Origin of the sequence: Streptomyces lucensis JCM 4490, assembly GCF_014650035.1 — a bacterium.
GTDB lineage: Bacteria > Actinomycetota > Actinomycetes > Streptomycetales > Streptomycetaceae > Streptomyces > Streptomyces lucensis.
This window is the reverse complement of the sequence record NZ_BMUE01000001.1, coordinates 398292-855688: the sequence shown is the minus strand read 5'-3', so window position 1 is coordinate 855688 and position 457397 is coordinate 398292. Positions and strand designations below refer to the sequence as shown.

General features: G+C 71.3%; 412 protein-coding genes, 3 tRNA genes, 5 pseudogenes and 1 riboswitch (2 of these 421 cut by a window edge). Of the genes and pseudogenes, 170 read left to right on the top strand and 250 right to left on the bottom strand.

Annotated elements, in window-relative coordinates:
• From IE177_RS03880 to IE177_RS03780, 21 genes and pseudogenes are all read right to left on the bottom strand, one after another.
• Positions 1–89, bottom strand: partial view of a F0F1 ATP synthase subunit delta gene (locus IE177_RS03880; RefSeq protein WP_190013256.1) — the 5' end (the start) only. Its footprint begins 727 nt before the window's first position; 89 of the gene's 816 nt are visible here — the first part of the coding sequence; it begins with the start codon at positions 87–89; its stop codon lies off the left edge, out of view.
• Positions 86–631, bottom strand: a complete 546-nt coding sequence (locus IE177_RS03875; protein WP_190013255.1) for a F0F1 ATP synthase subunit B — start codon at positions 629–631, stop codon at positions 86–88. The genes IE177_RS03880 and IE177_RS03875 overlap by 4 nt, the downstream gene beginning before the upstream one ends.
• Before the next feature lie 34 nt (positions 632–665).
• Positions 666–914 carry an ATP synthase subunit C-like protein gene (locus tag IE177_RS03870; RefSeq protein WP_030610088.1) on the bottom strand — a complete coding sequence of 83 codons (249 nt, stop codon included), beginning with the start codon at positions 912–914 and terminating at the stop codon, positions 666–668.
• A 72-nt stretch (positions 915–986) separates the two neighbouring features.
• Positions 987–1823 carry a F0F1 ATP synthase subunit A gene (atpB, locus tag IE177_RS03865; protein WP_190013254.1) on the bottom strand — a complete coding sequence of 279 codons (837 nt, stop codon included), beginning with the start codon at positions 1821–1823 and terminating at the stop codon, positions 987–989.
• A gap of 210 nt (positions 1824–2033) precedes the next feature.
• A complete protein-coding gene (locus IE177_RS03860) occupies positions 2034–2471 on the bottom strand; it encodes a Cg1360 family ATP-synthase-associated protein (RefSeq protein ID WP_190013366.1) in 438 nt (145 codons plus the stop codon).
• Positions 2472–2771: 300 nt separating this feature from the next.
• On the bottom strand, positions 2772–4088 hold the full coding sequence (locus IE177_RS03855) for an MraY family glycosyltransferase (protein ID WP_190013253.1): 1317 nt from the start codon (positions 4086–4088) through the stop codon (positions 2772–2774).
• A 161-nt stretch (positions 4089–4249) separates the two neighbouring features.
• Positions 4250–5488: a serine hydroxymethyltransferase gene (gene glyA, locus IE177_RS03850; RefSeq protein WP_190013252.1), complete on the bottom strand. Its 1239-nt coding sequence runs from the start codon at positions 5486–5488 to the stop codon at positions 4250–4252.
• Positions 5489–5641: 153 nt separating this feature from the next.
• Positions 5642–6322 carry an arsenate reductase/protein-tyrosine-phosphatase family protein gene (locus tag IE177_RS03845; protein WP_190013251.1) on the bottom strand — a complete coding sequence of 227 codons (681 nt, stop codon included), beginning with the start codon at positions 6320–6322 and terminating at the stop codon, positions 5642–5644.
• The gene (locus IE177_RS03840; protein WP_190013250.1) at positions 6319–6966 is read right to left on the bottom strand and encodes an L-threonylcarbamoyladenylate synthase; all 648 of its coding nucleotides are present in this window, start codon (positions 6964–6966) and stop codon (positions 6319–6321) included. Before IE177_RS03840 ends, IE177_RS03845 begins: the two co-directional genes overlap by 4 nt.
• 47 nt (positions 6967–7013) lie before the next feature.
• On the bottom strand, positions 7014–7859 hold the full coding sequence (gene prmC / locus IE177_RS03835; protein ID WP_190013249.1) for a peptide chain release factor N(5)-glutamine methyltransferase: 846 nt from the start codon (positions 7857–7859) through the stop codon (positions 7014–7016).
• 51 nt (positions 7860–7910) lie between these two features.
• Positions 7911–8978: a peptide chain release factor 1 gene (gene prfA / locus IE177_RS03830; RefSeq protein ID WP_190013248.1), complete on the bottom strand. Its 1068-nt coding sequence runs from the start codon at positions 8976–8978 to the stop codon at positions 7911–7913.
• Between the two features lie 107 nt (positions 8979–9085).
• Positions 9086–9307 carry a 50S ribosomal protein L31 gene (gene rpmE, locus IE177_RS03825; protein WP_190013247.1) on the bottom strand — a complete coding sequence of 74 codons (222 nt, stop codon included), beginning with the start codon at positions 9305–9307 and terminating at the stop codon, positions 9086–9088.
• A gap of 146 nt (positions 9308–9453) precedes the next feature.
• A complete protein-coding gene (locus tag IE177_RS03820; protein WP_190013246.1) occupies positions 9454–10581 on the bottom strand; it encodes an LCP family protein in 1128 nt (375 codons plus the stop codon).
• A gap of 196 nt (positions 10582–10777) precedes the next feature.
• On the bottom strand, positions 10778–12496 hold the full coding sequence (locus IE177_RS03815) for a trypsin-like serine protease (RefSeq protein WP_190013365.1): 1719 nt from the start codon (positions 12494–12496) through the stop codon (positions 10778–10780).
• A gap of 225 nt (positions 12497–12721) precedes the next feature.
• Positions 12722–14719 carry a transcription termination factor Rho gene (gene rho / locus IE177_RS03810; RefSeq protein WP_190013245.1) on the bottom strand — a complete coding sequence of 666 codons (1998 nt, stop codon included), beginning with the start codon at positions 14717–14719 and terminating at the stop codon, positions 12722–12724.
• 403 nt (positions 14720–15122) lie between these two features.
• Positions 15123–16040, bottom strand: coding sequence for a homoserine kinase (gene thrB / locus IE177_RS03805; RefSeq protein WP_190013364.1), 918 nt, complete (start codon positions 16038–16040; stop codon positions 15123–15125).
• A gap of 680 nt (positions 16041–16720) precedes the next feature.
• The gene (gene thrC / locus IE177_RS03800) at positions 16721–17779 is read right to left on the bottom strand and encodes a threonine synthase (protein WP_190013244.1); all 1059 of its coding nucleotides are present in this window, start codon (positions 17777–17779) and stop codon (positions 16721–16723) included.
• 6 nt (positions 17780–17785) lie between these two features.
• Positions 17786–19078, bottom strand: coding sequence for a homoserine dehydrogenase (locus tag IE177_RS03795; RefSeq protein ID WP_190013243.1), 1293 nt, complete (start codon positions 19076–19078; stop codon positions 17786–17788).
• 155 nt (positions 19079–19233) lie between these two features.
• Positions 19234–20625 (bottom strand): diaminopimelate decarboxylase, encoded by a 1392-nt coding sequence (gene lysA, locus IE177_RS03790; protein ID WP_190013242.1) that lies wholly within the window; start codon positions 20623–20625, stop codon positions 19234–19236.
• Positions 20626–20677: 52 nt separating this feature from the next.
• Positions 20678–21892 carry an ArgS-related anticodon-binding protein NrtL gene (gene nrtL / locus IE177_RS03785; protein WP_190013241.1) on the bottom strand — a complete coding sequence of 405 codons (1215 nt, stop codon included), beginning with the start codon at positions 21890–21892 and terminating at the stop codon, positions 20678–20680.
• Positions 21893–22436: 544 nt separating this feature from the next.
• Positions 22437–22898, bottom strand: a pseudogene (locus IE177_RS03780) (response regulator); the annotation flags it as partial.
• A 144-nt stretch (positions 22899–23042) separates the two neighbouring features.
• Between IE177_RS03780 and IE177_RS03775 the strand changes: the two are divergent.
• Positions 23043–23114 (top strand) — tRNA-Arg (locus IE177_RS03775).
• Between the two features lie 278 nt (positions 23115–23392).
• On the opposite strand, the gene IE177_RS03770 is transcribed toward IE177_RS03775, so the two are convergent.
• The 4 genes from IE177_RS03770 to IE177_RS03755 all read right to left on the bottom strand — a co-directional run bounded on the left by IE177_RS03770 (position 23393) and on the right by IE177_RS03755 (position 27419).
• Positions 23393–24493, bottom strand: a complete 1101-nt coding sequence (locus IE177_RS03770) for a hypothetical protein (protein WP_190013240.1) — start codon at positions 24491–24493, stop codon at positions 23393–23395.
• Positions 24494–25084: 591 nt separating this feature from the next.
• Positions 25085–26542 (bottom strand): tyrosine-type recombinase/integrase, encoded by a 1458-nt coding sequence (locus tag IE177_RS03765; protein ID WP_190013239.1) that lies wholly within the window; start codon positions 26540–26542, stop codon positions 25085–25087.
• A complete protein-coding gene (locus IE177_RS03760) occupies positions 26539–26730 on the bottom strand; it encodes a helix-turn-helix transcriptional regulator (RefSeq protein WP_100109146.1) in 192 nt (63 codons plus the stop codon). Before IE177_RS03760 ends, IE177_RS03765 begins: the two co-directional genes overlap by 4 nt.
• Before the next feature lie 182 nt (positions 26731–26912).
• On the bottom strand, positions 26913–27419 hold the full coding sequence (locus IE177_RS03755) for an AAA family ATPase (RefSeq protein WP_229815879.1): 507 nt from the start codon (positions 27417–27419) through the stop codon (positions 26913–26915).
• A 673-nt stretch (positions 27420–28092) separates the two neighbouring features.
• On the opposite strand from IE177_RS03755, the pseudogene IE177_RS35685 reads away from it, so the two are divergent.
• Positions 28093–28257, top strand: a pseudogene (locus tag IE177_RS35685) (IS5/IS1182 family transposase); the annotation flags it as partial.
• Between the two features lie 103 nt (positions 28258–28360).
• Here IE177_RS35685 and dpdD read toward each other — a convergent pair.
• The 12 genes from dpdD to IE177_RS03695 all read right to left on the bottom strand — a co-directional run bounded on the left by dpdD (position 28361) and on the right by IE177_RS03695 (position 51039).
• Entirely contained in the window at positions 28361–30448 is a 2088-nt protein-coding gene (gene dpdD / locus IE177_RS03750) for a protein DpdD (protein WP_229815878.1), read from the bottom strand.
• Entirely contained in the window at positions 30445–30957 is a 513-nt protein-coding gene (gene dpdK, locus IE177_RS03745; protein WP_229815891.1) for a phospholipase D-like domain-containing protein DpdK, read from the bottom strand. The genes dpdD and dpdK overlap by 4 nt, the downstream gene beginning before the upstream one ends.
• A gap of 5 nt (positions 30958–30962) precedes the next feature.
• Positions 30963–35483, bottom strand: coding sequence for a protein DpdJ (gene dpdJ, locus IE177_RS03740; RefSeq protein WP_190013237.1), 4521 nt, complete (start codon positions 35481–35483; stop codon positions 30963–30965).
• The gene (locus IE177_RS03735; protein ID WP_190013236.1) at positions 35480–36169 is read right to left on the bottom strand and encodes a hypothetical protein; all 690 of its coding nucleotides are present in this window, start codon (positions 36167–36169) and stop codon (positions 35480–35482) included. The genes dpdJ and IE177_RS03735 overlap by 4 nt, the downstream gene beginning before the upstream one ends.
• Complete coding sequence (gene dpdH, locus IE177_RS03730) at positions 36166–39201, bottom strand: protein DpdH (protein ID WP_190013235.1); 3036 nt, start codon at positions 39199–39201, stop codon at positions 36166–36168. Before dpdH ends, IE177_RS03735 begins: the two co-directional genes overlap by 4 nt.
• On the bottom strand, positions 39194–40084 hold the full coding sequence (gene dpdG, locus IE177_RS03725) for a protein DpdG (protein ID WP_190013234.1): 891 nt from the start codon (positions 40082–40084) through the stop codon (positions 39194–39196). The genes dpdH and dpdG overlap by 8 nt, the downstream gene beginning before the upstream one ends.
• Positions 40084–42678, bottom strand: a complete 2595-nt coding sequence (gene dpdF, locus IE177_RS03720) for a protein DpdF (RefSeq protein ID WP_190013233.1) — start codon at positions 42676–42678, stop codon at positions 40084–40086. Before dpdF ends, dpdG begins: the two co-directional genes overlap by 1 nt.
• Positions 42671–45982, bottom strand: a complete 3312-nt coding sequence (gene dpdE / locus IE177_RS03715) for a protein DpdE (RefSeq protein WP_190013232.1) — start codon at positions 45980–45982, stop codon at positions 42671–42673. The genes dpdF and dpdE overlap by 8 nt, the downstream gene beginning before the upstream one ends.
• Positions 45983–46708: 726 nt before the next feature.
• The gene (gene dbpB, locus IE177_RS03710; protein ID WP_190013231.1) at positions 46709–47812 is read right to left on the bottom strand and encodes a DGQHR domain-containing protein DpdB; all 1104 of its coding nucleotides are present in this window, start codon (positions 47810–47812) and stop codon (positions 46709–46711) included.
• Positions 47813–47849: 37 nt separating this feature from the next.
• Positions 47850–49070, bottom strand: coding sequence for a tRNA-guanine transglycosylase DpdA (dpdA, locus tag IE177_RS03705; RefSeq protein ID WP_190013230.1), 1221 nt, complete (start codon positions 49068–49070; stop codon positions 47850–47852).
• Entirely contained in the window at positions 49067–50200 is a 1134-nt protein-coding gene (gene dbpB / locus IE177_RS03700) for a DGQHR domain-containing protein DpdB (protein ID WP_190013229.1), read from the bottom strand. The genes dpdA and dbpB (IE177_RS03700) overlap by 4 nt, the downstream gene beginning before the upstream one ends.
• Positions 50197–51039 carry a hypothetical protein gene (locus IE177_RS03695; RefSeq protein WP_229815877.1) on the bottom strand — a complete coding sequence of 281 codons (843 nt, stop codon included), beginning with the start codon at positions 51037–51039 and terminating at the stop codon, positions 50197–50199. Before IE177_RS03695 ends, dbpB (IE177_RS03700) begins: the two co-directional genes overlap by 4 nt.
• Positions 51040–51216: 177 nt before the next feature.
• On the opposite strand from IE177_RS03695, the gene queC reads away from it, so the two are divergent.
• The 6 genes from queC (at position 51217) to IE177_RS03665 (ending at position 55626) form a co-directional block, all read left to right on the top strand.
• Positions 51217–51912, top strand: a complete 696-nt coding sequence (gene queC / locus IE177_RS03690) for a 7-cyano-7-deazaguanine synthase QueC (RefSeq protein ID WP_190013227.1) — start codon at positions 51217–51219, stop codon at positions 51910–51912.
• Entirely contained in the window at positions 51912–52547 is a 636-nt protein-coding gene (queE, locus tag IE177_RS03685) for a 7-carboxy-7-deazaguanine synthase (protein ID WP_190013226.1), read from the top strand. The genes queC and queE overlap by 1 nt, the downstream gene beginning before the upstream one ends.
• On the top strand, positions 52547–52903 hold the full coding sequence (gene queD, locus IE177_RS03680; RefSeq protein WP_190013225.1) for a 6-carboxytetrahydropterin synthase QueD: 357 nt from the start codon (positions 52547–52549) through the stop codon (positions 52901–52903). The genes queE and queD overlap by 1 nt, the downstream gene beginning before the upstream one ends.
• A 4-nt stretch (positions 52904–52907) precedes the next feature.
• Positions 52908–53681: a GTP cyclohydrolase I FolE2 gene (locus tag IE177_RS03675; RefSeq protein WP_190013224.1), complete on the top strand. Its 774-nt coding sequence runs from the start codon at positions 52908–52910 to the stop codon at positions 53679–53681.
• A 400-nt stretch (positions 53682–54081) separates the two neighbouring features.
• Positions 54082–54597, top strand: coding sequence for a VUT family protein (locus IE177_RS03670; RefSeq protein ID WP_190013223.1), 516 nt, complete (start codon positions 54082–54084; stop codon positions 54595–54597).
• 837 nt (positions 54598–55434) lie between these two features.
• Positions 55435–55626: a hypothetical protein gene (locus IE177_RS03665; protein WP_190013222.1), complete on the top strand. Its 192-nt coding sequence runs from the start codon at positions 55435–55437 to the stop codon at positions 55624–55626.
• A 501-nt stretch (positions 55627–56127) separates the two neighbouring features.
• Here the strand turns inward: IE177_RS03665 and IE177_RS03660 are convergent.
• The 3 genes from IE177_RS03660 to IE177_RS03650 form a co-directional block, all read right to left on the bottom strand.
• Positions 56128–58026: a serine/threonine-protein kinase gene (locus IE177_RS03660; RefSeq protein ID WP_373305018.1), complete on the bottom strand. Its 1899-nt coding sequence runs from the start codon at positions 58024–58026 to the stop codon at positions 56128–56130.
• Positions 58027–58289: 263 nt separating this feature from the next.
• Positions 58290–59705 carry an FG-GAP and VCBS repeat-containing protein gene (locus IE177_RS03655; protein ID WP_190013220.1) on the bottom strand — a complete coding sequence of 472 codons (1416 nt, stop codon included), beginning with the start codon at positions 59703–59705 and terminating at the stop codon, positions 58290–58292.
• A gap of 57 nt (positions 59706–59762) precedes the next feature.
• Entirely contained in the window at positions 59763–61190 is a 1428-nt protein-coding gene (locus tag IE177_RS03650; protein WP_229815876.1) for an FG-GAP-like repeat-containing protein, read from the bottom strand.
• A gap of 202 nt (positions 61191–61392) precedes the next feature.
• On the opposite strand from IE177_RS03650, the gene IE177_RS03645 reads away from it, so the two are divergent.
• Complete coding sequence (locus tag IE177_RS03645) at positions 61393–61599, top strand: hypothetical protein (RefSeq protein ID WP_190013218.1); 207 nt, start codon at positions 61393–61395, stop codon at positions 61597–61599.
• Positions 61600–61881: 282 nt separating this feature from the next.
• Positions 61882–62124 (top strand): hypothetical protein, encoded by a 243-nt coding sequence (locus IE177_RS03640; protein WP_190013217.1) that lies wholly within the window; start codon positions 61882–61884, stop codon positions 62122–62124.
• Positions 62125–62577: 453 nt separating this feature from the next.
• On the opposite strand, the gene IE177_RS34705 is transcribed toward IE177_RS03640, so the two are convergent.
• Entirely contained in the window at positions 62578–62796 is a 219-nt protein-coding gene (locus IE177_RS34705; RefSeq protein WP_229815889.1) for a DUF3761 domain-containing protein, read from the bottom strand.
• Between IE177_RS34705 and IE177_RS34700 the strand changes: the two genes are divergently transcribed.
• Positions 62786–63091 carry a hypothetical protein gene (locus tag IE177_RS34700; protein ID WP_229815893.1) on the top strand — a complete coding sequence of 102 codons (306 nt, stop codon included), beginning with the start codon at positions 62786–62788 and terminating at the stop codon, positions 63089–63091. The genes IE177_RS34705 and IE177_RS34700 overlap by 11 nt on opposite strands.
• A gap of 424 nt (positions 63092–63515) precedes the next feature.
• On the opposite strand, the gene IE177_RS03630 is transcribed toward IE177_RS34700, so the two are convergent.
• The 4 genes from IE177_RS03630 to IE177_RS03615 all read right to left on the bottom strand — a co-directional run bounded on the left by IE177_RS03630 (position 63516) and on the right by IE177_RS03615 (position 66411).
• Positions 63516–64016, bottom strand: coding sequence for a nucleoside deaminase (locus IE177_RS03630; RefSeq protein ID WP_190013215.1), 501 nt, complete (start codon positions 64014–64016; stop codon positions 63516–63518).
• Positions 64017–64028: 12 nt separating this feature from the next.
• Positions 64029–64808 carry a radical SAM protein gene (locus IE177_RS03625; RefSeq protein ID WP_229815875.1) on the bottom strand — a complete coding sequence of 260 codons (780 nt, stop codon included), beginning with the start codon at positions 64806–64808 and terminating at the stop codon, positions 64029–64031.
• Positions 64783–65502 (bottom strand): hypothetical protein, encoded by a 720-nt coding sequence (locus tag IE177_RS03620; RefSeq protein WP_190013213.1) that lies wholly within the window; start codon positions 65500–65502, stop codon positions 64783–64785. The genes IE177_RS03625 and IE177_RS03620 overlap by 26 nt, the downstream gene beginning before the upstream one ends.
• A gap of 384 nt (positions 65503–65886) precedes the next feature.
• A complete protein-coding gene (locus tag IE177_RS03615; protein ID WP_229815874.1) occupies positions 65887–66411 on the bottom strand; it encodes a lamin tail domain-containing protein in 525 nt (174 codons plus the stop codon).
• 417 nt (positions 66412–66828) lie between these two features.
• Between IE177_RS03615 and IE177_RS03610 the strand changes: the two genes are divergently transcribed.
• Complete coding sequence (locus IE177_RS03610) at positions 66829–67809, top strand: alpha/beta fold hydrolase (RefSeq protein ID WP_190013212.1); 981 nt, start codon at positions 66829–66831, stop codon at positions 67807–67809.
• Positions 67810–67869: 60 nt separating this feature from the next.
• Here IE177_RS03610 and fxsT read toward each other — a convergent pair whose 3' ends face one another.
• On the bottom strand, positions 67870–70518 hold the full coding sequence (gene fxsT, locus IE177_RS03605) for an FxSxx-COOH system tetratricopeptide repeat protein (protein ID WP_229815873.1): 2649 nt from the start codon (positions 70516–70518) through the stop codon (positions 67870–67872).
• 349 nt (positions 70519–70867) lie between these two features.
• Positions 70868–71902, bottom strand: coding sequence for a non-homologous end joining protein Ku (ku, locus tag IE177_RS03600; RefSeq protein WP_229815872.1), 1035 nt, complete (start codon positions 71900–71902; stop codon positions 70868–70870).
• A gap of 54 nt (positions 71903–71956) precedes the next feature.
• Between ku and ligD the strand changes: the two genes are divergently transcribed.
• On the top strand, positions 71957–72844 hold the full coding sequence (gene ligD, locus IE177_RS03595) for a non-homologous end-joining DNA ligase (protein ID WP_190013209.1): 888 nt from the start codon (positions 71957–71959) through the stop codon (positions 72842–72844).
• Positions 72845–73047: 203 nt separating this feature from the next.
• Here ligD and IE177_RS03590 read toward each other — a convergent pair whose 3' ends face one another.
• The gene (locus tag IE177_RS03590) at positions 73048–73851 is read right to left on the bottom strand and encodes a nuclease-related domain-containing protein (RefSeq protein WP_190013208.1); all 804 of its coding nucleotides are present in this window, start codon (positions 73849–73851) and stop codon (positions 73048–73050) included.
• Positions 73852–73951: 100 nt separating this feature from the next.
• Here IE177_RS03590 and IE177_RS03585 point away from each other — a divergent pair, with 100 nt between their 5' ends.
• The 6 genes from IE177_RS03585 (at position 73952) to IE177_RS03560 (ending at position 80979) form a co-directional block, all read left to right on the top strand.
• Complete coding sequence (locus IE177_RS03585) at positions 73952–74458, top strand: protein-tyrosine phosphatase family protein (RefSeq protein WP_190013207.1); 507 nt, start codon at positions 73952–73954, stop codon at positions 74456–74458.
• Positions 74459–74604: 146 nt separating this feature from the next.
• On the top strand, positions 74605–75402 hold the full coding sequence (locus IE177_RS03580; RefSeq protein ID WP_190013206.1) for a hypothetical protein: 798 nt from the start codon (positions 74605–74607) through the stop codon (positions 75400–75402).
• Positions 75399–76643 (top strand): ATP-binding protein, encoded by a 1245-nt coding sequence (locus IE177_RS03575; protein ID WP_190013205.1) that lies wholly within the window; start codon positions 75399–75401, stop codon positions 76641–76643. The genes IE177_RS03580 and IE177_RS03575 overlap by 4 nt, the downstream gene beginning before the upstream one ends.
• 735 nt (positions 76644–77378) lie before the next feature.
• Entirely contained in the window at positions 77379–78740 is a 1362-nt protein-coding gene (locus IE177_RS03570) for an FtsW/RodA/SpoVE family cell cycle protein (RefSeq protein ID WP_190013204.1), read from the top strand.
• 223 nt (positions 78741–78963) lie between these two features.
• Positions 78964–80421: a penicillin-binding transpeptidase domain-containing protein gene (locus tag IE177_RS03565; RefSeq protein WP_190013361.1), complete on the top strand. Its 1458-nt coding sequence runs from the start codon at positions 78964–78966 to the stop codon at positions 80419–80421.
• A 45-nt stretch (positions 80422–80466) separates the two neighbouring features.
• Positions 80467–80979: a DUF3291 domain-containing protein gene (locus tag IE177_RS03560; RefSeq protein WP_190013203.1), complete on the top strand. Its 513-nt coding sequence runs from the start codon at positions 80467–80469 to the stop codon at positions 80977–80979.
• Here IE177_RS03560 and IE177_RS03555 read toward each other — a convergent pair.
• Complete coding sequence (locus IE177_RS03555; RefSeq protein WP_373305017.1) at positions 80963–81775, bottom strand: hypothetical protein; 813 nt, start codon at positions 81773–81775, stop codon at positions 80963–80965. The genes IE177_RS03560 and IE177_RS03555 overlap by 17 nt on opposite strands.
• A gap of 217 nt (positions 81776–81992) precedes the next feature.
• Positions 81993–83105 carry a ferritin-like domain-containing protein gene (locus IE177_RS03550; protein ID WP_190013201.1) on the bottom strand — a complete coding sequence of 371 codons (1113 nt, stop codon included), beginning with the start codon at positions 83103–83105 and terminating at the stop codon, positions 81993–81995.
• A 122-nt stretch (positions 83106–83227) separates the two neighbouring features.
• On the opposite strand from IE177_RS03550, the gene IE177_RS03545 reads away from it, so the two are divergent.
• The 4 genes from IE177_RS03545 (at position 83228) to IE177_RS03530 (ending at position 86434) form a co-directional block, all read left to right on the top strand.
• Positions 83228–84166, top strand: a complete 939-nt coding sequence (locus IE177_RS03545; RefSeq protein WP_190013200.1) for an AurF N-oxygenase family protein — start codon at positions 83228–83230, stop codon at positions 84164–84166.
• A 76-nt stretch (positions 84167–84242) separates the two neighbouring features.
• Positions 84243–84896, top strand: a complete 654-nt coding sequence (locus tag IE177_RS03540; RefSeq protein WP_190013199.1) for a TetR/AcrR family transcriptional regulator — start codon at positions 84243–84245, stop codon at positions 84894–84896.
• Between the two features lie 10 nt (positions 84897–84906).
• Positions 84907–85209 (top strand): DUF8847 domain-containing protein, encoded by a 303-nt coding sequence (locus IE177_RS03535; RefSeq protein ID WP_190013198.1) that lies wholly within the window; start codon positions 84907–84909, stop codon positions 85207–85209.
• A 124-nt stretch (positions 85210–85333) separates the two neighbouring features.
• Positions 85334–86434 (top strand): C40 family peptidase, encoded by a 1101-nt coding sequence (locus IE177_RS03530; protein WP_190013197.1) that lies wholly within the window; start codon positions 85334–85336, stop codon positions 86432–86434.
• 17 nt (positions 86435–86451) lie between these two features.
• Here IE177_RS03530 and IE177_RS03525 read toward each other — a convergent pair whose 3' ends face one another.
• The 6 genes from IE177_RS03525 to IE177_RS03500 form a co-directional block, all read right to left on the bottom strand.
• Positions 86452–86841 carry a hypothetical protein gene (locus IE177_RS03525; RefSeq protein WP_190013196.1) on the bottom strand — a complete coding sequence of 130 codons (390 nt, stop codon included), beginning with the start codon at positions 86839–86841 and terminating at the stop codon, positions 86452–86454.
• A 233-nt stretch (positions 86842–87074) separates the two neighbouring features.
• The gene (locus tag IE177_RS03520) at positions 87075–88328 is read right to left on the bottom strand and encodes a styrene monooxygenase/indole monooxygenase family protein (RefSeq protein WP_190013195.1); all 1254 of its coding nucleotides are present in this window, start codon (positions 88326–88328) and stop codon (positions 87075–87077) included.
• 27 nt (positions 88329–88355) lie between these two features.
• Complete coding sequence (locus tag IE177_RS03515; RefSeq protein ID WP_190013194.1) at positions 88356–88994, bottom strand: GTP-binding protein; 639 nt, start codon at positions 88992–88994, stop codon at positions 88356–88358.
• Complete coding sequence (locus IE177_RS03510; RefSeq protein WP_190013193.1) at positions 88975–89382, bottom strand: DUF742 domain-containing protein; 408 nt, start codon at positions 89380–89382, stop codon at positions 88975–88977. The genes IE177_RS03515 and IE177_RS03510 overlap by 20 nt, the downstream gene beginning before the upstream one ends.
• Positions 89379–89894, bottom strand: coding sequence for a roadblock/LC7 domain-containing protein (locus IE177_RS03505; RefSeq protein ID WP_190013192.1), 516 nt, complete (start codon positions 89892–89894; stop codon positions 89379–89381). Before IE177_RS03505 ends, IE177_RS03510 begins: the two co-directional genes overlap by 4 nt.
• The gene (locus IE177_RS03500; RefSeq protein ID WP_190013191.1) at positions 89891–92911 is read right to left on the bottom strand and encodes a sensor histidine kinase; all 3021 of its coding nucleotides are present in this window, start codon (positions 92909–92911) and stop codon (positions 89891–89893) included. The genes IE177_RS03505 and IE177_RS03500 overlap by 4 nt, the downstream gene beginning before the upstream one ends.
• 444 nt (positions 92912–93355) lie before the next feature.
• On the opposite strand from IE177_RS03500, the gene IE177_RS03495 reads away from it, so the two are divergent.
• On the top strand, positions 93356–94144 hold the full coding sequence (locus tag IE177_RS03495) for a protein phosphatase 2C domain-containing protein (protein ID WP_190013190.1): 789 nt from the start codon (positions 93356–93358) through the stop codon (positions 94142–94144).
• 28 nt (positions 94145–94172) lie between these two features.
• Here the strand turns inward: IE177_RS03495 and IE177_RS03490 are convergent, their stop codons facing one another.
• Positions 94173–94664, bottom strand: a complete 492-nt coding sequence (locus IE177_RS03490; RefSeq protein ID WP_190013189.1) for a MarR family winged helix-turn-helix transcriptional regulator — start codon at positions 94662–94664, stop codon at positions 94173–94175.
• Positions 94665–94917: 253 nt separating this feature from the next.
• Here IE177_RS03490 and IE177_RS03485 point away from each other — a divergent pair, with 253 nt between their 5' ends.
• Positions 94918–95742 (top strand): lysozyme, encoded by an 825-nt coding sequence (locus IE177_RS03485; protein WP_190013188.1) that lies wholly within the window; start codon positions 94918–94920, stop codon positions 95740–95742.
• Positions 95743–96118: 376 nt separating this feature from the next.
• Positions 96119–98503: an ATP-binding SpoIIE family protein phosphatase gene (locus IE177_RS03480; RefSeq protein WP_190013187.1), complete on the top strand. Its 2385-nt coding sequence runs from the start codon at positions 96119–96121 to the stop codon at positions 98501–98503.
• Between the two features lie 64 nt (positions 98504–98567).
• Here IE177_RS03480 and IE177_RS03475 read toward each other — a convergent pair whose 3' ends face one another.
• The 4 genes from IE177_RS03475 to lon all read right to left on the bottom strand — a co-directional run bounded on the left by IE177_RS03475 (position 98568) and on the right by lon (position 103888).
• Positions 98568–99125, bottom strand: a complete 558-nt coding sequence (locus IE177_RS03475; protein ID WP_190013186.1) for a hypothetical protein — start codon at positions 99123–99125, stop codon at positions 98568–98570.
• Between the two features lie 245 nt (positions 99126–99370).
• Entirely contained in the window at positions 99371–100030 is a 660-nt protein-coding gene (locus tag IE177_RS03470; RefSeq protein ID WP_190013185.1) for a hypothetical protein, read from the bottom strand.
• 280 nt (positions 100031–100310) lie between these two features.
• Complete coding sequence (locus IE177_RS03465) at positions 100311–101360, bottom strand: serine/threonine-protein kinase (RefSeq protein ID WP_229815871.1); 1050 nt, start codon at positions 101358–101360, stop codon at positions 100311–100313.
• A 107-nt stretch (positions 101361–101467) separates the two neighbouring features.
• Positions 101468–103888: an endopeptidase La gene (lon, locus tag IE177_RS03460; protein WP_190013184.1), complete on the bottom strand. Its 2421-nt coding sequence runs from the start codon at positions 103886–103888 to the stop codon at positions 101468–101470.
• A gap of 180 nt (positions 103889–104068) precedes the next feature.
• On the opposite strand from lon, the gene IE177_RS03455 reads away from it, so the two are divergent.
• On the top strand, positions 104069–104875 hold the full coding sequence (locus tag IE177_RS03455; protein ID WP_190013183.1) for a GNAT family N-acetyltransferase: 807 nt from the start codon (positions 104069–104071) through the stop codon (positions 104873–104875).
• A 276-nt stretch (positions 104876–105151) separates the two neighbouring features.
• Here IE177_RS03455 and IE177_RS03450 read toward each other — a convergent pair whose 3' ends face one another.
• Positions 105152–106018 carry a rhomboid-like protein gene (locus tag IE177_RS03450; protein WP_229815870.1) on the bottom strand — a complete coding sequence of 289 codons (867 nt, stop codon included), beginning with the start codon at positions 106016–106018 and terminating at the stop codon, positions 105152–105154.
• Positions 106019–106280: 262 nt separating this feature from the next.
• Between IE177_RS03450 and IE177_RS03445 the strand changes: the two genes are divergently transcribed.
• The 4 genes from IE177_RS03445 (at position 106281) to IE177_RS03430 (ending at position 113050) form a co-directional block, all read left to right on the top strand.
• On the top strand, positions 106281–106958 hold the full coding sequence (locus tag IE177_RS03445) for a spermine/spermidine synthase domain-containing protein (protein WP_190013182.1): 678 nt from the start codon (positions 106281–106283) through the stop codon (positions 106956–106958).
• A gap of 125 nt (positions 106959–107083) precedes the next feature.
• Positions 107084–107824 carry a response regulator transcription factor gene (locus IE177_RS03440; RefSeq protein ID WP_190013181.1) on the top strand — a complete coding sequence of 247 codons (741 nt, stop codon included), beginning with the start codon at positions 107084–107086 and terminating at the stop codon, positions 107822–107824.
• Positions 107821–108936 (top strand): HAMP domain-containing sensor histidine kinase, encoded by a 1116-nt coding sequence (locus IE177_RS03435; RefSeq protein WP_190013180.1) that lies wholly within the window; start codon positions 107821–107823, stop codon positions 108934–108936. Before IE177_RS03440 ends, IE177_RS03435 begins: the two co-directional genes overlap by 4 nt.
• A 301-nt stretch (positions 108937–109237) precedes the next feature.
• On the top strand, positions 109238–113050 hold the full coding sequence (locus IE177_RS03430) for a multifunctional oxoglutarate decarboxylase/oxoglutarate dehydrogenase thiamine pyrophosphate-binding subunit/dihydrolipoyllysine-residue succinyltransferase subunit (RefSeq protein WP_190013179.1): 3813 nt from the start codon (positions 109238–109240) through the stop codon (positions 113048–113050).
• A 128-nt stretch (positions 113051–113178) separates the two neighbouring features.
• On the opposite strand, the gene IE177_RS03425 is transcribed toward IE177_RS03430, so the two are convergent.
• Positions 113179–113361, bottom strand: coding sequence for a DUF6104 family protein (locus tag IE177_RS03425; RefSeq protein ID WP_019075209.1), 183 nt, complete (start codon positions 113359–113361; stop codon positions 113179–113181).
• 310 nt (positions 113362–113671) lie between these two features.
• Between IE177_RS03425 and IE177_RS03420 the strand changes: the two genes are divergently transcribed.
• Both IE177_RS03420 and IE177_RS03415 read left to right on the top strand, forming a co-directional pair.
• The gene (locus IE177_RS03420; RefSeq protein WP_190013178.1) at positions 113672–114658 is read left to right on the top strand and encodes a DUF4097 family beta strand repeat-containing protein; all 987 of its coding nucleotides are present in this window, start codon (positions 113672–113674) and stop codon (positions 114656–114658) included.
• A gap of 1 nt (position 114659) precedes the next feature.
• Positions 114660–115685, top strand: a complete 1026-nt coding sequence (locus IE177_RS03415) for a PadR family transcriptional regulator (protein WP_190013177.1) — start codon at positions 114660–114662, stop codon at positions 115683–115685.
• A gap of 203 nt (positions 115686–115888) precedes the next feature.
• On the opposite strand, the gene IE177_RS03410 is transcribed toward IE177_RS03415, so the two are convergent.
• The 4 genes from IE177_RS03410 to IE177_RS03395 all read right to left on the bottom strand — a co-directional run bounded on the left by IE177_RS03410 (position 115889) and on the right by IE177_RS03395 (position 119150).
• A complete protein-coding gene (locus IE177_RS03410; RefSeq protein ID WP_190013176.1) occupies positions 115889–116446 on the bottom strand; it encodes a Clp protease N-terminal domain-containing protein in 558 nt (185 codons plus the stop codon).
• Complete coding sequence (locus IE177_RS03405) at positions 116446–116655, bottom strand: helix-turn-helix domain-containing protein (protein ID WP_003997975.1); 210 nt, start codon at positions 116653–116655, stop codon at positions 116446–116448. The genes IE177_RS03410 and IE177_RS03405 overlap by 1 nt, the downstream gene beginning before the upstream one ends.
• Before the next feature lie 112 nt (positions 116656–116767).
• Entirely contained in the window at positions 116768–117733 is a 966-nt protein-coding gene (locus tag IE177_RS03400; RefSeq protein ID WP_190013175.1) for a zinc-binding dehydrogenase, read from the bottom strand.
• A 196-nt stretch (positions 117734–117929) separates the two neighbouring features.
• Entirely contained in the window at positions 117930–119150 is a 1221-nt protein-coding gene (locus IE177_RS03395) for an NAD(P)-dependent malic enzyme (RefSeq protein WP_190013174.1), read from the bottom strand.
• A 643-nt stretch (positions 119151–119793) separates the two neighbouring features.
• Between IE177_RS03395 and IE177_RS03390 the strand changes: the two genes are divergently transcribed.
• Genes IE177_RS03390 through IE177_RS03380 form a run of 3 tightly spaced genes read left to right on the top strand, consistent with a single transcriptional unit; the run spans position 119794 to position 122528 of the window.
• Entirely contained in the window at positions 119794–120753 is a 960-nt protein-coding gene (locus IE177_RS03390; RefSeq protein ID WP_190013173.1) for an ABC transporter substrate-binding protein, read from the top strand.
• A 36-nt stretch (positions 120754–120789) separates the two neighbouring features.
• Complete coding sequence (locus IE177_RS03385) at positions 120790–121725, top strand: amino acid ABC transporter permease (protein WP_190013172.1); 936 nt, start codon at positions 120790–120792, stop codon at positions 121723–121725.
• Between the two features lie 50 nt (positions 121726–121775).
• The gene (locus IE177_RS03380) at positions 121776–122528 is read left to right on the top strand and encodes an amino acid ABC transporter ATP-binding protein (protein ID WP_190013358.1); all 753 of its coding nucleotides are present in this window, start codon (positions 121776–121778) and stop codon (positions 122526–122528) included.
• 95 nt (positions 122529–122623) lie between these two features.
• Here the strand turns inward: IE177_RS03380 and IE177_RS03375 are convergent, their stop codons facing one another.
• The gene (locus IE177_RS03375; RefSeq protein WP_190013171.1) at positions 122624–123382 is read right to left on the bottom strand and encodes a class I SAM-dependent methyltransferase; all 759 of its coding nucleotides are present in this window, start codon (positions 123380–123382) and stop codon (positions 122624–122626) included.
• 98 nt (positions 123383–123480) lie between these two features.
• On the opposite strand from IE177_RS03375, the gene IE177_RS03370 reads away from it, so the two are divergent.
• Positions 123481–124110 (top strand): CGNR zinc finger domain-containing protein, encoded by a 630-nt coding sequence (locus IE177_RS03370; RefSeq protein ID WP_190013170.1) that lies wholly within the window; start codon positions 123481–123483, stop codon positions 124108–124110.
• On the opposite strand, the gene sodX is transcribed toward IE177_RS03370, so the two are convergent.
• Positions 124014–124448, bottom strand: a complete 435-nt coding sequence (gene sodX, locus IE177_RS03365) for a nickel-type superoxide dismutase maturation protease (RefSeq protein WP_190013357.1) — start codon at positions 124446–124448, stop codon at positions 124014–124016. The genes IE177_RS03370 and sodX overlap by 97 nt on opposite strands.
• 145 nt (positions 124449–124593) lie before the next feature.
• Here sodX and sodN point away from each other — a divergent pair, with 145 nt between their 5' ends.
• Positions 124594–124989 (top strand): superoxide dismutase, Ni, encoded by a 396-nt coding sequence (gene sodN, locus IE177_RS03360; RefSeq protein ID WP_014674929.1) that lies wholly within the window; start codon positions 124594–124596, stop codon positions 124987–124989.
• 7 nt (positions 124990–124996) lie between these two features.
• On the opposite strand, the gene IE177_RS03355 is transcribed toward sodN, so the two are convergent.
• The gene (locus IE177_RS03355) at positions 124997–126151 is read right to left on the bottom strand and encodes a tyrosine-type recombinase/integrase (protein WP_190013169.1); all 1155 of its coding nucleotides are present in this window, start codon (positions 126149–126151) and stop codon (positions 124997–124999) included.
• Positions 126152–126172: 21 nt separating this feature from the next.
• Positions 126173–126676: a helix-turn-helix transcriptional regulator gene (locus tag IE177_RS03350; RefSeq protein ID WP_190013168.1), complete on the bottom strand. Its 504-nt coding sequence runs from the start codon at positions 126674–126676 to the stop codon at positions 126173–126175.
• A gap of 120 nt (positions 126677–126796) precedes the next feature.
• Here IE177_RS03350 and IE177_RS03345 point away from each other — a divergent pair, with 120 nt between their 5' ends.
• From IE177_RS03345 to IE177_RS03330, 4 genes are all read left to right on the top strand, one after another.
• Complete coding sequence (locus IE177_RS03345; RefSeq protein WP_190013167.1) at positions 126797–126991, top strand: helix-turn-helix transcriptional regulator; 195 nt, start codon at positions 126797–126799, stop codon at positions 126989–126991.
• A gap of 539 nt (positions 126992–127530) precedes the next feature.
• Positions 127531–128844 carry a DUF3631 domain-containing protein gene (locus tag IE177_RS03340; RefSeq protein ID WP_190013166.1) on the top strand — a complete coding sequence of 438 codons (1314 nt, stop codon included), beginning with the start codon at positions 127531–127533 and terminating at the stop codon, positions 128842–128844.
• Positions 128845–129167: 323 nt separating this feature from the next.
• The gene (gene mobC, locus IE177_RS34695) at positions 129168–129776 is read left to right on the top strand and encodes a plasmid mobilization relaxosome protein MobC (RefSeq protein WP_373305016.1); all 609 of its coding nucleotides are present in this window, start codon (positions 129168–129170) and stop codon (positions 129774–129776) included.
• A complete protein-coding gene (locus IE177_RS03330; RefSeq protein WP_190013164.1) occupies positions 129766–131442 on the top strand; it encodes a relaxase/mobilization nuclease domain-containing protein in 1677 nt (558 codons plus the stop codon). The genes mobC and IE177_RS03330 overlap by 11 nt, the downstream gene beginning before the upstream one ends.
• Here the strand turns inward: IE177_RS03330 and IE177_RS03325 are convergent.
• Positions 131439–132257: a class I SAM-dependent methyltransferase gene (locus tag IE177_RS03325; protein ID WP_190013163.1), complete on the bottom strand. Its 819-nt coding sequence runs from the start codon at positions 132255–132257 to the stop codon at positions 131439–131441. The two genes, IE177_RS03330 and IE177_RS03325, sit on opposite strands and share 4 nt — an antisense overlap.
• The gene (locus tag IE177_RS03320) at positions 132254–133591 is read right to left on the bottom strand and encodes a helix-turn-helix domain-containing protein (protein WP_190013162.1); all 1338 of its coding nucleotides are present in this window, start codon (positions 133589–133591) and stop codon (positions 132254–132256) included. The genes IE177_RS03325 and IE177_RS03320 overlap by 4 nt, the downstream gene beginning before the upstream one ends.
• 104 nt (positions 133592–133695) lie before the next feature.
• Between IE177_RS03320 and IE177_RS03315 the strand changes: the two genes are divergently transcribed.
• The 5 genes from IE177_RS03315 (at position 133696) to IE177_RS03295 (ending at position 137697) form a co-directional block, all read left to right on the top strand.
• A complete protein-coding gene (locus IE177_RS03315; protein WP_190013161.1) occupies positions 133696–134163 on the top strand; it encodes an ATP-binding protein in 468 nt (155 codons plus the stop codon).
• On the top strand, positions 134157–134633 hold the full coding sequence (locus IE177_RS03310; protein WP_190013160.1) for a hypothetical protein: 477 nt from the start codon (positions 134157–134159) through the stop codon (positions 134631–134633). The genes IE177_RS03315 and IE177_RS03310 overlap by 7 nt, the downstream gene beginning before the upstream one ends.
• 28 nt (positions 134634–134661) lie before the next feature.
• On the top strand, positions 134662–135783 hold the full coding sequence (locus IE177_RS03305; protein WP_190013159.1) for a hypothetical protein: 1122 nt from the start codon (positions 134662–134664) through the stop codon (positions 135781–135783).
• Positions 135780–136130, top strand: a complete 351-nt coding sequence (locus tag IE177_RS03300) for an ASCH domain-containing protein (protein ID WP_190013158.1) — start codon at positions 135780–135782, stop codon at positions 136128–136130. The genes IE177_RS03305 and IE177_RS03300 overlap by 4 nt, the downstream gene beginning before the upstream one ends.
• Before the next feature lie 325 nt (positions 136131–136455).
• The gene (locus IE177_RS03295) at positions 136456–137697 is read left to right on the top strand and encodes a PP2C family protein-serine/threonine phosphatase (RefSeq protein WP_190013157.1); all 1242 of its coding nucleotides are present in this window, start codon (positions 136456–136458) and stop codon (positions 137695–137697) included.
• A gap of 275 nt (positions 137698–137972) precedes the next feature.
• On the opposite strand, the gene IE177_RS03290 is transcribed toward IE177_RS03295, so the two are convergent.
• The gene (locus IE177_RS03290; protein WP_190013156.1) at positions 137973–138563 is read right to left on the bottom strand and encodes a DUF5994 family protein; all 591 of its coding nucleotides are present in this window, start codon (positions 138561–138563) and stop codon (positions 137973–137975) included.
• A gap of 464 nt (positions 138564–139027) precedes the next feature.
• Between IE177_RS03290 and IE177_RS03285 the strand changes: the two genes are divergently transcribed.
• The 4 genes from IE177_RS03285 (at position 139028) to IE177_RS03270 (ending at position 142344) form a co-directional block, all read left to right on the top strand.
• Positions 139028–139615: a DUF5994 family protein gene (locus IE177_RS03285; protein WP_229815868.1), complete on the top strand. Its 588-nt coding sequence runs from the start codon at positions 139028–139030 to the stop codon at positions 139613–139615.
• A 10-nt stretch (positions 139616–139625) separates the two neighbouring features.
• A complete protein-coding gene (locus IE177_RS03280; protein WP_190013155.1) occupies positions 139626–139907 on the top strand; it encodes a hypothetical protein in 282 nt (93 codons plus the stop codon).
• 157 nt (positions 139908–140064) lie between these two features.
• Positions 140065–140928, top strand: coding sequence for a slipin family protein (locus IE177_RS03275; RefSeq protein WP_190013154.1), 864 nt, complete (start codon positions 140065–140067; stop codon positions 140926–140928).
• Positions 140929–141075: 147 nt separating this feature from the next.
• Positions 141076–142344 (top strand): ATP-binding protein, encoded by a 1269-nt coding sequence (locus IE177_RS03270; protein ID WP_190013153.1) that lies wholly within the window; start codon positions 141076–141078, stop codon positions 142342–142344.
• A gap of 38 nt (positions 142345–142382) precedes the next feature.
• Here the strand turns inward: IE177_RS03270 and IE177_RS03265 are convergent, their stop codons facing one another.
• The 4 genes from IE177_RS03265 to IE177_RS03250 all read right to left on the bottom strand — a co-directional run bounded on the left by IE177_RS03265 (position 142383) and on the right by IE177_RS03250 (position 145319).
• Positions 142383–142868 (bottom strand): DUF5994 family protein, encoded by a 486-nt coding sequence (locus IE177_RS03265; RefSeq protein ID WP_190013152.1) that lies wholly within the window; start codon positions 142866–142868, stop codon positions 142383–142385.
• 212 nt (positions 142869–143080) lie between these two features.
• Positions 143081–143353: a hypothetical protein gene (locus tag IE177_RS03260; protein ID WP_067135309.1), complete on the bottom strand. Its 273-nt coding sequence runs from the start codon at positions 143351–143353 to the stop codon at positions 143081–143083.
• 262 nt (positions 143354–143615) lie between these two features.
• Positions 143616–144152, bottom strand: coding sequence for a DUF5994 family protein (locus IE177_RS03255; protein WP_190013151.1), 537 nt, complete (start codon positions 144150–144152; stop codon positions 143616–143618).
• Positions 144153–144341: 189 nt separating this feature from the next.
• Positions 144342–145319 (bottom strand): magnesium transporter CorA family protein, encoded by a 978-nt coding sequence (locus IE177_RS03250; protein ID WP_190013150.1) that lies wholly within the window; start codon positions 145317–145319, stop codon positions 144342–144344.
• A 438-nt stretch (positions 145320–145757) separates the two neighbouring features.
• Between IE177_RS03250 and IE177_RS03245 the strand changes: the two genes are divergently transcribed.
• The 4 genes and pseudogenes from IE177_RS03245 to IE177_RS03230 all read left to right on the top strand — a co-directional run bounded on the left by IE177_RS03245 (position 145758) and on the right by IE177_RS03230 (position 148000).
• Complete coding sequence (locus IE177_RS03245; RefSeq protein ID WP_190013149.1) at positions 145758–146159, top strand: helix-turn-helix transcriptional regulator; 402 nt, start codon at positions 145758–145760, stop codon at positions 146157–146159.
• A gap of 41 nt (positions 146160–146200) precedes the next feature.
• Complete coding sequence (locus IE177_RS03240; protein WP_190013148.1) at positions 146201–146617, top strand: VOC family protein; 417 nt, start codon at positions 146201–146203, stop codon at positions 146615–146617.
• Between the two features lie 43 nt (positions 146618–146660).
• Positions 146661–147426: pseudogene (locus IE177_RS03235) on the top strand (VOC family protein).
• Positions 147427–147622: 196 nt separating this feature from the next.
• A complete protein-coding gene (locus IE177_RS03230; protein WP_229815867.1) occupies positions 147623–148000 on the top strand; it encodes a peptidoglycan-binding domain-containing protein in 378 nt (125 codons plus the stop codon).
• Positions 148001–148019: 19 nt separating this feature from the next.
• Here the strand turns inward: IE177_RS03230 and IE177_RS03225 are convergent, their stop codons facing one another.
• The 5 genes and pseudogenes from IE177_RS03225 to IE177_RS03205 all read right to left on the bottom strand — a co-directional run bounded on the left by IE177_RS03225 (position 148020) and on the right by IE177_RS03205 (position 152167).
• Positions 148020–148352 carry a DUF952 domain-containing protein gene (locus IE177_RS03225; RefSeq protein WP_190013147.1) on the bottom strand — a complete coding sequence of 111 codons (333 nt, stop codon included), beginning with the start codon at positions 148350–148352 and terminating at the stop codon, positions 148020–148022.
• Between the two features lie 63 nt (positions 148353–148415).
• A complete protein-coding gene (locus IE177_RS03220; RefSeq protein WP_190013146.1) occupies positions 148416–148616 on the bottom strand; it encodes a hypothetical protein in 201 nt (66 codons plus the stop codon).
• 55 nt (positions 148617–148671) lie between these two features.
• A pseudogene (locus IE177_RS03215) lies at positions 148672–149252 on the bottom strand (dihydrofolate reductase family protein).
• Positions 149253–149496: 244 nt separating this feature from the next.
• Positions 149497–150648 (bottom strand): family 2 encapsulin nanocompartment cargo protein polyprenyl transferase, encoded by a 1152-nt coding sequence (locus IE177_RS03210; protein ID WP_190013145.1) that lies wholly within the window; start codon positions 150646–150648, stop codon positions 149497–149499.
• 112 nt (positions 150649–150760) lie between these two features.
• On the bottom strand, positions 150761–152167 hold the full coding sequence (locus IE177_RS03205) for a family 2B encapsulin nanocompartment shell protein (protein ID WP_190013144.1): 1407 nt from the start codon (positions 152165–152167) through the stop codon (positions 150761–150763).
• Positions 152168–152462: 295 nt separating this feature from the next.
• On the opposite strand from IE177_RS03205, the gene IE177_RS03200 reads away from it, so the two are divergent.
• Both IE177_RS03200 and IE177_RS03195 read left to right on the top strand, forming a co-directional pair.
• Positions 152463–153068: an N-acetylmuramoyl-L-alanine amidase gene (locus tag IE177_RS03200; RefSeq protein ID WP_190013143.1), complete on the top strand. Its 606-nt coding sequence runs from the start codon at positions 152463–152465 to the stop codon at positions 153066–153068.
• Between the two features lie 93 nt (positions 153069–153161).
• Positions 153162–154043 carry a 1-aminocyclopropane-1-carboxylate deaminase/D-cysteine desulfhydrase gene (locus IE177_RS03195; RefSeq protein ID WP_190013142.1) on the top strand — a complete coding sequence of 294 codons (882 nt, stop codon included), beginning with the start codon at positions 153162–153164 and terminating at the stop codon, positions 154041–154043.
• 20 nt (positions 154044–154063) lie between these two features.
• Here the strand turns inward: IE177_RS03195 and IE177_RS03190 are convergent, their stop codons facing one another.
• Positions 154064–155659 (bottom strand): Na+/H+ antiporter, encoded by a 1596-nt coding sequence (locus IE177_RS03190; protein ID WP_190013141.1) that lies wholly within the window; start codon positions 155657–155659, stop codon positions 154064–154066.
• Between the two features lie 58 nt (positions 155660–155717).
• On the opposite strand from IE177_RS03190, the gene IE177_RS03185 reads away from it, so the two are divergent.
• The 3 genes from IE177_RS03185 (at position 155718) to IE177_RS03175 (ending at position 157834) form a co-directional block, all read left to right on the top strand.
• Positions 155718–155978 (top strand): UBP-type zinc finger domain-containing protein, encoded by a 261-nt coding sequence (locus IE177_RS03185; RefSeq protein ID WP_190013140.1) that lies wholly within the window; start codon positions 155718–155720, stop codon positions 155976–155978.
• Positions 155979–156287: 309 nt separating this feature from the next.
• On the top strand, positions 156288–156704 hold the full coding sequence (locus IE177_RS03180; RefSeq protein ID WP_009190566.1) for an ATP-binding protein: 417 nt from the start codon (positions 156288–156290) through the stop codon (positions 156702–156704).
• Positions 156701–157834, top strand: coding sequence for an RNA polymerase sigma factor SigF (locus tag IE177_RS03175; RefSeq protein WP_373305001.1), 1134 nt, complete (start codon positions 156701–156703; stop codon positions 157832–157834). The genes IE177_RS03180 and IE177_RS03175 overlap by 4 nt, the downstream gene beginning before the upstream one ends.
• Before the next feature lie 9 nt (positions 157835–157843).
• Here the strand turns inward: IE177_RS03175 and IE177_RS03170 are convergent, their stop codons facing one another.
• On the bottom strand, positions 157844–158302 hold the full coding sequence (locus tag IE177_RS03170) for a hypothetical protein (protein WP_190013138.1): 459 nt from the start codon (positions 158300–158302) through the stop codon (positions 157844–157846).
• 163 nt (positions 158303–158465) lie between these two features.
• On the opposite strand from IE177_RS03170, the gene IE177_RS03165 reads away from it, so the two are divergent.
• Positions 158466–159434, top strand: a complete 969-nt coding sequence (locus IE177_RS03165) for a diacylglycerol/lipid kinase family protein (protein WP_190013137.1) — start codon at positions 158466–158468, stop codon at positions 159432–159434.
• A 320-nt stretch (positions 159435–159754) separates the two neighbouring features.
• Positions 159755–160012 (top strand): WhiB family transcriptional regulator, encoded by a 258-nt coding sequence (locus tag IE177_RS03160; protein ID WP_003992873.1) that lies wholly within the window; start codon positions 159755–159757, stop codon positions 160010–160012.
• Between the two features lie 213 nt (positions 160013–160225).
• On the opposite strand, the gene IE177_RS03155 is transcribed toward IE177_RS03160, so the two are convergent.
• The gene (locus tag IE177_RS03155; RefSeq protein WP_190013136.1) at positions 160226–161701 is read right to left on the bottom strand and encodes a sensor histidine kinase; all 1476 of its coding nucleotides are present in this window, start codon (positions 161699–161701) and stop codon (positions 160226–160228) included.
• Positions 161702–162167: 466 nt separating this feature from the next.
• Here IE177_RS03155 and nagB point away from each other — a divergent pair, with 466 nt between their 5' ends.
• From nagB to IE177_RS03125, 6 genes are all read left to right on the top strand, one after another.
• Positions 162168–162953 (top strand): glucosamine-6-phosphate deaminase, encoded by a 786-nt coding sequence (gene nagB, locus IE177_RS03150; protein WP_190013135.1) that lies wholly within the window; start codon positions 162168–162170, stop codon positions 162951–162953.
• 190 nt (positions 162954–163143) lie between these two features.
• The gene (locus IE177_RS03145; protein WP_190013134.1) at positions 163144–163908 is read left to right on the top strand and encodes a GntR family transcriptional regulator; all 765 of its coding nucleotides are present in this window, start codon (positions 163144–163146) and stop codon (positions 163906–163908) included.
• Positions 163909–164064: 156 nt separating this feature from the next.
• A complete protein-coding gene (locus IE177_RS03140; RefSeq protein WP_190013133.1) occupies positions 164065–164328 on the top strand; it encodes a DUF3311 domain-containing protein in 264 nt (87 codons plus the stop codon).
• Positions 164325–165935, top strand: coding sequence for a monocarboxylate uptake permease MctP (mctP, locus tag IE177_RS03135; RefSeq protein ID WP_190013132.1), 1611 nt, complete (start codon positions 164325–164327; stop codon positions 165933–165935). Before IE177_RS03140 ends, mctP begins: the two co-directional genes overlap by 4 nt.
• A gap of 144 nt (positions 165936–166079) precedes the next feature.
• Positions 166080–166203, top strand: a riboswitch (cobalamin riboswitch).
• Between the two features lie 123 nt (positions 166204–166326).
• On the top strand, positions 166327–168711 hold the full coding sequence (locus IE177_RS03130; RefSeq protein WP_190013131.1) for a ribonucleoside-diphosphate reductase subunit alpha: 2385 nt from the start codon (positions 166327–166329) through the stop codon (positions 168709–168711).
• The gene (locus tag IE177_RS03125; RefSeq protein ID WP_190013130.1) at positions 168708–169721 is read left to right on the top strand and encodes a ribonucleotide-diphosphate reductase subunit beta; all 1014 of its coding nucleotides are present in this window, start codon (positions 168708–168710) and stop codon (positions 169719–169721) included. Before IE177_RS03130 ends, IE177_RS03125 begins: the two co-directional genes overlap by 4 nt.
• Here IE177_RS03125 and IE177_RS03120 read toward each other — a convergent pair.
• On the bottom strand, positions 169634–169876 hold the full coding sequence (locus IE177_RS03120; protein WP_190013129.1) for a hypothetical protein: 243 nt from the start codon (positions 169874–169876) through the stop codon (positions 169634–169636). The genes IE177_RS03125 and IE177_RS03120 overlap by 88 nt on opposite strands.
• A 93-nt stretch (positions 169877–169969) precedes the next feature.
• On the opposite strand from IE177_RS03120, the gene IE177_RS03115 reads away from it, so the two are divergent.
• Complete coding sequence (locus IE177_RS03115) at positions 169970–170932, top strand: GlxA family transcriptional regulator (protein WP_190013128.1); 963 nt, start codon at positions 169970–169972, stop codon at positions 170930–170932.
• 89 nt (positions 170933–171021) lie between these two features.
• Here the strand turns inward: IE177_RS03115 and IE177_RS03110 are convergent, their stop codons facing one another.
• From IE177_RS03110 to IE177_RS03065, 10 genes are all read right to left on the bottom strand, one after another.
• Positions 171022–172392 carry a bifunctional albaflavenone monooxygenase/terpene synthase gene (locus IE177_RS03110; protein WP_190013127.1) on the bottom strand — a complete coding sequence of 457 codons (1371 nt, stop codon included), beginning with the start codon at positions 172390–172392 and terminating at the stop codon, positions 171022–171024.
• A complete protein-coding gene (gene cyc1, locus IE177_RS03105) occupies positions 172389–173474 on the bottom strand; it encodes an epi-isozizaene synthase (RefSeq protein ID WP_373305000.1) in 1086 nt (361 codons plus the stop codon). The genes IE177_RS03110 and cyc1 overlap by 4 nt, the downstream gene beginning before the upstream one ends.
• Before the next feature lie 289 nt (positions 173475–173763).
• Entirely contained in the window at positions 173764–174414 is a 651-nt protein-coding gene (def, locus tag IE177_RS03100) for a peptide deformylase (RefSeq protein ID WP_190013125.1), read from the bottom strand.
• 69 nt (positions 174415–174483) lie between these two features.
• Positions 174484–175488, bottom strand: coding sequence for a hypothetical protein (locus IE177_RS03095; protein WP_190013124.1), 1005 nt, complete (start codon positions 175486–175488; stop codon positions 174484–174486).
• A 100-nt stretch (positions 175489–175588) separates the two neighbouring features.
• Positions 175589–176881, bottom strand: a complete 1293-nt coding sequence (locus IE177_RS03090) for an HD-GYP domain-containing protein (RefSeq protein ID WP_190013123.1) — start codon at positions 176879–176881, stop codon at positions 175589–175591.
• Positions 176878–178218 (bottom strand): HD-GYP domain-containing protein, encoded by a 1341-nt coding sequence (locus tag IE177_RS03085; protein ID WP_190013122.1) that lies wholly within the window; start codon positions 178216–178218, stop codon positions 176878–176880. Before IE177_RS03085 ends, IE177_RS03090 begins: the two co-directional genes overlap by 4 nt.
• Before the next feature lie 106 nt (positions 178219–178324).
• A complete protein-coding gene (gene rsrA, locus IE177_RS03080; protein WP_190013121.1) occupies positions 178325–178627 on the bottom strand; it encodes a mycothiol system anti-sigma-R factor in 303 nt (100 codons plus the stop codon).
• A complete protein-coding gene (locus tag IE177_RS03075; RefSeq protein ID WP_190013120.1) occupies positions 178624–179319 on the bottom strand; it encodes a sigma-70 family RNA polymerase sigma factor in 696 nt (231 codons plus the stop codon). Before IE177_RS03075 ends, rsrA begins: the two co-directional genes overlap by 4 nt.
• A gap of 254 nt (positions 179320–179573) precedes the next feature.
• A complete protein-coding gene (locus IE177_RS03070) occupies positions 179574–180203 on the bottom strand; it encodes an alpha/beta hydrolase family protein (RefSeq protein ID WP_190013119.1) in 630 nt (209 codons plus the stop codon).
• Position 180204: 1 nt separating this feature from the next.
• Complete coding sequence (locus tag IE177_RS03065; RefSeq protein ID WP_190013118.1) at positions 180205–181020, bottom strand: SOS response-associated peptidase; 816 nt, start codon at positions 181018–181020, stop codon at positions 180205–180207.
• Positions 181021–181070: 50 nt separating this feature from the next.
• Here IE177_RS03065 and IE177_RS03060 point away from each other — a divergent pair, with 50 nt between their 5' ends.
• The 4 genes from IE177_RS03060 (at position 181071) to IE177_RS03045 (ending at position 184658) form a co-directional block, all read left to right on the top strand.
• The gene (locus IE177_RS03060) at positions 181071–181796 is read left to right on the top strand and encodes a M50 family metallopeptidase (RefSeq protein WP_190013117.1); all 726 of its coding nucleotides are present in this window, start codon (positions 181071–181073) and stop codon (positions 181794–181796) included.
• 112 nt (positions 181797–181908) lie between these two features.
• The gene (aroA, locus tag IE177_RS03055) at positions 181909–183225 is read left to right on the top strand and encodes a 3-phosphoshikimate 1-carboxyvinyltransferase (RefSeq protein ID WP_190013116.1); all 1317 of its coding nucleotides are present in this window, start codon (positions 181909–181911) and stop codon (positions 183223–183225) included.
• A gap of 11 nt (positions 183226–183236) precedes the next feature.
• Positions 183237–184247: a ribosome small subunit-dependent GTPase A gene (gene rsgA / locus IE177_RS03050; protein WP_190013115.1), complete on the top strand. Its 1011-nt coding sequence runs from the start codon at positions 183237–183239 to the stop codon at positions 184245–184247.
• 87 nt (positions 184248–184334) lie between these two features.
• Positions 184335–184658, top strand: coding sequence for a DMT family transporter (locus IE177_RS03045; protein WP_030657145.1), 324 nt, complete (start codon positions 184335–184337; stop codon positions 184656–184658).
• Here the strand turns inward: IE177_RS03045 and IE177_RS03040 are convergent.
• The gene (locus IE177_RS03040; protein ID WP_190013114.1) at positions 184615–185292 is read right to left on the bottom strand and encodes a TetR/AcrR family transcriptional regulator; all 678 of its coding nucleotides are present in this window, start codon (positions 185290–185292) and stop codon (positions 184615–184617) included. The genes IE177_RS03045 and IE177_RS03040 overlap by 44 nt on opposite strands.
• Positions 185293–185484: 192 nt before the next feature.
• On the opposite strand from IE177_RS03040, the gene hisN reads away from it, so the two are divergent.
• Entirely contained in the window at positions 185485–186285 is an 801-nt protein-coding gene (hisN, locus tag IE177_RS03035) for a histidinol-phosphatase (RefSeq protein WP_190013113.1), read from the top strand.
• 146 nt (positions 186286–186431) lie between these two features.
• Positions 186432–186827, top strand: coding sequence for a CBS domain-containing protein (locus tag IE177_RS03030; protein WP_190013112.1), 396 nt, complete (start codon positions 186432–186434; stop codon positions 186825–186827).
• 70 nt (positions 186828–186897) lie between these two features.
• Here the strand turns inward: IE177_RS03030 and IE177_RS03025 are convergent, their stop codons facing one another.
• Positions 186898–188352, bottom strand: a complete 1455-nt coding sequence (locus IE177_RS03025) for a catalase (protein ID WP_190013111.1) — start codon at positions 188350–188352, stop codon at positions 186898–186900.
• A gap of 139 nt (positions 188353–188491) precedes the next feature.
• On the opposite strand from IE177_RS03025, the gene IE177_RS03020 reads away from it, so the two are divergent.
• A complete protein-coding gene (locus tag IE177_RS03020; protein WP_190013110.1) occupies positions 188492–188908 on the top strand; it encodes a Fur family transcriptional regulator in 417 nt (138 codons plus the stop codon).
• Positions 188909–189032: 124 nt separating this feature from the next.
• Here the strand turns inward: IE177_RS03020 and IE177_RS03015 are convergent.
• The 4 genes from IE177_RS03015 to IE177_RS03000 all read right to left on the bottom strand — a co-directional run bounded on the left by IE177_RS03015 (position 189033) and on the right by IE177_RS03000 (position 194233).
• Positions 189033–189106, bottom strand: a tRNA-Met gene (locus IE177_RS03015).
• An 81-nt stretch (positions 189107–189187) separates the two neighbouring features.
• Positions 189188–190999: a tetratricopeptide repeat protein gene (locus IE177_RS03010; protein ID WP_190013109.1), complete on the bottom strand. Its 1812-nt coding sequence runs from the start codon at positions 190997–190999 to the stop codon at positions 189188–189190.
• Between the two features lie 206 nt (positions 191000–191205).
• Positions 191206–191279: transfer RNA gene (locus tag IE177_RS03005), tRNA-Met, on the bottom strand.
• Between the two features lie 41 nt (positions 191280–191320).
• Complete coding sequence (locus IE177_RS03000) at positions 191321–194233, bottom strand: UPF0182 family membrane protein (protein WP_190013355.1); 2913 nt, start codon at positions 194231–194233, stop codon at positions 191321–191323.
• A 163-nt stretch (positions 194234–194396) separates the two neighbouring features.
• On the opposite strand from IE177_RS03000, the gene IE177_RS02995 reads away from it, so the two are divergent.
• A complete protein-coding gene (locus tag IE177_RS02995) occupies positions 194397–194939 on the top strand; it encodes a PPA1309 family protein (protein ID WP_229815865.1) in 543 nt (180 codons plus the stop codon).
• A 65-nt stretch (positions 194940–195004) separates the two neighbouring features.
• Here IE177_RS02995 and IE177_RS02990 read toward each other — a convergent pair whose 3' ends face one another.
• The 4 genes from IE177_RS02990 to IE177_RS02975 all read right to left on the bottom strand — a co-directional run bounded on the left by IE177_RS02990 (position 195005) and on the right by IE177_RS02975 (position 198196).
• On the bottom strand, positions 195005–196102 hold the full coding sequence (locus tag IE177_RS02990; protein WP_190013108.1) for a YlbL family protein: 1098 nt from the start codon (positions 196100–196102) through the stop codon (positions 195005–195007).
• Between the two features lie 50 nt (positions 196103–196152).
• Positions 196153–196326: a hypothetical protein gene (locus IE177_RS02985; protein WP_190013107.1), complete on the bottom strand. Its 174-nt coding sequence runs from the start codon at positions 196324–196326 to the stop codon at positions 196153–196155.
• 199 nt (positions 196327–196525) lie between these two features.
• Positions 196526–196984, bottom strand: coding sequence for a molybdenum cofactor biosynthesis protein MoaE (locus tag IE177_RS02980; protein ID WP_190013106.1), 459 nt, complete (start codon positions 196982–196984; stop codon positions 196526–196528).
• A 99-nt stretch (positions 196985–197083) separates the two neighbouring features.
• Positions 197084–198196: an SDR family oxidoreductase gene (locus IE177_RS02975; protein ID WP_190013105.1), complete on the bottom strand. Its 1113-nt coding sequence runs from the start codon at positions 198194–198196 to the stop codon at positions 197084–197086.
• 189 nt (positions 198197–198385) lie between these two features.
• On the opposite strand from IE177_RS02975, the gene IE177_RS02970 reads away from it, so the two are divergent.
• Together IE177_RS02970 and IE177_RS02965 are read left to right on the top strand one after the other, a co-directional pair.
• Positions 198386–199825 (top strand): zinc-dependent metalloprotease, encoded by a 1440-nt coding sequence (locus tag IE177_RS02970; protein ID WP_190013104.1) that lies wholly within the window; start codon positions 198386–198388, stop codon positions 199823–199825.
• Entirely contained in the window at positions 199822–200343 is a 522-nt protein-coding gene (locus IE177_RS02965) for an NUDIX hydrolase (RefSeq protein WP_190013103.1), read from the top strand. The genes IE177_RS02970 and IE177_RS02965 overlap by 4 nt, the downstream gene beginning before the upstream one ends.
• 45 nt (positions 200344–200388) lie before the next feature.
• Here the strand turns inward: IE177_RS02965 and IE177_RS02960 are convergent, their stop codons facing one another.
• The 4 genes from IE177_RS02960 to IE177_RS02945 all read right to left on the bottom strand — a co-directional run bounded on the left by IE177_RS02960 (position 200389) and on the right by IE177_RS02945 (position 204259).
• The gene (locus tag IE177_RS02960; protein WP_190013102.1) at positions 200389–201144 is read right to left on the bottom strand and encodes an AIM24 family protein; all 756 of its coding nucleotides are present in this window, start codon (positions 201142–201144) and stop codon (positions 200389–200391) included.
• Positions 201145–201161: 17 nt separating this feature from the next.
• Positions 201162–201842: an AIM24 family protein gene (locus IE177_RS02955; RefSeq protein WP_190013101.1), complete on the bottom strand. Its 681-nt coding sequence runs from the start codon at positions 201840–201842 to the stop codon at positions 201162–201164.
• Positions 201843–201853: 11 nt separating this feature from the next.
• Complete coding sequence (locus tag IE177_RS02950) at positions 201854–203515, bottom strand: TerD family protein (protein ID WP_190013100.1); 1662 nt, start codon at positions 203513–203515, stop codon at positions 201854–201856.
• Between the two features lie 147 nt (positions 203516–203662).
• Positions 203663–204259 carry a M48 metallopeptidase family protein gene (locus tag IE177_RS02945; RefSeq protein WP_190013099.1) on the bottom strand — a complete coding sequence of 199 codons (597 nt, stop codon included), beginning with the start codon at positions 204257–204259 and terminating at the stop codon, positions 203663–203665.
• A gap of 274 nt (positions 204260–204533) precedes the next feature.
• Here IE177_RS02945 and IE177_RS02940 point away from each other — a divergent pair, with 274 nt between their 5' ends.
• Together IE177_RS02940 and IE177_RS02935 are read left to right on the top strand one after the other, a co-directional pair.
• Positions 204534–205748 (top strand): TOMM precursor leader peptide-binding protein, encoded by a 1215-nt coding sequence (locus IE177_RS02940; RefSeq protein WP_190013098.1) that lies wholly within the window; start codon positions 204534–204536, stop codon positions 205746–205748.
• A complete protein-coding gene (locus IE177_RS02935) occupies positions 205741–207111 on the top strand; it encodes an ABC1 kinase family protein (protein ID WP_190013097.1) in 1371 nt (456 codons plus the stop codon). Before IE177_RS02940 ends, IE177_RS02935 begins: the two co-directional genes overlap by 8 nt.
• A gap of 124 nt (positions 207112–207235) precedes the next feature.
• On the opposite strand, the gene IE177_RS02930 is transcribed toward IE177_RS02935, so the two are convergent.
• The 4 genes from IE177_RS02930 to IE177_RS02915 form a co-directional block, all read right to left on the bottom strand.
• Entirely contained in the window at positions 207236–207559 is a 324-nt protein-coding gene (locus IE177_RS02930; RefSeq protein ID WP_190013096.1) for a putative WhiB-interacting protein, read from the bottom strand.
• Positions 207556–207924: a WhiB family transcriptional regulator gene (locus IE177_RS02925; protein WP_103817702.1), complete on the bottom strand. Its 369-nt coding sequence runs from the start codon at positions 207922–207924 to the stop codon at positions 207556–207558. The genes IE177_RS02930 and IE177_RS02925 overlap by 4 nt, the downstream gene beginning before the upstream one ends.
• Positions 207925–208097: 173 nt before the next feature.
• A complete protein-coding gene (locus tag IE177_RS02920) occupies positions 208098–208418 on the bottom strand; it encodes a hypothetical protein (RefSeq protein WP_190013095.1) in 321 nt (106 codons plus the stop codon).
• 164 nt (positions 208419–208582) lie between these two features.
• Positions 208583–210778 carry an ATP-dependent DNA helicase UvrD2 gene (locus IE177_RS02915; protein WP_190013094.1) on the bottom strand — a complete coding sequence of 732 codons (2196 nt, stop codon included), beginning with the start codon at positions 210776–210778 and terminating at the stop codon, positions 208583–208585.
• Positions 210779–210962: 184 nt separating this feature from the next.
• Between IE177_RS02915 and IE177_RS02910 the strand changes: the two genes are divergently transcribed.
• Positions 210963–211220: a mycoredoxin gene (locus IE177_RS02910; RefSeq protein WP_190013093.1), complete on the top strand. Its 258-nt coding sequence runs from the start codon at positions 210963–210965 to the stop codon at positions 211218–211220.
• A gap of 257 nt (positions 211221–211477) precedes the next feature.
• Positions 211478–211672 carry a hypothetical protein gene (locus IE177_RS02905; protein WP_190013092.1) on the top strand — a complete coding sequence of 65 codons (195 nt, stop codon included), beginning with the start codon at positions 211478–211480 and terminating at the stop codon, positions 211670–211672.
• Between the two features lie 69 nt (positions 211673–211741).
• Here the strand turns inward: IE177_RS02905 and nudC are convergent, their stop codons facing one another.
• The 5 genes from nudC to IE177_RS02880 all read right to left on the bottom strand — a co-directional run bounded on the left by nudC (position 211742) and on the right by IE177_RS02880 (position 222429).
• Positions 211742–212686: an NAD(+) diphosphatase gene (nudC, locus tag IE177_RS02900; protein ID WP_190013091.1), complete on the bottom strand. Its 945-nt coding sequence runs from the start codon at positions 212684–212686 to the stop codon at positions 211742–211744.
• A gap of 156 nt (positions 212687–212842) precedes the next feature.
• Positions 212843–214246 (bottom strand): dipeptidase, encoded by a 1404-nt coding sequence (locus IE177_RS02895; RefSeq protein WP_190013090.1) that lies wholly within the window; start codon positions 214244–214246, stop codon positions 212843–212845.
• Positions 214247–214363: 117 nt separating this feature from the next.
• Entirely contained in the window at positions 214364–217996 is a 3633-nt protein-coding gene (locus IE177_RS02890) for an ATP-dependent helicase (RefSeq protein WP_190013089.1), read from the bottom strand.
• Between the two features lie 135 nt (positions 217997–218131).
• Positions 218132–221788 carry a UvrD-helicase domain-containing protein gene (locus tag IE177_RS02885; protein ID WP_190013088.1) on the bottom strand — a complete coding sequence of 1219 codons (3657 nt, stop codon included), beginning with the start codon at positions 221786–221788 and terminating at the stop codon, positions 218132–218134.
• A gap of 254 nt (positions 221789–222042) precedes the next feature.
• On the bottom strand, positions 222043–222429 hold the full coding sequence (locus tag IE177_RS02880; protein ID WP_229815864.1) for an MGMT family protein: 387 nt from the start codon (positions 222427–222429) through the stop codon (positions 222043–222045).
• A 186-nt stretch (positions 222430–222615) separates the two neighbouring features.
• On the opposite strand from IE177_RS02880, the gene IE177_RS02875 reads away from it, so the two are divergent.
• From IE177_RS02875 to IE177_RS02865, 3 genes are all read left to right on the top strand, one after another.
• Positions 222616–225444, top strand: coding sequence for a lysylphosphatidylglycerol synthase domain-containing protein (locus IE177_RS02875; protein ID WP_190013086.1), 2829 nt, complete (start codon positions 222616–222618; stop codon positions 225442–225444).
• Between the two features lie 85 nt (positions 225445–225529).
• A complete protein-coding gene (locus IE177_RS02870; protein ID WP_190013085.1) occupies positions 225530–227074 on the top strand; it encodes an alpha/beta hydrolase in 1545 nt (514 codons plus the stop codon).
• A gap of 151 nt (positions 227075–227225) precedes the next feature.
• Positions 227226–228785: an alpha/beta hydrolase gene (locus tag IE177_RS02865; protein WP_190013084.1), complete on the top strand. Its 1560-nt coding sequence runs from the start codon at positions 227226–227228 to the stop codon at positions 228783–228785.
• Positions 228786–228858: 73 nt separating this feature from the next.
• Here IE177_RS02865 and IE177_RS02860 read toward each other — a convergent pair whose 3' ends face one another.
• The 14 genes from IE177_RS02860 to IE177_RS02800 form a co-directional block, all read right to left on the bottom strand.
• Positions 228859–229296 (bottom strand): RICIN domain-containing protein, encoded by a 438-nt coding sequence (locus IE177_RS02860; RefSeq protein WP_190013083.1) that lies wholly within the window; start codon positions 229294–229296, stop codon positions 228859–228861.
• A 249-nt stretch (positions 229297–229545) separates the two neighbouring features.
• Positions 229546–229833, bottom strand: coding sequence for a hypothetical protein (locus IE177_RS02855; RefSeq protein ID WP_190013082.1), 288 nt, complete (start codon positions 229831–229833; stop codon positions 229546–229548).
• Positions 229834–230036: 203 nt separating this feature from the next.
• Positions 230037–231215: an adenylyltransferase/sulfurtransferase MoeZ gene (moeZ, locus tag IE177_RS02850; protein ID WP_190013081.1), complete on the bottom strand. Its 1179-nt coding sequence runs from the start codon at positions 231213–231215 to the stop codon at positions 230037–230039.
• Positions 231216–231278: 63 nt separating this feature from the next.
• Entirely contained in the window at positions 231279–232028 is a 750-nt protein-coding gene (locus IE177_RS02845; protein ID WP_190013080.1) for a spherulation-specific family 4 protein, read from the bottom strand.
• Positions 232016–232975: an NAD-dependent epimerase/dehydratase family protein gene (locus IE177_RS02840; protein WP_190013079.1), complete on the bottom strand. Its 960-nt coding sequence runs from the start codon at positions 232973–232975 to the stop codon at positions 232016–232018. The genes IE177_RS02845 and IE177_RS02840 overlap by 13 nt, the downstream gene beginning before the upstream one ends.
• A 202-nt stretch (positions 232976–233177) precedes the next feature.
• Positions 233178–234563, bottom strand: a complete 1386-nt coding sequence (locus IE177_RS02835; protein ID WP_229815863.1) for a hypothetical protein — start codon at positions 234561–234563, stop codon at positions 233178–233180.
• Complete coding sequence (locus IE177_RS02830; RefSeq protein ID WP_190013078.1) at positions 234560–236287, bottom strand: DUF3492 domain-containing protein; 1728 nt, start codon at positions 236285–236287, stop codon at positions 234560–234562. Before IE177_RS02830 ends, IE177_RS02835 begins: the two co-directional genes overlap by 4 nt.
• A 201-nt stretch (positions 236288–236488) precedes the next feature.
• The gene (locus IE177_RS02825) at positions 236489–238084 is read right to left on the bottom strand and encodes a dipeptide ABC transporter ATP-binding protein (RefSeq protein ID WP_190013077.1); all 1596 of its coding nucleotides are present in this window, start codon (positions 238082–238084) and stop codon (positions 236489–236491) included.
• The gene (locus IE177_RS02820) at positions 238081–239079 is read right to left on the bottom strand and encodes an ABC transporter permease (RefSeq protein WP_190013076.1); all 999 of its coding nucleotides are present in this window, start codon (positions 239077–239079) and stop codon (positions 238081–238083) included. Before IE177_RS02820 ends, IE177_RS02825 begins: the two co-directional genes overlap by 4 nt.
• A complete protein-coding gene (locus IE177_RS02815; protein WP_190013075.1) occupies positions 239076–240077 on the bottom strand; it encodes an ABC transporter permease in 1002 nt (333 codons plus the stop codon). Before IE177_RS02815 ends, IE177_RS02820 begins: the two co-directional genes overlap by 4 nt.
• A gap of 4 nt (positions 240078–240081) precedes the next feature.
• Positions 240082–241800, bottom strand: a complete 1719-nt coding sequence (locus IE177_RS02810) for an ABC transporter substrate-binding protein (RefSeq protein WP_190013074.1) — start codon at positions 241798–241800, stop codon at positions 240082–240084.
• 177 nt (positions 241801–241977) lie between these two features.
• A complete protein-coding gene (locus IE177_RS35680; RefSeq protein WP_373304997.1) occupies positions 241978–242073 on the bottom strand; it encodes an Ms4533A family Cys-rich leader peptide in 96 nt (31 codons plus the stop codon).
• Positions 242074–242129: 56 nt separating this feature from the next.
• A complete protein-coding gene (locus IE177_RS02805) occupies positions 242130–243383 on the bottom strand; it encodes a DUF3152 domain-containing protein (protein ID WP_373304996.1) in 1254 nt (417 codons plus the stop codon).
• Between the two features lie 194 nt (positions 243384–243577).
• Entirely contained in the window at positions 243578–244675 is a 1098-nt protein-coding gene (locus IE177_RS02800) for an alpha/beta fold hydrolase (RefSeq protein ID WP_190013072.1), read from the bottom strand.
• 225 nt (positions 244676–244900) lie between these two features.
• Between IE177_RS02800 and IE177_RS02795 the strand changes: the two genes are divergently transcribed.
• The 4 genes from IE177_RS02795 (at position 244901) to IE177_RS02780 (ending at position 246741) form a co-directional block, all read left to right on the top strand.
• The gene (locus tag IE177_RS02795; protein WP_190013071.1) at positions 244901–245137 is read left to right on the top strand and encodes an Rv3202a family protein; all 237 of its coding nucleotides are present in this window, start codon (positions 244901–244903) and stop codon (positions 245135–245137) included.
• A gap of 166 nt (positions 245138–245303) precedes the next feature.
• Complete coding sequence (locus tag IE177_RS02790; protein WP_190013070.1) at positions 245304–245945, top strand: TetR/AcrR family transcriptional regulator; 642 nt, start codon at positions 245304–245306, stop codon at positions 245943–245945.
• Between the two features lie 134 nt (positions 245946–246079).
• Positions 246080–246307, top strand: coding sequence for a DUF3107 domain-containing protein (locus tag IE177_RS02785; RefSeq protein ID WP_190013069.1), 228 nt, complete (start codon positions 246080–246082; stop codon positions 246305–246307).
• 167 nt (positions 246308–246474) lie between these two features.
• The gene (locus IE177_RS02780; RefSeq protein ID WP_190013068.1) at positions 246475–246741 is read left to right on the top strand and encodes a hypothetical protein; all 267 of its coding nucleotides are present in this window, start codon (positions 246475–246477) and stop codon (positions 246739–246741) included.
• 136 nt (positions 246742–246877) lie between these two features.
• Here IE177_RS02780 and IE177_RS02775 read toward each other — a convergent pair whose 3' ends face one another.
• Entirely contained in the window at positions 246878–247624 is a 747-nt protein-coding gene (locus IE177_RS02775; RefSeq protein ID WP_190013067.1) for a ferritin-like fold-containing protein, read from the bottom strand.
• Between the two features lie 505 nt (positions 247625–248129).
• Between IE177_RS02775 and IE177_RS02770 the strand changes: the two genes are divergently transcribed.
• Positions 248130–250667 carry a DEAD/DEAH box helicase gene (locus IE177_RS02770; RefSeq protein WP_190013066.1) on the top strand — a complete coding sequence of 846 codons (2538 nt, stop codon included), beginning with the start codon at positions 248130–248132 and terminating at the stop codon, positions 250665–250667.
• Between the two features lie 159 nt (positions 250668–250826).
• Positions 250827–251699, top strand: coding sequence for an alpha/beta fold hydrolase (locus tag IE177_RS02765; RefSeq protein WP_190013065.1), 873 nt, complete (start codon positions 250827–250829; stop codon positions 251697–251699).
• Positions 251700–251704: 5 nt separating this feature from the next.
• Here IE177_RS02765 and IE177_RS02760 read toward each other — a convergent pair whose 3' ends face one another.
• The gene (locus tag IE177_RS02760) at positions 251705–252601 is read right to left on the bottom strand and encodes an NYN domain-containing protein (protein ID WP_190013064.1); all 897 of its coding nucleotides are present in this window, start codon (positions 252599–252601) and stop codon (positions 251705–251707) included.
• 216 nt (positions 252602–252817) lie between these two features.
• Between IE177_RS02760 and IE177_RS02755 the strand changes: the two genes are divergently transcribed.
• Positions 252818–252970, top strand: a complete 153-nt coding sequence (locus IE177_RS02755) for a DUF8834 family protein (protein WP_190013063.1) — start codon at positions 252818–252820, stop codon at positions 252968–252970.
• 48 nt (positions 252971–253018) lie between these two features.
• Here IE177_RS02755 and IE177_RS02750 read toward each other — a convergent pair whose 3' ends face one another.
• From IE177_RS02750 to IE177_RS02740, 3 genes are all read right to left on the bottom strand, one after another.
• Entirely contained in the window at positions 253019–253624 is a 606-nt protein-coding gene (locus tag IE177_RS02750; RefSeq protein ID WP_190013062.1) for a MarC family protein, read from the bottom strand.
• Positions 253625–253753: 129 nt separating this feature from the next.
• Positions 253754–254611, bottom strand: coding sequence for a PHP domain-containing protein (locus IE177_RS02745; RefSeq protein ID WP_190013061.1), 858 nt, complete (start codon positions 254609–254611; stop codon positions 253754–253756).
• A 185-nt stretch (positions 254612–254796) separates the two neighbouring features.
• Positions 254797–255438 carry a DUF6758 family protein gene (locus IE177_RS02740; RefSeq protein WP_190013060.1) on the bottom strand — a complete coding sequence of 214 codons (642 nt, stop codon included), beginning with the start codon at positions 255436–255438 and terminating at the stop codon, positions 254797–254799.
• A 161-nt stretch (positions 255439–255599) separates the two neighbouring features.
• Here IE177_RS02740 and IE177_RS02735 point away from each other — a divergent pair, with 161 nt between their 5' ends.
• The gene (locus IE177_RS02735) at positions 255600–256823 is read left to right on the top strand and encodes an MFS transporter (protein ID WP_190013059.1); all 1224 of its coding nucleotides are present in this window, start codon (positions 255600–255602) and stop codon (positions 256821–256823) included.
• Between the two features lie 41 nt (positions 256824–256864).
• Here IE177_RS02735 and IE177_RS02730 read toward each other — a convergent pair whose 3' ends face one another.
• On the bottom strand, positions 256865–257449 hold the full coding sequence (locus IE177_RS02730) for a suppressor of fused domain protein (RefSeq protein ID WP_190013058.1): 585 nt from the start codon (positions 257447–257449) through the stop codon (positions 256865–256867).
• Between the two features lie 479 nt (positions 257450–257928).
• Between IE177_RS02730 and IE177_RS02725 the strand changes: the two genes are divergently transcribed.
• Positions 257929–259053, top strand: coding sequence for a magnesium and cobalt transport protein CorA (locus tag IE177_RS02725; protein WP_190013057.1), 1125 nt, complete (start codon positions 257929–257931; stop codon positions 259051–259053).
• A gap of 23 nt (positions 259054–259076) precedes the next feature.
• On the top strand, positions 259077–259592 hold the full coding sequence (locus IE177_RS02720; protein ID WP_190013056.1) for a hypothetical protein: 516 nt from the start codon (positions 259077–259079) through the stop codon (positions 259590–259592).
• Positions 259593–259667: 75 nt separating this feature from the next.
• Here IE177_RS02720 and IE177_RS02715 read toward each other — a convergent pair whose 3' ends face one another.
• Positions 259668–260408 (bottom strand): hypothetical protein, encoded by a 741-nt coding sequence (locus tag IE177_RS02715; RefSeq protein WP_190013055.1) that lies wholly within the window; start codon positions 260406–260408, stop codon positions 259668–259670.
• A gap of 249 nt (positions 260409–260657) precedes the next feature.
• On the opposite strand from IE177_RS02715, the gene IE177_RS02710 reads away from it, so the two are divergent.
• The 3 genes from IE177_RS02710 to IE177_RS02700 are packed head-to-tail and all read left to right on the top strand — an operon-like array spanning position 260658 to position 263716.
• Positions 260658–261947: a magnesium transporter MgtE N-terminal domain-containing protein gene (locus tag IE177_RS02710; RefSeq protein ID WP_190013054.1), complete on the top strand. Its 1290-nt coding sequence runs from the start codon at positions 260658–260660 to the stop codon at positions 261945–261947.
• Positions 261937–262539, top strand: coding sequence for a DUF1003 domain-containing protein (locus IE177_RS02705; protein WP_190013053.1), 603 nt, complete (start codon positions 261937–261939; stop codon positions 262537–262539). Before IE177_RS02710 ends, IE177_RS02705 begins: the two co-directional genes overlap by 11 nt.
• A 43-nt stretch (positions 262540–262582) precedes the next feature.
• Positions 262583–263716, top strand: coding sequence for an Mrp/NBP35 family ATP-binding protein (locus IE177_RS02700; protein WP_190013052.1), 1134 nt, complete (start codon positions 262583–262585; stop codon positions 263714–263716).
• A 109-nt stretch (positions 263717–263825) separates the two neighbouring features.
• On the opposite strand, the gene IE177_RS02695 is transcribed toward IE177_RS02700, so the two are convergent.
• From IE177_RS02695 to sigE, 5 genes are all read right to left on the bottom strand, one after another.
• Positions 263826–264494 carry a hypothetical protein gene (locus IE177_RS02695; protein WP_190013051.1) on the bottom strand — a complete coding sequence of 223 codons (669 nt, stop codon included), beginning with the start codon at positions 264492–264494 and terminating at the stop codon, positions 263826–263828.
• Between the two features lie 260 nt (positions 264495–264754).
• Positions 264755–265186 carry a sec-independent translocase gene (locus tag IE177_RS02690; protein ID WP_190013050.1) on the bottom strand — a complete coding sequence of 144 codons (432 nt, stop codon included), beginning with the start codon at positions 265184–265186 and terminating at the stop codon, positions 264755–264757.
• 83 nt (positions 265187–265269) lie between these two features.
• The gene (locus IE177_RS02685) at positions 265270–267183 is read right to left on the bottom strand and encodes a S1C family serine protease (protein WP_444545615.1); all 1914 of its coding nucleotides are present in this window, start codon (positions 267181–267183) and stop codon (positions 265270–265272) included.
• A gap of 407 nt (positions 267184–267590) precedes the next feature.
• Positions 267591–268646, bottom strand: a complete 1056-nt coding sequence (locus IE177_RS02680; protein ID WP_190013048.1) for a zf-HC2 domain-containing protein — start codon at positions 268644–268646, stop codon at positions 267591–267593.
• Positions 268643–269356 carry an RNA polymerase sigma factor SigE gene (sigE, locus tag IE177_RS02675; protein ID WP_190013047.1) on the bottom strand — a complete coding sequence of 238 codons (714 nt, stop codon included), beginning with the start codon at positions 269354–269356 and terminating at the stop codon, positions 268643–268645. Before sigE ends, IE177_RS02680 begins: the two co-directional genes overlap by 4 nt.
• 234 nt (positions 269357–269590) lie before the next feature.
• On the opposite strand from sigE, the gene IE177_RS02670 reads away from it, so the two are divergent.
• On the top strand, positions 269591–270289 hold the full coding sequence (locus IE177_RS02670; protein ID WP_308431535.1) for an O-methyltransferase: 699 nt from the start codon (positions 269591–269593) through the stop codon (positions 270287–270289).
• Positions 270290–270380: 91 nt separating this feature from the next.
• Here the strand turns inward: IE177_RS02670 and IE177_RS02665 are convergent, their stop codons facing one another.
• Positions 270381–270548 carry a DUF3117 domain-containing protein gene (locus IE177_RS02665; protein ID WP_018544333.1) on the bottom strand — a complete coding sequence of 56 codons (168 nt, stop codon included), beginning with the start codon at positions 270546–270548 and terminating at the stop codon, positions 270381–270383.
• Between the two features lie 369 nt (positions 270549–270917).
• On the opposite strand from IE177_RS02665, the gene chcB reads away from it, so the two are divergent.
• Positions 270918–271721 carry a 2-cyclohexenylcarbonyl CoA isomerase gene (gene chcB / locus IE177_RS02660; RefSeq protein ID WP_190013046.1) on the top strand — a complete coding sequence of 268 codons (804 nt, stop codon included), beginning with the start codon at positions 270918–270920 and terminating at the stop codon, positions 271719–271721.
• Positions 271722–271788: 67 nt separating this feature from the next.
• Here chcB and IE177_RS02655 read toward each other — a convergent pair whose 3' ends face one another.
• Together IE177_RS02655 and IE177_RS02650 are read right to left on the bottom strand one after the other, a co-directional pair.
• Positions 271789–272376 (bottom strand): DNA-3-methyladenine glycosylase I, encoded by a 588-nt coding sequence (locus IE177_RS02655; protein ID WP_190013045.1) that lies wholly within the window; start codon positions 272374–272376, stop codon positions 271789–271791.
• The gene (locus IE177_RS02650; RefSeq protein ID WP_190013044.1) at positions 272373–272726 is read right to left on the bottom strand and encodes a DivIVA domain-containing protein; all 354 of its coding nucleotides are present in this window, start codon (positions 272724–272726) and stop codon (positions 272373–272375) included. The genes IE177_RS02655 and IE177_RS02650 overlap by 4 nt, the downstream gene beginning before the upstream one ends.
• Before the next feature lie 137 nt (positions 272727–272863).
• Between IE177_RS02650 and folP the strand changes: the two genes are divergently transcribed.
• The gene (gene folP / locus IE177_RS02645) at positions 272864–273724 is read left to right on the top strand and encodes a dihydropteroate synthase (protein WP_190013043.1); all 861 of its coding nucleotides are present in this window, start codon (positions 272864–272866) and stop codon (positions 273722–273724) included.
• Between the two features lie 52 nt (positions 273725–273776).
• On the opposite strand, the gene IE177_RS02640 is transcribed toward folP, so the two are convergent.
• Positions 273777–274535, bottom strand: coding sequence for an LOG family protein (locus tag IE177_RS02640; protein WP_190013042.1), 759 nt, complete (start codon positions 274533–274535; stop codon positions 273777–273779).
• A 106-nt stretch (positions 274536–274641) separates the two neighbouring features.
• Positions 274642–275721 (bottom strand): succinyl-diaminopimelate desuccinylase, encoded by a 1080-nt coding sequence (gene dapE / locus IE177_RS02635; protein WP_190013041.1) that lies wholly within the window; start codon positions 275719–275721, stop codon positions 274642–274644.
• A gap of 147 nt (positions 275722–275868) precedes the next feature.
• Here dapE and IE177_RS02630 point away from each other — a divergent pair, with 147 nt between their 5' ends.
• Both IE177_RS02630 and IE177_RS02625 read left to right on the top strand, forming a co-directional pair.
• A complete protein-coding gene (locus IE177_RS02630) occupies positions 275869–276864 on the top strand; it encodes a VldE C-terminal domain-containing protein (protein WP_190013040.1) in 996 nt (331 codons plus the stop codon).
• Between the two features lie 323 nt (positions 276865–277187).
• Positions 277188–277691 carry an ATP-binding protein gene (locus IE177_RS02625; protein WP_190013039.1) on the top strand — a complete coding sequence of 168 codons (504 nt, stop codon included), beginning with the start codon at positions 277188–277190 and terminating at the stop codon, positions 277689–277691.
• Positions 277692–277808: 117 nt separating this feature from the next.
• Here IE177_RS02625 and IE177_RS02620 read toward each other — a convergent pair whose 3' ends face one another.
• Both IE177_RS02620 and fdxA read right to left on the bottom strand, forming a co-directional pair.
• A complete protein-coding gene (locus tag IE177_RS02620) occupies positions 277809–278927 on the bottom strand; it encodes a bifunctional succinyldiaminopimelate transaminase/glutamate-prephenate aminotransferase (RefSeq protein WP_190013038.1) in 1119 nt (372 codons plus the stop codon).
• Between the two features lie 121 nt (positions 278928–279048).
• Entirely contained in the window at positions 279049–279369 is a 321-nt protein-coding gene (gene fdxA, locus IE177_RS02615; protein WP_014674796.1) for a ferredoxin, read from the bottom strand.
• Between the two features lie 140 nt (positions 279370–279509).
• Here fdxA and IE177_RS02610 point away from each other — a divergent pair, with 140 nt between their 5' ends.
• Positions 279510–280544, top strand: coding sequence for a GNAT family N-acetyltransferase (locus tag IE177_RS02610; protein ID WP_190013351.1), 1035 nt, complete (start codon positions 279510–279512; stop codon positions 280542–280544).
• A 27-nt stretch (positions 280545–280571) separates the two neighbouring features.
• Positions 280572–281438, top strand: coding sequence for a transglutaminase family protein (locus IE177_RS02605; protein ID WP_190013037.1), 867 nt, complete (start codon positions 280572–280574; stop codon positions 281436–281438).
• Positions 281439–281442: 4 nt separating this feature from the next.
• Here IE177_RS02605 and IE177_RS02600 read toward each other — a convergent pair whose 3' ends face one another.
• The 10 genes from IE177_RS02600 to IE177_RS02555 form a co-directional block, all read right to left on the bottom strand.
• Entirely contained in the window at positions 281443–282057 is a 615-nt protein-coding gene (locus IE177_RS02600) for a response regulator transcription factor (RefSeq protein ID WP_190013036.1), read from the bottom strand.
• A 10-nt stretch (positions 282058–282067) separates the two neighbouring features.
• Complete coding sequence (locus IE177_RS02595; RefSeq protein WP_190013350.1) at positions 282068–283237, bottom strand: sensor histidine kinase; 1170 nt, start codon at positions 283235–283237, stop codon at positions 282068–282070.
• 5 nt (positions 283238–283242) lie between these two features.
• On the bottom strand, positions 283243–283983 hold the full coding sequence (locus IE177_RS02590; RefSeq protein ID WP_190013035.1) for an ABC transporter permease: 741 nt from the start codon (positions 283981–283983) through the stop codon (positions 283243–283245).
• Complete coding sequence (locus IE177_RS02585) at positions 283980–284909, bottom strand: ABC transporter ATP-binding protein (RefSeq protein WP_190013034.1); 930 nt, start codon at positions 284907–284909, stop codon at positions 283980–283982. Before IE177_RS02585 ends, IE177_RS02590 begins: the two co-directional genes overlap by 4 nt.
• A gap of 164 nt (positions 284910–285073) precedes the next feature.
• Complete coding sequence (locus tag IE177_RS02580; protein WP_190013033.1) at positions 285074–287443, bottom strand: hypothetical protein; 2370 nt, start codon at positions 287441–287443, stop codon at positions 285074–285076.
• 159 nt (positions 287444–287602) lie between these two features.
• Complete coding sequence (locus tag IE177_RS02575; RefSeq protein ID WP_190013032.1) at positions 287603–288019, bottom strand: DUF6113 family protein; 417 nt, start codon at positions 288017–288019, stop codon at positions 287603–287605.
• On the bottom strand, positions 288016–288876 hold the full coding sequence (gene mshB / locus IE177_RS02570; RefSeq protein WP_190013031.1) for an N-acetyl-1-D-myo-inositol-2-amino-2-deoxy-alpha-D-glucopyranoside deacetylase: 861 nt from the start codon (positions 288874–288876) through the stop codon (positions 288016–288018). The genes IE177_RS02575 and mshB overlap by 4 nt, the downstream gene beginning before the upstream one ends.
• Positions 288877–288917: 41 nt before the next feature.
• On the bottom strand, positions 288918–289535 hold the full coding sequence (locus tag IE177_RS02565; RefSeq protein ID WP_190013030.1) for a Uma2 family endonuclease: 618 nt from the start codon (positions 289533–289535) through the stop codon (positions 288918–288920).
• Positions 289536–289587: 52 nt separating this feature from the next.
• A complete protein-coding gene (locus IE177_RS02560) occupies positions 289588–290514 on the bottom strand; it encodes a helix-turn-helix domain-containing protein (RefSeq protein WP_190013349.1) in 927 nt (308 codons plus the stop codon).
• Positions 290515–290746: 232 nt separating this feature from the next.
• The gene (locus IE177_RS02555; protein WP_373304994.1) at positions 290747–291226 is read right to left on the bottom strand and encodes an ATP-binding protein; all 480 of its coding nucleotides are present in this window, start codon (positions 291224–291226) and stop codon (positions 290747–290749) included.
• A 155-nt stretch (positions 291227–291381) separates the two neighbouring features.
• Here IE177_RS02555 and IE177_RS02550 point away from each other — a divergent pair, with 155 nt between their 5' ends.
• Positions 291382–292257, top strand: coding sequence for a helix-turn-helix domain-containing protein (locus tag IE177_RS02550; protein ID WP_190013029.1), 876 nt, complete (start codon positions 291382–291384; stop codon positions 292255–292257).
• A complete protein-coding gene (locus IE177_RS02545) occupies positions 292254–292463 on the top strand; it encodes a DUF397 domain-containing protein (RefSeq protein ID WP_190013028.1) in 210 nt (69 codons plus the stop codon). Before IE177_RS02550 ends, IE177_RS02545 begins: the two co-directional genes overlap by 4 nt.
• Before the next feature lie 75 nt (positions 292464–292538).
• On the opposite strand, the gene IE177_RS02540 is transcribed toward IE177_RS02545, so the two are convergent.
• Positions 292539–292733 carry a hypothetical protein gene (locus IE177_RS02540; RefSeq protein WP_190013027.1) on the bottom strand — a complete coding sequence of 65 codons (195 nt, stop codon included), beginning with the start codon at positions 292731–292733 and terminating at the stop codon, positions 292539–292541.
• A 164-nt stretch (positions 292734–292897) separates the two neighbouring features.
• Here IE177_RS02540 and IE177_RS02535 point away from each other — a divergent pair, with 164 nt between their 5' ends.
• Positions 292898–295048: a S9 family peptidase gene (locus IE177_RS02535; RefSeq protein WP_190013026.1), complete on the top strand. Its 2151-nt coding sequence runs from the start codon at positions 292898–292900 to the stop codon at positions 295046–295048.
• 100 nt (positions 295049–295148) lie between these two features.
• Here the strand turns inward: IE177_RS02535 and IE177_RS02530 are convergent, their stop codons facing one another.
• Genes IE177_RS02530 through IE177_RS02510 form a run of 5 tightly spaced genes read right to left on the bottom strand, consistent with a single transcriptional unit; the run spans position 295149 to position 300740 of the window.
• Positions 295149–296228: an ABC transporter ATP-binding protein gene (locus IE177_RS02530; protein WP_229815860.1), complete on the bottom strand. Its 1080-nt coding sequence runs from the start codon at positions 296226–296228 to the stop codon at positions 295149–295151.
• The gene (locus tag IE177_RS02525) at positions 296218–297195 is read right to left on the bottom strand and encodes an ABC transporter ATP-binding protein (RefSeq protein WP_190013025.1); all 978 of its coding nucleotides are present in this window, start codon (positions 297193–297195) and stop codon (positions 296218–296220) included. Before IE177_RS02525 ends, IE177_RS02530 begins: the two co-directional genes overlap by 11 nt.
• 7 nt (positions 297196–297202) lie before the next feature.
• Positions 297203–298183, bottom strand: a complete 981-nt coding sequence (locus IE177_RS02520; protein WP_190013024.1) for an ABC transporter permease — start codon at positions 298181–298183, stop codon at positions 297203–297205.
• Positions 298176–299099 carry an ABC transporter permease gene (locus IE177_RS02515; RefSeq protein WP_190013023.1) on the bottom strand — a complete coding sequence of 308 codons (924 nt, stop codon included), beginning with the start codon at positions 299097–299099 and terminating at the stop codon, positions 298176–298178. Before IE177_RS02515 ends, IE177_RS02520 begins: the two co-directional genes overlap by 8 nt.
• A gap of 6 nt (positions 299100–299105) precedes the next feature.
• The gene (locus IE177_RS02510; protein ID WP_190013022.1) at positions 299106–300740 is read right to left on the bottom strand and encodes a peptide ABC transporter substrate-binding protein; all 1635 of its coding nucleotides are present in this window, start codon (positions 300738–300740) and stop codon (positions 299106–299108) included.
• A 469-nt stretch (positions 300741–301209) separates the two neighbouring features.
• Here IE177_RS02510 and IE177_RS02505 point away from each other — a divergent pair, with 469 nt between their 5' ends.
• The 6 genes from IE177_RS02505 (at position 301210) to IE177_RS02480 (ending at position 308048) form a co-directional block, all read left to right on the top strand.
• Positions 301210–302238 (top strand): ABC transporter permease, encoded by a 1029-nt coding sequence (locus IE177_RS02505; RefSeq protein ID WP_190013021.1) that lies wholly within the window; start codon positions 301210–301212, stop codon positions 302236–302238.
• Between the two features lie 80 nt (positions 302239–302318).
• A complete protein-coding gene (locus IE177_RS02500; RefSeq protein WP_190013020.1) occupies positions 302319–304076 on the top strand; it encodes an ABC transporter substrate-binding protein in 1758 nt (585 codons plus the stop codon).
• 97 nt (positions 304077–304173) lie between these two features.
• On the top strand, positions 304174–305154 hold the full coding sequence (locus IE177_RS02495; protein WP_190013019.1) for an ABC transporter permease: 981 nt from the start codon (positions 304174–304176) through the stop codon (positions 305152–305154).
• 48 nt (positions 305155–305202) lie between these two features.
• On the top strand, positions 305203–306240 hold the full coding sequence (locus IE177_RS02490; protein WP_190013018.1) for an ABC transporter ATP-binding protein: 1038 nt from the start codon (positions 305203–305205) through the stop codon (positions 306238–306240).
• Between the two features lie 25 nt (positions 306241–306265).
• A complete protein-coding gene (locus IE177_RS02485; protein WP_190013017.1) occupies positions 306266–307306 on the top strand; it encodes an ABC transporter ATP-binding protein in 1041 nt (346 codons plus the stop codon).
• A gap of 262 nt (positions 307307–307568) precedes the next feature.
• Positions 307569–308048 (top strand): hypothetical protein, encoded by a 480-nt coding sequence (locus IE177_RS02480; protein ID WP_190013016.1) that lies wholly within the window; start codon positions 307569–307571, stop codon positions 308046–308048.
• A gap of 41 nt (positions 308049–308089) precedes the next feature.
• Here IE177_RS02480 and IE177_RS02475 read toward each other — a convergent pair whose 3' ends face one another.
• The 4 genes from IE177_RS02475 to IE177_RS02460 all read right to left on the bottom strand — a co-directional run bounded on the left by IE177_RS02475 (position 308090) and on the right by IE177_RS02460 (position 312259).
• Entirely contained in the window at positions 308090–308665 is a 576-nt protein-coding gene (locus IE177_RS02475; RefSeq protein ID WP_229815859.1) for a flavin reductase family protein, read from the bottom strand.
• Positions 308662–310794, bottom strand: a complete 2133-nt coding sequence (locus tag IE177_RS02470; protein WP_190013015.1) for a tetratricopeptide repeat protein — start codon at positions 310792–310794, stop codon at positions 308662–308664. The genes IE177_RS02475 and IE177_RS02470 overlap by 4 nt, the downstream gene beginning before the upstream one ends.
• Positions 310781–312022 carry a hypothetical protein gene (locus IE177_RS02465; protein ID WP_190013014.1) on the bottom strand — a complete coding sequence of 414 codons (1242 nt, stop codon included), beginning with the start codon at positions 312020–312022 and terminating at the stop codon, positions 310781–310783. The genes IE177_RS02470 and IE177_RS02465 overlap by 14 nt, the downstream gene beginning before the upstream one ends.
• A 75-nt stretch (positions 312023–312097) precedes the next feature.
• A complete protein-coding gene (locus tag IE177_RS02460; protein ID WP_190013013.1) occupies positions 312098–312259 on the bottom strand; it encodes a hypothetical protein in 162 nt (53 codons plus the stop codon).
• Between the two features lie 455 nt (positions 312260–312714).
• Between IE177_RS02460 and IE177_RS02455 the strand changes: the two genes are divergently transcribed.
• From IE177_RS02455 to IE177_RS02445, 3 genes are all read left to right on the top strand, one after another.
• Positions 312715–313074, top strand: coding sequence for a transposase (locus IE177_RS02455; protein WP_190013012.1), 360 nt, complete (start codon positions 312715–312717; stop codon positions 313072–313074).
• Positions 313075–313363: 289 nt separating this feature from the next.
• Entirely contained in the window at positions 313364–314107 is a 744-nt protein-coding gene (locus IE177_RS02450; RefSeq protein ID WP_190013011.1) for a class I SAM-dependent methyltransferase, read from the top strand.
• 99 nt (positions 314108–314206) lie between these two features.
• Positions 314207–315007 (top strand): AfsR/SARP family transcriptional regulator, encoded by an 801-nt coding sequence (locus tag IE177_RS02445; protein WP_190013010.1) that lies wholly within the window; start codon positions 314207–314209, stop codon positions 315005–315007.
• Position 315008: 1 nt separating this feature from the next.
• On the opposite strand, the gene IE177_RS02440 is transcribed toward IE177_RS02445, so the two are convergent.
• The 11 genes from IE177_RS02440 to IE177_RS02390 all read right to left on the bottom strand — a co-directional run bounded on the left by IE177_RS02440 (position 315009) and on the right by IE177_RS02390 (position 332314).
• A complete protein-coding gene (locus IE177_RS02440; RefSeq protein WP_190013009.1) occupies positions 315009–318515 on the bottom strand; it encodes an AfsR/SARP family transcriptional regulator in 3507 nt (1168 codons plus the stop codon).
• 85 nt (positions 318516–318600) lie between these two features.
• On the bottom strand, positions 318601–319824 hold the full coding sequence (locus IE177_RS02435; protein WP_190013008.1) for a hypothetical protein: 1224 nt from the start codon (positions 319822–319824) through the stop codon (positions 318601–318603).
• Positions 319812–320885: a HesA/MoeB/ThiF family protein gene (locus tag IE177_RS02430; RefSeq protein ID WP_190013007.1), complete on the bottom strand. Its 1074-nt coding sequence runs from the start codon at positions 320883–320885 to the stop codon at positions 319812–319814. The genes IE177_RS02435 and IE177_RS02430 overlap by 13 nt, the downstream gene beginning before the upstream one ends.
• A gap of 65 nt (positions 320886–320950) precedes the next feature.
• A complete protein-coding gene (locus IE177_RS02425) occupies positions 320951–321091 on the bottom strand; it encodes a hypothetical protein (protein ID WP_190013006.1) in 141 nt (46 codons plus the stop codon).
• 104 nt (positions 321092–321195) lie between these two features.
• Positions 321196–322359 carry an ABC transporter ATP-binding protein gene (locus IE177_RS02420; protein WP_190013005.1) on the bottom strand — a complete coding sequence of 388 codons (1164 nt, stop codon included), beginning with the start codon at positions 322357–322359 and terminating at the stop codon, positions 321196–321198.
• A gap of 22 nt (positions 322360–322381) precedes the next feature.
• Entirely contained in the window at positions 322382–323446 is a 1065-nt protein-coding gene (locus IE177_RS02415; protein WP_190013004.1) for an ABC transporter ATP-binding protein, read from the bottom strand.
• Positions 323447–323456: 10 nt separating this feature from the next.
• Positions 323457–324437, bottom strand: coding sequence for an ABC transporter permease (locus tag IE177_RS02410; RefSeq protein WP_190013003.1), 981 nt, complete (start codon positions 324435–324437; stop codon positions 323457–323459).
• Between the two features lie 87 nt (positions 324438–324524).
• The gene (locus IE177_RS02405) at positions 324525–326333 is read right to left on the bottom strand and encodes an ABC transporter substrate-binding protein (protein WP_190013002.1); all 1809 of its coding nucleotides are present in this window, start codon (positions 326331–326333) and stop codon (positions 324525–324527) included.
• 126 nt (positions 326334–326459) lie between these two features.
• A complete protein-coding gene (locus IE177_RS02400) occupies positions 326460–327494 on the bottom strand; it encodes an ABC transporter permease (RefSeq protein WP_190013001.1) in 1035 nt (344 codons plus the stop codon).
• Positions 327495–328060: 566 nt separating this feature from the next.
• Positions 328061–329968 (bottom strand): translational GTPase TypA, encoded by a 1908-nt coding sequence (typA, locus tag IE177_RS02395; protein ID WP_190013000.1) that lies wholly within the window; start codon positions 329966–329968, stop codon positions 328061–328063.
• A gap of 147 nt (positions 329969–330115) precedes the next feature.
• Positions 330116–332314 carry an ABC transporter family substrate-binding protein gene (locus tag IE177_RS02390; RefSeq protein ID WP_190012999.1) on the bottom strand — a complete coding sequence of 733 codons (2199 nt, stop codon included), beginning with the start codon at positions 332312–332314 and terminating at the stop codon, positions 330116–330118.
• Between the two features lie 315 nt (positions 332315–332629).
• On the opposite strand from IE177_RS02390, the gene IE177_RS02385 reads away from it, so the two are divergent.
• From IE177_RS02385 to IE177_RS02370, 4 genes are read left to right on the top strand one after another with little or no spacing between them, the layout of a single operon-like run.
• Complete coding sequence (locus tag IE177_RS02385) at positions 332630–332920, top strand: Rv0250c family protein (RefSeq protein ID WP_190012998.1); 291 nt, start codon at positions 332630–332632, stop codon at positions 332918–332920.
• 27 nt (positions 332921–332947) lie between these two features.
• Entirely contained in the window at positions 332948–333769 is an 822-nt protein-coding gene (sdhC, locus tag IE177_RS02380; protein ID WP_190012997.1) for a succinate dehydrogenase subunit SdhC, read from the top strand.
• Positions 333770–333792: 23 nt separating this feature from the next.
• Positions 333793–335748, top strand: a complete 1956-nt coding sequence (locus tag IE177_RS02375) for a fumarate reductase/succinate dehydrogenase flavoprotein subunit (RefSeq protein WP_190012996.1) — start codon at positions 333793–333795, stop codon at positions 335746–335748.
• Positions 335745–336515, top strand: coding sequence for a succinate dehydrogenase/fumarate reductase iron-sulfur subunit (locus tag IE177_RS02370; protein WP_190012995.1), 771 nt, complete (start codon positions 335745–335747; stop codon positions 336513–336515). Before IE177_RS02375 ends, IE177_RS02370 begins: the two co-directional genes overlap by 4 nt.
• Here IE177_RS02370 and IE177_RS02365 read toward each other — a convergent pair.
• Positions 336496–336816: a hypothetical protein gene (locus IE177_RS02365; RefSeq protein ID WP_190012994.1), complete on the bottom strand. Its 321-nt coding sequence runs from the start codon at positions 336814–336816 to the stop codon at positions 336496–336498. The genes IE177_RS02370 and IE177_RS02365 overlap by 20 nt on opposite strands.
• Positions 336817–336850: 34 nt before the next feature.
• A complete protein-coding gene (locus tag IE177_RS02360) occupies positions 336851–338281 on the bottom strand; it encodes a glycoside hydrolase family 18 protein (RefSeq protein WP_229815858.1) in 1431 nt (476 codons plus the stop codon).
• 80 nt (positions 338282–338361) lie between these two features.
• On the opposite strand from IE177_RS02360, the gene IE177_RS02355 reads away from it, so the two are divergent.
• Positions 338362–339966, top strand: a complete 1605-nt coding sequence (locus tag IE177_RS02355) for a hypothetical protein (RefSeq protein ID WP_190012993.1) — start codon at positions 338362–338364, stop codon at positions 339964–339966.
• Between the two features lie 31 nt (positions 339967–339997).
• Here the strand turns inward: IE177_RS02355 and IE177_RS02350 are convergent, their stop codons facing one another.
• The 6 genes from IE177_RS02350 to IE177_RS02325 form a co-directional block, all read right to left on the bottom strand.
• Complete coding sequence (locus IE177_RS02350) at positions 339998–342586, bottom strand: SpoIIE family protein phosphatase (RefSeq protein ID WP_190012992.1); 2589 nt, start codon at positions 342584–342586, stop codon at positions 339998–340000.
• Positions 342587–342859: 273 nt separating this feature from the next.
• Positions 342860–343288: an ATP-binding protein gene (locus IE177_RS02345; RefSeq protein WP_190012991.1), complete on the bottom strand. Its 429-nt coding sequence runs from the start codon at positions 343286–343288 to the stop codon at positions 342860–342862.
• Between the two features lie 149 nt (positions 343289–343437).
• Positions 343438–343848 carry a (deoxy)nucleoside triphosphate pyrophosphohydrolase gene (locus tag IE177_RS02340; RefSeq protein ID WP_190012990.1) on the bottom strand — a complete coding sequence of 137 codons (411 nt, stop codon included), beginning with the start codon at positions 343846–343848 and terminating at the stop codon, positions 343438–343440.
• Between the two features lie 30 nt (positions 343849–343878).
• Positions 343879–344070 carry an SPOR domain-containing protein gene (locus IE177_RS02335; RefSeq protein WP_190012989.1) on the bottom strand — a complete coding sequence of 64 codons (192 nt, stop codon included), beginning with the start codon at positions 344068–344070 and terminating at the stop codon, positions 343879–343881.
• Positions 344071–344480: 410 nt separating this feature from the next.
• Positions 344481–345233: a GntR family transcriptional regulator gene (locus tag IE177_RS02330; RefSeq protein WP_190012988.1), complete on the bottom strand. Its 753-nt coding sequence runs from the start codon at positions 345231–345233 to the stop codon at positions 344481–344483.
• A gap of 318 nt (positions 345234–345551) precedes the next feature.
• Positions 345552–345995, bottom strand: a complete 444-nt coding sequence (locus tag IE177_RS02325) for a MarR family winged helix-turn-helix transcriptional regulator (protein ID WP_229815857.1) — start codon at positions 345993–345995, stop codon at positions 345552–345554.
• A gap of 139 nt (positions 345996–346134) precedes the next feature.
• Here IE177_RS02325 and IE177_RS02320 point away from each other — a divergent pair, with 139 nt between their 5' ends.
• On the top strand, positions 346135–347133 hold the full coding sequence (locus tag IE177_RS02320; RefSeq protein ID WP_229815856.1) for an SMP-30/gluconolactonase/LRE family protein: 999 nt from the start codon (positions 346135–346137) through the stop codon (positions 347131–347133).
• 62 nt (positions 347134–347195) lie between these two features.
• Here the strand turns inward: IE177_RS02320 and IE177_RS02315 are convergent, their stop codons facing one another.
• Both IE177_RS02315 and IE177_RS02310 read right to left on the bottom strand, forming a co-directional pair.
• Positions 347196–348137 carry an MBL fold metallo-hydrolase gene (locus tag IE177_RS02315; RefSeq protein WP_190012986.1) on the bottom strand — a complete coding sequence of 314 codons (942 nt, stop codon included), beginning with the start codon at positions 348135–348137 and terminating at the stop codon, positions 347196–347198.
• 50 nt (positions 348138–348187) lie between these two features.
• A complete protein-coding gene (locus IE177_RS02310; protein WP_229815855.1) occupies positions 348188–348718 on the bottom strand; it encodes a hypothetical protein in 531 nt (176 codons plus the stop codon).
• A 258-nt stretch (positions 348719–348976) separates the two neighbouring features.
• Here IE177_RS02310 and IE177_RS02305 point away from each other — a divergent pair, with 258 nt between their 5' ends.
• Positions 348977–349558 carry a Uma2 family endonuclease gene (locus tag IE177_RS02305; RefSeq protein WP_190012985.1) on the top strand — a complete coding sequence of 194 codons (582 nt, stop codon included), beginning with the start codon at positions 348977–348979 and terminating at the stop codon, positions 349556–349558.
• Between the two features lie 83 nt (positions 349559–349641).
• Here the strand turns inward: IE177_RS02305 and IE177_RS02300 are convergent, their stop codons facing one another.
• Positions 349642–350145, bottom strand: a complete 504-nt coding sequence (locus tag IE177_RS02300; RefSeq protein WP_229815854.1) for a hypothetical protein — start codon at positions 350143–350145, stop codon at positions 349642–349644.
• Positions 350146–350235: 90 nt separating this feature from the next.
• Here IE177_RS02300 and IE177_RS02295 point away from each other — a divergent pair, with 90 nt between their 5' ends.
• The 3 genes from IE177_RS02295 to IE177_RS02285 all read left to right on the top strand — a co-directional run bounded on the left by IE177_RS02295 (position 350236) and on the right by IE177_RS02285 (position 351568).
• Positions 350236–350769, top strand: a complete 534-nt coding sequence (locus IE177_RS02295) for an SMI1/KNR4 family protein (protein ID WP_190012984.1) — start codon at positions 350236–350238, stop codon at positions 350767–350769.
• A gap of 119 nt (positions 350770–350888) precedes the next feature.
• On the top strand, positions 350889–351164 hold the full coding sequence (locus IE177_RS02290) for a hypothetical protein (protein ID WP_190012983.1): 276 nt from the start codon (positions 350889–350891) through the stop codon (positions 351162–351164).
• Complete coding sequence (locus IE177_RS02285) at positions 351161–351568, top strand: type II toxin-antitoxin system VapC family toxin (protein ID WP_190012982.1); 408 nt, start codon at positions 351161–351163, stop codon at positions 351566–351568. The genes IE177_RS02290 and IE177_RS02285 overlap by 4 nt, the downstream gene beginning before the upstream one ends.
• 142 nt (positions 351569–351710) lie before the next feature.
• On the opposite strand, the gene ychF is transcribed toward IE177_RS02285, so the two are convergent.
• The gene (gene ychF / locus IE177_RS02280) at positions 351711–352799 is read right to left on the bottom strand and encodes a redox-regulated ATPase YchF (RefSeq protein ID WP_190012981.1); all 1089 of its coding nucleotides are present in this window, start codon (positions 352797–352799) and stop codon (positions 351711–351713) included.
• 180 nt (positions 352800–352979) lie between these two features.
• On the opposite strand from ychF, the gene IE177_RS02275 reads away from it, so the two are divergent.
• Positions 352980–353561, top strand: a complete 582-nt coding sequence (locus IE177_RS02275; protein ID WP_190012980.1) for a DUF6542 domain-containing protein — start codon at positions 352980–352982, stop codon at positions 353559–353561.
• A gap of 22 nt (positions 353562–353583) precedes the next feature.
• Here the strand turns inward: IE177_RS02275 and ppgK are convergent, their stop codons facing one another.
• Both ppgK and IE177_RS02265 read right to left on the bottom strand, forming a co-directional pair.
• On the bottom strand, positions 353584–354342 hold the full coding sequence (gene ppgK, locus IE177_RS02270; protein WP_190012979.1) for a polyphosphate--glucose phosphotransferase: 759 nt from the start codon (positions 354340–354342) through the stop codon (positions 353584–353586).
• A 29-nt stretch (positions 354343–354371) separates the two neighbouring features.
• Positions 354372–355388 (bottom strand): 4-hydroxy-3-methylbut-2-enyl diphosphate reductase, encoded by a 1017-nt coding sequence (locus IE177_RS02265; protein WP_190012978.1) that lies wholly within the window; start codon positions 355386–355388, stop codon positions 354372–354374.
• 100 nt (positions 355389–355488) lie between these two features.
• Between IE177_RS02265 and xseA the strand changes: the two genes are divergently transcribed.
• The 3 genes from xseA to IE177_RS02250 all read left to right on the top strand — a co-directional run bounded on the left by xseA (position 355489) and on the right by IE177_RS02250 (position 357673).
• Positions 355489–356697 (top strand): exodeoxyribonuclease VII large subunit, encoded by a 1209-nt coding sequence (gene xseA / locus IE177_RS02260; protein ID WP_190012977.1) that lies wholly within the window; start codon positions 355489–355491, stop codon positions 356695–356697.
• Complete coding sequence (locus IE177_RS02255; RefSeq protein WP_190012976.1) at positions 356694–356918, top strand: exodeoxyribonuclease VII small subunit; 225 nt, start codon at positions 356694–356696, stop codon at positions 356916–356918. The genes xseA and IE177_RS02255 overlap by 4 nt, the downstream gene beginning before the upstream one ends.
• A 164-nt stretch (positions 356919–357082) precedes the next feature.
• Positions 357083–357673, top strand: coding sequence for a malonic semialdehyde reductase (locus IE177_RS02250; protein WP_190012975.1), 591 nt, complete (start codon positions 357083–357085; stop codon positions 357671–357673).
• 71 nt (positions 357674–357744) lie between these two features.
• On the opposite strand, the gene IE177_RS02245 is transcribed toward IE177_RS02250, so the two are convergent.
• A complete protein-coding gene (locus IE177_RS02245; protein ID WP_190012974.1) occupies positions 357745–358272 on the bottom strand; it encodes a DUF4245 domain-containing protein in 528 nt (175 codons plus the stop codon).
• A 128-nt stretch (positions 358273–358400) separates the two neighbouring features.
• On the opposite strand from IE177_RS02245, the gene glpX reads away from it, so the two are divergent.
• Positions 358401–359435: a class II fructose-bisphosphatase gene (gene glpX, locus IE177_RS02240; protein WP_190012973.1), complete on the top strand. Its 1035-nt coding sequence runs from the start codon at positions 358401–358403 to the stop codon at positions 359433–359435.
• A 97-nt stretch (positions 359436–359532) separates the two neighbouring features.
• On the opposite strand, the gene IE177_RS02235 is transcribed toward glpX, so the two are convergent.
• Together IE177_RS02235 and IE177_RS02230 are read right to left on the bottom strand one after the other, a co-directional pair.
• Positions 359533–359907, bottom strand: a complete 375-nt coding sequence (locus IE177_RS02235; protein ID WP_190012972.1) for a WhiB family transcriptional regulator — start codon at positions 359905–359907, stop codon at positions 359533–359535.
• A 166-nt stretch (positions 359908–360073) separates the two neighbouring features.
• Entirely contained in the window at positions 360074–360775 is a 702-nt protein-coding gene (locus IE177_RS02230; protein ID WP_190012971.1) for a DUF1707 SHOCT-like domain-containing protein, read from the bottom strand.
• A gap of 200 nt (positions 360776–360975) precedes the next feature.
• On the opposite strand from IE177_RS02230, the gene IE177_RS02225 reads away from it, so the two are divergent.
• Positions 360976–362646, top strand: coding sequence for a fumarate hydratase (locus IE177_RS02225; protein WP_190012970.1), 1671 nt, complete (start codon positions 360976–360978; stop codon positions 362644–362646).
• Between the two features lie 99 nt (positions 362647–362745).
• On the opposite strand, the gene IE177_RS02220 is transcribed toward IE177_RS02225, so the two are convergent.
• On the bottom strand, positions 362746–363453 hold the full coding sequence (locus tag IE177_RS02220) for a carbon-nitrogen hydrolase family protein (RefSeq protein WP_190012969.1): 708 nt from the start codon (positions 363451–363453) through the stop codon (positions 362746–362748).
• Between the two features lie 90 nt (positions 363454–363543).
• On the opposite strand from IE177_RS02220, the gene IE177_RS02215 reads away from it, so the two are divergent.
• The 3 genes from IE177_RS02215 to IE177_RS02205 all read left to right on the top strand — a co-directional run bounded on the left by IE177_RS02215 (position 363544) and on the right by IE177_RS02205 (position 368096).
• The gene (locus IE177_RS02215; protein WP_190012968.1) at positions 363544–364932 is read left to right on the top strand and encodes a class II fumarate hydratase; all 1389 of its coding nucleotides are present in this window, start codon (positions 363544–363546) and stop codon (positions 364930–364932) included.
• Between the two features lie 84 nt (positions 364933–365016).
• On the top strand, positions 365017–365706 hold the full coding sequence (gene fomD / locus IE177_RS02210) for a cytidylyl-2-hydroxypropylphosphonate hydrolase (protein ID WP_190012967.1): 690 nt from the start codon (positions 365017–365019) through the stop codon (positions 365704–365706).
• A 296-nt stretch (positions 365707–366002) separates the two neighbouring features.
• The gene (locus IE177_RS02205) at positions 366003–368096 is read left to right on the top strand and encodes a SpoIIE family protein phosphatase (RefSeq protein ID WP_190012966.1); all 2094 of its coding nucleotides are present in this window, start codon (positions 366003–366005) and stop codon (positions 368094–368096) included.
• 61 nt (positions 368097–368157) lie between these two features.
• Here IE177_RS02205 and IE177_RS02200 read toward each other — a convergent pair whose 3' ends face one another.
• Positions 368158–370581 (bottom strand): transglycosylase domain-containing protein, encoded by a 2424-nt coding sequence (locus IE177_RS02200; RefSeq protein ID WP_190012965.1) that lies wholly within the window; start codon positions 370579–370581, stop codon positions 368158–368160.
• 228 nt (positions 370582–370809) lie between these two features.
• Here IE177_RS02200 and IE177_RS02195 point away from each other — a divergent pair, with 228 nt between their 5' ends.
• The 5 genes from IE177_RS02195 to IE177_RS02175 all read left to right on the top strand — a co-directional run bounded on the left by IE177_RS02195 (position 370810) and on the right by IE177_RS02175 (position 375619).
• Complete coding sequence (locus IE177_RS02195) at positions 370810–371757, top strand: SPFH domain-containing protein (protein ID WP_190012964.1); 948 nt, start codon at positions 370810–370812, stop codon at positions 371755–371757.
• Complete coding sequence (locus IE177_RS02190; protein ID WP_190012963.1) at positions 371754–371987, top strand: type II toxin-antitoxin system antitoxin; 234 nt, start codon at positions 371754–371756, stop codon at positions 371985–371987. Before IE177_RS02195 ends, IE177_RS02190 begins: the two co-directional genes overlap by 4 nt.
• A 94-nt stretch (positions 371988–372081) precedes the next feature.
• A complete protein-coding gene (locus IE177_RS02185) occupies positions 372082–372606 on the top strand; it encodes a PadR family transcriptional regulator (RefSeq protein WP_190012962.1) in 525 nt (174 codons plus the stop codon).
• The gene (locus IE177_RS02180; protein ID WP_190012961.1) at positions 372603–373292 is read left to right on the top strand and encodes an ABC transporter ATP-binding protein; all 690 of its coding nucleotides are present in this window, start codon (positions 372603–372605) and stop codon (positions 373290–373292) included. The genes IE177_RS02185 and IE177_RS02180 overlap by 4 nt, the downstream gene beginning before the upstream one ends.
• The gene (locus IE177_RS02175) at positions 373289–375619 is read left to right on the top strand and encodes an ABC transporter permease (RefSeq protein WP_190012960.1); all 2331 of its coding nucleotides are present in this window, start codon (positions 373289–373291) and stop codon (positions 375617–375619) included. Before IE177_RS02180 ends, IE177_RS02175 begins: the two co-directional genes overlap by 4 nt.
• A gap of 374 nt (positions 375620–375993) precedes the next feature.
• Here the strand turns inward: IE177_RS02175 and IE177_RS02170 are convergent, their stop codons facing one another.
• Positions 375994–376938 carry a LysR substrate-binding domain-containing protein gene (locus IE177_RS02170; RefSeq protein WP_229815888.1) on the bottom strand — a complete coding sequence of 315 codons (945 nt, stop codon included), beginning with the start codon at positions 376936–376938 and terminating at the stop codon, positions 375994–375996.
• 139 nt (positions 376939–377077) lie between these two features.
• On the opposite strand from IE177_RS02170, the gene IE177_RS02165 reads away from it, so the two are divergent.
• Both IE177_RS02165 and IE177_RS02160 read left to right on the top strand, forming a co-directional pair.
• Positions 377078–377632: a peroxiredoxin gene (locus IE177_RS02165; protein ID WP_190012958.1), complete on the top strand. Its 555-nt coding sequence runs from the start codon at positions 377078–377080 to the stop codon at positions 377630–377632.
• A 3-nt stretch (positions 377633–377635) separates the two neighbouring features.
• On the top strand, positions 377636–378169 hold the full coding sequence (locus tag IE177_RS02160; RefSeq protein WP_190012957.1) for an alkyl hydroperoxide reductase: 534 nt from the start codon (positions 377636–377638) through the stop codon (positions 378167–378169).
• 25 nt (positions 378170–378194) lie between these two features.
• Here IE177_RS02160 and IE177_RS02155 read toward each other — a convergent pair whose 3' ends face one another.
• From IE177_RS02155 to IE177_RS02135, 5 genes are all read right to left on the bottom strand, one after another.
• Entirely contained in the window at positions 378195–379559 is a 1365-nt protein-coding gene (locus tag IE177_RS02155; protein WP_229815853.1) for an AI-2E family transporter, read from the bottom strand.
• A 163-nt stretch (positions 379560–379722) separates the two neighbouring features.
• Positions 379723–380439, bottom strand: a complete 717-nt coding sequence (locus IE177_RS02150) for an aggregation-promoting factor C-terminal-like domain-containing protein (RefSeq protein WP_506005050.1) — start codon at positions 380437–380439, stop codon at positions 379723–379725.
• A 382-nt stretch (positions 380440–380821) separates the two neighbouring features.
• Positions 380822–382147 (bottom strand): RNA 5'-3' helicase PhoH2, encoded by a 1326-nt coding sequence (phoH2, locus tag IE177_RS02145; RefSeq protein WP_190012954.1) that lies wholly within the window; start codon positions 382145–382147, stop codon positions 380822–380824.
• 374 nt (positions 382148–382521) lie between these two features.
• Positions 382522–383295: an isoprenyl transferase gene (locus IE177_RS02140; RefSeq protein ID WP_190012953.1), complete on the bottom strand. Its 774-nt coding sequence runs from the start codon at positions 383293–383295 to the stop codon at positions 382522–382524.
• 791 nt (positions 383296–384086) lie between these two features.
• On the bottom strand, positions 384087–384872 hold the full coding sequence (locus tag IE177_RS02135; protein WP_229815852.1) for a class I SAM-dependent methyltransferase: 786 nt from the start codon (positions 384870–384872) through the stop codon (positions 384087–384089).
• Between the two features lie 52 nt (positions 384873–384924).
• Between IE177_RS02135 and IE177_RS02130 the strand changes: the two genes are divergently transcribed.
• A complete protein-coding gene (locus IE177_RS02130; protein ID WP_190012951.1) occupies positions 384925–385434 on the top strand; it encodes a DinB family protein in 510 nt (169 codons plus the stop codon).
• Here IE177_RS02130 and IE177_RS02125 read toward each other — a convergent pair whose 3' ends face one another.
• Positions 385435–386337: an LLM class flavin-dependent oxidoreductase gene (locus tag IE177_RS02125; RefSeq protein WP_190012950.1), complete on the bottom strand. Its 903-nt coding sequence runs from the start codon at positions 386335–386337 to the stop codon at positions 385435–385437.
• 101 nt (positions 386338–386438) lie between these two features.
• Between IE177_RS02125 and IE177_RS02120 the strand changes: the two genes are divergently transcribed.
• Entirely contained in the window at positions 386439–386810 is a 372-nt protein-coding gene (locus IE177_RS02120) for a DUF192 domain-containing protein (protein ID WP_190012949.1), read from the top strand.
• On the opposite strand, the gene IE177_RS02115 is transcribed toward IE177_RS02120, so the two are convergent.
• The 14 genes from IE177_RS02115 to IE177_RS02050 all read right to left on the bottom strand — a co-directional run bounded on the left by IE177_RS02115 (position 386811) and on the right by IE177_RS02050 (position 398066).
• On the bottom strand, positions 386811–387443 hold the full coding sequence (locus IE177_RS02115; RefSeq protein ID WP_190012948.1) for an OmpA family protein: 633 nt from the start codon (positions 387441–387443) through the stop codon (positions 386811–386813). It abuts the gene before it with no gap.
• Between the two features lie 7 nt (positions 387444–387450).
• Complete coding sequence (locus tag IE177_RS02110; protein ID WP_190012947.1) at positions 387451–388029, bottom strand: hypothetical protein; 579 nt, start codon at positions 388027–388029, stop codon at positions 387451–387453.
• Between the two features lie 34 nt (positions 388030–388063).
• Complete coding sequence (locus IE177_RS02105) at positions 388064–388654, bottom strand: pilus assembly protein TadG-related protein (RefSeq protein WP_190013342.1); 591 nt, start codon at positions 388652–388654, stop codon at positions 388064–388066.
• Entirely contained in the window at positions 388651–388848 is a 198-nt protein-coding gene (locus IE177_RS02100) for a Flp family type IVb pilin (protein WP_190012946.1), read from the bottom strand. Before IE177_RS02100 ends, IE177_RS02105 begins: the two co-directional genes overlap by 4 nt.
• Positions 388849–388973: 125 nt before the next feature.
• Positions 388974–389732, bottom strand: a complete 759-nt coding sequence (locus tag IE177_RS02095; protein WP_190012945.1) for a response regulator — start codon at positions 389730–389732, stop codon at positions 388974–388976.
• A 12-nt stretch (positions 389733–389744) separates the two neighbouring features.
• Complete coding sequence (locus IE177_RS02090) at positions 389745–391232, bottom strand: sensor histidine kinase (RefSeq protein ID WP_308431531.1); 1488 nt, start codon at positions 391230–391232, stop codon at positions 389745–389747.
• Positions 391233–391239: 7 nt separating this feature from the next.
• Positions 391240–392127: a DUF5936 domain-containing protein gene (locus IE177_RS02085; RefSeq protein WP_190012944.1), complete on the bottom strand. Its 888-nt coding sequence runs from the start codon at positions 392125–392127 to the stop codon at positions 391240–391242.
• 17 nt (positions 392128–392144) lie between these two features.
• Positions 392145–393089 carry a type II secretion system F family protein gene (locus tag IE177_RS02080; protein WP_190012943.1) on the bottom strand — a complete coding sequence of 315 codons (945 nt, stop codon included), beginning with the start codon at positions 393087–393089 and terminating at the stop codon, positions 392145–392147.
• A gap of 12 nt (positions 393090–393101) precedes the next feature.
• Complete coding sequence (locus IE177_RS02075; protein ID WP_190012942.1) at positions 393102–394439, bottom strand: TadA family conjugal transfer-associated ATPase; 1338 nt, start codon at positions 394437–394439, stop codon at positions 393102–393104.
• A gap of 23 nt (positions 394440–394462) precedes the next feature.
• Positions 394463–394807: a TadE/TadG family type IV pilus assembly protein gene (locus tag IE177_RS02070; protein ID WP_190012941.1), complete on the bottom strand. Its 345-nt coding sequence runs from the start codon at positions 394805–394807 to the stop codon at positions 394463–394465.
• Position 394808: 1 nt separating this feature from the next.
• Complete coding sequence (locus tag IE177_RS02065; protein WP_190012940.1) at positions 394809–395189, bottom strand: pilus assembly protein; 381 nt, start codon at positions 395187–395189, stop codon at positions 394809–394811.
• 6 nt (positions 395190–395195) lie between these two features.
• A complete protein-coding gene (locus IE177_RS02060) occupies positions 395196–396446 on the bottom strand; it encodes a CpaE/TadZ family protein (protein WP_190012939.1) in 1251 nt (416 codons plus the stop codon).
• Positions 396447–396455: 9 nt separating this feature from the next.
• On the bottom strand, positions 396456–397163 hold the full coding sequence (gene cpaB, locus IE177_RS02055) for a Flp pilus assembly protein CpaB (RefSeq protein WP_190012938.1): 708 nt from the start codon (positions 397161–397163) through the stop codon (positions 396456–396458).
• A gap of 60 nt (positions 397164–397223) precedes the next feature.
• Complete coding sequence (locus tag IE177_RS02050) at positions 397224–398066, bottom strand: hypothetical protein (RefSeq protein ID WP_190013340.1); 843 nt, start codon at positions 398064–398066, stop codon at positions 397224–397226.
• Between the two features lie 345 nt (positions 398067–398411).
• Between IE177_RS02050 and IE177_RS02045 the strand changes: the two genes are divergently transcribed.
• From IE177_RS02045 to IE177_RS02035, 3 genes are all read left to right on the top strand, one after another.
• Positions 398412–400121: a chitinase gene (locus IE177_RS02045; protein ID WP_190012937.1), complete on the top strand. Its 1710-nt coding sequence runs from the start codon at positions 398412–398414 to the stop codon at positions 400119–400121.
• Positions 400122–400260: 139 nt separating this feature from the next.
• Complete coding sequence (locus IE177_RS02040) at positions 400261–400878, top strand: TOPRIM nucleotidyl transferase/hydrolase domain-containing protein (protein ID WP_190012936.1); 618 nt, start codon at positions 400261–400263, stop codon at positions 400876–400878.
• Positions 400879–401204: 326 nt separating this feature from the next.
• Positions 401205–402548 (top strand): M14 family metallopeptidase, encoded by a 1344-nt coding sequence (locus tag IE177_RS02035; RefSeq protein WP_190012935.1) that lies wholly within the window; start codon positions 401205–401207, stop codon positions 402546–402548.
• 3 nt (positions 402549–402551) lie between these two features.
• On the opposite strand, the gene IE177_RS02030 is transcribed toward IE177_RS02035, so the two are convergent.
• From IE177_RS02030 to IE177_RS02015, 4 genes are read right to left on the bottom strand one after another with little or no spacing between them, the layout of a single operon-like run.
• Positions 402552–403169: a hypothetical protein gene (locus IE177_RS02030; protein WP_373304990.1), complete on the bottom strand. Its 618-nt coding sequence runs from the start codon at positions 403167–403169 to the stop codon at positions 402552–402554.
• 44 nt (positions 403170–403213) lie between these two features.
• A complete protein-coding gene (locus IE177_RS02025) occupies positions 403214–403624 on the bottom strand; it encodes a RidA family protein (protein WP_190012934.1) in 411 nt (136 codons plus the stop codon).
• 10 nt (positions 403625–403634) lie between these two features.
• Positions 403635–404390, bottom strand: coding sequence for an IclR family transcriptional regulator (locus IE177_RS02020; protein ID WP_190012933.1), 756 nt, complete (start codon positions 404388–404390; stop codon positions 403635–403637).
• Positions 404387–405430 carry a sugar kinase gene (locus tag IE177_RS02015; RefSeq protein ID WP_373304989.1) on the bottom strand — a complete coding sequence of 348 codons (1044 nt, stop codon included), beginning with the start codon at positions 405428–405430 and terminating at the stop codon, positions 404387–404389. Before IE177_RS02015 ends, IE177_RS02020 begins: the two co-directional genes overlap by 4 nt.
• Before the next feature lie 162 nt (positions 405431–405592).
• Here IE177_RS02015 and IE177_RS02010 point away from each other — a divergent pair, with 162 nt between their 5' ends.
• Positions 405593–406864, top strand: a complete 1272-nt coding sequence (locus IE177_RS02010) for an alanine racemase (protein ID WP_190012931.1) — start codon at positions 405593–405595, stop codon at positions 406862–406864.
• A 9-nt stretch (positions 406865–406873) separates the two neighbouring features.
• Entirely contained in the window at positions 406874–408499 is a 1626-nt protein-coding gene (locus IE177_RS02005; protein WP_190012930.1) for an N-acyl-D-amino-acid deacylase family protein, read from the top strand.
• 44 nt (positions 408500–408543) lie between these two features.
• Here IE177_RS02005 and IE177_RS02000 read toward each other — a convergent pair whose 3' ends face one another.
• Both IE177_RS02000 and IE177_RS01995 read right to left on the bottom strand, forming a co-directional pair.
• Positions 408544–409404 (bottom strand): trypsin-like serine peptidase, encoded by an 861-nt coding sequence (locus IE177_RS02000; protein ID WP_190012929.1) that lies wholly within the window; start codon positions 409402–409404, stop codon positions 408544–408546.
• Positions 409405–409595: 191 nt separating this feature from the next.
• A complete protein-coding gene (locus tag IE177_RS01995; protein WP_190012928.1) occupies positions 409596–410312 on the bottom strand; it encodes a hypothetical protein in 717 nt (238 codons plus the stop codon).
• A gap of 125 nt (positions 410313–410437) precedes the next feature.
• On the opposite strand from IE177_RS01995, the gene IE177_RS01990 reads away from it, so the two are divergent.
• Complete coding sequence (locus tag IE177_RS01990; protein ID WP_190012927.1) at positions 410438–411649, top strand: pyridoxal phosphate-dependent aminotransferase; 1212 nt, start codon at positions 410438–410440, stop codon at positions 411647–411649.
• A gap of 88 nt (positions 411650–411737) precedes the next feature.
• Positions 411738–412157, top strand: coding sequence for an SCO4983 family protein (locus IE177_RS01985; protein ID WP_190012926.1), 420 nt, complete (start codon positions 411738–411740; stop codon positions 412155–412157).
• 270 nt (positions 412158–412427) lie between these two features.
• Here the strand turns inward: IE177_RS01985 and IE177_RS01980 are convergent, their stop codons facing one another.
• A complete protein-coding gene (locus IE177_RS01980) occupies positions 412428–414248 on the bottom strand; it encodes a phosphoenolpyruvate carboxykinase (GTP) (protein WP_190012925.1) in 1821 nt (606 codons plus the stop codon).
• A gap of 279 nt (positions 414249–414527) precedes the next feature.
• Between IE177_RS01980 and trhA the strand changes: the two genes are divergently transcribed.
• From trhA to IE177_RS01960, 4 genes are all read left to right on the top strand, one after another.
• The gene (trhA, locus tag IE177_RS01975; RefSeq protein WP_190012924.1) at positions 414528–415241 is read left to right on the top strand and encodes a PAQR family membrane homeostasis protein TrhA; all 714 of its coding nucleotides are present in this window, start codon (positions 414528–414530) and stop codon (positions 415239–415241) included.
• A 111-nt stretch (positions 415242–415352) separates the two neighbouring features.
• Positions 415353–416912: a DHA2 family efflux MFS transporter permease subunit gene (locus IE177_RS01970; RefSeq protein WP_190012923.1), complete on the top strand. Its 1560-nt coding sequence runs from the start codon at positions 415353–415355 to the stop codon at positions 416910–416912.
• An 11-nt stretch (positions 416913–416923) separates the two neighbouring features.
• The gene (locus tag IE177_RS01965) at positions 416924–417553 is read left to right on the top strand and encodes a TetR/AcrR family transcriptional regulator (protein ID WP_444545614.1); all 630 of its coding nucleotides are present in this window, start codon (positions 416924–416926) and stop codon (positions 417551–417553) included.
• Between the two features lie 35 nt (positions 417554–417588).
• Positions 417589–418332 (top strand): Mut7-C RNAse domain-containing protein, encoded by a 744-nt coding sequence (locus IE177_RS01960; RefSeq protein ID WP_190012921.1) that lies wholly within the window; start codon positions 417589–417591, stop codon positions 418330–418332.
• 76 nt (positions 418333–418408) lie between these two features.
• Here IE177_RS01960 and IE177_RS01955 read toward each other — a convergent pair whose 3' ends face one another.
• From IE177_RS01955 to IE177_RS01930, 6 genes are all read right to left on the bottom strand, one after another.
• Complete coding sequence (locus tag IE177_RS01955; RefSeq protein ID WP_190012920.1) at positions 418409–420805, bottom strand: galactose oxidase early set domain-containing protein; 2397 nt, start codon at positions 420803–420805, stop codon at positions 418409–418411.
• A gap of 31 nt (positions 420806–420836) precedes the next feature.
• The gene (locus IE177_RS01950) at positions 420837–422012 is read right to left on the bottom strand and encodes a glycosyltransferase (RefSeq protein WP_190012919.1); all 1176 of its coding nucleotides are present in this window, start codon (positions 422010–422012) and stop codon (positions 420837–420839) included.
• On the bottom strand, positions 422009–423661 hold the full coding sequence (locus IE177_RS01945) for an ArnT family glycosyltransferase (RefSeq protein WP_190012918.1): 1653 nt from the start codon (positions 423659–423661) through the stop codon (positions 422009–422011). The genes IE177_RS01950 and IE177_RS01945 overlap by 4 nt, the downstream gene beginning before the upstream one ends.
• Complete coding sequence (locus tag IE177_RS01940) at positions 423658–424926, bottom strand: glycosyltransferase (RefSeq protein ID WP_190012917.1); 1269 nt, start codon at positions 424924–424926, stop codon at positions 423658–423660. The genes IE177_RS01945 and IE177_RS01940 overlap by 4 nt, the downstream gene beginning before the upstream one ends.
• A gap of 208 nt (positions 424927–425134) precedes the next feature.
• Positions 425135–427165 (bottom strand): thioredoxin domain-containing protein, encoded by a 2031-nt coding sequence (locus tag IE177_RS01935; protein WP_190012916.1) that lies wholly within the window; start codon positions 427163–427165, stop codon positions 425135–425137.
• Entirely contained in the window at positions 427146–427736 is a 591-nt protein-coding gene (locus IE177_RS01930; protein WP_190012915.1) for a winged helix-turn-helix domain-containing protein, read from the bottom strand. Before IE177_RS01930 ends, IE177_RS01935 begins: the two co-directional genes overlap by 20 nt.
• 163 nt (positions 427737–427899) lie before the next feature.
• Here IE177_RS01930 and IE177_RS01925 point away from each other — a divergent pair, with 163 nt between their 5' ends.
• Positions 427900–428271, top strand: coding sequence for a hypothetical protein (locus IE177_RS01925; protein WP_190012914.1), 372 nt, complete (start codon positions 427900–427902; stop codon positions 428269–428271).
• A 165-nt stretch (positions 428272–428436) separates the two neighbouring features.
• A complete protein-coding gene (locus IE177_RS01920) occupies positions 428437–431640 on the top strand; it encodes a tetratricopeptide repeat protein (protein ID WP_190012913.1) in 3204 nt (1067 codons plus the stop codon).
• 68 nt (positions 431641–431708) lie between these two features.
• Here the strand turns inward: IE177_RS01920 and IE177_RS01915 are convergent, their stop codons facing one another.
• Both IE177_RS01915 and mca read right to left on the bottom strand, forming a co-directional pair.
• Positions 431709–431960, bottom strand: a complete 252-nt coding sequence (locus tag IE177_RS01915) for a hypothetical protein (protein ID WP_190012912.1) — start codon at positions 431958–431960, stop codon at positions 431709–431711.
• Positions 431953–432834 (bottom strand): mycothiol conjugate amidase Mca, encoded by an 882-nt coding sequence (gene mca / locus IE177_RS01910; protein ID WP_190012911.1) that lies wholly within the window; start codon positions 432832–432834, stop codon positions 431953–431955. Before mca ends, IE177_RS01915 begins: the two co-directional genes overlap by 8 nt.
• 149 nt (positions 432835–432983) lie before the next feature.
• Between mca and IE177_RS01905 the strand changes: the two genes are divergently transcribed.
• Positions 432984–433382 carry a DUF4307 domain-containing protein gene (locus IE177_RS01905; RefSeq protein WP_190012910.1) on the top strand — a complete coding sequence of 133 codons (399 nt, stop codon included), beginning with the start codon at positions 432984–432986 and terminating at the stop codon, positions 433380–433382.
• 223 nt (positions 433383–433605) lie between these two features.
• Positions 433606–434106, top strand: a complete 501-nt coding sequence (gene greA, locus IE177_RS01900; protein ID WP_190012909.1) for a transcription elongation factor GreA — start codon at positions 433606–433608, stop codon at positions 434104–434106.
• A 109-nt stretch (positions 434107–434215) separates the two neighbouring features.
• Here greA and IE177_RS01895 read toward each other — a convergent pair whose 3' ends face one another.
• From IE177_RS01895 to ilvA, 3 genes are all read right to left on the bottom strand, one after another.
• Complete coding sequence (locus IE177_RS01895; RefSeq protein ID WP_190012908.1) at positions 434216–435070, bottom strand: ABC transporter permease; 855 nt, start codon at positions 435068–435070, stop codon at positions 434216–434218.
• Positions 435067–436047 (bottom strand): ATP-binding cassette domain-containing protein, encoded by a 981-nt coding sequence (locus IE177_RS01890; protein WP_190012907.1) that lies wholly within the window; start codon positions 436045–436047, stop codon positions 435067–435069. The genes IE177_RS01895 and IE177_RS01890 overlap by 4 nt, the downstream gene beginning before the upstream one ends.
• A gap of 264 nt (positions 436048–436311) precedes the next feature.
• Positions 436312–437541: a threonine ammonia-lyase gene (ilvA, locus tag IE177_RS01885; RefSeq protein ID WP_190012906.1), complete on the bottom strand. Its 1230-nt coding sequence runs from the start codon at positions 437539–437541 to the stop codon at positions 436312–436314.
• A 161-nt stretch (positions 437542–437702) separates the two neighbouring features.
• Here ilvA and IE177_RS01880 point away from each other — a divergent pair, with 161 nt between their 5' ends.
• The 3 genes from IE177_RS01880 (at position 437703) to IE177_RS01870 (ending at position 439131) form a co-directional block, all read left to right on the top strand.
• Positions 437703–438209: a MarR family winged helix-turn-helix transcriptional regulator gene (locus IE177_RS01880; protein ID WP_190012905.1), complete on the top strand. Its 507-nt coding sequence runs from the start codon at positions 437703–437705 to the stop codon at positions 438207–438209.
• A gap of 138 nt (positions 438210–438347) precedes the next feature.
• Positions 438348–438854 carry a sigma factor-like helix-turn-helix DNA-binding protein gene (locus tag IE177_RS01875; RefSeq protein ID WP_190012904.1) on the top strand — a complete coding sequence of 169 codons (507 nt, stop codon included), beginning with the start codon at positions 438348–438350 and terminating at the stop codon, positions 438852–438854.
• A gap of 28 nt (positions 438855–438882) precedes the next feature.
• Positions 438883–439131, top strand: a complete 249-nt coding sequence (locus tag IE177_RS01870; RefSeq protein WP_190012903.1) for a hypothetical protein — start codon at positions 438883–438885, stop codon at positions 439129–439131.
• A 10-nt stretch (positions 439132–439141) separates the two neighbouring features.
• Here the strand turns inward: IE177_RS01870 and IE177_RS01865 are convergent, their stop codons facing one another.
• Positions 439142–440296: a cystathionine gamma-synthase gene (locus IE177_RS01865; protein WP_190012902.1), complete on the bottom strand. Its 1155-nt coding sequence runs from the start codon at positions 440294–440296 to the stop codon at positions 439142–439144.
• A gap of 282 nt (positions 440297–440578) precedes the next feature.
• Here IE177_RS01865 and IE177_RS01860 point away from each other — a divergent pair, with 282 nt between their 5' ends.
• Positions 440579–441697: a hypothetical protein gene (locus IE177_RS01860; RefSeq protein WP_190012901.1), complete on the top strand. Its 1119-nt coding sequence runs from the start codon at positions 440579–440581 to the stop codon at positions 441695–441697.
• A gap of 261 nt (positions 441698–441958) precedes the next feature.
• On the opposite strand, the gene IE177_RS01855 is transcribed toward IE177_RS01860, so the two are convergent.
• Together IE177_RS01855 and msrA are read right to left on the bottom strand one after the other, a co-directional pair.
• The gene (locus IE177_RS01855) at positions 441959–442528 is read right to left on the bottom strand and encodes a DUF4232 domain-containing protein (protein ID WP_190012900.1); all 570 of its coding nucleotides are present in this window, start codon (positions 442526–442528) and stop codon (positions 441959–441961) included.
• 359 nt (positions 442529–442887) lie between these two features.
• Complete coding sequence (gene msrA / locus IE177_RS01850) at positions 442888–443400, bottom strand: peptide-methionine (S)-S-oxide reductase MsrA (protein ID WP_190012899.1); 513 nt, start codon at positions 443398–443400, stop codon at positions 442888–442890.
• Between the two features lie 206 nt (positions 443401–443606).
• On the opposite strand from msrA, the gene IE177_RS01845 reads away from it, so the two are divergent.
• Both IE177_RS01845 and IE177_RS01840 read left to right on the top strand, forming a co-directional pair.
• Positions 443607–444200 carry a DUF4291 domain-containing protein gene (locus IE177_RS01845; protein ID WP_190012898.1) on the top strand — a complete coding sequence of 198 codons (594 nt, stop codon included), beginning with the start codon at positions 443607–443609 and terminating at the stop codon, positions 444198–444200.
• 162 nt (positions 444201–444362) lie between these two features.
• Positions 444363–446801, top strand: a complete 2439-nt coding sequence (locus tag IE177_RS01840; RefSeq protein ID WP_190012897.1) for a SpoIIE family protein phosphatase — start codon at positions 444363–444365, stop codon at positions 446799–446801.
• A gap of 142 nt (positions 446802–446943) precedes the next feature.
• Here IE177_RS01840 and IE177_RS01835 read toward each other — a convergent pair whose 3' ends face one another.
• Positions 446944–448449 (bottom strand): DUF1254 domain-containing protein, encoded by a 1506-nt coding sequence (locus IE177_RS01835; protein WP_190012896.1) that lies wholly within the window; start codon positions 448447–448449, stop codon positions 446944–446946.
• Between the two features lie 313 nt (positions 448450–448762).
• Here IE177_RS01835 and IE177_RS01830 point away from each other — a divergent pair, with 313 nt between their 5' ends.
• Positions 448763–450040, top strand: coding sequence for an ATP-binding protein (locus IE177_RS01830; protein ID WP_190012895.1), 1278 nt, complete (start codon positions 448763–448765; stop codon positions 450038–450040).
• A gap of 105 nt (positions 450041–450145) precedes the next feature.
• Positions 450146–450877 carry a type 1 glutamine amidotransferase family protein gene (locus IE177_RS01825; protein WP_190012894.1) on the top strand — a complete coding sequence of 244 codons (732 nt, stop codon included), beginning with the start codon at positions 450146–450148 and terminating at the stop codon, positions 450875–450877.
• Between the two features lie 67 nt (positions 450878–450944).
• On the opposite strand, the gene IE177_RS01820 is transcribed toward IE177_RS01825, so the two are convergent.
• Positions 450945–451988: an NAD(P)-dependent alcohol dehydrogenase gene (locus tag IE177_RS01820; RefSeq protein ID WP_190012893.1), complete on the bottom strand. Its 1044-nt coding sequence runs from the start codon at positions 451986–451988 to the stop codon at positions 450945–450947.
• A 172-nt stretch (positions 451989–452160) separates the two neighbouring features.
• Between IE177_RS01820 and IE177_RS01815 the strand changes: the two genes are divergently transcribed.
• Positions 452161–453063, top strand: coding sequence for a helix-turn-helix domain-containing protein (locus tag IE177_RS01815; protein ID WP_190012892.1), 903 nt, complete (start codon positions 452161–452163; stop codon positions 453061–453063).
• 87 nt (positions 453064–453150) lie between these two features.
• Here the strand turns inward: IE177_RS01815 and IE177_RS01810 are convergent, their stop codons facing one another.
• The 3 genes and pseudogenes from IE177_RS01810 to IE177_RS01800 form a co-directional block, all read right to left on the bottom strand.
• Entirely contained in the window at positions 453151–456456 is a 3306-nt protein-coding gene (locus IE177_RS01810; protein WP_190013338.1) for a S8 family peptidase, read from the bottom strand.
• Positions 456457–456700: 244 nt separating this feature from the next.
• Positions 456701–456820 (bottom strand): annotated as a pseudogene (locus IE177_RS01805) (ABC transporter ATP-binding protein); the annotation flags it as partial.
• A gap of 46 nt (positions 456821–456866) precedes the next feature.
• Positions 456867–457397, bottom strand: partial view of a L,D-transpeptidase gene (locus IE177_RS01800; protein ID WP_190012891.1) — the 3' portion only. 732 nt of this gene lie beyond the right edge of the window; 531 of the gene's 1263 nt are visible here — the last part of the coding sequence; its start codon lies beyond the right edge, outside the window; it ends in the stop codon at positions 456867–456869.

Below are 457397 nucleotides of genomic sequence, written 5' to 3'. Positions count from 1 at the left end.
AGCTGCGCGGCGTCCACGGACGTGGAGTCCGTCAGCGCGTCGAGACGCTCGAGTGCGGCTGCCAGGGCCTCGCGGCTCGCTCCGTTCATCGCGTGGCCTCGGCCTTCTCCTCGAGCTCGTCGAGGAAGCGGTCGATGACACGGCTCTGGCGGGCGTGGTCCTCGAGGGACTCGCCGACGAGCTTGCCGGCCAGGTCGGTGGCGAGCTTGCCGACGTCCTGGCGGAGCGCGCCCGCGGCGGCCTTGCGGTCGGCCTCGATCTGGGCGTGACCGGCGGCGACGATCTCCTCGCGCTGCCGCTGGCCCTCGGCCCGCATCTCGGCGATGAGCGCGGCGCCCTGCTCCTGCGCCTCCTGGCGCAGACGCGCGGCCTCGTGCCGGGCCTCGGCGAGCTGGGCCTTGTACTGCTCAAGGACGCTCTGGGCCTCGGTCTGTGCGGCCTCGGCCTTTTCGATACCGCCCTCGATGGCTTCGCGGCGCTCTTCCAGAACCTTGTTGATGTTCGGGAGGAGCTTCTTAGCGAGGAAGCCGAAGACGATGACGAAGGCGATGAGGCCGATGACGAGCTCTGGGATCGGCGGGATGAGGGGGTTTTCGGCCTCCTCAGCCGCGAGCTGAACCAGGGGGCTCATATCAGTGCCTTTCGTCTAAAGGGCGACGGTCGGGTCAGGAGCTCGGGTAAACGAACGGCATGACCAGACCGATCAGGGCGAGCGCCTCACAGAAGGCGAAGCCGAGGATCTGGTTGGCGCGGATGAGGCCGGCCGCCTCGGGCTGGCGGGCGAGAGCCTGCGTGCCGTTACCGAAGATGATGCCGACGCCGACGCCCGGGCCGATGGCGGCGAGGCCGTAACCGATGGAGCCGAGGTTGCCCTTGATCTCGACGCCGGCGGCAAGGGTCTGGAGAGCGGACATGCCGGTTCTTCCTTCTCTTTCAAGGACCGGTGGGGGTTGGCCACCGGATGTCTGGATGGGTGTTCGGGGTGCTCAGTGGTGCTCGGCGAGCGCGCCCTGGATGTAGCTGCAGGTCAGTAGCACGAAGACGTACGCCTGGACAGCCTGGATGAAGAGCTCGAAGGCGGTCATCACGATGACCATCACGAACGAGACACCGGAGTAGGCGATACCGATACCGTTCAGCATGTACCAGCTGGCGATCGTGAAGAGCAGGAGCAGCGTGTGACCGGCGAACATGTTCGCGAAGAGTCGCACGGCGTGGGTGAAGGGCCGCACCAGGAGGTTCGAGAAGAACTCGATCGTCATCGACAGCGGCAGCACCGGGCCGAGCGTCTTGTCGTAGCCGGTGAAGTTCTTGAAGGCGCCGACGAAGCCGTGCTTCTTGAACGTCAGCGAGACCCAGAGGACGTAGACGATACCGGCCAGGACGGCGGGGTACGAGATGATCGCCGTGACGGGGAAGGCGGCGACCGGGATGATCGACCAGAGGTTCATCATCCAGACGAAGAAGAAGAGCGAGACGACCAGCGGGACGTACTTCTCGCCTTCCTTCTTGCCGATGGTCTCGTAGACGACACCGCGGCGCACGAAGTCGTAACCGGCTTCGGCCACCAGCTGGAGCTTGCCCGGGACGACCTTCGGCTTGGCGAAGGCGGCCCAGAAGAAGCCCACGATGATGATGGACCCGAGAAGCGCCAGCAGCATCGTCTTGTTGAAGTACAAGTTGCTGTCCGCGTCGCCCCAGAGCGGCTGGAACAGGAACGAGTGCAGGCCCGGAGCCGGGAAGCCGCACCCGTCGAACAGGTGGCAGCTCGTGTCGAAAGCGAGCGTCTGCGTCGGATCAGCACTCACCGCGGGCTCCTTCATCGTGGCGCATAGATACGGCAACCTCGTTGTGTCGGCGCGGCACACGGCCGCGGATCGGCACCGGACTGGTGTTACGGATGTGGGGGCGGCTAGGGGGCATTGAGCCTCGCGATTGAGCAGGCGTCAGCTCTGTTGCCCGCGCCCGCGATGCCGCAGTTGGCACCGGACGATAGCAGGAGATCTCACAGGCCTTTATCCCGCCCCTACCCCTCACGACTTCGGCCCTGACTTCTCGGGCTTCTCACTCTTCGCGGAGTCGGGGTCGACATAGAAGATCTTGGCCTTCATGTACGCCCGGGCCTGCGCGGCCATCCACGCGACCGTCGTGACGACGAGCGACACGGCGAACGCCTTCGCGTTGAAGAGAGAAGTGCCCTTGAAGACGGCGAGGAAGATCAGGAGGAGCAGCAGCTGAGCCATGTAGAGCATCAGCCCCATGGCCTGGAACAGCTGCGGGAGCGTTTTTGCCGTCCACTGCAGCACGAAGAGGCCGATTCCCATGAACAGGATGGCCAGCACCGTGCCGACGGCCGCACCGAGCGCACCCTTGCCCCCCGCGACAGCAGCGCTCACGGCGACTGCGATCGCGCCCGCAGCCGCTGCGGGCACAGCGATCTGCAGAAGGTTCCGGGCGTCTTTGGACGGCATGGCGGCAACTCCGCTTTCACAGGGGGCAGGTGTCGTCATGGACGAGCGTAGTCCCGGGCCGAGTGATCGATACCTCACGCCGGCGGACCGTCGCATCACGGTCCTCGACTCCATCCCGGGTTCTCGTGAACGGTATCACAAACTATTTGATGAGGTCTTTACCTGCTGGGTGTGCTGGCTGTCACACATGAGAGTGAGGGCGCGCGTCTGTGCAGAAACCGCACCCCTTTGTCTGGTATTAGGGGGCATTGCTCCCCCACGAGTTGGCAATGCTCTAGTCAGATTCTTACCTTGGCCGTCTCAGCGGCGGTCAGGGAAACGCGAACGGGGGCCGACCGCGGTCGCCCCGTTGACGCCGGACACACCGGCCGTGACGGGGGCGCGCTCCTCGGTCTCCACGGCCTCCTCCACCTCGGCCTCCGCCGTCGCCGCCGGCTCGGCGGTGCCGCGGCGCCTGCGGTACCGCGGGGGCACGAAACGCTGCGCCCACACCGGGACGCGCGGGGTGAAGCGCGGGAGCAGCAGCAGGACCAGGCCGACCGCGCTGAGGAACACCACGCCCAGCACGATCCACATCGACGCCGAGTTCACCGAGTAGGCGAGCGCCCCGAAGCCGATCAGCGCCGACCAGAAGTACATGATCAGCACGGCCCGGCTGTGCGAGTGGCCGATCTCCAGCAGGCGGTGGTGCAGGTGGCCGCGGTCCGCGGCGAACGGGGACTGGCCGCGCCAGGTGCGCCGGACGATCGCGAGCACCAGGTCGGCGGCCGGTACGGCGATGATCGTGAGCGGCATCAGCAGCGGGATGTAGACCGGAACCATCTGGTGCACCGAGCTCCGCTCGGAACCGGTGAACAGGTTCATCAGGTCCGGGTCCACCTGGCCCGTCACCGAGATCGCGCCGGCGGCGAGCACGAGGCCGATCAGCATCGAGCCGGAGTCGCCCATGAAGATGCGCGCCGGGTGCATGTTGTGCGGCAGGAAGCCCAGGCACATGCCCATCAGGACGGCGGCGAACAGCGTGGCCGGGGCGGCGGCCTCGATGCCGTACGAGTACCAGACCCGGTAGGCGTACATGAAGAACGCGGCGGCGGCGATGCACACCATGCCGGCGGCCAGGCCGTCGAGGCCGTCGACGAAGTTGACCGCATTGATCGTGATGACGACCAGGGCCACCGTCAGCAGGGTGCCCTGCCACTGGGTCAGGGCCACCGTGCCGACGCCGGGCACCGGCAGCCACAGGATGGTCAGACCCTGCATCACCATCACGCCCGCGGCGATCATCTGACCGCCCAGCTTGATCAGGGCGTCGATCTCGAACTTGTCGTCCAGGACGCCGATCAGCCAGATCAGCGCCGCGCCGGAGAGCAGCGCCCGCGGCTCGTTGGACTTGTCGAAGACCCAGTTGAGGTTGGGCAGGTGGTCCGCGACCAGCAGGCCCGCGCACAGTCCGAAGAACATCGCGATACCGCCGAGGCGCGGAGTGGGTTCCCGGTGCACGTCACGTGCCCGGATCTCCGGCATCGCCCCCGCCACGATCGCGAACTTGCGTACCGGCCCTGTCAGCAGATACGTCACCGCGGCCGTGATGCAGAGCGTCAGCAGGTATTCACGCACGGGCTTCCCCACAGGTCTCGCTGGCCATCACAGCCCCACACCCTAGCGACGGACGCTTACCGATGAGGACTTCCGGGTAGCGACGATGGTTGCACGAGTGGCTGTGGGCCACGCGGCGCAACAGGACACACCGGGACGTACGGAAGTCCGCCTACCCTTTCTCAGCCGGGATACGGCGGGAATCCGGCGGTCAGGTCGCGCACCTCCTCCCGCGCCCCGGCGGGGTCCCGCTCGCCGCGCAGGACGGCGGCGAGCAGCGCGGCGATGCGCACCATCTCCGCCTCTCCCATGCCCTGGGTGGTCACCGCGGCCGTGCCCAGGCGCAGTCCGCGGCCGTCGCCGTGCGGCAGCGCGCAGCAGTCCAGCACCAGTCCGGCCGCGAGGAGCCGGCCGCGCGCGGTGCGGCCCTCCACGCCGAGCGGGGCGGGGTCGGCGGTGATCAGGTGGGTGTCGGTGCCGCCGGTGGTGACGGCGAGCCCCTCGGCGGCGAGGTGGCCGGCGAGCACCCGGGCGTTGGCGACCACCTGGTGGGCGTACGCGGCGAACGCCGGTGTGGCGGCCTCGCCGAACGCGACGGCCTTGGCGGCGATGGTGTGCATCTGCGCGCCGCCCTGGGTGAACGGGAACACGGCCCGGTCGACGCGTTCGGCCAGTTCGTCGCCGCACAGGATCATGCCGCCGCGCGGGCCGCGCAGCACCTTGTGCGTGGTGGCGCACACGATGTCCGCGTACGGGACCGGGCTGGGCGCCGCTCCCCCGGCGACCAGTCCGATGGGGTGCGCCGCGTCCGCGATCAGATACGCCCCCACCTCGTCGGCGACCTCGCGGAAGAAGGCGTAGTCGATGTGGCGGGGGTAGGCGATGGAACCGCACACGATGGCCTTGGGCCGGTGGTTGCGGGCCAGGTGGCGCACCTGGTCGTGGTCGACGAGACCGGTCTCGGCGTCGACACCGTAGCCGACGAAGTCGAACCAGCGGCCGGAGAAGTTGGCGGGCGACCCGTGGGTGAGGTGACCGCCGTAGGGGAGCCCGAGGGCGAGGACCGTGTCGCCGGGGCGCAGCAGGGCCGCGTAGGCGGCCAGGACGGCCGAGGAACCCGAGTGGGACTGCACGTTGGCGTGTGCGGCGCCGAACAGCGCCCCGGCCCGCTCGACGGCCAGCCGTTCGGCCATGTCGACGAGCTCGCAGCCGCCGTGGTGCCGGGCGCCGGGGTAGCCCTCGGCGTACTTGTTGGCCAGCGGCGAGCCGAGCGCGGCGAGGACCGCGGGCGAGCAGAAGTTCTCGGCGGCGATCAGCTGGAGCGTCGTCGACTGCCGCGTGAGCTCTCCGAGCAGGATGTCGGCGAGCGCGGGGTCCTGCTGCCGCAGGACGTCGGTCTCGAGGGCAGGCGTGACCGCCATGATGGGCTCCCGGGCGTCTACGGGGACTGGGGCCCGCGAACCCGGCGGGATGCGGGAGCGGGGCCCTGCGTCCCAATGTAGGCCGGGCGGGTGCGCGGCGCCCGGTGGTGGGGCCGCACGGGTTCCAGGGCCCTGGGTGCGCGCCTTCCAGTTCTAGGCGCGCGCCGGCACGCCCGTGAGAGCCGTGACCACCGGGTCCAGTGCCTGGTGTATCTCGTCGCCGATCGACCGGAAGAACGTCAGGGGCGCCCCGTACGGGTCGTAGACCTCGTCGGCCTCGGCGGTCGGGGCCAGCAGCCACCCGCGTAGAGCGGCCGCCGCGCGCACCAGGGCACGGGCTCGGGTGACCACGCCGTCCTCCAGGGGCGGCAGCGTCGCCGGGTCTATCGCGCGGACCAGGCGGGTGAACTCCTTCAGGGTGAAGGTGCGCAGGCCCGCCGAGTGGCCCATGGAGATCACCTGGGCGCGGTGGTCACGGGTGGCGGTCAGGACCAGGTCGGCCATGATCACGTGCTCGTCGAGCAGCTCGCGCCCGGTGAAACCGGAGGCGTCCGCGCCGAACTCGGCCAGCACGGTCTCCGCGTTGGCCTCCATGGGCGCGCCCTCGTGACCCCAGGTGCCCGCGCTCTCCACGATCAGCCCGCCGCCGAGGACGCCGAGCCGCTCCGCGACGAAGTGGCGGGTCAGCCGCTCGGTGATGGGCGAGCGGCACACGTTGCCGGTGCTGACGTGGAGGATGCGGAAGGCGTCGCGCGGCAGCCCGACGAACGTCGTCGTGATCTCCGCGGCGCTCTCCCCGACGCCTATGCCACGCCCCGCTTCGGGGGCCGTCAATTGGCCACCTCGAGGTCGGGTACGACCTTGCGCAGTTCGTCGGGCGAGATGGCGCCCTCGCGCAGCAGCAGCGGCACCTCGCGGGAGACGTCCACGATGGACGACGGCACGTTGCCCGGGGTGGGGCCGCCGTCGAGGTAGACGGAGACGGAGTCGCCGAGCATCCGCTGGGCGGCGTCACAGTCCTCCGGCGCCGGGTGGCCGGTGAGGTTGGCCGAGGAGACGGCCATGGGGCCGAACTCGGTGAGCAGCTCGATGGCGACCGGGTGCAGTGGCATGCGCACGGCAACCGTGCCCCGGGTGTCGCCGAGGTCCCACTGCAGCGACGGCTGGTGCCTGGCGACCAGCGTCAGGGCGCCCGGCCAGAAGGCGTCGACCAGCTCCCAGGCCTGCTCGGAGAAGTCCGTGACGAGACCGTGCAGCGTGTTCGGGGAGCCGATGAGGACGGGCGTGGGCATGTTGCGGCCCCGGCCCTTGGCGGCGAGCAGGTCGGCGACCGCCTCCGAGGAGAACGCGTCGGCGCCGATGCCGTACACCGTGTCGGTCGGCAGTACCACCAGCTCGCCCCGGCGGACGGCGGACGCGGCCTCGCGCAGACCCGTCTGGCGGTCGGTCGCGTCGTTGGTGTCGTATCGCCGTGCCATCTAACGGGCCTCCTCGTACACGTACTGCGGGAAATGAGTCTGCGGGCTCACGGCAGCGCCTTGCGCGCGGTCGCGAAACGTGGCCGCTTGTTGAGGTCCGGGTGGTCGGCCGCGTCGGCCCAGCCCCGCTCCTCGGTGAAGATCCACGGCACCTGGCCGCCCTGGGTGTCGGCGTGCTCGATGACGACGACCCCGCCGGGGCGCAGCAGCCGGTGCGCGGTGCGCTCCAGGCCGCGGATCAGGTCGAGGCCGTCCTCGCCGGAGAAGAGCGCCAGCTCCGGGTCGTAGTCGCGGGCCTCGGGGGCGACGTACTCCCACTCGGTGAGCGGGATGTACGGCGGGTTGGAGACGACCAGGTCGACCTGGCCGTCCAGGTCGGGGAAGGCGGTCAGCGCGTCACCCTGGCGCAGGTCCACCCTGGAGCCCGCCATGTTCTTGCGCGTCCACACCAGGGCTTCCTCGGACAGCTCCACTGCGTGCACCCGGGAGCGCGGGACCTCCTGGGCGAGGGCGAGCGCGATGGCTCCGGTGCCGGTGCACAGGTCGACGATGCACGGCTCGACCACGTCCATGGCGCGTACGGCGTCTATGGCCCAGCCGACCACGGACTCGGTCTCCGGCCGGGGCACGAAGACGCCCGGCCCGACCTGCAGCTCCAGGTAGCGGAAGTAGGCCCGCCCGGTGATGTGCTGCAGCGGCTCGCGCTGCTCGCGCCGGGCGATGACCTCCCAGTACCGGGCGTCGAAGTCCGAGTCCTTCACGGAGTGCAGGGCGCCGCGCTTCACGCCGTGCACGAACGCGGCGAGCTCCTCGGCGTCGTTGCGCGGCGAGGGCACGCCGGCGGCGGCCAGCCGCTGGGTGGCCTGGGCCACCTCCGCGAGCAGCAGGTTCACGCGAGTCCTCCGTGTCGTACTCGTACTCGTGCGCGTACGTGCGTACGTGTCTTACGCGGCCGCCAGCTTCGCCGCCGAGTCGGCGTCGACGCAGGCCTGGATCACCGCGGCGAGGTCGCCGTCCAGGACCTGGTCCAGGTTGTACGCCTTGAAGCCGACGCGGTGGTCGGAGATGCGGTTCTCCGGGAAGTTGTAGGTGCGGATCTTCTCGGAGCGGTCCACGGTGCGGACCTGGCTGCGACGGGCGTCGGCGGCCTCCCGCTCCGCCTCCTCCTGCGCCATGGCGAGCAGCCTGGAGCGCAGGATACGCAGCGCCTGCTCCTTGTTCTGCAGCTGGCTCTTCTCGTTCTGGCAGGAGGCGACGACACCGGTCGGCAGGTGCGTGATGCGCACCGCGGAGTCGGTGGTGTTGACGGACTGCCCGCCCGGGCCGGAGGACCGGTAGACGTCGATGCGCAGGTCGTTCGGGTTGATCTCGACGTCGACCTCCTCGGCCTCGGGCGTCACGAGGACACCGGCGGCGGAGGTGTGGATGCGGCCCTGGGACTCGGTGGCCGGCACGCGCTGCACGCGGTGCACGCCGCCCTCGTACTTCAGCCGGGCCCACACGCCCTGACCGGGCTCGATCTGGCCGCGGGCCTTCACCGCGACCTGGACGTCCTTGTAGCCGCCCAGCTCGGACTCGGTGGCGTCGATGATCTCGGTCTTCCAGCCGATCCGCTCCGCGTAGCGCAGGTACATGCGCAGCAGGTCGCCGGCGAAGAGCGCGGACTCGTCGCCGCCGGCGCCCGCCTTGATCTCCAGGATGACGTCCTTGTCGTCGCTCGGGTCACGCGGGACCAGCAGCAGGCGCAGCCTCTCGGTCAGCTCCTCGCGCTGCTTCTCCAGCTCCTTGACCTCGGCGGCGAAGTCGGGGTCGTCGGCGGCCAGTTCGCGCGCGGTGTCGACGTCGTCGCCCGCCTGCTTCCAGGAGCGGTACGTGGCGACGATCGGCGTCAGCTCGGCGTAGCGCTTGTTCAGCCTGCGCGCGTTTGCCTGATCGGCGTGGACCGACGGATCGGCGAGCTTCTTCTCCAGGTCGGCGTGCTCGGCGACGAGTTCCTCGACGGCCTCGAACATCTTTCGGCTCCTGTACTGCGAACGAATGGAAGGGCGGGCGACCAAAAACGCCGGTCCCGGGCACACCCCGGCGAGGGCGTGACCGTGGACCGGCGAATGGGGGCTCGCTACTTCTTGGAGCCGGCGGCCTTGCCGAAGCGGGCCTCGAAGCGGGCCACACGGCCACCGGTGTCGAGGATCTTCTGCTTACCCGTGTAGAACGGGTGGCACTCGGAGCAGACCTCGGCCCGGATGGTGCCGGAGTCGATGGTGCTGCGGGTGGTGAACGACGCGCCGCAGGTGCAGCTGACCTGCGTCTCGACGTACGCGGGGTGGATGTCGCGCTTCAAGGTGTCTCCTAGATTTCGGGAGGGCGCCGGGTCGCCACCGCGGGATACGGGGGCGTGAACCGGAGCCGACGTACCAGTCTGCCAGGACTGGTGCCATCCACCCAAACCGGGGGGTGCCGCTTTCTATTCCGGCGCCGGCGCGGGCCTCAGCTCAGCACGCCCCTGGCCTCGCCGGTGGCCGTGTCCTTCGTGGCCGACGCCGGGATCGGGCGGTCGTTCCTGAGGGCGTCCCAGACCAGGTGGGCCTTGTTCTTCTCCAGCAGGACCCGGTTGGGGTTCGCCGGGTCGTAGCGGACCGGCATCGTCACCATCTTCAGATGGGACGAGCCGATGCCCTGCAGACCCTTGGCGAAGCCGTACAGGTCGCTGACCGAGCCGAGGTCGGAGTCGGTGGTGACGGCCTTGGTGGCGGTGTCGGCGAGGTCGTACAGCTTCTTCGGGCTCGAGAACACGCCGACGTGCTTGACCTGGTCGATCAGTGCCTTGATGAACGCCTGCTGGAGCTGGATGCGGCCCAGGTCGGAGCCGTCGCCCACGCCGTGCCGGGTGCGGACGAGGCCGAGGGCCTGCTCGCCGCCGAGGGTGTGGGGGCCGGCCTTGAGCTTCAGGTGGCTCTGCGGGTCGTCGATGTCCTTCGTCGTGGTGACCCGCACGCCGCCGAGGTCGTCGATGAGCTGCTGGAAGCCCGAGAAGTCGACCTCCAGGTAGTGGTCCATGCGGATGCCGGTGAGCGATTCGACGGTCTTCACCGCGCAGGCCGCGCCGCCGGTGGAGTAGGCCGAGTTGAACATCACGCCGGAGGCCGCCGCGTGGGCCGTGCCCTCGGTGTCGGTGCACGCGGGGCGGTCGATCAGGGTGTCCCGCGGCACGGAGACGACACTGGCCTTCCTGTGGCCCTGGTAGACGTGGACGATCATCGCCGTGTCGGAGCGGGCACTGCCGTCGTCGGTGCCGCCGCCGAGCTTCTTGTTCTTGCCGGAGCGGGTGTCCGAGCCGAGGACCAGGATGTTCTCCGAGCCGTTGTCGATCTTCGTGGGCCGGTCGTCGCCGAGCGCCTGGTTGATGTCGACGCTGCGGAGGTTGCCGTTCATCTTGAAGTACACGAAGCCGGCGCCGGCACCGCCCAGCACGACGACTCCGGCGGCCGTCCAGGCCGTGATGCGCAGGGCCTTGCCGCTCCTGGGGCTCTTGCGGCGGCGCCCCTTGCCGCGGCGGCGGGGGGCCGTCTCGGCCGGCTCGGGTATGCCGGGCCCTGGCGTGCTCTCGGCGGACACATCGCTCCTAGGTCTCGTCGGTCGGTTACCCCCTGTTGTCAGGGTCAGGCGCGGTCGTCACCGCTCCATCGTCGCTCCACCCGGTCAGACGGGGAAACCCGGGAAAGGGTTGCACGACGCACCGTGCCCACCGCGTGCGGCGGTGGGCACGGTGCGTGACGGTGTCACCGCGGGTGAGCCGTGCTCACCTGCGCTTTCAGCCCCAGATGTCGTACGCCCGGAATCCGGTGCCCACCGAGATCCTTGTGGCGAAGATCTCGCTCGTGGCCTTTCCGGTGCCCTTGTACAGGTACAGCGTGCCGCCGGGGGTGCGGGCCAGGAAGTCGGCCCTGCCGTCACCGCTCACGTCACCGACCGCGTCGAAGGCGTTGTATCCGGTCCAGGCGCTGCGCACCTTGATCCGGGCGGAGAAGGCGCCGCTGCCGGAGGTGCCGGTGCCCTTGTACAGGTACAGGTCGTCGCTGCTGGACTTGCGGGCCAGCAGGTCGGCCTTGCCGTCGCCGGTGAAGTCGCCGTGGCCGCGCACCGAGTTGTACTGGTTCCAGCCGGTGCCGACCGAAACGCGGGAGGAGAAGGTGCCGTTGCCCTTGCCCGGGTAGATCCACAGCGTGCCGCCGGAGTCGACGGAGAGGAGGTCGGGCAGGTAGTCGCCGGTGACGTCGCCCGGGACGATGATCCGGGTGCGGGTCTTCCAGCCGGAGAAGAGCTTGGTGGTGCTCCAGGTGCCCTCGGTGCGCGCGCTGTTGAGCACGACGTGCTCCCAGTACACGTCGCCGGTGGAGCTGACCCGGTAGACCAGGTCCTGGTAGCCGTCCCGGTTCAGGTCGGTCTGCAGGACCAGGTTGGTGCCGCCCCAGTCGCCCCAGGAGATCCGGGAGCCGAACGAACTGCCCTTGGAGTCCTTCTCGTAGCCGGTCTTCGTGGACGAGGCCCGCACGAAGAGGTCGGCCCTGCCGTCGGTGTAGCTCAGGTTGCCGTCGTCGGTCTGCGGGTAGACCGCGCCGACGTACGTGGAGACCTTGCTGAAGACGCTGTAGGCGCCCTTCGCCACGCAGTTCTCGACGCCCCAGGAGACCACTCCGGCGATCCGGCCGCCGACGACGAGCGGGCCGCCGGAGTCGCCGTTGCAGGCGGAGGTCGTGCCGCTGTCGCTGCCGCTGGCCGGGTCGCCCGCGCACACCATGTGGCCCTTGACGAAGGCGCCGCCGTAGGCGCCGGAGCAGGTGGTGTCCGACTGGACGGGCAGCGTGGCCGTCTTCAGCGTCTGCGAGATGTCGCTGCTGGTGGAGCTGGTGCGGCCCCAGCCGTAGACCTTGGCGCTGGTGCCGGCGGCGTAGGCGGAGGTGGTGCCGGAGGTGACCATGCGGATCGGCGTGGCCTTGACCGGGACGGCCAGGGTGAGCACGGCGATGTCGTCGTCGATGGCGTCCGGGTCGTAGGACGGGTGGTTCCACTGGCGCAGCACACCGGTGGCCTGACCGCCGTGCAGGTCGGTGGTGCCCGTGCTGTCGGTGGTGGGCAGCTGGTCGGTGCCGGTGATGACCGCGCCGTAGGCCTTCCAGTCGTAGGCCTTGCCGTTCTCGTCCCGCAGGCAGTGCGCGGCGGTGAGGATCTTCGTCGGCGCGACGACCGAGCCTCCGCAGAAGAAGCCGACGTCGTCGCCGGTGGCGGTGGTGCCCTTGTCGTCGAAGTACCAGAGCTGGGCCATCCAGGGCGCCGAGGAGATGGTGGTCTCCTTGCCGCCGATGATCTTCGATGAGACGGCGCCGCCGGTTTTCGGGGCTTGCTGCGCGGGGGCGTCCGTGTCCGAGGCGCCGGCGATGCGCTTCACCAGGGTGGCCTGGGAGGGCTGGGCGACGACGGGGGTGACGCCGGGCTTCGGCAGCGCGGTGGCGGCACCGGCGGAGGAGGTCATCAGCGCGGCCGTCACGGCGGCGGCGACACCGGCGGCGGCCAGGGGCAGGGCAAGACGGACGCGCCGTCTGTGCCGCCCGTGCAGGGGCGTGGGCAAGGGAGTTCTCCCCGGGGAAAGTGAGGTGGGAGGGACGCGTGATGCGGTCCCGTACCTCACAGCGCCAAAAGGCCGCCTCCCGTCACTGCGGTGACGGGAGGCGGCCTCGGCGCCCTGGGGAGCGGGGTGTCAGTCCCCGTTGCCCGGCGTCGGCGTCGTCTTCTGGATCTGCATCAGGAACTCGACGTTCGACTTGGTCTGCTTCATCTTGTCGAGGAGCAGCTCGATCGCCTGCTGCTGGTCCAGCGCGTGCAGGACGCGACGGAGCTTCCAGACGACGGCCAGCTCCTCGTTGCCGAGCAGGATCTCTTCCTTGCGGGTACCGGACGCGTCGACGTCCACCGCCGGGAAGATGCGCTTGTCGGCGAGCTTGCGGTCGAGCTTGAGCTCCATGTTGCCCGTGCCCTTGAACTCCTCGAAGATCACCTCGTCCATGCGGGACCCGGTGTCCACGAGAGCCGTGGCCAGGATGGTCAGCGAACCGCCGTCCTCGATGTTGCGCGCCGCACCGAAGAACCGCTTCGGCGGGTACAGCGCGGTCGAGTCGACACCACCGGACAGGATGCGGCCGGAGGCGGGCGCGGCCAGGTTGTAGGCACGGCCCAGACGGGTGATCGAGTCGAGCAGCACGACCACGTCGTGGCCCAGCTCCACCAGGCGCTTGGCGCGCTCGATGGCCAGCTCGGCGACCGTGGTGTGGTCCTCGGCCGGGCGGTCGAAGGTCGAGGAGATGACCTCGCCCTTGACCGACCGCTGCATGTCGGTGACCTCTTCCGGACGCTCGTCGACCAGGACGACCATCAGGTGGCACTCGGGGTTGTTGTGCGTGATCGCGTTGGCGATCGCCTGCATGATCATGGTCTTGCCGGTCTTCGGCGGGGCCACGATCAGACCGCGCTGGCCCTTACCGATCGGCGACACGAGGTCGATGATGCGGGTGGTGAGCACGCCCGGGTCCGTCTCCAGGCGGAGGCGGTCCTGCGGGTAGAGCGGGGTCAGCTTGTTGAACTCCGGTCGGCCGCGGCCGTGTTCGGGCGCCATGCCGTTGACGGAGTCGAGGCGGACCAGCGCGTTGAACTTCTCGCGGCGCTCGCCCTCCTTCGGCTGGCGGACCGCACCGGTGACGTGGTCGCCCTTGCGCAGGCCGTTCTTGCGGACCTGGGCGAGCGAGACGTACACGTCGTTCGGGCCGGGCAGGTAGCCGGAGGTCCGGATGAAGGCGTAGTTGTCGAGGATGTCGAGGATGCCCGCGACGGGGATCAGGACGTCGTCCTCGGCGACCTGCGGCTCGGCGATGTCGTCGCGGCCACGGCGGCCACGGCGGTCGCGGTAGCGGCCGCGACGGCCCCGGCGTCCGCCCTCGAAGTCGTCGTCGTCCTGCTGACGGTCCTGCCGGCCGCCGCCCTGCTGCTGGCCCTGCTGCCGCTGGCCGCCCTGGCCCTGCTGGTCGTCGCCCTTGCCGCGGCGGTCACGGTCGCGGTCGCGGCCGCGCTCACGGCGGTCGCGGCGGCCGCGGCCCTCGCCGTCACCGGCGTCGCCCTTGGCGTCACCCTGCTGCTGCGCGGGCGCCTCGGCCTTGGCCTCGCCCTTCGCCTCGGCGGCGACGGTCTCGGAGCTGTTCGCGGCCGGGCTGCCCGCCTCGGCGGTGGCACGACGGCGACGGCGCTCGGCCGGGGCGTCGGCTCCCCCGCGCTCGGCTTCGCGGGCGGTGCCCCCGTCCGGCTGGCCGGGGATCTCGATCTGCTGCTGGGCCACTGCCTTCTCGGCGGGGGCCTCGGCCTTGGCCTTCTTCTCCGCCTCCTCACCCGTGCGGGCCTTGGAGGTGGCCCGGCGCTTGGGCTTGGTCTCAGCGGCCTCGGCGGGGGCGGAAGCGGCCTTGGGGGCGGCACCCCCGGCGGCCTGCGCCTCCTTGATGACCTCGATCAGCTGGCTCTTGCGCATCCGCGCGGTGCCCCTGATGCCGAGGCCCGAGGCGACCTGCTGCAGCTCGGCCAGCACCATGCCCTCGAGGCCGGTACCACGGCGCCGCCGGGAGCCGGCACCGGTGGCAGGCGCGGAGGCGTCCGTGGCGGGCGCGGCAGCGGTCTCCTCGACACGTGCGCCCATCAGATCGGTGGTGTCGCTCACGAAGGGTCCTTCCCTGGAGCGGACGTCGGCCTGTCTGGCTCGGCGACCGGTTGTGCTGTCCGGCTACGGTCCTGTCTTCGGTGAACCGTGCCGGGGCGGTGGTCCGCCAACGGCGGAGAGAGATTTGCTGGTGATGGCGCTTCCGCGAGCCGTGACACCCGGTGTCACGTGGCGTGGCAGCACCGATTCCGGAGCGTGCCCGGCGGTCCGCTCAGTGCCCGCATACGACGTACTGCCCAGGTACGGCGCAAGGAACACGGAACGGTGCGGGAGACTCCCGGAAGAATGTCTGTCCCGGACGGGGACACGAGGCACCTCGCCATGGTGGGGTCGGGTGCAGACTTGAGATTAACACTACCGGATCCAACAAACATTCCCCCTCTCCAAATCCGGCAACCGTGTGTCAGGGCGCAAGCGGCAGCACGCTCGCTCCCTGCGCGTCGAGGTCCAGCCGGTTGGCGGCCCAGCCCTCACCCGCGAGGTGCGACACCTTGTCCGCGGTGCCGGGGTCGGCGAGGGCCATGACGGTGGGTCCGGCGCCCGAGATCACGGCCGGGACGCCGTCGGCGCGCAGCCGCTCGACCAGCGCGGCGCTCTCGGGCATGGCCGGGGCGCGGTACTCCTGGTGGAGCCGGTCCTCGGTGGCGGGCAGCAGCAGCTCGGGGCGCCTGGTCAGAGCCTCGACGAGCAGGGCGGCGCGGCCCGCGTTGACGGCGGCGTCGACGTGCGGCACGTTGCGCGGGAGCAGGCCGCGGGCGGTCTCGGTGAGGACCGGCTTCCCGGGCACGAAAACCACCGGAACGATGGAACTGTTCGGCTCCATCCTGATCGCCCGGGCGGCGCCGGACTCCATCCAGGACAGGGTGAATCCGCCGAGCAGACAGGCGGCCACGTTGTCCGGGTGGCCCTCGATCTCGGTGGCCAGCTCCAGCAGCGCGGTGTCGTCCAGGCGGGCCTCGCCGCCTATGGTCACCGCGCGGGCGGCGACGATGCCGGCACAGATGGCGGCGGAGGAGGAGCCCAGGCCCCGGCCGTGCGGAATGCGGTTCGCGCAGACGATCTCCAGGCCGCGGGGCTGCCCGCCCAGCAGGTCGAAGGCGGTGCGCAGGGAGCGGACGAGGAGGTGACTCTCGTCACGCGGGAGGGTCTCACTGCCCTCGCCCGCGATGTCGATGTGCAGCCCGGAGTCGGCCACCCGGACGACCACGTCGTCGTAGAGCCCCAGCGCGAGGCCCAGGGCGTCGAAACCCGGGCCCAGATTGGCGCTGGTGGCGGGAACGCGCACCCGGACGGCGGCGGCGCGGAACGCTGGACCGGCCATCGCTCGTTGACTCTCCTTGAGCTGCGTGACGGTCGAATGGCGCTCGATGAACTCGATGGACATTCGACCGAAGTTCGGTGGACATCCGATGACGTACGAAGACCCGTCGGTCCGCGGAGACGGCACGGTGCCGTGCCACACGCGGGGGGCATATGCGGTGGGCGGGTTGAGTACAGCCTATCGAAGGAAGGTTCTGTGGCGACATAGGGCGCACAGGAGGCGCACGATGCGTGTCGCAGACCTCTTGTGCACCCCTGTCAGGGGAAACCCGGGCTGGGCCCGGATTGTCCGGGGCCCGGCCCGGAAGCCGCACGGCTGCCCGGGGCTCGGACCGGACGGTCGCACGGCCGCCAGGGCTCGGACCGGGGCGGCCGCACGACGGCCCGGGCTAGGACCGGACAGCCGCACGGCCCGGAACCCGGACCGCACTGCCGCACGACGACCCGGAACCCGAACCGGACAGCCGCACGGCCCGGAACCCGAACCGGAGGGCCGCACGACCCGGAACCCGAACCGGACAGCCGCACGACCCGGAACCCGGACCGGACAGCCGCACGGCCCGGAACCCGAACTACCCGGGAACCCGGGGCTCGGGCCGGCGAACCGGGGCCCGGGTCGGAGGAACCGGGGACCCGGGTCACCAGGGCCGGCCGCGCTCGGTCGAACGCGCGACGCGACGCTCAGGCGAGGCCGAGGCGCTCGGCCGCGGTGGCCGCGTCGACCGGGACGGTGACCGGCTGCGGAGCGCCGGCGACGGCCCAGTCGGGGTCCTTCAGGCCGTTGCCGGTGACCGTGCACACGATGCGCTGCCCCGGGTCGACCTTGCCCTGCTCGGCGGCCTTGAGCAGACCGGCCACGGAGGCGGCGGAGGCGGGCTCCACGAAGACGCCCTCCTGTGCGGCCAACAGCCGGTAGGCGCGCAGGATCTCACGGTCCGTCACCTCGTCGATGGCGCCGCCCGACTCGTCGCGTGCGGCCAGCGCGTAGTTCCACGAGGCGGGGTTGCCGATGCGGATCGCGGTGGCGATGGTCGACGGGTCCTTGACGACCTCGCCGCGCACGATCGGGGCACTGCCGGAGGCCTGGAAGCCCCACATGCGAGGGGTCCTGGAGGAGATGCCGTCGGCGGCGTACTCCTTGTAACCCTTCCAGTAGGCGGTGATGTTGCCCGCGTTGCCGACGGGCAGGACGTGGATGTCGGGGGCGTCGCCGAGCATGTCCACGATCTCGAAGGCGGCCGTCTTCTGGCCCTCGATGCGTACCGGGTTGACCGAATTCACCAGCGCCACGGGGTAGTTCTCGCTCAGGGAGCGCGCGAGGGTGAGGCAGTCGTCGAAATTGCCGTCGACCTGGAGGATCTTGGCGCCGTGGACGAGGGCCTGGCCCATCTTGCCGAGGGCGATCTTGCCCTGCGGCACGAGCACGGCGGAGACCATGCCGGCGCGCACGGCGTAGGCGGCCGCGCTGGCGGAGGTGTTGCCGGTGGAGGCGCAGATGACGGCCTTCGCCCCCTCCTCCTTGGCCTTGCTGATGGCCATGGTCATGCCGCGGTCCTTGAAGGACCCGGTCGGGTTGGCGCCCTCCACCTTCAGGTGGACCTCGCAGCCCGTGCGCTCGGAGAGCACCTGCGCGGGTACGAGAGGCGTGCCGCCCTCGCGGAGCGTCACGACCGGCGTCGTGTCGGACACCGGCAGCCTGTCCCGGTACTCCTCGATGATTCCGCGCCACTGGTGGGTCATTGCTGGTTACTCTCCTTCAACCCGCATGATGCTGGCGACACCCCGCACGGTGTCGAGGTTGCGCAGTGCCTCGACGGTCCCGGACAGGGACGCGTCGGAGGCCCGGTGGGTGACGACGACGAGGGAGGCCTCGCCGTCCTTGCCCTGCTGCCGAACGGTGTCGATCGACACGCCGTGTTCGGCGAAGACGGTGGCGACCTGGGCGAGCACACCCGGTTTGTCGGCCACGTCGAGGCTGATGTGGTACCGGGTGACGACCTCGCCCATCGGGGAGACGGTCAGGTCGGCGTACGCCGACTCGCCGGGCCCGGTGGCGCCGTTGAGCCGGTTGCGGCAGACGGCGACGAGGTCGCCGAGGACGGCGGAGGCGGTCGGGGAACCGCCGGCGCCGGGGCCGTAGAACATCAGCTGCCCGGCCGCGTCGGACTCGACGAAGACGGCGTTGTACGCGCCGCGCACGGAGGCGAGCGGGTGGCTGAGCGGAATCATCGCGGGGTGCACGCGCGCGGTGACGGACGCGCCGTCCTTGGACCGCTCGCAGATGGCGAGCAGCTTGATGGTGCAGCCCATCTCCTTGGCGGAGCGGAAGTCGGCGGCGGTGACCTCGGTCATGCCCTCGCGGTAGACGTCGTCGAGGCGCACGCGCGTGTGGAAGGCGATGCCGGCGAGGATGGCGGCCTTGGCGGCGGCGTCGAAGCCCTCGACGTCCGCGGTCGGGTCGGCCTCCGCGTACCCCAGGGCGGTGGCCTCGTCGAGCGCCTCCTGGTAGCCCGCTCCCGTGGAGTCCATCTTGTCGAGGATGAAGTTGGTGGTGCCGTTGACGATGCCGAGCACCCGGTTGACCTTGTCGCCGGCGAGGGACTCGCGTAGCGGCCGGATCAGCGGGATGGCGCCGGCGACGGCCGCCTCGTAGTACAGGTCCCGGCCGTGCTCCACGGCGGCGGCGTGCAGGGCGGCCCCGTCCTGGGCGAGCAGGGCCTTGTTGGCGGAGACGACCGAGGCGCCGTGCTCGAAGGCGGTGGTGATGAGGGACCGGGCGGGCTCGATGCCCCCGATGACCTCCACCACGACGTCGATGTCCCCGCGTTTGACGAGCGCGGTGGCGTCGGTGGTGACGAGGCCCGGGTCGATGCCCTCGCGCACCCTGGACGGGCGCCGCACGGCGACCCCGGCCAGCTCGACCGGAGCCCCGATCCTGGCGGCGAGGTCGTCGGCGTGCGTCGTCATGATGCGCGCCACCTCTGAGCCGACCACTCCACAGCCCAGCAGCGCCACCTTCAGCGGACGCGTACGCATCATCCGACCTCGTTTCCTCATACCGTCTACGGTTCGACCAGTCTCACTCACCGGACGGGAGTTTCTACCCTTCGTCCGGATCGTGAGACATCTATTTCATTTGTACGGGGGTGGGGGACCGCAGATCTTCCACCCCCGGTTTCCGGTGCCCGGCTTGTTCAGCCGACGTCGAGACGCAGGAGGTCCTCCTCCGTCTCACGCCGGACGACGGCCCGGGCCTCGCCGTCGCGCACGGCGACGACGGGCGGCCGGAGCACGTGGTTGTAGTTGCTGGCCATGGACCGGCAGTAGGCGCCGGTGGCCGGCACGGCGAGCAGGTCGCCCGGCGCCAGGTCGGCGGGCAGGAACGCGTCCCGGACCACGATGTCGCCGCTCTCGCAGTGCTTGCCGACGACCCGGGCGAGCATGGGCTCGGCGTCGGAGGTGCGGGAGACCAGGGCGACGCTGTACTCGGCGTCGTACAGCGCGGTGCGGATGTTGTCCGACATGCCGCCGTCGACGGAGACGTAGGTGCGCAGCCCCTCGAGGGGCTTGACCGTGCCGACCTCGTACAGGGTGAAGGCGGTCGGCCCGACGATGGCGCGCCCGGGCTCGACGGAGATCCGGGGCGTCCGCAGCCGGGCGGCCTCGCACTCACGGCCGACGATCTCGGTGAGCGCCTTGGCGATCTCGTGCGGCTCGCGGGGATCGTCGTCGCCGGTGTAGGCGATGCCGAGCCCGCCGCCCAGGTCGATCTCCGGCAGTTCCACCCCGTGCTCGTCGCGGATCTCCTTGAGCAGCCCGACGACCCGGTGGGCGGCGACCTCGAAGCCGGACATGTCGAAGATCTGCGACCCGATGTGCGAGTGGATCCCGATCAGCTCCAGCCCGTCGAGCTGCAGCGCCCGCCATACGGCCTCGGCGGCCTGCCCGCCGGCCAGCGGAATGCCGAACTTCTGGTCCTCGTGGGCGGTGGCGATGAACTCGTGCGTGTGCGCCTCGACGCCGACGGTGATCCGGATCTGCACCTTCTGCCGGGTGCCGAGCGACTGCGCGATGTGCGCGACCCGCGCGATCTCCTGGAAGGAGTCGAGCACGATCCGTCCCACCCCGGCCTCGATGGCCCTGGTGATCTCGGCGACGGACTTGTTGTTGCCGTGGAAGGCGATGCGCTCGGCGGGCATCCCGGCGGAGAGGGCGGTGGTCAGCTCGCCACCGGAGCACACGTCGAGGTTCAGCCCCTCCTCGTTCAGCCACCGCACGACGGCGCGCGAGAGGAAGGCCTTGCCGGCGTAGAAGACGTCGGCGTCGGTGCCGAAGGCGGTGCGCCAGGCACGGGCGCGGGCCCGGAAGTCGGCCTCGTCGAGGACGTAGGCGGGCGTGCCGAACTCCTCGGCGAGACGATTGACGTCGATCCCGCCGACGGTGACGACACCGTCGGCGTCGCGCGTGACGGTCTGGGCCCACACCTTCCGGTCGAGCGCGTTGAGGTCGGCGGGCGGCGCGGTGTAGTGCCCCTCGGGCAGGACGTCGGCGTAGCGGGGCCCGGCGGGGTGGGCGGAACGGCTCATGACGTGACTCTCAGACTCTCTGTCTCTCTCCGGGGACGTCCCATGGGTGCCCTCAGAGGTGTTCGGGTGCGTCGATGCCGAGCAGGGACAGGCCGCCGGCCAGCACCACCCCGGCGGCTTCGGCAAGCGCCAGCCGGGCACGGTGGGCGGCCGAGGGTTTCTCCTCGCCCAGGGGCAGGACGGCAGGCAGAAAGGGCAGCACGGCATCGGCGACGGTGACGAGATGCCGGGCGAGCCGATCCGGGGCACGGTGGGTGGCGGCCGCGGCGAGGATGCGGGGGTGGTCGGTGAGGGGGGTCAGGAGGGTGCGGGGGGCGGGGAGCGCGGGAATCGGGCCGGGGGCACCGGTGCGGGCGAAGGCGACGTCGGGGGCGCCGGTGCGGGCGAGGGGGCCGTCGGGAGCGCCGGTGCGGGCGAGGGCCACGTCGGGAGCGGACGACTCGGCGGTGACGACGAGGGGCGCGGGGGATCCGGCGCGAACGAGGTCGCCCTGATCATGGCCCTGATCGTGGCCTTGGTCCTTGACCTGGCCCTGACCGTGCCCGTGACCTTGGAGACCGATCGGTCCCGGCTCGGCGGTGAACCCGAGGCGGGCGGCGTTGCGGCTGAGGGAGCGGACGCGGGCGTGGGCGTACCGGACGCGGAAGAGGGGGTTGCCCTCCCGCTGGACCAGGTGATCGGCGGTGATCCGGGGCCGGTCGTGCGGGGCCGGGTGGAGCAGGGCCCACTGGGCGGCGTCGGGGCCGAGCGGGGCGGGGTCCTCGGGCGCGGGCACGGGCCGCAGATTGACGGGCTCGCCGTGCTCGACGGTGGCCCGCCCGCCCTGGGTGGCGACGATCCGCACGACCGCGTCGGCGACGACCTCTGCCCGGACCTCGTAGGGCACCCGAAGGGCGACGACCTGCCCCGCGAGAGCCTCACCATGCCCGTAGCCGGCGCCGCGGGCGAGGACCTCCCTGACCAGACCGGTGACCAGGTCGTCCTGCGCGTCGAGGCTGATGTTGAGGAACCCGGGCCCGGTGACGACGACGTCGCGGATGCCGTCGGCGCCGACGAGACGGGGGCGCAGCACCTCGGCCACCCGCAGGGGCGGCTGCCCGGCCGGCCGGGCGAGCTGAAGGGCGATGTTGGTGGCGAAATCCCCGCACCCCCCGGGCCCCGGCTCGGTCACCACGACCCGCTCGGGCACGGTCACATTCAGCTCCCCGTCATCGACAGCACAGCGCACGGCGTGCAGCACGGTGCGGGAGAGCTCGACGGGGGTCACGGGACAAGCGTAGGGGAGGAGGGGGGTGGGTACGCGAGGCGGTTTCAGTCTGCGGACGGGGGGCGGGGCCGGGGGGACCTGGGTCGGGGGCGGGCAGCGGGGCCGGGGCACTGGGCGTGGGTCGCAACGGGACTGGGCGGGGCCGACGCGGCGCAGGTTGTGACCGGTGGGCCACCGGTCACAAACGCCGACGAGCGGCGCTGTCTGCTGGGGGCAGCGCCGCTGGATACGCCAATGAAGGCAGGTCGCAGCACCGCGGCGACCGCCACTCGCACTGCCGGCACTGCAACCGCGCGGCCAGCGGGGCTTGTGCGGCCCCTGCGCCCCAGGAGAGCCCATGCGACCGTCAGGCTGTCGATGCCCCTGCTACGCCGTCGACAGCACCTGTCAGATCATCGAGGCCGCCCGGCAGGCCATCGGTGATACCGCGACCGCGACCGCCGCTGCCCTCTCCCCCGTCAACAGGCGAACCTTCCCGGTCCGACTCAGGGCCACCACTCCGCCCCCCACCCGGATCGCCGCCCCCGCCCCGATGCGGATCGCTGCCCCCGCCTCCGCCGCCTCCGCGCCCCTCTCCTCCCCCGCCACGCCCGATGCCGCCGTCCCCGGTCCGGTGCTCGATCAAGTGCTTGACGAGTCGCACGAGTTCGTCGGGTTCGAAGGGCTTGGCGAGAAAGGCGTCCACGCCGACATCGAGTCCGGTCTCGACCTCATGCTGCGTGCACGCGCTGATGATGGCGAGAGGGAGATGGTGCGTGCGGGGATCGGCACGGAGCCGGGCGGCGGTCCGCAAACCGTCCAGCCGAGGCATGACGACATCGAGTGTCACGACATCGGGCCGCACCTGGTGAACGACGTCCAGACACTCGGCACCATCGGCCGCGGTCACGACCTCGAGCCCTTCCAGCTCAAGGTTGACCCTGATCAGCTGCCGGATGACCTTGTTGTCGTCCACAACAAGCACCCGGCCGGAGGCGCCTGGCACAACTCGAGAGTAGGTCCGCACCGGTCACCGCGTCCGGGTTTTCCCCACTTCCACCCCGTACAGGGGACCCACCACCGCCCACCAGGGAAACGGGTTCCTGATCACCCCGTGAGACCTGATAGTGTTCTACCCGTCGCCGCGAGCGAGCAGCTCAGCAGCCGACACGCCCCCGTAGCTCAGGGGATAGAGCAACGGCCTCCGGAGCCGTGTGCGCAGGTTCGAATCCTGCCGGGGGCACTCGCCGGTCAGAGACCCAAAACCACGTTCTGACCAGGGCGGATGCCGACAGCAAAGGGCGGGAGTCAGTCTCACTGACTCCCGCCCTTTCTCGCTGTCTCTCACGGTTCGCGTGTGAGGGGCGTGTGAGCCACGCGCGAACGGTAGGCCCACGACGTCGCGCACCCAGGGAGAGGCAGCCACCCGTATTCGGAGGCGTCCGCGGCCCTGGGGTTGCCAGAATGGCCGCCATGGCACGACGGCGAGCCCCTGCATACGCCTGGCCCGGTCACCTAACCTTAGACGGGCCGCTCTCGGTATATAGCTCCGGTATCGTGCATCTGGTACAGGTGACCACCAGATGTCTCAACTTTCGCGGTTTTATTGTTATCGTCGCGCAGGAGCCACGTCGACCCGGTGTATCCGAAGATAAGCCCGTTGAAGTGCCGCTTGTAGAGCAGCCCGTCGCCAGTAGCGATCTCGACCACGGCACGGTTGTTGTCCAGGTTCCGCCACCCCGACCCCGTGTATTCATAGATTGCACCGTTGTGGTGTCGCTGGTACAGACGGCCGGCGTCAGCGACGATGTCGGCCGTCTCCGGCCTGTTGTCCAGAGGCCGCCACGTATGCGGCGTGGACCTTACCAATTCATAGATGGCACCGGTGCTGTGCCGCTGGTACAGACGGTCGCCGTCGGCGACGATATCGACCGTCTTCGGGAAGTTGTCCAGGTTCTCCCAGGGACCAATTTCGTCTCCTGTGTATTGGTAGATCGCGCCGCTGTCGTGCCGCTGGTACAGACGGCCATCGGATGTCGCGATCTGCTTGGTGCCCGGGAAGTTACCCCCAGGCAGAGGCCGCCAGTCATCACCGCCTATGTATTGGTAGATCGCGCCGCTCTTGTGCCGCTGGAAGAGGCGGCCGGCGTCAGCGACGATGTCGGCCGTCTCCCGCCTATTGTCCCGGTTCTCCCACGAGGACCCTACGCGCTGGTAGATCGCGCCGCTCTTGTGCCGCTGGTAGAGACGGTCGCCGTCGGCGACGATGTCGGCCGTCTCCGGCCTGTTGTCCAGGTTCTCCCAATCAGGGACAACTTGGAACTCCAGAACGTAGTCCGCCTCGTCGGCGGTGAACCGGGCGCGCTGCGTCCCCAAGCCAACCAGACTGGGACGGATCGTTTCGCCGCCTAGGTTGTCGTCCTGATCAATGGTGTCGTAGTCCCAGAGTTCGACACGAGCATCCCGTGAAATGCTCTTCTCCCAGCCGACGTCTCTGTCCCATCCTTCCTCCATCCGCATGCGCCATATCTCTATGCCGTCCCACGTCAGGTACGCCGTGTCATAGTCCGAGTCCTCCGTCACGCTGCAGTGCAGATTCCCAAGTTTGACCTTGACTGGCATGACTCCTCCTTGACGCAGCTCCCCCTAATACCATGCAACCACTACCGAGTTGTTTCTGAAACTCGAGACTGGAATCCAGCTCTTGATGGTCACGGATCATCGCCGGTCTCACACGGATAGAGAAAGGTGACTTTTGTTGAAGCGACGAAAATTCCCAATTCAAGCGAACGCGCCCCTATCCCGGAGTGGCGTACAGAGCCAGACCGTACCCGTCTCGACATGGACGCGGACCACGTCGGCGGGCGGGCGGACTTCTTGCCCCAAGGCAACAGCAGCTCCAACACCGCGCGCTGCGCGTCCGTCAGATCTCCAGGCGCCGCGCACCAAAATCAGCTCATGCTCAAGATCCCCTTTCGCAACCGCCCTAGGCCCGGACTTCGCAGGTCACCCGGTCGTGAAGGTCACCCAATCGTGGCTGATCACTTGCCGGTCAGAACCGTAGCGGTGACAGCGGACCCGACCCGGCTCGATCGAGATCGGACGCAGGAAGGCCGCTGCGGCGAACCTTTTCGGTGACCCGGGAAGTCCGGGTCTAGATGCATCGCCAGTGAGTGTGCGGCCGCCCGACCGCACACTCACACGCAGAGCTCCCTACCCCCAGCCCATGGCCTGTTCGATCTTCTTGTTGTTTTCCTCCTCGCTGTCGTCGATGACGCCCGCGTAGCGGCGGTGGATGACCTCTGGCGAGTTGCCGGCGCGCCGGGCCGCCTCGGCTACCGGGAGGCCTGCGCGGAGCCAGTTCGTGATGCAGGTGGCCCGCAGGTGGTATGGCTTCCGAGCCAAGGGCGAGGCCACCTTGTCTGGCGGGAGGGCGAGTGGCCTGGCTTCCTGCCACACACGCCAGTAGCTGGACGTGCCGAGCAGGTCCCCCCGCTCGTTGGGAAAGAGTCGCCCGTCCTTGGCGGTGCCGAACTCCTTAAGGTGCGCGCGGAGCATCGCCACCAGAACGGGCGGAATAGGCACCGGCCGGTCCGAGCCCGGCTGCCGTGACTTCAGCCCCCGTTTGTCGTGCCGCTCACCCGAATCAGTCCACTTCTTACCCGAGATGGGACGCGTCTCCCAGAGAGTGAGCGTCCCCCACCCCTTGTCAGGGAGATGGCAGTCAGACAGTCGGAGTCCGACCACTTCGGCCGGACGCATCGCCGCGTACAGGATGCAGCCGAAGAAGGCGACCAGGCGTCGCCCCCGATTGCGGTGCACCGAGCCGACATAGGAGACAGCCGTGAGAAGCTGCCTTCCCTGCACCTCGTTGACCAGGACTCGCGGGTCCACTGCATCCCTCCCGCTGGAAGTGGGTCGCTTGACTCCCGCCAGCGGATTCCCTTGTAGGTATCCCTCCTGAACCGCGTAGTCCATGGCCGTGTTGAATCCGCGGCGGCGCCGCTTGTAGGTATCCGCAGCCGCCGGCTTACCGTCCAGCTTGAACGACAGCCGATAGTGGACGTCCCGCACGACCTTTGAGTCCCTGAGAGCGGACAGAGGAAGAGAATGGGTCGCCAGCCACACACAGACCTTCTCCAGGTCCGGCGGGGGTTCTTCGTCCTTGTGTGCCGGTACGACGGCCCACCGCACGGCACGCCGTACGTCCTCCACGTCCGGCGCCCCTGGGCTCTCCCTCATCATGCCGAGAGCTGCGGTAGCGAGGCTGTCCGCCAGCCCCTCACGCGTCTTCGCCGCGGCAGTGCGCCAACGCATTGCCATGTACTCGCGGGAGAAGTCCCACCATGACGGGTCCGGCTTGGTGCTCGCCTTCTCTGCCGCTGCCCGAAGCTCCGACTCTGGCAGTCCGGTTTCCACGTCGAAGGCTTCGCCTTTGCGCATGGCTCGCCAGAGTTCCGAGCGGCGGCTCTCTGCGAGCGCCGACGTCGTGAAGGTCGCGTGGCGGACCTTTCCAGCGACCACCCAGCGAAGTTGGTAAGGCGCCGTCTTGCTGGAGATCTTGCTGACTTTCCAGACACGGACGTCGGTGGAGAGATTGGGCTCTTCAGGCCCGGCCGGGCGCTCGTCTTCACGAGCGCCCGGAGTCGCGCCAGTCTTGCGATTGGTCACGCGGCTTCCTCCAGAGCTGCAATCCACCGCTCCAGTTCCGAACGGCGGATTCGTACGGCGCCGTTCGGGAGCTTGATTGCTTTCGGCCCTTTCCTCTGCTGTCGCCAGCGGTAGAAGGTCGACAGCGGTACGCCGATTTCCTCAATCACCTGAGGGATCGTGAGCATCTCGTCACGCGCCACGGTCAGTTCCCTCCGAGTTCTCGCCAGTGGGACGGGAGTCGGACAGCTGGGACAGTCCCGATTCCGCCTGTCCCACCTGTTCGTGCAGGTCAGAAGGGGGTTGGGACAGTCGGACAGCTGAGACACCTCAGGCGTGCCCTGTGTCCGACTCTCGGTGTCCGGGTAGTACCGGCCCCCGGCGTCCTTGCTCAGTTGCCCATCCGCAGCCATGCGCGAGCAGGTACGACGGACGTTCTCGGCATCGAGCTGCGGCAGCGCGGCCACGATGTCCTGGGGCGGGCGCCGGGGTGGGCACGGACGTGCCGAAGGATGACCGCGCGGGTGTCGCCGATGGTGTGGTCGGTGACCGGGCCATCGAGCATCTGCCAGGCGCCGGAGGCGGCTTGGAATTGGAGCGCGTACTCGGCTTCGTCGACGTCGCGTCCGGTGACGTGCAGGATGCCGTCCGCCTGCCCGCGGGCCCGCTTGAGCACGAGAGTTGCGTCTGCGGCTCCGGCGATGCCGTTGGTGCCGGAGACCTCGGTCAGGAAGTCGTCGGAGCCTGCCTTGCGGACGTGGTGGACGAGCACCACGGCGATGCCGTAGTGGTCGGCGATCCGCTTGGCGTAACCGACGGCCACGTAATCCGCGTCGTACGCAGACACGCCCTGCGGGGCGGGGCCGCGCATCTTGGCGAACACGTCGATGACGACCATGCGGGCGGCCGAGTTGCGGCTTAAGGGTCCGGTACTCGCTCGCCTCCCGAGGGCATCGTCCACCGACAGCGACACAACGGACCCGCTCCCTGGGTGTGGGCGGTTGAAGTTCTCCACTCTCTCGCGCCTTCCGCCACCTAATCACCGTTGAGGCATAGAGGCTGTACTGCTTCAGTACGGCCTTCTTCGTACCGGGCGGAGCAGCATCGTAGGCGTCGAGGACTTCGATCTTGAACTCGTAAGGATGGTCTCGATACGGCACGACCTCAGACTCTCATCCGCGACTGACACGCAGTCCACTGCACGCTCGGCCGGCACGGGCAGCGGACCAGTGAGGGGCTCGGAGTGCCAGCCACCTGAGAGCCGATCCGGAGGGCCGATGCTTCGTCCGGTGTTGGTGTGCGGGCGCATACCGTTTCCCGGACGGATGCCAGCGACGAGCCCAGAATGGCGAGTCGTAGCGTGGTCTCCTGCCAGGAGGGTTCGTCGTCCAGCGCCGCGGCCGGGACCAGGGCGCGCGGAATGTAGATGCAGGCCAGTCCGCGCGGTGACTCCTCCTCGTGGCTGACTGGAAGAACAAGGCCTCCGGAGGAACCACCATCGCCGGCGGCTACCGGGGCACCGTCTTGATCATCCTGAACCGGTGCCCCTCCAGCGGCAACCTCTGCGACTGGAGGAAGGCGCAGCCACACACAAGCAGGTCCGTGCTCGCGTCGAGCACTTCCTCACACGCATGAAGACATGGAAACTCCTTCGCGATTGCCGCCTGAACGGCGACGGCGCCCACACGACGGTGATCCGCATCGCCCGCGTGCACAGCCCACACCAGGCCGCGTAGCACACCCACGCGGACAAACCGCAGACGCGTCAAAACTCCATTGCGGGACACCTTCACGTAGTCCTCATGAACGGCACGACAGTTGGCCTCGACTGGACGACTGTCAGTCTCCGTCCACTGTGCGCAGCAAACCATGTACCGCGGCGCGCATGAGAGAGGCTGAGCCACTCCCGTCCGCGTAGTCGATGACGCTTGCTTTCGCGTGCTGGGTAATGAAGCCCGTTGCGGCATGTTTGGCGCAGCGGGTGGCCAACACAACCACATCGGCCTGCCGGGCCTTTTGACGTAGTGCCGGGCTGCCGACGCTGTCATGCGCACAGGCGACTTTGACCCCAGGCGCAAGTTGCTGCAGGCCTTCGCTGACGCGGTCCAGCACTCGCTGGTCAAGGGAGTAGAGCAGAACGTTGCGACCAGCGGCCTTCTGCAGGCTGGCCTCGGTATCCTGCGCTAGGTCCTCGTCAGGCTGCTCGTGCCAGTCGAGTTCGATGCCGAGTTCCAAGGACAGGCGCCGGGCCATGGCGATGTCTGCGACGTCCAGACGTCCCTGGTGCACACTGAGCGGCAGGAGCAGTGCCAACGCGAGGGAGTCGCGGGCGTCCCGGTCGGGACATGCCTCCAGGATCAGCCGGTCTACGAAGTCCAGTGCAATAGCCGCCCGTTCAGGAGCGACCCAGCGCTCGCACGTATCGGCGAGTTCTCCCAATAGTTGCCCGTATACAACGGCGGAAGGGCTCGAACGCAGCACGATCTCGGTCAGTGCCTGCACAGCCAGCAGGTCACCGGGCCCTAGCCAGTCGTAGGCCAGCGCACACGTGATGAGAGCGCGCGCGCTGAGCGGTGCTGGCTGGTCGTATCCAACGCTTTCGATGAAGGCCCCAACACAGCGCCAGACCTTCCTTTGGCCCTCGTCGTGCAGTTCTTCCAGCAGGGCAGCGACTGCCCGGTCGTCAGAGGCGGGTGAGGGCCACGCGGTCCAGACCTCATCCTCCAGGACGGCGTTCAGGCCGGTGTATCCGTCGGCGATCGCGTTGAACAAAGCCGCCCACGAAGCGGGTATTGGTTCGACCGCGGCCGGTTCAGTGTCCTGCAGCAAGGACGGCGGGGTTGACGGCTTCGGCGAATCAACTGGGGTACCTGCCGCCTCATGGGCGGGCTTGTTCTGGGGAGCGTTCTGCGGCCTGAGAAGAGTCGTTGCGGCTTCCCTGAGGACAGGCGGCAGAACGTCGCGCGACCCAGTGTGCTCGATGGTGGCGAGTATGCGCTGGCTGCTGTGAAGGGCGCCACGCGTCACCGCTGCCAGGAGCAGGACGACCAGTGCGTCGGCGGAGTAGGACTCCATGTCGTTCTCGAAGGGAGCCAGCGCAAGGAAGCCCCTATCGCGGAGAGCCTGTTGGGCGCCGGGCAGATCGTCGCGGCTCAGGGGCTCCTGCACGTCGCAGGAAAAGACGGCATCCAGCACCGCTGCTTTCACTGGGGCGGGCGGGTCTTGCCGCAGCACGTCGCCTAGGCCGGGGTAGTCGAGCAGTTCTCGGTCGAGTCCGAGCCGGGTGAGTCGCTTGATGTGCAGGTGGGCGAGGTTGGCGGCGGTGATGCCTCCTTGGCCGACCAGTTGATCGAGTACCGCTTGGGAGGCGGCTTGACCGCCAGCCGCCAGGGCGGCGTCGAATTCGGCCAGCAGCCGTCCTGTCGGCTTCACTGCCCGCCACAGTCGCGGTGGACGATGAGCCAACGTGTGCTGCATGAGCAGGGCCACGTCTGTCAGCCTCTGGCGGAAGCGGCGGTTGGGGTGGGTCTCGAGCCGGAAGGTGGTCGTCGCCGTTCCGGCGAACTCCTGCACCGCTGCTTCGATTGGATCGTTGGAGTCCAGGGCGCAGGGGTGCACGCCGGCGCCGCTGAGGTAGGTGGCGCCGGCGAAGGCAGTGATGATGTTGCCGACGAGAGTCGCGTGCGCATCATCGCGGGCGATGACATAGATCGCGAAGAGGTCCTGGGCCTGCTGGTAGCGCGGCAGCACGATCGGGATGTCGCTGCCGCTGCGCAGCAGATCCACGAAAGGTCGAGCTCGATCGCCCTTGCCCGGGTCGGGATCCATGTTCGGCCAGGCGTCGTTTCCCCGGCCGAAGAAGCGCTGCAGGAACGCTTCCAGGTCTTGGGTGCTTGGGGCGGGGGCAGCCGGGCCCTGGGCGGTCACTGGTGTTCCTTCCATCGCTGGGCGAGTTCGAGGCGTGCCTGGCCCGCGTCACTGCCTCCCACCTTGTAGCTCACCGCCTCGTCGTTCTCCAGCAGGCCCCGCACCGTGAAGTTCATGGACCCGGTGAGCATCCAGTCCCGGCCGCAGATGGTCTTCTCGTGCACGGCGGGGCTCTGGACGACGCGCACGGTGTGACGAGGGGCCAGGCGATGTAGTCGTCCGAGGAATTGGACGTTGTGCGTATCGGGACGCGTGACCACGGTCAGGGAGGTACCGGCCACCGTGATCCGTGCCAGTAGGTCGGCCAACGAGCAACTGCTGGGAGGGTTGTCGTCGAACAGGTCGTCGTATGTTCCCTGGCTGTTGTCGAGGATCTTCACATCGCTGATCCATGGTGAGACCAGCCACATCACCGGTCCGGGAGACATGAGTTCTCCGACGAGGGCCATGGCCAAGATGGCGTCGGCGCGCACGCCGGTATGCCCGCCGGTGCGTACGGGGCGCTCCATGCCGCTCACTGCGTGGCCTCCCGGATGTCCACTCGGACTCGCCACTGCTGACCGTCGCGTCGCATTCCTTGCATCTCTCCGTACAGGCGTAGCACGTCCCAGTCCACGGTCAGTACGGGCACACGGACGATGGCGTCGGACAGGGCCGTTGCGGCGTTCGTGTCGGCGGTCAATTCCACGGCGGCATGCTGGGATATGGCGGCCTGATAGCGCTGTTCCCAGCCGTCTTCGGTGACGTCGATGCAGGGCAGTTGCTCGTCGTGTGCTGCGGCAGCAAGGAGACGGTCCAGCACGGGTGGCCGATCGAGGTAGGGCTGGTAGTGCTGAAGATGGTGGGTTCGGGCGTCCCGTCCCCGCGGCCAGAGCAGGCTGAATGCCTGGTCGGCCGACAGGCCTGGGCCTGGGCCGGTGGGCAGGCGCCCGGAGCCGACGGCGTAGGCGATGACCCGGGCGTCGACTTCCACGCCCAGCCGGTGCTCGAGGGCCTGCCATGCGTCGATCAGGGCCAGTGCGCTGGCATCGGTGGTGGGGCTGCTGCCCGGCCGGAGCAGTCGGGTGGACAGGGCTGCCACGGCGCTGTGGCGTGGCGGTCCGTCGAGTGTGCTCCACGCCTTGCGAAGGTCGGTGAGTGCTTGGCGGGAGTCGGCTGCGGAGGTGCGGGCCCGCAGAACTGCCATGGCTTGTGCTGCTGGGCCGGTCGGTGCTGTGGTCACGTGGCGCAGGAGTCGGGTGACGGTGGTGTCGACGTATTCGTAGTCGTTGGGGGTCAGGGCTGTCTCGACCAGGCGCCAGAATCGCCGTGGGTCCTCGGCGTAGTAGCGGGAGAGTTGTTCGATCACTCCCAGGCCGCCGATGGAGGTCTCGCTGAGCCATACGGTGGCCGGATGTCCGTCCTGGGGGGCAGGGGCTACGTCGACGATCAGATCGCCGTCCTGTGCGTCCGGGCAGGCACGCAGTGCTGCAGCGAGGACGGCAGCGGCCACGGTGTCGGTATAGGCCCGCCGTGCCAGGTCGGTGGTGCGGACGGCGATGTCGGGTGTCACCAGGAGGTGTCCGGCCCGGTCCAGGGCGTCCATGACGGCGGGGACGTCGCTCAGCTCGGTGAGTGTGGCGATGAGCCGTTCGTTGGTGTGGGCGGGCTGGCCGGTGGGCTCGTCGCGGTAGAGCACAGTGAGGATTTCGGCCAGGTCCTCCCGCCAAATGCCGTCCGCCAGGGCGGCACGGATCGATGACGGATCGGGGCTGTCGTCGCTCATGCCTCGTAGGGAGAACGCCGTCAGGTAGACAAGGGCGAGCCAACCGCGCTGGAACTGGTTGGTCACCTCTGCCAGTGCCCGATCGTCGTTCACCGCCTGGAAGAAGGCCAGGGTCCGCCATTGGGGAGAGGCAAGGTAGCGGGAGATCTCGGGGCGGGTGGTGTCCAGCGGGGCGAGGGTGAACGACGCGGCGTCCACGCTGAGCCGGAATCCGAGGGCTGCAGGTTCCCCGTTGCAGGTGTAGTGCACGGTTCGGGCATCTGTCGTGCCCGAGTCGTAACTCACCTCGAAGCGGGCTCCGGCAGTCATCCGGCGCACTTCGACGGGGTTGCCTGCTGCGTGCAGGGAGAAGCCGACGGCAGCGATGCGGTCCTGCCACGAGGACGGGCGTGGAACGTCCCCGGGCAGGGGCGAGGTGTTGGTGTCGACGACGATCTGCGAGGCCCACAACGGAAAGCCTTGTGACCGGTCGGCGACCGGTCTGGGCGGCTGGCTCAGGTGCAGGCGATGGGGGCGTAGTACGACCAGACCCGTCTGGTCATATCCCGGAGGGAACCATCGGCCTTCGGGTGTGGGGTCCGGGACGAGGCTTTCGTCGAGTTCCAGGGTGTCCTGGCCAAGTGGGGGGACGGCCAGCCAGGTGCGGTGGTCGTTTCGCTGGTAGCCGTAACGGCGGCTGACGCGGCCGGGTACGGCTTCTCTGAGAGCCCTGGCGATCGGCAGCAGTTCGTCGGTGTTGTCCTGCACGGCGTCGCCGGCGGCCTGGCGCGCAGCGAAGGGCAGGGTCAGCGCGACCTCGGGCACGTTGAGCGGGTCGAACAGGGCGCGGGTCACGAACTCCGGCAACATGGTTCCGGGTTCGGCGCCGGGGTCCTTGTCCTGGAGGGTCTGCCAGTTGCTCTTCAGGCGGCGGGTCGCGGTGGGTACCACGCTGAGCAGCAGTGATCGCGGCTCCTCCCACAACAGGGCCTGCACCTCGTCGGCGCTCAACTGGAGTGCCGTTTTGAGGTGCCGTGCCAGATCGTCCTGGAGGGTGGCATTGGTCAGGAGACTCTCCAGCAGATGCGCGAACTGCTGGCGGGCGCCGTCGTCCTGAGTTTTGATGCCGTTTCGTGGCGCAGTCAGCAGTTGCCTGGGGTCGTTCCAGATTTGGCGGGAGCGCAGTTTCCGCCCGGCCCAGTCCAGCAGCGACTGCGCTCCCTGGATCTTGATTACAAAACGGTTGTTGACCGGGAGGTGGCGCGCGGCCACCTCCGGCTGGAACAGCGTCTCGTATGCCTGATAGGCGAGCCGGTCCCGGCCGTAGTCGGAGAGGGTGATGACCGTGATGGGGCGCATGGCGCGCTGACGGCCAGCGCGGCCGCGTCGCTGGATGAAGGCCGCTGCGTCGTGGGGTGCCTTGTGCTGGAGGACCAGTCCGACGCGCGGGTCGTTGAAACCGACTTCGAGGGAGGCGGTCGCCACCGTCAGGTCGGCGTGCAGATCGACTCCGACGTCCTGCGACGACGTGCGAGCCACGCGCAGGGCATGGCTGCCCGCACCGGGGGCGAGTACATGGCCGATCTTCTCCATGAGGTCCCATGACTGGCCGTCGCGGTAACGGGCGCGGTGCTGGGGGCTGGCCGGAGCGCGGAGGGCGGCGAGGGCGGGATGGCGGCCGCTAGGCCGGCCGTAGCGGTCTTGCCTTCCCTCGGCGTCGCGCAGGTCGTCGTAGAAGCGGTTGGTGACGTCCAGGTCGTCGGTGAAGAGGAATCCGGTGGACCCGTACAGGGCGGCGTCTTCCTCGGGGTCGAGCATGCGCCCAAAGAGCATGGCCGTTTGGATGGAGGTGGACAGCAAACTGCTGCCGGCGATCGGATCGCCGCGCAGTGCGAGGGCGTATTCGCGGCCTTCCTCGTCCATGCTGTCGTCGAGAGGCTGGATGTACTCGACGTCGTTGTCGCGCAGACCCACCAGGCGGCCGAAGAACGCGTTGGCGTCGCGCAGCGTGGCGCTCAGTCCGACGAAAGTGACCGGTTTACGGACTGCCTGCTGCCATCGGCGCAGCAGGAGGGCCGTCTGTGCTCCGTGAAGCCCAGCGTAGGTGTGCACCTCGTCGAGCAGGACCAGCGAGGGGACCGCGCCTGCCTGCCAGCCCAGCAGTCGGCCGATGCCTCCTGCGGCGCTGTAGAGGTTGAGCATCTCGGTGGTGGTGAACAGCAGGTCCGGTGGCTGCTCGCGCTGGCTTTGGCGGGTGAGAGCCAGGCGCCCCTCCTGGATCACGCTTTGGCAGGTGGGGTTTAGGCATGTCAGTCGTTCTTTGTTGTTGCGGCGGTCGGTGTCGTGCCACAGGAGTTCACCGCGCTCGCATTGCGGGCACGTCAGGTAGGGGCAAATGGCGCCTTGCTGGGTCCGCTTCCAGGCTGTGCGGCCGTTGGCGCCGGCTTCAAGGCGTTTGTCCTGGGGGTCGTAGGGCGTGTCTCCGTAGAGAGCTCCCAGGCGAAGCGGTCGGCGCTCGCAGCTTTGTAGGGTGGGTTCCAGTGCGTGGGCGGTACTCAGTGCCTCCCGCAGTTGGTCACGCAGCAGTTCCTTGCGTGGATACAGCGCCAGGGTATGCAGTCGGAAACTGTTCGGGCGGGCGCGTTCGGCCATGGCCGCGAAGGCGGGCAGGTAGAAGGACAGTGTTTTGCCGCTGCCGGTGCCGGCGCCCACGATCACACCGCTGGAGTGCGGGCGCTTGAGGGCATTAGTCACCGCTGCGGCGGCATCGATCTGGAACCGTGCGAGGTCGCGGGAACCGATCTGCGCCTGGGCTACGCACTGCTGGAGGTGACTCCACCCCGGCAGGTTGGCGAGTTCCTTCAGTGCGGTCGCCGCGGGGATGTTGCGCTGAGGGTAGCGGCGCGGCGCAATGTGCAGGCGGTAGTCGGCGACGAGTCGTTTGCCGCTCTGCCACCACGGCGTGGCCTCGTCGCGGACCTGCCAGGGGAAGAGTTGCCGCAGTTGGGCTGCCAGGCGGACGGTCTCGGCCAGTCGCGTGCGATATTGCGGGGGCGAGGTGTCCGGCACCTTGAACAGCCAGGCGCGGTCGCGGAATTCGTACAGCAGGTCTTCGCTCGATATGCCTGCCGCCTCCTGCGGGGTGTCGCGCAGGCAGAGATCGATGGCCTCGAGGACTTCACTCTCGGTCAGCGCGCCGTCGGTGATGCCCCAGGACACGAGGGGCAACTCGCGGTCCTCGAGGGTGTTGAGGACGTGGTTGTAGAAACGAGCGCGGGACGGTGTGATCACGTGCGCCTCCTGCGGACTTCCAGGTCAGCGTCGAGATCGACGCGACGCAGCAGCGCGATCTCCTCGTCCGTGATGTCGCTGAGCAGCAGGGCGGTGCCGGAGGCCAGGCGATCCAGGAGCGTCTGCAGTCCTTCCGGCGGCGGTGGCGCGGTCTCGAGCAGTTCAGCCAGTTCGGCGTGGGCGTTGGCGAACAGAGTGATCACAGCTGCGTCGACGTCGGCGCGAGCAGTCTTGATGAGGTCCTGGTGCAGTGCCTTGGCCCGTGCCTGGTCCTGCAACGAGAGCATGGCTTGCCGCGCCATCTGCAAGGCCTCCAGTTGGGCTTGTGTCCACTGCCGCCATGCTTCCTGACTGTCCTGTGCTATGCGGTCGGCGACCTTTTGTACGGCTGTCGAAGCCCTGGTGAAGGCGGGGTTGGGAGGCAGTCCGCCGCCTTCGCAGTGGCGAGTGAACGCTGCCAGGCCCGTGTCGAGCCCGGAGAGGTCGATGTCGCCCGCCGCTGGCTGGGCCATCAAGGAGCGGGCGATACGCAGGCGGCGCTGCAAGGACATCAACTGGTTATGCAGGACGCTGATGCGTTCGCTGATGCGCCTCGCTTCCTCCTCTCCCTTCTCTCCCTCGTTGAGCCGGCGTGCCTCCGCCTGCAGGCGCTCAGCCTTTTGCAACACGGACAGGGGCGCGCTCATCGATCCTCCTCCGGGGCGCTCAGCGACCGCCACTCGGTCAAAAGTTCCTGGACACCCCTGGCCGCCTCATCGCCATGGGTGTTGGTGCGGGATGCAGCGTGCTCCAAAGCGGTGGTCAGCCATGCATCGCTGGCCTGCAGGAGGCCGCTGATCACCTGGATGGTGACCCCTCGGTCACGCACGGCCGCCGTGATGCGCGCCGCCTCGGGAGCCTCGGGCTCTTCCGCCCGCAGGAGATCGTCCTCGAGTTGGTTCAGGATCTTCCAGTCGGCATCTTGCGCCCGCGCCAGACGTTCGGTGATTTCCGCCCTGATGGCCAGCGGAACCGGGATGCTGGCATCCACGGCCGCAAGGAGCGCATCGCGCACGGCGGCCAGCACCTGCGCCCCGGTCGTACCCCGCGGATGGTGCCGACGTATGCCGTCCAACTTCCGGCGCAACGACGCATTCTGCGCCTCTACCATGTCCGTCCAGTCGGCGAAGTTCCTGACGGCCTTCTTCACCCACTCCGGTATGTCCGATCCCGTCACCTGCCAGTCCCACTGTGCTACGGCTCGGCGCAGCAACGGGAGCGCCCTCGCCGCGTCGATCATCCGTGCCTTCCCTTCGCCCTGGGCCACGCCCAAGGCGTCGCGCAGCCGCTCGACGAGGGGGGTCCGGTACTGGAGGTGGCCCTCCAGGGCCCGACTCCATGCGCTTTCGCGGTCCGCGGCGTCCTGGCGCGCCCAGGAGCGTCCGTCGGCGAATGCGATCGCCAGCAGTTCGGCCTCGTCCATGCCGGGCCACGCCAGCCCGGCCAGAGCGGCCCCGATCAGGGCTGCCCGCAATCCGAGGACCAAGTCGTCATCGGTGATCTGCAGGTTCTTCTGCAGGGCGGTGGTCAGCGACGCGGTGTAGCGGTCGGCGTCTGTGCTCAGCCGGCGCACGTGTTCGGCACGCTGGGCGGGCTGGCCGTTCTTGAGCAACAGCACGCTGCGCAGGTAACGGCTGTTTCGTGCCGTCCGCTTGAACTTGATCGGGGCTGTGTCCGCGCCCTGGATGTTCTCCGTTGCGCCTTCGATCGAGACCACACGGGCATTGAGAGGCCAGGCTGAGCGGATCGTCGCCTGTGTCTGTTCCCGCATCAGCGGATTGACCCAGCGGTAGCGCTGCGCAACGGCGGTCGCGATGACGGTGCGCAAGTCGCTGGCCACAGCCTGCGGCAGTACTTGTTCGCGGGTAAGCCAGTCCTCCACGGCACTGACCTTGGCCTGGAGAGAGCGAGGCAGCTTTTCAGTGGTGGTTTCCGTCTCGGCCTGCTGCTTTTCCCGCTCCTCCGGTTGGACTCTGACCGGCTGCCGAGGAGTGGCGCTAGTCCCCGAGAAGGTGCGGGCTTCAAGAGCAAAGGCTTCTATGACCGCGGACGGCAGGGCACCAGCGTGGTCGGGGGCCCCGCCCCAGAACTCTAGGACAATCTTCCGGCGGTCGGCGTCGAGATGGTCCTCTGCCTCGACGACTTCCTGTACGTCGGTGGACAGCGGCTCGTCGATGTCCGCGGTGGGGAACTGGGTACGGAAACGAGTGTCCGGGAAGGTGCCTTCCTTGAGTGCGCCGGCGTGGTCGACCAGGACGGGGCGAATCACGCTGCCGAGCACGGTGCGCGGGACGAAGGCGTAGGGGTCGTTGCGCGGAGCCGTCGCGTGGATGGTGCGGACCAGGGCGGAGGAGTTGAACGGATACAGGCCATAGCCCTCGGAGGTCACTCCGAACTGCTCATGGCATCGGGAGACCAGGTCGCAGGTCTCACAGGGATTGCGCACCTGCTGCCCGCCCTCGTTCTCCAGGGCGTCCCGCCCGACCCGGGCGGCGTTGAGATACCGTCCGACGAACGAGGTGATCTCGGATTCACCGCGGTCGTCCCTGGTGAAGGGGACGTTGAGGTTGTAGACGTAGCCAGCGGTGGCCCGGACACGGGTGAGTGCGGTCTCCGGGAGGTCGCTGAAGTAGCCCGTGGTGACCGCCATGAGGGTGCGGATCGGGGCCAGGGTGGTGCTGCCGTAGCGGTTGGCGGCCTCGATGACCGCATCGAGGAGGTCTTTCTGCACGCCTTGGATCAGCGCGAAGTCCTCGATGAGCAGGATGATCTCTTTGCCCTTGCGGGCGTACTCCCGCCGCACCTGCAGCATGGCGTCCTGCAGGCGGCCCGCTCCCAGGCTCGCCACCCGTTTGACGGCCGCTTCCAGATGCTGGTTCAGCAGGTCGACGGCGGCCTGCTGCAGCTGCGTGTTGCCCGAGATCACATTGATCAGCTTGATCGTGACCTGGGCGGCACGGTGGAGGTCCAGCAGGTCGGTGGGGAGATCATCCATGGTGAACGCCATCGGGCGGTCCGGCTCGCCGTCCATGCGGTCCTGCAGCAGTTGTTCCGCCAGCCTGGGAATGAACTTGCCCTGTCCGAGCATGAAGGCGCTCACGTGGGGGTCCTGCAGGACGACCGTGAGACCGCGCGGACCGGCGAGCGGACGGGCGTGCTGAGGTACGTCCCGGGCCGTCGTAGCGGCCAGGGACTCGCTGAGGGCGTTCACCAGACGCCTGCTCAACGTGGCCGAGTCCACGCCGTCGGTGAACCGGTGGATGTCAGCGCGCAACTGAGCCAGCGCGCCGCTGTCCGCGTCGGCCAGCAGGGCGTCGATCACAGCGCGGAGGCTGGTCTTGGCCTTTTCCAGATAGATGACCTTGTATTTGTCCGAGGGGGGCAGGTTCTCGCGCACCCAGCGCACCAGGTGCGACTTTCCGGTCCCGGAGTCACCGACGATCGGCAACAGGAGCGCGCCGGTGTCGGACTGCAGCGACAGGAAGTCCTTCAGGACGGTGTTCTCGTCGATGAGCGGGCCGTCGGAGACGATGGCACGTCCGTCCAGGCCAGCCCGGCGGATGCGCAGCGGCGCATGCGTGGCCAGGAAGACCGCACGAGAGGGGCTGACCGCCTCGGTGTTGATCGTCGCGGCCGCAGTTTCGGGCGTCCAGCACAGGAAGCCGCGGAAGTCAGCCATGCTGGTCCTCCGAGATGACGATGTCGGACACGTAGTGCGACGGACGGTCGGGGTCATGAAGGGTCAAGACGCGCTGGGCGTCGGCGTCCTGCTGCAGGACGAGCCAACCCTCGTCTTCGCCGCGCAGCAGGGCGTAGGACAAGGCGGCCCCTGCTGACTGGGCGCCCGGATCGGAAATACCCATGGCATTGGCGTAATCCCCGCCCGGCAGGACCGGCAGGGCGGTGCGCAGGGCTCGGGCAGCGTCGACGGCGTTGACGCGTTCCCCGACAGGCCACAGCCTTTGCACCGTCTGCTTGACGGCCTCTGTGCAGTCCGGCAGCAGCGGGCCCACGCCGCTGGTGGGCAACAAGGGGGCTGCGGCCAGGCCCAACGCCGGCACCCAGTGCACGAAACGGTTCCAGCGCGTGTCGTTTCGCGACGCAGTGCCCGCGTCGGGATTGAGGTCGATGGACTGCTCGCGTTGGACGATGGCCCAGGTGGCCGGTCCGTCGAGCGGATCGCACGAGAGGAACCACACGAGGATGCGGGTGAGGTCGCGCGAACCGGTCTGTCCTGCGTCGTCAGCCAGTCCGACATTGAGCTCACCGGCCAGGACAGCCTGGCGCAGGGCGCTGCTGAAGGACGGGAAGTCCGTGCCGTCGAGGTCGCCGGCGTGTCCGGCGAGCGAGAGGGGGTCTTTCTCTTCGGCGATCAACTTCAACTCGCGCAGAGTACGCAGGGCTTGGTCGAAGGCCTTGTTCTCCTTGCCCTCGGTCAGGGAGGGGGGAGTTAGAAGAGCCCGCGCACGATCGGTCGCCAGCGGCTTTCCCTCTGCGGCAAGAAGGCGAACGACGGCCCACATAAAGGGTGGTATCGAGGACTCGGCGAGAAGCAGGGCCACTAGAACGACTCCAAGGCAGTACGCACCCACAAATGGGCGCGGTGGATTGCAACAAGTGGGGCGTCGGGACGATCCGGGTGCGCCAAAGACCGTGGATGCAGCAGGTAGGTTACATCCTGGGAATCGAAGCGCATCGCCAGATCGTCTCCCATGTGGGAGGCGGAAGAGTCGAGCAGCCAGACCATCGGGTTGGTATAGCGGCCCAGGAGGTCCTCATCCCTGTCAACGATGAGGGGGTGCGGGCGCACATCGCGTTGCAGCCGTCGGGTGGCCAAGCGGGCAAGCCCCGGACCGCCGAGCACCGACATCCCCCGCACGGCCAGGTGCTCGAGCAGTTCGGGCATCAGGTCGATGAATTCCTGCTCGGTCTCCCAGTAGATGGAAAGGCACGGCAGGTCACCGCGGAACCGCTTCAGGGGGTCCTCGCGTCGGTTCGGCCACGACGGCACGGCGGGCCAGGGCTCGACCGCGAGTCGGTAGTAGCCCTCCGGGGCGGTGCGCGGCGGACCCTGCTTCCGGCAGGGCGGGCATCCGCGGCAGGTGACTCCGGTGGTCAGGACGCCTTGGCGGTACGGCACGCGGTAGTGGTCGGCGAGCGCCTCGCCCCAGCAGCGGTCGCCGCGCAGAATCTTTCGCAGCCGGCCGGCGGCATCACGTTGGTCGTTGATGATCAGCCGACGGACGTCGTTGAATCGCTGCAGGAAGTAGGTGCGGTCGTTGGTCTGCCCGTCCACGAGGAAGACGTCGAACTGCTTGCCCAAGGACGTATAGAACGCGTCGAGGCGTCCTTGCCAAGTCGTGTCGGTTTCCCTCTCGCCGCGCTGCGGGGGTTCGGGGATGGTCACCTTGATGAGACCAGCTCTGACCATGAAGTTGAGTATGCGTTCGTTCCAACTGCGGTGCCGACCAAAGCCTTCGGGCATGTCGGCAGGCAGGGCTTCGAGGCTGAGCCGGTGAGCGCCGTTGTCCGTGGCGGTGCGCCCCACCCACATGGCACGCCACCGGGCCCAGGCCCGTTCGGCGGTCAATTGCGGGCTGCGATTGATGCTTTCGGCCAGCGCCTCGTCACCGGGGGCGGTGGCCATGTAGGCAATGCAGGGGTTCCCGTCCCGCCCGGCGCGGCCGACCTCCTGGTAGTAGCGGTCCGTCGTTTCCGGGAGGCAGGCGTGGACCACGGTGCGCACGTCGGGGAGGTCGACTCCCAGGCCGAAGGCCGAGGTGCCCACGACCACGTCGAAGCGTGTGCGCTCGGCTCCGACTGGAGTCGATCCCGCCCAGCCCTCGAGAGACTGCCGCCGCTGGTCGTCGGTGGACTTTCCGGTGACCTCAGTCACGCGGTGAAAGCCGGCCTGGCGAAGCCGTTCAGCCCAGTCGACGGCGTCCTTGACCCGGGTGGTGTAGAGCGCCAGAGGCCGAGGCAGCATGGCAACTGCGTCGATGACGGCTTGGTCCCGGCTCTCGTCGTCGGGACAGGTGTCGACGTAGTAGCTGGGCTCGTGGCGGAGTTGAGACGCCCATACCACCTGGGCCTGCCCCTCCTCGGCGAACAACTGCTCCAGAAGGCTGACCTGCTGGTGGGTGAGAGTGGCGCTCATCGCCACGGTCACCGGCGCCTGGTCCTGGGGCGCCTTGCGCAGCCAGGTACGCCGGTGGCTGGCCATGGTCTGGAACTCGGGCCGAAAACCGGTGCCCCACTGTTCGACCAGGTGCGCCTCGTCGATGACGAAGTACTGCAGCAGTCCGGCTTCGGCGGCGTCCTCAAGCGGCTTCTTCAGCGCCGTCACCACCGCTTCGGGGGAGGTGAACAGCACGCGCTGTCGGCCGGTTCGGACGTCGTCGCAGATCTGTCGCTTGGTCTCCTGCGGCATGCCGCCGGTGTAGGCGTAGTGGCCGGTCGGACTCTGCCTGCCCTGGCGTGCGAGGGCTGCTTGTGTTCTGGCCTCCATGTCCAGGGCGAGAATGACGGTAGGGACGACTACGACGGACACTCCCCCGCGGGCGCCTGCCAGCAGGGCGGCGGCTTGGGCCACTGCGGTCTTGCCGTGGCCGGTGGGCAGACACACGATCGTGGTGCTGCCCGCGGGAGCTAGCGCGACGGCCCGTGCGGCCTGCTGCTGTCCGACGGAGACGTACTCCTGGTAGCCGAGCGCCTCTGCCCAATAGGGGTCGGCCGACTGGGATTCGAGGTGCCGTCGGTGCGGTGAGTCCTCCCCCAGGTGGATCTGCTTCAGATCTTCCCGTGCGCTCTGCTGTGCTTGAGGGGTAAGGGCTCGTGGGTGCCACTCCAGGGCAAAGACGCGCAGTCCGCCTCCGGTGGGCAGCGTCCTGCACGCCATCTGCTCCCACTGCTCTCGGCTGGGCAGGGCCGCGTCCAACGGCACCTTGAGGCCAGCATGGTTGCCCCTGACCGCGGCCTCCAGCAGGACTTGGCGCGTCAGGGCGGCGATGTCGCGCCAGCCGACCGCGTCCGTGCGGTGGGCCGCTCGGTCGGCCAGGGCGTCCCTCAGCCGCCGCAGCGTCCCCGTCGCAGTCGTCGCGGGAACCGCAGGCCAGGCCGAAAACAACTCCTGTGCATGGGCCCACAGATCACCCATGGTGGTTCACCGTCCGGTATCCACCGCGCACGATGCAGGTGGCGGCCACCACGCGCACCGACGGGCGGCTCAGTCCCTCTGTCAGATCCCGGGCCACGGCGACGTCCAGCAGGTAGCTTTCCGTGTCGCCCAGCAGGTGGCCAGCCGCACCTCGCGCCTGCGCCTGCGCGCTCATCACGGCAAGTTGCTGTTGTGCCTGTTCCTGGGCCTGGGCGCACTTGCTGACCAGATCGGTTGCCTGGACGAGGTGGGCGCGGGCCACGTCCTGGGCTGCTTCAGCCGCCCGGCGGTACTCCTGCCCGCCTCCGAACAAGGCAAGCAGCTGCTGATGGTTGGTGAAGTTGTAGTTCTGATCGCCCTGTTTGCCGTACGGCTTGTCCAGCCACTCGCACGCCTTGGGGTTGGTGAGAGCCTCTCGGTGACCGGCCGGCACCCAGACCTTGCGGGTGAACGGTGCGAGCAGGCGGTCGGCCTGGCGCCGCAGTGCACGACCGGCTTCCGGTACGTCGTCGACGTGCTGCAGGGCAGAGCCAATGTCGGCCTCCACGAGGTACTCGAACCCGAAGTACGCCTCGTCGGCGCCCCGGCAGGCCGGGTCGAAGCGCCGGAAGGCCGTGGCCTGCCCGCGTTCGTCGGCGAAGACGATACCGCCGAGCATGTCGACGAAGGGGTTGCCCGAGCGGAAGAGCCGGGTCCCCGGTGCGCGCAGGGCGGTGGAGCGGTTGAACACGCCCTGGGACATGTGGGGGTGGATGCTTTCGGTGGCCGCCTTGTGGCGTCGGGGATCGATCAGGGGACGCGAGGAGACGACATCGAAGCAGTCACGCTGGTGACCGGCGACGGTACGCAGGTCATGCCGGAAGCGCAGGCCGCCGCTGCTGTCGTCGGCGTAGTGCACCAGGCTCTTCCGCAGCGTGCGCCAGTCCTGTTCCAGGCGGTCGAGCGCGCCCGTGGTCTGACGTGCCTGTTCCGACGTCTCGTGGATGGAGTCCAGCATGTCCATGGTGTCGATGTCCCGTTTGGCCTGGCGGAGGTCCTCACGCAGGGCAGGTGCCAGCGCCGTGAGTCCTGCGGGGCCGTCGGTCAGCGCCTGCCGCCACACCCGGGCCAGCCCTTCGGCAATGATGTCCTGCAGAGTCGAGACCGACGCCGTGAACAGGTCATATCCCTCATGGAGGAGGGTGGCCCAGGCGCCGCAGAACATCTCGTTTCCTTCGCGGTCGCCGATGCGGAACTGCTGCGCCGGCCGATTCTGCCGCAGCGATTCCACCCCCCGGTAGCGGTCCACCCGTCCGATCCGCTGCTCCAGGCGGTTGGGGGACCACGGCAGTCGCATGTGCACCACCGTGTCGGCGACCTGCAGGTTCAGCCCGTCCTCGGCCGAGGTGTCGGCGACGAGGACCTGGCACAGTCCCGCGTCCTGCGGTGCACGCCATGCCTGCACCGCACGTTCGCAGGCGTCCGCGCCGGCTTCCGCCGTGTGCAGGCCCACAACCGCAGTTGCCGCGTGAGCGGCGATGAGGGCGGTCGCCAAGTGCGCGGCCAGGGAACCCGGACCGCAGAAGATCACCACCTTGGTCCCGGGACGCATCACCGCTGCCAGTACCTGGGCAAGCAAGGCGTAGGCGGTGGCTTCGGAGGAGTCGGCGCACTGGTTGCTGTAGGTCTCCACCAGGCTGTCTTCGGCCGGCAGGGCGCCTGGCGCCGCGAGCAAGTGCCGTTCCTGTTCGGTAAGTCCGGCACTGTCAGCGGCGTGCTCGTCGCGGTGGGTGCGCCAGCGCAGTGCGCACAGCAAGTCCAGGGCCGGGCCTCCAGCCCGGGAGGCCAGCACCGCCAGTGCCATGGCGAAAGCCGCGTACTGGTCGTCGTCTGCTTCCGTGTCCATCAGGTGGTCGGCGGCCAGCGTGCGCCACGCGAGCAACATCTCCTGGCCCAGGTGGTGTCCTTCCAGATCCACCGCGAGCAATCGCGGGCGGGTCCGCCCCCTGACCTCATAGGGCACCAGGTCCGTCTCCTCGTCCTCCGTTAGTACGGAGGCACGACGATGGCGGATGACCCTGCGGTGCAGACGGTAGGTCTCGCTGAGGTGAGCTCTGAGGCTCTCCACGCGCAGGCCTAGTTCAGGTTCTTGGTCCTCGTCCGCCAGATCAGCGTTCTCGGTGAGCAGATCCAGCACTCCGGCAGCCAGGTCTTCGAAGTGTGCATCGGGCGGCAGGAGGTCTCGCAGTCTTTCGATGGTCATCGGCAGCAGTGCGGGGAAGTAGGCGTCCAGTTGGAACACGCCGTCGGCCAGGTCCTTGCGCCGCCGGTAGCGTTCCTCGAACGCGGCACGGTCGTCCCACCTGTACAGGTCCTTGTCCAGCAGATGCAGCAGGCCGAGGTGGGTGACGTAGTGAGAGGTCAACGGTGTGGCCGACAGCAACAGCAGTCGGGCAGCCGAGTGGGCGATGCCGCACAGTTCCCGGTATGGCGATTGCGCCGAGTCGGTGATGCCGTGGACGAGGAGGTGTGCCTCGTCCACGATGAGCAGGTCAGCGCCTCGGTAGGTCTCCCACTTGCGGGGGGTCTCGTGGGCGGTGAAGGTGATGCGTGCATCGGGGAAGTCGTCGATGAAGAACTTCTCCAGCATCTCACTGCGCCACTGCCTCACCAGGGGTTGGGGCGCGACGACGACGATCCTGGCGCGGGGGTTGTCGATGAGGGTCTGCCGCATGACGTAGCCGGCCTGGACCGTCTTCCCGAGCCCCACCTCATCGGCCAGCAAGTAGCGCTGAACCGGGTCGGAGAGGACCGTCAAAGCGGCCTGCACCTGGTGGGGGTAGATCTCCACGGCGGCGGAGAGCAGAGCGGGGATGCTGCCGCTGGCACTGCGCTGGGCGATGAGGCTGTGCAGCATCGGCAGGCGGGCGTCGTGGAAGTAGCCGGACTCGTTTCCGCCGGCCCCGAGTGTGGCCACCGGATTGCGCACCGGTTCATCCCAGCGCACATGCAACTCCGCCACCTTGACAGGCAGGTGCACGTCCGGATGGTTGGGGAACTGTACGTAGTACACGCCCGGGTCGCTGCCGCGCACCCGTCCCACGATCCACACGCCCGTGCTGGGATCGCGCCGGTAGACCCGGGTCTCCTCTGACAGGGTCACCGGCGTGCACAACCGTGCAGCGATGCGCTGCTGTAGCGCAACAGGTTCTGCTATCGACTCGAAGAAGTCGACCTGGACGCTGTCTTCTTCGAGCGCCCCTACCCGCCCCACCCCCGGCGAACCGGCGAACCGGACAAAATCCCCCACCCTCAGCCCCGACATCGCACTTCCTTCACAAGATGCACACATCCAGCCGGTTGAAGCGTAAACCGTGTCACCGAGAATGCCCTCGCGGGTGGGCGATCTTGGGCGATCACGATTCAATGACGCTAGGTCACCGCGCCGAAGTCGTAACTCGGGCCACTTCACCGCCGCCTCGTCCAGCGCCGCCCTGCAGCCGCCCCACCATCCTTTCGCGCCACCCCGCAGAGACATCGGGGATGAGATCACGATAAGGATGATCACCTAGTTTCATAACCCATGCAGTCGGTCCGGTCAATACTGAGCGCAAGCGGTCAGTACCTGACGCTGCAGGAACATAGCGGTGCCCGCGGCTTCGGGACGCTGCAGACCTCCAGGCCGAAGAGGAGATCCAAGCTGCCCCGCCTGACGGGACCGGAAGGAGAAGGTGCGGCGCAAAAGTTGCCGCACGGACGGATGCAAGTGCGGCGGACGAGACGTCAACCGGTCGGCGGCTACGTTGGAGTGAGCCCGCTGCTCATCATCGTGTTGACGACTGCGACGGGGTACTGCTGCAGGTCTATCAACACCAGCGACCAGGGCCTCGGTCCCGCCAGCGGCCCGGGCCGACACGCGCTGGCAGCAGCACCGCGCAAGCGGCCGGCTACTGCGGCCCCGAAAACGGATTCGCCCGCCACCGGATGCCGGCGGCGGGCGAATTGTTGCCATTTGCGGTGCCCCGGAGGCAGGGCCCGAGGAACGGTCAGGTCAGCTGTGTACGGCGCGGACTAGCAGGTCGGTCAGGAGGCGGACGTCGTTGGGGGTGTTCTGCAGACCGTTCCAGCGGCGCTGCTCGCCGTCGGCGAAACGCCACATGCCGGAGGTCCAGGCAGTGATCGGCATCAGGCCCAGGACGGCGTTGCGCACCGCGTCGCAGTCGACGTCTTCGGCAGGCATGCCATCGGTGAGGCTGTCCATGACGAAGCCCATGGCTTGGATGCCGGCGCCGTGGGTGAGGCGGGACTGGCGGGGCGGGAGTTTCCAGGCGTCGCTGAAGGTGTCCTTGACGATGGTCCAAAAAGACCGTAGATGCAGCAGCATGCGGTCGACGTCGCCGGAGCCGTCTTCGGGGTTGCGGTACTGGTAGAGAGCGCCCTCGAAGAGGCTGTGCTCCAGCATGCGGAGAACGGCCGTGTCTTTGATGTTGCCGTCGGGCGAGGTGGGGCTGGCGATACGGCCGTAGAAGGGGCCCTGGCCGTCGGTGTTGAGGCGGGTCATCAACTGGGCGGGCAAACGCTTGCGGGCGTAGGTGGGCGGGAGGTGGCCACTGGTCTCGGGCAGCAGCTCGTGGATGAGGCCCTTGGGGAGCGGCTTGGTGGAGTTGACCAGGATGAACTGGGAGCGCTGATCGTCGTGGTTGTCGGCGATGAACCCGACGGCAGCGACAGGGAATTCGACCAGGTCGGCGTCGCGGATGGCGGCGCTGCGCTGCTGACCGTCGACGATCAGGGCGGGCTTGTCCTCGTCGGAAAGGGACTCATCGACAGGGATCACCAACTCGCCGGGGACGGAGTAGTCGACGCCGGCCACCCGCCGCGCCCCGCTCTCGAACCTGACGCTCTCGTCGAAGGCCAGGACCAGAGCGTTGGGGAGCATGGCGTTGTCGGACTCGAGGTAGCGGCGGATGCCGCGAATGTGGCTAAGGACCTCGGGGCGCTGGTAGCCCTGGAGGTTGCTGTCGTCGTCGCGGCGTACGCGGGAGACCGCGGCGAAGCTGTGAACCTTCTTGCCGTCGACGGCGAAGCAGTAGATCTTTCTACCGCCCTGGCGAATCTCGAGCGCCGGGAGCCTGAGTTCGTATCGGTCGGCCATTGCATCTCCAGACATGTCAAAAGAAGAAAAGTGGGGTTCACCCGAAGGTGAGGGAGCGCATCTTGGCCTCGAGCACGGTCAGATTGTGGAACCCTCGGCGCTTGTTCCGCTCGGTTCCCCGGAATATTGCGATCTCGATGCCATGTTTCTTGCACAGGGCGCAGGGGCAGGCGCGCCAGGGAGCGTCGCTGAGGATGCGCTCGTAGTATGCGAGGTAGCTCTTCTTCTTCGGGCCGAGGACGAGCGACTCGTAGGCAGCGAGGGCGTCGAGTACTTCTTCGAGCGAGTTCTCTCCGCTGTCGAATTCCCGCAGTGCGCGCAGGCAGGCACGTTCGGCGGTGATGGCCTGTGCCTGGGAGACGCTTCCGGACAGGATGAGGCGTTTGAGTGCGGGGTTGCCGTCGACTTGGGGGACTCTGATGGCGGTATAGGCACCGGTAGCGGTGTGGTAGTTGTTGCGGTCGTCCATGAAGGCCTGGCGGAAGGCGGAGGTGCTGTCGAAGCTTGTCACGCCGTGGCGGGCGAACTGCTCCATGCTGTCGACGCGATTGATGCCGAGCAGGTGTAGTTCGGTGTCGTGGTTGCGTACTTCGTCGATGGCTCGCAGGCAGGCCAGGATCTCGTGGGACTTGAGGGGGACCATGCCGCCGAGGGCGATACGCCGGTATCCCATTTTCTGCAGTTGTGCGACGGAGTGGGCGTAGCTCTCAGGTCCCCACCCCTGGGCGGCGCCGACGGGTTCGAAGCGGGTACCAGACCTTTTTGCCGCGGCGAGAAAGTTTTCGGCGAGTTCCAGGGAGATCTGCTGGCGTTCCACCCACGCCGCTTCTGGTTCCGTGTCGGATTCTTGAGGGATGTAGCCGAAGATGATGTGGTCGATGCTGATGCCGGCGTCGAATCCGCATCGGCCGTAGAAGTCAAGGACTTCGTCGACTTCGTAGGGTGGGCGCTCTTCATCGATGTAGTTGAAGGCGCCACAGTCTCCGATGGTGGAACATTCGTCGGGGAGACGGAAGAAGTTCCTCACGCCCAGGCGGTAAAGGCGCTCGCGCTGGGGGGCAGAGTATTTACCTGCACCCTTCATGGATCCGTCGACAACCGCCTTGCTGACAAGGATCCCGTCGTAGGGGATCGGTGTCACGGCCTGGTGGGCGTAGACGTCATCACGCTGACGGACTCGGTAGGGCGAGTACTCGTCGTTGATGAAGTCGTATGTGGGGCTCACCAGGTCCTGACTGTCAGGGAAATAGAATTTCACGCGGCCTTTGCCTTTTCCTGCACATAGATACGGAGGAGGTAGTTCGACAGGGTGCTGATGTGGCGGGGGTTGTTCTGGAGTTCGTTCCAGGGGGTGTTCAGGTCGGGCCAGCGTCCCTGGGTCCAGCGGCAGTGCGGCGCGATCAAGGCAAGTTCGTCCCGCGCCAACTCCACGGCATGGGGTGAGGCGGGGTCGATGGCCATCATGACGCGATCCATCAAGCGTCCCATGGAGCGGATGCCGACGCCGTGCATCAGCCGACTCTTGGTCGCCGGCAGTCCCCACGCGTCGGGGAAGGTGTCGCGCACCGCGGTCCAGTAGACGACGAGGATCTGACGGATGGTGGCCGTGTCGACCGTGCCATTGGACAGATTTTTGTAGGGAAAGAAGGCGCCCGACGGGGAGTTGAGGGATTCCTGGATGGCCGTGGTGAGGCTGTTGTCCGTGACGACGGCGTCCGTCTTCTGCTCGGCCGTGGTAGACGGGCGGCGCACCAGGCCTCGAAAGGGTGAGTCCTTGTCGTGGTTGAGGGCCTCGACCAGCACGGCGGGGAGTTTGCGGGCGGAGAGCTTGGTCGGCAGCAGGGTGCCGACTTCCGGGAGGAGTTCGGTGACGAGATTGGTGGGCAGCGGGGACACCGTGTTCACGCGCAAGAACTGGTCGCGCTGGGTTTCCAGGTCTTCGGCAACGAAGCCGGCGATGGTCACAGCCAGGCGGGTGTTGCGGGTGCGAGCCAGGGCGAGACTGCGCTGCTGACCGTCGACGATCCAGGCGGGCCGGGGGGCGTCGGGGGCATCGGGTAGCGTGATCTCCAGCGTGCCCGAGGTGCACAGCCCGTCGCTGCTGCCCGGGCCCGGGCTGGACTTGAACCGCACGCTGGAGGGCAGCGCCATGATCAGCCCGTTGGGAAACAGGACCTCCTCGCCGTCGAGGTACTCGAGAATCTGCTTCACGTGCTGCTTCTTCTCGGGGCGTTGGTAGCCGATCAGTTTGCCCGCTTCGTCTCGGGAGATTCGGGCAACGTCGGCGACCTGGTGGACCTCTTCCGCCGCCAAGGTGAACACATACAGCGGGATCGTGGGGTGCTGATCGATCCGCAGCGCCCGGCGCTTAAGCACAGTGGAGGTCATCGTTGGCCAATCGTTGACGAGTACAGGCCTGCGAAGCGCTTCTGTTCGCAGGCCATCCCCTTGTCTCTCAGTAGGCGTAGTAGGCGCGTGCGGGACGAGTCTGGGTAGCGGCTTTTCATGTCTTTGATGAAGTCGATCACTGCAGCGTCCGACATCGGGGTGCGGGCGTAACGTTCTGGGCGGGCCGCCTGGCCGACCCAGGCCGTCCAACGCTCTTTAGCGGCAGGGGTGATGAGGCGGCCGGGTGTGCAGTGCTGCAGCCAGGCTGCCGCCATGCGGACGTTGAGGCTGGTAAGGGTGCCGCCCAGGGCGTTACGCAGGGCGGCGTTGGCTGGGATGCGCAGCACGCCGTCCAGGTCGCAGGCGCCTCCGATGAGCACCGTGTCGGCTCCGCTGGCCGCCAGGGCGAGCAGCTCGCGGTGCATGGCTTGGGCGTACGTCTCGGACAGCACCACCAGGATTCGTCCGACAGAAGCCGCAATCTCGGACAAGTTGCGACTTTCGTCCATGCGTTGCAGATGATCCCACCAGTCGGCCGCCTGAGAGGTGGAGGAAGCCACGGAATCTGCGTGTCGGGTCATGAAAGTGGCCGCATAGGAGGGGGCGAGACTGGAGACTGATCGCAGACCCAGTCCGGCCGAGGCCACATACAGGCGGGGCGCGAACCCGGCATGGGTAGCAACGGCAGCCAGGGCTTGAGCACGCCGCCACTGGTCCCCTTGGTAGAGATGCGCCAACTCCACCCGCGCCTCGGAGGCGGTTCGAAGGCGGCGTTCCCATTCCGCGGCCCTCTCGGGCAGATCCGCGGCGGACAGATCGCGGGCCCGCAGGGCGGTCACGGGTGGTGAAGCCTTCCGGTCCGTGCACGTGACCACGATGGGCAACTCGTTCACTGCGGATCGACCTCTGGCTTCTCTAACTCGTCTGTTGTCGTGATTACTGTAGCCGGTAGTTACCGGGGTAGGCTTCGCCTGCCTCAACTGAGGCAACTGGACATCAGACAAGGGAGTGACAGCATGGATCGTCCCGCGATCGTGTTGCTGAGCGGCGGCCTGGACTCGACCACGGTGCTGGCCATCGCCAAGGACCAGGGATTCACTCCCTACGCGCTCAGCTTCCGCTACGGTCAGCGCCACTCCATCGAACTGGAGGCAGCCCAGCGAGTCGCCCAGGCCCAGGGGGTGGCCCGGCACGTCATCGCCGACATCGATCTGCGGGTCTTCGGCGGCTCTGCCCTGACCGCCGACATTGAGGTGCCCAAGCACGAGTCGCTCCAGGACACGCCCCAGTCCGGGGTACCGATCACGTATGTGCCGGCCCGCAACACAATCTTCCTGTCGTTCGCGCTGGCCTTCGCCGAGACCGTCGGCGCCAGCGACATCTTCACCGGGGTCACGGCCGTGGACTACAGCGGCTACCCCGACTGCCGCCCCGAGTACATGGAGGCCTTTGCCACGATGGCGAACCTGGCCACCCGAGCCGGCGTCGAAGGCACCTCCAAGATCACACTGCACTCCCCCCTGATGACACTGTCCAAGGCCGACATCGTCCGCGAGGGCCTGCGTCTGGGCGTGGACTACTCCCTGACCTCCTCCTGCTATGACCCCGACGAGCAGGGACATGCCTGCGGCAAGTGCGAGACGTGCCTGCTGCGCCTGAAAGGCTTCGCCGAGGCTGGCGTGAAGGACCCGGTCCAGTACCAGAGCGCCTGATGACCTACCTGATCAAGGAAATCTTCTACACCCTCCAAGGGGAAGGCAGTCACGCAGGACGCCCTGCCGTCTTCTGCCGCTTCTCGCGCTGCAACCTGTGGACCGGCCGGGAGCGCGATCGCGCCCGCGCCATCTGCCAGTTCTGCGACACCGACTTTGTCGGCACCGATGGCGAAGGAGGCGGCCGCTTCACCACCGCCGACGACCTGGCCGCCGCCGTGGAAGCTGCCTGGCCCACTGCCGATCGCGCACACCGGTTCGTGGTGTGTACCGGAGGAGAACCCCTGCTGCAGTTGGACGAGGACGCCGTCAACGCCCTCCACGACCGCGGCTTCGAAGTCGCAGTGGAAACCAACGGCACCCGTCCGGCGCCCCAGGGTATCGACTGGCTGTGCGTGAGTCCCAAGATCGGCTCCACATTGGTCCTCACTCACGGCGACGAACTCAAGCTGGTCTATCCCCAGGTCGGCGGTGACCCCGCCCAGTTCGAAGACCTCAACTTCCGCCACTTCAGACTGCAACCGCTGGATGACGCTCATCGCGAGGCCCACACTCGCGCCGCCGTCGAGTACTGCATGAAGAACCCGCGCTGGACACTTTCCCTCCAGACGCACAAGTATCTGGGAATTCAGTAATGGAAATCTTTCGCGAGTTCACCTTCGAAGCAGCCCACCGCCTGCCACGTGTCCCCGAAGGACACAAGTGCGCCCGCCTCCATGGCCACTCCTACAAGATCACCGTGCACGTCGAAGCGCCGGTGGATGCAGAAGCCGGCTGGGTAATGGACTTCGGCGACGTCAAGCGCGCATTCCAGCCCATCGACGCACAACTAGACCATTACTACCTGAACGACATCGAAGGATTGGAAAACCCCACCAGCGAGAACCTGGCCCGCTGGATCTGGGACCGGATGATCGCCGAACTCCCCGCCCTGTCAGCGATCACCGTGCGCGAGACCTGCACCTCCGGTTGCACCTACCGAGGCGAGTAGCGGCATGCACGACATCCAAAACGAGGCCGACCCCCGCGGCATCGCCATCGACGAAGTAGGGATCAGCGGCCTGCGCTACCCCGTCACGTTCGATGACGGCCACACGCGCCAGAACGGCATCGCCGACATCAGCGTCACCGTCGGCCTTCAGGCCGACCGGCGCGGCACCCACATGAGCCGCATGATCGCCCTGGTACACGAGGAAGCAGCCACCCTCGCCCCCCAGGAGTTGCCCATCACCCTCAAACGAGGGCTGGAGCTGCTCGAAGCCCCCACCCTGACACTGACGCTGTCCCTGCCCATCGCCACGACCGTGACCGCACCCGCCAGTAAGCGACAGTCGTGGCAAACCCACGACGTCACCATTACCGGCCGCATCACCGCCGACACCTGCACCGTCGCCACCACGGTGACCACCGACGTCACCAGCCTGTGCCCGTGCTCCAAGGCCATCTCCGACTACGGTGCCCACAACCAGCGCAGCGAGATCACCCTCACGGTCACCGGGACCACCGATGCGCCCTACCCCCTGGCGATCCACGAAATCGTCGACCTGCTGCGCAACGTCGGCTCCGCCCCTGTCTTCCCCCTCATCAAGCGGCCCGACGAACGCGTCGTCACCATGCAGGCCTACGACCATCCCGTCTTCGTAGAAGACATCATTCGCGACATAAGCCTCCAATGCCGCGAAAAGGGTCTTAACCATGCGATCCGGGCGAAGAATCTGGAAAGCATTCACAGCCACGACGCCATCGCCAGCCTGACCCACACCGACTGAACCCACGTCCTCGCCCGCGCCCCAGGCCGGAACGGGGGTTACCATCCCTTCCCCACGCCGTACCTGCCGCGGCGAGGCGCGTGGTTCCGCCCGAGCCCGCGGAAGGCGTCCACTGGCGGCTATGCACGCGCCCGGCGCCGCGTAAAGCGAGCCAGCACCCGCGACGCTGTCCGGCGCACCCGCCGTCGAGAGACCCACCCGAGTCCCTCAGCGCGACATCGCCGTCTGATCACGCGTTCCTTGCACACCCCGGAACCAGGCACTTGCCCCAGCACTGCAGCACGGACCTACGCCTTAAGGATGTCAGTGCCGTGCGCTGTACTGTCTGCACGTTCGCCCCACCGCCCGTCCGCCGCTGGAGCCGAGCGCAGCACCCCACCACCGAGACAGAAAGTAGATCGTGAAAGCCCCCGCTCCTGCCGGCATCGCCACACTCATCGCCTACATCGCCACCATCCCGGCCGCCAACATGGCCGTCACCCACTTCGGCGCAGTACCCGTCGGCCTCGGCTACGTCGCACCTGCCGGCGTCTACCTCGTCGGCCTGGCGCTTGTCCTGCGCGACTTGGCACGCGAGGCGACCGGCCGTGGCGCCATCCTCGCCGCCATAGCCATCGGCACCGTTCTCTCCTATCTCCTCGCCGATCCCAGCCTCGCCACTGCCTCAGCGGTCGCCTTCGCCGTCGCTGAAACCATGGACTTCGTCGTCTACGAACCCCTGCGCAAGCGAGGACTACTCGTCGCCATACTCGCCTCGAACACCGTCGGACTTCTCGCCGACAGTCTCCTGTTCCTCCACCTTGCCTTCGGCTCCCTCAGTTACCTGCCTGGACAGATCCTCGGCAAAACGTGGATGACCCTCGCGGCCGTCATAGTCCTGGCTCTACTGCGCCGCCGTGACCGCGTTATCGCCTGAAGGTCACAGCCTGCCATCCACGCATGGCAGGAAACCTCACCGCAATCGCCTTCGCTCAGGTCTCCACAGGACAGGCCCTGTCGCTCAAGCGGCCGCCCGCAGGCGTACGCCTCAGGGCCCCTGATCGGGGGCGAGCTACCGCACCCTGGCCATCCGCGAACTCCTCGCGCTGCTGGACCCCAGTCTGCTGGCCTCGCAAGCGTGCCTTCTGGCGTCTGCTTGCCCTGGGGTGACACAGACTCTGCTCTCGGCCTCCATCCAGGCACACTAGGTGGAAGGTAGGCGAGGCGGCCTTCGAAGCCGCGCCGTAATCCTTGGCCGCCGACCACGCCCGGTAGACGACAGCCTGGCTGCGAGAGGCTTTGGACGGTGTCCAGTTACGATCACCCCTCGCGCCACGCGGGTCTGGGACGTGCGCCAACTGCGTGACTACGCCGACGAACAACCGCGGACGTCTGCGGACCATCAGTTCAGGTGAAGAACACGTCGCCCCTAGGCACCTCTCCCACCCAAGTTGCTTCGGGACGAAGATGTCGTCATGCGGCTCTCACGGGGAAGGGACCTCCGCGCGTGTGCCGTCGTCGCAGAGACGCGAAGCCGCAGACAAGGGGCTGCAACTTGGCTGCGAGTAGGGGGAGTTGACCTACTTCTCGGTAACTCGCTACCGTCTCAGTAGCATTGAGGGGCCCCACTCTGGCTTACCAGGGTGGGGCCCCTTTTTGTCCTCTTCTGCACAAGCTGGAGAGGGGCGGGGGCGTCGCCGTCATCAGGTTCCTAGGCCGCGAGAGCGGCGACGCCCCACCACGAAGGGGGTTACCTATCAACTACCAGCATGACATGTCTGTCAACGCGAGCCAGGACGGCCAGGCCGGTGTCCAGGGACGCCCGGCTTCCACCCCCAGGCACATTCGCGTGTCCGTCGGCAAGCACTTCGACCTGTCCGTGTCTCTGTCGGTGTCGCCGGCCTTCCTCACGCTGCTGGCTGCGGCTGCGGGGGTCGCGGGCGGAAACTACTGGTTCCTGCTGTGAGACTGAACTGTGTTTGAGCGCATGGCCTGGCGCAGGTATCGGCGCCAGGCCATGGACCATTCGTGGACGACGTGAGCCCGGCAGTGTGATTTTGGCTCTGTGACCAGCAGGTCTTCTGCTAGCCGAAGCGCCCTCCGGAGCCGTGTGCGCAGGTTCGAATCCTGCCGGGGGCACTCGCCCAGGATCAGCAGAGATCAAGCGCTGACCAGGGCGGATGCCGACCGGAAAGAGCGGGAGACAGTCTCACTGTCTCCCGCTCTTTCTCGTTGTTGCGCACCGATCACCTGTGAGGAGCGTGTGGGCCACACACGCCGGCCACCACCCTTCCTCGTGACCCCCCGCTAGATCTGGCACAGGTGTGACATGAAGACTTCTGATCCGTTTTGACACACCGGTAACGACGGCCCTGAGCAGACCTTGACGGCGGAACCCTGCCGGTCAGGGCATCGAGGCTACTCGGCTACGCTCCCGCGCCGCACGGATGGATCTGGTTCTCTGCGACTACAGCGAAGCGGGAGTTAGCCTGGAAGTCAGTTTTTTATTGTCGGATCGGTAAACATCGCAGATCACGTAGTGGAACCCGTGTTTCCAGGTTTCTTCGTCAGGCAAAATGGTTCCAATTGTGTACCTACTGGAGTCGTAAGCGGATCCATACTTTTTAGCACAATCATCGCTTTGTGTGGATTGCTCTGTCGAGTAGCTTCTGCCGTCAGGCGCCTTCCAGAAACCCGCCACTTGCACATCGTGCGAGGTATTGCACCTTGCTAGGTATAGGTACTCCCAACTTTTGTCTTCCGTGACCTTGTAACAGTCGCCTATTTCTGCGTTCTGCGGCGAGATCTGGTCGTCGACCTTCCGGAAAGTTCCTACCGATCCCCAAATATTTGCCGCCTTGTTGAAGATAAGGCATGCGGTGCTGTGTACGCCACTCCTCCACCCTTGTTCCGTTGGCGGCAATGAGTAGTATTCGGCGTCGGCCATCGCATTGACTGTACTCATCGACTCCGACTCGCAGCGATAGTATCCATTTGCTTGCGCATCCGAGAGCGAGCTTGCCGCGTTGGATGCGAGTACCTGACCATCTGGGGTACCGTTCGCGCAGTCTGCGAAGGTCAACCGTGGTGGCTTAGTTTCAAATCTAATTCCTGTCCACTGGGCCTTGACGCAGTCGCCGGGGCGAAGTCCTCGGGTCAGCCCAACAGCGTCACCGTATGGTTTAATAGGGCCAGTTGCGGAGTGACTTTCGGCAGGACTAGCATTCGGCCTCCTTGTTGAAGGGCTGGAGTTCGCTATTACAAGCCACGAAACAAGGCCAAGGACGAGTACTGTGGCGACGATGATGCAGCGAGTCCTGCGCCCCTTCGCCCGATTAGATCTGGGCTCAGTACAATTGCGGTGCCGTCGCGACCAAACCGCTCTTGAGCGTGGTTTCCCTGGAGGCGCTTCGGGCTCGTACTGGGGTTCGAGGGGAGAGCGCTTCGCAGACGGATGACTTACCTGTGTGACGGTTGCTTGCTGCGTTTGGGGGCCTTCCGTCGTAAGTTGGGTGAGCAGCTGTGCTGCTGTGTCGGGGCGGAGTCTCTGGTGCGGGTCTTTAGCTAGTAGGTCGAGAAGGATGGGTGCTAGATTGCCCGCCCGGCGCAGTGGTGTGGGCTCTTCGGTGAGAAGCGCCGTAAGCGTGCCTACGGGGGAGCCACGATCAAAGGGGCCATGGCCTTCGACTGCAAAGTAGAGAGTCGCTCCAAGTGAGAACAGGTCCGATGCGGGCGTCGGTTCCTCACCGCGGGCACGCTCCGGAGCGAGGTAGCTGGGGGTTCCGATGATTCCCGAGACGGTGGTCAAGCGAGGCTCGCCAGCGTCTTCCCGAAGCGAAATGCCATAGTCGGTCAACAGCACCCGTCCGTACCCCTGACTGCTGAGTTCGTAGGGATCGGTACTTGTGACCAGGACGTTGGAGGGCTTGACATCCCGGTGCAGAATTCGCAATCGGTGGCCCGCGGCCAAAGCATCAAGCAGCGCCAAGCCAATGCGGGCCGTAGCAGTCCGAGGCACCGGACCATCATCGCGGACCACTGCCTCAAGGTCTCGGGCCCCCGGCACGTACTCCATGACGATCCACGGCAAGCCATCGTCGACGACGCAGTCATACACGGTCACCACGTGTGGATTGCCGCGGAGCCGGGCGGAGTGTCGTGCCTCGCTGCGGGCTCTGGCGATGCGTGCGTTCAGCTCATTTTCGGGGAGATCGGGTGGTACGGCTAGTTCCTTGAGCACGACGTCGCAGTCGAGTTCTTGGTCGTTGGCGAGCCAGACGCGGCCCATGCCACCGGCACCTAGGCTGCCTAGCAGTCGGTAGCGCCCGGCGACCACGCGGCCTGCGCCGTCACCTGTCTTCGCCATACCAGCTTCCGCCTGGTCGAACATGAACGGCTCTACAACAATCTTCTCTCTGCCTCCAGCCAAGTGCATATTGAGGCGCATTGCCCCACCGATGCGCCTCACGACGGAACCGCGGTTTGGCACGCGTCCGACTTCCTGCGTCTGCCGACGCAGCCGCCCTGCGCACGGTCACCTGTGCGCCGAGTAGCAAGCAGGGCGGTGGCGCGTGGGTCTCGTGCCCTGCGACTCGCCACCGCCGCCCGGGGCTGTCCCGAAGGGACGGGTCAGCGTGCCAGCCACGTGCCGAACATGACGCCCTTCTCCGGTGCGCCGAGTGCCTTGGGGCCGAACGACGTGATGCCGGTGACCGTCAGGCCGCCGGCCGCGCCCCGCAGGTGCCAGGCGGCGCCGGAGTCGGCGTAGGTGTTGTCCTCCAGAGGCGCGGTGGCCGTCAGGTCGGCCTTGCCGTCCTTGTTGGTGTCCGACAGCAGGACCTGGCTGCCGAACTTGTCCTCCTTCTCGGAGACGCCGGGCACGCCGGTCGTGGACTGCTGGAAGGCCTGCGCGCCAGTGCCGGTCAGGCCGGTGCGGGAGCCCTTGAGCAGCACCGTGCTCCCCGCGTCCGCGACCGACCCGATGTCCTCGCCGGGGATGCCGACCGCGACGTCCGCGTAGCCGTCGCCGTTCACGTCGCCCGCGCTGATCGAGGAGCCGAACTCGTCGCCCTTCTCGCCGACGCCGGGCACGCCCGCCGTGTCCTGCGTGATCTTCGCGGTGCGGGTCGTCGAAGGCCCGTTCGCGGTGCCGTACTTGATGAGGATCGTGCCCTTCTGGTACGGCATGTCCTCGAAGTTGTTGCCGATGTCGCGGACGATCAGGTCGCCGTAGCCGTCCTTGTCGACGTCCGCGATCGCCCCGCCGACGGAGGCCGCGAGCGGCTTCGGGGTGGTGCTCACGCCGTCCTTGCCGCCGGCCCAGAACTTGCTGCCGTACGCCATCTCCTCGAAGCCGTGGTTGGAGACGATGTCGTCGGCGCCGTCGCCCGTGATGTCGCCCGTGACGAAGCCGCCGGGGCCGAAGGTCCGGCTGGTGGTGATCGCCTGGGTGCTCGCGGCCTTGCCCTCGCGCGTGAAGGGGCCGTAGGAGATGAGCATGCCCTGGTCGTCGTTGTCGGGGTCGTCGCTGCGCGGGAAGTCCACCGTGACCAGGTCGCGCTTGCCGTCGCCGTTGAAGTCGCCGGCGGTGACGTGCCCGCCGTTCCAGAGCAGCTCGGTGCTGCCCTGGCCGGACAGGCCTGTGGCGGAGCCCCACAGGACCACGGCCTTGCCGTCGTAGCCGTTGACGACGAGGTCGGTGTACCGGTCGCCGTCGAGGTCGGCGGCGGCCGTCTCCTGACCGAAGCGTCCGCCGTTCCGCGGGTCGCCGGGCACGCCAGGGGTGGCGCGGCTGAAGGTCTTGGCGTGCGCGGTGTCGGGGCCCGACGCGGAGCCGTAGACGACCGTCACCCGGCCGGGCGTCGTCTCCTCGTAGCCGCCGACCGCGGAGAACACGAGGTCGGCGTACCCGTCGTGGTTGAAGTCGACGAGCGGCGTGCGCGCCGCCGCCGCCGGCGCGGCCGAGGCCGAGCCGGTGGCGGCGACGAGCACGAGGGGCGTGACGAGCGTGGTGACCGCGAGAGCGGCCGCGAGAGAGCCTCGCACTGATCCTCCAGAAGAGAGAAAGGCAGGGAAAAGGGAAAGTGAGGGAAGGGGAGGGGGTCAGCCGCCGAGCGTGTGGCCGAACTTGGCGTCCTTCTCGGGGGCGCCGAGCTTGGCGGGGCTGAGCGTGCCGGCGCCCGTCGTGGTCAGGCCGCTCGCGGAGCCGTAGAGGTTCCACAGGGCCCCCGAGTCGGCGAAGGCACCGTCCTCGCCGGGGGCCGTCGCGGTCAGGTCCGCCTTGCCGTCCTTGTTCAGGTCGGAGAGGCTCACCTGGCGGCCGAAGTCGTCGCCCGACTCGGAGACGCCGGGCACGCCCGCGGTGGACTGGCTGTAGGCGATCGCGCCCTTGCCGGTCATGCCGCCGGCGGCCTTGGACGCGCCCTTGAGCAGGATCACCGCGCCGGTACCGGTGGCGGCGCCGAGGCTTTCGCCGGGAACGCCGACCGCGACCTCCGCCCTGCCGTCGCCGTTCACGTCACCGGCGCTGAGGGACGCGCCGAAGGCGTCGTTCGCCTCGCTCGCCCCGGGAACCCCCGCGGTGGCCTGGGTGATGACCTTCTTGCGCGTGTTGCCCGGCCCGGTGGAGCTGCCGTACTGGATGGTGATGCTGCCCGGGGCGGAGTCGATGACCTCGGTGACGGAGCCGATGTCGCGGGTGATCAGGTCGCCGTAGCCGTCGCCGTCGACATCGCCGACGGTGCCGCTGTACGCCGTGCCGAGGGTCTTGGAGGTGTGGCCGACGCCGGTCCTCGACCCCTTCCAGAAGCGGGCCTCGTGCTGCATCTCCTCGAAGCCGTGCGTGGTGACGATGTCGTCGACACCGTCACCCGTGAGGTCACCGGTGATGAAGGAGCGCAGACCCGAGGGGCCGTCGCCCGTGGTGATGCTGTCCTGGGTGCGCGTCTTGCCGTCGCGGGTGAACGGACCGTACTGGATCGTCATCCCGGAGACGTCCGGGTCGTCGCTCGGGTCGGAGTTCACGACGAGGTCGCGCTTGCCGTCGCCGTTGAAGTCACCGAGGGCGAACTCGGAGTACCGGTAGGGCAGAACGGTGTTCTGGCCGGTAAGGCCGTCCTTGGAGCCCCAGAGCACGGTCGGCTCGCCTTCGTCGCCGCCGCTCGTCACGAGCAGGTCGGTGTACGAGTCGCCGTCGAGGTCACCGGGGAGCGTCTGGACGCCGAAGGCGAAGGTGCCCTGGAGGTCGCCGGGGACGCCGGGCGTGGCCCGGCTGATCATCTGGTGGCGAGCCGTTCCGGGTCCGGAGGCGGTGCCGTACACGACCGAGATGTAACCGGCCTTCTCCACACCGCCGACGGTGCCGAAGGGCGCCGCGACCGCGAGGTCGGCGTGTCCGTCGTGGTTGAAGTCGGTCATCGGCGTACGGGGCGGCACGGGCGCGGCCGACGCCGTGCCGGAGGCGGCGAAGAGCGCGAGGGGGGTCGCGAGCACGGTGACGGCGATCGCGGCGGTGAGAGTGCGGCGGGGCACTGTGCCTCCTGTGCGGAACGTGTGTGACGTAACGGGAGACGGACCACTTCGACTGAAGGTTGTACGTCGCAGTAACTCCGTTGCGAGATGCGGACGTTCCATCGAGTACGGCGGCCGTTCACCTCGCGACCGCCCAGGCGCGCGACACCGGCCCGCGGGGCGAGGCCAGGGAAGGGGCGGGGTGGCGCGGGCGAGGATGTCGATGCAGGAGTCGCTCCGGCGCGGGCGGCGGGCGGGCTTCGTGGGTGGACGCGAGGAACTGGGGGCGTTCCGGGAGAACTTCGACCTGCCGGTGGACGACGACCGCCCCCGGTTCCTGTTCCACGTGCACGGCCCGGCGGGCGTCGGCAAGGTCCAGGTCTTGGATGATCTTCAGCCCTCGCCGATCAGGACCTCGACCAACTCCTGATTGCAGCGCTGCCGCGGCACTTCGGTTCTACGTAACCGGTCAAGGCGGCTCTCTCCTGTCCCCGCCACGCTCCAGCGCGGCCAGCGGCCGTGCCGAGCGAGCACTGCAGCCGCTCACAGGTTGGAGCGGTGGCCTCCAGAGGGGCCTTCCAACTTCCTTAGGGGTCATCATGACCCGTCCGGCCGAAGTTCCTTCTCGCCCGGGTGCGTGCCCGCCCCATTCCCTGCACGCTGAGTACGCGTCACCCCTTCCGTCTCCCAGAAAGGTAGATCGACTATGGCTGTGGATACGCAGGAGCAGTCGCTGCTCCAGGTCCTGGACGAAATCTGCACGCCGGATTACTTCGGTCGCACCGTACTCTCTTCGGTTCTCCGGAATGCCGCCGGCAAGATCCGCGGAAACGGTGGTCACGTCGAGTTGTCGGCCAAGATCTTTGTGTCCTTCTCGGAGCCGGAGGCCCGCTCCGCCGGCACTATCTGTTTCCACACTGATGGCGTCTGGATCTGCATTACCCCAGACCAGTGATCCGCCCGGCCCGTGTGGCTGTGAGATCTGGCTGCGATGCTTCGTCGCAGGCAGTCCAGCTACTGAACAGGCTCTGGTCGGCACCCCGAAAGCGTGGCTGAGGCCGGTACCGATGCAACGGGGCACGCGTGTGGTCAGTCGGCGCCCTGTGCCGCTTGCAACGAGCGCATGTGGCGGTCTGTGGAACGGGAACTTGAGAGTTCCCTCCAGTGACACCCCGAGTGCGAGGACCTTGAAGCTCGGTCCTTCGCGGGCCAAGCCCGTTCACCATAGTCGCGCCAGTCGCGTCGCCTTCCATCCCGCCTCACGCTCCTGTCCGGACGGGACGACCAGGCGTCCTGACATGCCGCGCGGGCCCAGAGGCCCCGGCGGGGCGGGGCCTGCCTCCCCTCTGCGGCGAGGCAGGCGGTCCCGTACTCACACCCCGGCTGGGGCAACGAGCTGAGACGCCGGCTACCGGTAGAAGACAGCCACGCCGCCGTGGTGCGAGCAGGCGCCCTGATGGTGAGCGGCGTACGAGTACGTACCGTCATTGCACAGAGCCGTCGCACCTCCGCCCGCAGAGCCGGAGCCGCCCGACGAGCTGGACCCGCCGCTGGACGACGAACCGCCGGACGTCGAACCGCCGGACGTTCCCGACCCCGCTGCAGCGGCGTGCGCGGTGACGGTCACCTTCACCTTGACCTTGACCGTCTTCGTCACTGTCGGCGCGGGCTTCGGCTTCGCGGTCTTCGTCGCCGTGGCTGTCGCGGTGGCTGTCGCGGTGACCGTCGCCGTGGCCGTCGGCCGCGTCTTGTCGTTGGCCACCGTCTTCGTCGCGTTCCGGTTCTGGCCGTCGGCGCCGGCACTGCCCAGCCCGATGATGAACGCAAGACCCAGGGCGGGAAGTACGAAGCGCTTACGGGCCCACTTGGGAGCGGGACGGACGGCCGGTGGTCCAGGCGGAGGCTGGAACGGCGGCGGTTGAGGCTGGTAGTGACTCACAGGACCCCCCCTGCTTAAGCGCGTGAGGGGTGAAACTACCTATGCCGGTCCGTCAGATGTGAGAGAGTGGTGAAGAAAGTGATCCAGTTGTGACGTTGCGACTCTCGTCCGTCCCCGCAGGCCGCCATCCCCCGTGCGCCCGAGCCGTCGCCCCGCCGCTCAGTCCCCTCCGGTTTGATGACAACCGGAGAAGTGGCCCAAGAGGGGCGGCTCTTACAGACGAGCGCCCCGTCCACCGCGGGGCCGGCCGATGGGCGGGCTCTGGCGTCCTACACGGCGCATGAGCTGCCTCGTCAGCCGGGTTGAGGCTCCTGGACAGGACGTCAGGGGCCTCGGGTGCGGGCACGCTGTCCGCGTCCCTGCGTCGTACACGGCGATCCTGGTTCATCTCATCGCGCCGGCCGTTGTCAGCGCGAGAGGGAGAACAGCTCCAGGCATTCCTCCCTGCGGACCTCTTCGTGCAGCTCGAGGAAGGGGAGTCCGGCTTGGACGACGTCTCTCGCCGGCATGCGGATCTGGCGCCACGTGTACTTCTCGTCAGGGTGTTCGCGCGACCAGTTGATGGCGTCCGTCTGCGTCGCCCCGTAGGCGATGCCGCGCATCTTCGCCCAGATCGCCGCGGAGGTGCACATGGGGCACGGCTCCAGCGTGGTCACCAAGTAGGCGTCTGGTAAGTACCTGGAGCCGAGCCGTTCGGCGGCTTGCCTGATCGCGGTGATCTCGGGGTGGCCGGTGGGATCGTGCCCCTGAATCAGCGCACTGCCCGACTTTCCGATGATCTCCCCTTCCCTGATCACCACGGCCCCGAGGGCATAGTTTCCGGACGCCGCCGCCTGCCGGGCCAGACGGAGACATTCGTCCATCCCTTCAAGGACTTCGATGTCGATTGTGCCGGCATTCACCTTCATCACAGACCCCGCTCAGACGTTGGGCAACAAGTGCTCTCTGTCGCAGATCTTCAGGTCCTCACCCTCCGTGGCGCGTTCGATCCAGAGAGAGCCATCGTTCTCCACTACCCAGTAGTCGCGGTTCCGGATGTCGATGCAGTGCACTTTTATGATTCCCGCAAAAAGCTCGGACAGTTCCGCCACACCCTTGTATACCGCCTCCAGCTCGTCAGGCAGGAAATTGAAGGCGCCACTGCGCCTTGCTCGGCCGCGACTGACCACCGGGATGAAGCTTATCTTCGCGGCTCCGACCTCGCACGCAAAATCGACCATCTCCCTCATGCCGTCCGCATTACTGGGGGTGACGACCGTATTTATGGACATCCCTACCTTTCTTTTTATCACTTTGTCGATATTTGCCATGATCTGAGTAAACGATGTGCGATGCAGTATCTGATCGTTCTCGGCGGACGGCCGGTGGATGCTGAATTTGAACTCGCCGCCGCATAATTGCGCGGCAGTCACGGCTTCGTCCGGTACGTCGAAGCCGTTGGTGATCACTACTGGTTTGAGGCCGGCTTGGCCGATCGCGTCAATGATCTCCGCGAGATCACTCCGCACGGTCGGCTCTCCCCCTGACAACTTGAGCGACCGCACTCCTCGCGCCGCGAAGAACCGCGACAATGCGATGATGTCCGGCAGTGAGAGTTCAGTGCGGCCGGGTGGCGGAGCCTGGCAGAATGAGCACGCGACATTGCAACGGCGCGTGACACGCAAGCAGACCGAGCTAGGAAGTGCCCGAAGTATTTCCATGGCTGCTGCTCTCCAGTTCTGTAGAGAGTTCGAGCATGTTGAATACATGGGACATCTGTTCGGCGAACTGCTCGGCGTACCCGAGGCAGACCTGGACCGCGTCGGCCGAAGCGGCCTCGTCCGGGAGCTGGGTGCCGTAGAAGACGATCACGCCACGCGGTGCGTGACTCATCTCGTGGCTGTTCGTCAGTGAATCCAACCGGAGGACCGGGCATGCGAGCACCCACCGCTGCTGGGGCTCGATCATTCTTCCCACGTCCGGCTCGTACCAGTTCGAGTGGTCGTCAGGCAGCTCTTCGTAGAGCGGTACCCGGTCTCGGAACGCCTTCCCGCTCACGATATGAGGGGTGTCTACGTAGATGCGAGTGAAACCGAACTCGCGCGGCATCCGGATGTTCAGAACAGCAAGGTCGCGGTCCTGCCTGATGTAGTAGCGCCCCTCCTGATCCTTTTCCGCGACGAAGTAGCGCGCATTGCATGGGATATTGAGGGTCTTGGCCACCAGTTTGCAGACGATCGTCAGCATTCCCTCGAGAATGCGCCGCTGCCGTTGCTGGAGCGTCGCGTAAAGTCGCCTGAACTCGTCTTCCTGCAAAGTACGCCACCTCCATGCAGCGGTTTCCCCGGCTATCAGCGAAGCGATACCCAGACCCAGGAGCAGGTTACTCCACCGTAATGAGGTGAGCGAGGTCATGTAGCCGTTATGAGCCAACTGATCGGTGTAGACGTTGATCCAAAGACCCACGAGTGTCGCAGAGGACACGGATGCACACAAGCGCACTGCTGCCATTTTGGGTAACATCACGGAGATCTTTCTCTGGCCTTACGTCAGTCCAACATGTGATCCGCCTTTCATGGAGGGCGCACAGGGGGCGTGCGGTCACATGTGAGAGCACTCGCACGTGGTCGATCTCGTCCGCCTGACGCTGCCGTCACTTCCGCAGCTGGGGCAACGCCTGAATCCGGGATTCCGGAGCAACGGGCACGGTCGCGTGAAAGCGGGCCACCCCGCACAAGGGGTGGCCCGCCCATCAGCTCGTACTCCCTCACCGACCGGCGTCAGCCGCCGGTCCGGGGGTCAGTGGCGGTGTCCGCCGCGGTGGTCGCCGTCGTGGTGGCGGTTGTCGCCGTCGCGGCGGTGGTCGCGTCCCCAGGAGACGGCGTCGACGAGGCGGCCGCGGTCGTTGCGCAGGATGGCGGTGTCGCGGTTGTTGTCCCACACCTCGTGGCGCCTGGCCTGGAACAGGTCGGTCCGGGTGTCCCGGCCGTAGCCGGTGTGGACGCGGACCGTGGCCCGGCCCGCCAGCCATACGTGGCGGAAGGTGTAGGTGCGGCCGTCGGCGTCGGAGAGCGTCCAGCCGCTCAGGTTCACTGCCCTGCGCGTCGAGTTGGTGACGTCCACCCACTCCCTGTTCAGGGAGCGGCTGGAGCGGTCGTCCATGCCCGGGGCGTCGGCCTGCACGTGGCTGATGTAGACCGCCGTATGACGCTGGTGGCCCCAGTGCTGGTCGGCCGCCCCGGCCGGCAGGGCCACGGCGCCCACGGCGGCGGCCGCGATCGCGGTGGTGGCGGTCAGGCGACGGACGGAAGAAGCAACGGACACTTCGGTCCCCCTTCGAGGGTGCCCACACCAGCCGGCCAGCCGTGAAACGGCAGGTCAGGCGGGTGCGTGGTGCTGGTGTGTGGCCGGCTGGCCGCACACCCACACCCTGCACCCCTCACCCCCACACTGTGAGGTAAATGCGAAGGGTATTACTGATCCGACAGATTTCTGTAACTGTCGCCTGCAATGTCCATCTATGTTCTGAATGCGCGGCGTTGACGGGAGCGGAGTGAGCCGCGCCCGGAATTGAGGGTTCCAGGCAACCACCCGCCAGCATCCGCCACCCCACCAGCGGGAACGCGTTCACCCGAAAGTGAGTAACAACGGACGCCCTTAGGCAGGATCGGTGTCGAGGCTGCGGAGCGGCGGGCCGTGGGCGTTCGCCGGGCGGCTGACCAACAGTCATGGGAGAGACGTATGCCGGAGCACGTCGCGCAGGTCACGCACCGGGTGGTCCCCTCGCCGGGCGGCCGGATCCATCTCGTGGAGCAGGGGGCCGGGCCGTTGGTGCTGCTCCTTCACGGCTTTCCGGAGTCCTGGTACTCCTGGCGCAGGCAACTGCCGGCGCTCGCGGCCGCGGGGTATCGCGCGGCCGCCATCGACGTCCGCGGTTACGGTCGTTCCTCCAAGCCCGCCGCTGCGGACGCGTACCGGATGCTCGACCTGGTGGAGGACAACGTCGCCGTGGTGCGCGCCCTGGGTGGGGAGCCGGCGGTGGTCGTCGGCCACGACTGGGGCTCGGTCGTCGCCGCGAACTCCGCTCTGCTGCGGCCGGAGGTCTTCCGTGCGGTGGGCTTACTGAGCGTTCCCTACGTCCCGCGTGGCGGGCCCCGGCCCAGTGATGTCTTCGCTCGGATGGGCGGGGACGAGGAGTTCTACATCTCGTACTTCCAGGAGCCGGGCCGCGCCGAGGCCGAGATCGAACCCGATGTGCGCGGTTGGCTCGCGGGGTTCTACGCGGCTCTCTCGGCCGACACCATGCCCGCGCCCGGCGCTCCCGTTCCGTACCTCGTCAGCCGGGGCGGCCTGCTGCGGGACCGGTTCCCCGTGGGTCGGCTGCCGGCCTGGCTCAGCGAGCGGGACCTGGACTTCTACGCCGCGGAGTTCGAACGCACCGGTCTGACCGGGGCTCTCGACCGCTACCGGAACATGGACCGGGACTGGGAGGACCTCGCGGCCTTCGACGGTGCTTCCATCGCGCAGCCGGCCATCTACATCGGCGGCGGCCTGGACGCCTCCACGGCGTGGCTGGCCGACGCCGTCGCGGCGTTCCCGGTCACGCTGCCGGGCCTCGTCTCCTCCCACCTCCTCACCGGTTGCGGCCACTGGGTCCAGCAGGAGCGACCCGCCGAGGTGAACCGGCTGCTCGTCGACTGGCTCGCCGCGCTGCCCTCCTGACGGCTGCGTGCACCGTCCGGTGGCGGACGTTGTGTTCGGCGGCCGAGTACCGCCCGTCCTTCAGCGCCGCTTGGAGGCCTTGCGGCCCTTCGCGGGCTTGCGGCCGCGTTGGAGCTTGTGAGCCTCGCGCAGCTTGCCCCTGGCAATCAGTACCGTGGCGAGGTTCTCCGTCAGTCCCTTGGACAGAGGATGATCAGCTCCAAGAGTTCGGCAGCTCCGCGTGCGCGCGTCCCTGAGCAGTTGTTCGGCCTCCGGGTACCTCCGCGAGCTCGCCAGGCTGACGCCCAGGGACTGCGCCGAGAGCAGGGTGTCCGGGTGATCCACGCCGAGGACGCGGCGGCGCCGTTCGAGATTGTCCTCGGCGATCCGGTGGTCCTCCGCGAGTTCACCGAGACTGTGCAGGGCGTTGCTCAGGTAATGCGCCGAATCCAGAGTGTCGGGGTGATCCGCGCCGAGGAGGCGGCGACGCTGCTCGAAGATCTCCTCGGCGATGCGCTTGGCCTCGTCGTACTCACCGAGACTGTGCAGAGTGACACCGAGGGACTGCGCTGAGTTCAGCGTGTCGGGGTGGTCCGCGCCCAGGACGCGGCGACGGCGTTCGAGAGTGTCCTCGGTGATGCGGCGGTCCTCCGCGTATTCCTCCAAGTGGAACAGGGCGCTGCCCAGAGCGTGTGCCGAGGCCAGGGTGTTTGGATGATCCGGTCCGAGGATGAGGCGACGCCGCGCGAGGATGTCCTCGACCATGCCCCTGGCCTTCTCGTATTCACCGAGGTAGAACAGAGCGCTCGCCAGGGACTGAGCCGAGTGCAGGGTGTCGGGGTGGTCGGCGCCGAGGGTACGGCCGCGGCGTTCGAGGATGTCCTCGGTGATGCGTCTGGCCTCGGCGTAGTCACCGAGGTTGCCCACGGCGAAGCTGAAGAGCTGGGCGCAGGTGAGGACGTCCGGGTGGTCCGGGCCGTGGACGGTGGACCAGGTGGTGTGCAGGCTGCCGGCCAAGTCGTGGGCCGCGCGCGACTGACCGCTCTCGATCAGGTAGTCGAGTGCCTGGAGTATGGTGCGGCGCAGCTCCGGGTGCTCGGTGGCGGTGTCCTGGAGTGCGACGAGGTGGGCGGTGAGAGCGGCCCACTTGGGCCAGGACGCCGGCGTGCCGGGGTCTCCGGGGTCGACCGTGGCGAGGATCGTGCTGACGTCGGCGTTGATCCGGGCTCTGTCGGCGGTGGGGGTGTGGTCGCGCAGGATGGCCTGGGTGAGCCGGTGCACCTGGAAGGTTCCGTAGCCGAGGCGGGCGAGGCCGAAGCGGGCCAGGGCCTGGAGGTCCTGCTGGGGCCACAGGATGTCGTCGGGGTCGACAGTGACCGTGGCGAGGTGCGGGCCGGCGTTCTCCAGCCAGTCGGTGGGGATGGGATCGGGGCCGAGGAACGCACCGATACGGAGGAGGGCGGCCGCGGCGGGGCAGTCGTCGGCCAGGCGTGTGGCGGCGATGGTGACGGTCGCGGCGAGGGGTGAGGAGTACTCGGCCGGCGCGCCGTGGGCCAGCAGTTCCCTGGCCTTGCCCGCGAGCAGCTGGCGGTACCTGTCCAGGCTCACGCCGGTGGTGAGGGTGCCGGCTGCCTGAGCGAGGGCGAGGGGGAGGTCGCCGAGGTCGGAGGCGAGCGCGTCCGCCTGGTCGGGGGTGATGTCGGGCAGGCGGGTGGTGAGGTAGGCGGTGGATTCGTCGCGGGTGAAGACGTCCAGGTTGTGATCGGCGGCGCTGCCCTTCCAGCCCGCACTGCGTGAGGTGATCAGGACGTGGCCGGGCCCCGTGGGGAGCAGGTCGCTGAAGTGGTCCGGGTTCTGCGCGTTGTCGAGGATGATCAGCCAGCGGTCGTGGGTGCGCAGGTGGTCCATCAGGGCGCGCGTGTTGTGTTCGGCGCCGGCGTCGGGTTTGGCGATGCCGAGGCGCGTGGCCAGTTCGGTGTAGTGGACGGGGAGCTGGTCCGCCTGTTCGGCGTCGATCCACCACACGATGTCGTACTGGCCGGCGAAGCGGTGGGCGTACTCCAGGGCGATCTGCGTCTTGCCGATGCCGCCCAGTCCGCGCAGGATGAACCGGCCGCCGCGCAGGCCTTCGCGCACCTGCGAGATGACCTCCTCCCGGCCCGTGAAGTAGGGGGTGCGCCCGACCGAGACCTCCCACACCTCGGGGCGGTCCGGGGCGGCGGAGGGGCCTGGGCCGTCGGGGGTACGCGCCCCCGGGAACGCCGGGGTGCCCGCGGGATTGGGGGCGTCCGGGGCGTTGGGCGGGAAGGCGGGTGTGTCGATGTCCGCGGTGGGACCGTTCACCGCTCCCAGCAGCGCCTTGGCGGCGGCGCTTTCGCCGAGGCCGTACAGGTCCGTCCAGAGCAGGGGCGCGAAGTGGGCGGGTACGTCCACCGTGAGGGGTGCCAGGACGAGGGGGACCATGCGGCCGCGCCGCGCTGCCACCGCGTTGCGCTCCTCACGCGTCCAGCGGTCCGGGCCGAAGTAGTCGTCGGAGTAGAGGGCGACCACCACCGTCGCGCGTGCCACGGCGTCGCTCATGCGCTGGATGAAGTCGTCGCCGGTGCTCCAGTTCCACACGTCCAGCTCGACGCGGTGGCCGGCCTCGCGCAGGTGCCAGGCCACCCACTTCGCCCAGGCCCGGTCGGGCTTGGCGTAGCTGATGAAGACGGACTCCGCTTCCTCGGTCACCAGTTGCCCCCCTGCCTGTCTGCGACCGCGCATGCGTCCCGCGCACTCACGACGCTGCGGATGGTTCCCTGTATACCGTGGACACGGCCCGCGGATCACGCGGATCACGGCAATCCCGGCTTCGGGTAACGGTGTTGTGGTCGGGGGCGGGCGGCGTCGGGGGCGGATGAGGGCGCGGTCGGGGCGGGCACGGGCACGGGCAGGAGCCGGCGCGGTCAGGAGCCGGTGCGGTCAGGAGCCGGTGCGGTCAGGGGCCGGCTCGGGCAGAGGCGTGCGCGGGCACGGTCAGGGGCGGACGGAGTGGTGACCGGGTGTCTGTGCCGCGCCCTTCGATGCCGTCGGCGACGCCTCACGCCGAGCGTTTGCGCGACACCGTCTTCTTCGCCGCCGTCTTCTTCGTGGTCGCCGCGCTCTTCGCCGTCGACTTGGACGTGCTCTTCGCGCTCGCGGTCTTCTTCGTGCCCGCCGTCGCCTTGGACGTCGACTTCCGAGCCGGGGCCGTCTTCTTGGCGGCCGCCTTCGTCGACTTCTTGCCTCCGGTCTCCTTGGGCGCGGACCGGCCTTGCGGGAGGGATCTGACCTCGGCCTCTGCGGCTGGCGTGTCCACCCCGCGCGACTCGCGGGCCGCCCGCACGCTGTTCTCCAGGGCCGCCATCAGGTCCAGCACCTTGCCGCCGGTGGCCGGGGCCGGCGCCTCCGGGGGCGCCTCGCCGGAGGTCTTCGCCGCGATGACCTCCTCCAGTGCCTCCCGGTACTCGTCGTGCAGGTCCTCCAGGTCGACCTCGCCGAGGGTGTCCATGAGGGCGTCCGCGAGGTCGAGCTCCTTGTCGCGGATGGTGACGTCGGTGTCGGGGGCCACGCCCTCGGGGGCGCGTACCTCGTCCGGCCAGAGCAGGCCGTGCATGGCGATGGCCTCGCCGACCACGCGCAGCATGCCCAGGCGCTCCCGGCCGCGCAGCGCGTACTTGGCGATGGCGACCTTGTTGCTGCGTTTGAGGGCCTCGCGCAGGAGGGTGTACGGCTTCGCGGCGGGCGCGCCTCCGGCCGCGAGGTAGTAGGCCGCGCCCATCTGGAGCGGGTCGATGCGGTCGGCCGGCACGAAGGCGACGATCTCGATCGTGCGAGCGGTGGGGATGGGCAGGTGGGAGAGGTCGTCGTCGCTGATCGGAATGATCGATCCGTCGGCGTCCTCGTAGCCCTTGCCGATCTCGGCCTGGCTGACCTCGCGGTCCTCCAGTTCGCACACCTTGCGGTAGCGGATGCGGCCGTTGTCCTCGGTATGGATCTGGCGGAAGGCGATGGAGTGGCTCTCCGTCGCGTTCACCAGCTTGATCGGGATGCTGACGAGGCCGAACGAGATGGCGCCGTTCCAGATCGATCGCACGTGCCGCACCCTCTCTTTCCCGGTTTGCTCCAGTTCATATGGAATTGTCATCCTATGACGCCTATCACGGAGGTGGAGGGGCGGCGGGTCGCGCTCAGCAATCTGCAGAAGGTGCTCTATCCGGAGACCGGCTTCACCAAGGGGGAGCTGCTGCACTACTACGCGACCACCGCCGGCGCCCTGCTGCCGCATCTGCGCGATCGCGCGGTGTCCTTCCTGCGCTACCCGGACGGCCCGGAAGGGCAGCTGTTCTTCGCCAAGAACGTGCCGCCCGGTACGCCCGAGTGGGTCACGACCGCCGAGGTCGTGCGGTCGTCCTCCGAGGGGCCGGCCCGGATGGTGGTGGTGCAGGACCTGCCGAGTCTGGTCTGGGCGGCGAACCTGGTCACGGAGTTCCACACGCACCAGTGGCTGGTGCGGAACCCGGACGAGGCCGATCGGCTGATCTTCGACCTCGACCCGGGCGCGCCCGCCACCGTCGTCGACTGCTGCGAGGTCGCCCTGTGGCTGCGGGAGCGCCTGGCGGCCGACGGGATCGAGGCGTATCCGAAGACGGCCGGGTCTAAGGGGCTGCATCTGCTGGCGGCGGTGCGCGGGAGTTCGTCGGAGCGGACCTCCGAGTACGCGAAGGCGCTGGCGGTGGAGGCGGAGCGGGCGATGCCCCGGCTGGTGGTGCACCGGATGACGAAGAGTCTCAGGCCGGGGAAGGTGTTCGTGGACTGGAGCCAGAATGCTGCGCGCAAGACGACGGCCACCCCTTACACGCTGCGCGCCCGTGCGCTGCCGATGGTGTCCGCGCCGGTGACCTGGGGGGAGGTGGAGGAGTGCCGGGCGCCCGGCCAGCTGGAGTTTCTGGCGGACGATGTCGCGCCGCGGCTGCAGGATCACGGGGATCTGCTGGCGCCGTTGCTGGATCCGGGGCGGGCGGGTGAGTTGCCCTAGGGGTGCGTGGGTTCCCCAAGCTTTTCGGTTCCATGGGAGCTCTGGGAGTTACGGGGGTTTCCGCGGATCTTCTCGCCCCCGCCGCCCCTGCCCGTCCCGACCAGGGGACTGCCGTCCCCTGTGACCCCCCTGCTGGGGCTACCGGCCAGGGCCGCGTCACCCTGAACGGGGGGTGTCCTCGAACGCCGGACGGGCTGATCCCTTCACAGCCTGCCCCACGTGTTCCGGTCCCGGGCGATCGCGTGGAGTGCCTCCACGTCCGCCGGTTTCAGTACGCCGCCGAGGCGGCCCAGGGCGTCGAGTTCGGGGTCCTGGAGGATGCGCACCCCGCGCGGCTCGGTGGTCAGCGTCAGTGTGGCCGGGCCCGCCAGGGCCAGGAGGGGGCGGACCTCGGCGGTCAGGGCGTGGGAGGCGCGGTCGGCGACCGCACGCAGGCGGCGCAGCAGCGGTTCGGCCTCGCGGCGGCCCACCGTGACCATCGGGTCGGCGACCAGGACCCTGGCCTTTCGGGCGTACAGGGCGTGGACGGCGTAGAGGCCGCCGGGGCCGATCAGCAGGTGGTGGATGCGGGTGCCGCCGGGGAGCTGGACGGAGTGCAGGGTGCGCCAGCCGGCGCCGTCCAGGCGGTCCAGGGTCTCGCCGACGGTCTGCTCGGCGGTGAGGGCGTGGCGGCGCGGGTCGGGGCGCAGCCGGCGGACGGGGCCCGGGTCGCGGTCGAGGGCGACGAGGAGCGCCTCGCCGGGGCGGTTGGGCGCCAGGTCGTCGTCCGGGTGCAGGGTCAGCCGGGCGAGTTCGGCCGGGGTCGGGACCGGAGGTGGGCCCACGGTCACCGGGCCGGTCACGAACGGTCGGAGGACGGCGAGCACGGCGTCCCTGCTGTCCTCGCCGAGCAGGTTGATCCGGCCCGCCTCACGGTCGTACCAGGCGACGTTGCTGCCGTCGGGGCGGCAGACGTACAGCCGTTCCCGTCCGTGCCGGAAGGCCGGCACCACGCGCAGTCCGCTCATGCGCCATCACCCCTCGACCATGGGAACAGGCGGGGTGCTCCCGGGGCAAGAGCGGTTACCTTGGATGACGGCCCTGCGTGGGGGAGTTGGGGAGGCGCCCGTGCGGACCCGCGGAAAGCAGCCCGACGTGCCGGTTCCGGAGCGCCCGTGGAACGAGATCGTGCCCGGCCTGTGGATGGGCGGGCACGAGTTCCGGGGCCGTTCCGGGCGGCTGGAGCTCGCCGTCGTGCGTGACGAGTTCGATCTGGTGCAGTCGCTGCTGCGGTTGCCGGGGTACGGGCCCGATCCGGGTGTGGAGCACCATGTGTGGCCGATTCCGGACGGTCCGCTGGACGGGACGCAGCTCGCCGGGGTGATGCGGCTGGCCCGCGCGGTGAACGAGGCGCTGGACTCCGGCCGGCGGGTGCTGGTGCGCTGCTATCACGGGTACAACCGTTCGGGGCTGGTCGTAGCGCACGCCCTGGTGCAGCTCGGGCGCTCGCCCGACGAGGCGATCCAGCTGATCCGCGCCCGGCGCTCGGCGTGGGCCCTGCACAACGAGCTGTTCGTGGACTACCTGCGGGCGGGCCTGCACACCGTGCGGCTGCTGGAGGAACTGGCCGAGTAGCCTCTGTCCAGGCACCACACCGGGTGCGCGGAAGAAACTTCTCCTGGAATCTGGGAAACCTCTCGCCGGAACGCCTTTCGCCGCCACGCCACCCTTCCGTACCTAACCCCGCCGTCACACCCCGCCCCCACGTTCCCAGGAGCACCGTGCCAGCCCGTCCCCCGCGTACCGCCCTCGCCGTGGCCGCCGTCGCCCTGCTGGCGGCGTCGGCGACGGCGTGCGGGGACACGGGCGGGCTGCGAGGCGCCGGCACGACCCCGACCGCCGTCAGCCCGGCCAGGCTCTGGCCGGACCTGCGGCCGGCGTCCAGCCCGGCCTACCCGTACGACGTGGCGACCCGGGCGACCGTCAAGGGGGTCGCCGTCCCCGGTGACGACATCCGCGGGGTCGACCCGGTGGACGTCGTCGAGGCGGAGATCGCGGCGCATCCCGGCGACTACGGCTCGAAGGGCGCGTTCCACGGGACCGTGGACCGGATGAGGGACTGCCGTCCGGGCGGGAACCGGGACCGCTGTCCGCTGCTGAAGCCGTACTACCGGGACCTTACGGGAGACGGGCGGGCCGATCTGACGCTGGGCTTCCGGCTGTACCCGACCAACCAGACGGCGGTGCGGGTCTACACCGTAGAGGGCCACAGACTCGTGCAGGTGCTGGCGGACAACGACGCGATCATCGGGGTGGAGCTGGCCGGGCGGGCGCTGATCGAGCGCTCACCGGCCGACATCTCCGGGTACGAGTACCGCACCACCTGGGTGTGGGATCCGGGGCAGCGGGCGATGGCGTTCTCCCGCGACGAGTACCTGCACACGGGCGGCGGGCGGCACAGCAGGAAGCCGTCCCCGGCGCCGTCGCCGTCCGTCGCTCCTTCCGCGTCTCCGTCACCCTCCCTGTCGTCGCCCCCGGCCCCTTCCCTGTCGCCGAGTTCCTCCGCGAGCCCGCGATGAGGCTCGCGCTGCCCCGGTGGGCCGGGACGCTCGCCGTGAAGGCGGCCGCGTTCATCACGGTGATGTGCTGTGCGCTGGCCGCGCTGCTCGGTGTGCTCGTCCATGTCTCGGTGACGAACCAGACCGTCGGCCAGGCCCGCGGCCTCGCGCTGTCCCGGCTGACCGACGCCACCCGGGCGTACGAGGCGGGCGACAGGCTGCTGCCGGGCGCCGGGGTGAACCCCGAGGGGCTGCCGGCGGCGCTGCGGACTCTGGCGGTGTCCGGTGAGCGCGGCACCATGGTCTCGACGCACCGGGGGCGTCCGACCATGTGGGCGGCGGGTCCGGCGGCCGGGCGCCGGGCCCTCGCCGTGGAGGTGGACTACTCGCAGCAGTCCCGCACCATCGCCGGGCTCGACCAGTCGATCCTGTGGTCCTCGGGCCTCGCGATCGGCGCGACGGTACTGGTGGGCGCGTTCGCCGTGACCCGGGTGACCCGGCGGCTGCACGGCACCGCGCGCGTGGCCCGGCGGATCACCGCCGGGGACCTGGACGCCCGGGTGAACGATCCCCGCACGAAGGACCCGACCCGTCCGCAGGACGAGGTGGCGGCGGTGGCGGCGGCCCTGGACTCCATGGCGTCGAGCCTGCAGGGCAAGCTGCTGAGCGAGCAGCGGTTCACGGCGGACGTGGCGCACGAGCTGCGCACGCCGCTGACGGGACTGCACGCGGCGGCGGAGCTGCTGCCGCCGGGCCGGCCTACGGAGCTGGTCCGGGACCGGGTGGCGGCGCTGCGGACGCTCACCGAGGACCTGCTGGAGATCTCGCGGCTGGACGCCGGCCGCGAGCGGCTGGAGGTCGACACCGAGGAGCTGGGGGCGCTGGCCGGGCGGGTGGTCCGGGCCTCGGGCACGGACACCGAGGTGCGGATCGTGCGGGACGCCCTCGTGGAGACCGACCGGCGGCGCCTGGAACGGGTGCTGGGCAACCTGGTCGCCAACGGGCACAAGCACGGTGGGGCCCCGGTGGTGCTGACGGTGGACGGGCCCGTGGTGACGGTGCGGGACCACGGGGGTGGATATCCGGAGTACCTGGTGGCGCACGGGCCGCAGCGGTTCCGCACGGAGGGCGGGGCCAAGGGGCACGGACTCGGGCTGACCATCGCGCTGGGGCAGGCGGAGGTGCTGGGGGCGCGGCTGACCTTCGCGAACGCGGCGGACGGGGGCGCGGTCGCCACGCTGACGCTGCCCGCTGCGGGGTAGGCCCGGGGTCCGGTCACCCGGCTGACGCCGCCCGCGGCCGGGTAGGCCCGGGGTCTGGTCACCCCGCTGGCCCTGCCCGCGGCCGGGTAGGTCCGGGGTCTGGTCACCCGCTGACGCCGCCCGCGGCCGGGTAGGCCCCGGGCCTGGTCACCCCGCTGCGACCCCCGCGGCCGGGTAGCCCGGTGCACGGTCGCCGGGCTGGGCCGGCCGGGGTCGGGGTGGTCGCTCACGCGCGTGCGGTGCCGCCGCGCCCACCCGTGCCGCCCCAGCGGCACGGGTGCCCGCGGCTACGGCGGTGTGGCGCCTGCCGCCCCGAGCCCGGTTGTGGACGGTCCACGACGGGGCGCGGCGCAGTGGCCGCCCCACCACCGGACGGGACCGGTGCCGCGGTCACCCCTCGCACCGCGTCCCCGGGGTGGGCGAAGCCCCGCATGCCCCGCGTGCACCGCCTGCACCGCGTGCACCGCCCCGGCCACCGCATGCCCCACGAGCACCGCGTGCACCGCCTCGGCCACCGCCTGCCCCGCGTGCCCCGCATGCCCCGCGTGCCCCCGCAACGCTCCTCAGCCCCGCCAGCCCCGCCAGCCCCGCCAGCCCACAACCTCGTAAGCCCCGCACTCCGTAAGCCCGCGCTCCGCAAGCTCCGCGCGCCGCATGCCGCGCGCGCCCCGACCGCAGACCCCCGCGGCGCGAGTCGTTTCCGACGCGGACGCGGCGTTTGGGTAGGTTCCGGGCATGACGAAGGCCGGAACCACCGTGGCGGCCGCCCGGGATCACGCACGCGCCGTACGCCTCCCCCGGCGCCGGGGCGTCGAGCTCGCCCTGATCGTGCTGGCCGTCCTGCTGTCCGTGTACGGCTACTGCGCGGTGGGGCTGGCGAGGACGGGTACCGTGCCGCCGGGTGCCGTCGGCTACGGCGCCGGGCTCGGCGTGCTCGCCCTGTTCGCGCACGTCGCGGTCCGTATCCGGGCGCCGCACGCCGATCCGCTGCCGCTGCCGATCGGCGTGCTGCTCAACGGTCTCGGTCTGGTGCTGATCTACCGGCTGGACCTGGAGACGCCGGACGACCGGGCGGCCCCGGCCCAGCTGGTGTGGTCCACGCTCGGGGTGGGGCTGTTCATCGCCGTCGTCCTGGTCCTGCGCGACCACCGCGCGCTCCAGCGGTACTCGTACGTCTGTGTGGTCGCCGCCCTGGTGCTCCTGCTGCTGCCGATCCTGTTCCCCGCGGTCAACGGCGCCCGCATCTGGATCCGGGTCGCGGGGTTCTCCATCCAGCCGGGCGAGTTCGCGAAGGTGCTGCTCGCGGTGTTCTACGCCGCGTACCTGGCCGCCAACCGCAACGCGCTCGCGTACACCGGCCGCCGGGTGTGGCGGATGCAGTTCCCGACCGGCCGGGTGCTCGGTCCCATCGTGACGATCTGGCTGCTGAGCGTCGGCGTGCTGGTCCTGGAGCGCGACCTCGGCACCTCGCTGCTGTTCTTCGGCCTGTTCGTGGTGCTGCTGTACGTCGCCACCGGCCGCACCGGCTGGATCGCGGTGGGGCTGCTGCTGGCCGTGCTCGGCGCGTTCGCCGTGGGCCGGCTGGAGCCGCACGTGGGGGGCAGGATCGAGGACTGGCTGCACCCGTTCGCCACCATCGAGGCTGGTCGGGGCCCCAACCAGCTCTCCCAGTCGCTGTTCGCCTTCGCCGCCGGAGGGGTCCTCGGCACCGGTCTGGGACTGGGTCACTCGACCCTCATCGGCTTCGCCACCAAGTCGGACTTCATCCTGGCCACGGCGGGCGAGGAACTGGGGCTGGCGGGGCTGGCCGCGATCTTCCTGCTGTACGCCCTGCTGGTGGAGCGCGGATACCGGTCGGGTCTCGCCCTGCGGGAGCCCTTCGGCCGGCTGCTCGCCGTCGGACTCGCCTCGCTCGTCGCGCTGCAGGTGTTCGTGATCGCGGGCGGGGTGACCGGGCTGATCCCGCTGACCGGCATGGCGATGCCGTTCCTCGCCCAGGGCGGCTCCTCGGTGGTCACCAACTGGGCGATCGTGGCGCTGCTGATCCGGGTGAGCGACTCGGCAAGACGGCAGTACGACGGGCGGGACGCACCGTGACCGACCACGACCGACCGGAGGCGCCGTGACCCACCACGCGACCGACCGGGGGCACCGTGACCGACCACGACCGACCGGACGACCGACCGGAGGCGCCGTGACCGACCACGACCGACCGGACGACCGGCGGGAGGCGCCGTGACCGACCACGACCGACCGGAGGCACCGTGACCGACCACGACCGACCGGAGGCACCGTGACCGAGTACGGCGGCGGACGGCCGATGGCCCGCTACATCCGGCACGCCTGCGCGTTCTGCGTCCTGCTGCTGGCGGCGCTGCTGGTCAACGCGGCCCGGGTGCAGGTGGTGCAGGCCCGCGTCTACACCGACAACCCGGCCAACCGCCGTGCCACGATCGCCCGTTACCAGCAGCCGCGCGGCGACATCCTGGTCGGCGGTGCGCCCGTCACCGGTTCCCTGGACACCGGCGAGCAGCTACGCTACGAACGCACCTACCGCGACGGCCCGTTGTACGCACCGGTCACCGGCTTCGCGTCGCAGACGTACGGCACCACCTTCCTGGAGCACTCCGAGGACGGGGTGCTCGCGGGCACCGACGCGATGCTGTCACCGTTGCCGCTGTGGCACGACGTGACGCGGGGGCGCAGCCGCGGCGGGGACGTCGTCACGACCCTCGACCGCCGGGCGCAGCAGGCGGCCTATCGGGGGCTGGCCGGGCGCAAGGGCGCGGTGGCCGCGATCGAGCCGGCCACGGGCCGCGTCCTCGCGCTCGTGACGAGTCCGTCGTACGACCCGTCGTCGCTGTCGGGCAACGGTGAGGCGGTGGCCTCGGCCTGGTCCCGGCTCATCCACGATCCGGAGAAGCCGATGCTCAACCGGGCGGTGCGGCAGACGTATCCGCCGGGGTCGACGTTCAAGGTGGTCACCGCGGCGGCCGCGCTGGACGCGGGCGTGGTCACGGACCTGGACGAGCCGACCCGCTCCCCCGACCCGTACCGGCTGCCCGGCACCAGAACCCGGCTGACCAACGAGGCCGACGGCTGTCGCGACGCCTCGCTGCGGGCGGCCTTCGAGTGGTCCTGCAACACGGTCTTCGCCAAACTGGGCGTGGACGTCGGCGTGTCCGCGATGGCGGGCACGGCGGAGGCCTTCGGGTTCAACGACAGCGGCCTGCGCATTCCCTTCTCCGTCTCGCCCAGCACCTTCGACCGGCACGTGGACAGGGCGCAGTTGGCGTTGTCCTCGATCGGGCAGTACAACACGCGGGCCACGCCGTTGCAGATGGCGATGGTGGCGGCGGCCGTCGCGGGCGGGGGCCAGTTGCGGACGCCGTACCTGGTGGAGCGGACGACCCGGCACGGCGGCGAGACGGTCGAGGGGGCCGGGGCGCATCCCGCGAGGCAGGTGATGAAGCCGTCCACGGCCGCGCGGCTGCGGGAGCTGATGACCGACGTGGTCGAGGAGGGCACCGGTACCCAGGCCGCCATCCCCGGCGCGACCGTCGGCGGCAAGACGGGCACCGCCCAGCACGGGGTCGGCAACTCCGGTGTTCCGTACGCCTGGTTCGTGTCGTGGGCGCAGGCGGAGAACGCCATGGAGCCGGGGGTGGCGGTCGCCGTGGTGGTGGAGGACGCCTCGGCGAACCGGGGCGAGATCAGCGGCGGCGGTGACGCGGCGCCGATCGCGAAGGAGGTGATGCGGGCGGTTCTCGGCCTGTGAGACGGGGGGTACCGCACGTCTCGGGGGCCGACCTACGGTGCGGGCATGACGGATACCGCAGCCGCGTACGAACTCGCCCAGGTCAACATCGCCCGCCTCAGATTCCCGCTGGACTCACCGCAGTTGAAGGACTTCGTCGACGCACTCGACTCCGTGAACGCCACGGCGGACGGCTCGGCCGGGTTCGTGTGGCGGCTGCAGAGCGATTCCGGCAACGCGACCGACATCCCCGTCCTCGGTGACGAGTGGCTGATCGTCAACATGTCGGTGTGGCGGGACACCGACGCGCTGACGGCGTTCATGTACCAAGGCCGGCACCGGGAGTTGCTCGGCCGGCGGAGGGAATGGTTCGAGCGGCTGGAGGAGGCGGTGACCGCCCTGTGGTGGGTGCCGGCCGGCCACCGCCCGGCGGTCGCCGAGGCGGAGGACCGGCTGCTGCACCTGAGGGCGCACGGCCCGACGCCGTACGCCTTCACGCTGCGGACGTCGTTCCCTCCGGGGGAGGCCGTGAGGTCCGGGGACCCCGGAGAGACGGTGGCCGTCAGCCGATCGGCTTGACCGCCTCGTCGCGGATCTTGAGGGTCTGCTGCGCCAGCGCCTCCAGGTCCACCTCCGACGGGTCCTGCGACACGCCCTCCGTGGTCACCTCGGCCACGGTGGCGCCGGTGTTGCCGTCGGCCCAGGCGCACATCGGCAGGGTGACCTTGGAGCCGAACTGCTCCTGGGACAGCACCTCGCAGGTGATGGTGACGTCCAGGTCGAAGTCCTTCGCGGGGACGGCGACCTTCGCGCTCGCGCCCTGGGCGGCGCCCTTCATCATGTTGCGGCGGGCCGCGTCGCCGTTCTTGAACCGGCCGTACATCCCGGACACCACCAGGGTGCCCTTGTTCTGGTCGCCGCCGAGCGCGTAGCTGCCGACGACGCCGTGCATGTCCTTGGCGTCCCAGGCGCCGTCGGCCTCGTCCTCGATCTTCTTGCCCTCGGTGGCCGAGAGGTCCTTGTTGAGCTCGTACTTGCCGTCGAGCAGCGTCTGGGGCAGCGTGAGCTTGTTCTCCGCCTCGGGGAAGCCGCTCTCGGCCACCACCCCGAGCAGGATGAGCACCGCGACACCGGCCGCGATCACACCGCCGACTATGCCGAGCACCAGGCCGACGCGGCGCTTCCTGGGCGGCGGCACCATGGGCGGCGTACCCCACCCGGGGTACGGCTGCTGGGGGTAGGGACCCTGCTGCGGAGGGTACGGCTGCTGCTGCGGGTACGGGGAGCCGTACGGGCCGGGGGCGGCCGGGGGCTGCTGGCCGTACGGGGGCTGCGGCTGGTTCGGATACTGCGGCTGCTGCGGCGGCGGAGGCATGGACACGCCCGCACGCTACTGCACGCGGGTGAACGGAGCGGCACCGCACCCCGTGCGGAGCCTCGACACGCCGCCGGCCAGGCCTCCGCCCGCGCCGTCAGCCGCCTCCTCCGCCTGCCCCGTCCGCCTCTTCCTCTCCCTGCCCGTCAGCCTCCTACTCCCCTGCCCGTCAGGCCCCCTCCGCCTGCCCCATCGGCCTCTTCCGCCCCCTGCCCCGTCAGGCCTCCTCCTCCGTCGCGGAATCGATCGCCTGCCGCACCTCGGCCACGCGCTCACGCTCCTCCGCCGCGAACCGCTCGGCGTCCAGCCGCTCGGCCAGTTCCTCGTCCTGGGCCATCAGCAGGTCCAGGCTGGAGTCGCCCAGCTCGAAGACGCCCATGTCGACGTACGCCTGCTGCAGCCGCTTGCCCCACAGGCCGATGTCCTTCACGCAGGGCACGATGCGGCTGAACAGCAGTCTGCGGAAGAGCTGGAGGAACTCGGAGCGCTCGCTCAGCGCCTCGGCCTCGGCCTTCGGGATGCCGAAGTTCTCCAGCACCTCCACGCCGCGCAGCCGGTCGCGCATCAGGTAGCAGCCCTCGATGACGAAGTCCTCGCGTTCGCGCAGTTCGGCGTCGGTGAGCTGCTTGTAGTAGTCGCGCAGCGCCATCCGGCCGAAGGCCACGTGCCGGGCCTCGTCCTGCATGACGTACGTGAGGATCTGCTTGGGCAGCGGCTTGTCGGTGGTGTCGCGGATCATGCCGAAGGCGGCCAGCGCGAGGCCCTCGATCAGCACCTGCATGCCCAGGTAGGGCATGTCCCAGCGGCTGTCGCGCAGGGTGTCGCCGAGCAGGGACTGGAGGTTGTCGTTGATCGGGTAGAGCAGCCCGATCTTCTCGTGCAGGAAGCGGCCGTAGATCTCGGCGTGCCGGGCCTCGTCCATCGTCTGCGTCGCGGAGTAGAACTTGGCGTCCAGGTCGGGCACCGACTCCACGATCCGTGCCGCGCAGATCATCGCGCCCTGCTCGCCGTGCAGGAACTGGCTGAACTGCCAGGAGGCGTAGTGCCGGCGCAGCTCCCCCTTGTCCTTGGCGGTGAGCTTGTCCCAGTGCTTCGTGCCGTACAGGGACATCGCCTCGTCGGGCGTGCCGAGCGCGTCGCAGGGGTCGACCTCCAGGTCCCAGTCGATGCGCTTCTGGCCGTCCCACTGCTTGTCCTTGCCCTTCTGGTACAGGGCGAGCAGTCGGTCGCGGCCGTCGTCGTACTCCCAGCTGAAACGGGCGGCGCCGCTCGAGGGAACCTGCCAGGAGGGGTCTCGGGGGGCGTTGGCGTAGAGGTCGTGCGTCGGCATACCTCGCAGGCTCACACGTAGACGCGCGGTCAACAAGTCATGCGCGGGGGATTGACGGTCTTGCTGACAGGCAGTCTCATAAGAGGCGGAAGACTACCCCCGGGTAACGAGGTGAGGGAGCCATGACGACCCTGACGGAAGCGGACGCGCTGGACGGCCTGCGCGACGCGCTCGGCCTGCTCAAGGACCGGGAGCAGGTGGCCGAACGGCTGCTGGTCTCCTCCGCCAAGCACTCCTTCGACCCGGACAAGGAGCTCGACTGGGACGCGCCCTTCGAGGAGGGCAAGTGGTTCTGGCCGCCGGAGCTGGTGTCCCTGTACGACACCCCGCTGTGGAAGCGGATGAGCGAGGAGCAGCGGATCCTGCTCTCCCAGCACGAGGCGGCGGCGCTCGCCTCGCTCGGCATCTGGTTCGAACTGATCCTGATGCAGCTGCTCGTCCGGCACGTCTACGACAAGGCGGCGACGAGCGCGCACGTGCGGTACGCGCTGACCGAGATCGAGGACGAGTGCCGGCACTCGAAGATGTTCGCCCGGCTGATCTCGCAGGGGGGCACGCCCTGGTACCCGGTGAGCCGCGCCCACCAGAACCTGGGCCGCCTGTTCAAGACCATCTCGACGACCCCCGGCTCCTTCACGGCGACGCTGCTCGGCGAGGAGGTCCTGGACTGGATGCAGCGGCTGACGTTCCCGGACGAGCGCGTCCAGACGCTGATCCGGGGCGTCACGCGCATCCACGTGGTCGAGGAGGCACGCCACGTGCGGTACGCCCGGGAGGAGCTGCGGCGCCAGATGCTGACGGCGCCGAAGTGGTCGCAGGAGTTCACCCGGGTCACGTCGGGCGAGTTCGCCCGGGTGTTCTCGGTGGCGTTCGTCAACCCCGAGGTCTACACGAACGTGGGCCTGGACAAGCGGGAGGCGATGGCGCAGGTGAAGGCGAGCGGCCACCGCCGGGAGGTCATGCAGACAGGCGCGAAGCGCCTGACGGACTTCCTCGACGACATCGGGGTGCTGCGGGGCGTGGGCCGGCGGCTGTGGAGGTCGTCGGGGCTGCTCGCCTGAGACGGACGGCGGGTCCGTCCCCCCGTGCGGGCGGAGGGACGGCGGACGGGGGCGTGCGGCGATTAGGCTGCCGTTCATGACCCCGTCCGCCGCCACCCCGGCCTACCGTCGCCTGAGCGTCGAGGAGCGACGGAGTCAGCTCCTCGACGCCGCACTGTCCCTCTTCGCGCACCGCGCCCCGGAGGACGTGTCCCTGGACGACGTGGCGGAGGCGGCCGGGGTGTCCCGCCCGCTGGTGTACCGGTACTTCCCCGGCGGCAAGCAGCAGCTGTACGAGGCCGCGCTCCGCTCCGCCGCCGAGGAGCTCCAGCACTGCTTCGACGAGCCCCGCGAGGGTCCGCTGCTGCCCCGGCTGGCCCGGGCCCTCGACCGCTACCTGGCCTTCGTGGACGAGCATGACACCGGCTTCAGCGCCCTGCTGCAGGGCGGGAGCGTGGTGGAGACGTCCCGGACCACGGCGATCGTGGACGGGGTGCGCCGGGCCGCCGCCGAGCACATCTTCCGTCATCTCGGCGTCTCGGCCGCCGAGCCGCGGCTGCGCATGACGGTGCGGATGTGGATCACGTCCGTGGAGGCGGCCTCGCTGATGTGGCTGGACGAGGACAAGCAGCCCCCCGTCCAGGAGCTGCGCGACTGGCTGGTGGAGCAGTTCGTGGCCGCGCTCACGGTCACCGCCGGCCGCGACCCGCAGACGGCCGCCGTCGTCGGCGGGCTCGCCGGGGAAGGCTGAGACTGGAGCCGTGAGAAGCCAGAACACCCCCTTCGAGGGCGGCCCGATGGACGGGCGCGTGCTGCCCGTCCTGCTCGGCCCGACCGGACACCCGCCGAAGACGTACCGCATCCCCCTGCCGGACCCGGACGGCGGCCCGCCCACGGTGCTCGTCTACCACCGCGTGCCACGGGGCCACAGCAGGAGGCTGGGACTGGTCCAGGGCTGGAAGTACCGGTACGACCCGGACGACACGTCCGGCGGGCGGCTGCGGTGGCCCTGGTCGAAGCCACGTGCCGCGCCGTCCGGCAAGCCGGGTGACGCGAACGGGTGAAAGCGCTGCGCCGAACCGCGCGTGCTTCGTGCACAGCCGCCATCTGCACGTCTGATTATCACCTTGTCGACGTCGACGTCGACGGGAAGCGGAGCGCCCGCTTCCCCGCTCCGGAGGTGATGACGTGGCAGGAAGGTTTCCCCGCCTGGCCTGTACGGCCGCGGTGGCGGCCCAGGCCGTCCTCGCGCCCGTGCCCGCGGCGGCCGCACCGGAACCGCAGCGGTCCGTCGCCCAGTTGCTGACGGACCTTCAGCGGCTGTACCGGCAGACCGAGCAGGCCAGCGAGTCCTACAACGCCACCGCGGAGAAGCTGGAGCGGCAGCGCGCCGAGGTGACCCGCCTCGACGGCGAGCTGGTCCGCGCCCGCCTCGACCTGCGCGGCAGCCGGACGGACGCCGGGCGCCTGGCACGCCAGCAGTACCAGAGCAGTTCCGGCCTCGGCCCCTACGTCCGGCTGCTCCTCGCCCACGATCCGCAGCACGCACTGGACGAGGGCCATGTCATCGGCGAGCTCGCGCGCGAGCGCACCCGGACCGTGGCCCGGCTGACCACGGCCGAGAAACGCAAGGACGCCGTGGCGCGCGCGGCCCGCAAGGCCCTCGACACCCAGCTGAGCCTCGCCGGCAGACAGCGGAAGCAGCGCGACGAGGTGCGGACCAGGCTGGCCGGCGTGGAGCGCCTGCTGGCCGCGCTCACGCCCGGACAGCTCGCCGCGATCGCCCGCCTGGAGCAGCAGGGCGCCACCGAGGCCCAGCAGAAGCTCGTCACGGCGGGCGCCCTTCCCGACGACCGGCCGCCCTCGGTCGAGGGCGGCCGCGCCGTCGACTACGCCATGGACCAGCTCGGCAAGCCCTACCAGTGGGGTGCGCAGGGTCCTTCGTCGTACGACTGCTCGGGTCTGACGGCCGTGGCCTGGTCGCACGCGGGCACCCCGATCCCCCGCACCAGCCAGGAGCAGTGGCGACGGCTGAGGAGGGTGCCGCTCAGGGAGCTGCGGCCCGGGGACCTGGTGATCTACTTCCCCGAGGCCACCCACGTGGCGATGTACGTGGGCGGCGGCAAGGTCGTACAGGCCCCGAGGCCGGGCGAGAGGGTCAAGGTGTCGCTGCTGGCGTCCGCTCCGGTGCTCGGCGCCGTCCGCCCGGACGGCGACCCACGGGAGCGGGGCGCCGTTCGCCCGGTCGCGGCGCAGCGGGAGGCATCGTCGCCGCGGCCCGGCGGCTGAGCGGACGGGGCACGGGGTCAGGCCTTCCCGTGCGGCAGCCGCCGGCCCGTCGTCCCGTCGGTCACGGTCCTCGATCCGAGCGCCTCGCGCAGGGTCACGCGGGCCGGCCCGGACCGGGCGTCGGCCGGGCAGACGACGCCGCGGCCGGTACGCGTGGTGACCCGCACCGTCAGCGAGACGGTGGTGGAGGTCTCGGACGCACGGAGCCGGGGCGCCTCGTCGCACCCGCCCCAGTCGGCGGTGACCGTCAGGACGCTGCCGTCACGGCTCACGGTGACCGGTCCGGTGACCGGATCCGTCCTCGTCTCCGTCTTCCCGGATCCTCCGGATCCCGAGCAGCCGGTGAGGGCGAACAGGGTGGCCATGGCCAGTGGCACGGCGCGGTGGGTGAACTTCTGCCTCTTCATGTGACGTCGACGCCGTAAGGGGCGTTCGGGTTCGGTCTTCCCGGCACTAAACCGCGCGCTTCACTCCTTCTTGCCGACGGGGCTTCCGGCTTCCGCGGGCGGGCGGCCCCGCTGCGTAGGCGGCCCGGGCGCCGTGGGTGTGCGGACCGTGGACGGCCCCGGTGCGAGCGTGGCCGTCCGACGGCGGCCGGCGTCGGTAGGCGACGACGGCCGGAACCGGGGTCAGCGGCCCCTCATGCGCCGGCGACCGAGGCCAGGTAGGCGGACGTCTTCTCCGGGTCGTAGAAGAAGTTCTCGAAGTCCGCGGGGTCGTCGAAGGCGTTGGCGAAACGATCAGCCACCGGCTGCAGCTGGCCGGCCGCGCCGATGAGGTTCAGGATGTGCTCCGGCGGGGGCGCCAGCATCGCGTTCGTCCACTTGGTGACGTGCTGGGCGGTGGCCCAGTACCGGTCGAAGGTGGCGCGCATCCACTCCTCGTCGAACGGCTTGTCCTCCCGTTCGAGGATGGACGCGAGGTACGCCGCCGCGCACTTCGAGGCGGAGTTGGAGCCCTGTCCGGTGATCGGGTCGTTGGCGACGACCACGTCGGCCACGCCGAGGACCAGGCCGCCCGAGGGCAGCCGGCCGATCGGGTTGCGCACGGTCGGGGCGTAGCGGCCGGCCAGCGTGCCGCCGGCGTCGGTCAGTTCGACCTTGGTCGCCCGGGCGTACTCCCAGGGCGTGAACCGCTCCATGAGTTCCAGGGTCAGGGACAGGTGCTCGGCCGGGTCCTTGACGCCGTTGAAGACGTCGAGGGGGCCGCCGGGTATGCCCTCCCAGAACAGGATGTCGGCGCGGCCCGAGGTGGTGAGCGTCGGCATGACGAACAGCTCGCCGACCCCGGGGACGAGGTTGCAGCGGACCGCGTCGAACTCCGGGTGCTCCGGGCGCGGGCCGAGGCCGTGCACGTACGCCACCGCGAGGGCGCGCTGCGGCTCGCTGTACGGGGAGCGCTCCGGGTCGCGGCCGAACATCGACACCAGTTCGCCCTTGCCGGCGGCCACGAGGACGAGGTCGTAGGTGCGGGAGAAGTAGTCGAGGTCACCGACCGCCGCGCCGTGGATGACCAGCTGGCCGCCGCGCTGGGCGAAGGTCTCCATCCAGCCGGCCATCTTCACCCGCTGGTCGACCGACTGCGCGTACCCGTCGAGCTTGCCCACCCAGTCGATCGCGCGCTGGGAGGGGCCCGGGTCGAAGGAGCCGGGGGCCGCGACCGAGACGCCGAGCCCCTCGATCCTCGGGGCCTGGGACTCCCAGAAGTTCAGCTGGAGATCGCGCTCGTGCCCCAGTGCCGTGTCGAACATGCACTGCGTCGACATGACCCGGCCGGCGCGGATCTCGTCCGCGGTCCGGTTCGACATCAGCGTGACCTCGTAGCCGTGCGACTGCAGGCCGAGGGCGAGCTGGAGCCCGGACTGGCCGGCTCCGACGACGAGTATCTTCCGCATGCGGGTGGTGCCTCCTACGGGTGAGGACTACTCGGGGGTTTCGTCCAGCGCGTGGGCCACCAGGGCCAGGAGGGTCTCGATGGCCGAGATCCGCCGTCGCGCGTCCATGATCATGACAGGGATGCGCGCCGGTATGGTCAGCGCCTCCCGTACGTCCTCGGCCTCGAACCGCTCGCTGCCGTCGAAGTGGTTGACGGCGACCACGTACGGCAGCCCGCAGCTCTCGAAGTAGTCCAGCGCGGGGAAACAGTCCTTGAGCCGGCGCGTGTCGGCCATCACGACGGCGCCTATCGCGCCGCGCACCAGGTCGTCCCACATGAACCAGAACCGCTGCTGGCCCGGCGTGCCGAACAGGTAGAGGACCAGGTCGTCGTCGAGCGTGATGCGGCCGAAGTCCATGGCCACGGTGGTGGTGAGCTTGCCCGGGGTCGCGGACAGGTCGTCGGTGGCCTCGCTGGCCTCGGTCATCAGCGCCTCGGTCTGCAGCGGCGTGATCTCCGAGACGGAGGTGACCAGCGTGGTCTTGCCGACGCCGAATCCCCCGGCGACCACTATCTTCGTGGCGATGGGGGCCCGGGTGCGGTCCGTCTGCCAGGATCTGACGTCCTCGTCGGGCTCGGTGACGAGGGGGGCGACGCCGGTGGCGTCAGAGACGGCGGAGTCCACTCAGCACCCTTTCCAGCAGAGCGCGGTCCGGGCGGCCGGTGCCGTGACCGGTTCCGGTGCCGTACACACGGATCTTTCCCTGGTCCGCGAGGTCGCTCAGGAGGACGCGGACCACACCGAGCGGCATCCTCAGCAGCGCGGCGATCTCGGCCACCGTGCGCATACGGCGGCACAGTTCGACGATGGCCCGCATCTCCGGCATGACCCGGGTGGCGGTCGAACCGCTCGTCAGTTCCCTGCGCTCCTCCGGGGCCTCCAGCGCCGCCACGAACGTCTCCACGAGGAGGACGTGGCCGAAGCGGGTACGGCCGCCGGTGAGCGAGTAGGGGCGGACGCGGGCGGGCTTGCGGTCGCCGCCGCGCACGGGGAGTTTCGCCGTACCGCTCATCGGGCGCTCCCGGCCGGCCGGGCCTCGAGCGACTGCCGCAGCTCCGAGCGGAGTTCGGGGGTGAGGACGTGACCGGCGCGGCCCACGAACAGGGCCATGTGGTACGCCACCACGCTCATGTCGCACTCGGCGGAACCGTGCACGCCGAGCAGCGAGCCGTCGCTGATCGACATCACGAACAGGCTGCCCTCCTCCATCGCCACCATCGTGTGCTTGACCCCGCCGAAGTCCATCAGCTTCGCGGCGCCGACGGTGAGGCTGCCGATGCCGGAGACGATGGTGGCGAGGTCGGCCGAGGAGCCGCGGGGGCCCTTCACCGGGTTCGCCCGGCGGGACTGCTCCGTGTGGCCGGGGTCCGACGACAGGAGCAGCAGTCCGTCCGAGGAGACCACGGCGACGGACTGGATGCCGGGTACCTCCTCGACCAGGTTGGTCAGCAGCCAGTGCAGGTTGCGGGCCTCACTGCTCGGTCCGTGGGCACTGGCGGTACTGGAGGTACTGGGCGCGGTCAACTGCTTGCCTCCTCGGTTGTTCCCCCGGTTGCTTCTGTGGTGTGTGCGGTGATCTCCGCCTCCACGTCGCGGTAGCCGGCCTCGGCTCCGCGGCGGAAGCCGCCGAGTCTGCGGCGCAGGGCTTCGGCGTCGACGGTGGTGTTGCGCTGGCGGGGCGGTGCGGCGGGCGCGGTGATCTTGGGGGTGCGCTTGGGCAGGCCCTTGCTGGTGACCGCCTCGTCTTCGGCTTCGGCGGTTCCGTTCCCATCCGCACCGTCCGCGCGGCTTTCGTCGCCCGCACCGCCCGTGCGGCTTTCGTCGTCGGGTGCGGGTGGCCCCAGTGGGGCGTCCCCGCCGCCGGCGACCGCGGCTCGGCGCGGCGGCGGGCCGTCCGGCCGTTCGACCGGACCCGTCGGTGCTGCCGGCTCCGCCGGACCGGTCGGCTCGGTCTGGGCGGTGTCCTCCGGCGACAGGTCAGGGAGGAGGAGCTCCATCGTCGTCTCGGCGAGGGTCTCCACCGGCTGCTTCGGACGCGCCGGGGACTCCTCGGCCCGCTGGTGCTCCGTGGGCTCCGCGCGGGTGTGGGTTCCGGTCTCCTCGGGTTCCGGGGCCGACTCCGCGCGGGTGTGGGTCTCCGGGGCCTCGGGTTCCGGGGCCGACGCCGCTCGCGTGGGGGTCCCGGTGTCCTCGGGTTCCGGGGCCGACGCCGCCCGCGTGGGGGTCCCCGCGTCCTCGTCCCCCGGGGCCGGCTCGTCGGCGTCCTCGGGTTCCGGGCCGGTGTTCCGCGCGGGGTCGCCGGAGGCCTGGGCCGCCTTCTCCGCGAGCGCCACCAGCGGGTCGGCGTCCGTGCCGCGGCCGTGCAGGACGTTGGAGTTGGCCTCGGCGTCGGCGCCGGGGAGGGAGAACGTGCCGGTGCTGCTCATGGCGGCGGACCGGGGCGGCAGCGCGGCCGCGGACGCCTCGACGAACAGCGTGGCCGGCAGGACCACGACCGCCGCGATGCCGCCCTGTTTCTGCTCGCGCAGCTGGACGCGGACGCCGTGGCGGTGGGCGAGTCGGGCGACGACGTAGAGACCGAGCCCCAGGCCGTCGTCGCCTTCCTGGTCGTAGGGGGACTCGGGGTCGAAGTCGGTGAGGCGGGCGTTGAGGCGGTCGAGGCGGTCGCCCGCCATGCCGATGCCCTCGTCCTGGACCGACAGCATGACCTCGCCGGATTCCAGGAGCCAGCCGGAGACCTCGACGGGCAGGTCCGGCGGGGAGAACGAGGTGGCGTTCTCCATGAGTTCGGCCAGCAGGTGGGAGAGGTCGTCGGCGGCGAAGCCCGCCACGTGGGCGTGCGGGGGCAGGGCGGCGATGCGGACGCGCTCGTAGCGCTCGATCTCGCTGACCGCCGCGCGCACCACGTCGACCAGCGGCACCGGACCGTGGTGCTGCTGTACGTGCTCGGTGCCGGCGAGGACCAGGAGGTTCTCGCTGTGGCGGCGCATGACCGTGGCGAAGTGGTCGAGCTTGAAGAGCGTGGCGAGGCGCTCGGGGTCCTGCTCCCGGTCCTCCAGGCCCTCGATGACCGCCAGTTGCCGCTCCACCAGGCCCAGCGTGCGCAGCGCGAGGTTGACGAAGGTGCCGCCGATGCTGGTGCGCAGGCGGCCCAGCTGGGTCGCGGACTCGGCGAGTTCGGCACGCAGCGCCTCGCGGGCGTCGGCCATCTGCTGCCGCTGGCCGACCAGGTGCTTGCGGTCGGTCTCCAGGGTGGCCACGCGCTCGTGCAGGGCCGCCGCGTGTGCGTGCAGGGCGTTGACCGAGCGGACCACCTGGGCGAACTCGTCGTTGCGGCCGGTGAAGGCGATCGGTTCCTGGGCCGCCGGGTCCTCGGCCTCCGCCAGGCGGGCCGAGCCGCGGCGCAGCACCGACAGCGGGCGGGTGAGGGTGCGGGCCATGGCGGTCGCGATGCCGATGGCCGCCAGGATGAGCGCGCCGAGGACGGCGATGCGGATCTCCAGGGCGGTGACGTCGTCGTCCCGGAGCTTCGCGAGGTCCTTGGTGCGGTGGTCGTAGAGCGCGGACTCGGCGCCGCGCATGAGGTCGACACGGGCGGACAGGGCCGCGTCGAGCTTCTTGGCGCTGGTGGTCAGCTCGCTGCCGGTCAGCGTCGGCTGGTCGGTGAGCGTGGCGAGGTACTTGTCGGCCGAGTTGACCTCGGCGCCGGTGACCGTGGAGTCGTAGGAGCCCACGGCCGCCTCGGGGGCGGTCGCGCGGAAGTCGGCGAGGGACGCGTCGGCACGCAGCCGGGCCTGCTGGGCGGCGACCGTGAGGGCGTCGCGCTGCTTCCTGTCGGCGTCGGTGGTGGTGGACGTCGTGGTGGGCAGGCCGGTGGTCGGGCTGATCACCGTCTGGGTCTTCGACGGGACGTTCAGCGCGGCCAGCAGCAGGCCGCGGGCGGCGGCGGACTGCTGGACGGCGGAGTCCAGTTCGGCGAGGGCGTAGGCGCCGGAGCCCGCGCCGGGGGGCGTCTGCTCGGCCAGGCGCTCGGCGAGCCGGTGCAGCTCGGTGATCGTGGCCGAGTAGGCCTGGTGGGCCTGGAGGGCGGTGCTCTTGCCGGTGAGGGCGGCCCGCCGGACGGCCGCTATGGCGTCGAGGTCGGTGCGCAGGCTCGCCGGGGTGCCGTCGTCGGCGCGCAGGTCCTCGACCTGCCGGTCCACCCGGGCGCTGCGGTCCTCGGAGGGCGCCTTCGACTTGGGGCGGCCGGCCGCGATGTAGGAGGTGACGTCGTCGCGCTCGTCGGCCAGGGAATGGGCGAGAGTGAGCGCGTCCTGCGTGCGGGCGGCCAGCGACACCAGGTCCTGGGAGTCGCTCACGTCCTGGGAGGCGGTCAGCAGCGCGGGCGCGCCGGCCCCGGCGACGGCTGCCGCCACCACTGCGACGGCGATGATGAGCCGGGTGCGCACATGGGTGGGGCGGCCGGTGCCCACGGGGGTCTGCTGGGCGGTCCCCGCGGGGGCCGTCTGCCTGCCTGTGCGCCGAGGCCACTTCTTTCGCACCGGTGCTCGCAATCCTGAACTCGTCTACCCAAGGGCCCGGGTGGCGCCCCGTTCGGGTCCTGTCGTCCAACTCCCGTCGTCCGCCCGGGAGGTGGGCGGAAGTACGGCGACAGGCCCAGGTGCCAAGTGGTGCGTACACCCGGTTCGTACGGTTCCCGACCCTCCCAGCGCCGGTGGGCAGTGGTCGCACATCACCTGACCCGCCACCCGAAGGAGTGAACATCGGAGGGGAGTTGGCGGGCAAGTTCCCGTGGCGCGTGCCGCGCCCTTGTGCGGCGGGCCGGTTGGACGCGCGCGGCAGGCTTTGGCAGGATTCGCCACCACGCCTTGCCGGAGTGCCTCATTCTCCCTCAAATCAGGCGCTTGACCTGCGAGGTCGTGTTCCCGCGGCGACGCATGCCAGCCTTTGGCGTGGCCTGTGAAGGCCTGGTGCAGACTGGCCGGATGCGAACCGAACTCGTCTCGGAACCAGGCGACGCCGCCCGCCCCAACGAGGACTTCGCCGGTGTCGGACTACCCGCCTCCGGACAGGGAGGTTGCGTGATCACGCTGGACGGCGTGACTCCGCCCAGCGGTGGCACCGGCTGCCTGCATTCCGTCCCCTGGTTCACCGCGCGGCTCGGCGGCGCACTGACCGAACTGACCCTTTCGGACCGAGATCTGACGCTCCCGGAGATTCTCGCGCGGGCGATCGGGCGCACCGCCGAGGCCCATGCGGACACCTGTGACCTTTCTCACCCGCGCACGCCTCAGGCAACCGTCGTCCTGGCCCGCTGGTCCGCGGACGTGGTCGAGTACCTGGTGCTGTCCGACTCCGCGCTGCTGCTCCAGGGCGCGGACGGCGAGGTGACCCCGGTGCTGGACGACCGGCTCGGCCGGCTCCCCGCGTCCGCGCTCGCCACCGACGCCCTGGTGGACGCCACCCTGCGCAACAGGGAGGGCGGCTTCTTCACCGCCGCCGCGGACCCCGCGGTGGCCGCCCGCGCGGTCACCGGCTCGCGACCGCGGCGCGAGGTGCGCGCGCTGGCGGCGCTGACGGACGGCGCGGCCCGCTGGACGGAGAAGTTCCACGAGGGCGACTGGGCCGACCTGTTCGGGCTGGTCGCGAAGGAGGGCGCGCGGGCGCTGGTCGACCGGGTACGGGAGTTGGAGACGGCGGACTACGAGGCGCGGGCGCTCCTGGGGCGGAGCAAGACGCACGACGACGCGACGGTGGTGTACGTGGAGCTGTGAACGTTCGCGCCCGCGGCCCGCTCGCGTCCTACTTCTCCATGACGCCGTTCAGCCGGTGCAGCAGCCGGGCCAGTTCCGCCACCTCATGGCGGTCCCAGTGGGCGAGCTGGCTGACGTAGCGGGCGCGGCGGGCCTCGCGGACCTTGCCGACCCGGCCGCGGCCCTCGTCGGTGAGGGTGACGAGCCAGGCGCGGCCGTCGGCGGGGTCGGGCTGGCGGGTGATCAGGCCCAGCTCCTCCAGGGCCCGCAGCTGGCGGGACATGGTGGCCTTGCCGACGCCGATGTAGGCGGCGAGTTCCGTGGCCCGCTGGCCGCCCTGTTCGTCCAGCCGGATGAGCAGGCCGTAGGCGGAGGACTCCAGGTCGGGGTGGACCTCACGGGCCATCTCGCCCTGGTTGGCCCGGGCGCGCCGGAGCAGTACGGTCAGCTCGCGTTCCAGGGACAGGAATTCCTGGTCTGCACCACTGGGTGTCACCTGCCCGGCGACGCGCTGTGCGCCGCCGTTTCCGTCCTCGTGCACGTCAGCACCCCTGATCGGTTTCGCGGTTCTGAAAGTTTCTGCCAAAGGCCACCGTTGCCGCAGCTCCGCCAGTATTTCGCAGGCTTAGACCAACGGCGGAGTCCGGACCCCCTTCCCAGGCCGTCATCTACGTGCGTAGCTTCTTTACGAGGCAACCAATGGCATGCCCACGCCAGCGTCGTGCTGCCCCACCCCCACCCCCCACCCCCACCACCGTCACTGCCACGGTCCCCCCACTCCCCGGAGGCACGCCATGTCCGTGCTCAGACCCGGCCCCATCCGCCCGCGCCCCTTCGCCGTCCTGCTCACGGCCCTGCTCGCGGCACTCTCCCTCACCCTGCCCCTCACCTCCGCCCACGCCGTGACGACACCCAGCCGCGGCTCCGCCTACATGGGCATGGGCGTCCCCACGCACGACGGCACGCACGGCACGCCCAGCACGGGTGACGCCACCCAGACCGAGGGTGTGGACGTCGCCGGCTACCAGGGCAACGTCGCCTGGTCGACCCTGTGGGGCAGCGGGGTGCGCTGGGCGTACACGAAGGCCACGGAAGGCACGTACTACACCAACCCGTACTTCGCCCAGCAGTACAACGGCTCCTACAACGTCGGCATGATCCGCGGCGCGTACCACTTCGCGACCCCGGACACCACCAGCGGCGCCACCCAGGCCAACTACTTCGTCGACCACGGCGGCGGCTGGTCCCGCGACGGCAAGACCCTGCCCGGCGCCCTCGACATCGAGTGGAACCCCTACGGCGCCGCCTGCTACGGAAAGACCACGAGCCAGATGGTCAGCTGGATCGCCGACTTCATCAACACCTACAAGTCGCGCACCAGCCGGTACCCGGTGATCTACACCGCCACCAGCTGGTGGACCCAGTGCACCGGCAACTACGCCGGGTTCGCCGCCAACAACCCGCTGTGGATCGCCCGCTACGACACCACCCCGGGGACGCTGCCGGCCGGCTGGTCGTTCTACACGATGTGGCAGTACACCTCCTCGGGCCCGACGGTCGGCGACCACGACAAGTTCAACGGGGCCCTGGACCGGGTGCAGGCGCTGGCCCTCGGCTAGGTCGTGGCCGCTGAGCCGCAGGTGAGACTCAGCGGCCACGGCTCGCGCGGCATTTCCCCGCGCACCCGGCGAGACCACGGTCCGTGCCGGGCCGGCCGCTCCGGAGCGGTCCGTGCCGGCGCGGACCGCCGGCTCGCACGGACACCTCCCGGGCGCGGACCGACCGGCTCGCGCCCCCACCTCCCGACCCGGATCCGCCGACTCGCGCCCCCACCTCCCGACCCGGATCCGCCGACTCGCGCCCCCACCTCCCGACCCGGATCCGCCGACTCGTACGACCGTGCTCCGCCCGTCCCGGTCCTGCGTTGGTGCTCCGCGCCGGCCGGGATCATGCTGGTCAGGGAGAGCCTGCCGAGCAAGGGCGAGATGAGCGGCGATGGAGCGACAGTCGACGTACACGGCCACGGCCACCATCGATGAGCACGGCATCCTCACGGGCTGGAGCGAGGGCGCCCAGCGGTTGCTCGGCTACGACTCCGCGGCGGTCGTCGGCCGGCCCGCCACCGCCCTGCTCGCCGCCACCGGCTCGGCGGCCCGCCGCGCCCTCGCCGGACGTGAACGGTGGAACGGCACCGTCCCACTCAGGCACAGGGACGGCCGGTCCGTGGAACTGGGCGTACTCGCGCACCGGCGGACCTCCGACGCCGGGGTCACCGACTGGCTGGTGGTGAGCGCCGTGACGGCCCGGCCGCAGCCGCCCCGGGGCGAGCCGCTGGAGGAGTGGACGTTCCTGCAGTCGCCCTTCCCGCTGGCCATCTTCGACCCCGGCCTGCGGCTGGTGCGCGCCAACCGCCGCATGGAGCACGCCCTCGCCCTCCCCGAGGCGGCGATGCGCGGGCTGCGTCTGGTGCACATCGTGCCCGGGGCCGCGAGCGAGGAGACCGACCGGTCGATGCGGCTGGCGCTGGAGTCGGGACGGCCGCAGGAGGTGCGGGCCCGCCTCGGCCCGGCGCTCGGCCGCGGCAGCGTCCTGACCCCCCTGAAGGACGCCGGCGGCCGGGTACGGGCCGTCTGCCTGTCCACCCAGCACCCCGCCCAGGACTCCGCCGTCCGGCAGCGCCCGCCGGACGAGGCCGGCGCGCGCGGCGGCACGGCGGCCGAGCAGGCCCGCGCCGCGCAGGAACTCGGCGAGGTCACGGTTCCCCGGCTGGCCGACGTCATGGCGGTCGACCTGCTCGACATGCCCCGGTCCGACGTCACCGGGGAGCCCCGGTCCGGTGCCGCGGAGCCCGCTTCGCAGCCCGGACCGGTCGTCCTGCGCCGCGCCGCCCTGCGCGCGGTACCGGACGACGGCGGCTCCGCCCACGGCACCACCGTGGGCGAGGCGATCGTCTGCCCGGCGGACTCCCCTCCGGCGCACTGCATGGCGGCGGCCCGTCCGCTCTTGTACGACACCGCGGACCCGGCCGTCGCCGCCTGGGCCGCACTGGACCCGGGCACCGCGTGGCTGCGCGCGTCCGGGGCACGCTCGCTGCTCGCCGTGCCGCTGCTCGCACAGGGCAGCACCCTCGGGGTGGCCCTCTTCGGACGCCTCCGCGACCGGGAGCCGTTCGGGCCGGAGGATCTGCGCCTCGCCGAGGAGTTCGCGGCCAAGGCGGCCGTCGGGATCCAGCAGGCGCGCGCCTACTCGCGGGCCCGTACCACCACCATGGCCCTGCAGCACAGCCTGCTGCCGCACACCCTGCCCGCGCAGGGCGCCCTGGACATCGCCACCCGCTACCTGCCCGCCGCGACCCGGGCCGGCGTCGGCGGCGACTGGTTCGACGTGATCCCGCTGTCCGGCGCGCGGGTGGCACTCGTCGTCGGCGATGTGGTGGGCCACGGCATCCGCGCCTCCGCCACCATGGGACGGCTGCGCACGGCCGTGCGCACCCTGGCCGACGTCGACCTGCCGGCCGACGAGCTCCTCACCCACCTCGACGACCTGGTCCTGCGGCTCGCCGCCGACGAGGGCAGCGCCGACCCGGCCGCCGAGACCGCCGGCGGCATCGGCACCACCTGCCTGTACGCCGTCTACGACCCTGTCTCGCGCAGCTGCACCCTGGCCCGGGCGGGCCATCCGCCGCCCGCCGTGGTCACCCCGGACGGCACGGTCCGCTTCCTCGACGTGCCCGCCGGGCCGCCGCTCGGCCTGGGCGGGCTGCCCTTCGAGGCCTTCGAGACGGAGCTGCCCGAGGGCAGTCTGCTCGCGCTCTACACCGACGGGCTGTTCGAGGCCCGCGACCACGACATCGACGAGGCGCTGGACAAGATGTTCGCCGCGCTCGGCCGCCCGGCGACATCGCTGGACTCCGTCTGCGACCGGGTGCTCACCGAACTGCTGACCCACCGCCCCGACGACGACATCGCCCTCCTGGTGGCCCGTACCCGGGCGCTGCACGAGGACCGGGTCGCCCGCTGGGAACTGGACGACGATCCCACCGTGGTCTCGGTCGCCCGCCACCTTGCCGGCGACCAGCTGTCCGCGTGGGGCCTGCACGACGCGGTCTTCACCACGGAGCTGATGGTCAGCGAGCTGGTCACCAACGCCATCCGCTACGGCCGCCCGCCCATCCAGCTCCGCCTGATCCACCAGGGCGGCACGCTGATCTGCGAGGTGTACGACTCCAGCGGCACCACCCCGCACATGCGGCGGGCCCGCATCTTCGACGAGGGCGGCCGGGGCCTGCTGCTGGTCGCCCAGCTGGCCGAGCGCTGGGGCACACGGCACGACCGGGTCGGCAAGACGGTGTGGGCGGAACAGACGGTCGCCCGGATCTGAGAACGCGCCCCGCACGGAATGGCGCCCCGCCGCGGGAAGCGGCGGGGCGGGGCGGGCGGTGCGGTCACTTGACGATCGGACCGGGGTCGGAAGGGGGCTCAGGGTTCGCCGGCGGCTCCGGGCCGGAGGGCGGCTCCGGGTTCGCCGGGGGCTGCGGGCCGGAGGGCGGCTCGGGGGCCGGCGTGGAGGAGCCGCCGGGCGTACCCGGGTGGTGCGGCGGGGGCCCCTCGGGGCACTGCGGCCCGTTCTTGCCGTTGGTGCCCTTGCCGTTCTGGCTGCGGCCCCCGCAGCTGCCCCGGCCGGTACCCCCCGTGCCGGTGCCGCCAGGGGCTTGGCAGATCGGGGCGTCGCCGCCGGTCCCGTCGCCGCCGGTGGCGTTGCCGGCGCGGCAGTACTTGTCGTCGCCGTGGCCGTGACCACCACGACTGCCGTGACCACCGGGACCGCCACGGTCCTTGCCGCCGTGCCGTGAGTGGTCGTCGTGGTGTGCGTGGTCGCCCCTCGCGATCGTTCCCAGGGCGGGGGCGGCGAAGGCGGTTCCCGCCGTCACCATGACACCGCCGCTCAGGAGGGCGGACGCGGTTACCACGACCAGCCGGCGGGTCCAGGTGTTTTCCTTCATGGTGGTCAGGCCTTTCTTCTCGGGTGCCGGACACACATCGAAATGACTCGGACGGCGTGGCGGCGGATCGGACGGCGCGGTGATTCGACGGCGAATTCGGATGACGATGTGGACGGTGACGCGATGGGAATGACGCGGATGCGGTGGCCGGTCCGCCGGGGCCCGTGCCGGCCGGCTGGGCGTTGTCGACCTTGCGTGGTCCGCCCGGCCGGCCGGCACTTCACCCGTTGCCCCGGCCGCTCGGATCAGTCGGCCACGGCGTCACCTCCGTGGGCGTCACCCCCGTTCTCGCTCGTCGCGCCCCCGCCCTGGGCGTTGCCGCCGTTCTGGGTTTCGGCATTACCGCCCCGGGCGTTGCCGCCGTTCTTGGTCGTCGCCGCACCGCCGGTGGCGTCGCCGCCGCTCTTGGTCGTCGCCGAACCGCCGGTGGCGTCACCGCCGTTGTCCGTCTGGGCGCTGCCGCCAGTGGCGTCACCCCCCTTGTCGGTCTGGGCGCCACCACCAGTGGCGGCACCACCGTTCTTGGTCTCGGCGCCACCGCCCTTGGCGTTGCCGCCGTTCTCCGTCTCGGCGCTGCCGCCCTTGGCGTTGCCGCCGTTCTCGGTCGTCGCGCTGCCGCCGGTGGCGTCGCCGCCGCTCTTGGTCTTCGCCGAACCGCCGGTGGCATCACCGCCGTTCTTGGTCGTCGCCGAACCGCCGGTGGCGTTCCCCGGCTTGTGCGGAGTGCCGCCGTGGTGGTTGCCGTGGTGGTGGTGGGCCTGGACGTTGGCCGGCATCGCCGGGGCCGCCATCGCGGAGGCCGCCGGAACGAGCACCCCTCCGGCGATCGCGGCGGAGGCGACAATCGTCGCGATGGAGAAGCGACGCTTGCGACCGGACTCTGCGTTCTTGAAGTTACGGTTCATGATTCTGCTCCTGTTTCCTGAATGGGAATGTGACTGACATGCTCCGAATATTCGGGGCACCGAGCGGCGGAATTCCTTTCCGCCTTACCCTGCGGTTCCCTTTTCCTTTCGGTGGGGGCCGCACAACCAGTAGGCATGATCGACACGATGCGGAGCACGTTCCGAGGATTCGGGGCTTGACGGAACCGTCGGCAGTATCTATAAACGCCCGCCCGGCGCGGGGTGACGGACGGGCGTATCCGCGGCGGAGGAAACGCGGGAGTCGCCGCAGCGGCCCGGATCAGTTCCGCTGCCCGGTCACCGGCCCGCGGAGGACGGGGCCGGCCCAGGAGGGCGGAGCGGGCAGGGGGCGCGCGTCCGGGCGGGCCGGCGGTCCGGATTCCGCGCGGCTGTCCGTGCGGGGAGCGGCGGCATCGGCCGCGACCCGGGCGTCCACCAGCGTCGGCGTACGCCCGCGCGGGCCGACCTCGCCGGTGACGGCGCGCAGAGCCGCCACGAACTCCAGGCAGGAGCCGTACCGGTCGTCCGGAATCTTCGCCAGCGCCCGTCCAAGGACGTCGTCCGCGGCCCGCGGGACGTCCGGCCGCCGCTCGCTCAGCGCGGGCGGCGGGTCGTACTGGTGGGCCCAGAGCAGTTCGAGGTGGTCCTCCCGCTCGAAGGGCGGGGCGCCGGTGAGGGTCTCGTGCACCACGCAGGCGAGGCTGTACAGGTCGGCCCTGCCGTCGACCGGGCGACCGGCGATCCGCTCGGGCGCCACGTAGTCCAGGGTGCCGACGAACTCGCCGGCGGTGGTGAACCCCGTGAGCGACAGGGACTTCTTGGCCAGCCCGAAGTCGGTGAGGTAGACGTGCTCGGGGTGGTCGCTGTCGATGCCCTCGGCCACCAGCACGTTGCCGGGCTTGACGTCCCGGTGCACCAGGTCACGCGCGTGGGCCGCGTCGAGCGCGGACGCCAGCTGGGCCGCGATGCGCAGCGCGGCGGGCACCGGCAGCGGGCCCTCCCGGTCGATCAGGGCACGCAGATCGCAGCCGCAGACGAAGCACATGGCGATGTAGAGGATGCCGTCGGTCTCGCCGGCCTCGAAGACGGGGACGATGTTGGGGTGGTCGATGGCGGCGGCGACCCGCGACTCCTGGGCGAACCGGCGGCGGAAGGCGTCGTTGCGCGTGAACTCGGGGGCCAGCAGCTTGAGGGCGACCGTCCGGCCCAGGCGCAGGTCCTTGGCGCGGTAGACGACGGCCATGCCACCGCGCCCGAGTTCGCGCTCGACCCGGTAGCCCGCGATCTCCGTCCCGATCAGACCGGAGGGCCTGCCGTCCTGCCCGCTCACGTCCGAATTCTACCGAGTCACCCCCTGCGCCCGCCCGGTCACGGCGCCACGGCGAAGGCCCGGGCCTCCCTCACGGGACCCGGGCCTCGCCCTTCCGGCCGCGTCCGTCACGCCGCGACCGGAACCTCCGGCGTCGCGCCGTTCGCGGCGGGCGCGAGCGCCAGCTCCAGGACCTGGCGTACGTCGGTCACGGCGTGGACGTCCAGCTTGTCCAGCACCTCGGCCGGGACGTCGTCCAGGTCGGGTTCGTTGCGCTTGGGGATGATCACCGTGGTCACCCCGGCGCGGTGCGCGGCGAGCAGCTTCTGCTTCACGCCGCCGATGGGCAGCACCCGGCCGGTCAGCGAGACCTCGCCGGTCATGGCGACGTCCGTGCGCACCAGACGGCCGGACAGGAGCGAGGCGAGGGCCGTCGTCATCGTGATGCCGGCGCTCGGACCGTCCTTCGGGACGGCGCCCGCCGGGAAGTGGATGTGCACGCCCCGGTCCTTCAGGTCGCCCACGGGCAGCTCCAGTTCGGCGCCGTGGCTGCGCAGGAAGCTCAGCGCGATCTGCGCCGACTCCTTCATCACGTCGCCCAGCTGACCCGTGAGGGTCAGGCCGGCCGCGCCGGTCTCCGGGTCGGCGAGGGAGGCCTCGACGAAGAGCACGTCGCCGCCGGCGCCGGTGACCGCGAGGCCGGTCGCCACACCGGGGACGGCCGTACGCCGCTCGGCCGGGTCCTGGGCGGACTCGGGCACGTGGTGCGGGCGTCCGATCAGGCCGCGCAGGTCCTCGGCCCGGACGGTGAACGGCAGTTCGCGCCGGCCGAGTTCGTGCTGCGCGGCGATCTTGCGCAGCAGCCTTGCCACGGACCGCTCCAGGGTGCGCACGCCCGCCTCGCGCGTGTACTCGCCGGCGAGCCTGCGCAGCGCGCCCTCGTCGATGGTGACCTCGTCCTCCGCCAGGCCGGCCCGCTCCAGCTGGCGCGGAAGCAGGTGGTCCCGGGCGATGACGATCTTCTCGTCCTCGGTGTAGCCGTCCAGGCGGACGATCTCCATACGGTCGGCCAGCGCCTCCGGGATGGCCTCCAGGACGTTGGCCGTGGCGAGGAACACCACGTCCGACAGGTCGAGTTCGACCTCCAGGTAGTGGTCCCGGAAAGTGTGGTTCTGCGCGGGGTCCAGGACCTCCAGCAGGGCGGCGGCCGGGTCCCCGCGGAAGTCGGAGCCGACCTTGTCGATCTCGTCGAGGAGGACGACGGGGTTCATCGACCCGGCCTCCTTGACGGCCCGCACGATCCGGCCGGGGAGCGCGCCGACGTAGGTGCGCCGGTGGCCGCGGATCTCGGCCTCGTCCCGGACGCCGCCGAGGGCGACCCGGACGAACTTGCGGCCCATGGCGTGCGCGACGCTCTCGCCCAGGCTGGTCTTGCCCACGCCCGGGGGACCGACCAGAGCGAGCACGGCACCGCCGCGCCGCCCGCCGATGACGCCGAGGCCCCGGTCACCGCGCCGCTTGCGCACCGCCAGGTACTCGGTGATCCGCTCCTTGACGTCCTCCAGGCCCGCGTGCTCGGCGTCGAGCACCGCCTTGGCGCCCTGGATGTCGTACGCGTCCTCGGTCCGCTCGTTCCACGGCATCTCCAGGACGGTGTCCAGCCAGGTGCGGATCCACGACCCCTCGGGCGACTGGTCGGAGGACCGCTCCAGCTTGTCGACCTCCTTCAGGGCGGCCTCGCGCACCTTCCCGGGCAGGTCGGCGGCCTCCACGCGGGCGCGGTAGTCGTCGGACTCCTCGCCCTCCTGCTCGCCGTTCAGCTCGCGCAGCTCCTTGCGGACGGCTTCGAGCTGACGGCGCAGCAGGAACTCCCGCTGCTGCTTGTCGACGCCCTCCTGGACGTCCTTGGCGATGGTCTCGGCCACGTCCTGCTCGGCGAGGTGCTCGCGCAGCTGCTGCGTGGCGAGCCTGAGCCGGGCCACCGGGTCGGTGGTCTCCAGCAGTGCCACCTTCTGCTCGGTGGTGAGGAAGGGCGAGTAACCGGAGTTGTCGGCGAGCGCGGAGACGTCGTCGATGGCCTGGACGCGGTCCACGACCTGCCAGGCGCCGCGCTTCTTCAGCCAGGCGGTGGCGAGCGCCTTGTACTCCTTGACGAGTTCGGCGGCCTGGCCCGGCAGCGGGTCCGGGACGTTCCCGTCGACGCGGGCACCCTCGACCCAGAGCGCCGCGCCGGGACCGGTGGTGCCGGCGCCGATGCGCACCCGGCTCCGGCCGCGGATCAGAGCCCCGGGGTCGCCGTCGGCCAGCCGGCCGACCTGCTCGACCGTCCCGAGCACACCCGTCTTCGCGTACGTGCCGTCGATGCGCGGCACCAGCAGCACCCTGGGCTTCCCGGGCTCCGACCGGGCGGCGGCCTGCGCGGCCTCCACCGCGGCCCGCACCTCGGCGTCGCTCAGGTCCAGCGGCACCACCATCCCGGGCAGCACGACCTCGTCGTCGAGCGGCAGCACGGGCAGGACGAGCGTGAACGCCGTGGACTCAGCAGCCATGATCTCCCCTTCGGCAGTCAACTTGAGCTATGCCGACTCAATGTCCGTGAGTCCTTGATTGTTCCCCAAGGGGTGTTCGCTGTCAGCGATCACCGGCTCCGGCGCCGGGCGCCTCCGTCACCAGGGCCCACTGGAAAAGCAGTTGCCGCCCGCCCGGTCATTCCTCGTAGCGTGCCCGTGATGACGACCGACACCGCGGCGCTGCTAGCCGCCTACGACGCCCAGATACGCGCCACTCCGCCCGCCCCGCCGCCGGGGGTCACCCACGAGTACGACGGGAGGCTGCTGCGGATCGTCGGAGAGTTCCGCGGCTTTCTCGGCACGCCGCCCGACCTGGGCCTGCGCGGGCGGGACCTGGACGAGCTGATCGCCAGGCAGCGGGACTTCTTCGCGGCACGCGGGGAGGCGGTGGAGTGGAAGCTGCGCGGCCACGACGTCCCGGCCGACCTACCCGACCGGCTGAGCGCGGCGGGGTTCGTACCCGAGGAGGAGGAGACGGTACTGATCGCCCCCGTGGCCGAACTCGCCGCCGGGGAGCCCGCACCGCCCGACGGAGTCACGCTGCGCCGGGTCACCTCCGCCGCGGACGTCCACCGGATCGCCGCCCTGCAGACGGCCGTCTGGGACCAGGACATGAGCTGGCTCGCCGAACACCTCCTCGGGCGGCTCGCCACCGAGCCGGACGACCTGTCCGTGCACGTCGCCGAGGCCGACGGCGAGATCGTCAGCGCGGCCTGGCTGTCCTTCCGCCCCGGCACCGAGTTCGCCGGCCTGCTGGGCGGCTCCACTCTCGCCGAGTGGCGCGGCAAGGGCATCTACCGCGCCCTGGTCGCCGCCCGCGCCGGCCTCGCCGCCGCCCGCGGTGTCAGGTACCTCCACGTCGACGCCTCCGCCGACAGCGCCCCGATCCTGCGCCGCCTGGGCTTCCGGGCGGTGACGACGACCACGCCGTACGTGTGGTCACCGTATGCCGAAGCGACGGGCTGAGCGGGGGCGGCACCCGAGGAGGCCGATGCGCACAGGCCGATCCGGGGCCGATGCGCGCAGGCCGGTCCCGGGGCCGATGCGCGCAGGCCGGTCCCGGGGCCGATGCGCGGGGCCGATGCGAGGACGCCGGCTCCCGGCAAGCCGATGTCGCATCGGGCGCTGTGCCACGCGGGCGCGACGCGGTCGACATCGCGACGCGGTCGACATCGTGAGCCGGAGTGCGCGCCGGTTCGGCGGGGCCGTCGGCCGTGTGCGCCGGTACTCGGCACCGCCGAATCAGGCGGTACGGCACCGTTGCCGGCGCCTGACCAGAGGCCAGGTGCCGACTCCTATGGCCAGGGATATCAGGTGGCCCCAGTCGGTCACCGGGTCGGTGAAGGCGATCAGGTTCCGGACCAGGACCCCGCCGAACAGGACGAGCAGCGGACGGCGCAGCCAGGGTCCGAGCAGGCCGGCCAGGGCGCCGATGCTCGCGGCGACGCCGAAGCTGACGCCGTAGTCCAGGCGGTGCAGCGAGGTCTGCGGAAGGTGGCCGGACAGGACCGCCAGACCGACGGGCACCTCGGTGGCGAGCGTGGCCAGGACGTGCCCGGCGAGGAACACACAGGCCGTGCCGGTGCCGCCTATCCGCCGCTCCAGCGCGGTGAGCACCAGCACGAGGGCCAGCGCGTACGGCGAGACGACGCCGCCCGCGATCCACAGCGCGCTCGCCAGCAGCACCGGCGCAGGGGCGTGCAACAGGTGGGCGACGTCCGTGCTGGAGCCCTGGTGGAGGGTGTGGACGATGTGCGGGTCGGCCAGGGAGGCGACCGTCGAGGTGACGGCCAGGACGGCCACGTAGGCGAAGGTGAACGGGGTGCCGGCCGGCGTGGGCAGCAGGCGCCACCACCGCGCGGCCCGAGCGGCCGGACGCGCTTCGGCCGGCACCGAAGCCTGAGTCGGAGGTGGAGTCGGCGTCGGCGTCGGCGTCGGCGTCGGCATCGGAGCCGTGACACCGCGCTGGCGCGGCAGGCCGCCCAGCAGGCCCGCGACCGTGCCGGCCGGGACGGCGACCGTGCGGGCCGGGACGGCGGCGGTGTCGCCGGGAAGGGGCGCAGGCGGCGGGGACGCGGCCTCCGCAGCGCCCGTAACGGTCCGTTCCACGAGGGCTCCTTCCGTCGCGTCCCACCTTTGGCCGTCACCCGGGCCGCTGTCCATGAGCGGCGTCACGCGCGGGCGCGATTCACGTCAACCTCTCACGCCCCGCGCGCGTCCGCGCCGGGACGCCAGGCGGGTACGACGTCCCACGAACGGGTGTACCGCGCCCGCCCCGCGCCCCGGCGCGCAGCGGGCGGCCCGCGGGACGCATCGTCCCGTCATCCGTAATTCCGGTGAAGGCCAGGCCCCGTTCGAGCAGGATGGGCGCATGACTGCCGTGTACGACTCCCCCGTGGTCCTGGACCGGCGCGACGGCCCGTACGGCGAGGTGGTGCTGCGCAGGCACGGTCCGCTGCTCCAGATCATCGCCAACGGCTGCTTCCTGATGGACACCTCCGACGGCCGCTCGGAGCGGCTGCTGGTCGACGCCGCGTACGGCGCACTGGACGGGCGCCCGGGGCCGCACGTGCTGATCGGCGGACTGGGCGTGGGATTCTCGCTCGCGCACGCGGCGGCCGACGCACGCTGGGGGCGGATCACCGTCGTGGAGCGTGAGCCGGCCGTCGTCGACTGGCACCGCGAGGGGCCGCTGGCCGAGCTGTCCGCCGACGCGCTCGCCGACCCCCGGACCGAGATCGTGGAAGCGGATCTCGTGACGTACGTCAATGAGACATCGGACACGTTCGACGCACTGTGTCTCGACATCGACAACGGACCGGGCTGGACCGTGACCGAGGACAACGGCGGTCTGTACTCGGCGGCAGGACTCGCCGCCTGCGCACGGGCGTTGAGACCCGGCGGAGTGCTGGCGGTGTGGTCCGCGCAGCCCTCTCCGGAATTTGAAGGAACCTTGCGGAATGTCGGGTTCCGGCAGGTGCGTACGGAAGAGGTGCCCGTTGCCCGGGGCGTTCCGGACGCCGTGCACCTCGGCATCCGCCCTGGATAGCGACAGCGCGGTGAGTCCCCGTAATGTGCTGCCCTGACGCGGATCACCGAACGATCATCACAGCGTCGATCGCAGACATGGGATCACCCCACGGATTCCCGGAAAGCAACAAGCAGGGGCGGGCGATGGAGCAGACACACACCTCCCAGAGCGGCGCGGCGACGACCACCCCGGGCGCGCAGCGCCGGGTGCTGGTCGTCGAGGACGATCCCACGATCGTCGACGCCATCGCGGCCCGGCTCCGCGCCGAGGGATTCCTCGTGCAGACGGCGGCCGACGGTCCGGCCGCCGTCGACACGGCCGAGGCCTGGCAGCCCGATCTGCTGATCCTCGACATCATGCTGCCCGGCTTCGACGGACTGGAGGTCTGCCGTCGTGTGCAGGCCCAGCGTCCGGTGCCGGTGCTGATGCTCACCGCGCGCGACGACGAGACCGACATGCTGGTCGGGCTCGGGGTCGGCGCCGACGACTACATGACCAAGCCCTTCTCGATGCGGGAGCTGGCCGCGCGGGTGCACGTCCTGCTGCGGCGGGTGGAGCGGGCGGCCGTCGCCGCGTCCACGCCCCGCTCCGGGATCCTGCGCCTCGGCGAGCTGGAGATCGACCACGCCCAGCGCCGGGTGCGGGTCAAGTCCGAGGACGTCCACCTCACGCCCACCGAGTTCGACCTGCTCGTCTGCCTGGCGAACACCCCGCGCGCGGTGCTCTCCCGGGAGCAGCTGCTGGCCGAGGTGTGGGACTGGGCGGACGCCTCCGGCACCCGCACGGTCGACAGTCACATCAAGGCGCTGCGGCGGAAGATCGGCGCCGAACGCATCCGCACGGTGCACGGCGTCGGGTACGCCCTGGAGACGCCGACGCCATGAGCGCTGACGGGCGGGAGGCCGCACGGAGGAGCCCCGGGGAGGAACCCTGGGGCGGCGTACGCCCGTTCTCGATCAAGACCAAGCTGGGCACGCTCGTCGTCGTCTCGGTCCTGATCACTACCGGACTGTCGATGATCGCGGTGCACACCAAGACGGAGCTGCGCTTCATCACGGTCTTCTCGATGATCGCCACCCTGCTGATCACGCAGTTCGTGGCGCACTCCCTCACCATGCCGCTGGACGAGATGAACACGGTCGCCCGCTCGATCTCGCAGGGCGACTACACGCGCCGGGTGAAGGAGAACCGCCGGGACGAACTCGGCGACCTGGCCGAGACGATCAACGTCATGGCCGACGAGCTGGAGGCCCAGGACCAGCAGCGCAAAGAGCTGGTGGCGAACGTCTCGCACGAGCTGCGCACCCCCATCGCCGGGCTGCGCGCGGTGCTGGAGAACATCGTGGACGGGGTCACGGAGGCCGATCCCGAGACCATGCGCACGGCCCTGAAGCAGACCGAGCGGCTCGGCCGGCTGGTGGAGACCCTGCTGGACCTCTCCCGCCTGGACAACGGCGTCGTACCGCTGAAGATGCGGCGGTTCGAGGTGTGGCCGTACCTGTCGGGCGTGCTGAAGGAGGCCAACATGGTCGCCTCGGCTCGCGCGGGCATGGCCTCCGGCTCGGGCAGCCACACGCGTACGGACGTCCATCTGCACCTCGACGTCTCACCGCCGGAGCTGACCGCACACGCGGACCCCGAGCGCATCCACCAGGTCGTCGCGAACCTGATCGACAACGCGGTCAAGCACAGCCCGCCGCACGGCCGGGTGACCGTCAGGGCGCGGCGCGGGCCGCAGCCGGAGTCGCTGGAGCTGGAGGTCCTGGACGAGGGTCCCGGGATTCCCAGGTCGGAGTGGCGCCGGGTGTTCGAGCGGTTCAACCGCGGGGCGGTGCGCCGGCCGCACGGACCGGGCAGCGACGGCGGCACCGGGCTCGGGCTCGCGATCGCCCGGTGGGCGGTGGATCTGCACGGCGGCCGGATCGGGGTGGCCGAATCCGAGCGGGGCTGCCGGATCATCGTCACTCTTCCGGGACTGGCTTCCGTCTCAAGTTGACGTAAAGTTCGAGCGGAAGCACAAGATCCACGTCGGTCGCCGCGGTTCCCGCGCGGCGGGACTCGTGTGATCGGGGCAGGCCCGCGCCACCCGTCGAACGAAGGCGCGCAGGGCCCGGTCCGGTGCACCCTCCCACCTGCCGAACCACGCTTGTTTCCCGCCATTTCAAGCCCTGAAACAAGATTTTCGGTGTGACTTACGCGACGATGAACGGGCCCGACCTGACCTTCGCGGTCTTGGAGGCGTAGCCTTTATTCCCGCTGTCCATCACCTTGTGAAGCGGAAGAGGGCGGTTGCCGCCGTGTCGCCACAGTCCCCCAGTAACTCGAGCATCTCGACCGACGACCAAGCCGGGAAGAACCCCGCTGCCGCGTTCGGTCCGAACGAGTGGCTCGTCGACGAGATCTATCAGCAGTACCTCCAGGACCCGAATTCGGTAGACCGAGCCTGGTGGGACTTCTTCGCCGACTACAAGCCGGGTGCTCCTGCCACCCCGGCTCCGGCGGGTACTGCGGCCGCGGGGGCCGCAGGGACCACCACCACGGCTCCCCAGCCCGCGGCCCCGGCTCAGCCGGCGGCTCCGGCCCAGGCCGCTCCCGCGCCCGCGGCCGCCCCCAAGCCCGCCGCGGCCCCGGCCGCCGCGCCCGCGGCGAAGGCCCCGGCCCCCGCCCCGGCCAAGCCGGCGACGCCCGCACAGGCGCCGGCCCAGCCGAAGGCCAAGGCCGCGCCGGCCACCGAGGCCCCCGGCGGTCCGGAGTACGTGACGCTGCGCGGTCCGTCCGCGGCCGTCGCGAAGAACATGAACGCCTCGCTGGAGCTGCCGACGGCCACCTCGGTCCGCGCGGTCCCGGTGAAGCTGCTGTTCGACAACCGGATCGTCATCAACAACCACCTCAAGCGCGCCCGGGGCGGGAAGATCTCCTTCACGCACCTCATCGGGTACGCGATGGTGCAGGCCATCAAGGCCATGCCGTCGATGAACCACGCCTTCGGCGAGAAGGACGGCAAGCCGACCCTGATCAAGCCGGCCCACGTCAACCTCGGCCTGGCCATCGACCTGGTCAAGCCCAACGGTGACCGCCAGCTCGTCGTGGCCGCCATCAAGAAGGCCGAGACGCTGAACTTCTTCGAGTTCTGGCAGGCCTACGAGGACATCGTCCGCCGCGCCCGCGACGGCAAGCTGACGATGGACGACTTCACCGGCGTCACGGTCTCCCTGACCAACCCCGGCGGTCTCGGCACCGTCCACTCCGTGCCGCGTCTGATGCCCGGCCAGTCCGTGATCATGGGCGTCGGCTCCATGGACTACCCGGCCGAGTTCCAGGGCACCAGCCAGGACACGCTGAACAAGCTCGGCATCTCGAAGGTCATGACGCTCACGTCGACCTACGACCACCGGGTGATCCAGGGCGCCGCCTCCGGCGAGTTCCTGCGCCAGGTCGCGAACCTGCTGCTCGGCGAGAACGGCTTCTACGACGACATCTTCGAGGCGCTGCGCATCCCCTACGAGCCGGTCCGCTGGCTCAAGGACATCGACGCCAGCCACGACGACGACGTCACCAAGGCCGCCCGCGTCTTCGAGCTGATCCACTCCTACCGGGTCCGCGGCCACGTCATGGCCGACACCGACCCGCTGGAGTACCGCCAGCGCAAGCACCCCGACCTGGACATCGTCGAGCACGGCCTCACCCTGTGGGACCTGGAGCGCGAGTTCGCCGTCGGCGGCTTCGCCGGCAAGTCGATGATGAAGCTGCGCGACATCCTCGGCGTGCTGCGCGACTCGTACTGCCGCACCACCGGCATCGAGTTCATGCACATCCAGGACCCCAAGCAGCGCAAGTGGATCCAGGACCGCGTGGAGCGCGGCCACTCCAAGCCGGAGCGCGAGGAGCAGCTGCGCATCCTGCGCCGGCTGAACGCGGCGGAGGCCTTCGAGACCTTCCTGCAGACCAAGTACGTCGGCCAGAAGCGCTTCTCGCTGGAGGGCGGCGAGTCCGTCATCCCGCTGCTGGACGCGGTGATCGACTCCGCGGCCGAGTCCCGCCTGGACGAGGTCGTCATCGGCATGGCCCACCGCGGCCGCCTGAACGTGCTCGCCAACATCGTCGGCAAGTCGTACGCGCAGATCTTCCGCGAGTTCGAGGGCAACCTCGACCCGAAGTCGATGCACGGCTCCGGCGACGTGAAGTACCACCTGGGCGCCGAGGGCACCTTCACCGGCCTGGACGGCGAGCAGATCAAGGTCTCGCTGGTGGCCAACCCCTCGCACCTGGAGGCGGTGGACCCGGTCCTGGAGGGCGTCTCCCGCGCCAAGCAGGACATCATCAACAAGGGCGGCACGGACTTCACGGTCCTGCCGGTGGCGATCCACGGCGACGCGGCCTTCGCGGGCCAGGGCGTGGTGGCCGAGACCCTGAACATGTCGCAGCTGCGGGGCTACCGCACCGGTGGCACGGTCCACGTCGTCATCAACAACCAGGTCGGCTTCACCGCGGCCCCCGAGTCCTCGCGTTCCTCCATGTACGCGACGGACGTGGCCCGCATGATCGAGGCCCCGATCTTCCACGTGAACGGCGACGACCCGGAGGCCGTCGTGCGCGTCGCGCGGCTCGCCTTCGAGTTCCGCCAGGCGTTCAACAAGGACGTGGTGATCGACCTCATCTGCTACCGCCGCCGCGGTCACAACGAGTCGGACAACCCGGCCTTCACCCAGCCGCTGATGTACGACCTGATCGACAAGAAGCGCTCGGTGCGCAAGCTCTACACCGAGTCCCTGATCGGTCGCGGCGACATCACCCTGGAAGAGGCCGAGCAGGCGCTGCAGGACTACCAGGGCCAGCTGGAGAAGGTCTTCACCGAGGTCCGCGAGGCCACCTCGCAGCCGGCCGCCGGTGACGCCCGCGCGCCGCAGGACGGCTTCCCGGTCGCGGTCCCGACCGCGATCTCCTCGGAGGTCGTCAAGCGGATCGCCGAGTCCCAGGTCAACGTCCCCGACCACATCACCGTCCACCCGCGCCTGCAGCCGCAGCTGCAGCGCCGGGCGTCGATGGTCGAGGACGGGACGATCGACTGGGGCATGGGCGAGACCCTCGCCATCGGCTCCCTGCTGCTGGAGGGCACCCCGGTCCGCCTCGCGGGCCAGGACTCCCAGCGCGGCACCTTCGGCCAGCGCCACGCGGTGCTGATCGACCGGGAGACCGGCGAGGAGTACACGCCGCTGCAGTACCTCTCCGAGGACCAGGCGCGCCTGAACGTCTACAACTCCCTGCTCTCCGAGTACGCGGCGATGGGCTTCGAGTACGGCTACTCGCTGGCCCGCCCCGACGCGCTGGTGATGTGGGAGGCCCAGTTCGGCGACTTCGTCAACGGCGCCCAGACGGTCGTGGACGAGTTCATCTCCTCGGCCGAGCAGAAGTGGAACCAGACGTCCGGCGTCACCCTCCTGCTCCCGCACGGCTACGAGGGCCAGGGCCCGGACCACTCGTCCGCGCGTCCCGAGCGGTTCCTCCAGCTCTGCGCGCAGAACAACATGACGGTGGCCATGCCCACGCTCCCGTCGAACTACTTCCACCTCCTGCGGTGGCAGGTGCACAACCCGCACCACAAGCCGCTGGTCGTCTTCACCCCGAAGTCGATGCTGCGCCTGAAGGCGGCGGCCTCGAAGGCGGAGGAGTTCACGACGGGCGAGTTCCGCCCGGTCATCGGCGACAGCACGGTCGACCCGGCCGCGGTCCGCAAGGTCGTCTTCTGCGCCGGCAAGGTCTACTACGACCTGGAGGCCGAGCGGCAGAAGCGCGGCGTCACGGACACGGCGATCATCCGCATCGAGCGCCTGTACCCGCTGCCGGGTGCCGAGCTGCAGGCGGAGGTCAACAAGTACCCGAACGCCGAGAAGTACCTGTGGGCGCAGGAGGAGCCGGCGAACCAGGGTGCCTGGCCGTTCATCGCGCTCAACCTGATCGACCACCTGGACCTGGCGGTCGGCGCCGACATCCCGGCCGGCGAGCGGCTGCGGCGCATCTCGCGCCCGCACGGCTCGTCCCCGGCGGTGGGCTCCGCCAAGCGCCACCAGGCCGAGCAGGAGCAGCTGGTGCGTGAGGTGTTCGAGGCGTAGCGCCTCCGGCGGTCCGCCTCGCACGGCGCGAAGGGCCCGGTCCGAGTCTTCCGACTCGGACCGGGCCCTTCGCCTTGATCGCGCCTTGATCGTGCCTTGATCGCGCCTTGATCCTGCCCTGATCGCGCCTACTCGTCGTCGTCTTCGTCGTCCAGGCGGGCGAGCCAGGTGGCCAGCCGCTCCACGGGCACCTCGAAGTCGGGGTTGAGATCAACGAACGTGCGCAACTGCTCGGCGAGCCACTCGAAGGTGACCTCCTCCTCGCCGCGCCGCTTCTCCAGCTCCTCGATACCGCGGTCGGTGAAGTACATGGGGTGCGTCTCTCCTGCGTGAACATCCAGGCCGATGGTGCCTTCCCCAACAGCCTAAGCGCACCGCGCCACCCAGCCGCGCCGTAGCCGCGGGCAGTCGTGCCGCGCTGGGGCGGCACGGGTGGGCGCTGGTGCCACCCCCTCTGGGGGGAGGCACTCCGCAAGCGCGGACCAGCGCGGGCAAGCACCGGCACCGGAACCGGCGCACACGAAAGAGTGTCTTGACTTCCCAAGGCCGCGATATATCGTGTTTATCAAGCGGACGCGATATGGCGCGTCGCAGCCGACGCCCGGCCCCCGAGGAGGCCCCATGTCCGAGTACTCCGTCGCAGAGCCCCGGAAGCTGACCTTCGACACCCCGGTCACCGACCTGCAGGTCCGCATCGTCAACGGAACGGTCAACGTGGTCGGCACCGACGAAGGTTCCGCCCGTCTGGAGATCTCGGAGATCGAGGGCCCGCCCCTGAAGGTGACACACAAGCGCGGCACCCTCACCGTGGCCTACGACGACCTGCCCTGGAAGGGTTTCCTGAAGTGGCTCGACCGCAAGGGCTGGCGCCGCAGTGCCGTCGTCTCCCTGGCGATCCCCACCGGCACACGCGTGGAGGTGGGCGTGGTCGGCGCCGCCGCGGTCGTGTCCGGCGTCCACGGCCCCGCGGTGATCAAGGGAGTGACCGGCGACACGACGCTGGTCGGCGTCTCGGGCCCGGTCCGCGCGGACACCGTCTCGGGGAACCTGGAGGCACAGGCCGTCACCGGTGACCTGCGGTTCAACTCGGTCTCGGGAGACCTGACCGTGGTCGAGGGCTCCGGCCGCTCCGTGCGCGCCGACTCCGTCAGCGGCTCCATGATCGTGGACCTGGATCCGGAAGGCCCCACGGAGGTCAGCCTCACGAGCGTCTCCGGCGAGATCGCCATCCGCCTGCCGCACCCGGGGGACGCCGAGGTGGAGGCCAACACGGCGAGCGGCACGATCTCCAACGCCTTCGACGGACTGCGGGTGCACGGCCAGTGGGGCGCCCACAAGATCACTGGCCGGCTGGGCGCGGGCACCGGCAGACTGCGGGCCACGACGGTCTCCGGTTCGATCGCCCTGCTGCGCCGCCCGCACGGGGAGGACGAGGACAGAACAGGCACGGACTGGGAGACCGACCCCTCACGAAGCCACGGAGCCACCTCCGCGCATGACCCGGCCGACGAGACACCGTCCTCCCCGGGGGACAATGCCGTCTCCGGCCAGGGCACCGACGCCTCCGATGCCCCGGCCGACGGCACGACCGACAAGAAGGTGCTCTGACATGCCCCCCGTCTTCGCCCACGGCCGCCTGCGCCTGTACCTGCTCAAGCTGCTCGACGAGGCCCCGCGCCACGGATACGAGGTGATCAGGCTCCTGGAGGAACGCTTCCAGGGGCTGTACGCGCCGTCGGCGGGCACGGTCTACCCCAGGCTCGCCAAACTGGAGGCCGAGGGCCTGGTCCGGCACACCACCGAGGGCGGACGCAAGGTGTACTCCATCACCGACGCGGGCCGGGCCGAACTCGCCGACAGACGAGGCGAGCTGGCCGATCTGGAGCTGGAGATCCGCGAGTCGGTCGCGGAACTGGCCGCCGAGATAAGGGCGGACGTGCGCGGAGCGGCCGGCGACCTGCGGCGCGAGATGCGTGCGGCGGCTTCCGAGGCCCGCCGGGGCACCAAGGCGGCAGGCGGCGGGCCGAGCCCCTTCGGGGAGTACGGCGACGCCGGGGAGGCCGGCGACAAGGAGTCCTGGCGCGCGGCCAAGGAGGAGATGCGCCGGGCCAGGCAGGAGTGGAAGGAGCAGGCCCGCCGCGCCAAGGACGAGAGCCGCCGGGCCCGGGAGGAGGCCCAGCAGGCCCGCCGCCAGGCACAGGAGGCACAGGCGCGGGCCCGGGCGCAGGCGCAGGAAGAGGTGCAGCGCATCGCCCGGCGCGTCCAGGACCGCGTCCAGGACCACTTCTCGCGCGGCGACTGGCCGACCGGCGTCCGCGAGGGCCTGACGGAACTCGCGAAGGAGTTCGGCGAGTTCGGCAAGGACTACGGCAAGGCCCGAACCGCCACGTCCGAACCGCACTACACGTCGTCCCCGGAGGACTTCCCCGCCGGGTACGAACCCTCCTGGGCCCACGAGGACTCCACCGGCGACCCGGCCCGCGACCTGGACCGCCTGCTGGACCGCTTCCGCGACGACATCCGCGATATGGCCCGCGACCACGGCGTCACTCCCGACCAACTCCGCGACACCCGCCACCACCTGTCGACAGCGGCAGCCCACATCACAGCCCTGCTCCGCCACCCGACCCCCTGAGCACCACCGACCGACAGCAACGGTCAGGAGGGCTCACCGGGGTCCGGGGGAGAGCCCCGCGTCACCCGCCTTCCAGCCGACAGCAACGGGCGGGCGGGCAGACCGGGGTCCGGGGGCGGAGCCCGGGGTGGTCCACCTTCCAACCGACCGAGTCGGTCGGGCGGGTGGGCAGACCCAGGGCCCGGCCCGAGGGGACGGACCCCTCACCCCACTCCCACCCCGTACAACACCCGCGTCACCGACGCATACGTCACCCCCACGTCGGCCAGCACCTCGCCCGACACCCCCGGCAGAGCCGTCAACGCCAGCAACAGGTGCTCGTCACCGATGTGCCGGTCACCACGAGCGAGAGCGACCCGCAGGGACCGCTCCAGCACATCCTTCGCCCCGCGGCCGAAGCCCGGCCGGCGCCCCGGCCGCCGGCCCCAGCCCCTCCGCTCGCCGGACATCGCCCCGACGCCGTGCGCTTCCTCCACTCGGGCCACGATCTCCGACACGTCGATCCCCAGCCCCGCCAGCGCATCCGCGTCCGCCCGGGTGAGCCCGGCATGCCGTTGCGCCTGCGCCAGGGCCCGTCGCACACCCTCCCGGCGTTCCGCGAGCCCGAGGGCGGACAGCGCGAAGGAAGCGCGGCTGCCCTCCCGGTCGAGGAGGGCGAGCAGCAGGTGCTCGGCGTCCACCACCCGCGCCCCGCCGGCTTCCGCATGCTCGAACGCCCCCTTGACCACGGCCCGGGCGTCCTTCGTGAACCGCTCGAACATCAACGCCTCCCGTACTTCTTGTGCACGGCCTGCCTGCTGACACCGAGCTCCGCGGCGATCTCCTGCCACGACCAGCCCTGATTGCGCGCGCTGCGCACCTGCACCGCCTCCAACTGCTCCAGCAGCCTGCGCAGTGCGGCCACGGCCCGCAGGCCGACCCGCGGATCGCGGTCGCCGGCACGCTCGGCGAGATCGGTTGCCTCTGTCATGACGTCAACCTATGTTGACGATCTCTGCATGTCAACCACAGTTGACGAACGCGGCGCGGAAAAGGCGGGTCCGGTACCCCGGACCCGCCTCACAAGCCCTGCTCCGGCGGCGTCAGCCGTTCGTCAGCACGATCTTCCCGAACTGCTCCCCGGCGGCGAGCCGCTCGAAGCCCTCACGGGCCCGGTCCAGCGGCAGCTCCTCGTCGATGACGGGCCGTACCCCGGTAGCCGCGCAGAAGGAGAGCAGGTCCTCCAGTTCGTCCTTCGTGCCCATGGTGGAGCCGACGACCTTCAGCTCCAGGAAGAAGATGCGGGTCAGCTCGGCGTGCGAGGGCCGGTCGCCGCTGGTGGCGCCGGAGATGACGAGCGTGCCGCCGGGCCGCAGGGACTTCACCGAGTGGGACCAGGTCGCGGCGCCCACGGTCTCGATCACGGCGTCCACCCGCTGCGGCAGCCGCGCACCCGGCTCGACCGCCTCCACGGCCCCGAGCTCCAGGGCGCGCTTGCGCTTCGCCTCGTCCCGGCTGGTGGCGAAGACCCTGAGTCCCGCCGCCTTGCCGAGCACGATCGCGGCCGTGGCGACACCGCCGCCCGCGCCCTGCACCAGCACCGAGTCACCGGGCCGTACCCCGGCGTTGGTGAACAGCATCCGGTACGCCGTCAGCCATGCGGTGGGCAGACAGGCGGCCTCGGCGAAGGACAGCTCCTTCGGCTTGGGCAGGACGTTCCAGGTCGGCACGGCGACCTGCTCGGCGAAGGTGCCCTGGTAGCGCTCGGTGAGAATGGAGCGCGGCTCGTCCGGGCCGACGCCGTGGCCCGTCTGGCCGATGACGGAGTGCAGGACGACCTCGTTGCCGTCCTCGTCGACGCCGGCGGCGTCACAGCCGAGGATCATCGGCAGCCGGCCCTCCGGGAGGCCGACGCCCCGCAGGGACCAGAGGTCGTGGTGGTTGAGGGAAGCGGCCCGCACGGTGACGGTGCTCCAGCCGGGACGGGCCTCGGGAGCCGGGCGCTCCCCCAACTCGAGGCCGGTGAGCGGCTGGTCGCGGTCGATTCGGGCGGCGTAGACAGCGAACATGGGCTCGACGATAGGTGCGCCGCGCAGCGGACGGAACCAGGAACCCCTGTGACACATGCCCTCTTGCGCACCGGCACCCGTACAGCGCAGTCCGGTCCCCGCCGGCCGAGGAGAACGTGCCGTCAGCGCCCGCAAGGCGGGGCGCGGGCAAAGAGAATGGCCCCGTCCGGCACGGACGGGGCCATCGAGCGCCGGGTCAGCGCCGGGCGACTCCTTCGGCACGGGCGGCCGCGGCCACCGCCGCGGTGACCGCCGGAGCGACCCGCTCGTCGAACGGCGACGGAATCACGTAGTCGGCGGCAAGGTCGTCACCGACCACCGCCGCCAGCGCCTCCGCCGCGGCGATCTTCATTCCCTCGGTGATCCGCGTGGCCCGCACCTGCAGGGCACCCGCGAAGATGCCGGGGAAGGCCAGCACGTTGTTGATCTGGTTCGGGAAGTCCGAGCGGCCGGTCGCGACGACCGCCGCGTACTTGTGCGCCACCTCCGGGTGCACCTCGGGGTTCGGGTTGGCCATCGCGAAGACGAAGGCACCCTCGGCCATGGAGGCGACGGCCGCCTCCGCGACCGTACCGCCGGAGACGCCGATGAAGACGTCCGCGCCCGCGAGCGCGTCCTCCAGCGAGCCGGTGACGCCGGCCTTGTTGGTGAAACCGGCCAGCTCACGCTTGACCGGCGTCAGGTCCTCCCGGTCGGCCGACACGACGCCCTTGCGGTCCGCGACGGCCACATCGCCGATGCCGGCCTCGACCAGCATCCTGGCGATGGCGACACCGGCCGCGCCGGCACCCGAGATGACGGCCCGCAGCTGCCCGATCTCACGCCCGCTCAGACGCGCCGCGTTGCGCAGCGCCGCGAGCGTCACGACGGCCGTGCCGTGCTGGTCGTCGTGGAAGACCGGGATGTCCAGCCGCTCCTGCAGCCGGCGCTCGATCTCGAAGCACCGGGGCGCCGAGATGTCCTCCAGGTTCACTCCGCCGAAGGACGGGGCGAGCCGGACGACGGTCTCGACGATGTCGTCCACGTCCGTGCAGTCGAGCGCGATGGGCACCGCGTCGACGCCGCCGAACTGCTTGAAGAGGATGGCCTTGCCCTCCATCACGGGGAGGGAGGCCTGGGGACCGATGTCCCCCAGTCCGAGCACGGCGGTGCCGTCGGTGACGACGGCGACGACCGAGGACTTCCATGTGTAGTCGTTGACCAGTTCCGGCTGCTCCGCGATCGCGGTGCACACGCGCGCGACTCCGGGCGTGTACGCGAGGGAAAGGTCGTCCTTGTCGCGGACCGGCACGGTGGCCTGCACGGCCATCTTGCCGCCACGGTGCAGCGCGAACGCCGGATCGAAGGAATCGAGGGGCTCGGCCCCGCCGTCCTGGTCCGTACTGTCGCTGCGAGGATTGACGATCTCCGCTGCCACTTTGTCTTACCCCTTAGGTATGCATGGTTGAGGGTCGACCACTCCTGGTGAGGGGTGGGCGGGCACCGCGCACGGCTCGATTGCGGATACGGGCGAGCACATACGCGACGGGCGCGCCGCACACGCGCCCTGAGCCCCGGATGAGGGGTGTAAAGAACCTTCTTACCGGACGGACGGCACCCACGACGAGTCCATTAGGTGCAAGGTCACATCGAGGAACCGCAAAGCCACCGGCAGGTGACGCCTGGCCGACGGGCCGGCCACGCCTTCGCGCGGGGCGCGCCGAGGGCGTCACGGCCTGCCACGGAGGGCGTCGAGGCGCGCCGGAGAGGCCGTCACGGCATGCCGGAGAGGGCCCGAACAGCACGAAACCGGCAGAAAGTCGACGACCACATCGTGAGATGCGCCGAAGATTTTCCGGCTGGATGGCTGGATTCCCGCAGAAGGTCCGGTAGTGGTAGACCGAAGATGTACCGACCTGATGGGGTTCGAGCGTCGCCCGTTATCCGATTTTGACATAGTGACGCCCCTGAATGGCGTAGTCCGAATGGCAAGATGCCGTAAACCCACGAGGTCGCGACACCCGAAGGTGTGTGTTTCCGTCGACCCATCGCACCTCTTCCCTTCCGCCGGAGGAACCACGATGACCGCAAGCTCCACCCGTCGTACGACCGCCGCGCACTCCCGCCTGGCCGCGGTCGGTGCGATCGCGGTCGCAGGGGCGCTGCTGCTCACCGGCTGCGGTGACCAGACCAAGGACAAGAACAACGACTCCGGCAGCGCGTCGACGACCAGCGCACCGCTGGCCGACAAGCTCCCCTCGGACATCCGCAGCGCGGGTGTCATCAAGGTCGGTTCCGACATCGCGTACGCCCCGGTCGAGTACAAGGACGACTCCGGCAAGGTCGTCGGCCTGGACCCCGACCTGGCGGCAGCCCTGGGCAAGCAGCTCGGCGTGAAGTTCGACTTCCAGAACGGCACCTTCGACACCCTGCTCACCGGTCTGCGGTCGGACCGCTACGACATGGCGATGTCGGCGATGACGGACAACAAGAACCGTCAGGAGGGCGTGGACCCGGACACCGGCAAGAAGGTCGGTGAGGGTGTCGACTTCGTCGACTACCTGACCGCCGGCGTCTCGATCTACACCCGCAAGGGAGACACCCAGGGGATCGCGACCTGGGAGGACCTGTGCGGCAAGAAGCTCGCCGTCCAGCGCGGCACCACCTCGGAGGACCTGGCCAAGCAGCAGGCCAAGAAGTGCCCGGGCGGCAAGAAGCTGGCCATCGAGGCCTTCGACGACAACCAGCAGGCCCAGACCCGGCTGCGTTCGGGCGGCGCGGACGCCGTGTCCGCCGACTTCCCGGTCGCCGCGTACGCGGTGAAGACCTCCGGCGGCGGCAAGGACTTCGAGATCGTCGGCGACCAGGTCGAGGCGGCCCCCTACGGCATCGCGGTGGCCAAGAAGGACACCCAGCTGCGGGACGCCCTCAAGGCCGCGATGGACGCGATCATCGCCAACGGCGAGTACAAGACCATCCTCGAGAAGTGGGGCGCCCAGGACGGCGCCGTCAAGGAGTCCGTGATCAACGGCGGCAAGTGACCGCGTAGTTCCAGCGGCCACTGAGAGGCAACACCTGTGACAGACATCAAGAAGACGGCCGGGGAGCCGGGCACTCCCCCGGCCGGTCCGGAGGCCGTCAAGGCCATCCCGGTCCGGCACTACGGACGATACGTCTCCGCCGTCATCGCCATCGCGATCCTCGTCGCGATCATCTACGCGTTCGCGCAGGGTCAGATCAACTGGGGCGCCGTCCCGGACTACTTCTTCGACGACCGGATCCTGACCGGCGTCGGCAAGACCCTCCTGCTGACGGTCGCCTCGATGGCGATCGGCATCTTCGGCGGCATCGTCCTCGCGGTGATGCGGCTGTCGAAGAACCCCGTGACCTCGTCGATCGCCTGGTTCTACATCTGGTTCTTCCGCGGTACCCCGGTCCTGGTGCAGCTCGTCGTCTGGTTCAACCTGGGCCTGGTCTTCCAGTACATCAACCTCGGTCCGCTGTACAAGGACGAGTGGTCGGACTTCATGACCCCTCTCCTGACCGCGCTGCTGGGCCTCGGCCTGAACGAGGCCGCGTACATGGCGGAGATCTGCCGTGCCGGCCTGCTCGCCGTCGACGAGGGCCAGACCGAGGCCGCCCACGCGCTCGGCATGAGCCACAGCCGGACCCTGCGCCGGATCATCATCCCGCAGGCCATGCGGGTGATCGTGCCGCCGACCGGCAACGAGGTCATCAACATGCTGAAGACGACCTCGCTGGTGTCGGTGGTGCAGTATCCCGAACTGTTCCGCTTCGCCCAGGACATCGGCCAGAACTCCGGCGCCCCGGTCGAGATGTACTTCCTCGCCGCGGCCTGGTACCTGATCATGACCTCGATCCTGAGCGTGGGCCAGTACTACGTCGAGCGGTACTACGCCCGCGGTTCCAGCCGCAGCCTTCCGCCGACCCCGTGGCAGAAGGTCAAGGCGCACCTGACGACCTTCTCTAGCAGGAAGGTCACGGCAGCATGACCGAGAAGCTGAGCAAGAAGCAGGACTCCCCGTCGCAGGGCACCGTCCCGATGGTCAAGGCGGAGGGCGTCCACAAGTCCTTCGGCCACGTCGAGGTGCTCAAGGGCATCGACCTGGAGGTGAAGCCGGGCGAGGTGTTCTGCCTCATCGGCCCCTCCGGCTCCGGCAAATCGACCTTCCTGCGGTGCATCAACCACCTGGAGAAGATCAACGCCGGGCGCCTGTACGTCGACGGCGAGCTGGTCGGCTACCGCCAGCAGGGCGAGAAGCTCTACGAGCTGCGCGACCGCGAGGTCTCCATGAAGCGCCGGGACATCGGCATGGTCTTCCAGCGCTTCAACCTGTTCCCGCACATGACGGCGCTCGAGAACGTCATCGAGGCGCCGGTGCAGGTGCGGGGCGTCTCCAGGACGCAGGCCCGGGAGCGGGCCATGCAGCTGCTGGACCGCGTGGGCCTGGCCGACCGGGCGGGGCACTACCCCTCGCAGCTCTCCGGCGGCCAGCAGCAGCGGGTGGCGATCGCCCGGGCCCTCGCCATGGACCCGAAGCTGATGCTGTTCGACGAGCCGACCTCGGCCCTGGACCCGGAGCTGGTGGGTGACGTCCTGGACGTCATGCGCGACCTCGCCGAGTCCGGCATGACCATGGTCGTCGTCACCCATGAGATGGGCTTCGCCCGCGAGGTGGGCGACAGCCTCGTGTTCATGGACAACGGCGTGGTGGTCGAATCCGGTCATCCGCGGGACGTGCTGACCAACCCGCAGCACGAGCGGACGCAGTCGTTCCTGTCGAAGGTCCTCTGAGCCTCACCGGTAGCGCACGCAGGGCGGTACGGAGACACTCCGTACCGCCCTTCGCCGTCGGCGGCGCCGAACCGCCCGGGGGCGGCGCCCCCGCGTCACTTCAGTGCGAGCAGCAGCGTGTCCGACGGCGAGCACCACACCGGCCGGGCTTCACCGAAGCCGCGCGCCCGCAGTGTGCGCGCGTGCCAGGCCGCGGAGGGCATGTCGCCGTCGGCGTGGGCGCCGTAGATCTCGAAGCGGCGGGCGGTGGGCGCCGCGAGGACGGGGTCCTCGGCCGCCAGCGCCCACCACTCCGCCCAGTCGAGGGCGCCGTCGCGCATGGCCTGATCCATGCGGGTGCGCCGCAGGGTGCTCTCGGCCGCGTTGATCCGGGGCGTGGTGTCGTCGATCATGTGGTCGGCGTTCAGGAAGACGCCGCCGTAGCGAACGAGATCGGCGACCCGGCCGTAGAGAGCATCGAGGGCGTCCGTGCGCAGCCAGTGGAGAGCCGTGGCGGTGAGGACCGCGTCGTACGTGTCGTGCGGCAGCCGCGCCGGCCAGCCGGGGTCCGTGAGGTCGGCCTCGACGAGGGTGACGCGGTCGTCCCCGGCGAACGTGCCCCGGGCGATGGTGAGCAGCGCGGGGTCGAGGTCGACGCCGGTGCTGACGGCGCCCGGGAAGCGGGCGAGCAGCCGGGCGGTGATGCTGCCGGTGCCGCAGGCCAGGTCGAGGACGCGCGGTTCGGGCCCGGCGAAGGCCTCGACCATGTCGAGCATGATCCGGAACCGTTCCTCGCGGTCCGGCATGTACCACTCCTGCTGCCGGTCCCAGCTCTCCTGCCAGGCCTGCCAGTCGGTGTCCGCCGTGGCGGTCATGCAGCCCCCCTCCTCAACCGCGCGTAATACCCTGTAAGCGCAGGCATCTGTTACGTCTCCGCTCTCACGAAGATAGAACGCCTCCGTAAGGACTACAAGTGGAACTGGCCTATTACTCGGATTACGCCGTGCGTCTCGTGAACAGTGAGGAGCCGGTCCGGGGCAAGGACACCCTCACCTCGGTCGAGGCCGTCCGCGACCTCTTCGGCGTCAACGCCTCGGCCGCCCGCCGCGCCACCGACGCCGACGTCACACGCTTCCGCTCGGTCCGGGCCCGGCTGCGCGCGGTCTTCGAGGCGGCCGACAAGGGCGACGAGACCCTCGCGGTGGACCTGCTGAACTCGCTGCTGCTGGAGTTCCCGGTGAGCCCGCAGATCTCCGGTCACGACTTCCGCGACGACGACGGCCGTCCGCTGTGGCACATGCACCTGGCCGACCATCCGTCCAACGCCACCGCGGGCTACGCGGCGATCGCGGCGATGGGCCTGGCCTTCCACCTGACCGAGTACGGCGTCGACCGCCTCGGCCTGTGCCAGGCGCCGCCGTGCCGCAACGCCTACCTCGACACCTCGACCAACCGTTCCCGGCGCTACTGCTCCGACCGCTGCGCCACCCGTGCCAACGTGGCCGCCTACCGGGCCCGCAAGCGCCTGGAGGCCGACCGGTCGGGCAGCAGCGGCCTCGCGGCCGAGACCGCCCAGCGCGCCAGCGCCAGCGGCGAGCGCTGACCGGGCCGCAGCGGCCGGTACCTGAACCGGGCCGTGCCGAGGACCAGCTCGTCCGGCACGACCCCGTAGTCGGTGCTGTCCCCGCCGGCGTACGGATTGTCGCCGAGCACCCACCAGCCGCCCTCGCGCCGCTCCACGGCCCGCTTGACGACCAGCAGGTCCTGCTGGAAGGGATGCCGCAGGACCACGATGTCACCGTGCCGGACCGCGGCGCCGTAACGGACCAGCAGCCGGTCACCGTGCTGGAGGGTGGGCACCATGGACGGGCCGGTCACCTCGGCCAGCCCCCAGGGCGCCACGGCCCTGCCCCGCTCGCCCTCCTGCGACAGCTCCGGCATCTCCGGCACCTCCCCGGTCCGTTCCTCCACCAGTCTCAGTCTCACCCTGGACTTTTGCCCTAAGCCCCAGGGGGCACCCGAGAAATCGCCTTCCGCAGGGAGTAATGTCGCACCTGAGAAGACGATCACGAGGAAGGAATGCTCCATGCTTTCCCGCCTGTTTGCCCCCAAGGTCAAGGTCAGCGCCCACTGCGACCTGCCCTGCGGCGTGTACGACCCGGCCCAGGCCCGCATCGAGGCGGAGTCGGTGAAGGCCGTCCAGGAAAAGATGGCCGGCAACGACGACCCGCACTTCCAGGCGCGGGCCACCGTCATCAAGGAGCAGCGCGCGGAGCTCGCGAAGCACCACGTCTCCGTGCTGTGGAGCGACTACTTCAAGGCCCCGCACTTCGAGAAGTACCCGGAGCTGCACCAGCTGGTCAACGACACCCTGAAGGCCCTCTCGGCCGCCAAGGCGTCCACCGACCCGGCGACGGGCCAGAAGGCGCTGGACTACATCGCCCAGATCGACAAGATCTTCTGGGAGACCAAGAAGGCTTGATCTCCGATCATGCCGTTTGACCTGCGATTTCCTTGATCGTCTGGTCTTCCGGTCCGCACCCGGTCCGCAGGCCGCCGAGCACGGCGTCCATGACGGACCGGGTGCGGTCTTCTTCACCCGGCCACAGATGGGCGTAGATCCGCAGCGTGATGACGGCGGACGCGTGGCCGAGGACCAGCTGGACCTGCTTGACGCTCGCCCCGCCGGCGATGTTGGCGGAGGCGAAGAAGTGGCGCAGGTCGTGGGTCACCATGTGCGGCAGTTCGACGGGCTTGCGGCCCTCGCGCTGGGCCGCCTCGTTCTCCGTCGCTTGGAGCGTCCTGCGGGCGCCGTTCCACTCCGTCTTCCAGCGGCGGTAGTTCAGGGGCTCGCCCTCCTCCATCGTGAACAGCCACTCCTTGGAGGGGCGTGCCGCGAGGTGCGTGAGAAGGGCGTCCGTGACAACCTCCCCGACGGGGACCGTGCGCCGGGACTTGGCGGTCTTCGGCGGGCCGATCTTCCCGGACTGGAGGCGCTGCCGCTCGACACGGACGGTGCCGGCCTTGAAGTCGACGTCGGACACCTTGAGGCCGAGCAGCTCGCCTATTCGCAAGCCTGAGCCGGCGAGCGTGACGATGGCCGCGCGGAGGTACGGCGGCATCACCCGAGCCATGGCCTCCACCTGCGCGACCGTGGGCGGGCTGACCTCCTCGTCCGGCATGGGCGGAAGGGTGATCCGACGGCATGGGCTGGACGCGATGACCTTGTCCTCGACGGCCGCGGTCATGACCCGCACGAGGACGTCGTAGACGTTGCGCACGCTGCCGGGGCCGAGCAGTTCGGACAGGCTCTTGAACAGCACCTGTATGTCGTTGCGGCGTATCGCCGCCATGGCGCGGGAGCCGAGCGCCGGGACGAGGTGCAACCGTAGCGCGTTGTCGGTGATGCGCTCGGCCGCCTCACCGGCGATGAGCGACTCCGCCCACTTCGTCGCGTACTTCTCGAACGAGATCCGTCCGGCGCGCGGGTCGACGTACTGCCCGGTGACGATGCTGGCCGTGACCTCGTCGAGCCAGCGCTGGGCGTCGAGCTTGCGCTCGAAGTGGCGGGCGTGCTCCTTGCCGTCAAGGTCGCGGTAGCGGGCCCGCCATTTGCCGTTGGGGCGCTTCTGGATGTTGGCCAAGTTGCTCCTCCTTCGAGTTTGTTATCGGTAGTAACCGCCGCCCTCGATGTAGTCGGTGAGGGTGCGGGCGTCGCGCTCTTCGCCCATGAGGCGAAGGCACTGCTCGTGGATGGCCCGTGAGCTGTCGGGGTGGGCCTGGATGTGCTCGGCGATGCCGACGACGGCGTGATGCAGGCGGTCTTCGGCATCGCGGGTCTCGTAGTACGCCTCGACGGCTTCCTGGACGAGCCGTCTGCTGTTGAGGTCCAGCCCCTCCAGGGGCGGGGACATCAGCTCTTCGAGGGGCAGCTCGAAGACGCGGGCGAAAGCGAGCGCCTCGTCGACGTTGATGCGGCGGCGCGGGGTGCCGTTCTCGATGCGCCAGACGGCGGTCTGGTTCATCTTGACGCCGGCTTTGGAAACCCGGTCCGCCAACTCCGTCGTGCTCCAACCTCTGACCTCGCGCTCCAGCGCCACCCGTGCCGCGATGTTGCCTTCGCTGTAGAGCAGCGGCACGTCGCCGCCGTCGCGCTTGTCGCCTGCCATCACACCTCCACCACGATCGTCGCTATCCATATTGAAACACACGCTCTCCTATTTGGTTAACCGGCGATCGTCGGGTACAACCTATGCAGATCGAATCGCAACCTAGTCGATTGGGAATCCATGCGATACCTGACCACCGCCGAGGTCGCCGAGCGCTACCGCACGGCCGAGAGCACCGTCCGCTACTGGCGCCAGATCGGGAAGGGTCCGCGGGGCATCAAGATCGGCAAGCGGGTGCTGTATCCCGAAGCCGAACTGCTGCGATACGAGCAGGCGCTGGCCGAAGGCCGAGACGAGTGGGGCCTGGCCTCCTGAGACATCGGACGCCCCGACACGGCTCCGGCCTTCGGCGCGCCAACGCCGAAGGCCGGGGAGTCCCTCGCACATCGCCCATCCCTGAAAGAACAAGCCGGTGAGGGGCGGGACCTTGCCCGTCCTGCCCCCACCTGAGAGGAACGTCTATGGAGGACTCTACGTCCCCCACCACTCCCAACACGGTCCCCAAACCCAAGTGGCCCGATGTCGCGGTCCCCGGCCAGGGCGCCGCCCTGCGCCGCGCGGACCAGGCAGACGCAGCTTCTGCTGCGTTGGGGACCGTCGGCCAACCACGTGATGCGGCCGGTCCGAAGGAAGCCTGGGACCGCTCCCCTGTTGAGTCGCGAACCGATATTCCGGTCACTGACCGGATAGCCACCGGTATAGAACATGTGCAGGTCGGCGGCCTGCGGACGGAGCCAACGGGCGTGCACCAGGCTGGTCCTGGCGGACCGACCGCCGCTCTGAGCATGAGCCAGGCCGCGCATAACGGTCGGTCGGTCCCTGGGACCGGTCCCCGAATCCCGGTCGTACCGAGCATGCATGGGGACCGCGATGGGGATCACGGCCCCCACGACACTTCAGGGACAGGGGCCCGGCTCCCCGACGGCGGGTCGGGGACCGGGGACCGTGCCGGCGTCGGCGGTGAGCTGGCCGACGAAGGCGCCGTGCTGCTAGACGAGGTCCGGGCGGCGATCGGTCGGTACGTGGTGCTGCCGAGCGAGGAGGCACTGACCGCGGTCACTTTGTGGGTGGCGGCTACCCACATCCAACCCGCCCTGCAGCACGCCCCCCGGCTGGCGGTGGTCGGGCCGACCAAGGGATGCGGCAAGTCTCGAGTCCTGGACGTGCTCCACGAGACCGTCCACAAACCGATGATGACGGTGAACACTTCCCCAGCGGTGGTCTTCCGCGTCATCGGCAAGAATCCGCCGACGCTGCTGGTGGACGAGGCCGACACCATCTTCGGCCCGAAGGCGGGCGAGAAGGAGGACCTGCGCGGTCTGCTGAACGCCGGGCACCAGCGCAACCGGCCCGCCTGGCGGATCTCCGGACCGGAGCAGAAGCCGACGGCGTTCCCCACCTTCGCCATGGCCGCGCTGGCGGGGATCGGCGATCTACCAGACACGATCATGGACCGGGCGGTCGTCCTCCGCATGCAGAAGCGCAAGCCGGGTGAGCGGATCACCCCGTTCCGCTCGCGTCACTCGGTGCCCGAACTGAACGCGCTGCGCGACCGGCTGGCGGCCTGGCTGACCCCTCTGCGCCGAGCGGCTGCGGGCTTGGTACCGAAGATGCCGGTCGAGGACCGCGCAGCGGACACCTGGGAGCCGCTGGTCATCATCGCCGACCTGGCCGGCGGGCACTGGCCCGCGCAGGCCCGTGCCGCCTGCCTGGCGATGACGCGCAACGAGGTGGTCCAGGATGAGCAGACGACCCTGAAGACGCGGCTGCTGCGTGACATCCGCCGCATTTTCGAGCGGGAGGACAACAGGGAGGCCCTGCGCAGCCAGGACCTGCTTGCCGCCCTCATCCAGGACGCTGAAGCGCCGTGGGCCGAGTACGGCCCCAAGGGCATGAACGCCTACCACCTGGCCAACCTGCTACGGGACTTCGGTATCAGCCCGGCCAACCACCGCTTCGAGAACGGCAGGCAGGCCAAGGCATACGCCCGCAACCAGTTCCTCGACGCCTGGGCCCGCTATTGCCCCGACCCTGCCCAAATGGCCCCCGCGCCATGGCAGGAGTCCGCACCCGCACGCCCGACCGAGGGCAAGCCCCCCGCCACTCCGTCCGGCACGCGGCCCGTCGGTCCGCCCGGCAGCGCCACCGGCCCCAAGCGCACTCGCTGACCATCCTCCCTGGGTCCGTAGCACTCCGTCGCATCCGTCCCCGCGCAGGTCAGCGCGGGGACGGATCTCCTCTCCAAATACGGATCACTCCGTACCTGCGGCCGTGTCCGTACCAGCTCTGACCAGCAGAGCGACGGATGCAACGGACGTGACGAAGCCCCAGCCCAGACCGCTACCGGAGCACCACCATGCCCGACACGAACACCGACAGCACCCTCACCCGCCGCCGCAGGGGACTGTTCAGCCTGACCCACCGAACAGCAGCAAGCTGGAGCGTTCGAGCCCCTAACGGGGCTTCGTCCGCGCTTGCCCCCGCCCCTGGAGTGGCGGAGGAGGAGGCCGGGCGCCAGCGGGCGCCCGAGCCGGGGGAGGCGACGACCGAGCCCAACGCCGCGTCCGTCGCCGATGCCCCCGCCACACACGACAAGCTGCCCGCTGATACCACCGCTCCGCAGCCCGAGTCGTCTGCCCGCCCCCCGTTGCCCGTTGAGCAGCCCTCTTGGCGTGAGCCCGACGCCCCCACGCTGCCCGCGCGGATGAACCGCAAGCGAACCACCGAGAACCGCGACCAGGAGAAGAAGATCCGCTTCACCCCGACCGCCGTCCGGATCATCGACGAGGCGGCCGAGCGGCGCCGTCTGACGTTCGCCGGGTTCGTCGGCGACGCCGCCCTGGCGGTCGCGCTCGGCAAGGCGAACATGGCGGGCAGTCCGGAGGACGATCCGATCCGCCCGCTGGTGGAAGCCGTCGAGGCCCACACCAAGGCGCTGAACCGCGTCGGCAACAACCTCAACCAGATCACCATGGCCATCAACAGCGGCGCTGTCCCCGACCGGGCCGAGGCCGTACTCGACCACCTCGACCAAGCCGTCCAGCGCAGTTACCAGTTGCTGGACGACCTCGTGGCGGCAGGCGGCAGCCATGGTGCCTGACGTCTCCACCGGCTCCGACACCCTCGGTCTGATCAACTACCTCTTCGGCAAGGGCCGTCGGGACGAGCACACCGACCCGCACATCGTGGCCGCCTGGGACATGGCCGGCGCCCCCGACCCCGGCCGCGACCCCGACGCCACCTACACCCAGCTCGCCAAGCGCCTCGACCACCATGTCGACCTGCGTACCCGTGAGCTGGGCGGGAAGAAGCCGCCGAAGCACGTGTGGCACTGCCCGGTGCGGACCGCGCCAGGTGACCGCTACCTGACCGACGCCGAGTGGGCCGAGGTCGGTCGCCGCGTCGTTGCCGCCACCGGCATCGCGCCCGAGGGCGATGACCAGGCATGCCGGTGGATCGCGGTGCGGCACGCGAACGACCACATCCACATACTGGCTACCACCGTGCGCGCCGACGGGCGCCGCCCGCGCACGAACCGCGACGGCTGGCGGGCGCAGAAGGAATGCCGCAAGATCGAGGCCGAGTATGGGCTGCGCCAGCTCAAGTCCGGTGACCTGACCGCACCCAAGACACCCACCGGGGCAGAGCGGGCCAAGGCCGAGCGCCTGGGCCAGGAGGTGACCGCGCGGCGGTGGCTGCGGGAGCGCGCGTACGCGGTCGCCGCTGCCGTGCGCAACATCGACGATTACTTCACCGTGCTGCAATCGCTCGGTATCCAGGTCAAGCCGCGCCTCAGCGCCAAGACCGGCGAGGTGGACGGCTACAGCCTGGCCGCCCCTGGCGACGCCATCTTCTTCGGTGGCTCCAAGCTCGCCCCCGACCTGTCCTACAGCCGCCTGCTCGAACGCCTCACCACTCAGGACGTGGCCGACCGCCCACAACCGGTGGCCGACCCGGCCGAGCCGTGGCGTCGGACGGAATCCGCAGTGCGTACAGCTCTCACCGCGCTCGATTCGGGCGATGATCCCGTGGCCCAGGGCCACCTGGACGCCTTCGCCGACACTCTGCACAACCTGGCTCGCTCCACCTCCGGCCCGCACCAGGCCGAACTGCGAGCGGCAGCCATGGCTTTCAACCGGTCTCGCCGCTCGGCGATCCGGGCCGACCACCAAGCCACCACAGAACTACGCCAAGCCGCCAAGGAACTCGCCTACGCCCCCACCATTCCCGGCGGCCTCGCCATCGCGCTCATCTTCACCGCCCTGCACCTTGCCCGCGCCGCCGCCAAGTGGCACGAGCAGCGCGGTCACGCGCAGCAGGCGGCAGCGGCCGAGGAATCCTTCCGCAACCTCCAGGAGAGCTACCGCCACGTCGCCGAGCCCGTCCTGGCAGACCTCGCCCAGCGCGCACCCCGCTCCCAGACCATCCATCGGTTCGAGGCCGACGTGCGCCAGGCCGTACCCGACCACGCCGACCGCATCCTGGCCGACGCCGCCTGGCCAGCCTTGGCCACTACTCTCGCCCGCGCGAAATCCGCCGGCCGCAACCCCCGACGCCTCCTCGCCGAGGTGGCTGCCAGCCGAGAGCTGGGCACAGCCGAGCGCCCCGCCGAGGTCCTGATCTGGCGCATCACTGCCCAGCCGAACCGGCGTGCACAAGCGGCCCGCGCGCAAAGCGCCCGCCGCACCACGACGGTTACGTCGGCACCGCAGCCCGTCTCCACCCCGACGCGCGGGCACCAAACGGAACGTGCCCGCCGCCGTTAACGGCGGCAGACGAGGATGCCTCCCCGGCAGTGGATCTCGAACGCCCCATGCCGGGCGATGTGTTCGTCCAGGATGGTGCGGGCCCGCTCGATCGTGGCCTCGAAGGGCACATCGTGCTGATCCGCCCATGCCTGGTACGAGGCCATGTGCGCAACCACGGGTTCGGCGTCGCCGACGGTGATGGTGCCGGGCAGTTCAATCGTCTCGACGCGGCCGAACTCCTCCCCCAGGAAGGCCGGGGCCTTCTCCAGGGAGAAGCGGGCGCTGAGCGAGATGCGGGCCGGGCCGCGTCCGGTGCCGAGCACGTCGCCGGCGGCCCGCTGCCACAGGTCGTCGAGTTCAGCTTTGTCCCGATCGCTGTTGGTGGAGGCGATCACCAGCCCGTCACGGGCGACCACGCGAGACAGCTCCCTGACCGCCTGAGGGATGTCCGGGACGTGGTAGAGCATGTGCAACGCCAAGGCAGCATCGGCGCTCTGCGTGGCCAGCGGCAAGCGGGTGGCGTCCGCAACGGCGACCAAGCCGTGGACACCGGCGAGGATGCCAGGAGCGATGTCCAGGCCCAGCAGAGTAAGGTCGGGCCGGTCCCGGCGGAGACGCTGGATGAACTTGCCGTTGCCGCAGCCGACATCGACCACGCACCCGTTCACGCCCCTCAGCTGCTCGGCGACGATGCCAGGCAGGTCGTAGCGGGGCGTCTGCCACTGATAGAGCGACTGGCGGGCGGCCAGATCCCGGTCACTGCTGTAGGCACTTCCGGCGAGACGGCCCCGGTCGGTGACAGCGGCGTCGTGTGCGGCGGACAGTTCGGTCACGTCGGCAACTCCGGAGGGTGGGCGGCAGGTGCGGCCGCGAGGACGGCCGTGTGCTGGAGTCGTTCGCGCAGGTGTACGGCCTGCGCGGCTCCACCGTACTGCGGCTCGCTCAGCTCATGGCCCAGAGCAGTGAGCCGGCGCACGATGCTGGCCGACATGCGCTCCGGCGGGGAGCCGAGGACGAAACCGAGCATCGCCTCGGTACCGTCCAGGTCGCCGAGGAGCATGTGGCCGCGGGCGAGATCAACATGGGCGGCGAACAGGTCACCGACCGACTGGTCGTCGTCTTCGGCGCTGCGGTAGAGCCGGATAGCGGTGTCCGCGCTGGCGATGGCCTGCTGGACGTGCTCCCGCCCACCCACGGCCAGATGGCTCGTCCCCGCGTACGCGAACTGCTTGGCGGCCGGGAAGGCGAAGATGCCCGGCACTTCGTCGTGGCCACGCATCGCCTCGCGGGCGCACTCGGCGCCAGCAAGCGCTGCTACGGCACCCGCCCGGTCTCCGACTATGGCCAGCGCCCGCGCCTCCAGGCTCGCCAACCGAGCCCCGATACTCCCGCCCGCCCGGTGCTGGCGACCGGCCTGCGCCAGCCGAGCCGCCCGCTCGTAGTGCCCGGTCCAGTAGGCGATCAGGGACTCCACAGCGCGTACCCAGGCCAGCATCCCCTCGTGGCCGACCGCTTCGGCACACGCCCTGGCGGTACGGCTGTGCGTGGCGGCAGAATCATAGTCGCCCAGGTCCAAGCAGACGTGCGCTGACAGCCCGCACAACCGAGAGGCCGTGACGTACAGGTCGGTGGTCTGCCGGGGATGCTGCCGCCCGCGCAGCAACTCGAACACCCCGTTCCGAAGCCGCTTGATCTCGACGTACACCTCCAGCAGCGGATGGCTGACGTAAGCACGGGCGAGCCGAGCGACATCGGCCTCCAACTGCTCTACGACGAACTCGTCGGCGTTGCGCTGCGCGATGAACCGGGCGAACTCCGCCGAGGCCACCGCATCCGCCGACACAGCTCCGGCGACGGTGCGTGGACGCGCCGTGGGCCACGCGAGCGGTGCCTGTCCCACCTCATCCGCGCCCTCCCCACTCCGTCGGCTCTTGCTGACAGCGACCGCCTGGTCGAGCACGGCGGCATCGACACCGAAGACCTGCGCCAGGTACTTCCGCGTGTACGGCACCGGGATGCGCACCTCGCGCTCGTAGCGCCCGATCTCCTTGCCCGTCTTGGTGGCCCGCCCCTCCAGGGTGTTGCACTCGTCGGCCACCCGCTGCTGGGACCACCCACGCTCTGTGCGCAGCCGGACGAGCAGAGCACCGATCCCTGTGTCGCCCATCCCCTCACCCCGCAGCACGCGAACTCTGGCCCCCATAGTGGCCCCCGGCATGGCCCCCATGCCGGCTCCCGACCCAAACGAGCTACAGCGGTTGGCTGTTGACCATGCCCAGCACACCGCCCGGCAAGCCGGACACTCTCACCCTGGCCCCGGCACCTGCCCCCAACGCCGACGTCGAGCGCCGCAGGAAGCTCTTCGACCGACGCCGGACCACACCCGGCGCCGCCCGGAGGTTCGTCGCCGAGACCCTTACCCAATGGGGCCGGACCGAACGCCTCGACGACGTCCAGCTGTGCGTCTCCGAACTCGCCACCAACGCCATCCTGCACGGAGCCCCCTCAGGTGGACTGGTGCTGGTGCGCATCACCCTCGCCGACACCCAACTCCGCATCGAGGTACACGACAGCGGCGACGCCCCACCCCACAGACGACACGTACCAGGCACCGCCGAGACCGGCCGCGGCCTACTGCTCGTCGCCGCCCTCGCCGACGACTGGGGCGTGGAGGAACGCCAGGGCCCCGGCAAATGCGTGTGGGCCGCCTTCCAGCACAGCACGGTGCCGGCATGCTGACTCCCGCCAGCACCAGATCCCTCACGATCTCCGCCGGGCTGATCACTTCCCTGGCCACCGTCACGTGGCTGGACACCGCCCCGACCGGCGCCACTCTCTGCTGCCTCCTGCTGGTGCCCCAGCCACCCCGCAGCCGCTACGAGACGCAGATGGTAGTCGAACAACGCATGCGGACGATCGCCGAAGCCCTCCACCTCGGCCCGGCCACCGCGCCCCCGCCAGACATCGGGTCACGCCTGCGCCCGATCACACCCACCGAGGTCGCCCTGCGCTTCGACAGCACCCCCTACCGCAAGCGCATCCCGGCAGGCCCTTCCTGGACGCTCCTGCTCGGCCGACGAACCCCGGTGGCCCTGATCCTCGGCCTTGACCCGCTCGCCCGCAGCGCCACTCCGGCCGAGATCGAGAGCTACCTCGACCTCGGCGCCCTCCACCAACGTCTCCTCTTCGGCCACACCCGAACCGAATGAACCCCAACCCACTCCAGGGGGACTTCCCGTGACGACTCACCCGGTTTCACCGAACACCGTCCTCGCCAACGCCCTCCACCGGGCCGAGGACGTCCTGACCCCGCGCATCCTGGCCGCCCCGCCGGAACGGATCGTGCTGGTCGTCGGCACCCAGATCAACGGCGCCCCGCACATCGGCACCTCCCTCGTCCAGTCGCTGGCCTTTGCCATGGCCGCCCGCCTGCGTGACCGCTTCGGCTTACCTACCGAGGTCCTCTTCAGCGCCCTCGACAACGCCCCATACGAGCTGGCTACCGACCCAGTGACCGGCCACCGTTACCAGCGTGCCTACGCCCAGGTCCTCGGGGAACAGGCTCTTGGCGATCTCGTCTCAGCCCTCTACCAGCCCCTGTTCACCGCGCTGTCGCGGCGCCTGGGCATCCCCTTCCGGGTCGAGACCTACACCCAGCAGCAGGCCGGCGAGCACTTCCGCCGCACCTGGCTGCGTCTCCTGCCCCGCCTCGACGCAGCCCGCTGGTGGCTCGCACCGTCCACCGGCACCCCGCACCTCCGCATCCCTTGCCCGCACCCCGGCTGCGGCTGGGCCGAGAAACACGCCGAACGCACCCGCGTCCACCTCACCGACCACGAGGCGGCGCAAGTGGCCGCCGTCTGCCTCCACCACGGTCCCTACCGGGCCGCCATCACACCCGACCCGACCGGGGGCTCCTACCTGGACCTGGCCACCCTGTACCGCAACTTGGTCAAGGAACTCGCCCTGTCCAGCCCCCAAGGCACCCTGCACGTCATGGTCAAGGGCGGCGACTGGGTCTTCGGCTCTCACCTGGTCGACGAGGCCCTCCAGGCCGTCGGCCTCACCCACGGACAGCTCCCGGCCCGCCTGTTCTGCCCCCAGGTCGTCACCCACACCGGCGCCAAACTGTCCAAGTCACTGATCCGCGAAAGCCGCGCTCCGTTGCCCGCCGGCACCGCCAACTGGATGCTCGACACCCAGGACTGGCCCGGCACCATCGCGGAGTACACCGAGCGACTGCTGGCCATGACCGATACCTTGCTGTCCGACCCCCGCCACTTCTTCCGCTCGTACTCGGCCGCCGAGATCGGCCGCATGATGACCGCACCAGCCACCAGGAGCATCCCCGTCCCATGAGCGACACCACCGCCCGCGTCCGCGAGCTCAACCTCTACCGCCATTACTTCGACCTCGTCGCCGCGGGTACCAAGACCATCGAGGTGCGGGTGAAATACCCGCACCTCGCCGACCTCGCCGCTGGTGACACCATCCGCTTCCGCGTCAAGGGCACTGATGAGACCTGCGAAGTGAAGGTCAAGCGGGTCACCGAGTACCCCGACTTCGAGACACTGCTGGACGGCGAAGGCCCGGCCAACGTCAACCCCACCGCGACCCGCGAACAGCAACTGGCCAACATCCGCGCCATCTACCCGCCCGAGAAGGAAGCCCTGGGCGCCCTCGCCATCGAGATCACTCACGTCTGATCGCCACAGCTCTGGCGGGTCTTCCGACAGGAAGAACACGGTCTACAACACTTGCAGCACGGGGTGAAAGCCACCTGTCCTGATCACATGTGACATGCCACGTCTGGCGTAATGGGCGCTTTGGGTCGGTCGGCCGCGTCACTCTGGAAGGGTCGATCACGGTCGTGTCAGGAGCCCTGTGTACGGATCGCGTAAGCGTTTGAGCGGATCGGCCACGACCGCCGGACGGCCCCGAGCGTTTCGGGGCGGGCGCCGCATCCGCGGCACGAGGTGAGCAGGGACACGGTGACCGGGACTTTGAGGACACCGGTGCAAGGGCGCGGCGATGACACAGGGTGAGCGGCGGCCGGACAACGGCATGATGGACCGCTCGGAAGGGTTCGGTGAGCGGCTGCTGGGGGTGCTGCTGGACCGAGCCCACGAGATGCCGCCGCAGCTGATCGCACCGCTGATCGCGGAAGAGGTGGCCAGGGTCGGTGGCCGCGACGTCTCGATCCTGCTGCAGGACTATGCCCAGTTGGTGCTGGTGCCGCTGCCGGGTCGGCGGCTGGTGGTCGGCGAGCCTGAGCCGATTGATGGTTCTCCCGCCGGCACGGCCTTCCTGCAGGCGACCACTGTCGAGGTGCCGCAGTCCGACGGTGTACGGATGTACCTGCCGTTGCTGGACGGCAGCGACCAGGTGGGAGTACTCGCCCTCACTCTGGACGCCGTCGATGACAACGACCGGCGGCTACTGCGCAGGCTGGCCGGCCTTGTCGCCGACATGCTGGTCACCAAGCACCACTACACAGACCAGTTCTTCCTGGCCCGGCGCCGCGAACCGATGAGCGTGGCCGCGGAGATCCAGTGGTCCCTGCTGCCGCCGCTGGCGATGTCCGTCCCCCAGGCAGAGGTGGCCGGCATCCTGGAGCCCGCCTACAGCGTCGCAGGCGACAGCTTCGACTACGCCCTGAACGAGGACATCCTGCACCTGGCCATGGTCGATGCGATGGGCCACGGCCTGGACGCCGCCACGATGGCGACCGTCGCCGTCGGGGCCTACCGGCACGCCCGACGTGCCGACATCGGCCTGTCCGAGATCTACGCGTTCATGGACCGGGCCATCGCGGATCAGTTCGGGCTCGACCACTTCGTCACCGCGCAGATGATGCGTCTGAATATCGCAACGGGCCACCTGCAGTGGGTCAACGCGGGCCATCCCGCACCGCTGCTGATCCGCAATCACCAGGTCGTCCGGCAACTGACAGGCCCGACCACCCTGCCGGTCGGTTTCGGCGGTGAAGAGCCCCGGATCAGCGAGCAGACGCTCCAACGCGGCGACCGGGTGCTGTGCTTCACCGACGGCCTGATCGAGGAACACGAAGCCGGTGAAGAGCAGTTCGGCGAGGAGCAGCTCATCCACTGGGTCAACCGCATCGAACACACAGAGAAGGGAGTACGCGCGGTGGTGCGCGCACTCTCCCACGCTCTGATGCGGCAACGGGGCGGCCGCACCAGCGACGACGCGACACTCTTCCTGATCGAATGGCGCGGTGGCGCCGCCGACCACCTCACCCTCCTGGAGTGAGCCGACAGCCGCACCACCAGGGCCACGGCCGACGGCACGCACACCGGGCCCCCTTGCCCGCGAACGCCCTACCGGCAGAGCCGACTCCGCGATCCTCCTTGGGCGGGTTCACTTCTCTGCGCGGTGCCACGTCCATGGCCGCCGCTGCCGGGGGCGGCCGAAGGGCGAAGTCGCCATGCGATCACCGTGGCTCGCAGTGAACAGCTGAATCACGATCGCACCCAAGGCGGTCCTGACGAGGAGCACGCTCACCGTCGCGACGGTGTCCATGCCTCTCACGTGCCTTCTGCCGAGGTCGGCACGTGGCCGATGACCGCTCCGGTAGGGGTACGTGCGTCGTGTCCGCCTTCGGAGTCCCAGACCGCCTCCCGGAGCGAGTCCCAGGCGGCCGCTGCCTCTGCCGCGGTGCGGAAGCGTTCGGCCTCAAGGATCAGGCCGGTCGCCGTGAGGCTCCGCGACGGGTCGGTGGCCGTGGCCATCATCCGGGCCGCGGTGGCCGGCTCCGTCTCCGGTGGGATCACCAGCAGGTCCCAGCGGCCGACGGTGTAGGAGAGCAGCAGCAGCTTGTGCGGGTCTTGCTCGGCCTCGAACCAGCCGACGTGTACCACGTGCCCGTGAACGGGCACCTTTCGCGGGATGACCGGCCAGAACGTGGGGTTCACCGTTACCCGGGTGATCCGCCCCCACAGCGGGTCGAGGACCTCGATGAGCGCCGGAAGCTCCGCGTTCAGGTCGCGGGAGCGGGGCCACCAGGCACCGTCGATCAGGGCCGGAGCGGTGTCGGCGGGTGCCAGTACGAGTCGGGTGGGCAACGAAGAAGGGGTCCGCTCCTCGACCGCGGGCGTCAACAGAATGGTCGCGGTCATGATGCGGACCCAACCCCGGGCCGGTCACGGCCGGCCCGGTTGTCATGAATCGCCGAGAACGACCCCGGCGTGGAACCGGTGTACGAGATGCTCTCGGTAATCACCAGGATACTCCTCGCCCACGCCCGGCGGACCGATGGGGAGCGACGGGCTGAACGAAACACGAGGGACACCTCCCACGCAACACAGCCAAGGAGTGCTGGACCAGGGCATGCGTGCGGTCGGGCGTGAGACCGGTCTGGCAACCGGCATACGACACACCCCTGGCGCCTTCAGCCGGCCCCACCGGTATCGACAGCCGCTTCGCAGCATGCGGCGTCGTCTCCACAGCCGCCCCGGCCTGTGCGGAGTACCGTGGACAACACCGAGGGCATTTCGCACACCGGCTTCCACGTCGGGGTCGTTCTCGGCGAGAGATGAATCCCGGGGTCGCCGCGAAGGCGGCCCGGAGACGGGTCCGCATCATGTCGGCGACCTTGCACCAACCCCTGCCACAGCACGAGCCCGTCGCAGCCCCGGCCGCGCGTCTCGCGCTGAAGAGCGACGGGCCGTCCCGCGGCCTCCTGGACGGTGCCTGGTGGCCCCGCTCCCGGGACCTGCTGAGCGAGCTGCCCGCACTGACCGATGTGCTGGACCCCCTGTGGGGCCGCATCACCCGCATCGCCGTCAACCCGAAGTACTGGCCGGTCATCCCGCACGACATTCCCGTGGACGGTCATGTCGTCAAGGCCGGCTGGTTCACCCCGGAGATCGACCCGCACAAGCTGCTGCTGCTCTCCTATGGCACCGGCCGCTGGGATCTGCTGGTCATCCCACCCGAGACCGGGGCGGAGTCGGCGGCCCGCCTGATGGCGGCCGCGTCCGACTACGACGGTCCGCCGCTGACCGCGAGCGCGCTCATCACCGCGGACGAGGCCCGGCACGCCGTTTCCGCGGCCGACCGGCCACTCGATCGGGACGAGGCATGGGAGTACGAGGGCGGCGCCTCCTCGACCTCCGCGGCCGTTCCCGCACAGGCCGGTGGCGTCAGCCGCCTGATCATCGGCATGTGAGACGGCCGTCATGAACACCTTCCTGACGACCGCCGCCTTCCTGGTCCTCATCGCAGCCGCGGCATTCGTGATCCACCGGCTCAACATCGAGCACGCGGAGAGAATCGCCGTGCACCGGTACAGTCGCGCCCTGCCCGGCGGCCCGCGCCGCGGAACCGACGCGGCACAACCTCCTGCGGGACCGGCACTGTCCAAGTCGCCGACCGCCGGCGAACGACGTGACCACCGCGACGGGGGCCGCGGCCGCTTCCCAGCGCGCCGCCGCCGCAACCGCACCACTCACCACACATGACGAGGCGACGTTCCCGGCCTCCGCGCACCGACTGCCGGCGCGGGCCCGTATCGACGGGCTTCGGCCCCGCCTCACAAACGACGCAGCCATGTGCGGGGATCTCGACCGGCGGGTCCCCGCACCACGTGGCCATGGGCCTCGTGCCGAGGAGCAGCACATGCAAGTCCCGATCGTTCTCATCGTCGTGATCGGCCTCTTGGCCGTCCTGGCCCTCGCCCTGTCCGTGAAGGTCGTCAAGCAGTACGAGAAGGGAGTGCTGCTCCGCTTCGGCCGACTGGTCGGAACACGCTCCCCGGGGCTGCGGTTCATCATCCCGTTCGCCGACGTCCTGCACCGGGTGTCGCTGCGGGTCGTCACCATGCCGATCCAGTCCCAGGGCATCATCACCCGCGACAACGTGAGCGTCGACGTGTCGGCCGTCGCCTACTTCCGGGTCGTCGACGCCGTGAAGTCGGTCGTCGCCGTCGAGAACGTCAACACGGCGATCAACCAGATCGCCCAGACCACCCTGCGGAAGGTCGTCGGCCGGCACACGCTCGACGAGACGCTGTCGGAGACGGACCGTATCAACCTGGACATCCGCCAGATCCTCGACGTCACCACCGTCGACTGGGGTGTGCAGGTCACGCTGGTCGAGCTCAAGGACATCCAGCTGCCCGACACCATGAAGCGCGCCATGGCCCGCCAGGCCGAGGCGGAGCGGGAGAAGCGAGCGAAGATCATCAACGCGGAGGGCGAGTCCCTGGCCGCGGCCGCGCTCGGTGACGCCTCGGACACCATGATGGCCCACCCCCTGGCGCTTCAACTGCGCAATCTCCAGAGCCTGGTGGAGATCGGTGTCGACCAGAACACCACCGTAGTCTTCCCCGCCCCCCTCATGAGCACGATCGGCGAGCTCGGCTCCTTCCTCGCCCGGGAAACCGCGGCCGCCGCACCTACCGCGTCTACGCCACTGGCCGGCGCCGGCCGCACCGCCAAGTCCGTCAGCCCGGCCGACGACGCTCCCGACACCGCAGCGTGACCCGACTGCCACCATCACTGCATCCCGCGGTGATGGCGCGGCCGAGCGGTCCGTGCCACCGGGACGGACTCGTGGCCGACGCCTGTCGTGCGCACCCTTCGGACATCGGCTGATGATGGAAGTACGGCCGAACACGCGGAGCTGATCATGACGGGCTGGCGGGTCAGGGACTACACCCAGGACGATCTCGAAGCGGTGATCCGAGTCGACATGGAGAGCGGCACGACCGAGGAGCCGCCGCTCTTCCCGCTCTCGGACGCCGTGACGGCTCTCCAGGCCCGCCACCCGGCTGTGGTGGCCACGGCCGACGACGTGCTGATCGGCGCCGCGGTGAGCAGGGTGGAGGGCGAACGGGCATGGATCCTGCGCATCTGCATGGCGCCCGCCTGGCGGCAGCGCGGGCTGGGCAGTGCCCTGGTCACCGCCCTTGAGCAACGGCTCTTCGCCGCCGGCGTCCGAGCGGTGCACGCCGTCCTGCCCGAGGGCGAGACCGGTGCCACCGCCCTTCGCAACTGCGACTTCGGCGCCCGCCCTGGGCTGGTCTTCTTCGAAAAGCGCGGGCCGGTGACCCCGCAGTCGGCCGGCACGCTGTCCTCGCTCGGAGCGGAGCTGCCGCCAGGGGGACTGTGGCAGAAAGTCGCGGGCATGCAACGGGAGAAGCAGCTCATCGAGCGGCGCCTGGTCCTGCCGCTGGCCCATCCCGAACTGGCCGCCCAGCACGGAGTGGAACTGCCACGGGCGGTGATGCTGTTCGGCCCGCCCGGGACCGGCAAGAGCACCTTCGCGCACGCGATCGCCAGCCGCCTGGTATGGCCCTTCCTCGAACTGTTCCCCGCCCGTCTTGCCGCCGAGTACGGCCTGGCGACCGGGCTGAACCGACGTTTCGAGGAGATCGCCCGGCTCGACCACGTCCTCGTCTTCATCGACGAGGTCGAGGAGATCGCCGGCGAACGCGGCGGCGCGGACGCGACCGCTGTCGGCGTCGTCAACGAACTGCTCAAGGCGATCGTCCGGTTCCGAAGCCAGGACGGACGGCTGCTCGTCTGCGCCACGAACAACGTGACCACGCTCGACTCCGCGTTCCTGCGGCACGGCCGCTTCGACTACGTGCTGCCGATCGGCCCTCCCGACCACACCGCCAGGACCGCACTGTGGGAGAGCTACCTGGCCCGAGCGGGCGCGCGGGCCGACAGCGCGGCACTCGCGTCCGCCAGCGAGGGGTTCACCCCCGCCGACATCGCCCACGCGGCGCGCACCGTCTCCCAGGCCCAGTTCGAGCGCACCTTCGACACCGGAACCCGGACCACCCCCACCACCGACGACTACCTGGACACCATCCGCGACACCAAGCCCACGGTCAGCGCCGCCATGGCCCAGGAATTCGCCCAGCAGACGGAGAAGTTCGCCCGCATCTAGCATCCAGGCCGGCGGGGAGCCGATCTGCGACGGACGTGTCAGGCCGGCGTAGACGGCGTGTCGCCGCCCGTGTCGATGAGGATCTGCCTGGCCTCGGTGACGTTGTCCGCCCGGACGGCCCGGGCCATCGCGGCGCGTGCCGCGTCGGGCGACGCGTCCGGAGGGACCAGCAACAGAGAGAAAAGGTCCCCTTCGCCTCGGGTGATGAGGACGGTGTCGTCACCGACCGGGAAGGAATCGATGCGCACGACTCGGCCGTCGACCATCACCCGGGTCGGCAGTCCGTCCCATGCACTGTCGTCCAGACCGACACGGGTGACAGGCCCGAGATGCTCGGTCAACGCGGAGATCAGCGAGGGGAGCTCGGCACCGATGTCCCGGGACCGCGGCCACCAGGCACCGTCCAGGATTCCCTCGCGTGCGTGTGTCGTCTCCAGCCTCAGCAGGGCCGTCCCCGGTCTCACCGACCGGTGAACGGCGTCCGGCAGGAGCCTGGGGAGGCCGGGGGTGTCTGAGTCGGCCATGATGTCCGCCCATCCGCAGAGAGCAGTGCGACCGCAGAGCGTGCGACCGCGATACAGCCCTGCTACCTCACGGTACTCCGCACGACGCTCGCGCGAGCGCCTCGCCGCACGGCGCGGTTACGGAAACAGGCAACGGCTCCGGCGTATACCCGCCGGAGCCGCCCTTCCGGGTCATTGCACGTGAGCGTGCGCCGACCCGCTTTCGCGGCGGCTCAGCCACGCCCTTCCTCTTCCGTCTCCATCTGCCGGATCCCCTGGTGCGTCAGCGTGATCATCGCGGGCGTGTTGCCCCTCCCCCAGTCCACGACGACCCAGCCTTCGCCCGCCAGGTACATACAGGCAGCGGCCATGTCCTGCTCAGGGATACCGAGGTCGTTGCGGAGCTTCGCCCCATCGACGCCCAGGAGGCGATTGCCCTCGGCGGCTTGGTACAGAGCCTGCATGATCCTCTCGCGGTACGTCTTCCGGTCTCGCAATATCGCCATGACGCGCCTTCCTCTACTGCCCTCGGTCGGGCCGAAGTCGATGTCATCCGCGGTCGCCGTCGCGGTGGGTCGCGGCGGAGCGCCCGCGTCCACCGCCGACCGACGGTGCCTCCGGGGCCGACGCCCGATCCCCGGCAGAACATCGCTGTAGTGGAAGGCAGCGATCCGTTCGTCGTGCTGACCATTGAGCTGGTGGATCAGAACGACTCCGACGGTGATCAGAAGGAGCAGTACGGCCACGGCGATGACAGTCATGGTTCTCTCACCTCCGCCGACCGCCGGGCGAAGGCCCTGTCGAGCCGATGGGCCGGGGCAGGGACGACGGCCGACCCGCTCCGCCGTCGGTCTCCCACGCTTCTTCCCTGATCCGGGCGTCGATCCTGTCTGCTGCTTCCTCGCGGGCCGGGGCATCGATGCCGCCGCCCGCCATCAGCTGCGCGGCGGCATCCGCACCGGTCTCCGGCGGAATCACCAGCACGTCCCGGCGGCCATCGGCGGAGAAGAAGGTCAGTCTGTGCGGATCCTGCTCCTCGGTGGACCAGCCCACGTGCACCGTGCGCCCGGCCACGGACACCCGACACGGGATGACGGGCCAGTGGGCAGGGTTCACCGCGATACCTGTGATGCGGCCCCAGAGATCACCCAGGGCGGCTGTCAAGGGTGGCAGCTCACGGGTGAGGGCACGGGAGCGAGGCCACCACGTGCCGTCCAGCCCGCCCGGCGCGGGCGTCAGGGACAGCCGAGCCGGCTGCGGCGGCGCGCGCCAGCTCGATGTCGTACGGTCAATGGTCACGGCCATGGCGCGGACCTGTCCCCGGGCTCGTGGGTGCGGCCCGGCATTGTCGATCACCGGAAACGGCACCCGCAGCGGAGCCGGTGCGCGAAGGCCTCCCGGTGCCTTCACACTACTCCGCTCACCGGCTCGAAAAGCCCGGGATGACCAGGTAGTTTCCTGCCTTCGGGGCCTGGTCGCCGGTGCCGATGCCGGTCAGAGCCAGTCCTTGCGCTTGAACGTCAGATACAGCAATGCGGACAGGAGCACGATGACGGCGGCGGAGGTGATGAATCCCGACTCGCGGCCGAAACCGGGATAGGGGAGATTCTGGCCGTAGTAGCCGGTGATCGCGGTGGGAACGGCGATGATCGCGGCCCAGCTCGTCACCTTCTTCATGATCAGGTTCATGCTGTTGGCCTGGACCGAGAGGTTCGTCTCCATGACCGAGGCCACCAGGTCCCGCAGTGATTCCGTCCACTCGGTCGCACGCAGCACGTGGTCGTAGACGTCCTGGTAGTACGGGACGAGAGGGTCGGTGATCAGATGCAGGCCGGGGCGCATGAGCCCGTTGACCACCTCGCGCATCGGAAGCACGACGCGGCGCAGCTGGACGAGCGACTTACGCAGTGCGAAGACCCGGCGCTGCACGGCTTCGATCTCGCGGCGCCCGGCCGCGAAGAGCAGGCCCTCCAGCTCCTCGATGCTGTCGTCCAGTTGCTGGACCGCGGCGAAGTGTCCGTCCACGAGATGGTCGAGCAGACCGTGCAGCAGGAATCCGACGCCGTGGCCGGCCAGGTCCGGGCTCTCGTCCCAGCGGGCGACGACGTCCTCGATGTCGAGGCCGTCGTCCTTGCGGACGGTGATCATGGCCTGACTGGTGAGGAATACGGCGATCTCGCTGTACGTCAGCTGCGCACCGTCCGGGCTGATGGTCACGGCATAGGCGCTGAGGAACTCGTGGGTGCGATAGCGGTCGAGTTTCGGCCGCTGCCCACGCTGCGCGGCATCCTCCAAAGCCAGTTCGTGGATGCCGAACTCCTGACCGAGCATGGTGAACTCGGCGTTCCCGGGCCGGTACAGGTCCAGCCACAGGACCGACGCCGGATCAGCGAGATGCGCAGAGACGTCACTGGCGGGAAAGTCCTCCAGGACGAGAGTGCCGTCGTGATACAGCCGGGTGCGCGTCACCATGGCCCGAGGCTAGTCTCTTGCGCCTCGACCATCCCGTTTCGTCCCGATTGCCAGCGCGGCAGGCTCTGGAGATCACCGGCGGTCGGCACAATCCGTGACACGTCGGCTCCGGCCCGCCAAGGGTACGGCGTCAGCCGCCTATACCCCCGGGCCGGGACAGCAGTCCGCGCACAGTCCGCAGGACACCCGCTCAAGACCGTCGCGCCCCATCGCCACCAATCACCAAAAGGCCAGGTCAGCGCCCCACAGGAATGATCTCCGCAGGTCACCGACCTGGCCCGCTACTAGGAGACCAAGAAGGCCTGATCCCCGATCACGCCACGGACCCGGGATCCCCCGGATCCTCCGGTCCCCCGGCCCGCACCCGGCCCGCGGCCCCGCCGAACACGGCGTGGTCCCGGCGGTCCGGGTGCGGGCTTCTTCTGCGAAGCTGGGGGCATGACCGCCCTGGAGGACCTCAGACGGCTGCGGCGGGTGCGCGACCGGATGGACCGTGAGTACGCCGAGCCGCTGGAGATGGCCGTGCTGGCCCGCGACGCCCTGATGTCGCCGGGTCACTTCCAGCGCAGTTTCCGCAAGGCCTTCGGGGAGACCCCCTACAGCTATCTCATGACCCGCCGGATCGAGCGGGCCAAGGCGCTGCTGCGCCGGGGCGACCTGAGCGTGACCGAGGTGTGCCTCGCCGTCGGCTGCACCTCGCTCGGCTCCTTCAGCTCCCGCTTCACCGAACTGGTCGGCGAGACGCCGAGCGCCTACCGGGCCCGGTCCCACGAGGCGAGCGCGGTGATCCCGTCCTGCGTCGCCCGGACCTTCACCCGCCCTCGCCGCCGGCCCTGGTGAGGCCCCGCGCGTCAGGACGCGAAGGAGCCTAGCGTGACCCCATGGACGTGAAACTCAAGCAGTGCTTCATCGCGGTGGACGACCACGACAAGGCCCTCGCCTTCTACCGCGACGTGCTCGGCCTGGAGGTCCGCAACGACGTGGCCTTCGAGAACATGCGCTGGGTGACCCTGGGCTCGCCGCTCCAGCCGGACGTGGAGATCGTGCTGGAGCCGCCCGGCGCGAACCCGGACGCCTCCCCCGCCGACCGGCAGGCGATGGCCGAACTGCTCGCCAAGGGCATGCTGCGCGGCGTCATCTTCACCACCGAGGACTGCGACGCGCTGTTCGAGCGGGTGCGGGAGTCCGGCGCGGATGTGCTGCAGGAGCCGACGGACCAGCCGTACGGCGTGCGCGACTGCGCCTTCCGGGATCCGGCGGGGAACCAGCTGCGCTTCCTCCAGCGGCCCGCGGGATGATCTCCCCTGCGGCGGGCCGGGGTTCACGCCTACACTTCCGGCCGTGACCATCCGCTGGACCTACGCCTTCGCCGACCGGCCCGCCGCCCGCCTGACGGGGGCGCGCGCCTTCTGGACGGCCGTCACCGGCACCCGTCTGTCCGAAACCCCGGGGCGAGCACGGCGAGTTCGTGACGCTGCTGCCCGGCGAGGGCCAGGGGGCGGATGCGTGCGTGAAGCTCCAGGGCGTGGGCGAGGGTGACGGCGGGGCCCATGTGGACCTGTGCGCCGAGGACGTGCGGGAGCTGGCCGGGCTCGCCCGGACCCTTGGCGCGGAGCCGGTGGCGGACCACGGGGACTGGGCCGTGCTGCGGTCGCCCGGGGGGCACTTGTTCTGCGTCGTGCCCTGGCTGGGCGAGTCGGTGCGGCCGCCGGTGGTGGCGGGCAGCCGCCTGGACCAGGTGTGCCTCGACATCCCGCCGTCCGCGTACGGCACCGAGACCGAGTTCTGGGCCCGGCTCACCGGCTGGCGGCAACGGGCGGGGTCCCGGCCGGAGTTCACGGTGCTGGAGCCGCCGCCGGGCCTCCCGGTCCGGCTCCTGCTCCAGCGGCTGGACGACGAGCGCCCCGCCTCCGCCCATCTCGACCTCGCCTGCGCGGACATCGCCGCGGTCCGCGCGCGGCACGAGGAGCTGGGGGCCGTCTTCGTACGCCAGGGCGCCCACTGGGCGGTGCTGCGCGATCCGGCCGGCGGCACGTACTGCCTGACCGGCCGGGACCCGGTGACGGGCGGTCTGCCGGAGGGCGGCCGGCGGTCCACCGTCGCGTAGCCCCGGGAGGACCCGTGCGCCGCCGGTGTGCGGTCGCGCGTCGTTGACCGTACGTTGGCCGGTTGTTGGCAGCGCCACCGAGACTCTTCCCTGTCCGACCGCGGGGCCACGAGGCCCCGTCTTCCGCCCGGGAACGGCCACCATGTGCCGTCCGGGCTCCGGCTGACAGTCGGGTCACGAGAAAACAGAGGGTCCCTTGAGCAACATCTCCATGCGTCGGCGCGGTGCGTTCCTGTCCGCGGCCGCCGCGCTCGTCACCGTCGGCGTCCTGAGCGGCACGGCGCAGGCCGTGCCGAACTCCGGTTCCCTCTATGTCGGTTACGGCAGGAGCAACGCGTACGCCAGCGTCAAGTGCGTCCAGCAGATCTCCAACTCCCTGCACTACCAGACCGGCTACCACACGGTCGCCGTGGACGGCTCGTTCGGCCGCGACACCTACGGGGCGATCCTGGCCGTCCAGAAGTGGGCGGGACTGCAGCAGGACGGCGTCGTCGGTCCGCAGACCGGCAACGTCATGATCGAGGCCACCAAGGACGAGTACGGCTGCTACCCGTACCTGCCCACCCTCAGGTGACGTCCGGCACCCGGCCCGGTCACGCCCACGGCTCCACGTCGACCACGGCGTCGACCGGCACCGGGCCGTACACGTGCGGGAACTCCTCCCCGCCCGGCTGCACGGCCTCGTACTTCACCGGCACGCCGACCCTGGCCGGGTCGACGACGAGGACGACCAGTTCGTCCGGGCCGTCGTAGTCGCCGTAGAGGAAGGCGGCGACGCGCGGAAGCTGCTCACGTGTGGAGAAGTGGATGAAGCCCTCCTCCGCCAGGGTGCGGCCGCGTGTCGACGTCTCGAAGGCGCCGCGCTCGCGCGCCGCCTCCCACACGGAGCGTTCGGTGACGTGGAAGATGCGGGGCAGTTTCGGCATGCGCCCACGCTACGACGGCGCCGGCACGCGGCGCGCGGGCGCGTTTCCGGACCGGGCCGGGGGTCACTTGCCCGCGGGCTCCCCGGGGTGCTGCCGGGCGGTCGGGCCGGCCTGCGGGGCGGGGGCGGCGTTGGACGCGCAGTCCGGGCTGCGGCACGGGCCCGGGCTCCACACCGGCACCCAGGCGCCCAGCGTCTTGTGCCGCCGGACGACGGTCGCGACCGGCTGTCCGCAGACGGGACAGACGGCTTCCTCCCTGTCCATGCCCCCAGGGTAGGACGGCCGCGCGGCCGGCGCTTCCCGGCGCACGTCCGCGCGCTCAGCGCTTCCTGGTGTACGTCCGTACGACCACGCCGTTGGCGAAGGTGCGCACCCCGTCGAGGGTGAACTCCTTGATGTCGAGGCCGGTGGTGAACATCGGCATGCCCATGCCGTAGACGATCGGGTAGGACTTGATGACGAGTTCGTCGATCTCGTCGAACAGTTCCCCGGCGATGCGCGAGCCGCCGCACAGGTAGATGTCCAGTCCGCCTTCCTCGGCCTTGAGCGCGCGGACCCGTTCCACCAGGCCGTCGGCGATGATCTCGACGTGCGGGTCGGGTGAGGCGCCCAGGGTCCGGGAGGCGACGTACTCGCGCAGGTGGCCGTAGGGGCTGGTGATGCCCGCCCTGAGCCCCTCGTCGTAGCTGGCCCGGCCCTGGACGACGGTGTCGAACCGCTTGTTCGGGAGGTGGTCGGCACCGAGGTGGACGCGACCCTGGGTGGATATGGTCTCGGGGAACTCCGCCTTGAGGAACGCGAGGTACTCCTCGTCCAGGAAGCGGAGCATCTCCGAGGCGTCGCCGTGCTCGTCCCCGATGAAGCCGTCGAGCAGGCGATGAAGTACGAGAGCTTGCGCAAGCTGATCTCTTTCGGTGGAGATTCGGCGCGATCGGTTGACCACTCCGGTTGCAGTGCTTCAGTTGTAGTACCGCGATGGGGGTCAGCGCAAGGCTTTTCCGAACACACGGCGACGGGCCCCGCACACCGTGGGGATGTGCGGGGCCCGCCCGACCGGAGTGTCCGGGTGTCCGTGCGGGGTCAGGAACCGCACGGACCCGGTGACTCCGGGGTCCTGCCGGGCTGCCGGGTGGCCCGGCGGCGTTCAACTGCTGCGCCGGGTCACGAACTCGGCGAGTGCCAGCAGACCGCCCGCCGACTCCGGGTCAGCGACCGCGCGGGCGAGTTCCTGCATGGCGCGGGCCATGCGGTCGGCCGCCTCCGCCTGCGCCCAGTCCCGGCCACCGGCCCGCTCGACGGCCTGCGTCGCACGTGTGATCTCCTCGGCCGCGTCCGCCGCCTCCTTCACGTGGGGCTTCCCGTACAGCGAGGCGAGTTCGGCCGCCGCCGGGGTACCGGCGGCGAGCGCCGCCACCACGGGCAGGGACTTCTTGCGGGCCACGAGGTCCGCTCCGGCCGGCTTGCCGGTGCGGCGCGGGTCGCCCCATATGCCGATGACGTCGTCGATCAGCTGGAAGGCGAGCCCGGCCTGGCGGCCGAAGCCGTCCAGCGCGGCCACGTCCTCCTCCCCGGCGCCCGCGTACAGCGCGCCGATGGCGCAGGCGCAGCCCAGCAACGCGCCGGTCTTCGCCTCGGCCATGACGAGCACCTCGTCGAGGGTGACCTCGTCCGGGGCCCGCCGCTCCAGATCGGTGTCGGTGTGCTGGCCGGCGCACAGCTCCACCACACAGGCCGTGAGCCGGGCGGCGGCCGGTACGGCGGCGGGGTGCGGGTCCTCGGCGAGCAGCCGGAGGGCCAGTGCCTGCAGGGCGTCCCCGGCGAGGATCGCACCGGTGTCGCCGAACACCGTCCAGGCCGTCGGCCGGTGCCGTCTGGTGGTGTCCCGGTCCATCACGTCGTCGTGCAGCAACGTGAAGTTGTGAACCAGTTCGACCGCCGCTGCCGCCCGGACGGCCGCCGCCCCGGCCGCCGGGCCGCCGAGCGCGGCGGCGGCGGCCAGGACGAGCGCGGGCCGTACGGCCTTGCCGGCGCTGCCCGCCGCCGGGGTGCCGTCGGCCTGCCGCCAGCCGAAGTGGTAGAGCGCGATGCTGCGCATGGCGCCGGGCAGCGACTCGACGGCCGCGCGCAGCTCGGGGTCGACCAGGGCTCGCGTGCGCTCCAGCAGCGCCGCGGCCTCCTCCTGCCCGTCGAGCGGACCGGTGGCGTTCTCCCCCGTCCCGCCCCGGCGGCCCTCCGCCGTCCCGGCACGCGGCACGGCGGGCGCGCGGTGTTCCGTCTCCGTCATGAACCTGGCCATGCCTCCCCCTCGTCACGTCCGCCGGCACCGGCGCCGCCGGCCCGGGCGGACGCGTACCCCCGGGGTCTACCCGCCCCGGAAGGCCGGGACACGGCCACGGCGTGCGGGGACGTCACCGCCATCGGCCGATCTCGACGTTCTCCAGCACACCGAGCGCGTCGGGCACCAGGACGGCGGCCGAGTAGTAGGCCGTCACGAGGTACTTGATGATGGCCTGTTCGTTGATGCCCATGAACCGGACGGACAGGCTCGGCTCGATCTCGTCCGGGACGCCGGACTGCCTGAGGCCGATCACGCCCTGCTCGGCCTCGCCGGTACGCATGGCGATGACGGAGGTCGTGCGGGCCTCGCTGATCGGGATCTTGTTGCACGGGTAGATCGGCACGCCGCGCCAGGTGGGGATGCGGTGGCCGGCGATGTCGATCGTCTCCGGGACCAGTCCCCGCTTGTTCAGCTCACGTCCGATCGCGGAGATCGCGCGCGGGTGGGCCAGGAGCAGCTTGGTGCCCCGGCGGCGGCTGAGCAGCTCGTCCAGGTCGTCCGGGCTCGGCACGCCGTCGTGCGGCTGGATCCGCTGGTCGTACTCGCAGTTGTGGAGGAGGCCGAACTCCCGGTTGTTGACCAGTTCGTGCTCCTGACGCTCCTTGAGCGCCTCGACCGTGAGCCGCAACTGCTGCTCGGTCTGGTTCATCGGCTGGTTGTACAGGTCGGCCACGCGCGTGTGGATGCGCAGCACGGTCTGGGCGATGCTCAGTTCGTACTCGCGGGGCCGGGCCTCGTAGTCCACGAAGGTGTGCGGGATGTCCGCCTCCCCGGAGTGGCCGGCCGCCAGCTCGACCTCCTTCTCGCCGTACTTGTTGGTGCGTTGCCGGGGGATCGCGCGCAGCCCTTCCAGGTGCTCGCGGAGGGTGGCGGAGCGCTCCGCCACCTGCTCGAAGTCCTGGCGGCCGAGGATGAGCACCGTGGTCGCGGTGTCCGCGCGGAGGGTGTACTCCCAGATGGCGTCCGAGTCCAGCAGCGCCTGGTCGCCGAAGTAGGCGCCGTCGGCGAGGACCCCGAGGACGGCGTCGTCGCCGTACGGGCCGGTGCCGACCTTCTCCACCCTGCCGTGGGCCAGCAGGTACACGCCGCTCGTCTGGTTGCCGAAGTCGGCGATCACCTCGCCGGGCGCGAAGTCGCGCTGCCGGCAGCGCCGGGCCAGCTCCGTCAGCACCTCGTGGTCCTCGTACGACCGCAGGGCCGGCAGCTCGCCGAGTTCGGCCGGGATGACCTCCACCTGGTCCCCGGTCTTGACGAAGGTGATGCGGCCGTCACCGACCGCGTAGGTCAGGCGCCTGTTCACCCGGTACGTGCCGCCCTGGACGTCCACCCAGGGGAGCGTGCGCAGCAGCCAGCGGGAGCTGATCTCCTGCATCTGCGGCGCGGACTTGGTGGTGGTGGCCAGGTTCCGCGCTGCCGCCGTCCCGAGGGACTGCTGCGGCCTGCCGTCATCCGTGCGGACCTCTTCGCCTACCGACATAAGGAAACGCCCTCTCATGTATGCCCGGCGCCGACTCGCACACCGGTCTCACACACCAGCGTTCCATCACGCAACGTGCCCGCACCATTACCCGAAAGAGCGGGAATGGATCATCGCACTACTGGGCAGAAAGAGGGATCTTGTCCATGACCGGCCCGGATGCCCGTCATGTCCGGATCGGCTCGCACGCCGTCCGAACGATGTGTCCGCGACGTCCGGTTTCGGTAGAAGCCCGCGGTACGGGGTGGCCGCCGCCGGCGGTCACCGGGCACGGCACGGCACGAAGGAGTCGGTCATGGCCCCACCCATGTCCGCCGGCGAGTTCCTGGACGCCCTCGGGGCGGAGGGCCTCACGGTCGTCGAGGTCGGCGACTGGCGGCACCACAACCGCAACCACAAGGGCCCCTGGGGTCCCGTCCACGGCGTGATGATCCACCACACGGTGACCCGGGGCAGCGCGCGCACGGTGGAGATCTGCCGCGACGGCGACCCGGCGCTGCCGGGCCCGCTGTGCCACGGCGTGATCACCAAGGACGGCATGGTCCACCTCGTCGGCTACGGCCGCACCAACCACGCCGGGCTCGGTGACGACGACGTCCTGAGGGCCGTCATCGCCGAGAAGGGCCTGCCGCCGGACACCGAGGCGAACACCGACGGCAACCGGCACTTCTACGGCTTCGAGTGCGAGAACCTGGGCGACGGCGAGGACCCGTGGCCCGAGGCCCAGCTTGAGGCGATCGTGCGGGCGGCGGCCGCGGTGTGCCGGCGGCACGACTGGACGCAGCGGTCGGTGATCGGCCACCGGGAGTGGCAGCCGGGCAAGGTGGACCCGCGCGGGTTCTCGATGGCATGGCTGCGCAGGCGGATCGAGAAGCGGCTGCGGGAGGCGGGCGGGGAGTAGGGCGTGCCCGCCACGGGCCGCCCGTCCCCGCTGGCCGGTCAGGCGGTTCCCGGTGCCCCTTCAGGGCGACGATCCCGCGGGTGACAATGAACCGTGACCAGCACCGCCCCGCTCGCTCCCCGCCTCCCCTCCCCGCTCCAGGAGGTGCGCGACGACCGTTTCGACCGCCACGGCGTCCGTCTCCTCCTCAAGCGCGACGACCTGATCCATCCGGAGCTGATCGGCAACAAGTGGCGCAAGCTGGTGCCGAACATCGAGGCGGCGGGCGGACGGCCGCTGGTCACCTTCGGCGGCGCCTACTCCAACCACCTGCGGGCCACCGCCGCCGCGGGCCGCCTCCTCGGCTTCCCCACGGTCGGCGTGGTCCGCGGGCAGGAGCTGGCGGACCGCCCGCTCAACCCGTCCCTGGCCCGGTGCGCGGCCGACGGCATGCGCCTGCACTTCGTGGACCGGGCGGCGTACCGGCGCAAGACCGAGCCGCGGACGCTGGCCGGCATGCTCCGGGCGGCCGGTGCGCGGGACGCGTACGTGGTGCCGGAGGGCGGCAGCAACGCGGCGGCGGTACGGGGCTGCGGGGCCCTGGGCGAGGAGCTGCGGGGGCGGGCCGGCGTGGTGGCGATCGCCTGCGGCACGGGCGGCACGCTGGCCGGTCTGGCGGCCGGGCTGGGCGCGGGGCAGCGGGTGATGGGGGTGCCGGTGCTCAGGGGCGGGTTCCTGGAGGGTGACATACGCCGCCTGCAGGAGGAGGCCTTCGGCGGCCGGCGGGGTCACTGGTCGCTCGACGAGCGGTTCCATTTCGGCGGGTACGCGCGCGTGCCCGCCGAACTGGAAGCGTTCGCCCAGGATTTCGAACAGCGGCACGGGGTGCCGGTGGAGCGGCTGTATGTCGCCAAACTGCTCTACGCGCTCGCCGCGCTCGCCGGGGAAGGGGCGTTCCCGCGCGGTACGGCCGTGGCGGCCGTGCTGACCGCCTGATCACGGCCGGCGCGCCCGCCTCACGCCTCCTCCCGGAAGGCGGCGGCCTCCTCCAGGTCGAGCCGGCGCAACAGGGTGCGGAGCATCTCGTCGTCGATGTAGCGGTGGTCGCGGAGCTTGACGAACACCTCGCGTTCGGCACCGATCATCTCGCGGGACAGCCGGCGGTAGGTGTCGTCCACGGACTCGCCGGTGACCGGGTTGGTCTGGCCGAGGCGCTCCCAGACGGCGTTGCGGCGGCGTTCCAGGACCTGGCGCAGCCGCTCCGCGAGCGGTGGGGGCAGGGTGTTGCGCTCGTCGGTGAGGAGTTCGTCGAGGCGGGTCTCGGCGGCCCGGGAGGCCTGCGCCTGGGCGTTGGCCTCGGCGAGCGTCTCGGCCTGCCGGTCGCGGCCCGGGAAACGGAGCAGGCGGATCAGCGGGGCGAGGGTCAGGCCCTGGACGACCAGTGTGCCGATGACGGTGGCGAAGGTCAGGAAGAGGATCAGGTTCCGCTGCGGGAAGGGGCTGCCGTCGTCCACCGTCAGCGGGATCGAGAAGGCGATGGCCAGCGAGACCACTCCCCGCATCGCGGCCCAGGAGGTCACGATCGGCGCCCGCCAGGTCGGGTTCTCCTCCCGCTCCCGGACCCGTCGGGACAGCAGGCGCGGCAGGAACGCGGCCGGGTACACCCACACGAACCGGGCCACGACCACCACGGCGAAGACCGCGACCGCGTACCAGAGCGCGTCGATGCCCTGGTACTGCCGGATGCCGCGGATCACCACCGGCAGCTGGAGGCCGATCAGCGCGAAGACCGCCGACTCCAGCAGGAAGGCCACCATGCGCCACACCGCCTCCTCCTGGAGCCGGGTGGCGAAGTCGACCTCCCACGCGTGGTGCCCGAGATAGACCGCGACCACGACGACCGCGAGGACGCCGGAGCCGTGGAACTGCTCGGCCACGCCGTAGGCGACGAAGGGGATCAGCAGGGAGAGGGTGTTCTGCAGCAGCGCCTCGGTCAGATGCGTGCGCAGCCAGTGGATCGGCATCATCAGCACGAGACCGACGACGACCCCGCCGACCGCGGCCCGCAGGAACTCACCGATCCCGCCGGCCCAGGTGGCGCCCGCCCCGACGGCGGCGGCGAGGGCCACCTTGTAGGCGGTGATCGCGGTGGCGTCGTTGAGCAGCGACTCGCCCTGCAGGATGGTGGTGATCCTGGACGGCAGACCCACCCGGCGGGCGATCGCGGCGGCCGCGACCGCGTCCGTCGGCGCCACCACCGCGCCCAGCACCAGGGCCGCGGGCAGCGGCAGCCCGGGGACGACGAGGTAGGCGACCCAGCCGACGGCGAGGGTCGCGAACAGCACGTACCCGATCGACAGCAGTCCCACGGGCCGCTTCTGCGCGCGCAGGTCGAGGTACGAGCTCTCGGTGCCCTCCTTGTACAGGAGCGGAGGCAGCACCAGGGGCAGCACGACCTCGGGGTCCAGCGCGTAGTGGGGGACCCCGGGGAGATAGGAGACCGCCAGGCCGGCGGCGACCAGCAGCAGGGGCGCGGGCACCGGCGTGCGCCGCGCGGCCCCCGCCACCGCCGCGCTCCCCGCCACCAGCAACAGCAGCGGCATCACGTCCATGTCGTCCCCGCCTCTTTTTCCGCGCGGTCACCCGCACACCCGTCGTAATCTGGCAATCATGAAACAGTGCACGCACGCCGACGCGCTGCCGCACCCGGAACCGGAGGCGCTGAACCAGACCTGCCCGGAGTGCCTGCGGGACGGCACGCACCCGGTGCAGCTGCGGCTCTGCCTGACCTGTGGTCACGTCGGCTGCTGCGACTCCTCCCCGGGACGGCACGCGACGGAGCATCATGAGAAGTCAGGGCATCCGGTGATGCGGACCTTCGAACCGGGCGAGGACTGGCGGTGGTGTTTCGTGGACCACGTACTGGTCTGAGCGCGCCGCCGTCCACCGCGTTCCCCCTCGGCCGCCATTTCGTGTGACACTGCATTGCGGCCGCGGCCGCACGACGGTTCGAGCGCCTGACGCCTGGGTACGTCAATCCGGCGCGCGCTCTTCCCATTTGGTCACGCGAACCCTCTAGACACGGAGCGTATCCACAGCTTTACTGTGAGTGACGCCAGGGGGTTGGGGTCCCGGGACAGGAACGTTCGGAGCGCGATAGCGTCACCGCGGAACCACGTACGCGTTACCCCGGGGGGCGACCCTCGGCCCCGTAGAGCTTGTACCACCATGGAGGTGAGGGTGTCCCAGATCGCAGGCGAGCCCGCGGCGAACCAGGACTTCGTGGAAGTCCGGCTTCCGGCTGCGGGTGCCTACCTGTCGGTGCTGCGGACGGCCACGGCCGGTCTGGCGGCCCGCTTGGACTTCACCCTGGACGAGATCGAGGACCTGCGCATCGCCGTGGACGAGGCCTGCGCGATCCTGCTCCAGCAGGCCGTCCCCGGCTCCGTGCTCAGCTGCGTCTTCCGGCTGGTCGACGACTCGCTGGAGGTCACGGTGTCGGCGCCGACCACGGACGGGCACGCCCCCTCGCGGGACACCTTCGCCTGGACCGTGCTGTCGGCCCTCGCCGGCAAGGTCTCGTCCGCCGTCGACGAGGACAAGACCGTGTCGATCAGCCTCTACAAACAGCGCGGCGCGGGTCCCGGGCCGGCGTGAGGAACGGGGACGGTCCGGTGCGGGACGAAGAGCGCGGCACACGCGAGCTGCCGGCCGGGGACGGGGGTGCCCCCTGGCCGACCGCGGCCGAGACGTCCGGGGAGACTCCCCGGGACGGTTCCCGGCGCACGGCGGAGGGCATCGACGGCATCCCCGAGCAGGCCAGGCCGCACCCGGAGGACGACTCCGCGCGCAGCGACGCCGACACGGCCGCGCCGGGCGTGCCGCCGACGGGGGCTGGCGGTGCCTCCCCCGCCGGCCGCTCGGGGGCGAGGGCTCGGGGAAGGGCTACGGGCGGGACCATGAGCGAGCACGAGCGGTACGCCGGGGACGACGCGGTGCGCGCGGAGGCCGTGCAGGCCCCGCACCACGACCCCCAGGACCGCAGCGGGGCGCGGGCCAAGTTCGTCGAGCTGCGCGGACTGAGGGAGGGCAGCCCCGAGTACGCGGAGCTGCGCAACCAGCTGGTCCGTATGCACCTGCCGCTCGTGGAGCACCTGGCGCGCCGGTTCCGCAACCGTGGCGAGCCGCTGGACGACCTCACCCAGGTCGCCACGATCGGCCTGATCAAGTCCGTCGACCGGTTCGACCCGGAGCGCGGGGTGGAGTTCTCCACGTACGCCACCCCGACCGTCGTCGGCGAGATCAAGCGGCACTTCCGCGACAAGGGCTGGGCGGTCCGTGTGCCGCGCCGGCTGCAGGAGCTGCGGCTCGCGCTGACCACGGCCACGGCGGAGCTGTCCCAGCTGCACGGCCGCTCCCCCACGGTCCACGAGCTGGCCGAGAAGCTCGCCATCTCCGAGGAGGAGGTCCTGGAGGGCCTGGAGTCCGCGAACGCGTACTCCACGCTGTCCCTGGACGTTCCCGACACCGACGACGAGTCCCCGGCGGTCGCCGACACCCTCGGCGCCGAGGACGAGGCGCTGGAGGGCGTGGAGTACCGCGAGTCCCTCAAACCGCTGCTGGAGGACCTGCCGCCGCGGGAGAAGCGCATCCTGCTGCTGCGCTTCTTCGGGAACATGACCCAGTCGCAGATCGCGCAGGAGGTCGGCATCTCGCAGATGCACGTCTCCCGGCTGCTGGCCCGCACACTGGCCCAGCTGCGGGAGAAGCTGCTGGTGGAGGAGTAGGACGCCCCCCTACTCGGTCCGGCCCGGTCCCTTGATGCCGAGGGCCCGGGTCGTCTCGCCGTTGACGAGGAGCACCAGCGCCGTCAGCGCGGCCGCCGCCAGGGCGATACCGACCGGGATGGCCATGCTGTCGGCCTGGAGCAGGCTGTAGGCCACCGGGAGGGCTATCACCTGCGTGATCACCGCGGGACCACGGCTCCAGCCACGGCGCAGCAGCAGCCCGCGTGCGGCGAGCAGCGGCAGCAGCGCCAGCACGGCGAGGGTGATCCCGAGGGTGACGGCCTGCTGCCGGCCGTCCGGTTCGCCGGTGAGACCGAGGACGAGCACCCACAGGCCGCCGGCCAGCAGGCCGGCCCCCTCGACGGCGGCCAGCGCGGCCGCGTACGTCAGCCGGCGCGGGCGCGGCCCGGCGGCGACGGGTTCGGGGGTGTCCGTGGTGTCCTGGACGGCTTTCCGCTCACTGCTCACCCCAGCAGGGTAGCCCTCGTGCTCCGGGGTGCCCTCCCGCACCCGTGTCCCCGGCGCCCGCCGACCCCGGCACACACCGAGTGTCCAGGCTCACGCCCTCTCCTCTTACCCGATCCCTACCTCGGTATGGGCCGGGTACCACCCAGTAGGTACGCTGCCATGCATGCGTGCACTTCTCGTGGTCAATCCGGCGGCAACCACCACAAGCGCACGCAGGCGTGACGTTCTGATCCACGCGCTGGCCAGCGAGATGAAGCTGGAGGTCGTCACCACCGAGTACCGGGGTCACGCGCGCGACCTCGGCCGGCAGGCGGCGGAGACCGACGACATCGACATGGTGGTGGCCCTCGGCGGCGACGGCACGGTCAACGAGGTCGTCAACGGCCTCCTGCACGCGGGCCCCGCCCCCGAGCGGCTGCCCGGTCTCGCCGTCGTCCCCGGCGGTTCCACGAACGTCTTCGCCCGCGCCCTGGGTCTGCCCAACGACCCCGTCGAGGCCACCGGCGCCCTGCTGGACGCCCTGCGCGAGGGCCGGGAGCGGATCGTCGGCCTCGGGCTGACCTCCGGCACGCCCGGCACCGAGGACGAGGCCGTGCCGGACCGCTGGTTCACCTTCAACGCCGGGCTAGGGTTCGACGCGGGCGTCGTCGGCCGGGTCGAGCAGCAGCGGGAGCGGGGCAAGAAGTCGACGCACGCGTTGTACGTGCGTCAGGTGATACGTCAGTTCCTCGGCGAGCCGAACCGCCGGCACGGAAAGATCACGCTCGAACGGCCGGGTGCCGATCCGGTCGAGGACCTCGTGGTCGCCATAGTCTCGAACACGTCGCCCTGGACGTATCTCGGCAATCGCCCCATGTACACGTCACCCAGGGCCTCGTTCGACACCGGCATCGACGTACTCGGTCTCAGCCGCCTGTCGACGGCCGCGGTTGCCCGGTATGGCACCCAGTTGCTCACTTCGTCCCCCGAGCGGGGACCCCATGGCAAGCACGCCCTCTCCCTGCACGATCTGGACCGTTTCACCTTGCATTCGAAGGCTCCGCTGCCCCTCCAGATGGACGGTGACCACCTGGGGCTGCGAACCAGCGTGACGTTCACAGGCGTACGCCGTGCACTGCGTGTGATTGTGTGAGCGGAAGGGGCGAAAGTCCTTTCACTCGAACGTTTAGGCCAGGATCCACCCCATGGAAGTACGGCTGTGACCTAGTCGACACCGAGGAATCCAAAAAAACTTTCCGGAAGGGGTTGTATCCGCCGCTGAGGTTTGCGAGTCTCTACGTGGCGATCAGGACGGCCCGCAGGACCGGCCTCCAGTGATCACCGGAACCCCTCTTCAAACCAAGGACCACGCCGGGGAAGACTCGGCGGTCGGCCCTTCACTTGTTGAGGGATTCGTGAAAGCGTTCACATTCACAAGCAATCCGCACGTAATACCAAGGAGAGGTAGCAGCCATGGACTGGCGTCACAACGCCGTTTGCCGCGAGGAAGACCCCGAGCTCTTCTTCCCCATCGGCAACACCGGTCCTGCGCTGCTGCAGATCGAGGAAGCCAAGGCCGTCTGCCGTCGCTGCCCGGTTATCGAGCAGTGTCTGCAGTGGGCGCTCGAGTCCGGTCAGGACTCCGGCGTCTGGGGTGGTCTCAGCGAGGACGAGCGCCGCGCGATGAAGCGCCGCGCCGCCCGCAACCGGGCCCGTCAGGCCTCCGCCTGACAAACCCACCCCTGCTGACAGCCTGAGCTTGGCGGCGCGTACAGCACGTACGCATCTCCCGCCCCCGAGCCGCAGCGCGCAGTATCCCCCGATGCGCTTAGCGACATAGCGGAGCAGCAACGAGCATCAGCCTCGGACCGAATACGGTCCGGGGCTTTTTGCTGTGCCGGCCAATGCCACCTCCCAATTCGGGGACGGCACGGCCGACTTGGCCTACTTCTGCGCCCGCACCGGAATGTCCAGGATGACTCGCGTGCCTCGTTCCGGGGCCGGCACCATGTCGAAGGTTCCGCCCATTTCGCCTTCCACCAGGGTCCGTACGATCTGCAGACCGAGGTTGCCCGAGCGGTGCGGATCGAAGCCCTCGGGCAGGCCGACGCCGTCGTCCTGGACGGTGACCAGGAGACGGGCCTCCTTCGTGGTGCCGCCGCGGACGGCGGACACCTCGACCGTGCCGGTGTCCCCCTGGCGGAACCCGTGCTCCAGCGCGTTCTGCAGCACCTCGGTGAGGACCATCGACAGCGGGGTGGCGACCTCGGCGTCGAGTATGCCGAACCGGCCGCTGCGCCGGCCCGTCACCTTGCCCGGGGAGATCTCGGCGACCATCGCGAGCACCCGGTCGGCGATGTCGTCGAACTCCACGCGCTCATCCAGGTTCTGAGAAAGCGTCTCATGGACGATGGCGATCGAACCGACCCTCCGTACGGCTTCCTCCAGCGCCTCCCGGCCCCGCTCGGAGTCGATGCGCCGGGCCTGCAGACGCAGCAGGGCGGCGACCGTCTGGAGGTTGTTCTTCACCCGGTGGTGGATCTCCCGGATGGTGGCGTCCTTGGTGATCAACTCGCGTTCGCGGCGGCGCAGTTCCGTGACGTCGCGGCACAGCACCAGCGACCCGATGCGGGTGCCCTTGGGCTTGAGCGGAATGGCCCGGAACTGGATCGCCCCGTCGTTGCCCTCGATCTCGAACTCGCGCGGCGCCCAGCCGCTGGCCACCTTGGCGAGCGCCTCGTCCACCGGGCCGCGGGTCGGGGCGAGTTCGGCCGTGGTCCGCCCGAGGTGGTGTCCGACCAGGTCGGCGGCGAGACCGAGGCGGTGGTAGGCGGAGAGGGCGTTCGGGGAGGCGTACTGGACGATGCCGTCCGCGTCCAGCCTGATCAGCCCGTCGCCGACGCGGGGCGAGGCGTCCATGTCGACCTGCTGGCCGGGGAAGGGGAAGGAACCGGCCGCGATCATCTGCGCGAGGTCCGAGGCGCTCTGGAGATACGTCAGCTCCAGGCGGCTCGGGGTGCGGACGGTGAGCAGGTTGGTGTTGCGGGCGATCACACCGAGGACGCGGCCCTCGCGCCGCACGGGGATGGACTCGACCCGTACCGGGACCTCCTCGCGCCACTCCGGGTCGCCCTCGCGCACGATCCGGCCCTCGTCCAGCGCCGCGTCCAGCATGGGCCGGCGTCCGCGGGGGACCAGGTGGCCGACCATGTCGTCCTGGTAGGAGGTCGGGCCGGTGTTGGGGCGCATCTGGGCGACCGAGACGTACCGGGTGCCGTCCCGGGTGGGGACCCACAGGACGAGGTCGGCGAAGGACAGGTCGGAGAGCAGCTGCCACTCCGACACCAGCAGGTGGAGCCACTCGAGGTCGGAGTCGTCGAGGGCTGTGTGCTGGCGTACGAGTTCGTTCATGGAGGGCACGCTGCGAGCGTACCCGGGGCTTCGCGGTGGCCGGAAAACACCCGCGGGCCGCGGCGCCTGGAAGGGACCCTCAACCCTGCCGGCACCGCAGCCCGGAGCATCATCGGCCGCGGGGTGTGCGGTCCCGGCCGGCCGAAGGTCGAGGATCCGGGGCAGTCAGGGCAGAGAGCTCCGGTTCCTCGGTCCGCCTTCCTGTGCGGGGAGGGCGGAGGCTTGTTCACTTGAGATTGTGGACTAGACCATGAAGGCGTGTCCATGGTGCTGCGGGCTTCTCCGAAGACGCCCGCGCCGCATGGCACGCGATGCCACGCAGCCTAGCCCGCCCGGGTCGGTCGTGGGGCCAGATGTCCATGGCAATTTTCGCGAGCGCCCCCATTTCTTCCAGGCCCGGCGAACGCCGCTTCTGTTAGATTGGTCTAAACCACATGGAGAAGCACAGAGTCCTCTTCAGAACGGCAGGCCCAGCGTGGAAGTTGTCATCGTTCCGGACGCCGCGGCGGGTGGCGAGCTGATCGCCGAGGCCATGGCGCAACTGCTGCGACGCAAGCCCGACGCCCTGCTCGGCGTGGCCACCGGCTCCACCCCGCTGCCCGTCTACCAGGCGCTGACCGCGAAGGTGCGCTCCGGCGCCGTGGACGCCTCACGGGCGCGGATCGCACAGCTCGACGAGTACGTCGGACTGCCCGCCGACCATCCCGAGTCCTACCGCTCGGTGCTGCGCCGGGAGGTGCTGGAGCCGCTGGGGACGGACCTGGAGGCGTTCCTCGGCCCGGACGGCACGGCACAGGACGTGCAGGCGGCCTGCGAGGCGTACGACCGGGCGCTCGCCGCAGCCGGCGGGGTCGACCTGCAGCTGCTCGGCATCGGGACCGACGGGCACATAGGGTTCAACGAGCCGTGCTCCTCGCTCGCCTCGCGCACCCGGATCAAGACCCTGACCGAGCAGACCCGGGTCGACAACGCCCGCTTCTTCGGCGGCGACATCACGCAGGTCCCGCACCACGTCATCACCCAGGGCATCGGCACGATCCTGGAGGCCCGGCACCTGGTGCTGCTCGCGACCGGCGAGGGCAAGGCGGACGCGGTCGCCGCCACGGTCGAGGGCCCGGTCGCGGCCGTCTGCCCGGCCTCCGCGCTCCAGCTCCACCCGCACGCGACGGTGGTCGTCGACGAGGCGGCGGCGTCCAAGCTGAAGCTCGCCCACTACTTCCGGCACACCTACGCGCACAAGCCCGACTGGCAGGGCATCTAGCGGACCGGACCAGAAGCGGGCCGGCGGACCCCGCCGCCGGCCGATGGACTAGACCAACCCCGGGTGCGACGGTATACAGGAGATCACGGAGCGTGCGGGGGGATTCCTGGGACACGAAGCCGTGCCACGATGTGAGCCGTGGCCGATGCCAGGTCGGTCGCTTCGGCATCCGGAGCCGGGAAGGCAGAGCATGAGCACCGACGTCAGCAGTGCGGAGAACGAGGCCGGCACGACCGTCCGTACCGCGCGCGTGCCCAAGTACTACCGCTTGAAGAAGCACCTGCTCGACATGACGGAGACGCAGGCGCCCGGCACACCGGTCCCGCCCGAGCGGACGCTGGCGGCGGAGTTCGACACCTCCCGCACCACCGTGCGCCAGGCCCTGCAGGAGCTGGTCGTGGAAGGGCGGCTGGAGCGCATCCAGGGCAAGGGCACGTTCGTCGCCAAGCCCAAGGTGTCCCAGGCGCTGCAGCTCACCTCCTACACCGAGGACATGCGCGCCCAGGGTCTGGAGCCCACCTCCCAGCTGCTGGACATCGGCTACATCACGGCCGACGACCGGCTCGCCGGGCTGCTCGACATCACCTCCGGCGGGCGCGTGCTGCGCATCGAGCGGCTGCGCATGGCCAACGGCGAGCCCATGGCCATCGAGACCACGCACCTGAGCGCCAAGCGCTTCCCGGCGTTGCGCCGATCGCTGGTGAAGTACACGTCCCTGTACACCGCGCTCGCCGAGGTCTACGACGTCCACCTCGCCGAGGCCGAGGAGACCATCGAGACCTCCCTGGCCACTCCGCGCGAGGCAGGGCTGCTCGGCACCGACGTGGGCCTGCCGATGCTGATGCTCTCCCGGCACTCCCTGGATCGCGAGGGCAAGCCGGTGGAGTGGGTGCGGTCGGTGTACCGGGGGGACCGGTACAAGTTCGTGGCCCGCCTCAAGCGCCCGGAGGAGTGAGGGCGAAGCACCCGGGGGCGCAAGGGAGTCGGCGTCTTCACACCGCCACCCCGAAATCGACATGCCGATATGCGGACGAGGTCTTCCCGTGCCCTGACGCCGTCACCTAGATTGCCTGCGCATTACAGGTGATCAGCGAGGGGACGGAGCCGTGCCATGTCCGAAACACCTGAAGTGAGACCCCCGGTCGTCACACCGGCCCGGGTGATCATCGGCCTGTGTCTCGTCGCGCCCTTCGTGGCGATGCTGTGGGTCGGCTCGTTCGCCAAGACGGATCCCACGTTCATCGGGATCCCGTTCTTCTACTGGTACCAGATGCTCTGGGTGCTGATCTCCACCGCGCTCACGGTGCTCGCGTACCGGCTGTGGCAGCACGACCAGCGCTCCCGCGCGGCGGCGAAGGGAGGTGCGGCGAAGTGAACAACGATGTCAACGGCGTCGCGCTCGGCGTCTTCATCTTCTTCTTCCTGGCCGTGACGGTCATGGGCTTCCTGGCCGCCCGCTGGCGCCGTGCCGAGAACGAGCACTCGCTGGACGAATGGGGCCTGGGCGGAAGGTCGTTCGGGACCTGGGTCACCTGGTTCCTGCTCGGTGGCGACCTGTACACGGCGTACACCTTCGTCGCCGTGCCGGCGGCCATCTACGCGGCGGGCGCGTCCGGCTTCTTCGCGGTGCCGTACACGATCCTGGTCTACCCGCTCATCTTCACCTTCCTGCCGCGTCTGTGGTCGGTCTCGCACCGCCACGGGTACGTCACCACCTCGGACTTCGTGCGCGGCAGGTTCGACTCCAAGGGCCTGTCGCTGGCCGTGGCGGTCACCGGCATCCTGGCGACGATGCCGTACATCGCGCTCCAGCTCGTCGGCATCCAGGCGGTACTGGACGTGATGGGCGTCGGCGGTGGCGAGAACACCAACTGGTTCGTGAAGGACCTGCCGTTGCTCATCGCCTTCGGCGTGCTGGCGGCGTACACGTACTCGTCGGGTCTGCGCGCGCCCGCGCTGATCGCGTTCGTCAAGGACGCGCTGATCTACATCGTCATCGCGGTGGCGATCATCTACATTCCGATCAAGCTGGGCGGGTTCGACGACGTCTTCGCCAAGGCGGGCGAGAAGTTCACGAAGGCGGGCGCGGGCGGACTGGTGCCGGCCCCGGCGGGCCAGTGGACGTACGCGACGCTCGCGCTCGGCTCGGCGCTCGCGCTGTTCATGTACCCGCACTCGATCACGGCGACGCTCTCCTCGCGCAGCCGTGAGGTGATCCGCCGCAACACCACGATCCTGCCGCTGTACTCGCTCATGCTGGGCCTGCTGGCGCTGCTGGGCTTCATGGCGATCGCGGCCGGGGTGAAGGTCACCAACGGCCAGCTGGCGATCCCGCAGCTGTTCGAGGACATGTTCCCGGACTGGTTCGCCGGCGTGGCCTTCGCCGCGATCGGCATCGGTGCGCTGGTGCCGGCGGCGATCATGTCCATCGCGGCGGCGAACCTCTTCACCCGCAACATCTACAAGGACTTCATCAAGCCGGACGCCACGGCCAAGGAGGAGACCCGGGTCTCCAAGATCGTGTCGCTGCTGGTGAAGGTGGGCGCGCTGGTCTTCGTCCTGACCATGGACAAGACGGTCGCCATCAACTTCCAGCTGCTGGGCGGCATCTGGATCCTGCAGACCTTCCCGGCCCTGGTCGGCGGCCTGTTCACCCGGTGGTTCCACCGCTGGGCGCTGCTGGCGGGCTGGGCGGCCGGCATGGTGTACGGCACCGTCGCCGCGTACGGGATCGCGTCGCCCACCCAGGCGCACTTCGGCGGCAACGCCAAGGAGATCCCCGGCATCGGCGAGATCGGCTACATCGGCCTGACGGCCTTCGTCCTCAACGTCGTCGTCACGGTGGTCCTGACGTTCGTGCTGAAGGCGCTGAAGGCCCCCGAGGGCGTCGACCGGACCCGGCCGGAGGACTACACGGCCGACGCGGGCGACCCGGGAGTGGAGGTGGAGCTCCCGCCGGCCACGGCGGGGTCCGCGCACTGACGGCGGCGCCGGGCGCACGGGCCCGTCAGCCACGCGTGCGCCCGGACGGTGCGCCGCCGCCGGGGCCCGCTGATCCTCCGGGGTCGTCACGTCACCCTGCAGACACAACATGTGGGGGTGCCACGGCAGCCCGGCACTAGATGTATGCTCATCCTCGCTGTCGCCGCAGGGGAATCCGGTGTGAATCCGGAACTGTCCCGCAACGGTGTACTCGCGTGCGTCCGCACGCCTGTTCAGTCCGAGGACCTGTCGGCAGCGCGCCCGGCCGTCCGGTCCGGGCGCTGATGACGTCCGGGCCTCGTGGAGTGGGCCGGTGGACGCGGCGCCCCGCGCGCTCGCGGCTGCGCCCTGCCCTCCGCCAGGCCCTGTGCCGAGCGAGGGAGAGCCCCACGTGACCATCGCGCCAGCCGATCCGGCTTCAGTCAGCGAGCTGGAGACCGACGGTCCCGGTGCCGCGCTGCTGCGGACCCTGACCGAGCTGACCGCCGACCTCCCCGACGCCGACCCCGGCCGGGTCGCCGCCGCCGCGCTGCGCGGCCGGTCCGCGCGGGCCGCCGCCGAAATGGCCGCGGAACTGCGCGAGCTGGCCACGGAGGCGGCCGCCGGCCTGATCGCGGAGGACCCCGCCTACTCCCGGCTGGCCGCCCGCCTGCTGACGCTCACCATCCGCGAGGAGGCCGCCTCGCAGGGCGTGACCTCGTTCACCGGGTCCGTCGCCGTGGGGCACCGGGAAGGGCTCGTCTCCGACCGGACCGCCGAGTTCGTGCGGCTGCACGCCGGGCGGCTGGACGCCCTGATCGACACGGCGGCCGACGACCGCTTCGGCTACTTCGGCCTGCGCACGCTGCACAGCCGCTACCTGCTGCGGCACCCGATCACCCGCAAGGTGGTCGAGACGCCCCAGCACTTCATGCTGCGGGTCGCCGCGGGTCTCGCCGAGGACGACACCGCCCGCTCGGTCGACGAGGTCGCGGCGCTCTACGGGCTCATGAGCCGCCTCGACTACCTGCCCTCCTCCCCCACGCTGTTCAACTCCGGCACCCGACACCCGCAGATGTCGTCCTGCTACCTGCTGGACTCCCCGCTGGACGAGCTGGACTCCATCTACGACCGCTACCACCAGGTCGCCCGCCTGTCCAAGCACGCCGGCGGCATCGGTCTGTCGTACTCCCGCATCCGTTCGCGCGGTTCGCTGATCCGGGGCACCAACGGGCACTCCAACGGCATCGTCCCGTTCCTGAAGACCCTCGACGCCTCGGTGGCGGCCGTCAACCAGGGCGGCCGGCGCAAGGGCGCCGCCGCCGTGTACCTGGAGACCTGGCACTCCGACATCGAGGAGTTCCTGGAGCTGCGCGACAACACCGGTGAGGACGCCCGCCGTACGCACAACCTGAACCTCGCGCACTGGATCCCGGACGAGTTCATGCGCCGGGTCGCCGCCGACGGGCAGTGGTCGCTGTTCTCCCCGGCGGACGTGCCGGAGCTGGTGGACCTGTGGGGCGAGGAGTTCGACGCCGCCTACCGCAAGGCCGAGGCGGCGGGCCTGGCCCGGAAGACGATCCCGGCCCGTGACCTGTACGGCCGCATGATGCGCACCCTCGCGCAGACCGGCAACGGCTGGATGACGTTCAAGGACGCCGCCAACCGGACGGCGAACCAGACGGCGCTCCCGGGCCACGTCGTCCACTCCTCGAACCTCTGCACGGAGATCCTGGAGGTCACCGACGACGGCGAGACCGCGGTCTGCAACCTGGGCTCGGTCAACCTGGGCGCGTTCGTCGACACGGCGTCGGGCGACCTCGACTGGGAGCGGCTGGACGCCACCGTCCGCACGGCCGTCACCTTCCTCGACCGCGTCGTGGACATCAACTACTACCCGACCGAGCAGGCGGGCCGCTCCAACGCCAGGTGGCGCCCGGTGGGCCTCGGCGCGATGGGCCTGCAGGACGTCTTCTTCAAGCTGCGCCTGCCCTTCGACTCCCCCGAGGCCCGGGCCCTGTCCACCCGGATCGCCGAGCGCATCATGCTCGCCGCCTACGAGGCCTCGGCCGACCTGGCCGAGCGCAACGGCCCGCTGCCGGCCTGGGAGAAGACCCGTACGGCCCGGGGCGTCCTGCACCCCGACCACTACGACGTGGCGCCGGCCTGGCCGGAGCGCTGGGCGGCGCTGCGCGAGCGGATCGCCTCCGTCGGCATGCGCAACTCGCTGCTGCTCGCGATCGCCCCGACCGCGACCATCGCCTCCATCGCGGGCGTCTACGAGTGCATCGAGCCGCAGGTGTCCAACCTGTTCAAGCGCGAGACGCTGTCCGGCGAGTTCCTGCAGGTGAACTCGTACCTGGTGAGGGATCTCAAGGAGCTGGGCGTGTGGGACGCCCGTACCCGCGAGGCGCTGCGCGAGGCCAACGGCTCCGTGCAGGACTTCGCCTGGATCCCGGCCGAGGTACGGGCCCTGTACCGCACGGCGTGGGAGATCCCGCAGCGCGGTCTGATCGACATGGCGGCGGCCCGCACGCCGTTCCTGGACCAGGCGCAGTCGCTCAACCTGTTCCTGGAGACGCCGACCATCGGCAAGCTCTCCTCGATGTACGCGTACGCCTGGAAGCAGGGGCTGAAGACGACGTACTACCTGCGCTCGCGCCCGGCGACCCGTATCGCCCGTGCCGCCCAGGGAAAGGCGCAGCCCCCGAAGACCGTCCCCGTCCAGCAGGCCACCGACCCCGAGGCCGTCGCCTGCTCCCTTGAGAACCCCGAGTCCTGCGAGGCCTGCCAGTGACGAACCGATCCCAGAACCTGCTCGACCCGGGCTTCGAGCTGACCCTGCGCCCCATGCGCTACCCCGACTTCTACGAGCGCTACCGGGACGCCATCAAGAACACCTGGACCGTGGAGGAGGTCGACCTCCACTCGGACGTCGCCGACCTGGCGAGGCTGACGCCGGCCGAGCAGCACCTGATCGGCCGTCTGGTGGCCTTCTTCGCGACGGGCGACTCGATCGTCGCGAACAACCTGGTGCTGACGCTGTACAAGCACATCAACTCCCCGGAGGCGCGGCTCTACCTGAGCCGGCAGCTGTTCGAGGAGGCCGTGCACGTGCAGTTCTACCTGACGCTGCTCGACACCTACCTGCCCGACCCGGACGACCGGGCGGCGGCGTTCGCGGCCGTGGAGAACATCCCCTCCATCCGCGAGAAGGCCGGGTTCTGCTTCAAGTGGATCAACGAGGTCGAGAAGATCGACCGCCTGGAGTCCCGGGCGGACCGGCGCCGCTTCCTGCTCAACCTCATCTGCTTCGCCGCGTGCATCGAGGGGCTGTTCTTCTACGGCGCGTTCGCGTACGTCTACTGGTTCCGCAGCCGGGGTCTGCTGCACGGTCTCGCCACCGGCACCAACTGGGTGTTCCGCGACGAGACCATGCACATGTCCTTCGCGTTCGACGTGGTCGACACCGTCCGCAAGGAGGAGCCGGACCTCTTCGACGACGAGCTGGAGCGGCAGGTCGCCGACATGCTGCGGGAGGCCGTCGTGGCCGAGCTGCAGTTCGCGCGCGACCTGTGCGGTGACGGTCTCCCGGGCATGAACACCGACTCGATGCGGCAGTACCTGGAGTGCGTCGCCGACCAGCGCCTGACGCGCCTCGGCTTCGCTCCGGTGTACGGCTCGGAGAACCCCTTCTCCTTCATGGAGCTGCAGGGCGTTCAGGAGCTGACGAACTTCTTCGAGCGCCGCGCGTCGGCGTACCAGGTGGCGGTGGAGGGCACGGTCGACCTGGACGAGGACTTCTGAGCCGTCCTCTCTCCCCGGGCCTCCTGGGCCTGCCGGATCCGGCGGTCGGTACGCCAGTCGTGCACGGTGCCGATCGCCGACGGGAGGATCATGAGGACCAGGAGTCCGAAGGTGAGGAGCATTCCGATGAGGGCTTCGATCTGGTTTCCGTTCATGGACACCACTGTCGCGCCTGATGCCCCTTACCGGGAGTGGCAGGACTGCCGCACACCCTCGAATTGCTGCCACTTCCGGGGCACACTGGTGCCATGCTGAAGAACGTGGCCGCAGTGCTGCTGGACGGGGTGCATCCCTTCGAGCTGGGTGTCGTGTGCGAGGTGTTCGGCATCGACCGCAGCGACGAGGGGCTGCCGGTGTACGACTTCGCCGTGGTCTCGGCCGAGGGTCCCGAGCTGGGCACCCACTGCGGGTTCACCGTGTCGACGCCGTACGGCCTGGAGCGGCTGGAGGACGCGGACCTGATCGCCGTGCCGGCCGGCGAGACCTACGCGGTGCGCGAGTACCCCGAGGAGCTGCTGGCGGCGCTGCGGCGGGCCGTCGACCGGGGCGCCCGGGTGCTCAGCGTGTGTTCCGGGGTGTTCGTGCTCGCGGCCGCCGGGCTGCTGGACGGCCGCCGGTGCGCGGTGCACTGGCACCACGCCGAGCAGCTCGGCCGGCGCTATCCCCGGCTGCGGGTCGAACCGGACGTCCTGTACGTGGACGAGGACCCGGTCATCACCTCCGCCGGCACCGCCGCCGGGATCGACGCCTGTCTGCACCTGGTGCGCAAGGAGCAGGGCCCGGAGGTCGCCAACAAGATCGCCCGCCGGATGGTGGTGCCTCCGCACCGGGACGGCGGACAGGCGCAGTACATCGAGCGGCCGCTGCCCAAGACCTCGTGCGACACCGTCGGGGAGGTCCTGGCGTGGATGGAGGCCCACCTCGACGAGGAGTTGACCGTCGAGCAGCTCGCCGCCCGCGCACACATGGCACCGCGCACCTTCGCCCGCCGCTTCCAGCAGGAGACGGGGACCACCCCCTACCGCTGGATCCTGCGGCAACGTGTCCTGCTGGCACAGGAGTTGCTGGAGGGTACCGACGAGACGATGGACGCGATCGCCTGGCGCACCGGCTTCGGTACGGCGGCCGCGCTGCGGCACCAGTTCGTGCGGGCGCTCGGGACGACCCCGAACGCCTACCGGCGCGCGTTCCGGGGCCCTGAGGCCGCCTGAGCGCGCGCCGGTACCGGGCCGGCGTCCGCCGCCCCCTGCCGCGGCCGACCGGGTCCCGCCGCTGTCCCGCCGCCATCCCGCCGGGTGCCCTACCAGGGCGTCGGCCGCAGCAGCAGGTCGTGCGGGCGGAGCGTGATGCCCACGCGGGTGCCGTCGTCCGAACCGCCGGCCTGCTCGAAGCGGTACTTCGCCGAGACCGCCGCGGTGATCAGGGTCAGCTGGGCCATGGAGAAGTGGTCGCTGGGGCACTTGCGGTTGCCGACGCTGAACGGGCTCATGGCGTACTTGGGCACCTCCCCGGCCCGCTCGGGCAGCCAGCGGTCGGGGTCGAACTCGAGGTGGCGGTCGTAGGACCGGGCGTCGCGCTGGATGGCGTAGGGGCTGTAGACGATGTCCGCCCCGGCCGGAATGCGATAGCCGCCGAGGGCGGTGTCTTTGATCGCGCGCCGCGTCAATATCCATACGGCGGGCCGCAGCCGCATGGCCTCGACGACGACATTGTTGGTGTGGGTAAGGGCGCGGACGTGCTCGAATCCGACGGGTCGGCCACCGGTCACGGATTCGACCTCGGTCCGTACCTTCTCGGCGTGTTCCGGATGCTCCGCGAGGACCTGCAGCAGCCACATGACCGTGGACGCGACCGTTTCGCTGCCGGGGGTGAGGATCGCGACGACCTGGTCGTGGATCTCCTGTTCCCCGATGGGGTCGCCATTGTCGTCCTTCGCCTCCAGCAATGCCGTCAGCAAATCGTCCGGCTTTTGACCAGATGCCCTCCGTTCGGCGACGATCTCGTCGACCAGCAGATGCAAATCGGCCAGCGCCCGGTTGAATTCACGGTTGGCCGGGAACGGCAGCCGGTACAGCGGTCCGAGCGGGACCACCATCCTGCGGTACATACCGCGGAAGACGGTGGCGAGGTCGGTGCTCAGCCGCTCGGCGCGCTCGTCCATGTACTCGCCGCGCAGCAGGCAGCGGGCCGCGATGCGGACGGCGACCCGGAAGGACTCGGAGGTGCAGTCGACGGTCTCGCCGGGCTTCCAGCGCTCGGTCAGCGCGTGCGCCTCCTGCTCCATGACCGGTCCGTACCGCGGGATCGCGTCCAGCCTGAACGCGGGCTGGATCGTGCGCCGCTGACGCCGGTGCCGGGGGCCGTTCGCGGTGGCCACGCCCTCCTTGCCGAGCAGCCCTTCGAGGGACTCCCACAGAGGTCCGTCGATCCGGAAGTCGGGGCTCAGGGCCAGTGCGCCGGTGAGCGCCGGCGTGGTGACGGCGTACACCGTCTTGGGGCCGAGCCGGAGGCGTACGACGTCCCCGTGGTCGCCCAGCCGGGACATGAAGGCGAGCGGGTCGCGGACCAGCTTCAGGCCGTGTCCGAGGACCGGCACGGCGCCTGGGGCCAGGGGCGGTTCGCGCAGTCCGGCCGTCTCGGGGGATGCGGGCCGCACGGACTCGACGGTCATTTCTCACCTGCCGCTTCGTTGGTGACGTACGGGGGTGTGGACCGGTCGTCCCAGCTGTCGACCCGGTACCGGCCGGACTCGTGGTGGAACCAGTAGACGGTGCTGAACCAGTTGCGCATATTGCCGACGCAGGTACGGACCGCGGAGCTCAATTCCTTGCCGTGGACGGTTCCGTCGGCCAGGTCGTCGGCGAGCCGCAGTACGTCCCGTTCGGCTTCGGTGAATTCACTGACACACCGCTCGACGCGCCGCCTGACTTCGTCCACGGCTTCCTCGAGTGTCAGCCCCTCGTGGGTGATGAGACTGATGCCGAGATTGTGGACCTCGTCGCCCGCGATTTCCTTCGGCAGCGAACAGAGGTCGTTGTACCAGGCGGCGAATTCCTGACTCAGCAGAGCGGCCCGGCGATAGGCGGGTTTTTTCCTCACCGCGTCCGGGAATTCATATCCGGCGCTCGGTTCCAGCAGGTCCGTCCATATCCAGTGAGCGAAGGTGTGCCGGCGCAGGGTCAGGTATTCCTCGACACGGGGAACGCGCCCCTCGTTGCGATTGCGGAACTCGCGGTCGTAGGCCTCGATCACCGCGTGGAAGTGCCGGGCGAAACGCTGGTTCCAGGTGCGGGACAGGAAACCGTAGAGCCGCAGCACGCTGTCGGCGAAGGCGCCGACCAGTGGGTCCGGATGGCGCAGGTGGTGCCTCGGCGCGTCGAGGGCCGCGTGCAGGCGGTACCTCAGCCGACGCCAGTCGCCGGTCCGGCCGTGGACGACGTAGCGGTCGTGGCGGTCGTCCCAGACGAAGAACCAGGCGCTGTAGTCAGCGATGGCCTGCAGGACCTCGTCCGGGGCGCCGAGGTAGTACCCCGCCATGAGGTCGGTGTAGCACAGTCCATCGGCATATTCCCGCACCTTGTCCGCCGGCATGAGGCGTTTTTCCAGCAGCCACTGCCGTGTCTTCTCCTGAAGCCTGGGCCAATACGGGTGCAGTCGCCGGGGAAAGGCGGACTCGACCACCGGGAGTGCCAGTGAGGGTGGGACCACGACCGCCGTCGGTGTCGCTGTCGTGCCGCGTGGGAAAGCTTGCACAGAACAACCCCTTCCAGCCGCCAGGAGCGCACGCCCCGCCCGATCGCCGGGCGTGCGCCGTTGCGTATCTCCGCACTCCATTCAGCAACACAACTGACCGCCGTGGGAACGGATTTGCATCACTCACCACCCCAAGGTGCCGAGATTCCCCCCTTGCGTGACCGATTAGGGATCTTTAGGGGCGCAACGACGGCAGGTTGTACGACGCACATATGAACGAATGCACGTACACGAAGGGGCGCCCGGCCGGGATCGTTCCCGGCCGGGCGCCCCAACGGCCCGGCTCCGTCTAGTCGTTGGCGACCACGGGGTAACGGGGCTCGTTCTCGGCCATCTGCCGCAGCGCGTCCTTGCGGTCCCGCTTGGACAGACGGTCGATGTAGAGCGAGCCGTAGAGGTGGTCCGTCTCGTGCTGCAAACAGCGTGCGAAGTAACCGGTACCGCGCACCCTGACCGGGTTGCCCTGCTCGTCCTGGCCGGTCACCTCGGCGTAGTCGGGGCGCGCGAGCGGCGCGTACGCGGTCGGCACGGACAGGCAGCCCTCGTTGCTGTCGTCCAGCCGGCGCTTCTCGGCGGGCAGGTCGACGAGTTTGGGGTTGCACACCACGCCGACGTGCCGCACGCCCTCGTCGTCGGGGCAGTCGTAGACGAAGACCTTCAGGTCGACGCCGATCTGGTTGGCGGCCAGGCCCACGCCCTCGGCGGTGCGCTGGCTGGCGAACATGTCCGCGACCAGCTGCTGCAGCTCCTCGCCGAACTCGGTGACGTCTCTGCACTCCTTGTGCAGCACCGGGTTGCCGACGACCGTGATCGGGCGCGAGGTCCCGCGCTGCCGCCAGGACGTCTCGCGCTCCTCGCAGTCCTCCGTGTCGACGACGTAACCCTCGTCGTCGACGGGGAGCACGCCCGCGTGCTGCTGATCGGTGTCCTGCTGCGCCATGACCGACGTATGCCTTCCTGCAAGCCTGGAAATCTCGGGTACAGCCTAAAGGTGGCCGGTCACCGGTGGTCAGCAAACCTCTTCGAGATCCCGCCAGTCCCGCGAGTCCGGGCTGTCGGCCACCCAGCCGTCCAGCAGCCCGCGGACCAGCGCGGCCGGTGCGGCCAGCCCGCACTCCCGCTCCGGCACCCACAGCTGTCCGTCCGTCCGGTGGCCGAGCGGTCCCGGGTGACCGGGCTCACTGTGGTCGTGGGGGTCCAGGTGCACACCCTCGCCCTCGTCCGAGGGCATCCGCGACTCCGAGCACATCCGGCACAGCAGCCGCACCGACGAGGACCAGTCCTCCGCCGCGAACCCGGCGTCGGCCGCGAGCTGCTCCAGCGCGTCCCGGTCCGCCTCCGTGGCCGCCTCCAGCAGGACCACCCAGGTGGGGACGGGGGACGGCGCCCACAGCTCGATCTCGTCGAAGACCGGGTAGGCAGGCCCGGCGGAGGTCGTGCGCTCGCCGTGCGGGACGCCGTCGTGCAGGACGACCTCGCCCCAGCGCCGTCCGGACGAGGGGAGCGGGATGGACAGCACCTCCATCCGCGCCGGGTCCAGCCTGCGCCCCCACACCACCTCGGCCTCCCCCTCCGGGGAGAGCCGCACGGCCGCGCTGCCCAGCTCCATGCCGACGGGCTCACCGGACGCGGCGCCCGCCCCGGCCTTCGGCCGTGAGGCGCCACCGGGCACCTTCAGCCCGTACGCCTGCCAGGCGCGGCGGGCCAGCGGCCAGTCCTGCAGGGCGGTCGCGGCGATGCCCACGTTCCACCAGTCGGGGGCGCCGGTCTCCCGGTCGAGCAGGGCCACGGCCCGCAGTCCGGCAGCCCGCGCCTGCTCCCAGTCGTGCCGGAACTTGTGCAGCAGGGCGAGGTTGAACCAGGACTCCGACAGCCAGGGCTCCAGGTCGGCGGCCCGCGTCAGGAGCTCGCCCGCGTCCTCGTACCGGCCGTCGCCGATCAGCGTGAACGCCCGGTCGGTGGCCTGCCGCCAGGAGGCGGAGGGCCGGTGCCGTCCCTTGCCGAAGATCCTCACGATTCCCGCCTGCCAGTTCCAGTTCCGCACAGTGGGCTGGCTTGTGCCCCCGGACACCCTCTCCCTCGCATCCAACCACGTACGCCGGGAGAGTCGCTCATTACCCATGGGTTACCCAGCCGGGGACGGGGTCAGACAGTGCTGTCCGTCTCTCGCCGGCCCCGGCCGGCGAACCCTCACGCCACAGCCGCGGCTGCGCGAGGACCCGGGCGAGTGACTCCACCACGTCGGGAGCGTAGTCCCCGGCGGTGCCGAGGCGCAGCTCCTCCAGCGCCCGCAGGGCGTCCTCGGGACCGGCGTCCCGGGTCCTCTCCTCGTAGGCGTTCACCGCCCGGACGATGCGGGCGGCGAGGGGCTGCTCGCCGCAGGGGTCGGCCTGCCGTTCCACGACGACGGCGACGGCCGCGTCCACACCGGTCTGCCGGACGACCGCCCCGCCGAGCAGGGCGATGCGCCGCTGTTCCTCCGGCGGCAGGCCGGCGGTGGCGCCGGCCGGGACGGGGTCGACCAGGCTGAGCTGACCGATGTCGTGCATGAGGGCCGCGTGCTCCAGCACGGTCAGCTCGTGGCCGGTCAGGCCCAGGTCGCGGCCGACGGCGAGGCTGAGCGCGGCCACCCGACGGGCGTGCCCGGCCGGGGTGCAGCCGGCGATCTCGGTGGCACGGGCGAGGGAGGCGATGGTCTGCCGGTAGGTGGCGCGGACGGCCGCGTACCGGCGGACGGACAGCTGGGTCAGCAGCAGGGGCAGGCAGAACACCGGCAGTGCCCACAGCCCGACGACGGCGACCGCGAGCGCCATCACGCCACCGGTGGCGCTGACGGCGAAGCCGATGCCGAGCAGACCGCGCAGTTGCTCGCGCAGGCAGGCGGCGAACGGCCAGCCGGTGCGGCAGCGGGCCAGCGCGGCGGCCAGGACGGCGTCGCACAGGGCGGTGAGGGTGAGCAGGGTGATCAGCAGGAGGGCGTAGGCGGAACCGCTCCAGGAGGCGAAGGCCCCTTTGTTGTAGAGGGGCTGGAAGCAGACGGCGGCGAAGCCGACGGTGAGGACGCGGCGGGCGAGATGGTCGGGGGTGGCGGTGCGGCCGGACCAGATGTGGGGTACGGCCCCGAGCAGGGCGGCGGCCAGCACGACGGTGACGACCTGGGCGGCGCCGTGCGGGGTGGGCCGCCCGGCGTCGGGGCCGAGCAGGGCGTAGGACAGCGATCCGGCGGTGCCGAGGGGCGCCGCCTGCCGTACCTGGGCGCCGCCCCACCGGGTCAGCTCGCCGACGGCTATGAGCGCCCCGAAGGCGAGCGCGACGCCCCGCTCCCCGAGTCCGGTCCACAGGGTGACGCCCAGGGAGCCGGCGGCGGCGAGGGCGGCGGCGCCGTGGACGAGCCGCAGGAGGCTCACCGGGGTGCTCCGGTGCTGGGGACGGGCTCGCCGGGTGGGGTGCGGTACGCCGGCTCGTCGGCGGTGACGGCGGGATACGCCCCTGGTCCGCCCGCGGCCCCGCTCGCGCGGGGGCACCCCCACCGGCGCAGGGCGCGCCCGAGCGCGGTGACCATGCGGGGGTCGAACTGGGCGCCGGCGCAGCGCTCCAGCTCGGCCATGGCGGCCTCGGGGGGCCGGGCCCTGCTGTAGGAGCGGGTGGAGGTCATGGCGTCGAAGGCGTCGGCGACGGCGACGATCCGGGCGCACTCGGGGATCTGGCCGCCGGCCAGGCCGTAGGGGTAGCCGCTGCCGTCGAGGCGCTCGTGGTGGTGCAGGATCGCCGCCCGGGCCTCGCCGAGGAAGGAGATGCCGCGGACCATCTCGTGGCCGTACTCGGGGTGCAGTTCGATGATCCGCCGCTCCTCGGGGGTGAGGGGGCCGTCCTTGCGCAGCAGCCGGGTGGGGACGCCGAGCTTGCCGACGTCGTGGAGGATGCCGGCGAAGCGCAGCACCTCGACGCGCTCGTCGTCCATGCCGAGTTCGCGGGCGATCATCACGGAGGCGTGGCCGACGCGTTCGCTGTGCCCGCGGGTGTAGCCGTCCTTGATGTCGACGGCCTGCACGAGGGCGCGGATCGTGGCCTGGTGGGCGGCGCGTTCGCGGTGGTACTGGTCGAACGCCCACCAGGAGACGCACATCGGCGGCAGCACGAGCAGCGCGGCGACGGGGCCGTACGGGCTGCGCCACAGCACGGCCATCATCAGCCCGGCGAGTCCGTGGACGGCGACCGGTGCGAGCGAGCGGGACAGCAGCCCGCGCCAGGCCCGGTGCGCCGGCGCCTGCCCGGCGGCCGCGAGCAACCCGCCGTCGAGGGCGGTGAGGATGAGGCAGAAGGCGAGCACGGCCGCGCCCGCGGGCAGCAGCGCGTGCGGGAAGTCCGGGGCGACGACGGCGTCCGGGCCGCCGAGCGCCCAGTGCACCCGGGCGGCGCCGAACACGGCGAGCGAGGGCCGCGCGGCCCGCCACACCCGCCGCGCCGGGCCCGGCCCGCGCCCGGCGGGGACGAACAGCGCGGCGGGCAGCGGGACGAACGCGGCGGCGGGCGGGGGCAGCAGGAACGCGCCGGCGAGGAGCACGGGGTAGAACGTGCCGCCCGGGCGACGCCGTACGACGTGCTCGCAGGCCGCGTAGAGGGCCGCGAGCAGGCCAATCGCCCACCAGGGGGCGCGGGTCACCGGCAACGGCAGTACGCACAGCAGGGCCAGCAGGGCGACACCGGCCACGTAGCCGCGTGCCCTCGCCGGTACCGCCTCCATCGCGCTCCTCCCGACCGTGCCCGTCCAGGCTGGGAGCCTAGGACGGGGTGCCGGGGGTGCGGGGGCTACGACCTGAGGATTAGCACGTTCGGGTGATGACGCGGTTTCAGTTCTCCTGGGCGGTGGCGGTCACGTCGTGCTCGGGCACGGTCTGCCCGGAGCGGATCAGTTCGAGCCGCCCCATGACCTTGGCGCGCAGGTCGGCGGGCACGTCGTCATGTCCGCAGCACCGCTTGACCAGCTTCTTCACGGCCTGCTCCAGGCCGTACTTCTCCAGGCACGGCGAGCATTCCTCGAAGTGGTGCTGGAACTTGTCGCGGTCGACGTCCGGCATCTCGCTGTCGAGGAACTCGTACAGATGGTCGAGGACCTCACTGCAGTCCGTCTCGTGCGGCTCTCCGCAGCTCATGAGCCCGAGCCTTTCGCTTCGTCCGACTCTCCGGCGCCGGCCGGGACCAGTCCGCGCTCACGGGCGTAGTCCTCCAGCATGCCGCGCAGTTGACGGCGGCCCCGGTGCAGCCGGGACATCACCGTACCGATGGGTGTCCCCATGATGTCCGCGATCTCCTTGTACGCAAAGCCCTCGACGTCCGCGAGATAGACGGCGATGCGGAACTCCTCGGGGATCGCCTGCAGCGCTTCCTTCACGTCCGAGTCGGGCAGGTGGTCCAGCGCCTGCGACTCGGCGGAGCGCAGACCCGTCGACATGTGCGACTCGGCCCGGGCGAGCTGCCAGTCCTCGATCTCCTCGGCCGCGCTGCGCTGGGGCTCGCGCTGCTTCTTGCGGTACGAGTTGATGAAGGTGTTCGTGAGGATCCGGTACAGCCACGCCTTGAGGTTGGTGCCCTCGCGGAACTGGTGGAAGGACGCGTACGCCTTGGCGTAGGTCTCCTGCACGAGGTCCTCGGCGTCGGCCGGGTTGCGCGTCATCCGCAGCGCGGCCGAGTACAGCTGGTCGAGGAATTCGAGCGCGTCCCGCTCGAAGCGCGCACTGCGCTCCGCGCTCGACTCGGAGGACGCCTCCGCGCTCACGCCCTGGCCCTCGGGCTGCTCCGCCTGGCCGTTGTCGGTCCCTGCGTCGGTCCCAGTGACCGGACCCACCTCCTCAAGATCCCGGGCGGGACCGAGACCGGCCCCACTCGTTTCGGAGGATAGAACACGACCTGTGCCTGCCGCCGCTCGAATAGGAGCGGTCCTGGCCGCGTGCAGCACCGTCCAGTCCAGGTCAGTACGGCTGCGGTGGCTCGGGCATACGGTCGAACCCATGCGGCGGACTTCCTCTCCTGCGACGTCTGTGCCGAGGCCTCAGCACTTCTGTCCGCCACAACAGCGCCCCGGGGCCGGGCATTCCCCGGTCACCGAAGTGACGCGACCCACTCCACGACACCGCCGGTGATGATCTCCAGCGCCTGCTCCTGGGTGAGTTCCGCGCGCTTGGGGACGGCGAGACCGTGATCGCCGCCGGGCACCTCGACCATCCGGTGGGCGCCCTCGGGAAACTCCTCCGGCTTCCCGAAGGGATCGTTCCCGCCCTGCACGACCAGGGTGGGCACCCCGGCCCCGAGCAGTTCCCCGGCGCGGGACCTCTCCGGCCTGCCCGGCGGGTGCAGCGGGAAGCCCAGCGCGAGGACGGCGCGTGCGCCCAGTTCGCCGGCGGTGCGGCAGGCGACCCGGGCGCCGGCGCTGCGCCCGCCCGAGATCACCGGCATTCCCGCCCCGGCGAGCGCGGGCCACACGCCCCGCCATCCGGTGTCCAGTGTCTTCGGCGCGGGCGCGACCTTCCTGCCCGCGACGCGCCAGGGCTGCTCCACGAGGGCCACGGTCACCCCGTGCCCGGGCAGCGCCCGGGCGAGGGCCTGCAGGTCCCGCGCCTCGATGCCGCCGCCCGCGCCATGGCCGAGGGCCAGCACGAGCCGGGCCCCCGTCGCCCTGTGCCAGGTGATCCGGGCATCCCCGGCGTCCGTCGTGACGATCTGTGCGGTCATGTCAGAAGAGTGTGCCGACTTCCGGCGCCTCCAGCTCCTTCAGCAGCTCCGCCCCGTTGTTGCGGACGTTGCTGACGGCCGTGGAGACCGGGTAGGCGCGCATCAGGCCGGCCGGGGGCGGGGCGAGCAGCTCGCGCAGGCCGTCCGGGTCGGTGCGGGCGGGGTCGAGCCAGGCGTCCCAGCGGTCCGGGGTGAGCATCAGCGGCATCCGTGGGTGGATGTCGGCGAGGGAGTGCGGGCCGTCGGCGGGGGCGACGGCCAGCGGGGTCCGCTCCGCCTCCGTGGTGAGCACCGAGCAGGTGACCCACCAGGCCCGCGGGTGGTCGTCGGGCAGGGTCCGGTCGCGCCAGAACTCGTACAGCCCGGCCATCGCGAACACCGAGCCGTCGGCGGGCAGCACGAAGTACGGCTGCTTGCGCGGCCGCTTCTTCCGGCCCTCGACCTCCAGATCCCGCTCCTGCTCGCCGGTGACCCACTCGTAGTAGCCGTCGGCGGGCAGGATGCAGCGCCGGGCGGCGAAGGCGCGGCGGTAGGCGGGCTTCTCGTGGACGGTCTCCGCGCGGGCGTTGATCATCCGGGCTCCGCCCTCGGGGGTCTTGGCCCAGGACGGCACCAGGCCCCACGTCAGCCTGCGCAGCTGGCGAACCGGGCGCGGGGAGTCCGCGTCTTTCAGGGGGCGGTCCAGGACGGCGTAGACCTCCTTGGTCGGCGCCACGTTGTAGTCCGGCTCCAGGGTCTCCTCGGGCTCCCACTTCTCGATCTCGAAGATTCCCGCGAGATCCCCGGGCCCACGACTCGATGCATACCGTCCGCACATACGTGCCACACTGCCAGACTCCGCACGACAAGAGGGAGCCACTCGCACCCATGCACAGCACCGCCGCCGCCCTCGCCCTGCCCGACCTGTGGGACCGGCTCACCGGCACCCAGCCCGATCCCGACCTGTGGGTGGTGCTGGCCACGCTGGTGGCGGCACTCGCCGTGGTGGCGCCGCACGCCCTGTGGCGGATATCCCGCAACGCGATCACCATCGCGCACGAGGGCGGTCACGGCCTGGTGGCCCTGCTGTCCGGGCGGCAGCTCACCGGTATCCGGCTGCACTCCGACACCAGCGGTCTCACGGTCAGCCGGGGCAAGCCGTACGGCCTGGGCATGATCCTGACGGCCGCCGCGGGGTACACGGCGCCCTCGCTGCTCGGGCTCGGCGGCGCCGCCCTGCTGGCGGCGGGCCGGATCACGGTGCTGCTGTGGGCGGCGACGGCGCTGCTGGTGGCGATGCTGGTGATGATCAGGAACGCGTACGGGGTCCTGACCGTGGTGCTGGCCGGGGGCGCCTTCCTGCTGGTGTCGTGGCTGGCGGGGCCGCAGGTGCAGGCGGCGTTCGCGTACGCCGTGGTGTGGTTCCTGCTGCTGGGCGGGGTGCGGCCGCCGTTCGAGCTGCAGCTGAAGCGCTCGCGGGGCGGGGCCGGCGACTCGGACGCGGACCAGCTGTCCCGGCTGACGCACGTGCCGGCCGGCCTGTGGCTGTTCCTGTTCCACGCGGTGTCGCTGTGCTCGCTGATCGGCGGCGGGCGCTGGCTGCTGGAGGTCTGAGCGCGCGTGCGCCGGTGCGCGAGCCCGGCGACAGCGCCGCTCGCGCCCCGGGCGCCCCGCTCGGCCGTGGACGGGGAACGCCCGTCCCGCACCCTCCTTATACAGTGGCCCCATGGCCCCGAACACCGCTTCCACCGCCCTCTGGCCCGCCCCGCACGCGAGCGGAGCCGTCGACGCGACGGTCCACGTGCCGGGGTCCAAGTCGGTGACCAACCGCGCCCTCGTCCTCGCCGCCCTGGCCTCCGAGCCCGGCTGGCTGCGCCGCCCGCTGCGCTCGCGCGACACCCTGCTGATGGCGGGCGCGCTGCGCGCGATGGGCGTGGAGATCGAGGAGGGCGTGGGCCCCGACGGCACCGGCGAGGCCTGGCGGGTGCTGCCCACCGGACTGCGCGGCCCGGCGACGGTCGACGTCGGCAACGCCGGCACGGTGATGCGCTTCCTGCCCCCGGTGGCCGCGCTGGCCGACGGTCCGATCCGCTTCGACGGCGACCCGCGCTCGTACGAGCGTCCGCTGCACGGTGTGATCGACGCCCTGCGTCAGCTCGGCGCCCGCATCGACGACGACGGCCGGGGGGCGCTGCCGCTCACCGTGCACGGCGGCGGGGCCCTGGACGGCGGCCCGGTGTCGATCGACGCCTCCTCGTCCTCCCAGTTCGTCTCCGCGCTGCTGCTGTCCGGCCCGCGCTTCAACCAGGGCGTCGAGGTCCGGCACACCGGCGCGTCCCTGCCCTCCATGCCGCACATCCGGATGACGGTGGACATGCTGCGCTCGGTCGGCGCGCAGGTGGACACCCCGGAGTCCGGTGGCGAGCCGAACGTGTGGCGGGTGACGCCGGGCGCGCTGCTCGGCCGGGACCTGACGATCGAGCCGGACCTGTCCAACGCCCAGCCGTTCCTGGCGGCGGCCCTGGTCACCGGCGGCAAGGTGCTGATCCCGGACTGGCCGGAGCGGACCACCCAGCCGGGTGACCGGCTGCGGGAGATCTTCACCGAGATGGGTGGCTCCTGCGAACTCACCGAGTTCGGGCTGGTGTTCACCGGATCGGGTGCCATCCACGGCATCGACGTCGACCTGGGGGACGTCGGCGAGCTGACCCCGGGCATCGCGGCGGTCGCGGCGCTCGCCGACTCGCCCTCCACCCTGCGGGGCGTGGCCCATCTGCGGCTGCACGAGACGGACCGGCTGGCCGCGCTCACCAAGGAGATCAACGAACTCGGCGGCGACGTCACCGAGACCGCCGACGGCCTGCGCATCCGCCCGCGCAAGCTGCACGGCGGCACCTTCCACACCTACGACGACCACCGCATGGCGACCGCCGGCGCGATCATCGGCCTGGCGGTCGAGGGCGTCCGGATCGAGAACGTGGCGACGACGGCGAAGACTCTGCCGGACTTCCCCGAGCTGTGGACCGGGATGCTCGGGCAGTAGGGACGTACGTCATGCGCCGCTACGGCAAGCACACCGACGAGGACGACATCCGCAGCCGCCCCAACCGCAAGGGCAACCGGCCGCGGACGAACATCCGGCCCAAGCACGAGGACGCGGCCGGGGGCATGGTCCTCACCGTCGACAGGGGGCGGCTGACCTGCCTGGTCGAGGACCGGGTCGTCATGGCGATGAAGGCACGCGAGCTGGGCCGCAAGGCGGCCGTGGTCGGCGACCAGGTGGCCCTGGTGGGCGATCTGTCCGGCCGGAAGGACACCCTCGCCCGGATCGTGCGCATCGAGGAGCGCTCGTCGGTGCTGCGGCGCACGGCCGACGACGACGACCCCTACGAGCGGGTCGTCGTCGCCAACGCCGACCAGCTGGCGATCGTCACCGCGCTCGCCGACCCCGAGCCCCGCCCGCGGCTGATCGACCGCTGTCTGGTCGCCGCGTTCGACGGCGGCCTGGAGCCGCTGCTGGTGATGACCAAGTCGGACCTGGCCCCGCCGGACAAGCTGCTGGAGCTGTACGGTGACCTCGACATCCCGTTCGTCGTCACCAGCCGCGAGGAGCTGGAGAACGGCGACGCGGCGGGCCGGGTGCGCACCCACCTGGACGGCAGGGTCACGGCGTTCGTCGGTCATTCGGGCGTCGGCAAGACGACCCTGGTCAACGCGCTGGTCCCGGAGGACCGCCGGCGTACGACGGGACATGTGAACGCGGTGACGGGGCGCGGCCGCCACACCACGACGTCGGCCCTCGCCCTGCCCCTGTCGGGCGCGGGCGGCTGGGTGGTCGACACCCCCGGGGTCCGTTCCTTCGGCCTCGCGCACATCGACCCGTCCCGGGTGATCCACGCCTTCCCCGACCTGGAGCCGGGCACGGAGGGCTGCCCGCGCGCGTGCAGTCACGACGAGCAGGACTGCGCGCTGGACGCGTGGGTCGAGGAGGGTCACGCGGACCCGGCGCGGCTGTACTCGCTGCGCCGGCTGCTGGCCACGCGGGAGCGCCGGGAGGGCGACTGAGCGGCTCTCGCGTTGTTTGCGGGGGTGCGGGTCCGGTAAGTGCATAAGCGCACGAGCCGGAGATCCGGACCTACGGGAGGACCGCACATGGCGTGGCTGCTGGTCATAGTGGCCGGGATTCTGGAGACCGGTTTCGCCGTGTGCCTGAAGCTCTCGCACGGGTTCACCCGGCTGTGGCCGACGATCGCGTTCGCCTCGTTCGCGCTCGGCAGTTTCGGTCTGCTGACGCTGTCGCTGAAGAAGCTCGACGTCGGTCCCGCCTACGCCGTGTGGACCGGCATCGGTGCGGCGGGCACCGCGATCTACGGCATGGTCTTCCTCGGTGACCTGGTGTCCACCCTGAAGATCGTCTCGATCAGCCTCGTCATCATCGGGGTGATCGGCCTCCAGCTGTCGGGGTCCGCTCACTAGGGCGGCCGTCCGCGTCCGGGACCGCGTCGCGCACCGCCTGCCGCGGGAACACCGCCCGCACCAGCTCCGCCATGCCGCCTTCCCCCGGTGGCGCCGCCACGCAGGACACGGCGAGGCGTACGGCCAGTTCGCAGGCGCGGGCCAGCTCGGCGGTGTCCGCGGGGGTGACGCCGGGACCGGCCAGCGCGGCCACCGCGCGGTCCCGTACCGCCCGCAGGAGGTCGCCGGGCGCCGGCAGCGGCCCGTCGGCCCGGCGCTGCGCCGGCACCGCGCAGGAGGAGGCCACGGCGGCGAGCGGCGGCGCCGGCAACCGCTCGCTCCAGCAGCCGGTGAGCATGGCCCGCACCAGGGCGTTGTCCCGGGCGGCCGCGGCCGTCCACTCGGCGGCGGCGGTGAGCCGCTCCCGGGGAGCGGCGGGGCCGGCGAGCGCCCGCTCCACCCCGGCGAGGTAGCCGTCGGCCTCGCGCCGCACCAGCGCGCGGGCCAGCCCGTCCTTGCCGCCGAACTCGTTGTACAGGGTCTGCCGGGACACGCCCGCCGACGCGGCGACGTCGACCATCCGCACCGCGGACCACGGCCGGCGCGCGAGGGCCGCGGCGGCGGCGTCCAGTAGTGATTCCCGGGCAGCAGGCATCCTCGCCTCCCTGGGTCGAGCGACTCAGCGCCCAGATTTGACGCGCTTGTATGCACTGTCAAGGGTTCGCGGGGGTTCGGGGCGCTCTTCGGCTTGTATGACACCTGGGGGCCTGGGTCGTGACGCCTCCCGTGCCACGCCCGAACCGCCCCCTGTGGCCCCGTACCGGTGACGGCCGATACCGTTCGTCACATGCCGGACTACCTCGACGACCTGCGCCTCGCCCACGTCCTCGCGGACGCCGCCGACGCGACCACCATGGACCGCTTCAAGGCTCTCGACCTGAAGGTGGAGACGAAGCCGGACATGACGCCGGTGAGCGAGGCGGACAAGGCGGCGGAAGAACTGATCCGCAGCCAGCTCCAGCGCGCCCGCCCGAGGGACGCGGTCCTCGGCGAGGAGTACGGCGTCGAGGGCACCGGCCCCCGCCGCTGGGTGATCGACCCCATCGACGGCACCAAGAACTACGTACGCGGCGTCCCCGTCTGGGCCACCCTCATCTCCCTGATGGAGGCGGGCGAGGGCGGGTACGAGCCCGTCGTCGGCGTCGTCTCCGCCCCCGCCCTCGGCCGCCGCTGGTGGGCGGCGAAGGGCCACGGCGCGTTCACCGGCCGCAATCTGACCTCCGCGACCCGCATCCACGTCTCCCGCGTCGGCGACCTCGCGGACGCCTCCTTCGCGTACTCCTCCCTGTCCGGCTGGGAGGAGCGGGGCCGCCTCGACGGCTTCCTGGACCTCACCCGCAAGGTGTGGCGCACGCGCGCGTACGGCGACTTCTGGCCGTACATGATGGTCGCCGAGGGCAGCGTCGACCTCTGTGCCGAGCCGGAACTGTCCCTGTGGGACATGGCCGCCAACGCGATCGTCGTCACCGAGGCCGGCGGCACCTTCACCGGCCTCGACGGCCGGTCCGGCCCGCACGGCGGCGACGCGGCCGCGTCGAACGGCCTGCTGCACGAGGAGCTGCTGGGGCACCTCGGCGGGCGCTCCTGACGGGGGGAGGCTCGCGCGCGCCCCCAACTGGCGCCGCACGCCCTCTTGTTGACCCTCCCTTTGCCTGCCACTCTGAGGCTACCCCCACTTGTGAACTTGTGAATCCCGGCACAAAGGCCGGAGATTCCTAGGAGGTGGCCTCATCCATGCTCGTCCGTGACGCCATGAGCACGGTGATCCTCACCGTCGGCCCCGCTCACACCCTTCGCCAGGCAGCCGCCCTGATGTCCGCACGCCGCGTCGGCGCGGCCGTGGTCCTCGACCCGGACGCCGGAGGCATCGGCATCCTCACCGAACGCGACATCCTCAACTCCGTCGGCCTGGGCCAGAACCCGGACGCCGAACACACCCACGCCCACACCACCACCGACGTCGTCTTCGCCGCCCCGACGTGGACGCTGCGGGAGGCGGCCCGCGCCATGGCCCACGGCGGCTTCCGGCACCTGGTCGTGCTCGACCGCGGCGAGGTGGCGGGGATCGTCTCGGTCCGCGACATCATCGGCTGCTGGATCCCGGCAGCCGAGCCCGAACCCGTGCCCTGACCCCGGACCCGCGAAGGGGGCCGGACCCCGAGCACCGTGGGGTCCGGCCCTGGCCGCGGGAGCGGCCGGCTCAGCCGCGCAGCGCCCGCACCGCCGCGTCCAGCCGCTTGCCGAAGTCGGCGTCGGCGTTCGCGAAGTTGCCGATCGCGCGCTCGGCGATGTCGTCGCGCGAGACCTGGGAGAGCGCGCCGGCGAGGTTGGCGATCAGGCGCTCCTTCTCCTCGTCCGACATCAGCCGGTAGAGGTCGCCCGCCTGCACGAAGTCGTCGTCCTCGGCGTGCGCCGGCGTCGGGTGGTCACCGGTGCCTGCGGTGAAGCCGTCGAACGGCTGCCACAGCGGGCGGCCGGTCTGCCCCGGGCCCCCGAAGCTGTTCGGCTCGTAGTTCTTCGCGCCGCCGTGCCGGCCGTCGTAGAGCTGCCCGTCGCGGGAGTTGGTGCGCGCCTCGGTGGCGTGCGGACGGTTCACCGGGAGGTGGTCGGCGTTGATGCCGACGCGGTAGCGGTGCGCGTCGCCGTAGGCGAAGAGCCGGCCCTGGAGCATCTTGTCGGGCGAGGGGCCGATACCCGGCACGAAGTGCGCGGGCGAGAAGACCGACTGCTCGACCTCGGCGAAGACGTTGCGCGGGTTGCGGTTCAGCTCCAGCCTGCCGATCTCGACGACCGGGTAGTCCGCGTGCGGCCACACCTTGGTCAGGTCGAACGGGTTGAAGCGGTACGTCGCCGCGTCCGCCGCCGGCATGATCTGCACGCCCACGGTCCAGCTCGGGAACTCCCCGCGCTCGATCGCCTCGCGCAGGTCGCGCTGGTGCGAGTCGGGGTCCTTGCCCGCGAGGACCTCCGCCTCCCCGGCGGTGAGGTTCCTGATCCCCTGGTCGGTCTTGAAGTGGTACTTGACCCAGAAGACCTCGCCGGCCTCGTTGTTCCACTGGAAGGTGTGCGAACCGAAGCCGTCCATGTGCCGGTACGACGCCGGGATGCCGCGGTCGCCGAACAGCCAGGTCACCTGGTGCGTGCTCTCCGGGCTCAGGCTCCAGAAGTCCCAGACGTTGTCGGCCTCCGTGGAGCCCGTGTAGGGGTCGCGCTTCTGGGTGTGGATGAAGTCCGGGAACTTGATCGCGTCCCGGATGAAGAACACCGGGGTGTTGTTGCCGACGAGGTCGTAGTTGCCCTCCTCGGTGTAGAACTTCAGCGCGAAGCCACGCGGGTCCCGGACGGCGTCCGCCGCGCCGAGGTTCCCGGCCACCGTCGAGAAGCGCAGGAAGACCTCGGTCTCCTTGCCGGCCTCGGAGAGGAAGGCGGCGCGCGTGTACTTCGTGACGTCGGCGGTCACCGTGAAGGTGCCGTAGGCGCCGGCGCCGCGGGCGTGCACCACGCGCTCCGGGATGCGCTCGCGGTTGAAGTGGGCCAGCTTCTCCAGGAGCAGCTGGTCCTGCACGAGCACCGGCCCGCCGACGCCCGCGGTCTCGCTGTTCTGGTTGTCCGCGACCGGAGCACCGGCCTCGGTGGTGAGCGGTCCCTGCGTCACGTGCGCCTCCTGCGTCCTCGCTGCTTGTCCTGCGACCAAAGTCGTTCCCGATCCTACAATGGACTTTGTCTAAGTCAAATGTCGTTCCAATCTCACACAGGTTCCCAAGCTGGTCAGTGCTGCTGTTACGCTGGTGGCCATGAGCGACCTTCTGGAACGGCTGCGTGGACGCGGATGGCGGATGACCGCGCAGCGACGCGTGGTGGCCGAGGTCCTCGACGGCGAGCACGTCCACCTGACGGCCGACGAGGTCCACGCGCGGGCTGTCGCGAAGCTGCCGGAGATCTCCCGGGCGACCGTCTACAACACGCTGGGTGAGCTGGTCTCGCTGGGCGAGGTGCTGGAGGTCACGACCGACCGGCGCGCCAAGCGGTACGACCCGAACGCGCACCGGCCGCACCACCACCTGGTGTGCGCCCGCTGCGGCGCGATCCGCGACGTCCACCCGACGGGCAACCCGCTCGCCGACCTGCCCGCCGCCGAGCGGTTCGGCTTCACGGTGTCGGACGTCGAGGTGACGTACCGCGGACTGTGTCCGGACTGCGCGAGCGCGTGACGAAGGGGGGCGCGAGCCCCCCTTTTTCTTCTGGCTTTCTTTCTTCTGGCTTTTTTCTTCTGGGCGTGCCCGGGAACGACCGAGGGCCGGAACCCATTTCTGGATTCCGGCCCTCGGGCTTCAGTAGCGGGGACAGGATTTGAACCTGCGACCTCTGGGTTATGAGCCCAGCGAGCTACCGAGCTGCTCCACCCCGCGTCGGTGAATATGACACTACGCGAGAGGAACGCCCGGAAGCAAATCGCTCGGCCGCCGCCGCGCCCACCGCCCGGGGGCACCTCACGCCGACAGCTCCTCGCGCAGCGCGTCCCGCAGCCGCCCCGCCCGCTCCGCGACCTCCGCGGGCCCCAGCGCCACCGCCCGGTCGGCCCACCTCTGCCCCTCGGCCAGCTCACCGCGACGCGCGTAGACCAGGGCCAGCCGCAGCGCCGCCCGCCCGTGCCCGGCGTCGGCGGCCCGCGTCCACCACAGGGCGGCCTCCGGCTCGCTCCCCTCCCGGGCCAGCAGGAGCCCCAGGTTGAACGCGCCGTTGCGCGAGCCGGCCTCCGCGGCCTCCCGGTACCAGCGCGCGGCGTCCACGACGTCACCGCGGGCGGCCGCCAGCATGCCCACCCGCACCTGCGCCCGCCGGTGCCCCTGGGACGCGGCCCGCTCGTACCACTCCTCGCACTCGGACTTCTCGTGCACGATCTCGCCCAGCTCGTGCGCGGGCTCCGGCGGCCGGCGCGCGTCCAGCAGGGTGGCCAGCCGGTAGGCGCCCTCCGCGCTTCCGCCGCCCGCGGCGCAGCGCAGATGCCGCTCCGCCTCCTGCTCGTCGCCGTCGCGCAACCGGGCGATCCCCACCTGCAGCGCGGCCTCGGTGTGCCCCGCCGCTGCCGCCTGCTCGTACCAGCGCAGCGCCGCGCCGTCCTCGCCGCGCCCGGCGTAGAGGATGCCGAGGTTGAACGCGGCGTCCACGCTGCCGGCCTCGGCGGCCTTGGAGAACCACGGCTCGGCCCCGGTCGTGTCGCCGCCCTGGAGCAGCAGGATGGCCAGCGCGTTCGCCGCCTCCCGGTGCCCGGCGTAGGCGGCCCGCCGGTACCACTGCTCGGCCTGTGCCGTCCGCCCCTGCTCCGCGCTGAGCAGCCCGAGGTTGTAGGCGCCGTTGTCGTCGCCGGCGTCCAGTGCGGCCCGGTACCAGCGCTCGGCGGTCTGCGTCTCCCCGCGCTCGGCGTGCAGCGCGCCGAGCGCGTTGGCCGCGTTGCCGTCACCCTCCTGCGCGGCCCGCAGCCACCACACGGCGGCGCTCTCGGTGTCCCCGGCGTCCCTCAGCAGGAAGCCGAGGGCGCAGGCGGCCTGCGGCTCCCCGTCCTTGGCGGAGGTCAGGTACCAGCGTCCGGCCTCCTTGAGGTCCCCGCGCTTCTCCAGGATCGCCCCGAGGTGCAGGGCGGCCCGCCGGTGGCCGCGCGCGGCGGCCTGCCGGTACCACTGCTCGGCCTCCTCGACAGCGTTGTCGGCCCCCTCCCCGTCCTCGCACCCGGCCCGGCCGTCGAGCGCACGCGCCAGCCGGTAGGCGGCCTCCCGGTGCCCGCGCTCGGCGGCGGCCCGCATCCAGCGCTCGGCGCCGGCGTCACCGCGGTGCTCCAGCAGGTCGGCGAGCGCATAGGCGCCGAGGGCGTGGCCCTGCTCGGCGGACTGGCGCAGCCAGTACTCGGCGGCCGGCTCGTCCCCGCGCTCGCGGTGGTGGCGGCCCAGCGCGTGCGCCGCCGCGGCGGAGCCTGCGACGGCGGCGATCCGCCACCACCCGGCGGCCTCGTCGGCGTAGCCCCGCTGGTGCAGCAGGACACCCAGGTTGTTGGCGGCGGCCCGGTCGCCGTCCGCGGTGGCGGCCCGCAGGTGCGGTTCGGCCGCGTCGAGGTCGCCGCGGCGCAGCAGCATGGCCCCGAGGACGCTCACCGCCTCGGTGTCACCGGTGTCGGCGGCCAGCCGCAGCCGCAGTTCCTCGGCGGCTTCCCCCATGTCGTCCCGTTCGCCCCGCGACGCCTCCTCACCGGAAGGCTGCACAAATCGCCCTGTCCCGTACAGAGTTGCCTTGTCCCCCATAACGTCCATCGTCGCACCACCTGCAACCTGGATACACCCGGTATACCGCAGCCCGTGAGGTCACTTGAGCGTTTTGTCGACATGCCCACAGAGAGACAAGTCAAACACAGATGGCCCAACTCCCCACGGCGGCGCGGCCGTCCCTCCCCCTCCGGACATGAGTTCGCACACCACGAAGGCCCGGATCCCTGTAGGATCCGGGCCTTCGACCGCAGTAGCGGGGACAGGATTTGAACCTGCGACCTCTGGGTTATGAGCCCAGCGAGCTACCGAGCTGCTCCACCCCGCGCCGTTGTTCTGCAACCGTACCACGGCGCGGAGTGTCCTTGATCAACTCCCGCTCTTGTCGCTGTTCTTGTCACCGCCCTTGTTCTTGTCGGCGGCCTTGCTCTGTGCGTCCTGGGCCCGCTTGAGCGCGTCCCGCAGTTCCTGCTGCGCCTTGGCGTACGCGTCCCAGTCCGGCCCGTCCGCCTTCTTCAGCGCCTCCTGCCCGGCGTCGAAGGCCTTCTGCGCGTCGTTCAGCGCCTGCTGGACGGTCGGGTTGTTCGACTGCGGCGGCTTGGTGGTGCCGGTGTCCGGTGGCGTGGTGGTCGTGGGCTTCGTGCCGAAGACCTTGTCGAGCGCCTCGCCGAGCGTGTTCTCGAACGCGGTCCTGCCCTCGAACGTGACCAGCACCTTGCGCAGCAGGGGGTACTTGAGTCCACTGCCGCGCACGTAGACCGGCTCGGCGTAGAGGAGTCCCCCGTCCAATGGCACGGTCAGCAGGTTGCCGTACTCGACCTCCGAGTCACCGCCCTTGAGGAGCTTGATCGCGGCGGCGATGTCCTGTTCGGAGTTGAACTGGGACTGGACCTGTTTGGGTCCGTCGACGTTCGTGCTGGTCGGCAGCTTCAGGATTCTGATCCTGCCGTAGTCGCCGCTGCCGGCCTCGGCGTCGACCGACATGAAGGCGCTCAGGTTGTAGCGGCCGTTCGGCGTGAACGTCGTCGAGAGGGAGAACGCCTGCTCGCTCTGGTCGGGCATCTTCATGCTCAGGTAGTACGGCGGCACCGCGTCGCCCGACTTGTTGGTCGGGTCGTCCGGCACCTGCCAGACCTCGCTGCCGGTGAGGAACGTCTGGGCGTTCGTCACGTGGTAGCGGGTGAGCAGTTCGCGCTGCACCTTGAACAGGTCCTGCGGGTAGCGCAGATGGTCCAGCAGGGCCTGGGAGATGGCGCTCTTCGGCTTCACCGTGCCGGGGAAGGCCTTCATCCAGGTCTTCAGCACCGGGTCCTTGGTGTCCCACTCGTACAGCTTGACGTCGCCGGTGTACGCGTCGACGGTCGCCTTCACCGAGTTGCGGATGTAGTTCACCTGGTTCTGCTGGGCCACCACGGTGCGCGAGTTGTTGTTCGCGGTCAGTGAGTCGGCCGTCGTGTCACCGAGGGTCGTACGGGAGGAGTACGGGTAGCCGTTCGACGTCGTGTACGCGTCGACGATCCACTGGATGCGGTGGTTCACGACCGCCGGGTAGGCGTCGCCGTCGATGGTCAGCCAGGGCGCGACCGCCTCGACGCGCTCCTTGGGCGTCCGGTTGTACAGGATCCGCGAGCCCTTGCCGATCGCGCCCGAGTACAGGATCTGCGGCTCGTTGAACGCCACCGCGTACGCGGCCCGGTTGACCGGGTTGTCGAGGTTGACCCCGCTGCCGCCCCGGTAGCTGGTGGTCTTCTCCTGGTCGTTGTCGGAGTAGTCGATCTCCTTCTGGGGACCGCCGACGATGGAGTAGGTGGTGGTCTTCTCGCCGTAGTAGACCCGCTGCTCGTACGTGCCGAGGTCGCCCTGCGACGGCAGGTCGTACTCGGTGAAGACCGGCTCTCCGTTGCGCGTGGCCTCGGTGCCCTTGGCGGCGACCACGCCGTAGCCGTGCGTGTAGCGGAAGTGGTCGTTGATCCAGTTGTTCTTCGGCACGCCGCTCAGGTTCAGCTCGCGCAGCCCGAGGACGGTGTCCTGCTCCTTGCCGTCCTTGGCCGGGTACCGGTCGACGTCCAGATTGGCCGGGAACCCGTAGTAGTTCTTCATCTGCTGGAGCACCTGGAACGTCGGCGAGACGACGTTCGGGTCCATGATGCGCAGGCTGGCCGCGTCGTCGGCGTCGTCACGGAGCTTCGTCATGTCCGTGGTGGGCGACTTGCCCGCGTACTCCGTGACCTCGGTGTCGTCGATGTCGTACGCGTCGCGCGTCGCCTTCAGGTTCTTCTGGACGTACGGCGCTTCCTTGGCCTGCTCGTTGGGCTGGACCTGGAACTTCTGCACGATGGCCGGGTACAGCCCGCCGATCAGGACCGCCGAGAGGACCATCAGGCCGAAGCCGATGACCGGCAGCTGCCAGGTGCGCCGCCACAGCGTGGCGAAGAACAGCAGCGCGCAGATGACGGCGATGCAGAACAGGATCGTCTTGGCCGGCAGGTAGGCGTTGGCGTCGACGTAGCGCAGGCCGGTCCAGTTGTCGGTCGCCTTGAAGTCGCTGGACTTGACGGCGAGCCCGTACCGGTCGAGCCAGTAGGCGACCGCCTTCAGCGCCACGAAGACGCCGAGCAGCACCGACAGGTGCCCGGTCGCGGCGGCCGTGGCTCGCGCGCCGGGGCTGGTCACGCGCAGCCCGCCGTACAGGTAGTGGGTGAGCGCCGCGGCGATCAGGGACAGGATCGTGGCGGCGAAGCCGAAGGCCAGCAGGAACCGGTACCAGGGCAGGTCGAAGGCGTAGAAGGCGACGTCGAGGTGGAACTGCGGGTCCTTCTGGTGGAAGGGCACGCCGTTGACCCACATCAGCCAGAGCCGCCACTGGCCCGACGCCGAGGCGCCGGCGATCAGCCCGACGACGGCGGTCACCGCGAGCAGCAGCCACTTCTTGTACGGCGCGATGCCCATCCGGTACCGGTCGAGGCTCTGCTGCTCCATGGACATGGCACTCAGCGGGGGCCGCAGCCGGTGCGCGAGCCAGATGTTGAGGCCGACCGCCGCGGCCATCAGCAGGCCGAAGACGAAGAAGAGGCCGATCTTGGTCCACAGCATGGTGGTGAACACGGACGAGTAGTGCACCGACCGGTACCACAGCCAGTCCGTCCAGAAGCCCGCGAACATGGTGAACGCCATGCCGAGCACAGCGAGGACACCCAGTGTCATGAGCAGGGTCCGGACGCGCCGGGACGGGCGGCCCGCTCTGATCCGTGGCCCGGTCGGGCCTCCGCCCCGGTCCGGCATCTGGAAAGCCAAGGTGCGCACCTCGAAGTCGCTGTCGATCCGTCAGGCCCCCGTGTTCGCGGGCCCGCCGTGGCCCCCCGTGATCGTGGGCCCACACCTATGCAACTTACTCACGGTTTACTCGGTTCCCGATTCCGGCCGGGAACGAGGCAGGATTGTGACCATGTCCAACACTCCCATGGCAGCGAGCCCGCTCACCCGGGCCGTACTCGAGATCGACGAGTACGTCTCCGGCCTCGGCTGGGACCAGCCCGCTCGCCTCTTCGCCCTTGTCGACACCGCACGGCTGCGGGCCCAGGAACCCTCCCTCGCCGCCCAGCTGGGCCTGGCGGACGACGACGGCACCACCGGTCTCACCCCGATCGAGCAGGACGAGATCCCGTCCGGCAGCCCGCTGGACGAGTTCCTCGGCACCATCGCCTGGCCCGACGCGGTCACCGGCTGCGCACTCTCGGTGGAGCGCCTGATGCTGCCTCCGTCGGCCGAGGCGCAGGTTCCCAAGGGCCTGAGCGAGGCGAGGCTGGCCAAGTGGGTGGCCGATCACCCCGAGCGCCAGGAGGTCCGCATGACGGTCGCGGTGCTGCGCGACGGCAGCCGCGAGTCGGCGCTGCGGCTGCGCGAGAAGGACTCTTCGACGGAGGTCCTGACGGGCCCCGCGCTGGTTCCGGGCCTCGCCGAGGCGCTGGCCGCGACGTTCGCGGACTGACGTCCGGCCGGTACGGCGACGGGGGCGCCCCCATCCGTGGGCGCCCCCTCCGTGTCCCGTGCCGGTCAGCCCTTGGCGGTGCACTTGGGCAGGGCCGCGGTGTTCCCGCCGCGGATGTCCTTCAGGGCGTCGAGCGCGTCACCGATCGTCTTGACCTTGACCAGGGTGAGCCCGCTCGGGGTGTCCTTGGCGGCGGCCGCGCAGTTGTCGGCCGGCGTCAGGAAGTACCGGGCGCCCTTGTCGCGCGCGCCGACGGTCTTCATCTCGATGCCGCCGATCGGCCCGACGGTGCCGTCGTCCTCGATGGTGCCGGTTCCGGCGACGAACGAGCCGCCGGTGAGGCTGCCCGGGGTGAGCTTGTCGTAGATGCCGAGGGCGAACATCAGACCGGCACTGGGCCCGCCCACGTCGGCGAGCTTGATGTCGATGGTGAACGGGAAGGAGTGGTCGGTGCCGGCGGAGATCCCGACGATGGCCCGCTTGGCGCCGCTGTCGGCGGACGTGGTCGTGGTGATGGTGACGTCGCGCGTGCCGGTCGCCGTCCGCTTCGCCTTCTCGGCGGCGGCCTGCTCCTTCGCCGGCACGACGGTGAAGACGACGTCCTGACCGGGCTTGTGCCTGGTCACCAGCTTGGCGACGTCGGAGGGCTGCTTGACCGCCGTGCCGTCCACCGCCTTGATCACGTCACCGGCGTGCAGCCTGCCCTGGGCCGGGGAGCCCTTGACGACGGTGGAGACGATCACCCAGGACTTCACCGGGATGTGCAGCTCCTTCAGGGCGGCGACCTTCGCGCTCTCCTGGGACTGGCTGAACTCCTCGGCGTTCTCCTGGGTGGACTGCTCCTCCGTCTTGCCGTCCGGGTAGAGCGTGTCGTGCGGGACGATCTTGCTGTCGTGCGCCAGCCAGCCGTAGACGGCCTCCACCAGGTTCATCCGGAAGTCCGCGCTGGTGACCCGGACGGTGGTCATGTTGAGGTGACCGTTCGTCGGGTAGGTCTTGCGCCCGGAGATCTGCAGCACCGGCTCGCCCTCGTGGTCCGCCAGCGTGTTCACGGTCGGGCCGGGGGACATCTCCGCGTACGGCACGGGGATGAGCACTCCCGCGCACAGGAGCGCGATCAGCATCAGGGTGGAGGCGAGCATCGTCGCGGTGCGGCGTGGCATGCCACGACAGTACGGGACACCCCTGTCAGCGCACCGTGAGGGCTCCCCCGTCACGCACCACGGGCGCCCGAGTCGGACTTCTCCATGGCCGCGCGGAAGCGGGCGTACCCGTCCAGCTCGGGACCGTCACCGCGCACCTTGCGGGTGCGATTGGCCCAACTGCCCCACAGTCCGGCCGCTATCGCAGCCACCAGCGGAATCAGCAACCAGGCAAGCGCCGCCATGCCGACCTCCCAACCCCATGAGCGTCCGCGACTGACTGATCAGCAGATTAACCATTCGCACGGACAACGCTCACGCCAGGGTGCCGGTTACGCAACCGGAGAGCCCGTTCGGCCGAACGTGACGGAAGGCGCGACAGAGGTCAGCAGGCCGCCCCCACCCGCCCTCCCCCCGCCCGGCCACCACCCCTCGACGACGGCGCTACGCGCCGACCCACTCCTCCGTGCCGTCGGAGAACTTCTGGTGCTTCCAGATGGGCACCTCGTGCTTGAGGTCGTCGATCAGTCTGCGGCAGGCCTCGAAGGCGTCGCCGCGGTGCGGGCACGCCACGGCGACGACGACGGCGAGGTCCCCGACCCGCAGGTCCCCCACCCGGTGGACGGCGGCGAGCGCGCGCACCGGGTGGTCCGCGACGACCTTCTCCGCGATCCGCCGCATCTCGGCCTCGGCACTGGGATGGCAGGAGTACCCGAGCGCGTCCACGTCGGCGCCCCCGTCGTGGTTGCGCACGGTGCCCACGAACAGCGCGATCCCGCCGGCGGCGGCGTCCCCGACGGCCTGGAAGACCTCGTCCACGGAGAGGGCGGTCTCCCGGACGCCGATCAGCTTGATGGGCTCCTGGGCCGCCTGCTCACCGGGGTGCTCGTTCGTGTGTGCCATGCCCCCATCGTGCCGCACGCGTCCGGTCCCCCGGAATACGGGTTCTCCCCCGCACGCGCGCGGGCGCTTTCGGATGCTCCTGCAGCGCCGCTCGCCGCCTCACACGCGCCGCCGGGCCTTGCGGGCCCGCCGGACCACGGCGGCGGCGCCGAGCAGGGCCACCGTCGCCCCCGCGGCTCCCGCGGCCGTCGCGTCCTTGCGCCCCAGCCGCCGCCCGGCCACGGTGTGCCGTCCGGAGACCTCCTCCAGCAGCTCCGCGAGCACGTCCTCGTTGGTCCACTTCGGCCGCCACCCGGCGTCGTGCAGCCGGCTTCCGGAGACCACCCAGGGGTACATCGTGTAGGCCAGGTCCCCCGCCGGGGACGGGGTGAGCCCGATCCGGTGCAGGCGGGCCGCAGCGCCGAGCGCGACCGCCGACGGCAGTTCCATCCGCCGGATGCCGCTCAGCTCCTCGACCTCCTCCTGCTCCAGCCATCCGTCGCAGCCGACGGCCAGCTCCCCGTCGACCTTCTCCACGACGGCGTACTCCAGGGCGCTGCACAGGTCCTCGACGTGGCAGAACTGCCACGCGGGCCGCGAGCCTGCGACGACGAGGAGCCGCGGCGACTCGAAGTAGCGGGTCAGCGCGGTGTCCGTGCCCCCGACGAGGACGGCCGGCCGCACCACGGTGACGTTCAGCCCGGGATGGGCCCGCGGCGCCCGGCGCGCCAGCCGCTCGATCTCCAGCAGGTCCCCGACGCCCGTCGCCTCGGCCGTCGCGCGCAGCTCGGCGTCCTCCGAGAGGGGCAGCTCGTTGTCCGGCAGCGCGCCGTAGACCATCGCCGAGGTGCACAGCACCACCCGGTGCACCCCGGCGGCCGCGGCGGCCGTCAGCACGGTCTGGGTCCCCCGGACGTTGTAGGCCGTGCGGGCCGCCGGATCGGTCTCCAGGTCGAGGTCGAGGGCGAGGTGCACGACCACGTCGGCGCCGCGCAGCTTGTCCGCGATGGCGGGGTCGCGGACGTCGAGGATGTGCCACTGGGCGTCGGCGCACTCCCCGCGCCGCTCGTCGATGGCGACGACCTGCTTGATCTCCTCACTGGCGGCCAGCCGCTCGGTGAGCAGGGCGCCCACCCCGGTGGCGGCGCCGGTGACCGCGACGACGGGCCCGCGCACGGCGGGAGGGGTTGAACGGTTTCGCGCTGCGCGAACCTGCGGATCTGGGGAACTCACCGGGCGTCTCCAGCGGTTGTCTTCTGTACGGGCGCGAGTGAGGCGCACGTACCAGGTGCATCCATCCTGCCGCAGGCCTGTCGTGGGCGAAGCACCGAGGCCCGATCGGGCCGGGGTGTCTACGCTGGGTGGTGACGTCGGGCAGCCGCGCCGCCGGAGAACCGGTGGCCTTACCAGCCGAGGAACCCCGTGAGTGACACCCCATTCGGATTCGGCCTTCCGCCGGAGGAGCCGGAAGACGGCGACGAGGGCAAGAAGAAGGACCAGCAGAGCGGTGGTGAGCAGGGACCGGCCAACCCGTTCGGTTTCGGGCTGCCCGGAGCCGGCGGCTTCGGCGGCCCCGGCGCCGACAACCCGCTCGCAGCCATGTTCGGCTCCCTGAACCCCACCGACCTGGGCGCCGCCTTCCAGCAGCTGGGCCAGATGCTCTCCTACGAGGGCGGCCCGGTGAACTGGGACATGGCCAAGCAGATCGCCCGCCAGACGGTCTCCCAGGGCGCCCCGGACGGCACGAAGGACGCCAGCGTGGGCCCGTCCGAGCGCAGGGCGGTCGAGGAGGCCGTGCGCCTGGCCGACCTGTGGCTGGACGACGCGACCTCCCTGCCGTCGGGTTCCGCCTCCGCGGTGGCCTGGTCCCGCGCGGAATGGGTCGAGGCGACCCTGCCCGCCTGGCAGGAGCTGGTCGACCCGGTCGCCGAGCGGGTCGGCGCGGCCATGGGCGATGTCCTGCCCGAGGAGATGCAGGCCATGGCGGGCCCGCTGATCGGCATGATGCGCTCGATGGGCGGTGCCATGTTCGGCACCCAGATCGGGCAGGCCGTCGGGGTGCTCGCGGGCGAGGTCGTCGGCTCCAGCGACATCGGCCTGCCGCTGGGCCCGGCCGGGCGCGCGGCGCTGCTCCCGGCCAACGTCGAGGCCTTCGGCAAGGACCTCGGCGTCCCGCAGGAGGAGGTGCGGCTGTACCTGGCCCTGCGCGAGGCCGCCCACCAGCGTCTGTTCTCGCACGTGCCGTGGCTGCGCTCGCACCTGTTCGGCGCGGTCGACGGCTACGCGCGCGGCATCAAGGTCGACACGGCCAAGCTGGAGGACGTGGTCGGCCAGTTCGACCCGCAGAACCCCGAGCAGCTGCAGGACGCCCTCCAGCAGGGCATGTTCCAGCCGGAGGACACTCCCGAGCAGAAGGCCGCGCTGGCCCGCCTGGAGACCGCTCTGGCGCTCGTCGAGGGCTGGGTGGACGCGGTTGTCCACGCGGCCGCGAAGCCGCGCCTGTCGTCCGCCGACGCACTGCGCGAGACCCTGCGCCGCCGCCGCGCCACCGGCGGCCCGGCGGAGCAGACGTTCGCCACGCTGATCGGCCTGGAGCTGCGCCCGCGCCGGCTGCGCGACGCCTCCCGGCTGTGGGCGTCCCTCACGGACGCGCGCGGGGTCGACGGCCGGGACGCCCTGTGGCACCACCCGGACATGCTGCCGACGGCCACCGACCTGGACGACCCGGACGGCTTCGTGCACCGCGAGCAGCTGGACTTCTCCGAGCTGGACAGGATGCTCGGCGAGGCGGCGGGCGGCTCCGCGGACGGGCCCGACCTGCGCAAGAAGGACGACGACGACAAGGGCGACGACGCCGAGTGAGCCTTCACGACGACGCGGTCCTCGTGCTCAAGGCGTACGAGGGCCAGGAAGAGCTGCGCCAGGCCTACCTGGACCACCTTGCGGCCCACCCGGACGGCATGTGGAAGGCCTGCGGGGACGGTCACCTGACGGCGAGCGCGCTGGTGGTCGACCCCGAGGCGGGCCGGGTCCTGCTCACCCTGCACAGGAAGCTGCGGATGTGGCTGCAGATGGGCGGCCACTGCGAACCGGCCGACACCACCGTGGCGGCCGCCGCCCTGCGGGAGGCGACGGAGGAGTCCGGGATCGCGGGGCTGTCCCTGCTGCCCGGCGGCCCGGTCCGCCTGGACCGGCATCCCATCCCGCCGCCCTGCCACCGCCACCTCGACGTCCAGTACGCGGTCCTGGCCCCGCCGGGGGCCGTCCAGGCGATCAGCGAGGAGTCGCTGGACCTGCGCTGGTTCGCGTACGACGAGGTGGCGGACGTCGCGGACGGGTCGGTCGTACGCCTGCTCGAAGCAACCCGCGCCCGGCTCTGAAGCGGTGAGGGGCGACCGCCCTCGCGGTCGCCCCTCGCGCGCCTCTCAACTCCAGACGTTGCCCTGGTTCTGCCCACGCGCGCCCTGCTGCCCCATGCCGAACTGCGCGGCGATCCCCTGACCGATCTGCGCGTTCTGCGGCGGCAGCAGCTCACTCGGCTGGACGAGCGCGAACCCGGAGCCCATGAAGCTCAGCTCCCAGCCCTCCCCGGTGCTGCCGCGCCTGCGCCACACACCGGACGAGTGCGTCTGCGCCTGCATCTGCACGCGCAGCCCGGTGGACCAGGCGACGATCGCGTCCGCGTCGCAGTTGACGTACCTGTCGGGCGTGACCTGCATCAGCAGCGGCGCGCCCGAGGTCATCAGGGCGACCCTGCCGCGCCCGGTGATGTTCAGCTGGTACTTCCCGGAGCCGGAGATGCCGTAGAGGCTGTCGACGGCGATGACCTCGTGGTGCAGCGAGGAGTCCATGGCGAGGACGTAGGAGCTGTCGACGGTCAGCCCGTCCTGCTCGACGTCCATGAGGTGCACGTGCTGGGCGAGGTTGGCGAGGTAGACGATGCCCTGGCCGTGACAGCGCATCAGGTCCAGGCCCTCACCGGTGTGCGCACGCGCGCGTGCCTGGTTGTTGCTTCGGTACTCGGCGTCGAACTCGACGAGTCCCTGGTAGGCCACCATGGTGCCCTTGCGGGCGAGGATGTCGTCGTGGCCCTCCAGGGTGACGCGGAGCATCTGCTTGTTCTGCAGGCTCCAGCGCTCCTGGGTCTGCGAGTCGTTGTGGGCGAAAAGCGGGCTCTGCATGATGTTCTGGCTCCCCCTCAGCCCCGGACCCGGAGGCGGTCGGTGCTGTCCTCACTGGGCTGGACGACGACGATGCCCTGGCCGGAGAAGGCCATCTGGTAGGCCTCGCCGCTGCCCCGGCCGATCAGCGACTGCGCCTTGAAGCTGCGCTTGCCCTTCACCTTCAGGTTCGGGGACCAGGCGACGAGCGCGTCGGGGTCGACGTAGGTCTCGTCCTCGCCGCCGCCGCAGTCGACGACGATCGGCTTGCCGCGGGAGGTCAGCGCGACCCAGCCCTGCCCGGAGATCTTCGTGTTCCACAGGCCCTGCCCGGCGAACTTCGCGAGCCCCTTCACCCGCTCCACGCCCCAGCTCAGGTGGGCGTCGAAGGCGAGGAGGTTGGTGGCGTTGACGGAGATGCCGTCGCCGTTGAGGTTGATCACGACCACGTCGGCGCCGTAGTCGGCGAGGTAGAGCAGGCCGTCGCCGGAGCACTTCATCAGCGGGGCGCCCTCGCCGGTCATCCAGTCACGGGCGATCTGGCGGACGGCCGGCGGGTTGGGCTCGTACTGGATGAAGCCTTCGTAGGCGACCATCGAGCCCACGCGCGCGAGGAGGTCGTTGCCGGTCTGCATGGCGACCTTCAGCATGTGGTTGCCGTGGTTCTCCATGCGGGCGGTGACGGGTGCGGGGGCGTAGCCCGCGAGCGGCTGGTTCATGACGGGCTCCCTCAGACCTCGTACGGCTGGACGACGATGAAGTTGCCGGGCGCGCCCCGGAACTGGAGGTTGACGCTCTCTCCGGTGTCGCCCGGGTAGGCGTTGCGGCGCATCCGGACCTGGCTGGAGACGATCACCTGGGAGGCGGCCGACCAGGCGACGACGGCGTTGCAGTCGGCGAAGGTGGTCGGCGTGACCGGCAGCACCACGGGCGTGCCGTGCGTCTTGACGACGATCGTGCCGGTGCCCTGGAACTGCATGGTGAACAGCGCGCCGCCGGGGATGCCGTGGCCCTCGACGCGGCGGACCTCGTAACTCAGGCTCTCGTCGAAGGCGAGGACGTTCTCGGCCGACACGCAGATGGCGTCGCCCTGCAGCTCGACCGGGTGCAGGTGGGCGGAGTTCTCGGCGAGGAACACCTGGCCCTGGCCGGTGCAGCGCATCAGCTGCATCTCCTGGCCGGTGGCGTTGCCGACGATCCGGCCGGCGAACCCGGCGCCCTTGTAGCCGAAGTCGACCTTGCCCTGGTAGAGCACCATGCTGCCCTGCCGGGCCAGCACCGGCTGGCCGCCGATGCCGAGGTCGACGCGGATGAGCTTCTTGTTCTGCTGCGTCCAGCGCTGGCCGGTCGGCGTCTCCTTGAACGCCTGGAGCGCGGCCGTCACTCCGGCACCGCCCTGCGGGGCGGCCTGCGGCACTCCGTAGGGCGCGGCCTGCTGGCCGGGGACCTGGCCGTAGCCGGGGGGCATGGGCGCGGCCGGCTGGCCGCCGTGGGAGGGCGGCTGCCGGCCGTATCCGGGCGGCAGCGGCGCGCCGGGCTGTCCGCCGTACGACGGCTGCTGGGGCGGCTGGCCGTAGGGCGCCGGGGGCGGGACGGCGGCGCCGGCCGGCGGGGCCAGCGGGGCGATGACCGTCGGCGCGGCGTGCATGTTCGGCGCGGGGGCCGGGGGCGGCGTGTGGCCGGGCGGCGGCGCGAAGCCCTGCGGCGCGGGGGCCGGGGCGGCCTGCGGCACGGGGGCGGGTGCCGGAGCGGGAGCCGGGGCCGCCGGGGCTCCGAACGCGGGCGGTGCCGCGGCCTGGGCGGGCGGCGCGAAGCCCGGCGCGGCGCCGGTCTGCGGGGCTTGCGGGGCCGCGGGCGCCTCCTCCTCCAGCACCTCGCCGCCGAAGTTCCTCAGCAGCGCGTCCAGACCGCCGTCGAAGCCCTGGCCGACGGCCGCGAAGCGCCAGCCGTCCTTGAAGTAGAAGTCGCCGAGCATCACGGCCCGCTCGGTGGAGAACTCCGAGCCGCTGAAGGAGTACCGGGCGACCTCTTCGCCGCCCGCCACGATGCGCAGGTGTCCGGGTGCGATCTGCGACATCTGCCCGGCGCCGTCGAGGGTCGCCGTGAACGACAGCTTGCGGATGTGCGACGGGATCCGGTCGAGCGTGACCCGGAAGGACTCCGTGTCGCCCGCCTGGGCACCCAGCAGCTGGACGGACTCCTCCGGCGTCTTCGGCTGGTTGAAGAAGACGAAGTACCGGTCGTCCGACAGGCGCTCGTCGGCGTCCAGACCGAAGCAGCTGATGTCGAAGGTCAGTCCGGGGGCGGAGATCTGCACGCCTACGTACAGATCCGTGCCCGCCGTGAGGTCACTGATCCTGGCCTTGTGGCCGCGTTGGAATTCCCTGGCCATGCGTTACGACCGTCCCCCATCCCGAATGCGAGTGCGTCGCGCCAGGCTAACGGCAATGGCCGGTATCGGCCCCCGCCGGGGCTGGTCGGTACAGAGCCGGTACACAATCGCGGTCGGCCGCTCACCTGTGCCGGGCGGCCGGGACGCTCACCGGCCGCGCGCGCCGGGCACGTGCGGCAGCCGTTCGGCGGCGACCACCCCTTCGAGGTAGCCGCGGGCGCGCTCGGTGCGCGGATAGGCCTCCAGCAGCCGCCAGAAGCCGGGGCCGTGACCGGGCACCAGCAGATGCGCCAGCTCGTGGCAGAGCACGTAGTCGATCACGTACTCGGGCATGCCCTGCAGGCGGTGCGAGAGCCGGATGCTGCCCTCGGCCGGGGTGCACGAGCCCCAGCGGGTGTTCTGGTTGGTGACCCAGCGCACGGAGACGGGCCGGGCCCGGCCGCCGAAGTACTGGGCCGACAGCCGCTCGGCGCGCTCGGCCAGCTCGGCGTCGCCCAGTTGGCGCTTGCTCTCCTGGGCGGCGAGCTTGTCGAGCATGACGGTCACCCAGCGCTGCTCCTCCGCCTTCGTCATCCGGGCGGGGATCAGCACGACGGTGCGATCGCCCTCTCGGTACGCGGAGACCGTGCGGCGGCGCCGGTCACTCCTGCGGACCTCGATCGGGCTCGCCCCCGAGCCGCCGGGCGGCTGGCTCGTCGTGCTGCGCTGTTGCTGTCCGGCGCGGTGCAGGGGGTCGGCGGGCACGCCCCGACGTTACCCGCTGCGCACGGCCGAAGTCCCGGCTCCCGGGTGGTTGGCTGCCGATGCCCCACCATGCGTTTGATTCGTACGACCAGCCCTAGAGTCCTTTTTGCACCATCTCATCCCGAATGATTCATATGACGAACATCGCGCACTTGTGGACAACTCTCGGCATGCGGGGCCCGGGCCGTGCATGCTGGCAGGCGTCGGCGGAGCCTCACCGGTCGCGCCGGCGGACGGATGTTCCGTGATGTGCCGACGGGAAAGGGGGTCAGTCATGCATCCGATGGTGAAGACGGCGCTGCGGCGCGGCTGGCGCGATCTCGACACCGTGCAGTTCGGGATGACCCCGGCGCACGCGGTGACGCTCGGTCCCGTGGACAAGCCGACGGGCGGCTTCCTGGAGCTGCTCAACGGCACCCGCGGGCTGCCCCTGCTGCGCGAGGAGGCCCGCCGCATGGACCTGCCGGAGGGCCGTGCCGACGAACTGGTGCGGCGGCTGGCCGGCGCGGGCCTGGTCGACGACGCGCGCGGCGGCGGGCCGGCCGCCGAGGCCATGCGGGGCAAGGAGGACGTCCTGCGCCGGCTGCGCCCCGATATCGCCTCCCTGACCCTGACCACCTCCGAGCCGGGCGGCGCGCTCGCCCGGCTCGCCGCCCGCCGCACCCTGCGGGTGCGGGTGCGGGGCGCCGGGCGGGTGGGCGCCCTGCTGGCGTCGGTGCTGTCGGGCGCCGGCGTCGGCGAGGTCGACGTACGCGACGCCGGCCGTGTCGAGCCCTGGGACGTGGCACCGGGCGGACTGCCCGCCGAGTCCCTCGGGGAGCGCCGGGACGCGGCCGCCCGTGCCGCGGTCCGCCGCGCGGCACCGGACCGGCCGCCGCGTCACCCCCACTCCCGCGGCTCGGGCGCCACGGACCCCGGCCTCTCCCTGGTGGTCTTCGCGCCGCGGGACGACGTGGCCGTGCACGCACCGGACCCGCTCACCGCCGAGCCGCTGATGGCCTCCGGAACGCCGCACCTGTACGCCGGTGTCGTGGAGGGCACCGGGGTGGTGGGTCCGCTCGTCCTGCCCGGCGAGTCGGGCTGCGCGGGTTGTCTGCACGAGGACCGCACGGACCGGGACGCGGCCTGGCCCAGACTCCTCTCCCAGTGGCGCTCCGGCCGCGCCCGCCGGACCGGGGCCTGCGACCTGACGCTGGCCTCGGCGGTCGCCGGGCTGGCCGCGGCGCACGCCCTGGCCTTCCTCGACGGCGGGTCGCCGTCGAGTCTGGGAGCCCGCTGGGAGATGTCCGTACCCGGTCTGAACTGGCATTCCCGGCCGGTCGAGCCGCATCCGGCGTGCGGGTGCGGCGCGGCGCGCAGAGCTGACCGGGAGCACTCCCCAAGCGGCGGACAGCCGCGCGGGACAATGGCGGTGCAAAGGCCGTCGACGGAGCGGCGACGCGCGGCAGGTGCGGCGCGGCCGACTGTGACTTGGAGGGCGCATGTCTGATCTTCCACGGAAGGCGGTCACCCGGACCGCCAAGCTCGCCGCGCTCCCGCTCGGCTTCGCCGGCCGGGCCACCTGGGGGCTGGGCAAGCGGATCGTGGGCGAGTCCGCGGAGATCGTCGGCCGGGAGCTGCAGCAGCGCACGGCCGAGCAGCTGTTCAAGGTGCTCGGGGAGCTCAAGGGCGGCGCCATGAAGTTCGGGCAGGCGATGTCCGTCTTCGAGTCCGCGCTGCCCGAGGAGATCGCCGGCCCCTACCGTGCGGCTCTGACCAAGCTCCAGGAAGCGGCGCCCCCGATGCCGACCCGCACCGTGCACGCGGTGCTGGAGGAGCGGCTGGGGCCGGACTGGCGGGAGCTGTTCGAGGAGTTCGAGGACAAGCCGGCGGCGGCCGCCTCGATCGGCCAGGTGCACCGGGCGGTCTGGCACGACGGCCGCGAGGTGGCCGTCAAGGTGCAGTACCCCGGTGCCGGCGAGGCCCTGCTGTCCGACCTCGGTCAGCTGAGCCGCTTCGCCCGGCTGCTGGGACCGCTCATCCCCGGCATGGACATCAAGCCGCTCATCGCGGAACTGAAGGACCGCGTCTCCGAGGAGCTGGACTACGGGCTGGAGGCCCAGGCCCAGGCCGCGCACGCGGAGGAGTTCGCGGACGACCCGGACGTGGTGGTGCCGTCGGTGGTGCACCAGAGCGATCAGGTCCTGGTGACCGAGTGGATCGACGGCATCCCGCTGTCCGAGGTCATCGCGGACGGCACCGAGGAGCAGCGCGACCGGGCCGGCCAGCTCCTGGCCCGCTTCCTGTTCTCGGGACCGGCCCGCACCGGCCTGCTGCACGCCGACCCGCATCCGGGCAACTTCCGGCTGATCCCCGGCGGTCCGGCCGGCGAGGACGACTGGCGCCTGGGCGTCCTGGACTTCGGCACGGTCGACCGGCTCCCCGGCGGCCTGCCCTCGCCGATCGGCGTCTCGCTCAGGCTGACGCTGGACGGCGACGCCGAGACCGTCTACGAACTCCTGTGCGCGGAAGGCTTCGTGAAGGAGTCCATAGAGCTAGACCCCGACGCGGTGCTCGACTACCTGCTGCCGATCATCGAGCCGGCCCGGGCCGAGGAGTTCACCTTCACCCGCTCCTGGATGCGCGGCCAGGCCGCCCGCGTCGCCGACCCCCGGTCCCCCGCCTACCAACTGGGCAAGCGGCTCAACCTGCCGCCCGCCTATCTGCTGATCCACCGGGTGACGCTCAGCACGATCGGGGTGCTGTGCCAGCTGGGCGCCACGGTACGGCTGCGGGAGGAACTGGAGGAGTGGCTGCCGGGATTCGTCCCCGGCGGCGAGCCGGCCGAGGAGGAGTCGGCGGCGGAGGCCTGATGCGGGGGTGCCCGGCCGCCGGGCACAACGCACCGCGGGGGCCGGTCCGTTCGGACGGACCGGCCCCCGCGGGAAGGCTTCGCCTCCCTGGGCCGGGAGGCCACCGCTTCTTCGGGTGTGAGGCTTACTGCATGACGGCCATGGCGAGCGCGCGGCGGGCACGCAGCGAGGCGCGCTCGGCCCGGCGCTGCATCCGCTGGGCGACCACCAGGCGCATGGCCCGGCGCTCGCGCGCGGCGCCGTCGAGTCGCTCGTGCATATGCGCACGGGCCAGGGCTTCTTGCATGAGTTGCATTTCTCGGTTCCTGTTCTGACGCGCTTCGGTAGCGCCGGTGGTGGTGAAGTCTGTGGTCGCGGAGCCTGCGTGCTCGCTGGTGGACGGCTTCATCGGGGCCTGCTTCTTGGGGTCGTGCGTGAGGGGGCGGTCGATCGTTCCTGCGGTGTTCATGCCGTGACCGGGTTCTTGCGCGGGCGGCCACGCGGCCGCTTGCGGGCGACGACGACACCCTGGACGAACAGCTCGCCACCCCAGACGCCCCAGGGCTCACGCCGCTCCTTGGCGCCGGCGAGGCATGCCTCCATCAGCGGGCAGGTACGGCAGAGGGACTTGGCGTACTCGACGTCCGCGGGCGACTCGGCGAAGAAGACCTCCGGGTCGTAGGAGCGGCAGGGGACGGGTACGCCGAGGTTCTCGATGGCGTCGTCGAGCGCGGTGAGCGCGGTGAGGGGGGTCAAGGTGGAGTCCTCCGTGAGGCCGGGCGGGGGGATCGTTTGTGAAGGCGGTACGGACGGGGCGTGCGCTTCGAGTTGCACGGTTGGTCTTCCTCGTCTGGTCGTTCCGGCCGGTTGACCGGGTGTCGGCGTGGTACCGGGTTCTTTTCCTGTCCCGAGGCCCCTTCGCTCCGTCGTCCCGTTTGAGGGAAAACAGAAGGGCCGCGGATCCCGGGTGGGGTTCCGCGGCCCTGAAGGCGCCGGCCTGATCGAGATCAGGCTGGATCACTCCAGGGTTCTGGCCCACGGAAGGCCCACATCAGGTGGTGCTGCGTCGTCTGCTTGCGGAATCCGGCACCGGCCGCCGCGAAGGCATAGGCATGCGCCCGTGCCTCTACCGCTTCCAGTGCCTTGGTCGGTCGCTCATTGCCCTCGCGAACGGGAAGGCCCGCGAGAGACAGGGAGGACTCCGGACGCACGGCACGAATGCCGGACAGACCGGTGCCCTTGCCCGAGACGCCGAGCATGCACGTGGAGACGGCCGAGCGATCGGTCAGTTTGGCCGTGCTGATGGTGCTGGCGTAGATGCTGATCACTGGACTCGCCTCCTCTCGGCGTCTCAAGGACTGGGGTCAACCAGCCCGTTCGGATATGCAAGTACAACACGGAACCGCGGTCTTGGAGAAGGCCGCTGCTTCCGTGCCTAGAACCTATGGGGATTGCCGGGGCATGCGCAAACTATTTTTTCGACGAGTTCGCATCAGTCGCTCCCGCCGTCCCCGACGGGCTCCCGGCCTGCGCAGATGGCCAGAACGTCGGCTCCGTAGCTGCGCAGCTTGCGGCTGAGGACGCCGGGGATGCGGGAGAGTTCGGCGGGGCTCTCGGGCTGCGCCTCGGCGATGGCCACGAGGGTCCGGTCGGTGAAGACGCAGAAGTCCGGCTGCCCGCTGCGCTCGGCCTGGACCGCCCGCCACGCGCGGAGCCGTTCGTAGAGCCCTTCGTCCATGTCCGAGGGGCAGTCCTCGCACCGCATCAGCTTCATCTCGCCCGCGTCGGTGAGGGTGCGTCCGCAGACCCGGCAGCGGGCCGGGGTCCGCTGGGCGCGCCGGGGAGCGGCGCCGGGGCCCCCGGCGCTTCCCCGCTCGACGCCGCCGCCACCCGCGGGACCCGTACGGCCGGCCGTGGGCGTGGTGCCGGGGCGCAGCCCGTCGAGGAAGCGGCTCGGCCTGCGGTTGGCGCGCCCCCCGGGCGAGCGGGACAGGGCCCAGGAGACGTGGAGCCGTTCCCTCGCACGGGTCACGCCGACATAGAGGAGCCGGCGTTCCTCCTCGATCTGCTCGTCGGTCCTGGCGTAGGTGATGGGCAGCATGCCCTCGGCGACGCCGACCAGGAAGACGACGTCCCACTCCAGGCCCTTGGCCGCGTGCAGGGAGGCGAGGGTGACGCCCTGGACGGTCGGGGCGTGCTGGGCGCCCGCGCGCTCGTCCAGTTCCGTCACGAAGTCGCCGAGGGTGGCACCGGGCCTGGCGGCGGCGAGGTCGTGGGCCAGGTTGACCAGCGCGGCCAGTGACTCCCAGCGTTCCCTGACGGCGCCCGAGCCGGCCGGCGGCTCGCTGGTCCAGCCCTCACCGGACAGCACGGCACGCACCTGCGAGGGCAGGTCCACCGCGTCGTCCAGCAGGGAGTCGTTGCCGCCGAAGCGGGCAGCGCCGCGCAGGGCGACGCCCGCCTTGCGCACCTCGGGCCGGTCGAAGAAGCGCTCGGCGCCGCGCAGCTGGTAGGGCACCCCGGCGTCGGCGAGGGCCTGCTCGTAGGTCTCGGACTGGGCGTTGGTACGGAAGAGGACGGCGATCTCGGCGGCCGGGACGCCCGCGTCGATCAGCTCGCGGATGCGGCGGGCGGCTCCCTCGGCCTCGGCGGGCTCGTCGGTGTACTCGGTGTAGCCGGGCTCGGGGCCCGCGGGCCGCTGGGAGACCAGTTCCAGCCGGTGGTCGGCGGCGCGGCCGCGGGCCTGCGCGAGCAGCCCGTTGGCGAGGCGGACGACCTGGGGGGTGGAGCGGTAGTCGCGGACCAGCTTCACGACGGTGGCGCCGGGGTGCCGGGCGCAGAAGTCGAGGAGGTGGTCCGGCGTTGCTCCCGTGAACGAGTAGATGGTCTGGCCGGCGTCGCCGACGACGCAGAGGTTGTCGCGGTCGCCGAGCCACAGCTCCAGCAGCCGCTGCTGCAGGGGGCTGACGTCCTGGTACTCGTCGACGACGAAGTGCTGGTACTGCGCGCGGACCTGTTCGGCGACGTCGTGCCGGTCCTGGAGGACGGCGACGGTCAGCAGCAGGACGTCCTCGAAGTCGATCACGGCGCGGTCGCGCTTGAGGTCCTCGTAGGCGGCGTAGAGGTGGGCGATCTCGGCGGGGTCGCGCGGGGCCTCGCGGCCGGCCTTCGCGGCCGCGTAGGGGTAGTCGGCGGGGACGGTCTGGGTGACCTTGGACCATTCGATCTCGGCGGTGACGTCCCGCAGCTCGTTCCGGTCGAGCCGGGTGCCACAGGCGGCGGCCGCGTCGGCGACGAGCTGGATCTTGCGGTCGACGAGCCGGGGCATGCCGCCACCGATCGCTTTCGGCCAGAAGTACTGCAGCTGGCGCAGGGCGGCGGAGTGGAAGGTGCGGGCCTGGACGCCGTGCGCACCGAGCTGGCGGAGCCGGCCGCGCATCTCCCCGGCGGCGCGGCTGGTGAAGGTGACGGCGAGCACGCTCGACGGCTGCAGGATGCCGGCGCGCACCCCGTAGGCGATGCGGTGGGTGATCGCCCGCGTCTTGCCCGTGCCCGCTCCGGCCAGCACGCACACCGGCCCGTGCAGGGCGGTGGCCACTTCGCGCTGCTCGGGGTCGAGCCCTTCGAGCACCGCGTCGGCCGACTCCGGTGCCTGCGGGAAGAGGGTGGAAGGCGTTGCTGCTGTCACACCGCCATGCTGCCAGGTCGCCGGAGAGTGCCGTGCCGGTTGTCCACAGGGGGGTGCCGATGGTCGTACGAATGCGGCAGATGTCACAGTCGGGGATGTATACCCCCCGCGGGAATGGCGGGCCGACGACTTGTGTTCTTCCCCGTGGACGATCTGTTTTACGAGCTGCCTGAGGAGCGCGAGCATGCAGGGCACTGTGACGATGTACAGCACGACTTGGTGCGGCTACTGCCGGCGGCTGAAGAGCCAGCTGGACCGGGAGGGCATCGCCTACACCGAGATCAACATCGAGCAGGACCCCGAGTCCGCCGCGTTCGTGGAGAAGGCGAACGGCGGAAACCAGACGGTTCCCACGGTGCGCGTGGTCCCCGGCTCCGGCAGCAGCGAGGTCGTGATGACCAACCCGAGCCTCGCCCAGGTGAAGCAGGCCCTCACGGCCTGATCCCCGCACACACGGAACCCCCGACGGCGCCTGACGGCGGTCGGGGGTTTCGTGTGCCGCCCCTTGTCGGACCCTCCGTCTAGTGCTGCGACCGGGAAGGTTCACCGGCTCGCGACGCCCGGCACGGCACCTCGCCGCGTTGTCGCAGCACCCGAGTACATCCAGTACGCGGATGATGCTCCGCCTTGCGATGCACCGCACCGGACGTCGCGAGCTTCCCGGCGAACCTTCCCGGCCGCAGCACTAGTGTGCGCGGCATGGACATGAACAATCCGCAGGACGTGGGCGCCGCGTTCTGGGCGCAGATCCTGGGCTTCACGATCAGCGAGGAACCGCCCCCGCCGGACAGCCCTCTCGGCCGGGTGCGGGCCTTCGTCGCCGAGCACGGTGAGGACGCGCTCCGGGACGAGCACTTCGAGGCCGCGAGGGAGGGGCGCCCCCTGCTCCCCTGAGACGGCGGGACCCCGCCTGCCCCGAGGGGCGGGCGGGGTGTCCGCGGTCGCGGGTCGCCGGTGACAGGATCAGAACGCGCTGCGCGTCGGCAGCGGCTTGCCGTACCACATCTCGATCAGGCGGGCGGCGATGGAGATGCCGTAGGGCGGCAGCACCTCGCCGGTCTCGAAGGCGTCGTGCAGCTCCTCGCGGGAGAACCAGCGGGCCTCGTGGATCTCGTCGCCGTCGACGGTGATCGCGGTCGAGGTGGCGCGGGCCGTGAAGCCGAGCATCAGGCTGGACGGGAAGGGCCAGGGCTGGCTGGCGACGTACTCGACCGGGCCGACGGTGACGCCGACCTCCTCGCAGACCTCGCGGCGCACCGCCTGCTCGACGGACTCGCCGGGCTCGACGAAGCCGGCGAGCGTGGAGAAACGGCCCTCGGGCCAGTGCACCTGGCGGCCGAGCAGGATGCGGTCGTCCGCGTCGGTCACGGACATGATCACGGCCGGGTCGGTGCGCGGGTAGTGCTCGGCGCCGCAGGCCGGGCAGCGGCGGATGTGGCCGGCCGCGGCGATGACGGTGCGCTCGCCGCAGCGGGAGCAGAAGCGGTGGGTGCGCTGCCAGTTCTCCAGGCCGACCGCGTGCACCATGAGCCCGGCGTCGCGCGGCGGCAGCAGCAGGCCGGCCTCGCGCAGACCCGCGGGGCGGGCGGACTGGTCGATGCGGCCGGGCAGGGTGTCCTTCTGCAGCGCGAAGTAGCTGACTCCCTCCTCGTCGATGCCGAGGAAGTAGCGGTGTGCCTCGGTGAGCGGGGCCTCGAAGGACGGCGTCATGACGAGTTCGGTCCGCCCGTCCGCGGTCTCGTCGATGAGCACCTGGCCCCCGGAGACCACGAAGCAGCGGGTCGTGGGGTGGCTCCACGCCGCCGCGAGCCAGGCCTCGTCCAGCCGGTGGTGGGCGGCGCGGTCGATGCCGCTCGGTGCGGTCAGCGAGATGGGTCGGTCGGCTGTGTCGTCGGTCCAGGTGGTCACGGGTGCTTCCAACTCCCCCAGTGCGGCGGTTCGTATCGGCGGACGGTTCGGCGGGACGTAGGGCGCGGGGCACCGGGCCGGGCGGGGGCGGGACGCGCGGGACGGTTCCTTCCAGTGTGCCCCGCGCGTGACGCCCGTCCGTACGGCGCCGGACGGTCAGGGCGTGGGGCGCCAGGTGCCGGCCAGGTCGCCCCAGAGGTGGGCACTGGTCTCGACGCCTTTGAGGAGGAGGTCCAGTTCCACCTTCTCGTTGGGGGCGTGCCAGCCGTCGGAGGGGACGGAGATGCCCAGGAAGAGCACGGGCGCGCCCAGGACCTCCTGGAGATCCGCCGCGGGTCCGGAGCCACCCTCGCGGGTGAAGCGGACCGGTCCTTCGAAGGCTCGGCCCATGGCGCGGACCACGGACTGCAGGGCCGGGTGGTCGAGCGGGGTCAGGCACGGGCGCGTGGCCGACCCGAAGTCGATCTCGCACCGGATGCCGGCGGGCACCTGCTCGGCGGCCCAGTCGCGGACGGCCTTCTCGATGTGGTCGGGGTCCTGGCCGGCGACCAGCCGGAAGGACAGCTTCACCATCGCCGAGGAGGGGATGATCGTCTTGCTGCCGGGGCCCTGGTAGCCGCCGCCGATGCCGTTGACCTCGGCGGTCGGGCGGGCCCAGATGCGCTCCAGGGTGGTCAGCCCGGCCTCGCCGTGGGTGGCGTGGGACTTGGCGGTGCGCAGCCAGCGCTCCTCGTCGAAGGGCAGCTCGGCGAACAGCTCGCGCTCGCGGTCGGTCAGCTCGACGATGCCGTCGTAGAAGCCGGGGACCGCCACGCGCGCGTGCTCGTCGTGGAGGGCGGCGACCAGGCGGGCTGCGGCGGTGGCCGGGTTGGGCACGGCGCCGCCGAAGGACCCGGAGTGGATGTCCTGGTCGGGGCCGTACAGGCGGATCTCGCACTCGGCGAGGCCGCGCATGCCGGTGCACACGGTCGGGGTGTCCTCGGACCACATGCCGGTGTCGGAGACGATGACGGCGTCCGCGGTGAGCCGCTCCGCGCGCTCCTCCACCAGGGCCCGGAAGTGCGGGGAGCCGGATTCCTCCTCGCCCTCGACCAGCAGCTTGAGGTTGACCGCGGGGGCGGTGCGGCCGGTGGCGGCGAGGTGGGCGCGGACGCCGAGCGTGTGGAAGAACACCTGTCCCTTGTCGTCGGCCGCCCCGCGCGCGTAGAGGCGGTTCCCGCGGACGACCGGCTCGAAGGGGTCGCTGTCCCAGCCGTCCTCGCGGGCGGCGGGCTGGACGTCGTGGTGGCCGTAGACGAGGACGGTGGGCGCCTGGGGGTCGCCCGAGGGCCACTCGGCGTAGACGGCCGGGGCGCCCGGGGTCTGCCAGACCTCGGCGGTCGGGAAACCGGTCTCCCGGAGCTTGGCGGCGAGCCAGTCGGCGCTGCGCCGTACATCGGGCGCGTGATCGGGCTGTGCCGACACGGAGGGGATGCGCAGCCATGCGGAGAGGTCGTCGAGGAAGGCGGCGCGGTGCTGCTCGATGTAGGTGCGGACGGCGCTGTCCGGGGTCTCGCTCATGCTCACGAGCCTATCCGTCCGCAGGGGCATGCTCGGCGGGCGGTTCGTCACACCCGCGTGGTCTGCCATGTCACTCCCGCCACCCCTGGCAGTCGCCCACGGACCGCCTTTGCCACGTCACTCCCGGGCCGCCTCCCGCGCCGCCCCAGGCTCGCCCGTGAGCAGCCGCTCCAGCGCGGCCCGGTCCGGCAGGCCCGCGGGGCGCACCACCTCGCCGGTGCGCACGTACAGGAAGGCCGCGGTGACGGACTCGGGCGGCACGCCCTGCTGCTCGGCCCAGGCCAGCCGGTAGACGGCCAGCTGGAGCGGGTCCGCGGCGCCGCGGCCGGTCTTCCAGTCGACGATCTCGTACGTGGCCCCGGCGCCGTCGCCGTCGCGGTAGACGGCGTCGATGCGGCCCCGGACGACGCGGCCGGCCAGGTCGAGCTGGAAGGGTGCCTCCACCCGGTAGGGGGTGCGCCGGGCGTACTCGGTGCGTTCGAAGGCCTCCTTGAGGGCTTCCAGGTCGCGTTCGTCGGCGATCTCCGCGTCGCCGCCGGGCAGCTCCTCCGGTTCGAGCAGGGGCAGGGTCAGTTCCTCGAAGCGGGCTTCCACCCAGGCGTGGAACCGGGTGCCTCGGCGCGCGGCCGGTTGCGGGGGGCGCGGCATGGGGCGCGCGAGTTCCTGTGCGAGCCCGTCCGGGTCCTCGGCCAGCCGCAGCAGCTGGGAAGCGGTCAGGGTGACGGGCAGGGGGACGTCCGTGACGGTCTGCCGGGCGCGCAGCAGCTCTCCGGCGAGCGCGTCGAGGTCGCGGTCCCAGGAGGCGATCGCGCGGGCTTCCTCGGGGGTGAGGGACGTGTGCGGTCGCGGCTCGACGGGCCGTCCGGGGCGGTCCCGCGGCGGGGGCGCCTGACGGGGGACCGTCGGCCGGCGTGCGTGCCGGGCGTCGCGGTCGGCGGGGTCTTCCCGGTCGGCCGGGTCCTTGGGCTCGTCCGGCTCGTCCGGCTCGTCCGGTGAGGGCGCGTCGGTGTCGTGCGGCGGCTCCGCACCGAAGGCGTCGTCGTACGGGAAGCCCTCGGTGTCCTCGTCGTAGGGGAAGTCCTCTTCGTGAGGGAGGTGCTCGTCGTGCGGGAAGTACCCGTCGTACGGCGCGTCGCCGTACGGGTCGCCGGGGAGGTCGTCGTCGGGTGGCGTGGGCCAGTCCGGGTCGTCGAAGGCGGCGGGGGCATGGTCGGCCGGCGGGCGCTCGCCGCCCGGGGCGGCGAGGGCTTCGAGGTGGGCGAGGACGGTGTCGGCGGCCTCGCGGCGGCGGGCCAGGGCGGCCTCGTCCAGCGGGAGCGGCCACACCTGGTCCGCGGTGGCCGTGTGCAGGGCCGGGTTCTCCGCGTCCTCGGCGGGCCGGTCCACCCACGCCTCGATCTCGCCGTGGCCGGCGGCGCAGTGGTCGTGCAGGGCCTGGAGGAAGCCGGAGGGGCCGCGCGGCTTCTTCTGGCTGGGCCCCCACCAGTGACCGGAGCCGAGCAGCAGGGAGCGGGGACGGGTGAAGGTGACGTAGCCGAGACGGAGCTCCTCGGTGTGCTGGTGGTCCTTCATGGCCTCGTGGAAGGCCTTCATGCCGCGTGAGTCCCACGAGCCGACGTCGGGCAGCGTGTCGGTGTCGCCGCGCAGGGCGTGCGGCACCACCTTGGCCTGCGCGGTCCACTTCTCGCGGCCCTGGGCGCTGGGGAAGGTGCCGTTGACCAGGCCGGGCACGGCGACGACGTCCCACTCGAGGCCCTTGGACTTGTGGGCGGTGAGCACCTTGACGGTGTTCTCGCCGCCGGGCAGGGCGTTGTCCAGACCCTTCTCGTACTGCGCGGCGGTGCGCAGGAAACCGAGGAAGGCGAGCAGCGTGGCCTCGCCGTCGCCCGCCGCGAAGGACGCGGCGACGTCGAGGAAGTTGGACAGGGTCTCGCGGCGGCGGGCGGCCAGGGCGTGCGGGGACGCCGACAGCTCAACCTCCAGGCCGGTGACGGCGAGAACCCGGTGCAGCACGTCCATCAGCGGGTCGGCCAGGGAGCGGCGAAGGTCGCGCAGTTCGGCGGCGAGGCGGGCGAAGCGCACCCGCGCGTCGGGTGAGAACGGCAGGCCGTCGTCGGCACTCGCTGCGAAGTCACCCTCCCACGGCGTCTCCAGGAAGGTGTCGAGGGCGTCCGCGAGCGATATCACCTCGGAGGGGTCGGTTCCCTCGACGGCCGCGGCGAGCCGCCGGTCCGGGTCGCCGTCGTCGTCCACACGCGCGTGGGCGACCAGCAGCCGGGCGCGGCGGCCGAGCAGGGCGAGGTCGCGGGGTCCGATGCGCCAGCGCGGTCCGGTCAGCAGGCGCACCAGGGACGCGTTGGCGCCGGGGTCCTGCAGGACCTCGCAGACGGCGACGAGGTCGGCGATCTCCGGCAGGTGCAGCAGCCCGGACAGGCCGACCACCTCCACGGGGATGTCGCGGGCCACCAGAGCACTCTGGATCTCCCCGAAGTCGGTCGCGGTGCGGCACAGTACGGCGATCTCGCCGGGGGCGGTGCCGGTGCGGACGAGATGGGCGAGGGAGTCGGCGATCCAGTCGATCTCCTCGGCGTGGGTGGGCAGCAGGGCGCAGCGGACCACGCCGTCGCGTTCGGCGCCGGGGGCGGGGCGCAGTGCCTCCACGCCCGCGTGCATGGCGCGCAGGGGCTCGGCCAGGCCGTTGGCGAGGTCGAGGAGACGGCCGCCGCTGCGGCGGTTCTCGCTGAGCGCCTGCCGGGTGGCGGGCCGGCCGTCGGCGTGGGAGAAGTGCGCGGGGAAGTCGTCCAGGTTGGCCACGGAGGCACCGCGCCAGCCGTAGATGGCCTGGCAGGGGTCGCCCACGGCGGTCACCGGATGGCCGGTGCCGCCGCCGAACAGTCCCGCCAGCAGGACGCGCTGGGCCACGGAGGTGTCCTGGTACTCGTCCAGAAGCACCACGCGGAACTCCTCGCGCAGCAGGCGGCCCACCTCGGGGACGCCGGCGAGGCGGGCGGACAGGGCGATCTGGTCGCCGAAGTCGAGCAGGTCCCGCTCGCGTTTGGCGGTCCGGTAGCGCCGGACGAGTTCGGCGAGTTCCCGGCGGGCCGCTGCCGTCTCGGGGACCTTGCGCAGGTCGGCGTTGGAGAGCCTGGCGCTCTCCAGGGTGCGCAGCAGACCGGCGTCCCAGGCGCGCAGCTCCTCGGGGTCGACGAGGTGCTCGGCGAGCTCGGAGTCGAGGGCGAGCAGGTCGCTGACGAGGTCGGCGAAGGAGCGGGTGAGCGCCGGGTAGGGGCCGGGTGCCTCGCGCAGCACGCGCGCGGCGAGCTGGTAGCGGGTCGCGTCCGCCAGCAGGCGTGAGGTGGGTTCCAGGCCGAGCCTGAGGCCGTGGTCGGTCAGCAGGCGTCCGGCGAAGGCGTGGTACGTCGAGATGACCGGCTCACCCGGTGGGTCGTCCGGGTCGATGACGTCGGGGTCGCTGATCCCGGCCCTGATCAGGGCCTTGCGGACGCGCTCGGCCAGCTCGCCGGCGGCCTTGTTGGTGAAGGTCAGGCCGAGGACCTGTTCGGGCGCGACCTGCCCGGTGCCGACCAGCCAGACCACGCGGGCCGCCATCACGGTGGTCTTCCCCGATCCGGCTCCGGCCACGATCACCTGCGGGGCGGGCGGCGCGGTGATGCAGGCCGTCTGCTCCGGGGTGAACGGGATGCCGAGGAGCTCCTTGAGCTGCTCGGGGTCGGTGATACGGGCGGGCATGTCGGAAAAGGCTAGCGGCGGCCACTGACACTCGCTGACGGATCGACCGGCAGATAGGGAAAAGCCGCAGGTCAGCGCCTATGGTGCCGTACGTCACCCCCGCGCGGCCCTGCTCGTCGCCGCCTCCGCCGCGCGTCACTCGACCACGTGGCGTCCCTCGGGCCGGGCGCTGCACGAGGCGCGGAACGCGCAGTGCGTGCAGTGCTGGCCGGTGCTCGGTGTGAACCGCTCGTCGAGGACCTTTCCCGCGGCGGTGGCCAGCAGCTCGCCGACCCACTCCCCCGTCAAAGGCTCCTGCGACTGCACCTTGGGCAGGCTGTCACCGCCGTCGCGCCGGGCGGCGCCCTGTCTGAGGTGCACCAGTTCGGCGCCGCCGGGTTCGGGGCGTGCGCCGTCGAAGGCCGCGTCGGCGGCGCCCTCCCGGACGGCGAGCTGGTAGACGGCGAGCTGGGGGTGGCGGCCCACCTCGGCGGCGCTCGGCGCCTGTTTGCCGGTCTTGAAGTCGACCACGTAGGCCCTGCCCTCGCCGTCCGTCTCCACCCGGTCCATCTGGCCGCGGACGCGGACCGCGTAGTCGCCCGCTTCGAGGGTGACGTCGAAGTCCTGCTCGCTGGCCACCGGTGTGCGGCCGGTGCGGTCCAGTACGTGCCAGTTGAGGAAGCGTTCGAGTGCCGCGCGCGCGTTGTCCTTCTCCTGCTGCGACTTCCAGGGCGCGTCGAAGGCGAGCGCGTTCCACACCGAGTCCAGACGTTCCATGAGGACGTCGAGGTCGGCCGGGGTCCGGCCGGAGGCGACCTCGTCGGCGAGGGCGTGGACGACGTTGCCGAAGCCCTGCGCGGTGGTGGCGGGCGCGTCGGCCTTCACCTCGCGGCCCAGGAACCACTGCAGCGCACAGGTGTTGGCGAGCTGGTCGAGGGCGCTGCCGGAGAGCACCACGGGCTGGTCCCGGTGGCGCAGCGGCACCTTGCTCTCGGTCGGCTCGAACATGCCCCACCAGCGGTAGGGGTGCGCGGACGGCACCAGCGGGCGGCCGTCCTCGTCGGTGAGCGCGGCCAGCCGGGCCAGACGGCGGGCGGCGGCCTCCCGCAGGGCGGCGGACGCGCGCGGGTCGACCGTGGTGGCGCGCAGCTCGGCGACGAGCGCGGGTACCGACAGGGGGCGGCGGGGGCGCCCGGTGACGTCCTTGGGCTCGACGCCGAGTTCGGTCAGGAACCGGGAGGGCTGGTCGCCGTCGTCGGCCGGTGCCTTGACCGCGGTGACGACCAGGCGTTCACGCGCGCGCGTGGCGGCCACGTAGAACAGGCGGCGCTCCTCGGCGAGGAGCGCGCCCGGGGTGAGGGGTTCGGCGAGTCCGTCGCGGCCGATGCGGTCGGCCTCCAGCAGCGAGCCCCGGCGGCGCAGGTCGGGCCACAGCCCCTCCTGGACGCCGGCGACGACCACCAGCCGCCACTCCAGTCCCTTGGAGCGGTGCGCGGTCATCAGGCGGACGGCGTCGGGGCGTACCGCGCGGCGGGTGAGCGTGTCGGCGGCGATGTCCTCGGCCTCGATGCCGGCGAGGAAGTTCAGGGCGCCGCGGCCTCCGGTGCGTTCCTCCGCGCGTGCGGCGGTGGCGAACAGCGCGCACACGGCGTCCAGGTCGCGGTCGGCGTTGCGGCCGGCCGCGCCGCCGCGGCGGGCGGCCCGCTCCAGACGGGTGGGCCACGGGGTGCCCTGCCACAGGTCCCACAGCGCCTCCTCGGCCGTGCCGCCGCCCGCGAGACGTTCGCGGGCCTTGCGGAGCAGCGCGCCGAGGCGCTGCGCTCCGCGCGCGTACGCCGGGTCGTGCACGGCCAGGCGCTCGGGCTCGGCGAGGGCCCGCGCGAGGAGGTCGTCGGAGGGGGGCGGCAGCGGGTTCCCCGCGGCCCGCTCCTCCTCTCGCAGGGCACGCCCGAGGCGGCGCAGGTCCGCGGCGTCCATCCCGGCGAGGGGGGAGCCGAGCAGGGTGAGGGCGGTCTCGGTGTCGAGCCAGCAGCTGCCGTCCGCGACGGCTTCCCCGGCGGGAGCTTCCCCGGCAACGGCGTCCTCAGGACCGGCGTCCCCGGTGGGAGCCTCCCCGAGAGCAGCTTCCCGAAGCCCGGCGTCCCCGGCGACGGCGTCCCCAGCACCGGCGTCCTCGGCAGGGACGTTTCCGACGGAGCCGTCCTCAGAAGCGGCGCCCCCGGCCGGGGTTTCCGTGGTGGCGTCCGCGGCGGGAGTGCCCCCGGGAGTGGCGTTTCCGCCCGGAACCTCCCGGTGAGCGGCGTCGGCGGATGGCGCCCCCTGAGCCACGTCGCCGGCGGGAGCCGCCGCAGGAGCCGTCTCTCCGGTCGGTGGCTGCCTCCGGGCCGGGAAGGCGGTCGGGCCTTCCTCGCGGTGGCGTGCCTCCGCCGTCGCCACCGCGCGCAGGGCCGCCAGCAGCGGTGCGACCGCAGGCTCGTGCCGCAGGGGCAGGTCGTCGCCGTCGATGTCCAGCGGGACGCCGGCCGCGGTGAGGGCCCGGCGGAGGGTCGGCAGGGTGCGGGCCCCGGCACGGACCAGGACGGCCATGTCGCTCCAGGGGACGCCGTCCTCGAGGTGGGCGCGGCGCAGGATGTCCGCGATGTTGTCCAGTTCCGTGCCGGGCGTCGGGTAGGTGTAGACCTCGGCGCGGCCGCCGTCCCGTACGGCGGCCGGCCCGCGGTGGGCGCGCACCTTCTCGGCGGGCAGCCGGGGCAGCGGCATGCGCTGGGTGATCAGGCGGGTGGCGGCCAGCAGGGCGGCGCCGGAGCGGCGGGAGGTGCGCAGCACCTGGACGGCGGCCGGGCGGCCGTCCGCGCGCCGGAAGGCCTCCGGGAAGTCGAGGATGCCGTTCACGTCGGCGCCCCGGAAGGCGTAGATCGACTGGTCGGGGTCCCCGAGGGCGACCAGGGTGCGCCCGCCGCCGGCCAGTGCCCGCAGGAGCCGTACCTGGGCGGGGTCGGTGTCCTGGTACTCGTCGACGTACACCGCGTCGTACCGGGCGGCCAGGCGCGCGGCGGTGTCGGGCCGGCCGGCGAGCAGGACCGCGCGGTGGACCAGTTCCGCGTAGTCGATCACGCCCTGCAGGTCGAGTACGTCGAGGTATTCGGCGAGGAACGCGGCGGCCGCCCGCCAGTCGGGGCGGCCGATGCGGCGGGCGAAGGCGTCCAGGGCGCCGGGGCTGAGGCCGAGTTCGCGGCTGCGGGCGAGGACCGCGCGGACCTCGTCGGCGAACCCACGCGTGGTCAGGCAGGCGCGCAGCTCGTCCGGCCAGCGCACATGGGCCAGTCCGAGCCGCTCCAGCTCGGGCTGGCCGGCGAGCAGCTCCCGGACGGCGACGTCCTGCTCGGGGCCGGAGAGCAGGCGCAGCGGCTCGGCGAACAGGCCGCTGTCCTGGTGGGCGCGCACGAGCGCGTAGCAGTAGGAGTGGAAGGTGGTCGCGCGGGGGGCACGGGCGGCGCCGATGCGCAGCGCCATACGGTCGCGCAGGTCGACGGCTGCCTTGCGGCTGAACGTCAGCACCAGGATCCGCTCCGGGTCGCCGCCGCGGGCGATCCGCGCGGCCACGGACTCGACCAGGGTGGTGGTCTTGCCGGTGCCCGGGCCCGCGAGGACGAGCAGCGGTCCGGACCGGTGATCAACCACGGCGCGCTGAGCCGCGTCCAAAGGAGGGGGATCCACTGTGGCCGGCGGGGTACGAACCAGTCGGTAAGCGCCACGGCTCCCCTGCCGCACCTGGGGGTGCGGCAGGCGCCTGGTGGAGGGGGAGGAGCTCACGTGGTTGGCCGGTCCTGGTGGTCGTGCTGGCGGGGCGTCGGTCACGCGTACGGGACGGTGGCCGCGGGATGAGGGTGACGCGCGCAGTCGACGCTACGCCGCCGCCCGGGGCGGAAGCGGTGCTTCCGCTCCTTCCCCCGTGGCACTCGGGCCACGTGCGTACAACTCACGAACGTACGTCATGCCACGGACGTCCCCCGTGTCCCCCTTCCGGGCCACAGGCCCTTGCCGGTGGCGTCCGATGGCCGAAGCTGTCAGGTGTGACCCTCCGCACGCGCGACGCCGTCCCACCGGGCCCGCCGCATGTCGAGCCGCGGCAGGTGGCCCTCGGTGCTCCTGCCCGCCTCCCTCAGCGGAGTGCCCTCCGCCCGGTAGTGGGCGAGCGCGCGCAGCTCGTGCCCCGGCAGCAGCACCCCGTCGGCGCGCACGACGCGCCACCACGGCACGGGGCCGCCGTAGAGGGCCATCACCCGGCCGACCTGGCGCGGTCCCCCCTCCTCGAGCCACTCCGCCACGTCGCCGTACGTCATGACCCGCCCCGGCGGAACCCGCTCGGCGACGTCGAGGACCCGCTCGGCGTACTCCGGCAGCGCGTCCGCGTACTCCTCGCGGGTGTCCTCGGCTGGCCTGTGGTCGCTCATTCGCCCCATCCTGCCGCACCCCACCGACATCGCGCCGTGGCCGGTGCGCATCGCTCCCCTCGCCTGCGGGCGGAGCTTCCGGCAGACTGTGCGCCCGCGCATCCTGACCCTGATGCCCGCGTGCGCCGGTGGGACATGCCACCATCGTGCGGGCGGTGACCGGTGATACGAGACCAAGAAGAGATCATGAAACAGCAGGGCGTGCACCCCGACGGCGCGGCGGGCACCCCTGGCGCCGCCGCGCGCCCCGGCACCGCTCACCAAGCGGGCAGGGATGACCTGGGCCCGCACCGGGAAGAGGCCGGTCCACCCGAGGACGATCCCACGCGCACGCGTGGGAAGGACGACAACAACACAGGCGAGGGGGCGCACGTGCCGGAGAACCCGCCTGACGACCTCCGTGCGGACGCCGGGGGCGACCCCCACGCCGAGGCGGTCGAGGGCGACGAGCCGCTGCTCCCCGCGCGCGTGCACCGCCCTTCCGACCTCATGCGGCTGCTGGTGGGCGTGCTCGCCGTCGCCGTGCTGCTCGCGATCGCCGCGTTCGCGCACGGCACCACCTCGGGGCTCGAACAGGACATCAACAAGGGCACCGGACAGGCCCCGGACCTGCTCATCAAGATCGCCGGGCTGGCGTCCAGCATCGCGATCCTCCTGGTCCCGGTCGCCTTCGCGATCGAGCGGCTGATCAAGCGGGACGGGCTGCGCATCGCCGACGGCGTCCTCGCGGCCGTCCTCGCGCACGGAGTGACCCTCGCCACCGACCTGTGGGTCGCGCGCGCCGCCCCCGGGTCGATCCAGGAGGCGCTCACCCAGCCCTCACCGGGCGACGTCCACGCCCTGACCGACCCCGTGCACGGCTACCTGGCGCCGGTCATCGCCTACATGACCGCCGTCGGCATGTCCCGCCGGCCCAGATGGCGCGCGGTGCTGTGGATCGTGCTGCTGCTCGACGCGTTCTCGATGCTCGTCACCGGCTACACGACTCCCTTCTCGATCATCCTGACGGTGCTCATCGGCTGGACCGTCGCCTACGGCACCCTGTACGCGGTCGGCTCCCCCAACGTCCGCCCGACCGGGCAGACCCTGATGGCGGGCCTGCGGCACGTCGGCTTCCACCCCGTCAGCGCGGCCCGCGAGGAGGTCTCCGAGTCCGAGACCGGCGACCGCGGCCGGCGCTATTTCGTCACCCTGGAGGACGGCCCGCCGCTGGACGTCACGGTCGTCGACCGGGAGCAGCAGGCGCAGGGCTTCTTCTACCGCGCGTGGCGCAATCTCACCCTGCGCGGCTTCGCCACCCGCTCCAGCCTCCAGTCGCTGCGCCAGGCGCTGGAGCAGGAGGCCCTGCTCGCGTACGCGGCGATCGCGGCCGGCGCCAACGCGCCCAAGCTGATCGCCACCTCCGAGCTCGGCCCCGACGCGGTCATGCTGGTCTACGAGCACACCGGCGGGCGCACGCTGGACTCGCTGGCCGACGAGGAGATCACCGACGAACTGCTGCGCAACACCTGGCACCAGGTGCGGGCCCTGCAGTCGCGGCGCATCGCGCACCGCAGGCTGGCCGGCGACGCGATCCTGGTGGATCGTTCCGGCAGGGTGATCCTCACCGAGCTGCGCGGTGGCGAGATCGCGGCCGGCGAACTGCTGCTGCGCATGGACGTCGCCCAGCTGGTCACCACCCTCGCCCTGCGGGTCGGCGCCGAACGCGCCGTGTCCTCGGCGGTCGGCGTCATGGGCCCGGACGCGGTCGCCGGCTGCCTGCCGATGCTCCAGCCGATCGCGCTGACGCGCTCCACGCGCGCGACGCTGCGCAGGCTGGCCCGGGAACGTGCGCAGCGCGAGCGCGAGGCGGTGCTGGAGGCGTCCCGGCAGGCCAAGGCGGCCCGTGCGGAGGAGACACCGGAGCCGGCCGGGCCCGTCCCGGAGAAGCCGGACAAGAAGGCGGTCCGCGCCGAGCAGCGCGCGGAGCGGCGGGCCATCGACGAAGCCCTCGAAGAGGCACGTGAGGAGGACCTGCTCACGCAGATCCGGCACGAGGTGCTGCGGATGCGGCCCGAGGCCCCGGTGGAGCCGGCCCGGCTGGAGCGGGTGCGGCCGCGTACCCTCATCAGCTTCATCGCGGGTGCGATCGGCGCGTACTACCTGCTGACCCAGCTCACCCACATCGAGTTCGGCACGCTGTTCGCGCAGGCCCAGTGGGGCTGGGTGGCCGCGGCGGTGCTGTTCTCGGCGCTCAGCTACTTCGCCGCGGCGATGGCCCTGCTGGGGTTCGTGCCGGAAAGGGTCCCGTTCCCGAGGACGGTGGCGGCGCAGGTGGCCGGATCGTTCGTGAAGATCGTGGCACCGGCCGCCGTCGGCGGTGTGGCCCTCAACACCCGCTTCCTGCAGCGCACCGGCGTCCGCCCCGGGCTCGCGGTGGCGAGCGTCGGCGCCTCGCAGCTGTTCGGGCTCGGCTGCCACATCCTGATGCTGCTGTCCTTCGGCTATCTGACCGGCACGGAGAAGACCCCGTCCCTGTCGCCGTCCCGCACGGTCATCGCGGGTCTGCTGACGGTGGCGGTACTGGTGCTCGTGGTGACCTCGGTGCCGTTCCTGCGGAAGTTCGTCGTCACGCGCGTGCGGTCGCTGTTCGCCGGTGTCGTCCCGCGCATGCTCGACGTGCTCCAGCGGCCGCAGAAGCTCGTCACCGGCATCGGCGGCATGCTCCTGCTGACCGCCTGCTTCGTGATGTGCCTGGACGCCTCCGTCCGGGCGTTCGGCGACGGTTCGGCCTCGCTGAGCATCGCCAGCGTCGCGGTCGTCTTCCTCGCCGGCAACGCGCTGGGCTCCGCGGCGCCGACCCCGGGCGGCGTGGGCGCGGTGGAGGCGAGCCTCACACTCGGCCTGATCGCGTTCGGGCTGCCCAAGGAGGTCGCCGCCCCGGCCGTGCTGCTGTTCCGGCTGCTGACCCTGTGGCTGCCGGTGCTGCCGGGCTGGCTGGCCTTCAACCACCTGACCCGCAAGGGCGCTCTGTAGTCGCGGCGGCGCGGTGCGCCAGGGCATACCTCGTACGGCCCGCGCCCCGCGCGCGCCCCGGTCCGCGCGCCCCCAGGATGGAGGCATGGCGAACCCCTCCCGGCTGCGCGCCGCCGCCCTGACCACCACCACCGTGCTGCTGACCGCCCTGCTCGCCGGATGCGGACAGAGCGCCGAGCACGTGGACGTCACGGCGCAGAAGCTGGAGTGGAGCGACTGCCCGGCCCCGTCCGAGGCGGAGGGCGGCGGCAGCGCGCCGTCCCCGCTGCCGAACGGGGCCAAGTGGAGTTGCGCCACCATGAAGGCGCCCCTGGACTGGGCCAGGCCCAAGGGGGACACCATCGACATCGCCCTGATCCGGGCCAGGGCGAGCGGGCCCGCGAGCGAGCGGATCGGCTCGCTCGTGTTCAACTTCGGCGGCCCCGGCGGCAGCGGAGTCTCCACACTGCCCGCCTTCGCCGGGGACTACGCCGCCCTGCGCACCCGCTACGACCTGGTCAGCTTCGACCCGCGCGGGGTCGGCCGCAGCGAACCGGTGAAATGCCTGAGCGACTCACAGCTGGACGCGTTCTTCCAGCAGGACGCGACCCCCGACGACGGCGCCGAGCGCACCGATCTGCTGAAGCGCACCAAGGGGTTCAACGCGGCCTGCGAGAAGAACTCCGAACAGGTCCTGCCGCACGTGCGCACCACGGACGCGGCCCGTGACATGGATCTGATGCGCCGGCTCCTCGGTGACGACAAGCTGCACTACTTCGGCATCTCCTACGGCACCGAACTCGGCGGCGTCTACGCCCACCTGTTCCCCGACCGCGTCGGCCGGGCGGTCCTCGACGGCGTGGTGGACCCCACGCAGAACCCCGAGCAGAGCGCGCTCGGACAGGCCAGGGGTTTCCAGCTCGCCCTCGACAACTTCGCCGAGGACTGCACGTCGAAGACCACCGAGTGTCCGGTCGGAGACACCCCGCAGGACGTGAAGAACCGCATCGCGAAGCTGCTGGGGGACCTGGAGAGGAAGCCGATCCCCGGCATCGTCCCGCGCCAGCTCACCCAGACCGCCGCGACCAACGGCATCGCGCAGGCCCTGTACTCGAAGGACTTCTGGGAGTACCTCACCGAGGGGCTGGAGCAGGCGTACGACGGCGACGGCAAGATCCTCATGCTGCTGTCCGACTCGATGAACGGCCGCGGCGAGAACGGCGAGTACAGCAACATCGCGGCCGCGAACATCGCCATCAACTGCGCCGACGAGAAGCCGCGGTACACCGCGGACCAGGTCGAGCGGAAGCTGCCCGAGTTCCGCGCCGCATCCCCGCTGTTCGGGGACTACCTGGCCTGGGGCATGCTCAGCTGCACCGACTGGGCGGTGCCCGGCGCGGCCGACCATCCCGACGTCAGCGCGCCCGGCTCCGCCCCCATCCTCGTCGTCGGCAACACCGGCGACCCGGCCACCCCGTACGAGGGCGCGAGGAAGATGGTGGAGGCGCTCGGCGAGGGTGTCGGCGTGCAGCTGACGTACCAGGGCCAGGGACACGGCGCGTACGACAGCAAGAACAAGTGCGTGCAGAGCGCGGTGAACGGCTACCTGCTGGACGGGAAGGTACCGAAGCCCGGCATGGTCTGCTCCTGACCCGCGCTGACCTGACCCACACTGACGGCCACAGAGAAAATGCGCAGGTCAGAGCGTTTTCCACAGGCCTCAACGGGCTCGGCCCGCAGCACCTACCATGGCTTTCACGCCCGGCGCGGCACGACGCGGAGGGCCTGTGAGGGGGGTGCGCATGCGGCGACTGCTGCGATGGACGGCCGCCGTGGCCGCGGCACTGCTGGTGGCCGGCTGCGGCGGCTCGGCGGGCGGGGACGCGCCGGAGGGCAAGGGAGCGGGCACCGCCACCCCGCCGGCATCGGCGCCGGGGCCCTCGGCGTCACCGGCCGGCGCCGGCCTGCCGGCCTCCCTCACCTCCCAGCACCTCGACTGGCGCCGCTGCGAGGCCACCGGTGACTCCCCCGCGCCGGGCGGCGACTGGCGGTGCTCCACGCTCAGGGTGCCGCTCAGCTGGTCCGATCCGCGCGGTGCGACGATCGGCATCGCCCTGATCCGCGCCCGGGCGACGGGGCGCGACCGCATCGGCTCGCTGCTGTTCAACTTCGGCGGGCCGGGCGGCTCGGGGGTGTCGATGATGCCGTACTTCGCGGCCACGGCCTCCTCCCTCCGCGCCCGCTACGACCTGGTGAGCTGGGACCCGCGCGGGGTCGGCGCGAGCGGGGGCGTCCGCTGCCGCGGCGACCGGGACATCGAGGCGGCCGAGGCCGTGGACGCCACCCCGGACACCCCGGCCGAGGAGAAGGCGTACTTCCAGGACGCCGCCGACTTCGGCAAGGGCTGCCGCAAGGCGGCCGGCCGGCTGCTGGCCCATGTGTCCACCACCGACACCGCACGCGACATGGACCTGATGCGCCAGGTGCTCGGCGACACGAGGACGCACTACTTCGGCATCTCCTACGGCACCGAACTCGGCGGCGTCTACGCCCACCTGTTCCCCAAGCGGGTGGGGCGGCTGATCCTCGACGCGGTGGTCGACCCGACCGCGGACACGGTGGGCCACGCCGAGAACCAGGCCCGTGGCTTCCAGCGGGCGCTGGACGACTACCTGAGGTCCACCGGCCAGGACCCGGCACGGGGTTCGCGGAGGATTGCGGCCCTGCTGAGGCGGCTCGACGCCGAACCGCTGCCGACTTCGTCGGGACGGAAGCTGACCCAGACGCTCGCGGTCACCGGGATCGTCCTGCCGCTGTACAGCGAGTCCGGCTGGCCACGGCTGACCAGTGCCCTCGAGTCGGCGGAGAACGGCGACGGCTCGCAGTTGCTGGCGCTCGCGGACGACTACGACGAGCGGGACTCCGCCGGACACTACGGTACGACGTCCCACTCCCAGCGGGTCATCTCGTGCCTGGACGACAGGCAGCGGCCGACGCTCGCGGACACGAAGCGGCGGCTGGCGGCGTTCGAGCGGATATCGCCGGTCTTCGGCGACTTCCTGGGCTGGGACACGGCCGGCTGGTGCCATGCCTGGCCGGTGCCGGGCCAGTTCGACACCCCGCGGGTCAGCGCCCCGGGCGCGGCCCCGATCCTGGTGGTGGGCAACACCGGGGACCCGGCGACGCCGTACGAAGGAGCCCGCAAGATGGCGGACGAGCTGGGCAGAGGCGTCGGTGTCGAACTCACCTGGAAGGGCGAGGGCCACGGGGCGTACGGCAGCGGCAGCGACTGCGTCGACTCGGCGGTGGACGCCTACCTGCTGAGGGGGACGGTGCCCGAGGACGGCACGGTCTGCTCGTGACGCGGACGGGGCCCCGGGCGCCTGTCGCACCCGGGGCCCCGCACCAGGACTCACCTGGCGGTGACTTCGGCGATCAGCTCCAGCGCTGGGCCTTGAGGCCGCCGTCGAAGCCCGTGTAGAGGACGCTCTCGTGCTGGCCGAGAGTGAGCTTGGTGGCCTTGTTCTGCAGCCGCCAGCCCGCCGTGTCCTTGATCTCGTACCACTTCTGGTGGGCGCCGCCGTTGCACTTCAGCATGTAGACCTTGCCGTCGGCGTTGCTGTCGAGGCAGTAGTCGTAGCTGGTCTTGAGCGTCCAGGTCCCGTCGGACTGCTTCGTCTCGGTGAACTTGGCGATCGGTGTGTCGCAGTCGGCCGCCGCCTGCGGGATGTTGTTGACGACGCCGATGCACTTGCCGTTGAGCTTGTTCTTCCAGGTGACGGTGCCGTTGGCGAACGCCTGCCCGGCGCCCGCGACGATCACCACCGGGGTGAGGACCGCCACCGCGAGCCTGCCCAAAAGGCGCTTCTTCATCAAACTCCCCCTGTTCTCATGTCGGTTCGTGACGACAGCGACGGCGCGGGCCCGCGGGGATGGTCGTGCCCCGCTCCGGCCGGCGGCCTTCCGTGACCATGGTCACGCGCCGTTCGTCAACCCCAACGCGCCGGTCAGCGCGTTAAGTTGACGCCACGGTAACCGACGTGATCAACACCCTGCAACGCGCATTCCCCCACAACGGACACAGGGTGTGAACCGTCACACTTTCGCTGCCCGTGCCACTGGTCAGCCGACGGAGACGCTGTGCGTTCCGGGCACCTGCACGGCCAGCCCGGGCGGGAGGACCTGGACGATCCCGCCCCCGCAGCCCGGGACGTTGTGGATCAGGACGGGTATGTCCGTCATGTTGAAGACGGTCGCCAGGCGCGGGACCTCGAAGCAGCCGCTCGGTTCGGGGTACACGGCCCCGCCGATCTCGAGGAACCCGTTGGCGGCGAGCGCCGAGCCGGGAACGGCGAGCGCGAGCAGCCCGGCGGCGGCGAGTGTGGCGAGTGTGGAGCCGATGCGGCGCATGAGGACCTCCCGACGTGCGGGCCGGGCAGCTCCCGGCCCTGCAACCGACCGTACGGAAACGTGCACGCACTGCATCCCGGTGTGCTCCAGGTGGGCGACCACCGCGCCGGCAGCGGCCGGGACGGCGAGAAGCCCACGGCCCGACCTCGTCGGAGCCGTGGGCTTCCTCGCTTGTACGCTTCCGCTCGCCGCCGGAAGGGTGGTCAGTAGACCGGCTTGCTCGGTTCGATCTGGTTGACCCAGCCGATCACGCCGCCGCCCACGTGTACCGCGTCCGAGAAGCCCGCGGACTTCAGGACCGCGAGGACTTCCGCACTGCGGACACCCGTCTTGCAATGCAGGACGATCTTCTTGTCCTGCGGGAGGCCCTGGAGGGCGGTGCCCATGAGGAACTCGTTCTTCGGGATCAGCCTGGCGCCCGGGATGGAGACGATCTCGTACTCGTTCGGCTCGCGGACGTCGATGATCTCGATGTTCTCGCCGTCGTCGATCCACTCCTTGAGCTGCTTGGGAGTGATCGTGGAGTCGGCCGCCGCCGCCTGGGCCTCCTCGGAGACGACGCCGCAGAAGGCCTCGTAGTCGATCAGCTCGGTGACGGTCGGGTTCTCGCCGCACACCGCGCAGTCCGGGTCCTTGCGGACCTTGACCTGGCGGTACTGCATCTCCAGGGCGTCGTAGATCATCAGGCGGCCGACCAGCGGCTCGCCGATGCCGGCGAGGAGCTTGATGGCCTCGTTGACCTGGATGGAGCCGATGGACGCACACAGCACGCCCAGGACGCCGCCCTCGGCGCAGGAGGGGACCATGCCCGGGGGCGGGGGCTCCGGGTAGAGGCAGCGGTAGCAGGGGCCGTGCTCGGACCAGAAGACGGAGGCCTGGCCGTCGAAGCGGTAGATCGAACCCCACACGTAGGGCTTGTTCAGCAGCACGCACGCGTCGTTGACCAGGTAGCGGGTCGCGAAGTTGTCCGTGCCGTCGACGATCAGGTCGTACTGGCTGAAGATGTCCATCACGTTGTCGGCTTCCAGCCGCTCCTCGTGAAGGATCACGTTCACGTACGGGTTGATGCCCTTGACGCTGTCGCGCGCGGACTCGGCCTTGGAGCGGCCGATGTCGGACTGGCTGTGGATGATCTGGCGCTGCAGGTTCGACTCGTCGACCTCGTCGAACTCCACGATGCCGAGCGTGCCCACGCCCGCGGCGGCCAGGTACATCAGCGCCGGCGAGCCCAGGCCGCCGGCGCCCACACAGAGCACCTTGGCGTTCTTCAGCCGCTTCTGCCCGTCCATCCCGACATCCGGGATGATCAGGTGGCGGGAGTACCGGCGGACCTCGTCTACGGTGAGCTCAGGAGCTGGCTCGACCAGGGGTGGCAGCGACACGGGGACTCCGTTGGTCGGTCTATCACTACGGTTGTTCTCCTCGTAACAGTGCCACGCCCTTTTTCATTCCGAGACACCTGTTCCGATCCGCGAGACGATGTCGTCCCAGTAACCGGGCATCGTCTCCCAGGGGTCCAGGCGGCCGCCCCCGTCCGTGTGGTCCGTGAAGTAGACCGTGGCCGCTCCTTGCCAGCGGGCGATGCGCAGTGCCTCGTCCAGGTGGCCGCGGGGAACGCCGTGCACGAAGTGGCAGAAGCGGTCGGGCGGGTAGTCGGCGGTCCACTCGGCGACCTGCGACCAGCGGTAGGCGGACCAGGAGCCGGCGAAGGTCACCAGCTGGTCGGCGCTCTCGGCATAGCCCGGGTACGGGTGGCTGCCGTGGCCGAGGACGATGTGGGCGGTGTCACCGGTCGAGCGGAGCGTGGCGATCGTGCGCCGGACCTCCGCGAGCAGGGCGCGCTCGGTGGGGCAGCGGTCCAGCAGGAAGCCGTCGACGCGGTACCAGTCGCGGTAGCGGTGGGCGTCGGAGAGCAGGTCGGCGGGGATCCGGGCGCCGTGGACGAGGTCCAGGCGGCCGAGGACGCGGACGCCCGCGGTGCGCAGCCGGGCCGCGGCTCCCAGGCAGTGCGGGTCGGGCCGGGAGCCGGGGCCCGCCGCCACGTCGAGGACCACCCAGTCCAGCGGGGTGCCGGGGCGGGCGAGTTCGGCCCACTGGGCGGGGGCGACGAGCGGGTGGGCGTATCCTGGGACGCCGAGGGCGGTGCGGACGCCGGTGCTCCGGGCGTCCGCCGTGGTGCTGGTCAGATGCGGCATGCCGCCTCCATCCAGATGTCCGCCAGGGACTCCTCGAGGTTGATCCGGGGCCGCCAGCCGAGCCGGTCGCGCGCGGTGCGCACGTCGGCCTGCTGCCAGCTGCCGCAGCCGTCCGGGTACGGGTACGCGACCGGGGCCGCGTGGTCGGGGTCGACGCGCGGGTGGCCGAGTGCGCCGCGGAGCGGGCCGGGCGGGGTGTCGAGTTCGTGCAGGGCGCCGCCGTAGCCGGCCACGCGCGCGAGGACGGCGGCGGCGTCCCGGAGGCGGACGGCGCGTCCGGAGCCGATGTTGATGACACCCTGCGCCGCGGAGAGCGAGGCGGCGTGCACGGCGCGGGCGACGTCGCGCACGTCGATGAAGTCGCGCTGGACGCCGAGGCCGGCGAGCTTGAGTTCGCCGTCGCCGGACTGCATCGCGCGCCGCATGGCCTCGGCGAGCCTGCCGAGCGGGGAACCGGCCGGGGTGCCGGGGCCGGCCGGCGAGAAGACGCGCAGCACGACGGCGTCCAGGCCGGAGCCGAGGACCAGTTCGGTCGCGGCGAGCTTGCTGACGCCGTACGGGCCGCCGGGGCGGGGCACGGCGTCCTCGGCGGTGGAGGACCCGGGCTGGCTCGGGCCGTACTCGGAGCTGCATCCGATCTGCACCAGGCGGGCGCCGCAGCCGCTGCGGCGCAGCGCCTCGCAGACGGTGGCGACGGCGACGGTGTTGTGCCGGACGAGGTCCCGGGCGCCGCCCCGGGTGGCGCCGGCGCAGTTGATCACGACTCCGGGGTGGACCGCGTCGAGGAAGCGGGTCAGGGCGCCCGGGCTGCCGGTGGCGAGGTCGAAACGGACGTCGGCGTCGTCGCCGCGGCCGAGCGCGGTGAGCTGGACGGCCGGGTCGGCGAGCAGCCGCTCGGCGACGAAGCGACCGAGGTATCCGTTGGCTCCGATCAGCAGAACCCTCATCGGGCGGCTCCCGGGGTGTGCGCGCCGGCGGTTCCGGCGGCTCCGGACGCTCCGGATCGGGAGGTGGTCATCTGGTGTTCTCCTTCGAACGGGTGATGCGGGTGCCTCCGGCGGCGGTGCCGGGCGCCGGCACCGCCGCCCGGTGCCGTGGCGTGGCCGGAACGGGCGGTACGGGGCTCGGGCCGGACCGGTGGCGGAAGATTCACTCGGGTGCTCCCGAGGGCGCGTGGGCCGAGGCGCCGGTGAGGGTGCGCACGGCGTGCAGGAGCAGGCTCAGGGCCGCAGCGCCGCAGGCGAGGGCCGGGACGGCGGCCTCGCCCCACGCGTTCACGACCGTCTCCACCGGGGTGGTCAGGAAGGCGCAGCCGGGCAGCCGGCCGGCCGCGGGCAGGGCGACGGCCATCGCCTCGGCGGCCGTCGCCGCGCCGAGGGCGAGGGCGGGGGCGTGCCGGCGGTGGTGCACGACCAGCAGGCGGGCGAGCAGGAGCAGTGCGCCCAGGCTGAGGCCCTGCGGGTAGGCCGCGTCCTCGCGCAGGGCGGTGCCGCACAGCAGGAGCAGCGCGGTGAGCGCGCCGAAGAACAGCGTGACCGTGCCGAACAGCAGCGGTTTCGCGGCCGCCGCGAAGTCCTCCAGGCCACGGCTTCCGGCGAGCCTGCGCCGGGCGCCCGCGGTGAACAGGTGGGCGCACCAGGCCGCTGGGGCGCAGGCCAGGGTGAGGGCGAGGACGGACGCGCAGGCGGTGGGCCAGGGGCCGTCCGGGGTTCCGGTGGGCAGGGTGTCGGGGCCGCCGGTCATGACGGCGTGCAGCAGACCGTCGCCCAGGAGTGCGTATCCGAGCAGCCAGAGCGTGCACGCGCGGGCGCCGTTCGACGTGCGCCACGCGCGCGTGCCCGGCTCACCGCTCAGCGGTCCGCGGCGCAGTGCCGCGCGCGTGGCGAGGGCGACGGCCAGGAGGCCGCCGAGGGCCACGAGCGGGCGGGGCTGTCCGTGGGCGAGCCGCAGGCCGGCCACGGTGGCCGCGGCCAGGGCGCCGGGCAGGAGCGTGAGCAGGACCCATCGGGCGCGGACGCGGGGCACGGGCGGGGCGTCGGTGTCCTGGTGCGGTTCGCCGTCGCGCGGCACGCGCGCGTACAGCTCCTCGGCGAGCGAGAACACGTCCCGGTGCCGGAAACGGGCGGCCGCCCGGTCGGTGACGCCGTGCGCCTCCAGCCCGGCCGCGATCTCCAGCGGGTCCACGGCGCGCTCGCACAGCTCACGGTGCCGGTGCAGCAACGCCTTGACCGGGTCGACGGCTCCGCGGCGGGGGGCGGGGGCGGGCCGTTCGCGGGGCCCGGCGCCCTGAGCCGTGCGGACGGACGGCCCCCGTGGCGGGGGTACGGCGGCGGGCGGAACCGTCACCGCGGTCTCTTCGGGCGGCGGCCACTCCCCAGCCCGCTGGTCCCATGGGTCGGCGCCGCTCGGCGTTCGCGGCCTGTCCGGTGCCCCCGGCACGCTCGCGGCGCGGCGGTCGCCGCCGGGCACGGCGTCTTCCCGGGTGCCGTCGCCGCGGTGGCCCGCACCGGTGTCCTGGGCCCGTCGCCCGCTCATCGCGCCCCCTCCGCCGCGGTCGGCGGTGTCGCGCGCACCGGTGCGCCGGTGGCCCACGCGGGGACGGCCCGGGGCAGCGGGCGGACGGTGGGGCCGGTCCAGCGGCCGGGGATGCGGGACTCGGCCGGGGTGGCGAACGGCAGGGGGTCCCCGGCGTCGTCCAGCAGGACCCGGCGGACCGGGCAGTGCGAGACGATCTCCAGGTAGATGCCGTGGAACGCGGCGATGTTCTGCTCGACGGTGAACAGTTCGAGTGCCCGGGCGCGCGCGGCGGCTCCGAGGCGCTCACGGCGCTCGGGGTCGCGCAGCAGAGCCACGCACGCCTCGGCGAGCGCCCGGGGATTGCGCGGAGGGACGACGAGACCCGTGCCGCCGATGACCTCCACCACCGCGCCGGCGTCCGTGGACACCGTGGCGCGGCCGCAGAACATCGCCTCGATGAGGCCGATCGGGAAGCCCTCCACCACGCTGGACAGCACGACGACCGCGCCGGACGCGTAGGCGTCGGGCAGGGTCGGGACCTCCGGGCCGCCGATCCGCTCGAAGGAGACGGGGTTGTCGCCGACGGCGTGGACGCCGTCCGCCTCGTCCGGGAAGAGCTGTGCGGCGAGCGCCCGGCAGTGGCCGAGGTAGGCCTCGCCCTCCGGGCCGGCGGGTGCGCCGACGATCCTCAGGCGCGCACCGGGTTCCTCCTTGCGTACTTCGGCGAAGGCGTGGAGGAGCGAGAACAGGTCTTTGGCGGGTTCGACGCGCCCGACCCAGACCAGGGTGTCCGGGTCGGAGCGGTCCGGGCACTCGCCGACCTCCGTGAAGCGGGCGTCCGCCATGCCCGGGTAGACGGTGCGGATCCTGCTCCGGTCGGCGCCGCACCGTTCCTGCCAGCGGCGGGCGTGCGCGTTGCCCGGGGTGAGCACCTCGGCCCGGCGGTACACCTCGGCCGTGAGCCGGCCGTGGAAGGACGCGAGCAGCGCGCGTACGGCGGGGGCGGCGGTGTCGGGGCCGAGGGTCAGGTAGTGCGTGCGGAGCTGGACGCCGTACTCGGTGACCAGCAGCGGTACGCCGGCGAAGTGCCGGGCCACCAGGCCGGGGAGGGCGGCGGTACCGCCTGCGGTGGCATGGCAGAGGTCGGCCGCGCCGAGGCCGTCCTCGTCGTACCAGTCGAGGGAGAGGGGGCGCAGGGCGCGTTCGAGGTGGGTGGCGACGGTGAGCAGGTCCGGTACGCGCGCCTCGTGCGCCGTGCGCAGCGCGCCGGGGGCGCGGCAGGCCCGTTCCAGGGTGCGTACGGCGGCGTCGGAGCGCAGGGCGCCGACCAGTCCGCCTTCCTCTCGGGCGAGTTCGGCGAGACCGTACAGCGCGTTGGCGAAACGGTCCGCCAGATCGGCGGAGCCCGCCTCGGGCCCGGTGTCGGGTCCGGTGCCGGATCCGGCCTCGGCTCCGGCGCACACCGCGGCGACCAGTTCGGCGTAGCACTCGGTGAAGCGCCGGCGTGCGCGCCGCCCGTGGGCGACCCCGTCGTCCTCGGCCGTCCACAGCGGCGCCGTGCGCACCCGGCGGGCCTGCGGCGGGAGCGGGACGAAGCCCTCGTCCCGCTGCCGCCGGCTGCGGCTGAGCGCGTGGATGTCGAACTCGTGCTGTTCCAGCCCGCGCACGAGCCGGTCGCACCAGAGTCCGGCGTCACCGCTCACAAACGGGTAGCCACCCTCCGTAAGCAGTCCGATGCGCACGTGTGCACCCCCGATCTCCCGTCTGGGGAGCCGCCGTTGTCCCGGCGGCCCGCGGCGGGAAGAACGTAAGCGCACAAGGCGGTGGTGCGACGGACGGTTGTCCGTCGCACCACCAAAAGGGGTGAACGGTCGTAACTTTCGCGTGCGGGCCACGTTGCGCCACGCTAAGGGATCAGACGGTGACGACCCCCTCACGAACCGTCACACCGCTGCGGGTTCCCCGCGGGCCGCGCGCCGCCGGGCCGCCAGCTCCGGGTCGAGCGCGGGCACGGCGGCCAGGAGCTGCCTGGTGTACGCCTCGCGCGGGCTGTCGTACACCTCGTCGGCCGGCCCGTACTCCACGAGCCGGCCCCGGCGCATCACCGCGACCCGGTCGCTGACCTGCCGGACGACGGCGAGGTCGTGCGCGATGAAGACCAGGGCGAGGCCCAGTTCGCGCTGCAGTTCGCCGAGCAGGGCGACCACCTGGGCCTGTGTGGTGACGTCGAGCGCGGAGACCGGCTCGTCGCAGACGATGACGCGCGGCTCGGCGGCGAGCGCCCGGGCGATGCCGATGCGCTGGCGCTGTCCGCCGCTGAACTCGTGCGGGTAGCGGTCGTAGTGTGCCCGGTCGAGCCCCACGCGCTCCAGCAGTCCGGTCACGCGCTCCCGGATGCGCTGCTCGTCGCGTTCCCCACCCGCCCGGAGCGGATCGGCGATGGACTCCCCCACGCCGCGGCGGGGGTTGAGGGAGGAGACGGGGTCCTGGAAGACCATCTGGACGGCCGGGTCCACGCCGGTGTGCGGGCGCCCCGCGTAGCGGATGCCGCCGGCGGTCGGTTCCAGCAGGCCGACCAGCATGCGGCCGAGCGTCGTCTTGCCGCTGCCGCTCTCCCCGACGACGCCGAGGGTCTCGCCGCGCCGGACGGTCAGCGAGACGTCGTCCACGGCGGCGAACCTCCGCTTGCCGCGCCCGAACTCGCGCCGCACCCCGGTCGCCTCCAGCACGACCTCGCCCGCGGCGGCCGGGGAACCGGTCCGGCGGGCGTCCACGCGCGGGACGGCGTCGAGGAGTTCGCGGGTGTACGCCTGGGCGGGCGCGGCGAGGACCGAGCCGGCCGGCCCGTACTCGACGGCCCTGCCGTGCCGCATGACGAGGACGTCGTCCACGCTCTCGGCGGCGACGCCCACGTCGTGGGTGACGAGCAGCAGGCCCATGCCCGTCTCCTCGCGCAGCGTGTGCAGCAGGTCGAGGATCTGCGCCTGGACGGTGACGTCGAGGGCGGTGGTCGGCTCGTCGGCGATCAGCAGGTCCGGTCCGCAGGCCAGGGCCATGGCGATGAGGGCGCGCTGGCGCATGCCGCCGCTGAACTCGTGCGGGCGGGACCGCGCGCGCCGGGCCGCGTCCGGGATGCCGACCCGGTCGAGGACCTCGACGGCACGCGCGCGTGCGGCGCGTCGCGACACGCGCGTGTGGACGCGATGCACCTCGGCGATCTGGTCGCCGACCGCGTAGTAGGGGTCGAGGGAGGACAGCGGGTCCTGGAAGACCATGGCCGCTCTCGCGCCGCGCAGCCGCCGCAGCTCCTCGTCGGAGGCGTGCCGGACGTCGGTGCCGGCGACGCGGACCGAGCCGGTGACCCGCGCCCCGGTGCCCCGGTGCAGGCCCAGCAGGGCGCCGGCGACCGTGGACTTGCCCGAGCCGGACTCGCCGACGAGGGCCAGGGCGGCGCCCTCGGCCAGGGTGAAGGAGAGTCCGTCCACGGCCCGCAGGGAGCCGAACCCGACGCTCAGGTCCGTCACTTCCACCAGGCTCATGCGAGCACCACCCGTCGGTCGGCCACCGCGTACAGCACGTCCGCGACGGCGTTGGCGAGGACCACGAAGAAGCCGATGACCAGGACCATGCCGACGACCACCGGCAGGTCGACGACCTTCACGGCGTGCACCAGCTCCTGGCCGATCCCGGGCAGGCCGAACAGGGTCTCGGTGAGGACGGCGCCGCCGACGGCCGAACCGACGTTGTTGGCGTTCAGCGCGATGACCGGCGCGAGTGCGCCGCGCAGCGCGTGCCGTCCGACGACGGCGCGCTCGCCGACGCCGTAGGCCCGGAAGGTGCGGATGTGGTCCTCGGCGAGTGTCTCCAGCATGGCGGCGCGGGTCAGCCGGGCGAAGGCGGCCGCCTCGATCAGGGCCAGCGAGAGCCAGGGGAGCAGAAGGTTCCACGCCCACTGTTCGGGGTCGTCGGTGAGGTTCACGTACTGCGGGAAGGGCAGCAGCTGCAGTTCGCCGCAGACCACGATCATCAGGACCAGGCCGATGACGAACACGGGCGTGGCCGTGCCCGCCAGGGTGACCGCGGTCAGGACGCGCTCGCTGAGCCGGCCGCGCCGCCAGGCGGAGAGCACACCGGTGCCGACGCCGAGGACGAGCCACACCACCATGGCGCCCAGGACGAGCGACAGGCTGACGGGCAGCTTGGTCGCGATGATGTCCAGGACCTGCCGGCCGCTCTGGTACGACTGCCCCAGACAGGGTGCCGTGCAGTGCTCGACCGAGGTGCCTGTGGAGAAGTCCTGGCCGATGAACAGGCCCTGGAGGAAGTGCCAGTAGCGCAGGTGGAGGGGGTCGTCCAGGTTCAGCTGTCGGGCGACCTGGTGCACCTGTTCCGGTGAGCAGCGCGGGCCGCAGGTGATCTGGGCGACGTCGCCGGGGGTGGCGTAGAAGACCACGTAGACGATCACCGAGACGACGAACAGCGTGATGACCGCGCCCAGGGCCCGCCGCAGCAGGAATCCGCCGAAGCCGCTCATGCGGTCGTCTCCTTCCCGGTTCGGCCGGCGTCCCCGCGGCCGGTTCCGACGCGCAGGCGGGAGGCGGCGCGCGGGTCGAGGGCGGTGCGCACGCCGTCGCCGAGGACGGTGAGCGCCAGGACGGTGACGAACAGGGCGCCGGCCGGCAGCAGCAGGTACTGCGGTGCGGCCTGGTACCAGACGTCGGCGGCGGTGAGCATCTGTCCCCAGCTGGGCGTGGGCGGCTTGACGCCGACGCCCAGGAAGGAGAGGGCCGCCTCCACGGAGATGTTCATGGGAACGAGCAGCGCCGCGTAGGTGATGACGGGCGCGGCGAGGCCGGGCAGCAGCTCGCGGCGGGCGACCTGCAGGGTGTTCCAGCCGCTCAGCCGGGCGGCCGCGACGTGGTCGAGACCCTTCAGGGTGAGCGTCTGCGCGCGCACGATCTTCGCGGTGTTGCCCCAGCCGATCAGGCCGATGACCAGGGTGACCAGGACGGTCCGCGGGAAGCCGGCCGGCACGATCGCCAGCAGGGCCAGTGCCATGATCATCAGCGGCATGGCGACGATGACGTCCGTCGCGCGGCTCAGCAGCTGATCGACCGAGCGGCTGCCGAGCGCGGCGGTCACGCCGACCGCGGTCCCGATGCCGACCTGCAGCACCGTCGCGGCCAGCGCCACCCCGAGCGACACCCGCGCCCCGTACACGAGCCGGGCGAACAGGTCGCGGCCGGTCTGCGGTTCGACGCCCAGCCAGTGGTCCGCGCCGATGCCGCCCAGGGGGCCGACGGGCACGCCTCCGCGCGCGGAGTCGATGAGGTCGGGGTGGTAGGTGGTGGGGTCCTGGCCCTCCAGGGCGGTGAGCAGCGGCGCGGCGAGCGCGATCAGGACGAGCAGCGCCACGACGGACGCGGCGGCCAGGGCGGCGCGCTGCGCTCGCAGCCGCCGCCAGAACCGGCGTGCCCCCGGGGCCGCCGGGGCGGACGCGTCCGCCCCGGCGGCGACGAGTGTCTCGCTCACGGCGTCACTTCACCGCGACCTGGGAGATGTCCAGGACGCCGGTCCAGTCGCTGATGACGACGTTCTTGACGGCGGAGCCGTACAGGCGCTTGTAGACCGGGTGGAACAGCGGCACGACGAGGGCCTTGGCACCGATCTTCTTGTCCAGCGCGCCCCAGCGTGCGGCGGCCGCGTCGAGGTCGGTGAGCTTGTTGATCGCGTCGATCTCGGCGTTGACCGACTTGTCGTTCAGCAGGCCGGTGTTGAAGTTCGCTCCGTCCTTGACGATCTGCCGGCCGTCGAAGATCGGGGCGAGGAAGGGGCCGCCGGAGGGCCAGTCGGCACCCCAGTGGGCGAGGAAGAAGCCGGGCTCGGTCTTCACGCCGTGGATCCGGTCCCGGTAGTCGTTGTCCTCCAGGCCCTGGAGCCTGACCGTGATGCCGGCCTTCTTCAGGGCGTCCTGGACGGCGGTCGCGATCTCCGGGCTGGTCTCGAAGTCCTTGTTGTTGGAGTGGGTCAGCGTGACGGTGAGCCCGTTTTTGTGGCCCGCCTGCGCGAGCAGCTCCCTGGCCTTGGCGGCGTTGCCGGACCGGCCGGCCGGGAACGGGTCGTAGGGGGTGTACCCGAAGGACTTCTGGTCGGGCAGGAAGGTGGTGGCGGGCTCGGCGAGCGCGCTGCCGCCGGCCGCGTTGACCACCGAGGAGCGGTCGACGGCGTAGGAGATCGCCTGCCGCACCCTGGGGTCGTCGAAGGGCTTCACGGTCGGGTTGAAGGCGATGTAGTCCGTGTAGCCGAAGTGGCCGGTGCCCACGCGCGCGGCCAGCTTCTCGTCACCGGTGACCTTGGCCAGCTCGGCCGGGCCGAGGTTGGTGTCCGTGGTGACGGCGGCGGCGTCCGCTCCCTGGGACGCGGAGAGCCGCTGGTTGATCACCGAGGAGTCGAGCCCGGAGCGCACGTCGATCGAGTCCGGGTAGGCCTTGCGCTCGGCGTCGACCGCGGTCGACCAGTACGTGTTGCGCTCCAGGACGAGGTGCTCGCCGTCGTTCTCGTTCCTGACGACCTTGTACGGGCCGGACGAGACCGGGTGCGACTCGTACGTCGTGCCCGTGTCCTTGCTCTTCGGGACGGGGGTGAACTGCGTCTGCGTGGCGAGGTAGGGGAACTCGCCCTCGGGCTTGTTCAGATGGAAGACGATGGTCCGCGAGTCCGGCGTCTCGATCGCGGACAGGCCCTTCTTGTCCTTGTAGGGGCCCTGGTAGCCGGCGGCGCCGGCCAGCCAGTCGCGCAGATAGGGCGCGCCGCCGGAGAGCTCGGGGGCGAAGGAGCGCTCGACGCCGTACTTGACGTCGGCGGAGGTGATGGGGCTGCCGTCCTCGTACTTGAGGCCCTTCCTCAGGGTGTACGTCCACACGGTCGCGTCCTTGTTGGGGCGCCCGGTGTCGGTGGCGAGGTCCGGCACGACCTCGGCGCCGGCCGCGCCGTTCTCGCGGTTGCGCGTGGTGAGGGTGCGGAAGACGAGCGAAGGGACGTTTCCCCCGCCGGAGGTGTAGAGGCGGGCGGGATCGAAGTCGGTCTGCGGCTCGGAGTTCAGCACCGTGAGCGTGCCGCCCTTGTGGGGCGCGGAGTCGCCACCGGAACCCTTGGCATCGTTGTCCTTCGGGCCGCAGGCGGCGGCGCCCGCTGCCACGATCAGGCTGACGGATGCCGCGGCCACGCGGCGCGCTGTGACGGACGGTTGACGCATCGGAAAGACGACCTCTCGGGGCTGATCGAGGATTTCTCGAAAAGTGAGACAGATGGACGAGGAGTGAGACGTCTGCGGGCAGACGTCGGCCCCGGGCGCCGGTCGTCGAGATGTCCGCGACAGGGTCACGGACGGAGAAAGGGAAGGTTGTCGCGACGCGAACGCCAGGGGGCGGCGTCAGCGACAGTGGTTGTCGGCCACGCAGAGTGCGGTCACGCCGATGAGCGCCAGCTCGATGGCGGCGCTGTCGGAGACGGCGTGACGGGACCACATGCGCAGAAATATGTATGACTTGACGGCTCATGTCAATCTGACATGAGCGGCGCCCGTCAACTCTTCGGGTAGGGCCAGGGGTTGGGCAGGCAGTGGATCCCGTCGTGGTCGAGGAACTTGGTCTGCTGCTGCATGACGGGCGCCGGCTCGCCGTCCTTCTGGCAGGTCACATGCCCGTGGCCGAGCCGGTGGCCGACCTCGTGGTTGATGAGCATCTGACGGTACGCGTGGATCTGGTCCCCGTACGTCTTGCTGCCCTGGGCCCAGCGGTACGCGTTGATCATGACGCGCTCGGTGGCGGCCGAGTCGCAGGACACGTTGTCCTCCGTCGTGTCCAGGCCGGACTTGGCGCACCACTTCGCGGTGGTGCCGGGGCTGGCCAGCGTGATCACGAAGTCGGGTTTGCCGGACGAGACGCGCTCGAACGTACGGGCGCCGCCGTGGGACCAGCTGCGGTCGTCGTTCAGGGTCCTTTGCACGGCCTCCGCGAACAGTGCGCCGTCCAGGCCGAGTCCCCGCTCGACGTCCACACGGTAGGTGTACTTCTGCCCCTTGCCGGGCGCCTTGTCGAGGCCCGGGACGGCGTCGAACGTCCCCGAGCCCTTGAGTCCGGCGCCGAGCGGATACCGCTTGGCCATCTTCTGCTCGTACGTCAGCGGCACCCGGGCGGAGGGAGCCACCCCTGCGGGACCGCGCGCGTCACGCGCCTGGCCGGTGCCGGTGCCGGCCTGCGCCCGCACGGCGCCGCCGTCCCGCCCCCCGGTCACCTGCCCCGCGACGACCACCGCGAGCACGGTGGTGACGGCCGCCGCCGCGACACCGGTGAACGCCCGCCCCTTGCCGCCGCCCCGCTGGGCGGGCACCGCGGGACCGTCCGCCGCGGCGGTACCGGTCTTCCGCTCCCCGGCGTCGGCCGGCTGCCGCGCCCCGGCGTCCGGCCGCTCCTGCGTGCAGCGCTCCCGACCGGGGCGGGGAGCGCGGACGTCCTCGTCCTCGGCCCCGTCACCCGTGCCCTCGAACGCGTCCAGATACTCCTGCCGGGGCCCGGAACGCCGCCGCCCGGAACCACCCGGCCCCGCCCCCCGCTGCCGTGGCAGCGTGACACCCGGCCCCGAGCCGTCCCCGGCGGTACCGGCGAACTCGCCCCAGGCCCCGCCCGCTTCGCGCTGCTCGGGGTGCCCACCACGGGCGGGCCCCCCGGCACCGGCCCGGAACCCGGGCACGCCGTGGGCGGGGGTGCCGTCGGGAAGCCGAGGCACGCCCGGACGGCCCGCCGTCGGAGCGGACGGAGCGCGCGCCCCCCTGGGCATGCCCGGGGCGACACCCTCCTGGTACGGCGGCGCCGCCGTACCAGGGCCACCCCTCTGACCCGGTATGTCCGGGACGTCCCGGGGGTTCCCCGAGTCCGTGTCCCGCTGTGGCGCCCGGCGGGCTGCTCGCTCCGCGGAGTCGTCCTTCGCCTTCGGTGCCGGTCCGCGGCGGCTGTGGCGTCCCACCCCGGCCCTCAGCTCCCCGAACCCGTGGTGGAGGCACTCCCGGCGGCGCCGCGCGGGCCGGTGCCTGGGGTGTCCGTGGCGTCCGTGGCGCCTGCGGGATCCGCCGGACCGCGCCGGACCGCGTCATGTCCGCTCACCTCACGCCCGTCCGGTCCGCCGGCGTCAGCCAGCAGTTCACGGAACGCCCTGGCCAGCACGTCCGGGTACTCCATCATGGCGACGTGCCCGGCGTCCGGCAGGGTCAGCAGGCGGGAGTCGCGGAACGCGCGCGCGGCCCGGCCCGCCATCCGGAAGCCGACCAGCTGGTCGCGGCCGCCGTAGACGAGCAGGGTCGGTGCGAGCACGCGCTCGGCCTGGCGCCACAGCCCGTGCTGGCCGCCGAGCGTGTAGGCGTCGACGATCCCGCGCGCGGAGCGGACCATCGCGTCCCAGAAGTACGGCAGCCGCAGTCGCCGCTCCAGTTCGTCGACCGCGTGCCGGAAGGCTTCCGGCGACACCCGCCCGGGGTCGCCGTAGCAGAGACCCATCACCCCGCGCACCCGCTGCTCCGCCGTCCATTCCCTGGTGAAGCGGGTGAAGAGGGCGGCCACACCGGGCACACCGAGCAGGCCGGTCGGCACGGCGGTGCGCTGGATGCGCAGCTCGGGCAGGGCGGGCGAGACGAGGGTGAGTGTGCGGACGAGGTCGGGCCGTACGGCGGCCACGCGCGTGGCGACCGCGCCCCCGAGCGAGTTGCCCAGGAGGTGGACGGGGCCGCGGCCGGCCGCGTCCAGGAAACGGATCACCGCGCGCGCGTGCCCGGTGACCGAGTAGTCGCCGTCGTCCGGTGGCGGGGAGTCGCCGAAGCCCGGCAGGTCGACGGCCTCGCCGTCGACCACGCCGTCCAGAGCGGCCATCAGCGCGGACCAGTTCTGCGAGGAGCCGCCGAGCCCGTGGACGTACAGCGCGGGCGGCAGGCCCTCGCGCGCGGGGGGCCGGGAACGGACCGACAAGGTGACTCCGGGCAGGCCCACGGTCCGCAGCCGCTCGCCCTCACCGACCCGGACGGGCGCCACCCTCGGAAGCACACTGGCGGCCGACACGGACGGCGACTCGGTCGAAGACATGCGGCAATGTTACGAGGTGATCACGTCGTGGCTCATGTGTTCGCCGTCACAGCATGGACCGCGGGCGACGGGTGAACCCGGCAGCGCGGGGACGCACGGGTGGAACCGGGCGGAGAACGGGCGAGACGGCATGGCGTCCGGATCAGCCGTCTCCTAGGCTCGTACATGGGCACCCGCGTGTGGCCCCTGCTTCTTCCAGGGACGTTCGTAGGAAGGGAGCCCGCCATGGCCTATGACTCCAACGAGGACCCCATCGAGCCCGACGCCGTCGAGGACCTGGACGCCGACGCGAGCCCGGACATCGACGTCGAAGCCCCCGACGCGGACGCCGCCGAGCAGCACACCGACGTCTCGCCGGACCGCGACGACCCGTTGACGGCCGTGGATCCGGACCGGGCGAACGTGGCCGATCTGGTCGAACAGGCACGTGTCGTCCAACTGGACGAGGACGACTACCGCTGACACCGCGGGACTCCTCCGGCCGCGCCGGAACGGGTGAGGACCTCTCCGCGGCTTTCGCGGCCGTCCGGTACGTGAAATTCTGCGTTCGCACCGCGCACAGCACGGTTACCGAAAAGTACGATGGCCGCGCGGTCGACACCGCATGTGGACGACATTGGGAGGCGGCGTGACAGCCATCGAGCAAACTGAGGCGGCCCGCCCGCGTGGCACCCGTCTGCCGCGCCGAGCCCGGCGGAACCAGTTGCTGGGCGCCGCCCAGGAGGTTTTCGTCGCGCAGGGGTACCACGCGGCCGCGATGGACGACATCGCCGAACGGGCCGGCGTGAGCAAGCCGGTGCTCTACCAGCACTTCCCCGGCAAGCTCGACCTGTATCTCGCCCTGCTGGACCAGCACTGCGAGTCGCTGATCCAGGCCGTGCGCGGCGCGCTGGCCTCGACGACCGACAACAAGCAGCGCGTGCGGGCCACGATGGACGCCTACTTCGCGTACGTCGAGGACGACGGCGGCGCGTTCCGGCTGGTCTTCGAGTCGGACCTGACCAACGAGCCCGCGGTGCGCGAGCGCGTCGACAAGGTCACCAACGAGTGCGCCGAGGCTATCTGCGACGTCATCGCCGAGGACACCGGCCTCTCGCGCGCGGAGTCGATGCTGCTCGCCTCCGGCCTCGGCGGCCTCGCCCAGGTGGTGGCCCGCTCCTGGCTGCACAGCGACCGCAGCGTCCCGCGCGACCAGGCGGTGCAGCTGCTGACCTCGCTGGCCTGGCGCGGCATCGCCGGCTTCCCGCTGCACGGCAACGAGCACCACTGACGGCCGTTCGTTCCCGCGGGCTGTTCGCTGATGGCGTTCCGGCCCGCGGGGTGTACGTCCCCTCACCGGGCTAATGTGTGCTGCGTACGGCGCGGAAGATCGCGCACATCACTGACCGTCGGAGGGACAAAGCCGTGGAGGTCAAGATCGGCGTGCAGCACGCGCCCCGCGAGATCGTTCTGGAGAGCGGTCAGAGCGTCGAGGAGGTCGAGCGCCTGGTGTCCGAGGCGCTGGCCGGCAAGACGCAGCTGCTGAGCCTTCAGGACGAGAAGGGCCGCAAGGTCCTGGTGCCGACGGACCGTCTGGCGTACGTGGAGATCGGCGAGCCGACCGTGCGCAAGGTCGGGTTCGGCACGCTGTAGGCCGAGATCGCGTGAGGGGCCCGGTGGGATCTGCCGCCGGGCCCCCGCGCTTGCGGCGCGCACGGACGCTGCACAACTCCTCCACGGCGGAGGATTGCATTTCGCAGGTCACGGGTATGACGGGCTACGACCGTCAGTGACAGGCCGGCCGTGGGAGGGACCTGGAGATGATCCTGGAAGCACTCGGATCCGCTGTGCTCGGCCTGTTCCTCGCGTGGGCGGCGGCGCACCGGCTGTCGCACCGGCTGCCGTCCCGCCCGTTGGTGTACTCGACGGGCCTGGCCGGGGGCCTGCTCGGCGACTTCGTGACCCACAGCGCCCTGGGGCCGCACACCGTCCTGCCGAGTCTGCTGGGCGCCGCCATCGTCTCCGCGGCATCCCTGTCCCTGCTGCTCCGCCCGACGGGCCGTCTGCGCCGATCAGCGACGGCGTAGCGGGCGCCACCGGCAACGCCCCGAGGGGCGCGGGAACCGCGCGGCGGGCGACGACGCCCCACGGGGACGCGGGGACCGCGGCCGGCCACGACGCACCCGCGGCCGCGCGACCCCCGCAGACACCCCTGGCCAGGCGCTACGCGGCCAGACCCAGCGCAGCCATCCGCTTCGTGTGGGCCTCGGTGATCCGCGAGAACATCTTCCCGACCTCGGCGAGGTCGAACCCGTCGGCCACCCCGCCCACGAGCATGGTGGACAGCGCGTCCCGGTCGGCGACCACCCGCTGCGACTGCGACAGCGCCTCCCCCATCAGCCGCCGCGCCCACAGCGCCAGCCGGCCGCCCACGCGCGGGTCGGCGTCGATCGCGGCCCGCACCTTCTCCACCGCGAACCCGGCGTGCCCCGTGTCGTCGAGCACGGCGAGTACCAGCTCGCGCGTGTCGGAGTCGAGGCGGGCCGCGACCTCCCGGTAGAAGTCGCTCGCGATCGAGTCCCCGACGTACGCCTTGACCAGACCCTCCAGCCAGTCCGAGGGCGCCGTCTGCCGGTGGAAGCCGTCGAGCGCGGCGACGAACGGGTCCATGGCGGCCGTCGGCTCCTCGCCGATCTCGGTCAGCCGGTCGCGCAGCCGCTCGAAGTGGTGGAACTCGGCCGACGCCATCTTGGCCAGTTCCGCCTTGTCCGCGAGGGTCGGCGCCAGCTTGGCGTCCTCCGCGAGCCGCTCGAACGCCGCCAGCTCTCCGTACGCGAGCGCGCCGAGCAGATCCACGACCGCGGCGCGGTACTGCGGGTCGGCGGAGGCCTGCGCCCAGTCCCGGGCGGCGACGCCGGTCGGTTCGGCGGAGGCGGCGGAGGCGTTTCCAGGCTTGTCAGAGCTACTCATGAGGCGCACAATAGCCCGCTCGACGCTCCCCGGAAGCCCCTGGCCGATCACTGTGACGACGACTACGTGACCAAATCGGCCATCACATGTGCGCGATTCCGGGGTATGGTGGTAATGCGCCTGCTGAGTGCGTCGACGATGTTCGACGTGTTCCGACAGGGCGCACGCATGAGGATGCCCGGTCGGTGGCCCGATCGGCTCCGACCCGACAGCCCTCCCCGGCCGTACGACCCAGTGCGTACGACGACCGGAGGGACACCCTCAGCGGTACGAGCGCTAGAGCGTCGGCAGTGGTCCCGTGCTTTACGGCTGGCCCGAGTGGTTCGCCCGTATGGCAGCCGACGTCCCCGGCACGGTCCGTCAAAGACCCCCGCGCTCGCCTCGCGCCGCGCCACACAGAAGAGGCAGCACCCTGACTACGACGTTTCGAGACCTCGGAATCCTTCCCGAGACGGCCGAGGCCCTGGAGGCCGTCGGCATCGTCACCCCCTTCCCCATCCAGGAGATGACGCTCCCCGTCGCCCTTTCCGGCACGGACGTCATCGGCCAGGCCAAGACCGGCACGGGCAAGACGCTGGGCTTCGGCCTCCCGCTCCTGGAGCGCGTCACCGTTCCCGCCGACGTCGAGGCCGGACGGGCCGCCCCCGAATCCCTCACCGACGCCCCGCAGGCGCTCGTCGTCGTCCCCACGCGCGAGCTGTGCACGCAGGTCACCAACGACCTGCTGACCGCGGGCAAGGTGCGCAACGTGCGCGTCACCGCCATCTACGGCGGCCGGGCCTACGAGCCCCAGGTGGAGACCCTCAAGAAGGGCGTCGACGTGGTCGTCGGCACCCCCGGCCGGCTGCTCGACCTCGCCGGCCAGAAGAAGCTGAACCTGAAGCACGTCAAGTGCCTGGTCCTCGACGAGGCCGACGAGATGCTCGACCTGGGCTTCCTGCCCGACGTCGAGAAGATCATCGACATGCTGCCGGTCAAGCGGCAGACCATGCTGTTCTCGGCGACCATGCCGGGCGCCGTCATCGGCCTCGCCCGCCGTTACATGTCGCGGCCCACGCACATCCGCGCCACCGCGCCGGACGACGAGGGCGCCACGGTCGCGAACATCAAGCAGTTCGTCTACCGCGGTCACTCCATGGACAAGCCGGAGATGGTCGCCCGCATCCTGCAGGCCGAGGGCCGCGGACTCGCGATGATCTTCTGCCGCACCAAGCGCACGGCGGCCGACATCGCCGAGCAGCTCCAGCGCCGCGGCTTCGCCTCCGGCGCGGTCCACGGCGACCTCGGCCAGGGCGCCCGCGAACAGGCGCTGCGCGCCTTCCGCAACGGCAAGGTGGACGTCCTCGTCTGCACCGACGTCGCCGCGCGCGGCATCGACGTCGAGGGCGTCACCCACGTCATCAACTACCAGTCCCCGGAGGACGAGAAGACGTACCTGCACCGCATCGGCCGCACGGGCCGCGCGGGCGCCAAGGGTACGGCGATCACGTTCGTCGACTGGGACGACATCCCGCGCTGGCAGCTGATCAACAAGGCGCTGGAGCTGGGCTTCAACGACCCGGTGGAGACGTACTCCACCTCCCCGCACCTGTTCTCCGACCTCGGCATCCCCGAGGGCACCAAGGGCATACTGCCGCGCTCGGAGCGGACGCGTGCCGGTCTGGCCGCGGAGGAGCTCGAGGACCTGGGCGAGACCGGCGGGCGCGGTGGGCGCGGTCGCGGTGACCGGGGCGGCCGCGGTGGCCGTGCCGAGTCCGCCGCGGGCGAGCGCGAGCGTCCGGAGCGCACTCCGCGTCGCCGCCGCCGCACGCGTGGCGGTACTCCGCTGGACGCCTCCGCCGCGACGACCGCTCCGGCACCGGCCGCCGAGTCCGGCGCCGAGGAGTCGTCGGCGACCCGAACCCCGCGCCGCCGCCGGCGTACCCGCGGCGGAGCCTCGGCGCAGGCCGCTCCGGCCGCCGTCGTGCCCGCGGCTCCCGAGGCCGCCGTCGAGGCGGTGGACACGGTGCAGGCCCCGGCAGCCGAGGAGCAGCCGCGCCGTCGCCGCACCCGCAAGTCCGCGGAGCGCCGTCCGGCGGACGCACCGGTGGAGTCCACGGTGGTGGACGCCCCGGCGCCCGAGACCGTGACCGCCCCGGCGCCCGAGGCGGCTGTCGCGGCGGAGGCCGCCGTGGACAGCGCGGAGGGCACGGAGGCCAAGCCGCGCCGCCGCACCCGCAAGACGACGGCCGTGGCGGAGGCCGCCGAGCCCGCGCCCACGACCGTCGAGGTCACCGAGGAAGCGGCCCCGGCGGCCAAGCCGCGCCGCACCCGCAAGACCGCCGCTGCCGCCGAGGCCGCCGTGGACACCGCGGAAGGCACGGAGGCCAAGCCGCGCCGCACCCGCAAGACCGCCGCTGCCGCCGAGGCCGCCGTGGACACCGCGGAAGGCACGGAGGCCAAGCCCCGCCGCACCCGCAAGACCGCCGCCACGGCTGCGGACGCCGTGGAGACGGCCGAAGGCACGGAAGCCAAGCCCCGCCGGACCCGCAAGACCGCCGCCACGGCTGCGGACGCGGCCGACGAGGCCGCCACTCCCAAGGTCCGCCGCACCCGGAAGACCGCCGCCGCCGCGGAAGCCGCCGTGGACACCGCCGAAGGCACGGAGGCCAAGCCCCGCCGCACCCGCAAGACCGCCGCCGCACCGGAGACCGCCGAGGCGGAGCCCGCTGCCAAGCCGCGCCGCACGCGGAAGACGGCCGCCGCGGCCACCGCCGAGGCACCCGAGGCCGAGGTCAAGCCGCGCCGCACGCGCAAGACCGCCGCTGCCGCCGAGGCCGCCGCGGACACCGCCGAAGGCACGGAGGCCAAGCCCCGCCGCACCCGCAAGACCGCCGCCGCAGCGGCGGACGCGGCCGACGAGGCCCCCGCTCCGAAGGTCCGCCGCACCCGGAAGACCGCCGCCGCTCCGGAGATTCCGGCGCAGGCGACCGACGAGCCGGAGGTCACGCCGCGACGCCGTACCCGCAAGGCGACGGCCGCCGTGGAGACCGACGAGGCCTGATCCGGCGCCGCGCACGCGGTACGCCGTCAGCCGCCGACGGCCCGGTCCACTCCTGTGGGCCGGGCCGTCGGCGTCGTGCCACGTGCACCCGCGTCCCCCCGCCCGCCCCCCCCGTTTGCGCCGCTGCCGCGCCGATGGCCCGCCCGATACCCTCTCCCCATGAGCAGGCCCGACACCTTCCTCCCGCCTCCCGGCGCCCGTGCGTACTCCCTTCGGACGTCGCGCGGTGCGTTCGCCGTGGTCGACGCTCCTGTGGCCGCCGGGGTCGAGCCCAGGGGGGTCGCCCTGCTGCTGCCCGGGTTCACCGGGAGCAAGGAGGACTTCAATCCGCTGCACGTGCCGCTCGCGGAGCGCGGGTACCGGACCGTGGCCGTGGACGGCCGTGGGCAGTACGAGACCGACGGCCCGGAGACGGACGAAGCCGCCTACGCGCAGCAGGAGTTGGCGCGAGACGTGTTGGCACAGGCGGACGCGCTCGGGCAGCCCGTGCACCTGCTGGGCCACTCACTCGGCGGACAGATCTCGCGCGCGGCCGTACTGACCGACCACGCGCCCTTCCTGTCCCTCACGCTGATGTCCTCCGGCCCGGCGCAGATCTCGACGTCCCAGCAGGAGCGGGTGAAGCTGCTGCGGGACGCGCTGGCCGTGATGAGCATGGCCGAGGTGTGGGACGCGATGCGGGCGATGGAGACGCCCGAGGACACGGAGGCGCCCGCGCTCGACGGCGGCCTGGACGCCCGGGACGATCTGCGCCGCCGCTGGCTGGGCACCAGGCCCGCCCAACTCATCGCGACGGGACGGCAGTTGTGCACGGAGCCGGACCGGATAGCCGAACTGGCCGCCGTACCGCTGCCGTTCCACGTCCTGTCCGGCGTGCTGGACGACACCTGGCCGGTGCCCCTGCTCGACGACATGGCGGCCAGGCTGGGCGCACGGCGGACGGTCGTGGACGGCGCCCAGCACTCCCCCAACACCGACCGCCCGCTCGCCACGGCCCGCGCTCTCGCCGACTTCTGGGACGACGTGGGCTGACGGGTTCAGTACTGCGCCTGCAGGTGGTCCCAGAATCCGTCCCTGAGGGCGCGGCGCAGGTCGGCCTGGCCGCGCAGGGAGTACTGCAGCAGCCCCTCGGCCTCGACCAGCAGGTCCTGGTCGACGGAGCCGGGCAGGTAGGGGTGGCCGGGGAGCAGTTCGACCAGTGCCTCGCGGCCCCGGGAGGCCAGCCACTTGGCCGCGATCTGGGCGCCGACGAAGCGGACGTCCTCACGGGTGGGGCGGGTGCCGGCGGTGGCCTCGTAGGCGGCCGCCGTGCGCCGGGTGACGTACGGCTTGAAGAACTCCAGGTCGAGCGTGCGCTGGCTGTCGACCTCCCAGAGCAGCGGTTCGGCCTGGTTGCGGCCCTCGGGCGCCTCGATGCCCCAGAGGTGGACGCGGGCGCCGTAGCCCTGGGCCGCCTCGACCGCGGAGACCAGGTCCTCGTCACCGCCGAGCAGGGCCGCGTCGCTGATCGCGCGGTGCCGGGCCAGTGACTCCAGATCGCTGCGGATGAGGGAGTCGACGCCCTTCTGCTGGTTGTTGGCGTTGAGGTTGCCGAGGCGGACCTTGACGTCCGGGAGCTCGGCGATGGACTGCTGCTCGGCCGTGTGGATGCGGCGGCGGGCGCCGTCGTACCAGTACACGCGCAGCAGCCGGCTGTCCGCGAAGATCTGGCGGGCCCTGTCGATCAGGGCGTCGATCAGGCCCTCGGCGTCGAGGTCGAAGGCCCGCCGGTCCTCGGTCCCGGCGACCAGCCGTCCCGCGGCCGCGTACAGGTAACCCGCGTCGACGAAGATCGCGTGGGTCGAGGGCGTCTTCGCCACCTCGGCGAGCATGCGTTGCAGCAGCTCGTTCGTGCGGTCGATGCGGGCGCCGAGGGCCGCCAGGTCGTCGTTCATCGGTCCCATTGTCCCGTCGGTCACGCTGCGAACACAACCGGTCCCGGTCGGTCCCCCGAAGGCCGCTTACCGGTCGGTAATTAGCCGTTCGAAAATTTTCTTTAGCGTAGGGAATGTTTGTAACACGCAGCACGTTGACTACGTACGACACCGGATACCCACCCGGTGCACCGAGTAGTTCTCCGCAGGAGGATGACCAGACGAAGGGAGAAGCCCTTGCGCTTCGAAATCATGCGACTCGACGAGGTCGACGGCACCACCGTGGACAGCACCGTCGTGGACGCCGCCTCCGTCAACCGGATCGTTCAGCAGGCCGCCGCCATCGGGCAGCGTCTGTGGATCCGCCCGGCCGAGAGCCCGGCCTCGTAAGCGGGCATCGCCACTCACGCTTTCCGGGGGCGCCGGGCCGGAACCGGCTCAGCTCCCCCGGATCACCTGAGTGACCCCGTTGATGATCTGCTGCACCGCGATCGCGGAGAGCATCATGCCCGCGAGCCGTGTCACCAGCACGACACCCCCGTCCTTGATGACCCGGATGATGAGCAGCGAGTAGCGCATCACCAGCCACAGCACGACGTGGATAGCGAGGATCGCGGTCCACACCGACACCTGCGTGGCCATGCTGTCGGCCTTCTGCACGGCCAGGATCACGGACACGATGGCGCCGGGCCCCGCCAGCAGGGGCATCCCCAGCGGCACGAGCGCCACGTTGACGTCCTTGGTCTGCTTCGGTTCGTCGGTCTTGCCGGTGAGCAGGTCCAGCGCGATCAGCAGGAGCAGCAGGCCGCCCGCGATCATCAGCGCGGGGACGGAGACGTGCAGGTAGTTCAGGATCTGGTGCCCCAGGACGCCGAAGACGGCGATGACCCCGCCCGCCACGCAGACCGCCTGCAGGGCCATCCGCTTCTGCACCTTGCCCGGCCGTCCGGCGGTCAGGGCGAGGAAGATCGGGGTGATCCCGGGGGGATCCATGATGACGAAGAGGGTCAGGAACAGGGAGCCGAAGACGGCGACGTTGAACATGGTGAGCCTTGCAGGGTGAAGCCACGACCGGCGGCGCCCGTCCGGCGGGCGGACACGGCGGCACGGCGGACGTGCGGAAGGAAAGGGAAGGGGGGAAGGCGCGGGCGCGGGGATGCGGGGCGCCGGCCGTCAGACTCCGCCGGCTCCCGGGACGGGGAACGCGCCGGTCGCCCGCCGCGTGATCTCCCCGTACACCTCCGGATCGGTCGTGTAAGCGCCCAGGGACACGGTCTTACGGCTGCCGTGGTAGTCCGAGGAGCCCGTGACCAGCAGGTCCAGCTCCTTCGCGAGGCCCCGCAACCGGGTCCGTGCGTCGGCGTCGTGGTCCATGTGGTCGACCTCGATGCCGTCGAGACCGGCCGCGGCCATCGCGGCGATCGCCGGTTCGGGGACCGTACGGCCGCGCTTGGCGGCTGCCGGGTGCGCGAAGACGGCGACGCCGCCCGCGCCCTTGATCAGCCGGATCGCCTCGAAGGGGTCGGTCTCGTGCTTCTTCACGTGGGCCCGGCCGCCGTCGGCAAGCCACTCCTTCGTGAAGGCGTCACCGACGGTCGGCACGACACCCAGCTCGACCAGCGCGGTGGCGACGTGCGGACGTCCGACGGAACCGCCGGCGGCGATCCGCTCCACCTGCTCCCAGGTGACCGGCACGCCCAGCGCGTTCAGCTTGGCGACCATGCCCTGGGCCCTCGGCACCCGGTCGTCCCGGACCAGCTCGCGCTCGGCGAGCAGGGCGGGCTCCTCGGGGTCGAAGAGGTAGGCCAGCAGGTGCATGGACACGCCGTCGATCCGGCAGGACAGCTCCGCGCCCGTGACCAGGGTGAGTCCCGCGGGCAGCGCGGCGATCGCCTCGGCGTGCCCACGGGTGGTGTCGTGGTCGGTCAGCGCGACCACGTCCAGTCCGGCCGCGGCGGCGTTGCGCACCAGCTCGGCCGGGGTGTCCGTACCGTCGGACGCCGTGGAGTGACAGTGCAGGTCGATGCGCACGGCAGCTCCAGACGGATGACCAGACGGAAGAGGACACCTAAGGATAGACGTATTTCCGCCCCGCCCTGTCACACCCGCAACCGGGGAGCACCCCCTACGGCGATCCCGCGGGGCCGCGAGGAACTGCGCGATCAGCCCCGGCACGCCCGCACCTGCGTCCGACCGGAACCTCCCGTTCCTGGGCGCTACGGCTGGAGCAGGCGCGGCGACAACGCCCCGCAGGGCACCAGTTCGAGCTCCGCCCCCGCCTCCCGCAGATCGGTCAGCACCAGCTCGTCGTACATGAGCAGGCCCGCCTGCTCCGGCCACATCACCGCCCACACCCACATCCCGAGCGCCTCGCCGGCGAAGACGGCGCGGTCGTCGGGGGTGCGGTAGACGTGCCAGAGCGGAGTGGGGCGGCCGGCGGCCAGCACCTTGGCCTGCGGAGGCTTCTCGACGTTCATGTACGACCCCGGGTCCGGGCCGTCGATGCCCGCGTAGCGCGCGCCGAGTCCGACACCGAGTTCCTCGGCGATCAGGATCAGCTCGCCGGGGCCGCCGAGCGGGCCGGGGCCCGAGCAGGCGACGGCGGTCGCACGGCCGCCGCTGCGGTCGTCACCCGCGTAGGCCACACCGGTGAACAGCCATCCGACCGGCAGCGGCCACGGCATCCACACCGGCACCTGTGCGCGACGCGCCACGACACCGAGGGCCTCGACGCTGGGCGGGATCACGGGCTGCAGCGGATACACCGGCCCGTGCGCGTCGCACTGCCACGCATCGGAGAAGAGGCCGGGAGCCCTGACCCGGCCACCACATCGCGGGCAACTGGGTTCGCCCCTCATAGGGCTCCACGGTCCTACCCCATCCCGCCCGCGTCAAGGACGATCACCCGTCCGGGGGCACAGCCGACCGGGGGAAACTAGGTGCCTATTGCATTAATTAGCGTAGCTAACTTACTATGTGCATAAGCCAACTATCTGCCAGCCCGAGATGGGAGAAGCACATGGACCCCCTCGACGCGGGAGCCGGGAGCATCCTGCGACAGCCCAAGGCGGTCTGGGCCACGGCCGGCGCCTCCGTCGTCGCCTTCATGGGCATCGGCCTCGTCGACCCGATCCTGCCGTCCATCGCACGGGGCCTGGACGCCACCCCCAGCCAGGTGTCCCTGCTCTTCACCTCGTACTTCCTGATCACCGCGGTCGCGATGCTGCTGACCGGCTTCGTCTCCAGCCGCATCGGCGGCCGCAGGACCCTGCTCCTCGGACTCGCGTTCGTGGTCGTCTTCGCGGGCCTCGCGGGCACCTCCGGCTCGGTCGGCCAGCTCGTCGGCTACCGGGCCGGCTGGGGTCTCGGCAACGCGCTCTTCGTCTCCACCGCCCTCGCGGTCATCGTGGGCGCGGCGGCCGGCGGCAGCGCGGCGGCCATCCTGCTGTACGAGTCCGCGCTCGGCCTCGGCATGGCCTGCGGCCCGCTGCTCGGAGCCGTCCTCGGCAACATCAGCTGGCGCTACCCCTTCTTCGGCACGGCCACGCTGATGGCGGCCGGCTTCCTGTGCATCACCGCGTTCCTGAAGGAGCAGCCGAGGCCCGCCCGGAAGACCTCCCTGCTGGACCCCCTCAAGGCGCTCGGTCACGGCGGCCTGGCCACGGCCGCGGTCTCGGCGTTCTTCTACAACTACACGTTCTTCACCGTGCTGGCCTTCACGCCGTTCGTGCTGGACATGACCCCGTACCGCTCGGGTGCGGTGTTCTTCGCCTGGGGCCTGCTGCTCGCCGTCTTCTCGGTGCTCGTGGCCCCGCGCATGCAGGAGCGGTTCGGGTCGCTGAAGGTGCTCGGCGGCTCACTGGTGCTGCTCGCGGCGGACGTCCTGGTGCTCGGCTACGGCGACCACACCACGGCCGTCGTCTGCACGATCCTGTCCGGCGCGTTCATCGGCGTGAACAACACCGTCTACACGGAGCTGGCCCTCGGCGTGTCGGACGCCCCGCGCCCGGTGGCGAGCGCGGGCTACAACTTCGTCCGCTGGTTCGCGGCCGCGGCCGCCCCCTACTTCGCGCCGAAGATCGAGGAGTGGACCGACATCCACGTCCCGTTCGTGGTCGCGGCGGTCACCGCCGTGCTGGGCGCGGTGGTGGTCGCCGTACGGCGCAGGGCGCTCACCTCCGAGGCGGAGGAGGCGGCGCCGCGCCACGCGACCGAGGACGGCGTCGGCGTCTTCGCCAACTGACCACATCCGGCCGCGCGTTGGTGACTTCGGTCACGTGCGCGTCAGTCCAGCGGGACGGACCTGCGGGAGGGATCCCGCAGGTCCGTCCCGTGCGTGAGCCAGCGCTCCTGGAGGGCCTGGGCGCCGTGCACCCGCTTCCAGGCGGCCTCGTTCGGGGTCATCGGGAGCAGCGGCAGGAACCGCACCGGATCCATCGGGTCGTCCAGCGCCAGGTCCTCGACCAGCCCGCCCGGCTCGCCCACCAGGGCCGAGGTGAAGGGTGCTTCGGGCCACAGCGGCTCGCCGACGTCCAGGGAGGCGCCCGGCGTCACCACCAGGCCCTCCACCTGCGGGGACGCGGCGAGGACGGCGAGCGGACGGAGGACCTTGTCGGTGTCGGCGAGGCCCGCCCGGACCGAGAGGACCAGCTCGGCACGGGGGCCCTTGACGGGGTCGGCGAGCATCGCGGTGGGGTCGGTCATGGGATGCGCGGACATGCCGAGCGTGGCGTAGCGGACGAGGTCCCCCTCCTGGAAGCGGAGCACCTCGATGCGGTCCGTACCGAGGAAGGTGACCGCGGCGCGCGCGTCCGGTTCGCCCAGCGCGGTGTTCAACCGCGCCTCGACCAGAGGAAGAACATCAACCATGCGGTGAGCATAGAACTCGTCAGCACCGGGCAAAGCGGCGCCTTGACACTTCGGGCGGCTGCTACGCTGAGCCGGTGGTTCGGGGCAGCACACACGGCATCGCCGTCAAGTCCCGACGCCGATGAGTCTCCCTTACGAGGGACCGGCCGGAGGAGGTGGGGCTGTCATGGATCGAAGTCGACCGTGCAGTACCACTCGCTCTTCCGGCTGCTGATGTAGTTCCCGGCTGTCTGCCGCCTTCCCTTTCGCGTCGTCATGCGGAAGAGCACTCGTTTCGCTTTGCCTGATCGCCGTCATCCGTCGGATCTGAATCAGTAGCGAAGTCGCGCCACCGCAACGGTGCGGTGCTCCCCGCTTTGTGGACGTGCCAAACATCCTTCCCCCGACTTCCTGGGAAGAGCCCGACAGGACGTCCCCATTCCGGGTAGCTCCACCCGTCGCCGCGCGCTTTCGCTGCCCGCCCGCGAAGGAGCCTGCCCATGTCGATGATCCGTGACCTGCGCGCCGTGGTCCGCCCGTCGTCCCGTGTCTCGCTGCGCAAGGACCAGGGCACGTCGTACGACACCACGCGCGACCCCGCCTCGCCCTCGGCCGTCGTCGACTGCGCGGTCTACCGCGACGGCGCCCGCGTCCAGAGCGGCAAGCCGCTGAGCCCGCAGGAGGCGATGCGGCTGGTGCGCCGCGACGGCGGCTTCGTGTGGATCGGTCTGCACGAGCCGACCGAGTCCGAGTTCGCCGGCATCGCCGGCGAGTTCGGGCTGCACCCGCTGGCCGTCGAGGACGCGGTCCAGGCCCACCAGCGGCCCAAGCTGGAGCGGTACGACGACTCGCTGTTCACCGTCTTCAAGACCATCCACTACGTCGAGCACGACCGGCTCACCGCGAACAGCGAGGTCGTCGAGACCGGCGAGGTCATGTGCTTCACCGGCCGGGACTTCTTCATCACCGTCCGGCACGGCGGCCAGGGTTCGCTCAGGGCGCTGCGCCACCGTCTGCAGGACGATCCCGAGCTGCTCGCCAAGGGCCCCTCGGCCGTGCTGCACGCCATCGCGGACCACGTGGTCGACGGGTACATCGCGGTCGCGGACGCGGTCCAGGACGACATCGACGAGGTGGAGACGGAGGTCTTCTCGCCGGGCCGCAGGGGTGGCGTCTCGCGCGGCGTGGACTCGGCGCGGATCTACCAACTCAAGCGCGAGGTCCTGGAGTTCAAGCGGGCGGTGGCGCCGCTGCTGCGCCCCATGCAGCTGCTGAGCGAGCGGCCGATGCGGCTGATCGACCCGGACATCCAGAAGTACTTCCGGGACGTCGCCGACCACCTCGCCCGGGTCCAGGAGCAGGTGCTGGGCTTCGACGAACTCCTCAACTCCATCCTCCAGGCCAACCTCGCGCAGGCGTCCGTCGCCCAGAACGAGGACATGCGCAAGATCACCGCCTGGGCCGCGATCATCGCCGTGCCGACGATGGTGTGCGGGGTGTACGGCATGAACTTCAAGTACATGCCCGAGCTGCACTGGAAGTACGGCTACCCGGTGATCATGGGTGTCACGGTCGCCCTGTGTCTGGGCATCCACCGCACGCTGAAGCGCAACGGCTGGCTGTGAGCGCGCCCGGATAGGCTGGGCGCATGACAAGCGAGCTGCTCGACCGGGCCCTCATCGAGGAGGCCGCCAAGAAGTCCGGCCTCATCTGGGTCACGGGCCCCGGTGCCGCCACGGCGCGTGCGCTGTGGCACGTGTGGCACGAGGGCTCGGTGTGCCTGGTCGGCGACGGCCCCGGTGAGCAGCCGCTGCCGGGCCTCGTCGACGGGGCCCGCGTCGAGGTGACCGTCCGCAGCAAGGACAAGGGCGGCCGGCTGGTGACGTTCCCGGCGACCGTGTCCGAGCCGGCACCCGGCTCGGAGGAGTGGGAGGCCGCCGTCGCCGAGCTGAAGGGAAAGCGCCTGAACGCCCCCGACGGCGAGGAGATGCCGGCCCGCTGGGCCCGCGAGTGCCGGGTGCTGCGCCTGGTGCCGGCGGGGCCCCTGGCGCCGCTGCCCGACGGCAGCCTGGCGCAGCGTCCGGCGCCGACTCCGGCGACGACACGTCAGCCGATTCCGGCGGGGCTGCCGAGACTGCTGGCCAAGCGGCGGAAGCGGAAGTAGGACACCCGCCGCTGCCACACCGGCGGCTGTTCGCCGTGGTCCCGCGACGCCGGCGGCCGCTTGCCGCGGTCGGTCCTACGACGCCGGGAGCTGCTTGCCGTAATCCACCGTCTCGGACTTGGCCGGCTTCGCCACCGCGAAGTCCTCACCCCAGTCCGAGAAGCGGAGCGTCCCCGCACCGCCCCCGCGCTCCAGGCGGAGCGGATACGGCTTGCCCCGCAGCGAGACGTCCAGGGTGCCGCCGGACCCCTCGTCGCCGGTGATCCGGATCGTCGGGGTACCCGACTGGTCGTGGTGGCCGTCCGTCGCCAGCGTGCCGTGCAGCGTCAGCAGACCGTCGAGGAGGACAGCCTTGTCCGTGAAGCCGCTGAACTTCTTGTACGCGGGATCCCCCTGCGGCACCTTCACGTACTTGCCGTCCAGCTTGCCCGTGGCGCCGTCGCTGCCGTCCGCGTGGTTCCAGAAGTCCGCGTCGGCCTTGAGGTACAGCTGCTCGCCCACCCGCAGCAGTTTGAAGGTGGCCCCCTTCGAGGTCACCGAGCCTATTCCGCCGTCGGTCTTGAGCCGCATGTCCAGCTGGTACGTGCGGCCACTGGTCACCACGGTCCCGGACAGTCTCACCGCCGGTGCCGCGTCCGCCGCCGCCCGGCTCTTCGTCCGGATCTCCCCGGCGGGCAGCTTGCCCACGCCGTTCGTCCCCGCGTCCGGGTCGTCACCGCCGCACCCCGACAGCACCGTCGCTCCCGTCACCGCCAGTGCGCAGGTCGCGGTCACCAACACGGTCCGGCGGATACGGCCCCGGGGATTCGCAGTCACGGATGGCGCTGCCTCTCTGACGGTTCCTGAACGGCGTACGGCAGCGTACCGGTGCCCGGGCCACCCGGCGGAGCCAGTCCGTCCGGACCCCCCACCAGGGCGTATCCGGGCGGTACGGGCTAGCCTGAAGCGCATCCGAGCGGCCAGACACGAGCAGATCCCACGCAGACCACGGCAGTCCCCCAGGGGTGCCCCCAGCGGTCACTCCCAGCGGTCCCCCAGCGATTCCCAGGCAAAGGAAGCACAGCCATGGCAGCCGGCGCCCCCCGGATCTTCGTCTCGCACCTCGCCGGGGTCCCCGTCTTCGATCCGGCCGGCGACCAGGTCGGTCGCGTACGCGACCTGGTCGTCATGCTGCGTGTCGGGCGACGGCCCCCGCGCGTCCTCGGCCTGGTCGTCGAACTGTCCACCCGCCGCCGCATCTTCCTGCCCATGACCCGGGTGACCGGCATCGAGTCCGGCCAGGTCATCACCACCGGCGTGCTCAACGTCCGCCGCTTCGAGCAGCGGCCCACCGAGCGGCTGGTCTTCGGCGAGCTGCTGGACCGGCGCGTGACGCTGGTGGAGACCGGCGAGGAGGTCACCGTCCTCGACGCGGCCGTGCAGCAGCTGCCCGCCCGCCGGGACTGGGAGGTCGACCGCGTCTTCGTCCGCAAGGGGCGCAAGGGCAGCGCCTTCCGGCGGGCCAAGGGCGAGACGCTGACCGTCGAGTGGTCGGCCGTCACCGGCTTCTCCCTGGAGGAGCACGGGCAGGGCGCCGAGAACCTGCTCGCCACGTTCGAACAGCTGCGCCCCGCCGACCTCGCCAACGTCCTGCACCACCTCTCCCCCAAGCGGCGCGCCGAGGTCGCCGCGGCCCTCGACGACGACCGGCTCGCCGACGTGCTGGAGGAGCTGCCGGAGGACGACCAGATCGAGATCCTCGGCAAGCTGAAGGAGGAACGCGCGGCGGACGTCCTGGAGGCCATGGACCCGGACGACGCGGCCGACCTCCTCTCGGAGCTGCCCGAGGAGGACAAGGAGCGGCTGCTGAGCCTGATGCAGCCCGCCGACGCCGCCGACATGCGGCGCCTGATGTCCTACGAGGAGCACACGGCCGGCGGCCTGATGACGACGGAACCCATCGTGCTCCGCCCGGACGCCACGGTCGCCGACGCCCTCGCCCGGGTCCGCAACCCCGACCTCTCGCCCGCCCTCGCCGCCCAGGTCTACGTGTGCCGGCCGCCCGACGAGACCCCCACCGGCAAGTACCTGGGCACCGTCCACTTCCAGCGGCTGCTGCGCGACCCCCCTTACACCCTGGTCAGCTCGCTCGTCGACGACGACCTGCAGCCCCTGGACCCCGACGCCGCGCTGCCCGTGGTCGCCGGGTTCTTCGCCGCGTACGACATGGTGGCCGCGCCCGTGGTCGACGAGTCCGGGTCACTGCTCGGCGCGGTCACCGTGGACGACGTGCTCGACCACATGCTGCCCGACGACTGGCGGGAGACGGAGTTCCACCTGGACGAGGGAGAGGGGGCGCCCGCACATGGCTCCTGAGCGCGAGAGCACGCGTGAGCGCACCCCGGTGGGCGCCACGGCGGCCACCCGGCACCGCACGGCCCGGCTGGACCAGCCGCGTCCGCCCCGCCACCGGATCCTGCCCGAATGGGACCCGGAGGCCTTCGGCCGGCTGTCGGAGAAGATCGCCCGCTTCCTGGGCACGGGACGCTTCATCGTCTGGATGACGGTCGTCATCATCGCGTGGGTGCTGTGGAACATCGCCGCTCCCCGCCATCTGCGCTTCGACGAGTACCCCTTCATCTTCCTCACCCTGATGCTGTCCCTGCAGGCCTCCTACGCGGCCCCGCTGATCCTGCTCGCGCAGAACAGGCAGGACGACCGCGACCGGGTCAACCTGGAGCAGGACCGCAAGCAGAACGAGCGGTCCATCGCCGACACCGAGTACCTGACCCGGGAGGTCGCCGCGCTGCGCACGGGCCTGGGCGAGGTGGCGACCCGCGACTGGATCCGCTCGGAGCTGCAGGACCTGCTCAAGGAGCTGGAGGAGCGCAGGCGTCACGACGGGCACGTCGTATTCCCGGCAGAGCGGGCGGAACGGTCGCCGAGACGTGACGCAGACGACCGCTGAGGGGCTACCCGGAGGCCCCTCGGCGCGCCGTACCATCGTCCTTATGGCTACGGAAGACGCGGTGCGCGAGGCACTGGCGACGGTGAACGACCCCGAGATCAACCGCCCCATCACCGAACTGGGGATGGTCAAATCGGTGGAGATCGGGGATGACGGCGCGGTCGCGGTGACCGTGTACCTGACCGTCTCCGGCTGCCCGATGCGCGAGACGATCACGCAGCGCGTCACCGAGGCGGTCTCCCGGGTCGAGGGAGTCACCCGGGTCGACGTCACCCTCGACGTGATGAGCGACGAGCAGCGCAAGGAGCTGGCGGCGGCGCTGCGCGGCGGCCAGGCCGAGCGCGAGGTGCCCTTCGCCAAGCCGGGCAGCCTCACCCGGGTCTACGCGGTCGCCTCCGGCAAGGGCGGCGTCGGCAAGTCCTCGGTGACGGTGAACCTCGCCGCGGCGATGGCGGCCGACGGCCTGAAGGTCGGTGTCGTCGACGCCGACATCTACGGCCACTCGGTGCCGCGCATGCTGGGCGCCGACGGCCGCCCCACCCAGGTCGAGAACATGATCATGCCGCCGTCCGCGAACGGCGTGAAGGTGATCTCCATCGGCATGTTCACGCCGGGCAACGCCCCGGTCGTCTGGCGCGGCCCGATGCTGCACCGTGCGCTCCAGCAGTTCCTCGCGGACGTCTACTGGGGCGACCTGGACGTCCTGCTCCTGGACCTGCCGCCCGGCACCGGCGACATCGCGATCTCCGTGGCCCAGCTGGTCCCGAACGCCGAGATCCTGGTCGTGACGACGCCGCAGCAGGCGGCGGCGGAGGTCGCCGAGCGCGCCGGCTCCATCGCGGTCCAGACCCACCAGAAGATCGTCGGCGTGGTCGAGAACATGTCCGGCCTGCCCTGCCCGCACTGCGGCGAGATGGTCGACGTCTTCGGCACGGGCGGCGGCCAGCTGGTCGCGGACGGCCTGACGCGCACGACCGGCACGACGGTCCCGGTGCTCGGCTCCATCCCGATCGACGTCCGCCTGCGCGAGGGCGGCGACGAGGGCAAGCCGGTTGTCCTCACCGACCCGGAGTCCGCGGCGGGCTCGGCCCTGCGGGCGATCGCGGGGAAGCTGGGCGGCCGTCAGCGGGGCCTGTCGGGCCTGTCGCTGGGTCTCACACCGAAGAACAAGTTCTGAGAGCACCGCGAGAAGAACGAGTTCTGAGAGCACTGCGAAAGGGCGCCGAGGACGACGGCGCCCTTTTGTCGTGGGCCGGCTACGGCCGTCAGGTGAGCGACCGCGGCCGTCAGGCGTAGGCGGCGATGTCCTTCACCACGGAGAACCCGAGCCCGTACGCGCTCATGCCCCGTCCGTAGGCGCCCAGGTGGACGCCCGCGTCGGTCGTGCCGGCCAGCACCCAGCCGAACTCGGACTCGCGGTAGTGGAACGGCACGGCGACCCCGTCCACCGGCAGCGAGAGCATGGACCACTCCGGCCCCTCCAGGTCGTCGGCCAGCGCCCACGCCGTCTCGGTCTGCTGCTCCAGCCAGTCGTCCCGCAGGCTGTGGTCCATCTGCCCGGGCCAGGTGAACGACAGCAGCCCGACCCCGGCCAGCCACGCCGCCGAGGAGACCGAGGTCGCCTCCAGCAGCCCCGTGCCGTCGGCGCTCCGCCGCGACGGCTGGGCGGCGACGGTCACCACGACCGCGAACTTCTCGCGCGGCTCACCGGCCGCGGAGCCGCTCTCGCCCAGCACGGAGGGCTCGTCGCCGTGCCCGATCGAACCGTGCTCGACGGCGCCGTCGGCCGCCGTGCCGACCTGCATCAGCCAGCGCGGCCCGCTGAACGCCTCGTCGAGGCCGTACCAGGGGAAGGGCGCCTGCAGGTAACCGTCGATCGTGCGCCGGGCGGAGGGGAACTGCTGTCTTCCCTCCGCGGCCGGCGCCTGTTCGCCCGCCCGACTCGTCGTCTCCATCTGCCCGGCGCCTCCTCGCTCTCGTCGGACCGGGGTGGCCCGCCCCCCTTCGGGCGTCGTCCGGTCCGCACAACAACTCGGCAGCATATCCACACCCGTGGGAGCCGCAGGGCAGGCGGCGGGTGCGTGGGTCGTGCGCACGGCCTGTTCAGGCCTTGTGCGGGCGGATCGCGTTATGAAACGCGTCACGTACGGCGCACGCGCGGCACGTGCCCGCGCGCGTGTCGGCGTGGGCGGGGCGCGGGCCGGCTGGGCCGCGGTTAGGTGGCGTCCGCGTCGAAGGGCGGGCGTTCGTCCGTGCCGGGGTCCTCGGGCTTCTTGCTCATGTCGACGCGCCCGCCGTCGGAGGAGGTACCCGACGCCGCGCGGTCACGGCCGTTGACGGCGTCCGTGACCTCGGCCATCTCCTTCTTCAGGTCGAAGCCGTTGCGGATCTCCTTCAGCCCCAGCTCGTCACCGTCCAGGTGCTTGCGGATGTACGTCTTGGGGTTGAGGTCCTCGAACTCGAAGTCCTTGAACTCGGGACCCAGTTCGCTGCGGATGTCGTGCTTGGCGCTCTCCGAGAACTCCCGGATCTTCCGGATCGTGCGCGTCACGTCCTGGATGACCTTCGGGAGCTTGTCCGGACCGAAGACGAGCACGGCGAGCACGATGATGGTCACCAGCTCCAGTGGCCCTATGTCATTGAACACCTGACGCTCCTCGCGAGTCCTCGGTCGCTCAACGGTACCCGGCGTTCCCGTCCGACCGGTACCGTCCCAAGGTGAGACTTCTGTCAGTTCCGCTCCGATGCGCCCAGCACGAGTGAGACCTTCCGTTCGCCGCCCCCGCGCCCGACGGTCAGGCGCAGCCGGTCACCGGGCCGGTGGGCACGGATCTTGACGATCAGCTCCTCGCCGGTGTGGACGCGTTCGCCGTCCACCTCCTTGATGACGTCGCCCGCCCTGAGGCCCGCCCGTTCGCCGGGGCCGCCCTTGATCACGGCCGGTCCGCCGGTCGCGCTCTTGCTGTCGATGCGGGCGCCGTCGCCGCTGTAGCCCATGTCGAGGGTGACGCCGATCACGGGGTGGGTCGCGCCGCCGTCGTTGATCAGTTCCTCCGCTACGCGCTTGGCCTGGTTGACCGGGATGGCGAAGCCGAGGCCGATGGAGCCGGCCTGACCGCCGCCCGTCTCCGAGCCGGTGCCGGCGGAGCGGATCGCCGAGTTGATCCCGATGACCCGGGCCCGCGAGTCGAGCAGCGGCCCGCCCGAATTGCCGGGGTTGATGGGCGCGTCGGTCTGCAGCGCGTCGACGTAGCTCACGTCGCTGCCGTCGCCCTTCTCCCCGCCGGCCGTTATGGGGCGTTCCTTGGCGCTGATGATGCCGGAGGTGACGGTGTTGGCCAGGTCGAAGGGCGCACCGATGGCGACGACGGGGTCGCCGACCTTGACGTCGTCGGAGTTGCCGAGGGGCAGGGGGGTGAGTCCGTGGACGCCGTGCACCTGGACGACGGCGAGGTCGTAGCCGCTGTCCCGGCCGACGACGTCGGCCCTGACGGTCTCTCCGCTGCTGAACGTCACGGATATCCGGCCGTCCGACCCGGCGGGCTCGACGACGTGGTTGTTGGTGAGGATGTGTCCCTCGCCGTCGAGCACGAACCCGGTGCCGGTGCCCGCCCGGTCGGCCCCTCTGACGTGCAGCGTGACGACGCTGGGCAGCGCGCGGGCGGCGATCCCGGCGACGCTGTCCGGGGCCCGTCCGGCAGGCACGCTCCCGGCCTGCGGGAGGTGCACGTCTCCGCCCAGGCCCTCGCGCTGCACGTAGGCGCCCGCGACTCCGCCGACGCCCGCGGAGACGACGGCGACCAGCAGGGTCCACGCCAGTGCCAGCCGCCTGCCCCGCCTGCGGCGCTGCGCGGCCGTCGGCACCGCGGCACCGGTCTGCTGCAACGCCCCCTGACCGAGCACCTGCTCGCCGGCCGAAGCGCCGGCCCAGGGGTCGTACCGCCGCCCGCCTTCCCCGCCCGCCTGCTCCCCGGCCACGGGAGCCGCGGGGGCGGGTACGGGAGCGCCGGCGGCGACGGAAGCGGTGGGCGCCGGAGCGCCGGGTCCCGCGACGCCGGCCGCGGCAGCGGGACCGCCAGACCCCGGAACACCGGCCGCGGCAGCGGGACCGCCAGGCCCTGCAGCGTCGGGAGCCGCGGCGGGAGCGCCGGGGCCCGCAAGGCCGGGAGCCGCGACGGGAGCGCCGGTTGCCGGAGCGTCAGGAGTGGCGGCGGGGGCGGCGGCCGCCGGAACACCCGGCGCGGCGACGGGAGCGGCCGTTGCCTGGGCGTCGGGTCCGCAGGCACCGGGCGCCGGCACGGAGGCCCCGGGCGTCGGCACGGGCGCGGCGAGGCCGGACGCAGCGGACTCACCGGACGCGAAGACCCCAGTGCCCGGCACAGAAGACCCCGGCACCGGCGCCGCGGCGCCGGACTCGAACGCACCGGAAGCCGCGGTCCCGGCGGCCGGCGCGGGAGCACCGGGCGGAGGGGCGGTCGGCCCCTGCGTCGGGACGGGGGCACCGAACGCGGGTGCGGGGGCCGTCGGTGGGGCGAGGTCGGTGCCGTGCGGCGGAGTGACGGAGGGGTGCTGGACGGGCGGTGCCGGCGCCCAGGGGCCCGGCTCGCCGTACGGCGGGGTGCTGTAGGGGTCGGGGTCGTGCAACGGCCTCGGCCGCTCCTCGGCCCCGGCCCAGGCGCTGTCACCGCCCCCTGTCGACGCCGCCACGGCGGCCTCCGCGCCGGTGCCGGCCGCCGGCGTCGGTGCGGATGCCGGCGTCGGTGCCGGCTTGGCCAGTTCGAAGTCGGCGGCGGTCGGGGCCGTGGGCTCGTCGCCCAGGACGGGCTCCGGCGCGGCACTCCCGGTCATGCCGGCAGGTGTCGTCCCCGCCTCTCCCTCCGGACGGTTCTCCGGCGGGACACGGTTCCCCTCGTTCATGTTCTCCCCACGGCTGGCCGCGGCCACCCGCTCGGGCGGCGGACGCGGAACGTCGACCACGCCCGCGGTTCCTCGCCGTGGGCACGGCCCTCACGGGATTCAACCAGGTTCGCGGGCCGTGGCGCAGTGGCCGGTCAGGGGGTCCGGTGCGGCATGGCCGGGGGCACCGCGGAAGCGGAGGCGGCGTCGGGGGCGGAGGCGGCGTCGGGGACGGGGGCGGGGGCGGTGTCGGGGACGGGGGCGGACAGCAGGCCGGGGCCGGTGGCTCCCGGCGCGGACAAGTCGGTGAGCGGGAGGGCCACCGTCTCGCCCAGCGGGCGTATCAGGGGCGACACGGCGGCCGCACCGGCCGACATCGGCGCGGTCAGACCCGGTACCAGCCCGCCGTGGGGCTGCTCGGCGGTGCCCGACGGCACTCCGGGCAGCAGCGGTGCCGACAAGGACGTCGGCGCCACCGGTGTCTGGCCGAGCCGCGCGCTGTCCGGAACCAGCAGCGGTCCCACCGCGCGCCGGCGCTGGGTGTCGGGCGCGGCCGCGCCACCGCCGCCCGAGCCGGTGCCCGGACCCGTGCCGGCCGAGCGTGCCGGGACCACGTTGCTGCCGGTGCCTGAGCCGCGGGCCTCGCCGGTCAGGTCGCCGGGGATGACGGTGGTGACACCGCCGAGGGCCACCGCGGCCAGCGACACCGCGCCGGCGGCGGCGACGGCGAACCGCAGTCCGCGCGAGGCGGAGCGGCCGTCGTCCGGGCGGGCGACGGGGTGGATACGGAAGCCGCGCTCCTCGGGCACGGGGGCCGCGTGGTGCGGACGCGCGGGAACGTAGCCGAACGCGAAGCGCTCGGCGCGCCTCACTCCGAAGACGCCCGCGGTATCCGCGTCCGGGCCTCGGCCGAGGAGTCCGCCACCGGACGGGGGCGTGCCGCCACCGTCCGGGTCGCCTCCAGCGGGAAGGCCCTGCAGGCGGGCCAGGAAGCTTTCCGAGGGCGGGGGCGGGGCCGCCGCCGCGAAGACGTTCTTCAGCGCGCGCTGGGCGTCCGCCTCCGCCTTGCAGCGGGCACAGGTGGCCAGGTGCGCGAGGACGCGCTCACGCGTCTCATGACCCAGCTCTCCGTCCACCAGGGCGGAGAGCCGGTCTCCCAGGTGCTGCTCTGCGAGGCGCGCCTCGACAGGTTCCGGCCGTGATCCACTCACGCGGTCGCGCCCCCTCCCCCCAGAGCGGGGACCCGGGCCATGAAGGAGCGCCGCTCGGCCGCGCGGGCCTCCGGGGAGCGGTGCGCCAGGGCCTTGCGGAGCTGGGAGCGGCCGCGGTGGATGCGGGAGCGGACCGTGCCGAGCTTGACGCCGAGGGTCGCGGCGATCTCCTCGTACGACAGCCCCTCGATGTCGCACAGGACGACGGCGGCGCGGAACTCGGGCGCGAGCGTGTCGAGGGCCTGCTGGACGTCGGCGTCGAAGTGGGCGTCGTTGAAGAGCTGCTGCGGGGTGGGTTCGCGGCTGGCCAGGCGCTCGGCCGCGTCCTCGCCCAGCGCGTCGAAGCGGATGCGCTGCTTGCGCCGGACCATGTCCAGGAAGAGGTTCGTGGTGATGCGGTGCAGCCAGCCCTCGAAGGTGCCCGGCGAGTACGTCGACAGGGAGCGGAAGACGCGGACGAAGACCTCCTGGGTGAGGTCCTCGGCGTCGTGCTGGTTGCCCGTCAGACGGTAGGCCAGGCGGTAGACCCGGGCACTGTGCGTACTGACGATCTCCTCCCACGTGGGCGGAGTCCACGCCTGCCCGTCCGCGTCGGTGGCGAAGGTCGCGGTCTGGGTGTCGCCTGCGGCGAAACCGGCGGCGTGGCGGTCAGCAGCGGTGTCGGTCACGGATTTCGGCCTGCCCGCCGACCCGAGGAAGCGCCGCAGCACTCCGCCCCGGTCCCCAGGCGTAGCCGCACCTCCCCTGTCGGCTCTGGTGGTGTCCAGTGGAGCCCCTACCATAGCCACCTCGCCCGTTAGCTCCGGATAAGCGGTTTTACGAAAATTTGATGTGGGCTGATACGGCTCATCCGGCTGCGTCAGCAGTTGCTCGGCGTCCTGTTCCACCTCTTACCCCCCGTCGCGTCCCGGGCCACCGGCTCGACTCTTTCAACGCCCGGCCTCATCTGCGGGTTCCCGACGCCAACGGATACAGTCACGCCCAGGCAACCATGGGGACGGGAGAGGGTCATTACCGGCAACCGGCAGACGAGCTGGGCGTTCGCCGACGCCTTTGTCGCCGAGGACGAGGCGCTGCGCTGGGCCCGCGACCGGGCTCGCGAGGCAGGGCTGCGCTCGGTGTCGCCCGGCACGGGCGCCGCGCTGCGTCTGCTCGCCGCCTCCGTGGACGCGAAGGCGGTCGCCGAGATCGGCACCGGCTGCGGGGTGTCCGGGATCCATCTGCTGCACGGCATGCGCCCGGACGGGGTGCTCACCACGGTCGACTCGGAGCCGGAGCACCAGCAGTTCGCCCGGCAGGCCTTCCGGGCCTGCGGCTTCGCCAGCAACCGGGCCCGCTTCATCCCGGGCAGCGCCCTGGAGGTGCTGCCACGGCTCGCGGACGCCGGTTACGACCTGGTCTTCTGCGACGGTGACCGGCTGGAGTACCCGGACTACCTCGCTGAATCGTTGCGCCTGCTGCGTCCGGGCGGCCTGGTGGTGTTCGAGGGCGTCTTCGCCAACGGCCGTACGGTCGACTCCGGACCGCAGCCCACCGAGGTGCTGCGGCTGCGGGAGCTGCTGCGCACGGTGCGCGAGAGCCAGGAACTCGTCTCGTCGCTGCTGCCGGTGGGCGACGGACTGCTGTGCGCCGTCAGGCGGTGAGTCCGCCCGGAGCGGGCCGCCGGAACGCGGCTGCCCCGGCACCGCGTATTACGATGCCGGGGCAGCCGGTGAGGACAGGATCGCTGGGACGTCAGACGACGACCTTCTTCAGGGCGTCGCCAAGCGCCTCGGCCTCGTCAGGGGTCAGCTCGACGACGAGTCGACCGCCGCCTTCGAGCGGAACGCGCATGACGATGCCCCGCCCCTCCTTGGTCACCTCGAGCGGGCCATCACCCGTCCGCGGCTTCATGGCCGCCATGCTCGTTCCCCTTCCTGAAACCCAGCTCATCGTCTGCCGACGGACCCGAAAGGGCCCCGCCGCCCGAAACGGACACGCGTCACCGGCATCGAACACATTGCTTCCAGGCCATTATCCCGCATCCCAGGACCCGATGACCAACATCAGTAGGCATCGCTTGGGCAACGCGCGCGAGCAAAACCACTCAATTCGGGGATGTGGCTGCGATACTGCGCCGCCGCACGGACGTCCGCCGCCCGGCTCCGCTCCGGTTTTCTTAGACGCAGGTCACACGTCCGGTCCGGCCCTTGGCCGCCGATCTCCGCCATGCTGTCCTCTGACAAGGACCTACTGAGCGGTACGCGACCGCCACACCGGAGGGGATGCCCCATGGCCGACACCGTGCTCTACGAGGTGAGCGACGGACTCGCGACGATCACGCTGAACCGCCCCGAGGCGATGAACGCGCTCAACATCGCGACCAAGGTCGCCCTCCGGGAGGCGGCGGAATCCGCGGCCGCGGACACGGCCGTGCGGGCGATCCTGCTGACCGCCGCCGGGGAGCGGGCGTTCTGCGTGGGACAGGACCTGAAGGAGCACGTCGGGCTGCTCGTCAGCGACCGGGAGACCGGGTCGCGGCACACCATGAGCACGGTCAAGGAGCACTACAACCCGATCGCGCTGGCCCTCGTCGGGGCGCCCAAGCCGGTGGTGGCCGCCGTGAACGGTGTGGCGGCCGGGGCCGGCTTCGGCTTCGCGCTCGCCGCGGACTACCGGATCGTGGCCGACACCGCCGCCTTCAACACGTCCTTCGCCGGTGTGGCGCTGACGGCCGACTCCGGCATCTCGTGGACGCTGCCCCGGGTGATCGGCCCGAGCCGCGCGACGGACCTGCTGCTCTTCCCGCGCAACATCAGCGCCCAGGACGCGCTGGAGCTGGGCATCGCCAACCGGGTCGTCCCCTCCGCCGAACTGCGCGCCGAGGCCGGGAAGGTGGCCCGGGCACTGGCCGACGGGCCGACGGTGGCGTACGCGGCGATCAAGGAGTCGGTGGCCTACGGCCTGAACCACTCCCTCTCCGAGACGCTGGAGAAGGAGGACGAGCTGCAGACGCGCGCCGGGCAGTCCGAGGACCACACGATCGCGGTGCAGGCGTTCGTGAACAAGGAGAAGCCGAAGTACCTGGGCCGGTGAGCCCGGGGCCGTGGCGACACGGGGGCCGCGGGTCCGCGGTGGCGGGCCGCGCGGCTCCCCGCGCCCCTCAGGGGGCGCTTCTCGCCACGCACGCCTCCAGGTGGTCGTTCACCAGCCCGCACGCCTGCATCAGGGCGTACGCCGTCGTCGGGCCGACGAACCCCAGGCCCCGCTTCTTCAGGGCCTTCGACAGGGCCGTGGACTCCGGGGTGACCGGCGGGACGTCGGCGAGGGTCCGGGGGACGGGCCGGCCGGCCGGGTCCGGGGCGTGGGACCAGATCAGCTCGTCCAGCTCGCCCTCCGCCCAGCCGGCGAGTACGCGCGCGTTGGCGAGCGTGGCGTCGATCTTGGCGCGGTTGCGGATGATGCCGGGGTCGGCCAGCAGGCGCTCGCGGTCCTCGTCGGTGAAGGCGGCGACCTTCTCGATGCGGAATCCGGCGAAGGCCGCGCGGAAGCCGGGGCGGCGGCGCAGGATCGTGATCCAGGACAGGCCCGACTGGAAGGCCTCCAGGCTGATCCGCTCGAAGAGGGCGTCGTCGCCGTGGACCGGGCGGCCCCACTCCTCGTCGTGGTACGACACGTAGTCCACGGTGGACAGGGCCCAGGGGCAGCGCAGGGCGCCGTCGGGTCCGGCGAGGGCGGTCGCGGCGCTCATCGCCGGCCCTCCTGCCCGGGCTTGTCCGCGCGCGCGTGCGCGGCGGCGGCCCTGGCTCCCGCCAGCGCGGACTCCAGGTCGGCGATCCGGGCGTCCCGCTCGGCGAGTTCGGCGGCGAGACGGCCGAGGGCGTCGTCGACGTCGGACATGCGGTAGCCGCGCGGGGCGACGGGGAAGCGCAGGCTCTCCACGTCCGCGCGGCCCACCGGACGATCCACGGGCAGCGGGTCCCGCAGCCGCTCGGGCGCCGCCTCGGGCAGCGGGCCGCTCTCGCCGCCGCCCACCACGGCGAGCGTCACCGCGGCGACCACGACGGCCAGCGCGACGACCAGGAACAAGAACATCACCATCGCCAGGGGTCCCCACGCTCTGTACCGGACGCTGTGCCGGACGCTGAATGTGTCAGGGTCCGATCGTGCCATGCGAGTCTGACAGTTAGGGTCGCAGGCGGCCGCACTGCGGGACGCACTAGGAGAGGTCACAGCGGATGCTCAGGCTGGGCAGGCGGGAATTCGGGCCCCACGAGCCGGTGATCATGGCGATCGTGAACCGGACTCCGGACTCCTTCTACGACCGGGGGGCCACCTTCCGTGACGAGCCGGCCCTCGCGCGCGTGGAACGGGCGGTGGCCGAGGGCGCCGCGATCATCGACATCGGCGGGGTGAAGGCCGGGCCGGGCGAGGAGGTCACGGCCGAGGAGGAGGCGCGGCGGACGGTCGGCTTCGTCGCCGAGGTACGGCGCCGGTTCCCCGATGTGATCATCAGCGTGGACACCTGGCGGGCCGAGGTCGGCGAGGCGGTGTGCGCGGCGGGCGCGGACCTGCTGAACGACGCGTGGGGCGGGGTGGACCCGGGGCTGGCCGAGGTCGCGGCGCGGTACGGGGCGGGGCTGGTGTGCACGCACGCGGGGGGCGCGCAGCCGCGGACCCGCCCGCACCGGGTGACGTACGACGACGTCATGGCCGACATCCTGGAGGTGACCCTGGGGCTGGCGGAGCGGGCGGTGGCGCTGGGGGTGCCCCGGGAGTCGGTGCTGATCGACCCCGGGCACGACTTCGGCAAGAACACGCGCCACAGCCTGGAGGCGACGCGGCGGCTGGACGAGATGGTCGCGACGGGGTGGCCGGTGCTGGTGTCGCTGTCCAACAAGGACTTCGTGGGCGAGTCCCTGGACCGGCCGGTCAAGGAGCGGTTGATCGGCACGCTCGCGACGACGGCGGTGTCCGCGTGGCTGGGGGCGCAGGTCTACCGGGTGCACGAGGTCGCCGAGACGCGTCAGGTGCTGGACATGGTGGCGTCGATCGCCGGCCACCGGGTCCCCGCGGTGGCCCGGCGGGGCCTGGCCTGAGCCCGGGGGGCTCCGGTCGCCGGGAGCCCCACCGGGAGCCTCTCGCCAGGGCTCAGCGGCCCGCCTCCTTGGAGACCAGGGCCACGGCCTCCTCCACGTCGTCCGTCAGGTGGAAGAGCAGCAGGTCCTTCTCCGCCGCCTTGCCCTGGGCCACCAGCGTGTTCTGCAGCCAGGACACCAGGCCGCCCCAGTACTCGCTGCCGAAGAGGACGATCGGGAAGCGGGTGACCTTCTGGGTCTGGACCAGGGTCAGCGCCTCGAAGAGTTCGTCGAGGGTGCCGAGGCCGCCGGGGAGGACGACGAACCCCTGCGCGTACTTCACGAACATCATCTTGCGGACGAAGAAGTAGCGGAAGTTCAGTCCGATGTCGACGTAGGGGTTCAGTCCCTGCTCGAAGGGAAGCTCGATGCCGAGCCCCACCGAGGTGCCGCCCGCCTCGCACGCGCCCTTGTTGGCCGCCTCCATCGCGCCCGGGCCGCCGCCGGTGATCACCGCCCAGCCGGCCTGCACCAGCCCCCGGCCGAGCCGCACGCCCGCGTCGTACTCCGCCGAGTCCACCGGCGTGCGCGCCGAGCCGAACACGCTGATCGCGGGCGGGAGTTCGGCGAGGGTGCCGAAACCCTCGATGAACTCCGACTGGATCCGCAGGACCCGCCAGGGGTCGGTGTGGACCCAGTCCGTGGGCGCGCGCTCGTCCAGCAGCCGCTGGTCGGTGGTGCTGGCCGTCACCTGTCCCCGCCGTCGGAGGACCGGTCCGAGCCGCTGCTCGTCCGGCGGCTGCTTCTTCCCCTCGGGGTTCCCGGTAGCCATGTGCGCTCCCTCCGCTTGCCGGTGGTTCGGTCTCAGACTAGATCTACGCGGGTTACGGAGGGGGGACGTACGCGTGTCCGGGTCGCGGCGGCGCGCCCGGCGCGGTCTACGCGGTCAGCCAGTTCCGCAGCCGCTCCTCGCCCGCGAGGATCTTCCCGGTCTGTACGCGCTCGTCGCGCTTGTGGGCGAGGTGCGGGTTGCCCGGGCCGTAGTTGACGGCGGGGATGCCCAGCGCGGAGAAGCGGGAGACGTCCGTCCAGCCGTACTTCGGCTGCGGGGTGCCGCCCACCGCCTCGATGAAGGCCGCGGCGGCCGGGTGGGAGAGGCCGGGCAGCGCGCCGCCGCTGTGGTCGACGACCGTGAACTCCTCCACACCGCAGTCCGCGAACACCTCGCGGACGTGGGCGACGGCCTCCTCCTCCGTGCGGTCGGGGGCGTAGCGGAAGTTGACCGTCACGACGCACTCGTCGGGGATGACGTTGCCGGCGACGCCGCCGCTGATGCCGACCGCGTTCATCCCCTCGCGGTACTCCAGGCCGTCGATCACCGGGTAGCGGGGCTCGTAGGACGCCAGGCGGGCCAGGACGGGGGCCGCGGCGTGGATGGCGTTGGAGCCCATCCAGCCGCGCGCCGAGTGGGCCCGCTCCCCCTTGGTCCGCAGCAGCACCCGCAGGGTGCCCTGGCAGCCGCCCTCGACCTCGCCGTCCGAGGGTTCCAGCAGGATCGCGAAGTCGCCCGCCAGCCACTCCGGACGGGCCTCGGCGACGTGCTTGAGCCCGTTGAGGTCGGCGGCCACCTCCTCGTTGTCGTAGAAGACGAAGGTGAGGTCGCGGTTGGGTGCGGGGACGGTGGCCGCGATGCGCAGCTGCACCGCCACGCCCGCCTTCATGTCGCAGGTGCCGCAGCCCCACAGCACGCCGTCCTCGTCGAGGCGCGAGGGGACGTTGTCCGCGATCGGGACGGTGTCGATGTGGCCGGCCAGGATCACGCGCTCGGCGCGGCCGAGGTCGGTGCGGGCGATCACGTTGTTGCCGAAGCGGTCGACCGTCAGGTGCGGCAGGGCGCGCAGGGCGGTCTCGATCGCGTCCGCGAGCGGCTTCTCGGTGCCGCTCTCGGAGGGGATGTCCACCAGGCGCGCGGTGAGCGCGGCGGCGTCGAGCGTGAGGTCAAGGGAGGTGTCGGCCATGGCCACGACCCTAGACCCTGTCGTCAGACTCCCGGGGCAGGCGGGAGTTCGACGACAGGGCCTCCAGGGGTGTCCGACGCGCCGGGCCGGCGACGCGGGGTTCGCACCCCCCGCGAGGACTCCGGAGGGCTCCAGTACCTTGTACGCGTGCCAGAGCCGTCCCCCACCCGTCCCAAGCGTCGCGGTCGCCTCCTCCGTTTCATGGCGGCCCTGTTGGTCCTGTGCGGTGTCGCCGCGTACCTCGTGGTGCAGTACGTCACCGGAGGCGGCGGGGCGCGCGGCTGCCGGGTGATCTCGGCGTCGGGCGCCAGGGCGTCGTTCGAGTTCACGCCGGAGCAGGCCGGGAACGCCGCGACGATCGCCGCCGTCGGCACCGGGCGCGGGATGCCCCGCCGGGCCGTGACGATCGCGCTCGCGACCGCCCTGCAGGAGTCGGGGCTGCGCAACATCGAGCACGGCGACCGGGACTCGCTGGGCCTGTTCCAGCAGCGGCCCTCGCAGGGCTGGGGCACCGAGAAGCAAATCCTGGACCCGACGTACGCGGCGGGCATCTTCTACGCCCACCTGGCCAGGGTGCCGCACTACAGCGAACTGCCGCTGACGGTGGCCGCGCAGCGCGTGCAGCGCAGCGGCTACCCGGAGGCCTACGCCAAGCACGAGGCGGACGCCGCACTGCTGTCGGGGGCGCTGACCGGGCAGTCGGCGGCCGCGCTGACCTGCGACGGACGTCCGGAGCGCACGGCGTCGGCGACCGGTCCGGACGCCGTGCGGGACGCGCTGGTGCGTGACTTCGGGCGGGACGCGCTGCAGGAGACCGGCGCGCAGGTGGGCGGCACGCCCGTGCCGTCGCCGTCGCCGTCGCCGAGCGTGACGGCGACCGCGCGCGGGCGGACCGTGACGGTGCCCGTGCGCACGGGCGGCGAGCCGGCCGCGAGCGGGCGCGGCGAACGCGAGCGGGGCTGGCAGCTGGCGCAGTGGGCGGTCGCCAACTCCGGGGCGCTGCACATCGAGCGGGTGTCGTACGCGGGCCGGGAGTGGACCGCCGGGAGCGACGGCGACGAGTGGCGGACGGTGCGTCCGGGCGGGGCCGCCGGGGCGGAGAAGTCCGCGGGGACCGTCCGGATCGTGACCGGGACGCGCTGACCGCACCGCGGCGCCCCTCGTCGTCGTGACCGGACAGCAGTGCGGGGCCTCCCCCCGGCGGGTTGCCGGACCCTGGCCGGCCGGGGGGTCCGGATGGACCCGGTGCCGCGGGCCGTAACCCTTGCGAATCAAGGGGTGTAAGGATTCTGCGGGGCCTCGGCGTGATCTCCTTTGCCCGTTTTTATCCACACCTGATAATGCGATGCATTGCCCATTCTTTACGTGGGGCGTCCGCAACCTTCGCGGGGTTCGAGCGGTAGTCACGGCGTCCGGGCCGGACACCCGCCCGGACGCACACGTTCTCTCCCGTCGAATGGAGCATCATGTCCCTCCCTCTGACCCGCCGGATCGCCCGTGCCGCGCTGCTCGTCGCAGCGGGAGCGGCTGCCGGGGTCGGTGCGGCCGGCTCCGCCGGTGCGGCGAACCTGCCGGCCTCCACCCCGAACGTGGGTGGCCTGACCGCCCTGGACGGGGCGCACGTCGGCAACACCGTCGACGGTGCCGCGCAGAGCACCACCTCTCTCGCGGGTGACGCCGGCAGCCGGGTCGTCGACCAGGCGGTGCCGGCCGCGGGCAAGGCCGGCGGCGGCGCAGTGAAGAAGGCGACGCCCGCGGCGCAGAAGGCCGCGAGGGACACCGCCGGGACCGCGGGCGGCGTCCTCGCGGACACCGCCTCCGGCGCCTCCAGGGGCGGTCTGCCGACGGACACCCTGTCCAAGGGCCGGCTGGCGAACGGCGGTCTGGCGAAGGGTGTGGCCAGGGGCGGGCTGACCAAGGGCCTGCCCACCTCGTCACTGCCGACGAAGGGCGTGCAGCTGGGCGGCTGACGCCGGCACGGCCCGACGGCGGCGGGGTCCGGGGGTTGCCTGGGCCCCGCCGTCCCGCGTCCACCGGGCCGGGCGGCCGCCAGGCCCTTCCGGCCGGCGCGGCGCAGGCGGGAAGCGTCAGACGGGCCCTGGACCGGGTCCGGCCTGGAGGCGGTCCACCGCCGCCCGGACGCGCTCGTCCGTCGCCGTCAGAGCCACCCGTACGAACTTCTCGCCGGCCGCGCCGTAGAAGTCCCCGGGAGCCACCAGGATGCCGAGGCCGGCCAGGTGGGCGACGGTGTCCCAGCAGGACTCGTCGCGGGTGGCCCACAGGTACAGGCTCGCCTCGCTGTGCTCGATGCGGAAGCCGTGGCCGAGCAGGGCCGCCCGCAGCGCCTCACGGCGGGCGGCGTAGCGCTCGCGCTGGACGCGCACGTGCTCGTCGTCGCCGAGGGCCGCCACCACGGCCGCCTGGGTGGGCGCGGAGGTCATCATGCCGCCGTGCTTGCGGATCTCCAGCAGGGGCCCGAGGACGGCCGGGTCGCCGGCGATGAAGGCCGCGCGGTAGCCCGCCAGGTTCGAGCGCTTGGAGAGGCTGTGGACGGCGACGATGCCGTCGTAGGAGCCGCCGTTGACGTCCGGGTGCAGGACCGAGACCGGGTCGGTCTCCCAGCCCAGCTCCAGGTAGCACTCGTCGGAGACGAGCAGGACGCCGTGCTCGCGGGCCCAGGCGACGATGCCGGTCAGGTCCTCCTTGGAGAGGACCTTGCCCGTCGGGTTGGACGGGGAGTTCAGCCAGAGGAGCTTCAGGCCCGCCGGGTCCAGTTCGCGCGGGTCGTCGTAGACCTCGTAGCCGGCGCGGGCGAGGCGGGCGCCGACCTCGTAGGTCGGGTAGGCGAGGCGCGGGTGGGCCACCCTGTCGCCGGGGCCGAGACCCAGCTGGGTCGGCAGCCAGGCCACCAGTTCCTTGGAGCCGACGACCGGCAGGACGTGGCGGTGGGTGACCCCGCGGGCGCCCAGGCGGCGCTCCAGCCAGCCGGTGATCGCGTCGCGCAGTGCCGGCGTGCCCCACACCGTCGGGTAGCCCGGGGAGTCGGCCGCGTCGATCAGGGCCTTCTGGATCAGCTCGGGTACCGGGTCGACGGGGGTGCCGACGGAGAGGTCGACGATGCCGCCGGGGTGGGCCGCCGCCGTCTTCTTGTAGGGCTCCAGCTTGTCCCAGGGGAAGGTGGGCAGCCGGTCGGAGACTGCAGACACGATCTGTGGCTCGCTTTCGTCTGGTGCGGCGAACGCGTCGGTCCCGCACGGCGGTGATCGGACGATCGGGCCGTACGGGACCGGGGCGGCGCGGTGTGCGTGCCGCTTGGCGCCTAAACGGTCACTCGCCCTGCGGCGGCAGCGCGGCGACGAACGGGTGGTCGCGCTCGATCAGCCCCAGCTTGCTGGCGCCGCCGGGAGAGCCGAGCTCGTCGAAGAACTCGACGTTCGCCTTGTAGTAGTCCTTCCACTCCTCCGGGACGTCGTCCTCGTAGAAGATCGCCTCGACCGGGCAGACCGGCTCACAGGCACCACAGTCGACGCATTCGTCCGGGTGGATGTACAAGGACCGCTGGCCCTCGTAGATGCAGTCGACCGGGCACTCCTCGATGCACGCCTTGTCCTTGACGTCGACACAAGGCTGCGCGATGACGTAGGTCACGCTGTCGTTCCTCCTCGATAGGGCGCTGGCGGGCCTCCACAGGCTCCGCCGCCTGGCGCGCGGGAGCGCGGCGTCGTCGATGCCCGCCCCTAGTATCTCCGTTCCGGAGCATGATCCGAACAGGAGGGGTGAACCTGCCAGTGGAAATCTCGGCGACAGGACGTCTGGAAGTCCGTATCACCCCCGCTGACGTGGGCAAACGGGTGTCCGTGCGGTGCTGGCACGAAGCTGCCGCGACGCAGGAGAAGTTCACTGACACGGTGGGAGTTCTCACATCATGGGATGAGGGCGTCCTCATGATCACACGCCGGGACGGGCAAGGCGTCCGCATTCCGGAATCCACCCTGGTCGCGGGGAAGGTCGTACCGGCCGCTCCGGCGCGGCGCCGGGGGCCCGCGGCGTCCTACGCCGAGCTGGCGCGGGTCGTCTCACGCGGATGGCGGCCGGTGGAGAGCGAGCGGCTCGGGGAGTGGGAGCTGCGGGCTGCCGCGGGCTTCACCCGGCGCGCCAACAGCGTGCTGCCGCTCGGCGACCCCGGGCTTCCGCTCGACGCGGCCCTGGCGGCCGTACGACGCTGGTACGGCGAGCGTGGCCTGCCCGCCTACGTCCAGACCGCCACCGGAGCCGAGGGCACGCAGGAACTGCTGTGCGCGGAGCTGGAGCGGCGCGGCTGGGTGCGGGAGGTGACCGCCGAGCTGTGGACCGGCGCCCTGGCGCCGGTCGCGGACCGGGCGGAGGGCGCGGGTGTGGTCCTGTCCCGGGAGGCGGACGAGGCGTGGCTCGCCCGGTACCAGCGCAAAGGGGTGAGCGAGGTGGCCCTGCGGGTGCTCGGCGGCGGTCCGTCGGTGTGGTTCGCGTCCGTGCCCGGAGCCGGGGACGAACCGCCGGCGGCGATCGGGCGGTGTGTCGTGGACGGGCGGTGGGCCGGTTTCGCGGCGGTCGAGGTGGACCCCGGCCGGCGGCGGCAGGGGCTCGCCGTGGAGGTGATGTCCGCGCTGGCGCGGCGCGCGCTGGACGAGGGCGCGTCGGCGGCGTGGCTGCAGGTCGAGACGGACAACGTGCCCGCCCGCGCGCTGTACGCCGCCCTGGGCTTCACCCCGCACCACACGTACCACCACTACCGGGCCCCGCAGGCCCCGTCCGGTGGGCCGGGCCCGGTGCCGGGGGCGTTGTAGGGACGTTGGGGAAAGGCTGGGCCTGTCATGGGGCACTCTCATCTGCCGCCGCCGTATCCGCCGTCGCCGGAGCGGTCCGCCGAGCTGCGGGAGCGGTTCGCCGAGGAGGCGCGCTCGGAGCGGCCGGACCTGTCCGCGCTGTGCCTGCTGATCGGCGCGGACGCGGACGGCTCGCTGGACGAGGCCGGCATCGACGCCGCGCAGCTGGAGCTGGACAGGCTGGCGGGCGAACTGCCGTACCGGCCCGGCGGGCCGATCGCGTGGGCGGAGGCCGTGCGGCGGCTGCTCGGCACGCGCTACGGGTTCCACGGGACCCCGGCCGACTACCAGCGGCTGGAGTCCTCGCTGCTGCACGCGGTGCTGCGGCGGCGGCGCGGGCTGCCGATCCTGCTGTCGGTCGTGTGGCTGGAGGTGGCGCGCCGGGCGGGGGCGCCGGTGTACGGCGTCGCGCTGCCCGGGCACTTCGTGGTCGGGTTCGGCGAGGCGCTGGAGCAGGTGCTGGCGGATCCCTTCGACGGGGGCCGGACGCTGACCGGTGCCGACGCCGGGTTGCTCGTGGCCGGGGCCACGGGGGCGCCGCTGGACCCCTCGATGCTGGAGCCCGCCGCGCCGCTGGAGGTCGTACAGCGCATCCTGAACAACATACGGGCGTGGGCCGCCGCCCGGCCCGAACGCTCCGACGTCGCCCTGCGTGCCGTGGAGCTGGCGCTGCTGGTGCCCTCGCACCCGGCCCGGCTGCGCTACGAGCGCGGGCAGCTCCTCGTCCAGCGGGGGGAGTTCGTCGCGGGCGCCGAGGAACTGGACACCTACGCCGACCTGATCGAGGTCGTCGACGAGCCTGCGGCCCACAAGGTGCGCCGGCAGGCCCACAGCGCCCGGTCGATGCTCAACTGAGCCCTCACAGCCAGCCCTTCTCCCGCGCCGTCCGCACCGCCTCCGCCCTGTTGCGGACCGCGAGCTTCTGTATCGCCGTGGAGAGGTAGTTGCGGACCGTGCCCTGGGAGAGGTGCAGGGTCCTGGCCAGTTCGGCGTTGGTGGAGCCGTCGGCCGCCGCGCGCAGCACCTCGCGTTCGCGCTCGGTCAGCGGGTTGGCGCCCTCGGCGAGCGCGGCGGCGGCGAGCGTGGGGTCGATGACCCGCTCGCCGGCCAGCACCTTGCGGATCGCCTCGGCGAGCTGGGCGGCCGGGGCGTCCTTGACGAGGAACGCGTCGGCGCCCGCCTCCATGGCACTGCGCAGGTACCCGGGGCGGCCGAAGGTGGTGAGGACGACGAGCTTGACCCCCGGGTGCTCGCGGTGCACCCGGGCGGCCGCCTCGATGCCCGTGCAGCCCGGCATCTCGATGTCGAGCAGCGCGACGTCCACGCCGTGCGCGCCGACGGCCGCCAGCACCTCGTCGCCGCGCGCGACCTGGGCGACGACCTCGATGTCGTCCTCCAGGCCGAGCAGCGCGGCCAGCGCCTCGCGGACCATCGACTGGTCCTCGGCCAGCAGAACCTTGATCGAGCTCGTCATGGAGCGGATCCTACGTCCCCGGGGAGGCCGTGGGCACACGGGCGACCAGCCGGAACCCGCGCCTGGCCCGCCCGGCCTCCAGGCCGCCGCCGGCCTTCTCCAGACGCTCCGTCAGCCCCGTCAGACCGTTGCCGGGACCCTTGCCGGAGCCGCCCGAGCCGTTGTCCTCGACGGTGAGTTCGAGCACCGGCCCGTCCAGGGTCTGGCGGTGCGCCAGCTGGACGAGGCAGCGGTCGGCGCCGCTGTGCCGGACCACGTTGGTGACCGCCTCGCGCAGCGCCCAGGCGAGCGCGGACTCCGCCTCCTCCGGCACGCCGTCGAGGCCGGGTTCGGCGGGCACCTCGGCGACCACCCCGGCGGCGGTCAGCGCGACCTGGGCGCCGGCGAGTTCGGCGGCGAGCCGGGGGCGCCGGTAGCCGGTGACGGCCTCCCGCACGTCCACCAGGGCCTGCCTGCTGACCTGCTCGATGTCGGCGACCTGCTGGGCCGCCTCGTCGGGCCGGCCGGGCAGCATACGGCCGGCCAGCTCGCTCTTCAGCGTGATCAGGGACAGGGAATGGCCTAGCAGGTCGTGCAGGTCGCGGGCGAGCCGCAGGCGCTCCTCGTTGGCGGCGAGCTGGGCGACGGTGGCCCGGGCCTTGCGCAGCTCGATGGTCGTCCTGACGAGCTGGCCGACGCCGGTCATCGCGAACCCGATGAGCAGCACCAGCAGGAACAGGCCGCGCGCCTCCGCCTCGTTCGACCGCAGGCCGATCAGGTACATCACCACGGCGGAGGCCGGGATCGCCCAGTAGGCCGCGCGCAGGGGCAGGGTGGCCCCCCAGGCGACCGACAGGTAGACGAACAGGCCCAGCCAGGCGCCTCCCATGGTGAAGGCGAGGACGACGGCGAGGACCCCGAGGACCCCGCCCAGCGTGAGCACGACCCGAGGCGAGAACGGCCGGCCGATGTTGCGGAAGACCAGCGTCAGGTAGACCCCGACGAAGGCGGCGAGGCCGGCCGCGCCGGCCGCGGTGGCGCCGGCGGTGTGCCCGCCGGCGGCCAGGTCGTGGACGGGTGAGCTGAGGAAGACCAGCCAGACGCCGATCCAGAGGGTCTTGACCAGCAGCTCCCGCCGGTTCCGGGGCGGCCAGCCCACGGGCACGTGCTTCTGGCAACTCGCTTGCCGCTCTTCCGTCATGGCGCTCACGCCTTCAGCGTGTCCTTCCGGTACAGCCAGGCCGCGCCGCCCGTGAAGAGGACGAAGAAGAAGACGAGGACGGCCATGTCCTGGGCGCTGGGGGCCTGGCTCTGCTCGATCGCCCGGCCCAGGGAAGCGTACGCGTGCGTGGGAAGCCACTTCGCGATGTCCTGCAGCCACTGCGGGAAGGTCGTGGTCGGCATCCACAGACCGCCGAGTATCGACAGGCCGAAGTAGGTGATCATGGTGATCGGACGGACCGCGTCCCCGCTGGCGAGGTAGCCGAGGGCGACGCCGAGCGCGGCGAAGACCAGGCTGCCCGCCCAGATGGCGCCGGTCAGGGCGAGCCACTGCCAGGCGTCCAGCCGTACGTCCTTCAGGGCCGCGGCGACGACGAAGACGATGACGATCGACGGCAGGCTGACGACGGCCGCGGCGGCGGTCTTGGCGAGCACGTAGCCGCGCCCCGGGAGGGTGGTCAGCCGCAGCTGCCGCACCCAGCCGCTCTCGCGCTCCTTGGCGATGCGCTCGCTGTTGCCCATCAGCACGGCGGTCAGCGCGCCGAAGGAGGCCATGGAGACCATCATGTAGGTCGGCAGGGTGAGGCCGCCGCCGTCCATCTTCTCCTTGGAGTCGGCGCTGCCCGCGATGAGCAGGAACAGGGCCGAGGGGTAGATCACCGAGAAGAACAGGAACTTGCGGTTGCGCAGGGCGCGGACCAGTTCGAGCCTGATGAGCGCGTTCATGACTGCTTGGCCTCCTCGGCCTCCGTGATGGCGACGAAGGCCTGCTCCAGACCGAGGCCGGCGACTTCGAGGTTGCGGGGGTAGACGCCCAGGCCGTACAGGGCGTGGACGGTCGCGTCGGCGTCTGAGGACTGGATGCGGACGGTCTGCCCGGACACGTCGATGGACGTGAGGAACGGCAGAGCGCGCAGGGCGGCCTCGTCGATGGCGCCCTCCAGGTCGAAGGCGACCCGACGCGCCCCCGCCTTGGCCTTGATCTCGGCTGCCGTGCCGTCGGCGAGGAGCCGCCCGCGGTGCAGCACGAGCACGCGGTCGGCGATGGCGTCGGCCTCTTCGAGGTAGTGCGTGGCGAAGAGGACCGTACGGCCCTGGTCGGCCTGCTCCCGCATGGTCGCCCAGAAGGCCTGGCGGGAGGAGACGTCCATGCCGGTGGTCGGCTCGTCCAAGATGATCAGGTCGCTGTCGCCGGCGGTGGCGATGGCGAAGCGGACGCGCTGGGCCTGGCCGCCGGAGAGCTTGTTGACCTTGCGGTCGGCGATCTGCGTGACGCCCGCGCGGGCGAGCACGTCGGACACCTTGTGCGGCCGCGGGTGCAGGGAGCACGCCAGCTTCACCAGTTCGGCGACGGTGACCTCGTCCATCAGGCCGCCGGTCTGCAGCATGGCCCCGACCCGGCCGGCGACGATGGCCTCGCGCGGGCTGGTGCCGAACACGCTCACGGTGCCGCCGTCGGCCGGCTTGAGCCCGAGGAGCAGGTCCAGCGTGGTGGACTTGCCGGCCCCGTTGGGGCCGAGGAGGGCGACGGTCTCGCCCGGGTACAGCCGGAGCGAGAGGCCGTCCACGGCCCGCACGCTCCCGTACGTCTTGGTCACCTGGTCGAACCCGACCACCGGGGTGGTGGTGGCCGGTGCCGCTGTCGTCGTCATGGCGTCCATGCTGGCGGAGCCGCCCCCGGCCCCGGCAGTGTCGGCGGTCCTGACCGCCGGATGACAGATGTCATACGGATCGGGTGACGGGCGGAGCGCGGGAGGTCCGGGAGCCGTGCCGGGCACCCGTACGGCTCCCGGACCTCCCGGACCTCTGCCTCGGTCTAGCTCGGGTCGGTGTCGATGACCGCGACCCGGTTGGTCCTGCTCGTCAGGGCCTGGCGCAGGGCGATGTAGACCTCCTGGGGCGTCACCGGCGTCTTGCTGCCGTTGGCCCGGGTGATCAGCACACCGTCGAAGGCCTTGCCGTAGAGCCGCTTGAGCGCGTCCAGGTCCGGGGAGTCGACCAGCTTGCCGTCGGCCGTCGGCTTGACCCGCAGGAACTTCCACAGCGAGTTCTGCGGGCTCAGCCGGACCGAGTGTGCCGCGTCCGTCTGGACCGTCACGATGGCCGACATCGCCGGCTCCGCGAAGGCCTTCATCTCGCGGTCGACCTCGGCGTTCGAGACCGTCGACCGCTTGGTGGTCGTCGGCACGGTGACCGGGGCCGTCGCGTTCGTCTCGACCAGCGTGCGGTAGGCCTGCTTCACGGCGTTGACCGAGCGGCCCGCGTCGATGGCCTTCCCGCCCTTGCCGTAGACGGCCACGGCCTTGCCGGGCTTGAACTCGATGGTGCCGTCGGCCGACGAGCCGGAGCCGCCGCCGGCCTGCTGGAGGGCGGCCTGCAGCTTCTCCTCGTCCACCGGCATGACCGGTTCGACCACGCGCTTCTGGCCGAAGAGGGAGCCGACGACGTGGACCGGGTTGTAGTCGCTCTTCGCGGCCTCGCCGACCGTGGCCTGGTAGTCGAACTGCAGACCGGCGTTGGCCGGCGTCAGCGTGACCGTCCTGCCGCCCACGGCCAGCTTCAGCGGCTTGTTCACCCGGTCGCCGAAGGCGTCGTCGAGCTTCTTGACGGCGTCGTCACGGGTGCCGCCGCCGATGTCGACGCCGAGCACCGTGGTGCCCTTGGGCACGTCGGTGCGGTTCATCAGCAGTCCGGCGCCGTAGGCGCCGCCCGCGACGACGACCACGCCGACGGCGAGCAGCACCAGCTTGCTGCGGCCCTGCTTCCTCGGCTTGGCCGCCGCCTTGGGCGCGGCGGCCGGCGCGGGCCTGGGCGCCGCCGGGCCGGCCGGGTTCGCGCCGGAGCCGAACGGGGAGGTGCCGGCGCCGGGCACGACCGGGATGCCGCTGGTGACGGTGTGTCCGGAGACGTTGCCGGAGGCCGGGGGCCGGTAGCCGGGCGTACCCGGTTCGGGGGCCGGCTTCTGCGGGGTGAGGATCGCGGTGTCGTCGCTGAGGCCACCGCCGGGGCCACGCCCGCCGGGGGCGCCGCCGGGGGTGGCCGCCGGGCCGCCGGGGACGGCGGGCCCGTCGAGATCGGCGAGGGCGCTGCGGGCGGGCGCGGCACCGGGTCCGCCGTAACCGGCCGGGCCGCCGGGGCCGTCGAACGCTTCACCGGCGAAGGGTTCGCCGGCGCCCCTGCCCGGGCCGCCGGACCGCGGCACGAGGGTGCCGTCGCCGGTGACGGGGCCGCCGGTGGGGCCGGCCGGGCCCTGCGGGCCGCCGTGGCCGCCGGGGCCGCTGAAGCCGCTGGTGCCGCCGGGGCCGTTCGCGCCGCCGGTGCTCGCACCGCCGAAGCCGTCGCGGCCGCCCGCGCTCGCGTCGCCGCCGAAGCCGTCGTGCCGGTCGGCACCGCTGTCACCGGCGCCGCCCTGGCCGCCGCCGTTCTCCGAGAAGTACGGCAGGTCGTCGCGGCGCGGTTCGCCGCCGCCGTTCCCGCCCGGGCGGGAACCGGCGGCCAGCGCCTCGGTCACGTCGAAGGAGCCGGTGCCGCCGCCGTGGCCGGGAGCGACGGGGCCGCCGGTGGCGCCGGGCAGACCCTTGCCGTTCGTGCCGCCACCGCGGGAGGAGCCCGGAACGCTCACGGAGCCCACCACACCACCGGGACGGCTGCCGCCCGGGCGTGCGCCGGTGGTACCGGCCGCGCCCGACGCTTTCGGACCACCCTTGCGGGCAGGAGGATTGCCGGACGCCGCGGCGGAACCGCCGGGCGCTGCGGACCCGTTCGCGCCGCCGGCGCCCGGACCGCCCTTCGCGGCGGAGGACTTGCGGGGCGCGAACCAGTCGCTGGCCTTCTCCTCGGCCGGGGCCGCGGGCTCGGCGGGGGCCGGCTCGGCGGGAGCGGTGGCGGACTGGTCGGGCGCGGGCCGCTGGTCGGCCGCGGGCGCCTCGTCGGCGGTGGCGTCGGTGTCCCCGACGGGCTTGCGCATGACGACGGGTGGGATCGGCCGCGATCCGGGGATGTTGATCCGGATCCGGGTCGTCAGCGTCGTCTCGGTCTTCTTCTCCTCCGGCCGCGTGCCCGAACGGCCCGCGCCCGTACCGTCGTCGGAAACCATGGGGGTCCCGTACGGCGGCGTGCCGGAGGGGTATGCGGCTCCGCCGCGCCCGTCGGGCCCGGAGGACGGAGTGTCAGTTTCACGACTCAAGGCAGGTTCTCCCAGTTGGCTCCACCGCCCGTTACGACCTGAATGCTCGGGCGGCTCGGCGGCGCGCACCACCATACTGGCCGCTTCTGACGCTTATCCCATGACCGCCGGGGAAACCCACACCGGACTCGCACCCGTGTCGCACGGCGAAGTGGTACGTCACTTGCCAAGTCGGGCGGAGCCGTCACCAGGTTGCCGTACGGCGCCGATGGTGGCGCAGATCACAGCCAGAGCCATGCCTCCGAGCAGGAAGAGATAGGAACCGCCTCCCGCGCCGAAGAAGAAGTCGCCCTCGGGGCGTGAGGTGGTGAGCAGGATGACGGCGACGATCCAGCCGGCCGCGGGCGCCACCGCGCCGCCCCGGCCTCGAGTGGCGTACGCACCGCCGAGGAACACCCCGGCCGCGCCGGCGAGAGCGAGGAGCAGCCCGCCGGGGAACCAGGCGGCCTGCACGAGGGTTCCGGCGAGTCCGACGACCGCGCCGAGCAGGAACAGGCCGAGGTACGCGAGGGCCCGCCCGGCGGAGGGCGGACGCAGCGGCTGGGCCAGCATCGAGCCCGGTTCACCGTTGCTCATGACGCCTCCCCGGTGCCGAGGCCCGCGAACAGGTCGGTCTCCCCGGGCTGTCCGGGGCCGCGCACCAGCTCGTAGTACTCGGTGGTGAACAGCGGCTGGGCGAGTTCGTTGGAGAGCGCGAAGCAGGACCCGGCCACCTCGATCTGGGTGGCGTGGGCGCGCATCGCGGCGGCCTTGGCGGCGGCGTGGGCACCGCCGTCGATCGCGGCGGTGATCCGCTCGTCGTCCACGACGCCCGGTACGTCGTCCACGGACGCGCTCTTGTCGAACGGGAGGCCGGGCAGCTCGTCCTGGAGCCGGGCGAAGGCCGCCTCGACCACGGAGCGCGGGGCCCGGTTCCAGTACACCTTGCCGACCTGGTGGCCGCGCCCGGCCGCGAGGTCGACGGCACGCATGGCGACGCGGTGGGCCTGGATGTGGTCCGGGTGGCCGTAGCCGCCGTTGTCGTCGTAGGTGACGAGCACCTGCGGACGGACCTCCAGGATGACGTCGGCGAGGTGGCCGGCGGCCTGGTCGACGTCGGCCTGCCAGAAGCAGCCGGGGTCGTCGTTGTCGGCCAGCCCCATCATCCCGGAGTCGCTGTACCGCCCGGCCCCGCCGAGCAGCCGGACGTCCCCGACACCGAGGGCACGCGTAGCGTCCCTCAGCTCACCGAGCCGGTGCTGCCCGAGAGCGGCGCCGGTCAGGTGCGCGAGCTCCGGCGGGATGACCTCGCCCCGCTCCCCCAGCGTGCAGGTGACCAGGGTCACGAGGGCGCCTTCGGCCGCGTACCGGGCCATGGTCGCGCCGTTGTTGATCGACTCGTCGTCCGGATGCGCGTGCACCAGGAGCAGACGCCGGTCGGGCAGTTCCGTCATGGGGCCAGCCTACGAGGCGCCCGGCCGAGTCCGTCACGCCCTCAGGACGTGGCCTTCTCCCCTCCGTCATCCCGGTAGCGCGGCAGACCGCCCGTCGAGATGGTCCACTCGCCGATGGTGACGTCCTCGCCGTAGACGAAATCCTTGCGGGTCGCGTACCGGGGCCCTTCCGGGGTGGGGTGGATGTCCGTGAAGACCGCGCCGGTGCCGGTGCGGGGGTCGAAGATCGCGTAGACCGGCACACCCATGAGCGGGTAGTCGCGCAGCTTGCCCACCCAGTCGTTGCCCGGGTTGGACCGGGAGACGACCTCGATCGCGGCGACGACCCTGCGCGGGTCGATGGAGCCTTCCACGGTGAGGTCCGCCCACGCGATCACCATCACGTCCGGATGCCGCATGACGCCCTCGGGCTCGTCCTCCACGTCCGGCGTGCCGTTGTGGGCCAGCAACTCGTCCGGCATGACCTTTTCGAGGCGGCGGCTGACGTGCGCGGCCGTGACCTCGTGGGCTCCTCCCGGCGACATCATGTCGTGGACGATCCCTTCCTTGGTGATCTCGAACTTGCCGGGAAGCGTGTCGTCCATGCGCTGCACGAAGTCGCGCATGGCCCGGTAGAGGTGGGAGGCGCCCTGGTGTGCGTCGTCGGGTGCGATGGTCATGGCGCTCGCTCCTCGTCGTCTGTGCCCAGGGGCAAGGATCGTCACGTTCATGCTAGGCGGCCTCCCGGGAAGCGGTTCGGCAGTCGCGACAGCGGGTTGCGGGGCGGGGCGAGCGGAAGGCCCGGTCGCAGCCGTCGCAGTTCCGCATCGGGTACGGCGGCGGCTGTGAGGCAGCCGGCGCCCGGAACGGCGGCGGGAGCTGGGCTGCGAGGCGGTGCGCCAGGAGGGCCGCGGGGCGACGCACCCCCTCGGGCGGCAGGTCGGCGGTCAGGGACCGGCGTACGGCGGCGGGTGTGACGTCCCGCTCCAGCCAGGCGGCGACGCCGGGGGCCAGGTGGGCCGTGTCGCGTGCGGAGAGCAGCAGTCGGGGGGCGTGGCGGTGGAGGCCGGCGAGGAGATCGGCGGCGGCCTCCAGGAGCGCTGGGGCGGCGTACGCGGGCCTGGGCACGGCGGGGAGCGGCTTGGGGGCCGTGCGTTCCCCGTGCGGCCTGTCTCGCGTACGCGGCTCGCACGGTTGCCGCCGCTGCGGTTCCGCCGCCGCCCCGGCGGCCGGACGGTCGGCGGCCGGGGCGGGAGCCGTGCCGGGGTGGCGGGCCGCCATCGGCTGGTTGCAGGAGGTGGTGCGGGTGATGATGCGGCCGGTGGACGTGCGGTGACGCTCTCGGCGCAGGTAGCCGTGGGCCTCCAGCTCACGCAGGGCGGAGGCGATACGGGTGGCCCCCTCGGGGAACCTGGCGGTGAGGGTCTTGATGTCGACCGGGGCGCCCTTGGGCAACGACTGGAGGTGCACACCCAGCCCGATGGCCAGCAGCGTGAGTTCCTCGTGCTGGGCCAGGTGGTTGCCGATCACCGTGAAGCGGGCCGTGTGGCGGGTGTTGTCGTGCTGGAGCCCGCCTGCGTGGTGACCCCGGTTCGGGTGCTTGTTGCCCGCAACGCGGGCCTTGGCGCGCGGGGGCGCGCTAGGGTTCTGGATACCCATCGGGAAGCCCTTATCTTCCTCGGTGGTCAGGCCCTCGCCCTGGGATTGCCGTCCCGGCGGGGGCCGTCTCATGTCTGCGGTTGTGGTGGTGGTGCGTTGCGCTGAGCGTCGGGCCTCAGGGGCCGCGAAATCCAGCCCGTTGGGGAATGTTCACCCGCCCGAGTGAGGCGGGGCCACGGGCGGGAGGGGTGGGGTCTGGTGGGGGTGCTTTCCCCGGTCGTTCTTTGTCCTCTCAGCCGCCGGAGGCACCGGAGCGCGCACTGTCGGGTTCCGGTGACGTGAGACTCAGCTCGGCCCAGACGGTCTTGCGCGGGAACCGCCCTTCGGTCACTCCCCAACGGTCGGCCAGCGCGTCGACGAGCAGCAGTCCCCTTCCCGACTCGGCGCCGTGTCCCGGCTCCCCGAGTGCGGGGCGTCGGTCACCGCGCGTGTCGGTGACCTCGACGCGGAGGGTGCCGCCGATCACGTAGAGCGTCAGGCGGAAGCTGCGGCCGGGCACACGGCCGTGGGTGGCGGCATTGGCCGCCAGTTCGGCGACGACGTGGCTCGCGCTCTCGTCCGGGAGACCCCAGCTCCGCAGCGCGTCCACCGCGAGCAGGCGGGCGAGGCGGGCACCGCGTGGGGTGGAGGACAACAGCGCCGTGAGAGCGGGGACGCCGCCGTCGTGCTGGGTCGCGATCTGGGGCCCGGGCTGGGCGATTTCCTGATTCACGTCACCCAGAGTCGCCGCCGACGCCTACCGTGATGAGTGATTACGCCGTTGCGTACGGTGACTGTCCGCTGCTTGTCCGGTGGTGTCCGGGCCTGTCGGACGAGGCGCACGGGCGTGGACGGTGTGACGCGGTGCTACGACGGAGGGGCGCGCCGATGACGGTGGACACGGGAGCGGGACGGCTCAAGGACGTGGGCGAGGAACCCGGTTGGGAGGTCGAGCCGGACGACGACTGGGGCGTCGCCGTCATCGCCACTGTCGGACGGCAGCTGAAGCTGCGCCGGGAAGCGGTGGGGATGAAGGCCGGTGACTTCGGCAGGGCCCTCGGCTACGGCGAGGACATGGTCTACAAGATCGAGAGCGGCAAACGGATCCCCCGGCCCGAGTACCTGGACAAGGCGGACAAGCTGTTGCGGGCGGGCGGGTTGCTCTCGGCGATGAAGGAGGACGTGGAGAAGGTCCGGTACCCGAAGAAGGTGCGGGAGCTGGCCGGTCTGGAGGCCAAGGCGGCAGAGATCGGCGTGTACGTGTGCAGCAGCGTTCCCGGGCTGCTGCAGACCCCCGATCACGCGCGAGCCCTACTGGAGTGCTGGCTGCCCGCCTACGCGCCAGAGGACTTGGAACGACGAGTAGCCGCCCGGATGGCCAGGCAGTCCATCTTCGAGCGTGTGCCTGCACCTGCCCTCGGGTTCGTCCTGGAAGAGGCGACGCTGCGTCGCAGGGTTGGAGGCACAATGGTGCGGCGACAACAGTTCGAGCGCCTGCTCGCGACAGGACAGTTGAGCAATGTCACGCTGCAGGTGATGCCGCTGGACAGTCCCCCGCACCCCGGCATGAGCGGCAGGATCGAGTTGCTGAAGTTCGAGGACGGCACGGCGGTGGGACGCGCTGACGGCGCCTTCAACGGACGACCCGTCTCGGCCCTGAAGGAGCTACGCGTACTCGAACTGCGGTACGGGACCATCCGGGCCCAAGCACTTCCGCCCGGGGAGTCACTGGCCCTCATCGAGCAACTGTTGGGAGAAACATGATCCGCGAGTCCGCTGCCTGTGGCGCCGTCGGCCTGGTGTGGTTCAAGAGCAGTTACAGCGACGGCCCCGACGGCGACTCCTGTGTCGAGATCGCCATAACGCCCCACACCGTCCACGTGCGCGACTCCAAGAACGTCCACGGCCCCCGGCTCACGCTCGCGCCGGACGCCTGGTCCCGCTTCCTGCCGTACGCGTCCGAGCGCTGACCGGCGCAGCCGGGTGTCGCGGCCGGCGACCCCGTCGAGTCGCCGGTCGTCCGGGTGCAGTCGCCCCCGCCCGCGTCAGAACTTGATGCTGCCGATCATGCTGGCCACGTTCGTCGTCAGCTCGTTGATCGTGGGAGCGACGGTCGAGGAGGCGAGGTAGAAGCCGAGCAGGATGCAGACGACCGCGTGGCCGCCTTTCAGGCCTGACTTCTTGACCAGCAAGAAGACGATGATCGCCAGCAGCACCACCGCCGAAATCGAGAGTGCCACGGCGGCTCACCTCCAAAGATCGTCAGATCCAGATCAGTTGAGCATTCCCACGCAGTCGCCGGCAGGTTCCTACCCACTCAGCGGTAGTGATCATAACTATCCGTACTCGCGCATCGCTCGGCGCACAGCCGCACAAGGGGGCGCATGGCCAATATGGTCGGGGTATGACGACCGAGGCTGACTCCTTCCCCCGTCGGTACGCCCGGACCCAGCGGTTCACGCTCGGCGCGCCGCGTGCGTTCACCGTGGCACCCGATGGTTCGCGTGTCGCGTTCCTGCGTTCGGGCTCCGGCACCGACCGGGCCAACTCCCTGTGGGTGATGGACCTTCCGGAGGGCGCGGAGCGCCTGGCCGCCGACCCGGGCACCCTCCTCGCGGGCGCTTCCGAACAGCTCTCGCAGGAGGAGCGGGCGCGGCGGGAGCGCAGCCGTGAGGGCGGTGCCGGGATCGTCGGCTACGCCACCGACGCCGCCGTCGAGCTGGCGTCTTTCGCCTTGTCAGGGCGGCTGTTCACGGCCGAGCTGCGGGCCGGTACCGCGCGCGAGCTGCCCGTCCGGGGGCCGGTGATCGACCCGCGTCCCGCCCCCGACGGCCGCCACGTCGCCTACGTGGCGCGGGGGGCGCTGCGGGTGGTGGGCGCCGAGGGCGAGGGCGACCGGGCGCTCGCGGAGCCGGAGGCGGAAGGGGTGACGTACGGGCTAGCGGAGTTCATCGCGGCCGAGGAGATGGGGCGTTCGCGGGGCTTCTGGTGGGCGCCGGACGGGCGCCGGCTGCTCGTGGCGCGCGCGGACGACACGCCGGTGCGGCAGTGGTGGATCGCGGATCCCGCCAATCCGGGGCGTGAGCCAAATAACGTCAAGTACCCCGCTGCCGGCACGCCGAACGCGGACGTGCGGCTGTTCGTGTTCGGGCTCGACGGGGAGCGCACGGAGGTCGCATGGGACCGGTCCCGCTATCCGTACCTGGCCCGAGTGCACTGGTCAGAGGCATGTGCGCCGCTGCTGCTGGTGCAGGCACGGGACCAGCGCAGCCAGCTGATCCTGGCGCTGGACCCGGACACCGGGGCCACCCGGATGGTGCACGCGGACGAGGACGCGAAATGGCTTGAACTTTTCCCCGGGGTGCCCTGCTGGAGCCCTTCCGGGCAGCTTGTCCGCATCGCGGACGAGGGCGGCGCACGGGTCCTGGCGGTCGGCGAAAGGCCCTTGACCAGCGCTCAGTTGCACATTCGTGCGGTCCTGGACGTGGGTGCGGACGACGTACTGGTTTCCGCCTCGGCCGGCGCGGAGGCGGAGGCGCCGGAGATTGGCGAAGTTCATGTGTACCGGGTGAACGAACTCGGTGTGGAGCGCGTCTCGCAGGAGCCCGGCGTGCACTCGGCGGTGCGGGCCGGGGAGGTGACCGTTCTGGTGTCCGCGGCGCTGGACAGGCCCGGCTCCCGTGTCCAGGTGCTGCGTGACGGAAAACCGGCGGCCGCTGTCCGCTCGTACGCAGAAGATCCCGGTATGTCCCCCCGCGTGATCCTCACCGAGGGGGGCGCACGTCGAATTCCGTGCGCCGTGCTTATGCCGCGGGACTACCACGGTGACACTCCCCTGCCGGTTCTGCTGGACCCCTACGGCGGTCCGCACGGCCAGCGGGTGACCGCCGCCCACAACGCCCACCTGACCTCCCAGTGGTTCGCCGACCAGGGCTTCGCGGTGGTCGTCGCCGACGGGCGGGGCACCCCTGGCCGGTCCCCGGCCTGGGAGAAGGCGGTGCACCACGACTTCGCCGCCACCCTGGACGACCAGATCGAGGCCCTGGAGGACCTGGCGCGGCGCCACCCGCTCGACCTGTCCCGGGTGGCGGTCCGCGGCTGGTCCTACGGCGGCTACCTCGCCGCTCTCGCCGTGCTGCGCCGTCCCGACGTCTTCCACGCGGGCATCGCGGGCGCCCCGGTCACCGACTGGCGCCTGTACGACACGCACTACACCGAGCGCTACCTCGGCGACCCCGCCCAGGAGCCCGGGACCTACGCGCGCAACTCGCTGGTCACGGACGACGGGTTGGCCGACCCCGCGGAGCCGCACCGCCCCCTGATGGTCATCCACGGCCTGGCCGACGACAACGTGGTGGTCGCCCACGCCCTGCGCCTGTCCTCGGCCCTCCTCGCCGCGGGCCGCCCGCACGAGGTGCTCCCGCTGTCCGGCGTCACGCACATGACGCCCCAGGAACAGGTCGCCGAGAACCTGCTCCTGCTCCAGGTCGACTTCCTGCGGCGGTCGCTCGCGCGGCCCGGTACAACCCTCGCGAACACCCACCAATCGCGTTAACACGCAGGCAACTTGACGGAAGCCGCACCGATATACGGACGCGCGAGGCTGGTCAGCGTACGGCCGTGCGGGTGCCGTGAACGGGCCGGGGTGCGCCATGTCACCCCGGCCCGTTGCCGTTCGCCCCCTCCCGCGGCGCCGCACGGCCCGGCGTGCCGTGCGCGGACGGCAGGGTCTCGGCGAAGTGGCAGGCCGAGTCGTGGGCCGCGGGTCCGGCGGTGTCCCGGAAGACGGCGGGGACCGCCAGGGCAGGAACCTCCCGGGCGCAGCGCTCCTGGGCCTTCCAGCAGCGGGTGCGGAAGCGGCAGCCGGAGGGGATGGCCGTCGGGGACGGGACGTCCCCCGAGAGGATGATCCGGTCGCGGTGTTCCCGGGCCGCGGGATCGGGCACCGGGACCGCCGACAGCAGGGCCTGGGTGTAGGGATGCGTCGGATGGTCGTAGATCTCGGCGTCCCTGCCGGTCTCCACGATCCGGCCCAGGTACATGACCCCGACCCGGTCCGAGATGTGCCGGACGATCGACAGGTCGTGCGCGATGAAGACGTAGGAGAGGCCGAACTCCGTCTGGAGCCGGGCCAGCAGGTTGATCACCTGGGACTGCACCGAGACGTCGAGCGCGGAGACCGGCTCGTCGGCGACGATGACCTCGGGGCGCAGCGCCAGCCCGCGGGCGATTCCGATGCGCTGGCGCTGACCGCCGGAGAACTGGTGCGGGTAGCGGTTGACGTAGTCCGGGTCGAGGCCGACCACGTCCAGCAGGTCCCGGACCCTGCGCCGCCGGTCGCCCTTGGGGGCCGTCTCCGGGTGGATCTCGTACGGCTCCCCGACGATGTCGCCCACGGTCATCCGGGGGTTGAGGGAGGTGTACGGGTCCTGGAAGACCATCTGGATGTTGCGGCGCACGGCCTTCAGGGCCCTGCCGGACAGGTTCGTGATGTCCTCGCCCTTGAATCGGATGGAGCCCGCCGTCGGCCGCTCCAGGTGGCACAGCAGCTTGGCGACGGTCGACTTGCCGCAACCCGACTCCCCGACGATGCCGAGGGTCTCGCCCCTGCCGAGGGTGAAGTCCACGCCGTCGACCGCCTTCACCGCGCCGACCTGCTTCCTGAACAGAACGCCGCGGGTCAGCGGGTAGTGCTTGACGAGGCCGCTGACCTGGAGGATCGGCTCAGTGGTCATGCAGGCACTCCCTCCAGAAGTGGCAGGCGCTGCCCCGTGCCTCGCCGGCCTCGTACAGCGGGGGGACGTCGGTGCGGCAGACGTCCCGGGCCATCGGGCAGCGCGGGTGGAAGGAGCAGCCCGGCGGGATGTGCGTCAGGTTCGGCGGCAGGCCCTTGATGGCGTACAGCTCCCGCCCCTTCTGGTCCAGGCGCGGGATGGAGTCGAGCAGGCCGCGGGTGTAGGGGTGGGCCGGCGCCTTGTAGATGTCGTGCACGGGCGCGGACTCGACGATCTTCCCGGCGTACATCACCGCGATCCGGTCGGCGACGTCCGCGACCACGCCCAGGTCGTGGGTGATCAGGATCAGCCCCATGCGGTACTCGCGCCGCAGCTCCGCGAGCAGGTCCATGACCTGGGCCTGGACCGTGACGTCCAGTGCGGTGGTGGGCTCGTCGGCGATGACGAGCGCCGGTTCCAGGGCGAGCGCCATGGCGATCATGATGCGCTGGCGCATGCCGCCGGAGAACTGGTGGGGATAGTCGCGCACCCGCTGCGCCGCGGCCGGGATGCGGACCCGGTCCATCAGCTCCACGGCCCTGGCCCGCGCGTCCCTCTTCGACATCCCCCGGTGCACGACGAACATCTCGCCGAGCTGGTCCCCCACCGACAGGACGGGGTTCAGGGCCGACAGCGCGTCCTGGAAGATCATCGCCATGCCGGCGCCCCGGATGCGGCGCCGCTCCTCCTCCCTGATGGTGAGCAGGTCCTGCCCCTGGAAGAGGATCCGTCCGCCGGTGATCCGTCCGGGCGGCGTGTCAAGGATGCCCATCACGGCCTGCGCGGTCACCGACTTGCCGGAGCCGGACTCGCCGAGCACGGCCAGCGTCTGACCCGCGTCGACCTCGTAGCTCACGCCGTTGACGGCGTGGGCGACGCCGTCCCGGGTTCTGAACTCCACGTGGAGGTCGCGCACTTCGAGCAGCACGGCACCGTCACCTCAGCTTCGGGTCGAGGGCGTCGCGGACCGCGTCGCCGAGCATGATGAACGCCAGGACGGTGATCGCCAGCGCCCCCGAGGGCCACAGCAGGGCGTGCGGGGCGTTGCGGATGTAGGGCGAGGCGGCGGAGATGTCGATGCCCCAGGAGACGCTGGGCGGTTTGAGGCCGACGCCGAGGTAGGACAGGGTCGCCTCCAGGGCGATGTACGTGCCGAGCGCGATGGTCGCCACGACGATCACGGGCGCGACGGCGTTCGGGGCGATGTGCCGGAGCAGGATGCGGGCGTCGGAGGCGCCGAGGGCGCGGGCCGCCTGGACGTAGTCGTTCTGCTTGGCGGTGATGACCGAGCCGCGCGCGATGCGGGAGATCTGCGGCCAGCCGAGCAGCACCATGAACCCGATCACCGGCCAGACCGTATTGCTGGTCACCACGGAGAGCAGGACGAGACCGCCGAGGACGACCGGGATGGCGAAGAAGATGTCGGTGACACGGGACAGGACCGAGTCCGGGAGCCCGCCGAAGTACCCGGCGAGCCCGCCGAGCACCGACCCGAGCAGGGCCACCCCGAGCGTGGCCAGCACACCGACGGTCACGGAGGTGCGGGCGCCGTAGACGGTGCGCGTGTAGACGTTGCAGCCCTGGCCGTCGTAGCCGAAGGGCGCGCCCGGCCCCGGGCCGTCCTGGGCCTTGGCCAGGTCGCACGTGAGGGGGCTGCCGGAGGCGATCGCCGAGGGCCACAGCGAGATGAAGACCAGGAAGAGGATGACGAGCGCCGACACGATGAAGACCGGGTTGCGGCGCAGGTCCCGCCAGGCGTCGGACCACAGCGAGCGGGGGCGGCCGACGGGGCCGGTGCCTTCGGGCCCGCCCGGCCCCTGCTCCAGCGTGACGGCCTCGCTCGCGCCGAGGTCCATCGCGCCGCCCATACCGGTGCCGGCGACCGCGCGCTCGGGCTCGTACGGCTGTTCAGGCATAGCGGATCCTCGGGTCGAGTACGGCGTAGAGCAGGTCCACGAGCAGGTTGGCGACCAGGAAGACCAGCACGAGGACGGTCACGAAGCCGACGACCGTCTGGGTGTTGTGGCGCAGGATGCCCTGGTAGAGCTGGTAGCCGACGCCGTGGATGTTGAAGATCCGCTCGGTGACGATCGCGCCGCCCATCAGCGCGCCGATGTCGGTGCCGATGAAGGTGATCACCGGGATCAGGGAGTTGCGCAGCAGGTGCCGGGTGACGACCCGGTGCCGGGGCAGGCCCTTGGCGACGGCCGTGCGGACGTAGTCGGACCGCTTGTTCTCCGCGATGGAGGTGCGGGTGAGCCGGGTGACGTAGGCGAGCGAGACGGAGGCGAGGACCAGCCCGGGCACGATCAGCTCGCCGAGGGCGGCGTCCGGCGAGACGGAGGGTTTGATCCACTTCCACTGCACGCCGAGCAGGAGCTGGAGCAGCAGACCGGTGACGAAGGTGGGGACGGAGATCACCACCAGGGTGGCCAGGAGCACCGAGGTGTCGACGGGCCGTCCGCGCCGCATGCCGGTGACGACCCCCAGCGTGACGCCGATCACGATCTCGAAGAGGACGGCCACGATGGTGAGCCGGATGGTGACGGGGAAGGCCGTCGCCATCAGCTCGGTGACCTGCTGGCCGTTGAACGCCGTACCGAAGTCGCCGGTGAAGACGTTCCCCATGTAGGTCAGGTACTGCTGCCAGAGCGGCTTGTCGAGGCCGAACTCCTTCTCGAGCTGGGCGGTGGTCGCCGGGTCGCAGGCCCGCTCCCCGCACAGGCCGGCGATGGGGTCGCCCATCACGTTCACCATGAGGAAGATCAGCAGGGTCGCGCCGATGAAGACCGGGATCATCTGCAGCAGTCGCCGGACGACGTAGCGTCCCATGGCGGCTCAGCCGACCTTGATCTCGTTGTACACGGGGACGCTGAACGGGTTGAGCGCCACGTGGGACAGCCGCTCGGAGTAGCCCGCGCTGCCGTTCTGGTACCAGAGCGGAATGGCTGCCATCTTGTCGCGGACCACCTCCTCGGCCTTCTGGAAGGTGGAGACCGCCTTGGCCGGGTCGGTCTGGGCGTTGGCCTGGTCGACGAGATCGTCGAAGTCCGGGTCGGACCACTTGCCGTCGTTGGAGGAGGCGTTCGTGTAGTAGAGCGGCTGCAGGAAGTTCTGGATGAGCGGGTAGTCCATCTGCCAGCCGGCCCGGAAGGGGCCGCGCAACTCGTGCTGCCCGATCCGGTTGCGGTAGTCGGCGAAGGTGCCGACCGGGTTGCCCACGCAGGCCCTGCTGTCGCCGAGGGCGTTGTTGATGGAGTTGCACACGGCGTCCACCCACTCCCGGTGCGAGCCCGTGTCGGCGTTGTAGGTGATCCTGACCTGGCCGCCGGGGATGCCGCCGCCCTCCTTGACCAGCTTCTTGGCCCGGGCGGGGTCGTACTGGCAGGCCGGGCCGCACAGGCCCGCCTTGAAGCCGCCGGCCGTGCCGAGGACGGGTGAGGTCCAGTCGGTGGCCGGGGTCCGGGTCCGGTCGAAGATCCGCTCGGTGATCTGCTCGCGGTTGATCGCCATGGACAGGCCGGTGCGGACCTTCTCCGCCCCCGGCTTGTTCCACGCCTTGTCGTAGTACGGGAAGGCGAGGGTCTGGATGATGCCGGCGGGCGTGTTGATGTAGCGGTCGCCCAGGTCGCTCCTGACGTTCTTCAGCTGGGCCGCGGGGATGTCGTCGGCGAGGTCGAGGTTGCCGGCCATCAGGTCGGTGTAGGCGGTGTTGTTGTCGGTGTAGACCTTGAGGGTCACGCCGCCGTTCTGCGCCTTGTCCGCGCCGGGGTAGGCGTCCCACTTCCTCAGGTTCATCTGCGAGCCCCTGGTGTAGGACTCGACGGCGTAGGGGCCGTTGCCGACGGGCCGCTTCAGCCAGGCCGCGTGGTCGGTGTAGAAGATGCGGGGCAGCGGGGCGAAGGCGGCGTAGCCGAGGGTGTCGGGGAAGCCGGAGAACTTCTGGTTGAGCCTGACGGTGAAGGTGTGGTCGTCCACCACCTTCAGCCCGGACAGGGTGTCGGCGCTCTGTGCGCCGCCGGCGGGGTGGACCTTGTCGTACCCGTCGATGTAGCCGAAGAAGTAGGCGTTCTTCTGGTTGTTGCGCAGGCTCGCCCCGTAGTTCCAGGCGTCGACGAAGGACCGGGCGGTCACCTTCTCGCCGTTCGAGAAGGTCCAGCCGTCCTTGACCCTGACGGTGAAGTTCTGCGAGTCCTTGGTGTCGATCGACCGGGCGAGCCAGTCCTGGGCCTTGCCGGTCCTCGGGTCGTACTTCTTCAGGCCCCGGAAGATCATGTCGAGGACCTTGCCGCCCTGCACCTCGTTGGTGTTGGCCGGCTCCAGGGGGTTCTGCGGGTCGCCCCAGGAGGAGCTGAGCACTCCGTCGCCGCTGCCGCCGCCGTAGCCGCCGCCCGAGCCGCCCCCGCAGCCCGTGGCCGCGAGTGCCACCACCACCGCGCCGGCGGCCCATCGGGCGTGTGTGACTCCACCCATGGCGTGTCTCCTCCGTGAGCGCTGATCCAGTACCGGTCATATCGACCCATACCGCGCGCGAAGCACGCACACCGTCCGATCGGGGGGCCATTGGAGGGAGAGGTCACCCAAACGGAGGCGGTCCCCGTGGAGGCACCTCCGTGATCTTGCGCGACGAGTGCAATAGATCTTCGGACAACGATGCCGAAACGTTGGATTGAGACGTCCTGATGTACGCATTCCGACACACCACCGTCCGCATATCGAACTCGTTGCCCGATTGGTCCGGTTAGTCCGATGTGAAGCACGGATTGATTACAGCGCACTACCCGCGTAGCTACGGAATGGTCAAGTACGAGCAAAGAAGGTAAAGACGCAACCAAGGCGGCCGAGAATTTATTGACCTTGAATGAATTGCGTTGAAAAAGTCCGGCGTAGCCCGTAGGGGAGTGCCCTGCGGAGTCATCAGACCCCTTGGGCCAGGAGCACCATGACCCTCCCAACTCCATCTGCGGCCGTCCCCCTTGAGGTGACCGACGAGTCCGTCGTGAAGTCGACCACTTCCGGCGACCCGAAGGGCAGCGAGGGGCGCTCCCCCGGGCGACTGGCCTGGAAGCGCTTCAAGCGTGACCGGACGGGCGTCATATCGGCGTGCATCGTGATCTTCTTCTTCGTGATCGGGCTCGCGGCACCGCTCATAGCCAAGCTGTACGGCAAGGACCCGTACACCACCTACGCGAGCGACCGCCCAGACCTGCTCGACGCGTTCGCGTACCCCGCCGGTCCCAACGGCGGCATGAGCTCCGAGTTCTGGTTCGGCATCGAGCCCCAGCTCGGCCGGGACGTGTTCACGTTCCTGCTGTACGCGATCCGGAACTCCCTGGGCATCGCGGCGGCGGCCACGATCCTCACCACGGTGGTCGGCGTCGTGATCGGCGTCACGGCCGGCTACCTGGGCGGCAAGACCGACTACCTCGTCGGCCGGGTCATCGACATCCTGCTCTCGTTCCCGTCCACGCTTTTCTTCATCGCCTTCATGCCGGTCGTCTACGGCATCTTCGTCAATCCGGACGACAACACCCCGACCTCGCTGATCGTCTTCTCCCTGATCGTCGTGCTGGCCGCTTTCGGCTGGGCGTCCATCGCCCGTCTGCTGCGCGGCCAGGTACTCGGCCTGCGTGAGCGCGAGTTCGTCGAGGCGGCGAAGGTCACGGGCGCGTCTCCGATGCGCATCGTGTTCAAGGAGTTGCTGCCCAACCTGTGGACTCCGATCATCATCCAGTCCACGCTGATGCTGCCGGCGTACGTGACCGCCGAGGCGGGACTGGCCTTCCTCGGTGTCGGCGTCACCGACCCCACTCCCGACTGGGGCGTGATGATCGGCCGCGGCGCCACGTTCTACACCGAGGACATCACCTTCATGCTCTTCCCGGGCCTCGCCATGGTGATCTTCGTCCTCGCCTTCAATCTGCTCGGCGACTCCGTGCGCGACGCTCTCGACCCGAAGTCGAAGCGGTAACAACGCAGTACCACCCGGCCCGGGGCGGTGACACCCGGCTGGTCCCGTCTGTTCCGATCAACCTTCTAGGCAGGCTCAGCATGTCCTTTTCTCGTAGAAACTTCCTGATCGCCACTGGTGTGGCGGCAGCCTCCACCTCGGTGCTGAGCGCCTGCAGCAGCAGCGACTCCAAGGGCTCCCGCGACAACGTGCCGTCGGTCAGCAAGTCCGAGGCCGTCAACATCCCGGTCGGCACCAAGGCCGACTCGGCGGGTCCGGCCCCCGAGGTCAAGGGCGCCGTCAAGGGCGGGACGATCTACTCGCTCGACCAGTTCGACATGGACCACATGGACCCGGCCCAGATCTACGTCTCGACCGAGGGCGCCATCACCGTCCCGATCATGCGTGGTCTGACCGGCTACAAGATCGACGACAAGGGCAACTGCACCCTCGTCGGCGACGCGGCCACCGACGCCGGCACCATGAAGAACGGCGGCAAGACCTGGTCGTTCACCCTCAAGGACGGCATCAAGTGGGAGGACGGCGCCGAGGTCTCCATGGACGACCTCCGCCACACCTTCGAGCGTCTCTTCGCGAGCTTCGTCACCGAGGGCCCGCGCTACGTGCAGCAGTGGCTGGTCGGCGGCGACAAGTACAAGGGCCCCTACAGCGGCAAGCACCTCGACTCGCTCGAGATCTCCGGCAAGACCATCACGTTCCACCTCACCGAAGCCCGCACGGACTTCAACTACACCCTCGCGATGCGCGGCTACTCCCTGGTGCCGAAGAAGCACGACACCAAGGAGAAGTACGACAAGCGCCCGTTCTCCTGCGGCCCCTACAAGATCGGTGACCGCAAGATCGGCAAGTCGCTCACCTACGTGCGCAACGAGCACTGGGACGCCGCGACGGACCCGATCCGCAACGCCTACCCGGACAAGTACGTCTTCCAGTTCGGCTTCGAGCTGATCGCCTCCACCGACCGCTACATGGCGGACAAGGGGAACGACCAGTACACGATGTCGATCTTCAACGAGGTCGCCCCGGAGCGCATCGCGCAGGTCCTCACCAACGCGAAGTACAAGGAGCGCGTCCTCACCCAGGTCGACACGGTCACCTACTACTGGCCGATCAACATGACCCGGGTCAAGGACGTCAAGGTCCGCCAGGCTATCAACTGGGCGTGGCCGCACCAGCAGCTGCAGACCATCCGCGGCGGCAAGGCCACCAGCGAGCTGGCCACCACCATCCTCAGCCCGGTGACGCCCGGTTACGAGAAGTTCGACCTCTACGGCGTGGACAAGAAGCCCGGTGGCGACCCCGCCAAGGCCAAGGCCCTGCTGAAGGAGGCCGGCAAGCTCGGCCAGAAGCTGGTCATCGCCTACCAGCACTCCGACAACGCGGTGAAGTCCGCCGTCGCGATCAAGAACGCGCTGGAGGCCGCCGGCTTCCAGGTCGTCAACAAGCAGGTCGACAAGTCGACGTTCTACACGCAGATCGGCAAGGTCGACAACGACTTCGACCTGTTCGCCGCCGGCTGGAGCCCGGACTGGCCGAACGGCTACTCGGTCTTCTACCCCTGCTGGAGCGGCAAGAACATCGGCGACGGCCGCAGCAACTACGCCCAGCTGAACGACCCGAGCGTCAACAAGGCGATCGACGCCGCCGCGAAGATCGCGGACCCGGAGGAGGCCAACAAGGCCTGGGGCAAGGTCGACCGTCAGATCATGGAGCTGGCGGCCGTGGTCCCGGACTACCACTCCATCCGCAACTGGATGCACGGCTCGAAGGTCGGCAACGTCGTGTTCGACGCCGGCAACACCTGCATCGCGCTCTGCAAGCTGTACGCCAAGAAGTAAGCGCGCACGACCCATCGGGGGCGGCCACGACCTGGCCGCCCCCTCCGGCCCACCCCCTCACCCCGGCGACGGCGCCCCGTCCGGAAAGTCACGCCCCATGTTCCGCTTCCTCGTCCGCCGACTCCTCGGCGCGCTGGTCATCTTGCTGATCATCAGCGCGGTCACGTTCTGGCTCTTCTACGCCATTCCGCGTGACCCCGCCATGATGTCCTGCGGCAAGAACTGCACGCCCGACATGCTCAAGCAGGTGCGGCACAACCTGGGCATCGACCACCCGATCCCGGTCCAGTACTGGTACTGGCTCAAGGGCATCTTCGTCGGGCGCAGCTACGGCGACTTCGGCGACTGCAGCGCGCCCTGCCTCGGCTACTCGTTCGCCAACCGCGAGCCCGTCCTCGGCACGATCCTGGACCGGCTCCCGCTGACCCTCTCGCTCGCCTTCGGTGCGGCCGTCGTCTTCCTCATCTTCGGTGTGGGCGCGGGCATGATCGCGGCCCTCAAGCAGGGCAAGTGGCAGGACAAGGTCGCCAGCTCGGCCTCGCTGCTCGGTTCCTCGCTGCAGATCTACTTCGTCGGGTACATCGCGATGTACTTCCTCGTCTTCAAGATGGGCATCCTCGACAACCCGTCGTACACGCCGATCACCGAGAGCCCTGCCGACTGGTTCTCCGGCCTGCTGCTGCCGTGGCTCGTCCTCGCCATCATCTTCACCGCGAACTACACGCGTATGTCCCGCTCGCAGCTCGTGGAGCAGCTCAGCGAGGACTACGTCCGCACGGCCCGCGCCAAGGGACTCTCGCGGAGCAACGTCTTCCTCCGCTTCGCCTGGCGCGGCGCGATGGGCCCGATCGTCACCATCTTCGGCGTCGACCTCGGCACCCTCATCGGCGGCGCGATCATCACCGAGTCCGTCTTCAGCCTCCAGGGCGTCGGCCGGCTCGCGCTCGACGCCGTGAACAAGAGCGACCTGCCCATGGTGCTCGGCGTCACCCTCCTCTCCGCCGGCGCGATCGTCGTCTTCAACATCGTCGTCGATGCCGTGTACGCCCTCATCGACCCGCGGATCCGGCTCGCCTGACCTCCGCCCCCGCCCCCTACCCCTCGCATCATCCCCAGGAGCGTCCCCGTGACGAGCACCGATCAGCAGCCGTTCCTCTCCATCAAGGACCTGAAGGTCCACTTCTCCACCGAGGACGGCATCGTCAAGGCCGTCGACGGGCTCAGCTTCGACCTGGTCAAGGGCCAGACCCTCGGCATCGTGGGTGAGTCCGGTTCCGGCAAGTCGGTGACGAACCTGACGATCCTGGGCCTGCACGACCGCGACCGCACCGCCATCGAGGGCGAGATCCTCCTCGACGGCAAGGAGCTGCTCAGCGCCTCCGAGAAGGAGCTGGAGCGGCTGCGCGGCAACAAGATGTCCATGATCTTCCAGGACGCGCTGGCCTCGCTGTCGCCGTACCACACCATCGGCACGCAGATCGGCGAGACCTACCGCAAGCACACGGGCTGCTCCAAGTCCGAGGCGCGCAAGCGCGCGATCGAGATGCTGCGCCGGGTCGGGATCCCGCAGCCGGACATGCGGGTCGACGACTACCCGCACCAGTTCTCCGGCGGTATGCGCCAGCGCGCGATGATCGCCATGGCACTGGTCTGCGACCCGGAGCTGCTGATCGCCGACGAGCCGACCACGGCGCTCGACGTGACGGTCCAGGCTCAGATCATGGACCTGCTCAAGGACCTCCAGCAGGAGTTCGGCACCGCGATCATCTTCATCACCCACGACCTCGGTGTCATCGCCGACATCGCGGACGACGTGCTGGTGATGTACGGCGGCCGGTGCGTGGAGCGCGGCACGAAGAAGGAGGTGCTGAGCGACCCCCAGCACCCCTACACCCTGGGCCTGCTCAACTCCATGCCGAGCCTGCACGGGGCGGTGGACGTGCCGCTGACGCCCATCCCCGGCTCGCCGCCCTCACTGCTCAACCCGCCGTCCGGCTGCCGCTTCCACCCGCGCTGCGCCTTCGCCGACAAGGTCGTTGGCGACCGGTGCTCCACCGAGCGCCCGCTGCTGGAGCTGGTCGAGGACCGCGGGTCCGCCTGCCACCTCACCGACGCGCAGAAGCAGGAACTCTTCGCCGACTTCGCCGCAACCCGGCACAACTGACGGACACAGACGGGACATCACGACCATGAGCAACAACCCCCTCCTGGACGTCTCCGGGCTGACGAAGCACTTTCCGATCAAGGGCGGTTTCCCGATCCGGCGGACCGTCGGCGCGGTGCAGGCCGTGGACGGGCTGGACTTCCAGGTCGCCGAGGGAGAGAGCCTGGGCCTCGTCGGCGAGTCGGGCTGCGGCAAGTCGACCACGGGCCGGCTGATCACGCGCCTTCTGGAGCCGACCGGCGGCAAGATCACCTACCGCGGTCAGGACATCACGCACGCGGGCCGCAAGCAGCTGGCGCCGATCCGCTCCGAGATCCAGATGATCTTCCAGGACCCGTACGCCTCGCTGAACCCGCGGCAGACGGTCGGCAAGATCATCTCCGGACCGATGGAGATCAACGACGTCAACCCGGCCGGCGGGCGCGAGAAGCGCGTCCGCGAGCTGCTGGAGATCGTCGGCCTGAACCCGGAGCACTACAACCGCTTCCCGCACGAGTTCTCCGGCGGTCAGCGCCAGCGCATCGGCGTCGCCCGCGCCTTGGCCCTGGAACCGAAGCTGATCGTGGCGGACGAGCCGGTCTCGGCCCTGGACGTCTCCATCCAGGCCCAGGTCGTCAACCTGCTGCAGAAGGTGCAGCAGGAGCTCGGCATCGCCTTCGTCTTCATCGCCCACGACCTGGCGATCGTGCGGCACTTCTCGCAGCGTGTCGCGGTGATGTACCTCGGCAAGATCGTCGAGATCGCGGACCGCGAGGACCTGTACGGCAACCCGCGCCACCCGTACACCCGGGCCCTGCTGTCGGCCGTGCCGGAGGCCACGGTGGACGAGGAGCCGCGTGAGCGCATCCGCCTGGTCGGCGACGTGCCCTCGCCGATCAACCCGCCCTCCGGCTGCCGCTTCCGCACCCGCTGCTGGAAGGCGACGGAGAAGTGCGCGACCGAGGCCCCGCCGCTGGTCCAGGTGGACGGCAACAAGCCCGGCCACCTGACGGCGTGCCACTATCCTGAGACCACGGAGACCATCCCGGCTCCCCGTCTCTCCAAGGACCCCGAGGCGGCGGCCTGACACACCCCTTTCCCGTCAGCCGCCCCCTTGCGGAACGGACCTTCCCGGCCCATTGACCCGAGCCCATGAACGTCCGCTCCAGGGGACGAAGGCCCGCGCTTACCCAAGCGCGGGCCTTCTTCGGTCTGCGCCGGTGAACGCGGAACCTCACAACATCAGGAGGCTCAACAGTTGCTCAGATCCCTTTACGCCACTCCTACGTCATGAACATGATTGCAACTGCCAGTGTCCGACCGAACACTGATAGTTGAGGGGAAAACTCTTGAAGCGCATACGGAATTCCGGGCTTCTCGTCGCCGTCCTGGCGCTCGTCTTCGCCATCTTCACCCCGGCCTCACCGGCCCAGGCCTATGCCCATGGCTTCTTCCAGATCATCAACAAGGACACGGGCAAGTGCCTTGAGTGGAACGGCATGAACAAGAAGATCACGCAGGAGAAGTGCAAGGCCAAGCCGGACCAGTGGTGGGAAAACATGGGGTCGAAGCTGTGCAACTACGGCTCCGCCCGCAGTGACTGGTGCCTGGGTGACGCCGGAAGGGACAAGCCCGTGTACGGCCGGCACCTCATGGACGCTCACCCGCTGTTCTTCAGCAGCCTGCAGAACCACGCCACAACCACCCTCGGCGCGCTCCAGTGCGGCACCTTCAAGGTCGTCAGCGGCAAGGTTTCGTGCGGCAAGCGCGTTCTCATCAATCACGGGCGCACCTACTCTCCGAAAATGATGTGGGTCATCAAGTACTGAGAACCGCCCACGGGGAAGAGGTACGGATCCGGTCCCGGCGGTCACCCAGGCCGTGCGCCCCCCGGTGGGAGCGGTGGGGGCGGGCCCTCGTGGTAGGCGCCGTCGGCGAACAGGAGGGTGCGGTCGGCGGTGCGGGCGTGGTGCTCGACCGCGCCGAGGAACACCAGGTGGTCGCCGGCCGGCACCACGGCGGTGCGGCGGCAGCACAGTACCGCCGCGGCGCCGGGGAGCAGCGGTTCTCCGCGGGGGCCGGGCCTCGGGGTGAGGCCCTGGAAGCGGTCGGCCGGGCCGGAGAAACGGGTGGCCAGGTCGCGCTGCCCGGCCGCCAGGACGTTGACGGCGAAGTACTCGGCGGTCGTGAACGCCTCCCGGCTCCGGGAGGAGCGCGCCAGACACCACAGGATCAGGGGCGGGTTCAGGGACACCGAGGTGAAGGAGTTGACGGTCACCCCGGTCGGTGCGTGGAGCGGCCCGCAGGTGACCACGGTGACGCCCGTCGCGTACCGGCCGAGGACCTCGCGCAGCGCTCGCGCGCCGGGACCGGCCGGTGCGGCACGCCGCTGCGTCGCACCGGGTCCGTCCCCGGCCGCCACCGCGCTCCCCGGGGCCGTCGTCACGCGGCGTCCGGGCCGCGCAGCGCGGCGAGCGCCTCGGCGATCTCCGCGTCCTCCGGGTCGAGCACGGCGGCCAGCTCCAGATCGGCGAGGGCCTCAGGCAGCCTGCCCTGCTCCTGGTGGAGGAAGGCCCGGTTGTAGCGCAGCGCGGCGTCCTTGGGGTCGAGTTCGACGGCCCGGGACAGGTCGTCGAGGGCCTCTTCGCGGCGCCCGGCCTCGTAGCGGACCGCGGCCCGCCCGGACAGGGCGCTGACCAGGGCGGGATCGGCCTCCACCGCACGGTCGTAGGCGGCTTCCGCCTCGGCCGCCGCCCCGCTCTCGGCGAGCGCCTGTCCGGCGGCGGCGTGCAGGTGGGCGTTGCCGGGGTCGAGCCGCAGCCCTGTTTGGGCGTCGGCGAGCGCGGCGACGGGGTCGCCGGCGTCGAGGTGGATGCCGGCGCGGTTGATGTAGGCGTCCACGAACTCCGGGTCCTGTTCGATGACGTAGCTGAGGTCGGCGAGCGCTCCCTCGACGTCGCCCTCGCTCAGCCGCAGGTCACCGCGGTTGTAGTAGATCTCCGGGAACGGCGGGGACAGGGTGAGGGCACGGGTGTAGTCCGCCAGGGCCTCCTCGTTCCGGCCGAGGCGGCGGAACAGGTTGCCGCGCTCCAGGTAGTGCTCGGCGTGGTTGGGGTCCTGCTCGACGACCACCGCGTAGTCGGCGAGCGCTTCGTCCAGCCGCCCGAGACCCGCGTACACCCGGGCGCGGTTGTTCCGGAGCACCGAGCGGTGCAGCCGGTGCTCCTCGGGAGTCAGCCGCCGGTCGAGGTCGTCGATGCACTCGGTGACCAGCCGCAGCGCCTCCTGGGGGTCGCCGAGGTTGACCTCCACGAGGGCGCGGCCGTTGCGGTAGAAGGCGCTCTGGAACGCGCGCTCCACCCGGTCACCGAGCAGCGAGGCGGTGGCGATCGCTCCGTTGAGGAGGGCCTTGGCCTTCTTCTCGTCCCGGTCGGCGGCGTCGTTGTGGCGCGTGTAGAGCATGGCGGTGGAGTAGGCGCACGCCATGTGCACCGCCGGGTCGGTCGACAGCAGCCGTGCCTCGTCGTAGACGGCCTCCGCCTCTTTCGTCCGGCCGAGTATGGACAGGGCGAGACCGAGCTGCACGCCGAACTTCCACCACTGTGCGGTGTCCGCGCGGCCGTCGACCAGTTCCTGGCCGCGGCGGCCGAAGTCGGCGACCGCCGTGTAGAAGCCGTTGACGAGGCAGTGGTCCGAGGCGGCCCACAGGGCGGGCACCGCTTCGGCGGCCGGCGCGCTGCCGCGTTCGAGGTGGTACGGGAGCGCGCCCAGGGTGAGCGAGAACTCCCCCGCCTCGCGCAGGTGCGCGGCCCGGCGGTCGTGGAGGGCGGCGCGCCGCGCGGCGGGCAGCGCCTCGTAGGCGGTGCGGGCGGCGTCGCCGTCCGGACCGTCGAGCACACCGTCGGCGGCGACCCAGCGCCACGCCGGGTCGTCCTGGACGGACACGGAGGCGGGGGTGGCCGCCGGGGTGGCGTCGAGGGGGCTCACCGGCACGGTCTTCGTGTGGCGGTCCAGCATGGGCGCCAGTACGCCGCCGGGGTCCGCGGGCCGCGCGCCGCACAGGACCACGGTCAGTACGCCGGGGTCGACGCGGCGCACCAGCGCGGCCAGGAACTCCTCGTCGGTCGTCTCGGCGTGCTCGACGTTCTCCACCACCAGGCGCCGGGGTCCGTCGTGGCCGAGCGCGCGCAGCGCGTCGCGGACGAACTCCACCAGCCCGTTGGCGATCCGCCGGGTGCGCAGCAGGGCGTAGAAGCGGGTGCGCTCCGCGGGCAGTGCCATGGAGGTGAGCGTCTCGCGGGAGTTGGGGACCAGGGCGGCCAGCTCCGGTGCGGCCGAGAGGAGTTCGATGTCGTGGCGCCGCACCAGGTCGGGAGCGACCGCGAGCACGTCGGGGACGAGCGCGCGGGCGATGGTTCCGGCCGCGGTGTACGGGCCGCGCAGCCTTCGGTGGCAGTCCACCGTGGGCAGGAGCGCGGGCGGCAGCGGGAGGCCGTCGACGGCTGTGGCCCGGTCGTGCTTCGTTCCGCCCTGGACGCCGAGATGGGCGAGGGGCACGGACTCAGCCTGCTGCATGTGCGGTCTCCTTCGCGGTGGTGGCCGGAGCCTTGGTGCGGCCACGTCGCCACGCGCGCAGCGCCAGGTAGGCGGCGAGGACCGGCTCCCAGAAGTTGAGGACGAGGAACGTCAGTACGTCGGCGACGTTGGCCGGGGAGAAGTCGGTGCCGAGCTTGTGCACGGCCACCTCGGTCAGGCGTATGCCCGTGGGGATTGCCGCGGTCAGCAACGTGACGGTGAGGAAGACGTAGCCGGCCGGCATCAGCCACGAGTACCAGCGCGCGACCTGCCGGTCACGTTCGCCCCACCCGCTCTCGTCCACGACGCGGCCGGGCATGCGCAGCAGCCGCATCAGGCGGTTGCGGAGCATCTGACGTGCGGTCGTCTGCAGGTCGTTGCAGCCGAGCACGGTGATGGCGAGGTAGTACAGGTCGGTGCGCAGGAAGAAGTAGAACTGCCAGACCAGCCGGAGGACGACCGCGAAGGCCATGGACAGCAGCAGCCGGCGCAGGACGCCGGTGGCGCCGCTGCCGTCCGGCAGGACCGCCGCCCCGAGGGTGAGGGCGCTGATGACCAGCACGTCCGTGATCATTCCGGCGAGCATCGGCAGGTACCGCTTGCGGCGCGGCACGGCGACCAGGCCGTCCAGGGCCGTCACGAAGACCACGTAGTAGAAGCGGCGGTTGATCGACAGCGTCGAGTTCAGGCCGAGGCGGCGCCCGGCGAGCGCGTGGGCCGCTTCGTGCAGCAGGATCCACGGCACCTGGCCGAGCACGATGCCGAGGGTGAGCAGCACCAGCGAGCTGTGCGTGAAGAACAGGTTCTGGTAGTGCGGCGCCAGATCGGGCTGCCGGACCATGGCGACGAGAGCGGCGGCCACGAGCACGCCGTAGACGGCCCATGCGGCCGGGGAGAAGACGGCGGCGCCGAGTCGCTGCCAGCGCACGGGGCCGGTGGGCGCGGCCACCTGCTCCCCGTCGCGCACCACGAGTTCCAGCTCCTCGAGGACTTCGAGGAACTCCGCCATGTCCAGCTGCTCGCCGTACTGCTCGGTGTACCAGCGTGCCGCGGCGTTCGGCGGGGTGCCGGCCTCGAGTCGGCGTAACAACTCGGCGCCGTCGGGCGGGAAGAGGCCGTAGGAGTCGATGTCGGCCCGGCCGACGGTGACTTCCTCCCCCTCCTCCAGGTAAGTCAGCGGATGCAGCCGCACGGGTCGGTCGAAGTCCGGGGACGGCGTTGTCGTCACTGCCTCACCTCACTGGTCGGCGGCCGGTTCGCGGTGCGCGCCGGGCAAGGGGGCCCGGCGCGCACCTGCCCTGGATCAGGCGGTGCCGCAGCAGTAGGTGGACGCGGCGGCGGACGTCAGACGGACGGTCCCGGCCTTGCGGACGGCGATCTTCTTCATGGCGATCTCCTCATCTTTTCGGTGGTGCACTGCGCCGCCGGAGGTCCGGACGACGTACCCGATATCTCGGGTGCTCATGGGAGAAGACGAAAAGGAATGCCAGGAAATAGCAGGATCGATTCCGACCAGGAGTCGACTCACGCAATGAACGGTAGTCGCGATAAAGGACCCGGCGACATAAGTATGAGTCACCGGTTATTTCTTTGGGGACCGCCTCGTTCACACCATCAGGATTACACCCCCCGATCAACGCTCGACAGGTTTACCTCCCTTGGTGCAGGCATGTCAACGGGTCGCGCAAGCGGTGGTGAATGCGCTCGGGAACCGTCCCGCCACCGGTTTCAAGAGGAATTGCACGTTCAGTTATCAGGCCCGCCGGCTGTGGACAGAGCGGCCGTCGTGAGGCCATAGTCGACAGGCCGGGCACGGTTTCGGCACAGCACTGCGTGAATCGCCGTCTCATGTGGTCTCACGCAAAGCACTTGGAGCCGGGAATGCGGAATGGGGAAATCCCGGTGCGGAATGGGGGGACGATGGAATACGAGCTGGCCCGACGGCTGGTGCCGGACGAGATGTGGGCCGTGGCCGAGCCGCTGCTTCCGGGCTTCACGGGACGCCGTCAAGGTGGCGGCACGGCACCGCTGAACGACCGGCGGACCTTCACGGCGGTGGTGTACGTGCTGACCTCCGGCTGCACATGGCGGCAGTTACCGCCGTGGTTCGGGGTCTCCGCCGCCACGGCGCACCGCCGTTTCGCCGCGTGGACCCGCACGTCCCTGTGGATCCGGCTGGAGGCGGCCGCGGCGGGACACGCCGACGAGCCGTGGATCAACGTCGTCGTCACCGCGGCCCTTCGGAGGGCGGCCGCGTGGGCCGCTCCGGGGCCGTCCTGACGCCACCACGTGAGACGCCGGCGATATGCCGCGAATCGGACTCACGGGCGTGGCGGCGGGCCTTCGCGCGGTCACGGAGCCACTTCTCGCCGGGACACGGAGGACACGCGTCCGGCCACCGTGAGTGACAGGCCGGGAGCACCGCGGCGGCCGGCGAGGCCTGCACGCCCGCTCGGGGAGGACACGGCGCGAGGCGTCCATGCGGCGTCAACCGATGGGGCGGCGCGCCGAGTTCGACGAGTGCGCCTGTCCTGACCCACCGTTCAATACGGTGTGACAGACTGCCTCGGTGGTGGATCACTCGTTCGCAGATCTCTCGCTCGCCGCGCTCTACGACAGCCTCAACCCCTGGGGGCCGAGTGACGACTTCTACCTGGACCTCGTGAGACGGGCCCGCTCGGTGCTGGACATCGGGTGCGGCACCGGGCAGTTGCTGCGCCGGGCCCGGGCCGAGGGGCACGGAGGCAGGCTGATGGGGCTCGATCCCGCCGCCGCCATGCTCGTGCAGGCGCGGCGGGGCAGGCCGGACGTCGAGTGGGTGCTCGGGGACACCCGGGTGCGGCAGTGGGACGCGGAGTTCGACCTCGTCGTGATGACCGGGCACACCTTCCAGACACTGGTCGGGGACGAGGAGATCCGCGGCTGTCTGCGAGCGGTCCGGGCGGCCCTCGCCGACGGTGGGCGCTTCGTCTTCGAGACCCGCAACCCGTCCGCCCGCCCCTGGGAGCGCTGGACCCCGGAGAAGGTGCGCCGCGTCACCGCCGCCGACGGCACCGAGGTACGGGTCAGGTACGAGGTCCGGGGCGGCGGACCGCGGGACGGGCGGGTGCCGTTCACCGAGACGTTCGACAGCGACCGCTGGCCCGGCCCCCGGGTCAGTCACAGCGTCCTCCGCTTCCTGGACGCCGAGGCGCTGAAAGGTTTCCTCACGGAGGCCGGCCTGACCGTCGTCGAGCAGTACGGGGACTGGCGGCGGGGGCCGCTCACCCCGGCCGCTCCCGAGATCGTCACCGTCGCCCGACGCGCCCGCTGAGCCCCGGGCCGCGCGGGCGGCCATGCGCGATCCGTGCGGCAGCCGAACAGCCGGCGTGCACCGTGGTGGTCCCAGGGGTCACTGATACGGGGGTACACCATGGACATACAGCTGCTGGGCTGCGTGGAGGCGCGCACCTGCACCGGCCACAAGGTGCCGCTGCCGCACAGCGCGAAGATCCTGCTGGCCACGCTGGTCTGGAACCCCGGCACCTTCGTGTCCGACGAGGTGCTGTGGGAGCGCGTGTGGCCGGAGCGGCGGCCCCAGCACCCACGGGACGCGCTGTACATCCACGCCACCCGGCTGCGCAAGGCGCTGGGGGGCGCCGAGACCGAGGGACGGGCGCCTGAACTGGTGCGCGAACGGGGCGGATACGTCCTGGCCGTCGGCCAGGACAGCGTCGACGTGGCCCGGTTCCGTGACCTGGTACGCGAGGCCCGGCACGCCGCCCGCGACGGGCGGACGGAGGCCGCGCTCGATCTGTTCGGGCGGGCGCTGGGCCTGTGGCGCGGGGAGCCGTTGTCCGACGTGCGCACCGCATGGGCGGACTCGGCCCGCGTGACGCTGCGGCGTGAGCACCGCGACGCGCTGGTCGGCAGCACCGAGCTGTACCTGCGCCGCGGCCGGCACGACGAGTGCCTGCGACAGCTGAACTGGCTGGCCGACATGCACCCCTTCGACGAGAAGGTCGCGGGCCTGCTGATGCTCGCCCTGTACCGGGGCGGCCGGCAGGCGGACGCGCTGGGCTGCTTCCGGACGATGCGCATGCGGATGTCCGATCAGCTCGGTTGTGAGCCCGGCGCCGAACTGCGGGCGCTGCACGCACGGATCCTGTCCCGGGACCCCGGTCTGCTGCCCGCCACCGCGACCCCCACCGTCCTGGCGGGGGCCTCGTGCTGACTCACGCCCGGCGTCCCCCGGGCCCGGCGGTGTCGGTGGGCCCGGCCGTGTCGGTGGGCCCGGCCGTGTCGGTGGGCCCGGCCGTGTCGGTGGGCCCGGCCGTGTCGGTGGGCCCGGCCGTGTCGGTGGGCCCGGCCGTGTCGGTGAAGTGCTCGGACAGGTACAGGCCGATCCGTCCCTCCAGGTCGGGGGGCAGTTCCTGGTGCCGGTGCCGGGCCGCGGGCACCCGTCCTCCGGCGCCGGGCACGGCCGCACGGGCATGGGCGGGCGTGCCTGCCGCGTCGAACAGGGCCGTGGCCTCCTCCCGCGCCGACGCGGCCAACACCAGCTGGCCCTGCGCCTCGTGGACGAGGGCCAGGGCCATGGCCGCACGGGCGTGAATCAGGTGCTGTCCGGAGTCGCGGGCCAGGCCGGCCGCCCGGGTAGCCGCTTCCAGCGCCCCGGCCGGGTCCCCCGCCTCCAGCCGGGTCACCGCGGTGGCGACCTGAACGCGCGGCAGGGTCAGCGGAGTGCCGTCGGCCGCCAGGCCGGCGGCGCGATCCAGGTGGTCCAGAGCCGTCGCGGGGCGCCCGTCCGCGCGGGCGGCGGCGGCACGCTCCAGCAGGATCTCCACATGCCCCGTGCGGTGACCCGTCCTTTCGGCGATCTCGAAGGCCTCGTCGAGATGGCCGGCCGCCTCGCCGGCCGGCCCGGCCCGCAGCTTCACGGACGCCAGTCCCACCAGCGAGTCGACCTGGCAGTTGCGGTTCCCCACCCGCAGCGAGACGGCCAGCGCGTCCTCGTAGGCCGCCAGCGCGCGCTCGTCCTCACCCGCGTCGGCCCGTACCCGGCCCAGGGTCTCCAGGGCCACCGCCTCGGCGTAGGTGGAGCCCGAGTCACGGGAGACGAGGAAGCAGGTGCGCAGCGCCGCCTCCGCCTCGGCGAACCGGGCCTGCTTCTGCCGCACCAGGGCGAGATTGATCAGGGCCAGCGCGCCGTTGTGGTGCGGTGTCTCGCCTGTCAGGGCGAGCGCCGCGGTCACCGCCGCCTCGGCCGCGGCGATCCGGCCCAGTGCCAGATTGAGGGAGGCCGTGTTGATGAGCAGGATGACCTCGCTCTTCACGTTGCCGAGGATGCGCTGGAGGGTGAGGGCGCGCCGGTAGCTGGGCAGGGCGCGCAGTGGTTCGCCCAGCAGCTTCAGGGTGACGGCCTTGCCCTGCAGCGCGAAGGCCTCCCAGTGCAGCCACTCGGCCTCGCGCGCGAGTTCCTCCGCCTTTTCGTACTCGGTCAGGGCTCCGCGCAGGTCCCCGTTGCGCCAGCGGGCGTGGCCGACCGACATGTGCATCGCGACCTGCCCCTTCCGGTCCCCGTCGCGCTCGGCGGCGTCCCGGGCGAGCGTCGCCAGCCGCATCCAGTCGGACAGTGGCCGGCGGTGGTGGAAGAGGTCCTGCAACGCGTCGACCAGCCACCACGCGTACCGGGCGGGACCGTGCTCGGCGGCGTGGCCGATGGCGGCCGCCAGATCGTCCCACTCGGCGTCGAACCAGGCGTACGCCTCCTCGGTCGTACGGAACTCCCGCGGCAGCGAACCCTCGACGGCGTCGGGCCGCTCGCGCATGACGTAGAGGCCCGCGGTGGTGGCCGCGTTGGTGACGCCCTGCAGGTAGTGGTCGAGGACCCGTTCCACGGCAGCGGTGCGTTCGGCGGTGGTGTCCTCGGCCGCCGTGCGGTCGCGGGCGTACTCGTGCACGAGGTCGTGCCAGGCGGGGCGGCCGTGGTCGACGTCGCGCAGCAGGTGCACCCGCTGGGCCAGCCGCATCAGGTCGGCCGCGTGCTCCTCGTCGGTGTGCGCGGCGGCGGCGGCCGCGGCGAGCGAGCGGCCGGTGCCGGGCAGCAGGCCCAGGAGGCGGAAGGCCCGCCGGGCGTCCGGTGGCAGCACGCCGTACGAGAGGTCGAGCGCGGCCCGCACGGCGACGCTCTCCTCACCCTCGACGTGCAGCCGGGCCAGCCGGCCGCGGTCGGCGAGTTCGCGGACGTAGGCGCGGATGCTGCCGGGCCGGTCGCCGATCCAGGAGCCGGCCACGCACAGGGCGAGCGGCAGGCCGTCGCACAGCTCGACCAGTTCGGCGGCGGCCCGCGGGTCCGCCGCGACGGCCTCCGCGCCGACCGCGGCGCCGATCAGTTCCAGGGCGGCGCGCTCGTCGAGGACGTCGCAGGACATCCGGTACGCCCCGTCCAGGGTGACCAGCCCGCTGAGCTTGGCCCGGCTGGTCACCAGGGTCAGCGAGCCGGCGGAGGCGGGCCGCAGCAGCCGTACGGTGGAGGGGTCGGCTACGTCGTCCAGGACCACCAGGACCCGGCGGTCCGCCAGCAGCGTCCGGTACAGGGCGCTCTGCGCCTCGGTGCCGAGCGGGATGTCGCGCGGGGCGCAGCCCAGCCCCTGGAGCAGCAGCGGCAGGGCCTCCTCCGGGCCCATCGGTTCCGCGTTGTCGAAGCCGCGCAGGTCGAGGAAGAGCTGTCCGTCGGGGAAGCGGTCGGCGACGCGGTGCGCCCAGCGCAGGGCCAGGGCGCTCTTGCCGACCCCGGCCGGACCGACGACCAGGGCGAGCTGCTCGGCGCTGTCCAGGCAGAAGTCCAGGCGCCGCACTTCGTCCTCGCGGCCGACGAAACGGCGTGGTGCGGGCGGAAGCTGGCGCGGCACACGGCGCTCGGGTGCGGCCCCCGGCGCGCTCCCGGGCGCCGTGCCACGCGCCCGGCCGGGAGGGGGTGCGGTGGCCGGGGCGTCACCGCGCAGCAGGCGCAGGTGCAGGTCCCGCATCCCGTCCGAGGGTTCCACGCCGAGCTCGTCGACCATCCGGCGGCGCAGCACGGTGTACAGCTCCAGGGCCTCGGCGGTCCGCCCGTCCCGTCGCAGGGCGCGCATCAGCAGGGCGTGCGGGCGTTCGCGCAGCGGGTGGGCCGCCGTCAGGCGCAGCAGCTCGGCGATGGCCTGCCGGTGGCGGCCGGTCTCGATGTCCGCCTCGGCCGCGTTCTCCCTTGCCACCAGGTGCAGTTCGCCCAGGCGCCGGCACTCGGCCTCGCGGACGGCCGAGTCGGGCAGGTCGGGCAGCGGCTCGCCCCGCCACAGGCCGAGGGCCCGCTCGGCGCGGTGCCGTACGGTCTCCCAGTCGCCGCTCGCGGCCGCGCGCGAGCCGTCCTCGACGAGGTCCTCGAAGGCGAGCAGGTCCAGTTCGCCGGGCCCGGCGTGCAGGAGGTAGCCCGGTGGCCGGGTGACCAGCATGCGGGGGCCGGCGGGGCCGAGGGCGCGCCGGACCTCGGCGACGAGGGCCCGCACCCGGGCGGCTCCGGCGCCGGGCGGGCGGTCGTCCCACAGGTGGTCGATCAGGCGGTCGACGGAGACCACCTGGTTCGCGTGCAGCAGAAGGACGGCGCACAGACCGCGCTGACGCCCGGTCAGCGCGACGGGCCGCCCGTCGATCTCGACCTCCAGAGGACCGAGCAGGCGGAAGCGGAGGCGGGGGGTGAGCATCCGCAGAACGTAATCCAGCCACGACCGCCGGGCAACGTCCTTTACCCGTCCTCCTCTTCACACACCGGCTGCGGCGCGGGGCCGCTCAGGCCGTACGAGGTCCGGCCCACCTCCGTACGGTCCGCGCCGCCCGGCGCACCCGCGTGCCGTGCCGGCGCCACCACAGTCGCGCCCACAGCAGCTGCAGCCCGGCCAGGACCAGGACCGTGACCAGGGCGTCCAGCCGCAGCACCGGGTCGGCGGCGGTCACCAGGCGATGGGCGGAGCGGACCAGCAGGGGCCAGGTGACGCTCAGCAGCAGCCGCACCCCGACGAGGACGCAGACCGCCGTGCCCGCCACCGCGCCCACCGCGTACGCCTTCAGCATCCGGCGCTCACCGGGGCGCAGCCCGGCCAGCGGGTCCCGGCTCGGCCGCCGCAGGAGGCGGGCCGCGAGGTGGCGGAGGTACGCGCCGGCGTCGCTGTAGAGGTTGCGGCAGCCGGTGAGGTCCTGGGCGACGAAGTACAGGTCGGTGCGCATGAAGACCAGGCACTGGTTGGCGAAGGAGGTGACCAGGGTCAGCGCCGCGACCGGCAGCAGCGGTGAGCGGACGCCCGCGGCCAGGGCGAGCAGACAGCCGCCCCAGACGGCGCCGTCCACGGCGAGGCCGGACAGGTACACGGTGAGCCGTGCGCGGCGGTCCTTGAGCCAGATCCCGGAGACCTCGGTCTGTGCCACCAGGAACTGCAGCCGGGTGCCGAGGCGCACCCGGCCGGCCACTCCGGCGGCGCGGGCGGTCACCAGGTGGGCCAGTTCGTGCAGGCCGATCAGGCACCAGGCGACGAGGGACTGCACGAGCAGGTTGACGGTGCCGTAGTGCGCCCACACCAGGTCGTCCCAGGAGGGCAGGGCGTGTCGCCGCAGGCCGACGGCCGTGAGGCCGGCGAGCGGCACGGCCAGGACGAGGGCGTGCAGGAGGGGGTGCAGGGACCAGCGGACGTGCCGCTGCCGCAGCCGGGGGAAGGAGACCGGGACGGGTTCGCTCTCGAACCGGCGCTCCCCGATCGCGGCCACCAGCCCGGCCGCGGCGAGCGACTCGGCGAAGGCGCCGACGTCGAGGTCACGGCCGGTGTCCCGGCGCAGGGCGGCCCTGGTCTCCCGCACGGTGCGGCCCTCGCCCAGCAGCCGCAGCGCGGCCAGTCCGGTGTCGGGCAGCGCCACGACCTGCTCGTTGCCCTGCCGTCCGACGATCCACTCGTCCCGGTCCCGGCGCACCTCCAGCGGATGCAGGACGACCGTGGGATCCCGCTCCGCCGTCACGGCCGGCACAGCGGGCAGTCGGGCCGGGCGGGGTGACGGACGAACACGTGCTGGTCGGGGGCGATCAGGTTGACGCCGCGCACGAAGCCGGGCGGGGTCGTGCCGATGCCGGTGAGCAGGGAGATCACCTCATGGGCGATGAGCTGTCCGGAGATGCCCGCGGCGGGGGCGAGCGCGCCGGCGGTGCCCAGGTGGGGCGTCCAGCCCGGCTTGAGCTTGGCCTCCTCCCCCGCGCCGACGCATTCGAAGCAGGGCCCCCCGGGGGCGTACACGCCGACCGTGGCCAGGGGACCGCTGTAGCCGGCGGACACCCAGGGTGTGCCGAGGGCCGCGCAGACCCGGTTCGTCATCTTCCTGATCACGTCGCCGCGTGGCTCGTCCGCGCACAGGACGAAGACGTCGCGGCCCCGGACGAGCTCGGTGAGCTGTTCCTCGGTGTCGGCGCGGCGGGCCTCGTGGGTGTAACGGCCCGCCGAGTTGACGGCGGCGAGGCGGCGGGCGGCGGTCTCCGCCTTGGGCCGGCCGATGTCGGCCTCGGTGTAGAGCGCCTGCCGGCTGAGGTTGGACTCCTCGACGCGGTCCGGGTCCACCAGGTGCAGCTCGCCGACGCCGGCAGCGGCCAGTGACCAGGCGGCGTGGCTGCCGGCTCCGCCCACGCCCAGGACGGTCACGCGGGCGTGCTTCAGCCTCAGCTGGGAGGTCCAGGCGTCGGTGCCGGGGCGCAGGTCGACGTACCGGAAGTAGGTGTGGTTCCTGCTGTAGCGGTCGCGCTCGCGGGCGGTCAGTCCTTCGGGAGGGACGGCGGCGGCGTCCTCGACGTAGCCGGTGGCCAGCAGCTCGGTGAGCAGCCGGTGGGCGCCGGCGGCCCCCAGCGCGGGGTACCGGTCCGCGAGCCGGCGCTCGATGCGGTCCGGTGACGCGGTGCCGTCGAGCAGGGCCAGCGCCTCCCAGATCCAGCCGTGCGGATCGGCGATCTCCGCCGCGACCCCGTAGACCCCGCCGCCGAGCCGGACGGTCCCGTCGTCGAAGCGGTGCGGGGCGTGCTCCGCCTTGATCCGTGGCAGCTTCACGGTGCTCCCTTCCGGAAGACGGCACCGGCGGTGGAGCGGTGCCCCACCGCCGGTGCCGGCCGGTTTCAGCTGTCGATCTGCTTGTTCTGGATCGTCTCGATCTTGTCCAGAAGGCGGACCTGGATGAACTCGGGCTGCTGCTGGGCCTCGACGTCGCCGAGCGCGCCCTGGTCACCGTGCGGATCGGCGTGCGTGGTGTGCTCCACGATGCTCTCCCTTCCGTTGGAACGGATCCGGCGGGTGGGCGGCCGTGAGTGACGGTCGCCCACTCGTGCGCTCCAGCGTCGGGCAGCGGTCTTTCCGAGGTGTTTCAGTCGCCCTTCAGGTCTCCTGCCCGGCCGTTCTCCGGCGCCCCGCCCTCGGCCTGCTCCTCCAGTGCCGCGAGGGCCGGGTCCAGCACGATGTCCTCGTCGCGTGCCTCGGTGGTCGGCTCCTCGGGGAAGTGGCAGGCCGTCAGGTGGCCCGCGTGGTTGCCGGAGATCTGGAGCAGCGGCGGTTCCTCCGTCGCGCACCTCTCCTGCGCCTTCCAGCAGCGGGTGCGGAAGCGGCAGCCGGAGGGCGGGGAGATGGGGGACGGCACGTCACCGGCCAGGCGGATGCGCTCACGTGAACCCGACTCGTCCGTCGAGAGGTTCACCTCGGGCACGGCGGACAGCAGCGCGTGGGTGTAGGGGTGGCGCGGCCGGTTGTAGATGGAGTTCCGGTCGCCCACCTCGATGATCTTGCCGAGGTACATGACCGCGACGCGCTGCGAGAAGTGGCGTACGACCGCGAGGTCGTGGGCGATGAAGAGGAACGCGATGCCGAGTTCGTTCTGCACCTTCTGCAGCAGGTTGACGACCTGGGCCTGGATGGAGACGTCCAGGGCCGAGACCGGCTCGTCCGCCACGATCAGCTTCGGTTCCAGGGCCAGGGCGCGGGCGACGCCGATGCGCTGGCGCTGGCCGCCGGAGAACTCGTGCGGGAAGCGGTTGAAGTGCTCCGGGTTCAGGCCGACGATCTCCAGCAGCTCGCGGACGCGCTTCTCGCGCCCGCCGGCCGGGTTGACGTCGTTGATCTCCATCGGTCCGGAGATGATCTTGCCGACCGTCTGCCGCGGGTTCAGCGAGGAGTACGGGTCCTGGAAGATCATCTGGATCTCGGAGCGGATCGGCGCCAGTTCCTTGCGCGAGGCGTGGCTGATGTCCCGGCCGCGGTAGGTGATGGTGCCGCTCGTCGGCTCCATCAGCCGGGTGATCAGCCGGCCCGTGGTCGACTTGCCGCAGCCCGACTCGCCGACCAGGCCGAAGCTCTCACCGGCCCCCACGGTCAGGTCGATGCCGTCCACGGCCTGCACCGCGCCGACCGTGCGGCGGACGGGGAAGCCGCCCTTCACCGGGAAGTGCTTGGTCAGCCCCGAGACCCGCAGCAGCGGCTCCCCGTCCGCGCCGGCGTTCTTCTCGCGCGGGGCCGGGAGGACCAGGTCCTCTTTCATGACGGTGTCCTCCTATGACGACCTAGCCCAGTCGGGGCTTGATCTCCTCGATGAAGATGGTCCGCTTCTGCTCGGCGGTGAGGTGGCAGGCCGACGCGCGGTCCGGGGCCAGCAGCGGGCGCTCGTTCACACAACGGCCCGTGCCCTCCACCCGGTCCCGGAATCCGCAGCGCGGGTGGAAACGGCAGCCGGTCGGCGGATGGAGCAGCGATGGCGGGGAGCCGGGGATCGGCGACAGCTGGGCGCCGAGGTCGGAGTCGAGGCGCGGCATCGAGTTCAGCAGCCCCCAGGTGTAGGGGTGCCGGGGCGAGCGCAGCACCTCGTCGGTCGTGCCCCGCTCCACCGCGCTGCCCGCGTACATCACCATGATGTCGTCGGCCATGTCGGCGATGACGCCGAGATCGTGGGTGATGAAGACGATGCCGGTGCCGAACTCCCGCTGGAGGTCCTTGAGCAGGTCCAGGATCTGGGCCTGGACCGTCACGTCCAGGGCGGTCGTCGGCTCGTCGGCGATCAGCAGGTCGGGGTCGCAGACCAGTGCCATGGCGATCATCGCGCGCTGGCGCATGCCGCCGGAGAACTGGTGCGGGTAGTCCTTGGCCCGCTCCCGCGGGTTCGGGATGCCGACCTTGCCGAGCATCTCCACGGCACGTTCCCAGGCCGCCTTCTTGGAGGCGCGGGTGTGCTTCATGTACGGCTCGGCGATCTGCCGGCCCACGGTGTAGTACGGCGAGAGCGCGGTGAGCGGGTCCTGGAAGATCATGGCGACCTTGTTGCCGCGCAGCTTCTCCAGCTCCGACTCGCGGGCGGTGGTCAGCTCCTGCCCGTCCAGCAGGATCTCGCCCTCCACCGTGGTGAACATGGGGTTGTGCAGGCCGAGCACGGTGAGGTTCGTCACCGACTTGCCCGAGCCGGACTCGCCCACGATGCCGAGCGTCCTGCCGCGCTCCAGGTCGAAGGAGAGCCCGTCCACGGCCCGTACGACGCCGTCCTCGGTCCTGAAGCTCACGTGCAGGTCCCGCACCGAGAGCAGGGGGCCGGTGCCGGCCGGGTTCGGAGCACCGGCTTCCTTGGTCAAAGTGGTCACGACAGTGCTCCTAGGACAGCCGCACGCGCGGGTCGATGAAGGCGTACGCGGCGTCGACGATGATGTTGAACAGCAGGATCATGCTGGCGGAGAACAGCATCACGCCGAGCAGCAGCGGCAGGTCGCTGAAGAACACCGACTGCACGGCGAGCTGTCCGATGCCCGGCAGGCTGAAGGTGAACTCGGTGATGATCGCGCCGCCGAGCAGGGAGCCGAGGTCGATGCCGAAGATGGTGACGATCGGGATCAGCGAGCCGCGCCAGGCGTACCGGAAGAAGACGTACCGGCGGGACATGCCCTTGGCGCGGGCGGTGCGGACGTGTTCCTCCTGCAGCTGTTCGATCATCGAGGACCGGGACATACGGGTGTACTGCGCCGCGAAGATCGTGGAGAGGACCACCCAGGGGATGATCAGCCCCGAGAACCAGGTGACGGGGTCCTGCGTGAACTCGTTGTAGGCGGGTTTGTCGAACCAGTGCGTCTGGTAGACGAGGATCGCCAGGGCCAGCGGGCCGAGGAAGTAGATCTGCAGGGAACTGACGACCATGGCGCCCGCGGTGGCCGCCTTGTCGACGAGCGTGCCGCGCCGCCAGGCGGCGAGCAGCCCGGTGCCGAGACCCACGAAGAGGAAGACGACGGCCGCGCCCAGGGTGAGCGAGACGGTGGTGGGCAGGCGGTCGATCAGCGTGCCCCAGACCTGCTCGTTGGTGTGGTACGAGTAGCCGAAGCACGGGGCCGGGCAGGGGCCCTGGGCGAACTGGTCGCTGCCCAGGACGAGGTTGTGCAGGAAGATCCCGTACTGCTCGGGGATCGACTTGTCCAGGCCGAGCACGTGATGGATGTTGGCGATGCTGTCCGGATTGCAGGTCTTGCCGCACATCAGCAGTGCCGGGTCCCGGGGCACCCCGAAGAACAGCAGGAACGCGACGATGCTCAGCAGGAACAGAATGACGGCGGCACCGATGATCCGGCGGACGAGGAAGCGCAGCATGTCAGGGCAGCTCTCAGACGTCGGCGGTCCGGGCGGTACCCGGCGCGCCCGTACGGTGGGGGCGCGCCGGGTACCGGCAGGGGACGGTTACTTGATGAAGAGGCGACGCGGGTCGACGCCGCCGATCACGTCGTCGTAGACGAGGCCGCCGACCTTGGAACCGGCGATCTGGGTCTGCTTGTAGTACGCGGTCGGGACGACGTTGACGGAGTCCTTGACGATGTACTGGTCGAGCTTCTCCCACTCGGCCGCCGACTTGACCGGGTCGGTGATCTTGTTGATCCGGTCGATCTCGCTGTTGACCTTCGGGTCGTTGATCTGCGAGTAGTTCTGCGCGCCGTCGGCGATGACGCGGCCGTCGTACAGCGGCGGGATCACGGTCGAGGCGGACGGCCAGTCGGCGCCCCACGCGGTGTGGAAGATGTCGTAGTTGTTGTCGAGCTTGGAGACCTGGTCGTAGAAGGTCTCGGCCGGGATCTCCTGGCGCTGGACGTTGAAGCCGGCCTTCTTCAGGCCCGCCGCCATGGCGGTGGAGTACTGCTGGCCCTCGGGGGTGTTGATGTAGCCGAAGGTCAGCTTCATGTTGAGCTTGCCGGCCTTCTTCAGCAGCTCCTTGGCCTTGGCCGCGTCACCGGCGGGCTTCTTCTTCTTGCCCCACGGGTCGAACGCCGCGTCGTAGCCGGAGACGGTCGGGGAGATCAGGCCGCCCGCGACCTCCATGGCGTCGGTGCCGCCGTAGGCGCGCACGAACGGGGTGACCGGCAGCGCGTAGGCGATGGCCTCGCGGACCGTCTTGTCCTGCATCGCCTGGTGGCTCATGTTGATGTTCATCTGGCCCACGTACGGCTGGTAGCCGGAGACCGTGCGGGACTTCATCTTCGGGTCGCGCAGCACCTGGGACAGGTTGCCCGCGTCGACCTGGTTGTTGAAGCTGATGCCGGCCTGGTCGGCGCCGCTGTCGGCGAGCAGGGCCTTGGTGGAGGTTTCGTACTGCTGGTTGAACTGGAAGTTGAACTGGTCCACGTACTGGTGGCGGATCGGGTCCGTCTTCGGGTCCCAGTTGGGGTTCTTGACGAGCACCATCGACTTGCCGGACTTGAAGGACTGGACCTTGTAGGGACCGGTCACCACCGGGGACTTGTCGTACTTCTGCTTGGTGTCGCCCTTCTCCGAGACCACCGAGTAGCCCGCCATCGCCAGCGCGTAGGGCAGGTCGGGGTGCGCGGTCTTGAAGTGGAAGACGATCGTCTTCGCGTCGGGCGTCTCCAGGATGGAGCTGGGCAGGTGCTTGCCCTTGTACGGGCCGTCCTTGAGCAGCTTGCGGTAGGCGGTGCCCGGGGTGTCGGCCAGCCACTGCTGGAGGTAGGTGGGGCCCTGGTTGATGAACGGCGCGAAGAGCCGCTCGACGCTGTGCCGGACGTCCTTGGACGTGATCGGGGAACCGTCCTGGAACTTGATGCCGTCCTTCAGCGTGTACTTCCAGGTCTTGCCGCCGTCCGTGGTGGTACCGGAGTCGGTGGCGAGGTCGCCGACCACCTCGTGCTTGCTGCCGTCGTTGCTCGTGGCCTTGTAGCCGGTGAGGCCGCGGTGGATCAGCTGCGAGAGCGACATCTCGTCGGAGACGTAGATCTGGCCCGGGTCGAGGTGGGCGTAGCTGTCGCGCTGCAGCACCTCCATGGTGCCGCCGGACTTGGCGCCGGGGACGTCCTGGGCCGGCCCGTTGGATGCGGCCGCGTCGCCGAACTTGATGGACGCCTGCTGCCGCTTGGCGCTGTCCCGGTCCTTCTTGTCGTTGCCGCCGCTGTCGCTGCCGCCCTTGCTGCAACCGGTGAGCACAAGAGCTCCGGCCGCGAGCACGGAGAGTGCGCCGTATGCGTGGCGTCCGCCCCTACTCATCACGAAGATTCCCACCCATCTGTGTGTCACCAGTGCGTTCTGTGTGTCACCAGTGCGAAGAAGAACTGCTGGAAGTGCAGTGCGAGACAACGGAACTGACGTTCCGTACGAAAGGTGGTGCTTGGGTCAGCGCGCGGTCTTGGGATCGAAGGCGTCTCTGACCGAGTCCCCGAGCAGGTTGAACGCGACGACGAAGATGATCATCGAGATGCCGGGGAAGAACATGTAGGTGATGTCGTTCTGCATCACCAGTTCGGTGGACGCCTTGGAGAACATCTGCCCCCAGTCGGGCGTCGGTTCGACGATGCCCACGCCCAGGAAGGACAGGCCGGCCTCGGCAGTCACGAAGCCGGGCAGCAGGTAGGTCGACTGCACCAGCAGCGGGGTCACGATGTTCGGCAGGATCTCCTTGCGGATGATCCGCCACGGCGACGCGCCGCTGACCTTGGCCGCCTCGATGAACTCCCGTTCGCGCAGGGCGAGTGCGGTGCCGCGCAGGATGCGGCCGAGCCCCATCCAGCCCAGGAACCACTGCACGATGATCAGCGCGACCACCCGGACGTACGTGGGCGTCTCGTCGCGGGGGCTGACGAACAGGGAGACCACGACCGGCATGCTCGCGATGAAGAACAGCTGTGCCGGGAAGGCGAGCAGGAAGTCGATGACCCGGCCGATGAAGTAGTCGGTCTTGCCGCCGATGTAGCCGGCGGTGACGCCGAGCAGGATGCCGGTCACGACGACGGCGACGGTGACGGCCACCGAGATCATCAGCGAGGTGCGGATGCCGTAGATCAGCTTGGTGAAGACGTCGTAGCCGTTGCCGGGTTCGAGACCGAACCAGAACTCGCCGCTGATGCCGCCGTTGGGCTGCACCGGCACGCCGGCGCTGTCGAAGAGGTCCGGCCGCTCGTCGGCGTAGACCGTGTACGGGTCCTTGCCGTAGAGCTTGGAGATCAGCGGCGCGAGCAGCCCGATCAGGAAGAAGAAGCCCACGACGTAGGCCGAGATCACACCGGTGCGGTCGCGCTTGAAGCGCATCCACATCAGCTGGCCGGGAGACCGGCCTTCGAGCTTGACGGCTTCGTCCTTCGTCTCCGGCCCTGGTTCGCCGTCGACGACGACCGAAGTCCCGCCGCCCTCAATGTCGGTAGGACTTGTCACGGTTCGTCCGTTTCACAGGTATGAGTGTGAGAGGTGCCCGGGTACTCCGAGGACGCGCGGAACCGCTGCCGGACGCGCGTAGTTCTACAGCCGAATCACACCGCTGGAAGTGACGAACTGGCCCACATGGTGTTCGTGACACCGCACATGGGGGTTCCTCCTCATGACTTCACGTGTTCACCAACAGGAGAGGGTTACCGTCTTCCCTCCGACACCCCTGACGGAGGGTCAGACACCCCCTGGTGCTCGTGAGTCGGCGCTGTCCCCACAGCGCGAGACCCATTGACCCGAGCGCTACGCGGCTAACTATCTGCCATGCGACAGATGGCGACCACCGTCTTTAAATCTCAATTCAGTCACAGCTGGCGCGTAGAACTTCCAAAAATTGGACAAACCGTTCGGTGGGAGAAGGCCGCGAAACGGACGTGTTACATGGCTATCGGTCGAGGATCTCCGCATTACGGACACCTCGCACCGGGCCGGCGGTCACGGGCCACCGGAAAACGGGTTGCAAAAAGCCCGGGCCCCCTCATGACGAGGGGGCCCGGGCCGAAGTGCCCTGCGGGTCAGCCGTGCTTGGCGCGGCTCGCGGCGCGGGCGCGCTCGCGGGCGTCCAGGTTCACCTTGCGGATGCGAACCGCCTCCGGGGTCACCTCGACGCACTCGTCGTCGCGGCAGAACTCCAGCGACTGCTCCAGGGAGAGCTTGCGCGGCGGGACGATGGCCTCGAACGAGTCGGCCGACGAGGACCGCATGTTCGTGAGCTTCTTCTCCTTGGTGATGTTGACGTCCATGTCGTCGGAACGGGAGTTCTCACCGACGATCATGCCCTCGTACACCTCGGTGCCCGGCTCCACGAACAGCACGCCGCGCTCCTGCAGGTTCGTCATCGCGAACGCGGTGACGGCGCCCGAACGGTCGGCGACCAGGGAGCCGTTGTTGCGGGTCTGCAGCGCACCGAACCAGGGCTCGAAGCCCTCGTGGATGGAGTGGCCGATACCCGTGCCGCGGGTCTGGGTCAGGAACTCGGTACGGAAGCCGATGAGGCCGCGGGACGGCACCACGAACTCCATGCGGACCCAGCCCGAGCCGTGGTTGGACATGTTGTCCATCCGGCCCTTGCGGACGCCCATGAGCTGGGTGACCGCACCCATGTGCTCCTCGGGCACGTCGATCGTCATGCGCTCGACCGGCTCGTAGACCTTGCCGTCGACGTTCTTGGTGACGACCTGCGGCTTGCCGATGGTCAGCTCGAAGCCCTCACGGCGCATCTGCTCGACCAGGATGGCGAGCGCCAGCTCACCGCGGCCCTGCACCTCCCAGGCGTCCGGGCGCTCGGTGTCCAGCACGCGCAGCGAGACGTTGCCGATCAGCTCGCGGTCCAGGCGGTCCTTGACCTGGCGGGCGGTGACCTTGCGGTCCTTGACGGCCGACTTCGCGTCGGCGCCCTTGCCGGTGCCGCCACGGCCGACCAGCGGCGACGTGTTGGTGCCGATGACCATGGAGATGGCGGGCTCGTCCACCGTGATCAGCGGGAGCGGGATCGGGTTCTCGGTGTCGGCCAGGGTCTCGCCGATCATGATGTCGGGGATGCCGGCGACGGCGCAGATGTCACCCGGGCCGGCCTTCTCGGCGGGCTTGCGGGTGAGCGCCTCGGTCATCATCAGCTCGGAGATGCGCACGTTGCTGATGGTCCCGTCACGCTTGATCCACGCGACCGTCTGGCCCTTGCGCAGCTCGCCCTGCTCGACGCGGAGCAGCGCGATACGGCCGAGGAAGTTGTCGGCGTCGAGGTTGGTGACGTGCGCCTGGAGCGGCGCGTCCTCGTCGTAGGTGGGGGCCGGGATGTGCTGGAGGATCGTGGAGAAGAACGGCTCCAGGCTGTCGCTGTCGGCCGGGACGGTGCCGTCGTCCGGCTTGGTCAGCGAGGCGATGCCGTCACGGCCGCACGCGTAGACGATCGGGAACTCGATCTGCTCCTCGTCGGCGTCCAGGTCGAGGAAGAGGTCGTAGGTCTCGTTGACGACCTCGTCGATGCGGGAGTCCGGGCGGTCCGTCTTGTTGATGCACAGGATGACGGGCAGGCGCTGCTGGAGCGCCTTGCGCAGCACGAACCGGGTCTGCGGCAGCGGGCCCTCGGAGGCGTCCACGAGCAGGACCACACCGTCGACCATCGACAGACCGCGCTCGACCTCGCCGCCGAAGTCGGCGTGGCCGGGGGTGTCGATGATGTTGATGGTGATGGGCTCCCCGCCGTCCTTGGGGTGGTACTTCACCGCCGTGTTCTTGGCGAGGATCGTGATGCCCTTCTCACGCTCCAGGTCGTTCGAGTCCATGACCCGGTCGTCGACCTGGTCGAGCTGGTGGGCGGCGAACGCGCCGGCCTGCTTCAGCATGCCGTCGACGATGGTGGTCTTGCCGTGGTCGACGTGGGCGACGATGGCGACGTTGCGGATGTCGTGGCGCGTGGCCATATTGCGACGTACTCCCGGGGTGTGAGGAAGGCCCTCTGCGTACGTCCGTGTGACGCGGGCCCTGCCGGGCTTGACATGCCACGGCCTCACCCCATGTTACGTGGCCCTGAGGGTGTCGGCCTCCTCAGGGCCTTTCCGACCCCGGAATCACCTGCCGGAGGGGCTCGCCGACGACGGTGCCGCCTTCGGTCCCTTCGCACCCTTGCGCAGGAAGCCCATGTCCTCGTAGACCGGCGTCTGGAACCCGAACGCACCCGCGTTGACCAGGTCTTTCCGCGCTCCGACCAGCTGCGGTCGCTGGTAGAGCGGGATGGAGCCGGCCGTCGCCCAGATCCGGGCGTCGGCCTTGCGGATCAGGGAGCGCGCCTCGTCCTCGTCGAGCGTCGCCAGGGCCTGGTCGAAGAGCTGGTCCACCTGGTCCGTACCGACCCGGGTGTAGTTCTGCTCGACGTTGACCGAGCCGTCGGCCGCCGGCGCCGGCTTGGCGTAGATGGGCCGGGCGTCGGTCGCGGGGAAGGCGGAGGCCGGCCACGAGTACAGGGCGAGGTCGTAGTCGCCGGAGGCGATGTGGTCCTTGAAGTAGCTCTCGTCCGGGACCCTGCTGATCGTCGTCCGGATGCCGACCCGCTCCAGCATCACCGAGATCCGCTCGGCGACGGTGTCCAGCGTCTCGGAGCCGGGGCCGGCGGGCAGGACGAAGCGCAGTGCGAGCGGCCGGCCGTCCTTGGCGAGTGGTGCGGCCGGCGCGGCGGCCGGGGCGGCCGTGCCCTGCGGGGCGTACGCCCCGGGGGCCCCGCCCTGCCGGCCCTCCTGCGCGAGGTGCTTGCCGCCGTCCTCGCCGCGCTCCTCGCCGGCGGACTCGTGGTGCTTGCCCTTGTCGTCCTCGCCGACGATGTACTCGCCGTCCTTGCCGCCGTTGGACTTGTCCGACTCCTCGTCGCTCTTCTCCTTCTCGGGGCCGGCCGCCTTCTCCGTCTTCTTCTGCTCCTTGACGGGGCCGCCGGGCACCCAGCCGGCGTCCCCGAGCAGCGCCTGCGCCTCCTTGGTGTCCTGGCCGCCGACGGCACCGCTGTTGTCGGCGTAGGCGGCCTGTCCGGCCAGGGCGAGGTGGCTGCCGACCGGGACGGCGGGCAGGCCCAGCGGGGTGAGGACCAGCTTGGCGAGTTCCTCGCGGTCCAGGGCGCGGGCGACGGCCCGGCGGACCCGTTCGTCGGCCAGGGGGCCCTCGGAGCCGTTGAGGGCGAGCTGGGTGTAGGCGGGCTCCAGGGACCGGCGGACGTCGAAGCCGCGCAGGGCCTGCTGCTCCTCCAGGTACGCGGAGATGGCCTTGCGCAGCTTCTTCCTGCCCGCCTTCGCCCCGTCGGAGGCGATGCCGTGCGCGAGGGCCCAGGAGCGCAGCGTCTTGACGGAGGTCTTCCCGCCGCCGCGGAACGGGGAGCCGGCGCCCTTCGCGGCGAGGTCGATGCGCCGGGCGTCGGCGGCGTCGATCGTGGCGAGGTCGACGCTGCCGTCGGCGAGTGCGGCGGCCCGCTCGCCCCGGGGCACGGCGTGCAGCACGATCCCGTTCAGCTTGGCGGGCCTGCCCCACCAGCGCGGGTTGCGGGTGAGGACGACGTCCTTCTTCGCGGTGTCGACCTTCTCCACCCGGAACGGGCCGGCGGTGACCTGGAGCTTGCGGCGGGCGCCGTCGTTGAAGGCGTCCGGGGTGCCCGTGACCTGCTTCGGGTACAGGGGGGAGAACAGCGACTTCCAGTCGGCGTAGGGGCGGGAGAAGGTGACCCGGACCTGGAGGTCGCTGGCGCCGCGCTCGATCTTCTCGATGCGGTCGTAGCCGGCGTTGCGGGCGGTCCAGTACGCGCTGTTCCGGCCGGACAGGGCGCGCCACTGGGCGACGAAGTCGGCGGCGCCGATCTCCCGTCCGTCGCTCCAGACGGCCTGCTGGTTCAGCTTGTACAGCACGACCTGGCGCGGCTCGGTCTCGATGACCTTGGCCGACTCCAGGTAGGCGGGGTCGGCCACCGGGCGGCCGGTCGCGTCGAGGCGGAACATCGACGGCAGCACGGCCTGGGCGACCCGGGTGGTGGCGGAGTCGGCGTCGGCCTGGAAGGTGTTCAGCGTCTCGGGGACCGCGTCGACGGCCCACTTCAGGGTGCCGCCGTCGGCGACCTGGCTCCGGGCGACCTGGGCGATGTCCTGTCCGGCGAGGGGTTTGCCGGCCTCGTCCTCGTCGGAGCCGCAGCCGGCGAGGAGCGGCACCGCGAGGGCGCCCGCGGTGAGGCCGGCGAGGAGGCTGCGGTGGGAGCGCCGCGACGTCAGGGCCCGCCGCGCTGTGCCGTCGTAGGACATCTCTGCTACCTCCAGGACGCTGCGGGCCTTATGCTCACTTTTGTCGGTATGTAGAGCTGATCACTTTTGGCGGTATATGGAGCTGATCAGATCTATGCGGCCACTGAACGGGAAAGGATCCGGCCACAGCGGGCGACACGGCGGCGACGGGCGGTAACCCCACCCGTGCGGCGCAACACGCCACCGGATGCGTCCGTACGCCTCCGGCCAATCGCCGCACACGCCTTCCCAGCGAGACGTGTGAGGCGCAACACTCCTAGGCGCATGAACGTTGCCGCCCAGGGCCCGCCGGACCCACGGAAGTGAGGGCAAGTCATGTCCGTGCACGACGACATCACCTCGGTCCAGCGCTCCCTCGACGATCTGCACCGGTCGCTGGGACGCCTGGAGCACCAGATCGGCACCGAAGGCCTGGAGATGCGCCGCGTCCGGCTGGACGCCGACCATCTGCGGGAGAGCGTGGCGCTGCTGCGGGCGGCCGCGGCCGCGCCGGACACCGCCCGCCGTCCCGACCTCGTCACCATCTCCGACACGCCCTACGACATCAGCCTGTGGACGGACTCGGACGACGAAGGCCTCGGCGCCCGCGACCGCCGCGCCCCCTGACACCCCCCGAACCGACCGGAGGCCCCCTTGGCTACTGGTACGGAACCCCAACAGAACAGCGGCGGCGTACGTTCCGGTGCGCGCGCCGCGATCACCGCCCCGCATCTGCGGACCGACCGCTGGTGGCTGGCGCCCGCCGTCACCGCGGCCGGTCTGTTCGCCTTCGTCGTGTACTCGACCTGGCGGGCCTTCGCGAACGCGCACTACTACGCGGCGCCGTACGTGTCGCCGTTCTACTCGCCGTGCCTGGCGGACAACTGCCGACCCATGCACGCCGGTCCCAACGCGAACCTGTTCGGCGGCTGGTGGGGCCTCTCCCCCGCGATCATCATCCTGATCTTCCCGCTCGGCTTCCGCCTGACCTGCTACTACTACCGCAAGGCGTACTACCGCAGCTTCTGGGCGTCCCCGCCCGCCTGCGCGGTCGCCGAGCCGCACCGCACCTACACCGGGGAGACCCGCTTCCCGCTGATCCTGCAGAACGTCCACCGGTACTTCTTCTACGCCGCCCTGCTGGTGGCGGGGGTGCTCACCTACGACACCGTGCTGGCCTTCCGGGACACCCACTACCGCTGGGGCCACATGGGCCTGGGCACCCTGGTCTTCCTGGCCAACATCGCGCTGATCTGGGCGTACACGATCTCCTGCCACTCCTGCCGGCACATCGTCGGCGGCAAGCTCAAGCACTTCTCCCGGCACCCCGTGCGCTACCGGGCGTGGCAGTTCGTGGGCCGGCTCAACGCCCGCCACATGCAGCTGGCGTGGGCCTCGCTGCTGAGCGTGGCGCTCGCCGACTTCTACGTCTACCTGGTCGCGTCCGGGGTCTTCGACGATCCGCGCTTCTTCTAGAGATTCCAGTGAGGGACTGACTGATGCCCGTGGTGGACCGGCAGGAGTGGGACGTCGTCGTGGTCGGTGCCGGGGGCGCCGGGCTGCGGGCCGCGATCGAGGCGCGCGAGCGGGGCGCCCGTACCGCGGTGATCTGCAAGTCCCTGTTCGGCAAGGCGCACACGGTGATGGCCGAGGGCGGCATCGCCGCGGCCATGGGGAACGCCAACGAGCACGACACGTGGCAGGTCCACTTCCGCGACACCATGCGCGGCGGCAAGTTCCTCAACCAGTGGCGGATGGCCGAGCTGCACGCCCAGGAGGCCCCGGACCGGGTGTGGGAGCTGGAGACCTGGGGTGCGCTGTTCGACCGGACGAAGGACGGCCGGATCTCCCAGCGCAACTTCGGCGGCCACGAGTACCCGCGGCTCGCGCACGTCGGCGACCGTACGGGCCTGGAGCTGATCCGCACGCTCCAGCAGAAGATCGTCGCGCTGCAGCAGGAGGACCACCGCGAGACCGGCGACTACGAGTCGCGGCTGAAGGTGTTCCAGGAGTGCACGGTCACCCGGATCCTCAAGACCGGGCCCGACGGCGGCTCCGCCACGGAGGACCGGGTCGGCGGGGTCTTCGCCTACGACCGCGAGACGGGCCGGTTCTTCGTGCTGGAGGCACCCGCCGTGGTCCTCGCGACCGGCGGCATCGGCAAGTCCTTCAAGGTCACCTCCAACTCGTGGGAGTACACCGGCGACGGGCACGCCCTCGCGCTGCTGGCCGGGGCGCCGCTGCTCAACATGGAGTTCGTGCAGTTCCACCCGACCGGCATGGTCTGGCCGCCGTCGGTGAAGGGCATCCTGGTCACCGAGTCGGTGCGCGGCGACGGCGGGGTGCTCCGCGACTCCGGGGGCAGGCGGTTCATGTTCGACTACGTCCCGGACGTCTTCAAGGAGAAGTACGCCGAGTCGGAGGAGGAGGCCGACCGGTGGTACGAGGACCCGGACCACAACCGGCGGCCCCCCGAACTGCTCCCCCGCGACGAGGTGGCCCGCGCGATCAACGCCGAGGTGAAGGCGGGCCGGGGCTCCCCGCACGGCGGGGTCTTCCTGGACGTGTCCACCCGGATGCCCGCCGAGGTGATCCGGCGCCGGCTGCCCTCCATGTACCACCAGTTCAAGGAACTGGCGGACGTCGACATCACGGCGGAGGCGATGGAGGTCGGACCGACCTGCCACTACGTGATGGGCGGCATCGCCGTCGAGTCCGACACGGCGGCGGCGCGCGGGGTGCCCGGACTGTTCGCGGCCGGTGAGGTGGCCGGCGGGATGCACGGCTCCAACCGGCTCGGCGGCAACTCCCTCTCCGACCTGCTGGTCTTCGGCCGCCGGGCGGGGGGCCACGCGGCCGGGTACGCGCTGGACCCGGCGCGCCGGCGCCCGCAGGTCGCCGAGTCCCAGGTCAACGCGGCGTCCGCGGAGGCCCTGCGGCCCTTCTCGGCGGAGACTGAGGGCGAGGCCGGCCCGCCGGAGAACCCGTACACCATCCACCAGGAACTCCAGCAGACCATGAACGACCTGGTCGGCATCATCCGCCGCGAGGGCGAGATGGAGCAGGCCCTGCACCGGCTGGCCGAGCTGCGGGTACGGGCACGGCGGGCCGGGGTCGAGGGCCACCGCCAGTTCAACCCGGGCTGGCACCTCGCCCTGGACCTCAGGAACATGCTGCTGGTCAGCGAATGCGTGGCGCGGGCCGCGCTGGAGCGCACCGAGTCGCGCGGCGGCCACACCCGCGAGGACCACCCCGCGATGGACCGCGCCTGGCGCAACGTGAACCTGCTGTGCACGCTCGCCGGCCCCGCCGCCGCCCTCGCGGCGGGCGACCCCGCCCGCGGCCAGATCCGCCTCACCCGCGAGACCACCGACCCCATCCGCCCCGACCTGCTCGCCCTCTTCGAGAAGGAGGAGCTGGTCAAGTACCTCGCCGAGGAGGAGCTGTACGAATGAGCAGCTACGAGGCCCGCTTCAAGGTGTGGCGGGGCGATGTGCGGGGAGGCGGCCTGGAGGACTTCTCGGTCGAGGTGAACGACGGCGAGGTGGTCCTCGACATCGTTCACCGCCTCCAGGCGACCCAGGCCCCCGACCTCGCCGTGCGCTGGAACTGCAAGGCGGGCAAGTGCGGTTCGTGCTCGGCGGAGATCAACGGCCGCCCCCGGCTGATGTGCATGACCCGCATGTCGGTCTTCGACCGCGCCGACACCATCACCGTCACCCCCCTGCGCGGCTTCCCGGTGGTCCGGGACCTGGTGACGGACGTCGGCTTCAACTACCAGAAGGCCAGGGAGGTTCCGGCGTTCGTGCCGCCCGCCGGGCTCGGTCCGGGCGAGTACCGCATGATGCAGGAGGACGTGGACCGCTCGCAGGAGTTCCGCAAGTGCATCGAGTGCTTCCTGTGCCAGGACACCTGCCACGTGGTCCGCGACCACGAGGAGAACAAGACGGCGTTCGCCGGCCCGCGCTTCCTGATGCGCGTCGCCGAACTGGACATGCACCCGCTGGACGCGGCGGCCGGGACGGGCGTGGACCGGGCGCGCGCCGCCCAGGACGAACACGGGCTCGGCTACTGCAACATCACCAAGTGCTGCACCGAGGTGTGCCCGGAGGGCATCAGGATCACGGACAACGCCCTGATCCCGCTCAAGGAGAGGGCGGTCGACCGCAAGTACGACCCGCTGGTGTGGCTGGGCTCGAAGATCAGGAGGCGGACTCCGTAGCGGGCGGCACGGGGGCGGGGGCACGGCCGGGGCGCTGGGCGAGCATCTGAACGCCCAGGCTCCCCATGAACACGAACCAGCCGACGAGCGGGACCGCGTCGAACCGCGCGCGGAACACGCCGAGGAACATCCACAGCGACGCCCCGGCCGCTCCGGACAGCTGGCCGTATCCCCACAGCCTCGGCCGCAGGATCCGGCGGCGGGCGAAGGGCGCCACCCAGCCGGTCGTGACGGCCGCGATGCCAGAGGCGGCCATCAGCCCCACGGCCAGCGCGCCCGCGATCACCAGGTACGTGTGCATGACGACGAGCATGGCACGCGCACCGGGCGGTGTACTACGGCTGCGCCCAGTCCTTCCGGTACGCCGTCCAGTCCTCCTCCGTCGCCGCGAAGTCGACGTAGGCGGCCACGCCGAAGTTCTCGCGGCCCGCGTCGGTGCGGGACAGGCCGAGGCGGACGCCGCGGACGGCGGCCGGGACGGTCTCGGCGTGCTCCCAGTGGCCGAAGCGGTTCTCGTGGTAGAAGGGCAGGCCCATCAGCAGATCGGTGGAGTCGGGGGTGACCTCCAGGGCGAGGCTGGTCTGCTGGGCCACGTAGCCGCCGTACAGGCTCTGCAGCGGTTGCATGGTGTCGTACGACATCACGGCGATCTGGTCGACCCGGCGGGCCACCTGCCCGAAGTAGGCCTGCGACCACCACTTGGGGTGCCCGGTGGTCGTGCCCCAGAAGGAGTGGAACCCGGGCAGCGGGTCGATCTGGTGGGCGGCGACGGAGAGCACCGCGTGGTGGGCGTGGGTGAGGGTGCGCAGGTCGTCGAGGAGGGCGAGGTAGTCCTGGTCGCCGGAGTGGAGGGGTTCCAGGTCGAAGTGGGCGCCCTGGAAGCCCGCGTCGAGGATCCGGCGGGTGGAGGCGAGGACGGCGGTACGGGTGGCGGCGCGGTCCAGGCGCAGTCCGTCGGGGCTCTCGCTGGCCAGCTTGTCGCCCAGCCACGCCTGCACCCGGACGCCGGGCAGCTCCCGGTGGACGGCCGCGATGAGCCAACGAGCCTTGCGGTACGCGGAGGCGGGCAGGGTGCCGTCGTGCTCCAGCGGGCCCGAGTGGACGTACAGGTCGCGGATCCCGGTGCCGCGCAGCCGCCCGGCGAGTGCCTCGACGTCCCGGTCGGTCTTGCGGCCGTCCACCCAGGCGTGGCCCAGCCAGAGGGCGTCCCGGTGCCTGGTGCGGGTGCCGGGCGCAGGGTCGCCGGTGTAGTTGAGCCGGAGGGCCGTCTCGGCGGTGAGGAGCGGGAGGAGGAGCAGCGCGAGTGCGACGAGGGTGTACCGCAGAAGACGGCGCCGCCGACGGCGCGGGGCGCCTCGGGGGGCGGGGGCGGAATCGGCTCCGGCCTCGGGATCGGTTTCCGCTTCGGCTCCGGCCCCGGGACCGGCCTCGGCTTCGGCTCCGGCCTCGCAATCGGCTTCGGGATCGGCTTCCGCTTCCGCTTCGGCTTCGGCTACCCGGGATCCACCGGCCGCCTCGGGGGCCGGCTCTGGACCGGGGGCCGGGACGCGATCGGGAGCGGTGCCGGCCCCGAGAGCGGGGGCGGCGCCGGGAGCGGGGTCGGCGCCGGGGCTGTCCTTCTTGTCCGGGCGGGCCCCGGGCGCGACCGGCTGGGTCGGGACGTCGGTCTTCGGCCCGTCCGGCCGAGCCTGGCCACCGGACTCCGCCGCCGTCGGCTCGGCGTCCGGCTCCCCCGTGATCCCGCTCTTCTTCTCTTCGTCGTCCATCCGGCCCCGCTGTCCCCTTCCTCCCCCACCCGTCTCCGTCCCGCTCGCGGAGCCGCTTACCTGCCCATACGCTCCGAAAGGTGACGTCCTCCCTGATCCGGGGCCGGCCCCGGCGTGCCAAGACCCGGATACGGGCGCGGGTCACGCATGCCGTGCTGGGCGCCGTGGCCGGGGTCGGGTGGCTGGTGTCACCGGTGATGACGATCACCGCCCCCGGCCCGGTTCCCCCGGCACCCGCCGGGTCCGCCGGGTCCGCCGCGAACGCGGCGAACGCCGCCGCTCCGCAGCAGGACGGAACGTCCCCCGCCGATCTCGTACTGCCGCTGATCGCGGGCGGCGCGGCCGTCGTCCTGGGCGGATACGGCTACGTGCGCCGCACCCGGCGGCTGCGCTCACGGACGACACCGGGGACCGTCTCCGTGCGGCCGCCCGCGCCCGCGCCGGCCGACTCCGAGCGGCAGGCCCGCGCGGCGCTGGTGCAGGCGGACGACTGCGTGCGCACCAGCCGGGAGGAACTGTCGTTCGTGCGGGAGCGGTTCGGCGAGTCCCGGGCAGAGCCGTTCGCACACGCACTGCGGGCCGCGGAGACGGAGCTGTCGGCCGCGTTCGCGATCTGGCGGCGGTACGAGCAGGGGGTGCCGGAGGAGGCGGATGCCCGGCGGCAGGCGCTGGTGGGGGTGATCGGGCGGTGTGCGGAGACGGGGCGGCGGCTGGACGCCGAGGCTCCCGCGCTGGACCGGCTGCGGGGGTGGGAGCAGGGGGCCGGCGGGGCGCTGGAGGTCGCCGAGGGAAGGTTCCGGCGGCTGACGGCACGGACGGCGGCCGCGCAGGACGCACTCGTGCGGCTGCGGCAGAGGTACCCGGCCGGGGACGTCACCGGGTACCTCGAACAGGCCAAGGACCGGCTCGTGTTCGCCACGGCGCACCTCAACGGGGCCCGGCAGGCGGACGACTCGGGCGACCGGGAGCGGGCGGCGGCACATCTGCGGGCCGCCGAGGGCGCCATCACGCAGGCCGGTGTCCTCACCGGTGCGGTGGAGGGGCTCGCGGACCGGCTGCGGCAGGCTGCGGAGCTGGTACCGGCCGCGCTGACCGGCGGGGAGGCGGAGCTGGCGGCGGTACGGAAGGGAGCGGCGCCCACAGCCCTGACCGCGGCGCCCACAGCCCTGACCGCGGGCGAGCTGCACGCGCGACTGGTCCGTGCCGACGGCGTGCTGGCCGGCGTGCGTGGGGAGTTGACCTCGGGGGCGTACGACCCGCTGGACGCGCTGCGCCGGATCACGCGGGCCGTGGCGCGGCTCGAGGCGGGGCGGTCGGGAGTGCTGGACGCGGCCGCCTCGCTCGTGGCCGGCGGTTCCGTCGCGGCGGCGGAGGAGTTCGTGGCGGTGCACCGGGGCGTGGTGGGCGCCGGCGCGCGGGCCCGGCTGGCCGAGGCGGTTCGGTCGCTCGCCGTGGGGGATGCGGAAGGGGCGGACACGGCTGCCCGGCAGGCCCGTGCGGACGCCGAACGGGACGTGCGGTCGCACGGCACCCCGTACGCCGGCGCCGACGGCGGCTCGGCTGCCCTGGCCGGCGCGGTCCTTGGCGGCATCCTCCTGGCCGAGGACCCGGCGGGCGGCCCCCCGGTGAGTTTCGGCGGCCCGCAGACCCGGACCAGGCACCGCTTCTCGGAGCCTTCCGGGTAGCGCCGGCCCCCACCGATCCCGGGGTGGCCCTTCAGAACAGGCTGAGCAGTGCCTCCGCCGGGTCGGTCAGGGTGTGGTCGCCGCCGGGCAGCGGCAGCTCGAACCACACCGTCTTGCCCCGGGGCGTGCGCCGTGAGCCCCATGCCGCGCTGAGCAGTCCGACCAGTTGCAGGCCGCGGCCCCCCTCGTCGGTGTCGCGGGCCCGTCGTCGCCGGGGCTGGACCAGGCCGGAGTCCCACACCTCGCACACCAGCGTGCGGTCCAGCAGAAGCCGGAGGCGGATCTCTCCCTCGCCGTACCGCAGCGCGTTCGTCACCAGCTCGCTCACCAGCAGTTCAGTGGTGTCGACCAGCGGTTCCAGGTCCCAGCTGAGCAGCTGCCCGCGGGCGTACTCACGGGCCCGTCCCACGCTGCGCGGCTCGCGCGGCAGCGTCCAGTCGCCGACGGACTCGGCCGGCAGCCCCTGGACCCGGGCCATCAGCAGGGCGATGTCGTCCTCGCCGTGGTGGGTGTCCAGGGTGTTCAGGACGTGGTCGCAGACGTCCTCCAGGGGCCGGGAGGAATCGGTGAGCGCGCCGACGAACGCCTGCAGTCCCTCGTCCAGCGGATGGTCGCGCGATTCGACCAGTCCATCCGTGTAGAGCGCCAGCAGGGCGCCTTCGGGGAGTTCGACCTCGACCTCCTCGAAGGGCTCGCCGCCCACGCCCAGCGGCATGCCGGGCGGCACGTCGAGCATCAGCGCGGCCTCGCCGGGCTCGACCAGGACCGGGGGCAGGTGGCCGGCGTTGGCGAACGTGCAGCGCCTGGTCACGGAGTCGTAGACGGCGTACACGCAGGTCGCGAGGTACACCTCGGACAGGTCGGCGTCCCGGGGCTGCCGGGCCGTGCGCGTGGCCTGCTGGACACCGCCGGGGGTGCCCAGGCCGCGCGCGATCTCGTCCAGCGCCGAGAGGACCTCGGCCGGTTCGAGGTCGAGCAGGGCCAGTGTGCGGACCGCCGTGCGCAGTTCACCCATCGCCACGGCCGCCCGCAGCCCTCGGCCCATCACGTCGCCGACCACCAACGCCGTCCGGTGCCCGGGTAGTTCGATGACGTCGAACCAGTCACCGCCGACCTCGGTGGCCGCGTTGCCGGGCAGGTAGCGGCAGGCGATGTCCAGCCCCGAGGCCTCCGGGTCGCCGGGCGGCAGCAGGGACCGCTGCAGTATCAGCGCGCGTTCGTGCTCGCGGCGGTACAGGCGCGCGTTGTCGATGCAGACCGCGGCGCGCGCGGCCAGTTCCACCGCCAGGTCCCGGTCGCGGTCGCCGAACGGCTCGCTGCCCTTCGTGCGCGAGAACCGCGCGAGGCCCACCACGGTGTCGTGGGCGACCATCGGCACGGCCAGCGTGGACTGCACGAGGCCGCCCTCCTCGGCGGGCACCGCCCGGGGGCGGGCGGTGCGCAGGGCGTCGGCGCAGGGCGAGGCGAAGGGGTAGTGGTGCACCGCGCCGACGGCGACGGGGTCGCCGGAGCCGCTGAAGGGCGCGTCGGAGACGGCGCTGGCGAAGGCGACGCGGCGCAGTTCGGCGCTGCCGTCGGCGAGTCCGGGCGGCGTCTCGTCGCCGGCCAGCAGGCCCTGGTAGAGGTCGACGGTGGCCAGGTCGCAGAATCCGGGGACGACCACGTCGAGCAGTTCGCGGGCCGTGGTCTCCAGGTCGAGGGAGTTGCCGATGCGGGCCCCGGCCTCGTTGAGCAGGGCGAGGTTGCGGCGGGCGGCGGCGGCCTCGCGGGCGGCGGCGCGGCGGGCGGTGACATCGGTGCCGAGCCAGGCGATGCCGATGGGCCGGCCGGTGCCGCTGTGCACGCGGTAGAGGTTGACCGACCAGTGCCGGCGTTCCTCGGAGCCCGGGACGAAGCCCGTGACGTGCATGTCGGTGATGGACTGGCCGCTCTCCAGCACCCGCCGCAGCGTGGCCGAGACGCGCTCCGCCTCACCACGCGGCAGGTAGTCGTGCACCTCCTTGCCCCGGTGGTCGTCAGGGGTTCCGCCGAAGATGGAGGCGAACCGCTCGTTGGCCCGACGCACCCTCAGATCGCTGTCGATCAGCAGGAATCCGAACGGTGATTGACCGAAAATGGCCTGCGAGGCGGCGAGATCGGTCTCGATGCTGCGCAGGGTGCGGACGTCCACGACGATGCACACGGCGGCCTTGTCGCCCTCGGCGGTCCTGGTGGGCATGACGTAGACCTCGGCCAGGCCCTCCTCCCCACGCCTGCCGTCCTGTTCGTCCGGCATCCGGAAGGGGACGACCCCGGTCCACTCGCGCCCGTCGAGGATCTCGGCCATCTTGCGCTGTCCGCGGTCGCGCAGGTCGGGGTCGATGAACGCCTCTATGGGATCCATGCCGACGGCGTGCTGCGCGGGGATGCCGAAGAGCTGTTCGGCGCGCAGGCTCCACTGGTCGATCAGGCCACCGGCGCTGATGGAGAAGGACGCGACCTTGATGTAGTCGTAGATCGAACCGGGCGGACTGCTCTGCCACATGGCGTCGCCGGGTGCCGCGGCGGTGTCCGCGGCCTGGTTCCTCGCGCCGTCCGACGGGTCCTCGGACTCCGTGGCCTTCGCTGGTATCTCGCTCACGCGAACCGTCCCCTCCAGCTCACCGCGTCCGGCACCGGTCACCGGGGGCGGCTGCCCGCAGTATCCAGCACTACGGCGCCGCACAACACGGTGTTCACGATCACAGCTCGGTCGAGGTGCTTTTCGGACCGGTCCGTGACAACACTTCCACTCTTCTAACCAGGGAACACGCCCGCGAATCACCCCGGAGGGGTCGGGTAGTGGGCGCTGAGCGCACGGTGGACGGCACGCCGGTGGATGTACACCCCCACGCGACCCGCGCACGCTCCCGCGTCACCCGGGCACCGCCAGTTCGAACCAGACGGCTTTTCCGTTCTCGCCGGGCCGGGTGCCCCAGCGCAGCGAGGAACCGGCCACGAGCTGCAGACCGCGGCCGTTCTCGTCCTCGGGCCGGGCGACGCGCTCGCGCGGCGGGTCGGGAAGCGGGTCGGACACCTCCACCCGCAGGGCGCCGTCGAGTCCGGCGGGGCGTACGAGTCGTACGCCGATGGGTCCGGTGGCGTGCCGCATCGCGTTGGTGACCAGCTCACTGACCAGCAGGGCGGCGAGGTCGGCGACGCCGTCGAGGTCCCAGCCGTGCAACTGGCCGCGCACCGCCGCGCGGGCGGCGCGCACCGCGCCCGGTTCCGCGGGGAAAGACCACTCGGCCCAGTCGCCGTCGGTCTCGATCACGCCGATCACTTCCCAGGCCAGCGGACCCACCCATGCCCGGTTTGGTGGGGTTAATGGGCCCATACCCGATATCCGGTGGGCAGTACCGCGTGGGCCGGCGCGCTGTGGGACGAACGGCGTAGGGGCGGTCGGGCGGTGCGGGTGAAGCCGGTGGCGGCGCGGCCGGTGCTCGTGCCGGGTCAGAGAACGGCCAGGGCCTCGATCTCGCGTACGGCCGCCACGTCCTGGTCCAGCCAGGCCACGTCCCAGAGCTCATCGGCGGTCAGCCAGCGCAGTTCGTCGTGGTCCTCGAGGGGCTGGGGCGCCCGGGAGCCGGGGAGCAGGCGGGTGGTCCACACCCGCAGGACGTACGGCGCCCGCAGCGGCCACTCCCCCGGTACCCGCCGTACCGGCTCGGCGTCGACGCCGAGTTCCTCGCGCAGTTCACGCACCAGGGCGTCCTCGGGCCGCTCGCCGGGCTCGACCTTGCCGCCGGGCAGCTCCCAGCGCCCGGCCAGTTCCGCGGGCGCGCTGCGGCGCGCGGCGAGCAGCCGGCCGCCGTCGAGCAGGGCGGCCCCCACCACCACGATCCGTTCCGTACTGGACGTCATGGGGCGGAGCCTACGGGAGCGCGCGGTCGGTCAGTTGTGGCCGCGGTCCCCGTTCTGGCCGATGCGCTCGACCCAGTAGACCTGCTTGTGCCCGCGGTCGTCGAGGCTGTCGGCGATCTTCTGGGCCTCGGCCCTGGTGGCGTACCGGCCGACGCGGTAGCGATTGCCGCTGTCGTCCTGCCGTATCACGATCCAGGGCAGGGAGACGGTGCCCTCACTCATGGGCCCCACCGCCCTCGTGACTCCTTCTCGCACCGCCCCGCCCTCCTTGTCCCGCCCCGGGCCCCCGCCAGGCCTCGTATAAGGAAACCGCAGTCCGCATATGCCCGAGCGTACGCCCAACCTTCACGGAGCGAATACGCCTTTTCACAAAGAGGTACGCAACCAGCCAGAACGCCGGGGGCGCACGGGACCGAACGCGCCGTCACGCACGGGGCAGCCCGAAGTCGGGGACCTGCCGGCGGGGACCCGGGCCACCTGGGAGAACGGCCGGATAGCGGCGACCGGACGGACCCCGGCCGCGGCCCGGCGACCGGGTCGGCGCCCGCCCGGGGCGGCCAGGGGTGTGCGCTACCTCACTTCGGGGGCGCTCGGCGTCCCGGGAACGTTCCTGCACGGCACCCCCGAAGGCCTCACCTCACCGGCAGGTGGTACGCGGCCCGGTAGCGGTCGGCCGGGATCACCACGTCGGCGGTCTCCACCGGACGGCCGGAGGCGAAGTACGTGCGCTGGATGACCAGGACCACATGGCCGGGGACGCCGCCGAGCACGTGCAGTTCCTCGGCGAGGCCCGGGCGGGCGCCGACCTCCTCGGTGACGTTGTCCACGATGACGTCGATGGCCCGCATGCGCTCGACCACGCCCATGCCGCCGAGCGGGCCCTCCTCGGGCAGCATCACGGGCGTGCGGCCGGTGACGACGAGCGGCTCCCAGGAGGTGGACAGCATCATCGGTTCACCACCCTCCCGGAACAGGTATCTGGTGCGCATGACCCGGTCCCCGGCCTGGATCGCGAGCCGCTCGGCCACAGCGGCCCCGGCCTCGGCCTGCTCGCTGCGGGACTCCCAGGTGCCGCGGACCGCGGCGTCGGACTGCTCCTGCCGGAAGGGCGTGGCGCCGCCGGCCGGGCGGTAGCCGGAGCGCGCGACCCGCCGGGGCACCGGCCGCTCCCGCACGTACGTCCCCGAACCCGAGCGGCCCTCGACCAGCCCCTCGGCCATCAGCACCTTGCGCGCCTCGAGCGCGACCGTGTCCGAGACGCCGTACTCCTCGCGGATGCGGGCCTGCGAGGGGAGGCGGGTATGAGGGGGCAGTGAACCGTCGACGATCTTCTTGCGGAGATCACCCGCGACACGCAGGTACGCCGGCTGCTCACCGAATGTCACTGGCCGCTCCCATCAGGTTGTACAGACAGCAACAGCGTGGCAACCGTGGGTTGAGCCGTGCAAGCAAAGGCCAGGGAATCACTCGATGTGATGACATGTGGTGCGGGAGGGCTTTACCCAGCGCTTTCTCCCCCGTATAGAGGTGCTCGGCGCCGGGCGTGCTCACACATCGAAGCCCCGCGTCCGGGCCACCACGGCAAACCGCGGACCGCGCGCGCCCGTTGCGGGCGCGGCGGGGCCACGCGGGGCCGTGGGGCCGTGGGGCCGTGGGGCCGTCAACCGCGTTGTCCGGTGCGCTCCTTGGGGCCACCGGGCCCGTCACCGCGGGCGCTGTTCCTCCAGCACGCCGACGCAGCGGGCGAGGAGCCCGGCCAGCGCCGCGCGCTCGTCGTCGGTGAACTCGGCGGCGAGGGCCCGCTCGACGCGTACGGCGCGCGCGTCGGCGTCGGCCAGCGCGGCGCGGCCCTCGTCGGTGAGCCGGGTCTCCAGGACGTTCTTGTGCCACTCGTGCGGGGTGCGCGTGATCAGGCGGCGGTCCTGGAGGTTCTTCAGGACCGTGGTCATCGTGGGCGGCGTCACGCCGCAGAGCCTGGCCAGGGCCGCGGCGGAGATGCCGGGCTTGCCGGAGAGGTGGAGCAGCGCCGAGTACTGCGCGACCGTCACGCCCGCCGGCCTCAGCACCGCGGCCTTGGTCGCGCTCAGGGCCTGTTCGGCCTGCTTGAGGTGGGCGCCGAGGCGCTCGGACGGGGGCATGGAGGTCATCACCCGCGCATGGTAACGGGCACGTACACCCATTCGCCCTCAAGCAGTGATTAATGCGTTGACGATCATTAGGGTTCTAATCTACCTTCGCACTCGTACCGAAGTGATGGCTCAACCGATTCGAGAGGCACCGCTACCCGTGTCCCGTTCGATCCACCGCCGTACGTTCCTGACCGCCGGCGCCGGCGCCACCGCGGCCGCCGCCCTGGCCGTCGCCGCCCCGGCGCCCGCCCGGGCCGCCGGCGGGCCCCGCGTCTCGACGGCCTTCACCCTGCCCGGTGAACGCGCCTATCCCGAGGGCATCGCCCTGGACCCGCGCACGGGCGACGCCTACGTCGGCTCGTACACCACCGGCGCGGTCTACCGCGCCGCGGCCGGGAGCCGCGCCGCCCAGGTCTTCCTGCCGGCCGGCGCCGACGGCCGGACCACCGCCAACGGCCTGAAGGCCGACCGCGCCGGCCGCCTGTGGGTCATCGACTCCACGACCGGCGTCGACGTGTACGACCTGCGCGACCGCTCCCTGCTGGCGCGATTCGAGGCGCCGCGGGACGAGACACCGTTCCTGAACGACCTCGTCGTCACCGCCGACGGCACGGCGTACGTCACCGACAGCCTGCGCCCGCTGGTCTACCGCGTCACCCCCGCCGAGGTGGCCCGCGCCCGCGGCGGCCGGGCGCCGCTGACCGTGCGGTACGACCTGAACGGTGCCCTGCCCCCGCACCCGCCCGGTTCCATCACCCTGAACGGCATCGTCGCCGACCGCACCGGGCGCCTGCTGTTCGTCGTCGACATGACCGGCGGGGGCCTGTACCGGGTGTCGGTGGCCGACGGTTCGGTGCGCCAGGTCGCCCTGCACGGCGGCGACATGGTGCACGGCGACGGTCTGGAACTGGCGCACCGCACCCTGTGGGTCGCCCACAACGCCACCAACACCCTGACCCGCTGGCACCTGTCCCCGGACGGCACCGGTGCCCGCCTCACCCGCACCCTGACCGACCCCGGCCTCCGGATTCCGACCACCCTGGCCCACGACCACCACGGACTGCTGGTCGTCCGCTCCCAGTTCGACAAGGGCGGCCCGATGGGACCGGGCACCCCGCGGACGCCGTTCACGGTGGCGCGGGTGACGGGGATGTGACACCGGCGCCCGGGCGGCCCGCCCCGAACTCCGGGCGGCCGTCCGGACGGCTCCGGCCGCGCTCAGGCGAGGCAGGTCAGGGGCCGGCCGCCGTTGAAGGCGACCATGTCCGTGAGCGCCGCGCCGACGTCGACGGGCCGGCCGAGCGGCCCGCCCTCCAGTTCGGCGTAGGCCCGGTACAGGTTGCCGACGATGCGCTCGCTGTCGAGCAGGCCGGCGTACTGGCCCAGGTCGAGTTCGCGGGCGGTCTCCAGTGGGGTGAGTCCGGCGGCACGGCCGTCACGGGCGGCCTTCTGCACGAACCGCAGGTAGCCGAGTACGTCGTCGACGAGGCCGGGGCCGGACACGGCGCCGTGCCCGGGGACGATGGTCGTCGCCCCCAGCGGCGCGACGACCTCCTCCAGGACCCGGATCGCACCGGCCACCGACCCCTGGACGAGAAAGGGCGTGCCGCCGTTGAACAGCAGGTCGCCGCTGAAGAGCACCTTGCGCTCGGGCAGCCAGACGATCGAGTCGTTCGTCGTGTGGGCCGGCAGACCCACGTGGCGTACGTCCGCGCGCAGTTCGTCCGCCCATACCGTCACGGAGTCGGTGTAGGTGAGGAACGGGGGCTCCACCACGACGTCGCCCCAGTCGACATCGGTCCAGTACGGCGCGGACTTCGGCTCCCCCCAGGCGAGGACGCCCGCGCGGGTGGCCTCGTGCCCGACGATCGTGGCCCGGTCGAAGAGGTGGTTGCCGAAGGTGTGGTCACCGTGGTGGTGGGTGTTGATCAGGGTCCGCACCGGCTGCGGCGTGACCGTGGCGATGGCGTCCAGGTAGGCGCGGGTGCGGCGGACCGTGGAGCAGGCGTCCACGCTGATCACCCCGCGCCCGCCGACGAGGAAGCCGGTGTTGTTGATCCACCAGCCGCCGTCGGGCTGGATGTAGGCGAAGACGTCCTCACCGACCTCTTCGACACGGGGCGGAGCGAGGGTGGGGACGTCGTGGTTCACGGTGCTCACTGCGGACTCCTGACGTGGTCGGTCGGCGGTGCGGAGGGTCCCGCCGCCACTCAGCGGCCCTCAAGTACCCCATCCTGCACCGGAGTCGGAGCAGTGCGCCGCCGGTAGTACGCGATCGCCGAAACGGTGAGCAGCGGAGCCCAGGCGAGCAGCGGGGTGTAGCAGACGACGAGGAGGACGGACTGGGCCCTGGTGTCCGTGAGGGCGCCGTCCGCCAGATTGCCGCCCTGGACGAAGCCGACCAGCAGGCTCAGGGCGGACAGCAGGCAGGCCCCGGCGAGCGCCGCGGCCACCACTGCGAGCGGGCGCACCGCCCGGCCCCCGACCAGCGGTATCCAGCGCGGCACCACCTCGCCCCACGGCTGCACCAGGCCGAGCGTCAACAGGGCGAGCCCTTCGGTGACCGCCGTCAGGACCAGGACGTAGGCCACGCCCCAGCCCGTGCGCACGGGCTCCGACGCCACCGGGAGCCCGGCGGCCAGGGCGATGCGCCACAGGCCCGAGGGCAGGGTGAGCAGCGGTACGGCGTAGGCCGCACGGACGGCCCAGCGCGGTACGCCGGAGATCGCGTTCCCCATCATGTGATCCACTTTCCCCACCGCGCCCCCGCCCCGCCTCGGCCTGCGGGCTGGTCCGTCTCCGCCGCACGGTGGAGACACGGCGAAGGGGCCGACCACCGAGGGTGCCGACCCCTTGCCCCCCCGCGAACTGCTCTCGAAACCCGAGTCGGCACAGGATCAGCACCGGTGACGGACGCCGGCCTCCAGGACGCCGGGAACGGCGGTCGCCCCATCGGCGATCTCGTGGCCCCGGTCTCGTCGAGTGGCTACGGTTGAGCCATGACCGCACTGCCCGACTGGATGCGCCCGCCGCGCGAGGAAGGCTGGTTCGCGGAGGACCTGGATCGCCTTCCCGACGCACCCCGCCACACCGAGCTGATCGACGGAGCGCTTGTCTTCATGATGTCGCCGCAGAGGTGGTGGCATGGCCACCTCGTCACCATGCTCACCGTCGCTCTCATGCAGCAGGCGCCCGGCGATGTCAGGGTCGGCCGCGAGATGACCATAAAGCTGGACGAGCGAAACCGGCCCGAGCCGGATCTGCTGTTGACGACGGCCCACTACGACGGAGACCGCACCTGGTTCGCGCCGGACGAGGTGCGACTGGTCATCGAGGTCGTCTCACCTGAGTCCGCGCACCGGGACCGCACGGTCAAGCTGCGCAAGTACGCGGAGGCCGGCATCCCGCACTACTGGTGCATCGAGGACGAAGACGGCGCCCCTGTCGTCCACGTCTACGAACTCGACGAACCGACTGGCGTGTACGCGCCCGCCGGCATCTTCCGAGGCACTCTGAAGCGCCCTGTGCCTTTCGAGATCAGCCTGGACCTCGACAGGCTCACTCCCCGGCGGAGCGAGTAGGAGTTCGCACGTCGACGCCTGGCTGGGCGACGTACCCGCCGTGTGGATCGACGACGACTGCCCCGGTGGGCCCTGCGCCGGGGCTAGTGCCAGAAGTCCGCTCCATCGCGCCCGCTTGGGTCCATGGACAGGAGGTCTTCGTGCAGACCCGAGAGAGCTCGCCCGGTCGGGGAGCCGTCTTCGGCCGACTCCATGACGAGCCATCCGACATCGATGCCGGACACGTTCACATCGCTCCCTGAGTCGAGCTCATCGAGCGTCGCGCACACCGCCTCGAAGGCGATCACTTGCGCCAGGCGAACAAGATCCTCCTCGTTCGCCCCAGCAGCAAGGAGGCGCTGGGCGGCAGGAAGCTGGTCGAAGGCATCCGGACCGGACCAGCTGCCGATCGGACCGCGCCACAGACTTCGCAGCAGCATGAACCGCGCGAGGTGTGGAAGGTCCTCGCAGATCTCCGACTTGGCCCAGTCGCCACCATCGACTGCGCCGAGTGCTTCGAATCGGGCGCGCAGCGACTCCGCTGCCGCCCTTCCACCCGCGTCCAGACTGTTCAGCCAAGCCTGCCACTCGTTCGAGGATTCACCCACCGTGACAGCATGCCCCACGGGTACCTCGGCTGGAGACCCGCCAGCGGTATCCACGGCTTGACGGCCCGGACTGATCGCTATTCTGTTCGCATGTCCGCGGATGGAGATCGCCAGTTCCCCGCCGCGCTCGCCGCTGCCATGGCGGTCCGGCTCGAGCGCATCGGCGAGGACGGTGTCGACTTCGAACCCTGCGAAGGCTTCCTGACCGCCGATGAGACCACCGAGTGGTTCCGCGCGTGGACAGGCAACAGCGAGCTGAACGGCGACGGCTTCCGCGTGTTCGGCCAGGACGGCACCGGCGGAAACGCGGCGATCTGGCTGGTTCGTCCAGGTCGGGAGCTGGTGGAGCAGCCCGTTGTCTTTCTGGGCTCCGAGGGAGAGACAGGCGTCGTCGCTCGCGACCTGGGCGCCTTCCTGTGGCTGCTGGCCGACGGCTTCGGCCCGTGGGAGGCAGCCACCTCGTACGAGCCCGAACCGGACTGGGCTCCCCGGGCCAATCGCGACCTGGCAGCCGTCGCGGAGCGATTCGCCCCGGGCCGCCGAGCCTCGGCGACGGCGATCATCGCGCAGGCCGCACAGGAGTTTCCTGACTTCGACGACACCATCATGAAGCTCTGCCGCTGAGGCAGACCAGGTGCCCCGCCACGAGGGGTGGGCACACGGAGCACAAAGGCCGCCCGACCCGCTCCGTTGCCGAGCAGCACTCCAGACGTTGTAATAGTTTCTGTACTAGACTTGCGGCCATGAAGTCACCCCGTCCCGGTGGCACGGAGAACATCTCCGTGTCGATGCCCTCCGAACTCATCGGCGCTCTGCGCACCCGTACCGGTAAGCGCGGCGTGTCCGCGTACGTGACGGCGGCGGTCCGGCATCAGCTCGCCATGGACGGCCTCGCCGAGATCGTGACCGCCTACGAAGCCGAGCACGAGCCGCTGAGCGACGCCGAGGTCCAGGCCGCGCAGAGCGAACTGTTTGGTGACGCACCGGCGCCCTACGCGTCGAACGACAGCGCCGCGTGAAAGAGCCCGCGGCCAGGTCCCTGGTTCTCGACTCCCAGGCGCTGTCGCTGCTCCTGCGCAACGACCGCCAGATGATCACCCGAATCGAGGCCGCTCGACGCGTGGGCGTGCCCGTCCTCGTATCTGCCCTGACGGTGGTGGAGGCCGTCCACGGCAAAACAGACACCGCTCGGCTGCGCTGGCTGCTCTCCCGCCTTCAGGTCCAAGACGTCACCCAGGCGGACAGTCTCACCGCAGTGCGGCTGCTGAGCGACGCAGGCGGCCTTCACGGGCACAAGTACGCCATCGATGCTCTCGTCGCCGCGATGGCGCTCCGCATTTTGGCACCAGTCCTCGTACTGACCTCAGACCGCGACGACTGGGCGAAACTCTGCGGCGACCGCGTACAGATCAAGGACGTCTGACCCCTCAGCGCGGCAGGTGACGAGGGGTCAGCCATCCCAGCACCATCCCGGCACGGAATGAACAAAGGGCCCGACTCCCAAGAGCCGGACCCTCTCTGATCTGCACATTTGCGAGATCAGCGATGTGGTGACATGTCAGCGGCTACACGTTGAAGCGGAACTCCACCACGTCGCCGTCCTGCATCACGTAGTCCTTGCCCTCCATGCGCGCCTTGCCCTTGGCGCGGGCGTCGGCGACCGAGCCCGCGTCGAGCAGGTCCCCGAAGGAGATGACCTCGGCCTTGATGAAGCCCTTCTGGAAGTCGGTGTGGATCACACCGGCCGCCTCGGGAGCCGTGGCGCCCTTCTTGATCGTCCAGGCGCGGGACTCCTTGGGGCCGGCCGTCAGGTAGGTCTGCAGGCCGAGGGTGTTGAAGCCGACGCGGGCGAGGGTGGCGAGGCCGGGCTCCTCCTGGCCGACGGACTGCAGGAGCTCCAGGGCCTCCTCCTCGTCCAGTTCGGCGAGGTCGGCCTCCAGCTTGGCGTTGAGGAAGATCGCCTCGGCGGGGGCCACCAGGGCGCGCTGCTCCTCCTTGAAGTCCTCGTCGACCAGTTCGTCCTCGTCGACGTTGAAGACGTAGAGGAACGGCTTGGTGGTGAGCAGGTGCAGGTCGTGCAGGAGCTCGTTGCGCTCGGTGCCCTGGACGATGCCGTGCGCGAAGAGGGTGTCGCCCTTCTCCAGGATCTCCTTGGCCTCCTCGACGGCCTTGACCTTGGGCGCGACGTCCTTCTTGATCCGCGACTCCTTCTGGAGGCGGGGCAGGACCTTCTCGATGGTCTGCAGGTCGGCGAGGATCAGCTCGGTGTTGATCGTCTCGATGTCGTCCTTCGGCGAGACCTTGCCGTCGACGTGGACGACGTTCTCGTCCTTGAAGGCCCGGATGACCTGGCAGATCGCATCGGACTCGCGGATGTTCGCGAGGAACTTGTTGCCGAGGCCCTCGCCCTCGGAGGCGCCGCGCACGATGCCGGCGATGTCGACGAAGTCGACCGTGGCCGGAAGGATGCGCTCCGACTTGAAGATCGAGGCCAGCTGGGCGAGGCGGGCGTCGGGGACGCCGACGACGCCGACGTTCGGCTCGATCGTGGCGAACGGGTAGTTGGCCGCCAGCACGTCGTTCTTGGTCAGGGCGTTGAACAGGGTCGACTTGCCGACATTCGGCAGGCCGACGATTCCGATCGTGAGCGACACGTTGCGACTTCCCGTAGATGAGAGGGCCAGGGGCTGCCAGGGGCCAGGGACACTGGCCGATCCACCAGTCTACGGCGTCCCGGGCGGCGGACTCCCGGGAGCGCCGCTCCCTGCGTCAAGGTCCGCCCATCGGCGTGTCTGAGGGCCGACCGGGCACATAAACAGACCTAAGTTGGTCCAATGGAGCAACGCAGAACGCGACCCCCGTACAACGCACGGCGACGCGGCACACCGTCGGCGTCGCTGCCGCCACAGGCGCGGCGGGCGACGGACGCGGGCAGGCCTGCGCGGGGCGCGGAGCGGGCCGGACGACGGGTGCGGGCCGCCCGGCCGGTGCCGCCCGGCGCTCGCCCGCCGGCCGGGCCGCCGGGCGGACGGCTGGCCGGCCTCCGGCTCACCGGGCTCGGCAGCGGGCTGTTCTGCTCGGCGCTGATGTTCCTGCTCGGCCTGCTGGACGAGCTGCTGTTCGGGGCGTCCCTGACGCTGTACGGCGTGCTGTTCCTGCCGGTGTGCGTGCTGACCGCGCTGTGGGTCCGCGACGGCGACGTGCTCACCGCACCCGTCGTCGTGCCGATCGCGTTCGCGGTGGGGCTCTTCCCCGTCTCCGAGGACGGCGGGGGCCTGCTCGGGCGGCTGCTGGGGCTGGTCACGGGGCTCGCGACGCAGGCGGGCTGGCTGTACGGTGGGACGCTGGCCACGGGAGTGCTCGTGCTCACCCGCCGGGTGCTGTGGGTACGGGCCCGCCGGTACGCCCGAGGCTGACCGGCGGTCCCCCGGGCGCCGGCTACTGAGGCCGGCCCTGCGCCTGGGCGGCGTGCATGGCCGCCCCGACGATCCCGGCGTTGTTCTGCAGCTGGGCCGGCACGATCTCGGCCTTGACGCCCTCGACGAGGTGCAGGAACTTGTCGGCCTTGCGGCTCACCCCGCCGCCGATGATGAACAGCTCGGGCGAGAACAGCATCTCGACGTGGGCGAGGTACTTCCTGACGCGGCGCGCCCACTGCTCCCAGCTGAGGTCGTGATCGTCCTTGGCCTTGCTGCTGGCCCGCTTCTCGGCCTCGTGGCCGTTCAGCTCCAGGTGGCCCAGCTCGGTGTTGGGGACCAGGACACCGTCCACGAAGACGGCGCTGCCGATGCCGGTGCCGAAGGTGAGCAGGACGACGGTGCCCCGCCGGTCACGGCCGGCGCCGAACTGCATCTCGGCGACCCCGGCCGCGTCCGCGTCGTTGACGACGGTGACGGGCAGCCCGCCGAGCCTGCCGCTGAACAGCGCGCGGGCGTCCGTGTCGATCCAGCTCTTGTCGACGTTGGCGGCCGTGCGGACCGTGGCGCCGCCCGTGACCACTCCGGGGAAGGTCAGGCCCACCGGGCCGGTCCAGCCGAAGTGGTCGAGGACCTGCTTCACGCCGTCGGCCACGCCGTCGGGCGTCGCCGGGTGCGGTGTCAGTACCTTGTGGCGCTCCTGGGCCAGGTCGCCCTTGTCCAGGTCCACAGGGGCGCCCTTGATCCCGGATCCACCGATGTCCACGCCGAAGATCTGCATGGCCATACGTTACGACGGACGACTGACGGTCACGCTTCGGAGGTGCCGGTCCCGCCGCGCTCGGCGACCAGGGCGGCGGCCTCGTCGCGCAGGTCGCGGCGCAGCTCCTTGGGAAGCGAGAAGGTGATGGACTCCTCGGCGGCCTTGACGATCTCCACGTCCCCGTAGCCGCGCTCGGCGAGCCAGTCCAGCACCTGCTCGACGAGCACCTCGGGAACGGAGGCGCCGGAGGTGACGCCGACCGTGGTCACGTCCCGCAGCCAGGCCTCGTCGATCTCGTCGGCGAAGTCCACCAGGTAGGCCGCGCGGGCGCCGGCGAGCTTGGCGACCTCGACGAGCCGCTTGGAGTTGGAGGAGTTGCGCGAGCCGACGACGATGACCAGCTCGGCCTCGGCGCCCATCTGCTTCACGGCGAGCTGACGGTTCTGGGTGGCGTAGCAGATGTCGTCGCTGGGCGGCGAGACGAGCCCGGGGAACTTCGTCTTCAGGGCGTCGACGGTCTCCATGGTCTCGTCCACGGAGAGCGTGGTCTGGGAGAGCCAGACGACCTTGGAGGGGTCGCGGACCTCGACCTTGGCGACGTCCTCGGGGCCGTCGACCAGCTGGATGTGGTCGGGGGCCTCGCCGGAGGTGCCGATGACCTCCTCGTGGCCCTCGTGACCGATCAGGAGGATGTCGTAGTCCTCGCCGGCGTACCGCACGGCCTCCTTGTGGACCTTGGTGACGAGCGGGCAGGTGGCGTCGATCGTCGCCAGCCGGCCCTGCCTGGCCTCCTCGTGGACGACCGGGGCGACGCCGTGCGCGGAGAACATCACGATGTTGCCCGGCGGCACCTCCTCGGTCCGCTCGACGAAGACGGCGCCCTTCTTCTCCAGGGTCTGCACGACGTACTTGTTGTGGACGATCTCGTGCCGGACGTAGATCGGGGCCCCGTACTGCTCCAGGGCCTTCTCGACGGCGATCACGGCGCGGTCCACACCGGCGCAGTAGCCCCGGGGGGCGGCGAGCAGGACACGGCGGCCAGACGAAGCGGTCATGCGTCCCATCGTAGTGGGGCGGGCACGGCCGCCCGCAGCGGCGGCCGGTGGCGCTTCGCGGGCCCGGCGCGGGACCGTCCTGTCGGAGGCGGCCGATACGCTCGGGCGCATGGCTGTGAACACGTCCCCCGAGGCCCCGCTCCCCGTCGGCGAGGTGTCCCGGATGATCGGGGGCTGGATCGACCGGCTCGGGGCGGTGTGGGTCGAGGGGCAGATCACGCAGTTGTCGCGGCGGCCGGGCGCGGGGGTCGTCTTCCTGACGCTGCGCGATCCGTCGCACGACATCTCGGTCGGCGTGACCTGTTACCGGCAGGTCTTCGACTCCGTCGCCGACGTGGTCGGCGAGGGCGCCCGCGTCGTCGTCCTGGCGAAACCGGAGTGGTACGCGCCGCGTGGCCAGCTGTCGCTGCGGGCCGCCGAGATAAGGCCCGTCGGCGTCGGGGAGCTGCTGGCCCGGCTGGAGCAGCTGAAGAAGGCGCTCGCGGCCGAGGGGCTGTTCGCGGCGGAGCGGAAGAAGCCGCTGCCGTTCCTGCCGCAGCTGATCGGCCTGGTGTGCGGGCGGGCCTCCGCCGCGGAGCGGGACGTGCTGGAGAACGCCCGGCACCGCTGGCCCGCCGTCCGCTTCGAGGTGCGCAACGTACCCGTGCAGGGGGTGCACGCCGTCCCGCAGGTCGTGCAGGCGGTGAAGGAGCTGGACGGGATCGACGAGGTGGACGTCATCGTCGTCGCGCGCGGCGGCGGCAGCGTGGAGGACCTGCTGCCCTTCTCCGACGAGCAGCTCGTGCGGGCGGTGGCGCAGTGCCGTACGCCCGTGGTCTCCGCCATCGGGCACGAGCCGGACACCCCGCTGCTGGACTACGTGGCCGACCTGCGCGCCTCCACGCCGACCGACGCGGCCAAGAAGGTCGTGCCGGACGTGGGCGAGGAGGCGGAGCGGGTGCGGATGCTGCGGGACCGCGCCCGGCGCTGCGTGAACGCGCTCCTGGAGCGGGAGGAGCGCGGCCTGGCGCACGCGCTGGCGCGGCCCTCGATGGAGGACCCGCACCGGATGATCGACGAGCGGGCCGATCACCTGGCGTCGCTGGTCGAGCGGAGCCGGCGCACGCTCGGGCACCAGCTGGACCGCGCGGACTCGGAGCTGACGCACACGCACGCGCGCGTGGTGGCCCTCTCCCCCGCGGCCACGCTCAAGCGCGGCTACGCGGTGCTGCAGAGGGCGGACGGGCATGTGGTCCGGGACCCGGAGGAGGTCACGCGGGGCGAGGCGCTGCGGGCCCGGGTCGCCGGAGGCGAATTCACAGTGAAGGCAGGGGAATGACCGACAGGGTGGACGAGGCGCTCTCGTACGAGCAGGCGCGGGACGAGTTGATCGAGGTCGTGCGGCGGCTGGAGGCGGGCGGTACGACGCTGGAGGAGTCCCTCGCGCTGTGGGAGCGCGGCGAGGAGCTGGCCGGGGTGTGCCGGCGCTGGCTGGAGGGCGCGCGGGCCCGGCTGGACGCCGCCCTGGCCGAGGAGGAGGCCGGCGAGGACGCCGGGTAGCGGGGGAGGGGGAGCGGGGCCGGGCGACGGGGAGCCGGCGGCCGGGGCTGTGAAGCGGATCACCACACGTCCCCTTTGGTTGAAGGTTGAACTTCTCTTGGCGTAGGGTCGTGCCGTCAGCCGGTCCCCGTCCGGGACCGGACGCGCGTCACAGGAAGTCACGCATGTCTCTCGTTCTTGACCCCGCCGCCCAGGACCTGCTGTTCCGCGAGGCCCGCACCGCGAACGCCTTCACCGACGAGCCGGTGACCGACGAGCAGGTCCAGGCGATCTACGACCTGGTCAAGTACGGCCCCACCGCCTTCAACCAGACCCCGCTGCGCATCACCCTGGTCCGCTCCCCCGAGGCCCGCGAGCGCCTGGTGAAGCACATGGCCGAGGGCAACCAGGCCAAGACCGCCGCCGCCCCGCTGGTCGCGATCCTGTCCGCCGACAACGAGTTCCACGAGGAGCTGCCGGCCCTGTTCCCGGCCTTCCCGCAGGCCAAGGACGTCTTCTTCGCCGAGCGTCCGGTCCGCGAGGGCTCGGCCGCGATGAACGCCGCCCTGCAGGCCGCCTACTTCATCGTCGGCGTCCGCGCCGCGGGCCTCGCCGCCGGCCCGATGACCGGCTTCGACTTCGAGGGCGTCCGCAAGGAGTTCCTGGACGACGACCACACCCCGCTGATGGTCGTCAACATCGGCCGGCCGGGCCCGGACGCCTGGTACCCGCGCTCGCCCCGCCTGGCCTACGACGACGTCGTCACGACCGTCTGAGCCGCACCGTCACACAGGAAGAGGCCCCCGGCATCGCCGGGGGCCTCTCGCCGTCGCCGTGACAGGCCGGCTCACCGCATCCGCAGCGCCGCCGCCATCGTCTTCAGGTCGTCGAAGGACGCCGTGCCCGCGACCACCGTCGTGGAGCCGGACGGGCCCCGCAGGACGAGGGCGTCGTAGCGGCCGCCGGTGTAGCGGGTCCAGGTCCGGTCGCCGGCCGTCTCGGTCCGCTCGGTCGCCGACGCTCCCTGACTCGCCTGCTCGATGAACTCCGAGGGCTTGCGCGCCGACTGCTCGACCTGCACGTACTGGCCGTCCGGCGTCTGGAAGCCGAGGTGCCAGCGGTTGGACTTGTCGCCCTGGAAGCGTACGGAGGTCGCTTTCCAGGTACTCGGCAGACCCTCGGGCGCCGCCACCGGGTAGTCCGCCGCGCGCCGGGCCGTGAGCAGCTCGATCCGGTAGTCCACCCGCTTGAGGTCGGGAGCGTGATCGTCGTGCGGGATGCTGATGAAGTAGACGACCGCCGCCGCGATCCCGATGAGGGCCAGGGAGAGGACCATGTCCCGGGCCGTCTTCTGCTTGCCGTTGGAACCTGCCACGTCCCCTATCGTCGCAGGTGCCCCGAGCGCTCATCCGTGGGGTCCCCTGCTCATTTTGTCCGTCCGGCGATAGAGTCGGGGTCCAATACCCTCATCCGGCCGTCGTCGTATCAGAAAGGTGCGCTCCGATGACCGAAAACCATCATCTGCCGTCCGAACTGGACGTTCCCTCCGAGGCCCCCGACCGCAACCTCGCCCTGGAGCTCGTCCGGGTGACCGAAGCCGCCGCGATGGCGGCCGGCCGCTGGGTGGGGCGCGGCGACAAGAACGGCGCCGACGGCGCCGCGGTGCGCGCCATGCGGACCCTCGTCTCCACCGTCTCGATGAACGGCGTCGTCGTCATCGGCGAGGGCGAGAAGGACGAGGCCCCGATGCTCTTCAACGGGGAGCGCGTCGGAGACGGGACCGGTCCCGAGGTCGACATCGCCGTCGACCCGATCGACGGCACCACGCTGACGGCCAAGGGCATGCCGAACGCGATCGCCGTCCTCGCCGCCACCGAGCGCGGCGCCATGTTCGACCCGTCCGCCGTGTTCTACATGGACAAGCTGGTCACCGGACCCGAGGCGGCGGACTTCGTCGACATCGACGCCCCCGTCGAGGTGAACATCCGCCGGATCGCCAAGGCCAAGCGGTCCTCGCCGGAGGACGTCACCGTCGTCATCCTGGACCGGCCGCGGCACGAGGGCCTGATCCGGGAGGTCCGGGAGGCCGGCGCGCGCATCAAGCTGATCTCCGACGGCGACGTCGCCGGCTCGGTGTACGCGCTGCGCGAGGGCACCGGCGTCGACCTGCTGCTCGGCATCGGCGGCACCCCCGAGGGCATCATCTCGGCCTGCGCCGTGAAGTGCCTGGGCGGGACCATCCAGGGCAAGCTGTGGCCGAAGGACGACGAGGAGCGCGCGCGGGCCGTCGACGCCGGTCACGACCTCGACAAGGTGCTCACGACGGACGACCTGGTGTCCGGGGAGAACGTCTTCTTCGTGGCCACCGGCATCACCGACGGCGAGCTGCTGCGCGGGGTGCGCTACCGGTCGGAGACCGCGCTGACCGAGTCGATCGTCATGCGGTCCAAGTCGGGAACGGTGCGCCGGATCGACTCCGAGCACCGGCTGCGCAAGCTGCGGGCCTACAGCGCGATCGACTTCGACCGGGCCAAGTGACACCGCTGCCGGGACGGGCGCGCACCGCGTCCCCCGGGTGAGAAAGCGCCCCCTGTGCGGAGGGGGCGCTCCCTGTCCTTCAGCTGTCGTCCGGCACTCAGCCGGCTATGCGGTTCGCCGTCGCCCGTGCCGCCTTCTTCAGCTCCATCTCCCGGCGCCGGCGCCGGGCCAGGACCACGCGGCGCTCCGCCGCCGTGAGACCGCCCCAGACCCCGTAGGGCTCGGGCTGCAGGAGGGCGTGCTCGCGGCACTCGACCATGACCGGGCAGCGGGCGCAGACGCGCTTGGCCGCCTCCTCCCGGGACAGCCGTGCGGCCGTCGGCTCCTTCGACGGCGCGAAGAAGAGGCCCGCCTCGTCACGCCGGCACACCGCCTCGGTGTGCCAAGGGGCGTCCTGATCCCTGTCCCGCGCCGGCACCCGCGGGGCCGGAACAGCAGCTACCTGCAGGGATGAATGCGGCGGTTGCAGCACGGTCTACTCCTGACGACGGCTTCGCGAGCGAGAGACGATGCAGCAAGCCCTACCCGCTGTGCGCGCGCCTATGCACTGCGTTCCCAACCGCGGGCGCACAACGGCTCTTTCACGCCCCCTGGGCACCGGGCGGGCGGTGCGCCGCCCGGCCGCGGGTTCGCGAGCGTCAACGGTCGAGGTGTTTGCGCAGCTTCTTGTCGACCTTGCGCTGCGCCCGGTCCAGGATGTCCGCGACGACCTTCCCGCGCTTCGCCCGGGCCTCGATGTTGCCGAGCACGGCCCACCCGTCGACGTAGATGACCGGCGCGTCGGACTCCACCGAATCCAGCGTGTCCACCTCGAAGTTGCCCAGCACGCCGCCGCCGGTGCCGCGCAGCGAGACGTTCTCCGGGACGCGTATCTGGACGTCGCCGAAGACGGAGACGGCCTTGATCACCACCTGCTGGTACTCGAAGATCGCCTCGCTGAGGTCGATCTCGACGGAGCCGAAGACCGAGTACGCGTCCAGCCTGCGCCCGGCCCGCCAGCGGCCCCTGCGCATGGCGCTGCTGAAGACGGCCACCACGTTCGCGTCGGCGTCGGCGGGGATCGCGCCGGGCGTCGGGCGGGGCGGGACCGGCGTGTAGGCGGGGGCGGTCGGGGCCCGATGGGCGGCGGGCAGGTCCCGGATGAAGACCTCCAGCTCACCCACGGTCTTGGCGTGCAGCACTCCCTCGACGCGCTCGGCGTGCTCGTCGGCGGTCAGCCGGCCCTCGGCGAGGGCCTCGCGGAGGATGTCGGCGACCCGGTCGCGGTCGGCGTCCGAGGCACGCAGTTCGGAGACGCGCGGTGAGGCGTCCTGGATGGGGGCGGGCTTCTCAAGGTCCACGACGGCAGCGTACCGAAACGCGATAGATCGCGACTAGGGGGTGCGCCCGGGCGTGTCCCCGCCGGTGAGCCGGCCGCTGCGCCCCACCTCACATCCACTGAGCCTTACCTCACAGGTTCCGCCCCGGCGGCAGGTCCTAGGCTGGTGAGGCCCGCCAACGTCGGCGGGCCGCCGTCCGTCAGAGTGAGGAATGGGCTGAGATGCCTGAGTTCGCGTACACCGATCTGCTCCCCCAGGGAGAGGACACCACCCCCTACCGACTGGTGACGTCCGAGGGCGTCTCCACCGTCGAGGGGCCCGACGGGCGGACGTTCCTCAAGGTGGAGCCGGAGGCGCTGCGCAAGCTGGCCGAGGAGGCCGTCCACGACATCCAGCACTACCTGCGCCCGGCCCACCTCGCCCAGCTCCGCCGGATCATCGACGACCCGGAGGCGTCCGCGAACGACAAGTTCGTCGCCCTGGACCTGCTGAAGAACGCCAACATCGCGGCGGCCGGCGTACTGCCGATGTGCCAGGACACCGGCACGGCGATCGTCATGGGCAAGCGCGGGCAGAACGTCCTCACCGAGGGCGAGGACGAGAAGGCCCTCTCCCACGGCATCCACGACGCCTACACCAGGCTCAACCTGCGCTACTCGCAGATGGCTCCGCTCACCATGTGGGAGGAGCGGAACACCGGCTCCAACCTGCCGGCCCAGATCGAGCTGTACGCGACAGACGGCGGTGCCTACAAGTTCCTGTTCATGGCGAAGGGCGGCGGCAGCGCCAACAAGTCCTTCCTCTACCAGGAGACGAAGGCCGTCCTGAACGAGGCCTCCATGATGAAGTTCCTGGAGGAGAAGATCCGTTCGCTCGGCACGGCCGCCTGCCCGCCGTACCACCTCGCGATCGTCGTCGGCGGCACCAGCGCCGAGTACGCCCTGAAGACCGCCAAGTACGCCTCCGCGCACTACCTGGACAACCTGCCCACCGAGGGCTCGCCGCTCGGCCACGGCTTCCGGGACCAGGAGCTGGAGGAGAAGGTCTTCGAGCTGACCCAGAGGATCGGCATCGGCGCGCAGTTCGGCGGCAAGTACTTCTGCCACGACGTCCGCGTGGTCCGCCTGCCCCGGCACGGCGCCTCCTGCCCGGTGGCCATCGCGGTCTCCTGCTCGGCCGACCGCCAGGCCGTCGCGAAGATCACGGCCGAGGGCGTCTTCCTGGAGCAGCTGGAGACGGACCCGGCGCGGTTCCTGCCGGAGACGACGGACGCGCAGCTCGACGACGCCGGCGACGTCGTGAAGATCGACCTGAACCAGCCGATGGACACGATCCTCGCCGAGCTGACCAGGTACCCGGTCAAGACCCGCCTCTCCCTGACCGGTCCGCTGGTCGTGGCCCGTGACATCGCGCACGCCAAGATCAAGGAGCGGCTGGACGCGGGCGAGGGGATGCCGCAGTACCTGAAGGACCACCCGGTGTACTACGCCGGCCCGGCGAAGACCCCGGAGGGCTACGCCTCCGGTTCCTTCGGCCCGACGACGGCCGGGCGCATGGACTCCTACGTCGAGCAGTTCCAGGCGGCGGGCGGTTCCAAGGTGATGCTCGCCAAGGGCAACCGCAGCAAGCAGGTCACCGACGCGTGCGCCGCCCACGGCGGCTTCTACCTCGGCTCCATCGGCGGCCCCGCCGCCCGCCTCGCCCAGGACTGCATCAAGAAGGTCGAGGTCCTGGAGTACGAGGAGCTGGGCATGGAGGCCGTCTGGAAGATCGAGGTCGAGGACTTCCCGGCGTTCGTCGTCGTAGACGACAAGGGCAACGACTTCTTCCAGGACCCGGCTCCCGCGCCGACGTTCACGTCGATTCCGGTGCGGGGGCCCGGCCTGGCGTAGTGCCTCGGGCGCGGCGGCGAGGGTCCGCCCCCGCTGCCGCGCGGCCCGTCCTCACCCGGCGGACGGGCCGGCCGGCGCCGCGGAGAGGACGGGCGCGGCTCATCCGACCTCGGCGGTGACCACCATGGCCGTGCCGGCGTCCGCCTCCGCCAGGAGGGCGCCGCCCGGAGCCCACAGCGCGGAACGGCCGCATCCGGTCCAGGCGCCCGCCGGGCCGACGTGGTTGGCCAGCACGACGTACAGGTTCGCGTCCTTCGCGATGCCCGGGTAGACCCTCGCGCGCTCCTCGGCCCCGCCGCCCGTGCCGTACAGCGAGCTGGCCAGGTGCACCTGGCAGCCGTCGGCGGCGCCGCGGCGGGTCAGTTCGGGGAAGTGGTTGTCGTAGCACGTCGCCAGGGCGAAACGCAGGCCGCCGAGCTCGAAGCGCCCGTCGCTCTCCCCCGCCGCGAACACGCCCCGCTCCTGGTCGTACAGGTGCTGCTTGCGGTAGGTGGTGATCAGCTCACCGCCGGCCCCGTGGACGAGCGTCCCGATGGCGGGTCGCTCCCCGCCCGTGGCCACCGCGCAGTTGACGACGGTGGCGATGCCGCTCCCGCGGAGCGCGTCCAGGCGCGGATCGTCCGCGTCGACCCACAGGCCGGGATCGGCGCTCAGCGCCTCGGGCTCGTACCCGGTCGGCGCCAGCTCGGGGAACACCACCAGCTCGGCGCCCTGCGCACGCGCCTCGCGGGCGAGGGCGGCCATCCGCCGGACGTTGGCGGGTATGTCGGCCGGGACGCAGGTGAGCTGGGCCGTGGCGATCTTCATACGGCCCAGCATGGCAGGAGGTGGCCGGGTGAGTGGGCCGAGTGGGTCACCGCCCGGAACATCGGGGCGTTCTCGATCGCTGTAGCCGGTATGAGCGACGAATACCGCATCGAGCACGACTCCATGGGCGAGGTACGGGTCCCCGCGCACGCCAAGTGGCGGGCGCAGACCCAGCGTGCCGTCGAGAACTTCCCCGTCTCCGGGCAGCGGATCGAGCGGGCGCACATCGAGGCGCTCGCCCGGATCAAGGGCGCCGCCGCCAAGGTCAACGCGGACCTCGGGGTGCTCGACGAGGACATCGCCCGGGCGATCCAGGAGGCGGCCGCCGAGGTCGCCGAGGGCGCCTGGGACGAGCACTTCCCCGTCGACGTGTTCCAGACCGGGTCCGGCACCTCGTCCAACATGAACACCAACGAGGTCGTCGCCACGCTGGCGAGCGAGCGGCTGGGCCGGGACGTGCACCCCAACGACCACGTCAACGCCTCCCAGTCGTCCAACGACGTCTTCCCCTCCTCCCTCCACATCGCCGCCACCGCCGCCGTCACCCGGGACCTGATCCCCGCCCTGGAGCACCTGGCGGCCTCGCTCGCCCGCAAGGCCGAGGAGTTCCGGGACGTGGTCAAGTCCGGCCGGACGCACCTGATGGACGCCACACCCGTCACCCTGGGCCAGGAGTTCGCCGGGTACGCGGCCCAGGTGCGGTACGGGGTCGAGCGGCTGACCGCGTCCCTGCCGAGGCTCGCCGAGCTGCCGCTGGGCGGCACCGCGGTGGGCACCGGCATCAACACGCCGCCCGGGTTCTCCGCCGCCGTCATCGAGGAGGTGGCCCGCACCACCGGGCTGCCGCTCACCGAGGCCCGCGACCACTTCGAGGCGCAGGGCGCCCGCGACGGGGTCGTGGAGACCAGCGGACAGCTGCGGACCATCGCGGTCGGGCTGACGAAGATCGCCAACGACCTGCGCTGGATGTCCTCCGGGCCGCGCACGGGCCTCGCCGAGATCCGGCTGCCCGACCTCCAGCCGGGCTCGTCGATCATGCCGGGCAAGGTCAACCCGGTCGTCCCCGAGGCGGTGCTGATGGTCGCCGCCCAGGTGATCGGAAACGACGCCACCATCGCCACCGCCGGCGCCGCCGGGAACTTCGAGCTGAACGTCATGCTCCCGGTCATCGCCAAGAACGTGCTGGAGTCGGTCCGGCTGCTCGCCAACGTCTCCCGGCTGCTGGCCGACCGGACCGTCGACGGCATCACCGCCGACCGCGAGCGGGCCCGCGAGTACGCCGAGTCCTCGCCGTCCGTGGTGACGCCGCTGAACAAGTACATCGGCTACGAGGAGGCCGCGAAGGTCGCCAAGAAGTCGCTCGCCGAACGCAAGACGATCCGTCAGGTGGTGCTGGAGAGCGGGTACGTGGAGCGCGGCGACCTCACCCTGGAGCAGCTCGACGAGGCGCTGGACGTCCTGCGGATGACGCGTCCGTGACCGCGGGCGGTGGTTTCCGGCCACCGTCGTACAACCGTGACGGGCGCCGCAGCGTCGTATGCCTGTGACACCTAAAATCTGCGCATGGCGGACGACGGAGCGGTGACACGAGTGGAAGCGGGACCTGCCACGTACTGGACGCCCGGGGCGCAGATCCTTTGGCGCTACCGGGAGAACGCGGGTGAGCAGGTCCACATCGCCCGGCCCGTCACGGTCGTCCGCGACGACGCCGAGCTGCTCGCGGTGTGGATGGCGCCCGGCACCGAGTGTGTGCGGCCGGTCCTCGCCGACGGCAGGCCGGTGCACGTGGAACCGCTGGAGACCCGCTACACCAAGGCGCGCACCGTCCAGCGGGACCGGTGGTTCGGCACCGGCGTGCTGAAGCTCGCCCAGCCCGGCCGGCCCTGGTCGGTGTGGCTGTTCTGGGAACCGGGCTGGCGGTTCAAGAACTGGTACGTCAATCTGGAACAGCCGCTGGCGCGCTGGGCGGGCGGGGTGGACTCGGTGGACCACTTCCTGGACATCACCGTCGACCCCGACCGCACGTGGCAGTGGCGGGACGAGGACGAGTTCGCGCAGGCCCAGCGGGACGGGCTGATGGACGGGGCGACCGCCGAACGGGTGCGTGCGGCGGGGCGGGAGGCGGTGGCCGTGATCGAGGGATGGGGGCAGCCGTTCTCGGACGGCTGGCCGCACTGGCGCCCGGATCCGTCCTGGACGGTTCCGTCGCTGCCCGAGGACTGGGGCCGTACGCCCGCGCACGTGTCCTCATGAGACCCTTGATGCGCCCCCCGGCAGGAAACGTAGGATCGTCCTCCGCAGGAAATACGCAAGCGCAACTCCCGGAACATGGGCCGGGCCTGACCGAACGTCACCGAGGGGCGGCAGCACGTGAGCGAGGGGTACCAGGGCAACACCACCGCCGGCTGCCGGGGCCCGGCCGGTGGCACGGCAACAACCTCTGAGCACGCCGGAAATCCGTTCCTGGGGCACGTATTGCGGGTATCGGAATTCTTGCGGGACGGACTGCGCGCCCGGCGCGCAGCCCCGGACGGATGGATGCGACACGCGTGACGGAGCAGCCCACCTCCTTCGAGCGCCCCCAGCCGGGCGCCGACCCCGCGGAGGCCCGCGGGGCGCTCCTGCGTACCCCGAAGCCGCCCGGCAGCCCGGCCTTACCGGTGCAGACCCGGGCCGACGCCGCGCCGTCCGGCCCGGGGACCGCCACGCCCCGTGGCAAGGGAAAGGACGGCAAGGGGAAGGAGCCCCCAGTCAACGGCCCCGAGCACTCCCAGCCCGCCGCCGCCGACCCCGGCGCGCACCGCCCGCGTCCCGCACCGGAGACGATTCCGCCGCAGCCCGGCGGGGAACCGGACCGGGTGACGGGCGGCCAGGAGCGCCGTACCGGACGGGGGCTGCCCCCGGGGCGGCCCATGCCGATGCGGCGTGACGGGGACCGGCTGCGGTTCGTCGGCGCGGCCACCCGGCGGATCGCCCGCGGGCTCGACCTGGACGAGATCGTGATGGGGCTGTGCCGGGCCACCGTGCCGACCTTCTCGGACGCGATCCTGGTCTATCTGCGCGACCCGCTGCCGGTCGGCGACGAGCGGCCCACCGGACCGGTGGTGCTGCGGCTGCGCCGGACCGACCGGATACCCGAGGAGCGGGACACCGACGGGGTGCCGCTGCCGTCGGCCTTCGAACCGGAGCCGGAGCCGGCCGCGCTGACCGATCTGTCCGCGCTGACGACCGAGCTGTGCGAGGTGCGGCCCGGCGGTGCGCTCAACGAGGTGCTGCGCGGGGTGCGGCCGGTGTTCGCCGACGCGCCCGCCGCCCGGGCCGCGCTGCCCGAACTGCTCGGAGAGGGCGGCGAGGTGGTCGTCCCGGACGGGCAGCACGCGATCCTGGCGCCGCTGCGCGGCCGGCGCCGGGTGATCGGCGCGGCCCTGTTCCTGCGCCGCCCGGAGCGGCTGAAGTTCGAGGCGGACGACCTGCTGGTGGCCGCGCAGCTGGCCACGCACAGCGCGCTCGGCATCGACAAGGCGGTGCTGTACGGCCGTGAGGCCTACATCGCCGACGAGCTGCAGCGCACCATGCTGCCCGAGACCCTGCCCCGTCCGACCGGGGTGCGTCTGGCCTCCCGGTACCTGCCGGCCGCGGAGACCGCGCGGGTCGGCGGCGACTGGTACGACGCGATCCCGCTGCCGGGCAGCCGGGTCGCGCTGGTCGTGGGCGACGTGATGGGCCACTCCATGACCTCCGCGGCCATCATGGGCCAGCTGCGGACCACCGCGCAGACGCTGGCCGGGCTCGACCTGCCCCCGCAGGAGGTGCTGCACCACCTGGACGAGCAGGCGCAGCGGCTCGGCACCGACCGCATGGCGACCTGCCTGTACGCCGTCTACGACCCGGTCACGCACCGGATCACGATCGCCAACGCCGGCCATCCGCCGCCCGTGCTGCTGCACCTGGGCGGGCGGGCCGAGGTGCTGCGGGTGCCGCCCGGCGCGCCGATCGGGGTCGGCGGGGTGGACTTCGAGGCCGTCGAGCTGGACGCGCCCGCCGGGGCGACCCTGCTGCTGTACACCGACGGTCTGGTGGAGTCCCGGCTGCGGGACGTGTGGACCGGCATAGAGCAGCTGCGCGAGAAGCTCGCCGCGACCGCCCAGCTGACCGGGCCCGACCATCCGCCGCCGCTGGAAGCGCTGTGCGACGAGGTGCTGGACATGCTCGGCCCGGGCGACCGGGACGACGACATCGCGCTGCTCGCGGCCCGCTTCGACGGGATCGCGCCGAGCGACGTGGCGTACTGGACGCTGGAGCCGGAGGTCGCGGCTCCCGGCCAGGCCCGTCGGCTGGCCCGTCGCGCGCTCGCCCGCTGGGACCTGGAGGAGCTGACCGACTCGGTGGAGCTGCTGGTCAGCGAGGTCGTGACGAACGCGGTCCGGTACGCGTCGCGGCCGGTCACGCTGCGGCTGCTGCGTACGGACGTGCTGCGCTGCGAGGTCGGCGACGACGTGCCGCAGCTGCCGCGGCTGCGGCAGGCCCGGGCCACGGACGAGGGCGGGCGCGGCCTGTACCTGGTCAACAAGCTGGCCCGGCGTTGGGGTGCGACCCGGCTGAGCACCGGCAAGGTGGTCTGGTTCGAGCTGAACCGGGGCTGAGCCCCGCCGCCGCGCCGACGACGCCGAAGGGCGCCCGGGGTTCTCCGGGCGCCCTTCGTGTTCATTCCTGCGGCGGCCGGCCGATGCCGGGTGCGGGATCGAGCGGGTCCTCCGTGGCGGGGTCCGTCGGCGGCTCGCTGCTCGGTGTCTGCGACGGCGTCTGGGACGGTGTCTGGCTCGGCGTCTTCGACGGGGTCTGCGACGGGGTCTTCGACGGTGTCTGCGACGGGGTCGGCGGCTCGCTGCTCGGCGTCTGCGACGGCGTCTCGGACGGCGAGTGGCTGACGGTCGGGGTCCCGGTCGGCTCGACGGCCGCGCCCTGAGTGGCGTTCAGGTCGAACTTGGTCTTGTGGCTCACGCCGAAGGTGTAGGCGGCCCAGATCTTCGCCGGGGGGCCGCCGCCGTTGACCCGGCCGCCGCCCATGGCGCCCGTGAGCGACACGTGGGCGCCCTTCTTGATGGGAACGCCTTCGCAACCGGTGCCGCCGGACTTGTGCGCCTCGCCGAACAGGCCGACGGAGGTGACCAGGTCGGGGGTGTAACCGGTGAACCAGGCCGAGCGGTTGCAGTCGGAGGTGCCGGTCTTGCCCGCCACCTGCCGGCCGCCTCGCAGCGGGTTCTTCGCCACCGATTCGCTGGCCGTGCCGTCGTCGACCACACCGGTGAGCACGGAGGTCACCGTGTCGGCGGTCGTCCGGCTGATGACCGAGCCGCCGACCGCGTCCGGGATCGGCACGCTGCGGGTCTTGTTCTCGGCCGACTTCAGGATGGACGGGGTGACCTTGTCGCCGTGGTTGTCCAGGGTGGCGTAGATGCCGGCCATCTCCAGCGGGCTGGCGCCCATCGAGCCCAGCGTCTGGGCGGGGACGGCCTGCATGCCCTTGGTGTCCATGCCGAGCGTCTTCGCCGTGTCCATGACCTTGCTCATGCCCACGTCCACGCCCATCTGCGCGAAGACGGAGTTGACGGACGCGTTCATCGCCTTCTGGACGGTGATCTTGTCGTAGTCCCGATTGTCCTCGTTCGGCGGGGCGAAACCGACCTTGGCGCCGTGGTCGAGGACCTGGCGGCGGCTGGTGCCGTCGTAGATCGTGTTCGCGGTGATCGGCTGGCCGTCCTGCGTGGTGGCGTTCTGCTCCAGCGCGGCGGCGAGGATGACCGGCTTGAACGTCGAGGCGGGCTGGTAGTCCGTGCGCGTGGCGTTGCTGTAGTAGTGGGCGTAGTAGTCCTTGCCGCCGTACAACGCGACGATCTTGCCCGTCTTGGGGTCGACGGAGACGGCGCCGGCCTGGACGTCACCGTCGACCCTGCGCTTCTTCCTGTCGAGCTTGCTGGTCAGCTGGGACTTGACGGCGCTCTCGAGTGCGGCCTGCTTGTCGGGGTCGATGTTGAGGGTGATGGTCCAGCCCTTTTCGATGACCGCGTTCTCCGCCTGGGCCTGGGTCAGCCCCTCCTGCCTCATCAGCTGCTGTTCCAGCTGGTGGTTGGCGAGTTCGACCAGGTAGCCCTTCTGGCCGCCGAGGCCCGGGGCGCCCTTGGGCTCCTTCGGCTCGGGGAAGGTCAGGCCGTCGCGCTTGGCCTTGGACAGCCAGCCCTCCTCGACCATGTTGTCCAGGACGTAGTTCCAGCGCTGCTTGACCAGCCGTTTGCCGGTCGGGGTGGCGACCGCCCAGTCGTACTGGCTGGGCGCCTGGAGCAGCGCGGCGAGGTAGGCGCCCTGCTCCACTTTCAGCCGCTCGGCGTCGACGTGGTAGTAGGCCTGGGCGGCGGCCTGGATGCCGTAGGCGTTGCGGCCGTAGTAGCTCGTGTTGATGTAGCCGGCGAGGATCTCGTCCTTGGACTTCTCGCGGTCCACCTTGAGCGCGATGACCAGTTCCCTCAGCTTGCGCGTGACGGTCTGGTCCTGGTTCAGGTAGTAGTTCTTGACGTACTGCTGGGTGATCGTGGAACCACCCTGCTTGCCCTTGCCCGACAAAGTGTTGATCAGGCCGCGGGCGGTGCCTTTGAAGTCGACGCCGACGTCGTGGTAGAAGCTCTTGTTCTCCGCGGCCACGAAGGTCAGCTGGACCTTGCGGGGCACCTTGGACAGGTCGACGATCTCACGGTTGACCTTGCCGCTGCGGGCCAGGACGGAGCCGTCGCTGAACTTGTAGACGTTGCTCTGCCGCAGGGCGGCGACATTGCCCTCGGGGATGTCCACGTACAGGTAGAGGCCGATGAAGGCCGCGATGATCAGCAGGCACGTCCCGAAGAACGTGCCGAGGATCTTCTTCCAGGTGAACAGCCGGCGTATTCGGCCCTTGGGGGGCTTGGCGCCTGCCGCCGCGGCCCCGGAGCCTGCCTTGGCGGTCGCGGTGCCGGCCGCCGCGGTCCCGGTGCCGGCCGCCGCGGGCGCGCTTCCGGCCGTGGGTGCGGAGCGGCGGCGCCTGGGTGCCGCGCGGCGGCCACCGCGCTGCCGCGCTCGTCTCTCTTCCGCTCGTCCCATGGGTCCCTACGCTCGCTTCCGTCTCGGGGTCAGCTCCGAAAGCTAACACCCCCCTATATGACAAAGGGCGACCGATCCGCTCTTTTGCGGACGTGACAATCAGCACCCGCCCCAAGGGAACCGACGGTCTGGAAGGCCGCAAGGTTGCCTCGCGCGGTAATGTGATATCACTTAGCTAGAAGCAAGCTAGGCGCTCCGGCCGGAGCACACCGAGAACGGGGGACACCCATGTCCGCACACGAGCCCGCCCGCCCAGCGGCCGCCACCGCCGACGTGCCCGAGATACCGGCGCCGCGGGTACGGGAGTTCACCGCGCACAGCATCGGCGGCGGACTCGCCCTGCTGCTGGGGCTGCTGGGTCTCGGCGTCGCCGGCGCGCTGTTCGCCGCCTCCTCGGCGGCCTCCTCCTCCGGCGCCCAGGCCGGGCTCGCCCTGGCCGGCGCCCTCGTCCTCGTCGCGGCCGTCATCGCCATGCGCGGCCTGAACACGGTCGCGCCCGGCGAGGCGCGGGTCGTGCAGCTCTTCGGCCGGTACCGGGGCACGATCCGGCAGGACGGGCTGCGCTGGGTGAACCCGTTCACCTCGCGGACCCGGATCTCCACGCGGGTGCGCAACCACGAGACCGCCGTGCTGAAGGTCAACGACGCCTACGGCAACCCGATCGAGCTGGCCGCGGTCGTGGTCTGGAAGGTCCAGGACACCGCCCAGGCCACCTTCGAGGTGGACGACTTCGTGGAGTTCGTGGCCACCCAGACCGAGACCGCCGTACGGCACATCGCGATCGAGTACCCCTACGACGCCCACGACGAGGACGGCCTGTCGCTGCGCGGCAACGCCGAGGAGATCACCGAGAAGCTGGCCGTCGAGCTGCAGGCGCGGGTGCAGGCGGCCGGTGTGCACATCATCGAGTCACGCTTCACGCACCTCGCGTACGCTCCCGAGATCGCCTCGGCGATGCTCCAGCGGCAGCAGGCGGGCGCGGTCGTGGCGGCGCGGCGGCAGATCGTCGACGGCGCCGTGGGAATGGTCGAGGCGGCGCTCGCCCGGATCGCCGAGCAGGACATCGTGGAACTGGACGAGGAGCGCAAGGCGGCGATGGTGTCGAACCTGATGGTGGTGCTGTGCGGCGACCGGGCCCCGCAGCCGGTCCTGAACACCGGGACCCTCTACCAGTGACGGACTCCCCGGAGACCCCGAAGCGGCGGCCGCAGCAGCGCAAGCAGGTGCTGCTGCGGCTGGACCCGTCGGTGTACGAGGCCCTCGCCCGCTGGGCCGGGGACGAGCTGCGGTCGGCGAACGCCCAGATCGAGTTCCTGCTGCGCAAGGCGCTGGCGGAGGCGGGACGGCTGCCGAAGGAGACCGGCCCGCTGCCCCGCCGGGGCAGGCCGCCTGTATCGGAACCGTGACAATCGCCCCCCACCTGCACGGCCCTACCGCCCGCCACACACCGCACACTCGGCGTATACACCTTGCGTATACACCGTGTGTAGAGTGCGGGGCATGTCCATCGGTCACACCCTCCTGGGACTCCTGGAGTCCGGCCCGCGTCACGGTTACGACCTGAAGCGGGCCTTCGACGAGAAGTTCGGTCACGACCGGCCGCTGCACTACGGCCAGGTCTACTCGACGATGTCCCGTCTGCTGAAGAACGGCCTGGTCGAGGTCGACGGAATCGAGACGGGCGGCGGGCCCGAGCGCAAGCGGTACGCCATCACCGACGCCGGCGTCACCGACGTCGAGCGGTGGCTCGCGACGCCGGAGAAGCCGGAGGAGTACCTCCAGTCGACCCTCTACACGAAGGTCGTCCTCGCGCTCCTCACCCACCGCGACGCGGCCGACGTCCTCGACACCCAGCGCGCCGAGCACCTGCGCAGCATGCGGATCCTGACCGACCGCAAGCGCAAGGGCGACCTCGCGGACCAGCTGATCTGCGACCACGCCCTGTTCCACCTGGAGGCCGACCTGCGCTGGCTGGAGCTGACCGCGGCGCGCCTCGACAAGCTCCGCGAGGCGGTGGCCCGATGACTCCTCCCCCCGGCTCCCTGCTCACCGCCGAGAACCTGCGCAAGGCCTACGGCCCGACGGTCGCCCTCGACGGCGCCGAGTTCTCCATCCACGCCGGCGAGGTCGTCGCCGTGATGGGCCCCTCCGGTTCCGGCAAGTCGACGCTGCTGCACTGCCTCGCAGGCATCGTGCCGCCCGACTCCGGCTCGATCACCTACGACGGCCGCGAGCTGGCCACCATGAACGACACCCAGCGCAGCGCGCTGCGCCGCAGCGACTTCGGATTCGTCTTCCAGTTCGGTCAGCTCGTCCCCGAACTGACCTGCGTGGAGAACGTCGCCCTGCCGCTCAGGCTGAACGGCACCTCCCGCCGGCAGGCCGAGCGGACCGCGCTCACCTGGATGGAGCGCCTGGAGGTCGACGTCCTCAAGGACAAACGGCCCGGCGAGGTCTCCGGCGGCCAGGGGCAGCGCGTCGCGGTGGCGCGGGCGCTGGTCACCGGGCCGCGGGTGGTGTTCGCCGACGAGCCGACCGGCGCGCTGGACTCCCTCAACGGCGAGCGCGTGATGGAGCTGCTGACCGACGCGGCCCGTTCCACCAACGCGGCCGTCGTGCTGGTCACGCACGAGGCCCGGGTGGCCGCCTACTCCGACCGGGAGATCGTCGTACGCGACGGCAGGTCCCGCGACATGGAGCGGGCCATATGAACGTGCGGCAGTGGTGCAGGGACCTGGGCATGGGGGTCCGGTTCGCCTTCACCGGCGGGCGCGAGGGCTGGGTCCGGATGGTGCTGACGGCGGTCGGCGTGGGGCTCGGGGTGGCGCTGCTGCTGCTGACGACCGCGCTGCCGAACGTGCTGACGGTACGGCACCAGCGCGAGGAGGCCCGCCAGGACTTCACCTACAGCACGAAGGTGCCGCCCAGGGCCGACAACACCGTGCTGGTCGGGGAGAGCGACACCAAGTGGCACTCCAGGGACATCCGGGGCCGGCGCCTGCAGCCCGAGGGCAGGCGGGCGCCGCTGCCCCCCGGCCTGGACCGCTTCCCGGCGAAGGGCGACATGGTCGTCTCGCCCGCACTGAAGGAGCTGCTCTCCTCGGACGGGGCGAAGCTGCTGCGCCAGCGGCTCCCGTACCGGATCACCGGCACGATCGGCGAGCCGGGACTGATCGGGTCGCAGGAGCTGGCCTACTACGCGGGCGCCGACGACCTGGTCACCGAGCCGGGCAGTACACGGGTGGCGCGGCTGAGCGCGTTCGGCGAAGCGCACCCGACGACCGAGCGGGCCGACCCGGTGCTCATCCTGATGATGCTGGTCGTGTTCGTCGTGCTGCTGATGCCGGTCGCCGTGTTCATCGCCGCGGCCGTGCGGTTCGGCGGCGAGCGGCGCGACCGCCGGCTGGCCGCGCTGCGGCTGGTGGGCTCCGACAGCCGGATGACCCGCCGGATCGCGGCCGGTGAGGCGTTGGCTGGGGCACTGCTGGGGCTCGTCGTCGGCACCGGGTTCTTCCTGCTGGGACGTCAGGCGGCGGGCTCGGTCGAGGTGTTGGGCGAGAGCTTCTTCCCCAGCTATCTGGACCCCTCCCCCGCGCTGGTCGCGCTGGTCGCGGTGGCGGTGCCGGCCGCCGCCGTGCTGGTGACGCTGCTGGCGATGCGCGGAGTGGTCGTCGAGCCGCTCGGTGTGGTGCGCACGGCCAAGCAGGCACGCCGGCGCCTGTGGTGGCGGCTGCTGCTGCCGCTGGCGGGCCTCGGCATGCTCTACCCGATGATCGGCCAGGGCCGTTCCAACGGCGACTTCAACCAGTACCTGGTGATCGGCGGCGTGATGCTGCTGCTGGTCGGGGTGACCGCGCTGCTGCCGTGGGTCGTCGAGGCCGTCGTCGCCCGGCTCGGTTCCGGCGCCGTGTCCTGGCAACTCGCCATCCGGCGGCTTCAGCTGACCAGCGGCTCGGCGGCCCGCATGGTCAACGGCATCGCGGTGGCGGTGGCCGGGGCGATCGCGCTGCAGATGCTCTTCGCAGGCGTGGAGAGCCAGTACACCAAGGAGACCGGCCGGGACCCCAACCGGGTGCAGATGGAGGTCGACCTGTCCGACGGGGCCCGACTCGACGTGGCGGCACGGGAGTTCCAGCACACCAAGGGCGTCAGGGCGTCGGTGGCGATCTCCAGCGGCGGGCTCGGCGACAAGCGCCGCGACCCCGACCACACGGCCGGCATCACCGTCGGCGACTGCGCCGCGCTGCGCGAGCTGGCCCACCTGCCGTCCTGCCGGGACGGTGACGTCTTCGTGGTGCCCGACGCCCACGACGAAGCCGCCGTCAAGGCCTTCACGCCGGGACGCCACGGCTTCATCGAGCCGACCTACACGGAAGGCGATCGGGGCCGCGAGATCCCCTGGACGATACCGGCCGGCCTGCGGCACGTGACCGCCCGCAAGGACGCGCTGCAGACCAACGTCAACGGTCTGCTGGTCACCCCGTCCGTCCTGCCCGCCCGGGCCGCGCCGACGTTGTACCAGCAGGTCTACGTCCGCCTCGATCCGGCCGTGCCGGACGCGGAGGAGTACGTCCGCACGACGGCCGCGCGGGTCGACCCCCTCGCCAACGCCTGGCACTGGACGTCGACCGAACAGTCGGGGAAGTACGCCTCCCTGCGCACCGGCCTGCTCATCGGCGCGATCTGTGTGCTGTCGCTGATCGGCGCGAGCCTGCTGGTCTCGCAGCTGGAGCAGTTGCGCGAGCGGCGCAAGCTGCTGTCGTCACTGGTCGCCTTCGGCACCCGGCGCCGCACCCTGGGCCTGTCGGTGCTGTGGCAGACGGCGGTCCCCATCGCCCTCGGCCTGCTGCTGGCCTCGGCCGTGGGCCTCGCCCTCGGTACGGTGCTGCTGAAGATGGCGGCGACCCCGGTGGCCGTCGACTGGGCGAGCGTGGTGTCGATGACCGGCGCCGGCGCGGCGGTCGTCATCACCGTCACCCTGCTCAGCCTGCCGCCCCTGTTCCGCCTGATGCGCCCGGAGGGCCTGCGCACGGAGTAGCCCCGGCACGACTGCCGTGGCGTTGCTGTGCGGCAGCCGCGGACAGCCGCGCCGCCCCCGACGCCGCAGCTGCGCAGTCGTGCCGCTGGGGGCGGCACGGGTGCCCTGCCGGCAGCGCCCCCGGGGCACCGCAGCCGTAGGCAGCCCAGCCCCCGCCCCCCCCAGCCGCGCCGCCTCCGACGCCGCAGCTGCGGGCAGTCGTGCCGCTGGGGCGGCACGGGTGGGCGCAGCGGCACCCGGCAGCGCCGGCAAGCCCACCACCGCCGCCAGGCCCGACCGACGGCCACCCCGCAACGCCCCGACTGCGCACACGGGTGACGCCGGGACGGCCCCCACAGGCGACGGCGAGCCCACAATGTGCCCCGCCGCCCCGGTCACGCCGGCTCCAGCACCCGCACCGGAAGCGCCCGCAGCGCCTCCCGCAGGGCGGCCGCCAGCTCCTCGTACTCCGCACCCCGCGCCGCCCCCGCCCGCATGGCCAGTGCCACGCGGCGGGTCGGCGCGGGGTCGGCGAAGTATCCCGTGAGGAGTTGGCTGCTGCGGGCCGTCTCCAGCTTCAGCGCGGTCCGCGGCAGCAGCGTGCAGCCCAGACCGCCGGCGACGAGCTGGACGAGCGTGGACAGACCCGCGGCCGTCGTGGTCACCGGCGCGTCCTCCCGGCCGGCCTCCCGGCAGATGTCCAGGGCCTGGTCGCGCAGGCAGTGCCCCTCGTCCAGGAGCAGCAGGTTCAGCTCCTTCAGGGCCTCGCGCGGAATCCCCTCACGGCCGCCCAGCCCGCTCTCCAGCGGGGTGACGAGCACGAAGTCCTCGTCGAAGAGCGGCAGTTCGACGACCCCGGGCACACCGAGCGGCACGGCCAGCAACAGCAGGTCGAGCCGGCCGGAGTTCAGGCCGTCGACCAGATTCGCGGTCTGCTCCTCGTGCACCTGCAGATCCAGGTGCGGATACCGCTCGTGCACCAGCCGCAGCACGGTGGGCAGCAGGTACGGCGCGACCGTCGGGATCACCCCGAGCCTCAGCACCCCGGTGAACGGCGCCCGCACCGCCTCCGCCTCCTCCAGCAGCGCCCCGACCGCGTCCAGCACCGCCTTGGCCCGGACGGCGAGCCGCTCCCCCGCCGGCGAGAGCAGTACCTTGCGCGTCGTACGCTCCAGGAGGGTCACTCCGAGCGTCTCCTCCAGCGCCGAGACCGCTCCGGACAGCGCGGGCTGGCTCATCCCGATGGCTGCCGCCGCGTCCCGGAAGTGCAGGTGCTCCGCGACGGCGGCGAAGGCACGCAGCTGCGACAGGCTCGGCTGCCTGCGCCTGCCGTTACCGATGGACACTGATAACCACCTCCGATCAACCCGACCGAGTGTAGCTATTTCCCTAATCAATGCGCCCTGTGCCAACATCAACAAAGTCCAACCCATGGGAAAGACCCTCAAAAGGGGTCTTTCCTCGCTGCAAGGAGAGCGCGTGCTCACTGTCGGTGACAAGTTCCCCGAGTTCGAACTGACCGCCTGCGTCTCGCTGGAGAAGGGCGCGGAGTTCGAGACGATCAACCACAAGACCTACGAGGGCAAGTGGAAGATCATTTTTGCGTGGCCCAAGGACTTCACCTTCGTGTGCCCGACCGAGATCGCCGCGTTCGGCAAGCTGAACGACGAGTTCGCCGACCGCGACGCGCAGGTCCTCGGCTTCTCCGGTGACTCCGAGTTCGTCCACCACGCCTGGCGCAAGGACCACGACGACCTGCGCGACCTGCCGTTCCCGATGATGGCGGACTCGAAGCACGAGCTGATGCGCGACCTCGGCATCGAGGGCGAGGACGGCTTCGCCAAGCGCGCCGTCTTCATCGTCGACCAGAACAACGAGATCCAGTTCTCCATGGTGACCGCCGGCTCCGTCGGCCGTAACCCCAAGGAGGTCCTGCGGGTCCTGGACGCCCTGCAGACGGACGAGCTGTGCCCGTGCAACTGGAGCAAGGGCGACGAGACGCTCGACCCGGTCGCGCTGCTGGCTGGTGAGTGACCCGTGTCGCTCGACTCCCTGAAGTCCCGCATCCCCGACTACGCCAAGGACCTGAAGCTCAACCTGGGCTCGGTCATCGGCAACTCGGAGCTGCCGGCGCAGCAGCTGTGGGGCACGGTGCTGGCGACCGCCATCGCCTCCCGTTCCCCGATCGTGCTGCGTGAGCTGGAGCCGGAGGCGAAGGCCAACCTGTCGCCGGAGGCGTACACGGCCGCCAAGGCCGCCGCCGCGGTGATGGCGATGAACAACGTCTTCTACCGCACCCGGCACCTGCTGTCCGACCACGAGTACGGCACCCTGCGCGCCGGTCTGCGGATGAACGTCATCGGCAACCCGGGCGTGGAGAAGGTCGACTTCGAGCTGTGGTCCTTCGCGGTCTCCGCGATCAACGGCTGCGGCATGTGCCTGGACTCGCACGAGCAGGTGCTGCGCAAGGCCGGCGTGGAGCGCGACGTGGTCCAGGAGGCGTTCAAGATCGCCTCCGTGGTCCAGGCCGTGGGCGTCACCCTCGACGCCGAGGCCGTGCTGGCCGAGTAGGCCGCCCCTTCCCCGCGGGCCCCGTTCACTCCTGGTGGACGGGGTTCTCGGCGTTCCGGGGGCCGTCACCGACGGCCGCGCCCACGTACTCCTCGCCGGACCGGACGGCCTCGCCCTCCTCTTCCGGCGGAGCCGCCTTCTGCTGGACCTCCTGCGAGTACTGCCGCAGGTACACCACCACCGTGTTCGTCACCGCCACCAGCGGTACGGCCACGACCGCGCCGCCGATGCCGGCGACCACGCCGCCCGCCGCCACCGTCAGGACGACCGCCAGCGGATGGACGCGCACGGCGCGGCCGAGGATGAACGGCTGCAGGACGTGTCCCTCGATCTGCTGGACCGCGAGGACGACCACGAGGGTCATCACCGCCGTGAAGACACCCTGGGTGACGAGTGCCACGATCACCGCCAGCGCACCGGAGGCGACCGCGCCGACCAGCGGGATGAAGGAGAACAGGAAGATGAAGACGGCCAGCGGGACGGCCATCGGCACGTCCAGGAAGTAGATGCCGATGCCGATGAAGATCGCGTCGATGAGGGCGACCAGGACCGTGCCGCGGACGTAGGCGGTCAGGGTCCGCCAGGCGCGCGGGCCGGCGCCGGCCACGCCCGGGCGGGCCGCGGAGGGCACCAGCTTCAGGAACCACTGCCAGATGCGCTCGCCGTCGTAGAGCAGGAACAGCGTCGAGAAGAACACCAGCAGGATCCCGGTGAGGGCCTCGACGATGACCTGAACGCCCTCCAGACCGGCGGACGTTATCTGGTCGGTGTTGGCGCCGATCGCCTCGCGCAGGTTCTTGGCGATCTGGTTGATCTGCTTGTCGGTGACGTGGAAGGGACTCTTCAGCAGCCAGTTGCGCAGATCGTCGATGCCGTTCTGGATCTGGCTGGAGAGCGTGTCGATGTTCTCCATGACCTGCCAGGTCACGAACCAGCCCATCAGGCCGATGACGACGAACCCGAGGATGGCCGTGAGCGCCGTGGCCAGCCCCCGCGGCACCCCGCGGCGGGTGAGCCGGGCGACCGTCGGCTGCAGCAGCGCGGTGACCAGCAGGGCGATGACGAAGGTGAGGACGACCAGCTGCACGGCGCTGATGACCCGCATCAGCACCCACACGGTGCCGGCGAGGACCAGCATGCGCCAGCCGGCCTCGGCCGCGACCCGGACGCCCCAGGGCACGGCCGCGGCGGGGTCGGGGCGGGGACCCGCCGGGGTGGCGGGCGCCGCGGGCGGCGGGGCGGCGGGCGTGGCGTCCACGACGGGGGGCGCGCCGGCCGGTTCGGACTCGCCGTGCTCCTTCTCCACCTCGGCGCGGCGCTCGTCCAGGCGCTCGCTCATCTCGGTGAGGCCGGCTCCGATCCGGCCGAGCCACCCTGGCACTCGCGACATCATCCGTCCTCTTCCCCCGCGTCCCCGGGCGCTCGCCACCACTCCCCCCGGGAGCCGTTCGGCTACGACCGTACAGGGCGAAAGCCCCTCCCCCTAGGACGGGGAGGGGCTGCCGTGGGTTGAGCGGAGCCGCGCGGCTCGGTACCGGTGCTCGGCGCGTGGCCTAGTACCAGTGGTTGGCCTGCCAGAACGACCAGGCCTGGCAAGGGCTGCCGTACCGGCTGTTCATGTAGTTGAGACCCCACTTGATCTGGGTGGCCGGGTTGGTCTGCCAGTCCGCGCCGACGGATGCCATCTTGGATCCGGGCAGGGCCTGGAAGAGACCGTAGGCGCCGGAGGACGCGTTGACGGCCCGGTAGTTCCAGCTGGACTCGTGGTCCACGATGTTGCTGAAGCACTGGAACTGGCCGCCGCCGACCATCTGACGCGCCATCGCCTGGATCTGCGACACGGAGTAGCTGCTCTGCACCGGGAAGCTGGAGGTGTCCCGCGTGGAGCGGGTGGCCGCCTCGGCCTTCGCCTTGGCGCGCTCCTTGGCGGCAGCCTCGGCCGCCTTCTCGGCCGCGACCTTCTTCGCGATCGCGGTTTCGGCGGCAGCCTTGCGGGCCGCTGCCTCGGCGTCCTTCTTGGCGCTTGCGTCAGCGGCGATGGCCTGTGCGTCGGCCTGCTGCGTCAGGGACGCGGTCTGCACCTGCGCCTGTTCACCCGCGGGTATGTCCGCGAGGAGCGTGGTGTCGGCTGCCGTCGCTTCGGCGTCGTTGTTCTGCGCGGTGCTGCCCGAGGCAACGCCGACGACGCTTCCGACAGCGGTGACCGCGGTGGCGGAGGCCACTGCGAATCCCCGGACCGAAATCCGGCTCACACGGTTTCCTTCCAGCATCGCCCGCTTCGGTGACCCTGGCGGACGCAATCGTGCCCCTGGCACTGGCCTCCCAACTGCGGGGTCACGGGAGGCGCGGGCCCGGTGGGCAACTCCCCCGAAGGGAGCGCCGCGTGGTGCTCGGGCGGCATACGGCGACTCTATGGAGTTGGTGGTACTTCTGTGGTGCCGTACCGCTGGGGGTACAGGTGTGCCGTATGCGGGGCCTGACAGGACTGAGACTCTGCCGTAACCGGATACCGGGTGGCAATTCTGTGTTGCGTGTGAAAGCTCACATCCCGTTTGGCCCTGGCGATTCCAGGAAACCGCCACACGCGAGGCGCCGCCCGGCTAGGCTCACTTGCCTTTTGCCGGACGGCGCCAACCGGGTGTGCGGTTCTGCCTAGATATGCCCCTCTTCCAGCATTTCGGTCACGAGCGCGGCGATCTGGGACCTCTCGGACCGGGTCAGCGTGACGTGCGCGAAGAGCGGATGCCCCTTCAGCTTCTCGACCACCGCGACGACGCCGTCGTAACGACCGACCCGCAGGTTGTCCCGCTGCGCCACGTCATGGGTCAGAACCACCCGCGAATTGGCGCCGATCCGGGACAGAACGGTCAGCAGGACGTTCCGTTCGAGGGACTGCGCCTCGTCCACGATCACGAACGCGTCGTGCAGCGAACGGCCCCGGATGTGGGTCAGGGGCAGGACCTCCAGCATGCCCCGGGCGGTGACCTCCTCGATCACCTCGCGGCTGGTGACCGCCGAGAGCGTGTCGAAGACGGCCTGCGCCCACGGGCTCATCTTCTCCGCCTCGTTGCCCGGCAGATAGCCCAGTTCCTGCCCGCCGACCGCGTACAGCGGCCGGAAGACCATCACCTTCTGGTGCTGGCGGCGTTCAAGGACGGCCTCCAGGCCCGCGCACAGCGCCAGCGCCGACTTGCCGGTGCCGGCCCGGCCGCCCATGGAGACGATGCCGACGTCGGGGTCGAGCAGCAGGTCGAGCGCGATGCGCTGCTCGGCGCTGCGGCCCTTGATGCCGAACGCCTCCCGGTCGCCGCGCACCAGGCGGACGTTGCCCTCGGCGGTGACGCGGCCGAGGGCCTTGCCGCGCTCGGACTGGATGGTCAGTCCGGTGTGCACGGGGAGGCCGGTGGCCTCCGGGACGTACACGTGGCCCTCCTCGAAGAGGATGTCCACCTGCTCGCCGGGAAGTGTCAGTTCGGACATTCCGGTCCAGCCGGAGTTCTCCGTGATGGCGAGTTCGGCCCGGTACTCCTCGGCCAGGAGGCCCACGGACGAGGCCTTGATCCGCAGGGGCAGGTCCTTCGACACGACGGTGACGTCGAACCCCTCGGCCTGCAGGTTGCGGGCCACCGCGAGGATGCGGGAGTCGTTGTCCCCCAGGCGGTAGCCGGTGGGCAGCACGCTGGGGTCCGAGTGGTTGAGCTCGACACGGACCGTTCCCCCGAGTTCACCGATAGGGATGGGGGCGTCGAGGCGACCGTTCTTCACCCGGTAGTCGTCCAGCAGGCGCAGGGCCTGGCGGGCGAAGTAGCCGAGTTCGGGATGGTGCCGCTTGGCCTCCAGCTCCGTGACCACGACGATGGGGAGCACGACCTCGTGCTCGTCGAAGCGGGTCAGGGCGTTCGGGTCGGCCAGCAGGACGCTGGTGTCGAGAACATAGGTGCGCCGGTCTGGCTTGTGGCGCTTTGCGCTGGTCACCACGGAAGGACGTACCCCCTCGGATGAGGTCGGGGAGCGACGAAGTGGAAGCCGGGCCGGGAGGGGGGAGCATTGCGGCCGGTCCCCGGCGCCCGCGCAGGGCGGGCCGGACACCGGCCCTCCGCGGCTGCTTCCGTACGGTGACCGCACGGTCGGGCTGGTGCAAAGGGCCTCCCGGGCGGACGGCCCCGTGCCGCCCGCTGAGATCCGACACCCGTGGTTCGGGTGTCGACCTGCTTGGCTTATGCCCTCGAACATGCGCCGCCATGCAGAAGCAGCCAACAGCGCGCCGGTGAACTCCTTGTTACTTCCACCCGAATGCGGGTATACGTGACCGCCCCGGCACCGGGGAGGTGACGGGGCGGTGTGGTGTGCGGTCAGCCGCCGTAACGGCGGTGACGTGCGGCGTAGTCGCGCAGGGCGCGCAGGAAGTCGACCTTGCGGAAGGCCGGCCAGAAGACCTCGCAGAAGTAGTACTCCGAGTGCGCGGTCTGCCAGAGCATGAATCCGGACAGCCGCTGCTCGCCACTGGTGCGGATCACCAGGTCCGGGTCGGGCTGGGCCCCGGTGTAGAGGTGACGGCCGATCATCTCGACGTCGACGGACTCGGCGAGGTCCTCCAGGGACACTCCCTTGTCCTGGGCGTCGTGCAGCATGGAGCGCACGGCGTCGGCGATCTCCTGGCGGCCGCCGTAGCCGATGGCCACGTTGACGAGTATCCCGTCGATGTGGGCGGTGGTCTCCTCGGCCTCCTTCAGCGCCAGCCGCATCTGGGAGGGCAGCAGGTCGGGGGTGCCCACGTGGTGCACGCGCCAGCGGCCGTCGGCGGCCAGCGTGCGCACGACGTCCTCGATGATGCCGAGCAGGGGGACGAGTTCGTCCTGCGGGCGGTCGAAGTTGTCCGTGGACAGCAGCCACAGGGTGACGACCTGGACGTCGGTCTCGCTGCACCAGCCGAGGAATTCCTCGATCTTCTCGGCACCGGCCCGGTGACCGTGGACGGTCGTGGAGCCGGCCGCCTTCGCCCAGCGGCGGTTGCCGTCCATGATGACGCCGATGTGCTTGGGCACCTGAGCGTGGTCCAGGTGGCCTTCCACCCGGCGCGCGTAGAGCCTGACGAGCAGGCCGCGCAGCTTGTCGCGCAGGTTCACGTGGCCCTCCGGGGGTTGGCGCGGGGTATGGGTGCCGGAGCCGTCGAGCCTACCGCTGCCGGGCCCTTGTTCCGGCCCGGGGTTTGGGATCCGGGCGGGTGCGGCCGCGTGGCCGGCCGGGGCGGCACCGGAAGCCGGGCTCGCGTCCCTTCGGCCGGGGCGCCGGCCCATGGTGAGCGGTTTCCGGATCGGGACGAAAAAACGGGCCGGTCCGTGGGGGGGAGACGGACCGGCCCGAGGGGGGGTTTCCACCATAACCCTTTGTGAGGGATGACGGGCGCATCGGCGTGCCGCAACTACGCTCCGCAGTCGTCCGGCAACGCCCCGATGGAGACGGAACCCTGGATTCAGGGCCTTTCCGCAGCAGATTCACAGCGGATTCCCAGGCAAACCCGGTCGGATGCGAACGAAAACGAGGGTTTTACGCCACCTTGGGGCACGGCGGCCCGGCATCAGGGATCCCTCTGATGGACTACTCGGTCAGCGAACGGCGGACTTGACGGTTCCACTACGCGGCCGGTGCGGGCCACCCTGGCCCACGGCACCGCGCAGCCCCCTCCGCTGCGCGGTGCCCGCCCACGCAGCTTTGCTGGCGCGAATTACCTTGGCCTGAACCTACGTGACCAGTGAGGCGGATGTGAACCGCCGACGATAACGATGTGGAAACCCCGGGGAGACGTCAGGTGAACGGCGCCCGTTTCCTCCGGATACGCCCGTTTGGCCAGTCTCCCACTCCGGCCGGGGGGCGGGCTCCCGGTCTGCCCCGGGGTAGTTCTCCGCTCCGCCCGGGGTCAGTGTCCCGGCTTGCGGACGTCGAAGAGGTGCCGGGTGCTGTGGGCGACGAACGGACCCTCCCGCACGATCCGCTCGTGCAAGGCGCGCAGTTGGGGCTCGTACGCCTCCGCCGTGAAGCCGGGGACCATCCAGATGACCTTGCGCAGGAAGTGGACGACCGCCGCGATGTCGTGGAACTCCATCCGCAGCCGCTCCGCCCGCAGCCCCGCCACCTCGAGTCCCGCAGCCTCGGCACCGGCCCGCTCCCGCTCGGGGTCACGGGCTCCGCGCACGCTCTCCGGCTGGGGGCCGAGGAAGTGCTCGACCAGTTCGAAGACACTGGCGGGCCCCACGTGCTGGGCGAAGTAGGTGCCGCCGGGCCGCAGCACCCGGGCGATCTCCGCCCAGTACGGCCGCACCGGATGCCGGCTGAGCACCAGGTCGAAGGCCTCGTCGGCGAAGGGCAGCGGCGCGTCGTCCGGGGCCGCCACGACCACCACGCCCCGGGGCCGCAGCAGGGCGGCGGCCTTGGCCACGTTGGGCGGCCAGCCCTCCGTGGCGGCGACCGACACCGGCCGGCGGGGCTCCGCCCCGCTCAGCGCGTGGTCCAGCACCTCCCCGCCGCCGGTCTGGACGTCCAGCACGGCCCCGGCGCCGGCCAGCCGCTCCCCCGCCGACCGGGCGTACCCCCACGAGGGCCGTGCCTCACTGGCCCGCCCCTCGAACCAGGAGAAGTCCCACCCCTCGGTGGGCACGGCGGCGCCCTCGGCCACGAGGTCTTCGAAAGAACGGTTCTCTGCCACGGTCCCGATCGTCCCAGGCCGCTGTCGGTGCGTCCTGCTAGTTTTCCCGGCCATGACGACCTCCGACGCCGACGCCGGCCGCACCGCCGAGGAGAAGGACATCCTGCTCACGAGCCTGGACCGCCACCGGGACGTCGTGCTCTGGAAGCTCGAAGGCCTCGACGACGAGCAACTGCGCCGGCCCATGACGCCCACCGGGACCACTCTGCTCGGCCTGGTCAAGCATCTGGCCTCGGTCGAGTACGGCTGGTTCGTGGAGACGTTCGGCGGCGAGGCGGAACCCCGGTGGTTCGACCCGTACGACGACATGCGGATCGCCCCCGGCGAGACGACCGACCGGATCCTCGCCTTCTACGCCCGCGCCCGCGCCGCCGCCGACCGGACGATCGGCGGACTGCCCCTGGACACGGTGGGCCGCCCTTCCTGGCGGGACCACTCCGTCTCCCTGCGCTGGACGCTCGTCCACATGATCGAGGAGACGGCCCGGCACGCCGGCCACATGGACATCCTGCGCGAACTGATCGACGGGGCGACGGGCGACCACCGCCCGGACACCCGCTGATCACCAGGTGAGGGGCGTCCGGTGCGGCGCCTGCGGCACCAGGGGCCGGACCTCCTCGGCGACGAACCGCACGAAGCCCTCGGGATCGGGCTCGTCCCCCGTCGGCTGCAGGACGACGGTGTCGGCGCCGGCCCCGGCCAGCCGCCGCACCGCCTCGGCCACGGTGCCGGCGTCTCCGGCGACCCCGACGCCGTGGGCCGCTGCCAGCCCCTCGGCGGCGAGTTCCGCCCGGAGCCTGGAGGCGGCGTCGGGCCCGGTGGCGGCGAGGAGGTAGACGACGATCCTGTGCGCGCCGCCGCGCCCCGCCTCCGCCCGCGCCTCGTCGACGATCCGGCGGGCCCGCCGTACCCCGTCCGGGGAGGTGGCGGCGGTCAGCAGGGTGCCGTCGGCTCTGGCTCCGGAGAGGTGGAGGGTACGGGGCCCGGTGGCGCCGGCGAGGACCGGCACCGGCTGGGCGGGGGGCCAGTCGAGGGCGACGTCCGTCAGCTTGACGTACCGTCCGCCGACGCTGAGCCGCTCACCGCGCAGCAGGGCGCGCAGGGCGTCGAGATGCTCGCCGAGGAGGGTGAGGGGCGAGGCGGCGCGCGCGCCGACCTGACCCATCCAGTCCTGGACGCCGTGCCCCACGGTCAGGGTGGCCCGGCCGGGGAACATGCGCTCGAGCGAGGCGGCCTCCATGGCGGTGACGGCCACGTTCCTCAGCGGGACGGGCAGCAGCCCGATCCCGACCCTTACCCGCTCGGTCCAGGCGAGCGCGGCGGCGGCGGTGGAGACTCCGCCCTCCAGGAAGCAGTCCTCCCACAGCCACAGCTCCTCCAGCCCCACGGCATCCGCGAGCCGGGCGACGGCCCGGAGACGCTCAGGGGGAAGCTGAGGACGGAATACGGCACCGAGTCCAGTCATGGGGCCTTCCTAACGGGCGGCGCAACGTCGGGACAACTCCTTTACGCCGCAGGCGCTTTCCCTGGCCACGAGGTACGGTCGCAGTGGGAGGTGGCCCAGGGATGGCACGTTGGCAGGACGGGCGGGGCAGGCTGGTCGTCCACGGGAGCGGGGGCGGCGGCCCGGCCGTCACCGTCCCACTGGAGATCGCGGCCTCCTACCGGGCCCGCACCAAGGGACTGCTGGGCCGCGACGGGATAGACGGCGCCATGCTGCTCACCCCGGCCGGCAGCGTGCACACCTTCCGCATGCGCATCCCCATCGACGTCGCCTACCTCGACCGCAACCTGACGGTCACCGCCGTACGCACGATGAGACCGGGCCGTCTGGGCCTGCCCCGGCTCCGTTCCCGGCACGTGCTGGAGGCGGAGGCGGGGGCCATGGCGGAATGGGGGCTGGACGTGGGGGTACGGGTCACCGTCGAGCCCGCGTAGTCACTGCCCGGTGCGCGGGAAGGTGACCTCGACCCTCCGGTTCTTGCGCCGGCCCTCCTCGGAGGAGTTGTCGGCGATCGGGTACCGCTCGCCGTAGCCGCGGACGTCGAAGGTGATGTCCGGGTCGTTCAGGTCCTGGTCCAGCACGGCCTGCACCGCGTTGGCCCGCTGCTTGGACAGGACGTCGCCGTGCCCGGAGGAGCCGAGGTCGTCGGTGAAGCCGAAGACCCGGACGCGGGTGGCGTTCTGCTTCTTGATCTCCGTGGCGATGGACGCGATGCGGGCCTTCGCCTCCGCGCCGAGCTTGGCGCTGTCCTTGCCGAACAGCACCTCGGCCTGCAGCGCGAACGTCACGTCGGCGTTGGTGTCCTCCCGGCGCTCGTCCCCGCTCTGGTCCTCGACGACCGACTTGATGTCCAGCACCTTGGCCTGCGCCAGCGTGGCCCCCTCGGGCAGCTTCAGATCCGGATCGGTGGGGTCGACCTTCACCGGCGCGGCGGCGCTGGGCTCGGTACCCGGGGGGTCACCGGGGTCCGTGTCGTCGGCCCGGGCGGGGGGTGCGCCGTGGAGACCGGCGGCGAGCAGCAAGGCGGCGGTCGCGAGGGGGAGAACGAGACGAGGTGTGGGGGTCACTTCGGCCTCACCCGGAGATCTGGATGCTGGCGGAGGCGAACGTCGGCAGCTGGAACTCCACCTCGTCCGTGTTCGCAGGCGGAGCCGGGAACTGCATGAAGACCGCCAGGCTGTCACCGGCCTTGATGGTCGAGAAGCCGGTGGTCGTCAACGGACGGCCCTCCGTGTCCCGCAGCACGTAGTACCGCTTCTTTCCCTTGGGATCGACCAGTGTGGCTCCGCCGAAGGACCTCCCGTTCCTGATGATCTCCGTCTCGTTGCCACTCAAGGCGGATGGGATGACAATGCTCCTGGCGCCATCGTTCTTCAAGGAACCGTTGATGGTGACGAAGCCACCTGAATCACGTCGCGCCGAAGTGACTTGGAGAAGCAGACCGTCCGAGCCCTTCAGCTCCGCCAAGGGCTGGTCCGACTGTCCTTCCTGCGCACTCGGCCGCGATCCGCCAGCCTTCGAAGCGGACGCCGGGCTGTCCGCCTTATGGTCGTCGCCGCCACCGTCGCAGCCGACAGCGCCGAGCGCCAGGCCGGCCACGACCGTCAACGCGACCATCCCCCTGCTGGCCTTGGCAGTGAACCGAATGCTCATGGCTCCGCTTCCTTCTTTGCTCATTGTTCGCCCGTCAATCGGCCAGGTGCACGTCGAAGAGATCGGTAGGACCCGGGAGATCGTTGAGATCATCTGGGCTCAGGGCCCACTCCCGTTCCTTGCAGGCGAGCGTCGGCAGCTTGTCGGGCTTGGCGTCACCGTCCACGGGATCGAACGAGCACAACGGCTCAATGACTGCGTGAGCGGTTGCCGTCGAGGTCACGCCCTCGGTACCCGGGATTACTGAACGACCGACAGGCTTGTCGGTTTCGACCGCGACGGTATAGGCGAGCGCGTCCGGAACGCAGCTGCGCACGTGCGCTTGGTTCTGCGCTGCGAGCTGATCGGCGTGCGAGCAGAAATTGCCGCCTCCGCCGCCTGCAAAGATCTCCGGCCATTTGTCCGGATCGAGTACGTCCTCAAGCCATTCGGTGGCAAGTCGGTCACGGGTCTTCTGAGCCGCCGCGAGCGCCGCGGCGTCTGCCGCCGTCTGAGCGCTGCTCCGGTTCACCGCTGCCTGACCCACCGCGAGATAGGCAAGCGCAAGGAAGAGCAGACCTGCCACCACCGTGAGGTAGATGGGGAAGGCCTGCCCTGTGTCGTGGTACCGGTGAGGACGTATCAGCCGCCGGTGACCTCGGAGATCTTCTGGGTGATGGCGTCGTAGATCGACTGGCCGATGCTCGTACCCGTGATCGCCAGCACGATGGCCACCACCACTGCGATGATGCCGAGGTACTCCACCGCGGTCTGCCCCCGGTCGCTTCGCGCGGCGCGGGCATGCAGGTACGCGACAGTGGTGTTGAACCACTTGCTCATGGTCTTCGCCTCCAGCTTCGCCTCGGACCCGGGCAACGTACGGCACCGAGCCGCCCTGACCAATGGGCCCCTGGGCCCAACCCTGGGCCCACTGGCGGTCGTCACCGTTGCCCCGCCCCGGCACCTCAGGCCACCCCCAGCCACTTCGCGGCGGCCTGGGACCTCGTCGTGCTGTGGAGCTTGGCGAAGATGCGGTTGATGTGGTTCTTGACCGTCTTCTCGGAGATGAAGCAGGCGGCGGCGATCTGCTGGTTGGTCATGCCGGACGCGATGAGGTCCATGATCTCCGCCTCCCTTGTACTCAGCCGGAACCGCGACCGGAAGGACTCTCCCACATTCGGTTGCATTTGCGAAAGAGGTTGAGGGGGAATTGCGCCTAAAATCGGCGGGGGTTGCGTGTCCGTGTGTGCAGGTGCACTTTCCCGCAGCTCCGTCAGTAACGCCCTCGCCGCCCCCGGCGTCACATGCGGCCGCCCCTCCCGTACGTCCCGTACCGCCCGCGCCAACTGCTCCGTCGTGAACTCGCCGTGCACCAGGTATCCCCCCGCCCCCAGCCGCAGCGCCTCCCGCACCGTTCCGGTCTCGTGGCTGTACGTCAGCATCATGACGGGAGCCAGCCGCACCAGGTGCGGCAATGCGGAGATTCCGTCGACGCCGGGCATGCGGACGTCCAGGAGGATGACGTCGGGCCGGTGCCGCAGCGCCGCCTCGTAGGCCTCGAGGCCGTCCGCGGCCTCCGCCACCACCGTGGTGTCCGGGCGGCCCGAGAGCAGGGCGGTCAGGCCCGCGCGGACCACGGGGTTGTCGTCGGCGACCAGCAGCCGCAGGGGCGGGGGCCCGGACGTGGGCGGGGGGAAGTCGGGGCGGGGGTCGGTGTGCTGCATCGGTGCCTCCTCTCAGGCTTCCTGGCGGAACGGGGCGGCTCGGTCGTTCGTGGTCCTCAGCGGGAGTTCCACCCGCACCTCCGTACCCCGTGCCCGTCCGCCCCGGCCGATGCGGATGCGGGCGCCCGCCTGGGCCGCCCGCTCGACCATGCCGAGCAGGCCGAAGTGACCGCTCGTGCGCAGCTGTTCCAGCGAAGTGCCGGGCGGCAGGCCCGTGCCGTCGTCGTGGATCGTCAGGCGCAGCAGGTCGCCGTGGACGGCGGTGTGCACGTCCACGTGGGTCGCGGACGCGTGGCGGTGGGCGTTCTCCCACGCCTCCGCCGCGATGGCCAGGACGTGGCGGGTCAGCTCGACGGGCAGCGGGGGCAGACCGGCGTCGGACGGCCAGTGACAGGTGACGGGCAGGCCGGTGCGGGCGGTGAAGGCGGCGGCACGGCAGCGCAGGTCCTGCCACGCCGTGGTCCGCTCCTGGCCGCCCGGCCGCTCCCGGCGCAGGTCCGTCAGCAGTTCCCGTGACTCCGCGGCCGCCCTGCGCGCCGAGCGGGACACCAGTTCCGCCTGTTGTCTTATGCGGGCGGGATCGGGCGCGTCGACCGAGGCCGTCGTCGCCAGCCCGTCCGCCGCGAGCGCTACGCCGTACAGGGTCTTGGCCACGGAGTCGTGCATCTCACGGGCCAGCCGGGCGCGTTCGGCGCTCACCGCCTCCGCCGCCGCGAGGCGCGCCTGGACCGCCGTCAGGGCCTGGGTCGCGGCGCCGAAGCGGAGCATCAGGTTGCGCAGGGTGGAGCCCATGGCGCCGGCGATGACGCACAGGCCGGGCAGGAACAGGGCCTCGGCGACGGGCGCGTGCCGGTCTGCCTTCAGTGTGGCCTGGACCAGGAGCAGGATCAGGGACTGCAGGGAGGCGAAGCAGGCCGCGCCGCGCCAGCTGTAGACCAGGCCGGCCACGAGCGGCGTGCACACGCTGGCGTAGGCGAGGGTGGTGTCCGGGCCCGCCGAGACGAGGAGCAGGGAGCCGCAGAGGGTGTCGGCCGCCAGGAGGCTGGGGTGGCGCAGGAGGAGGGGGCCGAAGCGCGCCCAGTCGCGGAAGAGGACGTAGGACGCCATGAAGGTGACGACCACGGCCGCGCCGACCAGCCGGGCGCCCAGGCCGGGGGCGGCGTTGAGCAGGGCCGCGGGGGCGGCCAGCGCGATCATGGCGATCCGGAAGCCGAAGACCTGCCGGCACATCGCCTGCAGCGCGCGCACCTGGAGCTTCTCGGAGGATTCGGTCGCGGGCGTCCGTGCCCCGTGCACCACCGCGCTGACGGGTCCGGCCCCGGTCCCCTCCTGCTCGCCCGCCGCTCCCCCGCCCGCCCCGCCCCGGGGCCCGGGCCCCGCTCCGGCGGAGCGCCGTACGAACCGGCTCCCGGCCGCGCGCAGCCTCGCCCCGAAGGGGGTTCCCCGCACGCGTTCCCCGCGGGCCCTCACCGTCACCCCGCTCACCCCGGTCACCGTCACGCCGTCCTCACTTCCCCGTGAGCGAGCCGAAGTCGACCCCGGAGCCCAGCAGCAGTCCCGCGCCCAGCAGGAGCATCGTGGCCGGGACCATGAACGTGGTGATCATCAGCGTGGCCTTGGGCACGGCGCGGGCGGCCTTGCGGCGGGCGTTCTGGGCGTCGGTGCGGCGCATGTCCTTGGCCAGGGAGACCAGGGTGTCCACGATCGGGGCGCCCAGTTCCTCCCCCTGCTGCAGCGCCGTGACGAACATGGCGACCTGCTCGGAGTCGTTGCGCCGGCGCAGCTCCGCGAAGGCCTGACGGCGGCTCATGCCGAGGTCCATCTGCCGTAGCGTGATGCGCAGTTCGTCGGCCCAGGGGCCTTCGTAGCGGGAGGCGACACGGTCCAGGGCCTGGCGGAAGCCGAGGCCGGCGCTGACCACCACCGCGAGCACGTCCAGGAAGTCGGGCAGCGTGCGCTCGATGACGTCCTTGCGGACGCGGATCGCCGACCAGATGCCCACCTCCGTCCAGAAGGCGCCGAACAGCAGCAGGAGCAGGGCGACGAACCACTGGCCGCGCAGCAGGAACACCAGGAAGCCGACCGCGCCCAGCGCGCCGTAGACCGCGCGGCGGGCGGCGTAGCGGTCGATGGTCAGGCCGCCGGGGTTGCCCGCGAGGTCGATCTTGCGGCGGTACTTGGTCACCAGTCGCGGGCCCATGAGGCGCAGCACCGCGGGGGCGTAGCGCATGCCCATCCGGTCGACGACCGAGCCGACCGCGCCGGTGCGGGTGGCGCCGACCTCCAGGGCCAGGGCGAGGTCGGCGGGGAGCTTGGCGTCCGCGCGGTACATGCGGATGCCGGCGAAGGCGCCCCAGACGCCGAGGCCCATGAGGAGGGCGAGGAGAAGTGCCATGCCGTCGTCTCCCTCTCTCAGACGTCGATCCGGCTCAGGCGCCGGATGAGGACGAAGCCGACGGCGTACATGGCGAACGCGATGAGCACGCAGGCCTGGCCGACCGGGGAGCCGGTCATGCGTGCCAGGGCGCCGTCCTTGACGCCGTTCATCAGGAACAGGGCGCCGACGCCGAGGACGGGGACGGCGTACGACGTCATGGTCACCTGGGAGAGCTGGGTGCGGATCTCGCGCCGGGTCTCCTTGCGTTCCTCCAGCGTCTCGGTCAGGTTCCGCAGGGCGGACACCACCTGGCCGCCCGCCCGGTTGGACAGCACGAGGGTCGTGACCAGGACGACGAGTTCGCGCGAGGGGAGGCGGTCGGCGAGTTCGCCGAGCGCGTCGTCCAGTGAGTGGCCGACGGCCAGCTGGTCGGCGACCTTGCCCAGTTCCTCGCCCGCCGGGGCCTCCAGCTCCTCCGCGGCCATGCCGATCGCGGTCCGCAGGGCGAGTCCGGCCTGGGTGGCGTTGGCCAGGATGCGCGCCAGTTCGGGGAGTTGGCCGATGAAGCGTTCGATGCGTTTCTGTCGTTGCCAGTTGAGGAACTGGACCGCGCCCCAGATGCCCAGCAGGCCGGCGAGGGGGCCGAAGAAGGGGGCCAGGGTGGCCTGGCCGATCAGCCAGAGCGCGGCGACCGCGCCCAGCATGCCGACGAAGAACTCACCGGGGGTGACGTCCAGTCCGGTCGTCGCGAGCCGCAGTTCCAGCCATCGTCCGAAGCGGGTGCGGCGCAGCCGCCGGTCGAGGTCGCGGAAGCGGCGCCGTCGGCCGGTGCCCGCGGACGCGCCGGCCTGCGTGAGGCGGTCGACGAGGGCGGCGCGCCGCGCCCGGCCCGAGGCGTAGGCGTGTACGCCGGCCACCGCCAGGACGCCGGTCAGCAGCGTCACGCCGGTGGTGAGCTGGACGAGGGTGTGGAGTTCCATGGGGTGGCCTACCTACCTGGCTTCTCGGGTGGCGAGCTGGTCCGCGCGGTGGGCGACGCCGAAGGCCTGTGGGAGGGGCTGGCTCGCCATGTAGAGGCGGTCGGCGGTGCGGCGGGGCAGCGGGAAGTACTGGAAGGCGCCGTACACCCGGCCGTCCGCGGTCATGGGCTGCGCGTCGAAGCGGGCCACGGTCGCCAGCCGGTAGGGCTCCCCGCCGTGGCTGTCGAGCAGGGCGATCTCGGTGATGCGGCGGGCGCCGTCGGCGAACCGGGTGAGCTGGACGATGACGTCGACGGCGCTGTTGATCTGGTCGTGCAACGCGACGAAGGGCACCTCGACGTCGGACATGGAGGCGAGGGTCTGCAGCCGGGTGAGGGCGTCCTCGGCGCTGTTGGCGTGCACGGTGGCGAGGGAGCCGTCGTGGCCGGTGGACATGGCCTGGAGCATGTCCAGTGACTCGCCGCCGCGGACCTCGCCGACCACGATCCGGTCGGGGCGCATCCGCAGGGAGTTGCGCACGAGGTCGCGGATGGTGACCTGGCCCTTGCCCTCGACGTTCGGCGGGCGGGACTCCAGGCGGACCACGTGCGTCTGCTGCAGCTGGAGTTCGGCGGAGTCCTCGATGGTGATGATGCGCTCGTGCGGCGGGATCAGTCCCGAGAGGGCGTTGAGCAGGGTCGTCTTCCCGGTGCCGGTCGCGCCGGAGACGATGATGTTGAACTTCGCCTGCACCAGGCCGGCCAGCAGGTACACCATGTGCTCGTCGAGCGAGCCGAAGCCGATCAGTTCCTGGAGGGTGAACGAGCGCGGGAAGCGCCGGATGGTGAGGGTGGGGCCGGTCAGGGAGAGCGGCGGGATGATGACGTTGACGCGCTCGCCGGAGGGGAGGCGGGCGTCCACCATCGGGTTCGACTCGTCGACCCTGCGGTTGACCGTGGAGACGATCCGCTCGATGGTCTGCATCAGCTGGTCGGCGGAGACGAAGCGGAGCGGCAACTGTTCGACGCGGCCGCCGCGTTCGACGAAGATCGCGTCCGGGCCGTTGACCATGATCTCGGTGATCGAGGCGTCCTCGAGGAGTGGTTCGAGGATGCCGAGGCCCAGCGCCTCGTCCACGACCCGGCGGATCAGCTGGGAGCGTTCCGCCGTCGACAGCACGGGGCCCTCGCGGCTGATGATGTGCCCGAGCACCCGCTCCAGCCGCGCCCTGCGTTCGGCGGCGGCCAGCGAGCTCATCTCCGCGAGGTCGATCTCCTCCAGCAGCTTGGCGCGGTAGGAGGCGACCAGGTGCCCGTCCTCGCCCCGGCCGGCGTGCTCCTCCGGGGTGTTGATGCGTGCCCTGAGACTCATGGTCCGCAGCTCCTCGGTGCTGGCTAGTGGTCGAGCGGCATGGTGGCGGTCCTGGTGGCGTCCCCGAGTCCCCAGATGATCTTCGGGATGCGGACCGTGGCGGTGACCTCGACGGAGTCGCCGTGCTCCGTGCGGGCGCAGCTCACGCTGATCCCACCGCTGACGGCTGCCGCGCACGCCTGCTGCGCGTCCTGCCGCAGCGAGGCCGCTCGCGCTCCCGCGCGGGCCGCCGTACCGGCCTGCTCGGCCGCGTAGGCGACGGCTCCGATCTGGATGCCCGCCATGGCCACGATCAGCAGGACGGGGATGAACCCCAGGTATTCGATGGCCACCTGGCCCGCGTCGCGTCGTCCGCGCCTGTCGGCCATGTCAGCGCTTCACCTCCTCGACCGCTCCCGCGTGTCCGGTCACCTCGGCCGGGAAGTCGATCAGGCCGGGAAAGAGGACGGGGACGTGCAGCCTCACCTCGGCCGTCACGTATCCGCTGCCGCCGCAGGACACCGTGGCGCCGTCCCTCCATGCCGACGACAGGTGCTTCGTTCCCTCCGCCGCGCAGGCGGCCTGGCGTGCGCCCCCCGGTGCGGCCGCCGTGCCCGCCCGCACCGCTTCGTCCGCGGCGTTCCCGGCGAGCGTGAAGGTGTACCCCACGAGCACGGCCTGCCACACGAGCACCAGCGTCAGGACGATCAGCGGGGTCATCCCGAGTAACTCGATGCTCACCTGTCCCCGGTCCCCGTCCGGTCTTCTCATGGGCCCTCACTCCTTCCGCCGCCGCAGGCCCACCGGCCCCCGGTCGCCGCGCGACCGCCCGCCCCCGCGGTGCGAAGCGCCCTCCGCCGCCTTCGCCAGCCCCAGCTCCCCCGCCAGCGCCCACAGGGCCTGCCTGACCGTGCTCCGGCTGTCGAGTTCGTGCAGCCGCCCGGCGTCCACGACGCCCTGCAGCTCCTTGAAGTTGGCGGGGACGGAGGTGCGCGCGACGGCGGCGCCGGTGATGCGCTGCACCAGGGCGGGCTGGATCTCGGTGTTGCGCGAGTGCCGGTTGACGACGACCGTCGTCTCCTCGGCCTTGCGGATCTGGAGCCGGTCCCACATCCGTACCGTGCGCTTGGCGGCGCGTACGGCGATGACGTCGGGGGTGGTGACCAGCAGGGCCGTGTCGGCCATCTCGACGGCCGCCGCGCCGGCCGCGCCGATCTGGGAGCCGCAGTCGACGACGACGACCTCGTAGCGGGAGCGCAGGGCGCCGGCGAGCTGCCGGGCGGCGCGGTCGGTGACCTCCTCGCCGCGTTCGCCCTCGCCGGGCGCGAGGAGCAGGGCGAGCCCGGTGTCGTGGCGGAAGACGGCGTCGGCGAGGACGCGCGGTGAGATGTCGGTGATGGCGGCGAGGTCGACCACGGACCGGCGGAACTGGATGTCGAGGTAGGAGGCGATGTCACCGGTCTGGAGATCGAGGTCGACCAGGACGGTGGCGCGCCCGGAGGCCTGCGCGGCGAGGGCCAGCTGGACGGCGGTCAGGGTGGCGCCGGTGCCGCCCTTGGCTCCGCTGACGGTGACGACCGTACCGCCGGCGCCGGCGAACACGTCGGCGCCGTGGCCGAGGTGGCGGCGTACGCCGGTCGACCACTGGGCCACGGCCTGGACGCGGCCGGCGAGTTCCTCGTACGACAGCGGGAGCGCGACCAGGCCGCGGGCGCCGGAGTCCATGGCGGCGGCGAAGAGGCCGGGGCTCGCGTCGGTGGTGACGAGGATGACGCCGACGGCCGGGAAGCGCAGGGCGACCTCCCGGATCAGCTCGAGCGCGGGGACCGGGCCGACCCGTTCATGGACGACGACCACTTCCGGCAGTTCGTCGACCGACTCGGCGGCGAGCCGGGCGAGGGTGTCGACCAGCTGGGTGGAGTCGGTCGCCGGTGGCTGCGGCTCGGCGTCGGGGAGCTGGCTGAGCAGGGTGACGAGGGAGCGGACGGCGTCCGGGTCCGCGCCGGCCGGGAGGATCCTGGTGGGCATGGCCGCCTCTCACTTGTCCGTCGAGAGTTCGTAGGTGCGGTCCTTGTCGGGGACGTCGGTCCGGCTGCCGGGTGCCACGAGTGCGAGCCGGACGCGCTGGGCGAAGGACTCGGCGTAGGTGACGCGCTGGGCGTCGAGGGCGGACAGCGCGAAGGTGATGGGGACGGCCTCGCCGGGCTGCTGCTGGTTCTTGCCGGTGTCCGGTTCGAGGGCGGTGATGCGGCCGACGTCGAGGACGCGGGCGTTGGTCACGATGATCTTCGACTGGTCGGGGGCGCCCTCCTTCTTCCCCTCGAAGGTGGCGTAGACGTTGACGCGGGCGCCGGGCGTGATCTTGCCGGCGACGCCGGTCGCCGCGTCGATCATGATGGCGACCTCCTGCTGTCCGGGCTGGAGGGCGGGCTGGTCGACGACCATGTCGGTCTGGAGCAGGGAGCCGGCCCGCAGGGTGGTCACGGCGATCTTGCCCTGGATCTGGCGCAGGTCGGTGACGGCGTTCTCGGACAGCCACCGCCTGGGCATCCTGGTCTTCTCGAACTGGTCCGTGTCCAGCGCGGTGTAGGGCTTCACCTCGGACCTGACCCGGTAGGCGGTGACCTCGGGGCCGACCTTGGAGTTCACGTCGTGGATGACGGAGAGCACGCCGGCGAACGCGCCGAGGGCGCACAGGACCGACAGGATCAGCAGTATCACGCCGCGGCGCTGACGGGAGTTCATGGACCGTGCAACCTCATTGGGGGAATCGGCCGATCGGGACGTGGGTCGTGGTCGTACGGATCAGGCGGGCGTTCGCCGCTCCAGGGCGCGCGGTGCGTGCGGCTCGTGGACGGGCGGGGTGGCGGAGCAGAAGACGCAGCGGTCGCCGATGACGTCGAGGCCGCACCAGTGGCAGCTGGACTGACGCACCGAGGTGACCAGTTGGTACAGCACGGACAGGTCGGCGAGGTGGCTGCAGAACTCGATGAGGCGGCCGGTCCCCCACCAGCGCGGCGACTCGGCGGGCAGCGGTGTCTCGCGCAGGGCGTGGGCGGTCCACTCCTCGGCGAGCCCGCCGAGCCAGTCGCTCTGCAGCTGCCCCTTGGCGACGACCATCCAGGTGCCGAACTCGGGGCCCTTGAGCGTGGCGCCGGGGGCGACCCTGACCAGCTGCGGCTCGGGATGGGCGACGACGGCGAACTGGCTGCCCGGCACCCACGACTTGGCGTGCGCCTTCAGGCCCACCGGGACGCGGTCCAGCTTGGCGACGGAGCCGAGGACGGCACCGGCGTGGATGTAGTGGGTGAGCAGCCGGCCCGCGGAGGCGATGACGCCCGGACTCAGGTCGCAGGAGGCGAGCTGCCGCAACTGCCGGGCCAGGACGGCCATGCCGAGGGGCGGCAGCTCGGGCCGGAAGAGGGCGATGCGGTCGCTCTCCAGCAGCGCGCGCAGGGTGTGCAGCCGGCGTACGACGGGCTCGGGGGTGGCCGGTGAGCAGACGACGACCAGGTACCCGTGCCGTTCGGTCAGGGCGTGCAGCTCGGTGAGGGCCTGGTCGAGCGGCCGCTGGTCGAGGTCGCGCAACACGACCGCGGGCATGGTCCGTTCGTCCTGCGCCGGCAGCGCCAGGTCGGCGCTGGTCACGGCAATGGCAGTCGGCACGCGCAGCTCCCCGCTCCTCACAACCGCCGGCCCACCGGGGTGACTCCTGTGGACCGCGACGACTTCGTTGCGTGACTACGTGAGCACTGTATCCAGGGCCTTCCGGCCGGAGAACAGCGTTTGTGAAGCTCGCGTGCAACTCTCTTGGCGCAAGTCACGCCAAAACCGGACAGGTTGCATCGGCGACCGTCACCGAATCCGGTGTGGACCCCTTGACACCTCGATTGGTCTGGACCAACTTGTAGCCCAGCGGTGGCCACCGTCCTTTCCTCACGCTCTCCCCGCCGAACTCCCCCACCGGAGGCCCCAGTGGACCGCGCACCAGGCATGCCCAGACCCCGCAGACGGCGACTCGCGACATGGTCCGCCGCCACGGCCCTCGCCCTCTCGGTCGCGGGCCTCGCCGCCGCCTCCCCCGCCTCCGCGGCGGACGTCAACAACATCAGGAACGCGGGCTTCGAGTCGGGCCTGAGCAACTGGACCTGCTCGGCCGGCAGCGGCACGACGGTGTCCTCCCCGGCCCACGGCGGCTCCTCCGCACTCAAGGCGACCCCGGCCGGCCAGGACAACGCCCGGTGCTCCCAGTCCGTGGCCGTCAAGCCCGACTCGACGTACACGCTGAGCGCGTGGGTCCAGGGCGGCTACTCCTACCTGGGCGTGACGGGCACGGGCACGACGGACGTCTCGACGTGGACCCCGGACACCTCCGCCTGGAAGCAGCTGTCGACGACCTTCACCACGGGCGCCTCCACCACGTCCGTCACGGTCTACACCCACGGCTGGTACGGCCAGGCGGCGTACTACGCCGACGACCTCTCGGTGTACGGCCCCGACGGCGGCGGAGGCGGTGACCCGGCCCCGACCGTCCCGGCCGCCCCCACCGGCCTCACCGTGGCGGGCACGACCTCCTCCTCGGTCTCCCTGTCCTGGTCGGCGGTCTCGGGCGCGACGGGCTACAGCGTGTACCGCAACGGCACGAAGGTGACGGCGGTGACCGGCACCTCGGCGACCGTGACCGGCCTGACCGCCTCCACGTCGTACAGCTTCCAGGTCACGGCGACCAACGCGGCGGGCGAGTCGGCGAAGTCGGCGGCCGTCTCGGCGACGACGCCCGGCACGGGCGGCGGAGGCGGAGGCGGAGGCGGGGGTACGCTCCCCAAGCACGCGGTGACCGGCTACTGGCAGAACTTCAACAACGGCGCCACGGTGCAGAAGATCTCGGACGTCCCCTCGGCCTACGACATCATCGCGGTGGCCTTCGCCGACGCGACCTCGACGCCGGGCGCCGTCTCCTTCAACCTGGACTCGGCCGGTCTCGGCGGTTACACGGCCGACCAGTTCAAGGCGGACATCAAGGCGAAGCAGGCGGCCGGCAAGAAGGTCGTCGTCTCGATCGGCGGCCAGAACGGCACCGTGTCGGTCAGCGACTCGGCGTCGGCGGCGAACTTCGCGAACTCGGTCTACTCGCTGATGCAGACGTACGGCTTCGACGGCGTCGACATCGACCTGGAGAACGGCCTCAACGCGACCTACATGACCCAGGCGCTGCGCTCCCTGTCGGCGAAGGCGGGCTCGTCCCTGATCATCACCATGGCCCCCCAGACGATCGACATGCAGTCGACGTCGAACTCCTACTTCCAGACGGCCCTGAACATCAAGGACATCCTCACGGTCGTCAACATGCAGTACTACAACAGCGGTTCCATGCTGGGCTGCGACGGCAAGGTCTACAGCCAGGGCTCGGTGGACTTCCTGACCGCGCTCGCCTGCATCCAGCTGGAGGGCGGCCTCTCCCCGTCCCAGGTCGGCCTCGGCCTCCCCGCCTCGACGAGCGGCGCGGGCAGCGGCTACGTGTCCCCCACGGTGGTCAACAACGCCCTGGACTGCCTCGCCAAGGGCACGGGCTGCGGCACCTTCAAGCCCTCCAGGACCTACCCCGACCTGCGCGGCGCGATGACCTGGTCCACCAACTGGGACGCGTCCTCGGGCAACGCCTGGTCCAACGCGGTGGGCACCCACGTCCACGCCCTCCCCTGACCTGACTCCCACCCACCCCCACCGCCCGGCGCCTTTCCGGCACCGGGCGGTGTCGCACGCTTCGGGACAGTGCGATCCGTCGGCGCGCACCGGCGGAAATCGCCTACCGCGCCGGCCGGAAAGGGCGAACACTCGTCCCATGGCGGACATGAGGGCGTTCCAGGAGGCGGTCGCCGCGTGGGCGGCCGGCGGGGCCGGGGACCCGGCGCGCGAGCTGGCCGAACGGCTGCGCGTCCGTACGGCGGTGCTGCTCGAAGGCCCGAGCGACGTGGCGGCGGTCAGCGCCCTCGCCGCGCTCCACGGCCGGGACCTGGAGGCCGAAGGGGTCTGCCTCATGCCGATCGGCGGCGCGATGAGCGTCGGCCACTTCACCCACCGCCTCGGCCCGCCCGGCCTCGGCCTCCGCCTCACCGGGCTGTGCGACGAGCGGGAGCGTCGCTTCTACACCCGAGCCCTGGAGCGGGCCGGTGCGGAAGAGTCCGGGTTCTACGTCTGCGCGGCGGATCTGGAGGACGAACTCATCCGCGCGCTGGGCGTGAGACGAGTGGAGGAGATCATCCAGGCACAGGGCGACCGGCGAGCCCTGCAGACCTTCCTGCGCCAGCCCGCGCAGCGGGACCGCACCGCGGAGCAACAGCTGCGGCGCTTCTTCGGCACGAAGAAGGGACGCAAGATCCACTACGGCCGCGTCCTGGTAGAGGCCCTCACCCCCGACCACACCCCCGCCCCGCTGGCCGGCCTGCTCGCCGACCTCTGACCGCCGAGAGCCAGGCCCACGCAACGCACCCCGGACCGGACCGTCCTGGACCAACGGCCCCTCAGGCACGCGTGCGGCGCGGCGGGTGCCGTTCGTGTGCTCCAAGTGGGCCAAGCCCGCCGGGGGCGGCGTCGATTCCGGTGCCGTCGGCGCCACCCTCTCCTCGTGAGGTTCGTCCGGGATCCAGGAGCCGGGGCCCAGGGGTTCCGGTCGGCCGGTTTCGGCCGGGACTCTTTGCCTGCCCTTGATATGACCATGACATGCGGGGAGCATGGGGCGCCGCACGTCGCACTGAAACACCCCCACCTCCACCCCGAGGAGAATTCATGCGACTTCGCACACGCGGCCCCGGCGCGCGCGGCGGCAGACGTACCGTCGGGCTCGGCGCGCTGCTGGCCCTCGCCCTCACCGCCCCCGTCTGGTCGACCGCCTCCCACGCCAGCGCCGACGGCGTCCGGAAGGTCGCACCGTCCGGCGACGACATCCGGCAGTACGAGATCCACCGGAGCACGACCCCCGTGACCCGTACGGCCATCCAGGCGACCGGTGTCACCGTCGACGAGGCCGACGAGGAGACCGTCGTCGTCTCCGGGCGCGCGGACCAGATCCGCGAGCTGCGCCGGCTCGGTTACAGCGTCAGCCCGCTGGGCGCCGCGCCCGAGCGGTCCGGGGCCCGGCTGTACGACTTCCCGACCGCCGACGCGAAGTACCACAACTACGCCGAGACGAACGCCGAGATCGACCAGCGGATCGCCGCCTACCCGGGCATCATGAGCAAGCGCGTGATCGGCAAGTCGTACCAGGGGCGGGACATCGTCGCCATCAAGGTCAGCGACAACGTGGGCACGGACGAGGACGAGCCCGAGGTGCTGTTCACCGCCCACCAGCACGCCCGCGAGCACCTGACCGTGGAGATGGCGCTGTACCTGCTGCGCGAGCTGGGCGCCGGGTACGGCAGCGACTCCCGGATCACCGGCCTCGTCAACAGCCGGGAGATCTGGATCGTCCCGGACCTGAACCCGGACGGCGGGGAGTACGACATCGCCACCGGGTCGTACCGCTCCTGGCGCAAGAACCGGCAGCCCAACCCCGGCTCCTCGTACGTCGGTACCGACCTCAACCGGAACTGGGACTACAAGTGGGGCTGCTGCGGCGGCTCCTCGGGATCGAAGTCCTCCGAGACCTACCGCGGGGCCTCCGCCGAGTCCGCGCCCGAGGTCAAGGTCGTCGCCGACTTCGTGCGCGACCGGGTCGTCGGGGGCAAGCAGCAGATCAAGGCCGGCATCGACTTCCACACCTACAGCGAACTGGTGCTGTGGCCGTTCGGGTACACGTACGCCGACACCGCCACCGGCATGACCGCGGACGACGCCGCCGCGTTCAAGGCCGTGGGGCAGAAGATGGCCGCCAGCAACGGGTACACCGCGGAGCAGTCCAGTGACCTGTACATCACGGACGGGTCGATCGACGACTATCTGTGGGGTACGCAGAAGATCTTCGACTACACCTTCGAGATGTACCCGACGTCCAGTTCCCAGGGCGGGTTCTACCCGCCCGACGAGGTGATCGAGCGGGAGACCTCCCGGAACAAGGACGCCGTGCTGCAGCTGCTGGAGAACGCGGACTGCATGTACCGGTCGATCGGCAAGGCCGCCCAGTACTGCGGTTAGCGGTCAGGCCTCCTCGAAGTACGCGTCCAGCACCGCGTCCAGCTGCTCCTCCCACTCCTTGAAGCGGGCCCTGGCCGTCGCCTCGATCTCGATCGGGTACCAGCGGCGGTCAGGGGTGTACACGGTGATCGTGAAGCGCTTGCCGAAGCGGGGGGATTCCGTCTCCACCGCGGCGACCTCGTCCCAGCGGAACTCGCAGGACTCCTCGTCCAGACGGAGGCGGACGCCCTTGTGGTCGGCCGCTATCCGCGCGCGGCGGTCGGACGCCTCGAAGACGGGGCCCTCGGGGGCGTCCTCGTCGCCCGCCGGCTCGCCGGCGGTCTCCGCCTCGGCGGCCGGCTCGTCGGCCGCCTTCGCCTCGGCCTCCGGCTGCCCGTCGGCCGCGGACTCGCCGTCGGTCCCGGTCGCTTCGGCCGCGGGAGCCGCGTCCCGCGGTTCCTTCGCGACCGGCGCCGCCGGTGCCGGGCCCGTGATGCCGGGGATGAAGGCCGGGTCGAAACCGGCGCCCGTCACGGGCTCGGCCTTCAACGGCTCGGCCTTAAGGGGCTCGCCCTTCGACGGCGCGGCCTTCGACGGCTCGCCCTTCGACGGCTTGCTGCTCGATCCTATGCGCTGCTCCACGGCGGAAGTATGGACGACTTTCCTGTGCCGGAACCAGTCAACCGTCAGTTCAGGACGGCGAGCGCGTCGATCTCGACGAGGAGTCCGGCGGGCAGGCCGACGTAGACCGTCGTGCGGGCGGCGGGGGGCTGGGTGAGGCCCTGCTGCTCGAAGTAGGCGTTGTAGACCTCGTTCATCTCGGCGAAGTGGTCCACGTCGGTCAGGTAGACGCGGATCATCATCGCGTCGTCCCAGCTCGCGCCGCCCTCCTCCAAGACCGCCCGCACGTTGGCGAGGGTCTGCAGGGTCTGCTCGCGCAGGGTCGGGCCGGCGGGCGTCGGGGGCCTGCCCTCCTCGGCGGGCAGGAAGCCGACCTGGCCGGCGACCTGGAGGATGTTGCCCTTGCGCACGCCGTGGGAGAACTTCGCGGGCGGAGCGGTGTGGGTCTTCGGGGTGAGCGCGATCTTGTCGGTCATGCGGGTTCCCTCACTGGTGCACTGGTGTTCTGCCGGAGTACTCGCCGCTGATCGCGTCCGCCGTACGGCGCACCAGCGGGAGCAGGGCGAGGAGTTCCTCGGCGGTGACGACGACGTTCGGGGCGGAGACCGACATCGCGGCGACCACCCGGCCGTCGGCGCCGCGGACGGGGGCCGCGACGCAGTTGATGGACTCCTCGTGGCCGCCGAGGTCGGTGGCCCAGCCCTGTTCACGCACCGCGGCCAGTTCGGCGAGGAAGGCTTCGGCGCCCGGGGTCGAACGGGGGGTGTACGAGGGGTAGTCGAGGCTTTCCGCGAGGGCGCGGCGCTCGGGTTCGGGCAGGTCGGCGAGGAGCAGTTTCGCGACGGCGGCGACGGTGATCGCGACCGGCTTGCCGATCCGGGAGTACATGCGCACCGGGTAACGGCTGTCCACCTTGTCGATGTAGAGCACCTCCTTCTCCTCGTGCACGGCGAGGTGGACGGTGTGTCCGCACTGCTCGTTGAGCCGTACGAGGTGGGGGTGGGCGATCTCGCGGACGTCGAGGTTCTCCATCGCCTCCTGGGCGAGGGCGATGAGGCGGCCGCCGAGACGGTAGCGCTGGTCGGACTGGCGGTAGACCAGGCCGTGTTCGTGCAGGGTGCGCAGGAGGCGCAGGGCCGTGGACTTGTGGACGCCGAGGCGTGCGGCGACCTGCCCGAGGTCGGCGGGGCCCTCGGCGAGCAGCGGCAGGATGCTCAGGGCGCGGTCGACGGTCTGGCTCATGGGGTGTTCGCCTCCTTCGGGGCCTGCGCGAACGGGGACCGGCCGGGGCCGAACCGAAGTCTCCCCCATGCCGCGTCGTCGAGGGCGGCGAGGCGGTCGGCGTGGTGCCGGGAGAGGGGTACGGCGAGGTCGCCGGGCGTGGTGAGCGCGGCGGCGGCCACCAGGTGGCCGTGCCGGACGCGCTCGCGCAACGGCAGTCCGCGCAGGGTGCCGGAGAGGAATCCGGCGGCGAAGGCGTCCCCCGCGCCGACGTGGGCGACGACGTCCACGCTCGGCGCCCGGACGAACGTCGCCGCGCCGTCACCGTCCTCCAGTCCCTCGGTGTTCCTGTCGAACACCGTCGCTCCGCCCCTGCCCTGCTTGACGACCACGATCCGCGGCTCGGGCAACGCGTCCAGGACGGCACCACCGCCGTGCAGACCCCAGGCCTGGCGCGCCTCGTCCGCCCCCACGAACACGATGTCCGCCCCCCGCGCCAGTTCCAGCAGCACCCGCGGACCGCCGGCGTCCCGCCACAGCCCCGGCCGGTGGTTGACGTCGAAGGACACCAGCGGCCGGCCGCCGGGGCGGGGAGCCGTCAGCTCGCGCATCAGGTCCAGGCACTCGCCGGAGAGCGCCGCCGTGATGCCGGACAGGTGCAGGACGCGCCCCGCCCGTACCGCCGTCAGGTCCACGTTCGCCGCCGACATCGCCGACGCCGCCGAGCCCGCCCGGTAGTACGCCACCTCGTGCGCGTCCGTGCCGCGGTCGCCGGCCGTGCGGAAGTAGACGCCGGTCGGGCGGGCCGGGTCGCGGCGCACGGAGGTCACGTCGACGCCGTACCCGGCGATCCGCTCCACCAGGTGGTCGCCGAAGCCGTCGGCTCCGACCCGGCTCACCCACCGCGCCGTGTGCCCGAGCGCGGCCAGCGCGCACGCCACGTTGGACTCGGCGCCGCCGATGGCCCGGTCGAAGGAGGGCACGTCGGCGAGGCGGCCCGGCCGGGAGGGCAGGAAGGTGACCATGGACTCGCCGAGCGCTACGGCATCCACGACAGGCACGTCCGCAACGGCCGGAGGGTAAGTGGCGTCGTCGATGATGACTCCTGTCGGTGGCCGGACGGGGAACGGCTCCGTTGACCCGGTAACGGCGGGATGCTAGACACCAAGTGGCACCATACGCAACGGCTGTTGCACACCGTGCAACGCCGAGAGAGGGGCTCCATGCGCACCGAAGCGCTCGCCCGCCTGGCCGAGGAACGCGTCGACCACCGCTTCAAGGGGCTGCCGCCGGACGCCGACGGCCTCACCGTCGGCGAGCTGGCCGCCCAGCGCCGCAACCTCTTCCGCGACGCCGACGGGTTCACCACCCCCGTCCTGACCCTGTCCGCCGAGCGTCTGGAGCACAACCTCGCGCTGCTGGGGACGTACACGGCGCGGCACGGCCTCGCCTTCGCCCCGCACGGCAAGACCCCGATGGCGCCGCAGCTCTTCCACCGGCAGATCGGGCACGGTGCCTGGGGCATCACCCTGGCGGTGCCCCACCAGGTGCGCGTGGCACGGGCGTTCGGCGTGGAGCGGGTGTTCCTCGCCAACGAGCTGGTGGACGCCGCCGCCCTGCGCTGGATCGCCGCCGAGCTGGCCGCCGACCCGGCTTTCCGTCTCGTCTGCTACGTGGACTCGGTGCGCGGGGTGGAGCTGATGGACGCGGCCCTGCGCGGCGCGCCCCGCCCGGTGGACGTCGTCGTGGAGCTGGCCGCGGGCGAGGGGGCGCGCACCGGTGTGCGCACGGAGGCGGACGCCGTGGCCGTCGCCGACGCGGTGGCGGCCGCCGGGACGCTGCGGCTCGTCGGCGTGGCGGGGTACGAGGCCCAGGTGCCCGGCGCCTCCCCGGAGCGGGTGCGGGCGTGGCTGGAACGGCTGGTCGCGCTCGCCGTGGAGTTCGACGGGGCGGGGCGGTTCGAGGGCGCCGGGGAGATCGTGGTGAGCGCCGGCGGCAGCGAGTGGTTCGACGCGGTCGCCGACGTCTTCGCGGCGGTGCCGGCGCTGTCCCTCCCGGTGCTGAAGCTGCTGCGGTCGGGGGCGTACGTCTCGCACGACGACGTGCACTACAGCAGGCTGACGCCGTTCAACCGGGTCCCCGGGGAGGGTGCACTGGAGCCCGCCCTGCGGCTGTGGGCCCAGGTGGTCTCCCGGCCCTCTGCGACGGAGGCGTTCGTCAACGCGGGCAAGCGGGACGTCGGCCACGACTTCGACCTGCCGGTGGCGCGCGTGGTACGCCGGAACGGCACCGAGCACCCGGCGGCCGGCATCGAGGTGAGCGCCCTGTCCGACCAGCACCTGTGGCTGCGCACCGGCGCGGACGCGGACGTCGAGGTCGGTGACTGGATCGGCTTCGGCCTGTCCCACCCGTGCACCAACTTCGACAGGTGGCAGCTGATCCCGGTCACCGAGGCGGACGGGACGGTCGTCGACTACATCCGTACGTTCTTCTAGGAGGGCCGCATGGAGGACCTGGTCATCCGGGACGCCGACGTGGTCGACGGCAGCGGTGCGGATTCCTACCGCGCCGACGTCGTCATCGACGGCGGGCGGATCGTCTCGATCGTCAAGGAGGCCGCCGCGGCGGGCTGCCAGCGGCCGCGTGCCGTGCGGGAGCTGGACGCCGAGGGCCTGGTCCTCTCCCCCGGCTTCATCGACATGCACGCCCACTCCGACCTCGCCCTGCTGCGCGACCCCGACCACAGCGCGAAGGCCGCGCAGGGGGTCACCCTGGAGGTCGTCGGCCAGGACGGGCTGTCGTACGCGCCGGTGGACGACCGCACGCTGGAGGAGGTGCGGCGGGCGGTCACCGGCTGGAACGGCTACGGCGAGGACATCGACTTCGACTGGCGGTCGGTCGGCGAGTACCTGGACCGCCTCGACCGGGGCGTTGACGGCCGCGGGATCGCCGTGAACGCGGCCTACCTGGTCCCGCAGGGGACGGTCCGGGCGCTCGCCGTCGGCTGGGAGGACCGTCCGGCCACGCCCTCGGAGCTGGACCGGATGCGGCGGCTGGTGGCGCAGGGGCTGGAGCAGGGCGCGGTGGGCCTGTCCTCTGGGCTCACCTACACGCCCGGCATGTACGCCGGGGACGCCGAACTGACCGAGCTGTGCCGGGTGGTGGCCGCCTACGGCGGCTACTACTGCCCGCACCACCGCTCCTACGGCGCCGGCGCCCTGGAGGCCTACGCCGAGATGGTCGCGCTGGCCCGGGAGGCGCGCTGCCCGCTGCACCTGGCCCACGCGACGCTGAACTTCCGCGGGAACGAGGGCCGGGCGCCGGAGCTGCTGGACCTGCTCGACCGGGCCCTCGACGCGGGCGCGGACATCACCCTGGACACCTACCCCTACACCCCCGGCTGCACCACCCTGGCCGCGCTGCTGCCGAGCTGGGCGGGTGAGGGCGGCCCGCGGGAGACGCTGGCCCGGCTCGCCGACCCGGCGACGGCCGAGCGTGTCCGGCACGCCCTGGAGGTGACCGGTTCGGACGGCTGCCACGGGGTGCCGGTGGAGTGGGAGACGATCGAGGTCTCCGGGGTGACCGACCCGGCGCTCGCCGGCCACGTGGGCCGTACGGTCCTCGCGTCGGCGGACCTGCGCGGCGAGACCCCGTGGGAGACGGCCCGCCGGCTGCTGGTCGAGGACCGGCTCGGCACGACGGTCCTGCAGCACGTCGGCCACGAGGAGAACGTCCGCGCGATCATGCGTCACCGGACCCACACCGGCGGCTCCGACGGCATCCTGCGGGGCGCCAGGCCGCACCCGCGGGCGTACGGCACGTTTCCCCGGTACCTCGGCCACTACGTCCGCGAGTCGGGCGTCCTTGGCCTGGAGGAGTGCGTCGCCCACCTCACCGGGCGGCCCGCGGCCCGGCTGCGCCTGCCGGACCGCGGACTGGTGCGCGAGGGGTACCGGGCCGACCTGGTGCTGTTCGACCCGGAGACGGTCGCGCCGGGCGCCACCTTCGACGAGCCCCGGGCGCTTCCCGCCGGCATCCCGCACGTGCTCATCGACGGCCGGTTCGTCGTCGAGGACGGGAGGCGGACGGACGTGCTGGCGGGCCGGGCGGTCCGCCGGACACCGGTGTGACCGCCCGGGCCGGAACTGCTGGGGCCGGAACTGCGGCTGCGCCGTTACGGCTTGGGCAGGGTGCAGCCGGACGCGCTCAGGTTCAGCTTGTTGCCCGTGGTGAAGCACGCCGGGATGTTGTAGGTCTCCTCGGCGTAGTTGATGCCCTTGCGGACGGTGACGTTGCCGTTCGCGTCGACCTCGCAGGGGTTGTTCTCGGTGCAGCGCTCGCCGTCCTCGTTGCCCGTGTTGTTGACGGCGACGACCTTGCCGGTGGCGGTGTCGATGACCGGAGAGCCCGAGGTGCCGCCGATGGTGTTGCAGGCGGAGGTGTAGCGGACCGAGTCCTTCCAGGTCCAGTCGCCCTCCTTCAGGCGGTACACGAACCCGTCGATGTTGCAGCTGTAGATCCGCTTCCAGTAACCGGAGACGACCTTGATGGCGGTGCCGGCGACCGGGTGGGTGTCCTGCACGGTGAGCGGGCTGATGCCGTAGCTGCTCCTGATCGCCGCGTACGTCGTGGTGGTGCGGTAGATCGTGACGTCCGTGTCGGTCATGGTCGAGTAGACGACCTGGTTGGCGCGGAGCGTGGCCACTTTGCTGCCGGAGGAGTTCAGCAGGCCGAAGGCGCGACTGGAGGACTGGCCGGTGATGACCTCGCCGGGTGACGGGAAGCCGGTCTCCAGGCAGTGGCCGTTGGTCAGCACCAGCGCCGGGTCGGTGTCCGCGGAGTTGGGGAAGCGGATGACGGAGCCGGAGCAGTTGCTGAGCGAGACGGTGCCCGCGAAGTTGACGGTCACCGCGGCGGCCTTGGCGGCGTGCGGGGCGGAACTCCCGGTGGCGGTGTGCGGCGCCGCGACCGCCGGGGTGGCGCCCAGCCCGGCGACGGCCAGGGCGGAGAGTGCGGCAAGGAGAGGCTTGTTCACGTGGGGGTCCCCTCTTACGACGGAGGCGACCGGAGATCTTCCGGCCGCCGTGCGTTTGTCATGCGCATTCTCGGCGTAAGGAGGGGGTGCGAACAAGGAGCCGGGTCAGGTCATAGGGGTTTCCCTGTGCCGCCACGCATGCTCAATTCCAGCGTTTCCGACGGGAATTGGCGGTAACGACACGCGGCGCTTCAGTGCGGCCACTTCGTGCCGCCGTGACCACGCCCCCTGCCGGGCCCTGCGGGCCAGGACGGCGTCGGGGCGGCCGGCGTGGCCGTGGGCGCCGGGGTCCCGGACGCCGACGCGGCCGGCGCCGAGGCCGTGACCGTCGGGGCGGCGCTCGGCGATCCGCTCGGCGTGCCGGCCGCGTCGCCCCCGGACGCACGGGGGGCCGGGGAGTCCGCGGCACGGGACGGCGGGACGGAGGGGGACGGTTCGCCGGAGCCCGGAGCCGGCGCGTCCGGGGAGGACGGGTCCGTGCCGGTACCGGCGGACTCGGAGTCCTCGGTGACGGCGGGTCCGCCGCCCGCGGGCCGCGACCCGTCCGCGGCGTCCGGGCCGCCCATCAGGCCGGCGATCGCCGCGACGGTCCCGGCGACGCCGAGGACCCCGGCGGCCACCGCCAGCCGACGACGCCCGCCGTCGCGGCGCCGCGCCCGGCGGCGTCCCGCCCGGCCCTCGCCCGGCACCCGCTCCTGGCCCGGTCCGCGCGGCCCCGGCACCACGGGCAGCTCTCGCGTGGAGTCGTAGGCGTTCTCCCAGCCGTGGGCGGCGGCCGGGTCGGCGTAGTCGTCGTACGCCGGGGCCGGGGCCGTCTGCGGGAGGTATACGTTCGGCCGGACGCGGGGATCGGCGCCCCCTCCGCGCGTCTCGTACGCCCCCGCCTCGTACTCGGGTTCCGTGGACACGACAGCGGATTGTAGAGACGCAAGTGACGGTTGAGACAGCCATCGCCGATATCCGGGCAAACCTTCGGGTCTCACGTGGTGGGAAACACGGCCCAAAAGCCCTTACCGGGCCGTAAGCTCGCGACATGCAGGTGATCCAGTCGACCAAGCTCGCCAACGTCTGTTACGAGATCCGGGGCCCGGTTCTCGAGGAGGCCATGCGGCTCGAGGCGGCGGGGCACCGCATCCTCAAGCTGAACACGGGCAACCCGGCGGCCTTCGGCTTCGAGTGCCCCCCGGAGATCCTGGAGGACATCCTCCGCAACGTCTCCACCGCGCACGGCTACGGTGACGCCAAGGGCCTGCTGGCCGCCCGCCGCGCGGTCGTCATGCACAACCAGACCCTCGGCATCGAGACGGACGTCGAGCACGTCTTCATCGGCAACGGCGTCTCCGAGTTGATCGTGATGGCCATGCAGGGCCTGCTGGACGACGGCGACGAGGTCCTCGTGCCGGCCCCGGACTACCCGCTGTGGACGGCGGCCGTCTCCCTCTCCGGCGGTACGGCGGTCCACTACCGCTGCGACGAGCAGTCCGACTGGATGCCCGACCTCGCCGACATCGAGCGCAAGGTCACCGACCGCACCAAGGCGATCGTCGTCATCAACCCGAACAACCCCACCGGCGCGGTCTACGACGAGTCCGTGCTGAAGGGGCTGACGGACATCGCCCGCCGGCACAACCTGCTGGTCTGCTCCGACGAGATCTACGACAAGATCCTCTACGACGGCGCCACCCACACCCCGACCGCCAAGGTCGCCCCCGACCTGCTCACCCTCACCTTCAACGGCATGTCGAAGGCCTACCGGGTGGCCGGCTACCGCGTCGGCTGGATGTCGATCTCCGGCCCGCGCGCCCACGCCGACTCCTACATCGAGGGCCTGACGATCCTGGCGAACATGCGGCTGTGCGCGAACATGCCGGGCCAGCACGGGGTCGTGGCCGCGCTCAGCGGCCGCCAGACGATCAACGACCTGGTGCTGCCGGGCGGGCGGCTGAAGGAGCAGATGGACACGGCCTACGAACTGCTGACGCGGATCCCGGGCGTGAGCTGCGTACGGCCGAGGGGCGCGCTGTACCTCTTCCCGCGCCTGGACCCGCAGGTGTTCAAGATCAGGGACGACCGGCAGATGGTCCTGGACCTGCTGCGCCGGGAGAAGATCATGGTCGTCCAGGGCACGGGTTTCAACTGGCCGGAGCCGGACCACTTCCGCGTGGTGACCCTGCCCACGGTCGGCGACCTGCGGGACGCGGTGACCCGCATCGGCACCTTCCTGGACGGGTACAGCCAGCCGTAGCGGAGGGACTCCCTCCGTGATCCGGCTCAACTTTAGACGAAATCCAAGCTAGGATGGCTTCCTGTAAGAGCACAGGAGGCCATCCCCCATGTACGAACCGATCCGCGCCAAGTCGGTCCACAGCACGATGGCCGGCGCGCCTTCCGACTTTCCCCACCGCTCGCGCGAGGAGGAGCTGGACATCCAGCTCGCCGGACACCTCGCCGCGCTGCTCGCGGTCACCGACGACCTGCGCGCCCTGACGCCGTCCGCCGAGCTGGACACCGCGGCGGAACGCCTCGCCGGCGAGGTCCGGCGACTGCGTGGCGACCGTGCCCCGCTGCGGGCGGCGCCGGCCGCCGCCGGTGACCCGGCGGCGCTGCACCGGCGCGCACACACCCTCGCCGGCCGCGCGCTCGTGGTCGCCGCCTCCCGCGCCGACACGGCGGCGGCGATCCTCACCGCCGAGCGCATGGACGCCCACGCCGCCGCCCTGGCCGGCCCGAAGGAACTCAGCACCACCCGCTGACCCCCGCGGGGGTCCCCGATCGGCCCCGGTCCGCGCGCACCCGCAGCGACGCGCGGACCGGGCGCCACACACCGCGCCGGCCCGGGGCCGGCCTTCTCCCCGGCCGGTGAGAGCGAAGTCCCGCGGGCACTCCGCCCGCCGGGAGTTCGCGCGACGAACGGACGGGGCCCCGCACGTCGTTGTGCGGGGCCCCTCACGGTGGCACCGCGGCCGGTCGTGACGATCGCTGGTCAGGGCACGGCGACCGGCCGCGGAGTCTTCAGCGGGCGCTCAGCCCAGGCGCTCCACCAGCGCGCGGTACTGGTCCCACAGTTCCTTCGGGGTGTGGTCGCCGAAGGTCTCCAGGTGGCCGGGGACGAGGGCCGCCTCCTCGCGCCAGACGTCCTTGTCGACCGTGAGCAGGAAGTCCAGGTCGGACTCGGACAGGTCGAGACCGTCGGTGTCGAGCGCCTCCTTGGTCGGCAGGACGCCGATCGGGGTCTCGACGCCGTCGGCCTTGCCGTCGAGCCGGTCCACGATCCACTTCAGGACGCGGGAGTTCTCGCCGAAGCCCGGCCAGACGAACTTGCCCCGGTCGTCCTTGCGGAACCAGTTGACGTAGTAGATCTTCGGCAGCTTCGCCTGGTCCTTGTCCTTGGCCACGTCGATCCAGTGACCCATGTAGTCGCCCATGTTGTAGCCGCAGAAGGGCAGCATGGCGAACGGGTCGCGGCGCAGCTCGCCGACCTTGCCCTCGGCGGCGGCCGTCTTCTCGCTGGCCACGTTGGCGCCGAGGAAGACGCCGTGGTTCCAGTCGAAGGACTCCGTCACCAGCGGCACCGCGGTGGCGCGGCGCCCGCCGAACAGGATCGCCGAGATCGGCACGCCCTTCGGGTCCTCCCACTCCGGCGCGATGATCGGGCACTGGGAGGCCGGGACGGTGAAGCGGGCGTTGGGGTGGGCGGCCGGCGCCTCGGAGGCCGGGGTCCAGTCGTTGCCCTTCCAGTCCGTCAGGTGGGCGGGTGGCTCCTCGGTCATACCCTCCCACCACACGTCGCCGTCGTCGGTGAGCGCGACGTTGGTGAAGACCGCGTTGCCCCACAGGGTCTTCATCGCGTTGGCGTTGGTGTGCTCGCCGGTGCCGGGCGCGACGCCGAAGAAGCCGGCTTCGGGGTTGATCGCGTAGAGGCGGCCGTCCTCGCCGAAGCGCATCCAGGCGATGTCGTCGCCGATGGTCTCCACGGTCCAGCCGGAGATCGTCGGCTCCAGCATGGCGAGGTTGGTCTTGCCGCAGGCGCTCGGGAAGGCGGCGGCGACGTACTTCGCCTCGCCCTGCGGCGGGGTGAGCTTGAGGACCAGCATGTGCTCGGCCAGCCAGCCCTCGTCACGGGCCATGACGGAGGCGATGCGCAGGGCGTAGCACTTCTTGCCGAGCAGGGCGTTGCCGCCGTAGCCGGAGCCGTAGGACCAGATCTCGCGGTCCTCGGGGAAGTGCGAGATGTACTTGGTGGAGTTGCACGGCCACGGCACGTCCTCCTGGCCCGGCTCCAGCGGGGCGCCGAGGGTGTGGACGGCCTTGACGAAGAAGCCCTCGTCGCCGAGTTCGTCCAGGACGGCCTGGCCCATGCGCGTCATGGTGCGCATGGAGACGGCGACGTAGGCGGAGTCGGTGATCTCCACGCCGATCGCGGACAGCGGGGAGCCGAGCGGGCCCATGCAGAAGGGGACGACGTACATCGTGCGGCCCCGCATCGAGCCGCGGAACAGGCCGTCGTCGCCGGAGAAGATCTCCCGCATCTCCGCGGGGGCCTTCCAGTGGTTGGTGGGGCCGGCGTCCTGCTCCTTCTCCGAGCAGATGAAGGTCCGGTCCTCGACGCGCGCGACGTCGGTCGGGTCGGAGGCGGCGTAGTAGGAGTGCGGCCGCTTGATCGGGTCGAGCTTCCTGAACGTGCCCTTGGCTACCAGTTCTTCACACAGCCGCTCGTACTCCGCCTCGGAGCCGTCGCACCAGACCACGCGGTCCGGCTGCGTCAGTTCGGCGATCTCGTTGACCCACGAGACCAGTTCCTGGTGGTTGGTGGGGACGGTGGGAGCCGCGATGTCGCGCGCCACGATTGCTCCTAAATGAGGGATTTTTGTCTTGTTCGCCCCGTGGGGGCCACGACCCGGATGCTTCGTAGCCGCTCATCCGGTGCCGACCACACTCATTTGATCATCCGAGTCTAGTGCCCATCTGTCCAGAGGGCATCACAGGTGAGCAGCGTGAGGAATCCCACGGTTTCCGCGGTTCTTTGCGGCCACGTTGGGTTCAGCTGAAGGACTTTTTGCCGGACGGCCCTGTCGGGCGTGCATTGGTGGGCGACTTACGGCGGCGTAGGTACCATGCGGCTCATGACTGCGCACGCCTCCGACGCGCCCTCGGACACGCCGGCCGCCGGCGTCGGTCCCGTGGCGCTCTCTCTGCCACATCCGGTCAAGCCCCGGCTCCGCGGCTGGCTGCACCTGGGCATGTTCCCGGCCGCGCTCGTCGCGGGCCTCGTGCTCACCGCTCTCGCCGACTCGACGAGGGGCCGTATCGCCTGCGGGATCTACGCCCTGACGGCCTGCCTGCTCTTCGGCGTCAGCGCGCTGTACCACCGGGGCAACTGGAGCCCCCGGATGGACGGCGTCCTGCGCCGCCTCGACCACGCCAACATCTTCCTGATCATCGCGGGCACCTACACCCCGCTGACCATGCTGCTCCTGCCCGGGGCCAAGGGCCAGTGGCTGCTGTGGAGCATCTGGGCGGCGGCCCTCGCCGGCATCGCCTTCCGGGTGTTCTGGGTCGGCGCCCCGCGCTGGCTGTACACGCCCTGCTACATCGCGATGGGCTGGGCGGCGGTCTTCTTCCTGCCCGACTTCATGCGCACCGGCGGCATCGCCGTCCTGGTCCTGGTGGTCGTCGGCGGCCTCCTCTACAGCGCCGGCGGCGTGATCTACGGCATCAAGCGGCCGAACCCCTCACCGCGCTGGTTCGGCTTCCACGAGGTCTTCCACTCCTTGACCCTCGCCGCCTTCGTCGTCCACTACGTCGGCATCTCGCTGGTGGCGTACCAGCACGCGTAGCGTCGACTTCCCGCCAGAACCTGGCCACGGCTCGCGAGCCGTGGCCATTTTTCATGCCTGGAGGTAGCTATCGATTGACATGGCAGCGCTTTTGATAGTTACTGTCATTTCATGGTTACTGTCATCAGCACTCCCGCGTCCTGGCACAACCCGCGCCGCTGGCTGGCCCTCGGCGCCCTGGTCATGAGCATGCTGGTGCTCGGCTTCGACACGACGATCCTGAACGTGGCCCTTCCGACGATGGCGGAGCAGCTCGGCGCCAGCACCGGCGAGCAGCAGTGGATGGCGGACGCCTACGTCGTCGTCTTCGCCGCGCTGATGCTCCCCGCCGGCCTCCTCGGCGACCGGTTCGGACGGCGCCGGATGCTGATCGGCGGGCTGGTGGTCTTCCTGGCCGGTTCGGTGGCCGGCGCGCTGGCCGACGACGTGAACTGGGTGGTCGTCGCCCGGGCGCTGATGGGCGTCGGCGCCGCGCTGATCACCCCGCTCGCGATGTCCGTGCTGCCGTCCCTGTTCGCGCCCGACGAGCGCGGCAAGGCCATCGGCCTGGTCTCCACCGGCTCCGCGCTCGGCCTGCCCCTCGGCCCGATCATCGGCGGCTGGCTGCTCGAACACTTCTGGTGGGGCTCGGTCTTCGTGCTGAACGTGCCCATGGTCGCGCTCGCGATCGTCGCCTGCCTCGTGCTGCTGCCGGAGACCAGCGACCCGGCCTCGCCCCGCATCGACACCCTCTCCGCCGCGTTCACCACCGGCGGGCTCGGCGCCCTCGTCTACGCCATCATCGAGGCGCCCGAGCGCGGCTGGACCGACCCGCTGATCCTCACGCTCCTCGCCGCCGCCGCGGTCCTGCTCACCGGCCTGGTGCTGCGCTCGCGCCGGGAGGAGCGCCCCATGCTCGACATGGGCCTGCTCGCCCACCGCGGCTTCCTGTTCAACGCCATCGCCGCGACCCTGGTGATGTTCGTGCTGTCCGGACTGCTCTTCGTGCTGCCGCCCTACCTGCAGTCCGTCCTCGGCAACGACACCCTGGCCACCGGCGTCAAGCTGCTGCCGCTGGTCCTCGGGCTGTCCGTCTCCGCGAAGCTCGCCGCACCCGTCGCCGACCGCTTCGGTGCGCGCGCCACGGTCACCGGCGGCCTGGTCGTCCTCGCCTTCGCCGCGCTGCTGGGCGCCCGCACCACGACCCAGGACGGCTACGGCTTCACCGCGCTGTGGCTGGCCGTCGCCGGCCTCGGCTTCGGCTTCGCCCTCGTGCCGTCCATGACCGGCGCGCTCACCGCCCTGCCCGCCGACCGCGCCGGCAGCGGCTCCGGGCTGCTGCTGACGCTGCGCCAGGTCGGCGCCGCCGTCGGGATCGCGCTGCTCGGCAGCCTGCTGTCCAACGCCTTCCGTGACCGCCTCGACGTGACCGGCCTGCCCTCCGCCACCGCCGACACCGCCGGGGACTCCGTGGTCGCCGCCCATCTGATCGCCGAGAAGGCGGGCTCGCTGCACCTGGCCGTCTCCGCGAACGACGCGTACGTGCACGGCATGACGCTGGTGCTGCTTGTGTGCGGGATCGCCTCCCTGGCCGCGGCGCTGCTGGCGGCGGCGTTCCTGCCGGGGGCGCCGGTGGCGCCGCGCACCGGGGGCGCCGGCGTCCGCATGGCTTCCGTGAAGGCGGATGCCTGACAATGAACCGCATGACGGCCGCACGCATCACCTCCCCCGCCGACCGCCCCCAGCTGAGCCTGCGCGAACGCAAGAAGATCAAGACACGCGAGGCGATCCGCACCGCGACGTACGCGCTGATCGAGGAGCACGGGTACGACGCCACGACGATCGACCAGATCGCCGAGCGCGCCGAGGTGTCCCCGTCGACCGTCTTCCGGTACTTCCCGACGAAGGAGGACATCGTCCTCACCGACGAGTACGACCCGATCATCGTGGAGGAACTGCGCAACCGCCCGGCCGACGAGCCCTGGCCCGACACCGTGCGGTACGTGATGCGGGAGGCGGCCCGCGCGGGCATCGAGGGGGATCCGAGGGCGGCGCGGCTGCGCAGCCACCTCATGGTCCAGGTGCCCGCGGTGCGCTCGCGGATGATGGAGAGCATGTCGGTCACCGGCCGCATGTTCTGCACCGCGATCGGCGAGCGCACCGGCCGCGACCCCGACAGCCTGGAGGTCCGCGTCTACGCGATGTCCCTGATCGGCGGCCTGATGGAGACCACCCTGTACTGGGGCGAGCACGGGAACCAGCAGGACTTCACCGCGCTCCTCGACCGCACCCTGGACGTCCTGCAGCACGGCCTGTCCGCCCGTAATCCGTGAGCCCCCCCGGCCCCGGCCCGTGTCATCCTGACCAGGTGAACGCACCGGAGATCCACGTCGAAGTCGCTTCCGAGCTGGCGGTGTTCGTGCCGCACGACCGCCGCGGCGGCACCAGGCCGCTGGCCGTCGACGGGGTCTCCACCCTCGGCCACGTCGTCGAGTCCCTCGGTGTTCCGCTGACGGAGGTCGGCGCCCTCGTCGTGGACGGCGCCGAGGTCCCCGTCTCCCACATCCCCGCGCACGGCGAGTCGGTCGCCGTCCGCCCGGTGGTCCGCCCCCAGCGGGTTCCCGGCGCCCCCCTGCGCTTCCTCCTCGACGTCCACCTCGGCACCCTGGCCCGCCGTCTGCGCCTGCTCGGCGTCGACACGGCGTACGAGTCGACCGACATCGGCGACCCGGCACTCGCCGCCCGCTCGGCGGCCGAGCGGCGGGTCATGCTCAGCCGCGACCGGGGCCTGCTGCGCCGCCGCGAACTGTGGGCCGGCGCCTTCGTGTACAGCACCCGGCCCGAGGAGCAGCTGGACGACGTCCTCGACCGCTTCGCCCCCGGCCTGCACCCCTGGACCCGCTGCACCGCCTGCAACGGCCTGCTGGAACAGGCCACCAAGGAGGAGGTCGCCGACCAGCTGAAGGGCGGCACGCAGCGCTCGTACGACGTCTTCGCGCGGTGCACACGGTGCGGCCGCGCCTACTGGAAGGGCGCGCACCACGACCAGCTGGAGGCCATCGTGGAGCGCGCCCTGAAGCGCCGTGGGGCGGTGCCGGATCACACCCCCTAGGTAGGCCCGGTCCGCACGGTCGCGCCGGCGCCGCGACGCCCGCCCTGGGCGGACGACGCGACTTCGCGGACACGGTCTAACGCCTCGGCACATCACCCTTCCCGCAGGCGATGGCGTCCCGGTCTCGGTCGAGGCCCAGCGGGTCGTCCCCGCCGTTCACCCTCAGCCGCCCGTAGTGGTTCCGCTTCAGCCAGGCGCAGCGGGCGGTGGCCGTCCTCTTCACCTCGGGCGGGAACACCGTCGGCACACAGACGTTGACCGAGCCGTAGTGCCGGTCGCAGCCGGAGATCGTCGGGCTGACCTTCTGCGCCGCGCGCTTCTCACCGGGCCCGGCGACCTTGCCGGTCAGGGAGTCGGCGAAGGAGTGCACGTGCGGGGCGGCGGCGCTCAGGGCCGACGGGCCCGTCAGGTGCACCCACCTGGCCACGGACGGCACGCCATTGGCGTCGACCGCGAAGAGCATGTACCAGCCCGGCGGGGCGATGTTCGGGTTGTTCGTCACGTTCAGGTCCACGTTGCCGCCGTCCACGCTCAGCGGCAGGTCCACGAACCGCTGGTTCGGGTCGGAGGAGTGCGTGACCGCCGCCGGGCGGATCAGCTCCGCCCTGGCGATGGGCCGGTCGACCGTGATCCGCTGCGTGTCGCCGTACTTCCACTCCTGGTCGATCAGCGAGGTGATCGCCGGCCGGCTGCCCTGGTAGAGGTAGGGCGGGGTGTAGATCGACACGTTGTGATTCCAGGTGCCGTTGCCCGGGTTGTCACCGGTGGCCATCACCCGGCCGTCGGGCAGGAGGAAGGCCGAGGAGTGGTAGCCGCGGGACTCCGGGTCGGCGGCGACGGGGTCGAACGTGCCGGTGCCGGGGTCGTACAGCGAGGACTCGTACACCGGGTCGGCCCGGTTGTGCAGGGCGCCGCCGGTCTCCAGCACCTTGCCGTCGGGCAGCAGGACGGCGGAGACGTACATCTTGCCCTGGCCGCCGGTCTCGGCGGTCCTCCCGTTGCCCAGGTCGACCGTGCCCTGCGGGATCGGCGGCCCGGCGACGTACGAGGGGTCGGGCTGCTTGAGGTCGATCACGTCGGTCAGCCGGTTCGCGTCCGGGTTGGAGTCGATGTTGCCGCCGCCGATCGTCAGCACCCGCTGGTCCTGCGCCGGGGGCAGCAGCACGCTCGCCGACTGGTCCCGCTCGTCCTTGTTCCGCAGCCCCGGGATCTGCGTGACCGTGCCCGCACCGTAGTCGTAGATCGCCGAGCCGGTGCCGGGGATGTTGTTGCCGAAGACGTGGCTGCCCGTGTAGAAGAGGCGGCCGTCCTGCATGAGGATCATCGCCGGGTACAGGCCCCAGTACGACCAGGTCTGGTGGACCTTCCACAGGGGCTGCCACCGCTGGTCCCCGTCCGACCACAGCTCGGCGGTCACCGACCCGGTGGAGTCCTCGCGCAGCCCGCCGAACGAGATGACGTCACCGTTGCCCAGTTCGGTCGCCGACGGGTACCAGTGGCCGTCGTTCAGGTCGTTGGTCCTGCTGTAGGTCTCGGTCTTCGGGTCGAAGACGTACGAGTCCTTGAAGCCCTCGTAGCCGTGACCGCCCGCGACCGGGTACGCCTTGTTGCCGCTCATGACGAGGACCCGGCCGTCCTGGAGCTGCACGTGCCCGGCGCAGAACATGTCCTTCGGCGTGGGTACGACCTTGTAGGTGCCCTTCGCCGGGTCGTACACCGCGGAGGTGAACGTCCCCGCGTCGAAGTTCTCCTCGCTGTTGCCGGACCCCGCGATCAGCAGCACCTTGCCGTTGCTGAGGACGACGGAGTGCATGGAGCGGACCGGGTTCCGTGTCGGCAGGACCGACCAGGTGCCGTCGGCGCACTGGGCGTTCGTGCCCGTACACCGATCCGGCGGGACGACGTCCGGGACCTGGTCCATGGTGTAGTCGTCGGTGGTCGCGGAACCGGTGCCGTACACCGAGACGCCCCAGGTGATGCGGTCGGTGCCGGCCGGGACCTCGGGCGTGCGGACCGTGGCAGGCGTCCAGGCCGACGCGGTGTCCAGCGTCTTGAGGTCGGTCCAGTACTGCCAGCCGGCCGTGGTGTCGTGCCGGAAGACGGTGATGTTGGCGTCCGGGGTGGTGGTCTTGTACCAGAGCCCGAGGTCGTACTGCCTGCCGGCGCTCACCGCCGGCGCGCAGTCGGCGGACTCGGTGATCAGCGCCTTGCGGTCGCCCTCGGTGCGCCGGGTCAGCGTGACCTTCATGGCCCTGGCGCCGGAGTGGGCGTCCGGCACGGTCGCGAAGGCGAAGTCGTTGTCGCCCCACCCCGACTTCTCCCAGCAGTACGGCATGTCGTCCGTACCGGCGGTCTCGAAGCCGGGGTTCTGGACGAGGTTGGCGGCCTGGGCGCTCTGCGGCGAGGTGAGGAGCAGCCCGGCGGTCAGGGCGCCCACCCCGGCCAGCGCGGTCCGTCTGCGGCGTAGGTTCACACGGCTCTCCTTGCGGTCGTAGGGCTGTGCCTCAGCGGGTGGACTCGGGGTCGCGACGGCGGCGGCGCGGGAGGTACACCAGCGCTTCGGTGCCGGCGAAGCGCAGGACGAACGTCAGGACCAGCGCGAGCGCGGTGGCGGACAGCGCGCCCATCGCGAACCGGTCCACGAGCAGTGCGATGAGCGGGATGCGCAGCACGAGGTCGGCGTTGGCGAGGAGCGCGAACCGGCCGAGCCGGTCCCACCAGCGGCGGTGCGCGCGCCGGTCGCGGAAGAGCAGCTGCTCGATGAGCAGGAAGTTCCAGGCGACGCCGAGCTGGTTGGCGAGGATCTCGGCGGGCACGTAGTGCACGCCGAGGACGGTCAGCGCCCACAGGCCGGCGAGGTTCGGCACGAAGCCGCTGGCGCCGATCAGCCCGAAACCGATCACGCGCGCGACCGGTGAGGCGGTGCGCAGTCCGGCCAGGTGTCCCAGGAAGCGCAGGCCCTCCCGGGCGGTGGACTTGGACTCGCCGGCGAACCGGTCCTGGAAGACGAAGGGCACCTCGGCGACCTGGCGCGGTCGGCTGCGGACGGCCAGTTCGAGCAGGATCTTGTAGCCGAGCGGCTTGAGCACCTCCGCGGTGACGGCGCTGCGCCGGATCGCGAAGAAGCCGCTCATCGGGTCGCTGATGCCGTGCAGCCGGCGGGGGAAGAGCGCCTTGGCGAGCCAGGTCGCCCCGCGCGAGACGGCCACGCGGTAGCCGCCGGCGAGCCCCGCCCGGCTGCCGCCCTCGATGTACCGGGAGGCGACGACGAGCCCGGCGTTGGTCCGCTCACCGGTGGCCACCAGCTCCGGGACCAGGGACGGGGGGTGCTGGCAGTCGCCGTCCATCACGACGACCCACTCCGAGGACGCGGCCTTGAGCCCCTCGACCACGGCCCCGCCGAGCCCGCCTTCGGGCTCCTCCCGGTGCAGCACGGCCACCGGGAACGGGCAGTCCTGCGCGGCCTCGCGGATCACCTCGGGGGTGTCGTCGGTGGAGTCGTCGACGAAGAGGACCTCGCAGGGCAGCCGGGCGGGCACCGACTCGGTGATCTGGTGCAGCAGCCGCCGGATGTTCGCGGATTCGTTGAAGGTGGGGACGACGATGGTGACGGCGCCGGGCTCGGGGAGCTCGACGGCGTCCAGGCCGGGGACGGGCGCGGTGTACTCGTGGCCGCTCATCGCGCGCCTCCCCGGGTTGCCGTGACGATTCGGCGGATCTCGACGCGGTCGTCGCCGGTGCCGAAGGTGGCGACCGGCGCCGAGTGCCGGATGGCGTCCCTGACGCCCGGCAGGTCCTTGGCGTCCCTGCGGACGGTCGGCGAGGCCACGACGTAGTCGAGATCCCGCCAGCCGTGCGGCATGGTCCTGGTGACGGCCGGGTCGAGGTCGGCCTTGTAGAACCAGATCACGCCGGTTCCCGGCCGGTAGCCGGCGTGCACGAGGTCCAGCCACAGGGCGTCGTCGACGAGGACCCGGGTGTCCCGCGGGTGCTCGACCCGGGTGCTGAGCCAGTGCGACGCCTGCCGGTAGGGCTTGTTGGCGTCGGCCGTCAGGGCGGTGCGGTCGCCGTCGTACCAGTGCGGTACGACGTAGGCGCCCGCGGCGAGCGCGAGGACGGCCGCCAGTGCGTACCGGGCGCCCGTGACGTACCGCCGCTCGCCGTCGGAGCGCCGTCGGCGCAGCACGGCGTGGGCGACGGAGGCCGCGCCGCCGGCGAGGACCAGGGCGAGGAAGGGCAGCGCGCCGATGATGTACATGGCGGGCAGGTAGCCGTCGGGCCGCAGCGCGACGGCGGTCAGCACGGCGACCGCCAGCGCCGGGCCGGCGAGGGCGCGGGCGGTGACCGACCAGCGCCAGGTGACGATCAGCAGCAGCGCGCCGGCCAGGCCGCCGACGGGCAGCACCCGGTCGTAGTACAGCCAGGAGTGCAGCACCCCGTACGAGCCCGACCCGCGGTCCAGGATGAAGCCGGAACCCGGCCGTGACATCTGGTACTTGATGCCGTCCACCAGCGAGACGTGCCCGGCTCCCGGGAACAGCTCGCCCTTCAGCAGGGCGAAGAGCGGATAGGAGAGGCCGATCAGCGTGCAGGCGGTGACGGCGCCGGTGAGGGCGAACTTGCGGGTGTCGCGGTGGCTGTGCCGCCACATGGTCACGAACAGGGCGGGCAGGACGACGAGCATCGTCTCCTTGGTGAGCACGCCCGCGGCCGCGGCGAGGCCCGCGCCGAAGTGGTGCCAGAGGTGGCGGCTGGGCGAGGCGGCGAGGCAGAACGCCAGCAGCAGCCACATCACGGCGATGTTGTCGAGGAAGATCTCGCGCTGGAGCACGACCGCGAGCGGGGAGATCCCGAAGAGGACCATGCCGAGGCCGGCGGCCCAGCGGGGCAGGGCCAGGCGGCGGCCGAGGACATAGACGAGGACCGCGCTGACGGCGCTGATGCCGAGCATGACGATCCGCATGCCGCCGACGGTCATCGAGCCGGGGCTGATCGCCGAGGGGATCCAGCTGAGCAGGGCTATCTGGATCCAGCCGAGCGGCGGGTGGTCGTACCAGTAGGTGTAGTGGGCGAGGCCCTTGCCCTGCTGCACGGCCCAGGCCTGGGCGAGGTAGGTGCCCTCGTCGTCGCTGAGGGCCGGGTAGTCGGCGATGTTCCAGCCCTGGACGACGAGGACCGCCACGAGCAGCACCCCGCACAGCAGCAGGTCGGGGCGGGAGGAGCGGAGCCGTTGCGGGGGCCTGGTCCGGCCGGTCGGTCCGGAGTCCGGCCCGGGCCGGCGCTGCGCGGGGATTTCGGCTCCGCTCACCGCGGGAAGGGTGGAGGTCACGCGGGAACGTCCTCTCGGCTCGGCTCGGCCGCGTCGAGGTGCGCGCCGATGTGCGTGGTCAGCTCCCAGTCGTTGCGGCCGCGCTGTTCGCGCCACACGGCACGGATCGCGGCGCCGGCGAGGAGGACCTGGTAGAAGGGGCCGCCCAGGACCAGCTTCACGTAGTGGACGAAGCGGACGCGCAGCCCGTACTGCCGGCCGAAGTCGTGCAGTCCGACCACCTCGAAGACGAAGGTGACGGCCGCGGTGACCAGCGGCAGGAAGGTGAGGAAGGCGACGCCGACGGGCACGTCCAGGAAGAGGGCGACGGCCGCGTTCAGCGGGATGACCACGCCGGAGAAGGCCTGCAGGAACGGCGTCATCAGGGTGTACCGGGCCAGCATCCGCTGCCGCAGGGCCGGCAGTTGCCGCCAGTCCTTCTTCCGGTACACCTGGAGGAAGCCCTGGTTCCAGCGGGTGCGCTGCTTCAGCAGCGACATCAGCGAGCCCGGGGTCTCCTCACGGGTGACCATGTCGGAGTCGTACGCGACGACGACCTTCTTGCCGACGCTGGACAGCCGGACGCCCAGGTCGCAGTCCTCCGCGAGACAGTCGGGGTCCCAGCCGTCCGCCTCCCTGAGGACGTCGGTGCGGACGAAGACGGTGTTGCCGCCGAGCGGTATGAACCCCTTCTGGGCGTGCAGGTGCAGCCGGGAGCGGAACCAGAAGAAGTACTCCAGGCAGTTGCGCAGGCTGTACCAGCTGGAGTGGAAGTTGATGAGCTGGACACCGCCCTGGACGACGTCGGCGCCGGTGGTGCGGAACGCGTGGTCGACGTGGGCGAGCAGTTCCGGGTGGACCTGGTCCTCGGCGTCGAAGACCCCGACGACGTCGCCGCGGCAGTGCGGCAGCGCCGTGTTGGTGGCCTTCGGCTTGTTCTTCTTCTCGTGGGTGTCGACGACGACCCGCACCCGCGGGTCCCGGCCGGCCGCCCGCTCGGCCACGGCCGTGGTCCCGGGGTCGTCGTGGCCGACGATCACGATGATCTCGAAGTCGGCGTGCGTGGACTCCAGCAGCCGCTGGACGGTGTGGTCGAGGACCGCCTGTTCGTGGCGGGCCGGCAGCAGCAGCGAGAACGACACGTGTTCGTCCCCGTCCGGTCTGCTGAACCGGGTGGAGGCGAGCACTTCGGGCGTGCGCCACGCGTGCATCTGCCACCACAGGGTGAAGGCCGCCATCCAGAACAAGGCCAGCGAGACGGCAGCGATGAGGACATACGTCAGCAAAAGATCCCCCCGGATACTCAATTACCCCCTGTGGACGCGGCGTTGGGTCACCGCCGCCGCGTCGTTGGAGAGAGAGTAGGGGGGAACTGTGAAATCCGGGAGCTGTTCCGATAAATAGCCTGTTTCGGAACTGCGGTGCGGTTAGCGGGATCTTCCCGGACAACCGCGCAAATCAGGCAGCCCGAGCAGTCCGCCCGGCCTCCCCGGTTCAGCCGCCCAACGCCGTGCGCAGCCGCTCCGGGTCGGTCGTCGGAGCATCACACGTGAAATTACGGCAGACGTACGCCGTCGGTTCACCGGCCACGAGCGGACGGTCCGCGAGGAGCGGGAACTCGTCGCCGTCCGCGGTGCCGACGGCGACCACCGCACCGGGGGCGGTGCCCAGAAGTGCCGTGCGGTGCAGGGTCGTCGTGCGGGCGTCGGTGAGCGACGGGCCGACGACGGCCACCTCCCTCGGCCCGTCGAGCAGCGCCTCCGCGACGGCCAGCCCCCAGCCGATGAACCGGGGCACGCGCGGCCCGAGCGTGTTGACGACGCCCAACGCCCGCTCGGCGGCGCTGCGGTGGGCTTCCGAGCCGGTGTGGGCCGCATAGCTCAGCAGGGCGCCGGCCGCGGCGGTCCAGCCGGAGGGAGTGGCGTTGTCGGTGGGGTCCTGGGGCCGGCGGATGAGCTGTTCGGCGTCGGAGGCGGTGTCGAACAGGGCGCCGGTCTCCGGGTCGGTGAAGCGGGTCAGGACGTGGTCGAGGAGCAGTCCGGCGAAGTCGAGCCAGACCCCCTCGCCGGTCACGGAGGCGAGCGCGAGGAAGCCCTCGGCGACGTCCGCGTAGTCCTCCAGGACGCCCGCGTTGGGCCCGGTCCGGCCGTCCCTGCTGGTCCGGGCGAGGCGGGCGTGTTCGTCCAGGTGCACGCGGACGAGCAGGTCGGCGGCGGCGACGGCCGCCTCGACCAGGTCCGGCCGGTCGAAGTAGGCGCCGGTCTCGGCGAGCGCGGCGATCGCGAGGCCGTTCCAGGCGGCGACCACCTTGTCGTCCCGGCCGGGCGCGGGACGCCCGGCCCGCTCGCGCAGCAGCCGCTCCCTGACGGCGGCGATCCTCCCGGCGTCGAACACGCCTTCCGTCTGCGGGAGCTGCAGGACGGACTGCCCGTGCTCGAACGTGCCCTCGTCGGTCACCCCGAAGTACTGGGCGGCGAACCGGCCGTCGTCCTCGCCGAGCACGCCGGCGAGCCGCTCGGGCGTCCACACGTAGTACGCGCCCTCGACGTGCCGGCCCGTGCCGTCGTCGCTGTCGGCGTCCAGCGCGGACGCGAACCCGCCTTCGTTCGTGCGCAGTTCACGCACCATGAAGTCCGCCGTCTCCAGGGCGACCCGCCGGGCGAGGTCGGATCCGCCGGCCCGCCACAGGTGCGCGTAGACGCGGCACAGCAGGGCGTTGTCGTAGAGCATCTTCTCGAAGTGGGGCACCACCCAGTCCCGGTCGACGGAGTAGCGGGCGAACCCGCCGCCGAGCTGGTCGTAGAGGCCGCCCCGGGCCATGCGCTCGCAGGTGTCCTGGGCCATCTGCAGGGCACCCTCGGCGCCGGTGCGGGCATGGTGGCGCAGCAGGAACTCCAGCACCATGGACGGCGGGAACTTGGGCGCGCCGCCGAATCCGCCGCGCTGCGGGTCGTACTCGCGGGTGAGACCGAGCAGGGCCTGGGACAGCTCCTGCTCGCCGGGCGGCCGGACGCCCTGGTGGCCGAACTCCCGCTGGGCGAGGTCGCGCACGATCTTCCCGGCGACCTCCCCGACCTCGTCCCGCCGGGTGCTCCAGGCCTGCTGCACCCCCTCCAGCACCTGCCGGAAGGAGGGCATGCCGTGCCGGGGTGCGGGCGGGAAGTAGGTGCCGAAGTAGAACGGCTCGGCGTCCGGCGTGAGGAACACGGTCATGGGCCAGCCGCCCTGCCCGGTCGCCGCCTGGACGGCCTCCATGTAGACGGCGTCCACGTCGGGCCGCTCCTCGCGGTCGACCTTGACGCTGACGAAGTGTTCGTTGAGGTAGTCGGCGGTGGCCTGGTCCTGGAAGGACTCCTCGGCCATCACGTGGCACCAGTGGCAGCTGCTGTACCCGACGCTCAGCAGTACGGGCCTGCCGGTGGCGCGGGCCTCGTCGAACGCCTCGGCCGACCAGGGCCACCAGTCGACCGGGTTGCCGGCGTGCTGGAGCAGGTACGGGGACGTCTCATGGGCCAGTCGGTTCACCGTTCCACTCTCCCACGGGCTCCGGCACCGCGTAGAAACGCATGAGCACCGGGCGCGCCTCCGGCGGTGACTGCTCGCGCGGGCGCCCGTAGCGGTCGAGCAGGGCGTGGTACTCCCGCATGAAGGCCAGCAGTTCCTCCCTGGTCATCCAGGTGCTGTGGCGCTGGACCTGGGCCCAGCCCTCGGGGCCGCGGTACTCCTGGTGGGCGCGGCGGTACAGGGCGGTGTCGAACTCGATCTTGAGGTGGGCGAGCTGTGCCGCGGCCGCGTACTCGTCGGGGGTCATCGCGGCCGGGTCGGGCGTGGTGTGCCGGAAGGGCAGCACGCGCCACCAGCGCTCCCGGCCGCCGGACTTCTCGGGGATCTCCTCGATGAGTCGCTGCTCGGCGAGTTTGCGCAGGTGGTAGCTGGTGGTGCCGGAACTCTCGCCGAGTTCGCGGGCGAGCACGGTGGAGTTCGCCTCGCCGTGCCGGCCGAGGTACTCGAGGATCCGGCGGCGCAGGGGGTTGCCGAGGGACTTGTAGAGAGCGGTGCGCTCCAGGCTGGTCATCTCGGGCAGGCCGTCGGTCATGGCGCCACGGTAACGCCGAGGGCCCCGGGGCGTCCTGAGGGGAACCCCGAGACAACCCCGACTTCTGCCGAACTTTCTTTGCAGAATTTTCTCTGCGGTCTACTGTGGAGGCACGAAGCGACGGATGGGGGGCACAGGGATGGACAGCGGAAGGGGACGTCGCATGAGGAAGTGGTTACTGCGGGCGCTGGGGGCGGCGGCCGTGCTGCTCGTGCCGTGGATGGTGGTGCTGGCGGTGACGCTGCCGGGCAGCACCCATGTCGACAACTGGTCGCTGGCCTGGATCGGCCTCGACGCGCTCATGGCGGCCGGCTGCGCCGCGACGGCCCTGCTCGGCCTGCGGGGCGACCCCCGGGCCCGCCTCACGGCCTCCGCCACCGCGTCCGTCGCGATCCTGGACGCCTGGTTCGACATAACGACGGCCCAGGCGGGCAGCGCCCTCGCACAGGCCCTCCTGAGCGCGGTCGCGGAGGGCGCGCTCGCCGCGGCGTGCGTGACCCTGGCGCTGTCCAAGGGGTTCGCGGCCCGGAGGTGACCACCCGTCACCTCCGGGCGGCGGGCCCTCGCCCGGTCACCTCCTCCCTGGCCGCCTCCTTTCCGTCACCTCCTCCCGGCACCTCCCGATCACGACCCCTCGCGCTCCCGCGCTGCCCGAAGGACACTCGTACGCAGAGGAGTTGCCGCCGAAGGGGGACGGGACATGCGGGACAGCCATCGCGCGGAAGCCGAGCGACTCGTGGCGCGGGCGGTGGAGGAGGAGGTGCGGCGCTCGGGCGGGCGGATCGACGGGCAGCTGCTGCTGTCGCGGGCGCGCGGCGCGCTGGACACGATGGCGCGATCGGCCGGCGAGGAGTACGACGCCTACACGCGTGCGCTCGACGAGGCCGAGGCCGGCCGGCTCACCTTCGGCCAGCGCTACGCCCGCGCGGGCTCCGGGACGGCGCTGCTCGTGGCGGCGGTCGCGGCGGTCGCCGCCGCGGTGGCGGACCTGTCCCTCGGGACCGGTGCCGGTACGGCCGTCGGCGCCGGTGCCGTCGCGGGCGTGGTGGGGGCCGCGGCCACGGTGGTGAAGGTGGCCGGCTCCCATGTGCCGGCCGCGCACCACCGCGCGGGCGCGGCCGGTCAGCCCGGCGGGCCGGAGCAGTTGCGCCTGCAGTGGCTGACCGCGCTGGAGGTGCGCGGCATCCGTCCGTTCCTCGACCAGCAGCGGGTGCTCAGCGCCTCGATGGGCCCGAAGAAGACGGGCGGCCCGGCGTTGCGCGGCGCGGACAAGAGCGCGGCGGCCCGCAGGCGCACGGTACTGGAGCGGTCCTTCGGCCAGCTTCCGGACACGGAGGGGCCGTTCGCGGGGCGGCGGCAGGAGCTGGGGCGGATCAGGCAGTGGGCTCAGGCGGCCCGGGCGGCGACCGAGACCCGGCCGACCGTGGTGGTGCTGCACGGCGAGCCCGGCTCTGGCCGCACGACGCTCGCGGTGCGCGCGGCGCACGACCTGCGGGACCACTTCCGGGGCGCGGTGGTCGTGGATCTGCGCGGCGCCAGCCGGGAGGAGGCGCCGCTGACGACCCGGGACGCGCTGCTGCACCTGCTCAACCGGCTGGGCGCGCCCCGTGAACAACTGCTGTTCCGGGAGCGTTCCTCACCCGACCAGCAGGTCAAGCGGCTCGGCGAGCTGTACCACCAGCACCTGGCGGGACTGCCGGTGACGATCGTGCTGGACGACGCCCGCGACCCCGAGCAGGTGCGGGCGCTGGTGCCGGAGCGGTCCGACAGCCTGGTGCTGGTCACCGCCCGTGCGGCCCTGGAGCTGCCGGCGGACCTCGCGGCCTGGGTGCACCACCTGCCGGTGGAGCCGCTGGACGCGGCGGGCGCCGAGGAACTGCTGGGGGCGGCCGCCGAGGACGCGTCGGGCCCGTACGACGCCGAGTCGGTCGAGCGGGTGCGGGAGTTGTGCGGCGGGCTGCCGCTGGCGCTGCGGATCGCGGGCTCGGCGCTCGGTCCGCGTTCACCCCGCCGGCTGGCCACGGACCTGGGCGCGTACGGTCCGGTGGAGCCGGTGGAACGCGCTCTGTGGCTGCGCTACACCGACCAGCCGGAGCCCGCCCGCCGGCTGCTGCGCAGGCTCGCCCTGGCGGGCCGTGCCTCGCTCGGCACGGCGGCGGCCGCCGCGCTGCTCGCCACGGACGAGGCGGAGGCCACCCGGCACCTGGCCGGGCTCGCGCGGGCCGGTCTGCTCGACCATGTGCGCGGCAGCCGCTACCGGCTGCACGACCTGGTGCGGGCCTTCGCCCAGGCCCGGCTGGCGGACGAGGAGGACCCGGCCGAGCGGGCGGCGGCGCAGGAGCGGCTGATCGTGAACTACGCGGAGCTGGCCGACTCGGTGCTGCGCCTGGTCGACGGCAACATGTCGACCCGCTCCAACCAGTTCGGCCCGCACGGCTTCCCCTCGCTCGACGAGGCGCTGCGCTGGCTGGACGACGAGTCCAGCTTCATCACCGCGGCGCTGCGCCACGCGGAGGGCGTCGACCGGGCGGCCGTGCTGAACCTGCTGGGCGCCCTGTGCGACTACTGCCTGCTGCGCGGTGACCTGTACCGGCTCGGTGAGATCAACGAGCTCGCGCAGGCCGTGGACGAGGGGCTGCTGGTGCGCTCGGTGCAGTGGCGCACCGGCATCGCGGCCCGGCAGCTGGGCGAGCTGGACAAGGCCCGCACCACCCTGGCCTCGGTGGTGGACCTGTACCGGGAGGCGCACCATGACGCGGGCGCGGCCCGTGCGCTGTGTTCGCTCGGGATCACCCTGCACCACCAGGGCAATCTCACCGAGGCGGCGGCCAGGCTCCAGGAGGCGCTGGATCTGCAGGCGGCGCCGCAACTGGCGACGGACCGGGCCTGGACCATGCACGCGCTCGCGGCGGTCCAGCGGGACCGGGCCCGGCTCTCGGAGGCGCTGGACCTGCTCACCCGGTCCCTGGTCCTGCACCGCGAGGGCGGCTCGGTGCACGGTGAGGCCTGGGCGCACTTCCAGCTCGGCCAGGTGGCGCTGCGCCTGGGTGACGTGCCGCGCGCTGAGACGGAGCTGGGGGCCGCCCTGGAGCGCTACGGCCGCACGCGCGACGCCCGGGGGCAGGCGTGGGCGCTGACCCAGCTGGCCCGGGCCCGGCTCGTCGACGGGGACGCCGCGGCCGCCGTGGAGAGCCTCAGGCCGGCCGCCGCCCGGCACCGGGAGAACGAGGACGCGCGCGGTGAGGCGTGGACGCTGTACTACCTGGGGCAGGCGCTGGAGGAGACCGGGGACCTGGACCAGGCGGTGCGCGACCTGGAGCGGTCCCGCACGATGTTCTCCCGGATGCGCGACGTCTACGGCCTGGCGTGCGCCCGCCACCACTCGGCCCGGGTCACCCGGGACCAGCGGGCGGCGCAGACCGGTTCCCTGCGCAACTCCGGCTTCGCCCGCCAGCTGCTCGTGGACGCCCGCGCCGACTTCCAGCGCATCGGCGTCGCGCACGGCGAGGCGTGGACGTGCCTGGAGCTGGCGGTGGTCGACGCGGGCAACGCGCGTACGCCGCAGGCACTGGACCTGTGCGACGAGGCGCTCGCCCTGTTCACGTCCTACGGCGACCGGCGCGGCGAGGACTGGGCCCGCTTCCTGCGCTGCACCCTGCTGCCGTACGCGGCGCCGGGCGGGGTGGAGGTGGGCACGGCGGTCGCCCAGGAGGAGCTGGCCCAGCTGGTCCGCGCCGCGCATCCGCTGCGCGACGAGAAGCTGGCCGACTGCGCCGCCGCGTACGCCCTGCTGCTGGAGCGGGGCGTACGGCTGGAGGCGGGATGGCAGGCATGGCGGCTGGGCATGACGCCCGGCCGCCCCGCGCGGGAGGTGATGGGGGTCGAGGTGGCGGCGGCACGGTGAGGACCCGCCGCCACGACGGCGGGGCGCCACTCGGCCGTGGCCCGGCGGTGCCGGACCGGCCCCGGCCCTCAGCCCTTGTGCGTCTTCGCCCCCGAGGCGACCTCGTCCTCGGTCTTCTCGCCGGCGGGCTCGGCCTCCTTGAAGTCGACCTTCTGCATGTGCTTGTTCATCGACTTCATCAGGGCCCACACCGCCACGGCCATCACCGCGAACACGACGAAGCCCAGGACACCGGGGGTGACCTTGTTCTTGTCGAGCTCCTTGGCGAGGGGGACGAGGTGCGTCACTGCCAGGCTCACGCTTGCGCTCATGTCAGGCATTGTCCCGGATGCCCGCGAAGAGGTCGTCCTCGGGGAGGGAGGTGTCGACGAGGGACTTCGCCAGTTCGTACTCCTCCGTCGGCCAGACCTCCCGCTGGAGCTCCATCGGGACCTTGAACCAGCCGCCGTCGGGGTCGATCTGCGTGGCGTGGGCGATCAGCGCCTTGTCGCGGATCTCGAAGAAGTCGGCGCAGGGCACGTGCGTGGTCAGGGTCCGCTCCTTGCGCTCGAACTCCTTCCAGCGCTTGAGCCAGTCCCCGTAGGGCGACTCCAGCCCGCGGTCGAGCATCGCCTGGTGCAGGGCCTCGGTACGGGGGCGGTTGAAGCCCTGGTTGTAGTACAGCTTGAGCGGCTGGTGGGCGGGGCCGTACTCCGACTCGGGGTACTTCTCGGTGTCCGCCGCGCCCTCGAAGGCCACCATCGTGATCTTGTGGGTCATGATGTGGTCGGGGTGCGGGTACCCGCCGTTCTCGTCGTAGGTGGTGATCACCTGCGGCCGGAAGGAGCGGATCTGCCTGACCAGCTCACCGGACGCCTTGTCGACGTCCTCCAGGGCGAAGCACCCCTCGGGCAGCGGCGGCAGCGGGTCGCCCTCGGGCAGACCGGAGTCCACGAAGCCGAGCCACTCCTGCCTGACGCCGAGGATCTCCCGGGCCTCGTCCATCTCCTTCTTGCGTACCTCGTGGATGTGCTCCTCGATGTACTTGTCGCCCTGCAGCTTGGGATTGAGGATGGACCCGCGCTCTCCGCCGGTGCAGGTCACCACCAGCACGTCCACCCCCTCGGACACGTACTTCGCCATGGTGGCCGCGCCCTTGCTCGACTCGTCGTCGGGGTGCGCGTGAACGGCCATCAGTCGCAGCTGGTCAGTCAAGACATGATCCTCGTCAGTCGGCGCCCCCGCGTCTTGGGGTGCGATCGGCGGCTTCTATAGTGACCGAATCGGGAGGCGAAAAATTCCGGGTGTACTGCCCCGGGGCCCCTTTCGGGACATCCGTCCCCACTCCTGCCGAGAGGACGATCATGAGTACGGCGAGCACGCGGCTCCCCGAGGGCCGTTACGGCCGCTCCTCGGACGAGCGCGCCGACCGCAAGCTCAAGATCGCCGCAACGGTGCTCGGCGCGGCCCTGCTCGCCCTGGTCGCCTATTTCGCCTACCACTACATCGCGCAGAACGAGATCAGCGCCCAGGTGGTCAGCTTCCAGGCCTCGGACGACGCGGTCAAGGTGCATCTGGAGGTCCACAAGGACTCCGGTACCGACGGCTACTGCACGCTGCGCTCACAGGGGGCCGACGGCTCCGAGGTCGGCCGGGCGGACTTCCGTTTCACCGGGTCGGCCACACGCGTCGACGAGGTCGTCACGCTCCGTACGACGGCCAGGGGGACGACGGCCGAGCTGCTGGGCTGCCACGCCGGCTGACGCCGGACGGACACGCGCCCGCCGCCAGGATTCGCGCCTCGTGACACTTCCCTGTGTCACCCGGAATGCGTAGGCTCTGACCTGCGTTGATGTGATTCTGATGGCTTATGTCCTCCCCCTTCCGCCACGGAATTGTTAGGCTCGTGGTTTCGCCCATCCGAGAGGGAACATTCTTCTGGGTAGGGCGATGCTTTGTATCCCCAGTACCGACGAGGAGCACCCTGTGACCCAGACCAGCGAGAACGTCACCTGGCTGACCCAGGAGGCGTACAACAAGCTCAAGGACGAGCTTGAGTACCTTACTGGTCCTGCGCGCACGGAGATCGCCGCCAAGATCGCGGCCGCGCGCGAGGAGGGCGACCTGCGCGAGAACGGCGGGTACCACGCGGCCAAGGAGGAGCAGGGCAAGCAGGAACTGCGTGTGCGCCAGCTGACCCAGCTCCTTGAGAACGCCCAGGTCGGCGAGGCCCCGGCGTCCGCGGACGGCGCGGTGGCGCCCGGCATGGTCGTCACGATCGCCTTCGACGGCGACGAGGACGACACCCTGACGTTCCTGCTCGCGTCCCGCGAGTACGCGAGCGCCGATGTCGAGACCTACTCCCCGCAGTCCCCGCTCGGCTCGGGCGTGATCGGCCACAAGGTCGGCGAGGACGCGGAGTACGAGCTGCCGAACGGCAAGAAGGCCTCGGTGAAGATCCTCAAGGCAGAGCCCTACTCCGGCTGACCCGGACCACGGGCCGGCCGGAGCCGCATCGCGGCGGGCCCCGGCCCTGCTCCCGCTTCCAGCCCCCGGCGTCCGCGCGACGCCGGGGGCTGTGTCATGTCCGCAACCGTCAGGCGGCGGAGCGGTACTTGCGGACCGCCAGGGTGCGGAACACGGCGATGATCAGCACCGAGTAGATCAGCGAGGCCCAGACCGGGTGCTGCATGGGCCAGGCCTGCGAGGTGGACTGCCCCGGGTTGGCGAACAGCACCCGGGTCGCCTGGACGGTGGCGCTGAACGGGTTCCACTCCGCGACATGACGCAGCCACGGGGTCATGTTGCTGGTGTCCACGAAGGCGTTGGAGAGGAAGGTCACCGGGAACAGCCAGATCAGCCCGCCGGAGGTGGCCGCCTCCGGGGTGCGTACGGTCAGGCCGATCAGGGCGCCGATCCAGGTGAACGCGTATCCGAGCAGGAGCAGCAGGCCGAAGGCGGCGAGGACCTTGGCGGCGTTGGTGTCGCCGTCGGACCCGACCCGCCAGCCGACCAGCAGCGCGACGACCGCGAGGACGAGCAGGGTGAGGGCGGTCTGCACCAGGTCGGCGAGGGTGCGGCCGGTGAGCACCGCGCCGCGCGCCATGGGCAGGGAGCGGAAGCGGTCGACGAGGCCCTTGTGCATGTCGTCGGCGATGCCGGCTCCGGAGCTGGCGGTGGCGAACGTGACGGTCTGCGCGAAGATGCCGGCCATCAGGAAGTTCTTGTAGTCGAGCGCGCTGGTGCTGGTGCCGATCTTCATGGAGCCGCCGAAGACGTAGGTGAAGAGCACCACGAACATGATCGGCTGGATCAGCCCGAAGATCACCATTTCCGGGATCCGGGACATGCGGATCAGATTGCGTTTGGCAACGATCAGCGAGTCCCTGATGGACCGGCCCACGGGGTTGCCGGCCGCGGTGACGGGCGCGGTCTCGGTCACGGCGCTCATTTCACGGCCTCCTTGCCGTTCGCCTCGTCGTCCGCGGACTCGGCCACGTGTCCCGTCAGGGACAGGAAGACGTCGTCGAGGGTGGGGCGGCGCAGGCCGATGTCGTCTATCTCGATCCCGCGGGTGTCCAGCTCCCGGATGACCTCGGCGAGCAGCTTGGCGCCGCCGGTGACGGGGACGGTGAGCTTGCGGGTGTGCTCCTCGACCGTGGTCTCGCCCTTGCCGAAGCCGCCCAGCACCTCGGCCGCGGTCGTGATGTGCTCGCGCTCGTGCACGACGACCTCGACGCGCTCTCCGCCGGTGCGGGCCTTGAGCTGGTCGGAGGTGCCCTGGGCGATGACCCGGCCGTGGTCGACCACCGCGATGTCGTGCGCGAGGTGGTCGGCCTCCTCCAGGTACTGGGTGGTGAGCAGCAGGGTCGTGCCGCCGGAGACGAGCTGCTTGATGACTTCCCACAGCTGCTGGCGGTTGCGCGGGTCGAGACCGGTCGTCGGCTCGTCCATGAACATCACCGGCGGGGAGACCACGAGGGCCGCGGCGAGGTCGAGGCGGCGGCGCATGCCGCCGGAGTAGGTCTTGGCGGGGCGGTCGGCGGCGTCGGCGAGGTTGAACTGCTCCAGCAGTTCCGTCGCGCGGGCCCGGGCCGCCTTCGCCCGCATCTGGTAGAGCTGGCCGACCATCTGCAGGTTCTCCCGGCCGGTCAGGTATTCGTCGACCGCCGCGAACTGGCCGGACAGGCCGATGGACCGGCGCACGGCGTCGGGGTGCTTGAGCACGTCCACTCCCGCGACTACGGCCCTGCCGCTGTCGGGGCGCAGCAGTGTCGTCAGGCAGCGGACGGTGGTCGTCTTGCCGGCGCCGTTCGGCCCGAGCAGGCCGAGGACGGTGCCCTCGGGCACGTCGAGGTCGACCCCGTCCAGTGCCCTTACGTCGCCGAAGGTCTTCACCAGACCTTCGGCATGGATGGCGCCTGGCATATCTGTCTCCACGTCGTCGGGGATTCTGCGGAAAGGCTAGGTTTGCGCGCTCGGATCCGCTTGCCTTTTTCGGCTGACGCAGGCGGACTGCCGGCCCATGCGACACACCATAACGCGATGTATCGCGTCTCTCAAGGGAGTTCGGTCCTGGTGACACGAACGAGTGATGTCGCGCGCCGGGCCCACGCGGACGAGGCCGGGCCGGGCCGGTGCGGGCCGGGGCGGAACGAGGCCGAACCGGGGCGGAACGAGGCCGGGCCGGCCTCAGCCCATGACCGTGTACCCGGCGTCCCGCAGGGCCCGTCCGACCTCGGCGCAGTGCTCCGGCCCCTTCGTCTCCAGATGCAGCTCCACCTCGGCCTCCGCGAGTTCGAGCCGGGGGTTGGTGCGGACGTGGCTCACGTCGAGGACGTTGGCGTCCGCCGCGGACAGCACCCCGAGGAGCGTGGCGAGCGCGCCCGGCCGGTCCGTCAGCCGCAGCCGCACCGCGAGGTAGCGGCCCTGCGCGGCCATGCCGTGCCGCAGCACCCGCTGCATCAGCACCGGGTCGACGTTGCCGCCGGAGAGCACCGCGACGACCGGGCCCTCGAAGGTGTCCGGCGCCGCGAGCAGCGCCGCCACCGGGCTGGCCCCGGCCGGCTCAACCACCAGCTTGGCCCGCTCCAGGCAGAGCAGCAGCGCGGCCGACAGCTGGTCCTCGCTGACCGTGCGCACCTCGTCGACCAGCTCGCCGACGATCCCGAACGGCACCGCGCCGGGCCGGCCGACCTTGATGCCGTCCGCCATCGTCACCGGGTTCTCCACCGACACCGGACGGCCGGCGGCCAGCGAGGGCGGGTAGCTCGCGGCCCCCTCCGCCTGGACGCCGACGATCCTGACGTCCGGCCGCAGGGCCTTCACCGCGACCGCGACACCGGCCGCGAGCCCGCCGCCGCCGATGCCGACGACGATCGTGCGCACCTCCGGGCACTGCTCCAGGACCTCCAGGCCGACGGTGCCCTGACCGGCGATGATGTCCGGGTGGTCGAAGGGGTGGATGAACACCGCGCCGGTTTCGGCCGCGTACTCCTCGGCGGCGGCCAGCGTCTCGTCGACCACCTGGCCGTGCAGGCGCACGTCGGCGCCGTAGTCCCGGGTCGCGCTGATCTTCGGCAGCGGGGCGCCCTTCGGCATGAACACCGTCGAGTGCACGCCGAGCAGCGAGGAGGCCAGCGCCACACCCTGCGCGTGGTTCCCGGCGCTCGCCGCCACCACACCCGCCGCCCGCTCCTCCGGCAGCAGCCCGGCGATGCGCACATAGGCGCCGCGCAGCTTGAACGAGCCGGTCCGCTGCAGGTTCTCGCACTTGAGATGCACCGGCGAACCGACCAGCTGGGACAGGTGCCGGCTGCCCTCCATCGCGGTCGTCCGCGCGACGCCCGAGAGCATCTTCTGGGCCCCCCGCACATCGTCGAGGGTGACGGAGCGCAAGGGTCGGGCCGTGCCGTAGCTCATCACTCCAGGATCGCAGTTCGCCGTCGCACACGTCGGGTGTGACCAAGCTCCGAGACCGGTTTGCGCAGCGCCGGTACGGCCCGCCGCCGGGCCGCGTACCCTGTCCCCCAACCCAGCAGCCTTCATGAAGCGAGCCCCCGGCCATGCCCACAACACCTGAAATGTCGATGGACATGACGACCGTCGGTGACACCGGTCTCCTCGACACCCTCCAGCACGAGGTGGCGGTGTTCGCCCGCCGTGCCGAACAGACCCGGCTCGGCGGCGTCGGGCAGGTGCGCAACTCCATGGACCGCGCCGCGTACCTGTTGCTCAACCGCCTCGACAAGGAAGGCCCGATGGGCGTCAAGGCGCTCGCCGCGAGCATGGGCATCGACTCCTCCACGGTCACCCGGCAGGTGGCCCCGCTCGTCGACACGGGGCTCGTCAAGCGCACCTCGCACCCCGAGGACGGGCGTGCCGTGGTGCTCCAGCTGTCCCCGCGCGGAGCCACCCGGCTGGAGGAGGTGCGCTCGTCCAGGCGCCAGCTCATGGCCGAGCTGACGCAGGACTGGGCACCGGAGGAGCGCGAGCAGTTCTGCATGTTCCTGACCCGCTTCAACGACGCGCTGTCCGCGCGGATGGCCGTGCAGGGCGTCCCGTCGGCGGAGCGGTCGCCGGCCTCCTGAGGCCGCCCGCCGCCCCGGCCGGCACCCGGTGGGGTCCGGACCCTTGACCTCGGGCCGCCGCTGGCCTCATATGAGACCGGGTCCCGTGCCGTACGCCGTTCCCGTACCGGACGCGGGCCCCCTTCAGGGGGAGGCGCGGTGCGAGATCGGCAGGTGTCCCGCGGTGCCCGCCGGGCCCGCGAGTTCGAGGCGTTCGTCGCGGGTGCGGCCGGGCGGCTGCTGCACACCGCCACGCTGCTCACCGCGGAGGCGCCGGACGCCAACCCGCGCGCGCGGCGCCTGCTGACGCCGGCGCTCGCCCACACCTACGCCCGCTGGGAACGGCTGCGCGGCGAGGATCCGTACGACTGCGCGCGACAGTACCTCGCCACGCGCTTCGCGCGTGCGACCTGGCACCAGTACGCGGGCCTCGGCCGGGCGCGGCGCCCGGATCCGCGCAGTCCGCTCGCCGCGCTCGCGCCGCAGGAGCGGCTGGTCCTGGTGCTGCGGCTCCACGAGGGGGTCGCCGAGGAACAGACCGCGGTTCTGCTCGGCCTGCCCGCGGAGCGCGTACGCACCGTCTGCGACCGTGCCGTGGCCGGCCTGCTGCATCCGGCGCGTCCGGCCGCCGCGCGCGGGGCGGGCGCGAAGGCGGCGCCGTGGTGAGGCGGAGGCGTTCCGGCGGGAGGCCGCGGTGAACCGGGCCGAGCGGGAGGCCGCCGTGCGGCGGATCATGGAGCGGGCGGCCGCGCCGGTACCGCCCGACCTGCACGCGGAGGCGGTGCGCCGCGGCGAGCGCCTGCTGTGGCGCAGGCGGCTCGTCCACCGGGTGCTGTGGCTGCTGGCGTGCGCGGCGGCCGTCGCGTTCGCCGTGTGGGCGGCACGCACGCACCCGTGGGTGGAGCCGCCCTCGCAGACGACCCCACCGATCAGCGGCTGGTGAGCCGGTCCCGTCAGCCCAGCGCCTGCTTCAGGTCCTCCAGCAGGTCGTCGACGTTCTCGATGCCCACGGACAGGCGCACCAGGTCGGCGGGGACCTCCAGCGCGGAACCGGCCGCCGAGGCGTGCGTCATCCGGCCGGGGTGCTCGATGAGGGACTCGACGCCGCCCAGGGACTCGCCGAGCGTGAACACCTGGGCGCGGTTGCACACCTCGACGGCGGCCGCCTCGCCGCCCTCGACCCGGAAGGACACCATGCCGCCGAACGCCTTCATCTGCTTCGCGGCGACCTCGTGCCCGGGGTGCTCGGACAGGCCCGGGTACAGCACGCTGCTCACGCGCGCGTGCCGGGTCAGCATGTCGGCGATCCGGGTGGCGTTCTCGCTGTGCCGGTCCATGCGCACCGCGAGGGTCTTGGTGCCGCGCAGCACCAGCCAGGAGTCGAAGGGCCCGGCCACGGCGCCCATCGCGTTCTGGTGGTAGGCCAGCTCCTCGCCCAGCGCCTGGTCGGAGACGATCAGCGCGCCGCCGACCACGTCGGAGTGCCCGCCCATGTACTTGGTCAGGGAGTGCACGACGACGTCCGCACCGAGCGACAGCGGCTGCTGGAGGTAGGGCGTGGCGAAGGTGTTGTCCACGACCAGCCTCGCGCCCGCGTCGTGGGCGATCTGGGCGACGGCGGCGATGTCGGTGATGCCGAGCAGCGGGTTGGACGGGGTCTCCACCCACACGGCCTTGGTCTTCGGGGTGATCGCGGCGCGGACGGCGCCCGGGTCGCTGGTGTCGGCGACCGACCACTCCACGCCCCAGCGGGTGGCGACCTTCGCGAAGAGACGGAAGGTGCCGCCGTAGGCGTCGTTCGGGATGACGACGTGGTCGCCGGGGGTGAGCAGCGTGCGCAGCAGGGTGTCCTCGGCCGCCAGGCCGGACGCGAACGCGAGGCCGCGGCGGCCGCCCTCCAGCGCCGCGAGGTTCTCCTCGAGGGCCGTCCGGGTCGGGTTCGCGCTGCGGCTGTACTCGTAGCCGCCGCGCAGCCCGCCGACGCCGTCCTGCTTGTAGGTCGAGACCTGGTAGATCGGCGGGACGACCGCGCCGGTGAGGGGATCCGCGGTGTTGCCCGCGTGGATCGCGAGAGTCTCGAAGTGCTGACTGGTGTGCCTGTCGCTCATGTGCACCGAGCGTAGTCCGCCGGGCCGGATGCTGACGGCCGCCGGGCTCGCGGAGCACCGCGGCGAGGGTTTTCCCCATGCGTACGACACGCACACGGCACGTCCCTGACACGTACGAGGGTGGGCCGGCGGCCCGGAGCCCCTCCCTGGCCCGGGCCGGCCGCGGAGTCGCCCTGTCGTGGACCGGCCGCGGAGGTCGCTCTGTCATGGACCGGCCGGGAGTTCTCCACAGGCGGGCGGCGCGGTTGGCCATTTGTCGGCGGCGTCTGGTTCGCTTGGGGCATGGCGATTCTCTGGCTGCTGATGTCCCTGCTCCTGATGAGCTTCGCCCTGCTCATGGTCATGCGGCGCAGGCGCGGGGCGATCGAGCAGGTTCCCCCGGGCCACCCGGACGCCGCCGACCCGGCGGACTACGGCTTCGTGCGGCAGGAGGAGCTGGACGTGCGCATGCCCGGCCCGGACCAGGACCTGCTGGACGTGCTGGAGCTGGTGCAGCGCACCCAGGACTACCGGGCCGCCGCCCAGCTGCTGGCCGGCACCGAGGCCGAGGGGGAGGTGCGCTGGCAGCGGGTGCAGGCCTTCGCGGGCGCCGCGGCACTGGAACTGCAGCAGCGTCCCGGCGGGGTGCACGAGACGCCGGGCGGGCAGTGGCTGCGGGTGTGGCGGGCCGAGCAGCCCAAGGACCCCGGCGGCGCCGCCGTCCATGCGGAGTTCCTGGTGCAGCAGGCCTGGCGCACGTCGACGCCGGGCACGGACGACTTCCGGATCATCATGGAGGAGGCCCGGGACGCCTGCGCTCAGGCGGCCCTGCTGGCCCCCGGCGACCCGGTGCCGTACATCGTCGAGCTGTCGATCGCCCGCGGACTCGCCTACCCGCGCGAGGAGTTCGAGCAGCTGTGGCTGAAGATCCTCGACCGCGCACCGCATCACATGGGCGCGCACCTGGCCGCGCTGCACTACTGGTGCGAGAAGTGGCACGGCTCGCGTGAGCGGGCGTACTCGTTCGCCGAGGCCGCCGCGGCCCGCGCCCCACAGGGCTCGCTCCTCGCCGCGCTGCCGCTCTTCGCGGTCTTCGAGCACCTCCCGGAGGTGAACCTGGTCGCGGGCTTCTACCGCAGCGAGGTGGTCACCAGGGCCATGCACGGAGCGCTGCACGCGGTGCACGCGGCCCGCCCCGACGATCCGACGCTCGCACACGTGCGCCACCTGCTGGTCTTCTTCCTGGTCCGGGCCGAGCGCTGGGCGGAGGCCATGCACCAGCTGATACACGTCGACGGTCACATCGGCGCGCTGCCCTGGACCCTGTCCGCCGACCCGGCCGCCGAGTTCGCCGTCTACCGCGCGCTGGCCGTGGCCGGCTACGAGGCCAACGGAGGCAGCCCGGCCACCCTGCCCGGCTGACCACCCGGCCCCCTCTGTCCGGCTGACCCGCCGACCGCACCGCTGACCTGCGAGCTCACCGGCATCACAGACGCATCGGTTTCGGCCGGAACGAGCCCCTCCAGCGTCCCGGACGGGATCAGCCCCCGTCAGGACAGACAGAAGCACCTCCAGCGCGCCACCGGGATCTACCACGCCCCCGGCGCGCACCGAAGGTGCCATGAGCTGACCTGCACTTATGTGCAGTACCTCGTAAACGTGCAGGTCAGAGCGTCGGTGGGGTCAGGAAGGCTTGACCGCCGAGACCGGGGTGGCGGTCACCTTGTTGTCGCACTCGGCCCACACCCCGTCCTTCAGGGCGACCTGGTGCTTCCCGGAGTGCGGCAGCCCGATGACCATCGTCGGATACGTCACCGGGTCCTTGCCCGACACGCAGTAGCCGTCGCCCTCCCCCTGGACCTGGACGAAGGTCAGCTTCACCCACGCCTTGCCGTGCGGCCGGACCGTCACGGTGGCCGCCCTGCCGGTGGGGGTGACCTTGAGCGGGGTGTTGTGGGCGGGGGAGCCGTTGCCGGCGCCCGCGACCGTCGGATGGCCCTTCAGGACGCACGTCTTCCGGGAGACGTTGGTGAACTGCACGACCGCCGCCCCGGTCCCGGTCCCGACGGGCCGGTGGACGGCCTGCCGGGCGCTGACCTGGAGGGCGGAGGCCGGGCAGGCGGGCGGCGGGGTGGAGGTGGTGGTGCTCGCCGCCATGGCGGTGCCGGGCAGGATGCCGGTCACCGCCGCCGCGACGGCCGTGACCGCCGTCGTCGCCAGAGCCGCCCTGCGAATGCCGTTGCTGTGCCGCATGCTGTCGTCCCCCTGAGTCGTCTCGTCCGCGGGTTTGGTCGTGGGTCGTTGCCCCGCGGTACGCGTGGTCGTGGTACGTGAGTGCAGACGGGGCGGGAGAGCGGCAGGGTTCCGTGCGGCGACCACCTGTGACGGAACGGTGACGAAAGGCTGCACCCGTGCAGATGGCCGTCAGGGCAGACAGAAGCACCTCCGGCGCGCCACGGGTTTTACCGCGTCCCCCGGCGCGCACCGAAGGTGCGCTGAGTCGCTGACCTGCGCTAGGGCATACTCCGGCATCCCCCCACACCCCGCTGTTCGCTGCCGCGGTCAGCCCTTCGCGTGGCCGGCCCTGCGCGGGGTCAGTCCTTCATGCGGGGTCAGCCCTCCGTGCGGGCGGGCAGCCGCCAACCCGGGCGGGGGAAGTGGCATGTGTAGCCGTCCGGGTAGCGCTGCAGGTAGTCCTGGTGCTCCGGCTCGGCCTCCCAGAAGGGGCCGGCCGGCTCCACCTCGGTGACGACCTTGCCGGGCCACAGTCCGGAGGCGTCCACATCCGCGATCGTGTCCTCGGCGATCCGCTTCTGCTCGTCGTCCACGTAGTAGATCGCCGAGCGGTAGCTGAGGCCGATGTCGTTGCCCTGGCGGTTCCTGGTGCTCGGGTCGTGGATCTGGAAGAAGAACTCCAGGAGCGTGCGGAAGTCGGTCTTCGCGGGGTCGAAGAGGATCTCGATGGCCTCCGCGTGCGTGCCGTGGTTACGGTACGTCGCGTTGGGCACGTCACCGCCCGTGTATCCGACCCGGGTCGCCGTCACGCCCGGGAGCCGGCGGATCAGCTCCTCCATCCCCCAGAAGCATCCGCCTGCCAGCACGGCCCTCTGCGTCTGTGCAGCCATTTCGGCCCCTCCAAAAATCTCTCACCTCGGCCACTCGGGCTACTCGGCTCGCACACCACCGGCATCCCATGCTCACTGCCCTCAACGCGCGAGGACGCCGGTCGATTCCGCGCCGCCCGGCCTGCCCCGCGCGGTGCTTCCCGCCGCGGCGGACGGCAGCCGAAAACCAGTGGCCGCCCGAACCGGCCGACCCCACGCTGTACGCCATGGAAGAACCGCAACGCAGGATCCGTGCGGCCCACTCGGAATCCACGGTCACCGTCTACCAGGCGTACTCCCCCGAGATCGGACTGCCCGCCGTTCGCGACGGCCGCTTCCCCGCTGTGTGGAAGCGGGACAGGATGACGTGGATCAAGCCGTCGTTCCTGTGGATGATGTACCGCTGCGGCTGGGGTGCGAAGGCGGGGCAGGAGACCGTTCTCGCCGTAGAGATCACCCGCGAAGGCTTCGAGTGGGCGCTGCGCCACGCCTGCCTGTCGAGCTACGCCCGCGAGGTCCACCCGGACCGCGCCACCTGGCAGCGTCGGCTGAAGCACGCGCCCGCCCGCGTGCAGTGGGACCCGGAGCGGGACCTGCGTCTGCGGCCCCTGCCATACCGTTCCCTGCAGCTCGGCCTCTCCGGTGAGGCCGCACGGCGCTACGCGGACGAGTGGACGGTCGGCATCCGCGACGTGACCCCGCTCGCCCACGAGATCCGAGCCCTGGTCGCTGCCGGGGACCTGGACTCCGCCGCCGGGCTGCTGCCCCGGGAACCCCCCTACCCCGACGGGGACGAGCTGCTCGCCCACCTACGCGGATGACGGGATGCCCCGGCCCATGGGGCCCAGGCGGTGCGGACTCGCCGGGACGGCGCTCTGGCGGAGTGCCGGCACGATGGCGGCGGACATCACCGCCGGCCCGTCCCTCTCGCGGACGAGGACCTCAGGGAGGAACATCGGAGGCACGGAGGCAAGGTGGTGGCTATGGGGACACCGTCGATCCAATTCAACGAGAGCCCCGAGGATCCGTTCGGCATCGATCGTGCCGCCTCGGCCGTGGTCGACGATGAAGGCACCGTGGTGGGCTGGAGCCTGCGCGCGCAGGACCTGCTCGGTTATCCGGCCAAGGAGGTGATCGGGCGCGCGTGGCGGGACCTGCTGGTCGACAGCCATGATCTGCCGGTGGCGCGGTCCGCCGTCGCGGAGGCGGTGCGGGCGGGGGGATGGATCGGTGTCCTGCCCGTCCGGCACCGGGACGGAAGCCGTGTGCACCTGGGATTCCGGGCCCGTGCGGTCATCCGGGAGGGGGGCGAGCAGGAGTGGTTCCTCGTCGGTGCCCCCGCCGCGGAGATCGTCGCCTGGCAGCGGGACCGTGCGCTGCTGGACGGCCTGTACCGCAGGTCCCCGATCGGTCTGGTCACCTACGGCCCGGACCGGAGGGTGATCCGGGTCAACCGCGCGGTCGAGAAGGCGAGCGGGGTCCCGGCCGAGGCGCCGGTGGGCCACCGGCCCTGCGAGTTCATGGTCGACGAGGACGCGGGGCCGGCGGACGAACGGGTGCGGCACGTCCTGGAGACCGGCGAGCCGTTGATCTTCACGGAGCAGTCCGCCCGGACCCGCCACGATGCGGGCCGGGAACGCATCGTGTCCGTCTCGGCGTTCCGGATGGAGGACCCTACGGGCCAGGTCCTGGGCGTGGCCGAGACGATCGAGGACGTGACAGCCCGCCACCGGGCGCAACGCAGGCTCGCCCTGCTGAACGAGGCGAGCGCACGGATCGGAACCTCGCTGGACGTGGCGCAGACCGCCCGGGAACTGGCGGAGGTGGCCGTCCACGGCCTGGCCGACTTCTGCTCGGTGGACCTCCTCAAGCCCGTGACGCTGGGCGGCGAGCCGGTTCCCGGAGCGGCGGGTCCGCTGCTGCGGACCGCCCTGTCACCACCGGAGCACCGGGTGCCGTTCCAGGAGGGCGACGTGGTGCCGCTGCTGCCGGAATCCGCGCAGGCGCGGTGTTTGGCCGAGCGCCGCCCGATCCTCGAAGGGCTGCTGTCCCTACGCCCCGAGTGGTACGCCATGGACCGGCGGCGGATCGAGCTCGCCCTCGGTCTCGGGGTCCATTCGCTGATCGCGCTGCCGCTGATGGCGCGCGGCCTGGTACTGGGCGTGGTGAGCCTGTGGCGGGCGCACGACTCGGAGCCGTTCGAGGACGACGACGCCGCGGTCGCCCAGGAACTCACCTCGCGCGCGGCCGTCTGCATCGACAACGCGCGCCGCTTCACCCAGCAGCAGAACACCGCTCTGACGCTCCAGCGCAGTCTGCTGCCCAGCACGCTGTCCGACCTGCCGGCCGTGGAGGTGGCCTGCCGGTACCTCCCGGCGAGCGGTGAACCGGGACTCGGGGGCGACTGGTTCGACGTGATCCCGCTGTCGGGGGCCCGGGTCGCCCTCGTCGTGGGGGACGTGGTCGGCCACGGCATCCACGCCGCGGCCTCGATGGGCCGGCTGCGCGCCGCGGTGCGCACCCTGGCCAGCCTCGACCTGGAACCGGACGAGGTGGTGGCGCGGCTGGACGATCTGGTCAGTCTGCTGGCCGGCGAGCTGGAGGCGAGTACGGACGACAACCCGTCGGCGATCGAGCAAGTGCTCGGGGCCACGTGCCTCTACGCCGTCTACGATCCGGTCTCCCGGCACTGCTCCCTGGCACGGGCGGGGCACCCGGCGCCGCTCGTGACCACCCCGGACGGCGAGGTGACCGTGCTCGATCCGCCCGCGGGACCACCGCTGGGCCTGGGCGGGCTGCCTTTCGAGACGTACGACCTCCTGGACCTCCCCGAGGGGAGCCTGCTCACGCTCTACACCAACGGTCTGCTCGAGGCGGGCTACGGCGACGTGGACACCGCGCTGGAGCACCTGCGCACGTGTCTCGAAGGCACCACGAAACCGTTGGACCACACCTGCCAGGCCGTCGTCGAGGCGCTGCTGCCCAAGGGGCACCTCCCCACCGACGACGTCGCGCTGCTCATCGCCCGTACCCGGATGCTGCGGCCGCAGAACGTCGCCTCGTGGGAGCTGCCGCCGGAGGCGACCTCGGCGGCCCGTGCCAGGGAGCTGGCCACGGCGAAACTCGACGAGTGGGGGCTGGCCGAACTGGCCTTCACCACCGAGCTGGTCGCCAGCGAACTCGTCACCAACACCTACCGGTACGCGACCGGCCCCGTCACCCTGCGTCTCATCCGCACGCACTGCCTGACCTGCGAGGTGTCCGACACCAGCCACACGTCCCCGCATCTGCGCCGGGCCCTCAGCACGGACGAGGGCGGACGCGGGCTCTTCCTGGTCGCGCAGCTCACCGAGCGGTGGGGCACCCGCTACACCCACGACGGCAAGACCGTCTGGACGGAGCAGCCCCTGCCAAGCGCGTGACGCGCGGCCCTGACATCCCGCGACCAGCGACGCCTTGGCCCGCGACGCCTTGGTCCTCACCCGGTCCTCGCACTCGCCCTCGCCTTCACCGTCACGGCCCGGCCGGACTCGGCGAGCCCGGCCGGGCTCCGGACGACAGGGCCTAGTCGACTCGGTCGATCGGTGGGCACTTCCATCGTGCGTCGATGACGTCGGCACGTGGCAGGTACATGCGCAAGGCGGCGAACCAGGTGCCCTTGCCGGGTATGGCGAGCCAGTTGGACTCGCGGGCGGGGCCCGGAGTCTGTGGCTGCAGGTGGATCGTCAGGCCTCCGTCGTCGTCGGTGAGCAGTCCGGGGGTGCGGTCACCGATGGCGTAGCGGTCGATCGGGTTGGCGACCAGGTTCCTGTCCTCCCCGTAGACCGTCAGCGACCAGAACGCGTCGACGGGGGGCAAGGCGCCTGCGGGGAAACGCAGTTCGTAGCGGCCGGGGACCAGCTTGTCGCCCTGTCCGTCGTGGAAGGCCGCCAGGTAGACCGCTTCCTGCGGATCGTTGACGGCGACGCCGACGAGGGACTGCTCCGCGGCCCGCCTCAGGAAGTCGTCCCCGAACCGTCCCATCTGGGGTGGCGGATAGCGCCAGCCGTTGATGACCTGGGCCCACTCACCGCTGAGCAGCTGCCGTTCGAGCATCGGCACACCGGTCGCCGCGGCCCGGATCAGGCTCTCCTTGACCGCGTCGGGCTGGGCCTCGACATCGAGCCCGGCCCCGACACCGATCCCGGCGAACTGCCTGAGCAGGACCTCGTGGTGCCGCGGCGGCGGGTTCTCGGCCAGCATCGCGTTCAGGGTCTTCCAGGGACCGAGCGGATCCTCCTCGGCGTCGATCGGTTCGAGCACGTCGTAGCGTTCCGGGACGTGCGCTCCCTCCTTGCCGAACAGACGGAGCGGGGTCAGCCGGTACCGCTGCTGCAGCGCGTGGACGTCCGCGAGGTCGTCCCGGCCTTCCACGAGGGTCCGGCCGATGACCAGGACCCACGGGCTGGGGGCGGTCGCCGTGCGGTGCACCCGTTCGGGAAGGTGTCCGGTCCATCCCGGCCCGACGAGCGCGAAGTCACCGGCGTGCGACCCGGTGGCGCGCTGTCCCACGTAGTCGTAGTTGTCGGAGGTGATGCCGACCAGTTCGAAGGTGAAGTAGCGGTCGCCCATGTCCGGGTGCGAGAGGATGACGGGCCCCTCGCTCAGATCGACCCAGGCGAAGGAGTACAAGGTGTCGTTGTTGGGGGCCAGGCCCTCGCGGTCGGAGGCGTCGAACAGCGTGCGGGCGTGCCAGAAGTGGTTGACGGCGGCATGCGGCGTCGCTTCGCTCTCGGCGTTCGGGGTCACCCACCGGTGGCGGAGCCGGGCGTTGTAGATGTAGGGGAACCCGTAGACGAAGGCCTGTTCTCCGAGTGCGTAGGCGTATTCCCGTCGCCAGTCGCCGGCCTGGCCGGTGAGCACCGGCTTCACCGACTCCCACATGAGCGGCAGCGCCTGCGACGCCTCGCGGGCGCGTTCGACCGTGGCTCGCGGGTGGCGCACGACGTCCGCCGTGGACCGGGCCGTCGCCGTCGCCGCCTGGCCGATGCCCGACGCCACTCCCGCGAATTGGTCACGCAGTCTCTGCATGGGTTGGTTGGTCGTCGCTCCGGAGGTCATTTCGCGCTCATCTCCCGCAATGGAGCACCACGGCGTGTCACGCCGGACCTCGGCCGGCTCCCTCGGCGACGCGGCCGGGGCCGCTCCCTGCGGGCCTGCCGTCCGCGCCGTACTCCGTGCTGCGCCGGGTATCGGGCGGGGTGCTTCGCAACGCCGTACCCACTACCGAGTAGATCACCGCACCCACGACCCGGCAACCGCGTCCGGTGCGGGCCGGCCGGGTTCGCCGCCGGGCGCCCCGGCTGGGACAATGGGACTCCCCCGCTGGGTGAGGGTGGTGGTCATGCCGGCTTGGCATCTGCGCGACTATCACGACGACGATCTCGACCAGGCCATCCAGATCTGGGACCAGAGCCGTCGGGGCGACGAGGACCGGGTGTTCCCCGTCTCCGAGGTCATGGCCGCGGCGAAGGGCGGGCAGACGGCGGTCGTCGCGGTGGTCGGGGACGAACTCGTGGGCATGGCCGTGGCCCAGGCGCACGGCAGGCGGGGGTGGATCCTCCTGGTGGCCCTCGCCTCCCGGTGGCGCGAGCGCGGGATCGGCAGTGCGCTCCTCGCCGAGCTGGAGCGGCGCCTGCGAGCACTGGGCGCGCGCCACATCAGCGCGCTGCTGCCGGCCGGTGCCGCCGGGACGAAGGCCCTGGAGAAGTCCGGTTACGGGATCCGCGACGACCTGACCTACTACGAGAAGCTCGAACCCCCCGGAACCGTCGACGCCGACGTGCTCGCGGCGCTGGGCGGCCGCATGCTCCCCGAGGGGCTCTGGGACGCCATGGCCGGCATGGAGCGGGAGAAGCAGGTGGTCGAACGCCGTGTCGTGCTCCCGCTGACGGAGCCGGCGCTGGCCGACCGTTACGGTGTCGTCCCGCCGAAGGCGATCATCCTGTTCGGCCCCCCTGGCACCGGGAAGACCAGTTTCGCCAAGGCGATCGCCTCGCGGCTCGGCTGGCCGTTCGTGGAGCTGTTCCCGTCCCGGCTGGCGGCCGACACGAGCGAAGGGCTGGCCGCGGCGCTCCGGGAGGCTTTCGCGGATCTGGCGGAACTGGACTCGGTGCTGCTCTTCATCGACGAGGTCGAGGAGATCGCCGGCGTGCGGTCCGGGAAGGCGGTCGACCCGGGGCACGGGGTGACCAACGAGCTGCTCAAACTGATCCCCGGCTTCCGTGAGCACGACGCACGGCTGCTGGCCTGCGCCACCAATTCCGTGCGCTCGCTCGATCCGGCCTTCCTCAGGCCGGGCCGGTTCGACTACGTCCTTCCCATCGGGCCGCCGGACCCGGCCGCCCGCGCGGCGATCTGGACCCGCTACCTCGGAACCGTCGGCGACACGGTGGACCTCGCGCAACTGGTCGCGGCCAGCGAGCTGTTCACCCCCGCCGACATCGAGTTCGCCGCCCGCAAGGGCGCGCAGGCGGCGTTCGAGCGCGAGATCGTGGAGCGGAAGGGCCGGCCGGCCCGCACCGACGACTACATGACCGCCATCGGCGACACCCGGCCGACGCTCACCGCACAGGCGATCACGGAGTTCACCGAGGACATCGAGAAGTACAGCCGCCTGTGAGGCATCGCCCGTGGCCGGGGAGACGGCCGGGTAAATTGCGGCGACGGCGCCGCCCGGGTCCCCGTACATTCACCCCTCGCGACGTGGAAGGGGAGAGGAACCGGGATGAGCGGTCGGGTGTTTCTGATCGGCGGTGGCTGGGACGCCGCCGAGGTGTACGAGCCGTTCCTGAGGGCGGCGGCCGGCGGGGACGGGGCGCCGCGTGTCGGATGCCTGGTGCTCGACGAGGGGGACGGGGCCGCGCAGTTCGAGCGGTACGCGGCGGCACTGCGCAAGGCGGGGCCGTGCACGCCGGTGCCGCTGCTGGTGCCGCTCGGCGGACGGTGGGAGCCGGAGGCCGCGCTGGACGGGGTCGACGGGCTGCTGGTGTGCGGTGGGCTGACGCCCGCCTACCAGGACGCCCTCGCCGGGTGCCTCGGCCGGCTGCCGGGGCTGCTCGCCGCGCGCGGTGTGCCGTACGCCGGGTTCTCCGCCGGTGCCGCCCTCGCCGCGCGGCGGGCCGTGGTCGGCGGGTGGCTGGTGGCCGGGGTGCCGGTCTGCCCGGAGGAGACCGGGGAGGACCTGGCGGAGGTCGAGGTGCGGGCGGGGCTCGGGCTCGTGCCGTTCGCGGTGGACGTGCACGCGGCGCAGTGGGGGACGCTGCCCCGGCTGGTCGCCGTGGTCGGACGGGGTGAGGTGCCGTACGGGGTGGCCGTGGACGAGAACACCGTGCTGGAGGTGGGGGACGGCGAGGTCCGGGTGTCGGGGGCCGGGCGCGTGCACGTCGTGCGGCCCCGCGGGGACGGGGGCGTGTCCGTGCGGGCGTACGGCGCCGGGGAGGTCTTCCGCGCCGAGTGATCAGGGCGGGCCGAGCCAGGGCGGGCCGACGGCCCGGCCGGGGCCGGGCCGTCGTCGCGGTACGGGGTCAGATCGTCGCCGTGTCGATGACGAAGCGGTAGCGGACGTCGCTCGCCTGCACCCGCTCGTACGCCTCGTTGATCTGGTCGGCGCGGATCAGCTCGATCTCCGCGCCCAGGCCGTGCTCGGCGCAGAAGTCCAGCATCTCCTGGGTCTCGGCGATGCCGCCGATGCCGGAGCTGCTGAGGCTGCGGCGGTTGCCGAACAGCGACTGCAGCACGATCTGCACGGGCTCCTCGGGCAGGCCGACGTTCACCATGGTGCCGTCCGTGCGCAGCAGGGACAGGTAGGCGGCGAAGTCCAGCGGGGCCGAGACGGTGTTGAGGATGAGGTCGAAGGTGCCGGCCAGTTCCTCGAAGGTCGCCGGGTCGCCGGTCGCGTAGTAGTGATCGGCGCCGAGCTTGATGCCGTCGTCCTTCTTGCGCAGGGACTGGGACAGGACGGTGACCTCGGCACCCAGTGCGTGGGCGATCTTGACGCCCATGTGGCCGAGGCCGCCGAGACCGACCACGGCGACCTTCTTGCCGGGGCCGGTGTTCCAGTGCTTGAGCGGCGAGTAGGTGGTGATGCCGGCGCAGAGCAGCGGGGCTGCCACGTCGAGGGGCAGGGCGTCCGGGACGCGGACGACGTAGTTCTCGTCGACGACGATCTTCTGCGAGTAGCCGCCGTAGGTGGGCTCGCCGTCCTTGCCGACGGAGTTGTACGTCCAGACGACGCCGCCCGTGGAGCAGTACTGCTCCTGGCCGGCCTTGCAGTTGTCGCACTCCCGGCAGGAGTCGACCATGCAGCCGACGCCCACCCGGTCGCCCACGGCGTACCTGGTCACGCCGGAGCCGACCTCGGAGACGACGCCGGCGATCTCGTGGCCGGGGACCATCGGGAAGGTGCCGGGGCGCCAGCCGTCCTGGGCCTGGTGGATGTCGGAGTGGCAGATACCGGCGAATTCGATGTCGATCAGGACGTCGTGTTCACCGACCGCGCGCCGCTCGATGACGGTCCGCTCCAGCGGGGCCTTCGGGGCGGGCGCGGCGTACGCAGCAACAGTGGTCATGCCGGGGTTCTCCTAGCGAGGGTCCTCGTGCCGGGCCGCCTATCCGGCCGGGCACGTCTTCCAGCGTGCCCCAGGACCGGCGGGTCACCCAGGCCACGCCTCTGCGTACGACCGCGGTGCGTACCACTGGCGGGGTCAGGCTGCTGGGCGTACGACCAGGAATACTGGGGGTATGGACAGCGGGGACGAACAGCTGCGGGCGGCGGCCGGCCCGCCCCTGGACCGGCGGGCCGAGCTGAGCGAGTTCCTGCGCAGCCGGCGCGCCCGGCTGAAGCCGGAGGAAGTGGGCCTGCCCGTCTTCGGCCGGCACCGCAGGGTCCCGGGGCTGCGCCGTGAGGAGCTGGCACAGCTGGCCGGTGTGTCGGTGGCGTACTACACGCGCCTGGAGCAGGGCAACGGACGGAACGTGTCGGCGGAGGTGCTGGACGCCATCGCCCGCGCCCTGCGCCTGACGGACGCGGAGCACGCCCACCTCACCCACCTGGCCAAGCCGAAGTCGCACAAGAAGAAGCCGGCGGTGCGGCAGCAGCACGTCCGCCCCGCCCTGCGGCAGCTGCTGGACATGATGGAGGGGGTGCCCGCGTACGTCGTCGGGCGCCGGGCGGAGATCCTGGCCTGGAACCGGATGGCGGCCGCCCTGTTCGGCGACTGGGGCGAGCTTCCGCAGGCCGAGCGGAACTGGGCGCGTCTGGTGTTCCTGCGGCCCGAGTACCGTGAGCTGTTCGTCGACTGGGAGCAGAAGGCGATCGACATCGTCTGCGCCCTGCGCATGGACGCGGGCTGCCATCCGGACGACCCCCGGCTGTCGGCCCTGGTGGGCGAGCTCTCCGTGAAGAGCGAGAGGTTCCGCCGCCTGTGGGCCACCCATGACGTCCGGGAGAAGAACCACGGCGTGAAGCGGCTGCACCACCCCCTGGTGGGCGATCTGTCGCTGAACTTCGAGTCCTTCCGCCTGACGGACGACGCGGAGCAGTCCCTGGTCACCTATCACGCCGAACCGGACTCCTCCTCGGCCCAGTCGCTGCGCCTGCTGGCCGGCTGGGGCGCGGACGCGACCCGGGCCGGCAGGGGGTGACAGGGCGGCGCGGACGACGATGAGGGGCACACCGGGGTCCGTCTCCCGGTGTGCCCCCCGTCAGGAGCCGCTACGACGTCCTACGGCTCACTTGCCGAAGTAGGCGTCGTGGATCGTGATCTGCGACGTGTTGCCCTTCTTGTCGGTGATCTTGGCGCGGAAGGAGACGGACTTGCCCTTCGCGGGGTTCTTGACGGTGATCCCGCCGCCCCGGACGTCGGCCTTCTTCCAGGTCTTGCCGTCGTAGGAGACGTAGACGGCGAGGGACTTCAGGTTGCCGCCCGCGGCCGAGCCCTCGACCGTGACCGGGAAGGTGACCTTCTTGCCGGCGTCGACGCGGCTGTCCAGGCCGGTGGCGGCGCCGAAGTGCAGCGCGGAGGCCGGCAGCTGGGTGAAGTCGCGTGCCAGCTTGGAGCGGAAGGTCCAGGTGGCGTCGATCCGGGAGGTGGCCTTCGCGACCGCGGCGGACCGCTTGACCGTGGTGGTCAGCCTGTAGGCCGCGTCACCGGCCGGGACCTTGAAGGTCTTGTCGCCGAACAGCGGGTCGTCGTTGGAGCCGACCTTGGCGCCGTTGCGGTACAGGGTCGTCCGCACCGAGGTGAAGTCCGAGTAGCCGGCGTGCCTGCCCGAGTCGGCGAACAGCGGCAGGGAGCCGAAGATCTGGTTGCCGTCCCGGAAGAGACCGAGGTTCTTGCCGACGTGCGGGCCGAAGACCGCGGTGTTGACCGTCTTGGTGTAGGTCTTGCCGGCCTTGAAGGCGAACTGGCCGAGCGAGTAGCCGGCCTCGGTGACCGGGAAGCCGTGCTCGTCGGTGCCGCGGTTCTGCGCGAACTCCAGCTCCCAGTCGACGCCGTCCTTGGCGGACAGGTGCAGGGTGCGGGTGCCGGGCAGCTTCTGCGGGATGCCGATGGAGGAGGCGCCGGAGCTGCCGGGCAGCCAGCCGACCGCGCTGACGGAGCCGGTCTTGCCGCTCGCGGGGGCACCGAGCCGGGCCTTGACCGTGGCCAGGTCGCCCGCCCTGTAGTGCTTAATGTAGCCGGTGGCGAGCCGCTTGACCGGACCGCCGGTGGCGACGTCGTACTCCTCGGTCGCGCCCTTGGTCCAGTGGCCGTCCCACTGCTGGTGCAGCGTTCCGGCGGGCAGCGCCGCGCCGAGGTGGGCGGTGCGGAAGTTCTTGTACGACTCCAGGAACCAGCCGTAGCCGTACTGGCCGTTGCCGAGGGTGACGTCGTACTCGGGCGAGGCGAACTGCGACTTGACGCCGGAGGCGGGGACGGTGATGTCCACCGGCCTGGCCTTGCGCGCGTCGATCGTGATCGTCTGCTTCTTGCCGACGGTCAGCTTCGGCTGGGCGATCCAGTCGATGCCCTTGGTGCCGTCCTTCGGGTCCACGTAGGTGGCGGTGTTGAGGATGTACGTGCCCTTCGGCGCGCGCACCTTCACCGTGCCGGACGGGTCGTACGGGTTCAGCCACTGGCCGTTCGCCAGGCCGCCCACACCGCTGAGGTCGGCGTCGTAGTAGGGGGCCGGCTTGCCGTCACGGCCGATGAACTTCAGCGTGACGTCGTAGGACTCGACCTCGCGCTGGACCGCGGCGGCCGTGCGGACCGTCTGGCCGCCGCCCGTCGCCGTCACGTACGCGGAGTAGGCGCCGTCGAGGGTGCCGCCGAGTCTGGTGTTGACGGTGAGGCCGATCGAGGCCCTGCCGTGCGCCGGGACGGTCACGCTGGTCCCGGCCAGCTTGAAGAAGCCCGCCGGGGCGGTCGCGCCCTTGGGGCCGGTGGCGGTGGAGGCCAGCTTGAGCGTGACGTCCTTGTCGCCGAGGTTGCGGTAGGTCAGCTGCTTGGTGACCGGCTTGTCGTCGGTGTGCGGCCACTGCTGCACACCGAAGCCGACCGACACCGGGTCGGCGATCACGGACTGCTTGATGGCCTTGTCGACCGCGATGCGGCCCGAACCCTGCTGGAACGGCGTGTACTTGCCGCCCTTGGCGGAGCCGGTCAGGGCGCCCTTCAGCTCGGCGTAGCTCCAGTCGGGGTGCTGCTGCTTCAGGATCGCGGCGGCGCCCGCGACGTGCGGGGTGGCCATCGAGGTGCCGGAGATGGTCAGGTAGCCCTCGGGCTTCTCGCCGACCTCCTGGTCGATGACGCTGCCCTTGGCCGCGGCGGCGGTGATGTCCACGCCGGGCGCGGTGACGTCGGGCTTGATCGCGCCGTCGCCGGTGCGCGGGCCGGTGGAGGAGAAGTCCGCCAGCTTGTCCTTCTTGTCGACGGCGCCGACGGTGAGCGCGGCGTCCGCGCTGCCCGGCGAACCGATCGACTGGGGGCCCTCGTTGCCCGCGGCGATCGCGAACAGGACGCCCTTCTCGGCCGAGAGCTTGTTGACCTCGGCCTCCAGGGGGTCCACCTCGGGGGTGTCGTAGCCGCCGAGGCTGAGGTTGATGACGGAGGCGCCCTGCGAGGCCGCCCACTCCATGCCGGCCAGGATGCCGGAGTCGTCACCGGAGCCGGTGTCGTCTAGCACCTTGCCGTTGAGGATCCTGGCGTCCGGTGCGACGCCCTTGTACTTGCCGCCCGACTTGGCGCCGGTGCCCGCCACGATGGAGGCGACGTGGGTGCCGTGGCCGAAGTGGTCGGTGGCGTCGGCGGCGGTGGTGAAGTTCTTGGACTCGATCACCTGGGTCTTCAGGTCCGGGTGGGTGGTGTCCACACCCGTGTCCAGGACGGCGACCTTGACGCCCTTGCCGGTGTAGCCGGCCCGCCAGGCGGTGGGGGCGCCGATCTGAGGCACGGACTTGTCGAGGGACGCCTTGCGCACGCCGTCGAGCCAGACGTGCGCGATGCCCGCGGCGGTCCGGTCGCCGTCGGTGACCGCGTCCCAGAGGCCGGCGGTGTCCTTGACCGGGGTCTGGACCGCGTCCGCGTTGAGGGCGGTCAGGCTGCGGCGCAGGTGGCCCGCGTCGCGGACGTCGGACTTCGCGGCCGTGGCGGCGCCGCGGTAGCCGACGATGACCTTCAGGCCGCTCTTCTGGGCCCTGCGGGTGGCGGCCTTGTCCAGCTCGGTGACGTCGAAGAGGCGCTGGTCCAGCTTGCCGGAGGCGACCAGGTGGGCCGCGTCGGCGGGGACCACCAGCGTGTGTCCGTCGGCCTTGCGGACCTGGAAGGGTATGTGTTCGCGGCCCTCGGCCCGGTCCAGGCCGACGATCCGGCCCTTGGAGTCGAGGGCGATCCGGTCACCGGTGATGAGGGTGACGTGATGCCGGGCGACGGCCTTCGAGGTCGCGGTGGCAGCGGTCGGGGCGTGTGCGGGCTTCGCCGACGCCGGGGTGGTCATTCCCGCTGCGAGGGCGACTGCTGCGGCCGTGGCCACCGTGGCCGCAGCCGCTCTTTTCACTTGTCTGCGCAAGTTCTCCCCCTGGAGATGAGTTACCGGGCGAATTCCCCGTTCACCCGGCCGGGGGCGGCCTCGTACGCGTGTACGTCAACCCCCCGGATCACGAAGTATGCCGGGGGGCGATCAGACGGCTCAAGGGATGGGAGAACAGTGGGAAAGCGCGTGCGGGAACTGTTACGCGGTAGCCAGGACACCGTTACAGAACCGCGAAGTCCCTTGTGTGCAGGGGGTGTTATACGCCGCGTCAGGCGGCGGCGTTCTCCTTCACCGTGATCCGGCCCTTGCGGATGGTGGCCAGCCGCGGGGCCTTCCGGGCGATCGCGGAGTCGTGGGTGACCATGACGAAGGTCAGCCCCTGCTCCTTCCGGTGCCGCGCCTCGGGGCGGCACCGGCCGGGCGGGAGAGGGGCGTCAGACGGCCGAACCGGCCTTCCACTGCGCCCAGTCCATGTTCCAGCCGTTGAGGCCGTTGTCCGGGGAGACGGTCTTGTCACCGGTGTGCTGGACGACCACCACGTCACCGACGAGGGAGTGGTTGTACACCCACGCCGCCGGCGTGCTGTTGTCCTTCGCACCCTTGGTGTCGGACAGGCCTATGCAGCCGTGGCTGGTGTTGACGCTGCCGAAGATGGACTTCGCGCCCCAGTAGTTGCCGTGCAGGAAGGTGCCGGAGCCGGTCAGGCGGATGGCGTGCGGCACGTCCTTGATGTCGTACTCGCCCTTGCCGTCGTCGTCGGTGAAGCCCACGGTCGCGCCGTTCATGCGCGTCTGCTGGAACTTCTCGGACATCACCATGATGCCCTCGTACGTCTTGTTCTCCGGCGAGCCGGCCGAGATCGGGATGGTCTTGACGACCTTGCCCTCCTGCGTGACCTTCATCTGCTTGGTCTTCGCGTCGACGTAGGAGACCTGGTTGCGGCCGACGTGGAAGGTGACCGTCTT

What these genes read in the sequence shown, in the direction of transcription:
- IE177_RS03040 (WP_190013114.1), bottom strand. Translation starts at nt 185,292, where the DNA reads ATGCCTGCTGCCCGGGAATCACTACTGGACGCCGCCGCCGCGGCCCTC.
- IE177_RS03350 (WP_190013168.1), bottom strand. Translation starts at nt 126,676, where the DNA reads ATGGCAGGCGACAAGCGCGACGGCGGCGACGTGCCGCTGCTCTACAGC.
- IE177_RS02780 (WP_190013068.1), top strand. Translation starts at nt 246,475, where the DNA reads ATGATCCTGGAAGCACTCGGATCCGCTGTGCTCGGCCTGTTCCTCGCG.
- IE177_RS03390 (WP_190013173.1), top strand. Translation starts at nt 119,794, where the DNA reads ATGACCGCAAGCTCCACCCGTCGTACGACCGCCGCGCACTCCCGCCTG.
- IE177_RS03120 (WP_190013129.1), bottom strand. Translation starts at nt 169,876, where the DNA reads ATGAACGGAAACCAGATCGAAGCCCTCATCGGAATGCTCCTCACCTTC.
- IE177_RS03420 (WP_190013178.1), top strand. Translation starts at nt 113,672, where the DNA reads ATGTCCGAGTACTCCGTCGCAGAGCCCCGGAAGCTGACCTTCGACACC.
- IE177_RS02865 (WP_190013084.1), top strand. Translation starts at nt 227,226, where the DNA reads ATGCGGCGACTGCTGCGATGGACGGCCGCCGTGGCCGCGGCACTGCTG.
- IE177_RS02495 (WP_190013019.1), top strand. Translation starts at nt 304,174, where the DNA reads ATGTTCCGCTTCCTCGTCCGCCGACTCCTCGGCGCGCTGGTCATCTTG.
- IE177_RS02445 (WP_190013010.1), top strand. Translation starts at nt 314,207, where the DNA reads ATGGACATACAGCTGCTGGGCTGCGTGGAGGCGCGCACCTGCACCGGC.
- IE177_RS03470 (WP_190013185.1), bottom strand. Translation starts at nt 100,030, where the DNA reads ATGAACCGTAACTTCAAGAACGCAGAGTCCGGTCGCAAGCGTCGCTTC.
- IE177_RS02200 (WP_190012965.1), bottom strand. Translation starts at nt 370,581, where the DNA reads ATGGGACGAGCGGAAGAGAGACGAGCGCGGCAGCGCGGTGGCCGCCGC.
- IE177_RS03225 (WP_190013147.1), bottom strand. Translation starts at nt 148,352, where the DNA reads ATGCCGAAACTGCCCCGCATCTTCCACGTCACCGAACGCTCCGTGTGG.
- IE177_RS03320 (WP_190013162.1), bottom strand. Translation starts at nt 133,591, where the DNA reads ATGGGCGACACAGGGATCGGTGCTCTGCTCGTCCGGCTGCGCACAGAG.
- IE177_RS02550 (WP_190013029.1), top strand. Translation starts at nt 291,382, where the DNA reads ATGACGGTGGACACGGGAGCGGGACGGCTCAAGGACGTGGGCGAGGAA.
- IE177_RS02065 (WP_190012940.1), bottom strand. Translation starts at nt 395,189, where the DNA reads ATGAGAAGACCGGACGGGGACCGGGGACAGGTGAGCATCGAGTTACTC.
- IE177_RS03510 (WP_190013193.1), bottom strand. Translation starts at nt 89,382, where the DNA reads ATGAGCGGTACGGCGAAACTCCCCGTGCGCGGCGGCGACCGCAAGCCC.
- IE177_RS02500 (WP_190013020.1), top strand. Translation starts at nt 302,319, where the DNA reads ATGTCCTTTTCTCGTAGAAACTTCCTGATCGCCACTGGTGTGGCGGCA.
- IE177_RS02800 (WP_190013072.1), bottom strand. Translation starts at nt 244,675, where the DNA reads ATGTCTTCGACCGAGTCGCCGTCCGTGTCGGCCGCCAGTGTGCTTCCG.
- IE177_RS02655 (WP_190013045.1), bottom strand. Translation starts at nt 272,376, where the DNA reads ATGAGCGCCGCGACCGCCCTCGCCGGACCCGACGGCGCCCTGCGCTGC.
- IE177_RS02820 (WP_190013076.1), bottom strand. Translation starts at nt 239,079, where the DNA reads ATGAGCGGCTTCGGCGGATTCCTGCTGCGGCGGGCCCTGGGCGCGGTC.
- ligD (WP_190013209.1), top strand. Translation starts at nt 71,957, where the DNA reads ATGACGCCTATCACGGAGGTGGAGGGGCGGCGGGTCGCGCTCAGCAAT.
- IE177_RS03110 (WP_190013127.1), bottom strand. Translation starts at nt 172,392, where the DNA reads ATGACCGTCGAGTCCGTGCGGCCCGCATCCCCCGAGACGGCCGGACTG.
- IE177_RS02075 (WP_190012942.1), bottom strand. Translation starts at nt 394,439, where the DNA reads ATGAGTCTCAGGGCACGCATCAACACCCCGGAGGAGCACGCCGGCCGG.
- lysA (WP_190013242.1), bottom strand. Translation starts at nt 20,625, where the DNA reads ATGAGCCGTTCCGCCCACCCCGCCGGGCCCCGCTACGCCGACGTCCTG.
- IE177_RS03410 (WP_190013176.1), bottom strand. Translation starts at nt 116,446, where the DNA reads ATGTTCGAGCGGTTCACGAAGGACGCCCGGGCCGTGGTCAAGGGGGCG.
- IE177_RS02725 (WP_190013057.1), top strand. Translation starts at nt 257,929, where the DNA reads ATGTCGATGATCCGTGACCTGCGCGCCGTGGTCCGCCCGTCGTCCCGT.
- IE177_RS02035 (WP_190012935.1), top strand. Translation starts at nt 401,205, where the DNA reads ATGCGACTTCGCACACGCGGCCCCGGCGCGCGCGGCGGCAGACGTACC.
- IE177_RS03735 (WP_190013236.1), bottom strand. Translation starts at nt 36,169, where the DNA reads ATGAGCGCGCCCCTGTCCGTGTTGCAAAAGGCTGAGCGCCTGCAGGCG.
- queD (WP_190013225.1), top strand. Translation starts at nt 52,547, where the DNA reads ATGGAAATCTTTCGCGAGTTCACCTTCGAAGCAGCCCACCGCCTGCCA.
- IE177_RS02110 (WP_190012947.1), bottom strand. Translation starts at nt 388,029, where the DNA reads ATGAGCATTCGGTTCACTGCCAAGGCCAGCAGGGGGATGGTCGCGTTG.
- IE177_RS01825 (WP_190012894.1), top strand. Translation starts at nt 450,146, where the DNA reads ATGAGCGGTCGGGTGTTTCTGATCGGCGGTGGCTGGGACGCCGCCGAG.
- IE177_RS02025 (WP_190012934.1), bottom strand. Translation starts at nt 403,624, where the DNA reads ATGACCGACAAGATCGCGCTCACCCCGAAGACCCACACCGCTCCGCCC.
- typA (WP_190013000.1), bottom strand. Translation starts at nt 329,968, where the DNA reads ATGGCCACGCGCCACGACATCCGCAACGTCGCCATCGTCGCCCACGTC.
- IE177_RS03840 (WP_190013250.1), bottom strand. Translation starts at nt 6,966, where the DNA reads ATGGCACGGCGATACGACACCAACGACGCGACCGACCGCCAGACGGGT.
- IE177_RS01865 (WP_190012902.1), bottom strand. Translation starts at nt 440,296, where the DNA reads ATGAGCGACAGGCACACCAGTCAGCACTTCGAGACTCTCGCGATCCAC.
- IE177_RS02325 (WP_229815857.1), bottom strand. Translation starts at nt 345,995, where the DNA reads ATGACCTCCATGCCCCCGTCCGAGCGCCTCGGCGCCCACCTCAAGCAG.
- dpdE (WP_190013232.1), bottom strand. Translation starts at nt 45,982, where the DNA reads ATGTCGGGGCTGAGGGTGGGGGATTTTGTCCGGTTCGCCGGTTCGCCG.
- IE177_RS02950 (WP_190013100.1), bottom strand. Translation starts at nt 203,515, where the DNA reads ATGGCCAGGGAATTCCAACGCGGCCACAAGGCCAGGATCAGTGACCTC.
- IE177_RS03545 (WP_190013200.1), top strand. Translation starts at nt 83,228, where the DNA reads ATGACGACCCTGACGGAAGCGGACGCGCTGGACGGCCTGCGCGACGCG.
- IE177_RS01915 (WP_190012912.1), bottom strand. Translation starts at nt 431,960, where the DNA reads ATGCCTGACATGAGCGCAAGCGTGAGCCTGGCAGTGACGCACCTCGTC.
- IE177_RS03520 (WP_190013195.1), bottom strand. Translation starts at nt 88,328, where the DNA reads ATGCGGAAGATACTCGTCGTCGGAGCCGGCCAGTCCGGGCTCCAGCTC.
- lon (WP_190013184.1), bottom strand. Translation starts at nt 103,888, where the DNA reads ATGGCTGCTGAGTCCACGGCGTTCACGCTCGTCCTGCCCGTGCTGCCG.
- IE177_RS03415 (WP_190013177.1), top strand. Translation starts at nt 114,660, where the DNA reads ATGCCCCCCGTCTTCGCCCACGGCCGCCTGCGCCTGTACCTGCTCAAG.
- IE177_RS03610 (WP_190013212.1), top strand. Translation starts at nt 66,829, where the DNA reads ATGCCGGAGCACGTCGCGCAGGTCACGCACCGGGTGGTCCCCTCGCCG.
- IE177_RS01860 (WP_190012901.1), top strand. Translation starts at nt 440,579, where the DNA reads ATGGCGATTCTCTGGCTGCTGATGTCCCTGCTCCTGATGAGCTTCGCC.
- IE177_RS02750 (WP_190013062.1), bottom strand. Translation starts at nt 253,624, where the DNA reads ATGTTCAACGTCGCCGTCTTCGGCTCCCTGTTCCTGACCCTCTTCGTC.
- IE177_RS02305 (WP_190012985.1), top strand. Translation starts at nt 348,977, where the DNA reads ATGACCGCACTGCCCGACTGGATGCGCCCGCCGCGCGAGGAAGGCTGG.
- IE177_RS02760 (WP_190013064.1), bottom strand. Translation starts at nt 252,601, where the DNA reads ATGAACGACGACCTGGCGGCCCTCGGCGCCCGCATCGACCGCACGAAC.
- IE177_RS03480 (WP_190013187.1), top strand. Translation starts at nt 96,119, where the DNA reads ATGGAGCGACAGTCGACGTACACGGCCACGGCCACCATCGATGAGCAC.
- IE177_RS02960 (WP_190013102.1), bottom strand. Translation starts at nt 201,144, where the DNA reads ATGCAGAGCCCGCTTTTCGCCCACAACGACTCGCAGACCCAGGAGCGC.
- IE177_RS03570 (WP_190013204.1), top strand. Translation starts at nt 77,379, where the DNA reads ATGACGAAGGCCGGAACCACCGTGGCGGCCGCCCGGGATCACGCACGC.
- IE177_RS01890 (WP_190012907.1), bottom strand. Translation starts at nt 436,047, where the DNA reads ATGCCAGGCGCCATCCATGCCGAAGGTCTGGTGAAGACCTTCGGCGAC.
- msrA (WP_190012899.1), bottom strand. Translation starts at nt 443,400, where the DNA reads ATGGCTGCACAGACGCAGAGGGCCGTGCTGGCAGGCGGATGCTTCTGG.
- IE177_RS03340 (WP_190013166.1), top strand. Translation starts at nt 127,531, where the DNA reads ATGCATGGGGACCGCGATGGGGATCACGGCCCCCACGACACTTCAGGG.
- aroA (WP_190013116.1), top strand. Translation starts at nt 181,909, where the DNA reads ATGGCCCCGAACACCGCTTCCACCGCCCTCTGGCCCGCCCCGCACGCG.
- IE177_RS02385 (WP_190012998.1), top strand. Translation starts at nt 332,630, where the DNA reads ATGTCCGTGCACGACGACATCACCTCGGTCCAGCGCTCCCTCGACGAT.
- IE177_RS02605 (WP_190013037.1), top strand. Translation starts at nt 280,572, where the DNA reads ATGGGGCACTCTCATCTGCCGCCGCCGTATCCGCCGTCGCCGGAGCGG.
- IE177_RS03265 (WP_190013152.1), bottom strand. Translation starts at nt 142,868, where the DNA reads ATGGCCGACTCAGACACCCCCGGCCTCCCCAGGCTCCTGCCGGACGCC.
- IE177_RS02730 (WP_190013058.1), bottom strand. Translation starts at nt 257,449, where the DNA reads ATGGTTGATGTTCTTCCTCTGGTCGAGGCGCGGTTGAACACCGCGCTG.
- IE177_RS02485 (WP_190013017.1), top strand. Translation starts at nt 306,266, where the DNA reads ATGAGCAACAACCCCCTCCTGGACGTCTCCGGGCTGACGAAGCACTTT.
- IE177_RS02880 (WP_229815864.1), bottom strand. Translation starts at nt 222,429, where the DNA reads ATGAGCGACCACAGGCCAGCCGAGGACACCCGCGAGGAGTACGCGGAC.
- hisN (WP_190013113.1), top strand. Translation starts at nt 185,485, where the DNA reads ATGCCGGACTACCTCGACGACCTGCGCCTCGCCCACGTCCTCGCGGAC.
- IE177_RS02650 (WP_190013044.1), bottom strand. Translation starts at nt 272,726, where the DNA reads ATGGTGATGTTCTTGTTCCTGGTCGTCGCGCTGGCCGTCGTGGTCGCC.
- IE177_RS03425 (WP_019075209.1), bottom strand. Translation starts at nt 113,361, where the DNA reads ATGTACTTCACCGACCGCGGTATCGAGGAGCTGGAGAAGCGGCGCGGC.
- IE177_RS01840 (WP_190012897.1), top strand. Translation starts at nt 444,363, where the DNA reads ATGGGGACACCGTCGATCCAATTCAACGAGAGCCCCGAGGATCCGTTC.
- dbpB (WP_190013231.1), bottom strand. Translation starts at nt 47,812, where the DNA reads ATGGCCGACCGATACGAACTCAGGCTCCCGGCGCTCGAGATTCGCCAG.
- IE177_RS02940 (WP_190013098.1), top strand. Translation starts at nt 204,534, where the DNA reads ATGCATCCGATGGTGAAGACGGCGCTGCGGCGCGGCTGGCGCGATCTC.
- IE177_RS02070 (WP_190012941.1), bottom strand. Translation starts at nt 394,807, where the DNA reads ATGGCCGACAGGCGCGGACGACGCGACGCGGGCCAGGTGGCCATCGAA.
- IE177_RS02420 (WP_190013005.1), bottom strand. Translation starts at nt 322,359, where the DNA reads ATGAAAGAGGACCTGGTCCTCCCGGCCCCGCGCGAGAAGAACGCCGGC.
- IE177_RS02045 (WP_190012937.1), top strand. Translation starts at nt 398,412, where the DNA reads ATGCCCAGACCCCGCAGACGGCGACTCGCGACATGGTCCGCCGCCACG.
- IE177_RS02520 (WP_190013024.1), bottom strand. Translation starts at nt 298,183, where the DNA reads ATGCCTGAACAGCCGTACGAGCCCGAGCGCGCGGTCGCCGGCACCGGT.
- IE177_RS02310 (WP_229815855.1), bottom strand. Translation starts at nt 348,718, where the DNA reads ATGATGGGGAACGCGATCTCCGGCGTACCGCGCTGGGCCGTCCGTGCG.
- IE177_RS02870 (WP_190013085.1), top strand. Translation starts at nt 225,530, where the DNA reads ATGGCGAACCCCTCCCGGCTGCGCGCCGCCGCCCTGACCACCACCACC.
- IE177_RS02375 (WP_190012996.1), top strand. Translation starts at nt 333,793, where the DNA reads ATGCCCGTGGTGGACCGGCAGGAGTGGGACGTCGTCGTGGTCGGTGCC.
- IE177_RS03555 (WP_373305017.1), bottom strand. Translation starts at nt 81,775, where the DNA reads ATGCCTCCGCCGCCGCAGCAGCCGCAGTATCCGAACCAGCCGCAGCCC.
- IE177_RS03270 (WP_190013153.1), top strand. Translation starts at nt 141,076, where the DNA reads ATGACGGGCTGGCGGGTCAGGGACTACACCCAGGACGATCTCGAAGCG.
- IE177_RS03795 (WP_190013243.1), bottom strand. Translation starts at nt 19,078, where the DNA reads ATGATGCGTACGCGTCCGCTGAAGGTGGCGCTGCTGGGCTGTGGAGTG.
- IE177_RS03455 (WP_190013183.1), top strand. Translation starts at nt 104,069, where the DNA reads ATGACGACCGACACCGCGGCGCTGCTAGCCGCCTACGACGCCCAGATA.
- IE177_RS02175 (WP_190012960.1), top strand. Translation starts at nt 373,289, where the DNA reads ATGAACGTGCGGCAGTGGTGCAGGGACCTGGGCATGGGGGTCCGGTTC.
- IE177_RS02155 (WP_229815853.1), bottom strand. Translation starts at nt 379,559, where the DNA reads ATGTCGCGAGTGCCAGGGTGGCTCGGCCGGATCGGAGCCGGCCTCACC.
- IE177_RS02180 (WP_190012961.1), top strand. Translation starts at nt 372,603, where the DNA reads ATGACTCCTCCCCCCGGCTCCCTGCTCACCGCCGAGAACCTGCGCAAG.
- IE177_RS02810 (WP_190013074.1), bottom strand. Translation starts at nt 241,800, where the DNA reads ATGCGTCAACCGTCCGTCACAGCGCGCCGCGTGGCCGCGGCATCCGTC.
- IE177_RS01985 (WP_190012926.1), top strand. Translation starts at nt 411,738, where the DNA reads ATGTACGAACCGATCCGCGCCAAGTCGGTCCACAGCACGATGGCCGGC.
- IE177_RS02930 (WP_190013096.1), bottom strand. Translation starts at nt 207,559, where the DNA reads ATGAACACCGCAGGAACGATCGACCGCCCCCTCACGCACGACCCCAAG.
- IE177_RS02840 (WP_190013079.1), bottom strand. Translation starts at nt 232,975, where the DNA reads ATGAGGGTTCTGCTGATCGGAGCCAACGGATACCTCGGTCGCTTCGTC.
- IE177_RS03145 (WP_190013134.1), top strand. Translation starts at nt 163,144, where the DNA reads ATGAGCACCGACGTCAGCAGTGCGGAGAACGAGGCCGGCACGACCGTC.
- IE177_RS03275 (WP_190013154.1), top strand. Translation starts at nt 140,065, where the DNA reads ATGCAAGTCCCGATCGTTCTCATCGTCGTGATCGGCCTCTTGGCCGTC.
- IE177_RS03020 (WP_190013110.1), top strand. Translation starts at nt 188,492, where the DNA reads ATGAGCGACCTTCTGGAACGGCTGCGTGGACGCGGATGGCGGATGACC.
- IE177_RS03010 (WP_190013109.1), bottom strand. Translation starts at nt 190,999, where the DNA reads ATGGACGTTATGGGGGACAAGGCAACTCTGTACGGGACAGGGCGATTT.
- IE177_RS03285 (WP_229815868.1), top strand. Translation starts at nt 139,028, where the DNA reads ATGTCGGCGACCTTGCACCAACCCCTGCCACAGCACGAGCCCGTCGCA.
- IE177_RS03440 (WP_190013181.1), top strand. Translation starts at nt 107,084, where the DNA reads ATGGAGCAGACACACACCTCCCAGAGCGGCGCGGCGACGACCACCCCG.
- ppgK (WP_190012979.1), bottom strand. Translation starts at nt 354,342, where the DNA reads ATGCAGATCTTCGGCGTGGACATCGGTGGATCCGGGATCAAGGGCGCC.
- IE177_RS03250 (WP_190013150.1), bottom strand. Translation starts at nt 145,319, where the DNA reads ATGGTGACGCGCACCCGGCTGTATCACGACGGCACTCTCGTCCTGGAG.
- IE177_RS03755 (WP_229815879.1), bottom strand. Translation starts at nt 27,419, where the DNA reads ATGGTCGTCATCGACGTGTTCGCCAAGATGCGCGGCCCCGCCCCGCAG.
- thrC (WP_190013244.1), bottom strand. Translation starts at nt 17,779, where the DNA reads ATGACCCACCAGTGGCGCGGAATCATCGAGGAGTACCGGGACAGGCTG.
- dpdH (WP_190013235.1), bottom strand. Translation starts at nt 39,201, where the DNA reads ATGGCTGACTTCCGCGGCTTCCTGTGCTGGACGCCCGAAACTGCGGCC.
- IE177_RS03190 (WP_190013141.1), bottom strand. Translation starts at nt 155,659, where the DNA reads ATGGACGTGATGCCGCTGCTGTTGCTGGTGGCGGGGAGCGCGGCGGTG.
- IE177_RS03875 (WP_190013255.1), bottom strand. Translation starts at nt 631, where the DNA reads ATGAGCCCCCTGGTTCAGCTCGCGGCTGAGGAGGCCGAAAACCCCCTC.
- IE177_RS01965 (WP_444545614.1), top strand. Translation starts at nt 416,924, where the DNA reads ATGACGGCCGCACGCATCACCTCCCCCGCCGACCGCCCCCAGCTGAGC.
- IE177_RS03665 (WP_190013222.1), top strand. Translation starts at nt 55,435, where the DNA reads ATGTCTGTCAACGCGAGCCAGGACGGCCAGGCCGGTGTCCAGGGACGC.
- IE177_RS02720 (WP_190013056.1), top strand. Translation starts at nt 259,077, where the DNA reads ATGACAAGCGAGCTGCTCGACCGGGCCCTCATCGAGGAGGCCGCCAAG.
- IE177_RS02505 (WP_190013021.1), top strand. Translation starts at nt 301,210, where the DNA reads ATGACCCTCCCAACTCCATCTGCGGCCGTCCCCCTTGAGGTGACCGAC.
- dbpB (WP_190013229.1), bottom strand. Translation starts at nt 50,200, where the DNA reads ATGACCTCCACTGTGCTTAAGCGCCGGGCGCTGCGGATCGATCAGCAC.
- IE177_RS02860 (WP_190013083.1), bottom strand. Translation starts at nt 229,296, where the DNA reads ATGAAGAAGCGCCTTTTGGGCAGGCTCGCGGTGGCGGTCCTCACCCCG.
- IE177_RS02195 (WP_190012964.1), top strand. Translation starts at nt 370,810, where the DNA reads ATGTCCGCACACGAGCCCGCCCGCCCAGCGGCCGCCACCGCCGACGTG.
- IE177_RS03115 (WP_190013128.1), top strand. Translation starts at nt 169,970, where the DNA reads ATGCTGAAGAACGTGGCCGCAGTGCTGCTGGACGGGGTGCATCCCTTC.
- IE177_RS03575 (WP_190013205.1), top strand. Translation starts at nt 75,399, where the DNA reads ATGAGGCTCGCGCTGCCCCGGTGGGCCGGGACGCTCGCCGTGAAGGCG.
- IE177_RS02775 (WP_190013067.1), bottom strand. Translation starts at nt 247,624, where the DNA reads ATGAGTAGCTCTGACAAGCCTGGAAACGCCTCCGCCGCCTCCGCCGAA.
- IE177_RS02710 (WP_190013054.1), top strand. Translation starts at nt 260,658, where the DNA reads ATGGCAGCCGGCGCCCCCCGGATCTTCGTCTCGCACCTCGCCGGGGTC.
- IE177_RS03815 (WP_190013365.1), bottom strand. Translation starts at nt 12,496, where the DNA reads ATGACCTCCTCCGCCGGTGCCGCCACCGCGCTGCCGAAGCCCGGCGTC.
- IE177_RS03625 (WP_229815875.1), bottom strand. Translation starts at nt 64,808, where the DNA reads ATGGAAATACTTCGGGCACTTCCTAGCTCGGTCTGCTTGCGTGTCACG.
- IE177_RS03245 (WP_190013149.1), top strand. Translation starts at nt 145,758, where the DNA reads ATGACCGCCCTGGAGGACCTCAGACGGCTGCGGCGGGTGCGCGACCGG.
- IE177_RS03435 (WP_190013180.1), top strand. Translation starts at nt 107,821, where the DNA reads ATGAGCGCTGACGGGCGGGAGGCCGCACGGAGGAGCCCCGGGGAGGAA.
- queE (WP_190013226.1), top strand. Translation starts at nt 51,912, where the DNA reads ATGACCTACCTGATCAAGGAAATCTTCTACACCCTCCAAGGGGAAGGC.
- IE177_RS03310 (WP_190013160.1), top strand. Translation starts at nt 134,157, where the DNA reads ATGCTGACTCCCGCCAGCACCAGATCCCTCACGATCTCCGCCGGGCTG.
- IE177_RS03495 (WP_190013190.1), top strand. Translation starts at nt 93,356, where the DNA reads ATGCGAACCGAACTCGTCTCGGAACCAGGCGACGCCGCCCGCCCCAAC.
- IE177_RS01855 (WP_190012900.1), bottom strand. Translation starts at nt 442,528, where the DNA reads ATGCGGCACAGCAACGGCATTCGCAGGGCGGCTCTGGCGACGACGGCG.
- IE177_RS03140 (WP_190013133.1), top strand. Translation starts at nt 164,065, where the DNA reads ATGTCCGAAACACCTGAAGTGAGACCCCCGGTCGTCACACCGGCCCGG.
- folP (WP_190013043.1), top strand. Translation starts at nt 272,864, where the DNA reads ATGCTCAGGCTGGGCAGGCGGGAATTCGGGCCCCACGAGCCGGTGATC.
- IE177_RS03345 (WP_190013167.1), top strand. Translation starts at nt 126,797, where the DNA reads ATGCGATACCTGACCACCGCCGAGGTCGCCGAGCGCTACCGCACGGCC.
- IE177_RS02825 (WP_190013077.1), bottom strand. Translation starts at nt 238,084, where the DNA reads ATGAGCCTGGTGGAAGTGACGGACCTGAGCGTCGGGTTCGGCTCCCTG.
- IE177_RS02095 (WP_190012945.1), bottom strand. Translation starts at nt 389,732, where the DNA reads ATGCAGCACACCGACCCCCGCCCCGACTTCCCCCCGCCCACGTCCGGG.
- IE177_RS03200 (WP_190013143.1), top strand. Translation starts at nt 152,463, where the DNA reads ATGGCCCCACCCATGTCCGCCGGCGAGTTCCTGGACGCCCTCGGGGCG.
- IE177_RS01895 (WP_190012908.1), bottom strand. Translation starts at nt 435,070, where the DNA reads ATGAGCGCCGTGACCGAGACCGCGCCCGTCACCGCGGCCGGCAACCCC.
- IE177_RS03165 (WP_190013137.1), top strand. Translation starts at nt 158,466, where the DNA reads ATGCGTGCACTTCTCGTGGTCAATCCGGCGGCAACCACCACAAGCGCA.
- IE177_RS03565 (WP_190013361.1), top strand. Translation starts at nt 78,964, where the DNA reads ATGGCCCGCTACATCCGGCACGCCTGCGCGTTCTGCGTCCTGCTGCTG.
- IE177_RS01920 (WP_190012913.1), top strand. Translation starts at nt 428,437, where the DNA reads ATGCGGGACAGCCATCGCGCGGAAGCCGAGCGACTCGTGGCGCGGGCG.
- IE177_RS02225 (WP_190012970.1), top strand. Translation starts at nt 360,976, where the DNA reads ATGCCTGAGTTCGCGTACACCGATCTGCTCCCCCAGGGAGAGGACACC.
- IE177_RS02060 (WP_190012939.1), bottom strand. Translation starts at nt 396,446, where the DNA reads ATGCCCACCAGGATCCTCCCGGCCGGCGCGGACCCGGACGCCGTCCGC.
- IE177_RS03525 (WP_190013196.1), bottom strand. Translation starts at nt 86,841, where the DNA reads ATGAAGAGGCAGAAGTTCACCCACCGCGCCGTGCCACTGGCCATGGCC.
- IE177_RS01835 (WP_190012896.1), bottom strand. Translation starts at nt 448,449, where the DNA reads ATGCAGAGACTGCGTGACCAATTCGCGGGAGTGGCGTCGGGCATCGGC.
- IE177_RS02805 (WP_373304996.1), bottom strand. Translation starts at nt 243,383, where the DNA reads ATGCCCAGGGGGGCGCGCGCTCCGTCCGCTCCGACGGCGGGCCGTCCG.
- IE177_RS02835 (WP_229815863.1), bottom strand. Translation starts at nt 234,563, where the DNA reads ATGAGCGGGCGACGGGCCCAGGACACCGGTGCGGGCCACCGCGGCGAC.
- IE177_RS01990 (WP_190012927.1), top strand. Translation starts at nt 410,438, where the DNA reads ATGCAGGTGATCCAGTCGACCAAGCTCGCCAACGTCTGTTACGAGATC.
- ilvA (WP_190012906.1), bottom strand. Translation starts at nt 437,541, where the DNA reads ATGAGCTACGGCACGGCCCGACCCTTGCGCTCCGTCACCCTCGACGAT.
- IE177_RS02895 (WP_190013090.1), bottom strand. Translation starts at nt 214,246, where the DNA reads ATGAGCGAGACCCCGGACAGCGCCGTCCGCACCTACATCGAGCAGCAC.
- IE177_RS02585 (WP_190013034.1), bottom strand. Translation starts at nt 284,909, where the DNA reads ATGACGACGACAGCGGCACCGGCCACCACCACCCCGGTGGTCGGGTTC.
- IE177_RS02625 (WP_190013039.1), top strand. Translation starts at nt 277,188, where the DNA reads ATGTCCCTCCCTCTGACCCGCCGGATCGCCCGTGCCGCGCTGCTCGTC.
- IE177_RS02335 (WP_190012989.1), bottom strand. Translation starts at nt 344,070, where the DNA reads ATGAGTGAGGGCACCGTCTCCCTGCCCTGGATCGTGATACGGCAGGAC.
- IE177_RS02080 (WP_190012943.1), bottom strand. Translation starts at nt 393,089, where the DNA reads ATGGAACTCCACACCCTCGTCCAGCTCACCACCGGCGTGACGCTGCTG.
- IE177_RS02255 (WP_190012976.1), top strand. Translation starts at nt 356,694, where the DNA reads ATGACCGACAGGGTGGACGAGGCGCTCTCGTACGAGCAGGCGCGGGAC.
- IE177_RS03295 (WP_190013157.1), top strand. Translation starts at nt 136,456, where the DNA reads ATGACACAGGGTGAGCGGCGGCCGGACAACGGCATGATGGACCGCTCG.
- IE177_RS03400 (WP_190013175.1), bottom strand. Translation starts at nt 117,733, where the DNA reads ATGTTCGCTGTCTACGCCGCCCGAATCGACCGCGACCAGCCGCTCACC.
- IE177_RS03540 (WP_190013199.1), top strand. Translation starts at nt 84,243, where the DNA reads ATGACCCCGTCCGCCGCCACCCCGGCCTACCGTCGCCTGAGCGTCGAG.
- cpaB (WP_190012938.1), bottom strand. Translation starts at nt 397,163, where the DNA reads ATGAACTCCCGTCAGCGCCGCGGCGTGATACTGCTGATCCTGTCGGTC.
- IE177_RS03280 (WP_190013155.1), top strand. Translation starts at nt 139,626, where the DNA reads ATGAACACCTTCCTGACGACCGCCGCCTTCCTGGTCCTCATCGCAGCC.
- IE177_RS02390 (WP_190012999.1), bottom strand. Translation starts at nt 332,314, where the DNA reads ATGTCCTACGACGGCACAGCGCGGCGGGCCCTGACGTCGCGGCGCTCC.
- IE177_RS01970 (WP_190012923.1), top strand. Translation starts at nt 415,353, where the DNA reads ATGGTTACTGTCATCAGCACTCCCGCGTCCTGGCACAACCCGCGCCGC.
- trhA (WP_190012924.1), top strand. Translation starts at nt 414,528, where the DNA reads ATGACTGCGCACGCCTCCGACGCGCCCTCGGACACGCCGGCCGCCGGC.
- IE177_RS03220 (WP_190013146.1), bottom strand. Translation starts at nt 148,616, where the DNA reads ATGGACAGGGAGGAAGCCGTCTGTCCCGTCTGCGGACAGCCGGTCGCG.
- sodX (WP_190013357.1), bottom strand. Translation starts at nt 124,448, where the DNA reads ATGCCGGAGCTGTCGCAGGAGGGCGAGCGGGGCAGGGCCGTGGCGCCC.
- IE177_RS02600 (WP_190013036.1), bottom strand. Translation starts at nt 282,057, where the DNA reads ATGACGAGCTCGATCAAGGTTCTGCTGGCCGAGGACCAGTCGATGGTC.
- IE177_RS03300 (WP_190013158.1), top strand. Translation starts at nt 135,780, where the DNA reads ATGAGCGACACCACCGCCCGCGTCCGCGAGCTCAACCTCTACCGCCAT.
- def (WP_190013125.1), bottom strand. Translation starts at nt 174,414, where the DNA reads ATGGCGCAGCAGGACACCGATCAGCAGCACGCGGGCGTGCTCCCCGTC.
- IE177_RS03185 (WP_190013140.1), top strand. Translation starts at nt 155,718, where the DNA reads ATGAAACAGTGCACGCACGCCGACGCGCTGCCGCACCCGGAACCGGAG.
- IE177_RS03620 (WP_190013213.1), bottom strand. Translation starts at nt 65,502, where the DNA reads ATGACCTCGCTCACCTCATTACGGTGGAGTAACCTGCTCCTGGGTCTG.
- IE177_RS03550 (WP_190013201.1), bottom strand. Translation starts at nt 83,105, where the DNA reads ATGCCGACGCACGACCTCTACGCCAACGCCCCCCGAGACCCCTCCTGG.
- IE177_RS02220 (WP_190012969.1), bottom strand. Translation starts at nt 363,453, where the DNA reads ATGAAGATCGCCACGGCCCAGCTCACCTGCGTCCCGGCCGACATACCC.
- IE177_RS03475 (WP_190013186.1), bottom strand. Translation starts at nt 99,125, where the DNA reads ATGAAGGAAAACACCTGGACCCGCCGGCTGGTCGTGGTAACCGCGTCC.
- IE177_RS03290 (WP_190013156.1), bottom strand. Translation starts at nt 138,563, where the DNA reads ATGACCGCGACCATTCTGTTGACGCCCGCGGTCGAGGAGCGGACCCCT.
- dapE (WP_190013041.1), bottom strand. Translation starts at nt 275,721, where the DNA reads ATGGCCGACACCTCCCTTGACCTCACGCTCGACGCCGCCGCGCTCACC.
- IE177_RS02905 (WP_190013092.1), top strand. Translation starts at nt 211,478, where the DNA reads ATGGACATGAACAATCCGCAGGACGTGGGCGCCGCGTTCTGGGCGCAG.
- IE177_RS02795 (WP_190013071.1), top strand. Translation starts at nt 244,901, where the DNA reads ATGGCCTATGACTCCAACGAGGACCCCATCGAGCCCGACGCCGTCGAG.
- IE177_RS02130 (WP_190012951.1), top strand. Translation starts at nt 384,925, where the DNA reads ATGACGACCTCCGACGCCGACGCCGGCCGCACCGCCGAGGAGAAGGAC.
- IE177_RS02360 (WP_229815858.1), bottom strand. Translation starts at nt 338,281, where the DNA reads ATGGACGACGAAGAGAAGAAGAGCGGGATCACGGGGGAGCCGGACGCC.
- IE177_RS01950 (WP_190012919.1), bottom strand. Translation starts at nt 422,012, where the DNA reads ATGAGCGGCCACGAGTACACCGCGCCCGTCCCCGGCCTGGACGCCGTC.
- IE177_RS02340 (WP_190012990.1), bottom strand. Translation starts at nt 343,848, where the DNA reads ATGACGTCCAGTACGGAACGGATCGTGGTGGTGGGGGCCGCCCTGCTC.
- IE177_RS02590 (WP_190013035.1), bottom strand. Translation starts at nt 283,983, where the DNA reads ATGAACGCGCTCATCAGGCTCGAACTGGTCCGCGCCCTGCGCAACCGC.
- IE177_RS03675 (WP_190013224.1), top strand. Translation starts at nt 52,908, where the DNA reads ATGCACGACATCCAAAACGAGGCCGACCCCCGCGGCATCGCCATCGAC.
- dpdF (WP_190013233.1), bottom strand. Translation starts at nt 42,678, where the DNA reads ATGGGTGATCTGTGGGCCCATGCACAGGAGTTGTTTTCGGCCTGGCCT.
- IE177_RS03160 (WP_003992873.1), top strand. Translation starts at nt 159,755, where the DNA reads ATGGACTGGCGTCACAACGCCGTTTGCCGCGAGGAAGACCCCGAGCTC.
- IE177_RS03645 (WP_190013218.1), top strand. Translation starts at nt 61,393, where the DNA reads ATGCAGGAGTCGCTCCGGCGCGGGCGGCGGGCGGGCTTCGTGGGTGGA.
- IE177_RS02535 (WP_190013026.1), top strand. Translation starts at nt 292,898, where the DNA reads ATGACGACCGAGGCTGACTCCTTCCCCCGTCGGTACGCCCGGACCCAG.
- IE177_RS03405 (WP_003997975.1), bottom strand. Translation starts at nt 116,655, where the DNA reads ATGACAGAGGCAACCGATCTCGCCGAGCGTGCCGGCGACCGCGATCCG.
- sodN (WP_014674929.1), top strand. Translation starts at nt 124,594, where the DNA reads ATGCTTTCCCGCCTGTTTGCCCCCAAGGTCAAGGTCAGCGCCCACTGC.
- IE177_RS02290 (WP_190012983.1), top strand. Translation starts at nt 350,889, where the DNA reads ATGAAGTCACCCCGTCCCGGTGGCACGGAGAACATCTCCGTGTCGATG.
- prfA (WP_190013248.1), bottom strand. Translation starts at nt 8,978, where the DNA reads ATGTTCGAGGCCGTCGAGGAACTCGTCGCCGAGCACGCCGACCTGGAG.
- IE177_RS02695 (WP_190013051.1), bottom strand. Translation starts at nt 264,494, where the DNA reads ATGGAGACGACGAGTCGGGCGGGCGAACAGGCGCCGGCCGCGGAGGGA.
- IE177_RS02855 (WP_190013082.1), bottom strand. Translation starts at nt 229,833, where the DNA reads ATGCGCCGCATCGGCTCCACACTCGCCACACTCGCCGCCGCCGGGCTG.
- IE177_RS02995 (WP_229815865.1), top strand. Translation starts at nt 194,397, where the DNA reads ATGTCCAACACTCCCATGGCAGCGAGCCCGCTCACCCGGGCCGTACTC.
- IE177_RS03375 (WP_190013171.1), bottom strand. Translation starts at nt 123,382, where the DNA reads ATGACCGCCACGGCGGACACCGACTGGCAGGCCTGGCAGGAGAGCTGG.
- IE177_RS03870 (WP_030610088.1), bottom strand. Translation starts at nt 914, where the DNA reads ATGTCCGCTCTCCAGACCCTTGCCGCCGGCGTCGAGATCAAGGGCAAC.
- glpX (WP_190012973.1), top strand. Translation starts at nt 358,401, where the DNA reads ATGACCGAAAACCATCATCTGCCGTCCGAACTGGACGTTCCCTCCGAG.
- fomD (WP_190012967.1), top strand. Translation starts at nt 365,017, where the DNA reads ATGGCGGACGACGGAGCGGTGACACGAGTGGAAGCGGGACCTGCCACG.
- IE177_RS02125 (WP_190012950.1), bottom strand. Translation starts at nt 386,337, where the DNA reads ATGACTGGACTCGGTGCCGTATTCCGTCCTCAGCTTCCCCCTGAGCGT.
- IE177_RS02370 (WP_190012995.1), top strand. Translation starts at nt 335,745, where the DNA reads ATGAGCAGCTACGAGGCCCGCTTCAAGGTGTGGCGGGGCGATGTGCGG.
- IE177_RS02530 (WP_229815860.1), bottom strand. Translation starts at nt 296,228, where the DNA reads ATGACCACTGAGCCGATCCTCCAGGTCAGCGGCCTCGTCAAGCACTAC.
- IE177_RS03065 (WP_190013118.1), bottom strand. Translation starts at nt 181,020, where the DNA reads ATGTGCGGACGGTATGCATCGAGTCGTGGGCCCGGGGATCTCGCGGGA.
- IE177_RS02265 (WP_190012978.1), bottom strand. Translation starts at nt 355,388, where the DNA reads ATGGGACGCATGACCGCTTCGTCTGGCCGCCGTGTCCTGCTCGCCGCC.
- IE177_RS02510 (WP_190013022.1), bottom strand. Translation starts at nt 300,740, where the DNA reads ATGGGTGGAGTCACACACGCCCGATGGGCCGCCGGCGCGGTGGTGGTG.
- IE177_RS02935 (WP_190013097.1), top strand. Translation starts at nt 205,741, where the DNA reads ATGTCTGATCTTCCACGGAAGGCGGTCACCCGGACCGCCAAGCTCGCC.
- IE177_RS03860 (WP_190013366.1), bottom strand. Translation starts at nt 2,471, where the DNA reads ATGCCGTCCAAAGACGCCCGGAACCTTCTGCAGATCGCTGTGCCCGCA.
- IE177_RS35680 (WP_373304997.1), bottom strand. Translation starts at nt 242,073, where the DNA reads ATGTGGTCCCGTCACGCCGTCTCCGACAGCGCCGCCATCGAGCTGGCG.
- IE177_RS02700 (WP_190013052.1), top strand. Translation starts at nt 262,583, where the DNA reads ATGGCTACGGAAGACGCGGTGCGCGAGGCACTGGCGACGGTGAACGAC.
- IE177_RS02845 (WP_190013080.1), bottom strand. Translation starts at nt 232,028, where the DNA reads ATGCCGCATCTGACCAGCACCACGGCGGACGCCCGGAGCACCGGCGTC.
- IE177_RS02410 (WP_190013003.1), bottom strand. Translation starts at nt 324,437, where the DNA reads ATGCTGCGCTTCCTCGTCCGCCGGATCATCGGTGCCGCCGTCATTCTG.
- IE177_RS01925 (WP_190012914.1), top strand. Translation starts at nt 427,900, where the DNA reads ATGAGGAAGTGGTTACTGCGGGCGCTGGGGGCGGCGGCCGTGCTGCTC.
- IE177_RS02740 (WP_190013060.1), bottom strand. Translation starts at nt 255,438, where the DNA reads ATGAGGGGCGAACCCAGTTGCCCGCGATGTGGTGGCCGGGTCAGGGCT.
- IE177_RS03030 (WP_190013112.1), top strand. Translation starts at nt 186,432, where the DNA reads ATGCTCGTCCGTGACGCCATGAGCACGGTGATCCTCACCGTCGGCCCC.
- IE177_RS03070 (WP_190013119.1), bottom strand. Translation starts at nt 180,203, where the DNA reads ATGACCGCACAGATCGTCACGACGGACGCCGGGGATGCCCGGATCACC.
- IE177_RS01905 (WP_190012910.1), top strand. Translation starts at nt 432,984, where the DNA reads ATGAGTACGGCGAGCACGCGGCTCCCCGAGGGCCGTTACGGCCGCTCC.
- IE177_RS02705 (WP_190013053.1), top strand. Translation starts at nt 261,937, where the DNA reads ATGGCTCCTGAGCGCGAGAGCACGCGTGAGCGCACCCCGGTGGGCGCC.
- IE177_RS02185 (WP_190012962.1), top strand. Translation starts at nt 372,082, where the DNA reads ATGTCCATCGGTCACACCCTCCTGGGACTCCTGGAGTCCGGCCCGCGT.
- IE177_RS03590 (WP_190013208.1), bottom strand. Translation starts at nt 73,851, where the DNA reads ATGAGCGGACTGCGCGTGGTGCCGGCCTTCCGGCACGGACGGGAACGG.
- IE177_RS02735 (WP_190013059.1), top strand. Translation starts at nt 255,600, where the DNA reads ATGGACCCCCTCGACGCGGGAGCCGGGAGCATCCTGCGACAGCCCAAG.
- mshB (WP_190013031.1), bottom strand. Translation starts at nt 288,876, where the DNA reads ATGACGGAACTGCCCGACCGGCGTCTGCTCCTGGTGCACGCGCATCCG.
- xseA (WP_190012977.1), top strand. Translation starts at nt 355,489, where the DNA reads ATGGCTGTGAACACGTCCCCCGAGGCCCCGCTCCCCGTCGGCGAGGTG.
- IE177_RS02005 (WP_190012930.1), top strand. Translation starts at nt 406,874, where the DNA reads ATGGAGGACCTGGTCATCCGGGACGCCGACGTGGTCGACGGCAGCGGT.
- IE177_RS02955 (WP_190013101.1), bottom strand. Translation starts at nt 201,842, where the DNA reads ATGAACCAGCCGCTCGCGGGCTACGCCCCCGCACCCGTCACCGCCCGC.
- IE177_RS01880 (WP_190012905.1), top strand. Translation starts at nt 437,703, where the DNA reads ATGTCGATGGACATGACGACCGTCGGTGACACCGGTCTCCTCGACACC.
- IE177_RS03560 (WP_190013203.1), top strand. Translation starts at nt 80,467, where the DNA reads ATGACGGATACCGCAGCCGCGTACGAACTCGCCCAGGTCAACATCGCC.
- IE177_RS02875 (WP_190013086.1), top strand. Translation starts at nt 222,616, where the DNA reads ATGAAACAGCAGGGCGTGCACCCCGACGGCGCGGCGGGCACCCCTGGC.
- IE177_RS02275 (WP_190012980.1), top strand. Translation starts at nt 352,980, where the DNA reads ATGGAGCAACGCAGAACGCGACCCCCGTACAACGCACGGCGACGCGGC.
- IE177_RS03085 (WP_190013122.1), bottom strand. Translation starts at nt 178,218, where the DNA reads ATGGAGGCGGTACCGGCGAGGGCACGCGGCTACGTGGCCGGTGTCGCC.
- rsrA (WP_190013121.1), bottom strand. Translation starts at nt 178,627, where the DNA reads ATGAGCTGCGGAGAGCCGCACGAGACGGACTGCAGTGAGGTCCTCGAC.
- IE177_RS03380 (WP_190013358.1), top strand. Translation starts at nt 121,776, where the DNA reads ATGGTCAAGGCGGAGGGCGTCCACAAGTCCTTCGGCCACGTCGAGGTG.
- atpB (WP_190013254.1), bottom strand. Translation starts at nt 1,823, where the DNA reads ATGAAGGAGCCCGCGGTGAGTGCTGATCCGACGCAGACGCTCGCTTTC.
- IE177_RS02575 (WP_190013032.1), bottom strand. Translation starts at nt 288,019, where the DNA reads ATGAGCAACGGTGAACCGGGCTCGATGCTGGCCCAGCCGCTGCGTCCG.
- IE177_RS02010 (WP_190012931.1), top strand. Translation starts at nt 405,593, where the DNA reads ATGCGCACCGAAGCGCTCGCCCGCCTGGCCGAGGAACGCGTCGACCAC.
- IE177_RS02455 (WP_190013012.1), top strand. Translation starts at nt 312,715, where the DNA reads ATGGAATACGAGCTGGCCCGACGGCTGGTGCCGGACGAGATGTGGGCC.
- IE177_RS02595 (WP_190013350.1), bottom strand. Translation starts at nt 283,237, where the DNA reads ATGACGGAAGAGCGGCAAGCGAGTTGCCAGAAGCACGTGCCCGTGGGC.
- IE177_RS01820 (WP_190012893.1), bottom strand. Translation starts at nt 451,988, where the DNA reads ATGACCACTGTTGCTGCGTACGCCGCGCCCGCCCCGAAGGCCCCGCTG.
- dpdK (WP_229815891.1), bottom strand. Translation starts at nt 30,957, where the DNA reads ATGGAGCGCCCCGTACGCACCGGCGGGCATACCGGCGTGCGCGCCGAC.
- IE177_RS02990 (WP_190013108.1), bottom strand. Translation starts at nt 196,102, where the DNA reads ATGCCACGCCGCACCGCGACGATGCTCGCCTCCACCCTGATGCTGATC.
- IE177_RS02985 (WP_190013107.1), bottom strand. Translation starts at nt 196,326, where the DNA reads ATGGCGGCGCTTGCCTGGTTGCTGATTCCGCTGGTGGCTGCGATAGCG.
- IE177_RS03210 (WP_190013145.1), bottom strand. Translation starts at nt 150,648, where the DNA reads ATGGCCAGGTTCATGACGGAGACGGAACACCGCGCGCCCGCCGTGCCG.
- IE177_RS02405 (WP_190013002.1), bottom strand. Translation starts at nt 326,333, where the DNA reads ATGAGTAGGGGCGGACGCCACGCATACGGCGCACTCTCCGTGCTCGCG.
- IE177_RS02020 (WP_190012933.1), bottom strand. Translation starts at nt 404,390, where the DNA reads ATGAGCCAGACCGTCGACCGCGCCCTGAGCATCCTGCCGCTGCTCGCC.
- IE177_RS02295 (WP_190012984.1), top strand. Translation starts at nt 350,236, where the DNA reads ATGTCCGCGGATGGAGATCGCCAGTTCCCCGCCGCGCTCGCCGCTGCC.
- IE177_RS02565 (WP_190013030.1), bottom strand. Translation starts at nt 289,535, where the DNA reads ATGACCATCGCACCCGACGACGCACACCAGGGCGCCTCCCACCTCTAC.
- IE177_RS03660 (WP_373305018.1), bottom strand. Translation starts at nt 58,026, where the DNA reads ATGGCGAAGACAGGTGACGGCGCAGGCCGCGTGGTCGCCGGGCGCTAC.
- IE177_RS02545 (WP_190013028.1), top strand. Translation starts at nt 292,254, where the DNA reads ATGATCCGCGAGTCCGCTGCCTGTGGCGCCGTCGGCCTGGTGTGGTTC.
- glyA (WP_190013252.1), bottom strand. Translation starts at nt 5,488, where the DNA reads ATGGCGGTCACGCCTGCCCTCGAGACCGACGTCCTGCGGCAGCAGGAC.
- IE177_RS02085 (WP_190012944.1), bottom strand. Translation starts at nt 392,127, where the DNA reads ATGGCACTTCTCCTCGCCCTCCTCATGGGCCTCGGCGTCTGGGGCGCC.
- IE177_RS03000 (WP_190013355.1), bottom strand. Translation starts at nt 194,233, where the DNA reads ATGCCGGACCGGGGCGGAGGCCCGACCGGGCCACGGATCAGAGCGGGC.
- IE177_RS02365 (WP_190012994.1), bottom strand. Translation starts at nt 336,816, where the DNA reads ATGCACACGTACCTGGTGATCGCGGGCGCGCTGGCCGTGGGGCTGATG.
- IE177_RS02890 (WP_190013089.1), bottom strand. Translation starts at nt 217,996, where the DNA reads ATGCCCGCCCGTATCACCGACCCCGAGCAGCTCAAGGAGCTCCTCGGC.
- IE177_RS03255 (WP_190013151.1), bottom strand. Translation starts at nt 144,152, where the DNA reads ATGGCCGTGACCATTGACCGTACGACATCGAGCTGGCGCGCGCCGCCG.
- IE177_RS02440 (WP_190013009.1), bottom strand. Translation starts at nt 318,515, where the DNA reads ATGCTCACCCCCCGCCTCCGCTTCCGCCTGCTCGGTCCTCTGGAGGTC.
- IE177_RS02770 (WP_190013066.1), top strand. Translation starts at nt 248,130, where the DNA reads ATGACGCTCCCCGTCGCCCTTTCCGGCACGGACGTCATCGGCCAGGCC.
- IE177_RS02470 (WP_190013015.1), bottom strand. Translation starts at nt 310,794, where the DNA reads ATGCAGCAGGCTGAGTCCGTGCCCCTCGCCCATCTCGGCGTCCAGGGC.
- IE177_RS02560 (WP_190013349.1), bottom strand. Translation starts at nt 290,514, where the DNA reads ATGGGTATCCAGAACCCTAGCGCGCCCCCGCGCGCCAAGGCCCGCGTT.
- IE177_RS02640 (WP_190013042.1), bottom strand. Translation starts at nt 274,535, where the DNA reads ATGGCTACCGGGAACCCCGAGGGGAAGAAGCAGCCGCCGGACGAGCAG.
- IE177_RS03260 (WP_067135309.1), bottom strand. Translation starts at nt 143,353, where the DNA reads ATGGCGATATTGCGAGACCGGAAGACGTACCGCGAGAGGATCATGCAG.
- IE177_RS01930 (WP_190012915.1), bottom strand. Translation starts at nt 427,736, where the DNA reads ATGACCGACGGCCTGCCCGAGATGACCAGCCTGGAGCGCACCGCTCTC.
- IE177_RS01845 (WP_190012898.1), top strand. Translation starts at nt 443,607, where the DNA reads ATGGAAGAACCGCAACGCAGGATCCGTGCGGCCCACTCGGAATCCACG.
- IE177_RS03485 (WP_190013188.1), top strand. Translation starts at nt 94,918, where the DNA reads ATGTCCGTGCTCAGACCCGGCCCCATCCGCCCGCGCCCCTTCGCCGTC.
- thrB (WP_190013364.1), bottom strand. Translation starts at nt 16,040, where the DNA reads ATGGCCGGTCCAGCGTTCCGCGCCGCCGCCGTCCGGGTGCGCGTTCCC.
- IE177_RS02665 (WP_018544333.1), bottom strand. Translation starts at nt 270,548, where the DNA reads ATGGCGGCCATGAAGCCGCGGACGGGTGATGGCCCGCTCGAGGTGACC.
- IE177_RS01830 (WP_190012895.1), top strand. Translation starts at nt 448,763, where the DNA reads ATGCCGGCTTGGCATCTGCGCGACTATCACGACGACGATCTCGACCAG.
- IE177_RS02120 (WP_190012949.1), top strand. Translation starts at nt 386,439, where the DNA reads ATGGCACGTTGGCAGGACGGGCGGGGCAGGCTGGTCGTCCACGGGAGC.
- IE177_RS02100 (WP_190012946.1), bottom strand. Translation starts at nt 388,848, where the DNA reads ATGAGCAAGTGGTTCAACACCACTGTCGCGTACCTGCATGCCCGCGCC.
- IE177_RS03045 (WP_030657145.1), top strand. Translation starts at nt 184,335, where the DNA reads ATGGCGTGGCTGCTGGTCATAGTGGCCGGGATTCTGGAGACCGGTTTC.
- IE177_RS02250 (WP_190012975.1), top strand. Translation starts at nt 357,083, where the DNA reads ATGTCTCTCGTTCTTGACCCCGCCGCCCAGGACCTGCTGTTCCGCGAG.
- rsgA (WP_190013115.1), top strand. Translation starts at nt 183,237, where the DNA reads ATGCGCCGCTACGGCAAGCACACCGACGAGGACGACATCCGCAGCCGC.
- IE177_RS02980 (WP_190013106.1), bottom strand. Translation starts at nt 196,984, where the DNA reads ATGGCACACACGAACGAGCACCCCGGTGAGCAGGCGGCCCAGGAGCCC.
- IE177_RS03315 (WP_190013161.1), top strand. Translation starts at nt 133,696, where the DNA reads ATGCCCAGCACACCGCCCGGCAAGCCGGACACTCTCACCCTGGCCCCG.
- IE177_RS02765 (WP_190013065.1), top strand. Translation starts at nt 250,827, where the DNA reads ATGAGCAGGCCCGACACCTTCCTCCCGCCTCCCGGCGCCCGTGCGTAC.
- IE177_RS02040 (WP_190012936.1), top strand. Translation starts at nt 400,261, where the DNA reads ATGGCGGACATGAGGGCGTTCCAGGAGGCGGTCGCCGCGTGGGCGGCC.
- IE177_RS02910 (WP_190013093.1), top strand. Translation starts at nt 210,963, where the DNA reads ATGCAGGGCACTGTGACGATGTACAGCACGACTTGGTGCGGCTACTGC.
- IE177_RS03240 (WP_190013148.1), top strand. Translation starts at nt 146,201, where the DNA reads ATGGACGTGAAACTCAAGCAGTGCTTCATCGCGGTGGACGACCACGAC.
- IE177_RS02460 (WP_190013013.1), bottom strand. Translation starts at nt 312,259, where the DNA reads ATGAGCACCCGAGATATCGGGTACGTCGTCCGGACCTCCGGCGGCGCA.
- IE177_RS03060 (WP_190013117.1), top strand. Translation starts at nt 181,071, where the DNA reads ATGCACAGCACCGCCGCCGCCCTCGCCCTGCCCGACCTGTGGGACCGG.
- IE177_RS02150 (WP_506005050.1), bottom strand. Translation starts at nt 380,439, where the DNA reads ATGCTGGAAGGAAACCGTGTGAGCCGGATTTCGGTCCGGGGATTCGCA.
- queC (WP_190013227.1), top strand. Translation starts at nt 51,217, where the DNA reads ATGGATCGTCCCGCGATCGTGTTGCTGAGCGGCGGCCTGGACTCGACC.
- IE177_RS03770 (WP_190013240.1), bottom strand. Translation starts at nt 24,493, where the DNA reads ATGCCAGTCAAGGTCAAACTTGGGAATCTGCACTGCAGCGTGACGGAG.
- IE177_RS01815 (WP_190012892.1), top strand. Translation starts at nt 452,161, where the DNA reads ATGGACAGCGGGGACGAACAGCTGCGGGCGGCGGCCGGCCCGCCCCTG.
- IE177_RS03205 (WP_190013144.1), bottom strand. Translation starts at nt 152,167, where the DNA reads ATGTCGGTAGGCGAAGAGGTCCGCACGGATGACGGCAGGCCGCAGCAG.
- IE177_RS03445 (WP_190013182.1), top strand. Translation starts at nt 106,281, where the DNA reads ATGACTGCCGTGTACGACTCCCCCGTGGTCCTGGACCGGCGCGACGGC.
- IE177_RS03330 (WP_190013164.1), top strand. Translation starts at nt 129,766, where the DNA reads ATGGTGCCTGACGTCTCCACCGGCTCCGACACCCTCGGTCTGATCAAC.
- IE177_RS03630 (WP_190013215.1), bottom strand. Translation starts at nt 64,016, where the DNA reads ATGAAGGTGAATGCCGGCACAATCGACATCGAAGTCCTTGAAGGGATG.
- IE177_RS02215 (WP_190012968.1), top strand. Translation starts at nt 363,544, where the DNA reads ATGAGCGACGAATACCGCATCGAGCACGACTCCATGGGCGAGGTACGG.
- chcB (WP_190013046.1), top strand. Translation starts at nt 270,918, where the DNA reads ATGGCCGACACCGTGCTCTACGAGGTGAGCGACGGACTCGCGACGATC.
- IE177_RS02515 (WP_190013023.1), bottom strand. Translation starts at nt 299,099, where the DNA reads ATGGGACGCTACGTCGTCCGGCGACTGCTGCAGATGATCCCGGTCTTC.